This is a genomic window from Pelomonas lactea, assembly GCF_043555885.1.
Lineage (GTDB): Bacteria > Pseudomonadota > Gammaproteobacteria > Burkholderiales > Burkholderiaceae_C > Pelomonas > Pelomonas lactea.
The window spans coordinates 565,673-950,357 of sequence record NZ_JBIGHX010000002.1 but is presented as its reverse complement, the minus strand read 5'-3'; the positions used below and the strand labels follow the sequence as shown (position 1 = coordinate 950,357).

The following is a 384,685-nucleotide window of genomic DNA, read 5'->3' as shown; positions in this document are numbered from 1 at the left end:
ACGACCTGCCGCGGGCGGATGCCATCGTGGCGGCGGTGTCGCACAAGGAGTACGCCGCGCTGAGCGTCGAGGACATCGGCAAGAAGCTGGTCAAGGGTGGCGCGTTCATCGACGTGAAGGCGGCGTTCGACGCCGCCGCGCTGCAGGACGCCGGCTTCCGGCTCTGGCGCCTGTAAGGATGAAGCCCCCGCGCGTGCCCTGCACGCTGCCCCCCGAGGGACTGCGTCAGCGCCTTCGGGCGGCCGGGCGGCGCTGAGCTGTGCCGCCTCCAGACCCGCGGCCGCTGGTCGTCCATCTGCTGCACCGCTTCGACACGGGCGGGCTGGAGAACGGCGTCGTCAACCTCATCAACCACCTGCCGGCCTTCCGGCATGCGGTGGTGGCGGTCACCGAGATCACGGCCTTCAAGGACCGCGTGCAGGCGCCGGGCACGCAGTTCATCGCGCTGAACAAGCCGCCGGGGCAGGGTTTCTGGCTGTACCCGCGCGTCTACCGGCTGCTGCGGGAACTGCGGCCTGCGGTCGTGCACACGCGCAACCTGGGGGCCATGGAGTTCCAGTGGCCGGCCTGGGCGGCCGGCGTGCCGCTGCGCGTGCACAGCGAGCATGGCTGGGACACCGGCGACCTGGGCGGCGTGAACCGCACCAACCAGCGCCTGCGCCGGCTGTATGGCATGGGCACGCACCGTTTCGTGGCGCTGTCCCGGGCCATCGAGGACTACCTCACCGGCCCGGTCGGGTTGCCCGCCCCGCGCGTGCAGCGCATCTGCAACGGCGTGGATACCCGGCGCTTCGCGCCGACCGCCGACGTGCCCGCGGCCTGGCCCTACCGGCGCGGCGAGCACCTGGTCATCGGCGCCGTGGGCCGCATGCAGGCGGTGAAGGATCCGCTCAACCTGGTCGAGGCTTTTCTGCGCCTGCGCGAGTTGTGCCCCGCGCAGTGGCCCGCCCTGCGGCTGGCGATGCTGGGCGGCGGCCCGCTGCTGGAGGCGGCGCGGCAGCGGCTGGCCGATGCCGGCGCCGCGCAGCAGGCCTGGCTGCCCGGCGACCGCGCTGACATCGCGGCGCTGCTGCCCCAGGTGGACATCTTCGCGCTGCCGTCGCTGGCCGAGGGCATCAGCAACACGCTGCTGGAGGCCATGGCCTGCGGCTGTGCGCCCGTCGCCACCGCGGTGGGGGGCAATCCGGAGCTGGTCAGCAACGGCATCAACGGCCTGCTCGTGCCGGCCGGCGATGCCGAAGCGCTCGCCGCGGCGCTGGCCGGCCTGGTGCGGGAGCCCGCGCGGCGCCGGGCGCTGGCCGACGCGTCCAGGCGCCGTGCCTGCGCCGAGTTCGACCTCGCCGGCATGACGGCCCGCTACGGCGCGCTGTACGCCTCGGGCCGCGGCTGAGGGTTCACAACAGCCGGTAGATGCGCACGTGGCTGCCGCGGTTGATGCCGGGTGTGGGCCTTGATTCGTAGACGAGTTCCGCCGGGCCCAGCGTCTGGCGGTACTTGGCGATCCCGGCTGCATAGGCGGCCGGCTCGCGCTCCATCAGGCCCAGCGTGTCGCCCAGCATCACGTACCGGATGCCGGCTGCGCGCACGTCGCCCGGCTGGTTGAGCTTGCCGAGGTTGCCCGACGTCCAGGCGTACACATAGGGTGACGTGTCCTTCACGAGCAGCCCGTGCTCGTCGGCCGCGTAGACCTCGTAGTGGCGGTTGTCGGGCTGCGGTGCGCCGCTCTCGATGGCGATCCGCGAGCCCTGCGGGATGTGCTGCGCCACCCAGCGGCTGGCCAGCGTCCGGTTGTCATCCGCCTGACGCTCGCGCACGCTGGTGTGGCTGGCGTGCAGGCCCTGGGCGACACACAGGCCCAGCAGCACGGCCGCGATGGCCTGTCCGGCCTGGCGCGGCAGCGCGCGTTCGGCAAACAGCCGCGCCGGCAGCTCCAGCAGCGCCGCCAGCAGGATGCAGAACAGCGGCAGCACGGGGATGACCCAGCGCGTCCAGTGCAGGTTCAGCGACGAGATGAAGAGCAGGTAGCCGCCCGCCAGCGCCAGCACCGGCAGCGCGAGCCGCCGTGTCGCCAGCACCCCGGCGCCGCCAGCCAGCGCGATGACGGCTGCTGGACCGAAGCTGTCCAGCGTCAGCGCCTCCAAGTAGCCGCGCAGCGACGGCGCGAACCCCGGGCTCGTCGCGCCGAGGTGGGTGGTGCGGGCTTCGCCGGCCACGTCCTTCAGCACCTGCGCGAAGTCCAGGAACATGTAGGGTGAACCGACAAACGCAGCGGCGATGCAGGCGGCCGTGGCAATGGCGATGGGCTGCCAGGCGGCGGGCTTGTCCGGGCGGGCGCGGCGCTGGTCCACGACGAAGGCCGTGATCAGCCCGATGGACGCGACGACGGACGGGTACTTGCAGCTGACGGCCAGGCCCAGCACCGCGCCGGCCGCCGCATAGTGGGCCAGCCGGCCGATGGCGGCCGCGCGGCAGCACAGCAGCGCGAACAGCGTCAGCAAAAAGGTGTGCTGCGCGTCCGTGCGGGCGATCTGCGAGAACTCCACATGCAGCGGCGCCACGGCCAGCAGCAGGCCCGCGCCCAGCGCCGGCACCACGCCGAGGAACTGCCGCGCCAGCAGCGCCGTGACGGCGATGGTGGCGATGCCGAAGGTGGCGGCCACCCAGCGGGCGACGAGGTAGAACCGCGACGGCTCGCTCCAGAACGCCTTGCCAAGCTCCGACAGCTGCTGCACCTCGCCGACGACGACGGCGCGCACGCCGTCCAGCGCGAATGCCGCCGCGTTCGTGTAGATCGTGATGGTGCCCGGATGGCCGAACCAGTGCGGATTCAGGTCGCGCGATGCCAGCACCTTGAAGGCCTTCGTCACGAAGACCGGCTCGTCGACGTCGTACAGATAGGGCAGGCCCCACTGGATGCCCGCCAGGCGCAGCCAGGCGCCCAGGGCCAGCACGACGAACATCGCGGGCAGCGCGAGGCGGGGACGGAGCAGTTGGCGCAGCGACATCGTCAGCGTCCCTGCGTGGTGCCGGCGTGCTCCGCCACGCGCGGCGCAGGCTGCGCCGGCGCACCGGCCTGCCAGGCGCCGGTGATGGCTTCGACATGGAAACGCGGCCGTTCCTTGCTGGCCTCGTAGATCTTGGCGAGGTACTCGCCGATGACGCCCAGGCTGAGCAGCTGGATGCCGCCCAGCAGATACATCGGGATGACCGTGGACGCCCAGCCGGGCAGGGCCACGTCGGTGAACAGCCGGATGAACAGCGCCCACAGGCCCAGTCCCACACTGATCAGCGACACCACGCCCCCCAGGCCGGTGATGGCCCGCAGCGGCGCCGCCGAGAACGACGTGACACCGCGCCAGGCCAGGCTCAGCATCTTGGACAGCGGGTACTTGGATTCGCCGGCGAAGCGCTCGGCGCGGTCGAACTCCACGACGCTGCTGCGATAGCCCAGCTGGGGGATCATGCCGCGCAGGAACAGGTGGGTCTCCCGGTAGTGGCGCAGCGCTTCCAGCGGCCGGCGCCCCATCAGCCGGTAGTCGGCGTGATTGAAGACGACCTCCACACCCATGGCCGCCAGCACCTTGTAGTAGCCCTCGGCGGTGAAGCGCTTGAAGAAGGTGTCGGTGTCGCGCCGGCGGCGCACCGCGTAGACGAGTTCGTCGCCGTTGCGGAACGCGCGGATCATGGCGGGGATGATGGACAGGTCGTCCTGAAGGTCGGCGTCCAGGCTGATGAGCGCGTCGCCTCCCACCGACATCAGGCCGCACAGCAGCGCGTTCTGGTGGCCGCGGTTGCGGCTGAGCTTGATGCCGCAGGCGTCGGGGCGCTCGCGGCCCAGCGTCTCGATGAGCGCCCAGGTGCCGTCGCGGCTGCCGTCGTCGATGTAGTAGGCGGAGCTGGCCGGTGCGATGAGGCCCAGGCTTTTCAGCTCGTCCAGCAACTGGCCCAGCCGATGTGCCGTCTCGCGCAGCACGGCCTGCTCGTTGAAGCATGGCAGCACGAAGTTGACGACGGGCGCGGTGTCGCCGAGCCAGCTGGCCGGGGCGAAGGCGGTGGGATCGATCAGTTGCATGGAGGCCTTGTGGTCAGTGTCAGCGCCTGCGGAACACCCAGAGCCGGCTGAGGGCGAAATTGCTCGCCAGCACGCCGGCGGTGGCCAGCAACTGGCTCGCCACGCCGTGCAGGCCCACGCCCAGCGCCAGTTGCAGCAGCACCGCGTTGAGCGCGCAGCCCAGCGCCACCATCACGAGGAAGCGCAGCTGCTGGCTGCGGTCACCCACCGGTCCGCCCTGGCGCGCGAAGGTCAGCCGGGCGTTGGCCCAGTAGTTGAACGCGGCGCTGATCAGGAAGGCCGCGGTCGACGCCGGCACCAACGCGATGCCGCCGGCCAGCACCATGGCCAGGGTCAGCACGTACTGCAGCGCGGTGGCAAGCGCGCCGACGGACAGGAAGGACAGAAGCTGGCGGAACAACACGGGGCTCGGAACGGCAGAAAACCGGGGGCGCCGCAGTATCGGCGGTGGCGGTGCGCCGGGTGGCCCGGCGGGGGAGGCGGCATCCCCTGCACGGGGGGGCTGACGTGCGCGTTGTCACGCATGGCGGCCTCATTGGCCGGTGGCGTCATCAAGCTCGGTAAGAATCCACCGTTTACCGCGCAGCCCCGCGCGGCCATCCCATTGATCGGTTGAACCAGGTTCCAACGCATGTGCGGCATCACCGGACTCTTCGACACCCGCGGCCAGCGTCTGCCCGAGCGCGAGCGCCTGCACCGGATGAACGAGTCCCAGCACCATCGGGGCCCGGACGAGGGTGACCTGCACATCGAGCCCGGCGTGGGCTTCGGCCACCGGCGCCTGTCGGTCATCGACATCGCGACCGGCCAGCAGCCCATCTTCAACGACGACAAGTCGGTGGCGCTGGTCTTCAACGGCGAGGTCTACAACTACCTGGAGCTGATGGACGAGCTGCGCGGCCACGGCTACGTGTTCCGCACCAAGAGCGACTCCGAGGCCATCGTGCGCGCCTGGGAGCACTGGGGCGAGGATTGCGTGCACCACCTGCGCGGCATGTTTGCTTTCATGGTCCACGACCGCCGCCGCGACTGCCTGTTCATGGCGCGCGACCGGCTGGGCGTGAAGCCGCTGCACTACGCGATGACCGAGGATGGCTGGCTGCTGTTCGGCTCGGAGCTCAAGAGCCTGATGGCCCACGGTGGCCTGCGCCAGGAGATCGACCCGCGTGCCGTCGAGGCGTATTTCGCGTTGGGCTACGTGCCCGACCCGTGGACCATCTACCGCCACGCGCAGAAGCTCGCACCCGGCCATCGCCTGCTCGTCAAGCGCGGCCAGCCGCTGGGCGAACCGCAGCGCTACTGGGACGTGCGCTTCACGCTGGACGCGAAGATCGGCGAGGAGGAGGCCGCGGAGGAACTGCGCCGCCGCCTGACCGAGTCCGTCAAGCTGCGGCTGAAGGCCGAGGTGCCGCTGGGCGCCTTCCTGTCGGGCGGTGTCGACTCCAGCGCCGTCGTCGCGGCCATGGCGCAGCTGGATGACCAGCCCGTCAACACCTGCTCCATCGGCTTCGACGACCCCAAGTTCAACGAGACCGAGTTCGCACAGATGGTGGCGGACCGCTACCGCACCAACCACCGCGTCGAGACGGTCAACAGCGACGACTTCGGCCTGGTGGACCTGCTGGCCCACCTCTACGACGAGCCCTATGCCGACTCGTCCGCCATCCCGACCTACCGCGTCTGCGAGCTGGCCCGCAAGCACGTGACCGTGGCGCTGTCCGGCGACGGCGGCGACGAGAGCCTGGGCGGCTACCGCCGCTACAAGATGCACATGATGGAAGAGCGCATGCGCAGCGCCTTCCCGCTGGCGCTGCGCCGCGGCGTGTTCGGGCCGCTGGCCCGGATCTACCCCAAGGCCGACTGGGCGCCGCGCGTGTTCCGCGCCAAGACCACCTTCCAGGCCATCGCGCGCAACTCGGTGGACGCCTACTTCAACACCATGGGCCTGGTGCGCGACCCGCTGAGGCAGGCCCTGTTCAGCGACGGCTTCAAGCGCGACCTGCAGGGCTGGCATGCCAGCGAGGTGTTCCACCACCATGCCCGCCGCGCCGAGACCGACGACCCGCTGGCGCTGATCCAGTATCTCGACATCCACACCTACCTGCCCGGTGACATCAACACCAAGGTCGACCGCGCCAGCATGGCCCACAGCCTGGAGGTGCGCGAGCCGCTGATGGACCACCACCTCGTGGAGTGGATCGCGACGCTGCCCTCGCAGCTCAAGCTGCGTGGCCAGGAGGGCAAGTACATCTTCAAGAAGGCGCTGGAGCCCATGCTGCCGCATGATGTGCTGTACCGGCCCAAGATGGGATTCGCCGTGCCGCTGGCGCGCTGGCTGCGCGGCCCGCTGCGCGACAAGACCCGCCAGGCGCTGCAGCACGGCGCGCTGGCGCAGACCGGCTGGTTCGAACCCGCCACCATCGCTCGCCTGCTGGACCAGCACGAGCGCGGGCAGCTGGATCACGCACAGCCGCTGTGGGCGCTGCTGATGTTCGACGCCTTCCTGCGCAACGCGGGCCTGGGCACCGCCACGGCTCGCGCCGCCGCCTGATTTCGACAAGGACAACAAGATGAAGGTTTCCGTTTTCGGCCTGGGCTATGTGGGCGCCGTGTCATGCGCCTGCCTGCCCGAGTTGGGCCACGAGGTGATCGGCGTGGACATCAACCCGCTGAAGGTCCAGCTGATCGCGTCGGGCCAGTCGCCCGTGGTGGAGGAGGGCATCGAGGAGCTGATCGGCGCCGCCGTCAAGGCCGGCAAGCTGACGGCGACGAACGACGTGGCCGCCGCCGTGCAGGGCACCGAAATCTCGCTGATCTCGGTGGCCACGCCGTCACTGCCCAACTACATGCCCGACCTGACGGCGCTGGACGCCGTCGTCGGCCAGATCGGCGCCGAGATCGCCAAGAAGGACGGCCATCACACGTTGGTCATCCGCAGCACCGTGGCGCCCGGCACCACGCGGGCGCGCATCGCGCCGCTGCTGGAGAAGGCCGCCGGCCGCCGGATCGGCGACCGGCTGTCGCTGGTGTTCAACCCCGAGTTTCTGCGCGAAGGCTCGTCGGTGGCCGACTTCCACAACCCGCCGCAGACCATCGTCGGCAGCCTGGACGAGGTCGGCGTCGAGGTCATGAAGCGCCTGTACACCGGCGTGCCCGGCAGCTTCGTCGCGGCCGACGTCGGCGTGGCCGAGTCGGTCAAGTACCTGTGCAACGTCTTCCACGCGCTGAAGATCGTCTTCGCCAACGAGGCCGGTGCCGTGCTGAAGGAAGCGGGCCTGGACTCGCGCGACGTGCTGGCGCTGTTCTGCGAGGACAAGCAGCTCAACATCTCCAAGGCCTACCTGCGCCCCGGTTTCGCCTTCGGCGGCTCCTGCCTGCCCAAGGAGGTCAAGGGCTTCCTGACCATCGCCCGCGAGCAAGGCGTGGACATCCCCGTGCTGGGCTCGCTGCTGACCAGCAACGACGCCCACATCGGCCGTGCCTACGACCTCATCGCCGCCAACGGCCGCAAGCCCGTCGCGCTGTTCGGCCTGGCCTTCAAGCCCGGCACCGACGACCTGCGTGACTCGCCGCTGGTGGTGCTGGCCGAGAAGCTGCTCGGCAAGGGCTTCGATCTCGCCATCTACGACAAGTTCGTCAAGATCGCGCGGCTGCTGGGCAAGAACAAGGAATACATCGACCGCGAGATCCCCCACCTCGACAAGCTGTTGCACGAGACGCCCGATGCGGTGCTGGCGCGGGCCGAGATCGTCGTCGTGGGCCATGCGGATGCCGAGACGCGCCAGCGCATCATCGCGCTGGCCAAGGGCGCGCGCGTGGTGGACCTGAATGGCTACGCCGACCTGCGCGACGCGGGGTTTGCCGAGTACGAGGGCATCTGCTGGTGAGCCAGCCGGAGCGCCGCCTGAAGCTCGCCTTCATCTCGCCGGTCTTCCTGTTCCCGGCCGATGCGGGCGGCAAGATCCGCACGGGCAACATCCTGCGCGGCCTGAAGGAGAGCGGCCGGTTCGACATCACGCTGCTGTCGCCGGCCACGCCGCAGCAGCAGCGCGACTGGCGGGGCGAGCTGGACAAGCAGTGCCACCGCTTCATCGGCTGGGCGCCCAGCCCGCCGCGCCCGCGCTGGCGGCGCGCGCCGGACCTCCTGTCGGCCCTGCCCATCAACGTGGTGTCCGACCGCACGCCGGCCGCCGTGGCGGCCGTGGAGCGGCTGCTGGCCGACGAGACCTTCGACGTGGTCGTGTTCGACTTCGTCCACGCCGCCGTGTTGCGCCCCGCGCAGCTGCAGGGCGCCACGGTCTGCTTCACGCACAACGTGGAGGCCGAGATCTTCGAGCGCCATGCGAAGACGGCCGCGAGCGCGCCGCTGCGCTGGCTGTGGGCCTCGCAGGCGGCCAAGATGCGGCGGTTCGAGCGCGAGGCGCTGGCACGCTTCACGCGCGTCGTCGCCGTGTCCGAACGCGACGCGAAGAAGTTCGCGGCCGACGGCCTCGCGACGGCACGCGCCATCCCGACCGGCGTGGACCTCGACTTCTTTTCCTGGCAGGCGCCCGCGGACGGCGCGCCGGTGGTCGTCTTCACGGGCTCCATGGACTGGGAAGCCAACGTCGACGGCATCCGCTTCTACATCGAGGACGTCTGGCCGCGCGTGCGCGCCCAGGTGCCCAATGCGCAGCTGCGCGTCGTCGGCAAGAACCCGCCGGCGGCATTGGTGCAGCGCCAGGTGCCGGGCGTCAGCTTCACCGGTTTTGTCGACGACGTGCGCGACCATGCCCGCGACGCGCAGGCCTTCGTCATCCCGCTGCGGGTGGGTGGCGGCACGCGCATCAAGGCCTTCGAGGCGATGGCCATGGGCCTGCCGGTCGTGTCGACGACCATCGGCATCGAAGGCCTGGACGTGGACCATGGCACGCACTTCCTGCGCGCCGACGGCGCCGACGAACTGGCCAGCGCGACCTGCCGGCTGATCGCCGACGGCGCGCTGCGGCTGAAGCTGTCGCGCGCGGCGCGCGAGCTGGTCGAGGACCGCTTCGGCCATCGCGTCGCGGCCGACGTGTTCGGCCGCATCCTGCTGGAAGCTGCCGCGGCCGTGGAGCAGGCGTGACGCTGCCGAAGCTGCTGACCTTCTCGTCGCTCTACCCGAGCAGCGCGCGGCCGCAGCACGGCTTGTTCGTCGCGGCGCGGCTGCGCGAGCTGCGTGCCCGGCATGGCTTCGATGCGCAGGTGCTGGCGCCGGTGCCGTGGTTCCCGTTCACGTCGGCGAGCTTCGGCGAGTACGCGGCCTGGGCCCGCACCCCGGAGGCCGAGGACTGGCAGGGCCAGCCGGTGGCGCATCCGCGCTACCTGATGCTGCCCAAGATCGGCATGCACCGGCAGCCCGACGCGATGGCGCGCGCTGCGGCGGCGTGGATCGCGCGCAGCGGCTGCCAGTTCGACGTCATCGACGCGCACTACTTCTACCCGGACGGCGTGGCCGCGGCGATGCTGGCGCGGCGCTTCGGCAAGCCGCTGGTCATCACGGCGCGCGGGTCTGACCTGAACCTCATCGGGCGGGACGAACGTGCCCGCCGCCGCATGCTGGACGCCTGTGCGCAGGCCCAGGCCTGCGTGGGCGTCAGCCAGGCGCTGGTGGACGTGCTGAGTGGCTGGGGCGTGCCGCCGGACAAGCTGCACGTCATCCGCAACGGCGTCGACCTTGCTCGCTTCGCCGTGCAGGACGCCGCCGCGGCGCGGGCCCGCCTGGGGCTGCCGCTTGACGCGCCGGTGGTGCTGAGCGTGGGCAACCTGTTCGAGCTGAAGGGCCATGCGCTGCTCATCGACGCGGTGGCGCGGCTGACCCAGGCGTGGCCGACGCTGCAGCTCGTCATCGCGGGCGAAGGGCCGGAGCGCGAGCGGCTGCAGCAGCTCATGCACCAGCATGGCCTGCAGGCACGCGTTCGCCTGCTGGGCGCCGTGCCGAACGCTGACCTGCCGCACTGGTACGGCGCGGCGGACCTGTTCGCGCTGCCGTCCAGCCGCGAGGGCCTGCCCAACGTGATGCTGGAGGCGCTGGCCTGCGGCACGCCGGTGGTGGCGACGGCGGTCGGCGGCATCCCGGAGGTGCTGGGCGGGCAGCCCGACGCCGGCCTGCTGCTGGACGAGCGCAGCCCGGCGGCGCTGGCGCGGGCCATCGACGCGGTGCTGCGTCGCCCCGCTGATGCTTCAGCGCCGCGGCGTGTGGCCGAGGCCTATTCCTGGGAGCAGTCGACAGCGAGGCTGGCAGCCCTGATGCGGTCGATGACGGAGAAGGTGAATCATGCGTGACCTGGCGATCGCGGCCGTGCTGCTGTGGTTTGTGCTCAGCGCGTTCCGGAAGCCGTGGATAGGCATCCTGGGCTGGACGTGGGTGAGCATCATGAACCCCCACGCGCTGAGCTGGCAGTTGCAGAGCCTGCCGGTGGCGGCGGCGGTGGGTGGCTCCACGCTGGTGGGGCTGTTCGTCGCCAAGACCGGCAAGGAGTTCTTCCTGTGCCGCGAGAACGCGACGCTGATGCTGTTCATGCTGTGGATGACCATCGTGCTGCCGTTCTCGATGATCTTCGACGCCAGCTACCCGCTGTGGAACCGGGTCATGAAGATCGACCTGATGATCCTGGTGGCGATGGTGCTGCTGCACAGCAAGCGGCACCTGATCCTGCTGGTGTGGACGCTGGTGATCTCCATCGGCTTCTACGGCGTGAAGGGCGGTTTGTTCACGCTGGCAACGGGCGGCAGCTACCGCGTCTGGGGGCCCACCAACACCTACATCGAGGGCAACAACGAGGTGGCGCTGGCCATTGTGGTGACCATCCCGCTGATGCGCTTCCTGCAGATGCAGATGAAGAACCGCAAGGCCCAGCTGATCATGAGTGGCTGCATGATCTCCATGGCGTTGGCCGCGCTGGGCAGCCATTCGCGCGGCGCGCTGCTGGCCATTCTGGCGATGGGCACCGTGCTGTGGTGGCGGGGCAAGAACCGGCTGGTCGGCGCCATCGGCTTCATCGTCGTCGGGTTGGCGCTGCTGTCCATCATGCCGGCCGAGTGGTGGAACCGCATGGACACCATCAAGGACTACAAGGAAGACGACTCGGCCATGGGCCGCATCAACGCATGGTGGATGGCCTTCAACCTGGCCAAGTCCAACTTCTTCGGCGGCGGCTTCCACATCTACGAGGCCGGCATCTTCGCCGCCTACGCGCCCAATCCCAACGACGTGCATGCCGCGCACAGCATCTATTTCATGGTGCTGGGCGAACTGGGGTTCATCGGCCTGGGCATCTTCCTGACGTTGTTCCTGTACACCTGGGGCACGGCCGGCAAGGCGTTCAAGGAGGGGCGCAAGCAGCCGCAGACGCAGTGGGTGTCCGACCTTGGCGGGATGATCCAGGTCAGCTTGGTCGGCTTTGCGGTGGGCGGCGCCTTCCTCAGCCTGTCGTACTGGGACCTGCCCTACAACCTGATGATTCTTGCCGTGGGTGCTTCCCGGTGGCTGAACGGCAAGCGCTGGCTGACGGAGCCCGACGGGCCGCTGGTGCCGCTGCCGGCCTTCATCGCCGACCGGTTCAGGCGCAGGCCGGTGCCGCGCCTCTGAAGAGACCATGCTGAAGACTGCTTTGACTCTGCTGTCGCCGGCCGGCGCGGCCGCGCGGCTGACCGTGCTGATCTTCCATCGCGTGCATGCGGCGGTGGACCCACTGTTCCCGGACGAACCGGATGCGCGGCGTTTCGACGAGGTGCTGGGCTGGCTGGGCGCCTGGTTCAACGTGCTGCCGCTGGACGACGCGATCCGGCGCTTGCAGGCCGGCAGCCTGCCGGCGCGTGCGGCCTGCATCACCTTCGATGACGGCTACGCCGACAACCACGACGTGGCGCTGCCGCTGCTGCAGCGGCACGGCCTGTCCAGCGCCTTCTTCGTCGCCAGCGGCTTCCTGGACGGCGGCCGCATGTGGAACGACACCGTCATCGAATCGGTGCGGCGCACGCAGCTGCCGCAGCTGGACCTGCGCGGCGTCGTCGACGAGGAGGGCGGGCGCTTCGACCTGGGCGACCTCGCCACGCGGCGGCAGACGCTGCATCGCCTCATCGGCCACCTCAAGTACCTGCCGCCGGACGAGCGCCTGGCCCGCGTCAACGCGCTGGCCGAGCGGGCCGAGGTGCAGCCGCCCACCGACCTGATGATGACGTCGGACCAGCTGCGCAGCCTGCGCGGCGCGGGCATGGTCGTCGGCGCGCACACGGTGAGCCACCCCATCCTGAAGACCTTGTCGGCCCGGCAGGCCGCGGACGAGATCGACAGCGGCCGCCGCTGGCTGGAGCAGGCGCTGGGCGAGCGCGTGTCCCTGTTCGCCTATCCGAATGGCCGGCCGGGCGTGGACTATGCGCCCGACGTGCATCCGGGCATGGTGCGCGAGCTGGGCTTCGACGCGGCCGTGTCCACCCACTGGGGCGCCGCGCGTGCGGGCACCGACTGCTACCAGCTGCCGCGCTTCACGCCTTGGGACCGCGGCCGTGCGCGCTTCGGGCTGCGCCTGGCGCGCAACCTGCTGACGTCCTGACGGCGCTCAGGCGAGCTTGCCGGCCAGGATGCCGACGATGCGCTCGGCGGCCTGGCCGTCCCACAGCGCCGGGCGGCGCCCGGCGGGGCCCTGGCCATCCAGCACGCGCTGGCAGGCGGCCTTGACGTTGTCGGGGTCCGTGCCGGCGAGGATGTTGGTGCCCTCGGTCACGGTGACGGGGCGCTCGGTGCTTTCGCGCATCGTCACGCAGGGCACGCCCAGCGCGGTCGTCTCCTCCTGCAGGCCGCCGCTGTCCGTCAGCACCAGCGCGGCATCGCGCCACAGGTGCAGGAAGGCCATGTAGGTCTGCGGGCCCAGCAGGTGGACGTTCGGCGACACCGTCAGGCCGTAGGCCTCCAGGTTCTTGCGCGTGCGCGGGTGCATCGGGAAGACGACGGGCAGCCGCTCCGCGATCGCGTTGACGATGCCGATGGCGCGGCGCAGGTTGTCCTCGCCGTCGACGTTGCTGGGGCGGTGCAGCGTCACGACGGCGTAGCGGCCGAGCTGGCGCTTGATGGCGTCGGTGGCCAGCGTGGCCACATCGAACGCGGTGCGCAGTTGCGCGTCCTGGTAGAGCAGGTTGTCCACCATCACGTGGCCGACGTCGAACACGCGGTCGTCGGGCTTGCCTTCCTGCTTCAGGTGCTCGCGGCCCGACGGCTCGGTCACGAAGTACCAGTCGGTGATGGCGTCGGTGACGATGCGGTTGACCTCCTCAGGCATGCGCATGTCGCCGCTGCGCAGGCCGGCCTCGACGTGCGCCACCGGCACGCCGGCCTTCTTGGCGACCAGCGCGCAGGCCAGCGTGGAGTTCACGTCACCCACCACCAGCGTGCAGGCCGGGGTGCTCTCCAGCAGGTGCTTCTCGTAGGCCACCATGATGCGGGCCGTCTGCTCGGCCTGCGTGCCGCCGCCGCAGCCCAGCTGCACGTCGGGCGCGGGGATGCCCAGCTCCTCGAAGAACACGTCGTTCATGTCGCGGTCGAAGTGCTGGCCGGTGTGGATGAGCTGGAAGGCCAGCCTGCCGTCGGCGCGCAGCGCGCGGATCAGCGGCGCGATCTTCATGAAGTTGGGCCGCGCGCCGGCGATCAGGTGGATCAGGGGTCGGGAGGAGGGCATGGCGGGGTTCCAGTGAAGTTCAGGCGGCGATGCGGTAGTCGGGCGCGTGCCGGCGCAGCCATTGCTCCAGCATCATCAGGATCCACACCATCTCGCCGTAGTAGCCGGCGTGTTCCTTCAGCCGCTTCGTCAGCAGGTTCTCGACGAACTCGGGCCGCACGATGCCGCGGGCGGCCGCGCCGCGCAGCGAATCCGCGGCCAGCGCGTTCAGCGCGGCGTCCTTCACGGCCCAGGGGCCGAAGGGCAGGCCGAAGCCGTGCTTCTTCTTCGTCAGGATGTCGTCCGGCAGGAAGCCGCGCAGCGCTTCCTTGAAGAACCAGCGCAGCTTCAGGCCCTTGAGCTTGTAGCTGGTCGGCAGCTTCAGCGAGAAGTCCAGCAGCCGCGTGTCCAGCAGCGGGAAGCTGACGTCCACGCCGGCCAGTGCCGTCGTGCCGACGACTTTGGGCAGGTCGTTCTCGGCCAGCGTGTAGCGCCAGTCGAAGGTCAGCATCTGGTTGACGAGGCTGGCGTCATGCGGGCCGGCGGCCCAGGTGGCGCGCTGGTGCTGGCGCGGCGAGTCGGTGTCGACGGCGGCCAGGAACTGCGGCGTCAGCACGTCGCGCAGGCCCAGGCGGTCCAGCAGGTTGTAGCTCTGCATGCGGTCGGGCATGGGCACGCGGGCCTGGCGGATGTAGCTGGTGCCCTTCTTCAGCAGCGGGATGTTGCCGGTGAGCGGGTTCATGAACAGCGGGTTCAGCACGCCGGCACGCAGTGGCGACGGGATCTGGCTGTAGACGTGGAACACACGCTCCTTGGCGTAGCGCGTGTTGCCGCCGAAGAGTTCGTCGCCGCCGTCGCCGGCCAGCATCCGCGTGTAGCCGTCGTCGTGCGCCTTGCGGGCGCAGTAGAAGGCGGGCACGGCCGAGGAGTTGCCGAACGGCTGGTCGTAGTGCGCGGCGACGTCGGGGATGGCCTTCACGAGGTCGGCCGGCGTCACGTAGTACTCGTGGTGGTCCGCGCCAAACGCCTTGGCGGCGATGCGGGCGTAGGCCATCTCGTCGTAGCCCTCGGCCTCGAAGCCGATGGAGTAGCTGGCCGGCGCCCGGCCCGTGGCCTCGCCCAGCAGGCCGGCGACGGTGGAGCTGTCGGTGCCGCCGCTCAGGAAGCAGGCGGTCTTGCCGTCGCCCGTGAGGCGCTCCTTCACGGCCGCGCGCAGGATGCCGCGGAACTCGTCGCGCAGCGTGTCGAAATCGGGGCTGGCCTGCTCGGTGAACTGCGCGGTCCAGTAGGGCGCGACGGTCAGTTGTCCATCCTTGAACAGCGCGTAGTGGGCGGCCGGCAGCCGGTGGATGCCCACGTAGATGGTGCGCGGCGACGGGATGCAGTGGTGGAACAGGTAATCGAAGATCGCCTGGGTGCTGAGCTCCGTGATGCCCAGCCGGCGCGCCAGCACGTCGGCACGCGTCGCGTAGTGCAGCTGGCCATCCTTCACGGCATAGCACAGGCTGTGCACGGCGAAGCGGTCCACGGCCAGGTAGCTGCCGCCGCCGGGCAGGTCCAGCGCGACGGCGAACTCGCCGCCCACGTCGGCGGCGCAGCGGCTGCCGCGCGTGGCGTAGGCCTGCTGCCACGCCGCCAGCGGGTCGGGCGCCGCGCCGGCAAAGCGGGGGGCGCCGGAAGCGAAGGGCGTGTCGGGAGGCAGGTCGTGGGCTTGCATCGGTGGAAAGGTTTCGGTCGTCAGGCGGGCGGATTGTCTGCGGGCGGCAGCGGTTTGGCGCGCAGTCGGCGCCGGGCGTCGCCCAGGGTCTGGCGCAGCAGCCCGGCCAGGCCGCGCAGCGTCAGCGGGTCGTAGGCGATGAGGCCGAAGCGCTCGCGGCGCTGGCTCATCCAGGCGGCCTTGTAGGCATCGTCGCCGATCAGGTAGTCGATCTCGCGCACCTGGTCCGCGTCGATGGCGCGCTCCATCAGCAGCGCGGTCAGCAGCGTGCCGGGGGCCAGCGCCTTGTGGGCTTCGTCGTAGGCGAGCTTGTAGATGTCGGCGCGGCCGTTGGCGACGATCCAGATCTGTGCGGCCACCGGCTTGTCGCCCAGCCAGGCCAGCCCCAGGCGCAGCCAGCCGCGGCGCGCGCACAGGCGGATCAGGCCCGGCACGAAGCCGGGGTAGGGCTCGGGCACCTTCCAGCTCTGTGCGTAGACGGCCTGGTAGGCCGCCAGCCCCGCCTCCAGTGCGTCGCCGCCGGTGACGATCTCCAGCCGGCCGCCCTCGGCCGCGAACTTCTTGGCGTTGCGCTTGATGGTGCTGCGCACCTGGCCGCTGCGGTCCTTCAGGTAGTCGGCCCAGGTCTGGCGCACCGGCTCGTACCAGTTGCCGAATGCGAAGTAGCCGTGCGCGCTCAGGCCCGCCAGCTGCAGCGCGCGCTGGAGCAGCGTGAACTCGCGCGACGCCGGGTCCATCGGCGAGAAGCGGTAGGCCGCCGCCCGGCTGCCGCGCCGCAGCGCGCGGGTCAGCGGCAGCAGGTCTTCGGCCGCCAGCCCGTCTTCCAGCGCCGGCGCGTAGATGGCCGTGTAGAAGTTGGACAGCGCGCTGACTTCGCCACCCTGCGTGACCGTGGGCAGCACGGCCAGCACGCGGCCTTGCCGACGCAGCACGTGCACGCGGACGTCGGGTCTGCCGGCCTCGGTGGCGTAGACATGGTCGATGAGGTTGGCATGCCAGTCCGCGCCGAATTCGACGTGGCGCTGCTCGGCGCGCGCCATCAAGGCCAGCGCGTCGGCGGGCAGCTCGCGCACATGCGCGTAGCTCTCGATGCTGGCATCACGGGGATCGCTCATGGCGTCAGCCGGCCTTCACCCGGGCCTTGAGCGCTTCCAGATAGCCGCGCCCGAACTCGCGGCTGGGCTCCAGGTGGTTGCCTTCGGCCCATTCGTTCCAGGACTTGATGAACAGCAGGTTGTCGCTGGCCTGGCGCTTGCCGCACATCGCCAGCGCCCGGTCCAGCGCCTGGCCGAAGGCCGCGGGCGAGCAGCCTTCCATGACGACGCCACGGGTGCCGCTGCGCGGCGTGTTGTCCCAGTTGGGCAGCACGCAGGGGATGGCCAGCGGATGGCTGTCCGCTGGCAGCAGGTGATCCTGCATCTCGTCGTAGCGGTGCAGGCAGGGAATGCCGCGGGCGTCCTGCAGCCGGTTCCACAGCTTCTTGACCGGCTGGCGCCACGACACCCACGGGCGGCGGCGGCTGAAGTAGGGCTGCAGCACGAAGGCGTCGAACCCGTGGGCGACGCAGTCCCAGTGCGGGTCGGCGTGCTGGGCGAGCAGGTACAGGCCCTCCAGCCCGGCGTCATGCGCCATCTGTCGCCAGCGCGCGGTGAAGGCGCGCACGTCCGGCATGTCCTGCGGCGCGTACAGCATGAACACCGGCTTGCCGTCGACGCGGATGTAGCGCGGGTCGCGGAAGGCCGGCAGCAGCGTGTCGAAGTGGCGGCGGTCGTCGTCGGCGCCGGGGTAGGTCTGCTCGGCGAGGATGCGCTTGTCCAGGCCGTGCCACACGCCCGACCAGGTCTGGTTGGCCCAGCACAGCATGAACGGGAAATCCGGCTCGCCCGAGGCCAGCACCTCCTCGAACGGCCGCTGCAGCAGCCGCTTGCCGTTGCCGAACCAGTAGTGGTAGTAGCAGAAGCCGTGCACGCCGTAGTCCCGCGCCAGCGCAGCCTGGGCCGCACGCGCCTCGGGCAGGCGCAGGTCGTAGAAGCCCAGTTCCGACGGCAGATAGGGCTGCTTGTGGCCGCGGTACAGCGGGCGCGCCTTGGTGACGTTGGTCCACTCGGTGAAGCCGGGTTCCCACCAGGCGTCGTTCTCCGGGATGGGGTGGTACTGCGGCAGGTACAGGGCGATGGCCTTGGGAGCGGTCATGGTCGAGGTGTTGGAATGCCGGAGGCCGTCTCAGTGGGGCGCGAAACGGTGAGCGACAAGCCTGAAGGCCTTGTGCATCTCCGCTCGCAGCGGGTGGGTGCTGAACTGCAGCGCCAGCATGATGCCCAGCACGGACACCGCGCCCAGCGCGACGATGTGCGCCAGCGCGGGCAGGGGGGCGCCGCTGGTGCGCAGGTAGATCTCGGCGGCCGCTGCGGGCGCGGCGCCCAGCGCGCAGATGCCCAGGCTGCCCCGGCAGGCCTGCCAGCACTGCGCCGCCGTGAAGTCGAAGTGCTGGCGCAGCGGGTGCAGCCAGGCGCCCAGGTTGATGACGCGGTAGACGATGAACAGCCAGGCCATCTGCTCCAGCGACACCACGGCGCTGCTGAACAGCACCGCCACCAGCGCGACGTTGGAGACGAGGTTGGCCCGCAGGCAGGCGCCGACATGGCCCGCGGCCATCAGCGCCGCGGGCGCGAGCTGGATGGGCACGACGATGGCAGACCACAGCGTCAGCCAGGTCGACAGCCGCGCGGCAGCCTCCCACTGCGGCCCGAACAGCAGCGTGATCAGCGTCGGCCCCACGAGCGCCAGCACGGCCAGGATGGCGAACTGCACGAGGCTGTAGGTCTGCAGCGCCTGGCGCAGGTTGGCGCGCGCATCGCCGCCTTCGCGCAGCCCCTTGGCGAACACCGGGCCGAACACCTGCAGCAGGATCTCGTCGACCTTCCACGCAAACATCGCCAGCAGGCTGTTGGCGCGGCTGAACTGGGCCACCGCGTCCATGCCCAGCGTCTTGCCGAGCACGAGGTCCGGCCCGCTGGAGCCGACCCGGCCGACGATGCCGGACAGGCTGGACTGCGAGCCGAACTTGAGGATCTTGCCCAGGCCGCTGAAGCGCGGACGCAGGAAGGCGTAGTGCGGCCGCGCGGCGAACAGGCAGGAGATCATGACGACGTTGCCCGCCAGCGAGCCCCAGGCCATGCTCAGGTGCTTCTGGCCTGCGTAGGCGAAGGCCACCGTGGCCGCGGCCTGCACGGCGCTGGCGGTGATGTTGATGCGCGCCACGCTGCCGAAGGCCAGCTCGCGCTTCATGACGCTGAGGATCTGCGCGCCGAACGGGATGAGCGCGAAGTTCAGCGCCAGCACGTAGAACACCGCGGTCATGCGCGGCTCGGCATAGAAGCTCGCGGCCCACGGCGCCAGCCCCACCATCAGCAGCGCCAGCGTCATCGACGTGCACAGCATGACCGTGAAGCCCGCGCGCACGTCCTCGCGCTGCACGTCGCGCAGTTGGATCAGGTACTGCCCGACGCCGAAGTCGCGCAGGATGTGCGCGAACGCGAGCAGCGACACCGAGATGGAGAAGACGCCGATCTCGTCGGGCGTCAGCAGCCGCGCGACGATGACGGAGCTGCCCAGCGACAGCACCAGGTTGACGGCGGTGGCCGCCGATGTCGAGCCCAGCGCCCGGTACCAGCTCATCGCAACAACCCCATCGACGCCGCCGCGGCGCGGGCAAGCGCCCTGGGGTCGGCCAGCAGGCGCTGCAGCGTGCCCTGCGACTGCAGCCCGGCATGCCCGGCGAGGCCTTGCGCATAGGTCTTCAGCCCCATGCGCGACAGGTGGTAGCGCCACGCGGGCCATTGCGCCGCCAGCATCGTCGCGACGCGCGCCTGCTGCGGCGCGGACAGCTCGATGCCCAGCGTGCCGCGCTGCAGCGCCAGCAGCCCGTCCAGCTTCTGCCGCGCGACGAACTCGGCCGCGCGCGGGCTGGTCAGGTTGTCGTCGTGCCGGTGGTGCAGGGCCACGTCGCGCGTCGTGAAGACGAAGCGGCCGCGCTGCGTCAGGCGTAGGAAGAACAGCCAGTCCTCGCCCGAGCGGAACTGCGCCGGCATGCCGCCGACGGCCAGCGCGGCGTCGCGCCGGAAGCAGGTGGCCGACGTCGGGATGATGCTGGCGGCCAGCAGCGCCTCGCAGGCGTCGTTGAGCAGGAAGGCGTCGCCTCCCAGCGCGGTGGCCGCGCGGGCGATGTCGATCTTGGGTGCGAACAGCCCGTGCGGCTCGCGCGCGTCGGGCATGACGACGGTGGCGTCGCCGAAGCTCATGACGGCCGACGGCTGCGCGTCCAGCGCGCCGCTGAGCGTCTCCAGCGTGTCGGGCAGGTGCTCGTCGTCGCTGTCCAGGAAGGCAACATAGGCCGTGCGCGCCAGCTCGATGCCGCGGTTGCGCGCCGCGGCCGGGCCGCCGTTGCGTTCCATGACGACGACACGCACCGGCAGCCCATGCCGCTCGCCCCAGGCGCGCGCGATGTCGGGCGTGCCGTCACGGGAGCCGTCGTCGACGACGATGATCTCCGCGACCCGGCGCGTCTGCAGGCGCACGCTGTCCAGTGCCCGTTCGATGAGCCGCGCGCGGTTGAACGTCGGCGTGACGACGGTGACGTCCAGGGCGGGAGAGGCTTGATCGGTCATGGCGCGGTGGAGGAGGAGAGGGGCCGGGACAGCAGCGCCTGGGTGCGCCCGCGAACGATGTCGTCGCCGTACAGCGCGAGGAAGCTCCGGCGGCCCTGGCTGGCCAGCCGGGCGGCCAGCGCCGCGTCGCCGGCGATGCGGGCGCAGGCCTGTGCGAATGCGTCCGGCGCGTCGGCCACCAGCAGGTCGCGCTCATGCTGCAGGTCCAGCCCCTCGACGCCCAGCGTGGTCGTGACGACGGGCCGGCCCAGCGACAGGGCTTCGAGGATCTTGATGCGCGTGCCGCCGCCGAACCGGATAGGCACGACGACGACATCGGCCTGCGCGTAGGCCGACGTGATGTCGGCCACGTCGGGCAGCACCTGCACCTCGGGCGGCCGGTGCAGCGCCTGCACGCGCGGCACCGGCCGGCGGCCCACGATCTGCAGCCGCACCGGGCCCGGCCAGGCGCGGTGGATGGCGGGCAGCAGCGTGTGGACGAGGTGGTCGGCGGCGTCGATGTTGGGGGCGTAGGACAGCGTGCCGAGGAACAGCAGGTTCAGCGTGTCGCCGGGCTCGCGGGGGGGCAGTGCGGGCAGTACCGGGTAGGCATTGGGCACCACGGCGACGCGGGCGGCCGGCGCGCGCTCGCGCAGCCGGGCTTCGTCGACGGCGGAGCACACCAGCACCTCGTGGGAGCGCAGCGCCCGTGTCTCGAGCCGGCGCTGCTCGGCGATCTCCAGCCGCGCCGCCAGCCGGTGCGCGCGGCCCCACAGCGAGCCGTCCTGCGCGAGCGCGCGCTGCTGGGCCAGCGACTCGATGTCGTCGAAGTCGACGACGAGGCGCTGCGCACTCAACCCGTGCTGCCCGGCCAGCAGCCGCCACAGCTCGAAGCAGGCGAGCCGGAAGCAGAACACGTCGCCCAGCCGCGCACCGCCCAGCGCCTGCAGCAGCGCCGCGACGGCGCCCGCGCGCGGCTGCCAGCGGGGGCGGCCCCACAGCAGCAGCCGCTGGGCCAGGAAGGCAGCCGTGTTGTCCAGCCGCCGGCCGCGCGCGCTGGCGTCCAGCGGCAGCACGTGGACGACGCTGCAGAGCCCGTTCAGGAAGGCCAGGTCGGGCGCCTGCGCCAACTGCGCCGGTGTCAGCGCAAGCACCAGCCGCGGCGGGCGCAGCGCCGCCATCGCGGCCAGGTGCGACCAGGCGCGCTTCTCGATGCCCACCCCGTCGGCCCGCGGCACGACGCAGGACAGCAGCACCCAGGCGGAGCCGGCCTGTGCGTTCACACCAGCGCCCGCAGCCAGTCGGCCAGTTGCTGGCTGCGCGCCCAGCGCGACGCGCCCTGCACGGCGTCCGCGCGCGGCAGCAACTGCAGCGAGGCGTCATCCGCCACCAGGCGCTGCAGCAGCGCTGCGATGGCCGGGGCATCGTCCAGCGGCGCCTGGTCGGTGATGCCGGCCGCGCGCAGCAGCTGCGCCGTGTCGCCCTCGGGGGCGGCCAGCGTGACGATGCGCGGCCCGGCGCGCAGGTACTCGTAGACCTTGGCCGGCACCTGCGCATTGCAGTTGGCCGCCTGCATGACGAGCAGCCCGTCGGCGCGCTGCATCTCCTCCAGCGCCTGGCGATAGCCGACGGCGGGCATGACCTCCACCATGTCGGTCACGCCCGCCTGCGCGGCCAGGTCGTTCAGCAGCGCCTCGTGCACCGGCGCGCGAAACCTCACCTTCAGCCGCGAGCCGAGGCCGGCCTGGCGCAGGCGGGCCAGCGCCTGTATCAGCGGCGCGGGGTCGCGCTCCCAGGGGTAGACGATGCCGCTGTGCAGCAGCGTCAGCTGGCCGGGGTTCAGCGGCTCGCGCTGGGCAGGGGCCGTGCCGAAGCTGTCCTCGTCGTAGCCGTTCTCCATCAGCTCGACGCGCGCCTGCGGATGGCGCTGCAGGATGTCGCGCCGCGTGCCCGGCGTCGTGACCGTCATCAGCCGGGCCGTGCGGGCCGCCAGGTCTTCCAGCCGCAGCAGCTGCTGGCGCGTGGCGGCGTCGGCGGGGTAGTCCGCCTGCACCATGGGGTCGCGGAAGTCGGCGATCCACGGCAGCCCGGTCCGCTGTGCCAGCGCCGCGCCGATGACGTGGGCGCTGGGAATGGGATAGGTGCTCCAGATGGCCTGATGAGGCACGCGGCGCAGCAGGTTCTGCGCGCGGCGCACGCCGTCGAACCGCCAGGAGGCCCAGCGGTCGGGCCGGGCCGTGAACGCGAAATGACGCCCGGCCAGCGACAGGTGGCGTGCCGCGTCCAGCGCGATGGCGCGCTCGACGTGGACCTCGGCCGGCACGTCCTTCAGCAGGTCGGCGCCGATGCGCTCGTAGGCCTGCGGCCAGCAGGTCAGCACGGACACGTCCCAGCCCAGCCGCGGCAGATGCTGGGCCAGGCGCAGCGTGCGCTGGATGCCGCTGGAGCCCGCCAGCGGCGGGAAGTGGTAGGCGATCAGCAGGACGCGGGGACGGGTGGGTGAGGGCATGGCGGGCGTGTGGATCACGGCGGGGCGGACGCCGCGCTGGCGGCGGCGGATGCTGCGGAGGCGGCCTCGGCCGGCGGCGGCTCGCGCCACTGGCCCGCCTTTTCGAGGCGCTCCTTCAGCCCGGGGCGGGCCCAGCCCAGTTCCTGCGACTTCCATGCATGCACGAGGGCTCGCTCGGGCTCACCCAGGTCCAGCAGCAGCAAGCCGATGTTCTGGTGCGTGAAGGCTTGCAGGTCGTCCAGCTTCTCCAGCGGCTCCAGCGTGGCCAGGGCTTCGGCCTTCAGGTTCATGCGCTGCAGAAAGCTGGCGTACAGCAGCCTGACGAGGTGGTCGTCAGGCTGGAAGCGCGACGCGCGCTCGAAATAGCAGTCGATGCTGCGTGGCAGCGATGGCGGTTCCTTGGTCTTGAGCCTCACGCCCCACTCGGAGATGGTGGCCAGCGCCGCGTGATGGTTGGGCGATGCGCGCAGGATGTAGTCCAGGTCGCCGCCCAGGGAGCCCGACTGGCCCTTGCGCAGGTTGCGCACGTCGCTGTTGAAGTGGTACGAGTCCACGATCGCCAGCGCCCTGCCGCGCTCCTTGCGATAGTCGAACGGACCATAGCCGTTGGCCAGCTGGCCGCAGAAGGGTTCAACCTGCGCGTGCGCGAAGCCGCCGCCGGCGCCCAGCAGGCCGGCTATCGCCGCGATGACAAGCCATCTCATGTCCTGAACTCCTGCAGATACCAGGCCAGCAATTCGCCCTGCATGCGCCGCTCCGTGGCGATGTCCGAGAAGGTGTGGTCGGCCTCGGCATGCCGGTGCACCGTCAGGCGCGGCCGGCGCGGCCAGTCGGGCTGCGCCTGGTCGAAGCCCAGCGTGAATTCTCGGGCGGTCAGGTCTTCGCCCGACAGTTGAAGGACGACGGGCAGCGGGCTGTTGCGCCAGGCGCGCAGCATGCGGGTCCTGAAATCGTCGCGGCGGGCGGCCGGTGCCGCGCGCGCCGCGCTGCGGTTGCGCCGCCAGTCGCGCAGCGCGCGCAGCCCCACGCCGCCCTTCAGCAGCTTGAGCCAGAAGTCGGGTGACCTCAGGCGCTTGCCGTAGTAGTGGGACAGCACGGCCTGGGCCTGCCCCTGTTCGCTGCGGAACCACGGGTTCTGCAGTGCCAGCCCCAGCACGCGGGCGTCGGCATGGGCCTCGCAGTACATCAGTGCCGCGGAGGCCGCGTCGCAAAGCCCGTGCAGCACCACGCCGCGCAGGCCGGGGCGTGCTGCCAGCAAGGCGCCGATGGCCGCGGCGATGTCGGCATCGACCCCCTCGAAGTTGCGCGTCTCGCCGCCGCTGTCGCCCAGGCTGCGGTAGTCGAAGCGCAGCGTCGGGAAACCGTGGGCGGCCAGGTGCCGCGCCAGCAGCGTGAACTGCCGGTGGCTGCCAGCGCGGTACTGCGGGCCGCCGACGATGATGAGCACGCCCACGCCCGCCGGCGTGCCGTCATGCGGTTCCGGCTCGGCCAGGATGCCCACCAGCGGCTCGCCCTCGCACGCGAAGTTCAGCACGCGCTCCTTCATGCCAGCGCCTCCACGGTGCGCTCGATCAGCGTCGGCGCGAGCTCGATCTCGGTCGTCGCCCAGAACGCCGGCCCCGGCACGATCTGCGGGCGCACGGCCCAGCCGGCGTCCTGCCAGGTCTTGACGGCCTGCTCGCTGACGGGCGTGAAGCTCGCGTCCTCGCGCGTGCTCAGCTCCAGCCATTCGACGCGGCCGGGCGCACCGCCCGGGGCCAGCCGGGCCGCGTCCAGGCCGGCGGCCAGCGCGGCGCTCAGCCGGTAACCGGCGATCTCGACGGCCCGGCCGGCGGCCAGGTCGGTCTTCAACTGTTCCATCAGCCCCTTGCTGGCACCGCCGGCCATCTCGGCCGCCAGCCGCAGGCGCAGGAACTGCTGCAGCGCCGGCTTGCCGCTGGCCGTGGGCTGCCAGAACAGGTGGTTGACGGGCCGGCCCCAGTCGGCCGCGGCCAGCAGGCAGCCGGCGCGCAGGCTCCACAGCCACAGCGGCGCTTCGGCCACCCGGCGGTCCAGCTCGGCCAGGCCCAGGCGCACGTCGGCCTGCCAGTCGGCCCAGCTCGCGTCGCCGAAGTCGGCCGAGGAGTCGCCGCAGCCGCGCAGGTCGATCTGCAGCACCGCGTGACCGGCCTGGGCCAGCGCGCGGCAGGCCAGTGCGGCCATGCGGCGCGACTTGTTCATCTCCTCCGCAAACGGATGCAGATACAGCACCTTGCTGCGCGGCGCGCCGGCGGGCGCGTGGAACAGGCACAGCCGCTGCTCGCCGCCGGCGGCGGGCAGGAAGAAGATGTCGGGCTTAGGGGTCAACCGAGGCGGGCGGCGACGAAGTCCGCCAGCGAGCCGACCGTGGCGAAGGTGTCGCCGTCGATGTCGTCATCGTCGACGGCCAGGCCCAGCTGTTCCTCCAGCGCGGTGATGAGGCTGACCACGGCCATGGAGTCCAGCTCGGGCAGCGCGCCCAGCAGCGCGGTGTCGCGGGTGAAGGTCTGGGCGCGGCCGTTGAGGCTCAGCACGTCGTCGAGAAGCCTCAGCACGTGGCTGAGCACCTGGGCGTTGTCCATGGGTTTGGCGTAGAAAAGGCAGCCGCGCAGTTTAGCGGCGCGCCCCCTCGCCTCCGGGGAGCGCACCCCTCGGCCTCGGGGTCGCGTGAGATACTTTTTTCACTGCCATCCGACCCTTGTCCATGCCCGAATCCACGCTGCTCCACGAGTTGGTGGCCGTCGCCGCCGAGCGCACGCCCGACGCCCCGGCACTGACCTATGGTGCGCTGACGCTGGGCTACGGCGAGCTGGACGGCGCCGTGCGGGGTTTCGCCAGCGGCCTGATGGCACTGGGCCTGGCCCGCGGCGAGCGGGTGGCCATCTACCTGGAAAAGCGCTTCGAGACGGTCGTCGCCAGCTTCGGCGCGCCGGCGGCCGGCGGCGTGTTCGTGCCGCTGAACCCGCTGCTCAAGCCCGAGCAGGTGGGTTTCATCCTGCGCGACTGCGACGTGCGCGTGCTGGTCACGTCGCCCGAGCGGCTGGCGCAGCTGGGTGAGGTGCTGACGCAATGCCCGTCGCTGCGCCACGTGGTGCTGACCAGCGGTGCGGGTTCCGCGCCGGTGCCGGTGCACGACTGGGCCGCGCTGCTGGCGTCGCCCGCCCGCGCGGGCCACCGCGTCATCGACACGGACATGACGGCCATCCTCTACACGTCCGGCTCGACCGGGCGGCCCAAGGGCGTCGTGCTGTCCCACCGCAACATGGTGGCGGGCGGCAAGAGCGTGGCCAGCTACCTGGAGAACCGCGCCAGCGACACGCTGCTGGCGGCGCTGCCGCTGTCGTTCGACGCCGGTTTCAGCCAGTTGACGACGGGCTTCCACAGCGGCGCGCGCGTCGTGCTGTTGAACTACCTGCTGCCCCGCGATGTGCTCAAGGCGATGGAGCGCGAGAAGGTCACGGGCCTGACGGCCGTGCCGCCGCTCTACATCCAGCTGACGCAGCTGGAATGGCCCGCCGCCATCGACGCCCACCTGCGCTACTTCGCCAACACCGGCGGCCGCATGCCGCGCGCAACGCTGGACCTGCTGCGCGCCAAAGCGCCGTCGGCCAAGCCCTTCCTGATGTACGGCCTGACCGAGGCCTTCCGCTCGACCTACCTGCCGCCCGAGGAAGTGGACCGCCGGCCCGACTCCATCGGCAAGGCGATCCCCAACGCCGAGATCCTTGTGCTGCGCGAGGACGGCAGCGAATGCGCGCCCGACGAGCCGGGCGAGCTGGTGCACCGCGGCGCGCTGGTGGGCCTGGGCTACTGGAACGATGCCGAGAAGACGGCCGAGCGCTACAAGCCTTTGCCCGTCGGCATCGGCGGCCGCGAGGGCGGCCTGCAGCTGCCCGAGTTCGCGGTGTTCTCCGGCGACACGGTGAAGCGCGATGCCGAAGGCTTCCTGTACTTCGTCGGCCGCCGCGACGAGATGATGAAGACGTCGGGCTACCGCGTCAGCCCGACCGAGGTCGAAGAGGTGCTGTACGCGACCGGCCTGGTGGGCGAGTGCGTGGCCTTCGGCGTCCATCACGACAGCCTGGGCCAGGCCATCCAGGTCATCGCGACGCCGCCGGAAGGCTCGGCCGAGCTGGACCTGGCCGCGCTGACCGCCGCCTGCAAGGCGCGCATGCCGGCCTACATGGTGCCGCACGGCATAGCCGCACGTCGCGGCCCGCTGCCGCGCAATCCCAACGGCAAGATCGACCGCAAGACGCTGTCGACCGACTGGCTCGAACAACACAACGCCGCATGAGCGAACCCATTGCCCCCAAGCGCGCGCTGGAGCACGCGCCCGTCCTGTTCCCTCGCGACGCCCACGGCGAGCTGCTCATCGGCGGCCAGCGGCTGTCGGTGCTCGCGGAGCGTGTCGGCCAGACGCCGTTCTATGCCTATGACCGCGGGCTGTTGAAGGCCCGCGTGGCGGAGCTGCGCGCGGCGCTGCCGCAGGGCATCGAGCTGCACTACGCGATGAAGGCCAACCCGATGCCGGCGCTGGTGCAGCTGATGGCCGGGCTGGTGGACGGCATCGACGTGGCCTCGGCCGGCGAGTTGCAGGTGGCGCTGAACGCCGGCGCGGACCCTCACGAGATCAGCTTCGCCGGCCCCGGCAAGCGCGACATCGAGCTGGGCCAGGCGGTTGCTGCCGGCGTGCTGGTCAACGTGGAATCGGCGCGTGAGTTGGCACCGCTGGCGCGCGCGTCGCAGCGGCTGGGCCTGCCGGCGCGCGTCGCGCTGCGCGTGAACCCGGACTTCGAGCTCAAGGGCTCGGGCATGCGCATGAGCGGTGGCCCCAAGCAGTTCGGCATCGACGCCGAGGCGCTGCCCGAGGTGCTGGCCGAGGTGGGGCGGTTGAGCGGCGATGGCGTGGCCTTCGAAGGTTTCCACCTGTTCGCCGGCTCGCAGAACCTGAAGGCCGAGGCGATCTGCGAGGCGCAGCAGAAGAGCTACGAGCTGGCGCTGCGCTTGGCCGAGAGCGCGCCCGCGCCGGTGAAGTTCCTGAACCTGGGCGGCGGCTTCGGCATCCCGTACTTCCCGGGCGAGTCGCGGCTGGACCTGGCGCCCATCGCCGACAACCTGGCTGCGCTGCAGGCGCGCGCCAAGGCCGACCTGCCGGCGGCGAAGCTGGTCATCGAGCTGGGCCGCTACTTCGTCGGCGAGGCGGGTATCTATGTAAGCCGCATCGTGGACCGCAAGGTCTCGCGCGGCCAGGTGTTCCTGGTGGCCGATGGCGGCCTGCACCATCACTTGTCGGCGTCTGGCAACTTCGGCCAGGTTCTGCGCAAGAACTACCCGGCCTCCGTCGAGCCTCAGGGCCGCCGCGAGGCGGCAACGGAAGCCGCCAGCGTCGTCGGCCCGCTGTGCACGCCGCTGGACCTGCTGGCCGACCGCATGGACATGGCCCGCGGCGAGATCGGTGACCTGGCCGTCGTCTACCAGAGCGGCGCCTATGGCCGCAGCGCCAGCCCCGAGGGCTTCCTGGGTCACCCGGCCTGCGTGGAAGTGTTGGTCTAAGCCTCGGTGGCGTCTTCCCAGACGCCGTTCCTCAGGATCTGGTGTGGCCGGAAGCCGGCCTTGTAGGCCATCTTGGGGCTTTCTTCGATCCAGTAGCCCAGATAGACGTGGCTGAGCTTCAGCTCGCGGGCCTGCTGGATCTGCCACAGCACGCCGTAGGTGCCGTAGCTGGCCTCGATGTCGGGGTCGTAGAAGGTGTAGACCGCCGACAGGCCGTCGCTGAGGATGTCGAGGATGGACACCATGCGCAGCGGCGTGCTGCCGTCGGGCATGGTTTCGCGGAATTCCACCAGCCGCGAGTTGATGCGGCTTTGGAGCAGGAACTGGGTGTACTGGTCGACGCTGTCGTGGTCCATGCCGCCGCCGCTGTGGCGGCCGGCCTGGTAGCGCAGGTACAGCGCGTAGTGCTCGGGCGAGTAGCCCAGCCGCATGACCTTGGCGTTCAGATGGCGGTGCGCCTTCCATGCCCGCTTCTGACTGCGGCTGGGCTGGAAGCGGTCCACCGGCACGCGCAGCGCGATGCAGGCGCGGCACTGGTCGCAGTAGGGGCGGTAGGTGAAGAGCCCGCTGCGGCGAAAGCCGGCGGCGACGAGGTTGGAGTAGGCGTCGGCGTGGATCAGGTGGCTGGGCGTCGCGACCTGCGAGCGCGCCTGGCGGCCGGCCACGTAGCTGCACGGATAGGCGGCCGTGGCGTAGAACTGAATCTGCGCGAGGGGCAGTTCTTTGGGGTGGGTCACTTCGAATCGAGAAGCCGGTGCCAGTAGTCCGGATGATAGGTCCAGGGCCCGGGGCTGGCCTCACCGACATGGGTGGCGAGGTGGGCTTCGAACACGCTTCGCGTCACTTCCGCGGCGCCCAGCGAGGCCAGGTGGCCGGTGTTCTGCTGGCAGTCTATCCACGGGATGCCGAACTCGCGGCACAGGCAGATGAGGGCGCACAAGGCGATCTTGGACGCGTCGGTGCGGCGCATGAACATGGATTCGCCGTAGAACATGGTGCCGAGGTTGACGCCGTAGAGGCCGCCGACGAGTTCGCCGTCCACCCACGTCTCGACGCTGTGCATGGCCGGCCAGGCCAGGTAGGCGGCCTGCAGTTCCGGCACGATCCAGGTGCCGTTCTGGCCCTCGCGCGGCACGCTGGCGCAGGCGTTGAGCACGGCCGCGCGGTCGAAGTCCACGCGGATCTCGCAGCCGGGCGTGGCGGCGAAGCGCTGCACGGTCTTGCGAAGCGAGCGCGACAGCTTGAACTCCGCCGTCTGCAGCACCATGCGCGGGTCCGGCGCCCACCACAGCGGCGGCTGACCGGGGCCGTACCAGGGAAAGATGCCGCGCCGGTAGGCGGCTGCCAGGCGCTGTGGCGTCAGTGTGCCGCCAGCGGCCAGCAGGCCGGGGGCGTCGGTGTCGGGGCCCAGCGCGCGGGTGGTGGGCGGGAAGTCCAGCGAGGCGTCGTCGAGCCAGTCAATCATGCCGGCCATGGTACGGTGCCGCCCCATGATCACCGTCTATGGCATCCCCAACTGCGACACCGTCAAGAAGGCCCGCGCGTGGCTGGCCGAGCGCGGCCTGGAAGTCGCCTTCCATGACTTCAAGAAGCAGGGCGTGCCGGCCGAGTTGCTGCCCGCCTGGCTGGCCGCCTTCGGCCGCGACAGGCTCGTCAACCGCGCCGGCACGACCTGGCGCAAGCTGGACGACGCCGCCAAGGCCGCCGTCATCGACGACGCGGCCGCCGCCGCACTGATGCTGGCGGAACCCAGCGTCATCAAGCGGCCGGTCGTGCGCTGGGAGGATGGTCGCTGGACGCTCGGATTCAGTGCGCCGATGTTCGAAGAAGGTGCGTCTGGCGCACCAAAGTAGAACTTCCGGCGCCTTCGTGGCGCCGTCGCCCGGCGATGTGCATGCATCAAGACTGGGCATTGAACTTGCTGTTTCGGTGCGGTTTTGTTCGGCTTGGTGCGCGTTGCCCAAGCCTGGAGCCGAGAACCGAGACAGGAGACAGTGTTGGAGTCATCGATCAAGCAGGGCGCGGATGCGCTCTTCATTCTGCTGGGCGCCATCATGGTGCTGGCCATGCACGCGGGCTTTGCCTTCCTGGAGCTGGGCACCGTGCGCAAGAAGAACCAGGTCAATGCACTGGTCAAGATCCTCGTGGACTTCGCCGTGTCCACGCTGGCCTACTTCCTCGTGGGTTACCTCGTCGCCTACGGCACGCACTTCTTCGTCGGTGCCGAGCAGCTGGCGCAGAAGAACGGCTACGAGCTGGTCAAGTTCTTCTTCCTGCTGACGTTCGCAGCGGCCATTCCGGCCATCGTGTCGGGCGGCATCGCCGAGCGAGCCCGCTTCGGCCCGCAGCTGGCGGCCACGACGGTCATCGTCGGCTTCGTCTACCCGTTTTTCGAGGGCATCGCCTGGAACCAGGCGTTCGGCGTCCAGGCCTGGCTGAAGGCCGCCACGGGTGCCGAGTTCCATGATTTCGCCGGCAGCGTCGTCGTGCATGCCGTGGGCGGCTGGATCGGCCTGGCGGCCGTGCTGCTGCTGGGCCCGCGGCTGAACCGCTACCGCAAGGATGGCGCGATGAGCGCGCACCCGCCGTCCAGCATCCCCTTCCTGGCGCTGGGCGCCTGGGTGCTGACGGTGGGCTGGTTCGGCTTCAACGTGATGAGCGCGCAGACGCTGGACAAGATGTCCGGCCTCGTCGCCGTGAACTCGCTGATGGCCATGGCCGGCGGCACGCTGGTGGCCGTGCTGCTGGGTCGCAACGACCCCGGCTTCGCGTACAACGGCCCGCTGGCCGGTCTTGTGGCCGTCTGCGCCGGCTCCGACGTCATGCACCCACTGGGCGCGCTCGTCACCGGCGGCGTGGCCGGCTGGCTGTTCGTGCAGTTCTTCACCCTGACGCAGAACCGCTGGAAGATCGACGACGTGCTGGGCGTGTGGCCGCTGCATGGCCTGTGCGGCGCGTGGGGCGGCATCGCCTGCGGCGTCTTCGGCCAGCAGGCGCTGGGCGGCATCGGTGGCGTCGCTTTCAGCGCGCAGCTGATCGGCACGCTGGGCGGCGTGGCCTGGGCGCTGGCGGGTGGTTTCGTCGTCTACGGCGTGATCCGCAAGGTCGTCGGCCTGCGGCTGGACGCCGAGCAGGAGTTCGAGGGCGCCGACCTGTCCATCCACAAGATCGGTGCGACGCCGGACCGCGAGGTCAGCTGGTAAGCTGCTTCATCGCTGTTCAGACAGGCCCCGTGCGGGGCCTTTTTTCATCATGTTCACAGGCATTGTCCAGGGCGTCGCCCGCGTCGAATCGATTGACGCCCGCGAGGGGCTGCACACGCTGGCGCTGAAGCTGCCGGCGGGCTTCGACGAGGATCTCGCCATTGGCGCCAGCGTGTCCTGCGACGGCGTCTGCCTGACCGTCACCGAGCGGCCGTCGCCCGACGTCGCGCTGTTCGACGTGATGGGCCAGACGATGAAGCTGACGACGCTGGGGGGCTTGCGCGTCGGCTCGGGCCTGAACGTCGAGCGCGCGGCCAAGGACGGCGCCGAGATCGGCGGCCATCCGCTGTCGGGCCACGTCGACGTGTCGGCGCACATCGCCGAGATCCGCAAGCCGGACAACAACCACGTCATCCGCTTCGCCGTGCCGGCGCCGTGGATGCGCTACGTGTTCGCCAAGGGCTACATCGGCGTCAACGGCTGCAGCCTGACGGTGGCCGAGGCGCAGCGCGAGCGCGACGGCTCGGGCTGGTTCGAGGTGTGGCTGATCCCCGAGACGCTGCGCATGACGACGTTTGGCGACAAGGTCGTCGGCGACGCCATCCACATCGAGATCGACCGTAGCACGCAGGTCGTCGTCGACACGGTGCGCGACGCGCTGGACGAGAAGCTGGGCCCCTTGCTGCCGGTGCTGGAGGCGATCGCGAAAGAGCGCGGCATCGACCTGACGCAGCTCGCCATCGGCAAATCTTGATGCGTTCTTGATGCCGCCCGCCGCGATCTTGTCGGCGGTTTGACGGCGCGGTTTCCAGAATGACCTCCATGTTTTTGGAGGTGTCATGGACATCGTTTTTCTCGGTCTGGGCGCGGTTCTCGCGCTGCTGACCGCACTGGCGGCCTGGGGCTGCCAGCGCCTGGCGGGGAGGAAGTCATGAGTGGCTTCGAACTCGCCGCCACCGTGCTCGTCGTCGCGCTGGTGGGCTATCTGTTCTGGGCCTTGCTGTTCCCGGAGGACTTGTCATGAGTTCCTCTGCATGGACGCAGCTTGCCGCCTTCCTCGTCGTGCTGCTCGTGCTGGCCAGGCCGCTGGCGACGTGGATTCACGCCGCGATGGAGGGGCGCGTTGCGTGGCTGCTTCGCGTCGAGCGGCCGCTGCTGCGTGCGGCCGGCGTCGGTGACGCCGAACAGGGCTGGCTGCGCTACGCGCTGGGCCTGCTGCTGTTCAATGGGCTGGGCGTCGTCGCCGTCTATGCGCTGCAGCGGCTGCAAGCCCAGTTGCCACTGAATCCGCAGGGCTTCGCCGCCGTGTCGCCGGACTCGGCGTTCAACACCGCCATCAGCTTCGTCACCAACACGAACTGGCAGGGCTACGGCGGCGAGACGACGATGAGCCACCTGACGCAGATGCTGGCGCTGACGGTGCAGAACTTCCTGTCCGCGGCCACCGGCCTGGCCGTCGTCATGGCGCTGCTGCGCGGCTTCGCCCGCAGGAGCGCCGGGACGCTCGGCAACGTCTGGGCCGACCTCACCCGCGCCACGCTGTGGGTGTTGCTGCCGCTGTCGCTGGCGTTCGCCGTCTTGCTGGCAGGCCTGGGCGTCGTGCAGACGCTGGCGGCGGCCGTGCCGGCGACGACGCTGGAAGGCGCACAGCAGTCGATCTCGCTGGGGCCGGTCGCGTCGCAGCTGGCCATCAAGATGCTGGGCACCAACGGCGGCGGTTTCTTCAATGCCAACTCGGCGCATCCGTTCGAGAACCCGACGGCGCTGACGAACGCGCTGCAGATGCTGGCCATCTTCCTGATCCCGACGGCGCTGTGCTTCGTCATGGGCCGGCAGGTGGGGGACATGCGCCAGGGCTGGGCGCTGCTGGCGGCCATGACGGTGATGTTCGTTGTCGCCGTCGTCATCGCCACCGGCGCCGAGCAGGCGGGCAACCTGCGGCTGGCCGCGCTGGGCGTGGACGCCACCGCCAGCGCCACGCAGCCCGGCGGCAACATGGAAGGCAAGGAGGCGCGCTTCGGCATCAACGCGTCGTCGCTGTTCGCCGTCATCACGACGGCCGCCAGCTGCGGCGCCGTGAACGCGATGCACGACAGCTTCACGCCGCTGGGCGGCGCCGTGCCGCTGGTCATGATGCAGCTGGGCGAGGTCGTCTTCGGCGGCGTCGGCGCCGGCCTGTACGGCATGCTGGTGTTCGCGCTGCTGGCGGTCTTCGTGGCCGGGCTGATGATCGGCCGCACGCCCGAGTACCTCGGCAAGAAGATCGAGGCCTTCGACATGAAGATGGTGTCGCTGGCCATCCTGCTGACGCCGCTGGCGGTGCTGGTGGGCACGGCGGTCGCGGTGGCGACCGAGCCCGGCCGCGCCGGCATCGCGGCACCCGGCGCGCACGGCTTCAGCGAGGTGCTGTACGCGTTCTCGTCCGCCGGCAACAACAACGGCAGCGCCTTCGCCGGCCTGTCGGCCAACACGCCGTTCTACAACCTGCTGCTGGGCCTGGTGATGTGGCTGGGCCGCTTCGGCGTCATCGTGCCGGTGCTGGCGCTGGCCGGCTCGCTGGCGGGCAAGAAGCGACTCGTGGCCGGCGAGGGCACGCTGCCCACCCATGGCCCGCTGTTCGTGGCCTTGCTCATCGGCGTGGTGCTGCTGGTGGGCCTGTTGAACTACGTGCCGGCGCTGGCCCTGGGGCCGGTCGTCGAGCATCTCATCCTGTGGAGCGCCGCATGAACCGGGCTTTTTCGTTGTTCGACGCCAAGCTGGCGCGTGAGGCCCTCGTGGCGTCCGTCACCAAGCTGGACCCGCGCACGCAGGTGCGCAACCCGGTGATGGCCGTCGTCTACCTCGGCAGCCTGTTCACGACGGCGCTGGCCGTGGCCCAGCCGTCGGGCTTCGTCATCGCCGTGACGGTGTGGCTGTGGTTCACCGTGCTGTTCGCCAACTTCGCCGAGGCGCTGGCCGAGGGCCGCAGCAAGGCCCAGGCCGCGTCGCTGCGCGGCCTGAAGAAGGAGACCTGGGCCAAGGTGGCCGACGACTGGCGCGCCGGTGTGCCGCGCGAGCAGATCAAGTGGCACCCCCGCGAGGCCGGCACGCTGCGCCGCGGCGAGATCGTGCTGGTGGAGGCGGGCGACGTGGTGCCGGCCGACGCCGAGGTCGTCGACGGCGTCGCGTCGGTGGACGAGAGCGCCATCACCGGTGAATCGGCGCCCGTCATCCGCGAGAGCGGCGGCGACTTCTCGGCGCTGACCGGCGGCACGCGCGTGCTGAGCGACTGGGTCATCGCGCGCGTGGCCGTGAACCCCGGCGAGACCTTCGTCGACCGCATGATCGCGATGGTGGAGGGCGCCCAGCGCAAGCGCACGCCCAACGAGGTGGCGCTGACCATCCTGCTGGTGGCGCTGACGCTGGTGTTCCTGGGCGTCGTCGCCACGCTGCTGCCGTTCTCGGCGTTCAGCGTGGCCGTGGCCGCTGAATCTGGACAGACAGGCGAGCCGGTCAGCCTGGTCGTGCTCGTCGCGCTGCTGGTGTGCCTGATCCCGACGACCATCGCCGGCCTGCTGTCGGCCGTGGGCGTGGCGGGCATGAGCCGCATGCTGCAGGCCAACGTGGTGGCCACCTCGGGCCGGGCCGTCGAGGCCGCGGGCGACGTGGACGTGCTGCTGCTGGACAAGACCGGCACCATCACGCTGGGCAACCGCCAGGCCGACGCCTTCTGGCCGCTGGCCGGCGTCAGCGAGGCGCAGCTGGCCGACGCGGCGCGGCTGGCCTCGCTGGCCGACGAGACGCCCGAGGGCCGCAGCATCGTCGCGCTGGCCGATCGCCAGTTCGGCGCCGCTGCGGTGGCCGAGCGCGGCGAGTTCGTGCCCTTCACCGCGCAGACGCGCATGAGCGGCGTGGACCTGGGCGCGCGCCAGATCCGCAAGGGCGCCGGCAGCGCGGTGTGCGCGCATGTCGAGGCGCTGGGCGGCCGCTGGCCAGCCGGCGTGCAGGCCAGCGTGGACGAGGCCGCCCGCCGCGGCAGCACGCCGCTCGTGGTGGCCGACGGCACGCACGTGCTGGGCGTCGTCGAGCTGAAGGACATCGTCAAGCCCGGCATCCGAGAGCGCTTCGCGCAGCTGCGCCGCATGGGCATCAAGACCGTCATGGTCACCGGCGACAACCGGCTGACCGCCGCGGCCATCGCGGCCGAGGCGGGCGTGGACGACTTCCTCGCCGAGGCCACGCCCGAGGCCAAGCTGGCGCTGATCCGCGAGCACCAGGCGCAGGGCCGGCTCGTCGCGATGACCGGCGACGGCACCAACGACGCGCCCGCGCTGGCCCAGGCCGACGTGGCCGTGGCCATGAACACCGGCACGCAGGCCGCCAAGGAGGCCGGCAACATGGTGGACCTGGACAGCGACCCCACCAAGCTCATCGAGGTGGTGGAGACCGGCAAGCAGATGCTGATGACGCGCGGGTCGCTGACGACGTTCTCCATCGCCAACGACCTGGCCAAGTACTTCGCGGTGCTGCCGGCGGCGTTTGTCTCGACCTACCCGCAGCTGGCGGCGCTGAACGTGATGCGGCTGGCCAGCCCCGGCTCGGCCATCCTCAGCGCCGTCATCTTCAACGCGCTGATCATCGTCGTGCTGATCCCGCTGGCGCTCAAGGGCGTGCGCTACCGCGCCATCGGCGCTAGCGCGCTGCTGCGCCGCAACCTGCTCGTCTATGGCCTGGGCGGCGTCATCGTGCCCTTCATCGGCATCAAGGCCATCGACCTGCTGCTGGTCGCACTGGGTCTGGCCTGAACCCTTCTTCCTGTCGTTCCATGAAAAAGACTGCTTTCTCTCTGCTGGCGCTGCTCGCGCTGGCGCCCGCCTTCGCCGCGGAGGCCACGAGCCCCTGGTCGTTCAACGCCGGCGCGGTCAGCGACTACCGCTATCGCGGCATCTCGCAGACCCGGCTGCAGCCGGTGCTGCAGGGCGGCGTGGACTACGCCGCGCCCGCGGGCTTCTCGTCTGCGTGGCGCTGGTGGGCACCGACGCCGGCCGCGCGGCCTACACGAGCGCCGTCAGCGCCAAGTTCCTGGGCCGCACGGGTGCCGTGCTGGGCCTGAAGAAGACCTTCTGAGGAGACGCTGCATGACCCCCACCCTGGAGACACCCGCCACCCCCGCCCGCGCCGACGTGCCACTGTGGCGGCCCGCGCTGACGCTGTTCGTCGTGCTCAGCCTCGTCACCGGCCTGGCCTACCCGCTGCTGGTCACCGGCGTCGCGCAGACGCTGTTCCCGCGCGAGGCCAACGGCAGCCTCGTCGAGCGCGACGGCCAGGTCGTCGGTTCGGCGCTGATCGGCCAGCAGTTCAGCGACGCCGGGCATTTCTGGGGCCGCCCGTCGGCCACCGCGCCCATGGCAAACAACGCCGCCAACTCGGCCGGCTCCAACCTGGCGCCCACGGCGCCTGCACTGGTGGAGGCCGTGCAGGCCCGCGTGCAGGCCTTGCGTGCGGCCGACCCGGGCAACACCGCGCCGGTGCCGGTGGACCTGGTGACCACGTCCGCCAGCGGGCTGGACCCGCACATCAGCCGCGCCGCCGCCGACTACCAGGCCGGCCGCGTGGCCCGCGTGCGCGGCCTGCCGCCGGCGCGCGTGCAGGCGCTGGTCGCCCAGCACACCGAGGGCCGTTGGCTGGGCCTGGTCGGCGAGCCGCGCGTGAACGTGCTGCAGCTCAACCTCGCGCTGGACGCCGCCGCGCGGTGAGGGGCGGGCATGGACTGGCTGTACGCGCTGCTCGCGCTGGGTGCCGTCGCGCTGCCGCTGGCGGCGGTGGGCGGGCTGATCGGCTGGCAGCAGCGCCGCCGGGCGCGTGCGAGGATGGCCCGGTGTTCCCGCAAGCCCTGACTGCCGCATGCTGATCAACAGTGCCGTGTACGACGATGGCCGCCTGGTGGCCGAACCCGCGCTGGACGGCGTGTCCGAGGCGCTGGCGGCGCGCGAGAGCGGCTTCCTGTGGATCGCGCTGCGCGACCCCACCGACGACGAACTGGCCCGCCTGCAGCACGAGCTGGACCTGCCGCCGCTCGCGGTGGAGGACGCCCGCAAGGGCCAGCAGCGCCCCAAGGTGGAGGAGTACGGCGACATCACCTTCGCTGCCATGCACCTGCTGGAGACGGGCCCCGAGGGCCTGGACGTGGGCGAGGTGCATGTGTTCGTCGGGCCGCGCTTCGTCGTGTCGGTGCGCCACCGCAGCAACCAGGGCTTCCTGGGCGTGCGCGACCGCGCCGAGCGCGAGCCCGAGCTGCTGCGCCAGGGCCCGGGCTTCGTGCTGTACGCGCTGATGGACGCCGTCGTGGACCGCTACATCCCGCTGATGGACGGCATCGAGGCCGAGCTGGAGAAGCTGGAGGAGACGATGTTCCTGCGCGGCCAGGACCGCCAGGCCGTCGTGCAGCAGCTGTTCGCGCTGAAGCAGCGCCTGGCCACGCTGCGCCATGCCGTCACGCCGCTGCTGGAGGTGACGGCCAAGCTGCATGGCGGCCGCGTGCCGGTGGTCTGCAAGGCGCTGCAGGAGTACTTCCGCGACGTCTACGACCACCTGCTGCGCATCCAGGCCAGCATCGACGCCGCGCGCGAAACCATCATCGCGGCCACGCAGGTGAACCTGACGCTGGTGACCATCGACGAGTCGCTCGTCACCAAGCGGCTGGCCGCCTGGGCCGCCATCTTCGCGGCGTCCACGGCGCTGGCCGGCATCTGGGGCATGAACTTCGAGAAGATGCCCGAGCTGAAGTGGGCCTACGGCTACCCGATGGCGCTGGCCACCATCGCGCTGGTCAGCGGCGCGCTGTACTGGCGCTTCAAGCGGCTGCGCTGGCTGTGAGCGACGCGCGGCCCGACCCCGACGAGCTGCTGGCCAAGGTCCGTCGCGACGAGGACAGCGCCCGGCGCGGCCGGCTGAAGATCTTCTTCGGCGCCAACGCCGGCGTGGGCAAGACCTTCGCGATGCTGGCCGCCGCCCACGCGGCGCAGCGCCAGGGCCGGCCGGTGCGCATCGGCGTCGTCGAGACCCACGGCCGCAGCGACACCGCCGCCGTCGCCCGCGACCTGGCGGCGCTGCCGCTCAAGGAGCGTGAGCACCGCGGGCAGACGCTGCGCGAGTTCGACCTCGACGCCGCGCTGGCCTGGGGCGCCGCCGAGCCGGGCGGTGTGCTGCTGCTGGACGAACTGGCGCACAGCAACGTCCCCGGCTCGCGCCATGCCAAGCGCTGGCAGGACGCGCTGGAACTGCGCGACGCCGGCGTGGAGGTCTGGACGACGCTGAACGTGCAGCACCTGGAAAGCCTGAACGACGTGGTGGGCGGCATCACCGGCATCCGCGTGTGGGAGACGCTGCCGGACAAGGTGTTCGACGAGGCCGACGAGGTGGTCGTCGTCGACCTGCCGCCCGACGAGCTGCTGCAGCGGCTGAAGGAGGGCAAGGTCTACCTGCCTGCCCAGGCCGAGCGCGCCGCGCGCAACTTCTTCCGCAAGGGCAACCTGCTGGCGCTGCGCGAGCTGGCGCTGCGCCGCACGGCCGACCGCGTGGACGACCAGATGCAGGCCTACCGGCGCGAGCACACCGGCCTGGCGCAGGGGGCCGTGTGGGCCAACCGCGAGTCGCTGCTGGCCTGCGTGGGGCCGGGCGGCAATGCCGACAAGGTGGTGCGCAGCGCCGCGCGGCTGGCCCAGCAGCTGGGGCTGGACTGGCATGCGGTGCATGTGCAGACGGCGCGCGGGCTGGACGAGGCTGACCGCCAGCGCGTGCAGCGCACGCTGGCGCTGGCGCAGAGCCTGGGCGCGCGCACGGCCGCGCTGTCGGCGCCCGACGTGGCGCCGGCGCTGGTGGGCTATGCGCGTGAGCACAACCTGGCGCGGCTGGTGGTGGGCCGGCGCGAGCGAGCCTGGCGCTGGCCGGGCCGGCCGTCGCTGGCCGAGGCGCTGAACCGGCTGGCCGAGGAGATGGACGTGCTGCAGGTGGCGCTGCCCACGGCCGAGCGCGAGGCCGGGCCCGCGCTGCCGCCGGTGCGCGGCCTGCTGGCGCCGCAGGCGCTGCGCGGCTACGCGGCCGCGGTGGCCGGCGTGGTGGCGACGACGGCGCTGTCGCTGGCGCTGCTGCGCGTGATGGCGCCCACCAACATCGCGATGCTGTACCTGCTGAACGTGGTGGGCGTGGCCCTGTGGTTCGGCCGCGCGCCGGCGGCGCTGACGGCGCTGCTGGGCGTGGCGGCGTTCGACTTCTGCTTCGTCGAGCCGCGCTGGTCGTTCGCGGTGGGCGACGCGCAGTACCTGGTGACGTTTGCCGTGCTGCTGCTGGTGGGGCTGGTCATCGGCCAGCTGGCGGCCGGGCTGCAGGCGCAGGCCCGGGCGGCGCGCGAGCGCGAGCGCCGCGTGCGCGGGCTGTATGCGATGTCGCGCGACCTGGGCGCGGCGCTGGTGCCCGGGCAGGTGGCCGAGATCGCGGCGCGCTTCCTGCGGGCGGAGTTCGGCGTGGCCTCGGCCGTGCTGGCGCCGCCGCTGGCCGCACCGGCGGGGCGCGAGGTGCTGGCGGTGCTGCCCGGCGCGGGCGTGCAGGCCGACCTGGGCGTGGCGCAATGGGCGTTCGACCACGGCCAGCCCGCCGGCCAGGGCACCGGCACGCTGCCGGCCAGCCCCTGCCTGATGCTGCCGCTGACGGCGCCGATGCGGCTGCGCGGCGTGCTGGCCGTGGAGGCCGCCGGCCGCCGCTGGCTGCCCGACGAACGCGAGCTGCTGGACACCTGCGCGGCGCTGATCGCGATCTCGCTGGAGCGCATCCACTACATCGAGGTCGCGCAGCAGAGCACGCTGCAGATCGAGGGCGAGCGGCTGCGCAACTCGCTGCTGACGGCCGTCTCGCACGACCTGCGCACGCCGCTGGCCGCGCTGGTGGGGCTGGCCGACGCGCTGCGGCTGACGCCGCTGCAGCCGCAGCAGGCCGAGGTGGCCGATGCGATGCGCCGCTCGGCGCTGCGCATGAGCGCGCTGGTGGCCAACCTGCTGGACATGGCGCGGCTGCAGGCCGGCGCCGTGCCGTTGAACCGGCAGTGGCTGCCGCTGCAGGAGGTGGTGGGCAGCGCGCTGGCCAGCCTGGACGAGGTGCTGGCGGGCCGCGACGTGGCGGTGGAGCTGGCGCCCGACCTGCCGCTGCTGCAGCTGGACGCGGTGCTGATGGAGCGTGTGCTCGTCAACCTGCTGGAGAACGCCGCCAAGTACGGCGGCCGGCGGCTGCGCATCGGCGCGCGCCGGGCCGGCCGCCAGGTGGAGGTGGACGTCAGCGACGACGGCCCCGGCTTCCCCGCCGGCCGCGAGCAGCAGCTGTTCGACAAGTTCGAGCGCGGCGACCGCGAGAGCGCCACGCCCGGCGTGGGCCTGGGGCTGGCGATCTGCAAGGCCATCGTGGCGGCGCATGGCGGGCGCATCGGCGCCCACAATGCCGCCTCCGGGGGCGCCTGCGTTCGCATCGAGCTGCCGCTGGGTGAGCCACCGCTGGAGGGACGAGAGTGAGCGCTGCGCGCGTGTTGATGATCGAGGACGAGCCGGAGATCCGGCGCTTCGTGCGCATGGCGCTGCAGAGCGAGGGGCTGGAGGTCCACGAGGCCGCGACGCTGCAGCGCGGCCTCATCGACGCGGCCACGCGCCGGCCCGAGCTGGTGGTGCTGGACCTGGGCCTGCCCGATGGCGACGGCCTGGACTTCATCCGCGAGTTCCGCGGCTGGTCCACCGCCCCCGTCGTCGTGCTGTCGGCCCGCGACGGCGAGGAGCGCAAGGTGCAGGCGCTGGACGCCGGTGCCGACGACTACCTCGTCAAGCCCTTCGGCGTGGCGGAGCTGCTGGCGCGGGTGCGCGTGCAGCTGCGCCGCCGCGGCGGGGCCGGCGAGGCCGACCCCGTGCTGCGCTTCGGCAACATCGCCGTGGACCGCGCGCTGCGCACGGTGACGCGCGACGGGGAGGAACTGCACCTGACGCCCATCGAGTACCGGCTGCTGCAGGAGCTGGCCACCCAGCCCGGCCGCGTGCTGACGCACCAGCACCTGCTCAAGGCCGTCTGGGGGCCGGGCCATGCGGAGGATGTGCACTATGTGCGTGTGCACATGGCCAACCTGCGCAAGAAGCTGGAGGCCGACCCCAACCGCCCGCAGTGGCTGGTGACGGAGGCCGGCGTGGGCTACCGCCTCAAGACCTGAGCGCCGCGCGCTGTAGGCAATTTGCCTACGCCCACTGTCGACATCGCCGCGCAGCGGCGTCAGGCGTCGCCGGCTCGCCGCACCGCTGCGGTATGCCGAAGATGGCGCCGTCGTCGTCGAGTGCAACCCAGGGAGTGCGTGCATGTCGTTCTGGAACAACTTCTCGGTCAAGGGCAAGCTCATGGGTGCCTTCGGCCTGCTGATCCTGATGATCGTCGCCCTGTCGGCAGCGGCGCTGCAGTCCATCAATGCCGACGGCCAGCAATTCACGGACTATGTGCAGGGCGTGGAGGCACGGGCGGTGGCCGCCGAGCAGGTACGGCTGGCCGTGGACCGCCGCGCCATCGCCGCGCGCAACCTCGTGCTGGTCACCAAGCCCGAGGATGCCGCCGCCGAGAAGGCCGCCGTCATGGCCGCCGTGGCAGACGTGGGCAAGTCGCTGGCGCTGCTGCAGTCGCTGTCCCGCAAGGCCGACGTGCCCGCCGAGGCGCGCAGCCGCGTGGAGCAGATCGCCGACATCGAGTCCCGCTACTCGCGGGTTGCCGAGGCCATCGTGGGCCTGGTGCTGGCTGGCGACCGCGAGGCCGCCATCGGCCGCATGAACGAGGAGTGCCGCCCGCTTCTGGCGGCACTCGTGAAGGCCACCGACGACTACATCCGCTACACGGCCGACACTTCCGAGCAACTGGTGGCCGAGACCGACCATGTCCACAGCCAGCGCATGACGCTGCTGGCCGGCGGCTGCGTGGCCACGGTCGCGTTGTCGCTGCTCGCCACGCTCGCGATCACGCGATCCATTGTCGTGCCGCTCAATCAGGCGGTCACGCTGATCAACGAGGTGGCCCAGGGCAACCTGGACAGCCGCAGCGTCGCTGCGCGTGGCGACGAGTTCGGCAGCCTGCTGGAGGCCATCGCCGCAATGCAGGGCGGGCTGCGCACGCTGGTGGCCTCGGTACGCCAGGGTGCCGACAGCCTGTCGCTGGCCAGCGCCGAGATCGCCCAGGGCAACCACAGCCTGTCGTCGCGCACCGAATCGCAGGCCAGCGCGCTGCAGCAGACGGCGTCCAGCATGGAGCAGCTCAGCGCCACGGTGCGCCAGAACGCCGACAACGCCGGCCAGGCCAACCAGCTCGCCCAGGCCGCCAGCGCCGTGGCGCAGCAGGGCGGGCTGGCCGTGGCGCAGGTGGTGGACACCATGCGCGGCATCAGCGAAGCCAGTCAGCGCATCGCCGACATCACGGCCGTCATCGACAGCATCGCGTTCCAGACCAACATCCTGGCGCTGAACGCCGCCGTCGAGGCGGCGCGGGCCGGCGAGGACGGGCGCGGCTTCGCCGTCGTGGCCGGTGAGGTGCGGGCGCTGGCGCAGCGCAGCGCCGAGGCGGCCAAGGAGATCAAGGGGCTGATCGCCGACAGCGTCGCCCGCGTGGAGACCGGTGCCGGCCAGGTGAGCCAGGCGGGCAGCACGATGCAGGAGGTCGTCGCCAGCATCGCCCGCGTGACCGACATCATGGGCGAGATCAGCACCGCGAGTGCCGAGCAGAGCGAGGGCGTGGGGCAGGTGGGCGGCGCGGTGTCGAGCATGGACCGCACCACGCAGCAGAACGCCGCGCTCGTCGAGGAGATGGCCGCCGCGGCGTCCAGCCTCAAGAACCAGGCCCTGGACCTGGTGCGCGCGGTGGGCATGTTCCGCATGTCGACCTGATGCCCGCGCGTGCCGCGGCGACACTGCGGTGATGAAGCCGGAAGACCTCCTCAAGCTCGTCACCACCGAGATGCCGTTCGGCAAGCACCAGGGCACATTGATCGCGGACCTGCCCGGGAACTACCTGGGCTGGTTTGCCCGCGAAGGCTTTCCCAAGGGCCAGATCGGGCAGTTGCTCGCGCTGATGTACGAGCTGGACCACAACGACCTGCGCGCCCTGCTGCAGCCGCTGCGGGGTGGTGGGCGATGAGGCGGGCGGTGAGGCGGGCGATGAGGCCGGCACTGGCCGCGCTCGCGTTGGCGGTATTGGCCGCGGCGGCGCAGGCGGACGGCCTCTACACCGTCGTGCGCGTGGACCTCGCCACGCAGAAGCTGGGCCTGTTCTGGCAGGACGACCGCGGCCGGCCGCTGCGGCGCCTGGACCGGCTCGCCGCCTGGTTGAAAGGGCAGGGCAGGGTGTTGACCTTCGGCATGAACGCCGGCATGTACCACGCGGACGGCGGCCCCGTGGGCCTGCTGGTCATCGACGGCCGCGAGCTGGCGCCGCTGAACCTGGCGGACGGCGCCGGCAACTTCTTCCTGAAGCCCAACGGCGTGTTTCTTGTCGGTGCGAACGGCGCTCGGGTCGTCGACGCGGTGGACTACGCGGCCGCGAGCGACGGCGTGCGCCTGGCCACGCAGTCCGGCCCGCTGCTGCTGAAGGACGGGCAGATCCACCCGGCGTTGCGCGCGTCGTCGGCGTCGCGCTATGTGCGCAACGGCGTTTGCGCGGCCGGGGGGCAGGTGACCTTCGTCATCAGCACCCGCCCCGTCACCTTCCACGAGTTCGCCAGCTTCCTGCGCGACGAGTTGCTGTGCCGCGACGCGCTGTATCTCGACGGTGCCGTGTCCAGCCTGTGGTCGCCCGCGCTGGGCCGCAGCGACCGCTGGCATGAGTTGGGGCCGCTGCTGGGCGTGACGGAGTAGGCCCGGCTTTCAACGGCCTGGGCCGCGGTCCGCGCGGTCTGTCGGACGCGCGTTGGCGGCACGCCGCCGCCTGCCTAACCTGCGAGCCATCGCAAGACAGGAGGCGGCCGTGCTGCAGCTACAAGACGTCGTCAAGACCTTCGGAACACTCAACGCCGTGGACGGCGTGTCGCTGGCACTGAAGCCCGGCGTGGTGGGCCTCATCGGCCACAACGGGGCCGGCAAGAGCACGCTGATGCAGATGCTCGCCACGCTTTGCAGGCCCACCCGCGGCCGCATCCTGCTGGACGGGCAGGACATCGTCGCCAAGCCCGAGCTGATGCGCCGGCGCCTGGGCTATCTGCCGCAGGACTTCGGCGTCTACCCGCACCTCACCGCGCTGGAGTTCCTGCAGTACTTCGCCGCGCTCAAGGGCGTGCGCGACCGGCAGCGGCTGCAGCAGCTGCTGGAGCTGGTGAACCTGCACGAGCAGGCGCACCGCCCGGCGGCCGGCTTCTCGGGCGGCATGCGGCAGCGGCTGGGCATTGCGCAGGCGTTGCTGAACGACCCCGACGTGCTCATCGTCGACGAGCCCACGGCGGGCCTGGACCCCGAGGAGCGGCTGCGCTTCCGGCACCTGCTGGGCGACCTGGGGCGGCAGCGTCTGGTCATCGTGTCCACGCACATCGTGTCGGACGTCGAGAACATGGCCTCGCACCTGGCCATCCTGCGCCAGGGCCGGCTGGTGAGCTACACGACGCCCGATGCCGTGCTGGCCAGCGCCGCCGGCAAGGTCTGGACGGCGCTGCTGGCGCCGGCCGATTACGAGGCGCTGCGCGAGCATGTGCACGTGCTGCAGGCCCAGCCGCAGGGCGGGCGCGTGCAGGTGCGCATGGCCCACCCGTCGCGGCCGTTCGCCGAGGCGCAGGCGGCGCAGGCCAGCCTGGAGGAAGCGCTGATGGTGCAACGCTATGCCGATGCGCGGGTGGCACGATGAACACCTCGCTCTACCAGGCCCTGGTGCTCAACGAATGGCGGCTGCGCAGCCGCCGCGTCAGCAGCCTCGTCATCCTGCTAGCGGTCGTCGCCGTGAGCTGGCTGATGGTGCTGGACCCGTCCACCGGCGCGGCCATGATGGTGACCAACAAGCAGCGCCTGGCCTACGACAGCCAGACGCTGGCGTTCGGCACCACGCTGATCGCGTCGCTGCTGTTCGGGCTGGCGGGCTTCTACCTCGCACGCGGCCGCAGCCAGGAGGACTTGCGCTGCGGCACGGCCGGCGTGCTGGGCGCCACGCCCGTGGCCAACGCGCAGCTGCTGGGCGCGCGCTGGCTGGGCGCGTTCGGCTTCCTGCTGTCGCTGGGCGCGGCGGTGATGCTGACGATCTGGGTGCTGCAGGGGGTGCGCGGCGAGGGGCCGCTGCAGCCGCTGCCCTATCTGCAGATGCTCTTCCTGGGCCTGGCGCCGGGCTTGATGCTGTGCGCCAGCCTGGCCGTGCTGGCCGACGCCTGGGCGCCGCTGATGGGCAAGCGCGGCGACGCGCTGTACTGGGTGCTGTGGATCGTGCAGTTCGCCTTCGTGCCGGCGTTTCTGGGCGAGGGTGCCATCAGGCTGAGCGGCTGGCAGGTGTTCGACATCAACGGCGTGTCGCCGCTGCTGGTGAGCCTGGGTCAGCTGCTGGACGTGCGCAGCGTGCAGGTGGGCGGCGGGCCGTTCGACCCGACGCTGCCGGTGCTGCACATGCCCGAGGGGCTGTGGAGCCGTGAGCTGGTGGCGCTGCGCCTTGGGGCCATGCTGCTGGCGTTGCTGCCGCTGGTGCCGGCCGTGCTGGCCTTCCACCGCTACGCGCCCGACCGCGTGAAGCCGCGCAGCGCGGCGCAGCGCGGGCGCGTGATGCAGGCGCTGCAATGGCTGTCGGGCCCGCTGCTGCGGCCGTTCACCCGCGCGCTGGGGGCGCTGATGTTTGCCGGCGCCCGGCTGCCTGGCGTGCCCGGCCGCTGGCTGGCGGACGTGGGCCTGGTGCTGCTGAGCCAGCCGCTGCTGGCGCTGGCGATGCTGGGTTGCGCGGTGGCGGCGGTGTTCGTGCCCGTTGAGGTGCTGCCCGGCGTGATGGCGGCGGCGCTCGGGGCCTGGGGCGTGGCCGTGGCCGATGTCAGCTCGCGCGACCTGCAGAGCGGCACGCTGGCGCTGGCCGGTGCGGCGCCGGGCGGTGCGCTGGAGCGCGGTCTGCGGCAGGCGGGGGCTGCGCTCGGCCTGGGGATCATCGTGGCCGCGCCGGCGCTGCTGCGCTGGCTGGTCGTGGCGCCGCTGCAGGCTGTCGCCTGCCTGGCCGGCCTGCTGTGCCTCAGCGCGGCGGCCGCGCTGCTGGGCCGGCTGACGCAAGGCCCGAGAACCTTCCTGGCGCTGTTCCTGTTCGGCCTGTACCTGAATCTGCAGAACACCGGCCAGGCCGTGCTGGACATGCTGGGTCTCAGCGGCGCGGCGCAGCCCGCCAGCGCAGCGGCATACACGGTGGCGGGTGTGCTGGCTCTGGTGGCGCTGCAGGTGTTGCCGCGTCGGGCCTGAGGCCGGCGTGATGGCTGACAGCGGCAGCGCTTGAACGCGCGCAAGATGCGTGGACCATGAACGCGCATCTCGCCCGGGTTCTTGGCAGCGCCGCGCTCGCCGGGTTGCTGCAGGGTGCGGCGTTGGGCGACGACCTGCCGCAGTCGCCCGCCTGCCGCACGGCGTTGCAGGCGTTGACCGAGGCTGAAGACGTTCTCGCCGCCAGTGCGGCGGCGAAGGCGTCTGCCGCCTCCGGCTCGCAACAGCAGCGCTCGGTGGCTGCCAGGCTGCAGCCGCTGCGCCAGCGCGTCGCCGATGCCTGTCTTGGCGGCCTCACCACATCGCCGCCGCCGTCGCAGCACACCGGGTTGGGCCCGGTGGCGCCCGTGCGGCCCGCCTTGGTGATGCCGCGGGCGCCGCAGCCGGCCGCGCCGCCGGTGGCCCTGCCGCGCGCCGAGACTCCCGTCACGGTGAACCACTGCAACACGGCCACCTGTGTGGCCAGCGATGGCTCCACGCTGACCCGCGTGGGCCCGACGCTGGTGGGGCCGCGCGGCGCCTGCCGTGTGGATGGCGTGTTCCTGCGCTGCCCCTGAGATGTCCTTGCCCCGCGCGGGCGGGGGATGTCACAGGCGGGCGCACTGTTTCGTCTGTGCAGGTGAGACTCCCACCCCAGCCATGAACACCACCCCCACCGACCGCGCCCGCCGTTTCGATCAGGACCACGCCCGCCGCCTGCGCGCGCTGGCCTACCGCATGGTCGGCTCGCGCGCCGAGGCCGAGGACATCGTGCAGGAGGCCTGGCTGCGCTGGGCCGAGGTGGACGAGGCGACGGTCGACCGCCACGGCGCCTTCCTGTCCCGGCTCGTCACCAACCTGTGCCTGGACAAGCTGCGCTCCGCGGCCCACCAGCGCGAGCAGTACGTCGGCGTGTGGCTGCCCGAGCCGCTGCTGGAAGACGAAGCGCTGTTCGGCTGGGCACCCGGCCCCGAGAAGCAGGCCGAGTTCGCGCAGGACGTGTCCATCGCCTTCATGCTGGCGCTGGAGCGCCTGTCGCCGCTGGAGCGTGCGGCCTTCCTGCTGCATGACGTGTTCGATCTCGACTACGACGAGATCGCCCGCCACCTGGACCGCAGCGAGGCCGCCTGCCGCCAGCTCATCAGCCGCGCGCGCAAGAACATCAAGGCCGACTACGCGCGCCGCGAGGTGGCGAAGGAAGAGGCCGAGCGGCTGGTGGCGGCCTTCATCGACGCCGTGCGCCGCCGCGACGTGGCGGGCCTGGCCGCGCTGCTGGCCGAGGACGCGGTGCTGATGGCCGACGGCGGCGGCAAGGTCAGCGCCGTGCCGCGGCCGCTGCACGGCGCCGCCCTCATTGCGCGCACCTTCATCGGCTTTGCGCAGATGCCCACCAGCCGCGGCTGGCGCCTGCTGCCCACGGTCGTCAACGGCCTGCCGGGGCTGCTCATCGTCGACGACGCGGCCGGCGGCCGGCTCGTGCAGACCCTCGCGCTGGCACCGGGCGCCGCGCCCGGCCAGGTGGGCGCGGTCTACATCCAGCGCAATCCGGAGAAGTTGGGCGCCATCGCGTCACAAACCGCGGCGCTGTCCCGTCTTGACCGTGAGGCCGGCGAATCCGCCGGCCCACCGACCCAGGACACACCATGAGCACCCACCCCCGCCTCGACTACACCCGCCTCAGCGCCGACCTGTTCAAGAAGTACCTCGACTTCAGCATGGCGTTCAAGATGGACCACGGCCTCGCGTTGCTCGTGGACATCCGCGCCTCGCAGCTCAACGGCTGCGCGTTCTGCCTGGACATGCACGTCAAGCAGGCCAAGATCCACGGCGAGCGCGAGTTGCGCCTGCACCACGTGGCCATCTGGCGCGAGTCGCCGCTGTTCTCTCCCAGGGAGCGCGCCGCGCTGGCCTGGACCGAGGCGCTGACGCGCATCGCGCCCGAGGGCGTCTCCGACGCCGCCTACGCCGAGGCGCGCGAGCAGTTCGCCGAGCACGAGTTGTCCGACCTGACCTGGCGCATCACCGCCATCAATGGCTGGAACCGCATGAACGTCGCCTTCCGCAACCCGCCGGGGTCCATGGACAAGCTGTACGGGCTGGACAAGGCGGGTCTGGCCTGAGGTCGCGGCGCCGGCCGGCTGGCTATGCTGGCTGCCATGAAATCTGCTCTCGCGCCCCTGCTGCTCGCCGCGTTCTGCACACTGCCTGCCTCGGCGCAGGAGGCCGACCCGGTCGCCACCCTCGTCAACCAGCTGGAGCTGGACAAGTACAAGGCCACCATCAAGGGGCTGACGCAGTTCGGCGACCGCCGCCAGGGCACCGCGCGCAACCGTGCGGCGCTGGACTGGATCGAGGCGCAGCTGAAGCGCTACGGCTGCACCAACACCGAGCGGCTGCGCTATGACTTCACCGAGCCGGCCCGGCGCGGCCCCGCGCAACTGCAGCCGCTGCGCGCGGCCGGCCCGGCGGCGCAGGGCGGCGGCACGCTGTTCGGCCGGCGCGCGCCCATCGGCGTCAACACCGACCCGATGGCCCAGCCCGACGAGAGGCTGCGCGCGCTGAACAGCGAGCCCACGCCGCTGGGCGCTTCGCCGCGCGAGAGCGTCTACTGCACCAAGGTGGGCAGTACCCGGCCCGACGAGATGTACATCGTGTCGGCCCACATGGATGGCCTCGGCTTCGGCGAGGCGGCCAACGACGACGGGTCGGGCACGGCGCTGGTCATGGAGCTGGCGCGCATCCTCAACGCACCGGGCGTGACGACCGAGCGTTCCATCCGCTTCATCCTGTGGAACAACGAGGAGACCGGCCTGAACGGCGCGCAGGCCTACGTGGCTCAGCGCCGCGAGCTGCAGGGCATCGAGTCGCCCAGGGGCTCCGGGCGCTACCCGGAGCCGACCTGGCTGGGCGTCATCCAGCACGACATGCTGCTGTTCGACCACGGCATGCCCATCCCGAAGCTGGATGCCGCCGGCCAGCCCGTGCTGGATGCCAAGGGCCAGCCGGTCTACACGGCGCCCCGGGAACAGCGCGCCGAGGCGGACGTGAACATCGAGTTCCAGGCCAGCGCCAAACAGGCCGACGGCGCCGCGCGGCTGGCCTGGGCGCTGCGCGCCGCCAACGAGAAGTACGCCACCGACTACCCCGCCGCGGTGGGCAACCGCATGACCAACACCGATTCCGTGCCGTTCATGGACCACGTGCCCGCCATCTCGGTGCGTGAGAACGAGCGCGGCATGCACATCGGCGCCGGCTGGAACCCGCACTGGCATCAGCCCACTGACCTGTACGCGACCTACTCGGACAAGGACTTCCTGCTGGGCCTCAACGCCGCGCAGACCACGCTGGCCGCCGTCGCGCAGCTCTCCGGGGCCAGCGTCAAGCCCTGACCCCAAGTCCTTCACAACTGCTTCGTGTTTTCCCGCATTCGCGGGGATGTCATCGCGTTTCAACTCGATACAGTTGCGTCCATCGCGCAGTCGCTAACGGCGTTCATGCGCGGGCACACAGATGCCGCAGGGGCGCACGCCCCCAGCTCAAACAGGGAAGGCTGACGGACGCATCAATCCGTGGCCATGCACGGGTCCACCGCGGTGGATTCATCCAATTCATCAATGTCGTGCGGGCGGCTTCAGCCGCTTCCGTCGCGGCGTGCCTCGCCTGTTTGCAACGTGGAAACCAACACTGCCTTTGCGCCGGCCCATGAGCCGGTGCCGGAAACCGCCCGCGACGCGGCCGACTTGATCGTCGAAGCGCTGGAGGCGCTGGGCGTCGAGTACGTCTTCGGCGTGCCCGGCGGCGCCATCGAGCCGCTCTACAACGCGCTGGCCCGCAGCGGCCGCCGTGGCGGCCCGCGCGCCATCGTTGCGCGCAACGAGCAGGGCGCCGCCTACATGGCCGACGGCTATGCCCGCGAGACCGGCCGCCTCGGTGTCTGCATCGCCACGTCGGGCCCGGGCGCCACCAACCTGATCACGGGTGTGGCCTGTTCCTACGACAACGACGTGCCGTTGCTGGTCATCACCGGCCAGCCGCCGATCCGGAACTTCGGCAAGGGCGCGCTGCAGGAGAGCAGCTGCACGGGCATCAACACGATGGCGATGTTCCGCCCCTGCACGCGCTACAACTCGCTGGTCTCGCATGCCGAGCAACTGCCCACCAAGCTGTTCAACGCCATCATGCAGGCGCAGCGTGCGCCCAGCGGCCCCAGCCATCTCTCGATCCCGGTGGACATCCTGCGCGAGCCGCTGCCGGCCGACCAGGACATGCCCGACTTCGGCGGCCTGCTGCGCCGGTCACCGGCGCTGGTGGACCTGCCGGCCGTGCGCCAGCTGGCGCGCCTGCTGTTCTCGGCCCGGCAGCCGGTCTGGCTGCTGGGGGCCGGCTGCGGCGAGGCCGTCAGCGAGCTCATGCAGCTGGTGCAGCACACCGACGGCCGCTTCATCACCACGCCCGACGGCAAGGGCTTCGTCAACCCGCGCCACCCGCGCTTCAGCGGCGTGTTCGGCTTCGGCGGCCATGCCAGCGCGGCCGAACTGCTGCAGGGCGAGCCCGACCTCGTCATCGCGCTGGGCACGGGCTTCGGCGAATTCAACAGCGGCGGCTGGAGCAGCGCACTGTTGAACAGCCGCCTCGTACACGTGGATGACAGCGACGAGAACCTGATGCGCTCCCCGATGGCGCGGCTGCATGTGCGCGGCCACATCAAGGCCGTCTGCGAGCAGTTGCTGGCGCTGCTGACGCCGCCCAACGACGGGCACAACGCGCAGCTGCTGCCCTTCATGCACCCGCAGGTGGCGCGCCAGGCCTACGACGCGATGGTGGACAGCCCGACCGCTGCGCGTGGCGACGACGCTCCCGTCAAGCCGCAGCGGCTGCTGGCCACGCTGGGCGAGCGCTGCACGCCGCAGACGCGCTTCGTCGCGGACGCCGGCAACAGCGCCGCCTGGGCCGTGCACTACCTGGCCCCGCGGGACCAGCGCAGCGGTCGCATGCCGGGCAGCGCCTGGCTCCCCGCCGGCAAGGAGCGCCGCGCGCGCCACTCCAGCTGGCTGCGCGTGACGATGGACTTCGCGCCCATGGGCTGGGCCATCGGCTCGGCGGTCGGCATCGCGATGGCCAACCCGCGCTGCCCGGTCGTCTGCCTGACGGGCGACGGCAGCTACCTGATGAACGGGCAGGAGATCACCGTGGCCGCCGAGCTGCGCCTGCCGGTGTTGTACGTCGTGCTGAACGACGGCGCGCTGGGCATGGTCAAGCACGGCCAGCGGCTCGCGGGCGCCGAGCCCATCGGCTTTGAGCTGCCCAGGGTGGACTTCGCGCTGATGGCCAAGGCCATGGGCATCCACGGCCTCGTCGTGCGCTCCGCGGCCGAGCTGGATGCGGTGGACTTTGATGCGTTGCTGGCCCGCCGCGGCCCGACGCTGCTGGACGTGCGCATCGACGGCGAGGAAGTGCCGCCCATGAATCTGCGCATGAAGACGCTGGGGACGGCCAAGTGACGCAGCCCCTCATCCGCACCCGCATCTGGGACGAGCAGCCCGAGCCTGCCGACCGCTTCGCGACGCGCGCTGCGCGCTGCCGTGGCTACGACGTCTACAACGGCCTGCTGGGCAACGCCCGCTGGGTGGACATGCTGTGGCTGCTGTTCCGCGAGGACGCGCCGACACCTCAGCAGTCGGCGCTGCTGGACACGCTGGCCGTGGCGCTGGCCAACGCTGGCCCGCGCGACGCCGCCGTGCATGCAGCCATGTGTGCGGGCCTCGGTGGCTCGCCGGCGGCGGCAGCGTTGATGGCGGCACTGGCCGTCGGCGCCGGCCGGCATGGCGGCGCGCAGGAGGTGGCCGCGGCGATGGGCTGCTGGGACCGCGTGGAGACGCTCGCCGTCGACGTCTGGGCTGCCGCCTGGCGCTCGGCCGCTGCGCCGTCGTCGGCCATCTGGCCGCAGGCCGATCACGCGCCGGGCTTCGAGCCCAATGGCGTCGTGACGGCCGGCATCGTGTGCGACGCGCTGGCGCGGCTCGCCGCGCTGGGCGGCACGCCGCGGCTGGGTTGGCTGGCCGCGCACCGCGCTGCGGTCGAAGCCGCCTTGGGCCTGCCGCTGGCCATGTCCGGCGTGGCCGCTGCTGCGCTGGCCGACCTGGGCTTCAACCCCGAGCAGGGCGAGATGCTGCACCTGCTGCTGCGCCTGCCCGGCGCCGCCGCGCATGCGCTGGAGCAGCGCGCCGCCAGCTACAAGGACTTCCCGTTCTTCGCGCTGGAGCTGCAGGACGACCCACGCCACGCGCTGCTGAAGGAGGCCGCATGACCCCGATCTCTCCGCTGGAACAACACGCCGGCGTGCTGCGCAGCCGCATGGGCGGCGCCTTTGTCGGCGAGCGCGCCGTGTTCCGCGGCCGCGACCTGCATGCCGACCTGGCCGACATGGACTGGCTGGCGCTGTACGTGTTCGGCATCACCGGCCAGCGCTACACGCCGGCCCAGCTGAAGGTGCTGCACGCGATCTGGGTCTACACCAGCTACCCCGATGCGCGCATCTGGAACAACCGCGTCGCCGCGCTGGCCGGAAGCGCGCGCAGCTCCGGCAACCTCGGCGTGGCCGCCGCGCTGGCGGTGTCTGAGGCCGAGATCTACGGCCGCGGCATCGACATCCGCGCCGCCACCTTCATCCAGCGCGCCGCGCGCGTGCGGGCCGCCGGCGGCAGCCTGGACGACTGCATCCGCGACGAGCTGAAGCAGCACCGCGCCATCGCCGGCTACGGCCGCCCCATCGCCGCCGGCGACGAGCGCATCGCGCCCATGACCCGGCTGCTCGAGCGGGAAGGGCTGGCAGACGGTGAGCACCTGACGACGGCCCGCGCCGTGGAGCAGCAGCTGCAGGCCGGCCGCTGGCGGCTGAAGATGAACTACGCCGCGATGGCCGCCGCACTGACCGCCGACATGGGCTTCACGCCGCGCCAGCATTACCAGTTCACGTTCCCCGCGTTCCTGGCCGGCATGCAGCCCTGCTACATCGAGGCCAGCGAGCAGCCGGCGGGCACGCTGCTGCCGCTGGCCTGCGACCACGTCCGCTACGAGGGCCCGGCGGCGCGTGCCTGGCCGGGCGGCCAGCAGGCCCAAAGCCCGGCAGCCTCCTAGAACCGGTAGACCAGCTGCAGGTCCAGCGCGCGGCCCGCCATCGGCAGGTCATGGGTCAGCGCCGGGGTCACGCTGGGCTCGCGCACGTCGGCGTCGAACAGGTTACGCGCCGACAGCGCCACGTCCCACCCCGGCTGGCTGGCCAGTCGCAGCGTCAGATCGGCGGTGGTGTAGTCGGCGATGGCCGGCCGTGCATCCCCTGCGGCGCGTGCGCGGCCGGCCACGCGCTTGACCTGGCCGCCCAGCGCCCAGCCCTTGCCGAAGCGCCAGTCCGCCCGCGCGTAGGCCATGTGGTGCGGGGCCATGCCGGCGTCGGCGCCGCTCGCCCTGTCGGTGGCGCGCTGGTAGGCGTAGTGCGCGGTCAGGCGCAGGTCGCGCGTGGCGTCGACCTGCAGCTCCAGCTCGAAGCCGTGGCCGCGCTGCGTGCCGGCGTTGTTGTACTCCGACACGCCGCCGCCCACGCTCGCGGACCGGATGATGTCGGTCATCTCGTAGCGGAATGCGCTGGCCTGTACCTGCGCCTGCTCGCCCAGCTGCCAGCTGACGGCGGCCTCGGCCGTGCTGATCTTCTCCGGCCGCAGCGACGGGTTGCCGCGGATGACCGGGTTGTTGATGCTGTATTCCTCCGAGAACGACGGCGCGCGGAACGCGCGGCCGACCAACAGCTTGGCCGTCACGTCCAGGCTGGCGTCCCACACCAGCGCCATGCGCGGGTTGGTGGTGCTGCCGAAGTCGCTGTAGTCGTCGCGGCGCAGGCCGGCGGTGAGCGTCCAGTCGGGCGCGAGCCGCCACTCGTCCTGCGCATACGCGTAGGAGACGCGGCGGCGCTGCGGTGTCGCGAACGACTTGTCGACCGGGAACTCGATCAGCTGCCCGCCGGGCGTGGGCACCGGCATGCCGATCAGCGGGCCTGACTCGATCAGCGTGAAGTTCTTGAACTCCTGTGTGCGATACATGTCCAGGTCGTCGTGGCCGACGCCGAAGCGCCACTGGTGCCCGGCCCAGCCGTTGTAGGCGACGACGGCCGACGTGCGCAGCTGGCGCTCCCAGGTGTTGGGCGCGCCCAGCATGCCGTCGGGGAATCTGCCGCCGAACGCGCCCGGCGGGAACACGCGCAACGCCGTCGGGAACTGGTTGATGAACTGGAAATAGCTGGCCGTGAGGTTGAGCTTGAGCTGCGGCGCCAGCTCGATGTCGGCCAGCGAGGCGCTGGCCATCCAGCGCTGGTTGCGGCCCTTGCCGACCGGGTCCAGCGCGACGCCGGCGCCGGTGCCGGTGCCGACGTTGTCGCGCAACAGGTAGCCGGCGCGCACGCGCAGCGCGCCGTAGCTGCCCTCGACATGCGCGTCCACCGCGTCGTAGCCCGTGTTCACCGGTCCCGGGGCGAGGCTGGCGTGCGTGCCGAACGCGGCGTCCAGCGCCGTCTGGCCATCGGCCTGCACGATCTCCTTGAAGCCGTCGGTGCGGCCGGCGCGCAGGTAGGCCGCCACGGCCACGGGGCCGACGGCGCCGCCGTACTGCAGCCAGCCGTCGCGGCTGGCGAACGAGCCGGCGCGCAGGCCCAGCTCCAGGCCTGGGATGTCGGCCGGGCCCTTGGTGACGATGTTGATGACGCCGGCATACGCGTCGGCGCCGTACAGCGCCGAGCCCGGCCCGCGGATGACCTCGATGCGCGCGATGTTGGCCACCGGCAGCCCGGCCCACAGCGTGCCCCGGTTGCCGACGAACATGGTCGTCATCGGCACGCCGTTGTAGAGCACCAGCGTCTGCACGTTGAACTCGCTGTAGATGCCGCGGACGATGTAGAGCGGGTTGTAGCCGCCGTTGTTGCGGCCGACGTGGATGCCGGGCACGGTGGCCAGCACCTGGTCGACGTCGGTGGCGCCCATCAGCGCGATGTCCTGTGCCGTGATCACCGTGGCCACGGCCGGTGCGCGGCGCAGTGACTGCGACGCGCCGGTGGCAAGGCTGATGGTGGTCTTGTCGCCGTAGACCTGGGCCAGCTCGTCCTCCTCGCTTGACGGCTGGGCCAGCGCGAGCGCCTGCGTTCCTGCCCAGCAGGCGCTTCCCAGGACCAACAAACCGACGAAAGGTCTCATTGCCAGCGTCTCCGAGGTGGGCGGTGAATGGGCGCGTATTGTGGGGGCGCCGCGGGGCCGCGCCCGCATGCGCGGCGATCCCGGCTTGCGGTCCGTGAACTCTGCCCATCCCGCCCAGCCGGGCATCCCACGGCCGCGGACGGTGCAGGGCCGCAGGCCAGCGCGCGGCCGCTCACGCATTTGACGCGAGGCGACAGGCCAATGCTTTGCATAATGCCGCCCACTTCGCCCCGGCTTTGCTACAGAGTCCTTTCCACTTGATCGAGCCCGGTTACCCCTGTCATGCGACGCGCCGTGCCCTGTTGCGCCAGGCCCTGGGCGGTGCCATGGCGTTGACGGGAGGGGCCGCGCAGGCGGCCGATCCGGGCCGGTCGCTGGTGGTCGTCTACCCCGAACTGGCCGAGCCGTTCAAGCAGGTGTTCATGACCATCATCTCGGGCATCGAGGACCGGCTGGGCGGCACGGTGACCAGCCTGGCCATGGCCGGCAGCGCCAGCCCCGCGCAGGTGGCCGACGACGTGCGGCGACGCGATGCCAAGGTGCTGATCGGCCTGGGCCGCGGCGGCATGCGCATCGCCGCCGCGCTGGCCGACGAGCTGGCGGTGCTGGTGGGCTGCGTGGTGTCGGTGCAGGAGTCCGAGGCGCGCAGCTTCCCCGTGCACACGCTGGCGCCCGACCCCGCGCTGATGCTGGCCCGGCTGAAGAAGCTGCGCCCCGGCACGCGCCGCGTGCATCTGGTCTACGACCCCAGGCTCAATGGCTGGCTGGCGCGGCTGGCCCGCGATGCCGCCCGCGGCGAGGGCATGGAGCTGCTGGCCCAGGAGGCCACCGACCAGGCCGGCGCGCTGCGCCTGTACTCCCAACTGCTGGCCGCGGCCGACCCGGCGCGCGACGCGCTCTGGCTGCCTCAGGACCCGACGACGGTGGACGACAACGTCGTGCTGTCGCTGGTGCTCAAGGAGGGCTGGAACCGCTCCATTGCCGTGTTCTCCAGCCACGTCGGCCATGTCAGGCGCGGCGCGCTGTTCTCGCTGTACCCCGACAACGTCGAATTCGGCCGCAGCCTGGCCGCTTCGGCGCAACGCCTGCTGGGCAACCCTCGCGCGGTGGCGGCCGGCGTGCTGCCGCTGCGCGACGCGCGGGCCGCCATCAACATCCGCACCGCAGCCCACCTGGGGCTGGACGTCGCCACGGCGCAGTCCGGCTTCGACATGGTTTACCCCTCCAACTGAGATGAGCCTGCCCCTGGACTCCCAGCCGCCCGTCAGCATCCTGAGGGACGACGACGCGCCGCCCCCAGCGCCGGTCGCGGCGGACCGGCCCTGGCTGCTGCGCGCCTACGTGCGCTGGTTGCGCGAGGCATCGTTCCGCCGCCACCTGAGCGTGGCCGTCACGATCGGTGCGCTGGCACTGGCGCTGCTGATTGCCGCGGTCAATGCCTGGCAGGGTGGCCTGCAGGTGCGCGGCATGCTGCTGGAGCAGGGCGGCCGCGTGGCGGCCAACCTGGCCTCCAACAGCTCGCTGGCGCTGCTGTACGCGGCGGCCGACAACGCCGAGGAAGCCGTGCGCTCGTCGCTGTCCTTCCCCGACGTGATGGGCATCGAGATCCGTGACACCCGCGGCCGATTGCTGCTGGCGCTGGGCTCGGCGCGCGACCTGCCGCGCTCGGCCGCGCCGCCGGCGGGCGCTGCCAGCGAACCCTGGCTGGACGAGGAAACGGAGGACAGCTGGGCCTTCGCCGCGCCCGTCTGGACGCGGCCCGAGCCCACGCCATTCGACGTGACGATGCGGCCGGCCCAGCTGCTGGGCCATGTGCGCGTCATCCAGAGCAAGGCCACGCTGCACCGCACGCAGGCCTCGCTGTTCCTGTCCAACTTCGGCGTGGCGCTGTTCTTCGCGACGCTGTTCCTGTTCGCGATCCGCTTCCTGGCGCTGCGGCTGACGCGGCCGCTGGCGGCGCTGGCGCTAGCGATGGAGAAGGTCGAGCGTGGCGACAGCGACGCCCGCGCGCCGGCCGGCGGCCCGCGCGACATCGCGGCCATGGCCCACACGTTCAACCGCATGATCTCCGCGCTGCAGGAGCGCGAGGCCGAGCTGGGCGCGCACCGCGACCACCTGGAGGAGCTGGTGCGCGAGCGCACGCTGGAGCTCAGCGCCGCGAAGGAGCGGGCCGAGGTGGCCAGCCAGGCCAAGAGCCAGTTTCTCGCCCGCATGAGCCACGAGCTGCGCACGCCGCTGAACGCGGTGATGGGCTATGCGCAGATCCTGAAGATGGACGCCAGCATCACGCCCAAGCAGCGCAACGGCCTGGACATCATCCACAGCAGCGGCCAGCACCTGCTGACGCTGATCGTCGACATCCTGGACCTGTCGCGCATCGAGGCCGGCAAGGCGGAGCTGCGGCTGGCGCCTGTGGACCTGATCGGCCGGCTCAATGCGGTGGCCGACATCGTGCGCGTGATGGCGGTGGACAAGCAGATCGCGCTGGACCTGCAGCTGGATCCTTCGCTGCCCGCCAGCGTGCTGGCCGACGACAAGCGGCTCAGCCAGATCCTGCTGAACCTGCTGGGCAACGCGGTGAAGTTCACGCATGTCGGTGGCGTCACCTTGCGTGCGGCGGCGCTGCGCGGCGCCGACACGCTGCCGGGCCACGTGATGCTGCGCTTCGAGGTGCAGGACAGCGGTGTGGGCATTGCCGAAGACCAGGTGGAGCGTCTGTTCGAGCCCTTCGAGCAGGCCGGCAACGCCGAGCAGCGCGTCGGCGGCACGGGCCTGGGGCTGGCCATCAGCCGCCAGCTGGTGCGCATGATGGGCGGCGAGATCCGGCTGGAGAGCCGGCTGGAGCAGGGCAGCCGCTTCTGGTTCGACATCAGCGTGCCGGTGCAGGGCCACGGCGCCTGACGCCAGGCGCCGTCCTACAGGCACGCGCGCGCGCCGGCCGCACTGGCGCCGCCGCAGGCCTACAACCGCAGGCCCGGCGGCGCGCGCACAGTGACCTGGCTGCTGTCGGCGCTCTGCATGGAGGTCACGATGTCACCATCGAACGAAACACGGCTCCCACCCGAACGGGACGCGGCGTGCGCCGCCGCGCCGGACCGGCCCGTTGCGTCAACGCATCTGCTGCATTTCGAGCCGCTGACGGCCGGGAGCGCAGGGCTGGACATTCCCTGCGACCCCTGCGGCCGCGTCGGCCTGGATGCACTGGGCGAGAAGCTGCGCAACGACTACTTCTTCGCCCGCACGCTGATCGGCCGGCTGTTCGCGCGGCCCACGGTGCGCCTGGCGGCGCCACTGCCCACGCGGGCCTGAGGCGGCCTCGTCCTACAGCCCCGCGGCGACGCGCCCGACCACCACCGTCACACGCGCTTTGCATGATGACGCCCCATGTCCAAGAACCCACCCCTCATCACCCTGGCACCCCATGAGCTGCCGGTCGCGGGCGACCTCGTCGATGCCGAGCTCGATGTGAGCCTGAGCACGCCGTCCACGGTCGTCGTGAACGCCCGGCTCGAAGTCGAGGCCCCGGATGCCAGCGGCCCCAGCAGCATCGAACTGGCGCTCGTCATCCCGCGCTCGCGCTGCGAGGGCGAGCGGCCGCGCCTGGCTGCGCTGCTGGACGCCGCACGCGCCGCCGTGGCCCGTGCCACGCGCGCCGGTACCACGCCGCTGACCTGCCTGCCGCGCCGCGTCATCACGCTGGTGGCGGGCCGGCCCCATCTGATTCCCGTCGTCTAGGGCGGCGACCCTATAAGACCCTCCCTAGCGAGTTGGGCGGTCGAGGCCCAACGCCCGCGCCAGCGGCGCCAGCGTGGGCCCCTGGATCAGCAGCGACAGCAGCACCACCAGGAAAGCCACGTCGAACAGCCGCCACGCGCCCGGCACGCCGGCCAGCACGGGGTAGGCGGCCAGCACGATGGGCACGCCGCCGCGCAGCCCCGACCAGGCGACAAAACACTGCGAGCGCCAGCCGAACCGCAGCGGCGCCAGGCACAGCACAACGGCCGCCGGCCGCGCCAGCAGCATCAACCCCGCGGCGATCAGCAGCCCCGGCGCGGCCAGCCGCCACACCTCGTGCGGCGTCACCAGCAGGCCCAGCAGCAGGAACAGCGCGGCCTGCGCCATCCAGGTGTAGCCGTTCAGGCCTGGCAGGCTCAGCAGCGCGACCCGCTCGCAGCGATGCCGCACCAGCAACCCGGCCAGGTAGACCGCCAGGAAGCCCGAGCCACCGAAGCGGTTGGTGACGGCGAACAGCAGCAGCCCGAGCGCGGCCATCAACAGCGCGGCCAGGCCGTCGTGGTCGTCGGTGATGGGCAGGCGGCACAGCCACCACGCGAACAGCCCGCCACCGGCCAGTCCCAGCGCCATCCCCAGGCCCAGCTGCTGCGCCAGCAGCGGCGCCAGCACCTCGACGCCTGACGCGTCGGGCGAGCCCATCCACGCGATGAGGCCCACGGTCAGCACCATGGCCATGGGGTCGTTGATGGCCGATTCCACCTCGATGGTGGCGGCCAGTCGCTCGTCCAGTTTCAGCCTGCTGGCGCTGAACTGCGCGAACACGGCGGACGCGTCCGTCGACGATACGGCCGCGCCCAGCAGCAGGCCCTGCGCCCACGGCACGTCCAGCACCAGCTTCGCGATGACCGCGACGCCGCCAGCCGTCGCGGCGATGCCCACCGTGGCCAGCAGGCTGGCCGGCAGCATGCCGTCGCGCACCTGGCCCCAGCGGGTGCGCAGGCCGCCGTCGAACAGGATCAGCGCCAGCGCGAGATTGCCCACGTGCACCGCGGCGGCATGGTTGTCGAACGGCAGGCCCAGCGGCCCGTCCACGCCGGCCAGCATGCCGACGATGAGGAACACCAGCAGGTGCGACAGTCCGAAGCGGTGCGTGTACAGCGCGCCGGCGATGGCGATCAACACCAGCGCCGCCGCGGCGGCTGTCAGCAGGTCGGCAGCGCCGCCGTGCGGCATGGTCAACTCGCCGCGGGAAGAGGGCGCTGGCCGGGCGTTGGCTGCGCCCGGGCCGGTGCGGCGGCGGGTGGCGCGCCAGCCACCTGCTGCAACGGCGCGCCGACGAGGTTGACCGTCTGCGTCTGGAACGCGATGCGGATGCCACGCTGCTGCAGCGCGCGCATCAGGGCCAGGTTGAGCGCCTGCTGGTGGTCCATGTAGACGTCGTAGCTGGGGTCCTTCACGCGGTAGACCACCTCGAAGTTCAGCGCGTTGTCGCCAAAGCCCTTGAAGTGCGCACGTGCCAGCTCCAGCATCGGGTCGGCGGCGACGAGTTCCTTGATCAGCGGCGGGATGGCCGCGACCTCGTCGGCGCTGGCGTCTGTCGTGATGCCGAAGCTCAGCAGCACGCGGCGCGTCTGCAGGCGCTTGAAGTTGGCCACCGTGCGCTTGAGCAGCTCGGCGTTGGACATGACGATCTGCTCGCCGCCCAGCGCGCGGATGCGCGTCGTCTTCAGGCCCACGCGCTCCACCGTACCCGTCACGTCACCGACCGTGATGGAGTCGCCCACCTCGAAAGGCTTGTCCACCGCGATGGCCAGCGACGCGAACAGGTCACCCAGGATGTTCTGCACCGCCAGCGCCAGCGCGATGCCACCGATGCCCAGGCTGGCGACGAAGGCCGTGATGTTGACGCCCAGGTTGGACAGCACGGCCAGCACGACGATCACCCACAGCGCGCCGCGCAGCCCCCAGCTCAGCAGCGTGGCCGATGCCGACAGCGCGCCGCTGCCCTGGCCGTTGCGCTGCTGCTGCGCCTGCAGACCCAGCGTGATGGCCTGCTGGCCCCACAGCCCCAGCTGCAGCGCCACGACGGCGAACCACAGTTGCGAGACGCGGCCGTGCCAGCGGTCATCCAGCGGCAGCAGGCCCAGGCCCACCAGCAGGCCCACGGCGCAGATCAGCGCGGTGCTGGTGCGCTCCAGCACGCGCACCAGGCCGTCGTCCACCGTCGTGCGGGTGCGCTGCGACAGTACCCGCAGCCGCTGGATGGCCAGCTTGAGGCCGGCCTTGATGACGAGCACGGTGACGATGCCGGCCAGCACGGCCGGCAGCACGTCGGTCCAGTCCACGTCGGGCAGCGCCGTCGCGGCGCGGCGCAGAAATTCGTTCCAGGTCATCGCAACTACCTTCAGCGGGAATGCAAAGACGGTAGTTGCCCGGGCGCCGGTCGTCTGTCAGCCGGGCGCCCGTCGACGCTGCAGGCGCGGGCTGACAGCGGGCGAAGCCAGGTCGCGCAGCCGCAGCCCCGGGCGCTCCACGGCGTAGTGCAGCACCGCCCCGCCGGCGAGGATGGCCACCGCATGCGCAGCGAACAGCGTCAGCCCCTGCAACGCCAGCGCCGGGGCCAGCCACTGGTGCACCGCATGCATCACCAGCTTGTGACTCAGGTAGAGGCTGTATGACGTGGCCGCCAGCCAGCCGGCGCCCGGCACCGCCCAGCGCCCCAGCCCGCCGCGCGGCGCCGTCGCCGACAGCACCAGCAGCCCGAAGCCCAGCGACAGCAGCGGCCAGCCGATGGCGTTGGCCAGCAGCCCGGTGCGGTCCGTGAACAGCCACATCGCGCCGCCCGCGGCGGACAGGCCGGCCAGCAGCAGCGCCGTGGAGCGCGCCTGCAGCCGCGCCCACAGCGCGGGCCGGTAGACGCACAGCGTGGCCAGCACGACGCCCATCAGCAGGCCGTCCAGCCGCATCCAGGTCGGGTAGTAGATGTCCTCGATGAACCAGTTGCGCGGCGGCTGCAGCGCGTCGTCGTGCAGCCAGACGCCGGTGCGCAGCGCGATGCCCAGCGCCACGAGTGCCACGCACAGTGCGGCGAAGCGCGGGGCGGACGGTCGGAGCGTCATCGCCCATGCGACGGCAGGGAACAGCAGGTAGAAGTGCTCCTCCACGCACAGCGACCAGGCATGCGAGAAGGCCTGGTGGCGCGAGTAGTCGATGAGCAGGTTCAGCGTGAACGTGGCGAACTGCCACCACGGCGCCAGCCCCGGCGCCTCGCGCAGCACGGGGAAGGCCACGTAGACGGCCAGCACGACGGCGAAGGCCGGCAGGATGCGCCAGGCGCGGCGCCAGTAGAAGTCGCGCAGCGACAACCTCTCGCCGCGCTGCAGCGAGCGCAGCAGCTGCGAGCCGATCAGGAAGCCGCTGAGCACGAAGAAGATGTCCACGCCCATCCAGCCGAAGCGCGACAGCCACGCAAAGTCCGGCCCCAGGCCGCCGACGAGGAAGGAATGGAACAGCATCACCCAGACGATGGCGATGCTGCGCAGCAGGTCGAGGCCCGCGAAATGGTGCCCCTCGCCCAGGCTTGCTCCCGCTGAGCGCGAGCAGGCCTGGTCGGTCCCCCGCGGGGACGGCGATGCGTGCGGCGTCGAGCCGCACGCACATCGCCCCAGGCGGGCCGGCTTGGGAGCGGCCCGGCGCTCGGCCCGCAAACTCACGAGGCCAACAATTGGCGCAGCACGAACGGCAAGATGCCGCCGTGGAAGTAGTAGTCCACCTCGATGGCCGTGTCGATGCGAAGCGTCAGCGGCACGACCTGCGTCGAGCCGTCGGGCCGCGTGAGGGTCATCTGCCCGTCACCCTGAGGCTTGATCTCGTCGGCCAGCCGGATGTCGACGGTCTCGGCGCCGGTCAGCCCGAGTGACTCCCAGCTCGTGCCGGCCTTGAACTGCAGCGGCAGCACGCCCATGCCGATCAGGTTGCTGCGGTGGATGCGCTCGAAGCTCTTGGCCACGACCGCCTTGATGCCCAGCAGCTGCGTGCCCTTGGCCGCCCAGTCACGGCTGGAGCCTGTGCCGTACTCCTCGCCGGCAAAGATGACGGTGGGCGTGCCCTCGGCGATGTAGGCCATCGCGGCGTCATAGATCGTGGTCTTCACGCCGTTCTTCAGCGTGTAGCCGCCTTCCTCGCGTGAGCCGTCCGCGCCGGCCGGCAGCATCAGGTTCTTGATGCGCACGTTGGCGAAGGTGCCGCGCATCATCACGTCGTGGTTGCCGCGGCGCGCGCCGTAGGAGTTGAAGTCGGCCTTCTGCACGCCGTGGGCGAGCAGGAATTCGCCGGCCGGCGTGGTCTCCTTGAACGAGCCGGCGGGGCTGATGTGGTCGGTGGTGATGGAGTCGCCGAACAGCGCCATGATGCGGGCACCCTGGACGCCCGCCACCAGCGGCGGCGGCGTCATCGTGAAATCGGCGAAGAACGGCGGCTGCGCGATGTAGGTGCTCTTGGGCCAGTCGTAGACCTGGCCCTTCACGCCCTTGATCGCGTCCCACAGCTTGCCGGGCTTCTTCGCGACCTGCTCGTAGTTGGCCTTGAAGGCCTTGGGGTCCATTGCGTGCTTCATCAGTGCGTAGACCTCGTCGCTGCTGGGCCAGATGTCGCCCAGGAACACCGGCTGCCCCTTCTTGCCGTGGCCCACCGGCTGCGTCATCAGATCCTGCCGGACGTTGCCGGCGATCGCGTACGCCACCACCAGCGGCGGGCTGGCGAGGAAGTTGGCCTTCAGGTTGGGGTGGATGCGCGCCTCGAAGTTGCGGTTGCCCGACAGCACGGCCGCGCACACCAGGTCGTTGTCCTGGATGACGCGGTTCAGCTCCGGCGTCAGGTCGCCCGCATTGCCGATGCAGGTGGTGCAGCCGTAGGCCGCCACCGTGAAGCCCAGCTTCTCCAGGTAGGGCAGCAGGCCGGCCTTCTGCAGGTACTCGGTGACGATGCGCGAGCCGGGGGCCAGCGAGGTCTTGATGTGCGGCGCCACCTTGAGCCCGGCCTCCACCGCCTTCTTTGCCAGCAGGCCCGCGGCCAGCAGCACGCCGGGGTTGCTGGTGTTGGTGCAGGACGTGATCGCAGCGATCAGCACGTCGCCGTTCCTCACCGGGATGCCCGAGTCGGTGACGAAGGGCTGGTCCAGCTTCTCGGCGGGCTGGTTGAAGCCGTTCTCGGCCACCGGCTTGCTGAACAGCTCGCCGAACTGCCGCGACAGGTGCGTGATCTCGATGCGGTCCTGCGGCCGCTTGGGGCCCGCCAGGCTGGGCGCGACCGTGCCGAGGTCCAGCGTGACGACGGACGTGAAGTCGATGTCGCCGGCGCGCGGCACGCCGAACAGCCCCTGCGCCCGCCAGTAGGCCTCGAAGGCCTCGATCTCGGCCTTGCTGCGGCCGGTGCCGCGGAAGTAGTCCACCGTCTTGGCGTCGACCGGGAAGAAGCCCATCGTCGCGCCGTACTCGGGCGCCATGTTGGCGATGGTGGCGCGGTCGGGCACCGACAGGCTCTCGGTGCCCTCGCCGAAGAACTCGACGAACTTGCCGACGACCTTGTGCTTGCGCAGCATCTCGGTGACCGTCAGCACCAGGTCGGTGGCCGTCACGCCCTCGCGGAGCTTGCCGGTGAACTCGAAGCCGACGACGTCGGGCGTCAGGAAGTACACCGGCTGGCCTAGCATGCCGGCCTCGGCCTCGATGCCGCCCACGCCCCAGCCGACGACGCCGACGCCGTTGATCATCGTCGTGTGGCTGTCGGTGCCCACCAGGCTGTCGGGGTAGTAGACCTTGTCCCGTCCCTTGTGCACGCCGCGCGCCAGGTACTCCAGGTTCACCTGGTGCACGATGCCGAAGCCCGGCGGCACGACGCCGAAGGTGTCGAAGGCCTGCATGCCCCACTTCATGAACTCGTAGCGCTCGCGGTTGCGCTCGAATTCCAGCTTCATGTTGAGGTCCAGCGCCTTCTTCGTGCCGTAGTGGTCGATCATGACGGAGTGGTCCACCACCAGATCTACCGGCACCAGCGGCTCGATGGTCTTGGGGTTCTTGCCCAGCCGGGCCGCCACGTTGCGCATCGCGGCCAGGTCGGCCAGCAGCGGCACGCCGGTGAAGTCCTGCAGCACGACGCGGGCGACGACGAACGGGATCTCGTCCACGCGCGCCGCGTTGGGGCGCCAGTTGGCCAGCTGCTCCACGTGGGCGGCCGTCACCTTCCTGCCGTCGCAGTTGCGCAGCACGCTCTCCAGCACGATGCGCAGCGAGACGGGCATGCGCGCCACGTTCGGGAAGATCTCGGCCAGCTTGGGCAGCGAGTACAGCTGGCCCGGCTTGCCGGCGGCGGCCGAGAAGCTGGCGCGGGTGTTCGCAAAGGCGTGGAGGGCGGGTTTCGGCACGGTTACTCCTTTAGGATGCCGGGCCATTCTGGCGAGCTTGTCGTGACTTGTGTGAATCCTGGCCTTAGGAGGCAGCGGTGACTGCCCCGTCCGCTCGCCCCCGTCTATTCCCGCTGACCTGGCCGTTGCTGCTGGAGCTGCTGCTGGGCATCGGCATCGGCATCATCGGCACCGCGCTGGCGGCGCGGCTGTCGGACGATGCCGGCGCGGCCTTCGGCCTGGCCAACCAGGTGTTCGCGGCCATCTTCGTGCTGTTCCGCGTCATCGGTGCGGGCGTCAGCGTGGCCGTCACGCAGGCGCTGGGCGCCGGCCGGCGCGACCAGGCGGATGCCGTGGCCCGCGCCGTCGTCGGCGCCAGCACGTGGCTGGGCGTGGGCGGGGCCGTCATGGCGCTGGCGGCGGCCGGGCCGCTGCTGCAGTTGGTGAACGCACCGCCCGAGGTCGCGCCGCTGGCGCGCGTGCTGCTGCAGGCGCTGGCGCCGGCGCTGCTGATCGACGCGCTGAACGCGACGATGTCCAGCGTCATGCGCGCCCACCTGCGCAGCCGCGAGGCGCTGGCGGTGGTCATCGTCATCCAGGTCGTCACGCTCGCCGTGGCGCTGCTGGCGATGCCGCACCTGGGCCTGCCGGGCTACGCGCTGGCCTGCCTGCTGGGCCGCGGCACGGGCCTGGCACTGCACATCATGCTGTGGCGCAGCCGGCTGAACCTGCGGCTGCGTGCGCCGGACTGGTGGCGCTGGGAGCGCGCGCCGCTGGCGACGGTGCTGCACATCGGCATTCCCGGCGCGGCCGAGAACATCTCCTGGCGGCTGGCGTTCATGACCAGCCTGGCCGCCGTGGCCCAGCTGGGCGCGCTGGCGCTGGCCACGCATGCCTACACGATGCAGTTCCTGCACGTGATCCTGATCTTCGGCCTAGCCGTCGCTTTCGCGGTGGAGATCCTCGTCGGGCACATGATCGGGGCGGGCGAGCTGCATGCGGCGCACAAGCTGGTGCGCAAGTCGCTGGGGCTGGGCGTCGTCGTTGCGCTGGTGGTGTCCGGCGCGTTCGCGCTGGCCGGGCCCTGGCTGCTGGCCAAGTTCACGGCCGACCGTCACATCATCGCGCTGGGCTGCACGCTGCTGTGGTGGACGGTGCTGGTGGAGCCGGGCCGCGTGTTCAACATGGTGGTCATCAACGCGCTGCGCGCGGCGGGCGATGCGCGCTACCCCGTCATCGCCGGCGCGGCGTCCATGGCGCTGGTGCTGGCCGGCGGCAGCTGGTTCCTGGGCGTCTACCTGGGCTGGGGCCTGGTTGGCGTGTGGATTGCTTATGCCGCTGACGAGTGGATACGAGGCCTGTTGATGTGGCGCCGTTGGGCGACACTGGGCTGGCTGCCCCACGCCCGCGCCGCCCATCGAAAGCTGCGCCGGGCCAAGGCAGGGTAATCCGTATTTTTCTAGTCCGTAGAAATTGAGGGATGTTTTCTACAATGCGCGCTTTTCGCCTTGCCCACGCTCAGCCCATGACCTCACATCTGCCCCACGCACGGACCCTGGCCGCCCTGACGTTGCTGGCCACGTCGGCCCTGGCGCAGGCCCAGCAGCCCGCGGTGATCTTCGACATGGGCGGCAAGTTCGACAAATCCTTCAACCAGGCCGGCTATGAAGGCGCCGAGCGCTGGAAGAAGGAGGCCGGCAAGGACTACCTCCAGTTCGAGATCAGCAACGACACCCAGCGCGTGCAGGCCATCCGCCGCATGGCCGAGAAGGGCGCCAGCCCCGTCATCAGCATCGGTTTCGCCCAGGCGTCTGCGCTGCAGCAGATCGCCAAGGACTACCCCAAGATCCAGTTCGCCATCATCGACGCGCAGGTGAACCTGCCCAACGTGCAGTCCGTGCTGTTCAAGGAGCACGAGGGCAGCTACGTCGTCGGCGCGATGGCCGCGATGGTCAGCAAGACCGGCAAGGTGGGCTTCGTCGGCGGCATGGACATCCCGCTGATCCGCAAGTTCCAGTGCGGCTACGAGCAGGGCGCCAAGAAGACCAATCCCAAGATCGAGGTCTTCTCCAACATGACCGGCACCACCTCCACCGCGTGGAACGACCCCACCCGCGGCGGTGAGCTGGCCAAAGCGCAGTTCGCCAAGGGTTCCGACGTGGTGTTCGCCGCCGCCGGCGGGACCGGCGTGGGCGTCTACCAGGCCGCCAAGGACGCCGGCAAGCTCGCCATCGGCGTGGACAGCAACCAGAACCACCTGCAGCCCGGCACCATGCTGACCTCCATGGTCAAGCGCGTGGACGTGGCCGTCTACAACGTGCTGAAGGGCTGGAAGCCCGGCGTGCAGGTGCTGGGCCTGAAGGAAGGTGGCGTGGACTACGCCGCCGACGAGCACAACGCCAAGTTGCTGACCCCGGCGCTCAAGGCCAAGGTCGACGCCGTCAAGGCGGACATCATCGCCGGCAAGGTGAAGGTGGCCGACTACATGGCCGACAACGCCTGCAAGTTCTAAGGCGAGCCAGAGCGGCATGACGCCCGCAGTCCGCCTCCAAGGCATCTCCAAGCGCTTCGGCGCCGTCCAGGCCAACCGCGAGGTCACTTTCGACGTCGCGGCCGGCAGCGTGCACGGCCTTGTCGGCGAGAACGGTGCCGGCAAGAGCACGCTGATGGCCATCCTGTACGGCTACTACCAGGCCGATTCGGGAACCCTCGAAATCGATGGCCAGCAGGTCCACATCTCGAATTCGCAGCAGGCGATTGGCCTGGGCATCGGCATGGTCCACCAGCACTTCATGCTGGTGGACACGCTGACCTGCCTGGAGAACATCATGCTGGGCGCCGAGGGCGGCTTCTTTCTGGCGTCGTCCAAGGCCAAGGTCAAGGCCAGGCTGGAGGCGCTGATGGCCGAGACCGGCCTGCAGGTGCATCTGGACGCGCTGGTCAGCGAACTGCCGGTGGGCGAACTGCAGCGGCTGGAGATCCTGAAGGCGCTGTACCGCGGCGCCAGGATCCTGATCCTGGACGAGCCCACCGCCGTGCTGACGCCGCAGGAGACCGACCAGCTCTTCGTCACGCTGCGCAAGCTCAAGGAGCGCGGCACGACGCTGATCCTCATCACGCACAAGCTGCGCGAGGTCATGAGCCTGTGCAGCGCCGTCACGGTGATGCGCGCCGGCCAGGTCGTCGAGACGCGGCCTATCGCCGACTGGAGCGAGGCGTCGCTGGCCGAGTCCATGGTTGGCCGCAAGGTCACGCTGGGCCGGCCCGAGGGGCTGCAGACGAAGACCGGCGAGGTGCGGCTGCAGGCCAGCGGCCTGAGCCTGAAGCACGCCAACGGCGTGCCGGCGCTGAAGGACGTCAGCCTGACGCTGAGGGCCGGCGAGATCGTCGGCGTGGCCGGCGTGTCGGGCAACGGCCAGAGCGAGCTGCTGGAGGTGTTGTCCGGCCTGCGCGCACCCGAGGGCGGCCGTCTGCAACTGGGCAGCGCCTCGTTCTCGCCCGACGCCTGGCTGGACACCGCCCAGGCCCGTCCGCTGCGGCTGGCGCATGTGCCGGAGGACCGGCACGCGGTGGGCCTGGTCATGAGCTTCCCGGCCTGGGAGTCCGCCGTGCTGGGCTACCAGGGCCTGCCCAAATACCGCCGCGGCGTGTCCATGAACCATGCCGCGATGCGGGAGGCGACGAAGCAGATGCAGGAGCGCTTCGACGTGCGCCCGCGTGACGAGAACCTGGGCTCGTCCAAGTTCTCCGGCGGCAACCAGCAGAAGCTCATCCTGGCCCGCGAGATCGGCGAGCAGCCCACCGTGCTGCTGGTGGGCCAGCCCACGCGCGGCGTCGACATCGGCGCCATCGAATTCATCCACCACCAGCTGCGCGCGCTGCGCGACGCCGGCTGCGCGGTGCTGCTGGTCAGCAGCGAGCTGGACGAGATCCTGGCGCTGGCCGACCGCGTCGTCGTCATGAATGCCGGGCGCATCACCGGTGAACTGGCCATCGAAGACTGCGACGAGCGTCGCCTGGGCCTGCTGATGGCCGCACAAGAAGAACGAGTCGCTGCATGAGCCAGCCTTTGCAACTTCCCCGCTGGATAGACATCGGCCTGCTGCCGCTGTGGAACCTCGCCATCGCGCTGGTCGTCGCCGGCCTGGTCGTCATGGCCATCGGCCACAGCCCGTGGCAGGCACTGACCGTGCTGCTGAACGGCGCCCTGGGCAGCGCGCGTGGCCTGGGCTATTCGCTGTATTACGCGACGACCTTCATCTTCACCGGCCTCGCGGTCGCGGTGGCCATCCACGCCGGCCTGTTCAACATCGGCGGCGAGGGCCAGGCGACGCTGGGCGGCGTCGGCGTGGCGCTGTTGGCGCTGTGGCTGGGCGCCAAGCTGCCGGCCGTCGTCGTGCTGCCGCTGCTGGTGGTTGCTGCCGCGCTGTTCGGCATGCTGTGGGCCGCCGTGCCGGCCTATCTGCAGGCCTGGCGAGGCAGCCACATCGTCATCACGACGATCATGTTCAACTTCCTCGCCGCCGGCCTGAACGGCTATCTGCTGGTCAACTGGCTGCGGCCGGCCGGCAGCATGGCGGTGGAGTCCGCCGAGTTTGCCGAGAGCGCCCGCATGCCGGGCCTGCACCAGATCGCCGCGGCCTTGGGCTACGAGCTGCCCTCGTCGCCGCTCAACCTCAGCGTCGTCATCGCGCTGGTGGCGTGCGTCTTCGTCAGCTGGTTCCTGTGGAAGAGTGCCGCCGGTTACGCCGTGCGTGCCGTCGGCAGCGCGCCGCGGGCAGCGCACTACGCCGGCATCCGCCCGCGGGCGCAGGTGCTGCTGGCCATGGCCATTTCCGGCGCGCTGGCCGGCATGGTGGGCGTCAACGAGATCTCCGGCGTGCAGGGCAAGCTGACGCTGGACTTCGTCGCCGGCGCCGGCTTCACCGGCATCGCCGTGTCGCTGATGGGCCGCAACCACCCCGTCGGCATCGTGCTGGCATCGCTGCTGTTCGGCGTGCTCTACCAGGGCGGCGTCGAGGTGAGCTTTGAATTGCAGGGCTTCAGCCGCGAGATGGTCGTCACGGCGCAGGGCCTCATCGTGCTGTTCTCCGGCGCGATGGCCACCGTCAGCGCGCCGCTGTTCGCGCGCGCCTATGCCAAGCTGAAGGGAGGGCGCTGATGGATGAAGTCCTGATCGCGTCGGTGCTGGCGTCCACGCTGCGCGTCAGCGCACCGTTGCTGCTGTGCGCGATGGCGGGCGTGCTGTCCGAGCGCGCCGGCGTCGTCGACCTGGGCCTGGAAGGCAAGATGCTGTTCGCGGCCTTTGCGGCTGCCGCGACGGCCTCGGTCACGCATTCCGCGGCCTTCGGGCTGCTGGCGGCCATCGCGGTTGCCAGCGTCGCGTCCCTGGTGCACGGCTTTGCCTGCGTGACCAACCGTGGCGACCAGGTCGTCTCCGGCGTTGCGCTGAACATGATTGCCGCCGGCCTGACCGTCGTGCTGGGCATCGCCTGGTTTCAGCAGGGCGGGCAGACGCCACCCATCGCTCCCGAGGTGCGCCTCACGGCCGTCGCGCCGGCCTTCGCCGAGCCGCAGCCGGGGAACTGGTTCGCCTCCGTGTTCGGTCATGGTCTGTTGAGCCACAACGTGCTGGTCTACGTGGCCTTCCTGATGGTGGCCGCCGTGTGGTTCTTCCTGGAGCGCACCCGCCCGGGCCTGCGCCTGCGCGCCGTGGGCGAGAACCCGGCGATGGTGGAAGCTGCCGGCATGTCCGTGCAGGGCCTGCGCTACCAGGCCTTGGTGATGAATGGCGTGCTGTGCGGCCTGGCCGGCGCCTACCTGACGCTGGCGCAGAACGCGTCCTTCTCGCCCAACATGACGGCCGGCCGCGGCTTCATCGCGCTGGCCGCGATGATCTTCGGCAAATGGAAGCCGCTGCCGACGATGGGCGCCTGCCTGCTGTTCGGCTTCCTGGATGCGGTGGCCATCCGCATGCAGGGTGTGCAGTTGCCGGGCATCGGAGAGGTGCCGGTGCAGCTGATCCAGGCGCTGCCCTACATCCTGACGGTGGTGCTGCTGGCGGGTTTCATCGGCTCCGCGATCGCGCCGAAAGCACTCGGTCGCCCTTACGTGAAGGAGCGCTGATGGACCTCTCCCAAGCGCTGCTGGACCGGCTGCTGGCCGAATCCCTGCGTGCCCGCGCCCTCGCCCATGCGCCGTACTCCAAGTACCGCGTCGGCGTGGCCATCCTGGACGAGCAGGGCCGCATCCACGTCGGCGCCAACATGGAGAACGCGTCCTACCCGCAGGGCTGGTGCGCCGAACCGTCGGCGCTGACGGCCATGATCATGGCGGGCGGCAAGCGCGCCGTGGCGGCGCTGGTCACGGGCCCCGGCCCGGACATCATCACGCCGTGCGGCGGCTGCCGGCAGAAGCTGCGGGAGTTCTCCGAGCCCGACGAGCTTGTCATCATCGCCGGCGATCCTGGCGGCATCCGCCAACGCTGGACCCTGGCCGAACTGCTGCCACACAGCTTCGGGCCCAGTCATCTGAACTTCTGAGGTTTCCCATGATCGACAACAAGACCCTCGACGTCGCCATCACCGCGAGCGTCGACAAGCTGCAATCCCTGTTCGGCAGCGCCCCTGAAGTCGCCGTCGTGCTGGGCTCCGGCTGGGCCGGCGCCGTCAGCCATGTGCAGGACGCGAAAAACCTGCCGTACACCGAACTGCCCGCCTTCCCGCAGCCCAAGGTCGAGGGCCACGTCAACGAGATCGTCGTCGGCAAGATCGGCGAGCAGCGCGTCATCTTCCTGCGCGGCCGCGCCCACACCTACGAGAGCGGCGACTGCACCGGCATGGCCGGCGCGTTGCGCACGTTGAAGCGCTGGGGCGTGAAGCTGCTGGTGCAGACCAACGCCTCCGGCTCGTTGCGCGGCCACATGCCGCCCGGCAGCCTGATGCTGATTGCCGACCACATCAACGCGCCGCAGCGCAGCCCGCTCGTCGGCGAGCAGGGCAGCCACCGCTTCGTCGACATGGTCAACGCCTACGACGGCGAGCTGCGCAAGCATGCGCTGGCGCTGGCCAAGCGCGAAAACCTGATGCTGGGCGAGGGCACCTACTGCTGGGCGCTGGGCCCGCAGTTCGAGACGCCGGCCGAGATCCGCATGTTCGCCGCCTGGGGCGCCGACGCCGTCGGCATGAGCACCGTGCCCGAGACCATCCTGGCGCGGCATGCCGGCCTGAAGGTCATGGGCATCGCACTGATGACCAACATGGCCGCCGGCCTGTCCGCCGAGGCGCTGACGCACGACCTGACGCTGAAGCAGGCCCAGGCCTCCGGCGAGCGCGCATCCGCCTTCCTCGCCGCGCTGGTGGCCAGCCTCCGGGACGTGGCGCTATGACCGCCGACCTGAAGGCAGCGGCCCGCACGGCGCTGGCCTGCCTGGACCTGACCAGCCTCAACGACGCCGACACGGCCGCCGACATCGACGCGCTGTGCAGGCGTGCGCAGACCGCGCACGGCCCCGTGGCCGCCGTCTGCGTGTGGCCGCGCTTCGTCGCCCAGGCGCGTGCGGCGCTGCCGGCCGCCATCAAGGTTGCCGCCGTGGCCAACTTCCCCGACGGCGCGCTGGATCTGCCCCGCGCGCTGGCGGACATCGAGGCCATTGCGCAGGCCGGTGGCGACGAGGTCGACGTCGTGCTGCCTTACCGCGCGCTGCTGGCCGACCAGTCCACCGAGGTGGCCGAGTTCCTGTCCGAAGTGCGCTTTGCGTCGCGCCCGCTGACGCTGAAGGTCATCATCGAATCCGGCGAACTGGCGACGCCCGAGCGCATCGCCCAGGCCACGCGGCTGGCGCTGGCGGCCGGCGCCGACTTCGTGAAGACCAGCACCGGCAAGACCAAGACCGGCGCCACGCCGGCCGCTGCAGCCGTGATGCTGAAGGAGATCAAGGCCAGCGGCCTGTCCGCCGCCGGCTTCAAGGCCTCGGGCGGCGTGCGCTCCGTGGCGGATGCCGCGGGCTACATCGCGCAGGCCGAGGCCGCGCTGGGCGCCGCCGCGCTGAACCCGCAGCGCCTGCGCTTCGGCGCCAGCGGTCTGCTCACCGACATTGAAGCCGTCCTGTCCGGCGCCGAATCTGCCGCCGTCACTGCGGCGTACTGAACCATGCTTGCCCAAGAAATCATCCGCGCCAAGCGCGACGGCCACGCGCTCAACGAAGCGCAGATCCAGAACTTCGTCGACGGCCTGACGCACAACACGTGGAGCGAAGGCCAGGTCGCCGCGCTCGGCATGGCCGTGTTCCTCAAGGGCATGGGCCGCGACGAAGCCGTGCTGCTGACGCGCGCGATGATGAACTCCGGCCGTGTCATGCGCTGGCCCGACATGCCCGGCCCCGTGCTCGACAAGCACAGCAGCGGCGGCGTGGGCGACAAGGTCAGCCTGATGCTGGCGCCCATGGTGGCCGCCTGCGGCGGCTACGTGCCGATGATCGCCGGCCGTGGCCTGGGCCACACCGGCGGCACGGTCGACAAGCTCGAAGCCATTCCCGGTTACACGACGACGCCGGACCCGGCGAAGTTCGACCAGATCGTCCGCTCCCTCGGCTGCGCCATCATCGGCCAGACCGCCGACCTGGCCCCCGCCGACAAGCGCTTCTACGCGACGCGCGACGTGACGGCCACGGTCGAGAGCGTGCCGCTGATCACCGCCAGCATCCTGTCCAAGAAGCTCGCTGCCGGCCTCGAGGGCCTGGCCATGGACATCAAGTGCGGCAACGGCGCGTTCGCGTCCACGCCCGCCTTCGCGCAGGAACTGGCCGAGAGCATCGTCGCCGTCGCCGGCGGCGCGGGCCTGAAGACGCGCGCGCTGATCACCGACATGAACCAGATCCTGGGCACCGATGTCGGCAACTCGCTGGAAGTCATCGAGACCATCCACTACCTGACCGGCAAGCACCGCGAGCCGCGCCTGCACGAGGTGACGCTGGCGCTGTGCGCCGAGATGCTGGTGCTGGGCAACCTGGCCGCCGACACCGCCGCCGCCCGCGTGAAGTTGCAGGCGGCGCTGGACTCCGGCGCCGCCGCCGAGAAGTTCGCCCAGATGGTCGTGGCCCTGGGTGGCCCGGCCGACCTGCTGGAGCGTCCGTCCGCGTACCTGCCGGCCGCCCCCGTCGTGAAGCCCGTGGCCGCGCCGCGCGCCGGTGTCATCACGACGATGGCGACCCGCGAGCTGGGCGTGGCCATCGTCGAGCTGGGCGGTGGCCGCCGCAAGGCCGGCGATGCCATCGACATGCGCGTCGGCTTCTCCGACGTGCGGCCCATCGGCACGCGCGTCGCCGCCGGTGAGCCGCTGGCGCTGATCCACGCCGCCGACGAGGCCGCGGCCGACCGCGCCATCGCGTCCTACCTGGCCGCCGTCGGGCTGGGCGATGCCGATGTTGCCGCCGCGCCCATGGTCATGGCGACAATCGGCTGATGGACGAACAGAACAGCAACCCACCGCAGAATCCGCAGCACCGCCCGATCAAGAGCTTCGTCACGCGGCCCGGCCGCATGGGCACGGGCCAGATCAAGGCGCTGGCCGAACTGGGCCCCAAGTTCGTGCTGCCCTACAAGGTCGAGCGGCTCGACACCGCTGCGACCTTCGGCCGCAGCGCGCCGCTGGTGCTGGAGATCGGCTTCGGCATGGGCGCCGCCACGGCCGACATCGCGCAGACGCTGCCCGACCACGACTTCATCGGCTGCGAGGTCCACGAACCCGGCGTCGGCGCGCTGCTGAAGCTGATCGGCGAGCGCGACATCGGCAACATCCGCATCGTCCAGCACGACGCGGTGGAGGTGCTGCGCGACATGATTGGCGAAGCCGCGCTGGACGGCGTGCACATCTTCTTCCCCGACCCCTGGCACAAGAAGCGCCACAACAAGCGCCGCCTGATCCAGGCGCCGTTCGTGGCCAATCTGGTGAAGCACATCAAGCCCGGTGGCTACCTGCATTGCGCGACCGACTGGCAGCCCTACGCCGAGCAGATTCTGGACGTGCTGTCCGCCGAGCCGGCCCTTCAGAACACGGCGGCCGGCTACGCCGACAAGCCCGCCTACCGCCCGCTGACCAAGTTCGAGAGCCGCGGCATCAAGCTGGGCCACGGCGTCTGGGATCTGGTGTTCAGGAAGAAGTGATGACGAGTCCGCTGCACGGCAAACACATCCTCCTCGCGATGACCGGCGGCATCGCCGGCTACAAGATCGCCGAGCTGACGCGCCTGTTCGTGAAGGGCGGCGCCACCGTGCAGGTCATGATGACCGAGGGTGCCGAAGCTTTCATCACCGCCGTGACCATGCAGGCGCTGTCGGGTCGGCCGGTCTACACCTCGCAGTGGGACACACGGCCCGACAACAACATGGCCCACATCAAGCTCAGCCGCGAGGCCGACGTGATGCTGGTGGCGCCCGCCAGCGCCGATGCGATTGCCGCGCTGGCGCAGGGCAGGGCGGACGACCTCGTCAGCCTGACGGCGCTGGCCCGCCGCATCCACGAGTGCCCGCTGCTCGTCGTGCCGGGCATGAACCGCGAGATGTGGGCCCACCCGGCCACGCAGCGCAACATCGCGCAGATCACCGCCGATGGCGCCACCCTCATCGGCCCTGCCAATGGCGACCAGGCCTGCGGCGAGATCGGTGACGGCCGCATGCTGGAGGCGCAGGAGATCTTCGACGACGTCGAGGCCTTCCTCGCGCCGAAGTCCCTGCTCGGCAAGAAGCTGCTGATCACCGCCGGCCCCACCTTCGAGCCCATCGACCCGGTACGCGGCATCACCAACCACAGCAGCGGCAAGATGGGCTTTGCCATCGCCCGCGCGGCGGCCGAGGCCGGTGCCGACGTCACGCTGGTGAGTGGCCCGGTGCACCTGCCCACGCCGCGCGGCGTGCAGCGCATCAACGTGCAGAGCGCACAGCAGATGTTCGACGCCGTGCTGCCGCTGGCCGCGCACCAGCACGCCTTCATCGCCAGTGCGGCGGTGGCCGACTGGCGGCCCGCGCAGACGCACGAGCACAAGATGAAGAAGGCCGAGGGCGGCGCGACGGCACCCACCATCGCAATGGCCGAGAACCAGGACATCCTGGCCGCGGTCGCCGAGCTGCCCAAGCCGCCTTACTGCGTCGGCTTTGCCGCCGAGAGCGAGAAGCTGGCCGAGCATGCCGAGTCCAAGCGCCGCCGCAAGGGCATCCCGCTCATCGTCGCCAACCTCGGCCCTGCCACCTTCGGCCGCGACGACAACGCGCTGCTGCTCATCGACGAGCAGGGCCAGCGTGAACTGCCTGAAGCGGGAGGTCGGGCCGACAAGCTCAGCCTCGCGCGCGAGCTGATCGCCGAACTTTCCAAGAGACTTTGATGCACGCGATTGACCTGCAAGTGCTCGACGCCCGCATGGCCGAGCAAATCCCCGCCTACGCCACGCCCGGCAGCGCCGGCCTCGACCTGCGCGCCTGCCTGGATGCCGCCATCACGCTGGCCCCGGGCCAGACGACGCTGATCCCGACGGGCCTGGCCATCCACATCGCCGATCCGGGCCTTGCCGCCATCATCCTGCCGCGTTCGGGCCTGGGCCACAAGCACGGCATCGTGCTGGGCAACCTCGTGGGCCTGATCGACAGCGACTACCAGGGCCAGCTGATGGTCAGCTGCTGGAACCGAGGCCAGGCCGAGTTCACCATCCAGCCCTTCGAGCGCATCGCGCAGCTGGTCATCGTGCCGGTCGTGCAGGCCACGTTCCGCCGTGTCGACAGCTTCGATGCGTCCGACCGCGGCACGGGCGGCTTCGGCTCCACCGGCAAGGCATAAAGAAGAAAGGCGCCCCGGGCGCCTTTTTCGTTCAGTGGAGCGGCTCGTCCGGCGGCGCGCCGGTCTGCACCATGAAGAGGGGTTCGCCGATCGAGCCGGCCTGCACTTCCTGCTCGGTGGCCTCGCGCACGTCCAGCAGCGTCAGGTGCATGCGCAGGCCAATGCCGGCCAGAGGATGGTTGCCGTCCAGCACCACATGCTCGGGGTAGACCTCGGTCACCGTGTAGATGGCTTCCTCGGGCATGCCTTCGGTCGCGGCGCCTTCGGGCAGGCCTTCGAACTGCATGCCGGGTTGCACGTCCTCGGGGAACAGGCCGCGCGCTTCGAAGCAGACCAGGCCCGAGTCGTAGTCGCCGAAGGCTTCCTCGGGCTGCAGCGCGAGGGCCGTCTCGAAGCCGGCCTCCTGGCCTTCCAACGCATCCTCGACCTTGGCGAACAGGTCGTCGCCGCTCACCAGGAACTCCATCGGTTCGGTCAGCTCGTCGATGAGCTGGCCTTGGGCATCTTCGAGTCTCCAGCGCAGGGAGACGACTGAGGGGCGGGTCACTTGCATGGGATCAATTTTCCCACAGCGCCTCGGCACAATGCCTGCATGCAGATCGATCTCCCGACCCCCATGCTCGCCGGCCTCAGCCCGGCGCAGTTCATGCGCAAGCACTGGCAGAAGAAGCCGCTGCTGGTGCGCCAGGCCTTCGAGGGCGCCACGCCGCCCGCCACGCTGAAGGAGCTCGCCGCACTGGCCGCGCGTGATGACGTCGAGTCCCGCCTCGTCACGGCCTTCGATGGCGACTGGAAGCTCCGGCACGGCCCCATCGCGCGCCTGCCGGCGATGAGCAAACCCGGCTGGACGCTGCTCGTGCAAGGCCTAGATCAGCACCTCGACGCGGCCCGCGCGCTGCTGGACTGCTTCCGCTTCGCGCCCGACGCGCGGCTGGACGACCTGATGCTGTCCGTCGCCAGTGACGGCGGCGGCGTCGGCCCGCACTTCGATTCCTACGACGTGTTCCTGATCCAGCTCGCCGGCCGGCGTCGCTGGCGCATCGGTGCCCAGCGCGACGCGGTGCTGCGCGACGACGTGCCGCTGAAGATCATCGCCAACTTCAAGCCCGAGCAAGAGTTCGTGCTGGAGGCGGGCGACATGCTCTACCTGCCGCCGGGCTGGGCGCATGACGGCGTGGCCGTCGGCCCCGGCTGCATCACCGGGTCGGTGGGCTTTCGTGCGTCCACGACCGAGGGACTGGCGGCCGAGCTGCTGCCACGGTTGCTGGATGACGTGGAGTCGGCCGGAAAGCTGTACGCGGACCCTCGCCAGGAGGCCACGACGGAGCCGGCCCGCGTGCCGGCTGGGCTGCTGGACTTCGCGCGCCGCGCCGTCGAGGCGGCCGTGCAGCGGCCGCGGGCGCTGGAGTGCGCGCTGGGCGAGGCGCTGACCGAGCTGAAGGCCAACGTCTGGTTCGAGCCCGGCGACGTGCTGTCGCCAGGGCAGGGGGCCCGCCTGGACCGGCGCAGCCGCATGCTCTACGACGCGGCGCATGTGTTCCTGAATGGCGAGAGCTTTCGCGCCGGAGGACGTGACGCCGCGCTGATGCGCCTGCTGGCGGACCGCCGCGAGCTGACGGCTGCAGAGGTCGACCGGCTGTCTGCCGAGGCGCGCGAACTGCTGGACCAGTGGACCGAGGACGGCTGGGTGCAGCCGCTGATCGCGTGAACGCGCAGCACTTCAGCGGCCGCGCCGAGTTCCAGCGCCTGCTCGTGGAGACATTCCAGTGGGCAGACGCAAACGGCTGCCGGGAACTGCATGCCTGGGATGCCAGCTTTGCCGACTGGCCGCTGTCGGACACGAACCTGCTGTCCGCGCTGACCCGCTGGGCGCGCCAGGGCCGCCAATTGCATCTGCTGGCGCTGCAGTACGACGACATCGCCCGCCGGCATCCCCGCTTCGTGCGTTGGCGCCGCGACTTCGCACACTGCGTGACGGCGCGCGCCGTCGAGCCCGATCTGCCGCTGGCAGGCGCGGCGGAGAGCCTGCTGCTGGCTGTGGGTGCTAACGGCCCGTTGAGCCTGCGGCTGTTCGACCGCCATCTCTGGCGCGGCGAAGTCAGCCCCGATGCGGGCGAGCGGCTGCGCGGGCTGGAGTGGTTTGATGCCCTGGCGCAACGCTCCAGCGAATCATTTGCGCCGACAACTTTGGGACTATGAGTGTTTGTGACAGGCAAACCCCTATAATCGCGGGCTAGGCGAGGGAAGCGCTCGAGGTTTTCCGCGTCTTGTTCTGTGGGGTCGGCCGTTGGTGATCAAACACTGGCGCACGACCCCAAAATTATGGTGTGCACCGTCGTTTAAACGTTTGAGGACAAGTAATGAATAAGTCGATCCTGTTGGCTTCCCTGCTGGCTGCTGTTGCTCTGACCGCTTGCAGCAAGAAGGAAGAACCCAAGGTTGAAGCCGCTCCGGCCGTCGTGGCTCCGGCTCCCGCCGCTTCGGAAGCCGCTTCGGCTGCCGCCAGCGCCGTCGATGCTGGCGCTTCGGCTGTTGCCGACGCCGCCGCGTCCGCCGCTTCGAAGTAATCACTTCGTCCGCTCGGAAAGAGCCGTCGCTGCGCAAGCAGCGGCGGCTTTTTTCGTTTTCAGGCCGCGATGCGCGCTGGATTCGGCCGGATGGCGCTAGGCTGGGCTTGAATTACAAAACTTTGCGCTGCGTGTTTGCAGCGCTCAGCCGACGTCCAGCCAGTCGAATCCCAGCGCCGGGTCGGCCACGCGGATATCGCCGTCGGCGCAGTCCAGCACCCGGGCCAGCGCCGCGCGGGCGAGCGCCGGCGCGTTGTTCTTCTCGCTGAGGTGGGCCGCCAGCACGGCGCCCAGGCCTGCATGAAGGCAGCGACCCAGCAGTTCGGCTGCCGCGTCGTTGGACAGGTGGCCGTGCGTGCCGAGGATGCGCCGTTGCAGTGACGGCGGATAGGGGCCGGCACGCAGCATGGCTTCGTCGTGGTTGCACTCCAGCAGCAGGGCGTGACAGCCCCGCAGGGCCTGCACGACGTCGGCGGGCGTGCAGCCCAGGTCCGTGACAATGCCCAGCCGGGCTGCCCCATCGCTCAGCACCAGTTGCAGGGGCTCCTGCGCATCGTGCGGGACCGCGAACGGCCGCAGTTCCACGTCGCCCAGCGCGATGGCGTCGCCACTGCGGGCCAGCACCAGCAGGCTGGCATCGAAATCGCTGTCGCCGATGGCGCGCCAGGTGCCACGGCTGGTGATCAGCGGGATGCGGTGACGCCGCGCAAACGCGACCGAGCGGCCGACGTGGTCGCCGTGCTCGTGCGTGATGAAGAGGGCATCGATGTCGGCAGCCGTGCAGCCGGCCAGCGCCAGGCGGCGCGTCAGCTCGCGTTCACTGAAGCCCGCGTCGACGAGGACGCGGGTGGTCGTGATGCCCTGGCTGGCCTCAACCAGCGTCGAGTTGCCGCCGCTGCCGCTGCCCAGGTTGCGAAAGCGCATGGCGGCGGTCCTCCATCGCGGAGGCTTCTTACTTGAGGTCGTCCATCAGCAGCGACAGGATGCGCTTGGCGTTGTCGTCGGCGATGGCCTGGCCGCGTTCGTCCAGGATGCGCACGGCGCTCTTCACGCCGTCGGCCTTGACCGACACCCGGTAACGCGTCGGCGTGAGCGACTTGGCGCCGAACAAGCGCTGGAAGAAGTTGGGCTCGTCCTGGCCAGCCTTCTCGGGGTCGGCGTAGCGCAGGTAGAACAGGCCGGCTGCACGGTCGCGGTCTTCGATCGTGAAGCCATGGCGGTCCAGTGACAGGCCCACGCGGCGCCAGGCGCGGTCAAACCCGTCGTTGACGGTCAGGCTGTCAGGGACCTCGGACAGCGGGCGGCGCGGGCGGGCGGTATCGCCACCCAGGGCCAGCGGCGACGGTTTGGCCGTCGGCGTTGCGGGCGTCTCGGCGACGATGGCCTTGGCGACAGTTTCCTGGCCGCCCAGCTTGAGCATCAGGCGCGACAGCATCTCGGCTTCCAGCGTCGCATCGCTGGGGCGCGGTTGCCAGGAGGTGGCGTCGCGGCCGGTGGTCGTGTAGACCTCCTGCATGCCGCGGTGGGCGATGAAGATGTCGGTGCCGTTGGCGCCGCGTTCCACGCGCACGCGGTACATGTCGCGTTCGCCGGTGGAATAGAGGCCGTCGAGGACCTTGCCGATGGTGGTGCGGATGAAGTCCTGCGGCAGCTTGGCACGGTTCTCGGCCCAGTTGGTCTCCATGATGCCGATTTCGGGCTGTTCCTTGACGAGCTCGAGGCCGACATCCTTCCAGAACGCACGCAGCTGCGGCCAGACCTGCTCCGGCGTGGCCGACGTGTGCAGCCAGCGCTCGGTGCCGCTACGTTCCAGGCGCACGTCGCCGGCGCTGTTGGGCGCCACGCTGTTGGCTGCGAGGGACGAACCCGCCGCGCCGGCGGCCGGGCGCGAGGCCGTCAGTGCAGAAGCGGTGATGGAGCCGCCCTGCACCTGGGCGCGGTTGTCCTTGGCGAGCTGGGTCAGGTCCGGCGGAACGTCCAGGCCGCCGGTCTGCTTGGCCTGGGTGCGGTAGTCGACCTTGTCCGACGAGAACACGCTGTCAAAGGTGCTGCAGCCCGCGAGCGACAGGACGAGGGCCGTGCAGGCCAGACGGGTCGCCGAGGGGCGAAGCGAGGGAACAGACATCACGCTGGAAATCTCCGGGGAACAAAGGCGCCAGACCGCGCTGGCGCAGCCGCGCATTAGAGCAGACCTGCCTCGACCATTGCCTGACCGACGGCGGCCTGGCCGGCCGGCGTCAGCGGCGTGATGGGCAGGCGCAGCGCGCCGCCGCAGCGACCCAGACGGGACAGGGCCCACTTGGCCGGGCCGGGGCTGGGCTCGCAGAACAGCTGCTTGTGCAGACCGAGCAGCTGGAGGTGGATCTTGCGGGCCTCGACGGCATTGCCGGCGAGGGCCAGCCGGCACATCTCGGCCATCTGGGCAGGCGCGACGTTGGCCGTCACGCTGACGTTGCCGTGGCCGCCCAGCAGCATCAGCGCCACGGCGGTACCGTCATCGCCGGAGTAGATGTGGAAGCCCTCGGGCGCGTGCTTGATGAGGAAGGCGGCGCGCTCGATGTTGCCGGTGGCTTCCTTGGTGCCGAACACGCCGGGCAGTTCGGCGCAGCGCAGCGTGGTCTCGGGCAGCATGTCCGCGACGGTGCGGCCGGGCACGTTGTAGAGCATCATGGGGATGTCCACGGCCTCGGCAATCGCCTTGAAGTGCTGGTAGATGCCTTCCTGCGAGGGCTTGTTGTAGTAAGGCACGACGGACAGCGTGCAGTCCGCGCCGACCTCCTTGGCATAGCGGCTCAGCTCGATGGCCTCGGCCGTGGAGTTGGCGCCGGTGCCGGCCAGGACGGGGATGCGGCCCTTGGCGTGCTCGACCGCGACACGGATGATTTCGCGGTTCTCCTCCATGCTGACGGTGGGGGACTCGCCGGTGGTGCCGACGACGCCGACGCAGGCGGTGCCGGACTCGACATGCCAGTCGATCAGGCGGCGCAGGGCGGGGTAGTCGATGCTGCCGTCCTCGTTCATGGGCGTGACGAGGGCGACGATGCTGCCGAGGATGGGCTTCATGGTGGAAGTGTCTTGAGGAATTCGGGCGATTTTAGGCTGCCGGCGATGGCCGGACGGCCGCAACGCGCTGGACGAAGCGCGGGTTGACCGTGCCCTCGAACAGGTCTTCGTAAGCCACGATGCGCCAGTCGTGGCAGACGCGCAGCAACTCGCCGCGCTGCAGCAGGAAGTCGGGCCGCGCTGGCCGGCCAATGGTCTGCTGGCCGTCGGCAAAGGTTTCCCAGATGAGGCAGCCGCCGGGCTTGACGGCGGACTTGATCCTGTCGAACAGCGGCCGCCACAGGTAGTTGCAGACGACGACCAGGTCGAACTGCTGGCCATCGAAGGGCCAGGGGCCGTTCTCGATGTCGGCATCGACGATCTTTGCAAGGCTTTGCAGTGGCGCCGTGGCGGCCGCGTCGCGGTCGACGCCCGTGACCTGCCAGCCGGCCTGAGCCAGCCAGCGTAGGTTGCGGCCGGTGCCGCAGGCGACGTCCAGTGCCGTGCCGGGTGGCGTCGGGGCGAAGCGCTGCAGCCAGGCGGACGGCGTCATCCGAAGCAGGCCCAGATCTGCTCGCTGAGCTGGATCATGACCGCCGGGTGGCGGTAGGCCAGCACCGTCGCGGCCAGCGCCGCCGCCACCAGCGCAGGGATGATCCAGCGGCGCGGCTTCATGCGGGTTGCACGCCGCGCGGGATGGCGGTTTCGCGCACCGGCAGGTTGGCGAGCATGGCCATCACGCCTAAAGCGATGGCCAGCCACCAGACGACGTCGTAGCTGCCGGTGGCGTCATAGAGCTTGCCGCCCAGCCAGACGCCCAGGAAGCTGCCGATCTGGTGGCTGAAGAACACGAAGCCGCCCAGCATGGACAGGTGCTGCGCGCCGAAGATCTGCGCGACGACGGCGTTCGTCGGCGGCACGGTGGACAGCCACAGGAAACCGATGACGGCGGCGAAGACGTAGACGCTGATTGGCGTCAGCGGCACGGAGATGAAGATGGTGATGGCCACCGCGCGCAGGCCGTAGATGGCCGACAGCAGGTAGCGCTTGGGCAGGCGCTGGCCCAGCATGCCGGCGGTGTAGGTGCCGAAGATGTTGAACAGGCCGATCAGCATCAGCGCGCCGGTGGACACCCCGATGCCGAGGCCGTGGTCCTTCAGGTAGCTGGGCAGGTGCACGCCAATGAAGACGACCTGGAAGCCGCAGACGAAATAGCCCAGCATCAGCAGTTGGAAGCTGCGGTAGCCGAAGGCCTCCTTCAGCGCCTGGCTGATGCTCTGGTGGCCCGTGGCGCCGCCCACGGCCTGGCGTTCGCGGATGCCCAGCGCGAGCGGCACGATGAGCAGCGCTGTGCCGGCCAGCAGGAACAGCGCCGTCTGCCAGCCGAGGTGGCTGATGAGCCAGGTCTCGATGGGGATCATGACGAACTGGCCGAACGAGCCGGCCGCCGCGGCGACGCCGAAGGCCCAGGAGCGCTTCTCGGGCGACACGGTACGGCCCAGCACGCCGTAGATGACGGCATAGGTGGAGCCCGACTGTGCGATGCCGATCAGCACGCCGGCGCCCAGCGTGAAGCTCAGCGGGTGGCTGGCCAGCGCCATGGCCAGCAGGCCCAGTGCGTAGGCGATGCCCCCGAGGATCAGCACCTTCCAGGCGCCGAAGCGGTCGGCAAGCATGCCGGCGATGGGGCCGGCGGCGCCCCACGCGATGTTCTGCACGGCCAGTGCGAAAGAGAAGGTTTCGCGCGTCCAGCCCCGCTCCGTGATGATGGGCTGCAGCCAGAAGCCGAAGCCGTGGCGTATGCCCATCGACAAGGTGACGATGAGGGCGCCGCACAGCAGCACCTGGTTGACGGACAGGCCAGGAGCGGCGGGGCGGGCGGTGTTCATCCGGGCACTGTAATCAGCGGCGCTTGGCCTTGCTGGCTGCCTTGGTTTGCGACTTGGCCTGGGACTTCGCGGTGGCCTTGGCCTTGCCCCCCTTTTTCTTCGTGGCCGCCTTCTTCGGCGCATCGGCCGTGGACGCGCTGGCCTGGGAGCTGGATGCGGCGACGTCGGCCAGCCGGGTCAGCAGCCGACCCTGCTTGACACGCAGCATCGGCATGTCGACCTGGGCCAGGTCGGCGATGGGGTCGCCGCCCAATACGAGGAAGCTGGCCTCGCAGCCGGGCTCGAAACAGCCCAGCTTGCGGCCGGGGAAGAGGGCGCGGGGTGTGTCGATGGTGGCCAGGCGGAGCAGCGCGCTGCGGTCGATGCCGAGTTCGTCCAGCGCGTGCAGTTCGGCGCGGGCGGTGCCAATGAAGACGTCCGACCCCACCAGCAGTTGAACGCCGGCGGCCTGCAGCTTCGCCAGATTGGCGCGCTGCACGTCGCGCAACGCGGCCAGCGGCGCGCCGTCGAGCTTGAAGAGCGCCGTGGCGGCCGTCGTCGTGATGACGGCGGTGCGCTGGCGTGCGGCGCGCGCCGCGGCGGCGTCGGTCAGGGCGAAGTGCTCGGGCGTCTCGTCCAGCATGTTGGCGTAGCCGGGGAGGTGGGCGATGGCGTCGACACCGGCGGCCAGCGCGGCGTCGAAGTCAGCGGCCGTCTCGACGTGGGCGACGACGCGGCGGCCGTCGGCGTGGGCCAGCCGGGTCAGCGCGCTGGCCGTGTCGGGCGTCAGGCCCAGGCGGCCGAAGTGCTCGGTCATCTGGCGCAGCTCAGGGCGCTCGCTGTGGGCCAGCACCAGGCGCAGCCACTGGCCGCCGCGTGCCTTGATGGCCGGCCATTGCTGGCGGGCCTGCTCGGGGCTGTCGACGAGGACGATCTGTTTCTGCGCCGCGGCGGCTTCGGCGGTGGGTTCGGGCAGCACCGCGGCCAGCGGGTAGCCGTCGCTGGACGTGATGCAGGCGGTGACGAAGCTGACGTCCGGTGCGGCGGGCGAGGCGGCCAGCGGTTTCACGTCGGCCACGCTGGCCGGGTCGCCGCACAGCATGGCGGCGTAAAACACGCCTTCGTCGATGTACTTGTCGGCAAACTGCCCCCAGCCCCAGGCCGTCTGCAGGTTGTGGTTGTGCGCCTCGGCCAGCGGGTTGATCAGCACCTGGCCGCGCATGTCCATCTTGCGGTTGACCTTGGGCGGCTTCCTGGCGACGAAGACGCCGTTCTCGACGTAGAGGTTGCCCTTCTGGATCTTCTGGCCGTCGAACCAGCGGGCGTTCTTCAACTCCCAGGACAGCGGCGCGCTGGCCTGGTAGGGCTGTTGCGGAGGGGGCAGTGTCTGGGCCTGTGAAAAACTACAGGTCGCCAGCAGCAAAGCGATCAGGAATCTCAAGCGGCAGGACTCGGTGGAGTTCGGTCTTCAGGGAGCCGCGAATCCTAGCCCGAGCCACTTCATAGAATCCCGCCCCTATGTCCAGCCGTCCCCCGTCCACTTCCGCCAACGCTTCCGCCGCCTACGGCGAGGCCTCCATCCGTGTTCTGAAGGGCCTGGAGCCCGTCAAGCAGCGGCCGGGCATGTACACCCGCACCGACAACCCGCTGCATTGCATCCAGGAAGTCATCGACAACGCCGCCGACGAGGCGCTGGCCGGCCACGGCAAGCGCATCGACCTGACGCTGCATGTGGACGGCTCCGTGTCGGTCGCCGACGACGGCCGCGGCATTCCGTTCGGCCTGCACCCGGAAGAGGGTGTGCCGGTCATCGAGATCGTCTACACGCGGCTGCATGCCGGCGGCAAGTTCGACAAGGGCTCGGGCGGCGCCTACAGCTTCTCCGGCGGTCTGCACGGGGTGGGCGTGTCCGTGACGAATGCGCTGGCCAAGCGGCTGGAAGTGGCCGTGTGGCGCGACAAGCAGGTCGCCGGCATCGCGTTCGAGCATGGCGACGTCGTGCAGCCGGTCGTGGCCCGTCCGGCGGTCAGTGGCGACCGCAAGCAGGGCACGACGGTGCGCGTCTGGCCCGACCCGAAGTATTTCGAGAGCGCCGAGCTGCCGCGGCATGAGCTGGTGCACCTGCTGCGGTCCAAGGCCGTGCTGATGCCGGGTGTCATCGTCACGCTGAAGATCGAGAAGACCGGCGAGGTCACGACCTGGCAGTACAAGGCCGGCCTGCGCGACTACCTGGCCCAGGCGATGAACAGCGACCCGCTGATCCCGCTGTTCGAGGGCGAGGGCTTCGCCACCGCCGGCGAGAGCGAGAACTTCGCCGAAGGCGAGGGCGCGTCCTGGTGCGTGGCGTTCACGGAAGACGGCGCGCCGCTGCGCGAGAGCTACGTGAACCTGATCCCGACGGTGGCCGGCGGCACGCACGAGTCCGGGCTGAAGGACGGCCTGTTCGGCGCCGTCAAGGGCTTCATCGAGATGCATTCGCTGCTGCCCAAGGGCGTGAAGCTGATGCCGGACGACGTGTTCTCCCGCGCCAGCTTCGTGCTGTCCGCCAAGGTGCTGGACCCGCAGTTCCAGGGCCAGACCAAGGAGCGGCTGAACTCGCGCGACGCGCTGCGCCTGGTGTCGGCCTATGTGAAACCGGCGCTGGAGCTGTGGCTGAACCAGCATGTGGAGCACGGCAAGAAGCTGGCCGAGCTGGTCATCAAGCAGGCGCAGACGCGCCAGCGCGCCGGCCAGAAGGTCGAGAAGCGCAAGGGCTCCGGCGTGGCCGTGCTGCCCGGCAAGCTGACCGACTGTGAAAGCCGCGACCTGACGCTCAACGAGGTGTTCCTCGTCGAGGGCGACTCCGCCGGCGGCAGCGCCAAGATGGGCCGCGACAAGGAGACGCAGGCCATCCTGCCGCTGCGCGGCAAGGTGCTCAATGCCTGGGAGGTGGAGCGCGACCTGCTGTTCAAGAACAACGAGATCCACGACATCTCGGTGGCGCTGGGCGTGGACCCCCACGGCCCCAACGACACGCCGGATCTGTCCGGCCTGCGCTACGGCAAGGTCTGCATCCTCTCCGACGCCGACGTCGACGGCTCGCACATCCAGGTGCTGCTGCTCACGCTCTTCTTCCGCCACTTCCCCAAGCTGGTCGAGGCCGGCCATGTGTTCGTCGCCCGTCCGCCGCTGTACCGCGTGGATGCGCCGGCTCGTGGCAAGAAGCCGGCGGCCAAGCTCTACGCGCTGGACGATGGCGAGCTGACCGCGACGCTGGACAAGCTGCGCAAGGAAGGCGCCCGCGAGGGCTCGTGGAGCATCAGCCGCTTCAAGGGCCTGGGCGAGATGAACGCCGAGCAGCTGTGGGACACGACGCTGAACCCGGACACCCGCCGCCTGTCGCGTGTCGAGTACGGCCAGTTCGATTTCGCCGCCACGGTGGACGCCTTCAACAAGTTGATGGGCAAGGGCGAAGCCGCCTCGCGCCGTGAATTGATGGAACTGCACGGCGACGCCGTGGAAGTCGACATCTGACCCCTGCTGCATGAGCCTGCGCCTGCGCCCCACGATGCTGTCGGACCTCGACTGGGTGGTCTCGGTCGAGCGCGACGGTGCCAACCTGCCGTTCATCACGCCGTGGGAGCGCACGCAGCACGAGGGGGCGATCCGTTTCCCGGACTCACGCCATTTCATTCTTGAAGAGGGCGACGAACTGGAGCGCCTCGGCTTCGTCATCCTGCAGGGCTGCCGCAACCCCAATGGTTCCGTTGAGCTCAAGCGCCTGGTGCTGCAATCCAAGGGTCGCGGCCTGGGGCGGGCGGCCGTGCGCCAGCTCAAGGCGATGGCGTTCACGCAGCTCAAGGCGCATCGCTTCTGGCTGGACGTGAAGGCGCTGAACACGCGCGCCTTCGAGCTGTATCGCAGCGAAGGCTTTGTCGAGGAAGGTCGGCTGCGCGAGAGCGTGCGCGTCACCGCCGAGGGCGCCGATGGCTACGACTCGCTGATCGTCATGTCGCTGCTGGATCGCGAGTACCAGGCGCGTGTGGCGCTGGGGCTGGAGGGGGCGTGATGCGCTGGCTGATGTGGCTCCTGCTCACCCTCGCGCTGCCCGCGCGTGCGGAGCTCTGGGGCTTTGTCGACGCCAGTGGCGTGGCCCATTTCGCGTCGCGCAAGCTGGATGCGCGCTTCACGCCCGTGCTCGGCAACGTCGGCATGCAGCGGGTGCCGGGCAAGACCGACGCGGGCCTGGCGCTGCTGAGCTGGCTGGACATCGCGCCCGAGGTCAAGGCCGTGCAGCCCTGGGTGCGCGAGGCGGCCGAGAAGCATGGCGTCGACGCGGACCTGTTGAAGGCCATCATTGCCGTCGAGTCCGGTTACCAGCGCAACGCGGTGTCGCCGCGAGGCGCCACCGGCCTGATGCAGATCACCCCCGAGACGGCCAGCCGCTACGCGACGCCTGCCGACGCCGCCCGGCTCATCGAGCCGCGCATCAACATCCACACTGGTGCGCGCATGCTGGCCGACCTGATGCGCCGCTTCGGCCGCATCGACGCCGCGCTGGCCGCCTGGAATGCCGGCGAGGGCGCCGTGCGCCGCGCCGGCAACCGCGTGCCCGACATTGACGAAACCCAGGCCCATGTGCATCTCGTCCTCGAGCTGTACTGGGCCTTGCTGCAGCAGAGCCAGCCGGCTCGCGCGCAGCGTTTAGCCATGCATCCATGAGTTCCCAGACCACGATCGATTTCAACGCCCCCAACGACGGGGGCAGCCACGGCGGCGACGACACCAACGCGCTGACGCTGGCCGCCTACGCGCAGCAGGCCTATCTCGAGTACGCGCTCAGCGTCGTCAAGGGCCGCGCGCTGCCGTCCTATGCCGACGGCCAGAAGCCCGTGCAGCGCCGCATCCTGTATTCCATGCACCGGCTGGGCCTGGGCTGGAGCGGCAACTCCGGTGCCAAGCCCGTCAAGGGCGCCAAGGTCGTCGGCGACGTGCTGGGCAGCTTCCACCCGCATGGCGACCAGTCGGTCTACGACGCGCTGGTGCGCATGGCGCAGGACTTCTCGCTGCGCTACCCGCTGATCGACGGCCACGGCAACTTCGGCAGCCGTGACGGCGACGGCGCGGCCGCGATGCGGTACACGGAAGCGCGCCTCGCGCCCATCGCCCGGCTGGTGCTGGACGAGATCGACGAAGGCACCGTGGACTTCCGCCCCAACTACGACGGCACGACGCAAGAGCCCGTCGAGCTGCCGGCGCGCCTGCCATTCGCGCTGCTGAACGGTGCCAGCGGCATCGCGGTCGGCCTGGCGACGGAGATTCCCAGCCACAACCTGCGCGAGGTGGCCGCGGCCGCCGTGGCGCTGCTGAAGGACGATCAGCTGTCCGACGACGCGCTGTTCGAGCTGATCCCCGGCCCGGACTTCCCCGGCGGCGGCCAGCTCATCAGCGCGCCGGAGGAAATCCGCGCGGCCTACACGTCCGGCCGCGGCAGCCTCAAGGTGCGCGCGCGCTGGAAGATCGAGGACCTGGCGCGCGGCCAGTGGCAGCTGGTCGTCACCGAGCTGCCGCATGGCACCAGCGCGCAGAAGGTGCTGGAAGAGATCGAAGAGCTGTCCAACCCCAAGGTCAAGGCCGGCAAGAAGACGCTGACGCCCGATCAGCTGCAACTCAAGGCCAGCTTGCTGGCCGTTCTGGATGGCGTTCGCGACGAATCCAGCAAGGATGCGCCGGTGCGCATCGTCTTCGAGCCCAAGAGCCGCACGGTTGAGCAGCAGGATCTCGTCAACGCACTGCTGGCCCACACCAGCCTGGAAAGCAGCGCGCCGGTCAACCTGACCATGATCGGCGACGACGGCCGGCCAACGCAGAAGAGCCTGCGCCAGGTGCTGACCGAATGGGTGGGCTTCCGCCAGACGACGGTGCGCCGCCGCACCGAGCACCGCCTGGCCAAGGTCAACGAGCGCATCCACGTGCTCGAAGGCCGGCAACTGGTGCTGCTGAACATCGACGAGGTGATCCGCATCATCCGCGAGTCGGACGAGCCCAAGGAAGCGCTGATCGCCCGCTTCAACCTCAGCGACCGCCAGGCCGAGGACATCCTCGAAATCCGGCTGCGCCAACTGGCGCGGCTGGAAGCCATCAAGATCGAGCAGGACCTGGCCAAGCTGCGCGACGAGCGCGCCAAGCTGGAAGACATCCTCGGCTCGGCGGCCGCGCTGCGCCGCACGGTCATCAAGGAAATCGAGGCCGACGCCAAGCAGTACGGGGACGACCGCCGCACGCTGATCCAGGCCGAAAAGCGCGTTGTTGCCGAGGTGAAGATTGTCGACGAGCCCGTCACCGTCATCGTCAGCCAGAAGGGCTGGGTGCGGGCGCTCAAGGGGCACGAGGTCGATATCGCCGCGCAGACCTTCAAGGCCGGTGACGGCCTGTGGGGCGCGTTCCGCTGCCGCAGCGTCGATCCGCTCATCGTCGTGGGCAGCAATGGGCGCGTCTATTCCGTGTCCGTCGCAACGCTGCCCGGCGGCCGCGGTGACGGCCAGCCCATCACGACGATGATCGAGCTGGAAAGCGGCACGCAGATCGCGCACTACATTGCGGGCGCGCCGACGCAGCGCCTGGTCTTTGCCGGCTCGACCGGCTACGGCCTGATCGCCCAGATCGGCGACCTCGTCGGCCGCCAGAAGGCCGGCAAGACCTTCCTGGCGCTGGATGAGGGCGAGGCCCCGCTGCTGGCCACCGTGCCGGGCGACGCTGTCGCGGTGCAACTGGGCGTGCTGAGCGCCCAGGGCCGGCTGCTGACCTTCCCGCTGGACGAGCTCAAGCACCAGCCCAAGGGCGGCAAGGGCTTGACGCTGATGGACCTGGAAGGCAAGGACACCGTGCTGTCGCTGGCCTGCTTCACGCAGCAGCTGCGCGTGGAAGGCAGCGGCCGGGGCGGCAAACCCCGCGAAGAGGTGTTGAAGAACCAGGGGCTGGCGTCTTACGCTGCCAAGCGTGCCCGCAAAGGCCGACCAGTGGAGGGGCTTCAGAAAGTTCTGCGACTGACTGTTGCCTGAACCAGACCCCTGAATCGGGAAATCTTTGCACCAGGTTGGTGAAATCGTGTCAAAGCGGTGCCGAAATGACCAAGGGTTCCCACTATTTACAACTGGGTACTCATTTGAGGGGGTCTCCCCCTAGGGCTTGGGACCGTGCACTAGTTCTCAGTTCTTGGTTGCAGTGCACAATGATTTCCAGGCGGTTGTTTTCCCTTGACCGCTCAATCAAGGAGCTTTTGATGAAACTGAAAATGCTGGCCGCCGCCTCCCTGGTGGCAATGGGCGTGACGGGCGCACAAGCCGCTACCCTCGTGGACACCTTTGGTGGCGCACACGACTCGTTCGAAACTGCGGTTGAAACCGGATTCACTGGTTTCAAGGCGTATGACTTCGACCTGACCGGCGCTTTCGACATCACCGCGACCTTCGCAGCGTCCGGCGTCGTTGGCTCGGTGGGCCTGTACAAGTCCGACGACACGCTGGTCTGGAGCTGGGGCGTTGGTGGCAAGACGTACAGCAACTCCGATTCCTTCACCCTGGGCACCGGCAGCTACTACTACCTGGTCGGCAGCGCCAAGCCCGGCAGCTTCACGCTGACCTCCACGGCCGTTGCCGCCGTGCCGGAACCCGAAACCTACGCCCTGCTGGGCGCTGGCCTGGGTATCGTCGGCTTCGTGGCTTCGCGCCGTCGTCGCAACGACTGATCCTGGCGGGTCTGCGGGGTCTCTGGACCCCGCGAGTGAACGTCTCTCTGATCGCCCCGGTGCTGCAAGCACCGGGGCGTTTTTATTGCGGCGTCAGTCGTCCAGGCCGGGAAAACGGCGGTTCGGGAAGACCATGCTCTGGCTGGTGCGCACGACCCGACCGTCCTTGAAGTGGACGTTGAAGCGCAGGCCGTAGCCGATCTGGTCCGGCTCGACGGTCCAGTCCCACACGTCCTCGCCGCTGAGGCGGAAGAACACGCGGCTGCGCTCCGTGCCGAGGATGCGGCTGACCTGCTCGGGCGTCATGCCCGGCTCGATGCGGGCGCGGCTGGCGGCCGACAGCCCGTCTTCGAGGCTGACGACTCGGCCGTCGGCGCCCAGCCTCACCATGAGGCAGTGCCGGCCCATGGGCTGGCTGGAATATTCCAGCGTGCGGCCGCCGTCGGCCTCGGGCCAGATCCGCCGTGGCTGGCCGTAGGCCGCCAGCACGTCCTCGCTGCGGCTGATGCCCGCCTGCAGCTGCGGCGCGGTGGCGCAGCCGGCCAGCAGCAGGGTACTGAGGGCGAGGGCGGCGACGCGCATGGTGTGTGCCTTCAACGCCGGGCCAGTGCGCGAGCGCAGTCGCTGACCAGCGCCGGGCCCTTGTAGATCAGGCCGGTGTAGACCTGCACGAGGTCGGCGCCGGCGGCAATCTTGGCGCGCGCGTCGTCGCCGCTGAGCACGCCGCCGACGCCGATGATGGGGTAGCCCGCCGGCAGCGCGGCGCGCAGCAGGCGGATGACGCGGTTGCTGGCCTCGAACACGGGCGCACCCGACAGGCCGCCCGTTTCGTTCGCGTGGGCCAGGCCCTGCACCTTGTCACGGGCGATGGTGGTGTTCGTCGCGATGACACCGTCGATGCCGTTGGCCTTCAGCGTCTGCGCGATGACGGCGACCTGGTCCTCCTCCAGGTCGGGCGCGATCTTCACGAACATCGGCACCGGGCGGCCGCTCTGGCCCTGCAGCTTGAGCTTGCGTTCCTGCAGCGCGCCCAGCAGCGCGTCCAGTGCTTCGTCGCTCTGCAGCGCGCGCAGGTTCTTGGTGTTGGGGCTGGAGATGTTGACGGCGATGTAGTCGGCGTGGGGGAACACGCCTTCCAGGCCGAGCAGGTAGTCGTCGGCCGCGTTCTCGATCGGCGTTGCGGCGTTCTTGCCGATGTTCAGGCCCAGGATGCCGCCCGCTTTGCGGAAGCTGTGCGCGCGCTTCACGTTGGCGATGAAACTGGCCAGGCCTTCGTTGTTGAAGCCCAGGCGGTTGATCAGCGCGTTCGCCTCGGGCAGGCGGAACATGCGCGGCTTGTCGTTGCCGGGCTGGCCCTTGGGCGTGACGGTGCCCACCTCGATGAAGCCGAAGCCCATCGCACCCAGGCCGTCGATGCAACGGCCGTTCTTGTCCAGGCCGGCGGCCAGGCCGATGCGGTTCGGGAAGCGCAGGCCGGCCAGCGTCACCGGGTCGCTGACGCGCTCGCCGCACCACAGTGCCTGCGCGGGCGTGTTCTGCAGCCGGGCGATGCTGTTCAGCGTCAGTTCGTGCGCGTGTTCGGCATCCAGGCCGAACAGGAAGGGGCGGGCGAGGGCGTAGGGGATCAGCGACATAGCCCGTGATTGTCTCAGGGCGCCTCGTCGGGGCGATCCCACGGTGGCACGTCGCCCATCTTCTCAAGCATGAAGTCGATCAGCGCCCGCACCTTGGGCGCCTGATGACGGTTGGGCAGGTAGACGGCGTACAGCATGTCCGCATCGGCCAGGCCGCCGACGGGCTGCCAGCCGGGCAGCACGGCCTGCAGCCGGCCGGCGCGCAGGTCGGCGCCGATGGCGTAGGTGGGCAGCACGGCCAGGCCCATGCCGGCCAGTGCGGCCACGCGCAGGCTCTCGCTGCTGTTGGCCGTCAGTCCGCTCTCGAAGCGCAGCGCGCCGCGGGTCTCCACGTCCGCCTCGCCCAGGTCGGCATGGCGGAAGCGCCAGCGGTCGGGCGACTGCAGGTAGCCGAAGCGCAGGCAGCGGTGGCGGGCGATGTCGTCCACCGACTGCGGCTCGCCGTGGGCGGCGAGGTAGGCCGGCGCCGCGCACAGCACGAAGCGGATGGCCGCCAGCCGCCGCGCGACCAGCCCGTCGGACGGCTGGCGCGTCAGCCGCAGCACGACGTCGAAGCCTTCCTCGGCCAGGTCGACGTAGCGGTCGTTCAGCCCCAGCACGACGTCGATCTGCGGGTAGCGCGCGCAGAACTCGGTCATCAGCGCCGTGAACTGCAGGTTCCCGAACGCCGTGGACACCGACAGTCGCAGCACGCCGCGCGGCTCGGCGCGGCGGCCGGCCAGCTCCGTTTCCAGCGCCAGCGCGTCGTCCAGCAGCCGCAGCGCGCGCTCGTAGACGGCGCGGCCCTCGGCCGTGGGGCTGACGCTGCGGGTCGTGCGGTGCAGCAGCCGGGTGCCGAGCTGGTCCTCCAGCCGCACCACCTGCTTGCTGACGGCGGACTTGGTGGTGCCCAGCAGCCGCGCGGCGCCGGAGAAACCGCGCGCGTCGACGACGCGGGCAAAGGCTTGCAGGTCTTCGAGGCGGCCCATCGTGACTGTGCTCCGTTTGGAAACTCTGAATCGATTTTTCGCTGGATTGTGTCTCGGAGGCGTCGTTTCTAGAGTCCAGGCCTGTCTGTCCCAGGAGCCGTCATGTCCACCACCTTGTCACCCTGCCTGGCGCAATCCTTCCGGCCCAGCCGGTGGGATCAGCTGCCGGCTGCCATCGCCGCGTCCAGCCTGCCGCTGCTGTTCATCCTGCTGTGGAGCAGCGGCTACGTGGCCGGCAGGCTGGCGCTGCCGCACACGGGGCCGCTGACGCTGCTGACGCTGCGCTTCGGGCTCGCGGCGGTCGTGCTGCTGACCGTCGCTGCGGCCACCGGCGCGCCGTGGCCCAGTCGCGCGCGGGGCTGGGGCCACCTGGCGGTCGTCGGCCTGCTGATGCAGGTGCTGCATTTCTCCTGCATCTACTTCGCGCTGCAGTGGGGGCTGAGCGCCGGCGTGGCCGGGTTGCTGATCGGGCTGATGCCGCTGGCGACGGCACTGGGCGCGCACCTGTGGCTGGCCGAGCGCGTCAGCCGCTGGCAGCTGCTGGGCCTGGCCGGCGGGCTGGGCGGCGTGGCGCTGGTCATCGCCGACAAGCCGCTGGACGGCGCCTGGCCGGCCTATGCCGTCGCGGGCCTGGGCCTGCTGGGCCTGGTGGCCGGCACGCTGTACCAGAAGCGCTTCTGCGCCCACATGGACCTGCGCAGCGGCGCCGGCATCCAGATGGCGGTGTCGACGCTGGCCGTGGCGGCCGTCGCCGGGCCGGCGGAGGGCTTTGCCGTCGACTGGGCGCCCGAGCTCGTCGGCGCCTGGCTGTGGCTGGGCCTGGTGAACTCCATCGGCGCCTTCAGCCTGATGTTCTTCATGATCCGGCGCGGCCAGGCCGGGCAGGTGGCGCGGCTGTTCTTCCTGATTCCCGGTGTGTCGGCGCTGCTGGGCTTCGTGCTGCTGGGCGAGCGGTTGGCACCGCTGGCGCTGGCCGGCTTTGGGCTCTCGGCGCTGGCCGTGTGCTTCGCGGCGGCCAAGCGGTGACAATCACGGGCTTCCCTGGAGCCCGCCCCATGAAACCCCTGGACGACCCTGCGCACGACCGCCGGCCTTTTGAAGATGAACGCGGTTCCCGCGATGCCACGCGCGACACGACGCGCACCGACGACACCCGCATCGGCGCCGTGCGCGCGCTGATCAGCCCGGCGCTGCTGCTGGAAGAGCTGCCCATCCCCGACGCGACGCTGGAGCTGGTGGAGCGTGCCCGCCAGGAGATCAGCGACGTGCTGCACGGCCGCGACGACCGGCTGCTGGTCATCGTGGGCCCGTGCTCCATCCACGACCACGACCAGGCGATGGACTACGCGCGGCTACTGAAGGTGGCCCGCGACGAGCTGAGCCAGGACCTGCTCATCGTCATGCGCGTCTACTTCGAGAAGCCGCGCACGACGGTGGGCTGGAAGGGCTACATCAACGATCCGCGCCTGGATGGCAGCTTCCACATGAACGAGGGCCTGCGCCTGGCGCGCCAACTGCTGCTGGACGTGGCCGAGCTCGGCCTGCCGGCCGGCACCGAGTTCCTGGACCTGCTGTCGCCGCAGTACATCTCCGACCTCATCGCCTGGGGCGCCATCGGCGCGCGCACCACCGAGAGCCAGAGCCACCGCCAGCTGGCGTCGGGCCTGAGCTGCCCGGTGGGCTTCAAAAACGGCACCGATGGCGGTATCAAGGTCGCCAGCGACGCCGTGCTGGCTGCCAGCAGTGCCCACGCTTTCATGGGCATGACCAAGATGGGCACGGCCGCCATCTTCGAGACGCGCGGCAACGAGGACTGCCACGTCATCCTGCGCGGCGGCAAGGCGCCCAACTACGACGCAGCGTCGGTCAATGCGGCCTGCGAGGCGCTGAAGGCCTCGGGCCTGCGCGAGCAGGTCATGATCGACTTCTCGCACGCCAACTCCAGCAAGAAGTACGAGCGCCAGGTGGACGTGGGCCGGGACGTGGCGGGGCAGATCGCCGGCGGTGATGCACGCATCACCGGCGTCATGATCGAGAGCCACCTGCAGCCGGGCCGGCAAGACCTGGCCGACGGCCAGACCCGGGCCGACCTGAAGCCCGGCGTGTCCATCACCGACGCCTGCCTGGGCTGGGCCCAGACCGAGCCGCTGCTGCGCGAGCTGGCTGCGGCCGTGCGCACGCGCCGCGGCTGACACCGCCTGGGCGCCGTTGGCGCCCGCGATTCGCCACCCGTCGCAGCGCGCTCGCGCCGCGGCGGCGCGGTTTCCATCATTCAGCCCATCCCAACCGCTGAACCTGGAGATCGCGATGAAGAAATGGACCCTGGCCACCGCCGCCCTGTCCGCGCTGCTGCCGCTGTGCAGCCACGCGGCGGACATCACGCTGGAAGTGGAGGGCGTGGACGCCGGCCGCGCTGCCGGCTCGACGCTGCTGGTGGGCGTGTTCACCGAGGCCGGCACCTGGCTGACCAAGCCCGCCAGCGGGCGGCGCTTTCCCGCAGATGCGCCGGTCAACGGCAAGCTGACCGTCGTGCTGAAGGGCCTGCCCGACGGACCGCTGGCACTCAGCGTCGTGCACGACGTCAATGCCAACGGCCGGCTGGACATGAACGCCTTGGGCATCCCGACCGAGCCCTACGGCTTTTCCAACAACGCCGCCGGCAACTTCGGCCCGCCCAAATTCGAGCAGGCGGTGCTGACGCCGGTGGCCGGCGCGCCGGTCAAGATCCGCCTGAACTGAGGGGCCGGTCATGAGCACGACGCGCCGTTCCCTGCTCGCCGCGCTGCTGGCCGGCGGCCTCAGCCCCGAGGTGTTGGCGCTCGGCCTGCCGGCCGATGCGTTCGCGGCCGCCGCGCCGGAGCTTGCGCCGCTGCGCGGCCTGGACGGCGACGGGCTGGACGCCACCGATGTCGCCATCGAAGGCCGCCTGCCCGCCGGCCTGAGCGGGCGCTACTTCCGCAACGGCCCCGGCCTGATGCAGCGCGCTGGCCAGCGCTACCGGCACTGGTTCGACGGCGACGGGCTGCTGCAGTCGTGGACGCTGCAGCACGGCCGCGCCAGCCACCGCGCGCGCTTCGTGCAGACTGAGAAGTTCCGCGCCGAGCAGGAAGCCGGCCGCTTCCTGCTGCCGGCCTTCGGCACCGCCATCCCCGCCGAGCGCCCGGTGCGCGGGCCCGACAGCGTCAACGCGGCCAACACCAGTGTGCTGCTGCAGGGCGATGCGCTGTACGCGCTGTGGGAAGGCGGCAGCGCCTACGAGCTGGACCCGGCCTCGCTGGCCACGCGCGGCGTGAAGGTGTGGTCGCCCGAACTGCGCGGCATGCCGTTCTCGGCCCACCCCAAGGTGGAGCCGGACGGCACGGTGTGGAACTTCGGCACGGCGAACGGCCGGTTGGTGGTCTACGAGATTGCCGCCGACGGCCACGTGCGCCGGCACGCGATGCTGGACGTGGCCGCGCCGGCGATGCTGCATGACTTCGCCGTGTCGCAGCGCCACCTGGTGTTCCTGCTCGCACCCGTCACGATGGACTGGGCCGCCGTGCGCGCCGGGCAGTCCATGCTGGAGGCGATGCGCTGGGGCGCCAACGACCCGACGCGCGTGCTGGTCGTCGACAAGGCCGACTTCACGAAGCGCCGCGTCTTCGAGATGCCGGCCTGCCATGTCTTCCACTTCGGCAACGCCTGGGACGACGGCCGGCTGCTGCGCTTGGACTATGTGCAGGGCGTGCCGCTGCCGGAGTTCAACGCGGGGGCGGAGCAGATCATGCGCGGCGAGCGCACGACGCGGGACGTGTCCACGCCGCGCGTGCTGGAGATCAACCTGCAGACCGGCCGCTTGAACGTGGCGGCGCGCAGCGAGGCGGTCGAGTTCCCGGTCGTGGACCCGCGCGTCGTCGCGCAGCGGCACCGCTTCGTCTGGTACCCCACCGCCGTGGACACCGGCGCGCGCTGGGGCTTCAACGGGCTGATGCGGCTGGACATCGACGGCGGCGCGCGCGAGCGCTTCAGCTTCGGCGATGACGTCGTCGTCGAGGAGCATGTGCTGGTGCCCAAGCCCGGCAGCACGAAGGAAGGGGAGGGCTGGCTCGTCGGCATGGGCTACGACGTGCGCCGCCGCCGCAGCTTCCTCAGCGTGTTCGACGCGCAGCGCCTGGCCGACGGCCCGCTGGCCCGCGCCTGGCTGCCGTACGCCGTGCCCTACGGCTTCCACGGCCGGTTCTATCCGGGCTGACCCTGTCCCCTGAACCGGGCGTTCGCACGTCGGCTCAGGGCTCACCGCATTGACAGCCCGCCAGCCGCGGGCCTATGGTCGCCGTCGCCATTGAAAGCGCTTTCAGAAAGCGCTTTCAGTTTGTGCGGACGGGCGCCCGGCAGCTGTACGTCGCCGCCTCGTTCGGGATGCATCCCCAACGTAGAACCCAGGAGACGACATGCTGACTTTGAAGGCCCAGGCGGCCCTTGCTTCCTTCCTGCTCGCCGGCGCTGCAGGCGCGGCGACGACCAACGGCATCGCCAATGGCGGCTTTGAAGCGCCGCCTCCGGACGGCAACTGGCTCGCCGCCGGCTGGATGACGGCGCCGACCGGCAATCCGGTCCAGTGGTCCAGTGACGCGCACAGCGGCAGCCACTCGGCGCTGCTGACCGTGCCCAAGGGCGATGGCGCCTCCGTGCTCTTCCAGGACTCGGTGGGGCATGGCGGCCTTGCGCCGCTGGGGGCGGCCAACGTGGGCGACACACCGACGCTGAGCTTCTGGGCCAAGGGGGATGTCGGGGCCAATGGGGATCTCTACCTCACGCTGCGCTACATGGGCGCGGCTGGAGGGCCGGTGACCGCGGTCGCCCAGCATTTCAGCGTCAGCGCAGGCTGGACGCAGCACACATTTCTGTCTGCCGCGGCCGTGCCTGCGGGCGCCACATCGTTGTTCTTCGAGCTGACGAGCGCGGCCGGCGCACAGGTCGGCGGGCGCGTGAACGCCGTCTACCTCGACGACGTGCAGTTCAACCTGACCACCGCTCCCGTGCCCGAGCCCGAAACCTACGCATTGCTGATCGCCGGCCTCGGCGTCGTCGGCGCCATCGCCCGCCGCCGCCGCGCCTGAACACCGAGGAGACACCCCATGACCCATCTGCTTTCCAAGACCTGCGCCGCGCTGCTGTTCGCCGGCCTCGCCGCCCACGCTGCTGCGGCCGGCACCGTCGTCGTCGACACCTATCCCGTCGGTGAAGACCCGTTCGGCAACGCGTCGATGCTGAATGCCGACCAGCACATGGCGGTCGCGTTCGACCTCGCCAGCGCCGCCACCATCCAGTCCATCCTGACGTCCATCGACGGCCTTGGCGGCGTCACGGTCGGCATCCAGGCGCGCAGCGGCAGCGTGCCGGTCGGCGCCAGCTGGCTCTACAGCACCCATCTGACCGACCCGGTCGCCAACAGCCTGCTGTCGCCCACCGGCTGGAACCTGGCCGCCGGCAGCTACTGGCTGGTGGCCCGCGCCGATGGCGACTTCGGCGGCCAATGGCAGAGCGGCACCGACACGCCCAGCGCCGCCTGGGCCTACACCGCCGGCGGCGCCTGGCAGACCGTCACCCCCGACTTCACCGGCGCACCCGCCACGCGCATCACCGTCACCAGCGCCGTGCCCGAGCCCGCCACCTGGGGCCTGATGTTTGTGGGCGGCCTGCTGCTCGCCGCCACCGCCCGCCGCAAGGCCAGCCAACAAGGATGAACGCCATGAAGCTTCAACGAATCCTCCTCGGCGGCCTGCTGCTGGCCGCCACCACGGCCGCGTCCGCCAGCGTCACCGCCCCCGTCATCGGCAAGCTGCTGTGGTCCGACGAGTTCAACGGCGCCACGCTGGACAGCAGCGTCTGGGCCGCCAGCAACGGCAACGGTTGCCAGATCGGCCTGTGCGGCTACGGCAACCAGGAGCTGCAGACCTACAGCCCCAACAACCTCGGCATCGTCAACGTGCCGTTCGAGCCCGGCACGCGCGCGCTGGCCATCACGGCCCGGCGCGAGACCGTCGGCAGCAACCAGTTCACGTCCGGCAAGGTCGACACCGCCGGCAAGGTGCAGGTGAAGTACGGCATGGTCGAGATCCGCATGGCCACGCCCAAGGTCGGCGTGGGCCTGTGGCCGGCCGCGTGGATGCTGGGCACCAGCCTGCAGCCCTGGCCGCGCAAGGGCGAGATCGACATCATGGAGATGGGCGGTCGCCAGCCCGCCGGACTGCCGGCCGTGTCGCCGGACCAGTTCGTCGGCTCCAACGTCATCACCTGGGCCGAGGCCGCCTGCGTGCCGGGCAACGAGAGCTGCGCGGCCTCCACCGCGTGGCAGACCAAGAACTGGGTCACGCCGACGCGTTCGCTGGCCAACCGCTTCGTGCTGTACCGCCTGTACTGGACCGACACGCAGATCCGCTTCACGATCGTCGACAACGGCCGCGAGCTGGACATGTACAAGGCGCCCATCTCGACGGTGAACTCGCCGGCGCTGCAGGAGCCGTTCTACCTGCTGCTGAACATGGCCGTGGGCGGCAACTTCACGCCGGCCGCCACGCCTGCGCAGGTCACCGCGCCGCTGCCCGCCGTGACCTACGTGGACTACGTGCGCGTCTACGAGCTGGACGGCAAGGGCGAGGTGAAGCTGGGTGTGGGCATCACGCAGGAGGTCGGCAAGTTCGGCGTCTTCACCGACAACACGCCGGTCAACAACGGCCAGGCGCTGGGCACGTCGGCGGACTTCTACATCTGGAACACCGGCTCCATGAGCGGCGGCAGCATCCCGCCGTTCGAGGGTGCCAACGTGCTGGCGCTGAACTACTTCGCCCCCGGGCAGTGGTTCGGCGGCGCCGTGGCGTCGCGCCAGGCGCATGACATGAGCGGCTTCCGCAACGGCCACATCAAGCTCAAGATCAAGGCGCCCGCCAACGTCGCGTTCAAGATCGGCATCCTGGACAACTACACCAACCACGGCTGGGTGACCTTCCCCGCCAACACCACGGCCTATGGCCTGGTGCGCAACGGCGAGTGGGGCACCGCCACCATCCCGGTGGCCGAGATCGCCGGCCCGCTGGTGGCGTTGCAGTCCATGAACTCGCTGTTCGAGTTCCTCAGCGTCGATGGTTCCAACCCGGGCGCGCCGTTCCAGATGGCGTTCGACGACATCGTCTGGGACTCCGGCACCGGCGCCACGCAGCAGGTGACGGTCGCCGCAGCCGCCAAGGCAGCACCGGCCGTGGCCGGTGCATCCAGCGCCGCGCAGACCGGCGCCACGACGCTGGCGTTCACGGCCACCGCCTCGGGCTGGGTGGACGTGCACTACAGCGTCAACGGCGGTGAGCTGCAGAGCGTGCGCATGCGCCAGGACGGCAGCACCAGCCGCTACACGGCCGGCGGCCTGAAGAAGGGCGACGTCGTCGAGTACCGCTTCACCGCCTGGGACAGCCAGCGCCAGGTGGCGACCGATTCGGCCACGGCCAAGGTGGTCATCCGGTAGCCGACGGTGCGGATGGGGGGCGATGCCGCCCATCCGCCAAAATCGCGGCATGAACCAAGACCAGCTCAAACAACTCGTCGGCCGCGCCGCGGTCGACTACGTCACCCCGGGCCAGATCGTCGGCGTCGGCACCGGCTCCACGGTGGACTGCTTCATCGACGCGCTGGCCGCCAGCGGCGTCAAGGTCGCCGGGGCCGTTTCCAGCTCGGAGCGCTCCACGCAGCGGCTGCTGAAAGCAGGCATTCCCGTGCTGGATGCCGCCGAGGTGACGGGCTTGACCGTCTACATCGATGGCGCCGACGAGATCGACGGCCACGGCTTCATGGTCAAGGGTGGCGGCGCGGCGCTGACGCGCGAGAAGATCGTCGCCGACCTGGCGACCAAGTTCGTCTGCATCGCCGACGAGTCCAAGCTCGTGCCCGTGCTGGGCAAGTTCCCGCTGCCGGTCGAGATCATCCCGATGGCCGCGGCGCAGCTGACTCGCCGCTTCGCCAAGCTGGGCGGCGTGGCCACCGTGCGGGCCGGCGTCGTCACCGACAACGGCGGCCACATCCTCGACGTGACGGGCCTGTCCATCGCCGACCCGCTGGCCTTCGAGGCCGAAGTCAGCCAGTGGCCCGGCGTCGTCACGGTGGGCGTGTTCGCGCGCAACAAGGCGCAGGTCTGTCTGCTCGGTGGCACTGGCGGCGTGAAGACGCTGACCTTCTGAACCCCGCCGCGTGTCACGCCAGCCCTTCGGCTTCGACGCCGCTGCGCATGAGCGCCACCACTGGTGGCGCAGCGTGCTGTTCAAGCTGGCCCTAGGCGGCGTGATCGCCGGGTTGCTGTGGCGGTGGGTGGGCGGCATGGCCGGGCTGCTGCTGGGCATGCTCGTCGTGCTGCGTGCACTCGGCCAGGCGCTGGCGCCGGACCTGGTGGCGCTGGGTGCCACGACGTGGCGGGCCTTGCGGGGGCTGGCGTTCAGCCCGGTGGAAGGCCGCTTCTACCAGTTCAAGGGCCACCGCGTCCGCATCGAGGACGACGAGCTGCTGCGCCAGCGCTGGCTGGCGCTGGACGACCTCGCGACGGCGCTGGGCTCGCCCATGCCGGCCGTGTCGTTGCGCCGCCGCTGGCCCGAGGGCGTGCGCCAGCAGCGCGATGGCGTCTACGTGCTCGACGACGTGGCGCTGGCCTGGCTCGCCGAGCAGCGCGACGAGCGCGCGGGCCGGCTGCGCCACTGGGTGGAGCGCGAGGTCTGGTACCCGGCGCGCGGCCGCAGGGCTGGCTACACGCAAAACGGGGCGCCCGCAGGCGCCCCGCCGAAGGACTGAGCGCGCGGCCTCAGTTGCGGCCCACCGCGCTCCACGCCGCAGCCACCTGGGCCGAGTAGTCGGCCCCCAGCGTCGTGGCCAGTTCCCGCGCGGCGGCGATGGTGGCCGTGCGCGCCCCGGCGTAGTTGGTGTTGGACGTCATCTTGGTCGTCAGCGCCCGGTACCAGATCTTGGCCGCCGCGGCGCGGCCGATGCCGGTCAGCGTGCCCGAGCCGGTGGCGACGCGCGTGTTGCCGCTCACGCAGGTCGGGCTGCGGCCGTAGCTGCTGTTGGTGCCTTCGGCCAGCAGGAAGAAGAAGTGGTTGGCCACGCCCGAGCTGTAGTGCACGTCCAGGTTGCCGACGCCGGAGTACCAGCAGTCCGCCGAGGAACCGTCGCTGCTGGGCTTGACCATGTTGCGCAGCGAGCCGCTGCTGACGATCTTCTCGCCGATCAGGTAGTCGCCCGCGTCGCTGCCGTTGGCGGCGTAGAACTCGACCATGGTGCCGAAGATGTCCGACGTGGCCTCGTTCAGCCCGCCGGACTCGCCGGAGTAGATCAGCCCGGCCGTGCGGCTCGTGACGCCGTGGGTCATCTCGTGGCCCGCCACGTCCAGCGACACCAGCGGCTTGACGCTGCTGCCATTGCCGTCGCCGTAGGTCATGCAGAAGCACGAGTCCGACCAGTAGGCATTGGCGTAGTTGCGGCCGTAGTGAACGCGGTTGTAGGCGCCCTTGCCATCGTTGGCGATGCCGCTGCGGCCGTGCACGTCCTTGTAGTAGTCCCACGTCACGGCGGTGCCGTACTGCGCGTCGGCGGCGGCGCTGGCGGTGTCGCTGGTGGCGTTGTTGCCCCAGGTGTTGTCGGCGTCGGTCAGGATGCTGCCGCCGCTGGTGCGGTTCTTCAGGTTGATCGTGTAGGTGTTGCCGCGGCTCGGGTCGCGCAGCTCGTAGCCGCCGCTGATGCTGTTGGTCGTCAGCGCCACGTTGCCGCTGTACAGCGTCCGGCCGGTGCCGTTGGCGGCGGCGGTGTGGATGTCGTCCCAGGCGTCCAGCTGCCGGCCGGTGGCGGCGTCGATGATGACGTGCTTCTCGAACGGCGTGCCGTCGCTCGCGTCGCCGCTGACGCGCACCTCCCAGGCCAGGCGGGGCTGGTCCTCGCGGGCCCAGACGACCAGCTCCGGCCGGCCCTGCAGGCTGCCGCCGTGGGCGTCCAGCGCGCGGACGGCGGCGCGGCCGGCGCCCAGCGCCGGCTTGGTGTCGAGCTTGGGCAGGCGCTGCGCGGTCTGGTGCATCGTCGCGAAGTGGCCGAAGCGGTCGCTCTGCACGACCAGGTCGGCGCCGATGGCGCGCAGGCCGGCGATGCGGCGGTCCATGCGCACATGGGCAACGCCGTCGTCGTCCTGGATGACGTCGCGGGTTTCGTAGCTGTGGTCCTTGTCGTGCAGGCTGAGGCCGGGGAACTGGCGCACGAAGCTTTCGGCGTTGGCGCGCAGCAGCGTGGCGCGCGCGGCGCGGGCCTCGGTCTGGGCTGCGGTCGCCGTGGGGGCCTGGGCCTGGGCGATGCTGGCGGCGCAGGCCAGCGCGAGGGCGGACAGCGCGAGACGTGGGGTGGTTTGCATGAAATGACTCCGAAGGGGTGGGTTCAGGGAGTACTGCTCGTGGCCCCGGCGCGGGTAGCGGCAGGGTGGACATACTCTCGTGGCTGGCCTTCGGAGGCGGCCCTGGCAGGACTCCCAGGGCGTTGCGTGCCGTTGTCGCTCGCCGCAGTGACAGGCGCGCGCGGATTCACAAATGACAAAGCCGGGCGTGGCCCGGCTTTTCAGAGGCGCGGACGTGCCGCTCAGAACGTTTCCCAGTCGCCGTCGTCGGCCGGCGCCGGAGCGGGGCGGGGGACGGGCGCCGGCGCGGGCGCGGGCGCGGCGGCAGCCGGTGCCTTGGGCGCTGGCTTGGCGACGCTGCTGGCCGCGGGCTTGGCCGGCGCGGCCTTGGCGACCGGCCTGGGCGTGGACGCCTTGACCGGCGCGGCCGCACGTTGATGGGCTGCGCCGCTGAGCCGGAACACGCTGATCGCCTCGGCCAGGCGGCTGGACTGCTCGCGCAGGCTCTCGGCGGCGGCGGCGGACTGCTCGACGAGCGCGGCGTTCTGCTGCGTCATCTGGTCCAGCTGCACGACGGAGGCGTTGACGACGCCGATGCCCTCGCTCTGCTCACGCGCGGCGGCGCTGATCTCGCCAATGATGTCGGTGACGCGCTGCACGCTGGCGACGATCTCGGTCATCGTGGCGCCCGCAGCCTGCACCTGCTGGGTGCCGGAGTCCACGCGCTCGACGCTGGCGCTGATGAGGCTCTTGATCTCCTTGGCCGCCTCGGCGCTGCGCTGGGCCAGCGTGCGCACCTCGCCGGCCACGACCGCAAAGCCACGGCCCTGCTCGCCGGCACGCGCCGCTTCGACGGCCGCGTTCAGCGCCAGGATGTTGGTCTGGAAGGCGATGCCGTCGATGGTGCCGATGATGTCGTTGATCTTGCGCGAGCTGTGGCTGATCTGGTCCATGGTGGCGACCACCTGGGCGACCGCCTCGCCGCCGCGCTGCGCCACGGAGGCGGCGGAGCTGGCGAGCTGGTTGGCCGTCATCGCGGCGTCGGCCGTCTGCTTGACGGTGCCGGTCAGCTCGGCCATCGATGAGGCCGCGTTCTGCAGGTTGCTGGCGGTCTGCTCGGTGCGCTGGCTCAGGTCCAGGTTGCCGGTGGCGATCTCCGTGCTGGCGGTGTTGATGCTGTCGGTGGAGCCGCGCACCTCGCCGATCAGCCGCAGCAGCGCCGACTGCATGCTGTGCAGCGACTGCATCAGCCGGCCCGTCTCGTCCTGGCTGCGCACGTCGATCCGTTGTGTCAGGTCGAAGCGGGCGATGGCGTCCGCCACGTGGGCGGCCTCGTGCAGCGGGCCGGTGATGGAGCGCGTCAGCCACCAGGCCAGCACGCCGCCGGCCGCCAGGCTGACCAGCGCGAACACCAGCAGCCCGATGCGCGCCCGGTCGTTGGCGGCCTGCAGCCGCTGCACGGCGGCGTCCAGCTGGTCGCGCTGCTGCTGGGCCACGTTCCTGATGCCGTCCAGGTAGGCGTTGGAGGCGGGCAGGAACTGCTTGTCAAAGATGTCCTTCGCGCGCTCGGCCTCGTCGGCTTTCTTGGCGGCCGTCAGCGTGTCGCGGGCGGCGATGTAGGTCTTGCGCAGCTCGGCGATGCGGTCGAACAGCGCGCGCTCCTGCGGCAGCGTGAGCAGCTTGTCGAGCTTCTGCTGCAGCTCCGTCGAGATGCGCGTGGCCTCGGCGGCCTGGGCCGAGAAGAACGAGGCCAGGCCGGGATCGGCGCTGACCGCGATGGCCGTCGTGCGCGTCGTGCCGTTGAAGACGTTGCGGTACCAGTCGGCCGCCACGCGCTCGGTGATCAGCGCGCTGTGATAGAGCGTGTCGGTCTCGCTGGCGACCTTGCGCAGTCCCCAGTAGCCCAGGCCGGAGCTCACCAGCGCGAACAGCAGCACCAGGCACAGACCGCCGCCGAGGCGCTGGCCGATGGAGCGTCGAGAGAACATGGCGGTGAACATGGCTTCAGTCTCCTTGAGTGCTGCAGACGCGGCGGCGCGCCGGGAAAGTGTGCCCGACACGATGGAAAAAAGGCGCCGGGGTGGCGCCTTGTTTGATGTGTGGTGATGCGTCGAGCCGAGGGCTCAGAAGGTTTCCCAGTCGCCATCGTCGGCGACGCTGGGCGCCGGTGCCGCGCGCGGTGCGGCGACGGGTGCCGGGGTTGGCGCTGCCTTGGGCAGCGGCTTGGCGGCGGGCTTGCTGACGGCCGACGTCGCGGTGGCTGCGGGCTTGGGGGCGGGCCTGGCGGCCGAGGCCGGCCTGGGTGCGGGCGCCCTGGTCGGCGCGGCCGCACGTTGATGGCTGGCGCCGCCGAGGCGGAACACGCTGATGGCGTCGGCCATGCGGCTGGACTGCTCGCGCAGGCTCTCGGCCGCGGCGGCGGATTCCTCGACGAGCGCGGCGTTCTGCTGCGTCATCTGGTCCAGCTGCACGACGGAGGCGTTGACGACGCCGATGCCCTCGCTCTGCTCACGCGCGGCGGCGCTGATCTCGCCAATGATGTCGGTGACGCGCTGCACGCTGGCGACGATCTCGGTCATCGTGGCGCCGGCAGCCTCGACCTGCTGGGTGCCGGAGTCCACGCGCTCGACGCTGGCGCTGATGAGGCTCTTGATCTCCTTGGCCGCCTCGGCGCTGCGCTGGGCCAGCGTGCGCACCTCGCCGGCCACGACCGCGAAGCCGCGGCCCTGCTCGCCGGCGCGCGCGGCTTCCACGGCCGCGTTCAGCGCCAGGATGTTGGTCTGGAAGGCAATGCCGTCGATGGTGCCGATGATGTCGTTGATCTTGCGCGAGCTGTGGCTGATCTGCTCCATCGTCGCGACGACCTGGGAGACGGCCTCGCCACCGCGCTGGGCCACGGAGGCGGCAGAGCTGGCGAGCTGGTTGGCCGTCATCGCGGCGTCGGCCGTCTGCTTGACGGTGCCGGTCAGCTCGGACATGGAGGAGGCCGCGTTCTGCAGGTTGCTGGCGGTCTGCTCGGTGCGCTGGCTCAGGTCCAGGTTGCCGGTGGCGATCTCGGCGCTGGCCGTGCCGATGCTGTCAGCTGCGCTGCGCATGTCACCGATGATCTTCTGCAGCGCGCGCTGCGTGCCTTCCAGCGCGGTCAGCAGGCGGCCCACGTCGTCGGAACCGCCGCTGGGGATGGCGTGCGTCAGGTCGAAACGGGCCAGCGCCTCGGCGGCCTCGGTGGCCGCGTGCAGGCTGGAGCCCTTGCCACCGCCGCCGGTGGCCAGCGCGAACGCGCCGACCGCCCAGCTCAGCACCAGGCTGGCCCACAGCCAGCCCTTGGCCGAGCCGGCGCCGTCGCCCAAGCCCGAGAGCGCCACGCCGACGCCCACGGTCACCACGCCCAGCACCACGCCAAGCGCCACTTTCAGCCGTTGCGAACCGCTGCCAGAACCGAACATGCCGTCGTCTCCATGAGTAAGGGGAAAGCCGGCCAGGCCGGCAACAGCGCGCAGTGTCGTACCGCACCTGGCGGGGGTGATGCTCGATCAGCGGGCCAAAGCGGCAATAGTTGCGCGAACAGGGGGGCTCAGCGGGCGGGCCTGCGTTGCCGGCGCAACGCGAAGCGCAACGGGTCCACCGCATCCAGCAGTTCGGCCTCCAGCGGGCGCGGGCTGCCCAGCGCCAGCGCGGCGACGAGGCGGCCGGCCAGCGCGGCCCAGGTGATGCCGCGAGAGCCGAATCCGGTGCAGACGACCAGACCCGGCCGGCGCGGCTGCAGCCGCAGCTGCTCCGCCGGCGCGTCGCCTGCGGCCAGGCCGCCGATCAGCGGCAACCGGTCGGCCGCCACGAGGCGCCAGCCGACGCGGCCGGCCAGCGGCGCCTGCGGCGGCGTGCCCAGCCCGGCCAGGCGGGCGTAGCGCGCGAGGTTCTCCAGCTGGTCGGCCTCGCGCAGCGCCGGGTCGGCATCACCGTCCTGCGCGGTCGCGCCGCACCAGGCGCCGCCGCGGCCGTCGGCGATCGCGTAGCCGTCGCCGGCCACCGGCACGCCCGGCTGCCACGGCGCCTCGGCCAGGTGGGTGAGCTGGCCGCGCTGCACGACGAGGTCGTCCGCCAGCGCGCCCAGCAGCGGCAGCTGCGCGTGGCCACCGGCCAGCACGAGCAGCGGCGCTGCCTCGATCAGCTCGCCATCCGCGCCGTGCAGCTGCCAGCCGCCCGGCGTCGCCTGCAGCGACGCGACCGCCGTGCCCAGCCGCAGCCGCGCGCCGCTGGCGGCCAGCAGCGCCCGCGTGTAGGCGGCCGGGTCCAGTGCGCCGCCGCCGGCGTAGAGCCAGGCGGGGTGGCCCAGCGGCGCGCCGGCCCGGGCCGCCGCGTCGTCGGCGCACAGCGCCTGCACGTAGCCCGGCACCGCCGGCATCTGCGCCGGCTGCAGCCGCGTCTCCAGCCGCAGCAGGCCGTGCTGATGCGGCAGGCCCAGCTCGGCCAGCACCTGCTGCGTGGCCAGCGCGGCGGCGCGGTTGAAGCGGGCGTGCGGGCCGTCGTCGGGGTTGACGGTGCCGTGGAACAGGCCCGCCGGGTTGCCCGAGCTGGCCTGCGCCGGGCCGGGCAGCGCGTCGACGACGGTGCATGCCACGCCGGCACGCGACAGCGCCAGCGCGCAGGCCGCGCCGGCCAGGCCCGCGCCGACGATGACGGCGCGGCGCGCCCCCGGCGCCAGCGGCTCGCGGCCCACGGGCCGCTGCGGCCTGTGGCGCGGCGCGAAGCGGGCGGTGGTCATCTCCGGCTTTTCCGCAAAACCCGGCGCCAGCGCCACCTCGAAGCCCAGCGCGGCCAGCGCACGGCGCATCGGCCGGTTGATGCTCCAGGTCGCCAACGTCGTGCCCGGCACCGCGTGGCGGGACAGGCTCTTCAGCAGCCAGTCGTCCCACAGCTCGGGGTTGAGCTTGGGCGAGAAGCCGTCGAGATACACCGCGTCGGCGTCCAGTACCAGCTCGCGCAGCAGCTCGCGGCCGTCACCCAGACCCAGCAGCAGCTGCACGCGCCCGGCCTCGAAGTCCAGCGTGTGCAGGCCCGGCGTCAGCGGCGGCCAGCGCCGCAGCAGCTCGGCGGCCAGCTCGGGCAGCGGGCTGGCGGCGTGCGCGCGGGCCAGGTCGTCGGGCCGCAGCGGGTGTTTCTCGACGCTGACGAACACCAGCCGCTCGCAGCGTGCCGGGTCTTGCCGCCAGGCGTCCCAGGTGGCGAGGAAGTTGTTGCCCAGGCCGAAGCCGGTCTCCAGCACGACGAAGCGCTCGCGGCCCTGCCAGCGCGCCGGCAGGCCGTTGCCGCCGAGGAACACGTGGCGGGCCTGGGCCAGCGCGCCATCGCGGGCGTGGTAGACGTCGCCGAACGCCGGCGCGAACGGCGGCCCGTCGGCGCTGAACTCCACCTGCGCCGGCACCAGCGGTGCTCGTTTCATGCGGCGGGCCCCTGCAGCAGCAGCCAGCCCAGCGCGCTGCACAGCAGCAGCGGCAGCGCCAGCGCCGGGATGATGAAGCGGGCAAAGCCCCAGCCGCCCGCGGCCACGGCCGCGATGCTGCGCGTGACGCTGTTGCACGCAAAGGCCAGCAGCAGCCCCAGCAGCGCCTGCGCCTGGCTGATGCTGCCGCCGGCCTGCAGCCCGGCCAGCGACGCGATGGGCGCGTGCACGTCGGCAAACGCCGTCAGCGCGACGGCGCCGAACAGCCCCGATGTGCCGAAGTGTTCCCGCGCCCAGCTGACGGCCACCGCGACGCCGCTGAGCATCAGCGACAGCAGCAGCGCCTCGCGCAGCCGCAGCGGCCCGCGCCGGTCCGCGGCGGGTGCGCCGGCATGGCCGTCCTGCTCCAGCCGGTGCGAGCGCCGGGCCAGCAGCCAGCCCATGCCGCCGCACAGCGACAGGCCCAGCAGCGCGATGGGCAGCGCGGCGAGCGCCAGCGGCGGCGCCATCGCGAACAGCATGGCCTCGGCCTGCAGCCAGGTGGCGCCGGTGGACATGACGGCGCCGGCCGCGCAGGCCAGCCGCAGGCCCGGCTCGGCGCGCGCCTTGCTGCCCATGGCGGCGATGGTGGCGGTGCTGGACACCAGCCCCGACAGCACGCCCGACAGCGCCAGCCCCGCCTGCGGCCCGGCCAGCCGCAGCGCGATGTGGCCCGCCGCCTGCAGCGCCAGCAGCAGCAGCATCAGCCCCATCAGCGAATGCGCCTTCATGCCGGCCAGCCACGGCAGCGGCTGCTGCGGCATCAGCGGCAGCACCACCAGCGCCAGCGCGCCCAGCAGCAGGCCGTCGTGCAGCTCCTCCTCGCGCAGCACCTGCGTCGCGAAGCGGTGCAGCCGTGGCCGCGCGGCCAGCAGCGCCGTCAGCACGACGGCGGCCGGCGCGCCCAGCAGCGGCGCCGTCACGCACAGCGCGCCGATCAGGCAGGTGACCAGCAGCGCCAGCGCGCGCGTGAGGCCGGGGTCGCGGCCGCGCACATAGCCCAGCGCCGCCAGCGCCGTGACGGCCAGCGCGGTGACGGCCACCAGCCCCGGCAGCGCCAGCGCCTGCGCCAGCGCGCCGGCCACCGAGGCCAGCGTGTAGGTGCGCAGCCCGGCCATCTCGCCGTTGCCACGGCGGCCGCCGCGCGGCTTGTGGCGCTCGCGTTCCAGCCCGATCAGCAGGCCGCTGCCCAGCGCGGCGGCCAGGCCGGTGAGGAGGTCGGTGGAGACGCCGAAGGCCAGCCCGTCCATCACCACGCGACGGTCTCGCCGTGCTGTGGCACGCGCACGGCCAGGCCCAGCTCGTCCTGGATGCGGCTGCGCAGCGCGTCGGCCGCGGCGGGCTCGCCGTGCACGACGTAGACCTGCTCGGGCGGCCGCGGCAGCGCACGCAGCCACTGCAGCAGGCCGTCGGCGTCGGCATGGCCGGAGAAGCCGTCCAGGTGGCTGATCTCGGCGTTGACGGGCACCCAGCGGCCGCGGATCTTGACCTCGCGCTCGCCCCCCACCATGCGTGCGCCGCGCGTGCCGCCGGCCTGGAAGCCGGGGAAGGCGATGTGGTGCTGGGGCTGCGGCGCCAGCGTCTCCAGGTAGTTCAGCACGCGGCCGCCGGTGGCCATGCCGCTGGCGGAGATGACGACGGCCGGCTTCGCGCGCGGCGCGGCCAGGCTGGCGGCGAGCTTGACGCTCTGGGCCTGCTTGGTGACGTAGCGCACGCGGTCGGTCAGGCTGCGGGCCTCGGTGGCGGAGATGCGCAACAGCTTCGCGTGCTTGATCGTCAGCTCGGTGGCCTGCTCGGCCATGGGGCTGTCCAGCCAGATGGGCACGTCCAGCGGCAGCTCGCCGGCATTGCGCAGCCGCTGCAGCACCAGCAGCAGTGCCTGCGCGCGGCCGACGGCGAAGCTGGGCAGCAGCACCGAGCCACCGCGCTTGAGCGTCGTGCGCAGGATCTGTGCGAGGCGCGCCTGCGCGTCCTCGGGCGGATGCAGCCGGTTGCCGTAGGTGGACTCGATGAGCACGACGTCCGCCGCCGGCGGCACCTGCGGCGTGGGCATCAGCAGGTCGCCGACGCGGCCCACGTCGCCGGAGAACAGCAGCGAGCGCGTGCCCTGGCGCACGTGGATGGACGAGGCACCCAGCAGGTGGCCGCCGGGCGTGAAGCGCACCTCGGTGCCGCCCAGCGTCAGCCGGCCGTCGCGCGGCACGGCGACGAACTGCTTGAGGGTCGCCTCGGCCTCGCGCACGCCGTACAGCGGCAGTGCCTTGTCGTGGCGGCTGGAGCCGTCGCGGTTGGCGCGGCGTGCGTCTTCCTCCTGCAGGTGGGCGCTGTCGCGCAGCAGCACGTCGCAGAGGTCGCGTGTGGCGGACGTCGCGTAGATGGGGCCCTTGAAGCCCTGGCGGCGCAGCGCGGGCAGGTAGCCGCAGTGGTCCAGGTGGGCGTGGGACAGCAGCACGGCGTCCAGCTCGGTGGTCGGGCCGCCCAGCGGCATCCAGTTGCGCTCGCGCAGGGCCTTGAAGCCTTGAAAGAGGCCGGCGTCCAGCAGCAGGCGCTGCTCGCCCAAGGTCAGCAGGTGGCGCGAGCCGGTGACGGTGTCGGCGGCGCCGAGGAAGGTCAGCTTCATGGGGCTCCCAGGGTTTGCATGGCGCTGGATTCGAGCACCTGCACGACCGGGCCGGGCTGATCCAGCGCAAGCCGCAGCGCGCGGGCCACGCGGGCGGCGGCGATGGGCCGCCAGCGCAGCGGCACCAGGCCCGCCACCGGCCGCAGCAGCCGCAGCGACCAGGCTTCGCCGGCGCGGTGCGGCTGGCCCAGCGCGGCGCGGTCGCCGTCCAGCAGCGACGGGCGGGCGATGACGAGGCGCTCGAAGCCGAGGCCGGCGAGCGCGTCCTCGGCCTCGCCCTTGACGCGGTTGTAGAAGACGGCGCTGCGTGCATAGGCGCCCAGCGCGGACACCAGGCCGCAGTGCGTGGCGCCGGCCGCGCGCGCGGCGCGGGCCACGGCCAGCACGGCGTCAAAGTCCACCGCGCGGAAGGCCTCGCGCGAGCCGGCCTGCGCCAGCGTCGTGCCCAGCGCGATGAACAGGCGGCGCGGCGCGGGCAGGGCGGCGAAGGACGCGGGACGGGTGTAGTCCACGGTGAGCGCGCCGGGCTGCGGGCGGCGCACCAGCGCCACGGCGTCGGGCATGTCGGCGCACAGCGCGCGGCCGACGAGGCCGGTGGCGCCGGCGATCCAGGTCGTCGTGGAGTCGGGCATGGCCGGCATGCTAGCCGGCCCCACCCTCAGCGCACGCGGAAGGTGGACACCACGCCCGCCAGCCGGATCGCCTGCTCCTTCAGGCTTTCCGCGGCCGCGGCGCTTTCCTCGACGAGTGCGGCGTTCTGCTGCGTCATCTGGTCCAGCGTGTTGACGGCGCCGTTGACGAGGTCGATGCCCGAGCTCTGCTCCTTGGCGGCCGACGTGATCTCGGCGATGACGTCGGTGACGCGGCGCACGCTGCCGACGATCTCGGTCATGGTCTTGCCAGCGTCTTCCACCAGCCGCGAGCCGGCCTCGACGCGCTCGACGCTGGTGCCGATCAGCGCCTTGATCTCCTTGGCCGACGCGGCGCTGCGCTGCGCGAGGTTGCGCACCTCGGTGGCCACGACGGCGAAGCCGCGGCCTTGCTCGCCGGCCCGCGCCGCTTCGACGGCGGCGTTCAGCGCCAGGATGTTGGTCTGGAAGGCGATGCCGTCGATGACGCCGATGATGTCGGAGATCTTCTGGCTGGACTGCGTGATCTCGGCCATGGTGCTCACCACCTGCGCGACGACCTCGCCGCCGCGCTGCGCGACGCCCGCCGCGTTGGCGGCCAACTGGTTGGCGGTGGATGCGTTGTCGGCGCTTTGGCGCACGGTGCTGGTGATCTCCTCCAGCGCGCTGGCCGTCTGCTGCAGGTTGGAGGCCGTCTCCTCGGTGCGGTGGCTGAGGTCGACGTTGCCGGTGGCGATCTCGGAAGACGCGGTGGAGATGGAGTCCGACGCGGTGCGCACCTCGCGGATGGTGGATTCGATCTTTTCGCAGAAGACGTTGAAGCTCTCGGCGATGCGCGAGATCTCGTCGCTGCCGTTGACCGGCAGGCGCTTGGTGAGGTCGGCGTCGCCGCTGCCGATCTGCGCCATCGCCTCGTTGACGCGGTTCAGCGAGGTCAGCATGGAGCGCACCAGCCACGCGGCCGCGAACGCCGCCAGCCCGGCCATGACCACCAGCGCCAGCGCGGCGGCCTTGAGCAGCGTGTCCAGCGAGGCCAGCGCCTCGTCGGCGCGGGCGGCGGTCATCAGCGTCCAGCTGGTGCCCGGCACGGCGGCGCCGCGCAGCAGGTAGTCGTCCTCGCCCATGCGCACCTCCACCCAGGGGCCGCTGGCCTCGGTGGCCTGCTTCATCGCGTCGGCCGTCAGCGCGGGCGACAGCTCGGACACCTTCTTCAGGATGCGCTGCGTGTCGGGGTGGGCGATGACCTGGCCGTCGGTGTCGACGAGGAAGGCCAGGCCGCGCGGCGTGGGGTGGATGGAGGCGACGATCTTGGACACGTCGTCCAGGAACACATCGCTGCCGACGACGGCCTTGGTCTCGCCGCCGTCGCGCACGGCCATCGCGAAGGTCACCAGCAGCCGCTTGGTGGCGGCGTCGGCGTAGGGCGCCGTCAGGATGGGTTTGTCGGAGGCCGAAGCGCCCTTGTACCAGGGGCGGATCGTCGGGTCGTAGCCCTCCGGCAGCTTCTGCGGCACGTCGAAGATCATGCGCTTGTCGGGGTAGCCGGCGTAGGCCGAAGCCAGGCGCCCCGACTTCTGCGCCTGCACGAGGAAGGGCTGCGGCGCGTCCGTCAGCGCCGCGGGCACGACGGCGGCCACCACTGCCTTCTGCGTGCCCACCCATTCGCCGATGGCCTGCGCGTGCGCCGCGCTCAGCTCGTTGAGGCCCTGGGTGGTCTGCGCCTTCACATGCTTGCTGACGATGCCGTGGTTCAAGAGCGTGGCGCTGAGCAGGCTGACCACCACGACGGCCATGCAGCCCACCGTCAGACGCTTCTGGATGGAATTGAACATGGGTTCCCCTGTTGGCAAGGACGGGTCATCACAGGACGCCAGCGCGGCTTGGCGCCGGACTGTCGGTCGAGTATGCGCACGCCGGACCGCGGTGGGGAGCTGGGACGGACGCCCGGCACGCGGGATCGATTAAAAAGGCGCGCAAACCCTAGGCGGCGGCGTTGCGGCCGGGCATCAGCGGCACAAAAAAACGGCCTGCCCCGTGAGAGGCAGGCCGTCGTGGCCGGGTGCCGGCGTCGATCAGCGCTTGGGCTGGGTCAGGCGCGGGCCGTTGGTGTGGCGCGGGGCGCCGCCGTCACGGCTGGGCTGGCCGCCCGCGGGGCGCGGCGCCTGCTGGCCTTGCGGCTTGGGCGCGGTGCGGGCGCCGCCGTGGCCGGTATGGGCCTGGGGCTTGCCACCGCCGCCGGCCGGGCGGCCGCCGTCGCGCGAGCCACCGCGGTTGTCGCCGCCACGGCCACCACCACCACCGCCACCCGGGCGGCCGCCACGGCCGGCGTGGGCCGGCGGGTTGGGGTTGCGGCCACGGCTGCCGTTGGGGTTCAGTACGGTGCGGCCCAGCACGATGGGCTCGGCCTTCTCGTTCGGGTCGGGCGCGAAGCCGGGCACGATCTCCTTCGGGATCTCGCGCTTGATGAGCTTCTCGATGTCGCGCAGGAAGCCGTTCTCGTCCACGCAGACCAGGCTGACGGCCTCGCCCTGGGCGCCCGCGCGGCCCGTGCGGCCGATGCGGTGGACGTAGTCCTCCGGCACGTTGGGCAGCTCGAAGTTGACGACGTGGGGCAGTTGGTCGATGTCGATGCCGCGGGCGGCGATGTCGGTGGCCACGAGGCAGGTCAGGTCGCCCGACTTGAAGTCGGCCAGCGCCTTGGTGCGCGCGCCCTGGCTCTTGTTGCCGTGGATGGCCATCGCGCTGATGCCGTTGTCGTTCAGGTAGTCGGTCAGGCGGTTGGCGCCATGCTTCATGCGCGTGAACACCAGCACCTGGTGCCAGTCACCCGACTTGATCAGGTGCACCAGCAGCTCCTTCTTGCGCTCGCGGCCCACGGGGTGGACCTTCTGCGCGATCTGGTCGTTGGTCTGGTTGCGGCGGGCCACCTCGATGAGCGCCGGCTGGTTCAGCAGGCGGTCGGCGAGGTTCTTGATCTCGTCGCTGAAGGTCGCGCTGAACAGCAGCGACTGCTTCTGCGCGGGCAGCAGGGCCAGCACCTTCTTGATGTCGTGGATGAAGCCCATGTCCAGCATGCGGTCGGCTTCGTCCAGCACCAGGATCTCGACCTTGGACAGGTCGAGGTTGCCCAGGCCGGCGTGGTCCAGCAGGCGGCCGGGCGTGGCGACGAGGATGTCCACGCCGTCGCGCAGCTTGTTGATCTGCGGCTGCATGCCGACGCCGCCGAACATGACCATGCTCTTGAGCTGCGGCAGGTACTTGCCGTAGGTCTGCACGCTTTCCTCGACCTGGGCGGCCAGTTCGCGGGTGGGCGTCAGCACGAGCGCGCGGATGGCCGGGCGGCCGCGCTTGTCCAGCGTGCGGGTGCCGGCCTGCAGGCGATGCAGCATGGGCAGCGTGAAGCCGGCCGTCTTGCCGGTGCCGGTCTGCGCGCCGGCCATCAGGTCGCCGCCCTTCAGGACGGCGGGAATGGCCTGGGCCTGGATGGGGGTGGGAGAGGTGTAGCCGGCGTCGGCGATGGCCTTGAGCAGCGGCGCTGCAAGGCCCAGGGTGTCGAAACTCATCGAATCCTAAGAAGGGGAGGGCACGCCAACAAAACACCGGGGCTTGCCGTGACGCCGGGGAGGCGACACCAGTCTTCGGGCAAGCCAGGCCGCGTGCGGGGGCTCAAAAAATGAAACGCCGCGCAAGACTGAGAGCGCGGCGTTGGCAGCCATTCTAACGGCTGGCGCCCTGGGGCTTATTTAGAAACGGTGACCCATTCGACGCTCAGCCAGTTGTTGGCCGAGTGCAGCACGCGCACGTTGGCGCGCATGGCCCACGGAATCATCTGCCGGTGCAGCGGAATGATGTTGATCTGCTGCCGGTACTCGGCCAGCGCGGCCTTGACGAGCTGCTCGCGCTTCTTCGGGTCGGTCTCGACGGTGGACGCGGCGGCCAGCGCGTCGGCCTTGTCGTTCACCCAGCCGCCGTTGTTGGACACGCCCACGCCCTGCTCGCCGCGGTTGCGCAGGATGGGCGTCAGCATGACCTCGGCGTCGGTGCTGCCGCCACCCCAGCCGTGCAGGTAGAGGCTGGTGTCGTACTTGTCGATCTTGGGGAAGTACAGCACGCGGGGCAGCGCGTTCACCTTGACCTTGATCTTCAGCTGCGCCCAGAAGCTGGCGAGCGCCAGGCAGATCCTCTCGTCGTTGACGTAGCGGTTGTTGGGGCAGTCCAGCGTGACCTCGAAGCCGTCCGGGTAGCCCGCCTCGGCCATCAGCCGGCGGGCGGCGGGCACGTCGTAGGGCAGGCGGGTTTCCAGGCTGGCGTCGTTGTAGGCGCCCCGCGCGGACGGGGTCAGCCCGCCGGTGGGCACCGAGAAGCCGGCCATGATCTTGGTCTTGATGGCGTCGATGTCGATGGCCTGGTAGAGCGCCCGGCGCACGCGCAGGTCCTTGAACGGGTTCTTGTCGCCGGGCACCTGGCCGTAGAGCAGCTTGTCGCGCGCCTGGTCCATACCGATGAAGAGGATGCGGTTGTCCACGCCGTCCACCACCTTGAGCTCGGGCATGGCGCGCAGCCGCTCGACGTCGCGCGGCGGCGGGTCCAGCACGAAGTCCACCTCGCCCGAGATCAGCGCCGCGGTGCGCGTGGCGTCGATGCTGATGGGCATGAACACCAGCTCCTGCACATTGCCCTGGCCCGGCAGGCTGCGGCCCCAGTGGGCGGCGTTGCGCTTGAACACGGTCTTCACGCCGGGCTGTCGGCTGACGAGGATGAACGGGCCGGTGCCGTTGGCGTTCTGGCTGGCGTAGGACTCCTCCTTGGCCTTCAGGTCCAGCGGCCGCGTGACGCGGTTGGCCTCCGCCCAGCGCTTGCTCATGACGGTCAGGCTGACGAGGTGCTCGGCAAAGATGGGGTTGGGCTTGTCCAGCGCGAACACCAGCGTCAGCGGGTCCACCGCTTTCGGAATGCCCACCGCATTGGCGTAGACGCGGTAGGGCGAGACGGGGTCGCGCATCCGCTGCATCGAGAACACGACGTCTTCGGCCGTGAACGGCGTCCCGTCATGGAACTTCACGCCCGGGCGCAGCTTCACGCGCCACAGCAGCGGCGTGGCCTGCGTCCACTCGACGGCCAGCGCCGGTGCCAGGCTCTGGTCGGGCAGGCGGCGCACCAGCGGCTCGTAGACGTGGCCGTTCAAGGAGTTGGTCTGGATCTCGTTGGCAGCGTGCGGGTCGGTGGTCTGCAGGTCGCCCTGGGCGGCCCAGCGCAGGGTCTGGGCCTGGGCGGCACCGGTCAGGAGGCACAGCAGCACCAGCGCGGTGCGGCGGCAGGCGGGCAGGCAGCGCATGTCTTCTCCCTGGGTTGGCGCCGAGAGTCTCGTCCGGCGTGGCCGCAGCGACGTCGGGATGAACCCCAGGAGGGCGGCGCGGGCATCGGCGACAATGGCGGCCAACGCAGGCCCTCATCGGGGCCTGCCGCTGTTTCAGCCTCAAGGATTCGCCCATGGCCCAGTACGTCTTCTCGATGAACCGTGTGAACAAGACGGTTCCCCCCAAGCGCCACATCCTCAAGGACATCTCGCTGTCGTTCTTCCCCGGCGCCAAGATCGGCGTGCTGGGCCTGAACGGCTCGGGCAAGTCCACGCTGCTGAAGATCATGGCCGGCGTCGACAAGGAGATCGAGGGCGAAGCCATCCCGATGCCCGGCATCAAGATCGGCTACCTGGAGCAGGAGCCCAAGCTGGACCCCGACCAGACCGTGCGTGAAGCCGTGGAAGAGGGCATCGGCGGCGTGCTGGCCGCCAAGAAGCGCCTGGACGAGGTCTATGCCGCCTACGCCGAGCCGGACGCCGACTTCGACAAGCTGGCCGCAGAGCAGGGCGAGCTGGAGGCCATCATTGCCGCCGCAGGCAGCGAGAACACCGACCTGCAGCTGGAACTGGCCGCCGACGCGCTGAACCTGCCGCCCTGGGACGCTCAGATCGGCGTGCTGTCCGGCGGTGAAAAGCGCCGCGTCGCCCTGTGCCGCCTGCTGCTGTCCAAGCCCGACATGCTGCTGCTGGACGAACCGACCAACCACTTGGACGCCGAGTCGGTGGAGTGGCTGGAGCAGTTCCTGCAGCGCTTCCCCGGCACCGTGGTGGCTATCACCCACGATCGCTACTTTCTGGACAACGCCGCCGAGTGGATTCTGGAACTGGACCGCGGCCACGGCATTCCCTGGAAGGGCAACTACTCTGACTGGCTGGACCAGAAGGAACGCCGCCTGGAGCAGGAGCAGAAGTCCGAGGACGCCCGCGCCAAGGCCATGAAGGAAGAACTGAAGTGGGTGCGCTCCAACGCCAAGGGCCGCCAGGCCAAGAGCAAGGCGCGTCTGGCCCGCTTCGAGGAACTGAGCGACGTCGAATACCAGAAGCGCAACGAGACGAACGAAATCTTCATCCCCGTGGCGGACCGCCTGGGCAATGAAGTCATCGAGTTCGAAGGCGTGTCCAAGAGCTTCGGCGACCGCGTGCTGATCGACAACCTGTCGTTCAAGGTGCCGGCCGGCGCCATCGTCGGCATCATCGGCCCGAACGGCGCCGGCAAGTCGACGCTGTTCCGCATGATCCAGGGCGTGGAGCAGCCGGATTCCGGCTCCGTCAAGATCGGCAAGACGGCCAAGCTGGCCTTCGTGGACCAGAGCCGCGCGAGCCTGGACGGCAGCAAGACCGTGTGGGAAGACGTGTCCGGCGGGCTGGACAACATCGTCGTGGGCAAGTTCGTCATGCCCAGCCGCGCCTACCTCGGTCGCTTCAACTTCAAGGGCAACGATCAGCAGAAGCTGGTGGGCTCGCTGTCCGGCGGTGAACGTGGCCGTCTGCACCTGGCCAAGACGCTGGCCCAGGGCGGCAACGTGCTGATGCTGGACGAACCGTCCAACGACCTCGACGTCGAAACCCTGCGCGCGCTGGAAGAAGCGCTGCTGGAGTTCGCCGGCTCGGCCATGGTCATCAGCCACGACCGCTGGTTCCTGGACCGCATCTGCACCCACATCCTGGCCTGCGAGGGCGACTCGCAGTGGTTCTTCTTCGACGGCAACTTCCACGAGTACGAGGCCGACAAGAAGAAGCGCCTGGGCGAAGAAGGCGCGCGCCCCAAGCGCATGCGCTTCAAGCCCATCAAGTGATGGCGTGCCGGCACCAGGAGACCCCGGTGCCGGCTGTCAGAAGGCTTGCAGCGACAGCGCGACACAGTTCTTTACCGCGGGCCCAAAGATCCCACACAGGCCCCTCGGAAGATCCACATCACTCCCTCTTCCTTCAGGAGACCTGTGATGAAAGCCTTCCAGTTCCAGAACCTGTTGCGCGTCGGCACCGTGGCTGCGGCGCTGGCCTTGAGCGGCGTGGCCGCGCAGGCCCAGCCTGAGGGGCACGGCCACCGTGGCGGCCCCGCCGCGATGGCCCCCGGCGGCGGCCTGTTCGGCGGGCACATCGGGCACATGCTGGACGTCGTGAACGCCACCGACGCCCAGCGCAGCCAGATCGACGCCATCTTCAAGGCCGCTCGCCAGGACTTGTCGGGCCAGCGCGAAGCCGGCGCCAAGCTGCACGAGCAGCTGGCCGCGCTCTACACCGCCCCCAACATCGACGCTGCGGCCATCGAGGCCGTGCGCCAGCAGATGGGCGCCCAGCACGAGGCTGCGTCCAAGCGCATGAGCCAGGCCAGCATTGACGCTGCCCGCGTGCTGACACCGGAGCAGCGCGCCAAGATCGCCGAGGTCGCCAAGCGGCGCCACGCCCGCATGGCCGAGCACCGTCGACCGGGTTGATTGCTGCGCGCCGATGAGTTCTGCGATGCTTGAGCCCCGCCAATCCGGCGCCCGTGAGCGCCGGCCTTCCTACACCCCGCTGGCTCCGCTGATGAGTGCTCGACTGCTGTTGATTGACGACGACGCCCGCCTGACCGGCATGGTGGGTGACTACCTCCGCGCCGCGGGCTTTGAAGTCAGCACGGCGGGCACGCTGGGCGCCGCGCGCGAGGCGTTGGCGCACGGCCGATTCGAGCTGCTGGTGCTGGACCTGATGCTGCCCGACGGCGACGGCCTGGACTTCTGCCGCTGGCTGCGCGGTGACCCGCGCTGGCGTCACCAGCCGGTGCTGATGCTGTCGGCCCGTGGTGAGCCGATGGACCGCATCCTCGGTCTGGAGCTGGGTGCCGACGACTACCTCGCCAAGCCCTTCGAGCCGCGCGAGCTGCAGGCCCGCATCAAGGCGCTGCTGCGCCGGCTCGAGCCCAAGCTCGACGGCGACGAGGTGCTGCGTTTCGGCCGCCTGGAGATCGACCTGGCCGCCCGCGTAGCGCGGCTGGACGGCAAGATCTGCGACCTGACCAGCCACCAGTTCGACCTGCTGGTCGTGCTGGCGCAGAGTCCGGGCCGCGTGCTCTCCCGCGACCAGATCATGGACGCGCTGAAGGGCCACCCGCTGGAGGCCTTCGATCGCTCCATCGACGTGCACATCTCGCGCATCCGTGCCGTCATCGAGGACGACCCGAAGAACCCCCGCCGCGTGCTGACCGTGCGCGGTGCCGGCTACGTCTTTGCGCGCAAGCAGGACGCTGATTCGGACTGACGTGAAGCCCCTCGTCCGGCCGCGCGCGCAGAACGCGGCGCATCCAGCCGGTCCCCCGAGGGGACGGCGATGCTCGCGGCATCGAGCCGCGAGCACATCGCCAGACGGGCCGGCTTGGGGCGGCCCGGCGCCCGGCCCGAAATCTTCATCCATGCGCCAGGAACCATCGATTTGAAGAGTCTCTACCTCCGCATCTACCTGACGCTGGTGGCGCTGCTGCTGGCGTTCGCGTTCGGCTCCGCCTGGCTGTTCCAGCGCCACATCGAGCAGGAGCGCGGCAACGTCGAGATCGCGGCCAGCGAGCGCCTCAACGCGATGGCCGGCCTGCTGAAGCTGGCGCTGCCGCCGGCCACGGCGCCGCGTGCCGACCAGGCGGCGGCCTTTGCCGACTGGGGCGGCCGGCTGCGCATGCCGCTGGCGCTGGAGGCGGCGGATGGCAGCCGCATCGGCACGACGCAGATGTTCCGGCGCCGGCTGGAAGAGCCGGGCGCCATCGTCGTCAGCGCCGAGCTGGGCGACGGCCGCAGCCTGGAGATGGTGCGCACCATGCGCCCGCCCAATCCGCCCGGCGGTCAGGCCGCGTCGGGAGCAGGCTCGGGCCAAGGCCCGGGCGGGCAGCGCCGCCCCGACGAAGGCCCTTGGACCAGCCCCTGGCTGCACCGCCCGGTGTCGCCGGGTGCGCCGGCCGTGTCGACGCTGGCCGTGGTGCTGGTCCTGCTGTTCGTGGGTGTTGCGGTGGGCGCCTTCCCCGTGGTGCGACGGCTCACGCGCCGGCTGGAGGCGCTCAAGCAGGGCGTGGAGCAGTTCGGTGCCGGCCAACTGCATCACCGGGTGGATGACAGCGGCCGCGACGAGGTGGCGGCGGTGGCGCACAGCTTCAACCAGGCCGCCGAGCGCATCGAGACGCTGCTGCGGTCGCACCAGACGCTGCTGGCCAACGCCAGCCACGAGCTGCGCTCGCCGCTGGCGCGGCTGAAGATGGCCTTTGCGATGCTGGACGAGGCCACGCCCGCGCAGCGTGAGCGGTTGGCGCACGAGATCGACGTCAACATCGCCGAGCTGGACGCCCTCGTCGAGGAAGTGCTGCTGGCCAGTCGGCTGGAGGCGGGCAGCTCGGTGGGCGAGACGCACGCCGTGGAGCTGCTGGCGCTGGGCGCCGAGGAAGCCGCCCGCGCCGAGGCCAGCTTCGAGCCCGAGACCGACACCGCCCGCGTGCAGGGCCAGGAGCGGCTGCTGCGCCGCGCGCTCCGCAACCTGCTGGACAACGCGCGCCGCTACGGTGGCCCCGAGGTGCAGCTCAGCCTGCGGCCGGTGGCGGGCGGCTTCGAGTTCACCGTGGCCGACCGCGGCCCCGGCGTGCCGGCGGAACTGCGCGAGCGCATCTTCGAGCCGTTCTACCGGCTGCCCGGGCATGCCGAGATGGCCGGCGGCGTGGGCCTGGGGTTGAGTCTGGTCAAGCAGATCGCCGAGCGCCATGGCGGCAGCGTGCGCTGCCTGGCGCGCGACGGCGGCGGCAGCCGCTTCGTCATCTTCCTGCCGGCGGCGAGCGCCTGAGGCGGCGCGCGACCGGGCGAGCGGCGCCGTGACTAGCGGTTCTCGTCGAAGACCTTGCGCAGCAGCAGGCTGAGCAGCAGCGCCGCGGCCAGCAGCCCGGCCGTGGCGGCCTGCCAGAAGCCGACGGCGCCATTGCCGTTGGCGCCGAACGCGATGACGTAGCCGCCGCCGATGCCCAGGCCCCACAGCGCGACGACGTAGATGACCATGGGCAGCGTGGCCACCTGGTAGGCCCGCAGCACGTAGGCGGCCACGGTCTGCAGTGCGTCGCCCAGGTGGAAGAACCACACCCACACCAGCAGCGGCAGCGCGGCCGCGGCGGCCTCGGGGTTGCTGGTGTACAGCGCGATGATGGGCTCGCGCGCCAGCGCGACGACGGCGCCCAAGGCAGCCGCCACCAGCGTGGCCAGCGCCATCGCATGCCGGCCGACGGTGCGTGCCTCGTGCTTCTGGCCGGCGCCCAGGTGCTGGGCCACCAGCGTGCCGGCGGCCGTGGCCAGCGCCAGGGCGGTCATGAACATCATCGCGACAAGGTTGACGGCGATCTGGTGGCCGGCCACCGGCGTGGCGCCCAGCCGTGCGATGAAGAAGGCCATGAACGTGAAGCCGGTGACCTCCACGAGGATGGAGCCGCCCATCGGCAGGCCCAGCCGCACCAGGCCCAGGAGGTCGGGCCCGTGCGGCCGTGTTTGCCACAGGAAGGGGATGCGGAACGGGCGGTAGAAGGCGTCGCGCCGCAACAGCACCAGCGCCACCAGCGCCTGCGCCGTCATCGCGATGGCCGTGGCCCAGCCGCAGCCACCCACGCCCATCGCCGGGATGGGGCCCCAGCCGAACACGAGCACGGCGTTCAGCGGCACCTTGGCCGCCAGGCCGGTGAGCTGCATGGCCATGACGGCCTTGGGCCGGCTGACCGCCGTGGAGAAGCCGCGAAACGCCGTGAACAGCAGCGCCGCCGGCAGCGCGAAGGCCTCCGGCCGGGTGTAGGCGCGCACCTTGTCGGCCTGCGCGGCGTCCAGCTGTGCCAGCCAGATGAACGGGTCAGGGAACCACAGCATCAGGCAGCCCGGCACGCACAGCAGCACGGCCAGCCACTGCGCCTGCACGAAGCTGCGGCCCGAGCCGGGCAGGTCGTCGGCGCCGAACTGCCGCCCGGCGATGGGCCCGACGGCCAGCACGACGCCCATCAGCCCGACGAAGATGCTCACATAGGCTGCCGAGCCCACGGCCAGCGCGGCCAGGTCGTGCGGGCCGACGCGGCCCATCATCAACGTGTCGACCGTGCTGAACATCATGACGGCCAGCTGGCCGACGAGCGCGGGCCATGCCTGCGGCACCAGCCGGCGGACACTGTCGATGAAGCGGATGCGGCTGGTCATCGTGTGGCGCGCTCCGCATAGCGGTTGAAGCGCCAGGCCGTGCCTTCCTGCGTGATGCGCTGCCAGACGATGCGCTTCTCGAACGGGTCCAGCCCCGGCCAGTGCTGCACCTCGTCGAAGGTGCGGCCGCAGCCCTTGCAGACGGGGTCGCCCTGCGCCGTGGAGCAGATCGCAATGCAGGGCGAGTCGGGCGTCGTTTCGTACCAGTCCAGCCAGGCGCCCAGCGCCTGGTCGCTCATCGCGTCGACGTCGATCTCGGTGGCACGCTGCCAGGCCAGCAGGGCATAGGCCTCGGCCAGCGCACGCACCTCGGGGGCGGCGCTGACGCCGTCGACGGACGGCGACCGCTCGCGCCACCAGTTGATGGCGGCCTCGAGGTCCGTGACATGCACTTTCTCAGCGTTCAAGCGACCAGCCCCATCGCGCTGCGCACCTCGCGCAGCGTCTTGCGTGCCACGGCACGGGCGCGCTCGGTGCCCAGCTCCAGCGTCCACTTCACCTGCTGCGGGTCCAGCGCCGCGGCCCGCTCGCGCCAGGGCGCCTGCTCGCGCTGGATGGCCTTGATCAGCGGCTGCTTGCAGTCCAGGCAGCCGATGCTGGCGGTGCGGCAGCCGGTGTCGCAAGCGGCGCGCGTGGCGTCGTCGCTGTAGATTTGGTGCAGCGGCCACACGGGGCAGCGCGCCGGGTCGCCGGCGTCGGTGCGGCGCACGCGCTGCGGGTCGGTGGGCATCGTGCGGAGCTTGGTGGCCGTGACCTCGGGCGCGTCGCGCATCGCGATGGCGTTGTCCAGGCTCTTGCTCATCTTCTGGCCGTCCAGCCCGGGCACGCGGGCGGTCTCGGTCAGCAGCGCCTGCGGCTCGACGAACACGGGCGCGGCCTCGGCGTACAGCCGGTTGAAGCGCCGAGCGACCTCGCGGGTCACTTCGACGTGGGCCGCCTGGTCCTCGCCCACCGGCACGCCGGCGGGCTTGTAGAGCAGGATGTCGGCCGCCTGCAGCAGCGGGTAGCCGAGGAAGCCGTAGGTGGCGAGCTCCGGGTCGGCGGCGACCTGGTCCTTGTAGCTGGGCATGCGAGCCAGCCAGCTGGACGGCGTGCACATGGCCAGCAGCGTGAACAGCTCGGCGTGCTCGGGCATGCGGCTTTGCAGGAACAGCGTGCAGCGCTCGGGGTCCACGCCGGCGGCCAGCCAGTCGGTGACCATCTCGTAGACGTGGTGGGACAGCGTCTCGCCGCTGGGGCGCTGCGTCGTCAGCGCGTGCCAGTCGGCGACGAAGAAGAAGCAGTCATGCGTGTCCTGCAGCGCCACCCAGTTCTTGAGTGCGCCGTGGAAGTGGCCGAGGTGCAGTGCGCCGGTTGGGCGCATGCCCGACAGGACGCGCGGGCGGGTGATGGCGGGTGTCGACATGGGGCGCGGATTGTCGTGCATTGCCCCTGGACCTGCCGGTCGCCATGGGTGCGCCGCCTACACTGCCTTCCCATGAAGCGACTGGTGATTCTGATTTCTGGACGGGGCTCCAACATGGAGGCCATCGTGAAGGCCTGCGCGGCCGAAGGCTGGCCGGCCGAGGTGGCGGCCGTCATCAGCAACCGGCCCGACGCCGGCGGCCTGCAGTTCGCGGCCGCGCACGGCATCGCCACGGCGGTGGTCGACCACAAGGCCTACGCCAGTCGCGAGGCCTTCGACGCCGAGCTGGCGCGCGTCATCGACGGCTTCTCGCCCGACCTCGTCGTGCTGGCCGGCTTCATGCGCATCCTGACGCCCGGCTTCACGGCCCGCTACGCGCGCCGCATGCTCAACATCCACCCGTCGCTGCTGCCGGCCTTCACGGGGCTGCACACGCACGAGCGGGCGATCGAGATGGGCTGCAAGATCGCCGGCGTGACGGTGCACTTCGTCACCGCCGAGCTGGACCACGGCGCCATCGTCATGCAGGCCGCCGTGCCGGTGCTGCCGGGCGACGATGCGAAGGCGCTGTCGGCCCGCGTGCTGACGGCCGAGCACCGCATCTATCCGCAGTCGGTGCGCTGGTTCGTCGAGGGCGCGCTGGTGTGGGACGGCGAACGCGTCCACCACCGCGAAGGCGCGCCGCAGCAGCTCCTGCTCAGCTGACCAGCCCGGCCAGGATGTTGATGCACAGCGCCAGCACCCCGGTGTTGAATGCGAACGCCAGCAACGACTGCAGCAGCACCAGCCGGCGCATGGGCTTGGTGCTGACGCCGACGTCCGAGGTCTGCGACGTGGCTGCGACGGTGATCGAGAAGTACAGGAAGTCGCCGTAGTCCGGCGGACCGTCGTCGCCCGGGAACTCCAGCCCGTGCGCCTGCTTGTCGCGGCGGTGGTAGAGGCTCGCGTAGGCCAGGCCGAATTCCACCGGCAGCAGCAGCCAGGAGCCTGCCACGGTGGCCAGCGCCAACCCGACGTAGCGCGTGTCGTGCGCCTGGCGTGCGGCCTGCAGCTCCAGCGTGATGGCGGCCAGGCTGGCCAGCGCGCCCAGCACGGCCAGCAGCAGCATCGCCGGGATGCCCTCGGCCAAGTTGCGTGCGCGCGCCTCCACGTCCACCCCACCGGCGCGGCCCAGCATCATCCACAGCACCAGCGGCAGGTAGATCCAGATCACGAGGTTCCAGCCGAGCAGCAGCCGCGTCGCGGTGGCCAGCTCGCCAGGCCAGGCGGCGGCGATGGCGCTGCCCGCAAGCACGGCCGTCAGCAGGCGAGGGCGCAAGCGCAGCTGGGTCCAGAGCTTCATGCGTGCGGGCTTGGGATAATGGGGCGATGCATCCTAATGCCCTGCTGGAGCTGTGCGCCGAACTGATCGCCGCCGTCAACAAGCTCGACGCGCCGGTCGATTCCACGGTCTCGGCCTTTTTCCGTCAACACAAGAACCTCGGCCAGCGCGAACGCGCCAGTCTTGCCGAGACCGTCTATGCGCTGCTGCGCGAGCGACTGAAGTTCCAGAACCTGGCCCAGAGCGGCAGCGGCCCGCTGAACCGGCGCCTGGCCATGCTGGCCTGGCGTGGCAGCGACAGCTTTCTGCGCGCCGCGCTGAGCCCGGCGGAGCAGCAGTGGCTGGCCCAGGTCCAGGCCATCGCGCCGGAGAGCCTGCAGCCCCGGCTGCGCCACAACCTGCCCGACTGGCTGGCCGTGCCGCTGCAGGAGCGGCTGGGCGACGACGAGTTCTGGCGGCTCGCCACCGCGCTGAACGAAGCCGCGCCGCTGGACCTGCGCGTCAACACGCTGAAGCTCAAGCGCGAGGAGGCGCTGGAGCAGCTCAAGGCCGAGGGCATCGACGCGACGCCGACGCCGTACTCGCCGCTGGGCCTGCGCATCCAGGGCAAGCCGGCGCTGAACAAGCTGGCGTTGTTCACCAGCGGTGGCGTGGAGGTGCAGGACGAGGGCAGCCAGTTGCTGGCGCTGCTTCTGGCCCCGAAGCGCGGCGAGATGGTGGTGGACTTCTGTGCAGGCGCGGGTGGCAAGACGCTGGCACTGGGCGCGTTGATGCGCAACACGGGCCGGCTGTACGCGTTCGACGTGTCCGGCCACCGGCTGGACGCGCTGAAGCCGCGGCTGGCGCGCAGCGGCCTGTCCAACGTCTACCCGGCGCAGATCGCCCATGAGCGCGATGACCGCATCAAGCGCCTGGCAGGCAAGATCGACCGCGTGCTGGTCGACGCGCCGTGCTCGGGCCTGGGCACGCTGCGCCGCAACCCCGACCTGAAATGGCGCCAGTCGCCGCAGGCCGTGGCCGAGCTGCAGGCCAAGCAGCGGGCCATCCTGGCCAGCGCCGCTCGCCTGGTGAAGCCGGGCGGCCGGCTGGTCTACGCCACCTGCAGCCTGCTGGACGCCGAGAACGAGGTCATCGCGGCCGAGTTCGCCGCTGCCCACCCGGACTTCAAGCCGCTGGGCGCGGATGAAGCGCTGAGCAAGGTGCAGGTCGAAGGCGCCGGTGCGCTCGTGGAAAACGGCGCACTCCGGCTGTGGCCGCACCGCCACGCCACGGACGGCTTTTTCGCCGTCGCGTGGGAACGGGCGGCTTGACCCAGGTCAAAAGACCGCGTCGCATCACACGCGGTACGCCCGAATGAGGGCGCGTGCCCCCCTTGTTATTGGGGGCGCTCCTCTACAATTGACTTTCCTTTGCATGCCCCTCGTGGGTTGAGGTCTTGGACGCATGAACGAAATTCTGAACGCCATGGTGAACTGGTTGAGCGACGGCCTGCTCAACGCCAGCGCCTGGCAGATCGTCGTCTTTACGCTGGTAGTGACGCACATCACTATCTGTTCGGTCACGATCTTTCTGCATCGTGCGCAATCGCACCGCGCGTTGGAGCTGGGGCCCATCCCGTCGCACTTCTTCCGTTTCTGGCTGTGGCTGACCACCGGCATGGTGACCAAGGAGTTCGTTGCCATCCACCGCAAGCACCATGCCAAGTGCGAGACCGAGGAAGACCCGCACAGCCCGCAGACCCGCGGTCTGAAGGCGCTGCTGCTGACCGGCGTCGAGTTGTACCGTGCCGAATCCAGGAACATGGAAACCATGGAGAAGTACGGCAAGGGCACGCCGGACGACTGGATCGAGCGCAACCTGTATACCCGCTTCTCCTGGCAGGGCGTGGCGCTGATGCTGATCCTGGACTTGGCCATGTTCGGCGCCATCGGTGCGACGGTCTGGGCCATCCAGATGGCATGGATTCCCGTCTGGGCCACTGGCGTCATCAACGGCATCGGGCACTACTGGGGCTATCGCAACTTCGAGGCGCCTGATGCGTCGACGAACGTGTCGCCCTGGGGCATCCTGATCGGTGGCGAAGAACTGCACAACAACCACCATACCTATCCGACATCGGCCAAGTTCTCGGTCAAGAAGTACGAGTTCGATATCGGCTGGGGCTACATCCGCGCGATGGAGATGATCGGTTGGGCCAAGGTCCGCAAGACGGCGCCCAAGCTGAGTCTGGGTGAAGTGAAGCCGGCTGCCGACGCCCGCACGTTGGAGGCGCTGATTGCCAACCGCTACGAGGTCATGGCCAATTACGCCCGCGACCTGAAGGCGGCTTGCGCGGCAGAGCTTGCCAAGATCAAAGCCGAAGGTGGCCAGCACAGCGAGCGTTTCACGCAGTTCAAGCTGGCCAAGCGCTGGCTGCATCGCGATGAGGATCGCATCCCGGCCGATGTGCATGGTGACCTGGCCCATGCCCGTGCGGCCAGCCCGGCCATCGACAAGCTGGTGACGATGCGCGAGGAACTGCGCCAGCTCTGGACCCGCACGAACGTGTCGGCCGAGCAACTGGTGGCGGACTTGCAGGCCTGGTGCCGCCGCGCCGAGGAAAGCGGCATTGCGGAACTGCAGGCGTTCTCGATGCGCTTGCGCGCTGTGCGTGCCTGAACCGCGTTTCGCTTTGGTAAAAGGGCGCCCTTGCAGGGCGCCCTTTTTTGTTGTGTGGCCTAGACTTGGCGTACGCAGTCTTTGATTGAGGAGGCGTGCCATGAAACATTGCTGGATCACCCTGGGCGTGCTGGCCTTTGTTGCCACCGCACATGCCGACGTGCAGGTCAACTTCGTCAAGCCGGAGTCGTTCATCGACATCAAGGACAACAACGGCTTTCGCAACACGGCCGTGTTGAAGGACATCGAGGCGCACCTGGTGGCTCAGGCGCAGAAGCACCTGCCGGGGCGCACCGTGCTCATCAACGTCACCGATGTCGACCTTGCCGGCCAGGTGGAGCCATTCGGCCGCAGCGCCGATTGGGTGCGCGTGATGCGCACGATCACGCTGCCGTCCATCACGCTGGATTACGAGGTCCGCGACGGTGACAAGGTCGTTCAGCAGGGCAAGGCCACGTTGCGCGACATGAACTACCAGGACGGTTTCAGCAACTACTTCAGCAACGACACGCTGCGCTATGAGAAGCGAATGATCGACCGTTGGTTCGACACCGAGTTCCGCGCCAGCACGGCCGCCGCGGCCCCACGCTGATCGCGCCGAGTCGGAGCCTTTCGCAAAAGACAAAACCCGCCAGCGTTGCCGCTTGGCGGGTTTTGTTTTGTCGGAAGTGCAGGGCTACAGAGTGGCCCTGTGCATCACTTCAGCTTGATTTCCTTGTACAGGACGTGCTTGCGCGCCTTCGGGTCGAACTTCATGAATTCGAGCTTCTCGGGCGTGGTCTTCTTGTTCTTGTTCGTCGTGTAGAAGTGGCCGGTGCCCGCGGTGGACTCCAGCTTGATCTTTTCGCGGCCGCCTTTGGATGCCATGGTCGTGTTCCTTCAGTAGGTCAGTGAACGGCGCGCTTTACAGCTCGCCCTTGGCACGCAGGTCGGCGACGACTTGGTCGATACCGACCTTGTCGATCAGACGCAGAGCGGCGTTCGAGATGCGCAGGCGCACCCAACGGTTTTCCGATTCCACGAAGAAACGGCGGTATTGCAGGTTCGGCAGGAACCGGCGCTTGGTTTTGTTGTTGGCGTGGGAAACATTGTTCCCGACCATGGGCTTTTTGCCCGTGACTTGACAGACGCGTGCCATGACGCTTCTCCACTCTGACGTTTGACCAGTTGCCCAAGCTGCTCGGGCAACCCTTTGACCGCAAATGCCTGCTAAATCCAAACCTGGAAGGGTTTCAAGGTTCGAACGCGATCCATCCGGCAGGCAAGCCCGCGAGTATAGCGGAAAACCCGCGAGTCTGGAAGAAGCTCGGCGTGTGGGCGTTCAGCCCTGTTCCTGTTCCAGGAAACGCTGTGCGTCCAGCGCGGCCATGCAGCCGGTGCCGGCGCTCGTGATGGCCTGGCGGTAGACGTGGTCCTGTACGTCGCCGGCTGCGAACACGCCGGGCACGCTGGTCATCGTCGCGAAGCCGTTCAGGCCGCTCTTCGTGACGATGTAGCCGTCCTTCATCTCCAACTGGCCCTGGAAGATCTCGGTGTTGGGCTGGTGGCCGATGGCGATGAAGCAGCCATGAACTGGGATGTCGACCTTGGCGCCGTCCTTCACGTTCAGCGTGCGCACGCCGGTCACGCCGGAGGCGTCGCCCAACACTTCATCGAGTTGCTGGTGCAGGTGCAGCACGATCTTGCCGGCGGCAGCCTTCTCCATCAGCTTGTCGACGAGGATGGGTTCGGCGCGGAACTTGTCGCGGCGGTGGATCAGGTGGACGACGTTGGCGATGTTGGACAGGTACAGCGCCTCCTCGACGGCCGTGTTGCCGCCACCGACGACGCAGACTTCCTGGCCGCGATAGAAGAAGCCGTCGCAGGTCGCGCAGGCGCTGACGCCGCGGCCCATGAAGGACTGTTCGGATTCCAGACCGAGGTACTTCGCCGAGGCGCCGGTGGCGATGATGAGCGCGTCACAGGTGTAGGTGCCGCTGTCGCCGAACAGTGTGAACGGGCGCTTGGAGAAGTCGACCTTGTTGATGTGGTCGAACACGATCTGCGTGTTGAAGCGCTCGGCGTGCTCCTGGAAGCGCTGCATCAGCTCGGGGCCCTGGACGCCCATCACGTCGGCCGGCCAGTTGTCGACCTCGGTCGTGGTCATGAGCTGACCCCCCTGGGCCATGCCGGTCAGCAGCGTGGGCTTCAGGTTGGCGCGCGCGGCATAGATGGCGGCGGTGTAGCCGGCGGGGCCCGAGCCGAGGATGAGCAGGCCGTGATGTTGGGTGTTGGCGGTCATGTCAGGGGAGGTGAGGGCGACGGAACGTCTCTCAAGGGTGTTTTAGGGGGCAAACCCCGGCGTAACCCGGAGCGGCGAAGCCTGCCACGTGTGCACAATGCACGCCATTTTAGGCAGGCGTCGTTGTAGGCGCCGGCCTGGGCCCCAAACCTGGAGACTGCATATGGCGATGATTTCCAACCTCGACCTGATCCGCCGGGTTCCGCTGTTCTCGATGCTGACGACCGACCAGGCCCAGTCCATCGCCGACAGCGTCGTCAAGCGCCGCTTCAAGCGCGGTGAACTGATCGTCGAACAGGGTACGAAGTCCAATGCGCTGTTCATTCTGCTGAACGGCCGTGCCCGCGTGCTGACGGCCGACCAGCGCGGCCGCGAGGTCATCCTGGCCGTCTTGCAGTCCGGCGACTACGTCGGTGAGATGAGCCTCATCGACAACGAGCCGCACTCGGCCACCGTGCGTGCCGAGGTGCAGACCGACATGCTGGTGCTGGGCCGCCTGGAGTTCGCGCGCTGCCTGCCTGAGAGCAGCAGCCTGTCCTACGGCATCCTGCGCGGGCTGGTGGCGCGACTGCGTAACGCTGACCGCCAGATCGAGTCGCTGGCGCTGCTGGACGTCTACGGCCGCGTGGCGCGCACGCTGCTGGACATGGCCGAGGACGAGAAGGGCATCAAGATCATCCGCGGCAAGGTCTCGCGCCAGGACATGGCCAAGGTCGTCGGCGCGTCGCGCGAGATGGTCAGCCGCGTCATGAAAGACCTGGAAGAGCGCGGCGTCATCGAAACGCTTGAGAACGGTTCGGTGGTCATCAAGGAACGCCTGACCCACGATTGAGCGCGACAATGGCGGCATGAGTTTTCCCCTCGGTTCCCTGCTGGGCAGCGACGCTGCCGCCAGCGAAGCCGCCGCCCCCGCCAAACCCACTCGCCGCCAGGCGCCCAGGCGCGAAGCGGCCCCGCCGTCAGCCGCGTCACGCCTGCTGCGCACGCCGCTGTGGCTGGCGCTGACGGCGCTGCTGCTCGCGCTGCTGGTGCTGGCGCTGGCCACGCACGACCTGCGCGACGCGGCCTTCAGCACCAGCGGCAAGCACAACCTCGTCGCCAACCGCATGGGCGGCCTCGGCGCCTGGGTGTCCGACGGCCTGCTGTTCGTCTTCGGCTTTTCAGCCTGGTGGCTGCCCGTGCTGGCGCTGCGCGGCTGGCTGCGCAGCCTGGCGGGTCTGCTGCGGCATGACGTGGCCCCCGCGCCGCGCTGGACGCAGCGCGCGCGGTGGTGGGCGGGCGTCGCGCTGCTCACCGGTGCGAGCTGCGCGCTGGAATGGAGCCGCCTCTACGCGGTCGAGCCGCGCCTGCCGGGCCATGCCGGCGGATTGCTGGGTTATGCGCTGGGTCCGCTGGGCATGAAAGGCCTCGGGTTTGCCGGCTCCGGCGTTGTCTGGATCGTGCTGCTGCTGACCGGCATGGCCTGGGCCTTCCGCTTTTCGTGGGGGCATCTGGCGGAGCGCATCGGCGAGCGCATCGAGCTGCTGCGCGAGCAGCAGATCGAGAAGCGCGAGTTCAAGGCCGACCAGAAGGCCGGCGAGCAGGCCGTCAAGGAGCGCGAGCAGGAGGTGGAGGTTGAGCGCCAGATCGAGCGGCAGTGGGAGCAGGATGGAGTTGAGCATGCGCCGCTGGTCATCGAACCGCCGGTGGTCGAGGTGCCGCAGTCCACGCGCGTTGCCAAGGAGCGCCAGCAGACGCTGTTCGCCGACGTCGGCGATGCCAAGCTGCCGCAGGTCGACCTGCTGGACGCTGCGCCGGGCCGCCAGGAGACGGTGACGCCCGAGTCGCTGGAGATGACCAGCCGCCTCATTGAGAAGAAGCTGCGCGACTTCGGCGTCGAGGTGCACGTCGTCGCGGCGTCGCCGGGCCCGGTCATCACGCGCTACGAGATCGAACCAGCCACGGGCGTGAAGGGCTCGCAGGTCGTCAACCTCGCCAAGGACCTGGCCCGCTCGCTGAGCTTGGTGTCCATCCGCGTCGTGGAGACCATCCCGGGCAAGAACTACATGGCGCTGGAGCTGCCTAACGCGCGGCGCCAGACCATCCGCCTGTCCGAGATCCTCGGCTCTCAGGTCTACGCCGATGCGGCGAGCCAGCTGACCATGGGCCTGGGCAAGGACATCGTCGGCCTGCCGGTGGTGGCCGACCTGGCGAAGATGCCGCATTGCCTCGTGGCCGGCACGACCGGCTCGGGCAAGTCGGTGGGCATCAACGCGATGATCCTCAGCCTGCTCTACAAGGCCGAGGCGCGTGATGTGCGGCTCATCCTCATCGACCCCAAGATGCTGGAGATGAGCGTCTACGAGGGCATCCCGCACCTGCTGGCGCCGGTCGTGACGGACATGAAGCAGGCCGGCAATGCGCTGAACTGGTGTGTCGGCGAGATGGAGCGGCGCTACAAGCTCATGTCCAAGATGGGCGTGCGCAACCTCGCCGGCTACAACAAGAAGATCGACGAGGCCAAGGCCAACGGCGTCAGCATCCCGAACCCGTTCGCACTGAACAACGACGACCCGGAGCCGCTGGAGCGCCTGCCGTTCATCGTCGTCGTCATTGACGAGCTGGCCGACCTGATGATGGTGGTTGGCAAGAAGATCGAGGAACTGATCGCCCGCCTGGCGCAGAAGGCGCGGGCCGCCGGCATCCACCTGATTCTGGCCACGCAGCGGCCGTCGGTCGATGTGATCACCGGCCTCATCAAGGCCAACATCCCGACGCGCCTGTCCTTCCAGGTCAGCTCCAAGATCGACAGCCGCACCATCCTTGACCAGATGGGCGCCGAAGCGCTGCTGGGTATGGGCGACATGCTCTACATGCCGTCCGGCACCGGCCTGCCCATCCGCGTGCACGGCGCGTTTGTCAGCGACGACGAGGTTCACCGTGTGGTGGAGTACATCAAGTCGCAAGGCGAGCCGAACTACATCGAAGGCATCCTGGAAGGCGGCGTGCTGGACGGCCTCGATGGCGAGGCGCCCGCGCCGGGCGAGTCCAGCGGTGAGCAGGACCCCATGTATGACCAGGCTGTCGCCATCGTCCTACAGCACCGCAAGGCCTCCATCTCGCTGGTGCAGCGCCATCTGCGCATAGGCTACAACCGCGCGGCCCGGCTGCTGGAGCAGATGGAGAACTCGGGTCTCGTCGGCGCCCTGGCGTCCAATGGCAGCCGCGAATTGATTGTTCCGAAGCGAGACGAATGAAGAAGCAACTGATCGCCCTGACGCTGCTGCTGAGCGGCGTCGTCCATGCCGATGCCGTGGACGCGCTGCGCGACTTCGCCCGCGACGTGAAGAGCGGCAAGGCCAACTTCACGCAGACCGTCACGTCGCCCGACGGCAAGCGCAAGAAGGTGTCGTCGGGCAGCTTCGAGTTCCAGCGGCCCAACCAGTTCCGCTTCGTGTACGCCAAGCCCTTCGAGCAGACCATCGTGGCCGACGGCCAGAAAGTGTGGATCTTTGATGCCGACCTGAACCAGGCGAGCTCCCGCAAGCTGGCCGACGCGCTGGGCGCGACGCCCGCCGCGGTGCTGGCCGGCACCAACCTTGAGCGCGACTTCGCGCTGAAGGCCGCGCCGGCCGATGGTGGGCTGGACTGGGTGCAGGCGACGCCGAAGCAGGCCGAGTCCACCATCCAGTCGCTGAAGCTGGGCTTCAAGGGCAAGGAGCTGGCGGCAATGGAGATCGTCGACGGCTTCGGCCAGCGCTCGCGGCTGGACTTCAGCGCGGTGCAGGCCAACGTGCCGGTCGCGGCCGAGCGCTTCCAGTTCAAGCTGCCGGCGGGTGCCGACCTGATCGAACAGTGAGCGGGTCCCTGTTCGACGACGACCCCATCCCCGACGCCACCCCAGCGCCGGCGGCGCCGCTCGCCGGCATCCCGCTCGCCGAGCGCCTGCGACCCAAGACGCTGGATGACGTCATCGGTCAGCGCCACCTGCTGGGCCCCGGCATGCCGCTGCGCGTTGCGTTCGACGCCGGCCGCCTGCACAGCATGATCCTGTGGGGGCCGCCGGGTGTCGGCAAGACGACGCTGGCGCGCCTGATGGCCGGCGCGTTCGATGCGCAGTTCATCGCCATCTCGGCCGTGCTGGGCGGCGTGAAGGAGATCCGCGAGGCCGTCGAGCGCGCGCAGGTCGCGGCGGCTCAGGGCCGGCGCACGGTCGTGTTCGTCGACGAGGTGCACCGCTTCAACAAGTCGCAGCAGGACGCCTTCCTGCCGCACGTCGAGGCGGGCCTGTTCACCTTCATCGGCGCGACGACCGAGAACCCGAGCTTCGAGGTCAACTCGGCGCTGCTGTCGCGCGCGACGGTGCAGGTGCTGAAGAGCCTGGATGCCGCGGAGCTTGGCCAGCTCATCGCCCGCGGCGCTGCGGAGCTGGGCGTGCCCGAGCCCACGCCGGCGGCTGCGCAGCGCCTCATCGGCTATGCGGACGGCGATGCGCGTCGGCTGCTGAACGCGTTCGACACGTCGGCCTCGCTGGCGCAGGGGGCGCAGATCGACGAGCCCCTGCTGGAGCGTGCGCTGGGCGAGCAGCTGCGCCGCTACGACAAGGGCGGCGACCAGTTCTACGACGTCATCTCGGCGCTGCACAAGTGCGTGCGCGGCAGCAACCCCGACGGGGCGCTGTACTGGTTCGCGCGCATGCTCGACGGTGGCGTGGACGCGCGCTACATCTCGCGCCGGCTGATCCGCATGGCCAGTGAGGACATCGGCCTGGCCGACCCGCGCGCGCTGCGCATGACGCTGGATGCCGCCGAGGCCTACGAGCGGCTGGGCTCGCCCGAGGGCGAGCTGGCGCTGGCCCAGGCGGTCGTCTACCTGGCGGTGGCCGCCAAGAGCAACGCGGTCTACAAGGCCTTCAACGAGGTTCGCGCCTTCATCAAGCAGGACACCTCCCGCGCCGTGCCCGTGCACCTGCGCAATGCGCCGACCAAGCTGATGAAGGAGCTGGGCTACGGCCGTGCCTACCGCTACGCCCACGACGAGCCCAACGCCTACGCGGCCGGCGAACAGTACCTGCCCGATGGGCTCGAAGACCAGCGCTGGTACGAGCCCGTGCCACGCGGCCTGGAGCTGCGCATTGCCGACAAGCTGGCGGAACTGCGCCGGCTGGACGATGAAGCGGCTGGTGCGGGCTAGCGCGGCGCTGGCCGCGCTGTGCGTGAGCCTGGCGGCGCAGGCGGCCGACGGGCCGACGCTGGCGCGCGTGCGCGAGACCGGCGTCATCGTCATCGGCTACCGGCCGGCGTCGCTGCCGTTCTCCTACCTCGACGCGCAGCTGCGCCCCACCGGCTACACGGTGGAACTGTGCGACCGCATCGTCGCGGCCGTGCGCAGCAAGCTGCAGCTGCCGGACCTGGAGGTGCGACGTGTGGAGGTGGCCTCGGCCACGCGCATGCCGCTGGTCATCAACGGCACGCTGGACCTGGAGTGCGGCATCACGACGCACACCGCCGAACGGGCACGCCATCAGGCCTTCTCGTTGACCGTGTTCGTTGCCGAGACGCGGCTGCTGGCGCGCGCGTCGGAGCGTGTGCAGAGCCTGGCCGACCTGCGTGGCCGCGCGGTGGCCTCCACCATCGGCACCACCAGCATCCAGCACCTGGCCAAGGTGAACGAGCAGCAGGACCTGGGCATCCGCATCCTGGGCGGGCTGGACGACCCCGAGGGCTTCCAGCTCGTGCGCAGCGGCCGCGCGGCGGCCTTCCTGATGGACGACGTCATCATCCGTGCGGTGCTGGCCCAGCAGGGTCCCAGCGCGGACGACTACCGCATCTCCGACAACGCGTTGACCGTGGAGCCCTACGCCATCGGGCTGCGCAAGGGCGACCCGCAGTTCAAGGCGCTGGTGGACGGCGTGCTGGCCGGGCTCTACCGCAGCGGTGAGATCCATGCCATCTACCGCCGCTGGTTCGAGCAGCCGCTGCCGTCACAGGGGCTGAACCTGAAGCTGCCGATGAGTGCTGCCTTCCGTCGCGTCATCGCCAACCCGACCGACTCGCCGGACCCTGAGCGGTATCGCTGAGAGCCCGCGGCTGCCATCGCCCCGTGCGGGCCTTGCGATGGGGCCATCAAGGGTTTGTCGAGCCGCGCGCTGAGGCGGCGAAGCATCGCCGCGCCACGTCCATGAACGCCACGGCGGCGGGAGACAGGCGCTTCATGCTGCGCACGGCCAGGCCGGTGATGCGATGCTGCCGCGGCTGCAGGGGGCGATACACGACGCCAGGGGCCTCGTCCGGCAGGGCCAGCCGCGCCGCCACGGCCACCGCATGGCCCTGCGCCACGAAGCCCAGGATGGAGCTGAGCTGCTCGAAGCGATAGAGCAGACGCGGCCTTGCACCGGCGTCGGACAGCATTCGATCAATGACGGAGCCGCTGCCGGCCCCCGTGCGGATGAAGGGCTCGCCGTCCAGGTCGGTCAGCTGCAACTGCCGGCGCTTGGCCAGGCGGTGCGAATCGGGCAGCACGGCGACAAACTCGTCGCGCACCAGCGGCATCGTCTCGAAGCGCTCATCCGGCAGCGTCACGAAGCCGATCTCTGCCCGCTGCTCAAGCAGCCAGCGCACGACGGTCGCGTCGTCCTGCTCTTCGACATGGACTTCGACCTCCGGTTGCGCGCGCGCATAGGCATCCAGCAGCGAGGGCAGCAGGCGCAGCGACGAGGTGGACCCGAACGACGCGATGCGCAGCGTGCCGCGCGCCTGGCCCCGGGCCGTCGCGGCCTCCTGTTGAAGGGCCTCGCGCTGCTGCAGGATGTCGTTGCCGCGGGCCAGCAGCCGCGCGCCCGCTTCGGTCAGCGTGGACTTGCCGCCATCGCGCTGAAACAGCGGCAGGCCCAGCTCGGCCTCCAGCCCCCGGATGGCGTGGCTGACCGCGCTCTGCGTGATGCCGAGCAACGCCGCCGCGCGCGAGAAGCTGCCGGCGCGCGCCAGTGCAGCGAAGACTTCGAGCTGAGTAAACGTCATCGAGGCTTCGAAGCTGTCATGAGCATTTGCTCATTTGTCTATCAATGTTGAAGAAAAGATAGTACCCACATGCGATCGTCGACTTTCGTTGCCACCCCGGGAAGCGCCAGCCAATGGCGGATTCATCTGAAGCTGCTCGGCATGGCTGCCCTGTGGGGTGGATCCTGGCCCGCGGGCCGCGTGCTGGCCCAGGCCCTTCCTCCGTTGGCCGTGGCCAGCTGGCGCTTTGGCATCGCCTTGGTGCTGCTGTTGGCCTGGCTGCACGCCACGGCGGGGCTGCGCCGGCTGTGCGGGTTGTCCGCGCGGCAATGGGGCGGGCTGGCGCTGGCCGGGGCGGTCGGGGTGTTCGGCTATGCGGTGTTCTTCATGCTGGGGCTGGCGCAGGTGCCCGCTGGCCGTGCCGCGCTCGTCGTGACGACCAACCCGGTGGCCACCACGCTGCTGGCGGCCTGGTGGTTCGGCGAGCGGCTCAACCGCCGCATAGGCGTTGGTATGGCCCTCGCCACGGCGGGGGCCTGGGTCGTCATCACCCACGGCCAGCCGTTGACGCTGCTGACGGGTGGGCTTGGCGTGGGCGAGCTGCTGCTGCTGGGCTGCGCCGCGTGCTGGGTCGCTTACACGCTGATGGGGCGCCGCCTGCTGCAGGGCGTCGATGCGCTGACCACCACCACGGTCACCGCGGGCCTGGGCATGGTGCTGCTGCTGGCTTCGGCCCTGGTCTTCGAGAGGCCGCAGGCCCTGGCCGCACCGCTGCAGGCGGGCGCTGGCATCTGGGCGGCGCTCTTCTTCCTGGCGGCGGGTGCCACCGTGCTGGCCTATGCCTGGTACTTCGAGGGGGTCTCCGCGCTGGGCGCCGGGGCGGCCTCGGCTTACATCACGCTCGTCCCGGTCTTTGGCGTGCTGTTCGCTGCCATCGGGCTGGGCGAGCAGGTCGACGGCTCCATGGCCGTCGGCGGCGCACTGGCCGTGGGCGGCCTCGCCGTCATGAATCTGGCGCGGCGCTCCCCGACCTGAGCGCCCGCCCGGCAGGCCCTACTCGCCGCGGTTTGCGCTGCCGCCGAACGGGCAGGCCATTGCGGCCAGCGCTTGCGTGGCATCTAGGGGCGGCTGCGGCGGCGGCTCGATCGCGGCGTCGGGTACGGTGTCACCCCACTTGCGCATGGCTTCAAGCACATCGCGCAGACCCTCGCCGAGGGGCGTCAGTTCGTAGACCACCCGTGGCGGCGTCTCGGCAAAAGCCATGCGCGTGACCAGCCCGTGCCGCTCAAAGCCGCGCAGCCGATGTGTCAGCGTGTGGGCGCTGATGCCGGGCAACGCGCTGCGCAGTTCAGTGAAGCGCCGCGGGCCATGCAGCAGCTCGCGAACCACCAGCGTCGCCCAGGGCCCATCCAGCAAGGTGAGAAATCGGGCCACACCGCAGCAGAGCGGCTTGGCTGCTGACATTTTTTCCATTGGTGCATTTGACGTAACCAGTGCATGAATTTGACCATTGATGCTCTGTTCATTGAACCAAAGGAAGTTCTGTCATGACCTATGTGATCCATGGCGCCACGGGCGCGCAAGGCGGCCCCTTGCTGGCGCGGCTGCTGCAGGCCGGCCATCGCGCAGTGGCAGCCACGCGCCGCCCGCCGGTCGCCGGCGGCTTGCCGGCGGTGGTGGCCGACCACGACTCCGTGGAGTCACTGGTGGCCGCCTACCGCGGCGCTCAGGGCGTGTTCGTTCATCTGCCGGTGACGGCCGAGGCCGACCGTCTGCGCCATGCCCGCAACATGGCCAGTGCCATCGCCATCGCGCGCCCCAGGCGCGTCGTGATCTCGACCAGCGGCTGGGTGGTCGACGAGCCCGGCTCGCCGATGCAAAACCCGCCCGAGAGCGCCATCGCGACGCTGATCCGCGAGACCGAGGCCAGCGGGGTGTCGACGGCCGTGGTGGCGCCACGTCTGTTCCTCGAGAACCTGCTGAACCCCCTGGTTCTGGAGCCGGCCAATGTGGATGGGGTGCTGCGCTACCCGCTGCGCGCCGGCTATCGCGTTGCCTGGAGCTCGCACCTGGACGTCGCGGAGGTGGCCGAGCGCCTGCTCATGGACTCCGCCATCACGGGTGTGGTCGGCGTGGGTCAGTCGCCCGGCCTCACCGGGGACGAACTTGCGGCCGGCTTCGCCACGTTCTTCCAGCGCGCGGTGAGCTACGAAGCGCTGACGCCCGAAGCCTTCGGGGCCATGATCGCGCCGATGCTGGGCGAAGGGCCTGCGGCCGGCGTCGTGGCGGGCTACCGGGCGCAGGCGCTGGCGACGTCCAACACGATTGCCAGCGAGACCAGTGCTCAGGCGCGGCTCGGCATGGTTCCACGCACAACGCAGCGCTGGCTGGCCGACCTGCTGACCTGACTCGCAGCAGGAACATCGCGGCCGCCGGGAGCCCGCTCAACCAGCGACGTCCTGGGCGGCCGCTAGCGAAAGTCGTCGAGCACGATGCCGTGCCGGTGCAGCTTGTCGTACAGCGTCTTGCGCGGCGTGCCCAGCAGTTCCATCGCGGCGGGCACCTTGCCGCCGCAGCGGCGCAGCGCCTGCTCGATCAGCGTCTTCTCGACGAGGTCCATCTGCCGCGCCAGGTTCAAGGACGGCACGGCCTGCAGCGCGGCCTGCGGGTCCAGGTCGTCCAGGGCCAGCACGAAGCGGTCGGCCGCGTTGCGGATCTCACGCACGTTGCCGGGCCAGTCGTGCGCCATCAGCTCGCGCAGCTTCTCGGGCGTCAGCTCGGGGGCTCCGCGCTCGTAGCGGGCGCAGGCCTGGGTGACGAAGTGCTCGAACAGCAGCGGGATGTCCTCGCGGCGTTCGCGCAGCGGCGGCAGGTTCAGCGTGGCGATGTTGAGGCGGTAGTAGAGGTCGCTGCGGAACTCGCCGCGCGCGGCCTGTTCGCGCAGGTCGCCCTTGCTGGCGGCGATGAAGCGCACGTTGATCGGCAGCTCGTCGTTGGAGCCCAGCCGTTCCACGCGGCGCTCCTGCAGCACGCGCAGCAGCTTGATCTGCAGCGCGATGGGCATGGTCTCGATCTCGTCCAGCAGCAGCGTGCCGCCGTTGGCGTGCTCGATCTTGCCAATGCGCCGCTTGGCCGCGCTCGTGAATGAGCCGGGTTCGTGCCCGAACAGCTCGCTCTCGAACAGCGCCTCGGGCAGGCCGCCGCAGTTGATGGCGACGAAATGCCGGTCGCGCCGTGGGCTCTGGTCGTGCAGGCAGCGCGCCACCAGCTCCTTGCCGGTGCCGGTCTCGCCGACGATGAGCACGTCGGCCGACGTGCCGGCCAGGTTCATCACCTGCCGGCGCAGCTGCTGCATGGCGGGCGACTGGCCCAGCAGCGCGGCCTGGATGCCGTTGGCGCGCTGCAGCTGTTCGCGCAGCTCGTCGGCAGAGTGGCGCAGCGTGCGCAGGTCCAGCGCGCGGCGCGCCACGTCCACCAGCCGCTCGGGGGCGAATGGCTTCTCGATGAAGTCGTAGGCGCCGCCGCGCATGGCCTGCACGGCCATGCTCACGTCGCCGTGGGCGGTGATGAGGATGACGGGAATGCTGGAATCGGTCGCCTGCACATGGGCCAGCAGCGCGCGGCCATCCATGCCGGGCAGGCGCACGTCGGTGATGAGGATGACCGGCGCGCCGGGTTGCAGGTGGGGCAGGGCCTCTTCCGCGCTGCGACAGGGCTGCACGGCCAGGCCCTCCAGCTCCAGCGTCTGCGTGAGGCTGACCCGCACCGGCAGGTCGTCCTCGACGAACACGACCTTGTAGCCCTCAAACATCTGCTGTCTCCGTGGTACTGGGGGTGTCGACGGCCAGGTCGAACTCGAAGCTCATGCCGCGCTCCAGCCGCACCGCGCGCAGCGTGCCGCCGAACTCGTGCACGATCTTGGCCGAGATGACCAGCCCCAGCCCCAGCCCTTCGCCGGCCGGCTTGGTGGTGAAGAAGGGCTCGAACAGATGCGCCAGCGCGGCCTCGCTGACGCCGGTGCCGCTGTCCTGCACCTGGATCAGCACGCGCCGGCCCTCGTCCAGCGGCCGGGCCAGCACGCGCAGCCGGCGCAGCGGCTCGTGCTGCATCGCGTCCAGCGCATTGCCCATCAGGTTCACCAGCACCTGCTCCAGCCGGTTGGCCTCGGCGCGCACACGCTGGCCGGCGGTCATGTCCACATCCACCTGCACGCCCAGCGCCCGGCTGCGGTGTTCCAGCAGCAGCAGCGCGGCGCGCACACTGTCCAGCAGCGGCGTGCTGCCGCTGGCCTGCTCGTCGGCCTTGCGCGCAAAACTCTTCAGCTGGCGCGTGATCTGGCTCATGCGCTCCACCATCTCGTCCATCAGCTGCAGGTTGGTGGCCACGGCGTCCCGCCGGCCGTTCTCCAGCAGCCGGATGGAATTGCGCGCCAGCGCGCGCAGCGCCGTCAGCGGCTGGTTGACCTCGTGCGACAGCCCGGCCGACATCTGCCCCAGCACGGCCAGCTTGCTGGCCTGCAGCAGCTCGCCCTCGGTCTGCAGGCGCTGGGCGATCTGCGTCTTCAGCGCGTCGTTGGCCTGGCGCAGCTCGGCGGTGCGGCTGTCCACCAGCTGCTCCAGCTGGCCGTGTGCCTGCTGCAGCTGCGTCTGCGCCTGGGTCAGCTGGCGCAGCGCGCGGCGGCGCGACGACAGGTACAGCAACAGCAGGCCGATGCTCGCGCCGAACGCGGCGCCGCCCCAGGCCGCCAGCTGCGCGCGCTGGCGCACCTCGGTCAGGTCCGACAGGGCCACCAGCCGCAGCCCCAGCGGCACCAGCTGGCGTTGCTGCGCCAGCAGCGGCTTGTCCAGCACCGGCAGCCGCACCTGCTGGCCCTGGTGCACTTCCAGTGATGCGGGCAGGTCCAGGTCGGCGCCAATGGCCTGCGGGTAGCGCGCGCTGGCCTGCAGCGCCAGCCGGCGCGACGGGTCGGCATGGCCCAGCACGGCGTACTTCCAGGCCTGCACCGAGCTCATGATGACGACGTCCTGGTCATCGGCCACGAGGATGCGCTCGTTCTGCGAGCGCAGGCCCAGGTCCACCCAGGTGGCTTCCAGCGGCGCGAGGTTGAAGCGCACGACGATGACGCCCGCCGCCCGCGCGGCCTGGCGCAGCGGGTGCAGCAGGTAGAAGTCGGTGCTGCCGGTGGCCGGGTCGGCGGCGAAGAAGTGGGTGCGACCCTGCGCCATGGCCTCGCCCAGCCGGGCTGGCGGCGTCAGCGTTTCGCTGGCGGACAAGACCTGGCCCCGCGCATCGGTGACGAAGAGCTGGTGGGTGCCGGCGCGCACGTTGACGCGGGCCAGCATCTGGCTGGCGGCGTGGCGCGCGTCGGCGTCGTCCGGTGCCTGCATCAGCGCCTGCAGCGTCGGCGCGATGGCCAGCAGGCCGGGCAGGGCGGCGTGGCGCCCCAGCTCGGCCGACAGGTTGGTGGCGTACAGCTCCAGGCGTTCGGTGCTGAGCGCGGACAGCTGCTCGCGGCCACTGCGCTCGCTGAGACGGTGCGCCAGCACGAAGCCCAGCACCATCAGCGCGCCGGTCACAAAGAGATAGAAGCCCGGCCGGCTCAGCAGCCGCGGCAGGCGAGGAACGTCAGACACGGCGCTAGTGTGCCCACGCCCGGGCGGCCGCTGCGCGCAGCCGCGCGGTTTTTTGCGTGCTGGCGAAGAACCGCCCGGGCGGTTTGCGGTTTGTGCGGATTTCCGCCCACGACACCTCGGGTCGACACTCGTGACTTCTGACCTTGACCGTGCACGTGGGACCGATCAAACGCCCGGGCCTGCCAGATCGTCGGTGAATACCCTTGAAAGCCGGCGATTGGCACGGGGGTTGCGTTTCACGGTGGGTCGCGTGGCGCATGCTGCGCCCAACAAAATTTGTGGAGCCCTCATGGAGACTCTGATTCAACAGATCATCAACGGCCTGGTGCTCGGGAGCATGTATGCCCTCGTCGCACTCGGCTACACGATGGTCTACGGCATCATCAACCTCATCAACTTCGCGCACGGCGAGATCCTGATGGTGGGCGCCATGGTCAGCTGGACGCTGGTCACGGTGCTTGCTGACTCTGGGATGCCGGGCTGGCTGTTGATGGTCGTCGGCCTGGCTGCGGCCATCGTCGTCTGCGCGACGTTGAATTACGCGGTCGAGAAGATCGCCTACCGGCCGCTGCGCAATGCGCCGCGGCTGGCGCCGCTGATCACGGCCATGGGCATGTCGCTGCTGCTGCAGGTGCTGGCGATGATCATCTGGAAGCCCAACCCCAAGCCCTTCCCGCTGCTGCTGCCCACGACGCCGTTCGACCTGGGCGGCCCCGTCATCACGGTCACGCAGTGCCTGATCCTGGGCCTCACGGTCTGCATCCTGGCGGCGCTGATGTACCTGGTGAACTACACGCGCCTGGGCCGTGCGATGCGCGCCACCGCCGAGAACCCGCGCGTGGCCGGGCTGATGGGCGTGAAGCCGGACTTCATCATCTCCACCACCTTCGTCATCGGCGCCGCGCTGGCCGCGGTCGCCGGCCTGATGTGGGCCGCCAACTACGGCACCGTGCAGCACACCATGGGCTTCATGCCCGGGCTGAAGGCCTTCACGGCCGCGGTGCTGGGCGGCATCGGCAACCTGGCCGGTGCCGTCGTGGGCGGTGTCCTGCTGGGGCTCATCGAGTCCATCGGCGCGGGCTACCTCGGTGACCTGACCGGCGGCGTGCTGGGCAGCCACTACGCCGACATCTTCGCCTTCGTCGCCCTCATCCTCGTGCTGACGCTGCGGCCCTCGGGCCTGCTGGGCGAACGCGTGGCCGACCGCGCCTGAGGAGCACCACCATGCAAGCCAAGAAACTCTTCACCTTCATCGCCGTCGCGATCGCGCTGCTGGTCGTGCCGCTGTTCGCACAGCAGCTGGGCAACGGCCCGGTGCGCATCATCGACCTGGCCCTGCTGTACGTGCTGCTGGCGCTGGGCCTGAACATCGTCGTCGGCTACGCCGGCCTGCTGGACCTGGGCTACGTGGCCTTCTACGCCGTGGGCTCGTACATGTTCGCGCTGATGGCCAGCCCGCACCTGAGCCAGAACTTCGAGGCCTTCCAGGCCGCGTTCCCCGAGGGGCTGCATTCGCCGATCTGGCTGGTCATCCCGGCCGGCGCGGGGCTGGCGGCGCTGTTCGGCATCATGCTGGGCGCGCCCACGCTGAAGCTGCGCGGCGACTACCTGGCCATCGTGACGCTGGGCTTCGGCGAGATCATCCGCGTGTTCCTGAACAACCTGGAGTACCCGGTCAACGTGACCAACGGCCCGCGCGGCATCGGCCAGATCGACTCGTTCCACATCTTCGGCGTGGACCTGGCCAAGCCGCTGGAGATCGGCGGCTTCACCCTGCCGTCGGTGACGCTGTACTACTACCTGTTCCTGGCGCTGGTCGTGGCCAGCGTGCTGATCTGCTACCGGCTGGAGCAGTCGCGCATCGGCCGCGCGTGGATGGCCATCCGCGAGGACGAGATCGCCGCCAAGGCGATGGGCATCAACACCCGCAACATGAAGCTGCTGGCCTTCGGCATGGGCGCCACCTTCGGCGGCGTGGCCGGCGCGATGTTCGCGAGCTTCCAGGGCTTCGTGTCGCCCGAGTCCTTCAGCCTGCAGGAGTCGGTCATGATCGTCGCGATGGTGGTGCTGGGCGGCATCGGCCACATCCCCGGCGTCATCCTCGGCGCGCTGATGCTGGCCGCACTGCCGGAGGTGCTGCGCTACGTCGCCGGCGACATCCAGGCCATGACGGACGGCCGCATCGACGCTGCCATCCTGCGCCAGCTGCTCGTGGCGCTGGCCATGATCATCATCATGCTGGTGCGCCCGCGCGGCCTGTGGCCCGCGCCGGAGCATGGCAAGTCGGCTGCGCCGGCTGCGAAGTGAGGGAACAGGCACCATGACCACCCACGACAACATCGTCCTCAACGTCAGCGGCGCGTCCAAGCGCTTCGGTGGCGTGCAAGCCCTGTCCGACGTCGGCATCCAGATCCAGCGCGGCCAGGTCTACGGTCTCATCGGGCCCAACGGCGCCGGCAAGACGACCTTCTTCAACGTCATCACCGGCCTGTACGTGCCCGACGGCGGCAGCTTCTCGCTGGGCGGCACGCCGTACACGCCGCAGGCGGTGCACCAGGTCGCCAAGGCCGGCATCGCGCGCACCTTCCAGAACATCCGCCTGTTCGCCGACATGACGGCGGTGGAGAACGTCATGGTGGGCCGGCATGTGCGCACCAAGTCCGGCATCCTCGGCGCGGTGCTGCGCACGCCCGCCTTCAAGGCCGAGGAGGCCGCCATCAAGGCGCGCGCGCTGGAGCTGCTGGAGTACGTCGGTATCGCCAAGTACGCCGAGTTCAAGGCCCGCACGCTCAGCTACGGCGACCAGCGCCGCCTGGAGATCGCCCGCGCGCTGGCCACCGACCCGCAGCTCATCGCGCTGGACGAGCCGGCCGCCGGCATGAACGCGACCGAGAAGGTCGTGCTGCGCGAGCTGATCGACCGCATCCGCAACGACGGCCGCACCATCCTGCTCATCGAGCACGACGTGAAGCTGGTCATGGGCCTGTGCGACCGTGTGACGGTGCTGGACTACGGCAAGCAGATCGCCGAAGGCACGCCGGCCGAGGTGCAGAGCAACGAGAAGGTGATCGAGGCCTACCTCGGCGCCGGCCACAAAGCGCATTGAGCGGGGACGAGAAATGGCAGAAGCAAAACAAACCCTGCTCAAGGTCAGCGGCCTGAAGGTGGCCTACGGCGGCATCCAGGCCGTCAAGGGCGTGAACTTCGAGGTGCGCGAGGGCGAACTGGTGTCGCTGATCGGCGCCAACGGTGCCGGCAAGACGACGACGCTGAAGGCCGTCACGGGCCTGCAGCCCGTGGCCGCCGGCGACGTGACGTACCTGGGCGAGTCCATCAAGGGCAAGGGCGCCTGGGACCTGGCCAAGAAGGGCCTGGTGATGGTGCCCGAGGGGCGCGGCACGTTCACGCGCATGACCATCACCGAGAACCTGCAGATGGGGGCCTACAACCGCAAGGATGGCGAGATCGAGGCGGACATCGACAAGGTCTTCGCGCTGTTCCCGCGGCTGAAGGAGCGCGCCAAGCAGCTGGCCGGCACCATGTCCGGCGGCGAGCAGCAGATGCTGGCCATGGGCCGCGCGCTGATGGCCCGCCCCAAGGTGCTGCTGCTGGACGAGCCGTCCATGGGCCTGTCGCCCATCATGGTGGACAAGATCTTCGAGGTCGTGAACGACATCCACCAGCAGGGCGTCACCATCCTGCTCGTCGAGCAGAACGCCAGCCGCGCGCTGGAGCTGGCCAACCGGGGCTATGTGATGGAGTCGGGCGAGGTGACGATGGACGGCGAGGGCCGCGCGTTGCTCAACGACCCCAAGGTCCGCGCCGCCTACCTCGGCGAGTGAGCGCACCACGCAAAAAAACGCCCGGCACTGCCGGGCGTTTTGCTTGGAGGCGGTGAGGCTCAGACGACGGTCACGTCCGTCACGCCGGCCGCCACGCGCACGCGCCTGACGCTGGCCACCGGCGTTGCCGGGGCCACGCCGCCGGCCTGGCGGGCGACCTTCTTGAAGTCGCACAGCAGTTCGGTCTTGCTCAGCGACACGACCGCGTAGCCCTGCGCGTCGCTGTCGACATGCTTGATCCACGGGTTGTTGACCGGCGGCGCCGCGGCCGTCGTCGCGTCGGCGAACGGGTTCAGCCGCTTGACGATCTCGGCTGCCGGCACGGACGCGGCCGGGATGCCCAACGCGGTCGCCAGCTTGCCGCGGATCAGGCCGTACAGCGTCATTGCCGCGACCGACTTGCCGGCACCGGCGAGGCCGGCGATGGTGTTGGCGACCGTGGCGCCCATGGTGCCGGCCTGGGTCTCGTCGAAGGTGTTGATGACGGTCGTCGACAGCCCGGCGGTGGCCCGCGTCGCGGCGGCCGGGATCAGCCCGCCGGTGACGGCGGCCGTCACGGCGGCGGTGACGGCCGCGGTGTTGGTCAGGTCCGTCACGCCCGCGCCGAGCGCGATGGCCGCGCTCAGCATCTGGATGGCGATGGCCTCGGCCTCGGCCTCGCTCGTCGCCACCAGCGGCTTCAGCGGCGCGAAGGCCGGCTGCGTCGCCGCGCCGTAGAAGTAGCTGAAGTTGGAGTTGCTGGACACGCCGGCGGTGACCAGGTCCACCATCGCGGGCACCGGCGTCGCGGCGTCGTAGTCGGCCATGACGACGCCGGCGTAGAACGCGTGGATGTCACCCGTGACGGCCACGACGTTCTTCACGCCCTTGCTCAGCAGCTGCCCCATCAGGTACTTGCGCTCGGCGTTGAAGCCGTCCCACTGGTCGGCGTTCAGCACGAACTTGGTCTTGAACGCGGCCGGGGCGGCCGGGATCTTGGCGCCATCGATGCCCATGCGCAGCAGCGACACCTCGTTGCCCCAGACCTTCCACAGCGCGGTGGACGTGGTCATGGTCTGCGCCCACCACTGGCGCTGCGCGCCGCCCAGCACGCTGACGAGGGCCAGCGGGTCGGGCAGCGTGGCGCCGGCGCTCAGCTTGGCGGTCTCGACCGACGACAGCGTCGCCTGCGGCACCATGTAGCGCGCGCCGATGCTGCCCACCTGGCCGCCGGTCAGCGGGTTGGGCGCCGCCTCGGGGATGAGGTGGTCGGCGCGGTACAGGCGCTCGTCGGTCATGACGAGGTGCATCAGCTTGCCGAATTTCAGGTCGCGGTAGATGCGGATGCCGGTGATGCCCTGGCCGGGGTCCAGCGTGAAGCTGATGTCGGCCGGCATGTTCTCGAACCAGGCCTGGTTGGCGGACAGGCGGCGCGAGGTCTGCACCGTGTTGTCGCCCACCTGCGTGGTCGCGTTGAACGTGCCGTTGTCGTAGGTGCTGCGGTCGCCCCAGCAGTCGTCGCTGAACTCGTGGTCGTCCCAGATCGCGACGAAGGCAAAGCGCTCGTGCAGGTTCTGCAGCCGGCGGTCGGTGCGGTAGCGCTTGTAGAGGTAGCGGTAGTCCGCCAGCGTCGTCGCGTACTTGCCGCCGCCGCTGGGCAGGGCCGCGCCGTTGGGCAGCGCCAGCGCCGTGTGCGCGCTCTCCACGCCGCCGGCCTGGTAGTCGGCGCCGACGGCCTCGTAGATGTAGTCACCCAGGTGAACGACGAAGTCGATGTTCTCCTGGGCCAGCGCGTCCATGCCGGCCCAGTGGTTGACGCTCCAGTCCTGGCAGGAGATGAAGGCGAAGCTCAGCGCGCTGTTGTCGTTGTCAGCGGCGGGCGCCGTCTTGAAGCGGCCCACGCGCGAGCGGCTGTCGCCGGCCGTGAACTGGTAGTAGTACACGGTGCCTGGCTGCAGGCCGGCGATGCGGTGGCGCAGCGTGTGGTCGTAGAACTCGTAGACGGGCACGTCGGCGCTGGCGTCGGCGGTGCCGGTCAGTGCGGTGGTGGTGCCCAGCAGTGCGGCATTGCCGGCGGCCGCGCTGACGGTCAGCTTGACGGTGAAGCTGCCGGCGCCGGTGGCGCTGGCCACGTCATCGGCCGACGTGGGCACCACGCGGGCCCACAGCACGGCGCCGTCGGGCTTGGGGTCGCCCGACGCGACCGACTGCGGGAACTTGTACGCGCCCGTCGCGGCCGACGTGCTGGGCAGCGGCGTGGTGCTGCCGGGGAAGGTGGCGGGCAGCGGCTGGATGGGCGTGCCCGCGTCGCCACCGCCGCCGCAGCCGACGAGGCTGGACAGCGCGGTGGAGGTGGTGATCAGCGCGCCTGCTTGCGCGGCGCTGCGGCGGAGAAAACTGCGGCGATCCATGGCGGTCTCTCCCTCAGAACTTGATGTTGAACTGGACACCGAAGATGGTGGCCTTGGTGGCGTAGTTGCCGCGCGCGGTGGCGTACGAGCAGTTGCAGGGCGTCTCGCCTTCGCCGTCATCGGTGGCATTCATCGCGGCGTCCTTCAGCTTCACGTGGCCAAAGGAGAAGTCGACGCTCGCGGTGTCGCTGAACGCCCAATTGGCGCCCAGCGCCAGCCAGGTGCGGTGTGCGTCGGGCAGCGCCGGGCTGCGTGTGCTGGACGGCACGGGCGACAGGTCTTTGCTGTAGCCGGTGCGCAGCAGCAGTTGAGGCAGCGCCTTCCACTGCGCGCCGACGGACACCTTGGTGCTGTCCTTCCAGTGCTCGGGCGTGATGGAGTCGGGTGTGGTGTTGGCGAAGTCAATGCGCAGCTGCTTCAGGCGCGAGTCGCGCGTCCAGCCCACGTCGGCCATGACGGCGATGGTGGGCGTCAGCTGGTGGAAGCCGTGCAGCGACAGCGACTCGGGCGTGCTGATGGACAGGCTGGCGTCGGAGTCGTTGTGGTCCAGCGTCGCCGCGCTGTATGGCGCGCCGGTGATGGCAGCGAGCACGTTGGCGGGCAGCGTGCTTGGCTGTGTCCAGTCGGCGCTGCCCTTGAGCTTGTGGCTGACGCTGCTGCGGTAGCTCGCGCCGACGCGGGTGCCGGCCACCGGCTCCCACAACAGCGCGAGGTTGAAGCCCAGCCCCCAGTCCTTGCCCTTGATGGCGACCGAGCCGTCGAAGGTCGGGTTGCCGAACACCTGCGCGGCCTGCTGCTGCAACTGCAGCGCCAGCGCCGGCGCGCCGCCGGCGGCGGCCTGCTGCGCGGCGGCCAGCAGGCCCTTGGCATAGGCCGAGCCGTAGGGCACCGCGCGGCGCAGCTTGCCTTGCATGTACTGCAGGTTCACGCCGCCGGCGAGCGACAGCTCGGGCGACAGCTTCCACGCGACGTTGGGGTTCAGCGAGAAGGACTTCAGCTCCACCTTCTGCAGGTTGTAGCGGCCGCCCCAGTCGGGCCGGTAGTCGAGCTTGGTGCCCCAGGGGACGAAAAAGGCGACGCCGTAGGCCAGGTTGTCCGACGCGCGGTACGTGGCGTACAGGTGCGGCACGACGGCCGGCTTCGTGAAGTCCACCGTGTCGCCCACGGTGGCGGTGGCACGCGGCTGCAGGCCGGAGCCGGGCAACGCGATGGTGGAGCCCTGGTCGGTGAAGCGGGCGTTGGCGTCCAGGTAGTCGATGACGCCGGAGAAGTTCCAGCCCGACAGCCGCGTGATGCCCGCCGGGTTGGCGAACAGCGTGCTGGCATCGGCCGCCTCGGCGGCGTTGGCGTTGGCGGTGCCCTCGGCAGCGGCGCTCTGGGTGCCGAAGCGGTAGCCGGCGGCCTGGGCCGCGAAGGCCAGCGGCAGCAGCGCGATGGCGGCCAGCAGCGGGCGCAGCGCGCCCGCGGCGCTCTCGTTTCTTGTCATGGTTTGTCTCCGTAATCGTGCGTAACCCGCGGCATTGTGTGCAGCGCGCGTGTCACGCCCAGGGCAAGACAAACCCTGGACTGGAGAGAGCTCTCTAGATGTTGGCCGGGCGCAACCGCCCGGCCAAGGGGCGGCTCAGCGTGCCAGGTGGACGAGCTTGGATCGGGCCCAGTCGTCGGCCACGCGGGCGGGTGTGGAGTCGGCCTTCTGAACGCGCTGCAGCAGCTCCTCCACGCGCTCGGCGATCCTGCTGACCTCGGCCATCACGGCCGTCTCTTCGCCTTCGCCGCGGTACTCGCGCGCCACGCTGATGATGCCGCCGGCGTTCACCAGGTAGTCGGGCAGGTAGCAGACGCCGCGCGCCTGCAGCGCGTCGCCATCGGCCGGCGTGGCCAGCTGGTTGTTGGCCGCGCCGGCAATCAGCTTGGCGCGCACGGCGGGCACGGTCTGCGCGTTCAGCGACGCGCCCAGGGCGCAGGGCGCCAGCACGTCGACATCGGCCGCCAGGATCTCGCCCACATGCACGGCCACGGCGCCGAACTGCGCCACCGCGCGCTCGACCTTGGCTGCGTCCACATCGGCCACCACCAGCTTGGCGCCGGCCCGGTGCAGGAACTCGGCCAGGTGCCAGCCCACCGCGCCCAGGCCCTGCAGCGCAACGCGCACGCCGTCCAGCGAGCTGCGGCCCAGCACGAGGCGCACGCCGGCCTGGATGGACACGAACACGCCCCAGGCCGTCTTGGGGCTGGGGTCGCCGCCGAACGCGCCGTCACGCGGGATGCCGCTGACGAAAGGCGTCACGGCCTGCAGGCCGCGCATGTCGGCGGTCGTCGTGCCGACGTCCTCGGCGGTGATGTAGGCGCCGTTCAGCGACTGCACGGCGCGGCCGAAGGCGGCGAAGAGGGCGGGGCGGTCGAAGTCGCCCTGCGGCTTCAGGATGACGGCCTTGCCACCGCCGAAGGGCAGGTCGGCCAGCGCGTTCTTCAAGCTCATGCCTTGCGACAGGCGCAGCGCGTCGTTGAGGGCGGCGGCTTCGGAGTCGTAGTGCCACAGGCGGCAGCCGCCGAAGGCTGGGCCGCGCGCGGTGCTGTGCACGGCGAGGATGGCCTTGAGGCCGGTGGCCGGGTCGGTGGCGAGCAGCACGCGCTCGTGGGTAGCCTGGTCGGGCAGGCCGAAGAGGGAGGAGGGGGTCATGACGGTCGGGCGCTTTTGGCGCGGCAGTGAAAGAAGAACAGCCACGCTTTTGGCGGGGCCGCGGCCATTCTATGAACCCTCAGAACTTCAGCAGCAGTCGGCCCTCGTAGCGGCCCGACGCGAGCGCGGGCTGGCCGGCCGGGCCGGTGAGGTCGGCCGCCTGACCCTTGGCACCCATCGCGGGAATGGCGTGCAGGAAGCCGAGGTCGCCGGCCGGGAACTCGACGCTGGTGGTCGGAAAGTCCGCCAGCCGCGCGCCCAGCTGCAGAAAGGGCGCGCCCTCGTTGACGATCAGCATGTTGCCCGCCGCCGACGGCAGCCGTAGCCAGCGCGGGTCGGCGAAGTAGCCGCCGGGCATCAAGTCGCGCACGCCCAGCACCGGGCCGCGCAGGCGGTTCTGCCACACCGGCTGCGGCCCGCGGGCCAGCGCGCGCACCGGGCTGGCGTCGGCCTGCGGGCGGTCAAACGTGATGCCGTGGTACAGCACCGGGCCCTGCAGCGGGTAGCCGTAGTCCAGCACCAGCACGCCGTCGTTGCGCAGCGTCCAGCGCAGGCGCTCCAGGCCGCCGGCGCCGGGGGCGTCCAGCCACGCGCGGTGGGCGTCGCTGCCCGTCGTCACGGCGATCGGCAGCGCCGGCACCGCGAAGCGCTCGGCCTCGAACGCGAGCTTCACGGCCATCACCGTGGGCGTGCGCCGCACGCCGCTCAGCCGCGTCACGCGCAGCGCCTTCACGGGCTGCGGCGGGAAGATATAGGTCTCCCCATCGCGCGCCACGCGGGCGCCGTCGTAGACGGTCTGCCAGCGCTGCCCGTCGGGCGACAGCTCCAGCCGGAAGCCGGCCCAGCCGTCGGTCTCGGTGATGCCCAGATCGATGCTGGCAATGTTGGCCATCGTCGCGGTGGGGAACTCGTAGACGCCGTCGCCGCGGCTGGCCGGCTGCTGCCAGCGGGGCTCGGTCGCCGACTTGGGCCGGGCGACGACCAAGCGCGGCCCGTTGGCCAGCGGCTGCACCTGGCCGTCGCGGGCCAGCTCACGCAGCAGCCCGGTGCGGGCGTCGAAGCGGGCGGAGAACGCGCCGGCCTGCAGGCGGATGTCGTCGCCGTCGCGCGTCGACGTGGGCGTGCCGGCGTGTGGTGCGTCCAGCCGCACGACGGGCTGGCCGGGCCTGGCCCAGACCCACGTCCACAGCGCCTCGTCGCCGCGCGTTGCCGTCAGCCGCAGCGCGTCGGCGTGCTGCCAGGCCGCTGGCAGCGGCAGCTTCAGCTCGCCCGTGGCCTGCGGTGCCACGGCGGGGCCGGCCAGTTCCCCCTGGGCCAGCACCGCGGCCTGCTGCGCGTTGTCGCTGGCGTCGGCAAAGCGGATCCATTCCCAGCGCAGGCGCACGGCGCTCAGCGGTGTGAAGTCGAACGCGTTGTGGACTTTGAGCACGCCATTGAACTGCGCGTCCAGCACCGGCGCGTCGATCTGCACCGGCGACCAGATCTCCTTCACGGTGAAGTAGCTGGGTTCCTTCTCGCCCCGCGGGCCGACGATGCCGTCGGGCGCATAGCTGCCGAACAGGTCCAGCCGCCCGCCCTGGTCGGTGCGCGCAATGCCTTCGTCGGCCAGGTTCCACAGGAAGCCGCCGGCGCCGCGCGGCGAGGCCTTCATCGCGCGCCAGTAGTCGTCCAGCCCCGCGCCCAGGCCGCCGTCGAACAGGCCGTGCAGGAACTCGGTGGGCAGCACCAGCGTGTCACCGGCCAATCGGCGCTGCAGGTCGGGGTAGCGGGGGTAGTGCTTGGTGTCGATGCCGCCGAACACTTCCCACGGGTGGATGACGGGCCGCGCCTGCGGGTCGTGGAGGGCGAAGTCGCCGTCCAGCTCGCGGTTCCAGCCGCCTTCGTTGCCGTTGCTCCAGAGCAGGACACTGGGGTGGTTGACGTCGCGCTCCACCAGCGCGCGCACCAGCTTGCGGCCCACCTCGGTGCCGTGCGCCTGCTGCCAGCCGCTGAGCTCGTTGATGACGTAGAGGCCCAGCTCGTCCGCCGCCTCCAGGAAGGCCTTCTCCGGCGCGTAGTGGGCCACGCGCATCGCGTTCATGTTCATGGACTTGATGAGGCGCGCGTCCTCATAGGCCTGTGCGCGCGACACGGCGCGGCCGGTCTCGGGGCGGAAGCTGTGGCGGTTGATGCCCTTGAGCATCAGCCGCTGGCCGTTCAGGAACAGGCCCTGGCCGGCGCGCACCTCGAAGGTCCGGAAACCGAAGCGCTCGGTGACCTGGTGCACGGCCCGCTCGCCCTCCATCAGCGTCAGCTGCAGCTGGTAGAGGTGCGGCGTCTCGGCCGTCCACAGCAGCGGCTGCACGATGCGCCCGCTGACCCGCACGCGGCCCGCGCCACCGGCCGGCAGTGCCACGCCGAAGGGCGCGCCCACCGGCGTGCCGTCGCGGGCCGTGACTTGGGCGACAACGCGTGTCACCGTGCGCGGTGCGCGCAGCGTCACGTCGGCCGTGAGCTCGCCGCTGGCCTGCGCGTGGATGGCCACGTGCGCGATGGACTGCGGCGGCGACGCCTCCAGCCACACGGGCCGGTAGATGCCGCCGAACACCCAGTAGTCGCCGTGGCGCTCGGCGATGTCGGTGGCCGCATCGGCCGAGGCCTCGCTGACCTGCACCTCGAGGTCGTTCTCCTCGCCGGGCTTGAGCCAGCGCGTCACGTCGTGGCTGAAGCGGTTGAAGCCGCCCTGGTGCACAGGGCTGACGACGTGGCCGTTGAGCTTCACGAGCGTGTCGGTCATCACCGCGTCGAACACGACGCGCACCGTGCGGCCCTGCCAGTCGGCCGGCACCGTGAAGCGGCGGCGGTAGGTGCCGGTGTCTGCGGCGCGCGGGGCCCTGTCGTAGCCGTACTGGTAATGGCCAAAGCCTTGCTGCTGCCAGTTGGAGGGCACCTTGATGCGCGCCGCCTCGCCGGCCCGCATGCCGCGGTCGATGCGGAAGTCCCACTCGACGGCGTCGTCCGGGCCGGTGCCGGACAGCATCAAAGTCTGCGTGGTGGGCGCGGGCTCGGCGCCCGCCGGCAGCAGGGCCAGCGCGCAGGCCAGCAGCAGCCCGGTCCGCAGCGTGCGGGTGAGTCGTCGAAGTTCCACAAGGCCTCCCGGTGCCGGCGGGCCTTGCGCCTGCCGGTGCCGGGGATGCTAGGCGCGAGCCGCTGCGTGTTCCGGTCAAGAAGGCGAGCGTTGAGGCGCCCGCGCGGCCCGCTCAGGGGCCCTGGAAACCGCCGCGGCGCAGCGTCAGCACCAGGGTGTCGCGCCAGCCGCGCTCGCCGGGTGTCAGCGGCTGGATGGGCGTGGTCTCGTGGATGACGCGCTCGTCGTCCAGCAGCAGCAGCGTCCACGGCTGCGTCATCGTGAAGCGCTGGCCGGCCGGGCCGTGGGCCTCGAACACGCGGGACTCGCCGCCCTTGATCTCATGCCGGCTCACCAGCAGCACGGCCACCAGGTCCACGCCGTCGCGGTGCGCGCCCTCGGGCGTGGGGCGGCCGATGCCGTCGCTGGTGTCGATGCGGAAGGGGTGGGCCTCGATGAACCAGGGCTGCTCGCCCTTCATCGCCGAGGCCACGCGGGCCAGGCCCAGCAGCAGCGCGTTCCACGCGGGCGAGGCCACCATCTCCTGCGCCAGCGGCACGTACCAGCGCTGGATGCCGCCGTGCAGCGCGTTGTAGTCCAGCGGCTGCCAGTGGGCGCGGTGGGGCTGCAGCGTCAGCGTGTCGCCGTCGGCGACGAAGCAGCCGTGGCGGCGGAAGCGGTAGCGGCCGCCGTCCTTCAGGTAGCCGTCGGGAGGCAGGTCGTCCCAGCAGGGCTTGAGGGCGTTCAGCTCGCCGGCGGACACGCCCAGCGCGCCCAGCGCCTGCGGCGCGAGCACGACCTCGCCCTCACGTCTCAGCGCGCCGACGAGGTCGGCGGGGTCGGTCCACGGCGGTTCGAACATCTAGTGTTTATCTGCTTCAGAGGTGAAAGCGTCGGCGTAGAACTCGCCGTCCGGCAGCTGGCATTGCGCGACGAAATCCTTGTGCGCCGAGTCCACCATGATGGGCGCGCCGCAGGCGTAGACCTGGTGGCCGGACAAGTCCGGCAGGTCCTGCATGACGGCCTGGTGGACGAAGCCGGTCCGGCCCGCCCAGCCCGCGTCGGGCTCCGACAGCACCGGCACGTAGTTCAGCACGGGCCACTCGGCGGCCTGCTGGGCCACCCAGTCGCTCAGGTACAGGTCGGCCTGCTTGCGGGCGCCCCAGTACAGCACCATGGGGCGGGTAGAGCCGATGTGACGGGCGCGCTCGATGATGGCCTTGATGGGCGCGAAGCCCGTGCCGCTGGCCAGCAGCACGATGGGCTTGGCGCTGTCCTCGCGCAGGAAGAAGCTGCCGAAGGGGCCTTCCATGCGCAGGATGTCCTTTTCCTTGAGCGCGCCGAACACGTGGTCGGTGAACTTGCCGCCGGGCATGTGGCGGATGTGCAGCTCGATCTGGCCCGGCAGCGAGTGCGGTGCATTGGCCATCGAATAGCTGCGGCGCGCGCCGTCGCGCAGGATGAACTCGACGTACTGGCCGGCGCGGAACTGGAAGTTCTGGTTGGCGGCCAGCTGCATGGTCAGCACGGCGACATCGGGCGCGGGGCGCGTCATCGCGGCCACGCGCGTGGGCAGCTTCAGCACCGGGAACTCGCCGGCGCCGGGCACCGTGCGGGCTTCGAGCGTGCAGTCGGTTTGCGGGCGGGCGCAGCAGGTCAGCACGAAGCCGGCGGCTTCTTCCTCGGCCGACAGCGCCTTGGACTGGTGGTTGCCGTGGATGACGGCGCCTTCCAGCAGCTTGCTCTTGCAGGAGCCGCAGGCGCCGTCCTTGCAGCCGTAGGGCAGGCCGACGCCGTTGCGGATGGCGGCGGCGAGCAGGGTGTCGTCGCCCTCGGCGGTGTAGACGCGGCCGGCGGGCTGGATGGTGATCTGATGGGGCATGGGCTCAGGAAAGCAAGCGGCCCCGCGCACAAGTCCGGGGCCGTAGACTGCCCGCCATTTTGCCCGACCCATGACATGACCCCCACGCTCACGCCGTTTGCTGCCCCCCGAGGGGGCGCGTCAGCGGTTTCGGGCGGCCGGGCACCGCTGACATGACCTCCCGACTCCTCATCATTGGCTGCGGCGACGTGGGCCTGCGCGTCGTCAAACATCTGGCCGGCCGCTGGCACGTGGCGGCGCTGACGTCCAGCCCGGCCCGCGCCGGCAGCCTGCGGGCGGCGGGCGTCGTGCCGCTGCTCGGCAACCTGGACGACCCCGCCACGCTGGGCCGGCTGGCCGGGCTGGCCGACTGCGTGCTGCACCTGGCACCCCCCGCGCGCGACGGCCACACCGACGAACGCACCCGGCACCTGCTCGCCGCGCTGGCGCGCCGCCCGCCGCGGGTGCTGGTGTACGGCAGCACCACGGGCGTCTATGGCGACTGCGGCGGCGCGCTCATTGACGAGACGCGGGCGCTGGACCCGATGACGGACCGCGCCGCCCGTCGCGTCGATGCCGAGGCGCAACTGCGCGCCTTCGGCCGCCGCCACGGCACGCGCGTGAGCCTGCTGCGCATCCCTGGCATCTACGCGCCCGACCGCGAGGGCGGCCACCCGCGCGAGCGGCTGGCGCGCGGCACGCCGGTGCTGCGGCGCGAGGACGATGTGTTCACCAACCACATCCATGCCGACGACCTGGCCCGCGCCTGCGTGCTGGCGCTGCTGCGCGGCCGGGCGCAGCGCGCCGTCAACATCTGCGACGACAGCCAGTTGCTGATGGGCGACTACTTCGACCTCGCCGCCGACCTGGCGGGCCTGCCGCGCCCCGCGCGCATCACGCGCACGGAAGCGGCCGAGCGCCTGGGGCCGATGGCGCTGAGCTTCTGGAGCGAGTCACGCCGCATCGCCAACGGCCGGCTCAAGCGCGAACTGCGCCTGGCGCTGCGCTACCCGACGCCGGCCGACGGTCTTTAACGGCGGCGCGACGAGCGCCAGTGGCGGATCAGCAGCCACGCGCCCAGCATGCCGCCCAGGTGGGCGAAATGGGCGACGTTGGGCGGGCCCAGGTCGAACAGCCGTGCGCCGAGGATGAGCTCCAGCCCACCGAAGATCGCGACGAAGTACTTGGCCTTCATCGGGATGGGCGGGATCAGCGGCACGATGATGCGGTTCGGGAACAGCATGCCGAAGGACAGCAGCAGCCCGAAGATGGCGCCCGATGCACCGACGGTGGGCGCGCGAGTGCCCATGAACCACGTGAACAGCAGTTGCACCAGCGCGGCCGTCAGCGCACTGGCCACAAGGATCTGCGTGTAGCGCCTGGCGCCCCACACCCGCTCCAGCTCACCGCCAAACATCCACAGGCCCAGCATGTTGAACAGCAGATGGGTGAAGCTGCCGTGCAGCAAGGCATAGGTCAGCAGCTGCCAGGGCATGAAGACGCCCGACGTCAGCGGCCACAACTCAAACCAGGGTGCCAGGAATGGGAAGAGCTCGAAGAAGCAGAAGACACCGACACACGCCAGGATGAAGGCTTTGGTGACCGAGGGCAGCGGGGGCATGGGCGGCGGACTGTGGCCCGTGGCGGGCGCCTGCATCGCAGCGGGCGATGCTTACCAGTTGAGTGTATGCCAGCGGTTTCTGGCAGCTGTTTCGTGTGGTGCCTCGGGCCGGACTCGAACCGGCACACCTTGCGGCGGGGGATTTTGAGTCCCCTGCGTCTACCGATTTCGCCACCGAGGCCCGTCGGAAACAGCTTCTCGCCTTTGCAGCGAGGGGTCGCATTATGCACTCGGCAAGGCTCGGGTTTCGAGGCCGCTGCACAATCGGTCGCCATGAACTATCCGACCCTCGAAGACGTCATCGGCAAGACGCCGCTCGTGCGCCTGCAGCGCCTGCCCGGCGCCGATGCCCGCGGCAACGTGATCCTGGCCAAGCTGGAGGGCAACAACCCGGCCGGCTCCGTGAAGGACCGCCCGGCCATCAGCATGATCCGGCGCGCCGAGGAGCGCGGCGAGATCAAGCCCGGCGACACGCTGATCGAGGCCACGTCCGGCAACACCGGCATCGCGCTGGCGATGGCCGCCGCCATCCGTGGCTACCGCATGGTGCTGATCATGCCGGAGGACCTGTCCATCGAGCGCGCGCAGACGATGAAGGCGTTTGGTGCCGAACTCATCCTGACGCCCAAGACCGGCGGCATGGAGTACGCCCGCGACCTGGCCGAGCAGATGGCCCGCGAAGGCAAGGGCCGCGTGCTGGACCAGTTTGCCAACGCCGACAACCCGCGCGTGCACTACGAGACCACCGGCCCCGAGCTGTGGGCCGACACGGGCGGGCGCATCACGCACTTCGTCAGCGCGATGGGCACGACCGGCACCATCACCGGCACGTCGCGCTTCCTGAAGGAGAAGAACGCGGCCGTGCGCATCGTCGGCGCGCAGCCGGCCGAGGGCTCGCGCATCCCCGGCATCCGCAAGTGGCCCGAGGCCTACCTGCCCAAGATCTACGACCCGGCTGGCGTGGACGAACTGGTGCTGGTGAGCCAGGCCGACGCCGAGGACATGGCCCGGCGCCTGGCCCGCGAGGAAGGTCTGTTCGCCGGCATCTCGGCCGCAGGCGCCTGCTGGGTGGCGCTGCAGATCGCCAAGCAGGTCGAGAACGCGACCATCGCCTTCGTCGTCTGCGACCGCGGGGACCGCTACCTGTCGACGGGCGTGTTTCCGGCGTGAAGGTGCCCACCTATTGTCCCGACTGCGCGACGCCGCTGGCGGCGATCACGCTGGCCGAGGACGGCGGCGACAAGACGCGGCTGCGCTGCCCGGCCTGCGGCTGGACGCACTGGAACAACCCGACGCCGGTGCTGGCGGCCGTCATCGAATGCGTTGACCGCGACGGTCAGGTCTTGCTGGCGCGCAATGCCGCGTGGCCGGGGCGTTTCTTCGGGCTCATCACCGGCTTCATGGAGGCTGGCGAGACGCCCGAGGAGGGCATCCGCCGCGAGATCGCCGAAGAGACGGCGCTGCAGGTCGACCGCCTGGCGCTGCTGGGCGTCTGGGACTTCCAGCGCATGAACCAAATCATCATTGCCTATCACGCGGCGGCTCGCGGCGAGATCCGGCTGTCGCCCGAACTGGCGGAGTACAAGCTGATTGCGCCGGAGCAGGTGCTGTGCTGGCCGCAGGGCACGGGCCAGGCGCTGGCGACCTGGCTGCGGTCCAAGGGCATCGAGCCGCAGTGGATGGACCTCAAGCGAGAATGAGCACCATGGACGTTCAACGCGAGATCGACACCCGGGGCCTGAACTGCCCGCTGCCCATCCTGAAGGCCAAGAAGGCGCTGGCCGAAATGCACAGCGGCGAGCTGCTGAAGGTCGTCGCGACCGACCCCGGCTCCATGCGCGACTTCCAGGCCTTTGCGCGCCAGACGGGCAATGAACTGGTTCAGCAGGAAACCGCAGGCTCGGAATTCATCCACATCCTGCGGCGTCGTTGATCGGCGGACGCATCCGCTTAGGGCCTGCGCCCGAGCGGGCCGGCCCGCACAGCCTCAGAGATCGAGGCCCTGCAGGAATTCCTTGAAGCCCGGGCCCAGCTGGGCGTGGGCCAGCGCGAGTTCGACGTTGGCCTGCAGGAAGCCTTCCTTGCTGCCGCAGTCGTAGCGCTTGCCTTCGTAGCGGTAGGCGAACACCTTCTCGCGGCGCAGCAGCCCGGCGATGCCGTCGGTCAGCTGAATCTCGCCGCCCACGCCGCGCGGCTGGTTGGCGATTTCGTGGAAGACGCCGGGCGTCAGGATGTAGCGGCCGGCCACGCCCAGGCGCGACGGCGCGTCTTCCGGCGCGGGCTTCTCGACGATGCGGTTCACGTCGACGAGGTTGTCGTTGACTTGCGTGCCGGCCACGATGCCGTAGCGGCGCGTGTGCTCGGCCGGCACTTCCTGCACGGCCAGGATGGACGCGCGCCAGTCGGCGAACTGCTCCACCATCTGCTTCAGGATGCCGCGGCCGGGCTGCGGACCCACCATCAGGTCGTCGGCCAGCAGCACGGCGAAGGGCTCGTTGCCCACCAGGCGCTGCCCGCACAGCACGGCGTGGCCCAGGCCCAGTGCCTGCGCCTGGCGCACGTAGATGCATTCCATGTCGTTGGGCTTGACGCTGCGCACGACGTCCAGCAGCTCCTGCTTGCCGGCGTTCTCCAGCGCCACCTCCAGCTCGAAGGTCATGTCGAAATGGTCTTCGATGGGGCGCTTGTGGCGGCCGGTGACGAAGATCATCTCGCGCACGCCGGCCTCGTAGGCTTCCTCGACCGCGTACTGGATCAGCGGCTTGTCGACGACCGGCAGCATCTCCTTGGGTTGGGCCTTGGTGGCGGGCAGGAAGCGGGTGCCCAGCCCGGCGACCGGGAAGATGGCTTTGGTGATCGGCGAACGGGGCGAGGAGGCCATGGGTAAACTGGGTTGGACAAGGGCGGGAAGATTTTGTCACGCGGCATGTGACGGTTTTGCCCCTTGAGTTGGGCACAAAGAACAATGACCGTCCTGATCCTGGAGCCGCTGGAAGCGGATGTCGTGCAATGGCTGGGCGAGCGGCATGACGCGCGCTTCGCACCCGAGCTGGTGGGCGATTTTGAGGGGCTGCTGGAAGCGCTGCAGGATGCGCGCGCGCTGGTGGCGCCGCCCGATGTGCGCGTCGATGCCGACGTGCTGCGCGCCGCGCCGCAGCTGCGCGCCATCGGCCGGGCCAGCGGCGGCGCCGACAACATCGACATGGAAGCCTGCCGCCGCGCCGGCGTTGACGTGGTGCGCTCGCAGGCGTCCACCGCCAGCGCCGAAGCCGAGTTCGCCATCGGCGCGCTGCTGAGCCTGCTGCGCCGCGTGCCGGTGGAGGGCAGCGACGGCCTGAAGGTGGGACGCGAGCTGGGCTGCTCCACAGTGGGCGTGCTCGGCATGACGCCGGCCACCCAGGTGCTGACGCAACTGCTGCAGGCCTTCGGCACGCGCGTCATCGGCTATGACCCCGCCGTTCATCCCAGCGACGCGACCTGGGCGCGCTGGGGCGTGGAGGCCGTGGGCTTGGGCACCCTGATGGAAGAGGCCGACGGTTTGGTGCTGCTGGTGCCGTACTACGACCGCTACCGTGGCCTGGTCGGCGAGCGCCAACTGGAGGCCACACGGCCGGGCCAGGTGCTGGTGTGCCTGAGCCAGTCGGGCATCGTGCACGAGGGTGCGCTTGCCATGGCGCTGCGCAGCGGCCGGCTGAAGGCGGCCTGGTTCGACAGCCTGGAGCCGGGCTGGCTGGAGTCGGGCCGGCCGCTGCACGGCCTGGGCCAGCTGCAGGTCACGCCGCGGCTGGCGGGCACGACGCGCGAGTCGCGCGTGCGCGCCGCGTGGGCCGTGGCGCGCGGCATCGACGAACTGCTGGCGCCGCGCTCGGGCAGCGCGAAGCCGCCGGCCAAGGCGGCGATCTATTACTGAGGCAGGCGGGCCAGCTGCTCGCGCAGGCGGGCCACGGTCTCCTTGAAGCCGGCCACGCGGGCGCGCTCCTGCTCGACGACGGCGGCCGGAGCGCGGGCGACGAAGCTCTCGTTGCCGAGCTTGGCCTCGGCCTTGGTGATCTCGCCTTCCAGGCGCGTGGCTTCCTTGGTCAGGCGGGCACGCTCCGCTTCGACGTCGATCTCCACCTTCAGCGCCAGCTTGGCCGCGCCGTGCAGCAGCACGGGCGCCGTGGCGCTCAGACCCGCGAACTCGGCGTCGTCTGAGATCAGCTCGACGGCGCTGAGCTTGGCCAGTACCTTCAGCACGGCGGCGGCTTCGGACAGGAAGGACAGGTCACCGCCCACCAGCAGCGGCACGCGCTCGGCGGGGCTCAGCGCCATCTCGCTGCGCAGGCTGCGCGTCGTGCCGACGACTTCCTTCAGCTGGGCGATCCACGCATCGGCGGCCGGGTCGATGCGCTCGGGCTGGGCGACGGGGTAGGGCGCCTGGCCGATGTAGTCCACCGTCTTGCGGCCGGCGACCGGCGCCACGGTCTGCCACAGCTCCTCCGTGATGAAGGGCGCGATCGGGTGCAGCAGGCGCAGCGTGGTTTCCAGCACGCGGATCAGCGTGCGGCGCGTGGCGCGCTGCTGGGCTTCGTCACCGGTCTGGATCTGTACCTTGGCGATCTCCAGGTACCAGTCGCAGTACTCGTCCCAGACGAAGCTGTAGACGGCGTTGGCGACGTTGTCGAGGCGGTACTCGGCGAAGCCCTGGGCCACCGCCGCTTCGACGCGCTGCAGCTCGTTGGTGATCCAGCGGTCGGCCTGCGAGAAGTTGTTGTAGCCGGGCGGGCAGCCGCCCTCGGCGTGCACGAGGCCGCAGTCCTGGCCCTCGGTGTTCATCAGCACGAAGCGCGTGGCGTTCCAGAGCTTGTTGCAGAAGTTGCGGTAGCCCTCGCAGCGCTTGGTGTCGAAGTTGATGTTGCGGCCCAGGCTGGCGTAGCTGGCCATCGTGAAGCGCAGCGCGTCGGCGCCGTAGGCCGGCATGCCGTCGGGGAATTCCTTCTTCACGCGGGCGGCCACCTTGGGTGCCGTTTCCGGCTTGCGCAGGCCCACCGTCGACTTGGCCGTCAGCGTCTCCAGGTCGCAGCCCTGGATGAGGTCGACCGGGTCCAGCACGTTGCCCTCGGACTTGCTCATCTTCTGGCCCTGCGAGTCGCGCACCAGGCCGTGGATGTAGACGTCCTTGAACGGCACCTTGCCGGTGAAGTGCGTCGTCATCATGATCATCCGGGCAACCCAGAAGAAGATGATGTCGTAGCCCGTCACGAGCACCGACGACGGCAGGAACAGCTCCTGCTCCAGCGTCTTCTCGGGCCAGCCCAGCGTGGAGAAGGGCACCAGTGCCGACGAGTACCAGGTGTCCAGCACGTCCGGGTCGCGGGTGAGCTCGCCGGTGTAGCCGGCGGCGGCGGCCTTGGCGCGGGCCTCGTCCTCGCTGCGCGCGACGAACAGCTCGCCGCCCGTGCCATACCAGGCCGGGATCTGGTGGCCCCACCACAGCTGGCGCGAGATGCACCAGTCCTGGAGGTTGCCCATCCAGTGGTTGTAGGTGTTGACCCACTGCTCGGGGTGGAACTTCACCGCGCCGGTGTCGACGGCCGCGATGGCCTTGTCGGCGATGCTCTTGCCATCGGCACCGGGCTTGGTGACGGCGACGAACCACTGGTCGGTCAGCATGGGCTCGATGACCTGGCCGGTGCGCTCGCAGCGCGGCACCTGCAGCTTGTGCTTCTTGATCTCGACCAGCAGGCTTAAGCGCTCCAGGTCGGCCACGATCTTCTTGCGGGCGACGAAACGGTCCAGCCCGCGGTAGGCCTCGGGGGCGTTGTCGTTGATCCGTGCCTGCAGGTCCAGCACCGAGATCATCGGCAGCTTGTGACGCTGGCCGACGGCGTAGTCGTTGGTGTCATGCGCTGGCGTGACCTTGACGACGCCGGTGCCGAACTCGCGGTCCACGTAGTCGTCCGCGATGACCGGGATCTCGCGGTCCGTCAGCGGCAGCTTGACGAGCTTGCCGATCAGCGCGGCGTAGCGTTCGTCCTCGGGGTGGACCATGACGGCCACGTCGCCCAGCATCGTTTCCGGGCGGGTCGTCGCGACGACCAGCGAGCCCGAGCCGTCCGCCAGCGGGTAGCGGATGTGCCACAGCGAGCCGTCTTCCTCTTCGGACGCCACTTCCAGGTCCGACACGGCGGACTGCAGGATCGGGTCCCAGCTGACCAGGCGCTTGCCGCGGTAGATCAGGCCTTCCTCGAACAGGCGCACGAAGGTCTCGACGACGACGGTCGAGAGCTTCTCGTCCATCGTGAAGTACTCGTGGCCCCAGCTCACCGAGTCGCCCAGGCGGCGCATCTGGCTGGTGATGGTGTTGCCGGACTCCTGCTTCCAGTCCCACACGCGGGCAACGAAGTTCTTGCGGCCCAGGTCGTGGCGGCTCTGGCCGGCGGCCTGCAGCTGGCGCTCGACGACGATCTGCGTGGCGATGCCGGCGTGGTCAGTGCCTGGCACCCACAGCGTGTTGTCACCCTTCATGCGGTGGTAGCGCGTCAGCGAGTCCATCACCGTCTGGTTGAAGGCGTGGCCCATGTGCAGCGTGCCGGTCACATTGGGCGGCGGCAGCTGGATGCTGAAGGAGGGCTTGGCCGGGTCCAGCGTCGGCGCATAGAGGCCGGCGGCTTCCCACTTGGGGCCCCAATGGGCTTCCAGGGCGGCGGGTTCGAAGGACTTGGCAAGTTCGGTCATCGCGGCGTCGCCCGCTGTGAAGCTGGGGCGAAAAGAGGGCTTTTCGGGGGTCCGCGATTGTAGGGGCGGCCCCTGGGCTGGCGGTGCGCCGGTGCCGGGGCGGCGGCTGGCCGCGTGGGGCGAAACAAAACGAAACCCGGCGATACCGCGCCGAGATGCACCGCGGCGCCGCAGCGGGAACCATGAGCGCCATCCTCACCACGGGCCTCGAGCGCCCCCGGAACACGCCATGAACTTCTTTCGACGCTGGCACGCGCACCACGAATTTCGTCACCACTTTGGCCACGGCCGTCATGGCCATGCTTTCGGCCGCGCTGCTGATGGTTTCGCCCATCTGCTGCTGGCCCGAGTCGGCGCCAAGCTGGACCTGGACGACGGCCAGCAGCGCCGCTTCGCCAGTTGGCTCGAACAGCTCCAGCAGCAGCGCGACGCACTGAAGAGCCTGGTCGGCGGGCCCGAACTGGCCAATCTGTTCGCCGAGCAGCAGTTCGCCCGCGGCCCCGCGCAGCAGCTGTTCGATGCCAAGCTGGACGCGCTGCGCGCCGCCGGGCCTGGCGTCATCACGGCGTTCGCCGAGTTCTTCGACTCGCTGGATGCCGAGCAGCAGCAGGTGCTGCGCTTCATGATGCGCCGCCTGAACCGTCACTCGCGAGGCGACGCGTGATGGATGCGCACTGTGGCACCCAGCCGCGCGGCCGCTTCATGCCGCACATCGACCGCAACCGCTGCGAGGGCAAGGGCGACTGCCTGGCGGTCTGCCCCTTCAACGTGTTCACCCTCGGCAAGCTGCCGCCGGAGGACCGCCAGGGGCTGAGCCTGTTCGGCCGCTTGCGCGGCATGGCGCATGGCTGGGAGCAGGCCTTCACGCCCAACGCGGCGGCCTGCGAGGCCTGCGGGCACTGCGTCATTGCCTGCCCCGAGCATGCGATCACGCTGGTGCGCGCGGTGCCCAAATAATCCGGCCCATGCATCGACTGCTGCTGATCGACGACGATGAGGCCCTGGCCGGCCCGCTGACGCAATACCTCGCCCGCTTCGACCTGCAGCTGGAGGCCGTCACGCGCCCCAGCGCGGCACTGGCGCGGCTGGCCACCGAGCGCTTCGACGCGCTGATCCTCGACGGCATGCTGCCCGAGATGGACGGCTTCGAGTTCTGCAAGCGGCTGCGCGGCGGCAGCGATGCGTGGCGCGACATCCCCGTGCTGATGCTGACCGCGCGCGGCGACCTGACCGACCGCGTCGTGGGCCTGGAGCTGGGCGCCGACGACTACCTGCCCAAGCCCTTCGAGCCGCGCGAGCTGGCCGCGCGGCTGCAGACCATCCTGCGCCGCACGCGCCTTGCGCCGCCGGCCGTGCCCGCGCAGCCGCCGTCCACCGGCAAGCTGTGTTTCGACGGCCTGGAGATCGACACGACGCGACGCGAAGTGCGCTGCGCGACGGGCCTCGTCGAGCTGACCGGTACCGAGTACGAATTGCTGCTGATGCTGGCCCGCGAGCCCGGCCGCGTGTTCTCGCGCGACGACATCCTGAACCGGCTGCGCGGCCAGGAGGCCGAGCTGTTCACGCGCGCCGTGGACATCCTCGTCAGCCGCCTGCGCCGCAAGCTGGAGCCGCTGGCTGCATTGAAGACGCTGCGCAACGCCGGCTACTGCTTCGCCCTGCCTGAGAAGCTATGAACGAGCCCCGCACGCCCGCTCATCCCGCCGCAACGTCGCCACTCGGCGTTGCCAATGCTCGTCGTAGTCTCGCTAAGGCTCCGCTTTGCGCCTTGATCGGCGACGCTGCGACGGCCTGCGCGGTTGCACCGGGCTCATTCATAGCTTCTGCCACGTGAGACACCACCCCTATGACCACCGCTGGCGTGAGCGCTGGCAGCGCAAGAAGGCCAAGCGGCTGCAGCGCATGAGCCGCGACTGGGAGTACCGCTGGCGCGTGCGCCACCGCTGGCACCAGCGCTGGCATCGACATCACCGGCATTTCAAGCATTCGCTGGGGGCGCGGCTCATCGCCGTGTTCATCGTGCTGGCCTTCGCCAGCAGCATCATCCTGTGGTGTTCCGAGGGCAGTGCCTACGGGTTGCTGTGGGCAGCTCCGGCGCTGCTGCTGGTCACGGGGCTGGCCTTCGGCATGATCCGTCACATGGTGCAGCCGCTGCATGCGCTGGCCCTGGGGGCCGAGGCGTTCCGGCGCGGCGAGTTCTCGCACCGCGTGCCGGTCATCCATGGCGATGAGATCGGCGACCTCGCGATGCGCTTCAACCAGATGGCCGCCGACATCCAGGCCATGCTGGACGGCAAGCGAGCGCTGCTGCTGGCCATCAGTCACGAGCTGCGCAGCCCGCTGACGCGGGCGCGGCTGCATGCCGAGCTGGTGGGCGAGGGCGCCTCGCGCGACGCGCTGCTGGACGAGCTGGCGCAGATGCGCGACCTCATCTCCGCGCTGCTGGAGAGCGAGCGGCTGGGCAGCGGGCACCGCGCGCTGCAGCTGTCGGATGTGGACCTGACGGCGCTCGTGCAGGAGCATGCGCAGCCCGGCGTGGCGCTGCACATAGCGCCCGACCTGCCGACGCTGCAACTGGACCGTTTGCGCGTGGGCCTGTGCCTGCGCAACCTCGTGCAGAACGCGTTGCGCCACAACGATGCGGCGCGTGGCGACGTGCAGCTGAGCCTGGCCCGCGACGGCGAGGGCGTGCGCGTGACGGTGCGCGACTTCGGCCCCGGCGTGCCGCCCGAGTCGCTGCCGCAGCTGGGCCAGCCGTTCTACCGGCCGGACGTGGCCCGCACGCGCCAGGAGGGCGGCGTGGGCCTGGGGCTGTGCCTGTGCCGCCTCGTGGCCGAGGCGCATGGCGGCCGGCTGGAGCTGCGCAACGTGGAGCCCGGCTTCGAGGCGTCCGTGCGCTTCAGCTAGGCGCCACGCGCTCAAACCAGGGCTGCGCGGCCTCCAGCTCGGCGGCCAGCTGCAGCAGCAGGCCATCGCTGCCCGGCGCGGCGTTGAACTGCACGCCCAGCGGCAGGCCGTCGCTGGTCCAGTGCAGCGGCAGCGAGATGGCCGGCGTGCCGGTCAGGTTGGCCAGCTGCGTGAACGGCACGTGGCGCAGGCTGTCGGTGGCCATCTGGCGCACCACGCCGTCCAGCAGCCCCAGCCGCTTCAGCAGCCCCAGCAGGCCTGACGCGCGCAGCAGGTTCAGCACGGCCAGCTGGGCCGGCGGCGTGTCGCCGGTGCCGTGCGGCACAGGCGGGGACGCGAGCGTGGGCGTCAGGTAGACGTCGTAGCGCGCATGCAGCGCCCCCAGCGCGCGGGCGTAGTCGTTCCAGCGCAGCAGCTCGGTCGTCAGCTGCGCGGCGCTGGTGGCGCGGCCCAGCGTGGCGATGAGGCGCGTCAACGGCTCGAAGTCGGCCTCGCGGCCGCCTTGCGCCACGGTGCGCGCCAGCATCGCCGGCACCTGGCCGAAGTAGATGTGCAGATAGCTGTTGGCCAGCGCGCGGCCGTCCAGATCGGGGCGCGCGGGTTCGACCGTGTGCCCCAGCCCTTTCAACAGGGCGACCGTTCGTTCGACGGCCAGCCGTGCCTCGTCGTGCACCGGCTCGCCGATGGGCGAATCGGCGCACCACGCGATGCGCAGCCGGCGCGGCGGCGCGTCCAGCGCGTCCACGAAACGCGTGGCGGGCAGGGGCAGGGCGACGGCGTCGCCGGGCTCGGGGCCGCTCAGCACATCCAGCGCCAGCGCCGTGTCGCGCACGCTGCGCGAGATGACGCCCTCGCTGCAGGCGCCGAACCACACCTCGCCCGCGCCCGGGCCCACCGAGATGCGGCCGCGCGACGGCTTCAGGCCGACGAGGCCGCAGCAGGCCGCCGGGATGCGGATAGACCCGCCACCGTCGTTGCCCGCCGCCATCGGCACGACGCCGGCCGCCACGGCCGCGGCCGAGCCGCCGCTGCTGCCGCCGGGCGTGCGGGTCGCGTCCCACGGGTTGCTGCTGCGGCCGAAGGCCAGCGGGTCGGTGACGCCCTTGAGCCCCAGCTCGGGCGCGTTGGTCTTGCCGAAGATGACGAGGCCGGCGTCCAGCAGCCGGCGCACGGCGTGCGCGTGCTCGCGCGGCGCCGGCCCGCGGGCCAGCGCGCGGCTGCCCCAGCTGGTGGGCACGCCGGCATAGTCCTCGGCGACGTCCTTGATGAGCAGCGGCACGCCGGCCAGCGGGCCGGGGCCGACGCCGCGCGCGAGCTGGGCGCGCGCCTCGGCCTCCATCAGCCGGCAGACCGGGTTGAGTGCAGGTTGGACTTCGGCCAGCCGGGCGAGCGCCAGGTCCAGCAGTTGCCCGCCCGTCACGCGCCCGGCCGCCACTTCGGCTGCCAGCGCGGTCGCGTCATGCCGGCGGTAGGTGGCGAAGTCCATGCCCGGCCTCACATGAACAGATGCTCGCCGGCGTTTTGGCGACGCCGAAATGCAGGTCTCGCGCTGCGCGCGCGATGCTCGCCTGCCTTCGGCAGACGATCACATGAACAAATGTTCGCCTGCATTTTCACCACCCAGGATCACGTAGTTCACCTTCTTCAGGTCGGCCAGCTGCGTGCCGCCGGCATACGAGATGGAGCTCTGCAGGTCTTCCTGCATCTCGCGCAGCGTGTCGGCGAACCTGCCCTTGACCGGCTCCAGGATGCGCTTGCCTTCCACGTGACGGTACTCGCCCTTGTTGAAGTCGCTCGCCGAGCCGTAGTACTCCTTGAACAGCTTGCCGTCGACCTCGACCGTCTTGCCGGGCGATTCCTCGTGGCCGGCGAACAGCGAGCCGATCATGACCATGCTGGCGCCGAAGCGGATGCTCTTGGCGATGTCGCCGTGGTGGCGGATGCCCCCGTCGGCCACGATGGGCTTGGTGGCCACGCGGGCACACCATTTCAGCGCCGACAACTGCCAGCCACCCGTGCCGAAGCCGGTCTTCAGCCGCGTGATGCAGACCTTGCCGGGGCCGACACCCACCTTGGTCGCGTCGGCGCCCCAGTTCTCCAGGTCGATGACGCCCTCCGGCGTGCCAACGTTGCCGGCGATGACGAAGGTGTCGGGCAGCTTGTGCTTGATGTGGGCAATCATGCGCTGCACGCTCTCGGCATGGCCGTGGGCGATGTCGATGGTCAGGTAGTCGGCGCCCAGTCCCTCGGCGGCGAGCTGGTCGACCAGCTCGAAGTCGGCCGGCTTCACGCCGACGCTCAAGCTGACGATCAGCCCCTTGTCGCGCATGGACCGGGCGTAGGCCAGGCTGTCCAGGTCGAAACGGTGCATCACGTAGAAGTAGCCTTCGCGGGCCAGCATCTCGGTGAGGGGCTCGTCCAGCACGGTCTTCATGTTGGCCGGCACGACCGGCAGCTTGAAGCGGTGCGGGCCGAACTGCACCGAGGTGTCGCAGGCCGAGCGGCTCTCCACGCGGCACTTGCGCGGCAGCAGCAGGATGTTGTCGTAGTCGAAGATTTCCATGGTTCAAGTTCGCATCAATCGGCGCGCGTTCAGCAGTGCGCGACCTGGGCTGCGAGCGCTTGACTTGCTTCGGCAAGAGGGCGGGCGCCCTCGACGGCCGGGGAGGCCGTCGCGTCGCAGGCTAACTTCGCTGGCGAAGTTAAGGCGCGACGCGCCGGGCCGAAGACAAAATTTGGGCCCGGTGATTGATTCTACGCAGGCCGCGCGACAAGCGCGTCGAGGCCGTGAATGACCGTCAGGCCGCGGGCGAGGGCCGCCTGGACCATCGCATCGGCGCCGGCCGAGTCGCCGCCGATGCGCAGCAGCAGGTCGCAGCGTTCCAGCAGCGCCTGGGCGTGCGGGTGGAACACGCGGTCCCAGACGGCGTCGCCGCGCCGGCCGCCCTGCGCCTCAATGAGCGGCAGCGTGACCCATTCGCCCAGCACCGGCACATGGCCCGCCGCGGCCACCTGCACGGCAGCGTCCTGCATGGCCTGCACGTTGGCGGCGATCAGGTCGTCGCGGTCGCCGGTGCCGCTGCGGTAGGGGCCGGCGATGAGCACCAGCAGCGGGCCTGCCTGGGGCGCGGGCCCGAACACATGCCGCTCGGCCCAGCGCAGCAGCAGCACGGTCTTGGCGTCGACGATCTCGCCGGCCTCGACCTGGCGCATCGCGTCGTCGAAGCCGATCTCGACGCGGGCGATGTCCTCGCCCTCGTCGACCAGCCCGCCGCCGTCGCCGACGAGGTCGGCGTCCTCGTACTCGGCGGCGAAGAAGTGCAGCTTCTCCGTCACCGAGCCGGGGCTCATGTAGGCCTCAAACAGTGGCTGCGGCTGGCGCACCCGCACGCCGGCCTCCTGCTCGGCCTCGGCGCGGATGCAGCTGACCGGATCGGCCTCGTCCAGCAGCCCGGCCACGGCCTCGGTCATCAGCTGCTGCCAGCCGTTCACGAACACGGGGTAGCGGAACTGCCGCGTCAGCAGCACACGGCGGCGCGCGCGCTGGTACAGCAGGATGCAGGCGCCGTTGCCGCGGTCATAGGTCTCGCGGTGCTGCGTCTGCCATTCGCCGCTGCTGCGCAGGAAGTCGAAGCGCGTGGTCTTCAGCGTGTACCAGTTGTCGGATAGCAGCTTCACCTCCCGCACGCGCACCCGCTGGTCCAGCGGCAGGTCGGCGATGCGTGTTTCAGTCTGTGTTTGCATGAAAATTCCTGAATTGAATTTCAATGATGCAAAATAACGCAAAACCATGCAAGCCCACAGATGCTGACCGAACAACGCCACCTCGCCATCCTGGACGACCTGCAACGCCACGGCCGCGTGCTGGCGCGTGAGCTGGCCGAGCGGCTGGCGGTGTCGGAGGACACCATCCGCCGCGACCTGCGCGAGTTGGCCTTGCGCGGCGCCTTGCAGCGCGTGCATGGCGGTGCGCTGCCGGTGTCGCCGGCGCTGGCCAACCTGGCGCGGCGCAGCACCATCGCCGTCGACGAGAAGCAGGCGCTGGGCCGGCATGCGGCGTCGCTGGTCGCTGACGGCCAGCTCGTGTTCGTCGACGGTGGCACCAGCACGCTGGCCATGGTGCAGCAGCTGCCGCCCACGCTGCGCGCCACCATCGCGACGCACAGCCCGGTCATCGCCGCGGCGCTCATCGAGCACCCGACGGTGGAGGTGCTGATGCTGGGCGGGCGCTTGTTCAAGCACTCCGGCGTGGCGGTGGGGGCGGGCGTGGCGCAGGCCATCCAGGCGCTGCGGGCCGATGGCTACTTCCTCGGCGTGACCGGTGTCGATGCGGAGTTCGGCCTGTCCACCGGCGACGCCGAGGAGGCACAGGTCAAGGCGCTGCTGATGGCCAGCAGCGCCGAGACGGTACTGATGGCCAGCAGCGACAAGCTGGGCAAGGTGTCGCCCTATCGCGTGGCGCCGCTGTCGGCGCTGTCCACGCTGCTGGTCACGCCGCAGGCCGACACCGCCCGGCTGGACGCGCTGCGCGTGCCGGGCCTGGAGGTCGTCACCGTCAGGGGTGGCTGAAGAACTTGCGGTGGATGCGCCGCGTCGTCTGCCACACGGCCAGCAGCACAAGGGGAATGGCCGCGCCGGCCGCCAGCTCCGGGCTGAACGGCAGCCAGCCCTCGGCCTTCAGCGCCTTGAAGAAGTACAGCAGCAGGCTGACGACGTAGTAGGTGATCGCCGCGATGGACAGCCCCTCCACGGTGGCCTGCATGCGCAGCTGCGTGCGCTGGCCGTTGTTGAGCTGGGCCAGCAACTGCTGGTTCTGCGCCTCGGTGGCGATGTCCACCCGCGTGCGCAGCAGCGCGCTGGCGCGCGTGATGCGCTGCGACAGGCCGGCCAGCCGCTGCGCCGTGGCGCTGACGGTGGCAATGGCCGGTGACAGCCGCCGCTGCATGAACTCGCCCAGCGTCTGCGTGCCGGCCACCTTGCCCTCGTGCAGCTCCGCCAGCCGCGTCTCGACGATGGCGTGGTAGGCCTGCGTGGCGCCGAAGCGGTACTGGTGCGCGGCCGTCGCATGCTCCACGCGGGCGGCCGTCGAGATCAGGTCGTCCAGCAGCTCGGCCTCCGACGCACCGTGCGCCTGCAGCCGCGCGGTGATGGCCGCCAGCGTCGCCTCCACGTCGGCCAGCGTGCCGCTCAGCGCCTTGGCCGCGGGCAGCCCGCGCAGCGCCATCAGCCGGTAGGTCTCCAGCTCCAGCAGCCGCTGGCAGATGCGGCCGGCGCGCGTCTCGGGCGTGCCGGGCTCGGCCAGCACCACCATGTGCTCGAAGCCGCTGGCGTGCAGCCGGAAGTCGGTCACCACCAGCGAATGCCCGCCCATCGTCGACGCGACGACGGCATGGGCGCCGAACCAGGCCTGTGCCTCGGCCAGCGCGCTTGGGGCGCAGGTCAGCGGCCGCTCGATCATGACCAGCTTGATGGCCGCGATGGTGCGCCCCGGGATGCGCCCCAGCCACTCGGGCGCCACACGCAGGGGCAGGGCGTCCAGCGTCTGCGCGCCGGGCTCCGCGTCGGCCGGCAGCGGCTGCACGGCGGCGTAGCGCGTGAACTCGGCGTGGCGCTCCCACTTCAGCGAGAAATCGCCGCAGCGCAGGCGCAGGAAGTTGGCGGCCAGCGCCTCCTCGGGCAGCTCGTGCTGGCCCGGCAGGCGCCGCAGGTGCGCGTGCTCGTCGGCGCGGCTGACGCCGTCGTTCAGCACGGCAATGTGGATGATGACCGCCGGCAGCCGGATGCGCGCCGGCGGGCGGGCATGCACCTCGTTGTGCAGCGTCAGGCGCAGCGAGTCGTCAAGAGGGAGGATGCTGTCTTCGTGCATGGATCCCAGGCTAGTGCCTAGGGAGGGCACCAGAATGGCTCGATAAAATTGCAGGCTTCGTACATCAGCAGGGCGACCTCTTCCATGCAAGCTTCATTCCCGCCCGTCGTCATCAGCGGCACCGGCCTGTACCGCCCGCCGCATGTGATCACCAATGCAGAACTGGTCGAGGCCTTCAACGCCTACGCCGACCAGCAGAACGCGCTGCATGCCGCGGCAATCGCTGCCGGCGAGCGCCAGCCGCTGACGCATTCCAGTGTCGAGTTCATCGAGAAGGCCTCCGGCATCAAGCAGCGCTACGTCATCGAGAAGGACGGCGTGCTGGACCCGGCCCGCATGTACCCGCGTTTCACGCCGCGTGGCGACGACGAGATCTCGCTGATGGCCGAGATCGCCGTCGATGCGGCGCGCCAGGCGCTTGAGCAGGCCGGCAAGACCGGCGCCGACGTCGACGCCGTGCTCTGTTCCAGCGCCAACATGCAGCGCGCCTACCCGGCCATGGCCGTCGAGATCCAGCAGGCGCTGGGCGCGGGCGGCTACGGCTTCGACATGAACGTGGCCTGCTCGTCGGCCACCTTCGCGCTGGAGCAGGCCTTCAATGCGGTGCGTTCAGGCGCGAGCAAGTGCGTGCTGGTCGTGAACCCCGAGATCACGTCGGCCCACCTGGAATGGCGCGATCGTGACTGCCACTTCATCTTCGGCGACGTCTGCACCGCGCTCATCGTCGAGCGCGCCGACACCGCGACCGGCGCGGACCAGTGGGAGATCCTCGGTACGCAGTTGGCCACACAGTTCAGCAGCAACATCCGCAACAACTTCGGCTTCATGAACCGCGCCGAAGACCGCGACCCCAACGCCCGCGACCTGACCTTCTATCAAGAGGGCCGCAAGGTTTTCAAGGAAGTGGTGCCCATGGCTGCCGCGCACATCGAGGCCCACCTGGGCAAGCTGGGCCTGGAGCCCACGCAGGTGAGCCGCTACTGGCTGCACCAGGCCAACCAGGGCATGAACCAGCTGGTCATCAAGAAGCTTGTCGGCGCCGATGCCGGCAGCGAGATCGCTCCGCTGATCCTGGACGAGTACGCCAACACCGCATCGGCCGGCTCCATCATCGCCTTCCACCACCACCGTGGTGACCTGAAGGCCGGCGATGCGGGCGTCATCTGCTCGTTCGGCGCGGGCTATTCCATCGGCAGCGTCGTCGTCAGAAAACGCTGAGCGTGCCCGCACGGTAGCGGCAGACCGGGTGCTATCGTTGGTGCCGTTAGCCAGAAAGCCCCAGAAAGCCCCAGAAAACCCCCAGGGAGTCTGTCCATGCCAATCCATCCGGGCCGCGTGTTGGCCGCCTGTCTGTTTGCCGCCTGCATGCAGGGTGTCGCTGCGGCCGACTTGCCACGCAAGCAGTTCGAGCTGCGCGTCGAGGAGACGGGCACCCGTTTCGGCCGCGCCGCGATGACGAGCTCGGGCCTGCCGCTGAATCGGCGCTACGCCGAGCTGGACGCCAACGAGAAGGCTGTCGTGCGCGCCAACTACGAGGGCATGCCCGAGGACGACGAGCCACCGTTCCCGGCCGATGGCCTGCTGCCCGTGATGACGACGCTGCACATCGGCGCGGAGCGCGGCTTTCCGAAGGGCAAGCTGGCCATCGTCGTGGACGTGGACAGTGCCGGCAAGGTCCAGCATGCGCAGACCTACGGCAAGGTGGACGCCGATTTCTCGCGCTTCGCTGCCAGCGTGCTGGCGCGCACGCCGTTCAAGCCGGCCGTCTGCGGCGGCAAGCCCTGTGCCATGCAATACGTGATGCGCATCGAGTTCGGCATGCTCTGACGCTGAACGGGCATCGGCTATCGTGCCGGCATGAGCGACCTGACCTTCTTCTGGCACGACTACGAGACCTTCGGCCGCGTGCCGCGGCGCGACCGCCCGGCCCAGTTCGCCGGCCTGCGCACCGACGCCGAGCTCAACGAGATCGGCGAGCCGCTGATGCTGTTCTGCCAGCCGGCGCCCGACTACCTGCCCGACCCCGAGTCCTGCCTGCTCACCGGCATCCTGCCGCAGCAATGCCTGCAGCAGGGCGTGCCCGAGCACGAGTTCGCCGCGGCCATCGAGACCGTGCTGGCGCTGCCCGGCACCGTGGGCGTGGGCTACAACTCCATCCGTTTCGACGACGAAGTCACGCGCCACCTGTTCTGGCGCAACCTCATCGATCCCTATGCCCGCGAGTGGCAGAACGGCTGCGGCCGCTGGGACCTGCTGGACGTTGTCCGCTGCGCCTATGCGCTGCGGCCCGACGGCATGGAGTGGCCCAAGCACGAGGACGGCCGCCCCAGCTTCAAGCTGGAGCACCTGACCGTGGCCAACGGCGTGGCCCACGAGGCGGCGCACGATGCGCTGTCCGACGTACGCGCCACCGTGGCGCTGGCGCGCAAGCTGCGGCAGGCTCAGCCCAAGCTGTGGGAGTTCTGCGTCAAGCTGCGCACCAAGCAGGCGGTATGGGACGAGATCGGCGTGGGCAAGCCCTTTCTGCATGTGTCCGGCATGTACGGCCCGGAGCGCGGCTGCATCGCGCTGGTGTGGCCGCTGGCGCCGCACCCGACCAACAAGAACGAGCTCATCGTGTGGGACTGCGCGGCTGACCCCACCGAGCTGTTGACGCTGAACGCCGCCGCCATCCGCGAGCGCATGTTCACGAAGCAGGAGGCGCTGCCGGAGGGCGTCACGCGCCTGCCCATCAAGACCATCCACGTCAACAAGAGTCCCATCGTCATCGGCAACCTGAAGACGCTCAGCCCGGCGATGGCCCAGCGCTGGGGTCACGACACCGAGGCGCAGCTGGCCCACGCCCGGCTGCTGGCGGAGAAGGGCCGGCTGCTGGACGGGCTGTGGGCCGACGTCTTCCAGCGCGAGCCGTTCGAGGCTGCCGACGTCGACGAAGACCTCTACGGCGGCTTCATCGGCAACGAGGACCGCCGTGCGTTGAACCGCGTGCGAACCACGTCGCCCGAGCAGCTTGCCGAGCGCGCGGCGCAGGGCAAGCTGGCCTTTCAGGACGGGCGGCTGGACGAGCTGGTGTTCCGCTGGCGTGCGCGCAACTTTCCCGCCAGCCTGTCGCCGCAGGAGGCCGAGCGCTGGCAGGCCCACCTCGCGGCGCGGCTGCACGAGGGCGAGGGTGGGGCGCAGACGCTGGCGGCCTTCATGGAGCGCATCGACCAGTTGGGCGAGGCGGCCGACGAGCGTGGCGAGGCCATCCTGTCGGCGCTCTACGACTACGCGGAGCAGATCGCGCCCTAGACCGTGATCTGCAGCATGGTCGAAAGCGGCGACTCCTGCGATAGTCGGGCCGACAAGATCGATGCAGGAGACTCCATGAGCAGCGCCGCACCCGCCCCCGCCGACGATTCCACCGCCGCCCGCCTGCGCGCGCTGCTGGTCCGGGCGCCCACCGCCGTCGCCTTCGTTGCCGGCCAGCGCTTCGAGGTCGTCAGCGAGGAATTCAACCACCTGTTCGGCTTCGGTGACGACACCGACCTGACCGGCCAGGGCACCCGCACCGTCCACACCACGGACCTCGCCCACACGGCCCTGCATGAGCGCGCCGCGGCAGCCTTCGCCGCCGGCCGGCCGCTGGACGAGGAGATCGAGTACGTCAAGCGCGACGGCCACCGCTTCTGGGGCCGGCTGCAGGCCACGCCGGTGCACTGGGAGCATCCGATGGCTGAGGCGCTGTGGATCGTCGAGGACGTGACCACCGCCCGCGCGCAGCGCCTGCAGCCCACGTGGACGGCCAAGCATGATGTCGTCACCGAGCTGGCCAACCGCCGCGAGTTCGAGCGCCGCCTGACCGAGCACGTCGGCAGCCGGCGCAACGAGCCGGTATCGGTGCTGTGGCTGGACGTCGACAAGTTCGGCGACGTCGTCAAGGACATGGGCGCCGAGGTGGGTGACCATTTCCTGTACGGCCTGGGCCAGATGCTGATCAGCAAGGTGCGCGCGTCCGACCTCGTCGCAAGGCTGGAGGAAGACCATTTCGCCATCCTGCTGCCCGACTGCGACCAGCACTACGCGCAGATCATTGCCGAGAAGATCCGCGCCGCCGTCGCAGCCTACCGGCTGCGCTGGGGCTTGCACCGCACGCGCGTGAAGGCGTCGCTGGGCGTCGTGCAGATCCACGCCACGCTGGGCACGGTGGATGCTGTGCTGGGCGCCGGCGCGCTGGCCTGCACGGAGGCCAAGGCGGCTGGCGGTGACAGTGTGCGCGTGTTCGTGTCGGCGGGCGGTTTCGAGGAGCTGGCGGGCTGAATTCACGGTCGCGCGCGTGGTGAGCCCCGGAAATGCGGGGTTTTTCGCCGGATGTTCTAAAGTTCAGCCAGATGCTGCCGATGTATCGGCCAGAGCGCTCAACCGCTGAAATGCCATGAACGTCCCGCTGTCCACCGCCCTGTCCGGCATCTCCGCCGCGAATGAGCGCCTGCGGGCGTCGGCGTCCAACATCGCCAACCTGGCGACAGGCAACCAGTCCCGCCCCAGCGTCGAGCCGACGAACGTGGACAAGGTGCCCGAGCGCGAGATCAACCCGGCCAACGAGGTGGTCGAGCAGCAATCGGCGTCCTATGCCTTCGTCGCCAACCTGAAGGTGCTGCAGACGCAGCTCAACACCACCGGCGCGCTGCTGGACATCAAGGCCTGAGCCTCTTCCCGTAGAGAAAGGGCGCTGCCATCGCAGCGCCCTTTCTCATTTCAGCGGCCCACCTCCCGTGCGCGCCGTCCCCTCGGGCAAGGGGCGGTCAAGCTCAGGCGTCCAGCCGGAAGCTGGCGACGGCGCGGGTCAGCTGCTCGGCCTGCAGGCGCAGGCTCTCGGCGGCGGCCGTGCTCTCCTCGGCCAGCGCGGCGTTGCGCTGGGTCATGTCGTCGAGCTGGCCCATGGACTGGTGGATCTCGACGATGCCCTGGTCCTGCTCGCGCGAGCTCTGGCTGATCTGGCCCACCATGGCCGACACGCGCTGCACCTGGGTGACGATCTCGCCCATGACGGCGCCGGTGCCGCGCACCAGCTCGCTGCTGTCCTGCACCTGCTCGACCGAGCCCTGCACCAGGCCCTTGATCTCGCGGGCGGCCTCGGCGCAGCGCTGTGCCAGCGTGCGCACCTCGCCGGCCACGACGGCGAAGCCGCGTCCCTGCTCGCCTGCACGGGCGGCTTCCACGGCTGCGTTCAGCGCCAGGATGTTGGTTTGGAAGGCAATGCCGTCGATGGTGCCGATGATGTCGGCGATGCGCCGGCTGGAGGCTTCCAGGCGGTCGATCTGGCTGACGGCGCGCTCCACCAGCGCGCCGCCGCGTTCAGCCACCGCGCGCGCCTGGCCGGCCAGCTGGTTGGCCTCGTGGGCATGTTCGGCGCCGGTCCGCACGTTGCCGCTGATCTGCTCGACGCTGGCGGCCGTCTGCTGCAGCGACGAGGCCTGCTCCTCGGTGCGGGCGCTCAGGTCCTGGTTGCCCTGGGCGATCTGCTGGCTGGCCGTGGCGACCGAGGCCACGCTTTCGCGCACGCTGCCGACGATGTCGCGCAGGCCGTGCTGCATGGCGCCCAGCGCAGCCAGCATGTCGGCGGCCTCGTCGCGGCCGCGCGCACGAACGGGTTGGCTGAGGTCGCCGGCGGCCATGCGGCGAGCCTCGCGCACGGCGCGGCGCAGCGGCGCGACGATGGACCGCGTGATGCCCCAGCACAGCAGCCCGCCCAACACCAGCAGCGCGGCGCCGCCCGCCAGCACCAGCAGCCGGGAGCGCTGGTACAGCGTGTCGGCATCGTCGGCCGTCTTGCCGATGCGAGCGATCTCGCGGGTCTTGATCTCGTCGACCTGCTTCATGTAGGCGAGCTGCGACTCGCGCAGGCTGCGTTCGAGCAGCTCGGTGGCCTCGCCCATCTCGCCGGCGCGGATATGCAGCAGGAAGGTGTTCAGGTCGCTCTCGAACTTGTCGCCCAGCAACTGGGCCTGGGCCAGCAGCCGGCGGCCCTCCTCGGAGCGCACGTTGGGAACGATCTCGGCCCACAGGCGCTGGTTGTCCTCGCGGGCCTTGGCAATGGAGGCCAACCAGCCGGTCTGCTTCTGCAGATCGTCGTACAGCAGGATGTTGCGCGTCTGGCGTGCAATCTTGTTGATGTTGTCGGCGACGTTGACCAGGCGCTCCACCTTGGGCAGGCGGTCGTCGCGGATGAAGCGCAGCTGGCCGGCCAGGTCGTGCAGGCCCGTCAGGGCAAGGGCGCACAGCGCCGCCATGGCGAGCAACAGCGCGAAGAAGCTGGCGGCCAGGCGCGGGCCGATCTTGAAGCGGGTCAGCAGGTGGATCATGGGCAGGCAACGGTGGGTTGCCCAGGGCACGGGGGCCCTCGCCCGGCGAGGCAGAGGTTCCGGCGGCTCCGCTGCCATGGGCGGCGCGTTTGCGCTGCCGACAGGCCGGTGGCTTTGCGTATCCGGCTTTCGCACGGACTTGCCCTGGACAGAACTGGAGTGGTTGGCCCCGGCCGCAGTCGGTCGGAGTGATACGAATTCTTACAGCGAAGCAACGGCCCGATGGGTGGACGCTGTGTTTCTAGAGCGGCCACTCCACGGGGCGAAGTTGACGCTGTGCGGAGTTCACGGTCGGTGGCAGGGCTTGCCGGGGATCTGCGAGGTCAGCGACAACGAAAAGCCCGCCGGGCTTGCGCGCGGCGGGCGGGTGCGGTGGGTGTGGGCCAGCGAGCGCCGGCTCGGGCTCAGCAGGTCGGCGCGCTGGCCTTGGCGCCTTCCGCGTATTCCTCGATCTGGTCGAAGTTCATGTAGCGGTAGACGCTGGCCTTGTCGGCGTCGATCACGCCCATCTCCTTCAGGTACTCCTCCTTGGTCGGCAGGCGGCCCAGGCGCGAAGCGATGGCCGACAGCTCGGCCGAGCCCAGGAACACGTTGGTGTTCTTGCCCAGACGGTTCGGGAAGTTGCGGGTGGAGGTGGAGATGACGGTGGCGCCTTCACGCACTTGAGCCTGGTTGCCCATGCACAGCGAGCAGCCCGGCATTTCGGTGCGCGCACCGGCGGTGCCGAAGGCGGCGTAGTGGCCTTCCTTGATCAGCTCGCTCTGGTCCATCTTGGTCGGCGGGGCGACCCACAGCTTGACGGGGATGTCGCGCTGGCCGCCCAGCAGCTTGGCCGCGGCGCGGAAGTGACCGATGTTGGTCATGCACGAGCCGATGAAGGCTTCATCGATCTTGGTGCCGGCCACTTCGGACAGGAACTTGGCGTCGTCCGGGTCGTTCGGGCAGCAGACGATCGGCTCCTTGATGTCGGCCAGGTCGATCTCGATGACGGCGGCGTACTCGGCGTCCTTGTCGGCTTCGAGCAGATCGGGCTTGGCCAGCCAGGCCTCGACCTTCTCGATGCGGCGCTGCAGCGTCTTCGCGTCGGCGTAGCCGTCATTGATCATGTTCTTCATCAGCACGATGTTGCTGGTGAGGTATTCCTTGATCGGAGCGGGGTTCAGCTTGATCGTGCAGCCGGCGGCCGAGCGCTCGGCGGAGGCGTCAGACAGTTCGAAGGCTTGCTCCACCTTCAGGTCCGGCAGGCCTTCGATTTCCAGGATGCGGCCCGAGAACACGTTCTTCTTGCCGGCCTTGGCGACGGTCAGCAGACCGGCCTTGATGGCGTACAGCGGGATGGCATGCACCAGGTCACGCAGGGTGACGCCGGGCTGCATCTCGCCCTTGAAGCGCACCAGCACCGATTCCGGCATGTCCAGCGGCATCACGCCGGTGGCAGCACCGAAGGCCACCAGGCCCGAACCGGCGGGGAAGGAAATGCCGATGGGGAAGCGGGTGTGCGAGTCGCCGCCGGTGCCGACGGTGTCGGGCAGCAGCAGGCGGTTCAGCCAGCTGTGGATGACGCCGTCGCCCGGGCGCAGGGCCACGCCGCCGCGGTTGGAGATGAAGGCGGGCAGCTCGCGGTGGGTCTTCACGTCCACCGGCTTGGGGTAAGCAGCGGTGTGGCAGAACGACTGCATCACCAGGTCGGCCGAGAAGCCCAGGCAAGCCAGGTCCTTCAGCTCGTCGCGGGTCATCGGGCCGGTGGTGTCTTGCGAACCGACCGTCGTCATCTTGGGCTCGCAGTACGTGCCCGGGCGCACGCCCTGGCCTTCCGGCAGGCCGACGGCACGGCCGACCATCTTCTGGGCCAGCGTGAAGCCGGCGTTGGACGCGGCAGGCGCTTGCGGCAGGCGGAACAGCGTGGAGGCAGGCAGGCCCAGGAACTCGCGGGCCTTGGCGGTGAGGCTGCGGCCGATGATCAGGTTGATGCGGCCGCCGGCGCGCACTTCGTCGAACAGCACATCGCTCTTGAGCTTGAACTCGGCCACGGTCTCGCCGTTCTTCACGAGCTTGCCGTCATAGGGCAGCACGTCGACGACGTCGCCCATCTCCAGCTTGCTGACGTCGACTTCGATCGGCAGCGAGCCGGAGTCTTCCTGCGTGTTGAAGAAGATGGGAGCGATCTTGCCGCCCAGCGTCACGCCGCCGAAGCGCTTGTTCGGCACGAAGGGGATGTCCTGGCCCGTGGCCCAGATCACCGAGTTGGTGGCGGACTTGCGCGAGGAGCCGGTGCCCACCACGTCGCCGACGTAGGCGACCAGGTTGCCCTTCTTCTTCAGGTCCTCGATGAACTGCATCGGGCCGCGCTTGCCGTCTTCCTCGGGCTTGAAGGCCGCGTCGGGGCGGGTGTTCTTCAGCATCGCCAGGTAGTGCAGCGGGATGTCCGGGCGGCTCCAGGCGTCAGGGGCGGGCGACAGGTCGTCGGTGTTCGTTTCGCCGGGCACCTTGAAGACGGTGACGGTGATCTTCTTCTCGACTTCCGGGCGGCTCGTGAACCACTCGGCGTCGGCCCACGACTGCATCACTTCCTTGGCCTTGGCGTTGCCGGCCTTGGCCTTGGTGGCGACGTCGTTGAAGTAGTCGAACATCAGCAGGGTCTTCTTCAGGCCCTCGGCAGCGACTCCGGCGACTTCGGCGTCGTCCAGCAGCTCGATCAGCGGGTGCACGTTGTAGCCACCCACCATGGTGCCCAGCAGCTCGGTGGCCTTGGCCTTCGAAATGAGGCCCACCTTGATGTCGCCGTGCGCGACGGCGGCCAGGAAGCTGGCCTTGACCTTGGCGGCGTCGTCCACGCCCGGGGGCACGCGGTGCGTCAGCAGGTCCAGCAGGAAGGCGTCCTCACCCGCCGGCGGGTTCTTGATCAGCTCGATCAGCTCGGCGACTTGCTTGGCGTCCAGCGCGAGGGGCGGAATGCCGAGGGCGGCGCGCTCGGCGGTGTGTTGGCGGTAGGCGGTGAGCATGGATGAACTCCTGGGGGACGGGGATTGAAAGAGGTCAGACCTTGGGCGCGATGACGCGCAGGCCCTTGAAGTAGTCACGGAAGAAACCGGCGTCGCGGGTGATCAGGCCCTGGCATTGCAGCAGGGCATGGGCGCCGATGAGGAAGTCCGGAACGGTGCGCTTGGCGCCGGCGTTGGCGGGGAGGCGCTGGCGGTAGCGGCGCTGCATCTCGCCGGCGCGCAGCGCCGAGCGGATCTCCAGCGGCGAGAAACCGATGCCGATGGCCTCCAGCGTTTCGAACACGATGTCGCTGTGCCCCAGGCCGGCCACGACCTCGCTGACGACCACGTCGCAGGCAACGACCGGGCCGGTGGACAGCGCATTGCGCAGCAGCTGCTCGGCCTCATCGGCCGACGGGCCGTCGCCGATGTAGTCGACGAGGATGGAGGTGTCGACGGCGATCATGCGGCGTCGTCGGCGGGCGGGGGGTAGGGGTCACCGGGCGCGCGGCCACGCAGCTCGCGCATCACGTCGTCGGTGGTGGTGCCTTCCGGCAGCTTGATGCGGCCGCGCATCTTGGACAGCGCGTCGCCCACGTCCTTGCGCAGGATGATGCGGCCGCCGTCCAGCTCGACCTTGAGCGTCGTGCCCTTGGTCAGGCCCAGGGCGTCTCGGACGGCTTTGGGCAGCGTGATTTGCCCGCGTTCGGCAACGGTGGCTTCCATGGCGACTCCGGCACTGCGTCGTCGCGGAAGCGGCGGCTCAGGTATGCATCAGAAAGTATGCATTCATTCTACATACCCGAGTCGCGGGGCTCAAGCGAGCGAGGCGTGCTTACTTGCCGGCAGTGGGTGTGATGCCCAGGCCATTGCGGGCGGCCGCGGCGGCTTCGGCTTCCGGGTCGGCGATCTTGGCGGCCTTGGCGGCGGCGATCAGCTTCTCCTGCTCGGGGTGGATGCAGTCGTCCAACAGGCGCTGGCCGATCTTGGTGTCCAGCAGCATGGACTTGTTGGCGATCTGGATCATCAGCGTGCGGCCGGTGACGTCCTCCAGGCGCAGAGCGCCGGTGGACGACAGCACCGGCTTCATCGTGATGAGCTGTTTCTTCCAGGCCACGTTGATGTAGCCGGCCACCTTGGGGTGCTTGTCGATCAGCACGGACTCCTTGAACTCGCAGGCGTAGGTGCCCAGGTAGGCGCGCTCGGCAGCGGCCAGCTGCGCTTCATCGGCGTCCACCAGCACGGGCTCCGGCGGGGGCGGCGGGGTCTTTTTGACTGGTGCCTTGGCGAGCGGCTTGGCGGCCGGCTTCGCAGCGACGGGCTTGGCCTCGGCGGCCTTGGGGGCGGCGGGCTTGGGCGCTGGCGTCTGGGCGAAGGCGGGCAGGGCGGCGCAGAGGATCAGGGCGGCGGCGCCGCGGAGCGTGGGGAGCTGCATCGGAAGTGGGTGGGGCGGAGGAATGAAATGAGGCGGCGCATCATCACCGCAAACAGGTCGCTCAGCGGTGAGCAGATGTAGGCATTGTCCGGCGTGCGAAAGCGCACGCCGGCTCGTGCTTTACCCGATGGATGCTGGGAAAAACGCGCTGCGTGCCGCATCGGGAAGTGAGCGGCCGGTGCGCTCGGCGCGCTCCAGTACGGTCCAGAAGTAGCGGTAGCTGGCACGGTCGTGCAGGCGGTCTTGGAAGGAGATGGGGGCCCATTGCGCCGCCTGCGCGGCCAGCAGCAGCTGGGCTGCCTCGTCGACCTCGTGTGCCGCTGGCGCGAATGCGTCAACGATGGGGCGAATCTGGTCGGGGTGGATGCTCCACATGCGCGTGTAGCCAAATTCGCAGGCGGCGCGGCGGGCCGCGGCAGCGAGGCGTTCGGCATCGCGGAACTCGGTGACGACGCAGTGTGACGGTGTCTTGCCGAAGGCGTGGGCGGCGGCGGCGATCTCCAGCTTGGCCCGCACGACCAGCGGATGCTCGAACTGGCCCGGCAGTTCCATCGCGGTCTTGGGGATGGCGCCACCATGGGCGGACACGAAATCCATCAGCCCGAAGGACAGCGACTCGATGCGTGGATGGGCTGCGATGCGAAACACGTCGCGCAGCGCGCCATGCGTCTCGATGAGCACTTGCAGCGGCAAGCTGGGAGCGCCATGGCGCTCGCAGGCGGCATCGATGGCAGCCACGGCGCGTTCCACGTCGTCAGCGCTCTCCGGCTTGGGGATCATCAGGTAGGCCAGGCGCTGGCCGGCCCGGGCCACCAGCGTGTCCACATCGGCCTCGAAAGCCGCATGGCCCCAGGGATGCACGCGTGCGCCGACGCGGCCGAAGCGGTTGGCGCTGCTCGTCGCCAGCTCGGCGATCAGCAGCGCGTGCTCGGCTTCGCCGCCCACTGGCGCGCCGTCCTCGGCGTCCAGCGTGATGTCGAAGACGGGGCCCAGTTCGGCCTGGAGGGCCAGGCTCTTCCTCATGCGCGCCTCGACGCCGCAGTAGTGGTCGACGACGGGCAGGGGGCGGCGGGGCGGCTCATGGCCGAACAGGGCGCTGCGGGGGTGGAGGAATGCACTCATCAGGCCACTGTACCCAGCCTGGCCCAGGCATTCCGCATTGCGGCCCAGGTGTCATGCGTGCCAGAGTCAGCGCACAACACCATCACAGGAGACCTTCATGATTCGCCTCGAATCTCTCAGCTGCTCCCGCCGGCTGGCCCTGCAGACGCTGGGCGCCGTGCTTGGTGTGCTGCTCGTCGCGGGCTTTCTGCTGTTCTCCGAGCGCGCGCTCATCATGAACGAGCGTCAGCAGGCTGTGCGCCAAGCCGTGGAGGTGGCCCACGGCCTGGTCACGCATTTCCATGGCCAGGTGGCCGCTGGCAAGCTCGCCGAGGAGGACGCGAAGAAAGCTGCGCTCGCTGCGGTGAAGGCGCTGCGCTACAGCGGCAACGAGTATTTCTGGATCAATGACATGACGCCCGTCATGGTCATGCACCCGATGAAGCCGGAGCTCGAGGGCAAGACGCTGACGAACAGCAAGGACCCGACGGGCAAGCCGCTCTTTGTCGTCATGGTGGACATCGTGAAGGCCAGCGGTGCGGGCTTCCTGCCTTACATGTGGCCCAAGCCGGGTAACGAGCAGCCGGTGCCCAAGGTGTCCTATGTCAAGGGCTTCACGCCATGGGGCTGGATCATCGGGTCGGGCGTGTACGTGGACACGGTGGACGCAGCGATCTGGCAGCGGGTCTGGCAGGTGGGCCTTGGCGTGCTGATGCTGGTGGGGGTGCTGCTGGCGCTGGGCTGGGCCATCACGCGCAGCCTCACGCGGCAACTGGGCGGCGAGCCGGCTGCCGTCAACGCCATCACGCGGCGGCTGGCGGAGGGCGACCTCAGCGTCGACATCGAGCTTGCGGCGGGGTCGCAGGAGAGTGTCATGCAGGGCGTGAAGGCCATGCGCGACAGCATGGCCAGCATCGTGCGGCAGGTGCGCGAGGGCTCGGAGTCCGTCGCCAACGCTAGCTCGGAGATCGCGTCGGGCAACCAGGACCTGAGCGCCCGCACCGAGAGCCAGGCCAGCGCGCTGCAGCAAACGGCAGCGTCCATGGACGAGCTGGGTGCGACGGTGCGCAACAACGTCGACAACGCCATGCAGGCCAACCAACTGGCGCAGAACGCGTCGGACGTGGCGGCCGAAGGTGGCCAGGTGGTGCGTCAGGTCGTCGAGACCATGCGCGGCATCAACGACAGCTCGCGCCGCATCGGCGACATCATCTCGGTCATCGACGGTATCGCCTTCCAGACCAACATCCTGGCGCTGAACGCCGCCGTCGAGGCGGCGCGTGCCGGCGAGCAGGGTCGGGGCTTTGCCGTCGTGGCCGGCGAGGTGCGGTTGCTGGCCGGCCGCAGCGCCGAGGCGGCGCGCGAGATCAAGCAGCTCATCACGCAGAGCATGGAGCGCGTGGACCGTGGCAACACGCTGGTGGACCAGGCCGGCGAGACGATGGAGAAAGTCGTCGGCAGCATCCAGCGCGTGACCGACATCATGGGCGAGATCAGCTCGTCCAGCGCCGAGCAGAGCTCGGGCGTGTCCCAGGTGGGCGCCGCCGTCACACAGATGGACCAGGCCACGCAGCAGAACGCGGCGATGGTGGAGCAGATGGCCGCCGCGGCTGCCAGCCTGCGCTCGCAGGCGCAGCAACTGGTCGAGACGGTCGCCACTTTCCGTCTGCCCGCGACGCACTGACGCAGAGACCGTCGCGATGAAAAAAAGGCCTCCCGAGGGAGGCCTTGTCGGTGATGCTGAAGCCGCGGCTTACAGCAGGTGCTTGACGCCGTCCTGCTCGTCCGTCAGTTCCTTCAGCGTCTTGTTGATGCATTCCTGCGAGAACGCGTCGATCTCGATGCCCTGCACGATCTTGTACTCGCCGCCTTCGCAGGTGACGGGGTAGCCGAACATGACATCCTTGGGGATGCCGTAGGAGCCATCGGACGGGATGCCCATCGTGACCCACTTGCCGTTGGTGCCCAGGGCCCAGTCGCGCATGTGGTCGATCGCGGCGTTGGCGGCCGAGGCGGCCGACGACAGACCGCGTGCGGCAATGATGGCCGCGCCGCGCTTGCCGACGGTGGGCAGGAACGTTTCACGGTTCCACTGCTCGTCGTTGATCAGGGTCTTGACCGAAGCGCCGTCGATGGTGGCGTTGCGGTAGTCGGCGTACATCGTCGGCGAGTGGTTGCCCCACACGGCCAGCTTCTCGATGGACGCGACGGCCTTGCCGGTCTTGGTGGCCAGTTGCGACGCGGCGCGGTTGTGGTCCAGGCGCAGCATGGCGGTGAAGTTCTTGGCCGGCAGGTCCGGGGCCGACTTCATCGCGATGTAGGCGTTGGTGTTGGCGGGGTTGCCGACGACGAGCACCTTGACGTTGCGCGAGGCCACGGCGTTCAGTGCCTTGCCCTGCGTCGTGAAGATGGCGCCGTTGACGGCCAGCAGCTCGGCACGCTCCATGCCCGGGCCGCGCGGGCGCGAGCCGACGAGCAGCGCGTAGTCGGTGTCCTTGAAGGCGGTCATCGGGTCGCTGTGCGCTTCGACGCCGGCCAGCAGCGGGAAGGCGCAGTCTTCCAATTCCATGATCACGCCCTTCAGCGCGTTCTGAGCCTTCTCGTCGGGGATTTCCAACAGCTGCAGGATGACGGGCTGGTCCTTGCCCAGCATTTCGCCGGAGGCGATGCGGAACAGCAGGGCATAGCCGATCTGGCCAGCAGCGCCGGTGACGGCGACGCGAACGGGTTTCTTGCTCATGGAAAGTCTCCGAAGGGGCAGTTGAAAAGGCGTTGAAGAAGGCTTGACAAGGACGTGAGCCCCTGAACCCGTCAAGTGTACGGGCATACCCTGTGCTGCAATCGACCCATGCCCAAGACCCCCGCACCGCTGTACGAACAGATCCGCCAGCTCATCGTTGCCGCGCTCGCTGCAGGCGAGTGGCGGCCTGGCGACATGCTGCCCAGCGAGGCAGCGCTGGCACAGCGCTTCGGTGCCAGCCCGGGCACCGTGCGGCGCGCGCTGGATGAGCTGACGGCCGAGAACCTGGTCGAGCGTCGCCAGGGCAGCGGCACCTTCGTCTCCACGCATTCGGCGCCGCGTCAGCAGTTCCGCTTTCTGCGCTTGGTGGCTGACGACGGCGAGCAAGGGTTCACGCGCGAGTTGCTGGGCTGTCGTCGCATGCGCGCGACAGCGGCGATTGCCCATGCGCTGGGTCTGCGCGCCGCTGAGCCCGTCATCGAGGTGCGCCGGCTGCTGCACCGGCGTGGGCGACCCGTCGTGCTTGATGAACTGTGGCTTCCCGAGCGGCATTTCGAGGGGCTCAGCGCAGACGTGCTCGCGCAACACCCGGGCACGCTCTATGCGCTGTTCGAGACACGGTTCGGCGTGCACATGGTCAGGGCCGAGGAGAAGCTGCGTGCCGTGGCGGCCGCGCCGGAGGTGGCCGCGCTGTTGCGGGTTGGCGAAGGCGAACCGCTGCTGTGCGTGGAGCGGCTGGCCTACACCTACGGCGACCGACCGGTCGAATTCAGGCGTGGCTTTTACTACACCAGCTCGGATCACTACAGCAACGAACTGAACTGAAGTTGACGATGGCGCAGTGCAGCATGACGCTGCGTGGGGTAAAGGGTTGGCCCTAGAATCGTTTGGTTTCACCCCGATTACGCAGGCTAGACCATGGCGGAAAGCGCAAAGACAAGACCCGTATACCGAAACATTCACGTCACGCAGATCGTCAGCTACCGACTCCCGCCTGCGGGCATCGTGTCCATCCTGCACCGCATCAGCGGCGTGGTGATGTTCCTGCTGCTGCCCTTCGTCGTCTGGATGTTGGATGCGAGCCTGACGTCCGAGATCTCCTACGACGGTTTCACGAACGTGTTCGCTGCAGGCGTCGCCGGGCTGCCGGCCTGGTTCGTGAAACTGGTCGTGCTGGGCCTGCTGTGGGCCTATCTGCACCACTTCATCGCCGGCGTGCGCCACCTCTGGATGGATGCCACGCACAGCGTCAGCAAGGCCCAGGGCCACAGCTCGGCCGTCGTCACGCTGGCCCTGAGCATCGCGCTGACACTGGTGCTGGGCGCCAAGCTGTTCGGCCTGTACTGAGCCTCACTTCAGAAGGACAACAACAATGAGCACTTTCGGCTCCAAGCGCCTGGTCGTCGGCGCGCACTACGGACTGCGGGACTGGCTGGCCCAGCGCGTTACCGCCGTGCTGATGGCCTTGTTCACCGTCGCCGTGCTGGCGCGCTTCCTGATGCCCGGTGAACTGGGCTATGACCACTGGGCCGGCGTGTTTGCGCCGCAGTGGATGAAGGTCCTGACCTTCGTGGCCATCCTGTCGCTGACCTACCACGCGTGGGTGGGCGTGCGCGATATCTGGATGGACTACGTGCAGCCCGTCGGCATCCGACTGGCCCTGCAAGTGTTTTCGATCGTGTGGTTGCTCGGCTGTGCCGGCTGGGCCATCCAGGTGCTGTGGAGACTGTGATGACGGCAAAAGTTTCGACCCGCAAGTTCGACGTGGTCATCGTCGGGGCTGGTGGCTCCGGCATGCGGGCCTCCCTGCAGCTGGCGCGAGCCGGCCTCAACGTGGCCGTCCTGTCCAAGGTGTTCCCGACCCGCTCCCACACCGTGGCGGCGCAGGGCGGCATCGGTGCCTCGCTCGGCAACATGAGCGAAGACAACTGGCACTACCACTTCTACGACACCGTCAAGGGCTCCGACTGGCTGGGCGACCAGGACGCCATCGAGTTCATGTGCCGTGAGGCGCCCAAGGTCGTCTACGAGCTTGAGCACTTCGGCATGCCCTTCGATCGCAATGCCGACGGCACCATCTACCAGCGTCCGTTCGGCGGCCACACGGCCAACTACGGTGAGAAGCCCGTGCAGCGCGCCTGCGCCGCGGCCGACCGCACCGGTCACGCGATGCTGCACACGCTCTACCAGCAGAACGTCAAGGCCCGCACGCAGTTCTTCGTCGAGTGGATGGCGCTGGACCTGATCCGCGACGCCGAAGGCGATGTGGTGGGCGTGACCGCGCTGGAAATGGAAACCGGCGATGTGCACATCCTGCAGGGCAAGACCGTGCTGCTGGCCACCGGCGGCGCCGGTCGCATCTTCGCGGCCTCCACCAATGCCTTCATCAACACCGGTGACGGCCTGGGTATGGCAGCGCGTGCCGGCATCCCGCTGGAAGACATGGAGTTCTGGCAGTTCCACCCGACCGGCGTGCACAACGCCGGCGTGCTGCTGACCGAAGGCTGCCGCGGCGAAGGCGCCATCCTGCGCAATGCCAACGGCGAGCGCTTCATGGAGCGCTACGCGCCGACGCTGAAGGACCTGGCCCCGCGTGACTTCGTGTCGCGCTGCATGGACCAGGAGATCAAGGAAGGTCGCGGCTGCGGTCCCAACAAGGACTACATCAACCTCGACATGACCCACCTGGGCGCCGACACCATCGCCAAGCGTCTGCCGTCGGTGCTGGAGATCGGCCACAACTTCGCGAACGTCGACATCACGAAGGAACCGATTCCCGTGGTGCCCACCATCCATTACCAGATGGGTGGCATCCCCACCAACATCCACGGTCAGGTGGTCGCGCCGAAGAACGGCAACCCCAACGAGATCATCAACGGGTTGTATGCCGTCGGCGAATGCGCCTGCGTCAGCGTGCACGGCGCCAACCGCCTGGGCACCAATTCGCTGCTGGACCTGCTGGTGTTCGGCCGCGCCGCCGGCAACCACCTCGTGGCCGCCGACCTCGGCAAGCGCTCGCACAAGGCCCTGCCGGCCGACGCTGCCGACCGCTCGCTGGCCCGCCTGGCGCGCCTGGACAACAGCACCAGCGGCGAGTACGCACAGGACGTCGCCAACGACCTGCGCGCCGCGATGCAGCAGCACGCCGGCGTGTTCCGCACGCAGGCCATGCTGGACCAAGGTGTCGCCAAGATCGCCGAAATCGCCCAGCGGGTGAAGAACATCACGCTGAAGGACAAGTCCAAGGTCTTCAACACCGCGCGCATCGAGGCGCTGGAAGTCGAAAACCTGATCGAAGCCGCCCAGGCCACCATCGTGTCGGCCGCCGCCCGCAAGGAAAGCCGTGGCGCGCACACGGTCAATGACTACGGCGACACCCCGGCCCACCCGAACGGCCGCAATGACGAAGAGTGGATGAAGCACACGCTGTGGTACTCCGAAGGCAACCGCCTGGACTACAAGCCCGTGAACCTCAAGCCGCTCACCGTTGAATCGGTGCCGCCCAAGGTCCGCACCTTCTGACGGCCGGTCGACCCAGGACATCAAGATCATGAAGCGCACTTTCCAGATTTACCGCTACGACCCGGACAAGGACGCCAAGCCCTACATGCAGACCCTCGAGGTCGAGCTGGACGGCAACGAGCGCATGCTGCTGGACGCCCTGATGAAGCTCAAGGCCGTCGACCCCAGCCTGTCCTTCCGCCGCTCCTGCCGCGAAGGCGTGTGCGGCTCGGATGCCATGAACATCAACGGCAAGAACGGCCTGGCCTGCCTGACGAACATGCGCACGCTGCCGGGCACCGTGGTGCTCAAGCCGCTGCCGGGCCTGCCTGTCGTGCGCGACCTCATCGTCGACATGACGCAGTTCTTCAAGCAGTACCACTCCATCAAGCCCTACCTCGTCAACGACAACATCCCGCCCGACACCGAGCGGCGCCAGTCGCCCGAGGAGCGCGATGAGCTCAACGGCCTGTACGAGTGCATCCTGTGCGCGAGCTGCTCCACGAGCTGCCCGAGCTTCTGGTGGAACCCCGACAAGTTCGTCGGCCCGGCCGGCCTGCTGCAGGCCTACCGCTTCATCGCCGACAGCCGCGACGAAGCCACCAACGAGCGCCTGGACAACCTCGAGGATCCGTACCGCCTGTTCCGCTGCCACACCATCATGAACTGCGTGGACGTCTGCCCCAAGGGCCTGAACCCCACGAAGGCCATCGGCAAGATCAAGGAACTGATGGTTCGCCGCGCGGTCTGACGAGATGACTGATCTGGCCGTCCCGATGATCGACGAACGCGCGCTGTCCAAGCTGCGCTGGCGCTGCCGTCGGGGGCTGCTCGAGAACGACCTGCTGATCGAGCGCTTCTTCGCCCGCAAGGGCGAGCAGGTCAGCGTCACCGAGGCCGAAGGCCTCACGGCGCTGATGGACCTGGCCGACAACGACCTGCTCGACCTGCTGCTGCGCCGCAAGGAACCCAGTGGTGAAATCGACACCGCTGCGGTGCGCGAGGTTCTGAACGAACTGCGCACCTGACCGAATCGCTTCTAAAACCCAAAGGACTGCATCATGACCCCGTCCGACGTCAAAGCCACCCTGTCGTTCTCCGACGGCAGCCCCTCGATGGACCTGCCGCTCTACAAGGGCAGCATCGGCCCGGATGTCATCGACATCCGCAAGCTCTACGGCCAGACCGGCAAGTTCACGTACGACCCCGGCTTCCTGTCGACGGCGTCGTGCAACTCCACGATCACCTACATCGACGGTGACAAGGGCGAGCTGCTGTACCGCGGCTACCCCATCGAGCAGCTCGCGGTGAACTGCGACTACCTCGAAACCTGCTACCTGCTGCTGTACGGAGAGCTGCCGAACGAGAGCCAGAAGGCCAGCTTCGAAGACCGCGTGATGCACCACACGATGGTCAACGAGCAGATGCAGTTCTTCCTGCGCGGCTTCCGCCGTGACGCCCACCCGATGGCCGTCATGACGGGCCTGGTGGGCGCGATGTCGGCCTTCTATCACGACAGCACCGACATCAATAACCCCGAGCACCGCGAGATCGCGGCGATCCGCCTGATCGCCAAGATGCCGACGCTCGTGGCCATGGCCTACAAGTACACGATCGGCCAGCCCTACATCTACCCGAAGAACGACCTCAGCTACGCCGGCAACTTCATGCGCATGATGTTTGCCACGCCGTGCGAGGAGTACAAGCCCAACGACGTGCTGGTCCGCGCGATGGACCGCATCTTCACGCTGCACGCCGACCACGAGCAGAACGCGTCCACGTCGACGGTTCGCCTGTGCGGCTCGTCCGGCACCAACCCGTTCGCGGCCATCGCGGCCGGCGTGGCCTGCCTGTGGGGTCCCGCGCACGGTGGCGCCAACGAGGCCTGCCTGAACATGCTGGGCGACATCCAGAAGCAGGGTGGCGTGGCCCGCATCGGCGACTTCATCAGCAAGGTCAAGGACAAGAACTCCGGCGTCAAGCTGATGGGCTTCGGCCACCGCGTCTACAAGAACTACGACCCGCGCGCCAAGCTGATGCGCGAGACCTGCCACGAAGTGCTGAACGAACTGGGCCTGCAGAACGACCCGCTGTTCGAACTGGCCATGAAGCTCGAGAAGATCGCGCTGGAAGACGAGTACTTCGTCGCCCGCAAGCTCTACCCGAACGTGGACTTCTACTCGGGCATCGTGCAGCGCGCCATCGGCATCCCCGTGCCGCTGTTCACCGCCATCTTCGCGCTGGCCCGCACGGTCGGCTGGATCGCCCAGCTCAATGAGATGATCGGCGACCCCGAGTACAAGATCGGCCGCCCGCGCCAGCTGTTCGTCGGCGCCGCGCCGCGCGACGTGAAGCCCATCGGCCAGCGCTGATCGCTGAGCGGCGTTCGGCGCTTCACGCGAACCCCTCGGTCACCCCCGAGGGGTTTTTCATTTTGGAGTCCTGATGACCGTTCCCGAGATCCTCGTGCTGGGCAGCGTCAACCGCGATCTGATCGTGCATGCGCCGCGCCTGCCGTTGCCGGGCGAGACGCTGCGCGGCCAGCGGTTTGTCTCCTGCCTGGGTGGCAAGGGCGCGAACCAGGCGGTGGCCGCGGCGCGGCTTGGCGCCAAGGTGGCGCTGGCCGCGCGTGTGGGGCTGCTGGAAAACGGCGCGGCGATGGTGGCGCAGCTGAATGGCGAGGGCGTCGACACGCGCTTCATCGCCCAGCCCGCCGATGAAGTGCCGGGCGTGGCGCTCATCGTCGTCGGCGCCGAGGATGCCGAGAACCAGATCGTCACCGTGGCCGGGTCGAATGGCTCGCTGCCGCTGGCGCAGGTGGAGGCGCTGGAGCTGGCCGGTCTGCGCTGGCTCATCGCGCAGCAGGAATTGCCGCTGGAGAGCGTGGCCCGCGCGTTCGAGCGTGCCCGCGCTGCGGGCGTGAAGACGCTGCTGAACGCCGCGCCCTACCGGCCCGGCTGCGAGGCGCTGCTGCCGCTGGTGGACCTGCTGGTCGTCAACGCGTTGGAGGCGCAGGCGCTGGTGACGACGCTGGGCGGCGGCGTGGCCGGGCCCGAAGCGCTGGCGCAGGCGCTGCGCGCCAAGGGGCCGGCCGCGGTGCTGGTGTCCCTCGGTGCCGATGGGCTGTGCTGGGTCGATGCCGAGGGCGTGCGCCGCGTGCCCGCCCGCGCGGTGAAGGCGGTCGACACCGTCGGCGCGGGCGACACCCTGGTGGGCGGCCTCGTCACCGCGCTGGCCGAGGGCCAGGCGGTCGAGCAGGCGCTGGCCTTCGCCCAGGCTGCGGCCGCCATTGCCGTGTCGCGCGCCGGCGTGCAGGATGCGATGCCGCGCCGAGCCGAAGTCGAGCAACTGCTCAAGAACTGAATCCCACAAGGAGAACGAGAGATGTCCCAGACCTTGCTGCTGCCCCGCTGGCTGCTGACGATGAAGGCCGGCGAAGACACGCTGGAACACCACGGCCTGCTGATCGACGGCGAGCGCATCGCCGCCATCGGCACCCACGCCGAGCTGCTGGCGAAGTACCCACAGGCCACGCGCGTGGACCTGCCCGAGCAGATCCTGATCCCCGGCCTCATCAACGGCCACGCGCACTCGGCCATGACGCTGCTGCGCGGCGTGGCCGACGACGTGCCACTGATGGACTGGCTGCAGAACCACATCTGGCCGCTGGAGAAGAAGTGGGTCAGCGAGGACTGGACCTATCTCGGCTCCAGGCTCGCGGCCGCCGAAGGCCTGCGCAGCGGCACGACGTACATCAACGACATGTACTTCTTCCCGACCGCGATGGCCCGCGCCGCGGTGGATTCGGGCGTGCGCGCCGCCGTGTCGATGAACGTCATCGACTTCCCGACCGGCTACGCGTCGGGCCCGGACGACTACATCGCCAAGGGCGTGGCCGCCTACGAGCAGTACAAGGGCGAAAAGCTGCTGGACTGGACCAGCGCGCCGCACGCGCCGTACACGGTGTCGGACGAAACCTTCATCAAGCTGCGCGACCTGGCCGACAAGCTGGACATCCAGATGCACTGCCACATCCACGAGACGGCGGGTGAGGTGTCCGACGGCCTCAAGGCCCACGGCGTGCGGCCCATCGAGCGGCTCGACAGGCTGGGCCTGTTCAGCGAGCGGATGATCGCCGTGCACATGGTCCACCTGAACGAGGCGGAAATCGAGCTGATGGCGAAGAAGGGCGTGCACCTGGTGCACAACCCCAACTCCAACCTGAAGCTGGCGTCGGGCGTGATGCCGTTGAAGGCTTTGGAGGCCGCGGGCGTCAACACCATCCTCGGCACCGACGGCGCCGCGTCCAACAACCGGCTGGACATGTTCGGCGAGATCCGCTCGGCCGCGCTGCTGGCCAAGGGCATCACCGGCGACCCGACGGTGGCGTCGGCGCGCACGGCGCTGGAGATGGCGACCATCCGCGCCGCCAAGGCCATGGGCCGCGCCGACGACCTGGGCTCGCTGGAAGTGGGCAAGCTGGCCGACGTCGTGGCCGTGTCGCTGGACAGCCTGGAGTGCCAGCCCGTCTACAACGCCGCCGCGCAGCTGGTCTACGTGGCGGGCCGCGAGCACGTCAGCAACGTGTGGGTGGGCGGCCGCCAGGTGCTGAAGGACCGCCAGCCGACGACCATCGATGTGCCTGCACTGCTTGCTGAAGTCCGCGACGTTGTCGGCCGCATGCGCGCCGGCTGAAGACACCGCACGAAGGGGCAGTAGAAAAGCGCCGGGCCTGCACCCGGCGCTTTCACATCAGAACTGCATCCGAGCCCCGATCCGGTACTGCCGCCCCAGCACGTCGTAAAGGAACGGGTTGATGCCGTAGCCGGTGCCCGTCTGCGGCGCGGCCACCGGGTCCACGTCGGTGAGGTTGTCGATCTTGAAGTAGACCGACACGGTCTTGTTGACCTTGTACGAGCCGCCGATGTCCCAGTAGAACGCACCCTTCATCTGGTTGTTCAGGATGGTGGCGCGCGTGACGGTGGACACCGGGCAGTTGGTCTGGCATTCGATGAACTCGTTGCTGTAGACGCCGTCGCTGATCCAGCGCTGCGAGACGGTGAAGCTGGCCGTGTCGGTCTCCCAGGACTGCGAGAACTGGCCCTTCCACTTCGGCGTGTTGCCCAGGTTCACGCCGGCGGCCTCGGTGGGGATGGTGCCGACGACGCCGGAGTTGGTCTTGAAGGTCTGCGTGTGCGTGGCCAGGCCGCGCAGCGTGAGGCTGCCGGGCAGGCCCACGCCGGCGAGGTTGAAGCGGTACAGGGCCTCCAGGTCCCAGCCCTTGTTGCGCATGGAGGCGAGGTTGAAGGCCTGCAGCGTCACGTACTTGGTGGCGCTGACGAGGTCCATCGCGGCACAGATCTCCTGGTTGCCGGCGGCGCAGAGGTCCACCTCCTGCTGGGCGTTCAGCGAGGAGATGACGTCGTTGACCTTGATGTCGAAGTAGTCGATGGAGGCGCTGAAGCCGGGCGCCCATTTCGGCTGCGTCAGCACCAGGCCGAGCGTGGTGTTGCGGGCGATCTCGGGGCGCAGCTTGGTGTTGCCGATGGTGCGCTGCTGGACGGTGAGCGTCGTGCCGCCGGAGTTGACGGTGTTGTTGACGACCAGCGGTGCGGCGAACAGCTCGCTGAGGTTGGGGGCGCGCACGTCGCGGGACGTGACCGCGCGCAGGCGCAGGCCGTCCACGCCGGTCTTCCACGTGGAGCCCAGCTTCCAGCTGTCGACGCGGCCCGAGGTGCTGTAGCGCGTGTGGCGGCCGGCCACGTTGACGTTGGCCTCGCCCAGGCTGGCCGACTTGAACAGCGGCAGGTTCAGCTCCAGGAAGCCTTCCTTGACGTGGTAGCTGCCCTCGGCGTTGTGATAGTTGCCGGCGTACCAGTTGTTGCCGATGGCGGTGTTGAGCAGCGGATCGGCCGGGTACTCCGGCGTGTTGGGCGTGGCCGCGGAGACGCCGTTGCCGTAGGGGTCGCCGATGACGTAGTACTGCTCCCGGCGCGCCTCGGCGCCGAAGGCGACGGCGACGGGGCCGGCCCACAGCGAGAACGGCTCGCCGTTGACGCTGAAGCTGGCGACGGACTGGCGCTGGCGCGAGTGCTGGCGCGGGCCGTTGGCGGGCTCGATGTAGGCCATGGCGGCCGGGTTGGCGGGCACGTCGCCGATGATGTTCAGCGGCACGCAGCCGGCCGCGACGGCCACCGGGTTGCGGCAGATGATGGTGTTGTTGGGGCCGCGGATGGCGTCGATGGCGGCGTTGTAGCGCGCGTTCAGCGACATGTTGGCGACGCGGATGGCTATGGTGTTCTGGCCGTGGCTGGCGTAGGCGTCATACGTCCAGTCCTTGCCCAGCATCTCGAAGCGGCCGTTGGCGCCCACCACCGCGCGGGCCTGCGTGCGCACCGGGTTGACCTCGATGTCCTTGGGGAAGACCGCGTTGGCCGTGCCGTACTTGAAGCTGGTGATGTTGTTGGCGGCGCAGGCGGTGACGATGGATGCCGGCAGGAAGGGGTTGTCGCACTGGATGGTCAGGTTGTCGTTCTTGGCTGCGCCGGGGTTGGGCGTGAACAGCGAGTCGACCTTGCCGTAGTTCAGGCTGAAGAAGACCTCGTGGTCCGGCGTGAGTTCCAGGCTGCCGCGCGTGTAGGCCACCTGGCGGGTCATGTTCATGCCCAGCGTGGTGCCGCCGCCCACCGTGCCGCTGAGGTCGCCGCCGACGCAGAACGGCGTCACGCAGCCGGTGACGGCGCCGGTCTTCGTGGGCACGCCGTTCGAGCCGTACTGGAACTGGAAGGGCACGCCGTCCTTGCCGAAGGCGGTGCCCTGCAGAGGGCCGTTGGTGATGAGGCCGTACTTGGCGTACTGGAACTGCTGGGCGTCCTCGATGAAGGTGTATTGCGGCTTGCCGTCGGTGGTCTGTGCGATGGGGCGCACCTGGAACGCCGGGTTCCTGAACCAGGTGCGGCCGTTGGCGCCCGCGCCGCCGAAGCGGGGGGAGGGCACGCCCTTCTCGCGGCTGTACTCAACACTGGCCGTCAGGTGCGCGCGGCCGTCCAGCAAGCCGCGGCCCCAGGCGGCCTGCAGCGTGGCGTTCTCGTCGTCGCCGTAGTTGGTCTGGCCGGCCTCGACATTGGCCTTGAAGCCGGTGAAACGCTTGTCGGTGATGAAGTTGACGACGCCGCCCACGGCATCCGAGCCGTAGGAGGCGGATGCGCCACCGGTCACGACGTCCACCTGCTTGACCAGCAGTTGCGGGAACTGGCTGACGTCGGTGACGCCGGTCACGTTGGCGCCGACGACGCGCTGGCCATCGATCAGCGTCAGCGTGCGGATGGGGCCCAGGCCGCGCAGGCTCAGCGAGCTGAGGCCCTGGATGCCGGAGCTGGTGCTGTTGGTGCTGGTGGTGCGGCCCGTGCTGCCTTGCAGCGCGGGCAGTTCGGCGATGGCGTTGAACAGGTTGGGCTTGGCGAGCTTGTCCAGGTCGGCGGCCACCATGCGGGTCGTCGGCGTGGGCTGCGTGAAGCCGCGCGCGGAGATGCGCGAGCCGGACACGATGACGGGGCTCAGCACGTTGGAGGCGCTGGCCGAGGCGGCATCGGCCGGGGCCTCGGGCACGGCGTCCTGCGCCCGGGCCGCCAGCGCAAAGCTGGCGCAGGCGCCCAGGGCGGCGAGATGGATGAGGGTGCGATGGCCGGGGGTGCGCATGGAAGTCTCCTGGGTGGCGGCGCCGTGCCGCTTGTTGTCATGAATTGGATAGCGCTGTCCAGTTGGGTTAAAAAAATGGGGTCAGCCACTTTTTTGCCCACGCGACGCGCGCGCTGTCCCGCCTGAGAAAGGCTGCCGGGTACGGCCTGTTTCAGGTTGGGATTGCGCTATCCTAAGAGCCGGATTTCCCCGCCGATATCGGGGATACCATCTAGTGATGCCCCCACGCCACCCCGATTCCGCCGCGCCTGCACGACGAACCCGGGCCACCGGCCGCGTGACGCTGGCCGACGTGGCGCGCGAGGCCGGCGTCAGCCCCATCACCGTCTCCCGGGCGCTGCGCGGCGAGCGCGCCGTGGCGAAGGAGCTCTGCGAGCGCGTGCAGGCTGCGGCAACGGCCCTCGGTTACGTGCCCGACCCGGCCGCGCGCGCGCTGGCCTCGGCGCGCAGCTCGCACGTGGCGGTGCTCATTCCGAAGCTCAGCAACACCTTGTTCGTCGAGCTGCTGGACGCCGTGCAGACCAGCCTGGTGCCGGCCGGTTACCAGACGCTGATCGGCGTGACGCACTACGACGCGGGCGAGGAGGAGGCGGTGCTGCGCAGCTTTCTGGCGCACCGGCCGGCGGGCCTCATCGTCACCGGGCGCGACCGCAGCCCGGCGGCCACCGCGATGATCGAAGGCAGCGGCGTGCCCTGCGTGCACGTGATGGAGGTGCTGGCGGAGCCCGGCAGCCACAGCGTGGGCTTCTCGCAGCGCGACGCCGGGCGGGCCATCACGCAGCACCTGCTGGACGGCGGCCGGCGCCACATCGCCTACGTGGCTGCCCAGCTGGACCCGCGCACGCTGGAGCGCGGCGAGGGCTATGCCGACGCGCTGGCGCAGGCCGGCCTGGGCGAGCGGGTGCACAAGCTGCTGAGCCCTGAGCCGTCGTCGATGGCGCTGGGCGGCGAGATGCTGGCGCGCGTGCTGCGCGAGGCGCCCGACACCGATGCGATCTTCTTCTGCAACGACGACCTGGCCCAGGGCGCGCTGCTGGCCGCGCTGCGGCTGGGTGTGGACGTGCCGCGGCGCGTGGCCATCGCCGGCTTCAACGACCTGCCCGGCAGCGACCAGATGCTGCCGCCGCTGACGACGGTGGCCACGCCGCGCCGCGAGATCGGCGAGCAGGCGGCGCAGATGCTGATGAAGCTGATGCGCGGCGAGGCGGTGGAGCAGCCGAACGTGGACCTGGGCTTCCAGGTGGTCAAGCGGGCTTCAGCCTAGTTCAACGTCCAGCCGGTAGCTGCGGCCGGGCTGGATGTCGCGCACCAGCGCGTCGGCCAGCGGCGCGCCGTCCAGCAGCACGCGTGACCGGCCGGTGCGGCGCACCTGCAGCTCGAAGTGCGCGCCGCGGAACTCGCGGGTGGCGCTCAGCCGGTCCCAGCCCGACGGCAGCTGCGGCTTCACGAGCAGCCCCTGCGCGCAGCCGCGCAGGCCGCACAGCCCTTCGATGACGCTGCGGTAGGCCCAGGCCGCGGTGCCGGTGTTGAACAGCTGGCTGGAGCGGCCCGCGGTGCGCGGGAACTCGCGGTGCGCGCCGCGGTAGTAGTTCGGGATGAAGACGGGCAGCTGGCCGCGCCGCAGCAGATCGGCCTCGTCCGGCCCCGGCACCATCGCGCGCAGCGCGCGCCAGGCGCGGTCGGCCTCGCCGGCGTCGTACAGCGCGTGCACATAGAAGCTGGCCGCGTGGTTGTAGACGGCGCCGTTCTCGGCCGAGCCCGGGTGCTTCTGCGTGACGCGGCCCACGTCGTCGCGCATGCGGCTGTACGGCGGGTTGAACATCGCCACGCCGTGCGGCGTCTCCAGCTGCGCCTCGATGGCGGCGAGCATCTTCGCGCGCTGTGCGTCGTCGGCCGCGCCGCTGAGCATGGCCCAGGACTGCGGGTTCAGGTAGAGGCGGCCTTCGGTGTCCGCCTTCACGCCGAAGATCACGCCGTCGTCGGTGATGCCACGGGCGAACCAGTCGCCGTCCCACAGGTGGCGGTTGGCCGCGTCGTTGAGCTGCTGCGCGGCGGCGCGCCAGCGCGTGGCGGCGTCGGTGCGGCCCGCGTCGGCGCTGATGCCGGCCCACAGCTTCATCGCGAACGCGGCAGCCACCGTCAACCAGCCGGACACGCCGCGGCCCTGGTAGCCCACCATGTTCATCGGGTCGCACCAGTCGCCCTGGGCGATGTAGCTCAGGCCGCGGGCATCGCGGTCCTGCTGCAGCCAGGCCATGGCGGCGTCCAGGCGCTGCGCCACGGTCAGGCCGTTCACCACCTCGTCCAGCAGCGCGAAGTCGGCGGTCTCGTCCAGGTAGGCCTGCAGGCAGACCGGCAGCCACACGCAGTGGTCGGTGTGCGGCACCTGGTTGATGTATTTCAGCTCGGCGCCTTCGATGAGCAGGATGCCGTCGGGCATGGCGCCGTTGTCGCGCTGCTGGCCCAGTGCGTGCAGCAGCGCGCCGCGCGTGACGGCGGGCGCGATGTAGGCCATGCCGAGGTTGTCCTGCAGGTAGTTGCGCGTCTGTGGGTCGGTGCTGAGCCGGTTGACGTCGCCGTGATAGAAAACCTGGCGCGGCAGCCAGTGGTTCACGAAGCGGTCGAAGGCGGCGTCGGGCGTGGTGATGCGCAGGCCACCGCGGCCGCGGGCGATGTAGTCGGCGTAGGCCGCGCGGGTGCGGGCGAAGCCGGCCTCGCTGAGGTAGGTGTCGCGCACCTGCGCGATCTCGGCATCGTCCAGCGCGGGGCCGAAAGCGAAGCGGTAGAACTCGCTCTGGTGCGGCGCCAGCGCCGGCCGGTACTGCACGCAGGCCGCAGGCGTCTCGTAGCGGGCGTCGCCGCCGGCCAGTGGCCCGGCCTGTAGTGCGCTGGGGTTGTGCAGGCCGCCTTCGCCCTCGAACGCGGCCTGGCTGGCTTCCCAGGCTTCGGGCGTGCGCTCGCAGAGGAAGTAGGTCTTGTCCTTGAGGTGCAGGTTCTTGAAGTGGTCCGCGACCTTCTGGTAGGGCGTCACGCTGCTGGCGACGATGCCGCCAAGGTCGGCCCGCCACTCGGCGGACTGGTTCATCCACGACATGTAGCCGATGGGGAAGTAGGGCACGACGCTGAGCCGGCGCGGCCGGCCCGACAGGTCGGTGACGCGCAGCTCCCACAGCTCCACCGCGTCGTCGGTGGGCAGGCCCAGGCGCAGCTCCACGCGCACGCCCAGGTGCTCCACGGTCCAGGCCAGGTCGTGCGCGCCGGCGGTGAAGCTGAAGCGGTCCACCGGTGCGCGCACCGGCTCGTACGGTGCCGAGAACAGCTCGCCCGTGTCCTCGTCCTTCACGTAGACGAAGCGGCCGGGGTGGTGGGCGTAGTAGGCCTGCTCCGGCTGCATGAAGGTCTTGGCCTCCAGGTTGGGCGCATGCGCGTACTTGGCCGGCTCGGGCTGCATGTGCTGCGCGGTGGCGTAGCCGCGGCAGGTGACCTGGATCATCAGGCGACGGTTCCACAGGAAGCCGCCGGCCAGCGGCAGGGCGGTGGGGCTGGTCAGCTCGCAGCGGGCGCCGTCGTCGTGGTGGTGAATCATGGTGTCAAGGGGAGGGCTGGCGCGCGGCCAGGTCGCGCTGGATGCGGGCCATGGTCGGGTTGTCCAGCGTGTAGAACATCATCAGCACGGCCGCCAGCCCCGTGAACGCGGCGGGGATGACCGACATCAGCCAGACGATGCCCGCCTGCGACTCGGCCGACTGCGCGGCGTTGGGCACATAGCCCAGCGTCGTGAACAGCGTGCCGATGACGCCCACCGCCACCGCGGTGCCCAGCTTCTGCGCGAAGGAGCTGGCGGCGAAGGTCATGGCCGTGGCGCGGCGGCCGTTGCGCCATTCGTTGAAGTCGGCGGCATCGGCCAGCATGGAGAAGTTCAGCGGCGACTTCGGCCCCAGCACCAGGCCCAGCGCGATCTGCAGCGCGTACATCAGCCAGATCTGGCTGGCGTCGACGAACAGGAAGGCGGCCGACAGCACGGTGGACGCCAGCATCAGACTGATCATCAGCCGGCGCTTGTCGATGACGCGGGCCAGGAACGGCGTCAGCGCCGTGCCGGCGGCGGCGGCCAGCAGGTAGGCCGGCACGAAGGTGGCCAGCAGCTCGGGCCGGTTGACGACGTACTTGAAGTAGTAGGCCGCGCTGGTCATGCGCAGCGTGATGCTGACCATGATGATGAGCGCCAGCAGGAACAGCAGGATCCACGGCTTGTTGCTGCGCAGGTCGGCCAGGTCCTGGCGCACGCTGGAGGGCGCCGCCCGTGCGGGCTGCACGCGCTCGCGGGTGGAAGCAAACGTGATGGCGAAGATGACGGCGGCGGCGGTGCCCCAGAACGCCATCGTCAGCGCCCAGCCCAGCGCGGCGTCGCCGCCGCCCAGCCCCTGCACCAGCCGCGGCGTGGCCGCGGTGACGACCATGCCACCGAGAAAGCCGCAGACGAAGCGTGATGCGTTCACCGCGTTGCGCTCACGCGCATCGCCCGTGAGAACGCCCGACAGCGCGCTGTACGGCAGGTTCATGCTGGTGTAGACGGTCATCAGCAGCAGGTAGGTCGCGTACGCCCAGGCCAGCTTGCCCGTGGGGCCGAGGTCCGGCGTGGAATAGGCCAGCGTGGCGATCACGGCCAGCGGCAGCGGCACGAACAGCAGGTAGGGGCGGAACTTGCCCCAGCGTGTCTGCGTGCGGTCGGCGAAGGCGCCGATCAGTGGGTCGGTGAAGGCGTTGAAGATCTTCACGACGAACAGCATCGTGGCAGCCGCCGCCGCGGTGATGCCGAACACGTCGGTGTAGAAGATCAGCAGGAAGGTCGAGATGTTGGTCCAGTAGAAGTTGAACCCCATGTCGCCCAGGCCGTAGCCGACGATCTCGCGCTTGCGCAGGCGGGTCGGGGTCATGGTGTCAGCGCATCCAGTCGCAGACCTGGGCGGTCAGCATGGCCGGCGGCGCCGTCGCGTCCAGTCGCAGCACGCCGGGCTCGCCGACGGGGGACTCCAGCGTGTCGAACTGGCTGTCGATGAGGCTGGCCGCGAAGAAGTGCCCGCCGCGCGTGCGCACGCGGCGCGCGGCCTCGGCGGGCGTGATCTCCAGGAACGCGAAGCGCAGCCCTGGCGAGGCCTGGCGCAGCTGCTCGCGGTAGGCGCGCTTCAGCGCCGAGCAGGTGACGATGACGCCGGGCCGCTGCCGCAGCCTGTCGCACAGGCTGGCCAGCCAGCTGGCGCGGTCGGCGTCGGTCAGCGGCTCGCCGCGGGCCATCTTGTCGCGGCTGGCTGCGGTGTGCAGCAGGTCGCCCTCCACCCAGGTGCGCGCCAGGCGCTCGGCGGCGGCAGCGGCCAGCGTGGATTTGCCGCAGCCGGCAACGCCCATGACGACGAGGGAAGCGAGGGCGGGCTGGGTCATGGAGGCGGCAGGCGGCGGGGACGGGCTGTGCGCAGTTGCGCAGGCCCGTCGATGTTTGCTGGATAGCGCTATCCTACATGCGGACCCGGCGTTGGGGCGGTCCGTACTTTCCCGCTGCCGCGCTCGGGCGGAAAAGAAAAAAGCCCGGCGCCGCGAACGGCCCGGGCTTGCGGGGCAGGGCGCGGGCGCCGATCAGCCCGGCATGAAGTGCACCTGCTTGGCGATGAGCACGCCGTCCTTCACCGTGCCCTTGATCTCCACCTTGGCGCCGTTGGCCAGCTTGGCCGTGTCGCCGTCGATGAACTTCACGCCGCTGCCGGAGGCATCCACCTTCTGGCTGCCGACCTTGAAGCTGGCGCTGCTGACGAAGTCATTCACGAGGCCGGCCAGGTAGACGTATTCGCTGCCGGCGTCGTCCTTCTCGGGCTTCTGCAGCTCGATGCTGATCGCGGTCAGCCGGATGGCGCCGTCGCTGCCGGTGACGCTGACCTTGAGGCTCAGCCGCGAGCCGTTGACCAGGTCGGCCAGCTTGGTGCCGGCGGGCAGCAGCTGGGTGTTGGGCGTCACCACCACCGTGTAGCTGCCGATCTGCAGGCTGTCGCCCGTCACGTTGAAGGCGATTCCGGAGAAGCCCAGCGTCTTCGCCACGCCCGTGGTGTTGACGACGGTGACGGCGGTGGCGGTGAAGACGCCGCTGCTGGCCGAGTACGTGCCCTCCACGCTGACCGTCACGCCGGCGGCCAGGTTGGCCAGCGACTTGCCGTCGGGGCTGACCTTGGTGGCATCTCCCCAGGCCACCGGCGTGCCCAGCAGCGTGAAGCGCTTGGCGGCGGCGTCCACGGCCGTGATGGCGCCGGCCAGGCGCTGCGGCTTGTCGGCGGGCGGTGGCTGCACGGTGATCTCGCTGGCCTTCACGCCCGTGGGCGTCAGCTGGCCAGTCACCTGCACCCAGGCCCCGGCAGCCACGTCGGCCGCGCTGCCCTTGATGAACTTCGCGGCGCTGGCGTCCACCACCGTGTCGCGCAGCGTGAAGTTGGCCAGCGACACGTAGTCGGTGATCTGGCCGATCAGCAGCGCCTTGATGGCCGTGTCGTTCTTGAACACCTTCAGCCAGTCGGCCTTCATCGCGCCGTCCTTGATGACGCCGTGCGCCAGCGCCTGCGCGCCGTTGGCGACGTCGGCCGCCTGCGTGCCGTCCTTCAGCGTGGCGGTGCTGGCGTCGACGACGACGTCACCGATGCGCAGGCTGCTGAGGCTCTTGAAGTCGTTGATGGGCCCGCCCACGGTGGTGTCGGACGAATCGGGCAGCTTGCGCGCCTTGACCTCGACGACGCTGGCCGCCAGCACGGTCTTGCCGCCGCTGACCGTGGGCGCCGCCGTGGCGACGACGCTGACCAGCTTGCCGTTCTCGATGACGGCACCGGTGGGCAGCAGCTTGGCATCGGCGTAGCTGACCGTCGCGCTGCTGTTGCCGGCCAGCGCGAACGTCCTGGCCGTCGTGTCCAGCCCCTGCACGGCGCCGCTGAGGCGGAACACCTCGGTGCCGTCCTTGGCCTTGCGCTCGATGCGCGTGGCGGTGATGCTGCCGTCGCCGGCCACCGTGCCACTGACCTTCACGAGGTCCCCCACGGCCAGCTGGCTCAAGGCGTTGAAGCCGTCGAAGACGGTGGGCAACTGGCCGGTCGCCGTGGTCTTGATGGTCTGGCCGAACACGACCAGCGTGCCGGCCGCCGCGTCCACGGCGCCGACCGTGCCGGCCAGCGCGAAGTTCACGACCAGGTTCTGCAGCACGCCGTCCTTCAGCTCGCCCTGCACGCGCATGCCGGTGCGCAGGTCGCCCAGCGTGCCGGCGGTCTGCGCGTCGGGGCGGTTGGCGAAGGCCACCTTGGCCAGGCTGTCGTCGAAGCGCTGGCCGTCGATGACGACGCTGCCGAAGCCGGTGATGGTGCCGTCCACCACCGAGGCCGTGCTGGCGCTGGGTGCGGTGGGCGAGGGCGCCGCAGGCGCCTGCGTGGCCGTGTCGCCTGCGCCGCCGCCACCGCAGGCCACCAGCACGGCCGTGCTGAGTGCGCAGGTGGTGGCGCACAGCGCCCAGTGGAAGTGTTGCTTGAGTTGTCTCATCTGAACTGCCTTTGATGTGTTGAGCCGGGTCCGGGCGCCCCTCGCAACCCGTGAAATCAGTCTGACGAGGCAGGCTGTTGGCTGGCTGTCCAGCTGTGTCGAGTTGTTGCCGTGGGGCTCGTCTGTATGTGCGCAAAGTCACGAACGTTGGGGGGTGTTCGACCGGCGGCAGTCTGGGCCGCATGAGCGGTGGCGGCGGTGTTTTCCGCTCGTCGCCGGGGCGCTGCCGTCCGTCCCTCAGTAGAATCCCGCGCTTGCGCACGCTGCCCCTTGCCGTTGGGGCCGAGCATTTCCGAGAACCGCGCGCCCGCCCGCGCCCAGCCTCCCCGGATTCCATGGCCCTGACCCCGCATCTGACCCATTTCGAGGGCGGCAACGCTCTTTCCGATTTCCGCGCCCAGGCCTTGCTGGCCCGGCTGCAGGAGGTCAGCACGCGCATCACCGGCGTCAGCGCCCGGGCCGTGCACTGGGTCTGGACGGACGCGCCGCTTGATGCCGAGGCCCGCGAGCGCTTCGCCGCGCTGCTGACCTACGGCGAGCCGGCCACGGCTGACGCGACGGGTGACCTCGTCGTCGTCACGCCGCGCTTCGGCACGGTCAGCCCCTGGGCCTCCAAGGCCACCGACATCGCGCGCAACTGCGGCTTGAACCTGAAGCGCGTCGAGCGTGTCGTCGAGTACCGCATCACCACGAAGTCGGGCCTGCTCGGTGGCGCCAAGCCGCTCAGCGCCGACGAACTGAACGCCTGTGCCGCGCTGCTGCACGACCGGATGACCGAGTCGGCCTGCTTCAGCCGCGAGGACACAAAACACCTGTTCGACGAACGCACCGCCGAGCCACTGGCCCATGTGGATGTGCTCGGTGCAGGCCGTGCCGCGCTGGAGAAGGCCAACGTCGAGTTCGGCCTGGCGCTGTCGGGCGACGAGATCGACTACCTCGAGACCAACTTCAGGAAGCTGGGCCGCAACCCCAGCGACGTCGAGCTGATGATGTTCGCGCAGGCCAACAGCGAGCACTGCCGGCACAAGATCTTCAACGCGTCGTTCACGGTGGACGGTGAGGCGCAGCCGCTGAGCCTGTTCGGCATGATCCGCAACACCGAGAAGCTGAACCCGCAGCACACGGTCGTCGCTTACTCGGACAACGCGGCCATCATGGAAGGCCATGCCATCGAGCGCTGGATGCCGGCACCCCAGCCGGGCGCGCAATACCTGGCCCGCCCCGAGCAGGCCCAGGTGCTGATGAAGGTGGAGACGCACAACCACCCGACGGCCATCTCGCCCCACCCGGGCGCGTCCACCGGCGCGGGCGGCGAGATCCGTGACGAAGGCGCCACCGGCCGTGGCTCCAAGCCCAAGGCGGGCCTGACGGGCTTCTCGGTGTCCAACCTGCACCTGCCGGGCCTGAGTGAGCCCTGGGAGCAGAACCCCGTCGGCAAGCCGGCTCACATCGCCAGCGCGCTGGACATCATGATCGACGGCCCCCTGGGCGGCGCCGCGTTCAACAACGAGTTCGGCCGCCCCAACCTGGCGGGCTACTTCCGCGTCTTCGAGCAGACGGTGGCCGGCGTGCGCCGCGGCTATCACAAGCCCATCATGATCGCGGGCGGTCTGGGCACCATCCGCTCGGACCTGACGAAGAAGATCGAGTTCCCGGCCGGCACGCTGCTGATCCAGCTGGGCGGCCCCGGCATGCGCATCGGCATGGGCGGCGGCGCCGCCTCGTCGATGGCGGCGGGCACCAACACCGCCGACCTGGACTTCGACTCCGTGCAGCGCGGCAACCCCGAGATCGAGCGCCGCGCGCAGGAGGTCATCAACCACTGCTGGGGCCTCGGCGCCGAGAACCCGGTGCTGGCCATCCACGACGTCGGCGCGGGCGGCATCTCCAACGCCTTCCCCGAGCTGGTGAACGACGCCGGCCGCGGCGCGCGCTTCGACCTGCGCAAGGTGCCGCTGGAAGAGTCGGGCCTGGCCCCGAAGGAAATCTGGTGCAACGAAAGCCAGGAGCGCTACGTGCTGGCCATCGCGCCGCAGAGCCTCGATCAATTCAAGGCCTTCTGCGAGCGCGAGCGCTGCCCGTTCGCCGTCGTCGGCGTGACGACGGAGGAGCGTGAGCTCAAGCTCGTTGACGATCTGGCCGGCGACGATCACCCCATCGACATGCCGATGGACGTGCTGCTGGGCAAGCCGCCCAAGACGCACCGCGACGTGACCCGCGTGGCCCGCGATGGCGGCACGCTGGACCTGACCGGCGTGAAGCTGGAGACCGCGGCCTTCGACGTGCTGCGCCACCCGACGGTCGCCAACAAGCGCTTCCTCGTCACCATCGGCGACCGCACCGTGGGCGGCCTGAACCACCGCGACCAGATGGTCGGCCCCTGGCAGGTGCCGGTGGCGGACTGCGCCGTCACGCTGGCCGACTTCAAGGGCTTTGCCGGCGAGGCGATGAGCATGGGCGAGCGCACGCCGCTGGCCGCCGTCAACGCCCCGGCGTCGGGCCGCATGGCCGTGGCCGAGGCCATCACCAACCTGCTGGCCGCCCCGTTCGAGCTGCCGCGCGTGAAGCTCAGCGCCAACTGGATGGCCGCCTGCGGTGAGGCCGGTGAAGACGCCGCGCTGTTCGACACCGTGAAGGCCGTCGGCATGGAGCTGTGCCCCGCTTTGGGCATCTCGATCCCGGTCGGCAAGGACTCCTTGTCGATGCGCACGAAGTGGGATGCCAACCAGGTGACCGCGCCGGTGTCGCTGATCGTCACGGCCTTTGCCAGCATTGCCGACGTGCGCGGCACGCTGACGCCCGAATGGCAGCGCGAGGATTCCTGCGCCATCCTGATCGACCTGGGCCAGGGCAAGCACCGCCTGGCCGGCTCCATCCTGGCGCAGACGCTGAACCAGTTCGGCGCCGACGTGCCGGACCTGGACGATCCGCAGCTGCTGGTGTCGCTGGTCAACGCGATCAACGAACTGCGCGCCGCGGGCAAGCTGCTGGCCTACCACGACCGCTCCGATGGCGGCCTGTGGGCGGCGGCCTGCGAGATGGCCTTCGCCGGCCAGACCGGCCTGAGCCTGAACATCGACATGCTGGTCACCGAAGGTGACGGCATCAGCGACAGCCGTGCCGACACGGGCGACTCGAAGAACTGGGCCGCCCAGGTCAGCGGCCGCCGTGACGAGCTGACGCTGCGCGCGCTGTTCGCCGAGGAGCTGGGCGCGCTGATCCAGGTGCGCGCCGCCGACCGCGATGCCGTCATGCAGGTGCTGCGCGCGCACGGCCTGTCCAAGCACTCGCACGTCGTGGCCAAGCCCAACGCGGCGCGGCAGATGGAAGTCTGGCGCGATGCGAAGAAGGTCTTCGCCGCTGATCTCACGGCGCTGCAGCAGACCTGGGACGAGGTGAGCTGGCGCATCGCCAAGCTGCGCGACAACCCGGCCTGCGCCGATGCCGAGCATGCCGCCGCCGGCAAGGCCGACGACCCGGGCCTGCACGTGCACCTGACCTTCCAGCCAGAGGCACCGTTCGTGTCGACCGGCGCCAGACCGAAGGTCGCCATCCTGCGCGAGCAGGGCGTGAACTCGCATGTCGAGATGGCCTACGCGATGTCGCTGGGCGGCTTCGACAGCTTCGACGTGCACATGAGCGACCTGCAGTCCGGCGCGGTCAAGCTGGACGGCTTCGCGGCGTTCGTCGCCTGCGGCGGCTTCAGCTACGGCGACACGCTGGGCGCCGGTGAAGGCTGGGCGCGCAGCATCATGTTCAACCCGGTGCTGACCGAGCAGTTCCGCGCGTTCTTCTCGCGCTCCGACACGCTGGCGCTGGGTGTCTGCAACGGCTGCCAGATGCTGGCCGCGCTCGCGCCCATCATCCCGGGCGCCGAGGCCTGGCCGCGCTTCACGCGCAACCAGAGCGAGCAGTACGAGGCCCGCCTGGCGCTGGTGGAGGTGCTGGACTCGCCCAGCGTGTTCTTCAAGGACATGGCCGGCACGCGCTCGCCGATCGCTGTGGCCCACGGTGAAGGCTTTGCGAACTTCGCTCGCCAGGGCGATGCGGGCCAGGTCATCGCCGCGATGCGCTTCGTCGACAACCACGGCCAGGCGACCGAGGCCTACCCGTTCAACCCGAACGGCAGCCCGGGCGGCCTGACGTCCGTGACGACCGCAGACGGCCGCTTCACCGCGCTGATGCCGCACCCGGAGCGCGTGTTCCGCAACGTGCAGATGAGCTGGACCTCGGGCGACCGCGCGCAGTACAGCGCGTGGCTGAAGATGTTCCAGAACGCGCGCAAGGCGCTGGGCTAAGGCTTAGGCCCTTCGCCGCTGAGGAAGCGCTCGGGCAGGGCGCTCTTCAGCGGGTAGTACTGGAAGAACGGGCGGGCCTCGACGATGCAGCGCCACACCGATGGCCGGGCCAGCAGACGCTCGAAGTAGGCGGCCAGCCGTGCGTGGCCGGCCGGGAACGGCAGCACGACGGCGGCGTAGAACAGCGCTGGTGCGGCGGCGCAGTCGGCCAGGCTGAAGTCGTCGCCTGCGGCCCATGCGTGCGCGCCCATGCGGTTCTCGATCATGTCGTAGGCGGAGCCCAGGGCTGCGACGCTGGCCTGCATGGCCAGCACATCGCGCTGCGCTTCAGGGCGCAGCAACTGCCCGATGTAGCGCTGCATGGGGTCCATCACGTAGAGGTCGAACAGGCGGTCCCACAGGCGCACCTGCAGCTGGGCGTCGAAGCCCTCTGGCAGCAGGCGTACGCGGCCGGGGTGGCGGCGGTCCAGGTATTCGATCTGCAGCGAGGTTTCCGGCACGATGCGCTCGCCGTCCACCAGCAGCGGGATCTTGGCCGTCGGCCACAGCGTGGCGTAGGCGCCACGCGCGGCCGGGTCGCCGAGGTGGACGACCTGGGCCTGGAACGGCGTGCCGTTTTCGTACAGCGCGATCAGCAGCTTCCAGCTGCAAGACGACAGCGGGTGGTAGTGCAGGGTCAGGCTCATGGAGTGCCTCATCTGAAGCCGGGTGCAAAGGTGTTGCGCAAAGACAAAAGCGGGCCGCAGCCCGCCTTGACATGGGTGGGGATGGTCAGTCCTCCACCACTGCCGCCTCACGCAGCTTCTTGTTCACGCGCAGCGCCAGTAGCGTGCAGACCACGGCCGACAGCAGGTAGACGGTCAGCGACCCGAGGCCGAAGCGCGACGACAGGTACAGCGCGATGACGGGGGCGAACGCCGCGCCCAGCAGCCAGCACATGTCGGCCGTCAGCGCGGCGCCGGTGTAGCGGAAATGCGGCAGGAAGTTGGACGTCACCGAGCCGGCCGACTGGCCATAGGACAGGCCCAGCAGCACGAAGCCGATCAGCAGGAACGCGGCCTGACCCGGTCGGCCACCGCCCAGCATCATGGGCGCGAACAGCGCGAAGACGCCGATGGCGATGGCCAGCGTGCCCAGGAAGCTGCGGCGGCCGATCTTGTCGGCGATCAGACCCGACATCGGCATGGCCGCGGCAGCGAAGGCGGCGCCCAGCAGCTCCATGCGCATGAAGTCGTCGATGCCCTGCGGGTCGGACAGTGCCACCCACGACAGCGGGAACACCGTCACGAGGTGGAAGAGGGCGTAGCTGGCCAGCGCGGCGAAGGCGCCGATGACGATGTGATGGCCCTGCGCCGGCAGCAGTTCGTGCAGGTGGGCCGGGTCCAGCTCATGCTCCTCCATGCGCTTCTCGTATTCGTGCGTGACGACCAGCCGCAGCCGGGCAAACAGCGCGACGACGTTGATCGCGAAGGCCGTGAAGAACGGGAAGCGCCAGCCCCAGGACAGGAAGTCCAGCGTATTGAGGCTGGTGTAGACGTACAGGAACACGCCCGACGCGACCAGGAAGCCCAGCGGTGCGCCCAACTGGCCCAGCATGGCGTACCAGCCGCGACGGTCGGGCGGTGCGTTCAGCGCCAGCAGCGACGGCAGGCCGTCCCAGGAACCGCCCAGGGCCAGACCCTGGCCGACCCGGCACAGCGCCAGCAGCACGATGGCCGTGGAGCCGGCCGTTGCGTAGCCGGGCAGCAGGCCCATGGCCACCGTGGAACAGCCGAGCAGGAAGAGCGCCACCGTCAGCTTGGCGGAGCGGCCGAACTTGCGCTGGATCTCCATGCCGATGAGTGTGCCGACCGGTCGGACGACGAATGCCAGCGCGAACACCAGGAAGGCGTACAGCGTGCCCGTCAGCTGGTCGGTGAACGGGAAGAAGACCTGCGGAAAGATCAGCACCGAGGCGATGCCGAACACAAAAAAGTCGAAATATTCCGATGCCCGGCCGATGATCACGCCCACGGCGATGTCGCCGGGCGCCAGATCCTCGTCGGTGCGGCTGGTCAGGGGACCGGACTTCGGGGCCTGGAAGGTACTGCTTGCAACTGCCATATCGGTCTTGTCTCCGTCGGTCACTAGGACAAAATGTCCACTCGTTGATTTGCCTCAATCAACTTACATTCCTGTCCCACGTGCAAGATCGTTAACCCTCGCGCGTAAGTCCGGATGTACCCCACAAAGTCTCTCCTTACTCGCGCCCTGGTCTTGTCGGCCAGCGCCGCATTGGCTGGCTGTGATTGGATCGTGATGAAGCCGCATGGCGACATCGCGCAACAACAGGCCAATCTCATCGTCACGTCCACGCTGCTGATGCTGCTGATCATCGTCCCGGTGATCGCGCTGACGCTGTTCTTTGCCTTCCGTTACAGGCAATCGAACAAGGAGGCGACCTACGCGCCGGACTGGGACCACTCCACGCGCCTGGAGCTGGTGATCTGGGGCGCGCCGCTGCTCATCATCATCGCGCTGGGCGCCATCACGTGGATCAGCACCCACAAGCTGGACCCGTTCCGTCCGCTGGATCGCATCTCTGAGGACAAGCCGCTGGTCGCCGGCGTCAAGCCGCTGGAGGTGTATGCCGTCTCCATGGACTGGAAGTGGCTGTTCATCTACCCCGAGCAGGGCATCGCGACGGTCAACGAGATGGCTGCGCCGGTGGACCGTCCCATCCACTTCCGCTTCACGTCGACGAACGTGATGAACACCTTCTACGTGCCCGCGCTGGCCGGCATGATCTACACGATGCCCGGCATGGAGACGCAGCTCCACGCGGTCATCAACAAGGCGGGCGTCTACGACGGCATCTCGGCGCACTACAGCGGCGCCGGCTTCTCGGACATGCGCTTCAAGTTCCATGGCGTCAGCAACGAAGACTTCGCCCGCTGGGTCGAATCCAACAAGGCTGCGGGCCAGGCGCTGACGCGCGAGGACTACCTGAAGCTGGAGCAGCCCAGCACCAAGGAGCCGGTGCGTCGTTTCGCCAGCGTCGAGCCGGGCCTGTGGGGCGCCATCGTTGACCGCTGCGTCGACGGCAAGAAGATGTGCGCGAGCCAGATGATGGCCATCGACGCGGCCGGCGGAGCCGGCAAGGGCGGCGTGGCCGGCACGATGCGCAGCAACTGGTCCGCTGCCGACGGCAGCAAGCGCGAGCGCCTGGTGGTGGCCGCGCTGTGCACGCCCACCAACCCGCTGGGCCTGCCCGAAGGTGAGGCCGCCGCTGCGGCTGCCGTGACCAAGAACTAAGAGAAGTCCGATGACCGTCTACCCTGATGAGCTCCACCCGGTCTTCGGCCGGCTGGGCCTGCATGCTCTGCCGTTGCACGAGCCCATCCTCGTTGCAACCTTCATCGCCGTCGCCCTCGGCGGCCTGTTCGTCCTGTTCCTGATCACGAAGTTCCGCCTCTGGGGCACCTTGTGGCGCGACTGGGTCACCAGCATCGACCACAAGAAGATCGGGATCATGTACATGATCCTGGGCATCGTCATGCTGCTGCGTGGCTTTGCCGACGCGCTGATGATGCGCGCCCACCAGGCGATGGCGTTCGGCGAGAACGCCGGCTTCCTGCCGCCGCACCACTACGACCAAGTCTTCACGGCCCACGGCGTCATCATGATCTTCTTCGTCGCGATGCCGTTCGTGACAGGGCTGATGAACTATGTCGTGCCGCTGCAGATCGGCGCGCGCGACGTCGCGTTCCCGTTCCTGAACAACTTCAGCTTCTGGATGACGGTGGGCGGCGCGATCCTGATCATGATCTCGCTGTTCGTCGGCGAATTCGCCAAGACCGGCTGGCTGGCCTTCCCGCCGCTGTCGGGTGTCCTCGCGAGCCCCGACCCCGGCGTGGACTACTACCTGTGGTCATTGCAGATCGCCGGTGTGGGCACGACGCTGTCCGGCATCAACCTGATCGCCACCATCATCAAGATGCGCGCGCCCGGCATGACCATGATGAAGATGCCCGTCTTCACGTGGACCTCGCTGTGCACCAACGTGCTGATCGTCGCCAGCTTCCCCGTGCTCGCCGCCGCGCTCGCGCTGCTGACGGCCGACCGCTACCTGGCCACCAACTTCTTCACGAACGACCTCGGCGGCAACGCCATGCTGTACGTGAACCTGATCTGGATCTGGGGCCACCCGGAGGTCTACATCCTGATCCTGCCGATCTTCGGCGTGTTCTCGGAAGTGGTGTCCACGTTCAGCCGCAAGAAGCTGTTCGGCTACGCGTCCATGGTCTACGCGACGGTCGTCATCACCATCCTGTCCTACCTCGTCTGGCTGCACCACTTCTTCACGATGGGCTCCGGCGCCAGCGTGAACTCGTTCTTCGGCATCACGACGATGATCATCTCGATCCCGACGGGTGCGAAGATCTTCAACTGGCTGTTCACGATGTACCGTGGCCGCATCCAGTTCGAGGTGCCGATGCTGTGGACCGTGGGCTTCATGGTCACCTTCGTCATCGGTGGCATGACCGGCGTGCTGCTGGCCGTGCCGGCGGCGGACTTCGTGCTGCACAACAGCCTGTTCCTGATCGCCCACTTCCACAACGTCATCATCGGCGGCGTGGTGTTCGGCGTGTTCGCGGCCATCAACTACTGGTTCCCGAAAGCCTTCGGTTTCCGCCTGGATGCGTTCTGGGGCAAGGTCTCGTTCTGGTGCTGGTTCATCGGCTTCTGGGTCGCCTTCACGCCGCTGTACATCCTGGGCCTGATGGGCATCACGCGCCGCGTCAGCCACTTCGATGACATGTCGCTGCAGCCGTACTTCGTCGTGGCGGCCATCGGTGGCGGCATCGTCGCCATGGGCATCGCGGCCTTCCTGATCCAGATCGGCGTCAGCGTGCTGCGCCGCAAGCAGCTGCGCGACACGACGGGCGACATCTGGGGTGGCCGCACGCTGGAGTGGTCCACGGCATCGCCGCCGCCCGACTACAACTTCGCGTTCACGCCCATCGCCCACGAGATGGACGCCTGGCACGACATGAAGCAGCGCGGCATCGAGCGTCCGACCAGCGGCTTCGTGTCCATCCACATGCCCAAGAACACCGGCGCCGGTTTCGTCATTGCCATGCTGGCCACGGCCATGGGCTTCGCGCTGATCTGGCACATGTGGGTGATCGCGGCGATCAGCTTCGCCGCGACCGTCATCGCCGCCATCGTGCACACCTTCAACTACGACCGCGATTACCACATCTCGGCCGACGTCGTGACCCGCAGCGAAGAGGACCGCACCCGCGCTCTTGCCGCCGCCCGCAACGCCGCCTGACCGGGAGCCTGCTGACATGTCTGCAACCATTGCCACGCACGTGAACGGCGCACCGGTCTACTACGACCACAGCGGCGAACACCACCCGCCCAACAGCACGCTGCTGGGCTTCTGGCTCTACCTGATGAGCGACTGCCTCATCTTCGCGGTGCTGTTCGCCGTCTACGCCGTGCTGGGCCGCAACTACGCGGCAGGCCCGTCGGGCGCCGACCTGTTTGACCTGCCGCTGGTGGCCGCCAACACCGCGCTGCTGCTGTTCTCGTCCATCACCTACGGCTTCGCGATGATCGCGATGCAGGCCCGCAAGAAGAGCCAGGTGCTGGCCTGGCTGGCGGTCACCGGCCTGCTGGGCCTCGGGTTCCTGGGCATCGAGCTGTACGAGTTCCACCACCTCATCCACGAGGGCGCCGGCCCGCAGCGCAGCGCGTTCCTGTCCAGCTTCTTCACGCTGGTCGGCACGCACGGTCTGCACGTCACGTTCGGCTGCATCTGGCTGGTCACACTGATGTTCCAGGTGAGCAAGCGCGGCCTCACGCCGCCCAATCGGCGCCGCCTGATGTGCCTGTCGATGTTCTGGCACTTCCTGGACGTCGTCTGGATCGGCGTCTTCACCTTCGTCTATCTCATGGGAGTGATGTGATGGCCGGCTCTTCTCACGCGCATCACGATTCGCACGGTCACGACGACCACCTTGACGGCGAGGCCGACTTCCACGTCAGCTACAAGGGCTACGCCACCGGCTTCATCCTGTCGGTCATCCTGACGGCCATCCCGTTCTGGCTGGTCATGGGCAACGTGCTGGGCAATCCCAAGACCACCGGCCTGGTCATCCTCGGCTTTGCGGCCGTGCAGATGGTCGTGCACATGGTGTACTTCCTGCACATGAACGCCAAGGTCGAGGGCGGCTGGTCGCTGCTGGCGCTGCTGTTCACCGTCGCGCTGGTGGTCATCATGCTGGCGGGCTCGGTGTGGGTCATGTATCACATGAACGCCAACATGATGCCCACGCCCGACCCCGCGGCGATGAGGACCATGTAAGGCCCCTCGCCCAGCTTGCCGCGCTGAACGCGGGCAAGTCTGGTCGGTCCCCCGAGGGGACGGCGATGCATGCGGCATCGAGCCGCATGCACATCGCCAGGCGGGCCGGCTTGGGAGCGGCCCGGCGCTCGGCCCGCAGAATGCGCTACGCCCGCAACGGAAAGGATGCAGACATGGCACGCGCCGCACGCACAGTGCTCATCGTTGCCATGGCGCTGTCCAGCCTGGGCTTCCTCACGCTTGCCGGCTGGCAGGTGCAGCGCCTGTCCTGGAAACAGGATCTCATCGCCCGTGTCGGCCTGCGGCTGCAGGCTGCGCCCGTCGCGCCGCCGGCGCAGGATGCGCAGGTGGGCAAGGACGACGAATACCGCCGCCTGCGGCTGCAGGGGCGATTCGAGCCGCGCGAGGCGCTGGTGCAGGCCACCACCGACCTGGGTGGGGGCTACTGGGTCATCGCGCCGCTGCGGCTGGACGATGGCCGCATCGTCCTCGTCAATCGCGGTTTCGTGCCTCCGGAGCGGCGTGCACCCGAGGCGCACGCGGCGCCCGACGGCCCCGTCGAGCTGACCGGCCTGCTGCGCCTCACCGAGACCGGCGGCGGTCCGCTGCGCAAGAACGAGCCGGCCGAGGGCCGTTGGTATTCGCGCGACGTGGCGGGCCTTGCGGCCCAACTGGGCGTGGCCGACCGGGCCGCGCCGTACTTCGTCGACGAGGCCGCCGACCCCGCCCAGCCGCAGCGCTGGCCGCGCCCCGGCCTGACGGTGGTGCGTTTCGCCAACAATCACGCCGTCTACGCCGCCACCTGGCTGGCGCTCGCGGCCATGGCGGCCGCCGCGGTCTTCTACCTGGTCCGCGAGGAGCGCCGCCGCGCCTCGCCTTGAACACCACGCCGCCGCCCCTCACCGCCGAGTCTGCCGAACCGGTCATCGTCGCACCCGAGCGTCGCGCCGGCCGCGCCAACCTGCGCCAGCTCATCGAACTGCGCTGGCTGGCCGTCGGCGGCCAGCTGGCCACCGTACTCGTCGTGCACGCGGGCCTGGGCATCGAGCTGCCCTGGGCCGAGATGCTCAGCCTGCTGGGCATCCTGGCGGCGTTCAACCTGTTCAGCCTGTGGCGCAACCGGCTGACGCAGCCGGTGTCGCAGCTGGAGCTGTGCATTGCGTTGCTGGTAGACGTGGGCGTGCTGACTGGCCAGCTCTATCTCGCCGGCGGCAGCGACAACCCCTTCATCTACCTCTACCTGCTGCAGGTTGCGGTGGCCTCCGTGCTGCTGCGGCCGGCCTATCTGTGGGCCATCGTGCTGAGCACGCTGACCGGCTTCGTCGCGCTGACGCAGTGGCACCGCCCGCTGGCGCTGGACCCCTCGTCGCCCACGACGTTGTCGCCCAACTACCTGGGCGGGCTGCTGCTGTGCTTTCTGCTGAACGTCGCGCTTCTCAGCGTGTTCATCGTGCGCATCAACAGGAACCTGCGCCAGCGCGACAACGAGCTCGCCGAGCTCAAGCAGCGCGCCGCCGAGGAGATGCACATCGTGCGCATGGGCCTGCTGGCCAGCGGCGCCGCGCACGAGCTGGGCACACCGCTGGCGACGCTCAGCGTCATCCTGGGCGACTGGGCGCACATGGCACCGTTCGCCGGCGAGCCCGAGCTGCGCGAGGAAATCGAGGAGATGCAGCGCCAGATCCTGCGCTGCAAGGCCATCGTCACCGGCATCCTGATGTCCGCCGGCGAGATGCGCGGCGAGGCGCCGCAGCTGACGCCGCTGCAGGCTTTCGTCGACGGCCTGGCGATCCGCTGGCGGGCGGCTCATCCGGGTGCCGAGCTGGCGTTGCGCTGCGAGGCGCTGCCCGACATGGACATCATCTCGGACACCGCGCTGCAGCAGGTCGTCGCCAACCTGCTGGACAACGCCGCCGAGGCTTCGCCCGGCACGCCGCTGACGCTGCAGGCCACCTGCCCGGACGAGGACACGCTGGCGCTCAGCGTGCTTGACGAAGGCCCCGGCTTCGATGACGAGCGCCTGCGCCACTTCGGCGAGCCCTACCAGAGCAGCAAGGGCCAGCCCGGCCGCGGCATGGGGTTGTTCCTGTCGGTCAACGTCGCGCGCACGCTGGGCGGGCGGCTGGAGGCAGGCAACCGGGAAGAGGGCGGCGCCGTCGTGACCCTGACGCTGCCGCTGGCTTCCCTGCTGCCGCGACAATCACCCACCAATGCCCGCTCCTGAAGAAGACCGCCTGCTGCTCATCGTCGAAGACGACGACAGCTTCGCCCGAACCCTGATCCGCTCCTTCGAGCGCCGCGGCTGGCGCGTGCTGCGTGCCACCGGGCTGGACGACATGAAGGCCTTGCTGGACGGTCTGCCCGATGACGAGGAACTGGGCCACGCCGTCGTGGACCTCAAGCTCGCCGGCGGCGCCTCGGGCCTGGCCTGCGTGCAGCAGCTGCACGCCTGGGACCCGGAGGTGCTCATCGTCGTGCTGACCGGCTACGCCAGCATCGCCACCGCCGTGGAGGCCATCAAGCTGGGCGCCTGCCACTACCTGGCCAAGCCGGCCAACACCGACGACATCGAGGCCGCGTTCGCACGCCGCCAGGGCGATGCCGACGTCGAGGTTACCGAGCGCCAGACCGTCAACATCAAGACGCTGGAGTGGGAGCGCATCCACGAGGTGCTGGCCGAGACCGACTTCAACATCAGCGAGACCGCGCGCCGCCTGGGCATGCACCGCCGCACGCTGGCGCGCAAGCTGGAGAAGCAGCGCATCAAGTGAGCAGCCGGTGGTGCCTCTCGCAGGGCAGACCGGCCGTACCACTCGTGCGTCGCCCTCAGACCGGCCTGGCTGAACACCGGCGTCAGCCGATGGCGTTGCAAGCCGCTGGGTGACACCACGTCGCTGCCAGCCCTGCGCTGCTGGCGGAACGCGCGGCCGCATCCGCGACGAGCGCACGGGGCGTTGGCATGCCCGCCGGTTCAGAGCCTCGCCAGCAACTCGTAGGACCGGCGCCTCAGCCCATGCGCATGCACCGCGCAGGCGACGATGAACTCGTCGGCGCTGGTGCGCTCGGCCGTGGCGGCCAGGCCAGCGCGCACGGTGTCGGGCGAGCCGACGATGGACTCGCTGAGCATCCGCTCCACCTGCATGCGCTCCGCGGGTGACCACAGCGGCTCCATGCTCTCCACCGGCGGCGGCAGCTTGCCGCGCCGGCCGCGCACCATGCCCAGGAAGCGCTGCTGTGCCGACGTGAACAGCAACTGTGCCTCCTCGTCCGTGGGCGCGACGATGACGTTCAGCCCCACCATCGCGTGCGGCTTCGGGTGCCGCGCGCTGGGCCGGTAGGTGGCACGGTAGATCTGCAGCGCCTGCATCAGCATCTCCGGCGCGAAGTGCGACGCGAACGCGAACGGCAGGCCCAGGTAGGCGGCCAGCTGCGCGGAGTAGAGGCTGGAGCCCAGCAGCCAGATCGGCACCTCGGTGCCCTGGCCGGGCACGGCGCGCACCTGCGCCTGCGGCGACTCGGCCGCCAGGTAGCCCTGCAGCTCCAGCACGTCGTTGGGGAAGCTGTCCTCGCCGCCGCTGCTGTCCAGGCTGCGGCGCAGTGCGCGCATCGTGGCGCGGTCGGTGCCCGGCGCGCGGCCCAGGCCCAGGTCGATGCGGCCGGGGAACAGTTCGGCCAGCGTGCCGAACTGCTCGGCAATGGTCAGCGGCGCATGGTTGGGCAGCATGATGCCGCCCGCGCCGACACGGATGCGCCGCGACGCCGCTGCCAACTGGCCGATCAGCACGGCCGTGGCCGAGCTGGCCACGCCTTCCATGTTGTGGTGCTCGGCCACCCAGTAGCGCGTGTAGCCCAGCTCGTCGGCCAGCTTGACGAGGTCCAGGCTGTTCAGCAGCGCGTCGCGGGTGGTGGCGCCTTCGACGACGGGTGCGAGGTCCAGGATGGAGAGCGGAGGCAAGGCAGTCATGACGGCATATTGCCGATGCTGGCTTGGCCCCGTCAGCCCGGGGATTTGCGCAGGTGTGATTGCAGCCAGGGGCCGATGCGCGCGTCGTAGGCGGCTGCGTCGAAGCCGTGCAGGTCCACGTGCGCTGCGCCCGGCACGGCCCACAGCGTCTTGGGCTCGGGGGCGGCGGCGAACAGCGCCTCGGTCTCGGGCCAGCGCGTGTGCAGGTCGTCGATGCCCGAGGCCACCAGCAGCGGCGCGCGCACCGAGGTGATCGCGTCGACCGGGCGCAGCTGGTCCGTGCCAAGGCCCAGCCGCAGCGGGATCTGCACGAGCAGCAGCGGCGCCAGCAACTGGCTGGCCGTCGTGCCCAGGCGCATCGCGAGGCGGTCCTGCAGCGCGTCGACGATGGTGGGGTAGACCGACTCCAGCACCAGCGCGTCCAGCTCCGGCTGGCGCTGCGCGAACAGCAGCGAGGCGCCGCCCAGCGACGCGCCGATGGCGCCGACCTTCTCGCCCGGCACGCGCCGGCGCAGCCAGGCCAGCGCCGCCTCGGCGCCGGGCGCTTCCAGCCGGCCGAAGCCGATGCGCCCGCCGCTGCTCTCGCCGTGCGACGGCGCGTCAACCAGCAGGCTGGCCATGCCTTCGCGCTGCAGCCAGCGGGCGCGCGCCAGCATCTGCAGCCGGCTGCCGCGCACGCCGTGCATCAGCAGCACGGCGCCTTCGCCGGGGCGGCCGGGCACGAACCAGCCGGCCAGGTGCTGGCCGTCGCCGTAGAGGAGCGTCACCGTCTCGGCGTGCAGGTCGGCCGGCGGCGCGCCGATGGCGGCGGGCACGGGGCGCGTCAGCCATTCGCCGGCGGCCAGGCTGATGCCGGCCAGCACCAGCGCGAGTGACAGCGCGAGCGCCAGCAGCGCGATGACGGGTCGTTTCATGCGAGGGCCATCGCTTGCGCCAGCCTGCCGGCGTTGTCGGCGCACAGCGCTCGAAAGGCGGGGCTGATGCGCGCGTCGTCCGCCGCGGCGCGCCAGAAGCCCAGCGCACCCGGCGCCGTGCGCTGCCAGCGCTCGCGCTCAGCCGGCAAGGGCAGGGCGGGCTGCAGCGCGGGCGACGTGACCTCGCCGCCGGCTTGCGGCGCGTAGCGCATGGGTAGTTGGTCGTAGCTGGGCGCGAGGCGCAGGCCCGCGGCGTCGTGGAAGAAGCCCAGGTTGCCGCCGTGCATGTCGCTGTTGCCGATGAGCTGGCCGAACAGCTGGCGCTGCGCCGCACGCTCGGCGTCGGCCGCGCTCAGCAGTCCGCGGGCGGTCAGTGCCGCGGTCACGCGGGTCCAGTCATCCGACGCCTCGCCGACGAGGCCGGCGTTGGCCTGCGCCAGGCTCACCACGCCGCGCCGTCCGTGCAGGCCCACGCGGTCGAAGCGCTCGCTCTCCAGGAAATGCCGCCCCTGGTGCGCCAGCAGCCGCGTGCGCGCCGCGTCGTCGCCCAGCGCGTCGGCGGCCAGTTGCTCGCAGACGAGCAGGTCGCGCCAGCGCTGCACGGTGGGCGAGTCGTCGGCGCCGCTGAACTTGACGACGCAGTGCGGCGTGGCCATGCCCGGCAGCGCGCGTGCGACGGTGAACTTCGGGAACTCGCCGCCGGCCGACGAGCCGGGCAGCGCGCCGTCCAGCGCCTGTGCGGCGAGCCGCGCGCAGGCGGCGGGCAGGTCGTTCTCGGCCAGCGGCGCCGCGGCGGCCAGGCGGGTGTCGAGGAAGCGGCGCAGCGCGGCGTCGCCCACCAGCAGTTCGCCCGGCAGGTCGTCGCCGAAGGCGCCCAGCGACAGCAGCAGCGCGTCGTCGTCCCAGTCGCGCGGGTCGGGCGGTAGTGCGAGGCCGGGCGCGTGCCGGCGCGCGAAGGCGCGGCCCAGGAAGCCCTGCGGCCGCAGGTCGTAGAGCGGGTAGGGCAGGCCGTCGTACCAGCCGTCGCGCGCCTCCTCGGGCACGGGCCAGGCCGGTGTGGCGGCCTCCAGGTGGCAGCCTCGCGGCCAGATCGGCCGCAGCAGGCCCACGGGCTGCGGGCGGCCTTCGGCGTCGATGCGGTACAGCGGCGCTTCCATGCGCTGGCCGCGGATCTCGCGCCGCCACGCGGTGCGCCGCCGCCGCGTCTGCCCGGCCGCCACGACGGCGTCGCCGGCCGTTGCGATCAGCCGCTGCGCCGTCTTCGTGGAGCAGCCCAGCGCCGCGGCGATGTCTGCTAGCCCCAGCGGGCCGCGCGGGCGGAGCAGGCGTTCGAGGCTGGGCAGGTCGGCGGGCATGGATTCGGGTGCTGTGTCCTGAATTTTGTCCTTAATTGAAAATAAAAATCAAATGTAAAACAATGACTTGTGGTGCCTGAGTGCGGTTCTGTGTCCTGAATTGGAGGGGCAGTTCATGCGCCCGGCGTCAGCGTGCCGCGCACCAGTTGCGCTCCGTCCGGGTGGGGCCGCAGCCGGGCGCCCGATTCGCGCATCAGTGCCAGCATGCGGCGGTTGTCGGCCAGCACGTCGCCGAACAGCTGCTGCACGCCCTGCCGCCGGGCCTCGGTGGCCAGGTGGGCCATCAGCCGCCGGCCCAGGCCGAGGCCCTGCCAGTCGTCGGCCACGGCCAGCGCAAACTCGGCGACCGACGGCTGCGCCGGGTCGCAGACGAAGCGGGCGTCGGCAATGACAGGCCGGCCGGGCGCCTCGGCCTCGACGACCCAGGCGCGGTGCAGCCGCTGGTCCACGTCGGTCAGCAGCGTCAGCAGCGCGGGGCTGAGCTCGCGCAGGCCGAAGTGGAAGCGCTGGTGGCGCGAGTCCAGCGACAGGCCGTTGAAGAAGGTCTGCTCGGCGCACCGGTCGCCCGGGCGCAGCAGCCGCAGCAGCGCCGCACGGCCGCCGGGCAGCACCCAGCGGTGGCCGGCCTCGACGGCGGCCGGCGCCAGCGCGGTGTTCACGGCCGGGCCTCGGCGGGGCGCAGGTCCAGCACGGCGCGGGTGCTCAGCGCGCTGACGGTGACGCCGCGGTCATCGGGCACGACGAAGCACTGACCCGGCTCCAGCACGATGTCGCGCGCGTCATGGTCCAGCGTCACCCACAGCGTGCCCTCGGCGCTGCACAGGTGGGTGTCGCGTGCCTCCGGCAGGCGCGAGGTCTGGCCGCGATGCAGCAGCAGCCGGGTGTGGGGGACGTCGATCAGCATGTCTGCCTCCTTGCATGCCGGGTGGGCATGGTCAATGACCCGAATACTGATTGCCTGCCCTGTGTACGACAAACGATGATTCGGAAGGCTTCACATTCCTGCAGATCATGTCAACCAAGCCGCTGGACCGCCTGCCGCCGCTGCAGCTGCTGGCCGCCTTCGAGGCGGCAGCCCGTCACCTGAGCTTCACCCAGGCAGCCGCCGAGCGCTTCGTCACGCAGTCGGCGATGAGCCGGCAGATGCGCTCGCTGGAAGATGAACTGGGCGTGACGCTGTTCGAGCGCCGCCACCGCGCGCTGGCGCTCACCGAGGACGGCCAGCGCCTGTACGCCGCCTGTGCCAGCGCGCTGAACACGCTGCGCGTGGCGGTGCGCACCGTGCGCGAGCCGCACCAGCGCCAGCTGCTGGCGCTGACGACGACGCCGGGTTTCGCGTCGCTGTGGCTGATCCCGCGGCTCACCGCGTTCACGCGCGCCCACCCGGGCATCGACGTGCGGCTGGACGCGGGCCTGGGCAACCGCAACCTGGCCAGCGAGGGGTTCGATCTGGCCATCCGCTACAGCCCGGTGGGCGCGGCCCAGGGACGGCAGCTGTTTGCCGAATCCATGGTGCCGGTCTGCAGCCCGCGGCTGGTGGGCGAGTTGGGCCTGCCGCTGCGCGAACCGGCCGACCTGGCCCGCCACACGCTGCTGCACCTGGCGATGGACGGCGACAGCGCCGGCATGCCGGCCGAGTGGGAGCCCTGGCTCAGCGCCTGGGGCCTGGCCGACCTGCGGCCGGTGGCGCGGCTGAGTTTTTCGAGCTACTCAGAGGCCATCGCCGCCGCCGTGGCGGGGCAGGGCGTGGCGCTGGGCCGGCGGCCGCTGGTGGACGCCTTGCTGGCGTCCGGCCAGCTCGTCACGCCGTTCGACGCCGGCATCGCGTCGGCGCGGGCCTACCGCCTCATCGTCGACCCGGCGGCCAAGGCGCGGCCGGCGGTGAAAGCCTTCGAGCGGTGGCTGCTGGCTGCCTGCGGCCAGGCGGACGCCTGACCAGGCGGCATCAGTAGGGTTTGGTGACCACCAGGTTGACCGGCACCTGGACCGCGCCGAGATCCTGGTACACAGACACCTCCAGCTTGCCCGCCGAGACGGGCGCCGCAAATTGCCACTGGACGGCGACGGCGGTGCCGTCGGTGCCGCCGCGCCTGGAATAGGCGCCGCGCTCGCCCGCGACCGCCGAGCCGTCCGGCTTGACGAGCCTGACGGCGGCGATGGCGCTGACCCGGTCATCGCCGCTGAGCGTCACGGAGCCGGCATCGACGTTGGCCACCACCACGTTGCCCAGGCCCAGGTCCAGCTTCTGCCCGACCTTGGGCTGGAACGGCACGCTGGTCTTCTTGACCGCGCTCGCCACCATGACCCTGACCTGGCCGCTGAAGACGACACCCGCGACACCGCCATCCGGCAGCCGGGTCACGGAGAACGAGTAGGTCGTCTTCCGGCCGTCGGCGCTGAGTTTGCGAAAGCCCGCCACGCTGGCCGCACCGAGCGGTGCCTGTGTCTTGTTGGCCAGGATGGCCGTGGCGGTGACCTTGGCGTCGTCGCCGAAGCTGGGCAGGTCGACGATGAGCCGGTTGTCGAAGGCGACGACCGCATGCGTCTCGACCTTCTCCTGCGCGCCGAGGCTGCCCATGGGCAGCAGGTTGTTGTCCCGCCCCGGTGGCGCCTCGATGAACTGGGCCCCGAACTGCTTGACGGAAAACGACGGCGTGTCGGCGACGGCGGCGCTGCTCAGCAGCAGGGCCGCGGCCAGGGCAAGGCAGGCTTTCATGTGTGCTCCGATGGGTCTGGATCTGTCGGTGGACGCGCCTGCGCGCGGCCCGGGGGTGACCCGGGGCCTGCCGGGGCGACGCGGGCTCAGCCGGCCAGCCCGGCGTAGACGTGCTGCACGTCGTCGTTGTCGTCCATCGCGGCCAGGAAGTTCTCCACCTCTTCCAGCTGCTCGGCCGTGAGGCTGCTGGCGGCGATGGGGTTCTTGGGCCGGTAGCCCAGCTTGGCGCTGAGCACGGTGAAGCCCTGGGCCGGCAGCGCGCGGCTGACGAGGTCCAGGTCGGTCGGGTCAGTCAGGAAGACGGTGACGCCGTCCTCGTCGGCCGGCAGCAGGTCCTGCGCGCCGGCCTCGATGGCGGCCGTGTCGGCATCCGCGCCGGGGGTGGTGGCTTCCGCCTCGATGAGGCCGACGTGGTCGAAGTCCCAGCTCACCGAGCCCGGCGTGCCCTGCTGGCCCTTGCGGAACAGCACGCGCATGTCCGACGCGGCGCGGTTGGTGTTGTCGGTCAGCACCTCCACCATCACGGGCACGCGGTGTGGCGCGAAGCCTTCGTAGATGACCTGCTCGAAGTGCACCGTCTCACCGGTCAGCCCGGCGCCCTTCTTGATGGCGCGGTCCAGCGTGTCCTTGGGCATGGACACCTTGCGCGCCGCTTCGACGGCCATGCGCAGCTTGGCGTTGTCCTTGGGGTCAGCGCCGCCGCGCGCAGCAATCATGATGTCTTTGGCCAGCTTGCCGAACAGCTTGCCCTTCGCGTTGGCGGCGATGTCCTTGTGTTTGGCTTTCCATTGCGCGCCCATGGCGAATCCTGTCTTTGCGTGATGAAGCCCGAGGCAACAGGCCTCGGGCGGGGCGCTACTGTACGGGTTCGGGCGCTGGCCTACAGCGGCGTGCGCCGGGCCAGCATCTCGCGCTCCAGCTGCAGCGCGTCGGCGTCGGCGCTCAGGCCGATGTGGCTGCGCCCGCTCGGCGACACGCGGCCCTGCGCCTGCTGCACCACATGCCAGACCTCATGCGGCAGCTGGCGTTGCTGGCCCGGCGCGAGGTGGATGTCGGTGCCCTGTACATAGGCCTGGGCGTCCAGCTGCGCCGGTCGTGGGGAGTTGTAGTGGACGCGGACGTGATCCAGGTTCATGCCCGACAGCGCTTCGATGTCTGACTTGAGTTTGTCCGGAAGTCCGTTGCCTGAATTGCCCATGAGCTCGTCTCCATGAATCGTGAATGTGCCGTGTGGCGCGGACCGATTCTGACGCGATGGCGGCGACAGCCTCAATCGGAACTTCCCAGCGTCGCCGCCACCTTCCTCGTCTGCCCGCTGCGCCACACGGTCAGCGTCACCTTCTCGCCGATCTGCCGCGTCTCCAGCAGTGACAGCATGTCGTCCAGGTCTGCCACCGGCTGGCCGTCGACGGCGGTGATGACGTCGCCCTGCACGATGCGCCGGAACCGGTCGTAGCCAAACGGCTTCAGCCCGGCTGCCGCCGCCGGGCTGCCGCTGGCCACGTCAGCCAGCAGGACGCCCTTGGGCGCACCCAGCGCCTGGGACAGCTGCGGTGCGCCGGCGGTGATGCCCAGCGCCGGACGGATGAAGCGGCCGTCACGGATCAGCCGCGGCACGATGCGATTGACCTCGTCAACGGGGATGGCGAACCCGATGCCGGCGCTGGCACCGCTGGGGCTGTAGATGGCGGTGTTGACGCCGATCAGCCGGCCGGCGGAGTCCAGCAACGGGCCGCCCGAGTTGCCGGGGTTGATGGCCGCGTCGGTCTGGATGGCGCCCTTGATCGTGCGGCGCGTGACGGACTCGATCTCGCGGTTCAGGGCCGACACGATGCCGGTGGTCAGCGTCTGGTCCAGCCCGAAGGGGTTGCCGATGGCGTAGACCTTCTGCCCCACCTGCAGCTCGCGGCTGGTGCCGATGGCGATGGCCGGCAGCTTGTCGCGCGGTGCCTCGATGCGCAGCACGGCGATGTCGCGGTCCGGGAAGGCGCCCACCAGTTTGGCGGGATAGCTGTTCTGGTCGTGCAGCGTCACGGTGGCGCGGTCGCCGTCCTGGATGACGTGGAAGTTCGTGACGATGTGGCCGTCGGCGTCCCACACGAAGCCGGTGCCGGTGCCGCGCGGCTGCTCGCTGGCGCGCAGCGAGAAGAAATCTCTTTGCACCGACAGCGTCGTGATGTGCACCACCGACGGACTCACGCGTTTGAAGACGCTGATGTTGTTCATCTCCTCGGCGTCCAGTGCGCCGCGGGCGGCGATCGGCCTCGGCTGGGCGGCCTTGTTCTGGGCCTCGGCGGGGCCGTTGGCGAGCAATACGATGAGCGGGAGCGCGAGCAGACGCAGGAACATGGCGCGGGCCGTGGCGGTGTCGATGCGGCGCATTGTGGTTGCAGACGATGGGGGATGCATGAAGCGAGCGTTATGGGGCCTCGGGCTGGGGTTGGCACTGTCGGGCGCCTGGGCGCAGCAGGTGTGGAAGTGTGAGGCGGAGGGCAAGGTCGTCTTCAGCGACAAGCCCTGCCCGCAGGCGGGCAGGCCGGTGGCCGAGCGCAGCCTGCGGCCCAACGTGGTGGACGCGATCAAGCCCGAGGTGGTGGATGCGGCGATGGGCAGGGCCGCTGCGTCGGCGCCGGCGGCCGCACCGTCGCCGGGCAACGCCTGCCCCGGCGATGGCGAGCTGCGCGGCATGCAGACCCGTGCCAACTCCACGACGCTGGGCGACGCCGAGCGGCAGTTCCTGCAGGACGAGGTGCGCCGCGTGCGCCAGTGCCGCAGCGGTCAGGGCCGCTACCGCGAGGCCGACTGGGACATCAGTCGCGAGGCCCAGGCCGCGCAGACGCAGATTGGCGAGCGCGCCCGCCAGGACGCCCGGCTGCGCGCCGAGGCCATGCACAGCGCCGCCGACCCGGACGAGGGCGACCGCATCGCGCGCCGCCGCATCGCCGAGGAGCGGCTGGCGCGGCGCCAGCAGCAGGCGGTGCTGCGGGGCCAGAATCCGGCCTCCACCCCTTTGCCCTGACGCTTGCCCTGACGCGCGCCCTCGATCTTGCACGCCCGCTCCGACCGCCTCGACGCCCTGCGCGGCGCCGCCATCGTCTGGATGGCGGCCTACCACTTCTGCTTCGACCTGAACCACTTCGGCTGGATCCGGCAGGACTTCTACCGCGACCCGGTCTGGACCTGGCAGCGTACCTGCATCGTCAGCCTGTTCCTGTTCTGCGCCGGCGGCGGCCAGGCGCTTGCCGTGGCGGCGGGGCAGCGGGCCGGGCGCTTCTGGCGGCGCTGGGCGCAGGTGGCGGGCTGCGCGCTGCTGGTGACGCTGAGTTCGCGCGTCATGTTCCCCGACAGCTGGATCAGCTTCGGTGTGCTGCACGGCATCGCCGTGATGCTGGTGCTGCTGCGGCTGGGCCTGGCGCGGCTGCCGGACGCGGCGCTGCTGGCGCTGGCCGCCGCCGCCATCGCGTTGCCGCGCTTCGTGCAGCACCCGTGGTTCGACTCACGCTGGACGGACTGGGTGGGACTGGTCACGCACAAGCCCGTCACCGAGGACTACGTGCCGCTGCTGCCGTGGATCGGCCTGATGCTGCTGGGCTTCGTCGTCACGCGCCGCTGGCCGCGGCTCTGGCAGGGCCCGGCGCCGGCGCCGTTGGCGGTGCTGGGGCGGTGGTCGCTGAGTTTCTACATGGTCCACCAGCCCGTGCTGATCGGGGCGCTGATGGCCGTTCAGTTCGTTCGTTGAGGAGACATGCCGATGAAGAACACGATGCTCGCGGCCGCGCTGGGCCTGCTGCTGTCGGCGGCCGCTGGCGCCGCACCGTTTGCCTGGCCCGGTGGTGCGAAGGCGGCCGTCAGCCTGGGCTACGACGACGCGCTGGACAGCCAGCTGGACCACGTCATCCCGCAGCTGAACAAGCGCGGCCTGCGCGCCAGCTTCTACATCCCCATCAACGGGCCCACGTTGCCGGCGCGCCAGAACGAGTGGAAGGCCGCGGCGGCGGCCGGCCACGAGCTGGGCAACCACAGCCTATTCCACGGCTGCTCGGCCAAGGGGCCGGGCCGCGAATGGGTGCAGCCGCAGCGCGACCTGGACCGCCAGATGGCCGCCCAGGTGCAGGAGCAGGTGATTGCCGCCAACACCTGGCTGCAGTCGCTGGACGGCAAGACGCGCCGCACGTTCACGCCGCCGTGCTTCGACCTGACGGCCGGCGGGCAGGACTTCGTGAAGGCGTTGCAGCCGCACTTCGTCGCCTTCCGCGCCGCGCCGCCGGCGCTGACGACCGACACCGCGCAGCTGGACCCGTACGCGATGCCGGCCTACTTCGTCGAAGGCTGGACGGGCGAGCAGCTGATCGCGCTGGTCGAGAAGGCGGCGACGCAGGGCGCGATGGTGTCGCTGCTGTTCCACGGCGTCGGCGCCGAGCACCTGAGCGTGACGCGCGAGGCGCATGACGCTCTGCTGGACCATCTCGCGAAGAACAAGGCACGCTTCTGGACCGACTCGATGGTCAACATCATGGAGAACGCGAGGAGCCAAGCCCCTCGTCCAGTCGCGCCGCGCTGAACGCGGGCGTGCCTGGCCGGTCCCCCAAGGGGACGCCGATGTTCGCGGCATCAAGCCGTGAACATCGGCCAAGGCGGGCCGGCTTGGGAGCGGCCCGGCGCTCGGCCCGCAATGCGCGTGTGAAGCGCCGACAATGGTGGTCATGAGTTCCCCCAAGTCCGTCCTGTTCGGCTTCCACGCCGTCACCGTCCGCCTCAAGACCCAGCCGGGGTCCGTTGCCGAGGTCCATTTCGACCCCGCGCGGCGTGACCAGCGCATGCGCGCCTTCATCGAGCGCGCCAAGGAGGCCGGCGCCAAGCTGGTGGAGAGCAGCGACGAGCGGCTCAGCCAGCTGGCCGGCAGCCCGCGCCACCAGGGCGTCGTCGCCCGCGTGGCGGCCATCGCGCAGCCGCATTCGCTGGACGACGTGCTGGACGCCGTGGAAGGCCCGCCGCTGGTGCTGGTGCTCGACGGCGTGACCGACCCGCACAACCTCGGTGCCTGCCTGCGCGTGGCCGATGGTGCTGGCGCGCATGCCGTCGTCGCCCCCAAGGACCGCACCGTGGGCCTGAACGCCACGGTGGCCAAGGTGGCCAGCGGTGCGGCCGAGACGGTGCCCTACCTGATGGTCACCAACCTGGCACGCACCTTGAATGAGCTGAAGGAACGCGACATCTGGGTCGTCGGCACGTCGGACCAGGCCGAACGCTCGATCTATGACCTCGACCTGAAGCGCCCCATCGCCTTCGTGCTGGGCGCCGAAGGCGAGGGCATGCGACAGCTGACGGTCAAGACCTGCGACGAGCTGGTGCGCATCCCGATGGCGGGTGCCGTGGAGAGCCTGAACGTGTCGGTGGCGTCGGGCGTGTGTCTGTACGAGGTGCTGCGCCAGCGGACCACGTCGGGCAGTCGATAATTCTGACTGTTTAGAAAAACTGGGAGTTCCCGCCATGGCCGTCATCGAAGTCAAGCACCCGCTCGTCAAGCACAAGATCGGCCTGATGCGCGAGGCGGACATCTCGACGAAGAAGTTCCGCGAGCTGACGGGCGAGATCGCGCGGCTGCTGGCCTACGAGGCGACGGCGGACTTCCCGACCGAAAAGGTCACGATCAATTGCTGGAGCGGCCCGGCCGAGTGCGACCAGATCGCCGGCAAGAAGGTCACCGTGGTGCCCATCCTGCGCGCGGGCCTGGGGATGCTGGACGGCGTGCTGGACATCCTGCCCAACGCCAAGGTGTCCGTCGTCGGCCTGGCGCGCGACCACGAGACGCTCAAGCCGGTGAACTACTTCGACAAGTTCGTCGGCAGCCTGGAGGCCCGCACGGCGCTCATCATCGACCCCATGCTGGCCACGGCCGGCAGCATGATCGCCACCGTCGACCTGCTGAAGGCGCGCGGCTGCAAGGACGTGCGCGCGCTGGTGCTGGTGGCGGCGCCCGAGGGCGTGAAGGCGCTGCAGGAAGCCCACCCCGATGTGCGTTGCTGGACGGCGGCCATCGACAGCCACCTGAACGACGTCGGCTACATCATTCCCGGCCTCGGTGACGCCGGCGACAAGATTTTCGGAACCACTTAAGCCAGCACCTGGCGCAGCGCCCGCCGCAGCAGCGCCAGGCCTTCCGCCAGCTCGGCTTCGCTGACATTCAGCGCCGGCATCAGCCGGATCAAGTGAGGGCGGGACGCGTTCAGCAGCAGGCCGACGGGCTCCAGCGCCTGGGCCGCGGCGACCACCGCGGGCGCCACGTCCGCGGGCAGCACCAGCGCCCGCAGCAGGCCGAGGCCGCGTTCACCGACCAGGCCGAACTCCCGCGCGACGGCCTGCAGGCCCGCGGACAGCTGCTCGGCGCGCGCCCGCACGCCCGCCAGGAACTCCGGCCGGCACACCTCGTTGACGACGGCCAGCCCCACGGCGGCCATCAGCGGGTTGCCGGCGAAGGTGCCGCCCTGGTCGCCGGGCTCGAAGCAGTTGAATTCCTCCTTGCACAGCAGCGCCGCCAGCGGCACGCCGCCGCCCAGGCCTTTGGCCAGCGTCATCACGTCGGGCTCGATGCCGCAGTGCTCGTACGCAAACGCGTGGCCGCAGCGGCCGATGCCGGTCTGCACCTCGTCAGCGATCAGCAGCACGCCGCGCTCGGCGGTCAGCGCGCGCAGCTCGCGCACGAAGCCCGGGTCGGCGACGACGACGCCGGCCTCACCCTGCACCAGCTCGATCATCACGGCCGCCGTGCGCGGCGTCAGCGCGCGCTCCACCGACGCGATGTCGTTCAGTCGTGCCTTCGTGAAGCCGGTCGGCATGGGCGCGTAGATGTCGCCCCAGCCCGGCTTGCCCGACGCGCTCATCATGGCCAGCGTGCGGCCGTGGAAGGCCTGCTCGAAGCCGACGACCTCGTGCGCGCCGCCGCGCCGGCGGCTGCCCCAGCGGCGTGCCAGCTTCACCGCGCCTTCGTTGGCCTCGGCGCCCGAGCTGGCCAGGAACACGCGGTCGAAGCAGCTGATCTCCACCAGCCGACCGGCCAGGTCCAGCAGCGGGCGGTTGTAGTACGCCGGGCTGGGGTTCAGCAGCCGCTGCGACTGCGCCAGCAGTGCCTGCGTGATCAGCGCCGGGCTGTGGCCCAGGCTGTTGACGGCCCAGCCCTGGATGAGGTCGAGGTGGCGCTTGCCGCCCTCGTCGACCAGCCACGCGCCGTGGCCTTCGGCGAACACCGTCGCGGGCCGCTGGGTGATGGTGATGAGGGCGTGTCCGGGGTCCGTCATGGCGTGTCCTGGGTGATCGATGGCCGCGAGTTTGTGGGCATCGCTCGGTGGCCGCCATGACGCTGTTCCCACCTTTTCTGCCATCATCACGGCGTGACCTGCCGCATCGCCTTCGTCGTCTTCCCCGGCTTCCAGCAGTTCGACCTGGCCGGGCCCATGGCGGTGTTCGAGGTCGCGCGGCTGGCGCTGGCGGGCAGCTACGATTGGCGGCTGGTGGCCAGCGCGCCGCCGGCCGTGCGCAGTTCGGCCGGCGTGGCCTGGCCGGTGCAGGGGCTGCCGCGGGCCTTGAGCGACCTGGACCTCGTCATGGTCATCGGCGGCGACGGCGTGGATGCGGCCTGCGGCGACGCCACGCTGATGCGCTGGCTGAAGCGCGCCAGCCGCTCGGGCGCGCGCATCGCCAGCATCTGCAGCGGCAGCCTGGTGCTGGCGGCGGCGGGGCTGCTGGACGAGCGCACGGCGACGACACACTGGTCGCGCAGCCGGCAGTTCGCCACCGACTACCCCGCCGTGCGGCTGCAGCCCGACCGCATCTATGTGCGCGAGCCGGCCCAGCGCGCACAACAGCTGCCCGAGGTGTGGACCAGCGCCGGCATGACCGCCGGCATCGACCTGTGCCTGGCGCTGCTGGCGCACGACCACGGCGAGGACATCGCCCGCGAGGCCGCGCGCCAGCTGGTGGTGGAGCGGCGCCGGCCGGGCGGCCAGTCGCAGTTCTCGCCGCTGCTGGAGCTGCAGCGGCCGGACGGCCGCTTCGGCGTGCTGCTGGACGAGGTGCGGCGCGACCTGCGCCAGGCCCACCGCGTGGAAGACCTGGCGGCGCGGGCCTGCATGAGCCCGCGGCATTTCGCGCGCTGCTTCCGCGCCGAGACGGGTGCGACGCCGGCCGAGGCGGTGGAGCGGCTGCGCGTGGAGGCCGCCCGCGCGGCGCTGGAGGGCGGGGCCGTGTCGGTGCTGCGGGTGTCGCTGGACTGCGGTTTCGGCAACACCGAGCGCATGCGCCGCGCCTTCCTGCGGCTGCTGGGGCGGCCGCCCGCGGCCTTCCGCCCGGGCGGCGTGGCGGCGTGAAATTTCACGCCCGGCCCGGTGATCCCTCGTGGCGCGCCGCTGCGTCTGTAGCGGCAGGCAAGCCATTCCGGCGTGCCACCCACGACTCCAGGAGATCGACATGGCCACACTGACCACCCCCACCATCACCCTCGGCGCCACGGCCGCCGGCAAGCGCGACGTGACCGTCGCCGGCACGATGAACTTCGACGCCGGCGATGTCGGCCGCACCTACCGGCTGGAGATCAAGCTCTACGGTGAAGACCTCACGGGCGACAACCTGCCGTCGGGCGACAGCGGCGCCGACGACCTCATCAGCACCTACACCTGGCTGGCCGGCGGCGTGCTGGTGCGCCCCTACAAGGCCGTGACGGTGCTGGCCGCCGGCAGCGTGAACTTCTCGGAGAAGCGCGCCATCGAGACCAGCAAGCTCGATGAAGACGCCGGGACGCAGATCGTCGGCTGGGCCGACATCAACACGCCCATCATCATGCCCCGCTCCGACGAGGTCTATGCGCAGGTCACGCTGAGCGCGTCGCCGGTCAGCAAGCGGTCCACGACCGTCCAGGCCGGCATTGGCGTCTAAACCAGACCCAGCGCGCCCAGCACGCCGCCGCCGAGCACCATCCAGACGAGGCCCAGCTTGGTCCTCAGCGTGAGCACAACGGTGGCGGCGATCAGCGCCAGCGTGCCCCAGCGGTGCTCGCTGGCGCGCAGGAAGGGCAGGGCCAGCAGCCAGCCGGTGGCCAGGATGAGGCCCAGCGTCAGCGGCATCATGCCGGCCGAGAATGCGCGCAGGCCCACATGGCCGCGGTTGGCGCGCATCCAGCGCGTGGCTGCCAGCGTCAGCACGGTGGACGGCAGCAGGATGCCCGCCATGGAGGCCGCAGCCCCCGCCAGCCCGGCTACGTTGTAGCCCAGCACGGCGACGAACAGCACGTTGGGGCCCGGCGCGGCCTGGGCCAGCGCGATGGACGACGTGAAGCCCGACTCCGACAGCCAGCCCGTGCGGTCGACGAGGAAGCGATGCATCTCCGGCACCGTCGAAATCGCGCCGCCGATGGACAGCAGTGACAGCGTCAGGAAGTGCAGGAACAGGTCCGTCAGGTCGACCGGCGTCGTCATTTGAGCTTCCACCACGCGATGACCATGCCGCCGCCGCCCAGCAGCGCCAGCACCGTGATCAGCGGCCAGCGCAGCAGCGCGATCAGCACGACGGCCAGCACCGCCAGCGTGGCCGCGAGCGGCCGACCAAGCGGGCTGGTCTTGAGCGCCGGCAGCAGCTTGATGCCGGTGGCCAGGATGAGCCCGGCCGACACGGCGCCCATGCCGCGCAGCGCGTCGCGGGCCACCGGGTGGCCGGCCAGTTGGTCGAACGCCGCCGCCAGCACCAGCACGACGGCCGCCGGCACCGCCAGCATGCCGGCCAGCGCCGCGACGGCGCCGCGCAGGCCGAAGAAGCGGTCGCCGATCATCATGGACAGGTTCACGACGTTGGGCCCGGGCAGCACCTGCGCGATGGCCAGCGTCTCGACGAACTCTTCCCGGCTCATCCAGCCCAGCCGCTCCACCAGCTCGCGCTGCGCCACCGCCAGCACACCGCCGAAGCCCTGCAGCGCCAGCCGCGTGAAGGCAACGAACAGCTCGGCCGGCGATGTCGGGCGGGTCACCGCAGGACCTTGAGGGCGTCCGGGTTGACGATGTTGGTCGGCTGCGACCTGATGAAGTTCAGCACGTTGTCGAACGCCGCGTCGAAGTAGAGCTCGTAGCTGTCCTGCTCCACGTAGCCGATGTGCGGCGTGCAGACCGCGTTCTCCAGCCGCAGCAGCGGGTGGCCTTGCAGGATGGGCTCGCTCTCGAACACGTCGATGGCGGCCATGCCGGGCCGGCCGCGGTTGAGCGCCGACACCAGCGCGTTCTCCTGCACCAGCTCGGCCCGCGACGTGTTGACGAACAGCGCCGTGGGCTTCATCTGCGCCAGGTCCTCGGGCGCGACGATGCCGCGCGTGGCGTCGCACAGCCGCAGGTGCACGGTCAGCACGTCGGCCTCGCCGAAGAAGGCCTCGCGCGACGGCGCGGCGCTGTAGCCGTCGGCCTCGGCGCGCAGCCGCGACGCCTCGCTGCCCCACACCATCACCTGCATGCCGAAGGCGCGGCCATAGCCGGCCACCAACTGGCCGATCTTGCCGTAGCCCCAGATGCCCAGCGTCTTGCCGCGCAGCACCATCCCCAGGCCGAAGTTGGCCGGCATGGACGCCGCCTTCAGCCCCGCCTGCTGCCAGGCGCCGTGCTTGAGGTTGCCGATGTACTGCGGCAGCCGGCGCATGGAGGCCATGATGAGGGCCCAGGTCAGCTCGGCCGGCGCGACCGGGTTGCCCACGCCCTCGGCCACCGCGATGCCCAGCCGTGTGCAGGCGTCCACGTCGATGTGGCTGCCGACGCGGCCGGTCTGCGAGATCAGCTTGAGCTTGGGCAGCTTCTCCAGCAGCTGGCGCGGGAACGCCGTGCGCTCGCGGATCAGCACCAGCACCTCGGCGTCACGCAGCCGCACGGACAACTGGCCGATGCCCTTGACCGTGTTCGTGAAGACCTTGGCGTTGAGGGGTTCCAGCTTGGACGCGCAGCGCAGCTTGCGCACGGCGTCTTGGTAGTCGTCCAGGATGATGACGTTCATGGGGGCATCACGTTTTGGGGCATTGTGCCCTCGCGTCGAGCAGGCTTCCGGTGCGCTGGCTACGATCGCTTTCCCGATAGGAGACCCACCCGATGACCACCTTCTCCATGCACGCCGCGAGCGCACCCGCGTTCGCCAAGATGCTGTCCAACATGCTGACCTGGCTGGAGGCCGCCAAGGCCCACGCCGAGGCGAAGAAGTTCTCCACCGACGTCTACCTGACGCTGCGGCTGGCGCCCGACATGCTGCCGTTCACGAAGCAGATCCAGATTGCCAGCGACGCCGCCAAGGGCTGCATGGCCCGCCTGGCCGGCCAGGAGATCCCGAAGTACGAGGACAACGAAGCCTCGCTGGACGAACTGGCCGAGCGCATCCGCAAGACGCGTGATTTCGTGCTGTCCGTGCCCGAGGCCGCCTTCGCCGGCGCCGAGACGCGCGAGATCAGCATCCCGCGCCGCAGCGGCGAGCCGCTGAAGTTCGACGGCGTGAACTACTTGCGTCATTTCGCGCTGCCCAACTTTTATTTCCACGCGACAACGACTTACGCGCTGTTGCGCCACGCCGGCGTGCCGCTGGGCAAGAACGACTACCTGGGCGGCTGATACGTCGCCAGGGCGGGAAATGCTGCGCAATCCGCAGCCTATTTCCCGGCCCGGCGTGGCAATGCGGCTTGAGAATCGCGGGACGATCCGCTCAAGCCGCCCGCCGCATGGACATGACCACGCCTCCCGCCAACCCGCCACAAGGGCTCGCCATCGTCGAGCAGTGGCTGGCGCAGGCCCGTGGCGGGCAGATGTCGCTGCCGGACCTGATGAATGCGGCGTCGCAGCTGCAGCGGGCCGGCGCCGTCGACGCGGCGTTGCTGCTGTACCAGACCTGGGTGGCCGGCACACCGTCGCCGCTGCGCTACGTGGCCTGCTTCAACTGGGGGGCCATCCTGGGCGAACTGCGCCGGCATGCCGAGGCTGAGGCCGTCTACCGCATGTCGCTGGCCATCGCGCCGAAGTTCGACCAGGCCCGGCTGAACCTGGGCCACCAGCTGGAGCACCTGGGCCGCGAGGAAGAGGCGCTGGCCGAATGGCGCACCGTCTACGAGAACGAGCAGCCGCAGGGCCTGGGCGCCGAGCCGCTGGCGCTGCGCCTGCACGGCTTCAACAACGCCGCGCGGCTGCTGGAGCAGCAGAAGCGCTACGACGAGTCCGAGGCGCTGATGCGCCGATCGCTGACGCTGGACCCGCGCCAGAGCGACGTGGCCCAGCACTACGTGCACATCCGCCAGAAGCAGTGCGCCTGGCCGGCCTACCAGACCTTCGGCGAGGTCACGCACAACCACCTGCTGGTGAGCACGTCGCTGCTGGCGATGCTGGACGAGAGCGACGACCCGGCGCTGCAGCTGCTGACGTCCATGCGCTTCATCCACGAGAAGGTGCCCAAGGTCACCGAGCCACCGCTGCACAAGGGCCGCCGGCGCGAGGGCAAGATCCGCATCGGCTACCTGTCCGGCGACCTGCACATGCACGCCGTGGGCCTGCTGACGGCCGAGCTGTACGAGCTGCACGACAAGGAAAAGTTCGAGATCCACGCGTTCAGCTGGAGCAAGGAAGACGGCACGCCGCTGCGCGCGCGCATCCGTGCCGCGATGGACAGCTACACGCCGGTGCACGCGATGACCGACCGTCAGGCCGCCGAGGCCATTGCGGCCGCCGGCATCGACGTGCTGGTGGACCTGCAGGGCCTGACCAGCGGCGCCCGCCCCGGCATCCTGGGCTGGCGCGGCGCGCCCGTGCAGGTCAGCTACCTGGGCCTGCCGGCCACATCGGCCATCCCCGGCGTGGACTGGATCCTGGCGGACCGTTTCGTCATGCCGCCAGAGGCGCTGCCGTACTACACCGAAAAGCCCATCTACCTGCCGCACTGCTACCAGGTCAGCGACCGCCAGCGCGTGGCCAACCCGCCGCCGACGCGGGCCGAGGCCGGGCTGCCGGAGAACGGCTTCGTCTTCTGCGCGTTCAACAACAACCACAAGATGAGCGAGCCGGTGTGGCGCTGCTGGATGCGCGTGCTGCGCCAAGTGCCGGGCAGCGTGCTGTGGCTGCTGGCGGACAACCCGTTCGCGCAGGCCAACCTGACCCGCGTCGCGGCCGAAGAAGGCATTGCGCCCGAGCGGCTGGTGTTCGCGCCGCGCGCGCTGCCGGCCGACTACCTGGCCCGCTTCCAGCTGGCCGACCTGTTCCTGGACACCTTCCCGTACAACGCCGGCACGACGGCCAGCGACTGCCTGTGGATGGGCACGCCCATCCTGACGCGCTCGGGCAAGACCTACATCTCGCGCATGGCCGGCAGCCTGCTGACGGCCGTGGGGCTGCCCGATCTGATCACGACGACCATCGACGAGTACGAGCAGCGCGCGGTGCAGATCGGCAACCAGCCGGCGCGAGCGGCGTCCTACAAGCGCTACCTGGCCGAGCACGGCCGCAGCTCGCCACTGTTTGACATCCCGGCCATCGTGCGCGATATAGAGCGCGAGTTCGAGCGCCTGGCCCTTGCCGAGCGCGCCAAAGCCTGATGCCCCGCCCGCACGACCCCTTCTTCGACGGCCAGCCGCAGGCGCCGGGGTTGCGCCTGGCCGCCAACGGCGAGCCGCCACCGCCGCCGGACCCGCTGGAAGGCCTGGCCAACCAGCCGGTGGGCGACCCGCTGCTGCAGGCGCTGTCCTGGCTGACGCGCCACCACGGCAAGCCGCGCTCGCCGGAGTCGCTGCGCGCCGGCGCGCCGGTGGACGGGCTGCTGGCGCCAGACGGCGCTATCCGTGTCATGCGCGAGGCCGGCTACAACGCCGGCCTGCTGCGCAAGTCCATCGACGACATCAACGGCCTGCTGCTGCCGGCCGTGCTGCTGCTCAACGGCGGCGACGCGTGCGTGCTGGTGCGCCGTCTGGACGACCCGGCCGCGGTGGCGCCGGGCGCCTGCCGTTACGAGGTGGTCTTTCCCGGCCCCGAGGCTGCGGCCGTGCCGGCCACGACGGCCGAGCTGGAGCCCGAGTACAGCGGCTTCATGCTGGCGGTGTCGCCGGTGGAGTCGGCGCAGGGCGCGCGCGCCGAGTCGCCGCTGCTGAAGCTCGGCGAGCAGGGCCTGTCGTCGCACTGGCTGTGGGGCACGCTCAAGCGCTTCACGCCCTACTACCGCGCGTCCATGATCGCGGCGCTGCTGTCCAACGTGCTGATGCTGGTGTCCGGCCTGGTCACGTCGGTCATCTACGACAAGGTCATCCCGCACCAGGCGATGGTCACGCTGTGGACGCTGGCCGTGGGCGCCGCCGTGGCGCTGCTGTTCGACCTGTTCGCGCGCCAGCTGCGCTCGCACCTCATCGACCTGGCCGGCCGCAAGGCCGACCTGCTCATCGGCGCCAAGCTCTACCGCCAGACGCTGGGCGTGCGCATGGAGCACAAGCCCGCGTCGGCCGGCGCCTACGCGGCCCACCTGGCGCAGGTGGAGATGGTGCGCGAGTTCTTCACCGGCGCCACGCTGTCGGCGCTGACGGACCTGCCGTTCCTCATCATCTTCATCGCGATGACCTTCGTCATCGGCGGCCCGCTGGGCTGGGTGCTGGTGCTGGCCGTGCCGGTCATCCTGGGCCTGAGCTGGACCATCCAGGGCGCGCTGCGCCGCGCGATGCGCACCAACATGCAGGAGACGGCCGACCTGCACGGCACGCTGGTCGAGTCGCTCGAAGGCCTGGAAGACCTGAAGACCTCCGGCGCCGAAGGCCGCTTCCTGCGCCGCTACGAGCAGGCGACCGCGGTGGTGGCCGACACCGCGCTGACGTCACGCGCGCTGTCCAGCTGGAGCATGAACCTGTCCAGCACGCTGCAGCAGGCGATCAACCTCATCATCCTCGTCTGGGGCGTCTACCTGATCCACGACGGCATCATCACGGCCGGCGCGCTGATCGGCTCGGTGATGTTCGCCGGCCGCGCCATCCAGCCGCTGGGCAGCCTGGTGAGCCTGGCCACGCGCTACCAGGGTGCTCGTGCGGCCATGCTGTCGCTGAACCAGATGATGAACGCGCCGGTCGAGCGCGACGGCAGCCGCAACTACGTGCCGCTGGGCACCGTGACCGGCAAGGTGGGCCTGCACGACGTGGGCTTTGCCTACCCCGCCGCCGCCACCAGCCATGCACAGGGCCCTGCCGACGGCGCGGCGCCCAAGGTGCTGCGCAACGCGACGATGCGGCTGCAGGCCGGCGAACGCGTCGCCATCCTGGGCCGCATCGGCAGCGGCAAGTCCACCATCCTGCGGCTGCTGGGCGGGCTGTACCAGCCCACCGAGGGCATGGTGGAGGTGGACGGCATCGACCTGCGCCAGATCGACCCGGCCGAGTACCGCTCGCGCGTGGGCTTCGTGAGCCAGGAGCCGCGGCTGTTCCTTGGCACGCTGCGCGACAACGTGCTGATGGGCCGCGCCCACCTGGACGCCGGCCGCCTCGTGGAGGTGGCCAAGCTGACGGGCCTGGATCGCGTCGTCGCCGCCCACCCGATGGGCTGGGACCTGCCGGTGGGCGAGATGGGCCAGCTGCTGTCCGGCGGCCAGCGCCAGCTCGTCGCGCTGGCGCGGGCGCTGATCACCAAGCCGCAGGTGCTGCTGATGGACGAGCCCACCAGCTCCATGGACGCACAGAGCGAGATGGCCTTCCTGCGCCAGCTGCGTGATGCGGCGGGCACGGCGACGCTGGTGGTCGTGACGCACCGGCCGGCCGTGCTGGAGCTGGTGCAGCGCATCGTCGTCGTGGACGCCGGCCGCATCGTCATGGACGGCCCGCGCGACCAGGTGCTGGCCGCGCTGTCCGGCGTGCGCCCGGCCACGCCCGCCCAGGGCGGCGAGGGCGTGCACATGCATCCGTCGGCCCAACCTGTGCAGCGCTCGGCCTCGGTATGAGCAGCCTGACGAAAGAGGAAGGCCTGTTCGTCAGCGCCATCCACGCCGCGCACATCGACGAGCCGCTGCCGCGCGCGACCTGGGCGCTGTACCTGCTGTGCGCGGTGGTGGTGGTGGCCATCACGTGGGCATCGCTGGCGCGCGTGGACGAGATCACGCGCAGCGACGGCCGCATCGTGCCGGACGGCCGCGAGCAGGTCATCGCCAGCCTGGACGCCGGCATCCTGCGCGAGCTGAAGGTGCGCGAAGGTCAGGAGGTGCAGGCGGGCGACGAACTGGCCACGCTGGACCCGACCCGCGCCGAGTCCCAGCAGGCCGAGGGCCAGGTCAAGCTGATGGCGCTGAAGGCCGCGGCCGCGCGGCTGACGGCGGAGTCCAACGGCCGCGCCAGCATCCAGTGGCCGGCCGATGTGGACCCCAAGAGCCGCGCCGCGCTGGCCGAGACGGAATCGTTTGAGGCGCGCAAGCGTCTCATGGAGGAGGCCGTGGCCGCCATCAACCGCAGCCTGGGCCTGATCTCCAGGGAGCTGAAGCTGGCGCAGGACATGTCGCGCAGCGGGCTGATGAGCGACGTGGAAGTGATGCGGCTGAACCGCCAGGTCAACGAGATGCAGCAGCAGCGCACCGAGCGCCAGGCGCGCTACCGCCAGGAGGCCAGCCAGGATCTGGTGCGCGTGCAGAGCGAGATTGCGCAGCTGGACGAGCAGATGGTGGTGCGCCAGGACGCGCTGACGCGCACCGTGCTGAAGTCCCCGGTGCACGGCGTCGTCAAGGCCGTGAAGATCAGCACCACCGGCGGCGTCGTCGCCAGCGGCGCACCCATCCTGGAGATCGCGCCCATCGGCCCGAAGGTGCTGGTGGAGGCGCGCATCAAGCCGCGCGACATCGGCTTCGTCCGGCTGGGCCAGACGGCCGAGGTCAAGCTGGCCGGCTACGACTTCAACACCTACGGCGGCCTGGAAGGCAAGGTCACCTACATCAGCCCCGACGCCGTCACCGAGGGCGACAAGACCGGCGAGGGCCACTACCGCGTCATCGTCACGGCCGAGCGCAACAACCTCAAGTACAAGGGCGAGGCGCTGCCGGTCATCCCGGGCATGACGTCGCAGGTCGAGATCAAGACCGGCGAGCGCTCGGTGCTGAGCTATCTGCTGCGGCCGATGATGAAGTCGCAGGAAGCTCTCAGGGAGAGGTAGGCCCCTCGCCCGGTCTGGCCACGCTGAACGCGGGCCAACCCAGTCGGTCCCCCAAGGGGACGGCGATGCTCGCGGGGGATCCCCCGCTCGCACATCGCCAGACGGGCCGGCTTGGGGCGGCCCGGCGCTCGGCCCCGGAAGACGGCCGCGGTCTCGGGAAGCGGTGAACAAGCACAGCTGCGAGCCCGCTTTTCCGGGCTTTGGACCGAGGGGCGGGATGGTCTAGTGACGGGGCCATGCTGTACCTCATCCGCCTTCTCTTCGCGCTGGGATTCGCCACCTTCGGTGCCTTCGCCGCCGCGCAGTCGCGCCCCGCAAAGCCGGCCGCGCCGCCGCCTGCACCGGCCGTTGAGGCGCCGCAGGGGCGCTGCAACGAGGAGGACGCGGGCCTGTCCCGCCTGGGCCGCGACATGACGGCGCTGGAGACCAACAGCAGCGACCCGCGCGCCGCGCTGCAGGCGCTGATCGAGACGGCGACGTCGCGCAGCAAGGCGCTGGGCGCCGTGCGGCTGCTGGCCGATGCCGCCCGCTCGGACGTTGAGGAGACGCGAGCGCTGGGCCTGCCCACCGCGACGCTGAGCGTCAGCCCCAATGCGGTTTACCAGCGCGCGGGCGACTTCAGCGTCAAGCGCGCGCAGCTGGGCGTCACGCTGAGCGCCGGCATGCCGCTGTGGGACTTCGGGCGCATTGCCAAGCTGACCGAGTGGCGCAAGGAGCTGGCCGAGGTGGCCGCGCAGGGCCAGCGCAGCGCGGAGGAGCAGCTGTCGCTGACCGTCGTGTCGCTGGCGCTGGACCGCAGCCGCTACGTGCTGCAGGGCCAGGTCTACACGCAGTACGTGCGCAAGATGGCCTGCCTCGTCGATGCGCTGGAGATCATCACCAAGGCCGACCGCGGCCGCGCCAGCGAGCTGGTGCAGGCGCAGAAGAGCCTGCAGCAGGCCGACCTGGCGCTGGAGCAGACGATGTCGGCGCTGCGCCAGACCGAGGTGCGCATGAAGCGCCTGGTGGGCGAGCCGCTGCCGCCCAGCATCGGCATGACGGCCACGCTGTCGGTGCTGCCCGAGCTGGCGCAGATGGAGAGCGACATCCTGCTGGGCCCCGACGTGGCGCAGGCCGAGGCGCAGGCGCGCTCGCAGCGCAGCTTCGCGGAGTCGGTCATCGCCGGCCAGAAGCCCAGCGTCAACCTGACGGGCTCGGCCAGCGCGCTGTACCGCAGCGGCGCCGCCGTCGCGGGCGAGAACCGCTCGGGTGACATCGGCGCCGGCGTGTCGCTGACCATTCCCATCCTGCAGCCCGGCGCGCAGGCCCAGGCCAGCGCCGCCGTGCAGCGCTACCGCGCGACGGTGCTGCAGCGCGACGAGGCCATCGAGGCCAAGCGCTACCGGCTGCTGGAGATGCACGAGGTCGGGTCGTCGGCGCTGGACCGCGCGCGGCGCATCGTCGAGATCCTGCGCAACAGCGACCGCGTGCGCGCGTCCACGCTGCAGCAGTGGCAGCAGCTGGGCCGGCGCTCGCTGTTCGACGTGATGGCCGCCGAGGGCGACTACTACGGCATGCGCGTCGCGCATGTGAACGCGATGTTCGACGCGCAGCAGATCGTCGCGCTGATCTGGAGCATGGGCCGCGGCGTGGCGACGCCGCTGCGCTGACCAGCCGGTACGCGCCGCGGCCCGCGGCTACAACGCCTGTGTGGCCACGATGAACTCGTGCAGCTGCTGCTTGAACTCGTCGACGGTGGGGATGGCCTCGCGGGCGAACGGCCGCTGCGTGCCGTCGGGCAGCAGGTGGATGGGCTCGCAGCCGCACAGCCAGGCCTCACGCACCATGATCGTGAACCCGTCGTAGCAGTACAGCCGCCGCGCCCGGCGCAGCAGCGCGGCCATCTCGCGCCGGGTGGGCGGCCAGGTCTTGGTGATTTCCACCGCGTCGGGCGGATGGTGGCCGGTGTTGCGGCCCTTGCCGACGTAGAACACGTCCACATCGCGCGGCGACTCGGCGCCGGGGTCGTAGAACCACGGCTCGATGGACGGCACCTCCAGCACGCGGCCGTCGGCATAGGGCGCCAGCTGCTGGTTGTAGGCGACGAGGAACTCGTTCGCCGCGTAGCTGCGCTCGCCGCGGCCCAGCTTGCCGGGCGTGTTCATCACGTAGCGCACGATGCGTTTGGCGTTCAGCAGGTTGCCGGGCGCCACCTCGGGGTAGATGACGATGTCGTCGACGAACTGGGCCTTGGGATAGTCCGGCGAATAGGTGCACACCAGCGCGTCGTAGCCGGCGCGCACCAGCCATTTCTGCAGGTCGTACAGCACGCGGATGCCGGCCGAGTTGTGCTCGTGCGGCGGTGCGCCGATGACGTAGCGGCGACGGAACTCGGCGCCGCCCGGGCCGGGCAACGTGAAGTCGTGCAGGTCGCGCAGCGTGGCCAGCTCGGCGGGCGAGGCCGGCGGCGCGACGGGCCGCGGGGGCAGGGCGGCGACAGCGTCCAGCAGCCGGGTTTCCAGCGCACGCACCCAGGCGGCCGGCCGCAGCGCGGCCAATGCGTCGGGCTGCGGCGGGGGCGCTGCGCCCGACACGGCGGCGTTGGCCAGCGCCTCGTAGTGCGGCAGGTCGGTGGCGACGCCGGTGGCGGCCAGGCCCAACCGCTCCAGCAACTGCGCGCCCTGTTGCGCGGCGGCGCCGCGGCCCTTCAGCGTGACGGCCGGCACGCCGCGCGCCGCCGCCTCGGCGACGAGGCGGGGCCAGCGCGACGGCGTGGGGTCGAGCACGGCGGACAGGCCCGTCCAGAATCCTTCGGCGTCGGCCGCGGCCTCGATGGCGTCTGGCGGCAGGCCCTCGGCGCTGGCGCGCTGCTGCAGCCGCTGCACCAGGCCGGTCTCGGGTGCCCACAGGCGTAGCCGGCTGCCGGGTTGGCCGGCCAGCAGCCGCAGCCACAGCGCGGCGAGCTCGTCGCCCAGCTCGGTGGCGGTCAGGCAGCTGCCCCAGACGATGCTGGTCGTGGCGGGCTGCGTGGCGGGAGCGTCGGGCACCCAGATTGCGCCGGCGGGCCAGGGCCAGTCGGCGTCGCCCAGGCAACCGTCCTGGGCGGCCAGCGCGGCATCACCGGCGGCGTCGGCCCACACCAGCTGCAGCGGCGCCGGGTGGTAGACGAGGATGCCTGGGCGGCCTTCGGCGGTCAGCCCATGCACGTCCAGCAGCACGTCCACCTGCAGCAGGCGGATGGCGCTGGCGGCGGCGTCGTCGGTGAGGTCGTGCAGGCTGTGATGGGCGGGCAGGCCGCCGCGCGGCGCGCCGGGGGGCAGCGCGCTGCCGGCCTTGTCCCAGGTGAACAGCAGCGCCTGCACGCGCGCGGGGTCGTGGTGCAGCGCCGGCGCGGGCAGGTGTGCCGGCGTGGCGGCCAGGTAGCCCACGCGCAGCGGCCGCGTGCCGCGGTCGAAGCGCTGGCGCGCGGCCATCAGGTGGTGAAAGCGCGGCAGCAGGCGCTGCTGCGCCACGTCGGCGCGCACGCGTTGCGTGTCGGGGTCGTCCTGCGGTCCGTCGAAGGTCCACGGGCCCTTGGGCCGCGGCACGGGGCCCGGCAGCAGCGCCAGCACCTGCTGCAGGCGCGCGCGCAGGTGGGCCTGCAGGTTGGCGTCGCTGGACAGCAGCAGCGCCTGCTGCACATGCTGCAGCGCGTGGCTGGGCAGGCCCAGCGAACACCACAGCGACATCAGGCCGGTGTGCGCCTCGGGCGAGTCGGGCAGTTCGGCGACGGCCTGCTGCCACGCGGCCATCGCGCTGGCGGGCTGGGCGGCGCGCATGTGCAGCACGGCCTCGTTGTGCCAGGTCACGTAGCGTTCCTGCGCCGTGCCGGCGGCGCCGGGGCCCGCGCGCCATTCGCGGTAGGCGGCGATGGCGCCGGGCAGGTCGCCCTGGCTGGCGCGTTGTTCGGCGCTGGCGATGGCGTCGTTCAGGCTCATGGTTCGCGCAGCAGGCGTTGCCGGAAGTCGGCCAGGCTGGCGGCGGACACCGTGTCGCCGCCATAGCCCCAGGGCACGCGCAGGCAGGGCAGGCCGGCGGCCTGGGCGGCCTCGGCGTCCTCGTCGCGGTCGCCCACGTACCAGCAGCGCGCGGCGGGCAGGCCGTGCGTGGCCACGACGTGCTGCAGCACCTGGGCCTTGCTGGTGGCGGCCGGCGTCAGCGCGTCCAGCGCGTAGACGCCCCGAAAGCGCGTCCGCCAGCCGAGGTGTTCCAGGATCAGCAGTGTGGGATGCAGCCGCTTGTTGGTGACGATGTAGAGCTCGCGGCGCTGCGCGGCGAGTTCGTCCATCAGCGCGGGCATGGGCTCGATGACGACGCTGCCGCGGTAGCCCTCGCGGTCGTAGTGGGCCTTGAAGGCGGCCGCCAGTTCCTCCACCGACGGGCCGCCCGGCGCGTCGCCGCGCAGCTTGCGCAGCGTCGGGATCAGCGGCGGGCCGATCAGCGAGGGCTCCAGCGGGCAGACGGGCGCGGTGCCCAGGTCGGCGAAGGCGGCGCCCATGGACGCGAGGATGCTGGGCGCGCTGTCGATCAGCGTGCCGTCGAGGTCGAAGAGGACGGGGGCAAGGGTCAAGGCAGTCTCCGGGCCCGCGCCGCCGCACCGGTGTCGCGGATGGCGTCGTCGAGCGACCAGTTCAGGGTCAGGCCGAGGGCGAGCGCCTTCTCGACGTTGGGGATGTAGCCGTTGCGCGTGGCCGCGGCGGCGTCGCCCCGGGCCAGCACGCGCACGGGCTTGTCGGGGGCGAGTAGGTCGCGCACGCGGTGGGCCAGTTCGCCCACCGACAAGGCGTCGGGCGAGCCGACGTTGTAGGCCTCGCCGGCCGCGCCGCGTTCGAGCAGCACGGTCAGCCAGTGCGCCAGGTCGTGCTGGTGCATGTAGGAGCGCAGCGGCAGGCCGTCGCCGTTGACGACGATGGCGTCAGCCGCCAGCGCGTCGCGGATGAAGTTGCCGATGGCGAAGTGCACGTCCAGCGGCAGGTCGGGCCCGACGAACGCGAAGCAGCGCGCGACGACGGTCTCCAGCCCGTGCGCCTGGCGGTACAGCGCGCAGAGGTGTTCGGCCGCGCGCTTGGCGACGCCGTAGGCCTGGCCGGGCTCCAGCGGGTCGGGCATCTGCAGGCAGTCCTCGCGCACGCCCGTCGCGCCGGTCAGGCGGCCGTAGACGGCGCCGGAGCTGGTCAGCAGGAAGCGCCTGGCGCCGCTGGCGACGGCGAAGTCCAGCAGGTTGCGCGTGCCGCCGACGATCTGGTCGTAGCGCTGCAGCGGCGTGAGCTGCGGGCCCAGCGTGGAGTCGGCCGCCGCGTGCAGCACGTGCGTGAACTGTTCGCCGCGGGGCAGCGTGGCCGCATCGGCGATGTCGCCGCGCAGCAGCCGCAGCCCGGGCAGGCGGCAGAGGTCAGGGTGCGCCGCGCGGAAGCGCTCGGGGTCGCGGCTCAGGATGCAGACGTCCGCGGCCGGCTGCTGCTGCCAGTAGCGGAGCAGGGCCTTGCCGAAGAAGCCGGTGCCGCCGGTCAGCAGGAGTTTCATCGCGCGCTAGTAGAGCAGCACCAGCGGGTTGGGGAACTTGCTGCGCAGGCTGGCCGCGATGTCGTTCTGGGCGCGGAACGACGACACCAGGATGGGCAGCTCCGGCGTGTCGGCGATCGTGGCGGGCAGCTGCACGGTCCACGCGCCGAACGGCTTGCCGGTCAGGTTGGCATTGCCGTCGACGACGCCGGCGATGCGCGCCTGGGCCTCGGCGGGCAGCCGCGGCAGCAGGCGTGCCGAGTGGGAGCCGGCGCCGTAGACCAGGAAGCGTCCCGCCGGGATGCGCTGCAGCGCGCCCTGCATGATGCGTTCGGAGTCGGCGATGTAGGCGTCGAAGCGCGCCTGCGGCTCGGGTGCCCGTGGCGCCGGGGTGGGCACGGCCGTGCGCTCGGCCAGCACGAAGGCCGAGCCGGTGCCTGCCAGCGGCAGGTCCTGCGCCTGCTCGGCGATGACCTGCATGCCCAGGCTGGACAGCAGGTTGCGCAGGCTGGCGAAGGAGAAGAACTGGATGTGCTCGATGGAGAACTCGCCGAAGGGCTCGGCGCCGTCGGCGCGGAAGCCTTCGATGGCCGGCACCTCCACCAGCAGCCGCGCGCCCGGGCGCAGCCGCGCCACCAGTTGCTCCAGGTCGGTGCGCAGGTGCGGCAAGTGCTCCAGCACGGCCATCAGGCAGACGAGGTCGGCCGCCTGCAGGTCCACGCATTCGTGCGCGTTGTCCAGCGTGCCGCAGTGAATGCCCTCCAGCCCGAAGTTCTCGCGCGCCCGCAGCGCCGACTGCGGTGCCGGGTCCACACCCTGCAGCCGCTGCCAGCCGGCGTCGCGCATGGCGGCCAGCATGGCGCCGTAGCCGCAGCCCAGGTCGACGACGCGGTGGTCCTTGGGAATCCAGCGCCCCATCAGGTCCACGGCGGCTTCGATGCGCAGGCGGTCCAGCGCGGACACGCTGCTGGCGACGTCGTACTTGGACGCGGCCTTGTAGTAGGCGCCGTACTGCGACGCCGGCGGCAGCCGGTGGGCGAAGTGGAAGCCGCAGCCCTGGCAGCGGCCCACCTCGTAGCTCATGTCGAACTCGCCGATGGCCAGCATGCGGTTGTCGAACAGCGGGGTGGCCTCGGTGCTGCGGCACACGGGGCAGGCGCGGGATTCCATGGGCGGTGATCCTAGGCAGCGGCGGCGGCCGGCAGCGGCCCCAGCACGTCGGAGAGGTCGAACAGCAGCGAAGCCGGCATGCCGGCCGCGCCGAGCTGCTGGCGGATGGCGCTGGCGAAACGCGCACTGGCGATCAGCACCGGCAGGCCGCTGTTGGCAAAGGCGGTGATAGGCAGCGCGGGCAGGGCAGGCAGGCACTGGCCGAAGCGCTCGGCATTGCTGTCGTGCAGCGCGCGCAGGCGTCCCGGCGCCAGCCGCGGCAGCAGCGGCAGCAGGTAGTTGTGGAAGTCGCCGCCGATGCCGTAGATGGCGAAGCCGTCGGGGAACAACCCCTCCAGCCGCGCCAGCAGCGCGGCCTGGCGCTGCGCCGCGCCCAGGCTGGGGCGGGCGGCAAGGCGCAGGCTGTCGGGGTAGACCGCCGATTCGAAATGCCCTGTGCTCAGCTGCTGCACCGTGAAGCCGTGGCGCCGCAGCAGCGTGGCCATGGACGCGGTGCTGAACTGGTGCACATGCTCGGCATTGCGGTCCAGTGCCAGCAGCGGGTGGCCCGCCTCGTGCGGCACCTCCAGCAGCAGTTGTGTGGCCGGCGTGCACAGGCGGCCCCAGGCGGCCAGTTCCGCGGCGACGTCGGGGATGTGCTCCAGCACGTGGAAGCTCAGGATCAGGTCGAACTGCGCGCCGGGGTCGGCGGCCAGCAGCTCATCGTGGCTGGCGTGCACACGGTCCAGCACCTGGCGCGCCGTGTCGGCGTCCTTGGACGGCTCCAGACCGACGTAGTGGACCTGGAATTCCTGCTTGATGCGCTGGCCCAGCGCGCCCTCGGCACAACCCACTTCCAGGATGCGCAGGCCATCGCGCAGCACGCTGCGCAGCGACGCGATGCGGCCGTCCAGCTTGGCCTGCAGCGTGGCGCTGTCGGTGGCGTTGCGGCCGACGAGCGACTGGTAGTAGGCGCCGCTGGGTGCAGCCGCCAGTGACCACACATGCCCGCAGCGGTCGCAGCGCTGGAAGGCGCGGGGCGCGATGCCCGGGGTGGTGTCCTCCGGCAGCGCCTGCGCCGCCGTGTGAGCGCAGCAGGGGCAGGCGTTCATGCGGTTTGGGCGCGGGCCTTCACGGAGCGCGGATCGAGCTCGATCAGCATCTCGCGCGACAGCTGCTCCAGCGGCAGCAGCGGGCTCATGTCTTCCAGCGGCATGGAGATCATCGAGCCGTCGGGCTGCGGGATCGCGGCCACCTTGGGGCTGAGGATCTCCTCGTGCGACAGGCGCACGTCGATGAGGCGCGGGCCCGCGGTGCCGGTGTCGGCCAGCGCCTGAGCCAGCTCGTCGGGTGTGCGCACCGTCTGCGCCGGGATCTGCATCGAGGCGGCGATGGCCGTGAAGTCCGGGATCCACAGGCCGGACTGCGGGCCGGTGCCCAGGTAGCGCTGGTCGAAGTAGTTCTTCTGGGTGTTGCGGATGGACGCGTAGCCGTTGTTGTTCATGACCACCAGCGTGATCGGCAGGCCGGACTGGCGCAGCGTGGCCAGCTCCTGCAGGTTCAGCATCAGGCTGCCGTCGCTCTCCACGCACAGCGTGGGCCGGCCGCCCGCCCCGACGCAGGCGCCGATGGCCGCGGGCAGGCCGTAGCCCATGGAGCCCAGGCCCGAGGTCAGGAAGAAGCGCTGACCGGGCTTGTTGCGGAACACCGTGTAGAACACCTCCACCGCCAGGCCCGAGCTGCCGGTGACGAGCAGCGTGTCCTCGGGCACAAGCTCGCTGAGGCGGTCGACGAACTGGTAGTGCGTCATCACCGCGCCGGCCTGCGTGTCGCGGCCTTCCATGGCGGAGAAGCGCGCCTTCCAGTCGGCGCAGCGCTCGCGCCAGGACGACCAGTCGCCATGCGCGGCGGTGTCCACCTGCGCCTGCCAGGCCTGCAGGAAGGCCTTGGCGTCGGCCTGCACCTTCAGGTCGATGGGGAGCTCGTGGCGGGCCAGTTCGTGCGGGTCGATGTCCACCACCACCTTGCGCGCCGCGCGGGCGAAGCCGGCGGGGTTGTAGGCGGTGATGATGTTGTCCAGCCGGCAGCCGATGCTGATCAACAGGTCGCAGTTCTGCACCGCGAGGTTGGGCGCACGCGCGGCGACGACGCCGGGGCGGCCTACGTACAGCGGATGGTCGAACGGCAGCAGGTCGGCCGCGTTCCAGGTGAAGGTGCACGGAATGCCGAAGCGCTCGGCCAGCTGCGCGAAGACCTCGGCGCCGCCGGCGATGCGGATGCCGTGGCCCGCGATGATGAGCGGCCGCTTGGCCTGGGCCAGCAGCGCCTGCAGCTCGGTGAAGACCTCGGCGTCCAGCGCGGGCGCGGTGTCGGCCGGCGGCACGAAGCCTTCGAGCTGCGACGGGTCGATCTGCGCGGCCTGCACGTCCAGCGGCACGTCCAGCCACACGGGGCCGGAGCGGCCGGTGCGCAGGTTCCACAACGCCTCTTCGAGGTCGCGGCGGATGTCGGCGGGCTGCTGCACGGTGCGCGCAAACTTGGTGACCGGTTTGACGATGGACACGATGTCCACCTCCTGCACGCCGCCCTGGCGCAGCGGGCGGCCGCGCAGCGCGTCGGCGCGCTTGACCTGGCCCGACAGCACCAGCAGCGGCAGTGATTCGATCCAGGCGCCGGCCACCGGCGTCACCACATTGGTGGCACCCGGGCCGGTCGTGACCATCGCGCAGCCGAAGCCGGTGGCGTTGACGCGGCCGTTGGCCTCGGCGGCGATGCCGCAGGCCTGTTCGTGGTGGCAGACGTGGCCGGTGATGCGCGGCTCACAGGCCACCGCGTCGTTCAGGTGCATGGCGCCGCCGCCGGGCAGCAGGAAGATGTCCTGCAGGCCTTCGTCGGCCAGCCGGCGGATCAGGTAGTCGGCCACCCGGATGGGGGCGGAATTTGCGAGCGTCATCAGGCCATCCAGTGGGTCAGCAGGGTCTTGCGGTTCGGGTTCCGCTGGATCGACTCGTCGGTGTAGAAGGAGTCGTTCTTGAAATGGGTGGACGAGATCTCCTCGATCACAGCGCCCTCGCGCGTCTCGAACGCGTGGCGCACGCCAGGCTCCACGTTGACGACGTCACCCACCTTGCACTGGCGCGGCACGCCGTCCAGCGTCAGCGTGATCTCGCCGTACAGCACGTGGAAGGTCTCTTCCTTCTGCTGGTGGTATTGCTCGGGGTGCTTCTGGCCCGGCAGCGACACCAGCAGCTTCTTGCAGTAGCCGCGGTTGACGACGGTCAGCATGGTCAGGCCCGTCTCGTCGAAGTTCTCGATGCCGTAGTGGTGCGAGATTTCCAGGTCGGTGCGGCCCGGCACGATGGTGCGGCTCTTCTCCAGCAGGTCCTTCACGCGGCCGACGATCTCCAGCACCTTGGCGCGCACGTCGGTGCGGCGGGTGTTGTCGGTGGTCAGCGCGCCGTCGGCCTCGACGTCGGCCGTCAGCGTGAAGCTGGCGTACTTGGACCAGTTGTTGGCCGTGATCTGACCGTCCTGCGGCGGGAAGGCGAAGTACACGTCGTCGGCGCCGACGACGTGGCCGGCCTTCAGCCCGCGCTTGACGAACACGCCGCGGCGCAGCGAGCGCAGCGAGGCCGCCTCGCCCTCGTTGGGCGGCAGGCGGCGGTCGCCCACGCCGCACAGCATCAGCGCATGGCGGGCGGCAGCCAGCCAGCGGTCCACCTGCTGCGGCGAGGCGGAGTAGCCGTTCAGCGCATAGCGGTCGGTGGCCACGCCCACGTGCTTCTCGAAGATGCGCGCGCCCTTGGCGATGGCGATCTTGACGAGGTCGGTGTGGTCGGGGTCTTCATGGGTGGAGAAACCGATCTCGACGTCCGGGTAGCGGTTGTGCAGGAAGTCGATCTGCGACAGGTGCATGCGCTCGTCGGGCGTCGGGTACTCGCCCACGCAGTGCAGGATGGCGAAGTCCTTGTTGCGGTGCTGCAGGAAGCTGATGACCTGGTCCATGTCTTCCACGGCCGCACCGGCGGTGGAGGCAATGATGGGCAGGTTGGTCTGCACCACGCGTTCCAGCAGCGGCCAGTCGTTGAAGGAGCAACTGGGGATCTTCAGGAAGTCCAGCTTCTGGTCTTCGATCTGGCCCACGGACGGTTCATCGAACGGCGTGGCCATCACGAGGAAGCCCTGGGCGCGCATCTCGGCCACCAGCGTGTCGAACTGTGCGCGGGTCAGGCGCGTCTCGGAGAAGCGCTTGATGTACTTGATGTCGTCGCGCCCCTGCATGGCGGGGTGGATGAAGGTGTCCAGGTCGCGGTACTGCAGCTTGAACGCGAAGCTGAATTCCGGATAGCCGCGGCAGACGGCGCCGAACTCGCGGATGACGCGCAGGCCGTGGTCGATGTCGCCCATGTGGTTGTTGGCCATCTCGAGGACGAACAGGGGCTTGGTCAGGGTCTTCATGGTCGGGCTCCTCAGAAGTCCACGCCGAGGTAGGTCTCGATGTGGCGGGCGGCGTAGGCCAGCATGTCCGGCGTCAGCGCGGGTTGCACGCCGATCCAGAAGGTGTTGTTCATGATGTGGTCGGTGTTGGCGAGATCGCCGACCACGCGGAAGTTCTGGCCCTGCATGTAGGGCTGGCGCGTCAGGTTGCCGGCGAACAGCAGCCGCGTGCCGATCTTCTGCTGGTCCAGGTAGGCCAGCAGGTCGACGCGGCTGACCGGCGCGTTGTCCTTCAGCGTGATGGGGAAGCCGAACCACGCCGGGTCGCTGCCGGGCGTGGCCTGCGGCAGCTGCACGAACTCCTCGCAGGCGGCCAGCTTCTCCTTCAGGATCAGGAAGTTGCGCTTGCGCGCATCGATGAAGGACTGCGCCTTGGCGATCTGCGCGACGCCGCAGGCGGCCTGCATGTCGGTGATCTTCAGGTTGAAGCCGCGGTGGCTGTAGGTGTACTTGTGGTCGTAGCCGGCCGGCAGGCTGCCGCCCAGCTGCTCGCAGCTCCAGCCGAAGCGCTTGCCGCAGGTGTTGTCCTTGCCAGGGGCGCAGTAGCAGTCGCGGCCCCAGTCGCGGAAGCTCTCGGCGATGGTGCGCAGTTCGTCGTTGTTCGTGAACACCGCGCCGCCTTCGCCCATCGTGATGTGGTGCGCCGGGTAGAAGCTCAGCGTGGCGATGTCGCCGAAGGTGCCGACCTTGCGGCCGTCGTAGGTGGAGCCCAGGGCGTCGCAGCAGTCCTCCACCAGCCACAGGCCGTGGGCCTTGCAGAAGGCGGTGACGGCGCCGAGGTCGAACGGGTTGCCCAGCGAGTGGGCAATCATGATGGCCTTGGTCCTGGGGCTCAGCGCGAGTTCGAGCTGGCTGACGTCGATGTTGTGCGTGTGGCGGTCCACGTCGACGAACACCGGCACGGCGCCGAACTGCAGGATCGGGTTGACCGTCGTCGGGAAGCCGGCCGCGACGGTGATGACCTCGTCACCGGGCTGGATGGCGCGATCGCCCAGGCGCGGCGACGTCAGCGCGTGGAAGGCCACCAGGTTGGCGGACGAGCCGGAGTTCACGCTCAGCGCATGCTTCACGCCGATGAAGGCGGCCAGCTCGCGTTCGAACTGCGTGTTGAAGCGGCCGGTGGTGAGCCAGCCGTCCAGCGAGGCCTCCACCATCAGCTGCAGCTCTTCCACGCCGATCAGCTTGCCGGACGGCGGGATGACGCTGACGCCGGGGAAGAAGGCCTGCGGTCGCAGTGCTTCCTCGGCATACTGTTGCACCAAGGTGGCGATCTGTGCGCGCAGGGCGCGGGTCTTGTCGTTGTCCATCAGGCCAGGGCCTCGTAGCTTGCAATCTGTTCCAGGGTCAGGGCCCGCGCGTCAGCGCCGGCCAGCCAGCCGCGGTGCCAGTCCACCGTCAGCTGCAGCGCGCGGCCCAGGTCCAGGCGCGGGCGCCAGGCCAGGCGCTGGCGGGCGAGGCTGGTGTCCAGCTTCAGCCAGTTGGCTTCGTGCGGGTGGTCGCCGGGCTGCTGCGCTGTGCGCGCATCATCGCCCCAGCGGCGGGCCAGTTCGTCCACCACGTCGCCCACGGGGCGGGCATCGTCGTCGCGGGGGCCGAAGTTCCAGGCCTGCGCGGCGTCGGCGTCGCCGGCCAGCAGGCGCTGGGCCAGCATCAGGTAGCCGTTCAGCGGCTCCAGCACGTGCTGCCAGGGGCGCACGGCCTGCGGGTGGCGAAGCTGCACCGGCTCGCCGCGGCCGAAGGCGGCCAGCACGTCCGGCACCAGCCGGTCACGGGCCCAGTCGCCGCCGCCGATGACGTTGCCGGCGCGCGCGGTGGCCAGCGCCACGCCCTGCGCGGCCATGAAGGACGCGCGGTAGGCGCTGCACACCAGCTCCGCGCAGCCCTTGCTGTTGCTGTAGGGGTCGTGGCCGCCCATGGGGTCGGTCTCGCGGTAGCCCCAGGGCCACTCACGGTTCTCGTAGCACTTGTCCGTGGTGATGACCAGCACGGCCTTCACGGTGGGCTGCAGCCGGGCTGCCTCCAGCACGTGGACGGTGCCCATCACGTTGGTGGCGTAGGTGCCGACCGGGTCGTCATACGACGGCCGCACCAGGCTCTGCGCGGCCATGTGGATGACCAGCTCGGGCTGCTCAGTCTGCAGCGCGGCGTGCACGGCGGCCAGGTCGCGGATGTCGGCCTCGTGGTGGCTGACCAGCTCGCGCACGCGGGCCAGCTCGAACAGGCTGGGCTCGCTCGGCGGGGGCAGCGCGACACCGCTGACCTGCGCGCCCAGGCGCTGCAGCCACAGCGCCAGCCAGCTGCCCTTGAAGCCGGTGTGCCCGGTCAGCAGCACGCGGCGGCCGGCCCAGCTGAAAGGCATCGCGGCGCGGTTCATCAGCTCCACACCTTCCAGGGCGCGTTGCCGCTGTTCCACAGCTCCTCCAGGTAGACGCGGTCGCGCAGCGTGTCCATGGGCTGCCAGAAGCCTTCGTGGATGTGGCAGCCCAGCTGGCCCGTCGCGGCCAGCGTTTCCATCGGCTCGCGCTCCCAGACGGTGTCGTCACCTGCAATCAACGGCAGCACCGACTTCTCCAGCACGAAGAAGCCGCCGTTGATGAGCCCGCCGTCACCGCGTGGCTTCTCGGCGAAGGACAGCACCTGGCCGTCCTGGATGTCCAGCGCGCCGAAGCGGCCCGCCGGGTAGGTGGCTGTCACCGTGGCCGACAGCCCGCTGGCCTTGTGCTTGGCAATGGCCGCCGCGATGTCCACGTCGCCGACGCCGTCGCCATAGGTCAGGCAGAAGGGTTCGCCGTCCCGCAGGTGCGACGCCACCCGGCGCAGCCGGCCGCCGGTCTGCGTCTTCTCGCCGGTGTCCACCAGCGTCACCTTCCAGGGCTCGGAATGCTGCTCGTGCAACTCCATCCGGTTGTTGGCCAGGTCGAAGGTGATGTCGGACTGGTGCAGAAAGTAGTTGGCGAAATATTCCTTGATCAGATAACCCTTGTAGCCGCAGCACACGATGAATTCCGTCACGCCGTGGTGGGCATAAATCTTCAGGATGTGCCAGAGGATGGGTTTGCCCCCGATCTCGATCATCGGCTTCGGGCGCAGATGGGTTTCCTCGGAAATCCGGGTTCCGAGGCCGCCGGCCAATATGACTGCTTTCATGCGCGGAGGTTTCCGAGGGCAGGGCGCGAAGGGCGCGCCGGTGTTGGAGCGTTTGAACTGGCCCGCATGATGCCGCTGATGCAAGGCGCTCGAATTTTCAAACAGCCAGGGAAAACTATAGTTGTTGGGGAGGGGATAGGCCGAGTGTTTGGCGCAGGAAACCGCTGAGAACCCGTGCACGCCAGCGGGCGGGCCCGCGGCCCGGACGCCGTTGCAATGAGAACAGGCCCGGTGGATTGCTCCACCGGGCCTGTCGGGGCCGCCGGGTTGGCGGCGTCAGCGGGGCACGGTTGCCCCGGGCCGCGTCGTCAGATCAGTGCGCCGCCGTTGTTGCGGCGCAGTTCCTCGTCCTCGGCCAGCTTGCGGTCGATGGCAGCGAGGTGCGCGTCTGCGCCGGAGGCCGCCGCGTGGCTGGCCTTGGCCAGGTCAATCGGCTCGGCCGCCAGCAGCGCGCCGGCTGCCGGGGCCAGCACGTCGGTCAGCGTCACCGGCGCCTGGGCGTCGTCGGCCTTCTGCGGCTGCACGTCCTTGGCGAACCAGACGTCGGCCATCTGGTGCTGGCTGCCGTCGGTCGTCGTGTAGCTGGACACCAGGCCCAGCAGGTTGCCGTTGTCCACCGTCGTGCCCTTGGCGGCATTCAGGTCCAGCGACACGATGCCCAGGTCCTCCAGCGACTTCAGCTCGCCCGAGTCGGTCTTGCCGTCGTGGTTGGCATCCACCCAGACCTTGAGCTCCTTCCAGTGGGCGTCCTTCTGGTCGAGGCGGCCGTCGTGGTTGCTGTCCTGCTCGGCCATCGCGACATAGCCGTCCGTGGCGCGCTTGCCGTTGGCCAGGATGGTGCCCATGCCGAACAGCTCGCTGCCGTTGTTGATGACGCCGTCGAGGTTGCGGTCCATCACCAGCAGGCCGTCGCCGCCCGCCACCCAGCCGACCTTGTTCACCTGGCCGGTGCCCAGCAGGTCGAAGTTGACCCCCTGCGCCGCTGCCAGCGTGTTGACGCCGTGGCCATCCAGGTCCAGCGCGATGGGCGTGATCGACAGCAGCGTGTTGAACTGCGCGTCGCTCATCGCGCCCACCGCTTCGCTGGTCAGCGACAACAGTTGCGGGTCGGTCATGGCCTGCATGTCGCGGGTCTCGAGGCCGGCGATCTGCGCGCTGGTCAGCGCGTGGATCTGGTCGGTCGTGAGGGCCTGCGCCTGGGCCGTCGTCAGCGCGGTGATCTGCGCGGAGGTCAGGGCGCTGAACTGGTCGCTGGTGATGGCGTGGATCTGCGCGGTGCTCAGCGCCGCGAAATTGGCCGTCGTCAGGGCACGCAGGTCATCGGTCTCCAGCGCTGCGATCTGCGCCGTCGTGAAGGCCATCACCTCGGACGATGTCAGCACGCGGAACTGGTTGGACGTGAACGCGTTCAGGTCGTCCGTCGCCATGCTCTGGATCTGCGACGTCGTCAGGTAGATGACGCGGCCGCTCAGGCCTTGCAACTGGTCGGTCGTCAACGCGCCGAGCTGGGCCGTGGTGATGGCCTGCAGCGAGGTGGGCGTGAGCGAGCGCAGGTCGTCCGGCTCGATGGCGGCGATCTGGTCGGTCGACAGCGCCTGCACCTGGGCCGAGCTCAGCACGGACACCTGCGTGGACGACAGCGCCAACATGTGCTCCGTTGTCAACCCGGGCAGCTGCGCCGTCGTCAGCGCGGCCACCTGGCCGGTCGTCAGCGCGGCAACCTCGGTCGACAGCAGTGACTGCAGCTGTCCGCTGGAGAAGCCGGCCAGGGCTGCCGTGGTGATGGCGCGCAGGTCGGCCGTCTCCATGCTGGGCAGGGCGTCGGTGGACAGTGCGGCGATCTGCGCGGAGCCCAGCACCGCCCACTGGCCAGTCGTCAGCGCCGCCAGGTCGGCGGTCTCCATGCCGGCAATCTGTGCCGTGGTCAGCAGGGCAACCTGGGCGGTGCTCAGCTTGGAGAACTGGTCAGTGGTCAGCGCGTTGAGGTCGGCCGAGCCCAGGCTCTGCAGCTGCGTGGACGTCAGCGAGTTGAGCTGGGTGGAGCTCAGGGCCTGAAGCTGGTCGCTGGTCAGCGCGTCCAGCTGGGCGGTGGACAGCGCACGCAGCGCACCGGTGGTGATGGACTTGATGTCCACCGACTCGATGGCGGCGATCTGGTCGGTCGTCAGCGCCTTGAACTGGTCGGACGAGAGCGCACCGATCTGCGTGGAGGTCAGCGCGACCATGTCGTCGGTTTCCAGGCCTTGCAACTGGGTGGTGGACAGCTTGGCCAGTTGCGCCGTGCTGAAGGCGCCGACCTCGCCGGACACCAGCGACTTGATCTGGTCGCTGGAGAAGCCGGCCAGTGCTGCGGTGGTGATGGCGCGCAGGTCGGCCGTCTCCATGCTGGGCAGGGCGTCGGTGGACAGCGCAGCGATCTGGGCAGAACCCAGCGCCGCCCACTGCGTGCTGGTCATGGCGGCCAGGTCGGCGGTTTCCATCGCGGCCACCTGGGCCGTCGTCAGCAGCGCGACCTGAGCCGTGCTGAGCTTGGAGAACTGGTCGGTCGTCAGCGCGTTGAGGTCATCGGTCTTCAGGCTTTGCAGCTGGGTCGACGTCAGCGCGTTGAGCTGCGCGGACGACAGCGCCTGCAGCTGGTCGCTGGTCAGCGCGTCCAGCTGCGCGCTGGACAGTGCCGGCAGCGAGCCGGTCGCGATGGCGCGGATATCGCCGGACTCGATCGCGGCGATCTGGTCGGTGGTCAGCGACTTCAGCTGGTCAGACGTCAGCGCAGCGAGCTGGCCGGAGGTCAGCGCCGCCATGTCGTCGGTCTCCAGACCCTGCAGCTGAGTCGTCGTCAGCTTGGCGAGCTGCGCCGTGCTGAAGGCGGCGACTTCGCTGGACGTCAGCGACTTGATCTGGTCGCTGGAGAAGCCGGCGAGCGCAGCGGTGGTGATGGCGCGCAGGTCGGCCGTCTCCATGCTGGGCAGCGCGTCGGTCGACAGCGCGGCGATCTGCGCGGAGCCCAGCGCAGCCCACTGGCTGCTGGTCATGGCCGCGAGATCAGCGGTTTCCATCGCAGCGATCTGGGCCGTCGTCAGCAGCGCGACCTGCGCCGTGCTGAGCTTGGAGAACTGGTCGGTGGTCAGCGCGTTGAGATCGTCCGTCTTCAGGCTCTGCAGCTGGGTGGAGGTCAGCGCATTGAGCTGCGTGGAGCTCAGCGCCTGCAGCTGGTCGCTGGTCAGCGAATCCAGCTGGGCGCTGGACAGCGCGCGCAGCGCGACCGTCGTGATCGACTTGATGTCGCCGGATTCGATGGCCGGCAGCTGGTCGGTCGTCAGCGCCTTGAGCTGGTCGGACGTCAGCGAGGCGATCTGGCTGCTGGACAGCGCAGCCATGTCGTCCGTCTCCAGGCCTTGCAGCTGCGTCGTCGACAGCTTCACCAATTGGTTGGTGGAGAAGGCGGCGACTTCGGTGGACGTCAGCGACTTGATCTGGTCGCTGGAGAAGCCCGCCAGCGCGGCGGTGGTGATGGCACGCAGGTCGGCCGTCTCCATGCTGGGCAGCGCGTCGGTGGACAGCGCCGCGATCTGCGCGGAGCCCAGCGCGGCCCACTGGCTGCTGGTCATGGCCGCGAGATCAGCGGTTTCCATCGCGGCGATCTGGGCCGTCGTCAGCAGCGCGACTTGCGCCGTGCTGAGCTTGGAGAACTGGTCGGTCGTCAGCGCGTTGAGATCGTCCGTCTTCAGGCTCTGCAGCTGGGTGGAGGTCAGCGCATTGAGCTGCGTGGAGCTCAGCGCCTGCAGCTGGTCGCTGGTCAGCGCATCCAGCTGGGCGCTGGACAGCGCACGCAGCGCCACGGTGGTGATGGACTTGATGTCGCCGGATTCGATGGCCGGCAGCTGGTCGGTGGTCAGCGCCTTGAGCTGGTCGGACGTCAGCGAGGCGATCTGGCTGCTGGACAGCGCAGCCATGTCGTCGGTTTCCAGGCCTTGCAGCTGCGTCGTCGACAGCTTCACCAGTTGGTTGGTAGAGAAAGCGGCGACTTCGGTCGACGTCAGCGACTTGATCTGGTCGCTGGAGAACCCAGCCAGCGCGGCGGTGGTGATGGCGCGCAGGTCGGCCGTCTCCATGCCGGGCAGCTGATCGGTCGTCAGCGAGGCGATCTGGCTGGACGTCAGCGTGGCCCACTGGCCCGTGGACATGGCGCGCAGCAGGTCGGTGGACAGGTTGCTGAGCTGGGCGGTCGTCAGCGCCAGGATCTGGCCAGTGGACAGGCGCGCGATCTGGTCGGTCGTCAGCGAGTTGAGGTCGTCGGTCGTGATGCCGATGACCTGCGGCGTCGTCGTCAACGCATTCAGCTGCGTGCTGGTCAGCGCGCGCAGCTGGTCACTGGTCAGCGCATCGATCTGCGCCGTCGACAGGGCGCGCAGCGCCACGGTGGTGATGGACTTGATGTCGCCAGACTCGATGGCGGCGATCTGGTCCGTCGTCAGCGCCTTGAGCTGGTCGCTGCTCAGCGCGGCGATGTGCGACGACGACAGCGCGACGATGTCGTCGGTCTCCAGACCTTGCAACTGGCCCGTGGTGAGCTTGGCCAACTGGGTGGTCGTCAGCGCGCCAACTTCCCCGGAAACCAGCGACTTGATCTGGTCGCTGGAGAAGCCCGCCAGCGCGGCGGTGGTGATGGCACGCAGGTCGGCCGTCTCCATGCTGGGCAGCGCGTCGGTGGACAGCGCTGCAATCTGGGCGGAGCCCAGCGCTGCCCACTGGCTGCTGGTCAGCGCGGCCAGGTCGGCCGTCTCCATGCCGGCGACCTGGGCCGTCGTCAGCAGCGCCACCTGGCCGGTGCTGAGCTTGGCGAACTGGTCGGTCGTCAGCGCGTTGAGGTCGGCGGAGCCCAGGCTCTGCAGCTGGGTGGAGGTCAGCGCGTTGAGCTGGGTCGAGGACAGGGCCTGCAGCTGGTCGCTGGTCAGCGCATCCAGCTGGGCGCTGGACAGCGCGCGCAGCGCCACGGTGGTGATGGACTTGATGTCGCCGGACTCGATGGCGGCGATCTGGTCCGTCGTCAGTGCCTTGAGCTGGTCGCTGCTCAGCGCGGCGATGTGCGCCGACGACAGCGCGGCCATGTCGTCCGTCTCCAGGCCTTGCAGCTGGGTGGTCGACAGCTTGGCCAGCTGCGTGGTCGTCAGCGCGGCGACCTCGGCCGAGACCAGGGACTTGATCTGGTCGCTGGAGAAGCCGGCGAGCGCAGCGGTGGTGATGGCACGCAGGTCGGCCGTCTCCATGCTGGGCAGCGCGTCGGTGGACAGCGCGGCGATCTGCGCGGAGCCCAGTGCGGCCCACTGGCTGCTGGTCAGCGCGGCCAGGTCAGCGGTTTCCATGCCGGCGATCTGGGCCGTCGTCAGCGCGGCGACCTGGGCGGTGCTGAGCTTGGAGAACTGATCCGTCGTCAACGCGTTGAGATCGTCCGTCTTCAGGCTCTGCAGCTGCGTGGTCGTCAGCGAATTGAGCTGGGTCGAGGACAGGGCCTGCAGCTGGTCGCTGGTCAGCGCATCCAGCTGGGCGCTGGACAGCGCGCGCAGCGCGACCGTCGTGATGGACTTGATGTCGCCGGACTCGATGGCGGCGATCTGGTCGGTCGTCAGCGCCTTGAACTGGTCCGACGACAGCGCGCCGATCTGGGTCGACGACAGCGCGGCCATGTCGTCCGTCTCCAGGCCTTGCAGCTGGGTAGTCGACAGCTTGGACAGCTGGGTGGTCGTCAGCGCGCCGACTTCACCGGACACCAGCGACTTGATCTGGTCGCTGGAGAGCCCAGCCAGCGCGGCGGTGGTGATGGCACGCAGGTCGGCCGTCTCCATGCTGGGCAGCGCATCGGTCGTCAGCGCGGCCACCTGGGCAGAACTCAGCACGGCCCACTGGGCGCTGGACAGCGCGGCCAGGTCAGCGGTTTCCATGCCGGCGATCTGCGCGGTGGTCAGCGCGGCGATCTGGGCCGTGCTGAGCTTGGAGAACTGGTCGGTCGTCAGTGCATTCAGGTCGTCCGTCTTCAGGCTTTGCAGCTGCGTGGACGTCAGTGCGTTGAGCTGGGTGGACGACAACGCTTGCAGCTGGTCGCTGGTCAGCGCGTCCAGCTGGGCGCTGGTCAGCCCGCGCAGCGCCACGGTGGAGATGGCCTTGATGTCGCCGGACTCGATGGCGGCGATCTGGTCGGTCGTCAGCGCCTTGAACTGGTCGCTGCTCAATGCGGCGATCTGGCTGGAGTTCAGCGCGGCGACGTCGTCCGTCTCCAGGCCTTGCAACTGGGTGGTCGTCAGCTTGCCGAGCTGAACGGTGGTCAGCGCGGCGACTTCGCCGGACACCAGCGACTTGATCTGATCGCTGGAGAAACCGGCCAGCGCCGCGGTGGTGATGGCACGCAGGTCGGCCGTCTCCATGCTGGGCAGGGAGTCGGTGGACAGCGCGGCGATCTGGGCGGAGCCCAGTGCGGCCCACTGGGCGCTGGTCATCGCGGCCAGGTCGGCCGTCTCCATGGCGGCAATCTGCGTTGTCGTCAACGCGGCGATCTGCGCCGTGCCCAGCTTGGACACCTGATCGGTCGTCAGCGCATTCAGGTCATCGGTGTTCAGGCCGCGCAGTTGCGTGGTCGTCAGCGCGTTGAGCTGGGTGGACGACAACGCCTGCAGCTGGTCGCTGGTCAGCGCGTCCAGTTGCGCGCTCGACAGCGCGCGCAGCGCCACCGTCGTGATGGACTTGATGTCGCCGGATTCGATGGCGGCAATCTGGTCGGTCGTCAGCGCCTTGAACTGGTCGCTGCTCAAAGTGGCGATCTGGCCGGACGTCAGCGCCGCCATGTCATCGGTTTCCAGCCCCTGAAGCTGCGTTGTGCTCAGCTTGCCCAGCTGCGTGGTCGTCAGCGCGGCAACCTCGCCGGACGTGAGCGATTTCAGCTGGTCACTGGAGAACCCGGCGAGCGCGGCGGTGGTGATGGCGCGCAGGTCGGCCGTTTCCATGCTGGGCAGCGAATCGGTGGACAGTGCGGCGATCTGGGCGGAGCCCAGCGCGGCCCACTGGGCGCTGGTCAGCGCGGCCAGGTCGGCCGTCTCCATGGCGGCAATCTGCGTTGTCGTCAGGGCGGCAATCTGCGCCGTGCTGAGCTTGGAGAACTGGTCCGTTGTCAGCGCGTTCAGGTCATCGGTGTTGAGGCTACGCAGCTGGCTGGAGGTCAGTGCGTTCAGCTGGGTGGACGTCAGCGCCTGCAGCTGGTCCGTGGTCAGTGCGTCCAGCTGCGAGCTGGTCAGCGCGCGCAGCGCCGTCGTCGTGATGACCTTGATGTCGCCGGACTCGATGGCGGCGACCTGGTCGGTGCCCAGTGCCTTCAGCGCGTTGCTGCCGATGGCCGCGACCTGCGACGAGCTGAGCTGGACGATGCCTTCCGTCGTCAGGCCCACAACCTGGCTGCTGGACAGCGATGCGACCTGCTGTGTCGTCAGGGCCTGCACCTGGTTGGTGGTGAACGCATTGATCTGGTCAGACCGGAACCCGGCCAGCGCCGTGGTCGTGATCGAGCGCAGATCCTCCGTCTGGAATGCCCGGATCTGGTCGCTGCTCAACGCAGAAAGGCCGCTGGAGGTGATCGCAGCGGCCTGGGTGCTGGTCAGGGCAATCAACTGGTCGGTGCTGAAGGCGGCCCAGTCTTCGGTCGTGAAGTCCCGGATCGTCGTCGTGGTCAGGCCAGGAATACGCGAAACGGGAATGAACGGGATGACGGTTGCCATGGTTTCTCACCTGCAGTTGTGCTGTCGGCCGCTGGCTGGAGAGCAGGCAGCGGCCGTGCGTCGAATCGGATCTGCGCCCCTCGACGCCGGGGCTTTTCGGGTGCGAGCTCCAGCGCCCCCGGGGCAGGGGGCAACTTGTAACTCGCGGTTTTTAGAGCTTCAGTCGGTTATCGGGTCTGGCGGGCGTGACTTGAGGAATTTGTTCTCGAATCCCGCCCGCGCGTTCACCCCGGCCGTTCCTCGCATGCACGGACCCTGGGTGGTTTACCCACTGACTGGCATGCTATTCAGCGGCCACGCGCTTCACGTGGCGATAAGGGCGGGCTTTCGGTGGCAGTTCACGGCTGCACCGATTCCTTTCAAGAAGCTGTCTGCGTGGCGCTCAGCCCGTTGCAGAAGTGCGCTGTCACGAGCGCGCGGCAGGCCACCGCATCCCGCGACAGCAAGGCCTTGACGATGGCGCGGTGCTCGTCAAGCGATTCCGCCAGCCGGCCCTCCCGGAACAGCGAGTGGTGGCGGTTGAGCTTCATCAGCCGGCGCAGGTCGCCGACGATCTGCAGCCGCCAGCGGTTGCCGTCTATCTCCAGCACGCGCAGGTGAAAGCGCTCGTTGGCGGCGAAAAAGGCGTCCCGGTCCGGCAGTGCCGCCTCCAGCGCCCGGTGCAGTTCGCCCAGTTCGGCCAGCTCCGCGTCGGTGGCGCGCGCGGCGACTTCCGCCGCGGCGTCACTTTCTAGAAGGGACAGCAGTTGATAGGCTTCCCGTACGTCCCGCTCGCTCATCTCGGTGACGTAGGCGCCGCGGCGCAGCTTCATCGTCACCAGGCCTTCGGCGGCCAGCACCTTCAGCGCCTCGCGCATGGGCGTGCGGCTGATGCCCAGTTCGCCGCAGAGCTTGAGCTCGTCCACCCAGGCGCCCGGCTCCAGCTCGCGTGCCAGGATGCGCTGGCGAAGCTGGTCCGCCACCTGTTCATACAGCGGCAGGGCGGCGAGGGGGGCGGTGGGCGGGGGCGTCATGGGTGGTGTGTGTCAGCCCAGTGTAGCGAAACTGAATTCATAATTATGAATAACGGGTCGGCTAAGATCGCGCCGAGTTACAGGAGAGTTTCGAATGTCTGACGCCAGCCAGAACGCAGAAGGCCCGGGGGATGCCCCGGAGTTCAAGACCGCCACGCTGGAGCAGTGGGCCAAGGCCGCGGCGAAGTCGGCGCCGGGCGGGGACCTGAACGCGCTGAACTGGGTCACGCCCGAGGGCCTGGTCGTCAAGCCGCTGTACACGGCCGCCGACACGGCCGACCTGCCGCACGCCGACACGCTGCCGGGCTTCGAACCCTTCCTGCGTGGCCCGCAGGCCACGATGTACGCCGCCCGGCCGTGGACCATCCGCCAGTACGCCGGCTTCTCTACCGCTGAGGAAAGCAATGCCTTCTATAGAAAGGCGCTCGCCGCCGGCGGCCAGGGCGTGTCGGTGGCCTTCGACCTGGCCACCCACCGCGGCTATGACAGCGACCACCCGCGCGTCACGGGCGACGTCGGCAAGGCGGGCGTGGCCATCGACTCGGTGGAGGACATGAAGATCCTGTTCGACGGCATCCCGCTGGACAAGGTGTCGGTGTCGATGACGATGAACGGCGCCGTTCTGCCGGTGCTGGCCGGCTACGTCGTCGCGGCGGAAGAGCAGGGCGTGGGCCAGGAGCAGCTGGCCGGGACCATCCAGAACGACATCCTCAAGGAGTTCATGGTCCGCAACACCTACATCTACCCGCCGGAGCCGTCGATGCGCATCGTCGGCGACATCATCGAGTACACGGCGCGGGCCATGCCGAAGTTCAACTCGATCAGCATCTCCGGCTATCACATGCAGGAGGCCGGCGCCACGCAGGCGCTGGAGCTGGCTTTCACGCTGGCCGACGGGCAGGAGTACGTGCGCACGGCCATCGCCAAGGGACTGAACGTCGACGACTTCGCACCGCGGCTGTCCTTCTTCTGGGCCATCGGGATGAACTTCTATCTCGAGATCGCCAAGATGCGCGCGGCCCGGCTGCTGTGGTGCCGCATCATGAAGGGCTTCGGCGCCACCAACCCCAAGAGCCTGATGCTGCGCACCCACTGCCAGACCTCGGGCTGGAGCCTGACCGCGCAGGATCCGTACAACAACGTCGTGCGCACCACCATCGAAGCCATGGCCGCCGTGTTCGGCGGTACGCAGAGCCTGCACACCAACTCGCTGGACGAGGCCATCGCGCTGCCCACCGAGTTCAGCGCCCGCATCGCGCGCAACACCCAGCTCATCATCCAGGAAGAGACGCACATCACCAGCGTCGTCGACCCCTGGGCCGGCAGCTACATGATGGAGAAGCTGACCCAGGACATGGCCGACCAGGGCTGGGCCATCATCGAAGAGGTGAATGCCCAGGGCGGCATGATCAAGGCGGTGGACTCCGGCTGGGCCAAGCTGAAGATCGAGGCCAGCGCGGCCGAGAAGCAGGCACGCATCGACTCCGGCGCGGACGTCATCGTCGGTGTCAACAAGTACAAGCTGGCCAAGGAAGACCCCATCGACATCCTGGACGTGGACAACGTCAAGGTGCGCGAGGCGCAGATCGCGCGCCTGAAGCAGATCAAGGCCACGCGCAACACCGAGGCCGTGCAGGCGGCCCTCGGCGCGCTGACCCGCGCCGCCGAGAACGGCGAGGGCAACCTGCTGGCCTTGTCCATCGAGGCGATGCGGCTGCGGGCCACCGTGGGCGAGGTCAGCGACGCGCTGGAGGCCGTCTTCGGCCGCCACCGCGCGGACACGCACAAGGTCAGCGGCGTCTACGCCGCGGCCTACGATTCGGCCGAGGGCTGGGCCAAGCTGCAGGGCGAGATCGCCGCCTTCGGCGAAGCCCAAGGCCGCCGCCCACGCGTGATGATCGCCAAGCTGGGCCAGGACGGCCATGACCGCGGCGCCAAGGTGGTGGCCACGGCCTTTGCCGACCTGGGCTTCGACGTCGACATCGGCCCGCTGTTCCAGACCCCCGAGGAATGCGCCCGCCAGGCCATCGAGAACGATGTGCATGCTGTAGGCATCTCGACGCTGGCCGCGGGCCACAAGACGCTGGTGCCGGCCATCATCGCGGAGCTGAAGAAGCAGGGCGCGGACGACATCATCGTGTTCGTCGGCGGCGTCATCCCTGCGCAGGACTACGACTTCCTGTACCAGGCCGGCGTCAAGGGCATCTACGGCCCCGGCACGCCCATCCCGGCCAGTGCCAAGGATGTGCTGGAGCAGATCCGCGCGGCTTCGTCGGGAGTGGTCGCCTGATGACGCCCACGCTGGCGCCCGTGGTGGACGCCGACTTCGAGGCCATGCTGGCCCTGCGCATCGAGGCGCTGCGGGAGAGCCTGGAACGGCTCGGTCGCTTCAACCCCGACGTCGCCCGGGCGCGGCTGAAGAGCCAGTTCCGGCCCGAGTGGATGCAGCACCTCGTCGTGGACGGCGAACGCGTCGGCTACTTCACCGTCGAGCCGCATGACGGCGAACTGCGCCTGCATCACCTCTACCTGAAGCCGGCGGCACAGGGGCAGGGCCTCGGCGCCTGGGTGCTGAACCGGGTCAAGTCCCGCGGCCTGCCCATCACGCTGGCCGCGCTGCGCGACAGCCGCGCGAATGGCTTCTACCTACGCCACGGCTTCCGCGTCGTCGAGGAACAGGCCTTCGACATCGAATACCGCTGGGAGGCCGCCGCGTGAACCTGGCCGAGCCGCTGCAAGCCGGCGACCGGCGCGCGCTGGCCAAGGCCATCACGCTGGTCGAGTCCACCCGGGCCGACCACCGCGAGCAGGCCGACGCGCTGCTGACCACGCTGATGCCCGCCACCGGCCGCGCGCTGCGGCTGGGCATCTCCGGCGTGCCGGGCGTGGGCAAGAGCACCTTCATCGAGGCGCTGGGCGTCTTCCTCATCGAGCAGGGCCACCGTGTGGCCGTGCTGGCGGTGGACCCGTCCAGCAGCCTGTCCGGCGGCGCCATCCTGGGCGACAAGACGCGCATGGAAAAGCTGTCCATGGACACCCGCGCCTTCATCCGCCCCAGCCCCAGCAGCGGCACGCTGGGCGGCGTGGCCGAGAAGACGCGCGAGGCTTTGCTGCTGTGCGAGGCGGCAGGCTACGACGTCGTCATCGTCGAGACGGTCGGCGTGGGCCAGAGCGAGACGGCCGTGGCCGGCATGACCGACCTCTACCTGCTGCTGCAGCTGCCGAACGCGGGCGACGACCTGCAGGCCATCAAGAAGGGCGTCATGGAGTTGGCGGACCTCGTCGTCATCAACAAGGCCGACCTGGACGACCAGGCCGCCACGCGCGCGCAGGCGCAGATCACGTCGGCGCTGCGGCTGCTGCCCACGCATGCGCATGCGACGCAGCGCGTGCTCAAGGTCAGCGCGCTGAAGGCCGACGGCATTGCGCCGGTGTGGGCCGCGCTGACGGCCTTGCGCGCCGAGCGCGAGGCCAGCGGCGCCTGGGCCGCCCGGCGGCGCGAGCAGTCGCTGGCGTGGATGTGGGAGCGCATCCAGGCCGGGCTGCGCCAGGCCTTCACGGCCCACCCGGCCGTGCAGGCCCAGCTCGATGCCGCGACCGTTGCGGTGCGCGACGGCCGCACGCCTCCCTCCACCGCGGCCCGCCAGTTGCTGGCCGCCTTCCGGACATCCCCATGATCACGGGCCTGAACCACCTCAACCTGCGCGCCCCTGCCGACCTGCTGGCGACGCTGCGCGACTTCTACCGTGACGCGCTGGGCCTGACGGTCGGCCCGCGCCCCGCCTTCGACAGCGAGGGCTACTGGCTGTACGCGGGTGGCCACCCGGTGCTGCACCTGTCCACGCAGCGCCCTCACGAGCCGGTGCGCGGCCCCGTGGACCCGGCGCACCCGACCACCTACGACCACACAGCCTTCACCGGCACCGACCACCGCGCGATGGCCGCCCACCTCGCGGCGTTGGGCGTGACCTTCCACGAGGTGCGCTCGGACGTCACGCGCCAGCACCAGTTCTTCCTGCAAGACCCCGCCGGCAACGGCGTGGAGATCAACTTCCCGTTCTGACGAAAGCGTCCACACCATGCAAGACATCCTGCAAGCCTTGGAAGCCAAGCGCGCGCTCGCGCGGCTGGGCGGTGGCGAGAAGCGCATTGCCGCCCAGCACGCCAAGGGCAAGCTCACCGCCCGCGAGCGGCTGGAACTGCTGTTCGACGAGGGCAGCTTCGAGGAATGGGACATGTTCGTCGAGCACCGCTGCGTGGACTTCGGCATGGCCGACAACAAGATCCCCGGCGACGGCGTCGTGACCGGCTACGGCATGATCAACGGCCGCCTGGCCTTCGCCTTCAGCCAGGACTTCACCGTCTTCGGCGGCGCCCTGAGTGAGTCCCATGCCGAGAAGATCTGCAAGGTGATGGACCAGGCGATGAAGGTCGGCGCACCGGTCATCGGCCTGAACGACTCGGGCGGCGCGCGCATCCAGGAAGGTGTCGCGTCGCTGGGTGGTTATGCCGACGTGTTCCAGAAGAACGTGCTGGCCTCGGGCGTCATCCCGCAGATCAGCATGATCATGGGGCCGTGCGCCGGCGGCGCGGTGTATTCGCCGGCCATGACGGACTTCATCTTCATGGTGAAGGACAGCAGCTACATGTTCGTCACCGGCCCCGAGGTCGTGAAGACTGTGACGCACGAGGAAGTGACGGCCGAGGAGCTGGGCGGCGCCACCACGCACAACAGCAAGAGCGGCGTGGCCGACCTGTCGTTCGAGAACGATGTCGAGGCGCTGCTGATGCTGCGCCGTTTCTTCAACTACCTGCCGCTGTCCAACCGCGAGAAGGCGCCCGTGCGCCCCAGCGGCGACCCGGCCGCGCGCCTCGACTACTCGCTCGATACGCTGGTGCCCGAGAACCCGAACAAGCCCTACGACATCAAGGAGCTGATCCTGAAGGTCGTGGACGACGGCGACTTCTTCGAGCTGCAGCCCGATTACGCCAAGAACATCGTCACCGGCTTTGCGCGCATGGAAGGTCAGACGGTGGGCATCGTCGCCAACCAGCCGCTGGTGCTGGCCGGCTGCCTGGACATCAAGAGCAGCATCAAGGCCGCGCGCTTCGTGCGCTTCTGCGATGCCTTCCACATCCCCGTCCTCACCTTCGTCGATGTGCCCGGCTTCATGCCCGGCACCTCGCAGGAGTACGGCGGCATCATCAAGCACGGTGCCAAGCTGCTCTATGCCTACGCGGAGGCGACGGTGCCCAAGATCACCGTCATCACGCGCAAGGCCTATGGCGGCGCGTACGACGTGATGGCCTCCAAGCACCTGCGCGGCGACGTGAACTTCGCCTGGCCCAACGCCGAGATCGCCGTGATGGGGGCCAAGGGCGCGGTGGAGATCATCTTCCGCGAGGACAAGAAGGACCCCGCCAAGTTGGCCGAGCGCGAGGCGGAATACAAGGCCCGCTTCGCCAACCCCTTCGTCGCCGGCGCGCGTGGCTTCATCGACGACGTCATCCAGCCGCACGAGACGCGCAAGCGCATCTGCCGCAGCCTGGCGATGCTGAAGGACAAGAAGCTGGAGAACCCGTGGCGCAAGCACGGGAACATCCCGCTCTGATCGGAGGGCACCGTGGGTGCGGAAAGAGAAGCATTGAAAGCGTGGGTCGTTGAAGCGCTTGCACGGAACGGTGGAGAAGCGCACCTGCTTGTTGTAGCGCGCGACATCTGGGCGCATCACGAGCAGGAATTGCGTGGCGCTGGTGACCTGTTCTTCTCCTGGCAGTACGACATGCGATGGGCCTGCACGGCACTGCGTGAGAAGGGCATTGTTTTGCCAGCCAACAAGTCGGGAATTTGGACTCTCGCCGATCGTGGGTCTGCGCCATGAGGAAGGCAACCTGCGCCGCCGAGGCGAAGCAACTGACGGACATCCCGAACATCGGCAAGGCGATGGAGGCGGACCTGATCGGGTTGGGCATCACGACACCGGCTGACGTGAAGCGCATGGACCCGTTCCAGGCCTACGACACGCTGCGTGACCCGATGGGCGAGCGCCACGACCCCTGTGTGCTCGACACCTTCATGGCCGCGCACGACTTCATGAACGGCGGGCCCGCCCAGCCGTGGTGGCACTTCACCGAGCAGCGCAAGAAGCTGCTGGGCCAGACGAAATAACGAGGTACTCCATGTTCACCAAGATTCTCATTGCGAACCGTGGCGAGATCGCTTGCCGGGTGATTGCAACGGCCCGCAAGATGGGCATCGCCACCGTCGCCGTCTACTCCGAAGCCGACAAGGACGCCCGCCACGTCGACCTGGCCGACGAGGCCGTGCTGCTGGGCCCGGCGCCGTCGCGCGAGAGCTACCTGGTCGCCGACAAGATCATTGCCGCGTGCAAGCAGACCGGCGCGCAGGCCGTGCATCCCGGCTATGGCTTCCTGTCGGAGAACGAGGACTTCGCCCGCCGCTGCGAGGAAGAGGGCATCGTCTTCATCGGCCCCAAGCACTACAGCATCGCGGCCATGGGCGACAAGATCGCGTCCAAGAAGCTCGCGAATGAGGCCCGGGTCAGCACCATCCCCGGCCACAACGAGCCCATCCTGTCGCCGGAAGAGGCCGTCGAGATCGCCAAGCGCATCGGCTACCCGGTCATGATCAAGGCCAGTGCCGGCGGCGGCGGCAAGGGTCTGCGCGTGGCCTTCAACGACAAGGAGTGCTTCGAGGGCTTCACGTCCTGCCGCAACGAGGCGCGCAACAGCTTCGGCGACGACCGCGTCTTCATGGAGAAGTTCGTCGAGCAGCCGCGGCACATCGAGATCCAGGTGCTGGGCGACAGCCAGGGCAACGTCGTCTATCTGCACGAGCGCGAGTGCTCCATCCAGCGCCGCCACCAGAAGGTCATCGAGGAGGCACCGTCGCCCTTCATCAGCGACGCGACGCGCAAGGCGATGGGCGAGCAGGCCGTGGCGCTGGCCAAGGCCGTCAAGTACCAGAGTGCCGGCACGGTGGAATTCGTCGTCGGCAAGGACCAGGACTTCTACTTCCTGGAGATGAACACCCGCCTGCAGGTGGAGCACCCGGTCACCGAGTGCATCACCGGGCTGGACCTGGTGGAGCAGATGATCCGCGTCGCGGCCGGCGAGGCGCTCACGTTCACGCAGGCCGACATCAGAAAAGACGGCTGGGCCATCGAGTGCCGCATCAACGCGGAAGACCCCTTCCGCAACTTCCTGCCCTCCACCGGCCGCCTGGTGCGCTACCAGCCGCCCGAGGCCACGATGGTGCAGGCCGAGCCGCAGCGCTTCGGCGTGCGCGTGGACACCGGCGTCTACGAGGGCGGCGAGATCCCGATGTTCTACGACTCGATGATCGCCAAGCTCATCGTGCACGGAAAGGACCGTCACGAGGCCATCGCCAAGATGCGCGAGGCGCTGAACGGCTTCGTCATCCGCGGTGTGTCCAGCAACATCCCGTTCCAGGCCGCGCTGCTGGCGCACCCCGATTTCGGCACCGGCAACTTCAACACCGGTTTCATCGCCAAGCACTACGCCGATGGCTTCAAGGCCGAGGACGTGCCGCATGACGACCCGCTGTTCCTCGTCGCGCTGGCCGGCTTCATCCGCCGCAAGGCGCGCGAACGCGAGGCCGGCATCAGCGGCCAGCTGCCGGGGCATGAGGTGCAGATCGAGCATGACTACGTGGCGGTCGTGAACCTCGGCGGCGGCCGTACGGAGCAGCACGCGATGCACATCAGCGAGTTCGCCGGCGCGTTGGGCGAGGCGCTGGTGAAGGTGGGCGGCAAGGACTACCGCCTCGTCAGCCGCTCGCGCCTGAACGACGTGCGCATCACTGGCACCGTCAACGGCCAGCCGTTCACGGCCCAGGCCGAGCGCGGCACGGCGAAGAACCCGCTGGCCTACCGCATCCAGCACGGCGGCCGTTCGATGGAGCTGACCGTGCTGAGCCCGCGCGCGGCCGAACTGCAGGCGCTGATGCCCTACAAGGCACCGCCCGACACCTCCAAGCTGCTGCTGTCGCCCATGCCCGGGCTGCTGGTGCACCTGGCCGCGCAGGTGGGCCAGACCGTGCAGGCCGGCGAGCGGCTGGCCGTCATCGAGGCGATGAAGATGGAGAACATCCTGACCGCCCAGCAGGACGTGACGGTGGCCGAGGTGCTGGCCAAGCCGGGTGAGTCGTTGTCCGTCGACCAGCCCATCCTGCGCTTTGCCTGAGGCCGGCGTCGCCATCGTCGGCGCCGGTGTGGCCGGCGCCGCGGCCGCGGTGCGCCTGGCCGAGCGCGGCATTGCCGTCACGCTGTACGAGGCCGTGCCGGAACCCAGGCCCATCGGCGCCGGCCTGCTGCTGCAGCCGACCGGCCAGCGTGTGCTGGCGGCCATGGGCCTGCTGGACGACGCGCTGGCGCTGGGCACGCGCGTGGACCGGCTGTTCGGCGACACGCCCACCGGCCGCACGGTGCTGGACATGAGCTACCGCCGCTTCCACCCCGAGGCCTACGGGCTGGGTCTGCAGCGCGGCGCGCTGATGGGGCTGCTGTGGCGGCGCGTGCGCGAGCTGGGCATCCCCTGGCAATGCGGCGCCGCCGTCGAGGGCTTCGCGCAGGACGCCGGCGGCGTCACGCTGCGCCTGGCCGGTGGCGCGACGGCCCGGCATGCCGCGCTGATCCTTGCCAACGGCAGCTTCTCGTGGCTGCGGGAAGGCATGAAGGTGCGGCAGAGCGGCCGGCTTTTCCCCTGGGGTGCCGTGTGGACCGTGCTGCCAGCGCCTGCGGGCTTCCCACAGATCGAGCTGCGCCAGCGCTTCCGCTCGGCGTCGCAGATGCTGGGCTTGATGCCCGTCGGCAAGGCCGCGTCGGACGACACGGCGCGCGGCATCAACCTGTTCTGGAGCCTGCCCGTCGCCGAGCTGGACGGCTGGCAGCAGCGCATCGGCCTGGCGGCGCTCAAGCAGCGCATGGCCGATCTTTTCCCCGACGTCGTGCCGCTGATCGCCGGCCTGACCGAAGCGGGCCAGCTCCGCGAGGCGCGCTATGCCGACGTCCACATGGCCCGCTGGCACGACGGCCGCGTGCTCGCCATCGGCGACTGCGCGCACGGCATGAGCCCGCAGCTGGGGCAGGGCGCCAACATGGCGCTCATCGACGCGCACGAACTCGCCGCCGAGCTGGGCAGCGGCGACTGGCCGCAGGTCTTCGAGCGCTACACGCGCCGCCGCCGCGCCCACCTGCGCTTCTACGGCCAGGCCAGCCGCGGCCTCACGCCGATGTTCCAGTCGCACGCCGTCGTCGCGCCATGGCTGCGCGACCGCTTCTTCGGCTGGGGCGGCCGGCTGCCCTACCTTCATCAACAATCCATCGCCACGCTGTCCGGCGTCAAGACCGGCTGGCTGTGGGGACGGCTCAAACTCTGAACGACGCCATGACCACTGCCTCGCGCCCCTTCAAGATCCTCGGCCTGCAACAGATCGCCATCGGCGGCCTCGACAAGGCCAGGCTGCGCCACCTGTGGGTGGACCTGCTGGGCGTGCCGGTGACCGGCAACTTCACCAGCGAGCGCGAGAACGTCGACGAGGACATCTGCACGCTGGGGCAGGGCGCCCACGCGGTGGAGGTGGACCTGATGCAGCCGCTGGACCCGGAGAAGAAGCCCGCCGTGCACGCCACGCCGCTGAACCACATCGGCCTGTGGGTGGACGACCTGCCCGTGGCCGTGCAGTGGCTGGAGTCGCAGGGCCTGCGCTTCGCCCCCGGCGGCATCCGCCGCGGCGCCGCGGGGCACGACATCTGCTTTGTCCACCCCAAGGGCAACGAGCAGTTCCCGTTCGGCGGCGAGGGCGTGCTGATCGAGCTGGTGCAGGCGCCGGCCGAGGTGGTGAAGGCGCTGGGCTGACGCCGCGGCCGTCGCGCGCCGGGCTGGCTCGTCGCGCGGGGCGCTGGCTCGTCGCCCGAGGCCCAGGGCCGCGGCATGGCGCCGCACAGTGGCGGCGTCATCCACTTCTTCGAGAGCAACCATGGACTGGAAAATCTTCGCCGCGGCACCGCTGGCCGCAGCCTTGCTGGTGGCCAGCGCGGCGCCGCTGTCGCCGCTGAACGGCTGGTCGAGCGGCTCGACCGGCAAGACCTCCAAGGCCTATGCGATGGGCATCGACAGCAGCGTGCAGTTCCAGGGCCAGCGCAGCGTGTCGGTGCAGTCGCAGGAGGGGCTGATCAACGCGGACTCCTACGGCGCCGTCATCCAGAACGCCTTCGGCTACCAGGGGCGGCGGGTGCGCTTCAGCGGCTGGATGCGCAGCGCGGATGTCAAGCAATGGGCCGGCGCGTTCGTGCGCGTTGACGCCGACGGCACCGAGCGCTTCTTCGGCTCCAGCCGCTCCGACCTGAAGACCGAAGACCTGCCCTTCGGTGCCGGCAGCGCTACCGCCCAGGACCGCTGGACCGAGGTCAGCATCGTCGTCGACGTGCCCAATACACCGGCGGCGATGGCGTCGGTGGGCGCGGTGGTCGTCGGCGAGGGCAAGGTGTGGCTGAGTGCGATGCGCTTCGAGGAGGTGGGCCCCGAGGTGCCGCTGACCACCACGCGCATCGGCATGCCGCTGCCCACCGCCGCGCAGCGCGAGGCCGAGGCCCGGCGACTGGCGGAAAAGGCCACCCGCCGCGTCCCGCCCAACCTCAGCCTCGAATGAGCGCAGCGGCCGCCGACCTGCTGCGGGACTACCGCCCGCGCCGCACGCAGCTGCTGCCGGTCCTCGCGTTCTGGCTCGGCTGGGGGCTGCTGCGCTGGCAGCTGGGCCCCGGTGTTGCGCAGCGCGTGCTGGGTGTCGCGGCGCAGTTCTGGCTGGCCTACACGCTGGCGTGGTGGGCGCTGAGCGCGGCGCGCGGCCGCGGGTCGCTCTGGCTCACGGCGGCGCTGCCGGCGGCCGCACTGGGCGCGCTGCTGGGGCTGCCGTTGACGGCCGATTTCTCCTGGCAGCGGCTCACGGTGGGCGCGGCGCTCGCGGCGCAACTGCTGCCGGCCATCAGCCTGGCGCTGGTGCTGCACCTGCTGCCGCTGGCCGCCCGCTGGCGGGAGCAGCGCAGGCATGCGGCCGAGGCCGCGCGGCTGCGGCAGGCCGCCACCGTGGCCGACCTGTCCCGCCAGGTCACGCTGGCCGAGCTGAAGACGCTGCAGGCGCAGGTGGAGCCGCATTTCCTCTACAACACGCTGGCCGGCATCCAGTACCTGGTGCGGCACAACGCCGCGCTGGCCGACCGCATGCTGGGCCGGCTGCACGACTACCTGCGGCTGGCGCTGCCGGCGATGCGCGAGCCCATGTCGACGCTGGCGAAAGAGTTCGCGCTGGCCGATGCCTACCTTGCGCTAATGCAGATGCGGCTGGGCGACCGGCTGCGCGTCACGCTGGACCTGCCCGAGCCGCTGGCCTGCCGGCCATTCCCCCCGCTGATGCTGGGCAGCCTCGTCGAGAACGCGATCCAGCACGGCATCGAACCCAAGCCCGACGGCGGCGAGCTGCGCGTCGCGGCACGCGTGCAGGACGGCGGGCTGGTGCTGGAGGTCAGCGACACGGGCATCGGCCTGCAGGCCGCCGCGGCCGGCCACACCGGCGGCACCGGCCTGGGGTTGAGCAGCCTGCGCGAGCGCCTGCTGCTGCTCTACGGCCAGGCCGCCCGCCTGGACGTGACGGCCCAGCCCCAAGGTGGCGTCAGTGCCGTCATCTGGGTGCCACAACTCCCAAACCGCTGACCGCCATGCCTACCGCCGTGCTGATCGAAGACGAAGCCCTGCCGCGCGCCGACTTGCGCGAGCAACTGGGCCGCCTCTGGCCCGAGCTGGACATCGTCGGCGAGGCCGAGGACGGGCTGCAGGGGCTGGCGCTCGTCAACGCGCGCCGGCCCGACATCGCCTTCGTCGACATCCGCCTGCCCGGCATGAGCGGCATCGAGCTGGCCCAAGCCATCGGCCGGCAGGTGCACCTGGTCTTCGTGACGGCGCTGGACGAGCATGCGCTGAAGGCCTTCGAGCAGGGCGCGGTCGACTACCTGCTCAAGCCGCTGCAGCCCGCCCGGCTGGCACAGACGGTGCAGCGGCTGCAGCAGCGGCTGGTGCTGGCGCCGCCGGACCTCAGCGGGTTGCTGCGCTCGCTGCAGGCCGGCGCCACGGCCGGGCCGGCGCAGCCGCTGCGTTGGCTGCAGGTGGGGCAGGGCGAGCAGTTGCGGCTCATCACCGTGGGCGACGTGCTGTACTTCCGCGCCGAGACCAAGTACACGCAGGTCGTCACGGCCACGGGCAGTTGGTGGGTGCGGCTGTCGCTGAAGGACCTCGGCGCGCAGCTTGATGGCGATCAGTTCTGGCAGGTGCACCGCAATGCCATCGTGAACCTGGCGCACATCGACTGGGTGGAACGCAATGCCCTCGGGCACATGAGCATCCACCTGAAGCATCATGCGCAGACGCTCAGCGTCAGCCAGAGCTTTCAGGCGCGTTTCCGGCAGATGTAGCGGACGCGTTCCGCCATTGGCGAAGCGGGCCTTGCGCGATGGCGTCTTGGCGGCGCGGCGCACTGCCCCTAACCTGCGCGCAGCAAAACTTGCGCGTGCCGCGCTGGGCTCACCGGCCCGTGGCACACCGGGAGGCGGGGCAGCCACAAGCGGCTTCGTGGATTCGGTCGCAAGGCTTTGCTCGGCCGCCGGGGCCAGAATGCGCGACTTCGCCGTTCCGACGCCGCCCGATGCGCCATTTCCTCTTCATGCTGGCCCTGCTGCCCACGCTGGCGAAGGCCTGGGGCAACCACAGCCCCATGTGCTATCGCGCCTTTGAGCGCATGCCCGAGGTCGCCAACGCTGCGGCCGTGAGGGCCGAACCCCTGATCGATTTCCTACGTGACCAGGACGCCGCGATCGCCCGCGAGCTGGACGCTCAGGAAGCCTGGGCGCGCGCGCACCTGAAGGGCCATGCGCCGCGCCCCGACGCGCTGCGCTACACGCCCGACGCGGCCCGCAGCGACGCCGACCGCCGCGCCGCCTTCCTGCGCGCGCTGCGGCTGTCGCCGCAGGCCCGGCTGGCGCTGTATCTGCAGGTCGACCCGCGCGACCCCGACACCGCGCGCCCCGCCGCCGAAACCTCCCAGGTCAGCGCTGTGCCCAACAGCAAGGGTGCCACGCAGCGCTTCGTCGCGCTGCAGCCGGGCGAGGCCGTCGCGCCGCTGGCCGTGCTGGCCTCGGCCTGCGACGAGCCCGACTACGGCCACGACCTGAACCTGTTCGACGACAACCCCGGTGCGCCCGCCAGTCCGTCCTACGGCTTCGGCAAGCAGCCGTTCGGCAACCCGGCCGTGGCCATCGGCTCGCAGGCGCCGTTCCACATGGGCTTCTTCCACCAGGGCGCCATCTTCAACACGCTGGCGCCCAGCTTCGCGCGCACCTTCACCGAGCTGCGTGTGCAGCAGTACGGCGGCCTGGCTGTGCTGGCCTGGAAGACCGGCCACCCGTACTGGGGCTGGCGCTTTGCCGGCCTGGCACTGCATCACGTCGAGGATCTGACGCAGCCCTACCACGCCAGCGCAGCACCGGGCGCGAGCCTGGGCCACATGATGTGGGTCAACCTCAAGGCCCAGCTCGGCGCGCCGGCCGACCGGCAGGGGCTGGTCGTGCTGCAGGGCAACCGGCATTTCGTGCTGGAGCGCTTCCAGACCAACTGGATCATGGACGCCGCCCGCCAGCGGCGCGACGGCCCGCTGGAGCTGGCGCTGCGCGACCAGGCGCTGGACAAGCGCTATCCACCGTGGAGCCCGGCCTATGTGCGCGACGTCGTGGCCGCCGAGGCCTTTGCGGCCGGCCCGGCGACGGACGCGGCCGTCGTCGTCGGCGCGCCGGCGAAATTCGTCACTGACCCCAATTTCGATTTCGCGGCCAACGAGGCCCAGCTCGGCTCGGAGCTTGCCCGCGACATGCAAGGCCAGCGCGACGCGCTGCAGGCGCGCATCGCCGAGTTGCTGGGCCATTTTGGTGCGCATAGCCGCAATGCGCTGCGCGGGCTGTTGACGCAGGTGGACAGCCAGAAGACACGCTGAAGTTCGTCTTTGGCGAAATCATTGTCGTTTTTTGGCGCAGAATTGCCTTCCTCGCGAAGGCTATGCTGGAGTCAAACGATATGCGCCACGACCTCACCACCCTCAACCTCGTGCTGGCCATCGAGCAGACGCGCTCGATCACGCGCGGCGCCGCCCAGGAGCACCTGGCGCTGGCCGCGGCCAGCAAGCGCCTGTCCGACCTGGAAAGCCGCCTCGGCGTGCAGCTGTTCGAGCGGCGTGCCCGGGGTGTCGAGCCGACCGAGGCCGGCCGTGCGCTGGTGCGCCACATCCGCTCACTGCATGCGTCGCTCTACGCCCTCGAAACCGAGGTCATGGAGTTCTCGCGCGGCATCAAGGGCCATCTGCGCATCGCATCCAACACCAGCGCCATCGCCGAGTGCCTGCCGCCGTACCTGGTGGAGTTCTCGCAGGCCCATGCGCAGATACGCATCAGCCTGGAAGACCTGACCAGCGCCGAGGTGCAGGCCGCCGTCGCCGAGGGGCGCGCGGATGTCGGCATCTTCACGGCGCCCGTGCTGGACAACCGCGTGCAGACCTGGGTGTTCGCCCGCGGCCGCCTGGCGGCGCTGGTGCCGCTGAAGCATCCGCTGGCGCACCGCGAGACCGTCAGCTTCGACGACCTGCTGGCCTACGACCTCATCGGCCTGCATGCAGGCGCCAGCGCGCAGGAGCTGATGCGCGAACAGGCGGCTGCCCGCGGTCAGACGCTGAATGCGCGCCTGCAGGTGCGCGGCTTCGACGGCATTGCCCAGCTGGTGGAGTCCGGCCTGGGCGTCGCCGTGCTGCCCGAGCAACCCGCCGAGCGCTTCACGCGAGTGTTCGGCGTGCGCGCGCTGCGACTTGAAGAGTCGTGGGCCGAGCGCGACTATTACCTGGGTGTGCTGCGCCAACAGCGCTTGCCCACCGTGGTGCAACGCTTCGTGGACACCCTTATCCCCCGAGAGAAGCAATGACCTCCCGTACCCTTTACGACAAGCTCTGGGACGAGCATGTCGTGCACTCCGAACCGGATGGCACGGCACTGCTCTACATCGACCGCCACCTCGTTCACGAGGTGACCAGCCCGCAGGCCTTCGAAGGCCTGGACCTGGCCGGCCGCAAGGTCTGGCGCCTCTCCGCCAACCTCGCCGTCAGCGATCACAACGTGCCGACGACGGACCGCAGCGAAGGCATCGCCGACCCGGTCTCCAGGCTGCAGGTCGACACGCTGGACGCCAACTGCGACCGCTTCGGCATCACGCAGTTCAAGATGAGCGACAAGCGCCAGGGCATCGTGCACGTCATCGGCCCGGAGCAGGGCGCCACGCTGCCCGGCATGACCGTCGTCTGCGGCGACAGCCACACGTCCACGCACGGCGCCTTCGGCGCGCTGGCGCATGGCATCGGCACCAGCGAGGTGGAGCATGTGCTGGCCACGCAGACGCTGTCGGCCAAGAAGGCCAAGAACCTGCTCGTCAAGGTCGAGGGGCAGTGCGCCAAGGGCGTCGGCGCCAAGGACATCGTGCTGGCCATCATCGGCAAGATCGGCACCGCCGGCGGCACGGGCTACACCATCGAGTTCGCCGGCTCGGCCATCCGCGCGCTGAGCATGGAAGGCCGCATGACGGTCTGCAACATGGCCATCGAAGCCGGCGCCCGTGCCGGCCTCATCGCTGTGGACGACACGACGATCAACTACGTCAAGGGTCGCCCGTTCTCGCCGACCGGCGTGGAATGGGACCAGGCCGTCGCTTACTGGCGCACGCTGCATTCCGACCCCGGCGCGCACTTCGACAAGATCGTCGAGCTGGACGCCGCGCAGATCCGCCCGCAGGTCAGCTGGGGCACGTCGCCCGAGATGGTGCTGGCCGTGGACGAGCGCGTGCCCGACCCCGACAAGGAAAAGGACGCCGTCAAGCGCGGCGCCATCGAGCGCGCGCTGACCTACATGGCGCTGGAACCGAACAAGGCCATCAGCGACATCCATGTCGACAAGGTCTTCATCGGCTCCTGCACCAACAGCCGCATCGAAGACATGCGCGAGGCCGCGGCCGTCGTGAAGCGCGTCGGTGGCCGCCTGGCCAAGAACATCAAGCTGGCGCTGGTCGTGCCGGGCTCGGGCCTCGTCAAGGCGCAGGCCGAAGCCGAAGGGCTGGACCAGGTCTTCAAGGGCGCCGGCTTCGAGTGGCGCGAGCCGGGCTGCTCGATGTGCCTGGCCATGAACGCCGACCGGCTGGAGCCGGGCGAGCGCTGCGCCTCGACGAGCAATCGCAACTTCGAAGGCCGCCAGGGCGCCGGTGGGCGCACCCACCTCGTCAGCCCGGCGATGGCGGCTGCCGCGGCCATGACCGGCCATTTCGTCGACGTTCGAACGCTCGCCTGACATGGACAAGTTCACTTTGCACACGGGCCTCGTAGCCCCGATGGACCGCGAGAACGTCGACACCGACGCGATCATCCCCAAGCAGTTCCTGAAGTCGATCAAGCGCACGGGCTTCGGCCCCAACCTGTTCGACGAATGGCGCTACCTGGACCACGGCGAGCCGGGTCAAGACCCGGGCAGCCGCAAGCCCAACCCCGACTTCGTGCTGAACCAGCCACGCTATGCCGGTGCCAGCGTGCTGATCGCCCGCCAGAACTTCGGCTGCGGCTCCAGCCGCGAGCACGCGCCGTGGGCGCTGCAGCAGTACGGCTTCCGCGCCATCCTGGCGCCCAGCTTCGCCGACATCTTCTTCAACAACTGCTTCAAGAACGGGCTGCTGCCCATCGTCCTGCCGGAGGGGGCCATCGCTCGCCTGTTCGACGAGGTGGCAGCCTTCCCCGGCTACCAGCTCACCGTCGACCTGCCGCGCCAGGTCGTCGTCAAGCCCGACGGCAGCGAGCTGCCCTTCGACATCGAGCCCTTCCGCAAGGAATGCCTGATCGGCGGCCTCGACGAGATCGGCCTGACGCTGCAGCACACCGACAAGATCCGCGCCTACGAAGCCCAGCGCATCGCCAGCAAGCCCTGGCTGGCCAACCGAGTGATTTGAGATGAAGAAGATTGCAGTACTGCCGGGTGACGGCATCGGCCCCGAGATCGTCGCCGAAGCTGTCAAGGTCCTGAACGCGCTCGACCTGCCGTTGCAGCTCGACTGGGCCGACGTCGGCGGCAAGGCCTACGAAACCAGCGGCCACCCGCTGCCACCCGCCACGCTGAAGCTGGCGCAGGAAGCCGACGCGGTGTTGTTCGGTGCCGTGGGCGATTGGAAGTACGACAAGCTGGAGCGTTCGCTGCGGCCTGAACAGGCCATTCTCGGGTTGCGCAAGGCGCTGGGCCTGTTTGCAAATTTTCGGCCGGCCATCTGCTACGAGCAGCTCACACATGCCTCGTCGCTGAAGCCTGAGCTTGTTGCTGGCCTGGACATCCTCTTGATCCGTGAACTCACGGGCGACATCTACTTCGGCCAGCCGCGCGGCCGCCGCACGGCCGTGGACGGCCACTTCCCCGGCGCCGACGAAGCCTTCGACACGATGCGCTACTCGCGCCCCGAGATCGAGCGCATCGCGCACGTCGCCTTCCAGGCTGCCCAGAAGCGCAACAAGCGCCTGACCAGCGTCGACAAGGCGAACGTGCTGGAGACCTCGCAGTTCTGGAAGGACATCGTCATCGAGGTGCACAAGAGCTACCCCGACGTCGAGCTGGACCACATGTACGTGGACAACGCCGCGATGCAGCTCGTCAAGGCGCCGAAGAAGTTCGACGTCGTCGTGACCGGCAACATGTTCGGCGACATCCTGTCCGACGAGGCCGCGATGCTGACCGGCTCCATCGGCATGCTGCCGTCCGCCTCGTTGGACGCCAACAACAAGGGCCTCTACGAGCCCAGCCACGGCAGCGCGCCGGACATCGCGGGCAAGGGGATTGCCAATCCGCTCGCTACAATCCTGTCCGCTGCCATGATGCTCAAGTTCTCCCTCAGCCTGCCCGACGCCGCTGCTCGTATCGAAGCCGCGGTGGAATCGGTGCTGGCCCAGGGCTTGCGCACGGCCGACATCTGGAGTGAAGGCACCTCGAAGGTCACGACCATCGAGATGGGCGACGCTGTCGTCAAAGCCATCACGACCACCAAAACCATTAAGAGCTGAAGCTCCGTCTCGTCTCGCCCCACCAAACCCGGCGAACGAGCCGGGGCCCAAAGTGGATGGGGTTTGGTGACTGACAGACAAAGGATTTGATGATGACGACCTTGGTAGGCCTCGTAGGCTGGCGCGGCATGGTGGGCTCGGTCCTGATGGACCGCATGACCGCCGAGCGGGATTTCGACCTGATCGAGCCGCTGTTCTTTTCGACGTCCAACGCCGGTGGCAACGCCCCTGCGCAGGCGAAGAACGAGACGAAGCTGCAAAACGCCTTCGACATTGAGCAGCTCAAGCGCTGCGACATCATCATCACTGCCCAGGGCGGCGACTACACCAACGAAGTCTTCCCCAAGCTGCGCGCCGCGGGCTGGACGGGCCACTGGATCGACGCGGCGTCGTCGCTGCGCATGAACGATGACGCCGTCATCGTGCTGGATCCGGTCAACATGCCGGTCATCAAGCAGGCGTTGGCCGCCGGTGGCAAGAACTGGGTCGGCGGCAACTGCACCGTCAGCTGCATGTTGATGGGCGTCGGCGCGCTGTACAAGGCTGGCCTCGTCGAGTGGATGTCGACGCAGACCTACCAAGCCGCATCGGGCGGCGGCGCCCAGCACATGCGCGAACTGTTGACACAGTACGGCACGCTGAATGCTGCCGTGAAGCCGCTGCTGGACGACCCCAAGAGCGCCATCCTCGAGATCGACCGCCAGGTCATCGCCAAGCAGCGTTCGCTGAGCGCTGACGAGACCGCCAATTTCGGCGTGCCGCTGGGCGGCTCGCTGATCCCGTGGATCGACAAGGACCTGGGCAACGGCCAATCCAAGGAAGAGTGGAAGGGCATGGCCGAGACCAACAAGATCCTCGGTTCCAACGGCATTCCCGTCGACGGCTTTTGTGTGCGTGTCGGCGCCATGCGCTGCCACAGCCAGGCGTTGACCTTCAAGCTGAAGAAGGATGTGCCGCTGGCCGACATCGAGGCCATGATCCGCGCCGACAACGAGTGGGTGCAGTACGTGCCCAACACGCGCGAGGACACGCTCAAGCACCTGACGCCCGTGGCCGTCACCGGCACGATGACCATCCCCGTCGGTCGCGTGCGCAAGCTGGCGATGGGCCCGGAGTATGTCGGTGCCTTCACGATCGGCGATCAGTTGCTGTGGGGGGCGGCCGAGCCGCTGCGCCGCATGCTGCGCATCCTGCTGGATCGCTGAAACACAAAACGGGCCGCGAGGCCCGTTTTTGCTTACGGTCTTTTACGCTTGGACCTAGGGTTCACCCGGGCGTCGATATTGAAACCAAGCGACACATCAGGTACCCCTTGAGCATTTCAGCGTATATGCTTGATGCCGTTGTGTTTTTGATTCAAAACTCGACGCAGGCGACACCGTGCAGATCCGCGTGCAAACCAGCGTGCAGACCAGTTTCGGGCAGCGCGCACTGAAGATCGAGACAGGCGGGGCCCATTGCCCCGCCTTGTTGCTTTGGGGAATGCCTTGAAAGACCACATCCGCGACGCATTCGAGGGAGTCCGCCCGACGGGGTTTGTCCGCCATCACGTGGCGCTGGCTGCAGCGCTGCTACTGGCCGCCGGTGGCGCGCAGGCGCTGGGGCTGGGCAAACTGAGCGTGCAGTCGGCCCTTGGCGAGACCATGCGCGCCGAGATCGACGTCACCAGCCTGACGTCCGAGGAAGCTTCGACGCTGAAGGTGCGCGTGGCGCCGCCCGACACCTACCGCGCTACCGGCGTCGACTACAACGCCGTGCTGAGTTCCACACAGGTGCAGGTGGTGCGCCAGGGCGGCCGCACGGTGCTGCGCGTCAGCAGCGACCGCGCCGTGCAGGAGCCGTTCGTCGACGTCATCCTGGAGCTGACCTGGTCCAGCGGCCGCCTGGTGCGCGAGTACACGTTGCTGTTCGACCCGCCGAGCCTGCCCAAGCCTGCGCCCGCCATCACCGCTGCGCCTGCGGTGGCCCAGGCGCCGGCGGCTTCCAGCGAGGGGGTTCCGGCCCGTGCGTCGGCCGAGACGACGGCATTGCCGCGAGCACCTGCGCCGGCACCTCTGGCCGTGGCCCGTCCGCCAGTCGCTGCGCCGGCGCCCGTGGCGGTACGCCCGCCCGTCACGGCCGCGTCCGAATACCGTGTTCGCCCCGGGGACTCGCTGTCCAAGGTGGCCGGCCGCACGCAGGTCAGCGGTATCTCGCTGGACCAGATGCTGGTGGGCCTGTTCCGCAACAACCCCGACGCCTTCATCGACGGCAACATGAACCGCCTGAAGGCCGGTTCGACGCTGCAGGTGCCGGGCAGTGAGGCGCTGGCCTCGGTGTCGCAGGGTGAAGCGCGTCAGATCATCCTGGCGCAGAGCGCCGATTTCTCCGCCTACCGCCAGCGTCTGGCTTCCGCCGCGCCGACGCTGCAGAGCACCGAGAGCGAACGCCAGTCCAAGGGTCAGGTGCAGGCGGCCGTGGAAGATCGCAAGCCCGCGGCCGCGCCCACGCCGGACAAGCTGATGCTCAGCAAGGCCGGGTCGGCCAGCGCTGCCGAGGCCAAGCTCTCCAAGGACGCCGAGAAGAAGGACGCCGCCGCCCGCGTCGCCGAGCTGACGCGCAACGTCGAGGAGCTCAAGAAGCTCTCCAGCGCTGCCAAGCCCGCCGCCCCCGTGGCCGCGTCTGCCGCACCCGCGCTGGTGTCCGCAACGCCCGCGCTGCCCGTGCCGGCGCCCGTCGTCGCGGCCGTCGAGGCTGCCTCCGCTGCTGCATCGGCGCCGGCGCCGGTGGTGGCGGCCAGTGCCGCCGCGTCCAAGCCCGCGCCCCGCGCCAGCGCGCCGCTCGCGCCGCCGCCGGTGGCCGAGCCGCCGGGCTTCGTCGAGCAGATCATCGACAGCCCCGTCGTGCTGCCACTGGCTGGCATGTTGGTGGCCGTGCTGGGCGTGCTGGGCCTGCTGCGGCTGCGCTCGCGTCGTCCGGCCAACGCGGCCGAGACGGGCTTCCACGAAAGTCGCCTGCAACCCGACTCCTTCTTCGGTGGCACCGGTGGCCAGCGCGTGGACACCCGCGACGCGCAGAACAGCGGCCAGTCGTCGATGAGCTATTCGCTCAGCCAGCTGGACGCCATCGGCGACGTGGACCCGGTCGCCGAGGCCGACGTCTACCTGGCCTACGGCCGCGACCTGCAGGCCGAGGAAATCCTGAAGGAGGCGCTGCGCGCCAACCCGACGCGCCTGGCCATCCGTCTGAAGCTGCTGGAGGTCTACGCCAAGCGCCGCGACACCAAGGGCTTCGAGCAACTGGCCGTGCAGCTGTATGCCGAGACCAAGGGCACGGGTGAGGACTGGGCCAAGGCGCAGGAACTTGGCCGTGGCATCGACCCCGACAACCCGCTGTATCAGCCTGGCGGCGCGCCGCTGCTGCATGACGACGGCGGCCCCGAGCGGCCCGAGCCCATGAACGCCAGCACGCTGCCGCAGACGGCGCTGCCCAGCGGCGCTTCGGCCGCCGCAGCGGCTCATCTCGGCACCGACGCGTTGGCCCGCAGCGGCCCGGACACCGGCCCGGTCAGCGGCTTCGACCTCGCGCTGGACCTGGACCTGGATGCCCCCGAGCCCGTCTCGCCGACGGCGCTGGCGGCCACGCAGGCCATGCCCGCGTCGGTGGAGCATGCGCCGATGACGATGGACTTCGACATCTCCGCCCGCGGTGCCCGCACCGCGCCGCCCGCGCCGGACCTGAGCTTCGACCTCAGCGGCATGGGCGATCTGTCGGTCACCCCCACGCCGCCGGCCGCCGCGCCGACGGAGTTGGACTTCGACCTGGGCGAGCCTACTCAGCCCGGCCAGACGGCCCCCGACCATCTGGCCGACGCGCTGGAAGCGCTGGGCGACGATGACGGCGACCCGCTGGTGCGCCAGCTGGAGCTGGCCGATGAGTTCCGCCAGATCGGTGACACCGAGGGTGCCCGCGAGGTGCTGCAGGAACTGATCCAGCGTGCCAGCGGCTCGCTGCGCGATCGTGCGCAGGCCATGCTGAACGAGCTGCGCTGAGCCCGCAGCCGCGATACTTCGACGCCCGGCCTGGCCGGGCGTTTTTCATTTGAGGATCGATGAGAGTTGCACTTGGCGTGAGTTACCGCGGCGGCGGCTACAACGGCTGGCAGAGCCAGCCGGGCGGCCGCACAGTGCAGGATGCGCTTGAAAAAGGCTTGTCCGCGTTCGCGGCCCAGCCCATCCGCACGATCTGCGCCGGCCGCACGGACACCGGCGTGCACGGCGTCAACCAGGTCATCCATTTCGATACCGACGTTGAGCGCGAGCCGTTCTCGTGGGTGCGCGGCGTCAACCGCTATCTGCCGCCTGACATCGCGATCCAGTGGAGCCGCTTCCCCGGCGACACCTTCCATGCCCGCAACTCCGCGCGTGGGCGGCGCTATGCCTACCTGCTGCTGGAGTCTGCCGTCAGGCCGGCCATCGAGTCGGGGCAGTGCGGCTGGATCTTCCGGCCGCTGGACCAGTCGGCCCTCGAAGCGGCCGCCGCGCGGCTCATCGGCGAGCACGACTTCTCGTCGTTCCGCTCCTCCGAGTGCCAGGCTGCGTCGCCCATCAAGACGCTGCGCGAGATCAGCGTTCAGCGGCGCGGCGTCTACTGGCGCTTCGAGTTCGAGGCGAGTGCCTTCCTGCACCACATGGTGCGCAACCTGATGGGCTGCCTGCTGGCAGTGGGCAGCGGCACGCGGTCCGTCGACTGGGTGTCCGACGTGCTGGCCGCGCGCGACCGCAAGGTGGCCGCGCCGACGTTCGCGCCCGACGGGCTCTATTTCCTCGGCCCGACCTACGACGCCGAGCTGGACATTCCGCGGCACGTGGCCGCGCTGGATTGGCTTCCATGAGGGCGGGCCGAGCGCCGGGCCGCCCCAAGCCGGCCCGCATCCCCTCGGGGGATAGGCTGGCGTACTCGACAGCCGAGGGGCAAACATGACACGCATCAAGATCTGCGGCCTGACGCGCGAGGCCGACGTCGAAGCCGCCGTTGCGGCCGGTGCCGACGCCATCGGCTTCGTCTTCTATGCCAAGAGCCCGCGGGCCGTGACGCCGGAGCGGGCGAGGGCGCTGGCAGCGTTGCTGCCGCCCTTCGTCACGCCGGTGGGTCTGTTCGTCAACGCGCCCGATGCCGAGCTGCGCGCCGCGTTGGACGCACTGCCCAACATGCTGGTGCAGTTCCATGGTGACGAGACGCCCGCCGATTGCGAGCGCATACAGCGCCCCTACCTGCGTGCCGCGCGCATGGCGCCCGGCTTCGACTTGGTAGACTTTGGGTCTCAGTTTTCCAGTGCCCAGGCCCTGCTGCTCGATGCCCATGTCGACAGCTATGGCGGCGGCGGCAAGGTCTTCGATTGGTCACTCATTCCACCAAACGCAGCCTCTCACCTCGTTTTGTCTGGTGGGTTGAATGCAGCAAACGTCGGCGATGGCATCGCGCGGGTGCGGCCCTGGGCCGTTGATGTGAGTTCCGGCGTCGAGGTGTCCAAGGGCATCAAAAGCGCCGACCTGATGCATGAGTTCTGCCGCGCCGTGAAGCGCGCGGATGCAGGACTGACCTGAGGACATTCCATGTTTGAGTACGACCAGCCCGATGCCACCGGGCACTTCCGCCATGCCGGCAAGCCCACGTTTGGCGGCAGCTTTGTCTCCGAGACGCTCGTCCACGCGCTGGACCAGTTGAAGGACGCCTACGCGCACTACCGCAACGACCCCGACTTCATCGCCGAGTTCAAGAAAGAGCTCAAGCACTTCGTCGGCCGGCCCAGCCCCATCTATCACGCCGAGCGCCTGAGCCGCGAGCTGGGCGGCGCACAGATCTACCTCAAGCGCGAGGACCTGAACCACACCGGCGCACACAAGATCAACAACGTCATCGGCCAGGCGCTGCTGGCCAAGCGCATGGGCAAGCCGCGCGTCATCGCCGAGACGGGCGCCGGCCAGCATGGCGTGGCGACGGCCACCATCTGCGCTCGGTACGGCCTGGAGTGCGTCGTCTACATGGGCAGCGAGGACGTCAAGCGCCAGAGCCCCAATGTCTACCGCATGAAGCTGCTGGGCGCGACCGTCGTGCCGGTGGAGAGCGGCAGCAAGACGCTGAAGGACGCGCTCAACGAAGCGATGCGTGACTGGGTCACGAATGTGGAGAACACCTTCTACATCATCGGTACCGTGGCCGGCCCGCACCCCTATCCGATGATGGTGCGCGACTTCCAGCGCATCATCGGCGACGAGTGCCTGGAGCAGATGCCCGACATGACCGGCCGCCAGCCGGATGCCGTCATCGCCTGCGTGGGCGGCGGCAGCAATGCCATCGGCATCTTCTACCCCTACATCCCGCACGACGGCACCCGCCTCATCGGCGTGGAGGCGGCCGGGGAGGGTATTGCGAGCGGCCGCCATGCGGCCACGCTGTCCGCCGGCAGCCCCGGCGTGCTGCACGGCAACCGCACCTATCTGCTTCAGGACGAGGACGGTCAGATCACCGAGACGCATTCCATCTCGGCCGGCCTGGACTACCCCGGCGTTGGCCCCGAGCATGCGCACCTGAAGGACATCGGCCGCGCCGAGTACGTGGGCGTCACCGACGCCGAGGCGCTGGCGGCCTTCCATCACCTGTGCCGCACCGAGGGCATCATCCCGGCGCTGGAATCCAGCCACGCCGTGGCGCATGCGATGAAGATCGCGCCGACGATGGCCAAGGATCAGATCCTGCTCGTCAACCTCTCCGGCCGGGGCGACAAGGACATCGGTACCGTGGCCGACCTGTCCCAGGCCGATTTCTACTGTCGTCCGTCCTGCCGCGGGCAGTCGGTCAAAGGCGGCGATGCCGTCGTCGCACTGCCGGGAGCCCGGGCATGAGCCGCATCGCCACCACCTTCGCCGCGCTGAAGGCGCAGGGCCGCAAGGCGCTGATCCCTTTTGTCACCGCCGGTGATCCGCACCCGGCCGCCACCGTCGACCTGCTGCTGGCCATGGCCGAGGCGGGCGCCGACGTCATCGAGCTGGGTGTGCCGTTCTCCGACCCCATGGCCGACGGCCCCGTCATCCAGCGTGCCGGTGAACGCGCGTTGAAGCACGGCATCGGCCTGCGCAAGGTGCTGGACTACGTTCGCGAGTTCCGCGCCCGCAACGACGCCACGCCGCTGGTGTTGATGGGCTATGCCAATCCGGTTGAGCGCTACGGGCTGGAGGCGTTCGTCGCGGATGCCGCCGCCGCCGGCGTGGACGGCGTGCTCATCGTCGACTACCCGCCCGAGGAGTGTGACGAGTTCGCCGCCAAGCTGCGTGCGGCGAACATGGACGCGATCTTCCTGCTCGCGCCCACGTCCACCGAGGCTCGCATGGCCCAGGTGGGCCAGTTGGCCAGCGGCTATGTGTACTACGTGTCACTGAAGGGCGTCACCGGCGCCGGCCACCTGAACACGGCCGCCGTCGCCGAGGCCGTGCCGCGCATCCGCCGGCATGTGAGCACGCCCGTGGGCGTGGGCTTCGGCATCCGCGACGGGGCGACGGCGCGGGCCGTGGCCGATGTGTCCGATGCGGTCGTCATCGGCTCCAAGCTGGTTGAGCTGCTCGAACGCCAACCCGTCGATAATGTCGCCTCCACCGGCGCGGCCTTCATCCGCGAGATCCGCGCCGCCCTCGACAAGAAGGACTGACCATGAGTTGGCTCGACAAACTGCTCCCGCCCAAGATCCAGCAAGGCGACCCCGCCGACCGCCGCACGGTCCCGGAAGGCCTGTGGATCAAGTGCCCGAGCTGCGAGACGGTGCTCTACAAGACCGACCTGGAGCAGAACATCAACGTCTGCCCCAAGTGCTCGCACCACCACCGCATTGGTGCCCGCGCCCGGCTGGATGCCTTCCTCGACGCGGAAGGCCGCTACGAGATCGGCCAAGAGGTCATTCCGGTCGACGCGCTGAAGTTCAAGGACAGCAAGAAGTACCCCGACCGCCTGAAGGAAGCGCTGGAGAACACCGGCGAGACCGACGCGCTGGTCGTCATCGGTGGCGCCATCATGAGCGTGCCGGTCGTGGCAGCCTGTTTCGAGTTCGACTTCATGGGCGGCTCCATGGGCTCGGTCGTCGGCGAGCGCTTCGTGCGCGGCGTCGAGACGGCCATCGAGCAGAAGACGCCGTTCATCTGCTTCACCGCCACCGGCGGCGCGCGCATGCAGGAAGGCCTGCTGAGCCTGATGCAGATGGCCAAGACCAACGCGTCGCTGACGCGCCTGGCCAAGGCCAAGCTGCCCTACATCAGCGTGCTGACCGACCCGACCATGGGCGGCGTGTCGGCCTCGTTCGCGTTCGTCGGCGACATCGTGCTGGCCGAACCCAAGGCGCTGATCGGCTTTGCCGGTCCGCGCGTCATCGAGAACACCGTGCGCGAGAAGCTGCCCCCGGGCTTCCAGCGTGCCGAGTTCCTGATGGAGAAGGGCGCCGTCGACATGATCGTGGACCGCCGCCAGCTGCGCGAGACGATTGCCCGCCAGCTCGCGATGCTGCAGCGCCAGAGCGCCGACGCGGTGGCTTGAACCCTGTCGCGACAGTTCCGAGCCAGGCCCCGTGCCTGGCTTTTGTTTTTCCGTGATCCGCCATGACGCTTGATGACTGGCTCGCCCACTGCGAGCGCCTGCACCCCAAGACCATCGACATGACGCTGGACCGCGTCAGGGCGGTGAAGGAGCGATTGGGCATTGCCTTCGATTGCCCGACCGTCGTCGTCGCCGGCACCAATGGCAAGGGCTCGACCTGCGCGATGCTGGAGTCCATCGCGCTGCACGCCGGCTACCGCGTGGGCCTCTACATCAAGCCACACCTCGTGCACTTCCAGGAGCGCTGCCGCGTTGGCGGCGAGCCGGTCAAGGCCGAGTCGCTGGAGCCGCACTTCGAGGCCGTCGAGGCCGCGCGCGGTGACATCACGCTGACCTACTTCGAATTCACGACGCTGGCCATCATGCGGCGGCTGCAGCATGAGCCGCTGGATCTCGTCATCCTGGAGGTCGGCCTGGGCGGCCGGTTGGACGCGGTCAACGTCATTGACGCCGACTGTGCCGTCATCACCAGCATCGACCTGGATCACACCGAGTTCCTCGGCCCCGACCGCGAGAGCGTGGGCCGGGAGAAGGCCGGCATCATGCGGCCGGGGCGTCCGGTGGTCGTCAGCGACCCGATGCCGCCGGCCTCGCTGGCGGCGCGCGCGACTGAACTGGGTGCTGAACTGCGCCAACTGGGCAAGGACTTCACCTTCAGTGGTGACCGCACGCAGTGGCAGTGGGCCGGGCGCAGCAAGCGCTTCTCCGGCATGTCCTACCCGGCGCTGCGTGGGGTGAACCAGCTGCTGAACGCGTCCGGCGTGCTCGCCGCGTTCGAGGCGCTGGCCGACCGGCTGCCCATCAGCGCCCAGGCCGTGCGCACGGGCCTAGCGTTGGTCGAGTTGCCCGGCCGCTTCCAGGTGCTGGCCGGTCAGCCTGCCGTCGTGCTGGACGTCGCGCACAACCCGCACGCCGTCGCCGCGCTGGCACAGAACCTCGACCAGATGGGCTTCTTCCCACGCACGCACGCCGTCTTCGGCGCGATGGCGGACAAGGACCTGGGCGGCATCCTCGCGCGCATCGCGCCGCTGGTGGACGTCTGGCATTTCACGGACCTGCCGCTTCCGCGCGCCGCCACTGCCGGACAGCTTGAAACTGCGTTCCTCGCCGCCGGCTTGAAGACGCCGCCGGGCGTCGAGACGCATACGCATGCCAACCCGCTGGACGCGCTGCACGCCGCGGCGGCCGGGGCGACCACGGCCGATAGAATCCTGGTCTTCGGTTCCTTCTACACCGTGGGTGGCGTGTTGCAGCAGGGCATCCCGCGCGTGACCGCCGGCGCTGCCGAGCCCCAGCCTCCCACCCTCCACTGAGCCAGACGCCGCCGATGGGCCTGTTTTCCTTCCTCAAGCGCGATGACGCCGCCTCCACCGCGGCGGCGCCCAAGAAGTCCAAGTCGGGCGCCAAGGCCACCGCGGCCGACGATGTGCAGGTGCTGCGCGTTCGTGCGCGCCGCCGGCTGATCGGTGCCGCCGTACTCGTCGCGGTCGGCGTCGTGGGCTTCCCGCTGATCTTCGAGACCCAGCCGCGACCCATCCCCGTGGACCTGCCCATCGAGATCCCGCGCAAGGAGTCCGCGCCGCCGCTGGTAGTGCCGACGCGCGAGCCGTTGAGCCAGGCTGAACCCGCCCCGCAGCCGTCGCCTGCCGCCAGCGTGGAGCTGCCGGTGGAACCCCGCGTGGCGGAGAAGCCGGCGGTGCAGGTCGTCGAGAAAGTCGCCGAGAAGCCCGCCGAGCCGCGCGTCGAGAAGCCGGTCGTGAAGCCGGCCGAGGCGCCCGCCGCGAAACCCACCGACAAGCCTCCCGTCAAACTGGCCGAGAAGCCCGCGGACAGGCCCGCCGACAAGCCCAAGTCCGCCAGCGACGGCGCTCGCGCGCAGGCCTTGCTGGATGGCAAGGATCCCGCGGCGGCCCGCTACATCGTGCAGGTCGGCGCCTACGGCGAGAACAAGGCCGCGCAGGAGATGCGCGGCAAGGTCGAGAAGCTGGGCCTGAAGACCTACGCGCAGGCGGTCGACACGGCCGACGGCAAGCGCATCCGCGTGCGCCTGGGCCCGTTCGCCAACCGTGACGAGGCCGAGCGTGCGTCCGCCAAGCTCAAGAGCGCCGGCCTGCCGGGCGCCATCCTCACGCTCTGACGGCACGCTCATGGACGTCGAACTGAGCTGGGTCGATCTCGCGCTGGCGGCGTTGCTGCTGCTGTCGGTGGGCATCGGTCTGTGGCGCGGTCTGGTGTTCGAGGTGATGTCGCTGGCCGGCTGGGTGGTGGCTTATTTCGCGGCGTCGCCGCTGTCACCCCTCGTCGAGGGCTTTCTGCCCGAAGGCAAGTTCGGCCCGGCCGTCGTCCATGTCGTGTCACTGGCGCTGGCCTTCTTCTTCGTGCTCATCGTGTGGAGCCTGGCCACGCGCCTCGTCAAGACCCTCATTCACGCCACGCCGCTGTCGGTGGTGGACCGCCTCGGCGGTGCCGGCTTCGGCGCGCTGAGGGGTGTCTTCATCGCGCTGCTGCTGGTGCTCGTCATCGGCGCGTCGCCGCTGGCCGAAACCGGTACCTGGCAAGCTTCGCGCGCCGCGCCTGTGCTGGCCGGTGTGCTGCGCGACGCAGCACCACTGCTGCCCGAACCTGTTGCCCGTTTTGTTTCCCGCTCGATGACCCCATCTGCGGCGTCATCGACTGACTGATTAAGGACCCCTGCCATGTGCGGCATCGTCGGCACCCTCGCGGCCTCTCCCGTCAACCAGCTGCTCTACGACGCGCTGCTGCTGCTGCAGCACCGCGGCCAGGATGCCGCCGGCATCGTCACCATGCAGGGCCACAAGTGCTTCATGCACAAGGCGCGCGGCATGGTGCGCGACGTGTTCCGCACCCGCAATATGCGTGCGCTGCCGGGCAACATCGGCCTGGGTCAGGTGCGCTACCCCACGGCCGGCAACGCCTACAGCGAGGAAGAGGCCCAGCCCTTCTACGTCAACGCGCCGTTCGGCATCGTGCTGGTGCACAACGGCAACCTGACGAACGCGCATGCGCTCAAGGACGAGCTGTTCGACATCGACCGCCGCCACATCAACACCGAGAGTGACACCGAGGTGCTGATCAACGTGCTGGCCCATGAACTGGAGCTGGCCGCACGCGACCTGCCGCTGACGCCCAAGGAAATCTTCAACGCGGTGCGCGCCGTGCAAAAGCGCATCAAGGGCAGCTACGCCGTCATCGCGCTGATCGCTGGCCAGGGCCTGCTGGCTTTCCGCGACCCCTTCGGCATCCGTCCGCTGTGCTTCGGCCGCGCCGCCAACGGCGACTTCATGGTTGCCAGCGAGAGCGTCGCGCTGGAGGGCACCGGCCACCAGATGGAACGCGACCTGGCCCCCGGCGAGGCGCTGTTCATCGACCTCACCGGCAAGCTGCACACCGAGCAGTGCAACGACGCACCGTCGCTGAATCCCTGCATGTTCGAGTTCGTCTACCTGGCTCGGCCCGACTCGGTGATGGACGGCATTTCCGTCTACCAGGCACGGCTCAACATGGGCGAGACGCTGGCGCAGCGCGTCATCTCCACGATGCCGCCCAACGAGATCGACGTCGTCATCCCCATCCCGGAAAGCAGCCGCCCGTCGGCCATGCAGCTGGCGCACCGCATCGGCAAGCCCTACCGCGAAGGCTTCGTGAAGAACCGCTACGTCGGCCGCACCTTCATCATGCCGGGGCAGGGCGCGCGCAAGAAGAGCGTGCGCCAGAAGCTCAACGCCATCGGCGTCGAGTTCAAGGGCCGCAACGTGCTGCTGGTGGACGACTCCATCGTGCGCGGCACCACCTCCAAGGAGATCGTGCAGATGGCCCGCGATGCCGGCGCCCGCAAGGTCTACCTGGCCTCCGCCGCGCCGCCGGTGCGCTTTCCCAACGTCTACGGCATCGACATGCCGACGCAGGAGGAGCTCATCGCCCACGGCCGCAGCATCGAGGAGATCCGCGCCTACATCGGCGCCGATGCGCTGATCTACCAGGACGTCGATGCGATGAAGCGCGTCGTCGCCGCGCTGCGCCCCGGCCTGGCCGGGTTTGAAGCCAGCTGCTTCGATGGCCACTACGTGACCGGCGATGTCAGCCTGGCCGACTTCGCCGCCATCCGCGAGCAGCGCACGTCGCAGGGCGACGAGGAAGACGCCGCGGCCCGCAGCCGCCTGGCATTGCAAAGCGGCACTGAAGGCTGAATGCGCACTCCGACAACACCGAGCCCCGAATGAGTTCCTTCGACAAGATCCGCACCCGCATCGCGCCGTCGCCCACCGGCTTCCTGCACCTGGGCACCGCCCGCACCGCGCTGTATTCCTGGGCCTACGCCCGCCACCACGGCGGCGAGTTCGTGCTGCGCATCGAGGACACCGACGTCGCCCGCTCCACGCAGGACTCGGTCGACCAGATCATTGCCGCCATGAACTGGCTGGGCCTGAACTACGACGAGGGCCCGATCTACCAGATGCAGCGCCTGGACCGCTACCAGGCCGTCATCGACCAGCTCATCGCGCAAGGCAAGGCGTACCGTTGCTACGCGACGCCCGAGGAGCTGACCGAGATGCGCGAGGCCCAGAAGGCCCGCGGCGAGAAGACGCTGTACGACCGCCGCTGGCGCCCCGAGCCCGGCAAGGTGCTGCCGACGCCGCCTGAAGGGGTGAAGCCTGTCGTGCGCTTCGCCAACCCGATCGAGGGCGATGTGACCTGGGACGACGTCGTCAAGGGGCCGATCACGATCAACAACCGCGAGATCGACGACCTCATCATCGCCCGCACGGATGGCGTGCCGACCTACAACTTCGCCGTCGTCGTGGACGACTGGGACATGCGCATCAGCCATGTCTTCCGCGGCGACGAGCACGTCAACAACACGCCCTGGCAGATCAACATCTTCAACGCGCTGGGCGCGCCGCTGCCGTCCTTCGGCCACCTGCCCATCATCCTGGGCGACGACGGACTGAAGCTGTCCAAGCGCCGTGGTGCGGTCAGCGTGATGGACTACGCCGCCAACGGCTACCTGCCCGAAGGCATGCTGAACTACCTGGCCCGCCTGGGCTGGAGCCACGGCGACGACGAACTGTTCTCGGCCGAGCAGATGATCAGCTGGTTCGATGGCACGCACCTGTCCAAGAGCCCCGCGCAGTGGGACCCGGCCAAGCTGGACTGGGTGAACGGCCACTACGTGAAGCAGATCGAAGAAGGGCGGCTGGCGGCGCTGGTCGTGGAGCAGCTGGCCGCCAAAGGCATCGCCGTCACGGCGGCGCAGGTGCAACCCAAGGTCGGTCTGTTCAAGGACCGTTGCGCGACCGTTGCCGCGTTGGCCGAATGGCTCTTGATGTACTTTGCGCCGGTCACCCCGTCATCCGATGAGCTGGCCGCGCACGTGACTGACGCCGTCCGTCCCGCGCTGGCCGCGCTTGCCGAGCGCCTGGCCGGCGTGACCGACTGGACCAAGGCCAACATCCAGCAGGCGCTGAAGGAGACGCTGACGGCCGCCGGCCTGAAGATGCCCCAACTCGCCGTGCCGGTGCGCGTCCTCGTGTGCGGCCGTGCGCAGACGCCCAGCCTGGATGCCGTGCTGGAGCACTTCGAACAGAAAAAAGTTCTCGAACGCTTGCAATCCCTCTGAAATTCGTCATATACTCTTGGTCTCGCTTGAACAGCGCTGTTAACGACAAGTCGGCAACGACAAAGTTGAAAACAACGGGGGTATAGCTCAGCTGGGAGAGCGCTTGCATGGCATGCAAGAGGTCAGCGGTTCGATCCCGCTTACCTCCACCAAACGGGTTTCCTGTTTGGCGGCGCGCGGTTCAAGTCATGAAGGTTTCGTCCCCTTCGTCTAGAGGCCTAGGACACCACCCTTTCACGGTGATTACAGGGGTTCGAATCCCCTAGGGGACGCCAAGTTTGATGAGCTTGGGTATTATCAAAAAGCGCAAGCAATGTGATAATATTGAATTCATCCCACGCGGAGTGGTAGTTCAGTTGGTTAGAATACCGGCCTGTCACGCCGGGGGTCGCGGGTTCGAGCCCCGTCCACTCCGCCAAGGTTTTCGTCGGGCTCGCCCGATAGATGAACGGCCAATTCGTTGGCCGTTTGTTTTTGATGTTGATTTTGAATCACGCTCCACCTAGGGGGTATAGCTCAGCTGGGAGAGCGCTTGCATGGCATGCAAGAGGTCAGCGGTTCGATCCCGCTTACCTCCACCAAATCAAACTTCGGTTTGAACGGCGCGTGATTTGAAATTGAAAGGTTCCGTCCCCTTCGTCTAGAGGCCTAGGACACCACCCTTTCACGGTGATTACAGGGGTTCGAATCCCCTAGGGGACGCCAAATTTTCGTTGCATGACGGAATTTGATTCCTGTCCAGAGACAGGCGAGTTTGATGAGCTTGGGTATTGCTTAAACGCGGTATCAAATTCATCCCACGCGGAGTGGTAGTTCAGTTGGTTAGAATACCGGCCTGTCACGCCGGGGGTCGCGGGTTCGAGCCCCGTCCACTCCGCCAAAAATGCAATGCGCCGAAATCCTTGCGGGTTTCGGCGCATTTTGTTTTTGGGTCTTACTCGGTTGGCATCAGGAAACGCCACGTGCCGGTGCGGGTGCATTGCCGGTGTCTTCGCCGCCTCCGCCGCTGGTGTTGCCCTGGGCTTGCGGGCTGGTGTTGGCGGGACGCTGTTCCGCCGGCGTCGTGCGCGTAGCCTCCGCGGGGGCAGCGCGCTTGCCGCCGACAACAAGCCGCGCCAGCTTGACCACTTCACTGGCCTCGGCAGGCAGGCCGCCTGCCAGCAGGCCCAGCGTGAGACTCAGACTTATCCATCCCTTGCTTGGTCGCATTTCCAACTCCGTCCTTGCGATTGCAAGGCGTGACGCGCAGTGTTCAGCAGGTGCGGCTGTCAAACCAGTGCAGCGCGACGAATTGCGCTTTCCCGTGGATGAACTGCAGCAGGGCGCCGGCGGTTGATCCGGTTCAGAAAGCAAAACGGGCCCCAAAGGGCCCGATCATGCTGCTTGGCGGAGAGGGCGGGATTCGAACCCGCGGTGGGCTATTAACCCACACACGCTTTCCAGGCGTGCGACTTAAACCGCTCATCCACCTCTCCTGCAAGCCTGCCATCATAACCCATTACGCGCGACCGCGGACAAATTTGGCGCGCTTAGATGGCAAGTCGCCAATCCAGGCGGTGGATGACATTGTTCAGATGCAGCATGCGGCGCGAGTCGGCCAGCGTGCGGCCTTCTCCGTCGATCAGCGCCACGTTGCACAGGATGTTCATCGGGTCGAACAGCGCGACGACGTCAGGCTGGATCTCCGTCCATTCCCACGCGATACGGATGGGTCGGCGCTCGGCTGTGGACCACAACTGCTGGCCGCACCGCAGCCCGTCACGGCTGCGCTCCACGCGCACGCGCCGCCGGAACGGGCGAAGCTCGTGGGCCGCCAAATCGAACTCGTTTACAGTCTTGACGACCCACTCGCAGGTCATCAGTTGCCACGCTGCCGTCTGCATCCGGGTCTCCCGTCATCTGCATGACTTGCAGTTTGCGTTTGTCCCCGGCGCCCTGCGCCTACCAACCCTAGTAGCGCCTGGTGCCCGGATGAGCCTGCAGCGATACGAACAAGTCAGTCAGGCGCCGGATCTCGCGGCGTTCCGGCAGGGGCTTGTCGACTTTGCGCACGACCAGGGCTTTGGCCTGGTCGTTGGCGTGCTGGCGGTCGAGCGGCTGGCCGCCGGTGGCAAGACGGACTACTTCTCGGTGGGCAACACGCCGGAGAAGTTTCTGCAGGCGTCACGAGACCCGGCATTTGCCCGGCGCGACCCGGTACACACGCAGCTGATGCGGCGCTGGACCCCGCTGGTCTACGACCAGGACTTCTACGTCAGGTCCGGGGCCGCCGACCTGTGGGACATGGTGGCGCCGTTCGGATATCGCACGGGCGTGGCCGTGGCGGTCAACATGCCGGGCCACAAGCGGCTGCTGCTGGGCATGGATCGAGAGGAGGCCCTGCCCAAGAACACGGTCCAGCTGAACCGCATCGTGGCCGACTTGCAATTGCTGGCCGTGCATGCGCAGGATGCCGCGGCGCGCCTCTTGCTGCCGCAGAACAGTGTGCAGCTGCCGGCGCGGCAGCTGCAGATCCTGCGGCTGACCCAGGAGGGCAAGAGCGCCTGGGTTGTCGGTCATCTGCTGGGCATCAGCGAGAACACGGTGAACTACCACCTCAAGCGGCTGTTTCAGCAGCTGGATGTATCGACCAAGGGCCAGGCGGTCGTGAGGGCGATGGAGCTGGGGCTGCTCTGACCCGCGGGCACCACTACCAGGGTTTGTAGTTCACCCCAACGGAGGCGTCCTCCACACTGCGCGCCATCTCAACCGCTGCACGGATGGCATCCATGGAAAACCTGTCGTTGTGGGACGTGATCGTCGAACTGCTGGGCTTCCCGTTCACCGGCGGCTGAACCGTCTGACCCCGGAGGTCACCCGAGAAGCGTCTCCTCCATCGCTTTCGTTCGGCGCCCCCCGAACGTCTTGCACCCGCGACTGCCCCTGACAGGGCCCTCGCGGGCTTTTTTTATCCGGCTTCAAGTCTTGCCTGCGGCCTTGACCAGCCCCATGGCGGTGCCGATCAGGCCGGCGACCTCGCTCATGTTGCCCGGCACGATCATGGTGTTGTTCTTCTGCGCGAGCTGGGCGAAGGCCTCCACGGCCTTTTCGGCAACCTTGAGCTGCACGGCCTGGTCGCCACCGGGCTGCTGGATGGCGGACGCGATCTTGCGGATGGCATCGGCCGTCGCATCGGCCACGGCCGTGATGGCGGCTGCCTCGCCCTGGGCCTGATTGATGTCGGCCTGCTTCTCGCCCTCGGAGCGGGCGATCGCGGCCTCGCGCTCGCCGGTGGCGATGTTGATCTGCTCCTGGCGTCGGCCCTCGGACGCGGCGATCAGCGCGCGCTTCTCGCGTTCGGCGGTAATCTGCGCCTGCATGGAGTGCAGGATGGCGGGCGGCGGCGTCAGATCCTTGATCTCGTAGCGCAGCACCTTGACGCCCCAGTTCAGCGCGGCCTCGTCCAGTGCCTGCACGACGGAGCTGTTGATGACGTCGCGCTCCTCGAAGGTGCGGTCCAGCTCCATGCGGCCGATGACGGAGCGCAGCGTCGTCTGCGCCAGCTGCGTGATGGCAACGACATAGTTGCTGGCGCCGTAGCTTGCGCGCATCGGGTCGGTCACCTGGAAGTAGAGGATGCCGTCGACAGTGAGCTGCGTGTTGTCCTTGGTGATGCAAACCTGGCTGGGCACGTCCAGCGGAATCTCCTTCAGCGAATGCTTGTAAGCCAGCCGGTCGACGAAGGGCACGAGGAAGTTCAGGCCCGGCGTCAGCGTCGCGTGGTACTTGCCCAGGCGCTCCACAACCCAGGCGTTCTGCTGGGGCACGACCTTGATGGCGCGGACGATGAAGATGGCGGCGATGACGAGGATGACGAAGGCGATCTGAAATCCCATGAATGCTCTCCGGATGATGGTTGGGTTCAGCGGTCCAGCAGCAGGCAGCTGCCTTCGATGGCGCGGATGATGTGACGGCCGCCCTGTGCCGGCGCGCTGCCGATGAAGCGCGCCTGCCACGCGGCGCCGCGGTAGTGCACCTGTGTCAGGCCTTCGCCGGACCAGCTGTCGACATGCACGCTCTGGCCGATGTCCAGGTTGACGTCCGGGTTGCTGGCGGCGGGCGCGGCCTTGGGTGCCTGGCTGCGATGCCGGTACCACGCCATGACGGCGGCGCCGCCCAGCAGGGCAGCGGCCAGCATCTGCCCGGCTGGCGCGAGGCCCAGGTGGGCCGCCAGCGCGCCTGCGGCAGCACCCACGGCCAGCATCAGCAGGTAGAAGCTGCCGCTGGCCAGCTCGGTCGCCACCAGCAGCCCCGCCACGATCCACCAGACGGTGGCCCAGTTCCAGTCCATGTCACCTCCCAAGGTCCACGTTGCCGGGGCAGTTTATAGACCGCACCGACACGGCCGGCACACACGGCGGCCCTACACTTCGCCGCTTCGTTTTTTGATGCCCGCCCGCTGGAGGCCGCCATGATCCGTTTCCATTTCCCCGTCGTCATCATTGACGAGGACTACCGCTCCGAGAACACCTCGGGCCTGGGCATTCGCGCGCTGGCGGAGGCCATCCAGAAAGAGGGCATGGAAGTGCTGGGCGTGACGAGCTACGGCGACCTGTCGCAGTTCGCCCAGCAGCAAAGCCGTGCGTCGGCGTTCATCCTGTCCATCGACGACGAGGAATTCACGCCCGGCCCGGACCTGGACCCGGCCGTGCTGAACCTGCGCAAGTTCATTGGCGAGATCCGCTTCCGCAACCCGGACATCCCGATCTACGTCTACGGCGAGACGCGCACCAGCCAGCACCTGCCCAACGACGTGCTGCGCGAACTGCACGGCTTCATCCACATGTTCGAGGACACGCCGGAGTTCGTGGCCCGCCACATCATCCGCGAGGCCAAGAGCTACCTCGACGGCCTGGCGCCGCCGTTCTTCAAGGCGCTGATGGACTACGCGGCCGACGGCTCGTATTCCTGGCACTGCCCCGGCCACTCCGGCGGTGTGGCGTTCCTGAAAAGCCCGGTGGGCCAGATGTTCCACCAGTTCTTTGGCGAGAACATGCTGCGTGCCGACGTCTGCAACGCCGTGGAGGAACTGGGCCAACTGCTGGACCACACCGGCCCGGTGGCCGCGTCCGAGAAGAACGCCGCGCGCATCTTCAACGCCGACCACTGCTTCTTCGTCACCAACGGCACGTCCACCTCCAACAAGATGGTGTGGCACCACACGGTGGCGCCGGGCGACGTCGTGGTCATCGACCGCAACTGCCACAAGAGCAATCTGCACGCCATCATCATGTGCGGCGCCATTCCCGTCTTCATGACGCCGACGCGCAACCACTACGGCATCATCGGCCCCATCCCCGAGAGCGAGTTCAGCCCCGAGGCCATCCGCGCCAAGATCGCCGCGAACCCGCTGCTGGCCCATGTGGACCCGGACACGGTGAAGCCGTCCATCGTGACGCTGACGCAGAGCACCTACGACGGCGTGCTCTACAACACCGAGACCATCAAGAAGAAGCTCGACGGCTACATCCCGACGCTGCACTTCGACGAGGCCTGGCTGCCGCACGCCGCCTTCCACGACTTCTACGGCCAGTTCCACGCGATGGGCAAGAACCGCCCGCGCCCCAAGGAGGCCATGGTCTACGCGACGCAGTCCACGCACAAGCTGCTGGCCGGCATCTCGCAGGCCTCGCAGGTGCTGGTGCAGGACTCGCAGTCGGTGAAGCTGGACAAGCACCTCTTCAACGAGGCCTACCTGATGCACACCAGCACCAGCCCGCAGTACTCGATCATTGCGAGCTGTGACGTGGCCGCCGCGATGATGGAGCCGCCCGGCGGCACCGCGCTGGTGGAAGAGAGCATCAAGGAGTCGCTGGACTTCCGCCGCGCGATGCGCAAGGTCGAGGGCGACTACGGCGATGACTGGTGGTTCAAGGTCTGGGGGCCGGATTACCTGCGCTCGGAAGAGGGCAGCGAGCCCGTGTCGGCCGACTGGATGCTGCATGCCGACGAGGACTGGCACGGCTTCGGCGGGCTGGCCGAAGGCTTCAACATGCTGGACCCGATCAAGTCCACCATCATCACGCCCGGGCTGGACATGGAGGGCCGCTTCGCCGCCACGGGCATCCCGGCCTCCGTCGTCACGAAATTCCTCGTGGAGCACGGCGTCGTCGTCGAGAAGACGGGCCTCTACTCGTTCTTCATCATGTTCACCATCGGCATCACCAAGGGCCGCTGGAACACGCTGCTGACGGCGCTGCAGCAGTTCAAGGACGACTACGACAAGAACGCGCCGCTGTGGCGCATCCTGCCGGAGTTCTGCGCGAAGTTCCCGAAGTACGAGCGCATGGGCCTGCGTGATCTCTGCCAGAGCATCCACCAAGCCTATGCCGAAGGCGACATCGCGCGGCTGACGACGGACATGTACCTGTCCAACCTGCAGCCGGCCATGACGCCCACCGACGCCTACGCGCACATCGCGCAGCGCAAGACCGAGCGGGTCGGCATCGACGAGCTGGAAGGCCGCATCACGACCTCGCTGCTGACGCCTTACCCGCCCGGCATCCCGCTGCTGATCCCGGGCGAGCGCTTCAACAAGAAGATCGTCGACTACCTGAAGTTCACGCGCAGCTTCAACGCCAAGTTCCCGGGTTTCGCGACCGACGTGCACGGCCTCGTGCACGAGATCGACGAAGAGACCGGCCGCGGCTTCTACTACGTGGACTGCGTCAAGGCCTGAGCCTCGTCAGGCCATGAAGCCCAGGTCCTGCGGCGCGAACGCGCTCAGGGCCGGGAAGGCCGCAGCCAGCCCGGCAGCGTCGACGCCGAACCAGCGTGCGAGCGTCGCGCCGAACTGCTCCAGCGATGTGCTCGGGATGAGCGCGCCGCGGCTGCCCGCGTCGTCAACACCGCCCAAGGCGGGGTAGGGGAAGTGGCCGTAGACCTGGCCGCCCCTCACGGCGCCGCCAAGGATGAGGTGATGGTTGCCCCAGCCGTGGTCGGTGCCTGAACCGCTGGGCTGCAGCGAGCGGCCGAATTCGCTCTGCGTGAAGCTGGTGACCAGCGGTGCCACGCCCAGCTCCACGGTCGCGTTGTAGAAAGCGGCCATCGCGTCGCCCAGCTGGCGCAGCAGGTCCCACTGCTGCCAGCTCTGGCCGCTGTGCGTGTCGAAGCCCCCGAGCTGCACGAAGAACACCTGGCGTCGCACGCCGACGCTGCCACGCAGCGCGATGGCGCGGGCCACCTGCTGCAGTTGGAGGCCGAGGTCGGTGCCGGGGAAGACCGTGCCGACCGTGCCCGCGCCGCTGCTGCGCAGCAGCGCGCCCAGGCTTAGCGCATCGCGCCGCACCTGGTTGGCGGCCTGGATCAGCCGCACGCCGCCGTCCAGTGCCAGGATCTCGTTCAGCGCCTGGACGCGCGCCGCTGTGGCGGGGGCGGGCCAGGTGCTCATGCCGCTGACGTCCAGGTTGAAGCCCGGCACCAGGCTGGCGCTGGGCACCTGCGCGCCGCTGGTGAACAACGCGCCGCCAGCCATCGACACGGCGGCCGGGAAGCGCGACGCGCCGTTGCGCGCGACGACGGCGTCGGCCGCGCGGCCACCCCAGCCGGTGCCGCCGCCGCTGCCGTTGCCGGCCTGCGTCTGCTGCAGCTGGTCCGAGTGCGAGAACAGGTTGGCCGGCAGCGTGGCCGTGCCGTTCATGATCTGCGCGCGCGTCGTCGGCGCCAGCAGCGGGCCGACGTTGGCGATGGCCCCGAGCCGGCGCTGCGCCCACAGCGGGTGGATGGCCTGCAGCCCCGAGTTCAGCGCGTAGGCCACGCCGTCGGTCGTCGTGATGGGCAGCAGGCCGGCGGACTGGTCCGGCAGCGCCAGGCCGCCGCGGATCTGCCGGTAAGCCGCATATGCGGCTGCCCCCTGCGGCACGAGCACGTTGTGCCCGTCGCAGCCGCCCGCCAGAAAGATGCAAACGAGGGCGCGATAGTCCTCGGTTGCCTGTGCCTGCAGGGGCAGGGCGGGGGTGGCGGTGAGGGCGCAGGCCGCGTGCCGCAGAGCGCGGCGGGTGGTGTTGCGGGTGGTCATGGCGCGTCCCCGTCAGTGTTGGATGGCGTGCTGGCCGGACAGCAGCGTCAGGTACAGCGCCGTCTGCACGCGCTGTGTCGCGTCGGGCTGGGCGTTGATGGCGTTGGCCAGGCTCTGGCGCAGCGCGGGCGGCATGCGGCCCCACAGGAAGGCCTGGTCCACCGCGTTGATCAGTGCGGTCGTGTCGTGGGCGACCGCCGTGAAGGGCTGCAGGTTCACGCGCATGTTGCTGCCCGGCTGCGTGAGCAGCGCCCACAGGAAATTGCCGCGCAGCGTCGCCTCGGTCGGCGTGTAGATCTGGAACTCGGGTGCGTTCAGCATGGTCTGCGGCAGGCGGAAGAGCTGGGCGTAGTGACCGAAGACGGACGGTGGCGTCAGTGGCGTCTGGCCGGTGCGGCCGATTTCCCAGCCGAGCTGGTTGCCAGCCTGGAAGCCCCCGTTGAGCGCGCGCAGCGTGGCGGCGATGTGCTGGACGGGGTCGCGCAACCGGCCGTCGTTCGTGCCGGCGCTGTCGTTGCAGGCCTCCGTGTCCAGCAGGATGGCGCGCACAACAGCACGCAAGTCGCCCCGCTGGCCGCTGCCGTTGTTCGTGAACACCGCCGAGATGCGCTGCACATAGGCTGGGCTGGGGTTGCTCTTCACGAGCTGGCGGATCAATCGCAGTGACACGAACGGCGGCGTGTTGGGATGCTGGAACAGGCAGTCCAGCGTGGTCTTCAGGTCGGCCTCCACGCCCTGGCTGGCGGCCAGCGAGCAGCCGAGGAAGCTCTTGGCGCGCGGGTCGTGGTTGACGTCGCGCAGCACCAGCGGGCCGCCGAAGTTCTCCCAGTTGTTGTTGCCGCTGCCGGCATAGGTCCAGCCGGTCAGCGCGAGCGCCACCTGCTGGACAGCGGCCTGGTCATACGTCGGCACGGGGCGGCCGGCCAGGTCCAGCTGCGGGCTGCCGTCGGCATTCAGCCTGACGAGGCCGATGGTGAACAGCTGCATCAGCTCGCGGGCGAAGTTCTCGTTGGCCGCCGAGCCGCCCAACGGCCGGTTGCTGTTGGCCAGGTCCAGGTACTTGTCCATCTGCGGGCTGCGCGCCACCTCGTCCAGCAGCGTGCGGTAGTTGCCGAAGGCGTGCCTGCTGAGCGTGCGAAGGTGCGGCACCAGTTCGTCGGGGTAGATGTTCTTGTTGGCGGAGATGACCAGCACCTGCGCCAACGCGTAGGCCACGCGCTGGCGCAGCTGGTCGGGTGCGTCGGTCAGCCGGTTCAGCATCTGCGCCGAGGCCGTGCTCATGCTGCGGTCGGTGGGCACGGCGATGGGCGTCTCGGCCATCGCGAACTGTTCGTTCAGCCAGGCGTTGCTGCCCAGGCTCTGCAGGCGGGCGACAGCCTGGGCGTTCGGGCCGAACGTGGCCTGCTCCAGCAGCCGGGCCGCCGCGAGGTTGGCCGTGCCCTGGCCCGGGCCGGGGGCAGGCGAGGGGGCGGGCGCCGGAGTCGGTGCGGGCGGCGGTGCGGGTGAGGGGGCTGGGCTGGGTACAGGGGCGCCGGCCGATACGCCGAGATTGACGACATCCGAGCCGATGGCGCCCAGCCCCGTTGCCCACACCTGCACCGGCTGGCTCTTGCCGACCCACGTCGCCGGCGCCACCGCCGACGCCTGCAGTTGCGAGGCCGACAGCCGCGTGACGCTGGCCTGCAGGTCACCGATCTTCACGGCCACGTTCGTCGGGAACGACGCGCCGTTGAGCCTTACCGTGAACGCGCCCGCGGGCACGCTCGCCGGGCTCAGACTCCATAGCCGGGGCTGTACCTGAGTCACCGTCAGCATGACGCTGCCGGCCTTGGCCGGGTAGGCCGTGCTCGTCGCCTTCACGACGACGGTGTTGGCGGCCGGCACCACCGTTGGCGCCGTGTAGCGACCCGTCGCGTCTACCGTGCCCAGCGCGGTGTTGCCGCCGGCGATGTTGTTGACGCTCCAACTGACGGTGTTCGGCGACAGCGGCACGTACGCCGTCAGCTGTCGGCTACTGCCCACCGGCAGGCTGCCGCTGCTGTAGACGGTGATGCTCTGGGCCGCGAGCGGGCCGGCGCCCAGGCCGCCCAGCAGGGCCTGTTACGAACGCGAAGATGCGCATGCCTAAAACTAGGGTGTCGGTCGAAATGACAGTGGCGCAGTCATTTCTGATGGCGCTCGCCCAAATGCCATCGGTCATTCCCGAAAACCGATGATGGATCAATTGCTTGCGCGACCTAGGGGGCCGGGCTGGCATGCGCCATGCGGACAGGGGTGCTCGTCCACCACCACCAGGGAGATTCCCATGAGATCGACTTACAAAGCACTCGCCGCCGCGACGGCCCTGCTCCTGGCCTCGGCGGCCCCGGCCGTGCCGGTGTCGCTGACCAAGTTGACAGGCCTGACAGGCGGCACGGCGGCCGGCACCGCGGTCTACAAGGCCGACCTGTCCAGCATCGGTCTGTCGACCATCCTGTCTATTGGCATCCGTGACAACAGCAGCGGGCTGGGCGGCGCGGCCGGCCAGTTCTCGGGCTTTGACCTGGACGCCATCAAGCTGTCCACGACCGACTGTCTGGACGCCGCCTGCGCGGCGACGGCGGTGGGCGAGCCCGTCTTCAGTTTCACGACCGGCACGCTGTTTGCGCCGGGAGCCCAGCGCGCGCCGGCCGATCCCAAGCTGTTCGGCACCGACGCTTCCGGCGCTGCGCTCGATGACGTGGTCGCCACGCTGGGCCTGTTCGATGCCGAGTCGTCGACTGTCACGCCCGCCGGCTTCCTCAGCCTGGGCGACAACGGCACGATCGACTTCAACCTGACGGCCGCCACGTCAACGGCCGGCCTGTTCCTGTACATCGGCGAGGTGGGCGATAACGGCGAGGTCGCGGCCGGCTCCATCGTTGTGCGTGACACGCCAACCGGGCTGCCGGAGCCCGGCGGGCTGGCGCTGCTGGGGTTTGCGGCGGCGGGTTTTGCGACCTGGCGGCGCCGGCGCGGCTGAGCGAGCCGCCTCGGCCGCTTACTCGGCAGCCATGGCGGTGTGGCTGAAGCCGCCGTCCACGTACGTGATCTCGGCGCTGATGCCGGCGGCGAGGTCGGACAGCAGGAAGGCGGCGGTGTTGCCGACATCCTCGATGGTCACGTTGCGGCGGATCGGTGCTTGTGCGGCGAACTGGCCCAGCAGCTTGCCGAAGTCCTTGATGCCGGACGCTGCCAGCGTCTTGATCGGGCCGGCCGAGATGCCGTTGACGCGCACGCCCCTGGGGCCCAGCGCCTGCGCGAGGTAGCGCACGCTGGCCTCCAGGCTGGCCTTGGCCAGGCCCATGGTGTTGTAGTTGGGCACCACGCGCATCGCGCCGAGGTAGCTCAGCGTCAGCAGTGCCGCGCCTTCGCGCAGGCGCGGCGCGGCCAGCTTGGCCATGGCCGGAAAGCTGTAGGCCGAGATGTCGTGGGCGATGCGGAAGTTCTCGCGCGTCATGCCTTCCAGGAAATCGCCGGCAATCGCCTCGCGCGGGGCGAAACCGATGGAATGCACGAAGCCGTCGAATTGCGGCCACACCTCGCCCAGTTGGTCAAACAGGGCCTGCATCTGCTCGTCGCTGGTGACGTCGCAGTCGTAGATCAGCTTGGAATCGAACTCGGCGGCGAACTCGCTGATGCGATCCTTGAAACGCTCGCCCTGGTAGCTGAAGGCCAGTTCGGCACCTTCGCGGTGGCAGGCACGGGCAATGCCGTAGGCGATGGAACGGTTGGACAGGACGCCCGTGATCAGCAGCCGCTTGCCGGCGAGAAAGCCCATTCTTGTCTCCAGTGAGGTCTCAAACAGCCTCAGATTCTGGCACGTGATGGGGTGGGCGGCTTGTCGGCACGGGACTTGCACAGTACAATCCCGCCTTCACTAGAAATCAAAACCCCCTCGGACGATATCCCCCGAGGCCGGATCTGGTGAAAGAGGTGGGCGGATTCATCCAGCCCATTTTTTTTGCTTTTCGTTTTTTCTTCGCTTCGGATCAGGGCTTCATTTCACGCATGAGTTGGCAAACCGCTGTAGAGACAACCGTCGCCGGCCTCGGCTACGAACTCGTGGACTGCGAACGCAGTGCCGGTGGCTTGCTGCGCGTGACGATCGACAAGCTGGCGGCGCAAGCCGAGGCCGGTGAGCTGATCACGGTGGATGACTGCGAAAAGGTGACGCGCCAGCTGCAGTATGTGCTGGAGGTCGAGGCGTTTGATTACAGCCGGCTTGAGGTGTCCTCGCCGGGGCTGGATCGGCCGCTGCGCAATGTCGGGCATTACGTGCGCTTCGCCGGCCAGGAAATCGACATCACGCTGAAGCAGCCATTCCAGGGGCGCAAGAAGTACCGTGGCGTCGTCAGTGCGCAGCCCGGCGAGGAGAACGACCAGGCCTGGCGCCTGGTTTTTGAGGCCGACGGCGCCGAGCACGCGCTCGACTTCACGCTCGACGAGGTGCGCGAGGCGCGCCTGGTGCCGTTGTTCAGTTTCAAGGGGCGCGGCGGCGAGCCGGCGCCCGATCGGAAGCCCGGCCAGCGGGGCGTCATCAAGCCGAAGAAAGTACCGGCGAAAAAACAAGCGGGCGAGCCCACCGAGGCGGCGCCCGGCCAAGACAAGGTTGACGGAGGTCTCAAGCAATGAACCGCGAAATGTTGATGCTGGTGGATGCGATCTCGCGCGAGAAGAGCGTGGAGCGCGATGTCGTGTTCGGTGCGGTGGAAGCCGCGCTGGCCTCGGCCACCAAGAAGATTTACGGCGGTGAAGCCGATATCCGCGTGAGCGTGGATCGCGATTCGGGCGAGTACGAGACCTTCCGCCGCTGGCACGTCGTGCCCAACGAGGCCGGTCTGCAGAACCCCGACGCTGAAATCCTGCTGTTCGAGGCGCAGGAGCAGATTGCCGACATCGAGGTGGACGACCACATCGAGGAGCCGGTCGAGTCCGTGCCGATCGGCCGCATCGGCGCCCAGGCCGCCAAGCAGGTCATCCTGCAGAAGATCCGCGACGCCGAGCGTGAGCAGCTGCTGAACGACTTCATGTCGCGCGGCGAGAAGATCTTCGTTGGCACCGTCAAGCGCCTGGACAAGGGCGACATCATTGTCGAATCGGGCCGCGTCGAAGGGCGCCTCAAGCGCAGCGAGATGATCTCGAAAGAGAACCTGCGCACCGGCGACCGCGTGCGTGCCGTCATCCTCGGCGTGGACCCGACCCAGCGCGGCCCGCAGATCATGCTGTCGCGCTCGTCCCCCGAGTTCATGAAGGAACTCTTCGCGCAGGAAGTGCCGGAAATCGAGCAAGGCCTGCTGGAGATCAAGAGCTGCGCCCGCGACAGCGGCAGCCGCGCCAAGATCGCCGTCATCAGCCATGACCGCCGTGTCGACCCCATCGGCACCTGCGTCGGCGTGCGCGGCTCGCGCGTCAACGGCGTGACGACCGAGCTGGCCGGCGAGCGCGTGGACATCGTGCTGTGGAGCGAGGACCCGGCCCAGTTCGTCATCGGCGCGCTGGCCCCGGCCAATGTGCAGTCCATCGTCGTGGATGAAGAGCGTCACGCCATGGACGTGGTGGTCGACGAGGAGAACCTCGCGATCGCCATCGGCCGCGGCGGCCAGAACGTGCGCCTGGCGTCCGAGCTGACCGGCTGGCGCATCAACATCATGTCGGCCGAGGAATCGGCCGCCAAGCAGGAACTGGAAAGCGAATCGGTGCGCAAGCTCTTCGTCGAGAAGCTCGACGTGGACGCCGAGGTGGCCGACATCCTGATCGCCGAAGGCTTCACGAGCCTGGAAGAAGTCGCCTACGTGCCCATGCAGGAAATGCTGGAGATCGAGGCCTTCGACGAAGACACCGTCACCGAACTGCGCACCCGTGCCAAGGACGCGCTGCTGACGATGGAAATCGCCAAGGAAGAGAAGGTCGAGGAGGTCTCGCAGGACCTGCGTGACCTCGAAGGCGTCACGCCCGAGCTGCTGGCCAAGCTGGCAGCCGGCGACATCAACACCCGCGACGACCTGGCCGACCTGGCCGTGGACGAACTGGTCGAACTGTCCGGCCTGGACGAGGCGGCCGCTCGCGCGCTGATCATGAAGGCCCGTGAACACTGGTTCAACGACTGATTGATCAACCCAAGCCGCGCCGCACCGAAAGCAATTTGAAGGATCCCCACATGGCCGTGACTACCGTCGCCCAATTCGCCGCCGAGCTGAGCAAGCCGGCGGGCACGCTGCTGGAGCAGCTGCAAGCCGCGGGCGTCAAGAAGTCTTCCGTCGACGACTCGCTGAGCGAGTCCGACAAGGAACGCCTGCTCGACCACCTGCGTACCGCCCACGGCACCGCCGGCGGCGAGCGCAAGAAGATCACCCTCGTCAAGAAGTCCACCACCGAGATCAAGCAGGCCGATGCCTCCGGCAAGGCCCGCACGATCCAGGTCCAGGTCAAGAAGACGCGCACCTTCGTCAAGCGTGACGAATCCGGCGAAGAGGCCGCTGGCCCCGATGACGCCGAGCTGCGCCGTCGCGAGGAAGAGGCCCAGGCCCAGGCCGAGGCCCTGCGCCAGCAGGAGGAGGAGCTTGCCGCCAAGGTGAAGGCTCGCGAGGAAGCCGAACGCGCCGCGCGCGAGGCCGCCGAGCGCCGCCGTGCCGAGGAGCAGGCCGCCGCCGAAGCTGCCGCGAAGGCGGCTGCCGAGGCTGCCGAAGCGGCTGCCGCTGCCGCTGCTGCCGAGGCTGCAGCGGCCAAGGCTGCCGGCAAGACCGGCGAGCAGGCCGCCGAGGCGCGCCAGCGCAGCGCCGCGGCCGCGGCCGCCGAGGCTGCCGCCATCAACAAGGCCGCCGCCGCCAAGCGCGCACCCAAGGCCGCGCCGGCGCCCGAGGTCGTGGCCCCGCCGCCGCCCGCGCCCGAAGTGGTGGCCCCGCCGCCGCCGGCTCCTGCGCCCGCGCCCGAGGCTGCCAAGCCGGCGCTGCGCGTCGTCAAGGCTGTCGATGCCGCTGCCGAAGAGAAGCAGAAGCAGGACGACCTGGCTCGCCGCCGCAAGGCCGCCGAGGAGGAGGCCGCCAAGATCCGCGCGATGATGAACGCACCCAAGAAGGTGCTCGTCGCGAAGAAGCCCGAGGAGCCCAAGCCCGCGGAAGGCGCCGGCATCAAGGGCACCATCCACAAGAAGGCGGGCGCTCCGGCGCCGGCCGCGGCCACGGCCGGTGCTGGCACCGGCAAGCCGGGCGACAAGAAGTCGGTCAAGTCCGAGAAGCTGTCGTCCAGCTGGGCCGACGACGCCGCCAAGAAGCGCGGCCTCAAGACCATCGGTGCCGGCCCTGCCGGCGCCGGCCGCCCGGGTGGCGGTGGCAACTGGCGCGCTCCGGCGCGCGGTGGCCGCGGTGGTCGCGGTGGCCGTGACGACGGGGGCTCCAGCTTCACGCCGCCGGTCGAGCAACAGACCATCGAGGTCCACGTGCCCGAGACCATCTCGGTCGCCGACCTGGCACACAAGATGTCGGTCAAGGCCGCCGAGGTCATCAAGCAGCTGATGAAGCTGGGCCAGATGGTGACCATCAACCAGCAGCTGGACCAGGAAACGGCCATGATCCTCGTCGAGGAAATGGGCCACAAGGCGTTCGCCGCCAAGCTGGACGATCCGGACGCCTTCCTCGAAGAAGAGGGCAGCGCCGCCGAGCAGCAGCACGAGTCGCTGCCGCGCGCACCGGTCGTCACCGTCATGGGCCACGTCGACCACGGCAAGACCTCGCTGCTGGACTACATCCGTCGCTCGCGCGTGGCGGCTGGCGAAGCCGGCGGCATCACGCAGCACATCGGCGCGTACCACGTGGAAACGCCGCGCGGCGTGATCACCTTCCTGGACACCCCGGGTCACGCGGCCTTCACGGCCATGCGCGCTCGCGGCGCCAAGGCGACGGACATCGTCATCCTGGTCTGCGCGGCCGACGACGGCGTCATGCCGCAGACCAAGGAAGCCATCCACCACGCGAAGGCTGCCGGTGTGCCCATCGTGGTCGCCATGACCAAGATCGACAAGCCCGATGCCAACGCCGAGCGCGTCAAGAGCGAGCTGGTGGCCGAGGAAGTCGTGCCGGAAGAGTTCGGCGGTGATTCGCCGTTCATCGGCGTGTCGTCCAAGACCGGCCAGGGCATCGACGAGCTGCTGGAGCAGGTGCTGCTGCAGGCCGAAGTGCTGGAGCTGAAGGCGCCGGTGGAGTCCATGGCCAAGGGCCTGGTCATCGAAGCCAAGCTGGACAAGGGCCGCGGCCCGGTCGCGACGGTGCTGGTGCAGAGCGGTACGCTCAAGCGCGGCGACGTCGTGCTGGCCGGCTCCACGTATGGCCGCGTGCGCGCCATGCTGGACGAGGACGGCAAGGCCTCCACCGAGGCCGGCCCGTCCATCCCGGTGGAAATCCAGGGCCTGACCGAGGTGCCACAGGCCGGCGACGAGTTCATGGTGCTGTCCGACGAGCGCCGTGCCCGCGAGGTCGCGACGTTCCGCCAGGGCAAGTACCGTGACGTCAAGCTGGCCAAGCAGCAGGCCGCCAAGCTGGAGAACATGTTCAGCGAGATGGGGGCTGGCGACGTGCAGACGCTGCCGCTCATCGTCAAGGCCGACGTGCAGGGCTCGCAGGAAGCGCTGGCCGCTTCGTTGCTCAAGCTCAGCAACGCCGAGGTCAAGGTGCAGATCGTCCACGCGGCGGTCGGCGGCATCAGCGAAAGCGACATCAACCTGGCCATCGCGTCCAAGGCGGTCATCATCGGCTTCAACGTGCGGGCCGATGCCGGCGCGCGCAAGCTGGCTGAGGGCAACGCGGTCGACCTGCGCTACTACAGCATCATCTACGACGCCGTGGACGATGTGACCAAGGCGATGTCCGGCATGCTGGCGCCCGAGCAGCGCGAGGAAGCGCTGGGCACGGCCGAGATCCGCGTCGTGTTCGTGGCTTCCAAGATCGGCACCGTGGCCGGCTCCATGGTCACCAGCGGCCTGGTGCGCCGTGGCGCGAAGTTCCGCCTGCTGCGCGACAACACCGTCGTCTACACGGGCGAGGTCGAGTCGGTGCGCCGCGAGAAGGACGACGTCCGCGAGGTCAAGGAAGGCTTCGAGTGCGGTATCAAGCTCAAGAACTACAGCGACATCAAGGAAGGTGATCAGCTCGAATTCTTCGAGATCAAGGAAGTGGCCCGCACGCTCTGAACTCCAGCACTGAGGGTGAACCCCGCCCCTCGGGGCGGGGTTCGTTCTTTCAGGAGACCGCACCATGAGACACAAACGCGCCATCCCCAACCGAGCTTTCCGCGTCGCCGACCAGATCCAGCGCGATCTGGCCGAGCTCATCCGCGACCTGAAGGACCCGCGCATCGGCATGGCGACGATCAGCGCGGTCGAGGTCACACCCGACTACGCCCACGCCAAGGTGTTCTTTTCGGTGCTGATCGGCGATCCGAAGGAAACGCAGGAGGCGTTGAACGAAGCCGCCGGTTTCCTGCGCAACGGCCTGTTCAAGCGTCTGCAGATCCACACGGTGCCGACGCTGCACTTCCAGTTCGATCGCACCACCGAGCGCGCGGCGGAGATGAGCGCGCTGATCAGCAAGGCGAACTCGACGCGCGCCGTCGAGGACGAGGAGCCCAATGACTGAGGCCGACGTCTCGCAGGCCCGCCCGCCCCGCGTGCGCGTACGGCGCCGCGCGCTGCATGGCGTGTTGTTGCTCGACAAGCCGCTGGGCCTGTCGAGCAACGACGCGCTGCAGAAGGCCAAATGGCTGCTGCGCGCCGAGAAGGCCGGCCACACCGGTACGCTGGACCCGCTGGCCACCGGCCTGCTGCCGCTGTGCTTCGGCGCGGCCACCAAGTTCAGCCAGCTGAGCCTGGACGCTGACAAGCGCTACCTCGCGACGCTGGCCCTGGGTGTCCGCACCACGACGGGCGACGCGGAAGGCGAGGTGCTGGAGCGGCTGGAGGCCGACCACATCACGCGCGAACAGGTGCAGGCCGTGAGCCGTGCCTTCATCGGCGAGATCGATCAGATGCCGCCGATGTACTCGGCGCTCAAGCACGAGGGCAAGGCGCTGTACGAGTACGCCCGCGCCGGCGTCGAGATCGAGCGCAAGAGCCGCCGCGTGACGATTCACAGCATCGACATCGTCGCCATGCACCCTGGCACCGTGACCCTCGACGTCCGTTGCACCAAAGGCACCTACATCCGCACGCTGGCCGAAGACATCGGCGCGGCGCTCGGCGTGGGGGCTTCGCTGGCCGCGCTGCGCCGCACCGGGTCCGGCGGGCTGACGCTGGACGGCGCCGTCACGTTGGCGCAGATCGAGGCGCTGCCGGACGACCAGCGCACCGCGCTGCTGACCTCGCCCGACCGCCTGCTGCTGGACGCGCCCGAACTGCGCCTGGACATGCCCGAGGCCGTGCGCTTCCTGTCCGGCCTGCGCCGCCGTGTCGACGCGCCCGACGCCGAGCGCGTGCGCGTCTACGGCCCCGAGCCGCGCGCCTTCCTCGGCAGCGCCCACATCACTTCTGGCGAACTGATCGCCGACCGCCTGTTGACTCCGCCGGAAGTCCAGGCCTTGATCTCCGCCTGATCCGGTTTTTTTCGAAGCATCACCATGACCACCCCGATCCGCAACATCGCCATCATTGCCCACGTCGACCATGGCAAGACCACCATGGTGGACCAGCTCCTGCGCCAGAGCGGCACCTTCGCCGACCACGAGAAGGTCGTCGACACCGTCATGGACAGCAACGCCATCGAGCGCGAGCGCGGCATCACCATCCTGGCCAAGAACTGCGCGGTCAGCTGGGGCGGCACGCACATCAACATCGTCGACACCCCCGGACACGCGGACTTCGGCGGCGAGGTGGAGCGCGCGCTGTCCATGGTGGACGGCGTGGTGCTGCTGATCGATGCCCAGGAAGGCCCGATGCCGCAGACGCGCTTCGTCACGAAGAAGGCGCTGGCCCTGGGCCTCAAGCCCATCGTCGTGGTGAACAAGGTGGACAAGCCGGGCGCCAAGTGCGACGCCGTCATCAACGCCGCCTTCGACCTGTTCGCCAACCTGGGCGCCACCGACGAGCAGCTGGACTTCCCGGTCGTCTACGCCTCGGGCATCAACGGCTGGACGTCGCTGACCGAAGGCGCGCCCGGCGAGAAGTGGGGCCCCGACATGTCGGCCCTGTTCGAGACCATCCTGAAGCACGTGCCGCCGCAGTCGGGTGATGCGAGCGCGCCGCTGCAACTGCAGATCTCGGCGCTGGACTTCTCCACCTTCGTGGGCCGCATCGGCGTGGGCCGCATCAGCCAGGGCACCATCAAGCCCGGCATGCAGGTCACCGTCATGGAAGGTCCCGGCGGCAAGGCCGTCAACGGCCGCATCAACCAGGTGCTGACCTTCCACGGCCTGGACCGCGTGCAGGTCACGGAAGCCGGCCCGGGCAACATCGTGCTGATCAACGGCATCGAGGAGATCGGCATCGGCGTGACCGTGACCGATCCGGCCAACCCCACGCCGCTGCCCATGCTGAAGGTGGACGAGCCGACGCTGACGATGAATTTCTGCGTCAACACCAGCCCGCTGGCCGGCCGTGAAGGCAAGTACGTCACCAGCCGCCAGATCTGGGACCGCCTGCAGAAGGAACTGCAGCACAACGTGGCACTGCGCGTGTCCGAGACCGACGAAGACGGCGTCTTCGAAGTCTGCGGCCGTGGCGAACTGCACCTGACCATCCTGCTGGAGAACATGCGCCGCGAGGGCTACGAGCTGGCCGTGTCCAAGCCGCGCGTGATGTTCAAGGACATCGACGGCGTCAAGAGCGAGCCGATGGAGCTGGTGACGGCCGACGTCGAAGAAACCCACCAGGGCGGCGTCATGCAGGCGCTGGGCCTGCGCAAGGGCGAGATGCTCAATATGGAGCCGGACGGCAATGGCCGCGTGCGCCTGGAGTACCGCATCCCCGCGCGGGGCCTGATCGGCTTTGCCAACGAGTTCATGAACCTGACCCGCGGCTCGGGCCTGATCTCGTCCATCTTCGACGGCTACGAAGCCCACAAGGGCGACATCGGCGGCCGCAAGAACGGCGTGCTGATCTCCATGGACGACGGCGAGATCTTCACCTACGCGCTGGGCAAGCTGGACGACCGCGGCCGCATGTTCGTGAAGCCCAACGACCCGGTCTACGAAGGCATGATCGTTGGCATCCACAACCGCGACAACGACCTGGTCGTCAACGCGACGCGCACCAAGCAGCTGACGAACTTCCGCGTGTCCGGCAAGGAAGACGCCATCAAGGTCACGCCGCCGATCGACCTGACGCTGGAGTACGGTGTGGACTTCATCGACGACGACGAGCTGGTCGAGATCACGCCCAAGTCGGTTCGCCTGCGCAAGCGCCACTTGTCGGAGAACGAGCGGAAGCGGGCAGCCCGCGCCTAAGGCGCAGACCATCCACTCCCGCCCACGCTCCGCGCGTACCGCGGTTGACTGTTGGGCTCCCCCCAGCCGCTCTCCGGGAGGGGGGCTCCAGCCAGAGATTTGCCCGCGCCCCTCTCAAGGGGCGCTCTTCTTGATGAGTCACCGTAGCGCTGTGTTGCTGATGCTGCTGGTCACGCTGATGTGGAGTTCGGCGGGCGTGGTCACGCGGCATCTGGAGGCGGCGAGAGGTTTCGAGATCACGTTCTGGCGCAGCACGTTCAACGCGCTGGCGCTGGTCGCGATCCTGGGCGTCATGCGGGGCAGGGCGCTGCTGCCCAGCCTGGTGGGCCGTACCGTGTGGGTCTCGGGGCTGTGCTGGGCCGTCATGTTCACGGCCTTCATGGTGGCGCTGTCGCTGACCACCGTGGCCAACGTCTTGGTGACGATGTCGCTGGGGCCGTTGCTCACAGCGCTGTTTGCCCGCGTCTTCCTGCGCCAGCACATTCCGGCGCGTACCTGGGCCGCCATCGTCGTGGCCGGGGCGGGCATCGGCTGGATGTTCGGGCAGCAGGCCAGCTCAGGCGGTGGCCTCGGCGGCGTCGCGGTGGCGCTGGCCGTGCCGCTGGCGGCCGCCGCCAACTGGTGCCTGCTGCAGAAGGTGGGCCAGCGCGGCGGTGGCACCGACATGCTGCCCGCCGTCCTCATCGGCGCCCTCATCTCCATGGCGGTGACGCTGCCGCTGGCCTGGCCGTTGCAGGCCGGCGCCCATGACCTGGGCCTGCTCGCCTTCCTCGGCGTCTTCCAGCTTGCCGTCCCCTGCCTGCTGGCCGTGCGCCTGGCGCGCGAACTGCCCGGCCACGAGATTGCGCTGCTGGGCCTGGCCGAGACGCTGCTGGGTGTGCTGTGGGCCTGGGTCTTTGCGGGCGAACACCCAGGCAGCGCCGCACTGATCGGCGGTAGCCTCGTGCTCGCCGCCCTGATTGCCAATGAGGCGCTGGCGCCTTCACAACCCGTCCCGAAGAACGCATGAATGACCTGATCCCGCCCCTGCTGTCCGATGGCCAGATCCTGGCCGAGGTCAATGGCTGCCTGGGCCTCATCACGCTGAATCGTCCGCAGGCGCTGAACGCGCTGTCGCTGGCCATGATCCGCGACATGACGGCACTGCTGAACCACTGGGCCGCTCGGCCCGAGATCCAGGCCGTGGCCGTGCTGGGTGCCGGCCGCGATGGCAAGCCGCCGGCCTTCTGTGCCGGTGGCGACATCCGCTTCTTCCACCAGGCCGCGCTGGCGGGCGATGCAGCGCTGGGCGACTTCTTCACCGAGGAATACCGCCTCAATCACCTCATCCACAACTTCCCCAAGCCCTATGTCGCGCTGATGGACGGCATCGTCATGGGCGGCGGCATGGGCATCAGCCAGGGCTCGCGGCTGCGGGTGCTGTCCGAGCGCTCGCGGCTGGCCATGCCCGAGACCGGCATCGGCCTGTTCCCTGACGTGGGCGGCGGCTGGTTCCTGGCACAGTGCCCGGGCCACGTCGGCGAATGGCTGGCGCTGACCGGCGAGGGCGTCGCCGTGGGCGATGCATTGGAGTGGGGATTGGGCGACGTGTTCGTGCGCGCCGAGCACTGGCCGGCGCTCATCGAGGACCTGCGCCGTGGCGAGCAGCCCAGCGCCGAGCACGTGGTGGCCACGGTCATGCAGCGCGTCGACCTGGCGCCGCCGTCCGAGCCCAGGGCCGAGGTGCAGCACATTGACCGCCACTTCGGTCAGCCGACGCTGGCGGCCATCCTGGCCTCGCTGGCCCAGGCCGACGACGCCTGGGCGCGGGCCACGCGCGAGACGCTGCTCAAGCGCTCGCCGCTGATGATGGCCGTCACGCTGGAGCTGGTGCGCCGCGGGCGGGACCTCAGCCTGGCCGACGATCTGCGCCTGGAGCGCGACCTCGTGCACCATGCCTTCCACCTGCGCGGCGCGCAGCGCAGCGAGACGGTGGAGGGGATCCGCGCGCTGGCCGTCGACAAAGACCACGCGCCGCGCTGGAACCCGCCGGGCGTCGACGGCGTCGATGCCGCGGAGGTCACCGCGTTCTTCGCCAGCCCCTGGTCGCCGCAAGAGCATCCGCTGCGTGACCTGACATGAAGCCCGGCCTGAACCCGGGCATCCAGGGCCTGCGCGGGATCGCCATCCTGCTGGTGCTGCTGAACCACGCCGGGATTGCAGGCTTTGCGGGTGGCTATGTCGGCGTCGACATCTTCTTCGTCATCTCCGGCTACCTGATCGGCGGCCTGCTGTGGCGCGAGGGCCAGCGCGCCGGGCGCATCGCGATCTGGGAGTTCTACGCCCGCCGCATCCGGCGCCTGTTCCCGGCCAACGCGGTGCTGCTGCTGGCCAGCGCGGGCGCTGCACTGCTGCTGCTGGCGCCCGAGGAATGGGCAGAAGTGTTCTCGGCGATGCGGGCCGCGCTGCTGTACGTCATCAATCTCTGGTTCACCGGCCGCGCGACGGACTACTTCGCCGCTCACGGTGCCGCCAGCCCGTTCCTGCACCTGTGGTCGCTGGCCGTGGAGGAGCAGTTCTACCTGGTCTGGCCCTGGCTGGTGGTGCTGTGCCTGAAGGGCCCCGCCGAGCGTTTCACGCGGCGCCTGCGGTGGGTCACGCTGGCGGTGGCGGTCATGTCGCTGGCCGCCTGTGTCGTGGCTACGCGCTGGAGCCAGCCGCTGGCTTTCTTCAACATGCCGTTCCGCATGTGGGAGTTCGCCGCAGGCATCGCGCTGGCCATCACGCCCTTGAGGGTCGGTCCGTCGGCGCGTGCGCTGCTGGGCTGGCTGTCGGCCGGCGCGCTGGTGGCCGTGACACTGCTGATGGACGAGCACCGGCCGTTCCCCGGCCTGTGGGCGCTGCTGCCGGTGCTGTGCGCGCTGGGGCTGCTGGTCACGGCGACGCAGGAGGCCGACGGGGTGCTGGCGCGCGCACTGGCCTGGCGCCCGCTGGTCACGCTGGGCAACTGCTCCTACTCGGTGTACCTCTGGCACTGGCCGTTGCTGATCTTCTCGGCCGTGCTGTGGCCGCAGCCCGATGCCGCAGGCAAGGCGCTGCTGGTGCTGGCCAGCTTCGCGGTCGGCTGGGCGTCGTGGCGGTGGATCGAGGAACCATGCCGTGTGGGCTGGCTGCCCGCCTGGCGCCCGGCGCGCTTTGTCGGCCTGACGCTGGGGCTGACGGCGGCCCTGGCGCTGGCGGCGGGGCTGCCGCGCCACTGGAGCGGCGACGAGGCCCAGCGCGACATTGCGCGCCAGCGCAGCGAGCGGCCGGCCTCCGTCGCGGCGGGCTGCCATGCCCGCTTCGAGGCCGTGGACCTGCCCGACTGCGTCTTCGGCGCCCAGGACGCCGCGCGCACCGTGGTGCTGTGGGGCGATTCGCACGCGGTGAACTGGTTCCCGGCGCTGGACCGCCTGGCCCGCGAGCGCGGCTGGCGGCTGCTGGCGCTCACCAAGTCGGGCTGCCCCAGCCTGGACATGCCGGTCTGGAGCGACGTGCTGCGCCGCGAGTACACGGAATGCGCGCAATGGCGCGAGGCCATGCTGCACCGCATCGGGCAGGCCCGGCCCGATCTGGTCGTGCTGGCCAATCTGTCGACCGGCGTGGGCGGCGCCGATGCCTGGGAGCAGGGCCTGAGCCGCATGCTGACCCGGCTGGCGGCGCAGCGCCTGGAGGTTGCCGTCATGCGCGACACACCGCGCGTGCCGGTCGACGTGCCGACCTGTGCGGCACGCGCGCAATGGCGCGGCCGGGACATCAACGCCGCCTGCCAGTTCCCGGCGGCAGACCGCCGCCCCTGGCGGGACGACGTCGCCGGCTTCGAGGCGGCTGCGCTGGCCCGGCACCCGCGGGTGTTGCGCATCGACATGTCGGCTGCGTTCTGCAGCGGCGAGGTGTGCCCGGTGGCCGATGGCGGCCGCCTGCGTTTCTACGACGACAACCACCTCGCACCGGCCTTCGCCGCCGGCCTCAGCGAGGCGCTGGCCGACCGACTGCTGGCAGCGGCCACCGCCGCCGGCAACACCGCCGTTGCCAGCCTGCTGCAGCCGCGCCCGGCGGCGGCCGACACGGCCCCGCCTCGATAATCCCGCCGTGACTTCTCCCGCTTTCTCGCCCTGGCGCCTGTCCGTCGCGCCGATGATGGACTGGACCGACCGCCATTGCCGCTACCTGCACCGACTCATCACGCGCCACACGCTGCTCTACACCGAGATGGTGACGACCGGCGCGCTGCTGCATGGCGACCAGCCACGCCATCTCGACTTCAACGCCGAGGAGCACCCTGTCGCGCTGCAGCTGGGCGGCAGCGAGCCGGCCGACCTGGCCGCCTGCGCGCAGCTGGCCGAGCGCTGGGGCTATGACGAGGTCAACCTGAACTGCGGCTGCCCCAGCCCTCGCGTGCAGAAGGGCGCGTTCGGTGCCTGCCTGATGGCCGAGCCGCAGCTGGTGGCCGACTGTGTGAAGGCCATGCGCGATGCGACGACGCTGCCGGTCACCGTCAAGCACCGCATCGGCATCGACAGGAACGAGAGCTACGACTTCGTGCGCGACTTCGTCGGCACGGTCGCCGCGGCCGGCTGCGAGGTGTTCATCGTCCACGCCCGCAATGCCTGGCTGCAGGGCCTGAGCCCGAAGGAAAACCGCGAGATCCCGCCGCTGCGCTATGAACTCGTCGCCCAGCTCAAGCGCGAGTTCCCGCAGCTGACCATCGCCATCAACGGCGGCCTGAAGACGCCCGAGCAGATCGCCGAGCAGCTGCAGCAGCTGGACGGCGTCATGGTCGGCCGCGAGGCCTATCACGAGCCCTGGAGCATGGCGCAGTGGGACTCGCGCTTCTTTGGCCAGCCCGACCCGGCGGCCTCGCGCGAGCAGGTGGAGGACGCCTGGCTGGACTACCTCGACCGCCTGCACGCCGCCGGCCGCTCCTGGCCGCATGCGATGCGGCACGCGCTGGGCCTGTGGAATGGCACGCCCGGTGCGCGGCGCTGGCGCCAGGTCTGGAGCGACCACCGGCTGAAGGCGCTGCCGCCGCGGGAGGTCGCCGCCCGCGCGACGGCGGCCCGGTTGGGGCTGGAGCCCGCATGACGGCGCGCTTCGCCGTGTTTGCCACCGCGATCGGCCCGTGCGCCATCGCCTGGCACGGCGAGGCGGAGGAGGGCGTGGCCGGTTCCGCGCTGCCGGCGGCGGAGGTGTCGGCGCTGCGCGCGCTGATGCGGCGTCGCTTCGACGGGGCAGAGGAGGTCTCGCCCGCCGACGCGCCGGCGTCGGTGCGCGTGGCCATCGGCGCGGTGCAGCGCCTGTTGGCGGGCACGACGGCCGATCACCGCGAGCTGCTCGCCATCGTGCTCGACGAGCGGGGCGTGCCGGCCTTCGACCGTCGGGTGCTGGCGCTGACGCGCCAGATCCCGGTGGGCCGGACGCAGACCTACGGTGAACTGGCCACAGCGTTGGGGGAGCCCGGCGCGGCGCGGGCGGTCGGGCGCGCCGAGGGGCACAACCGCTTCGCGCCCATCGTGCCATGTCATCGCGTCATGGGCGCCGGTGGGGCACCCACCGGGTTCTCCGCCCCCGGCGGCCTGGAGACCAAGCGGCGATTGCTGCTGATCGAGGCGCGCGCGGCCGGGCAGCTGGCGGCGGACCAGCAGGCGCTGTTCTAGACGGCGGCTGCCGCTGGCGCTGACGGCGCCGGCCGACGCGGCTCGCGGCCGCCTCCTACGGGCACATGCCCGCGCCGCCGACGGGCGGCCCACCCCGCGGCCCCTCCAATGCCTGTGCCGGCGCGTCGCCCGGTTTCACGGCGTGACGCGCCGTTTCAGGAGCTTGCATGCCCCCCAGCCGCCCCTTGCCGGCACACGCTTGCCTGTCGCTACTCGCGTTGGCCCTGACCGCCTGCGGCGGTGGGGGCGGAGGCGGCACCCCGGCCGGCTCCGCGCCGCTGGCGACGGCGCCCGTCGTGACGACGCCGGCCACGCCCGCGCCGGCCCCGACCCCGACCCCGACGCCGTCTCCCACGCCCGCCACCCCGGAGCCTCCGTTGACGGTGCCGGCGACGCCCGCCAGCGGCGTGCCCTCGGACGCCGCGACACCCCCCGTGAGCACGGTGACCTGCACGTCCGGCGATGTCCTGCTGGCGGCGCCGGCCGTGCTGGCGCTGGTGAACCTGGCCCGCGTCTCGGCCGGCGTGCCGCAGTTCGAACGCCTGCCGGCACTGGAAGGGACGGCCCAGGCCCATGCGCGCTACGTGGCGTTCAATGAGGCCGGGGGCACGGACGAAGTGGCGGGCCAGCCCTGCTTCAGCGGCTCGACGGTGGACCAGCGCCTGGCCGCCGCGGGCGTCAGCCCCGTGCTCCAGGGCGGCGTGCGTGCGCACGGCGAGAGCGTGCTGGGCTTCGACACGATCGCCGGCCAGAGCTATTTCCCGGCCACGGAGCTGGTGGAGCATGCGCTGGACAACCTGTATGGGCGGATGCTGCTGCTGAACCCCGTGGCGCAGCATGTCGGCATCGGCGCCTCGCTGCAGTCCAGGCGCGGCGTGCTGGTGCTGGACACCGCCCGGATCGCCGCGTCGACACCGGCGGCGGCCGACGGCTTTGCCGTGTGGCCGCGCGACACCAGCAGCGGCGTGCCGGTGCGCATGCCGGCCTCCAGCATGAAGCCGCTCGAGGCGGGGCTGTCCGAAGGCTATCCCATCACGCTGCACGCGATGTCGGTGGTGCAGGTCAGCCGCTTCGTGATCACCCGGGCGAGCGACGGCACGCCGGTGGCGGCCACCGTCATCACCAGCGCCAGCGATCGCAACCGGTTCATCGCGGACAACGAGGCCGGGCTGGTGCCGAACGCGCCGCTGGCGGCCGGCACGCAGTACCGCGTGGAGCTCGACGCCACCATCGGTTCGACGGCCGTGCACCGCACCTGGATGTTCACGACCGCGCCTTGAGCGAGGCGGCTGGCCGCAGCCAGCCGCCGGGCCGCGACAATCGGCCCATGTCCTTCGCTTCCCTGGGCCTGTCGCCCGCCTTGCTGCGCGCCGTGCGCGAGCAGGGCTACCACGCTCCCACCGCCGTGCAGTCCGCGGCGCTGCCGCCCATCCTGGCCGGCCGCGACGTGCTCGCGCTCGCGCAGACCGGTGCCGGCAAGACGGCCGCCTTTGCGCTGCCGCTGCTGCAGCGCCTCGTCGCATCGCCGCCGCGCCCGGGGCCGCGTGCGCTGGTGCTGGCGCCCACCCGCGAGCTGGCCGTGCAGACGGCGCAGCTGCTGCGCGAGCTGGCGGCGCTGCTGATGCACCGGCCCCGCGTGGCGCTGGCTTTCGGCGGCGTGTCCATCAATCCGCAGCTGATGGCGCTGCGCGGCGGCTGCGATGTGATGGTGGCCACGCCGGGCCGGCTGCTGGACCTGCTGGACCACAACGGCCTGACGCTGGCCGGCGTCGAGTGCCTGGTGCTGGACGAGGCCGACCGTCTGCTGGGCCAGGGCTTCGCCGACGAGCTGCAGCGCGTGCTGGCGCAGCTGCCGGCGCGGCGCCAGTCGCTGCTGTTCTCCGCCACCTTCCCGCCGGCCGTCGAGGCGCTGGCGGCGCAGCTGCTGCGCGAGCCGGTGCGCATCGATATCGAGGAGGCGCCGCCGCAGATCACGCAGCGCGCCATCCAGCTGGACCGCGCGCAGCGCCTGCCGGCGTTGCGCCAGATGCTGCGCGATGCGGGTTGGCAGCGCGCGCTGGTGTTCGTTGCCAGCCGCTACACGGCCGAGCTGGTGTCCGACAAACTGCATGCCCACGGCTTCAAGGCCGGCGTGCTGCACGGCGAGCTCAGCCAGGGCGCGCGCCGCGACGTGCTGGCGGCGCTGAAGGACGGCAGCGTCGCGGTGCTGGTGGCCACCGACGTGGCCGCGCGCGGCCTGCATGTCGACGCGCTGGACGCCGTCGTCAACTACGAGCTGCCGCGCTCGGCGGCGGACTACACGCACCGCATCGGCCGCACCGGCCGCGCCGGCGCCACGGGCACCGCCGTCAGCTTCATCTGCGCGGACAGCGCCGAGAACGCCGAGAGCCACTTCCGCCTCATCGAGAAGCGGCAGGGCCAGCGCGTGCCGCGCGAGCGCCTGCCCGGCTTCGAGCCGCAGGCCGTGGCCACCGAGGCGCAGGCCACCGGCGGCATCAAGAGCACGACGCGCAAGAGCAAGAAGGACAAGCTGCGCGAGGCTGCAGCGCAGGCAGCTGAAGGCACCCGCGATGGGCATTGAGATCGAACGCAAATTCCTCGTCACCGGCGACGGCTGGCGCCAGCAGGCCACGAGCCGCACCCGCTTCAGCCAGGGCTACCTGAGCCGCGACCCGGCGCGCACGGTGCGCGTGCGCATCGCCGGCGACGCGGCTTTCCTGACCATCAAGGGTGCGACGACCGGCGCCACGCGCGCCGAGTTCGAGTACGCCGTGCCGCTGGCCGACGCGCAGCAGCTGCTGGCGATGTGCGACGGCCCCGTCGTCGAGAAGGTGCGCCACCTGTGCCCGTTCGAGGGCATGACCTGGGAGGTGGACGAGTTCCTGGGCGCCAACGCCGGCCTCGTCGTCGCCGAGATCGAGCTGGACGCCGAAGGGCAGGCGTTCGCGCGCCCGGCCTGGCTGGGCGCCGAGGTGACGGGCGATGCGCGCTACGTCAACGCCAACCTGGCGGTGCGCCCGTTCACGGGCTGGGGCGGTTGACGCACGCATCCGCCCGCGGCCGCGCCGCGTAGGCATGTCATACGCAGGCAACCGAGCGGGCCCAACATCCGCGGTCCGGTGGCTTGCCGCCACCCACTTGCCCGTCACGCCGTCCCCGTGCCTCTCATTCCGTCGTCACTGCTGCACCGCGCGCGCACCGGCATGCTGATGCTGCTGCTGGTGGTGCTGCCGCTGCAGGGCGTGGTGCAGTGGATGGTGGGCCTGCAAGGCCACCGCCACATGCACACGGGCGCCGTGGCCGCGCCGCACGACGGCGTGCTGGCCCGCTTGGCCCAGCCGGTGCGGGCGCTGCTGGACCAGCTGCACGCCGCGCAGGACGCGCGGCTGCAGGGCCCGCGGCTGGGCTGGACGGCCAGCCGCGCCAGCGGCTCGCAGCTGCACGCCCACGGCGGCGTGCTACACCGGCATGCGGCGGACACGGCCGACATCGTGCAGGCGGCCGACGCGCTGGATGACGCGGGGCAGGGCGGCGTCACCGCCTTCCTGGCCTGGCTGCCGGTGGCGCCGGTGCTGCCGCTGCTGGCGGGCGGCGAGCGCCCGGCCACGGCGCACGGGGCCTGGCGCGACCGCATCGTCGCGCCTGCGCTCGCGCCGCCGCGCGGCTGAGGCCTGCGGGCGCGTCACGCGCGCCATCCCCGCCCCTGCCCATGCCTGCCGGTCACGACCTGACCGGCCGGGCCTGCCCGCGCGTGCCTGTGCGCACGCCCGGACCTGCCGAGACTTCCCATGCCCAAGATCCGCCGCAACCAGCCCACGCTGCTGGCCGCCGCCTGCCTGCTCGCCACCACCACCGCCCACGCGCAGACCGCGCCGCCCGTGCTCGTCGCCTCCGCCGTGCTGGAGAAGGTCGAAGTCACCGGCCGCCACTACGACAACGCCATCGGCAGCGCCGATGCCGCGTCGCAAGGCAGCATCCGCGCCGAGCTGCTGAAGAGCCGCCCCGCGCTGCGGCCCGGCGAGGTGCTGGAGTTCGTGCCCGGCGTCATCGTCACGCAGCACTCCGGCGACGGCAAGGCCAACCAGTACTTCCTGCGCGGCTTCAACCTCGACCACGGCACCGACTTCGCCACCACGGTCAACGGCTTGCCGGTCAACATGCCCACGCACGGCCACGGCCAGGGCTACTCGGACCTGAACTTCCTGATCCCCGAGCTGGTCGAGCGCATCGACTACCGCAAGGGCCCGTACTTCGCGACGACGGGCGACTTCTCCGCCGCCGGCTCGGCCGACATCGCCTACCGCCGCACGCTGGACGAGGGCTTCGCCGCGCTGACGCTGGGCCAGCGCCAGTTCCAGCGCTTCGTCGGCGCTGGATCGTCGGCGTTGGGCGGCGGGCTGAACCTGCTCGGCGCCGTCGAGGTGCAGCACAACGACGGCCCGTGGACGCTGGCCGAGCACCTGCGCAAGAGCAACGGCGTCGTCACGCTGTCGGGCGGCACGCGCGCCGAGGGCTGGCGCGCCAGCCTGATGGGCTACGACGCGACATGGCGCTCGACTGACCAGGTGCCCGAGCGGCTCCTCGATGCCGGCGCGTTCAACGGTCGCCCCTTCGGCCGCTTCGACGCCGTGGACAAGAGCGACGGTGGCGAGACCCGCCGCGCCAGCCTGTCCGGCGAATGGCATCGCGTGACGGACGCCGACGCGACGCGCGTCGCGGCCTATGCGATGAATTACCGCCTGAAGCTGTTCTCCAACTTCACCTACGCGCTGGAGCGCCCCGACGACGGCGATCAGTTCCTGCAGCAGGACCGGCGCAGCGTCTACGGCGCCCGTTTCAGCCATGCCGTCGAGCACCGGCTGGGCGGGCTGCCGGCGCGCAGCGAGGTGGGCGCGCAGCTGCGCCACGACCGCATCCGCGTGGGCCTGTTCGACACCGTGGAGCGCCGCATCACCCACACCACGCGCGACGACGAGGTGCGCCAGACGCAACTGGGGCTGTACGGCCAGACCGCCGTCGAGCTGACCTCTTGGCTGCGCGCCATCGCCGGGCTGCGGGCCGACCAGGCGCGCTTCCAGGTCGACAGCCTCACGAACGGTGCCAACTCGGGCCGCAGCTCGGCGCGGCTGTTCTCGCCCAAGCTGTCGCTGATCGCCGGCCCCTGGGCCAGCACCGAGTTCTTCATCAACGCCGGCCGCGGCTTCCACAGCAACGACGCGCGCGGCACCACGGCCACGCGGGACCCGAAGAGCGGCGAGGCCGTCGACAAGGTGCCGGGCCTGGTGGCCGCTCGCGGCCTGGAGCTGGGCGCGCGCACCGAATGGCTGCCGGGCCTGCAGAGCTCGCTGGCGCTGTGGAAGCTGGACTTCGACTCCGAGCTGGTCTACGTGGGCGATGCCGGCGCCACCGAGGCCGGCCGGCCCACGCGGCGCCGCGGCATCGAGTGGAACAACCGCTACGTGCCGGTGCCGTGGCTGCTCATCGACGCCGACCTGGCCTGGACGCATGCCCGCTTCTCCGATGCCGACGCGGCCGGCAACCGCATCCCCAACGCGGTCGACAAGGTCGCGTCCGTCGCCGTCACGCTGCGCGAGCTGGGCCCGTGGTCGGCCAGCCTGCAGTGGCGCTACCTGGGCTCGGGCGCGCTCATCGAGGACAACAGCGTGCGCTCGCGCTCGTCGCTGACGACCAACCTGCGCGTCAGCCGCAAGCTGTGGGACAGGGCCGAGGTGACGCTCGACGTCTTCAACCTGGGCAACCGCAAGGTCAACGACATCGAGTACTTCTACGAGTCGCGGCTGCCGGGCGAGGCCGCGCCGGTGGCCGACCGGCACATCCACCCCGCCGAGCCGCGCACCGTGCGCGTGACCTTCAAACTGGGGTTCTGACGCCTGCCCGGCGGCGCGGATGCTGCCGCCGGCACAGCCCGGAGATGGGGATGAACAGCGACGACTTCGACGCGGTCGAGGCGGGGCGGCGCCTCGGCCACGACCTGCACCGGCTCAGCGCCATCGCACCGCAGGCTGGCTGGCCGCAGGCCGTGCGCGAGGGCTTCACCGCCGCCACTGCGGGGCAGGGCGCGCGGCCGCGCCACGACGACCGCTTCGTGCGCAAGTGGCTGCAGCTGCGGCTGGGCGCGCTGGCCCGCGGTCGGGCGGTGGCGCCCGACGTCACCGTCGAGCTGCTGCGCCGGCTGGATGTCAGCCACTGCCCGGTGACCCGCCAGCCGCTGACGCATGCCACGCGGCTGGGCAGCGACGCGTCGGTGGACCGGCTCAACAACGACGGCGCCTACGCGGCGTCCAACCTGGCGATGCTGTCGGCCCGCGTGAACCGCGCCAAGGGCACGCGCGGCTTCGCCGAGGTGTGGGCGCTGTCGCAACGCGCCGACGCGGCCCACGGCCTCGCGCCCGGCGAGTGGCTGCGCCTGGCCGTGCTGATGCTGGGCCCGGCCCACGCCGACCGGCCGCTGGACGTGCCCGCGCTGCCGCTGTGTGCGCCGCTGCCGCCCACGTCGGTGCGCACGGCGCTGCAGCAGCTGCAGCGGCTGCTGACGCTGAATGCGGGGCAGGCCGCGTCGCGCAACCGGCTGCTGCGCGGCCTGCTGCCGGCTTGCGGCAGCGCGGTGGCCGAGGCGCGGTTGCGGCTGCTGGCCGATGCGGTGCACATGGGGCTGAAGCGGCTGGCGCCGGACGAGCCTTGCTGGGACGTCTGGCTGCAGCCGGGGCTGATGGCGGCGCTGGCTGCGTGGCGCGACGCGCTGGGTGACGGCGCCTGGGCGCGTGTGGCGTGGACGGCCGGCCAGATTGCCGGCGGCCACCCGGTCAACCGCCGCGAGCTGGACCCGTGGCGGCTGGCCACCCGGGGCTATCTGCCGCGTGCCGGCGCGGTTGGCGGCACGCTGGCGGCGGGCCGCTGAAGCCGGCTGCGAACGCCGTGTCTGCAGCCATTGCCAGCGCGCCTGCGGGCAGGCAGCATGGGGCGGATGTCTTTGCTTTTCCTGTCCTGCGCGGTGCCGTCACCGCGCCTGCTGTCCCTGCTGACGGCGCTGACCCTGGCCGCACCGGTCTGCGCCGCCGAGGCACTGGCTCCGCTGCGTGTGGTCTCTGGTGACCTGCCTCCGTTTGCCGTCGACGGCCAGCCGGAGCGCCCCGGTGTGTTGGTGGAGCTTGTCGAACTGCTGCTCAAGCGCTGCGGCCAGCCTGCCCGCGTGGAGTTTTTCCCGTGGGCGCGGGCATTGGCGACGGCGAGCAACCAGCCCCGCATCGCTATCCTGCCGCTGACGCGCACGCCAGAGCGCGACCCGCAGTTCCAGTGGCTGCTCAAGCTGTACGTGCAGCACTTCGTGTTCATCAACCGCAGCGGCCAGCCGCTGGTGGCGGGGCTTGAGCAGGCACGTCAGCTGCGCCTGGCGGTGCTGCGCGGCTCGCCCAATCTGGCGCAGTTGCAGCGCCACGGCTTCAGCACCGGCCAGGTGACGCAGGCCAGCAGCGTCGACGACATGCTGCGCATGCTGGATCGTGGCGTGGTGGACGCGATCTACGGCGGCGACGTCATCAACCTGGACAAGGTGCGCAGCAGCGGACGCGACCCCGCGGCCTACCAGGTGGGCGTCACGCTGGAGTCGGGCGAGATCTGGCTGGCCGCCAGCGCCGGCTTCAGCGACGCCGACCGGCAGCAGCTGAAGGAGGCCCACCAGGCGCTGCTGCGCGAGGGGGCCGTGGAGCGGCTGTTCCGCGCCTATGGCATCAAGCCGCGCGCGGACGACCTGCGCTGATCACCAGGGCGGCGCATCCTCGCTGGCCGCCGCGGTGGGGTCGGGCAGGCTGGCGGGCACCGGGGCCGGAGCGGCGCCGGCGGCAAAGTCGTGCTCGCCGCCCAGGCCCTCGATGAGCGCCGGGATCAGGCCGCTCAACTCGCCGGTGGCCAGCGCCAGGTCGGCGTCGAAGGCTTCGTCGCCGCTGGCCTCGGCGCGGCCCTCGAAGGCCAGGTCCAGGAAGCTGATCTTCTTGATCGCGAAACCCTCGGTCAGCGTGAAGGCGACGCGCTCCTTGTAGGACAGCGCCAGCCGCGTGGGCATCTTGCCGCTGGTCAGGTGGGCGCGCACCTCGTCGATGTCCAGCGGATGGCGGGCGTAGCGCACGACGGGCTTCTGCTCGTCGCTGCCCTTCAACTCGCACTCGCGCTCGATCTGGAAGCCTTCGGGCGTCACGCCGTCCAGCAGCCAGGCGGCCATGCAGGCCGCGGGACTTTCGGCGGTCTGCACCAGCTGCAGGCTCAGGCCGGGGCTGGCCTGGATCAGCATCGTGACGACCTCGTCGGCGCGGCTGCTGGAGCCGGCGTCGACGAACAGCAGGCCTTGCGCGGGCGCGATCCACACCTGCGTGGCCGAGGTCTTCGTGAACGCGCGCGGCAGCAGCTCGTGCGTGGCCTGTTCCTTCAGGTCCTTCTTGGCCTTCTTGCCGGGCTTGCGGCCGGTGGTTTCCTCGATGTGCTCGGCCAGCTCGTCGACGCGCTCCTGCACGACGGAGGACGGCAGCAGCCGTGCCTCGCGCTTGAGCTTGATGAGCCAGTGGCCGTCGACGACCTCGACGAGCGGCGCGTGCTCGACGCCGCGCGGCGGCGCCCAGCCCACGGCCAGCGGTTGGGTGGGGGCGCAGGCCAGGAAGGGTTCCTTGGCGAGTTGTTCGCCGAGCAGTTGGGCGTCGGCCGTCCAGCCTTCGCCGATGCGGTAGGTGATCAGGTTCTTGAACATGGGCGCTGAAGAAACAAGAAGCCCGCCAGCGGCGGGCTTCGGAATGCAGGGCTGGATTGTCTCAGGTCTGGCGCCGCCACCCCACGAGCAGCGCCGCGGCGCCGGCCAGCCACAGGGCATAAGGTGCGGGTTCGGGCACCGCCGTCGTGATGGCCTGCATGGTGCCGGTGAAGCTGCCCGGCGCCACGAAGCTCAGCCCGGTGACGAAGCCGGTCACGTCGAACGCATTCACGTTGGCCGAGGCCTCGATGCCGCGGATCTGGAAACGATCCACGCCGCCGGCGAAGCCGTGGGCGACGAAGTCGAAGCTGGCACCCGCGGCCACGCCGCCAGCGCTGAGCTGCCACGCGCCGGCGTTCCAGGTCCACACCTCGTACAGGCCGTCGCCGACGTTGCTGGCCACCTGCACGGCCTTGAAGTTGGGGTCGCCCGCGCCGGTGGCGTAGCTGAAGCCGGTGGCGACGACGGGGTCGATGAAGGTGATGTGGTCGGGCCCCACGTTGTCGACGTGAAACCCATACACCGGCCCGGCCAAGGCGCCGCTGCTGGTGGGCACAGGTTGCAGTGTCGGCAGTGCGATGTTGCTGACATTGCCGGGCAGCGTGGCCGGGTTGATGGGCGTGAAGTCGAAGTAGGAGCTGGAGCGCGACGCCACCGTGCCGTCGGCGCGGGTGTGGGACAGGTCGATGCTGATGGCGTAGCTGGTGCCGAAGCTCAGCACGCCGGCCGGCAGCGTGAAACTGGTGCTGCCCAGCGCGGGGCTCTGCCAGATCAGGTCGGACTGCTGGAAGCTGGTGGCAGCGCCGAAACGGGCCTCGACGGTGACTGGGTGGCTGGCGTCCTGCACGCGGATGCGCATCTGGTCGATGCCGTTGGGCGTGCTGGCGGGCAGCGTCCAGCTGATCGTGGGCGTGAGGCCGGCGCCGTTGATGCTCATGGACTGCACGAACGGCATGGCGCCCACGTCGCCCAGCGTCGGCGTCCAGATGAAGCTGGTGTTGGCGCGCGGAAAGCCGCTGGAGGCGGACAGCAGCAGCAGCCGGGCGCCGGTCTGCTCCGCGTTGTAGACGGTGGACGCGTAATACTGGTGCGGCAGCAGCGTCCAGTCGCGTTCGAAGAGGCGTTGCTTGACCCAGTCCGGGTCGGTGGCGAAGGCGTCGCAGGTCTTGCCGTTGGGGCAGATGCCGGAGACACCATAGACATAGCTGCTGCCCGCCGGCGGCTGCACGTTCTGCACGCCCCAGACGACGATGTCCCCGGTGGCGTGGTTGCCGCTGTTGGCGCTGTTGGCCTGCCGGATGTAGAACGGGTTCTCGGCGGTGGGCGTGGCGGCCATGGCGGTGGCCGCAGCAAGCATGCCGGTCAGAACGAGGCAGTTCTTCATCGTGAAGCTCCTGGCGAGAGGCCTGGAGCCTAGTGACGACGGGGCCGCCTCACATCCCCAGCGCTGGGGATGCCGGCGCGTCAGCCCTGCGCCATCACCTGGCGCAGCAGCTGCTCGAACACCTCGACCGACTGGCCACCCTGGATCAGGTGGCGCTGGTTCACGACGATGGCCGGTACGGCGTGGATGCCCTGGGCATGCACCTGCGCCTCGGCGTCGGCCACCTCGGCGTCGTAGCGCCGGCTGGCGAGCAGCTCGCGCGCCTGGGCCTCGGGGAGGCCGGCGGCCACGGCCTGTTCCAGCAGCACGGCGGGGTCGGACACATTGCGGCCGTCGGTGAAGTAGGCCTTCAGCAGCCCGACCTTGAGCGCGCGCTGCACGGCGCCGCCGAAGGCCTCGTCCGCCCAGTGCAGCAGGCGATGCGCGTCGCGGGTGTTGTAGATGCGGCTGCGCGCTGCCATGCGGAACTCGAAACCCAGCGCCGCACCGCGCTCGCGGATGGCCTCGCGCGTGCCGGCCAGCTGGGTCGGGCTGGCGCCGTATTTCTCGGCCAGGTGCTCCTCGATGTCCTGCCCGTCGGGGCCCATGCCCGGGTTCAGTTCGAAGGGGTGGAAATGCAGGTCCAGCACCAGCCCAGGGATGCGCGCCGCGGCGGTTTCCAGCGAATACAGCCCGATGGCGCACCAGGGGCAGACGATGTCGGAGATGAAGTCGATACGCATGGCCGGCATTCTCGGCGCCGGGCTTCAACCCCGGCGCTTGCAAGGTGGTCGCAAATGTGACGGGGTTGCAAATGGAGCGGCAGGGGGGCTTGTGAAGCCGGGAAAGACGGGGGCTAATACTTGCTAACTGCACGGCAACACGCTTTCCGCCATGCCCCTCATGCGCTCCGGACATCGCAGCTCCTGGACACGCGGCCTGCTCGCGAGCCTGGCGGCCTGCGCTGGCGCCGCCGCTGCCCAGGAGCCCGAGCGGCCCGCCATGACCGGGTTGCGAATCAGCGGGTTTGGCACGCTGGCCGTCAGCGAAGTGCAGGCGCCCGCGACCTGGGGATTCCGGCGCGAGCTGACCCAGCCCGCCCGGCCGGCCCGGTGGCGCTGGGATGCCGACACCCGGCTGGGCGTGCAGGCGAACGTCAGCGTCGGCCCGTCGCTGGAACTGGTGGCCCAGGGCATCGCCAAGAGGCGTGGCGCCTTCGCCGGGGATGCCGATGCGCTGGAATGGGCCTACGCCAGCTACCGGCCCGATGCTGAATGGACGCTGCGCGCGGGCCGGGTCAATGTCGACACCTTCCTGATGGCGGACTACCGCAACGTCGGGTTCGGCTTCCTCAGCATCCGCCCGCCGGTGGAGTTCTATGCCCGCCTGCCCACCACGCTGGACGGCGGTGATGTCGCGCGCAGCTGGCTGGCTGGCGACGCGCAGTGGCGCGCAAAGCTGCTGGCCGGCGCCACACGCATCGGCGATGTGGACTTCTCCGAGGCTGGCCGGCTGAACTCGGTGCTGGGCGGCATGGTGTCGCGCGAGCAGGGCGGCTGGCTGCTGCGCGCCAGCATTGCCCGGGCGCGTATCGACTTCAGGCAGGACGACGCGCGGCGCTCTGCGCTGGCGGCGCTGGGCCAGCTCGCAGCGCTGCCGCTGCCGGCGGTGGCAGCGCCGGCTCAGCAGTTGCGCGAGCGGCTGGGCGCCAACGGCATCCAGGCGCGGTTCACCGAGGTGGGCCTGCGCTACGAGGGCAGCGCGTGGCAGGGCAGCGCCGAGTTCGTGCATGTGTCGGCCCCACCGCTGACGGTGGAGCGCACGTTCTACGCGATGCTGGGCTATCGATTGGCCGACTGGACACCCTTCGTCGGCCATGGCCGCTCCCGCAATGCGGTTGCCGCGCTTGACGTTCCAGCCTGGCAGCAGGTGCTGACGCCGGTGCTGGGTGCGGCGGCCGCCGCCGAGGCGCAGGGGCTGGGCAAGGCCGTGGTGGCGGTGCTCAATGGTGGCAGGCTGGTGCAGTCCAGCTGGTCGGTGGGCCTGCGCTGGGACTTCCACGCCCAGGCCGCACTGAAGCTGCAGTGGGACCGCGTGAGCGTGGCGCCGGGCGGCGGGGCGTTGTGGGCCGGCGTGGCCGGGCCGCCGGGGCGGGCCCGGGTGGCGACGGCGGCCGTCGACTTCATCTTCTGACCGCCATGGCCGCCTGCCATCGCCGCCACTGCCTCGCCGCCATGCTGCTGGCCCTGCTGCCGGCGCTGCCGGCCCGGGCGGACTTCTACGTGGTCGTGAACGCCAGCAACCCGCAGCGCGCGCTGACACAGAAGGAGGCGGTGGACCTGTTCATGGGCCGCAGCCGCGCCTTTGCCAATGGCGAGCTGGCGCTGATCTTCGACCTGCCGCGCGACCACCCGCGCCGCGCCGCCTTCTACCAGGCGCTGACGGGCATGAGCGCCGCGCAGGTCAACAGTTATTGGTCACGGCTGATGTTTTCGGGCCAGAGCGTGCCGCCACAGTCGCTGCCCGACGAGGCGGCCATGGCGGGCTTGCTGCGCCGCAACCCCAGCGCGTTGGGCTGGCTGGGCCGCGAGCCGACGGAGCCGGGCTTGCGCACGGTGCTGGTCCTGAAGGAGGCGGCCGCCAAATGACGACGCCTGCACCGCGGGTGCGAGGTGCCAACAGCCTGCAGCTGCGCTTCATGCTGCTGGTGTTTGCCAGCGCGACGCTGCTGGCGCTGGTGGCCGCGGGCATTGCCTACCAGCTGGGGCAGGCCCGCGCGCTGGCCAGCAGCCGCAGCAGCGTGCAGGCGCTGGCCACGGCGGTGGAGGCGACGCTGGCCATCGGCGCCTATGCCCGGGACGAGGTGCTGCTGCAGGAGGTGACCGGCGGCCTGGCGCGCAACGAGCTGGTGGATGTGGTGGAGGTGGTGGCCGCCGACGGCCGGGCGCTGGCCAAGGCGGTGCGCAAGGGGGCCAGCGAGCACGCGGACGCGACGCTGCTGACGCGTCCGCTGGTGTCGCCCTTTGACGCGCGGGAGCACCTGGGCCAGCTGCGCATCCGCCTGAACGACGCGCGGGTGCGCGCCGGCGCCAACCAGGAGGCCTACACGCTGGCCGCGGCGATGGCGGGCCAGGCGGCGCTGCTGGCGCTGATGCTGTACCTGCTGGCCGCGCGGCTGGTGTCCAGCCCCATCGTGCGCCTGGCCAGCGCGCTGCGCCGCATGACGCCGGGCAGCGGCGAGCGCTTGCAGACGCCTGACAGCCATGCGGCCGACGAGATCGGCGTGCTGATCGCCGGCGCCAACGCGCTGCTGGACGCCAACGAGCGGCAGCTGCAGACCGAACGCGCGTTGCGGGCCGAGGTGGAGGCGATGGAGGCGCAGTACCGCCAGATCTTCGACGCCAGCAGCGCTGGCATCTTCGTGCTGGACGACGCCGGCCGCCTCATCAACGGCAACCCGACGGTGTCGCGCCTGGTGGGCCTGCCGCTGGACGAGCTGCGCCTGCTGGGCCAGCACGATTTCGTCGGCGGCGTCTTCAGTCGCCCCGAGCAGGTGCGGCAGATGATCGCGGAGGCGGCGCGGCGCGGCGAGACGGTGTCGGCCGACCTGGAGCTGGCGGTGCAGGGCGACCAGCGGCGCTGGGTGCACTGCCTGGTGTCGGTGCCGCGCGAGGGCGCGCGGACGGTGGAGGGCGTCATCTACGACATCACCGAGCGCAAGAGCGACGAGAACGCCGTGCGCCACCTGGCCGAGCATGACGCACTGACGCAGCTGAAGAACCGCGGCGCCGGCCAGACGGTGCTGGCGCGCTTCGTTGCCGATGCGCGCGCCCGTGGCGGCCTGCTCAGCGTGGCTTGCATCGACCTCGATGGCTTCAAGCGGATCAACGACACGCACGGCCATGCGGCTGGCGATGAGGTGCTGGTGGCCTGCGCCGAGCGCATGCGGGCCGCGGTGCGGCGTTCGTCCGATCTCGTGGCGCGCCTGGGCGGCGACGAGTTCCTCGTCGCGCTGCGCGACGTGGGGCCGGGCGACGCGGTGCTGGTGCAGGTCATGCAGGCGCTGCTGGATGGTCTGTCGCGGCCCATCCGGTTGTCCACCGGCGAGGAGGTGAGCGTGGGCGTCAGCATCGGCGTGGCCTGCCTGCCCACGCATGGCACGGAGCCTCGGCTGCTGGTGCGGGCGGCCGACGAGGCGCTCTATCACGTCAAGAAGAATGGGAAATTGGCTTTTGCGCTAGCGTTGCCGGCCTGACATCCCCGACGCATCGATGACCGACTACACCCCGCCCCAGGTCTGGACCTGGAACAAGGCCAACGGCGGCCAGTTCGCCAACATCAACCGCCCCGTCGCCGGGCCCACGCACGACAAGGTGCTGCCGGTCGGCAAACACCCGTTGCAGCTGTACTCGCTGGGCACGCCCAACGGCGTCAAGGTGACCGTCATGCTGGAGGAGCTGCTGGAGGCCGGTCACACGGGCGCCGAGTACGACGCCTGGCTCGTCCGCATCAACGAGGGTGAGCAGTTCGGCAGCGGCTTCGTCGCCGCCAACCCGAACTCCAAGATCCCGGCGCTGGTGGACCGCAGCGGAGCCGAGCCGGTGCGCGTGTTCGAGTCCGGCGCCATCCTCGTGTACCTCGCCGAGAAGTTCGGCGGCGCCTTCCTGCCGGCGGACGGTGCGGCGCGCGCGGAGTGCCTGAGCTGGCTGTTCTGGCAGATGGGCAGCACGCCGTTCCTGGGGGGCGGCTTCGGGCATTTCTATGCCTACGCGCCCACCAAGCAGGAGTACCCCATCGACCGCTACGCGATGGAGGTCAAGCGCCAGCTGGACGTGCTGAACCGCCTGCTGGCCGAGCGCCGGTTTCTTGCGGGCGACGACTACACCGTCGCCGACATGGCCACCTGGCCCTGGTACGGCGCGCTGGCCAAGGGCCAGCTCTACGGCGCGGGCGAGTTCCTGTCCGTGCACGAGTACGGGCACGTCATCCGCTGGGCCGACGAGATCGCGCAGCGCCCGGCCGTGCAGCGCGGCCGCAAGGTCAACCGCACCTGGGGCGAGCCGCACAACCAGCTGCACGAGCGCCATGACGCCAGCGACTTCGAGCTGCGGACGCAGGACAAGCTGGCGCCGGCAGCATGATCACCCTCTACGACTGCGCCACCGCCCCCAGCCCGCGCCGCGCGCGCATCCTGCTGGCCGAGAAGCGCGTGCCGCACGAGACCGTGCAGGTGGACCTGCGCAGCGGCGAGCAGCTGGGCGAGGCCTTCCGGCGCATCAACCCGCAGTGCACCGTGCCCGCGCTGGTGACCGACGAAGGCCCGGTGCTGACCGACAACGCCGCCATCGCGGCCTACCTGGAGGCGCGCTTCCCCGAGCCACCGCTGCTGGGCCGCACGGCGCTGGACAAGGCCGAGATCGCCGGCTGGCAGTGGCGCGTCGAGTTCGAAGGGCTGGCCGCGATTGCGGAGGCGTTCCGCAACAGCAGCCCGGCGATGGCCGGCCGCGCGCTGACCGGGCCGGTGGACTACGCGCAGATCCCCGAGCTGGCGCAGCGCGGCCTGGCGCGCGTGCAGCGGTTCTTCACGGCGCTGGACGAGCGCCTCGCCGGCCGGGACTTCATCGCGGCTGAGCAGTTCAGCGTTGTCGACATCACGGCCGTCGTGGCCGTGGACTTTGCGCGGGTGGTGAAGATCAAGCCGGGCGACGAGCACCCGCATCTGCGCCGCTGGCGCGAGGCGATGCAGGCGCGCGGCACCATGGGCTGACGCGCAGCAGCAGCGCATCCAGCACGGCGCCCAGCGCCACGCCGACCGTGTAGGCCAGCAGGTCCGGCGCGTGGAAGGTGGAGCCCAGCACGAGGTGCCCGGGCGTCGTGTGCCGCACCGCGTTGATCCAGTCTGCCTGGTAGAGCTGGCTGAACTCGACGGCGAACGACGTGGCCAGCGCCGCGGCGGCCACGCGGCCGACGGGCCATGCGGGCCGCGCGCCACCCCAGAGCAGCAGCACCATCAGCGCCCACAGCGCATCGCCCGGGTACTTGCCGAGCACCTCGGGCAGCAGCCACGGGAACGCGCGCGACGCGAGGCCGGCGGCAATCACCGCCAGGATCAGCACGGCATGCAGCGGCCGGCTCCTGTGCATCACGGCCGCGCTGCCTTCTCCGCTCAGAGCTTGCGGTCGCTGGGGCGCGCCAGGTAGAACCATTCGGTGCCCGGCAGCGACTTGACGTTCGGGAAGACGATGCGCCCCTCGCTGGGCGCCAGCACGGCCTCGCCATTGGCGCGCGTGCCGATCTTCTGGCCGCGCGCGATGGCGTCGAAGCTGGCCCAGGCCTGCTCGAAGCTGTCGCCCATGTCCTCGCGGTCGATGACGTCGTAGAGCTGCAGCACCTCGGGCGGTTGCGCGGGCTGGTGCGCTTGGACGGCGCTCTCGTCCAGCATGCCCAGGAACACCAGCGCGCGCAGGATGGCCAGCCGCGCGACCTCGGGACCTCCTGCGTCCAGGTGCTGGCCGCATTCCAGCGTGATGGCCCAGCCGCCGGTGGAGCGCATGTACTCGGTGGTGCCGACGCCGTAGTGCGGGTCGGAGATCAGCGATGCGCGGCGCGAGCCATCGTGGCTGCGCTGCTGGCGGCGGGCGATGCCCAAGGCGTAGGTCGACAGCCAGCCCTCGACGATGCGCGTGACGCCCAAGGCGGCGGCCAGCGCGGACTCGGTGGCCTCCTGGGAGAACGGCTCCAGCTCACCGCTGTTGTTGCGCGGGCCGATCATCGCGAACGCCGGGCCGTTGCCCTGGAAGCTGTGCAGGTCCAGGATGCCGTCGTGTTGCGCGATCAGCGGGCACAGCACGCGGGCGACGCGGTCCTCGAAGTCCTGCGCAATGACGGGTGGGCGCAGGTTGCGGTTCAGGTTGCGGTCGCCCTCGCGGCGGTTCAGCTGGTTGGCCAGCGGGTTGACGATGGGCACGCAGGTCAGCGTGCCGCGCTTGAGCGTCAGCTCGCCGGCATCCAGCTGCCGAATGATCTCGGTCATCGCCCGGGTGCCGTGGATCTCGTTGCCATGCACCGCCCCGGTCACGAGGAAACGCGGGCCGGGCTGCAGGCCGGCGAACTGGTGGATGCGGATGGAAGTCGGCTGGCTGGACATGGGTCAGTGCGTGAGCAGTGCGGAAGAGAGTGCCCGGTCGGCGGGCAAGACGCGGCGCGGCAGATCGCCCGCAGGCTGGCCGGCGCGGCAGGCGACGAGGCGGTAGAGGGTGGCGAAGGCGAAGTCGGGCGGTGCCTCGCCGGCGCCCAGCACCAGTTCGCCGCCGCGGCGCACGGCGTCGGCCAGGAAGGCCGGCAGGCGCAGGTGATACGGGTTGCGCTCGATCTCGCCCGTGTGCCGCTCCAGCGCGGCGATGAGCCGGGCGGTATCGGCGATGCTGGACTCGACGAGCGCGTTGGGCGCGGCCTGCGTGGACCAGAACTCGGTCAGCGCCAGCACCGTGTCCAGCTTCGCGGCGGCGATGGCCTGCACGACGAGCTGGTGCACGCCGCGGTGGCTGGGGTTGTCATCCAGCGCGTGCGGTGCAAGCACGAGGGCAGGGCGGTGCTCGGCGAGCAGGGCGACCAGGGCTTGCACCTGGCCGGGTTGCACGGCATCGGCGCGCACGTCGGACAGGCCTTGCTCGCCAACGCGCATGCAGCCGAAGCCCAGCACGCCGCAGGCGTCCAGCAGCTCGGCCCAGCGCGCCTCCCGGCGCTCGGCATTGCTGCCCAGCGTGACGGCCACGTTGGTGACGCGCCAGCCGGCTTCCTGGCGCAGCCGCAGCGGCAGCGCGCCGACGATGCATTCGTCGTCGGGATGCGGCGCGAAGATCAGGCAGTGGTCCGGCACGGCCTCGGGCGCCGGTGCGGCGTGGCGGTCCGGCGGGCTGCCCAGCAGGGCGGCGAATCGGGTCAGGTGCTCGCGCCAGCGGGCGAGGTCGGCTTCCAGGGACATGCCGGCATCCTACCGATGCGCCGGTTTCGCCGGCCAGGTGGCCAGCAGCACGCCCGCCAGCGCCAGGCCGTAGGCCAGCGCCTGCTGGGTGGACAGGCCTTCGCCCAGCGCCAGGCCGACGAGCGCGGTTGTGACGGGCAGGAACACGCTGAAGACGCCGGCCTTGGCGGCGGGCAGGCCGCGCAGGCCGGCCATCCACAGCCACACGGTGATGACGCTGGCCGTGGCCGAGTAGTAGGCCAGCAGCCCCCAGTCCTGCACGCGGGGCGCCGAGAAATCGAAGCTCAGGCCCTGCCAGATCGCCAGCGGCGTGACCAGCACCAGCCCCCACAGGTTGATCAACGCGCTGATGCGCTTCGGGCCCAGCCCGGCCGTCAGCTGCTTGCCGATGACGACGTAGCAGGCCTCGCACAGCACGGCGGCGATGAGCAGCAGCGCCCCCACGAGCGTCGTGTCGGCGCCGCCATGCTTGCCGGTGGCCACCAGCGCGATGCCGCCCACGGCGCAGGCGATGCCCGCCAGCGTGCGCGTGCCCAGCTGTTCGCGCAGGAAGACCCGGCTCAGCAGCGCCACCGCCGCCGGGATGCCGGCCATGATGACGCCCGCCACCACGGCCGAGCTCTGCCGCAGGCCGAACAGCATGCAGATGGAGAACAGGAAGTTGCCGAGGAAGGATTCGAGGAACAGCAGCAGCCGCGAGCGCGCATCCAGCGGCGCCTCGTGCGCCGGCTTCTTCAGCCACGGCAGCATCAGCAGCGCCGCAAAGCCGAAGCGCAGGCCGGCCAGCAGAAAGACCGGGAACGCCGCCACCAGCAGCTTGGACAGGCCCACATAGCTGCCCACCAGCGTCATGCTGGTGGCCAGCAGCGCGTAGGAGCGCCAGGGAATGGGATGCATCTGAAGGAGTCTTTCGGGCCGAGCGCCGGGCCGCCCCAAGCCGGCCCGCAGGGCGATGTGCGAGCGGCTCAACGCCGCGAGCATCGCCGTCCCCTCGGGGGCTGAGGCCGGACACATTTTGCCCAGTGGGCACGATGTGCCTGCCGAAGGGCTGCGGCGTGAGACGCAGCGCGGTCTGCAAGACCGACTGGGCGCGCCTGCGTTCAGCGTGGCGCGACCAGGCGAGGGGTCAATCGATCTGCAATGCGATGAATTGCGTGAACTGCGCCGGATTGAAGTTGTTGTCGGACACCAGGATCAGCGTGCGCTTGCCGTCCACCAGCGGCCCGAAGGTGATGCCCTCGATGTTGTCCAGCGCCAGCACGCTGCCGTCGTCGTTGGTCAGCGAGGACAGGTCCAGCAGCATGGTGCGCTTGACCGGCACCACGTCGCGGCCCTTGATGCTGGGCCAGCCGGACACGTCCGTCGCGCCGCGCGTGTCGATGCGGTAGAGCTTGATGGTGTTGCTGGTGGGCTGCTTCGTGGACGCGGCGACGCCGGGCGTCACGGCGCCCACCGCGAAGGCGCGCTCGATGACGATGAACTCGGTGCTGGACAGCGCCAGCATGTCCGGCACGCCGTTGGTGGCGAAGTCGCCCGCGCGGGCCGGCGCGAACGGCACCGGCGCCACGTCGTAGACGTACTCGGCGCCGGGCTTGCCGGTGTCCAGGTCGAACGACAGCATGCGCGCGCGGCTGGGCCGGCCCACCGCGGTGGGCGCGCTGTCCTGCGCGAGGCCGTTCTCGCTCATGGTCCACAGCGTCTTGCCGTCGGGCGTGATGGCCACGCTCTCGAAGGCCAGGTTGTTGTAGACGCCCATGTCGCCCGCGGCCAGGCCGCCGGCGCTGCCCACGGGGTTGTAGTAGCTCGGCACCGCGAACTCGCCGGCCGGGCGGCCATCGGGGTGCATGCGGCGCATCGTCGGGTTCTGCATGCTGCCCGCGCTGCGCTGGCCCTCGTTGGCCCAGTAGATGAGGTTGCGTCGCGTGTCCAGGCGCAGGCTTTCGGGGTCCACCATGTTGCGGCCGAAGGGCTGGCCGTTGGTGTCGAGGACGGTGGTCATGTTGACCCAGCCGACGCCTGCGTCGCCAGGGTCGGCGCTGCGGCGGAACTTGGACAGGTCCAGCGTCAGCTCATAGAAGCGCGCCGGGCCGCGGTCGCTGCGGTCGTCGCAGATGGCCAGGTAGTGGCCGGTGGCGGCGACATAGTCGATGCTGGACAGCCCCCCGATCGGCAGGCCGCGGAAGGTCGCGCTGGTGGGCACGATCTGCTGGCCGAGGTAGCTGAGGTTCTGCGCATGTGCGGACCCTGCAAGCAGCAGGGCGAGTAGCCATTTCATGTTCTATGCGGCGCGGCGCAGGGCGCCTCTGAGGGTGTCGATGATGCGTTCGATGTGGCCGCTCTCGATGATGAGCGGCGGCGACAGCGCGATGGTGTCGCCCGTCGTGCGGATGAGCAGGCCTTGTTCCCAGCAGTCCAGGAAGATGTTGAAGGCGCGCTTGGCCGGCTCGCCGGGCAGGGGCTTGAGTTCGATGCCACCGACCAGGCCGATGTTGCGCACGTCGATGACGTTGGGCTCGTCGCGCAGCGAGTGCAGGGCTTGGGCGAACTCGGCCTGCATTGTCGCCGCACGGGTCAGCAAGCCGTCGTCGGCGTAGGTGTCCAGCGTCGCCAGCGCGGCCGCGCAGGCCAGCGGGTGGGCGGAGTAGGTGTATCCGTGGAAGAACTCGATGAGGTGCTCGGGCCCGGTCATGAAGGCGTCGTGGATCTTCTGCTGCGCGAACACCGCGCCCATCGGCACGCAGCCGTTGGTGATGCCCTTGGCCACCGTCATCAGGTCGGGCGTGACGCCGAAGGTCTGCGCACCGAATGGGTTGCCGGTGCGGCCGAAGCCGGTGATGACCTCGTCGAAGATCAGCAGGATGCCGTGCCTGTCGCAGATCTCGCGCAGCCGTTGCAGGTAGCCGGCCGGCGGGATCAGCACGCCGGTGGAGCCCGCCACCGGCTCGACGATGACGGCGGCGATGGTGGATGCGTCGTGCAGCGCAATGAGGCGCTCCAGGTCGTCGGCGAACTCGGCGCCGTGCGGCGGGATGCCCACGGAGAACGCGTTGCGCGCCGGGTCATGCGTGTGGCGGATGTGGTCCACGCCGGCCAGCAGCGTGCCGAACATCTTGCGGTTGGCCACCATGCCGCCCACCGAGATGCCGCCGAAGTTGACGCCGTGGTAGCCGCGCTCGCGGCCGATGAGCCGCGTGCGGGCGCCTTCGCCGCGCACGCGGTGGTAGGCGATGGCCATCTTCAGCGCCGTCTCCACCGCCTCGGAGCCGGAGTTGGTGAAGAAGATGCGGTTCAGCCCGGCGGGCGTCAGCGCGGCCAGCCGCTCGGCGAGCTCGAAGGCCTTGGGGTGGGCCATCTGGAACGGCGGCGCGAAGTCCAGCTCCGCGGCCTGCTGCTGGATGGCCTGCACGATCTTCGGCCGGTTGTGGCCGGCGTTCACGCACCACAGGCCGGCGATGCCGTCCAGCACCTCGCGGCCCTTGTCGTCGCGGAAGAACATGCCGTCGGCCTGCGTCAGCAGGCGCGGCGCCTGCTTGAACTGCCGGTTGGCCGTGAACGGCATCCAGTAGGCATCCAGCTTGGAAACGTCGGCACTCATGCGGGGCTCCTCCTTGGCAAGGGAGCCCGCAGTCTAGTCAATTTGACGGATTGGTCAGAATCCGCCGGCGCCTCAGCGTGCCGGCCAGCGGCACCAGCTGCACGAGCAGGATGCAGGCCAGCATCAGCCCGCAGCCGGCCAGGCCGGCGGTGTCCAGCCGCTCGCCCAGCAGCACCGCGCCGAAAGCGGCGGCGAACAAGGTCTCGGACGACAGGATGATGGCCGCATCCGCCGCCTGCGCGTAGCGCTGCGCGACGACCTGCGCCGTGAACGCGATGCCCACCGACAGCACGCCCGTGTAGAGGATGGGCCCGGCCGCGGCCTGCAGGCCGGCCCAGCGCACCGGCTCGGTGGCGAAGGCCGCCGCCAGCGACAGCACGCCGCACACGGCGAACTGGCCGCAGGCGACGAGGAAGGGCGCGCCCATGCGGTCGGCCCAGCGGCCCACCATCAGCACGTGCACGGCCCAGGGCACCGCGGAGCCCAGCACCCACAGGTCGCCCAGCCCGATGCGCAGCTCGTGCGCACCCGACAGCAGGAAGGCACCCACCAGGCAGCCGCCGGCCGCCGGCCAGACCGACCAATGCGCCACCTGGCGCAGCAGCAGCCAGGCCAGCACGGGCACCAGCGGCACGTAGACGGCCGTCAGGAAGCCGGCGTTGGTGACGCTGGTGTGCTGGATGCCCACCTGTTGCATGACGGCGCCCAGCGTCATCAGCCCGCCCAGCCCGGCGATGTGCCAGCCGTCGGCCCGCGTCAGCGGCCGGCGTTCGCGGCCCAGCCGCCGCCACTCGGCCATGGCCAGCGGCAGCACGACGGCCGCGCCGATCAGGAAGCGCACGCCGGTGAACAGCAGCGGGCCCACGTCGGCCATGCCTTGCTGCTGGGCGACGAAGGCCGAGCCCCAGATCAGCGCGACGAGGGTGAGAAGGAGATTCGCCTGAATGCGGGTCATGGGGTGGGGGTCATCCGGCCTGCAGCGCGGCCAGCTCGGCCTCGTCGAAACCGGCGGCGCGGCGCGCTTCGAGGTTGAACGGCGCGCGCAGCCTGGGCGCCTGGTAGCGCGCGGCGAGCTCGGCGTAGGTGGCCACCGGCTCCAGCCCGCGCTGCTCGCACAGGAAGCGGTACCAGCGGTTGCCGGCCAGCACGTGGCCCACCTCGTCGTGCAGGATGACGTCGATGATCTCGCCGGCGCGGTGGTCGCCGGCGCCCACCAGCTTGGCGCGCACGGCGGGCGATGCGTCCAGCCCGCGGGCCTCCAGCGTGCGCGGCACCAGCGCGATGCGCGCCAGCAGGTCGTGCTTGGTGCGCTCGGCCATGTCCCACAGCGCGTTGTGGGCATCGAAGTCGCCGTAGTCGAAGCCCAGCGTCACGAGGTGCTCGCGCAGCAGCGTGAAGTGCCTGGCCTCCTCCTGCGCGATGCGCAGCCAGTCGCGGTAGAAGGCGTCGGGCATGCCGGGGAAGCGCCAGCAGACGTCCAGCGCCAGGTTGATGGCGTTGAACTCGATGTGGGCGATGGCATGCACCAGCGCGGCGATGCCGGCCGGCGTGCGCATGGACGGCGGCTTCAGGCGGATGTGCTCGACGAGCTGGGGCCGCGCGGGCCGGCCGGGCACGCCGGCAGGCTCGGCCAGTTGCGCGTCAGGGTCCAGCGGTGCGGTCACGTCCAGCGCCAACGCGGCCGTCGCCTTGGCCAGCGGGTCGGCGAGGCAGAGGATGTGCAGGGCGAGGGCGCGGGCTTCCATGCCCGGGATTATCGGCAGGCTCAGGCGCGCAGCCGGGCGCTGACGAGCGGGTGCCAGAGCCGTTCGTCTTGCAGCGGCGTGTCGGTCGGCAGGCCGGGGTTGCGCAGCGTCAGCCAGCGCCGCTCCGGCAGCGCGGCGCGCTGCAGCTGCGGGCCCAGCCATTGCTCGAACAGCGCGGCGAAGCTGCCGTCGGCCAGCGCCAGGTCCCAGCCGCGCCGCAGCCGCTCGGCCAGTTCGGGCCGGCGCGGGCTGACGAAGAAGTACGACGGCGCCACGTAGGCGATCAGCCAGCCGCCCAGCACGGCCAGCGCCGGCAGTGCGTCGACGAGGGGGTAGACCTCGATGGCGCCCAGCGCGAACAGGTCGATGCGCTCGCGCGTCAGCAGCTCGGGGAAGCTGTCGCGCCGCGTGATGCCCTGCACGGGCCAGCCGTTGGCCTTCAGGATCTGCGTGTCGGGCCAGCTCTCCACCTGGGCCAGGCGCAGCCGGCGGGCTTCGCCCAGGCTGGCGACGCGCTCCAGCTCGGCGCGCCGGCGCGCCAGCGCGATGGGCAGGCGGATGCCGATCAGCCCGCGGTACAGGCACACGCGCACGGCCAGCGCGCGCGCCTCGTGCTGGGCGGTGGTGATGGAGGTGGCGACATCCAGCTCGCCGCCGGCCAGCTGCAGCAGCGCGCGGCTCTGCGACATGGGCGGCGCAAACGCCAGGCGGTAGGGCCCGTGGCTGGCTCGCGTCCGCTCCAGCAGCAGCGTCAGCACGGCCAGCTCGTAGTTGGGCGCGTCCTGCGGCAGCTGCACCAGCGAGTGCCGGATCAGCGACGCCGGCCCGGCCGCGGGCGTGGCGGCGCCCAGCGCTGGCAGCAGGCCCAGTGCGGCCAGGCAGCGCCTGCGGTCGCGGCTCATCGACATGCGGGCAGGGTACCTAAAATCGCTGCTTTGCGGTCAAGGGAGAACGGGCATGGCCATCTACCAACTGGACGACTGGCTGCCCGACGTGGCCGACACGGCCTTCGTCGCCGACAGCGCCGAGGTCATCGGCCGGGTGACGCTGGCGCAGGACGTCAGCGTCTGGTTCAACGCCGTGCTGCGCGGCGACAGCGACACACTGACCATCGGCGCTGGCAGCAACATCCAGGACGGCTCGGTGCTGCACGCCGACCACGGCTTTCCGCTGGTCATCGGCCAGAACGTGACGGTGGGCCACCAGGTCATGCTGCACGGCTGCACCATCGGTGACGAGAGCCTCATCGGCATCGGCGCCGTGGTCTTGAATGGCGCCCGCATCGGCCGCAACTGCATCGTTGGTGCGGGGGCGCTGGTGACCGAGGGCAAGGCATTCCCCGACGGCTCGCTGATCGTCGGCGCGCCGGCCAAGGTGGTGCGCGAGCTGACCGAGGCGCAGATCGCCGGCCTCAAGGCCAGCGCCGCCCACTATGTGAACAACGGCCGCCGCTATGCGGCCGGACTGAAAAGAATCCGATGAGTGAACTCCATAAATTCCTGTTCGACGGCCTGCCGGTGCGCGGCATGCTGGTGCGGCTGACCGACTCCTGGCGCGAGATGCTGGGCCGCCGCGAGCCCGGCCAGGACTACCCGCCCGAGCTGCGCGACATGCTGGGCGAGATGAGCGCCGCGGCCGTGTTGATGCAGGCCAACATCAAATTCAACGGCGCGCTGGTGCTGCAGGTGTTCGGCGACGGCCCGGTCAAGCTGGCCGTGGCCGAGGCGCAGCCGGACCTGAGCTATCGCGCCACCGCCAAGTGCGTGGGCAGCGTGGAGCCGGGCGCGACGCTGGAGGCCATGGTGAACCTGCGCGGCCAGGGCCGCTGCGCGATCACGCTGGACCCGAAGGACAAGTTCCCCGGCCAGCAGCCCTACCAGGGCGTCGTGCCGCTGCATGGCGACCAGCGCGAGCCGCTGCAGAAGATGAGCGAGGTGCTGGAGCACTACATGCTGCAGTCGGAGCAGCTAGACACCAAGCTGGTGCTGGCCGCCAACGGCGACATCGCCGCGGGCCTGCTGATCCAGCGGCTGCCGGTGGAGGGCGAGGGCAACCTGGAGGGGCGCCGGAATGAGGACGACATCGGCCTGTCCGACGCGTTCAACCGCATCTCCATGTTGGCCGCCACGCTGACCGCCGAGGAACTGCTGACGCTGGACGCCGACACCGTGCTGCGCCGCCTGTTCTGGGAAGAGACGGTGACGCGCTTCGAACCCTTGTCTGGAAGTACAGCGCCGCGTTTCGCGTGCACCTGCTCGCGCGAGCGCGTGGGCCAGATGCTGCTGGGCCTGGGCCGCGAGGAGGTCGACAGCGTGCTGGCCGAACGTGGCGACGTGGAGATCGGCTGCGACTTCTGCGGCCGCCACTACCGGTTCGACGCGGTGGACGTCGGTGCGCTGTTCACACCGGCCGGCCAGCAGCCCGAGGGCGGCGCGGCGGCGTCGACGCTGCAGTAGGCACGCGTTTCCTCCGTTGTGAGGATGTCTTCGCGGCTAGTGATTGACGCTGCCGCGGCCAGCTGAGAACTTTGCCGCCGGGCCTGTCCGGCCTGGCGGTGGGAGTTCGGCATGGCGGAGGCGAAAGGTGGCGGTCTGGGCGGCTTTCCGTGGGCCAGCGCCGCGGTGCTGCTGGCCTTCGTCGCCAGCACGCAGCTCGTGCCGCATGCCTTCGACGCGCTGCGGCCCGCCGAGAAGGCCCGCGCCCAGGCGCCGCTGGACCCGGACCTGGAAGTCAACGCGCGGCTGTGGGAGGACCCGTTCGCGGCCGTGCGCCGCTACGAGGTCGAGCGCGCCGAGCGCTGCGAGCGCCTGCGCAAGCAGGCCACGGCCCGCCCCGACGTGGACTGCCAGGGCGGCACGGCCGATGCGCGCAACCCGCGGCAGCTGGTGGCACGGCTGGATGGCGACCATGACCAGCAGCTCGACGACACGCTGATCCTGCTCGGGCTGATGCCTGGCGCCGATTTCGTCGGCGCCGAGGAGGCCCGCCGCCGCATCCGCTACGCGACGCTGGCCGGCCTGCTGGCGCAGGACTATGTGCCGGACAACGCCGAGCGCCTGAGCCTGCTGGAGTTCGACCTGCTGACGCCGGGCCTGGCCTCGTCCACCGCGGTGTCCAAGGACCCGGGCGCGGCGCGCGGCAGCTACGTGGTGCCCTACGAGCTGCTGTCGCTGCGCCGGCGCGACGCCGCCGCCCGGGACGGCGCGGCCGGTGCCGAGCGCTACAGCCAGGTCGCCGTGCTGTGGGTGGACGAAAGCTCGCTGCCGCTGCGCAAGCTGGATGCGCTGGCGCGGTTGGTGGAGCAGCTGATGGGCGACGCCGCCCGGCGCCAGGCGCGCGAGCGCTTCGGGGAGGGCGAGGCCGTGCCGCGGCTGGCGGTCATCGGGCCGTCGTCCACCGACGCGCTGCGCACGGCGCTGCGCGACCTGCGCTGTGCGGCCGAGCTGAACAACGTGGCCGGCATCCGCACCAGCAAGCTGGCGCGCGACGACGCCACCCGCTGCGCCACGCGCGACACCCGCGTCGGCGCGGGGCTGCCGGACGATGTGCTGGCCGGCTACCGGCTGCTGTCGCGCGCGCAGTTCTACAACCCGGCGTCCACCGCGCCCATCGCGATGCTGGCCGAGCTGGATGCGCAGGACCACCTGCTGGGCGACCTGGGCCGCCACAGCCTGGACCAGTTCCTCAGCCACCAGTTCGGCCGGTTGACCGGCGACGACCCCGTGGCCCACCCGGTGCGCATGCACCGCACGGTGGGCGACGACACGGACCTGATCAAGCGGCTGGTGGGCGAGCTGCAGCTGCGCCTGCCGGACGAGACCCACCGCATCGTGCTGGTGGCCGAGCGCGATTCCATCTACGCCCAGGCGCTGGTCAGCAAGCTCAAGGAGTCGCTGCCCGGCCCGCTCGCCGAGCGGCTGCAGGTGATCTATTTCTTCCGCGGCATCGACGGCGCCACCACGAAGGAGGGCGCCGCCGTCGCCGCGCCGGCCTCGCCCAAGGCCCAGCCGACGCTGGAATGGCCGGAAAGCCGCGACCAGCTGGACTACCTGCGCCGCCTGGGCGCGCAGCTCAAGCAGAGCGAGGGCGACCCGCGGCTGGCGCCCATCGGCGCCATCGGCATCTTCGCCAACGACGTGCACGACAAGCTGCTGGTGCTGCAGGCGCTGCATGAGGACTTCTCGGACCGCATGTTCTTCACGACCGACCTGGACGCGCGCTACCTGCACCCGCGCACGCAGGCGTTCACGCGCAACCTGGTCGTGGCCAGCAGCCTGCCGCTGGCGTTCTACCCGGTGCCGCCGGGCCGGTTCGACCTGCAGGCCGGCACGCCGCCGCTGCGCGACAACTACCAGACCAGCACCTACGCCGCCGCGCGCCGCGCCGGCTGCCGCAACGATGCCTGCCGGGAGCGTGAGCGCGAGGCGCTGGATGCCGCGCTGAGCCGGCCCTCGGTCTACGAGATCGGCCGCACGCTGAGCGTGCCGCTGGCGGGCTACGCGCTGGCGGAGGCGCCCGACAGCGGCGATGCCGACCGGGTGACCATCGCGCTGGCGATGGCGGCGCTGGTGCTGGGCGGGCTGTTCGTGTGGCCCGGCACGCCCGCGCTGCGCCAGGCCGGCGGGCTGATGAGCGCCGGGCCCGGCGCGCCGCCGCTGTCGCCCACCGCGCGGGTGCTGGTGGCGCTGCATGCCGCGTTGCTGGCCTTCATGCTGGCCAGCCTCGTCGAGTTCGTCTGGCCCGGCCGGCCGGGCGTCTGGCATGCGCCGGCGATGGCGGCGGCCGCCGCGGCGACGCTGCTGGTGCTGGGGCGGCTCGCGCTGCGGCCGCTGGTGCTGGCCGTGCTGGTGGCGGGGCTGCTGGCCTGGGCCTGGCCGGTGCGCGTCGCCCAGCCCTGCCCGCACTGCGAACCCATGGCCTGGCTGCAGGGCGTCAGCGCCTGGCCCTCGCACCTGGTGCACCTGCTGGGGCTGTTCCTCATCGTGTGGACGCTGGACTGGGCCTGGGCGGATGCACAGCAGCGGCTGCGCCAGGACTCGCGCTGGCTGCAGCTGGACAGCCCCATCGTGCACACCCACCTGGGCCGGCTGCTGCGCGCCTGGTGGACGCATGGCAGCGTGTTGTTCTGGAAGGCCGGCGTGGGCTTCAGCTGCGACTTCCGCGTGCTGTGGGCCGAGTACGGCGAGCGCGGCGGGGCGCTGCCGCGGGCCGCGCGCTGCCTGTTCTGGTACGGGCTGACGGTCGCGGTGGTGCTGCTGATCTTCGTCAGCGTCAACGGCGTGCAGGTACCGGCCGTGCCGGTGCGTGGACAGGAACACCGTCGTCTGGTCGCCACCGGGTTGTACGCGCTGCTGTTGCTGCTGCCGCTGTTGATCGTCGCGGTGGCGGACTCCATCACGCTGCTGACCCGCTTCGTGCGCCACCTCAACGCCGGCCGCAGCTACTACCCCGAGGCCACCGTGCAGATGTTCGCCCGCGCGCTGGGGCCGGAGCATGCGGGGCTGTGGGCGGACCGCTTCGCTGCCCGGCCGCAGGACCGGGGGCGAACGGCGGCGGACGGTGGCGATGACTTCGTCATGCACACGCTGCTGGACGACTGGATCGACGTGCGCGTGGTGGCCCGCCGCAGCGCGCCGGTGGCGCGGCTGGTGATCGGCCCGTTCGTCGTCATCGCGCTCCTGGTCGTCGCGCGCAGCCGGCTGTTCGACAACTGGGCGCTGACGCCTGCCATCGCGGTGGGCGTGAGCTTCTACGTGGCGGTGCTGATCGGCCTCACGCTGCTGCTCAAGCAGTCGGCCGAGAACACGCGCCGGCGCGCGCTGGCGTCCATGCAGGCCGACCTGCGCTGGCTGGCCGGCAGCGGCAAGCCGCGCGCCGACCTGGTGGAGCCATTCAAGCGGCTGATCGCGCAGGTGGAGAACGAGTCCGAGGGCGCGTTCGCGCCGTTCTTCGACCAGCCGCTGCTGAAGGCCATGCTGGTGCCGCTGGGCGGCGCTGGCGGCACGCAGCTGTTCGACTACCTGCTGCTGGGGCGCTGAGCGGCGGCCTCGCCAACTCTGTGGAGTTCGCGTTGACGCCGTGGCGCCGGGCGCGGAATGTCCGTCCCCTGAACCGCGTGTGCGGGCAGGAGGCGAGATGTCAGACACCAAAAGCAGCCTTGGCATGCTCGGCTGGGGCAGCGTCGCCGCGCTGGCGGCCTTCGTCGCGAGCACCCATCTGTCGCCGCAGGCGTTCGACCTGGTGCGCCCGGCTGACCGGCAGGGGCTGGCGTCGGCGCCGGTGGTCGACTCAGACATCAGTGCGCGGCTGTGGGAAGACCCGTTCATGGCCTTGCGGCGTTATGACATCGAGCGGCCCAAGCGTTGCGAACTTGAGCGGCAAAGCCGGAAGGTCAGTGACGACTGCAGCGCCCAAGCAAACAGCGATCGGCGAATGCCGGCGATGCTGTTGAATCGATTGGATGCGAGCACCCCGGAAGGGTGGTCCGACGCGTTGGTCATCGTGGGCTTGGTACCGGGTGCCGACTTTGTCGGCGGCGAGGAGGCTCGCCGCCGCATCCGCTACGCCACGTTGGCTGGCCTGATGGCGCAGGGGTATGTACCGGACCGGCCGGAGCGGCTGAGCTTGCTGGAGTTCAGCGGCGTTCATGCGGGGGCGTCGTCCCCCTCGGCATCGGCTGGATCGTTCGCGCAATCGAAGCCCGCGGCGCAGTGTGCGAGCGCCCACAAGGAAAGATCGGATGACGCTGCCAGAAGGAATCGACTGAGCGTGACGGTGCCGTACGAGATTCTGTCTCAGCGTCGGGCACATGGCGATGCTGCTCGTGCCAGCGGCCGCTACGGCCAGGTGGCGGTTCTCTGGGTGGATGAGAGTTCGCTGCCTCAACCCAAGCTGGATGCCTTGGCCAAGGTGCTGAACATGGCGCTCGGGCTGAAGGTGCGACAAGAGGCCTGGGCGAGGCTCACGCCATCGCTCGCCGAGGATGCAGGCACGGCCAAGGCCGGCAACGTGCCCGGCGCGCCGTCGCTGGTCTTCATTGGCCCTTCATCAACGGATTCGCTGCGTACCGCCATCGCCGACCTGCGCAATGCCGCAGATCGCAAGGCGGCCAGCCGGGTCGCAGCGGAGCTCGGTGTTTGCCAGGAGCCCGTGCCGAACGACCCTGACCCGCCGGGCTTCAGCGGCTACGGCCTGCTCGCCAACGCCACCTTCTACAGCCCCGCCTCAACTGCGCCGGCCCACCTGATCGCCGAACTGCAGGGACAGCCGCTGGAGACCTTCGTGCCGCAGCAACTGCGGCGCATCGTGGGCGACACGCCTGCGCCGACGGTACGCGTGATCCGCACCATCGCCACCGACGATCTGCTGATCGACAGCCTGCTGGACGAGCTCAAGCTGCGGCTGCCGCCCGACAAGCCGCGTCGCATCGTCGTCGTGGCCGAGCGGGACAGCCTGTACTCGCAGGGGCTGATCCAGGAGCTGCGCCGCCGGCTGGAGGCCAACAAACAGCGGCAGCTGCTGCTGGACGAGGTCTATTTCTTCCGCGGCCTGGACGGTGCGGAGCTGCGCGACAGCGGCGACAAGCCGGCCAAGCCGGCAGCCAACGACCCCAATGCGAAGACACCCGAGTTGCCGGAGGGGCGCGACCAGCTGGACTACCTGCGCCGCGTGGGCCAGGCGCTCGCCCAGAGCCAGGCCCGGGCCGGTGCCGTGCCCATCGGCGCCATCGGCGTGCTGGCCAACGACGTGCACGACAAGCTGATGATCCTGCAGGCGCTGCACGAGGACTTTGCCGACAAGCCGTTCTTCACGACCGACCTCGACGCCCGCTTCCTGCACCCCAAGGTGCAGCGCTACACGCGCAACCTCATCGTGGCGGGCAGCCTGCCGCTGGCCTTCCCGCCGGCGGCCGGCGCCAGCGGTGCCCAGACGCTGCAGGACGGCACGCCGCCGCTGCGGGATGCCTACCAGACGGCCACCTACCTGGCGGCCCGTCACGCCGGCTGCGCGGACGAGCCGTGCCGGTCCCGCGAGGCGGCCGAGCTGAAGGCCGTCGTGAGCGACCCGTCCGTCTACGAGATCGGCCGTGACAAGGCCGTGCCGCTGAGCGGCCATGCCCACACGCTGCGCGGGCAGGCGGCGGCGATGGGCGATGTGGCGACGGCGGCCGTGATGGGGGCGCTGATCGTGTTGGGCGTGCTGGGCTGGCCGTCGACCCCGTCGCTGCTGCGCGCCCGTGCGGCCTTCATGGGCGGCGGCGCGCCCGGCGGCGAGCGGCTGGACATGAACACCGTCGTGCTTGCCACGCTGCAGGTGGCGGCGATGGCGTTCGTCATCGCCAGCCTCATCGAGTTCGCGCGGCCCAACGAAGTGAACTTCGCCCACATGCTGTGGCTGGGCAGCCTGGGCGGCTTCACCTGCATGCTGGCCATGCTGCCGGCGCTGCTGGCCGGCCCTGGGCGCCCGGCAGGCGCGGCGGCGCCGGGCCTCAACGTGTTGCACCTGGCGCTGCTCCTGGGCGCCGTTGCGCTGTGGGCGTGGATGGCCTGGCCGGCGGGGCGGGACGCCGGCCGGCCCTGCACCGAGTGCGAGCCGGTGGCCTGGTTCCAGGGCATCAGCGCCTGGCCGTCGCACCTGCTGCACCTGCTGGCGGTGGTGGTGACCGTGGGCGCGTTCGACCGCGCCTGGTCGGGCACGCGCAGCGCGCTGCAGGCCGACAGCGACTGGCTGCACATCCCCGCGGCAGCCACGCCGATGCTGAGGCGATTCACACCGCGGCGGCTGCTGCGTTACTGGCTGGCCCACTTCAGCGTGCTGGTCTGGCAGCGCCACGGCGGCTTCAGCTGCGACGCGGGCCGGCTGTGGCAGGAGTACCGCTGGCGCGCGCACGGCCAGGCGCGGGCATTGCGCATCCTGTGCTGGTTTCTGCTGACGGTCGGGCTGGTGGCGCTGGCGTTCTTCAGCCTCAGCGAGGGGCAGGTGCCCGAGATTCCGGTGCGCGGCACGCAGCACCGGCAGATGGTGGGCGCCACGCTGTACGCGCTGCTGCTGCTGGTGCCGCTGCTCATCGTCGCTGTGGCCGACGCGACCGTGACGCTGCTGGTCTTCGTGCGTCATCTCAACGAGGGGCGCAGCTGCTACCCGGAGGACACACTGGCGCAGTTCGCGTCGGCACTCGGCGAGACGAACCGCGCGGCCTGGCTGACGCGCATCGCCGCGCTGCCCGAGAGCCGCGGCCCCGACAGCACCGGCCCCTGGCGGCACACCTTGCTAGACCCATGGATAGATGTGCAGGTCGTCGCCCGTCGCAGCGCGCAGGTGGCAGGGCTGGTGTTCTGGCCCTTCCTGGTGCTGGCGTTGCTGGTGGTGGCGCGCAGCCGCGCGTTCGACAACTGGTCGCTGACACCTGCCGTCGCAACCGGCGTGAGCTTGTACGTGGGCATGCTCGTCGCGCTGACGCTGCTGCTCAAGCGTGCCTGCGAGCAGACCCGCCAGCGCGCGCTGGAGGCCATGCGCGCCGACCTGCACTGGCTGGAAGGCGGTGACCCGACGCAACGCGGCCTGGTGGCGCCGTTCCAGCGGTTGATCACCGACGTGGAAACCAATCAGGTGGGCGCGTTCGCGCCTTTCCTGGACCAGCCGCTGCTCAGGTCGCTGCTGGTGCCCCTGGGTGGCGCCAGCGTCACGCCGTTGTTCGAGTGGCTGGTGTCGGCGCGCTGAGCAGACACCGTATCGCCTGCGTGGCGCCATCCAGCCGCTGGCCGTCGCCGCCACCCACGTCGACCCAGGCGATGCCGTCGCGCGCCAAGGCCGTTCGCAGTCGCGCGTCGAAGGCCGCCCGCACGCCCGGGCCGTCGCGCAGGAAGCCGTCGGCCTGCCAGGGCAGGTCGGGTGCGCACAGCAGTGTCAGGTCGCAGCGGCGCTGGAAGGCCAGCGCGTCGGCGGTCAGCGATGGGTCGTCGAAGTAATGCTCGCTGCACAGCGCAGTGATCAGCGGCGTGGTGTCGCAGATCACCAGCGCGTGTTCGCGCGCGGCAGCCTCGATGCGGCGCGCCTGCTCGGCGGCGATGTGGGCCTGCTCGTGCCGCTGCGGCGTGTGGCCGTGCGTATCGCACCACTCGCGCAGGTACTCGGTGACGAGCCCGGCGCTGAAGTGCGCGGCCAGCGCCTCGGCCAGCGTGGACTTGCCGGTGCACTCGGCACCCAGCAGCGCGACGACGATGCTCAAGCCCGCCTCCACGCACGCCAGCCGATGACGCTCAGCGGGATGAAGCCGGCGTACAGGATGACCGTCAGCCAGTAGCCCTTGAGCCCGAACAGCACGACGCTGACCGCGTTGACGACGATCCAGGTCGGCCAGTTCTCCTCGTACTTGCGGGCCAGCAGCCACTGGCCCAGCAGGCTCGCGACGGTCGGGAAGGCGTCCCACCAGGGCAGGGGGCTGTCGGTGGCCCTGGCGAGGAACAGCCCGAGCAGCGGCCACGTAGCCAGCGTCAGCAGCACGGGCCGCAGCAGGCCTCGCAGGCCCAGGCGCCGAACCTTCAGCACGTCGCCCTCACGCGTGCGGCCGAAGCGCCATTGCCACCAGCCCCACAGCGCCAGCGCCGCGAACACCAGCTGCAGCGAGGCCTCGCCGTAGAGCCTGCCGTCCCAGAACAGCGCGAAGTACATCAGCGAGCTGACGAAGGCCAGTGGCCAGGCCAGCAGGTGCACCCGCATGTTGCAGATGACCATCCACACGGCCAGCACGAAGGCGATCACCTCCAGCCACGAGGCCGGGCTGCCGAAAGCGGTGAAGGCCGGCGCCAGCAGCGCCGCCCAGAGCGTGGCCAGCATCAGCGCTGGCCGGCCGGAGCGGAGGCGGCCGTCTTGGCCGCGACGGGCACGAAGACCTCGTCGGACTTGATCATGCCCAGCTCGAAGCGGGCTTTCTCTTCCACCATCTCCAGGCCTTCGCGCAGGTCGCGCAGTTCGGCCTGCAGCTGGGCATTGCGGGCGCGCGCCTGGTCGTTGTCGGCGCGCGCGGCGGCCACCTCCTCCCGGAGGTGAGCCACGTACGGAAGGCTGCCCCGGCCCACCCAGAGCTGGGCTTGGATGGCGATCAGGAAGACCGCCAGGACCAGGGCAAGAACCTTCAAGCGCTTACTTCAGGTTGTAGAACGCCGAACGGCCGGGGTAGACGGCCACGTCGCCCAGGTCTTCCTCGATGCGCAGCAGCTGGTTGTACTTGGCCATGCGGTCCGAGCGCGACAGCGAACCCGTCTTGATCTGGCCGGCGTTCAGGCCGACGGCGATGTCGGAGATGGTGCTGTCCTCAGTCTCGCCCGAGCGGTGCGAGATGACGGCCGTGTAGCCGGCGCGCTTGGCCATCTCGATGGCGGCAAAGGTCTCGGTCAGCGTGCCGATCTGGTTGATCTTGATCAGGATCGAGTTGGCGATGCCCTTCTCGATGCCTTCCTTCAGGATCTTGGTGTTGGTCACGAACAGGTCGTCGCCGACGATCTGCACGTTCTTGCCCAGGCGCTCGGTCAGGATCTTCCAGCCGTCCCAGTCGCCTTCGGCCATGCCGTCTTCGATGGAGATGATGGGGTACTTGTCGACCCAGGTGGCCAGCATGTCGGTCCACTGCTGCGAGGTCAGCGAGATGCCGCCTTCGCCTTCGAGCACGTACTTGCCGTCCTTGTAGAACTCGCTGGCGGCGCAGTCCAGGCCGATGGCGATCTGCTCGCCGGCCGTGTAGCCGGCCTTGGCGATGGCGTCCAGGATCAACTGGATGGCGGCCTCATGGCTTTCGACGCTGGGCGCGAAGCCGCCTTCGTCGCCGACGGCGGTGGAGATGCCCTTGTCGTGCAGGATCTTCTTCAGTGCGTGGAAGACCTCGGCACCCCAGCGCAGCGCTTCACGGAAGCTCGGCGCGCCCACGGGGATGATCATCAGCTCTTGCAGGTCCAGCGAGTTGTTCGCGTGGGCGCCGCCGTTGATGACGTTCATCATCGGCACGGGCAGCTGGTTGCCGTTCATGCCACCGAAGTAGCGGTACAGCGGCAGGCCGGACTCTTCGGCCGCGGCGCGGGCCACGGCCATCGAGACGGCCAGCATCGCGTTTGCGCCCAGGCGGCTCTTGTTGTCGGTGCCGTCCAGGTCGATCAGCGTCTTGTCCAGGAAGGCCTGCTCGGAGGCGTCCAGGCCCAGCACGGCTTCGCTGATCTCGGTGTTGATGTGCTCGACGGCCTTCAGCACGCCCTTGCCCAGGTAGCGGGCCTTGTCGCCGTCACGCAGCTCGATGGCCTCGCGCGAACCGGTGGACGCGCCCGACGGCACGGCTGCACGGCCCATGACGCCGGACTCCAGCAGCACGTCGCATTCGACGGTGGGGTTGCCGCGGCTGTCGAGGATCTCTCGGCCGACGATGTCAACGATGGCGCTCATTCTTGGGTCTCCAGGGAAGTAAAAAAACGAAGGCGGCAACAGTGTGCCAAGCAGCCGTTACCGCGTCACAACATCAGGCGGCGGCAGGCAGCGCGGCGGCTTCGCATCAGCAGGAGAAATCATTCTCCAGAAGCGGCTGCTGCTTGACGACGCGGTCCAGCGCGACGAGCTGCGTCAGCAGCGTCTTCATGTGCTTGAGCGGCACGGCGTTGGGGCCGTCGCTGAAGGCCTCGGCCGGGTTGGGGTGGGTCTCCATGAACAGCCCCGCCACGCCGACGCCGACGCCGGCACGCGCCAGCACCGGCACCATCTCGCGGGCTCCGCCGCTGCTGGTGCCCTGGCCGCCGGGCTTCTGCACCGAGTGGGTTACGTCGAACACGACCGGCGCGCCGGAATTGCGCATCTCGGCCAGGCTGGTCATGTCGGCGACGAGGTTGTTGTAGCCGAAGCTGACGCCGCGCTCGCAGGCCAGGAAGCGGTCTTGCGACAGGCCCACTTCCGCCGCGGCGGCGCGGGCCTTGTCGATGACGTTCTTCATGTCCCAGGGCGCGAGGAACTGGCCCTTCTTGATGTTGACCGGCTTGCCGCTTTGCGCGACGGCACGGATGAAGTCGGTCTGGCGGCACAGGAAGGCGGGCGTCTGCAGCACGTCGACGACGCTGGCGACTTCGGCCACCTGCGTGGTGTCGTGCACGTCGGTCAGCACCGGCAGGCCGGTCTGGCGGCGCACCTCGTCGAGGATCTTCAGGCCGGCTTCCATGCCCAGGCCACGCTTGGTGGTGCCGGAGGAGCGGTTGGCCTTGTCGAACGAGCCCTTGTAGATCAGCGGGATGCCCAGTGAGTCGCAGGCTTCCTTCAGCAGGCCGGCGACGTCCAGCGACAGCTGCTGGCTCTCGATGGAGCAGGTGCCGGCGATCAGGAAGAAGGGCTTGTCGATGCCGACGTCGAATCCGCAGAGCTGCATGGTCACGCGTCCTTCTTGTGGTTCAGCGCGGCCTTGATGAAGGCCGTGAACAGCGGGTGGCCACCCCAGGGCGTGGACTTGAACTCGGGGTGGAACTGCACGCCGACGAACCAGGGGTGCACGTCGCGCGGCAGCTCGACCATCTCGGTCAGCTTTTCGCGCTGCGTGATGGCCGAGATGACCAGACCGGCCTGCTGCAGGCGGTCGAGGTAGTGCTCGTTGGCCTCGTAGCGGTGGCGGTGGCGCTCGGTGACGACGGGGCCGTAGATGTCGGCCGCCAGCGTGCCCGGCTTGACGTCGGAGCTCTGCGCGCCCAGGCGCATGGTGCCGCCGAGGTCGGAGTTGGCGTCGCGCTTCTGGATGCTGCCGTCGGCGTCCTGCCACTCGTCGATCAGCGCGATGACGGGGTGGGGCGTGTCGGGGTCGAACTCGGTGGAGTTGGCGCCTTCCAGGCCGGCCATGTGGCGGGCGTACTCGATGGTCGCAACCTGCATGCCCAGGCAGATGCCCAGGTAGGGCACCTTCTGCTCGCGCGCGTATTGCGCGGCCAGGATCTTGCCTTCCACGCCGCGCTTGCCGAAGCCGCCGGGCACGAGGATGGCATCGAAGGCGCTCAGCGAGCCGACGGTCTCGGGCGTCAGCGTCTCGCTGTCGACGTACTCGATCTTCACGCCGGCATGGTTGTGGATGCCGGCGTGGCGCAGCGCCTCGTTGAGCGACTTGTACGAGTCCGACAGGTCGGTGTACTTGCCGCACATGGCGATGGTGATCTGTTCCTTCGGGTTCTCGACCTCGTAGACGAGGTTGTCCCAGCGCTTGAGGTCGGCCGCCTTGGTGTTGAGCTGCAGCTTGGTGCAGATCAGCTGGTCCAGGCCCTGCTCGTGCAGCACGCGCGGCACCTTGTAGATGGTGTTGACGTCCCACATCGAGATCACGCCGTACTCGGGCACGTTCGTGAACAGCGAGATCTTCTCGCGCTCGTCGTCGGGGATGCGGCGGTCGGCGCGGCACAGCAGCGCGTCGGGCTGGATGCCGATCTCGCGCAGCTTCTGCACCGTGTGTTGAGTGGGCTTGGTCTTCAGCTCGCCGGCGGCGGCAATCCAGGGCACGTACGTCAGGTGCACGAAGGCGACGTTGGTGGGGCCCATCTTCAGGCTCATCTGGCGCGCGGCTTCGAGGAAGGGCAGCGACTCGATGTCGCCCACCGTGCCGCCGATCTCGACGATGGCCACGTCCACCGCGTCGGGCGTGCCGTGGCCGGCGCCGCGGCGGATGAACTCCTGCATCTCGTTGGTGATGTGCGGGATGACCTGCACGGTCTTGCCGAGGTAGTCGCCGCGGCGTTCCTTCTCCAGCACCGACATGTAGATCTGCCCGGTGGTGAAGTTGTTGGCCTTCTTCATCCGTGTCGTGATGAAGCGCTCATAGTGGCCGAGGTCCAGGTCAGTCTCGGCGCCGTCGTCGGTGACGAAGACTTCACCGTGCTGGAACGGCGACATCGTGCCGGGGTCGACGTTGATGTACGGGTCCAGCTTGATCAGGGTGACTTTGAGGCCGCGCGATTCGAGGATGGCAGCCAGGGAGGCCGACGCGATGCCCTTGCCCAAGGAGGACACCACACCGCCGGTGACGAAGACGTATTTGGTCATGTCTTGCAGCAGCCCAGAACAGGCTGCTGTGGTGGGAAATGCTGATTGTAGATGGAGTGCCCCTCGCCCAGCCTCGCCGCGCTGAACGCGGGCGATTCTGGCCGGTCCCCCAAGGGGACGGCGATGCTTGCGGCGTTGAGCCGCAAGCACATCGCCCGCGGCCCGGCTTGGGGCGGCCCGGCGCTCGGTCCGCGGTGGCTAAGCCAGCAGTTCCAGCACGAGGTCGGCCGTTTCGTCGGGCTTCTCGAACGGGTAGAGGTGCGAGCCCTCCATCCAGCGCCAGTTCTCGCCGGCCAGCTGCTTCGACGCGGCCGCGCCGGCCTGGCGCAGCTCGGCCGAGCGCGTGCCGCCGACGAAGGCGACCGGACATTGCGGCGGGCGCAGGCGCAGCAGCAGCGGCAGGTGATGCGGCAGCGTGCGGTAGATGTGGGCCTCGACGTCGCGCGTGAAGCGCAGCCGCACCTCGCCGTCGGCCTCCTCGAAGCCGGCGTCCACGTAGTCGGCCAGCACGCGCGGGTCCCAGCGGGCGAACATCTTCTTGGCGCCGAAATGGGCGCGCACCGCGTCGCGGTCGGGCCAGACGTGGCGGCGCTCGCGGGCGATCCTGGACGGGCCGTAGCGGTGGATCAGCCCGGTCGTTTTGGCCACGGCGACGGCCGCGGCCTTCCAGCCGGTGACGACCGGTGAGTCCAGCATGACGAGGCGGTCCACCAGCTCGGGCCGGCGGCAGGCCGCCAGCAGGCTCAGCATGCCGCCCAGCGAGTGGCCCACCAGCGCCACCGGGCCGTCGGGCTTCACGTCGGTGTCGATGAAGTGCAGCAGCTGGTCGCGCAGCCGGCGCCAGTCGCCGGTGACGGGGAAGCGCGGGTCATGGCCGAAGCGGTCCAGCGCCTCCACGCGCCAGCCGGCCGCGCGCCACCGCTCGAACAGCACGCGGTAGCAGCCGGCGGGGTAGCTGTTGGCGTGCGAGAAGACCAGCGTCTTGGTCATGCCTTGGCGAGCTTCTTCAGCCGGTACAGCGCTTCCAGCGCCTCGCGCGGCGACAGCGCGTCGGGGTCCACCGCATCCAGCGCCTGCACCAGCGCGCTGGGCTCCGGCAGCGGCGGCGGGGCAGGGGGCGCGGCGAACAGGTCGAACTGGTCGTCGGCCGCGTTCTGGCGCGCTTCCAGCGCCTCCAGCGTCGCGCGCGCCTGGCGCACGAGGCTGGCGGGCATGCCGGCCAGCTTGGCCACCTGCACGCCGTAGCTGCGGCTGGCGGGGCCGGCCTGCAGCTCGTGCAGGAACACGATGTCCTCGCCGCTCTCCACGGCCGACACGTGCCAGTTCTGCGCCATCGAATGCTTGGCCGGGAACTCGGTCAGTTCGAAGTAGTGCGTCGCGAACAGCGTGAAGGCGCGCGTCCTGTCGTGCAGGTGCGTCGCGATGGCCGAGGCCAGCGCGAGGCCGTCGAAGGTGGACGTGCCGCGGCCGATCTCGTCCATCAGCACCAGCGACTGGTCGGTCGCCGAGTGCAGGATGGCCGCGCCTTCGGTCATCTCCAGCATGAAGGTGGACTGCGCGTTGGCGAGGTCGTCCGCCGCGCCGATGCGGGTGTGGATGGCGTCCATCGGCCCCAGGCGGCAGCTCGTGGCGGGCACGTAGGAACCGATGGCGGCCAGCAGCGCGATCAGCGCCACCTGGCGCATGAACGTGCTCTTGCCGCCCATGTTGGGCCCGGTGATGACCAGCAGCCGCGTGCGGGCGTCCAGCCTGCAGTCGTTGGGCATGAACTCCGCACCACCCGTCTCGGCCAGGCGGGCCTGCACGACCGGATGGCGGCCGGCCTCGATGTCCAGGCAGGGCTGCGCCACGAACTCCGGCCGGCACCAGTTCAGCGTCGCGGCGCGCTCGGCCAGCGCGGCCAGCGCGTCGAGACCGGCCAGCGTGCGGCCCAGCGCAGTCAGGGGTTCGAGGCGGGTGATGAGGGCGTCGATGACCTGCTCGTAAAGCAGTTTCTCGCGCGCCAGCGCCCGCTCGTTGGCGGACAGCGCCTTGTCCTCGAAGGCCTTGAGCTCCGGCGTGATGTAGCGCTCGGCGTTCTTCAGCGTCTGGCGGCGCTGGTAGTCCATCGGCACCTTGTCCACCTGGCCCTGCGTGACCTCGATGTAGAAGCCGTGCACGCGGTTGAACTGCACGCGCAGGTTGGCGATGCCCGTGCGGGCGCGCTCGCGCGTTTCCAGGTCCAGCAGGAAGGCGTCGCAGTTGTTCTGGATGCCGCGCAGTTCGTCCAGGTCGGCATCGAAGCCGTCGGCGATGACGCCGCCGTCGCGCGGCAGCAGGGCGGGCTCCAGCGCGATGGCGCGTTCCAGCAGGTCGAGGATGTCGGTGGGCGGGTTCAGTGCGGCGGCGTGCGCGTCGCGAAGCGCAGCCGGCGTCACGGCGCGCAGCTGCGGCAACACCTGCAGCGTCGCGCGCAGCCCGGTCAGCTCGCGCGGGCGCACCTGGCGCAGCGCGATGCGGGCCGAGATGCGCTCCACGTCGCTGACCGACTTCAGCGCGTCGCGCAGCGGCTCGTAGCCCTCGGCCTGCAGCGCCGCGATGGCGTTGTGCCGCGCGATGGCTTCGCCACGGTCGCGTTTGGGGTGCAGCAGCCACTGGCGCAGCATGCGGCTGCCCATGCCGCTCTTGCAGCTGTCCAGCAGCGAGAAGAGGGTGGGGCTGGACTCGCCGCGCAGCGTCTGCACCAGCTCGAGGTTGCGCTGCGTGGCGGGCGGCAGGTCCAGCAGTTCGCCGCTGCGTTGCACACGCAGCGAGCGCACATGGGCCAGCGCCCGGCCCTGCGTGTGCTCGGCAAACGCCAGCAGCGCGCTGGCCGCTGCATGACCTAGCGCCAGCTCATGGGCGTTGTAGCCCTGCAGGCCGGCCACGCCCAGCTGCTCGCACAGCTTGCGCTGGCCCAGGCCGGCATCGAACTGCCAGCTGGGCCGGTTCGTCACCGGGAAGCGCGCCTTCATGACGCCCGCCGGCTGCGCCTCGCGGTTCACCAGCACCTCGGCCGGCGACAACCGCGCCAGCCAGGCCGGCAGCTCCGTGTCGCTGCACTCGGCCAGCACGATCTCGCCCTGCGTCAGCGACAGCCAGGCCAGCCCGTGCCGGCGGCCGTGGCCCGAGACGGCCAGCAGCACGGCGTCCTGCTTGTCGGCCAGCAGTTCGGTGTCGGTGATGGTGCCGGGCGTGACGACGCGCACCACCTTGCGCTCCACCGGCCCCTTGCCCGCGCCGACCTCGCCCACCTGCTCGGCGATGGCGACGGCCTCGCCCAGCTTGATCAGCTTGGCGAGGTAGCTCTCCAGCGCATGCACCGGCACGCCGGCCATGACCACCGGCTGGCCCGCGCTCTGGCCGCGCGTGGTGATCGTGATGTCCAGCAGCGCGTGGCATTTGCGCGCGTCGTCGTAGAAGACTTCGTAGAAATCGCCCATCCGGTACAGCAGCAGCGTGTCCGGGAAGTCTGCCTTCAGCCCGAGGTACTGGGCCATCATCGGCGTGTGGGGGGCGAGATCGGGGGCGGTGTCGGCTTTCATGGGGCCGCGCATTATCTGGCGACCCAAAAGCACAAGGCCCGCATCGCGGGCCTTGTTGATTCAGCGAAGCAGCGAATCAGTCTTCAGACTTGAACACCAGCTTGACTTCGTGGGTTTGCGCGGCGCCGGTGCCTTCGAACTTCCACTGGCTCAGCGCGTCGACGGCGGCGCGGTCGAAGATGCGCTTCGGCTCGGCTTCGACGACTTCGACGTTGGCGACCTTGCCGTCACCGGCGATGGTCATCTTGGCGCGCACGCTGCCGGCGTTGATGTTCTTCTTGACGGCCTCGTTCGGGTATTCCGGAGCCACCTTCTTCAGGACCTTGGCGTCGGCGTGGGCCAGCGTGGCAGCGGCGGCGAGGGCGAGGGCGAGAGCGGAGCGAACGAGCATTGGAATCTTTCGTGACGTGGAGGTTGGAGGGCGTTGATGGCGGCTCGGGGCCGCGTTGACCCGCATTCTGGCCAAGGCGCCCCCCACGGGTAAGGGGGGAGGCCGTGCACATGTCACACCGCAATGCTCGGGTTCACCCGCAGTCCAAAGTGGTGCCAACTTCGTCACGCGAAAAAAAAGAAAAGCCCTCGCGAGGAGGGCTTGTTCTGCGGACCGGGTGGGTCAGACCGGTGCTTCGTCGCCGTCGGTCTTTTTGATGCGCACGGGGCCGCGCTTCTTGGGGGCTGCCGCGGCGGCGGGTGCGGTCGCGGCCGGCGCGCTCGCCGGCGCCGGGGCCGTCACGTCTTCTTCCTTGATGACGCGGCTGTAGGGCGCCAGCGTCTGCACCAGCGGCGCGTAGATGCGCGGCGTGCCGGCCAGGACTTCGCGCTGGTGCAGGAAGTCGGCTTCGCCGGTGAAGTTGCCCACCAGGCCGCCTGCCTCGGTGACGATCAGCGAGCCGGCCGCCACGTCCCAGGGCTGCAGGCCGGTCTCAAAGAAGGCGTCGTAGTAGCCGGCCGCGACGTAGCAGAGGTCCAGTGCGGCGGCGCCCGGGCGGCGCAGGCCGGCGCATTGCTGCATGACCTCCTCGAACATCTTCACGTAGCGCTTGAAGTTGTCGCCGCGGCGGAACGGGAAGCCGGTGCCGATCAGCGCGTCGCTCATGCGGGTGCGCTTGGACACGCGCAGGCGCTTGTCGTTCAGGAACGCGCCGCGGCCCTTGGTGGCGTAGAAGAGGTCGTTGCGGGTGGGGTCGTAGACGACGGCCTGCTCGACCTTGCCGCGGAACGACAGCGCGATGGACGTGCAGTAAACGGGGAAGCCGTGGATGAAGTTGGTGGTGCCGTCCAGCGGATCGATGATCCAGACGTACTCGGAATGCTTGGCGCCGTGGGTGCGGCCGGACTCTTCGGCGAGGATGCCGTGGTCGGGGTAGGCGCCCAGCAGCGTCTCGATGATCGCCCCTTCACAGGCGTGGTCGACCTCGGTGACGAAGTCGTTGGGGCTCTTGGTGTTGATGCGCAGAGCCTCCAGGTCCAGCGAGGCGCGATTCATGATGGCGCCGGCCGCGCGCGCCGCCTTGATGGCGACATTGAGCATGGGATGGAGGGACGTCTGCTGCATGCGGGGCACTCGCTGGGTAGAAGGGGCTGACAGGGGGAAAGAGCGTCGGGACGGCGTCGGCCAGCCCTGATAATCGCCGGATTCTAGCCGCAGCCCCCGTACAAACCCGTGCAATCCACACGCTTCGTCCTCATCAACACCAGCCATGCCGGCAACGTCGGCGCGACGGCGCGGGCGATGAAGGTGATGGGTTTCTCGGACCTGGTGCTGGTGGCGCCGCGCTTCCCGGACGTGGCCTGCCACGAGGAGGCCATCGCCATGGCCAGCGGCGCGGCGGACATCCTGGCCCGCGCCCGCGTCGTGCCGACGCTGGCCGATGCGCTGGACGGCGTGGACTACGCCTGCGCCACGGCGATGACGCCGCGCGACTTCGGCCCGCCGACGTTCGAGCCCCGCACGCTGTTCGCCGAGCTGGCCGCCCGCGAGGCCGCGCCGCGCCTGGCGCTGGTGTTCGGCTCCGAGCGCTACGGCATGGCCAACGAGGACGTCTACCGCTGCCACGCGGTGTTGAGCATCCCGACGCACCCCGACTACGGCTCGCTGAACCTGTCGCAGGCCGTGCAGCTGCTGGCCTATGACCTTCGCCAGGCCATCGGCGGTTTCGGTGTGCAGCCGCGCACGCCCGAGCCCGAGCGCGCCGACGCCCGCGCGGTGCAGGGCTTGCTGGAGCACCTGCAGACGGCGCTGGTCGACATCGGCTACCTGGACCCCGCGGCGCCCAAGAAGCTGATGCCGCGGCTGAACCAGCTCTTCAACCGCGCCGGCCTGACGAACGAGGAAGTGCACATCCTGCGCGGCATCGCCCGCGAGATGAGCAAGACCGCAGCCCGGACAGGCCATTGACCCCGCGCCTAGACTGGCGCGCCTTCCCCTTCCGGCAGCACATCATGTTCCAGCGCCTGCGCGAAGACATCGCTCTCATCCTCCAACGCGATCCGGCGGCGCGCTCGACCTGGGAGGTGCTGACCTGCTACCCCGGGCTGCATGCGTTGATGATGCACCGCCGTGCGAACTGGCTGTGGCGGCATGGCTTCAAGTGGCTGGCGCGCTGGGTGTCGCACTGGAGTCGGTTCCTGACGGGCATCGAGATCCACCCCGGCGCCAAGATCGGCCGCAAGGTCTTCATCGACCACGGCATGGGCATCGTCATCGGCGAGATGGCCGAGATCGGCGAGGGCTGCACGATCTACCAGGGCGTGACGTTGGGCGGCACCTCGCTCGTGAAGGGCGCCAAGCGCCACCCGACGCTGGGCCCGGGCGTCATCGTTGGCGCCAATGCCTGCGTGCTGGGCGGCTTCACGGTCGGTGCCGGTGCGCGCATCGGCTCGGGTGCGGTCGTCACCAAGCCGGTGCCGGCGGGGGCCACGGCGGTGGGCAACCCGGCCCGCATCATCGAGGCTGCGAGCGACCAGGCGCGCGAGGAGGCCGCCGCCCGCATGGGCTTCTCGGCCTACGGTGTGGCGCATGGCGACGACCCGGTGGCGCAGGCCATGCGCGGCCTCATCGACAGCGCGTCGGGCCACGAGCACCAGATCGCGCTGTTGTGGGACGCCGTGTGCAAGTTGTCGGCGGAGCTGGGCAAGCCGGTCGGCGACTGCGTGCCCTGCGATGCGCAGCGCGACGAGGTCTTCGATGCGGCCGAGATGAACCGGCTCGTCAAATAGCGCCGGTGAGGCCGGGGCGCCGGCCGCTGCGTGCGTGAGAATCGGGCCCTCCCGGGCGCCGTGCCCGACTCGAGACGGCCCTCCTTGCTGCTGCGCGCATTTCGATTGCGGTTTCACCCCGGCTGGCGTCTGGCGCTGGCCTTGGCGCTGGGCTTCGCACAGGCGCCGGGCGTGAGCGCCGCCGAGACCCGCCACGAGCGCTTGGCCGACATCGCCTTCCAGCACATCGGGCAGGACCAGGGGCTGCCCAACGCGATCGCGACGTCCATGGCCGAGGACGGCCGCGGTTTCCTGTGGATAGGCAGCCCGGGCGGGCTGTCACGCTGGGACGGCTACCGCTTCCGCGTCTACCAGGCCGACCCGGCGCGCGAGGGCGCGCTGCCCGACAACTACGTGCAGGCGCTGCACGGCGATACCCGCGGACGGCTGTGGGTGGGCACCACGTCGGCCGGTCTGCTGCGCCACGACCCGGCCACGGACCGTTTCGTGTCCTATCCGGTGGGCGGCGAGCAGGGGCTCAGCCATGTCAGCGTCCGCCAGGTGCTGGACGACGGCGACGGCCGCCTGTGGGTGGTGACCGACGGCGGGCTGGACCGGCTGGATCCCGCCAGTGGCCGCATCGAGCATGCCAGCCGGAGCTGGGCGGCGGCCGCCGGCCCGCAGGTGCGCGTGCTGCTGCGCGACCGGCGCGGCACGCTGTGGCTGGGCAGCGCGGCCGGCCTGTTCCGCCGCGAGCCTGGCGCCGCGCAGCTGCAGGCGGTGCTGCTGCGCGGCGGCGCCAGCGTGCAGCCCGAGGTGTTGCGCCAGGACGGCGCCGGGCGCATCTGGGTGGGCACGCTGCAGCACGGCGTCTTCGTGCTGCCGGACGAAGGCCGTGCGCCGGCCTCGCCGGTGCGTGAGCAGGGCACGCCCGACGGGCTGGACCTGCTCAGCAGCAGCCAGATCGCTGGCATCGCCGAGGTGAGGCCCGGCGAGGTCTGGGTGGCGACGCAGAGCCAGGGCCTCGTGGCCGTGGACGCCGAGCGCGGCCAGACGCGCCGCATTCGCCATGTGCCCGCCTGGCCCATGAGCCTGGGCGACAACGCGCTGCGGGCGCTGTACCGCGACCGCGCCGGGCAGATCTGGGTGGCCACCAACCGCGGCCTGAGCCGTTGTGACCCGCGCCAGACGGCCGTGCTGAACCGTTTCGGCATGACGCCCGACGGTGCCGACGCGCTCGACGCTCGCTTCGTCAGCACCGAGGTCAGCTGGATACAGCCCATGCCGGACGGCCGGCTGTGGCTGGGCACGCACAAGAACGGCATCGACATCCTCGACGCCGACGGGCGGCGCATCGGTGCGATGCGTCCCGACGCCTCCCGGCCCGAGTCGGCGCTGCCACCGGACATCGTGCTGGCGATGGCGCCGGCCCCCGACGGCGGGCTGTTCATCGGCACCAAGCGCGGCCTGTACCGCGCCGATGCCGGCGGCCGGCAGGTGCAGCGGGTGACAGTGGCCGGGCGCGACCCGACGGCCTCCGTCTGGGCGCTGCTGGCCGACGGCGGTGATCTGTGGATAGGCGGACAGACGGACGGCCTGTGGCGACTGGGGCTGCGCGATGGGCGGGGCGAGGCCGTCACGCTGGCCGCACCCGGCCTCAGCGACCAGCGCGTGACGGTCATGGTGATGGACGAGCGCGAGCCCGGCGTGCTGTGGGTGGGCACACGCCACGGGCTGAATCGTGTCGAGGTGGTCAGCCGCACGGTGACCCGCTGGTTGCCTGGTGCCGCGGGGCCGCGCAAGCTGTCCGCCGGCTTCGTCTCGGCACTGCTGACCGACGAGCGCGGCCGGTTGTGGGTGGGCAGCTACGGCGGCGGCATCGACATCCTGGGCTACGGCAGCGAGCCGCCGCAGCGCCTGGGGCTGGCACAGGGGCTGCCGGACTCCACGGTCAACGCACTGCTGCGCGACATGCAGGGCCGCGTCTGGGCCAGCACCGACAACGGCCTGGCGCGCATCGACCCGCAGACCCACGTGGTGCTGTCGCTGCGCCGAGCCGAGGGCGTCGTCTTTCCGACCTACTGGACCGGCTCGTCCGCGCGCACCGAGCGCGGCGAGCTGCTGTTCGGCGGCGCTGGTGGCGTGACGGTGGTGCAGCCGCACAAGCTGCAGCCGTGGAGCTACCGGCCGAATGTGTTGGTCAGCGACATCAAGCTGGGTGGGCGGCAGGTGCTCGCCGGCGCGGTCACCGCGGGCCTGGCCGTGCAGCCCGACGCGAACAGCCTCGCCGTCGAGTTCTCGTCCACCGACTTCTCGGCGCCCGAGCGCAACCGCTACGCCTACAAGCTGGAGGGCTACGACGCCGACTGGGTGGCCACCGATGCGACGCGCCGCTTGGCCGCCTACGCCAACCTGCCGCCGGGCGATTACCAGCTGCACCTGCGCGCCTCCAACCGCGACGGCCGCTGGGGCGAGCATGCGCTGACGCTGCCGGTGCGCGTGCTGCCGGCCTGGCACCAGACCTGGTGGTTCCGCATCGGCTTCGCGGCGGGGCTGCTGCTGCTGGTGCTGGGCGCCGTGCGCATGCGCACACGGCTGCTGCGCGAGCGCCAGCGTGACCTGGAGAGCAAGGTGCGCCAGCGCACCGCCGAGCTGGAGGCGCTGCACGTGGCGCTGCAGGAGAAGTCGGCGCAGCTGCAGATGAGCAGCGTGACCGACCCGCTGACCGGCCTGCACAACCGCCGCTTCCTGGCCGACCACATCGAGCAGGACATCGTCGCCTGCCTGCGCCGCGCGCAGGAGACGCTGGCCGCCGGCGGCCAGCCGCTGGATGCCGACAACGTCTTCCTGCTGGTGGATGTGGACGCGTTCAAGCGCATCAACGATCGCTATGGCCACGCCGCGGGTGACGCGGTGCTGGTGCAGTTCGGCACACGGCTGCGCGCGACGCTGCGCGAGTCCGACTACCTGGTGCGCTGGGGTGGCGAGGAGTTCCTGGCCGTGGCCCGCGACACCGACCGCGCCCAGGCCGCGGAACTGGCCGAGCGCATGCGCGCCGTCATCGCCGACGCGCCGTTCGAGCTGGAGCATGGCGGCCGCATCGACGTGACCTGCTCGGTGGGTTTCGCCTGCGTGCCGTTCGAGCTGGAGCGGCCGCTGGCACGCAGCTGGCAGCAGGTGGTCAACCTGGCCGACCTCGGGCTCTACGCTGCCAAGCGTGCCGGTCGCAACGCCTGGGTCGGCGTTCACGCCGCCGCGGGGCGCGGCGCCATCGGCCAGCGCGTGGTGGGCGGCTTCGGGCTCAGCAGCAACCGGTCGCTGGACGATGTGGCGGCCGCGCTGGCGTCGCCCGCGGAGCCCGGCACGTTCGTCGACGGTTAGGCGCCCGCGGGGCGCGACGCACTCTTGGGCCGGAAGGCCTTGCAGACCTCGTCGCGCGTTTGCAGGTACGGCCCGCCGATGAGGTCGATGCAGTAGGGCACGGCGGCGAAGATGCCGCTGGCCTTCTCGTGCCCGGCCAGCGTCTCGGCAATGGCCTTGGGCTGGCCCGGCAGGTTGATGATGAGCGCCTGGCCGCGGATGACGGCCACCTGGCGCGACAGGATGGCTGTCGGCACGAAGTGCAGCGAGATCTGGCGCATCTGCTCGCCGAAACCCGGCATCACGCGGTCGGCCACGGCCAGCGTGGCCTCGGGCGTCACGTCGCGCGGCGCAGGGCCGGTGCCGCCCGTCGTCAGCACGAGGTCGCAGTGCTCGGTGTCGACGAGGTCGATGAGCGCCTGCGAGATGCCAGCTTGCTCGTCGGGGATCAGGCGCGGCACGAACTCGATGGGGTTCAGCAGCGCGCTCGTCAGCCAGTCCTTCAGCGCTGGCAGGCCCTTGTCCTCGTAGACGCCCGCCGAGGCGCGGTCGCTGATCGAGACGATGCCGATGCGGACCGGATCACTCATCGGCGTCGTCGGCGGGCTCCGATGCCTCGGGAGCGGCGGACGCCTTGATGAACTGGAACAGCTCGCGGAACGCGCGCCCGCTGCGCTTCTCGGGCACGTTGGCCGCGTCCTTGCGGGCAGCGCGCACGAGGTTGCGCAGCTGCTGGATGTCGACGTCGGCGTGCTCGTTCAGGAAATCCTGCAGCGCGTCGTCGCTGGCCAGCAGGCGCTCGCGCCAGCGCTCGGACTGGTGCAGCCTGAGGCTGTCCTGCGCGTGGCCCAGCTTGAAGGCGGCCACGGCCTCGCGCACGGGCTCGGGGTCGATCTTGCGCATCAGCTTGCCGATGTACTGCATCTGGCGGCGGCGGCCTTCGAAGTTGGTGATCTTCTTGCAGGCCTTCAGCGCGTCGTACAGGATCTCCGGCAGCGCCAGCGGCTCCCAGCGGCTCTCGGGCAGGGCCAGCAGGTCTTCACCCAGCTTCTGCAGCGCGGTCATGTCGCGCTTCATCTGGGACTTGCTGGGGCGGTCGAAGCCATCATCGGCTTCGAAGTCGGGGGTGTCTTCTTGCATGGGGGGCCGTGTTCAGGCGAGGCCTAGGATTGTCACCCACCCCGAAACGGCCGCCCCCATGTCGACAGCCCTGCGCGTTCTGCTTGCCTGCTCCCTGTCCGTGAGCGCTGCCCAGGCGGCGCCACAGGGGCGCGTCTGCGCGCAGCAGGCCGGCGCTGGCGAGCGGCGGGCCGCCGTCGAGCAGGGCGTGATGCCCAGCGTGGTGTTTGAGGGCGAGACGCAGGCGCAACCCGTGAGCGAACGCATGGCCGCCCAGCAGGTGCCGGGCCTGGCCGTGGCGGTGCTGCGCGGCGGCGTGCTGGATTGGTCGGCCGTCTACGGCCGGCGCGCGGCGGACCGGCCGGTGGTGTCCTGCACCACGCGTTTCCAGGCCGGTTCGCTGGCCAAGCCGGTCACCCTGCTGGCGGCGCTGCGCCTGGCCGACGCCGGGCGGCTCGACTGGGACCGCGACGTCGCCACGCAGCTGCGCAGCGTGCAGCTGCCGCCGGGCCGGCAGAGTGCCGAGCATCCGGTGACGCTGCGCCAGTTGTTCGCCCACACGGCGGGCATCACGCCGGGCGGCTATCCCGGCTATGCGCAGGGCGGCCCGGTGCCGTCGCTGGCCGACATCGTCGCCGGCACGGGCGGCAGCAACACGCCGCGGGCCGAGGTGCTGGACGTGCCGGGCGCGAAGCTGCGCTACTCGGGCGGCGGCTACTCGCTGGCGCAGCTCGCGCTGCAGGACACGCAGGGCCTGGCCTTCGAGCCGCTGATGCGGCGCTGGCTGTTCGAGCCCGTCGGGCTGCGCACGGCCAGCTTCGCGCTGCAGGCTGCAGGCGCCGATGTGGCCGAGGGCCATGCCGAGGACGGCACGCGGGTGCCGGGCGGCTGGCTGCACTTGCCGGAGAGTGCGGCGGCGGGGCTGTGGTCCGACGCGGGCGACCTGGGCGCGCTGCTCGCCGAGGTCTGGCGCGGCTATCACGGGCGCAGCGCCGTGTTCCGCGCGGCCAGCCTGCGCGCGCTGTTCGATGCGCCGCCGGTGCAAGGCCATGCCTACGGCTTTCGCCTGGTGGGCGAGGGCGGTGCGCAAGTGCTCGTCCACTACGGCGGCACGCGCGGCTACAACGCCGGCCTGGTGCTGAACCTGCAGACCGGCGATGGCGCCGTCTACCTGGCCAATGGCGAGGGCGGCCGCGCGCTGGGCCATGAGCTGCTGGTGGCGGTGTCGCGGGCGTACGGCTGGGGGCAGTTCCACGACACGCGGGTGCGCCGTGCTCACTTGGCCGCGGAGGACGTCCAGGGGCTGGGCGGGCGCTACGCGTTCGGTGCGTCGGGGCCGCGCGTGCTCGTCGAGCAGGCGCAGGCGGTGCTGACGCTGGTCTTCCCCAACGGCGACCGCTATGCGCTGACGCCCATCGAGGCGCCCGAGCCGCTGCAGTTCATCCACGCCGGCAGCGGCGTGCGCGCCGGCTTCCAGCGCGGTGCGGACGGCGCCGTCACGCTGCAGCTGTACGGCCAGCAGGGCGTTCGCGAGGCCGGCGCCAGCCCCTGACGGGGCGCGCCCTATGATTGCCGCCCACCCCGATTCAGTGCCTTTCATGTCCCAAGCCCAAGACGGTTTCGCCTACAGCCCCGAGCAGTTCCAGCAGTGGATCGAAGACGCCCTGTCAGAGGCGAAGAAGCTGGGCGCCAGCAATGCCGGCGCCGAGGTGTCCGAGGGCTGCGGGCTGTCGGTGTCGGCGCGCCTGGGCAAGCTGGAGAACGTGGAGCGCAACCGCGACAAGTCGCTGGGCATCTCGGTCTATCTGGGGCAGCGCCGCGGCAATGCCAGCACGTCCGACTTCTCGCCGCAGGCCATCCGCGACACGGTGCGCGCGGCCTATGACATCGCGCGCTTCACGGCCGAGGATGAGTTCGCCGGGCTGCCGGACGCGGACGACCTGGCGCTGGACGCCGCCGCTCGACCCGAGCTGGACCTGTTCCACCCCTGGGCCATCGACGCGGCACAGGCCGCCGACATCGCGCTGCGCTGCGAGGCCGCCGCGCTGGGCGTGGACAAGCGCATCACCAACAGCGAGGGCGCGGCCGTGTCGGCCCAGCAATCGCATTTCTGGATGGGCAATACGCGAGGCTTTCGTGGCGGCTACGCCAGCTCGCGGCATTCGCTGTCGGTCGCGCCCATCGCGGGGCGCGGCAACGGCATGCAGCGCGACGCCTGGTACAGCTCCATGCGCGACGCGGCCGACCTGTCCTCGCCCGAGGCCGTGGGCCGCTATGCCGCCGAGCGCGCGCTGTCGCGGCTGAAGGCGCGCAAGGTGGCCACGGCCGAGGTGCCGGTGCTGTTCGAGAGCACCATGGCCATCGGCCTGCTGGGCGGCCTGGTGCAGGCGACCAGCGGCGGCGCGCTGTACCGCCGCACCAGCTTCCTGCTCGACAGCCTGGGCCAGCCGGTGATGGCGCCGCACATCGACATCGCCGAGGACCCGCATGTGTTGAAGGGCAAGGGCAGCTCACCGTTTGACGACGAAGGCGTCGTCACGCGCGCCCGCTCGGTGGTGCAGGGCGGCGTGCTGCAGGGCTACTTCCTGTCCAGCTACTCGGCCCGCAAGCTGGGCATGAAGACCACCGGCCATGCCGGCGGCTCGCACAACCTGCGCATGACCAGCCGCGCCACGGCGCCGGGCGACGACCTCGCCACCATGATCCGGCGCTTGGGGACCGGCCTGCTCGTCACGGAGCTGATGGGGCAGGGCGTCAACTACGTGACCGGTGACTACTCGCGCGGCGCCAGCGGCTACTGGGTGGAGAACGGCGAGATCGCCTACCCGGTGCATGAGGTCACCATCGCCGGCAACCTGAAGGACATGCTGCAGAACATCGTCGGCATCGGCGCCGACGAGTACACGATGGGTACCAAGACGGTGGGTTCGGTCCTCGTCACCGGCATGAAGCTGGCCGGGAACTGAAACCCCGGCACGACCCCGGCGTACGGCATGCCGATGATTGCGGCCGGCGCTTGCGACCCTTGCGGCATCCCGCCTTGCGCTTGGTGCGGCATGCGCTCGGCCCGGATGCCGCCGGCTCCGGGGTAAATCCGGGCCGCGCGGCGCGGGTTGGCGTCTGAGAATCGGCGCGTCTTTTCCCTTGCAAACCCGATAACAGGAGACATCCATGTCCATGGAACGCCGTTCCTTTGTTCGCCACGCCGGCCTCGCCGGTGTGCTGGCCGCCGGTGCGGCCCCGGCCATCGTGCACGCCCAGGCGCAGGTGCGCTGGCGGCTCGCGTCGAGCTTCCCGAAGTCGCTGGACACCATCTTCGGCGCCGCCGATGTGTTCGCGAAGAAGGTCTCCGAGATGACCGGTGGCAAGTTCCAGATCTCCGTGCACGCTGGCGGTGAGATCGTGCCGGCGCTGCAGGTGGTGGACGCGGTGCAGGGCGGAACCGTCGAGATCGCACACACGGCGCCGTACTACTTCTTCGGCAAGGACGAGACCTTCGCGCTGGGCTGCGCCATCCCCTTCGGCCTGAACAGCCGTCAGATGACGGCCTGGATGGTGGAGGGCAACGGCCTGAAGCTGATGCGCGAGTTCTATCGCAACTACAACATCATCAGCTTCCCCGGCGGCAACACCGGCGCGCAGATGGGCGGCTGGTACCGCAAGGAGATCAAGAGCATCGCCGACATGAAGGGCCTGAAGATCCGCATCGGTGGCTTCGCGGGCCGCGTCGTGGAGCGCATGGGTGCCGTGCCGCAGCAGATCGCCGGCGGTGAGATCTACTCCGCGCTGGAGAAGGGCACCATCGACGCCGCCGAGTGGGTGGGCCCCTACGACGACCAGAAGCTGGGCTTCAACAAGGTGGCGCCGAACTACTACTACCCCGGCTGGTGGGAAGGCGGCCCGCAGCTGGACTTCTTCATCAACACCAAGGCCTACGACGCGCTGTCCAGCGAGTACAAGGCTGTCGTCGAAGCAGCCTCGGCGATGGCCCACATCGACATGCAGGCCAAGTACGACGCCAAGAACCCCGGCGCGCTGAAGCAGCTGGTGGGCTCGGGCACCAAGCTGTTCCGCTTCCCCAAGGACGTCATGGACGCTGCCTTCAAGGAGTCCATGGCCATCTATGCCGAGCTGTCGGCCAAGAACGCGAACTGGAAGAAGGTCTACGAGGACTACGCCAACTTCCGCCGCGACCAGAACCTGTGGTTCCGCTTCGCCGAAGCCGGCTTCGACGACTTCATGCAGTCGCAGAAGTTCTGACCGGCTGCCCCCCAATGAAAAGCCCCGCGACGCGGGGCTTTTTTGTGGCCATTCGGGCCGGCGGCGCGGGCTACTTTCTGGCTGCCTCTTCCAGTGCGCGGCGCACCGCGTCGCCGTCATCCGTTGGCGCCGCACTGGCACCCGACGCGGCCGGCTCGGGCGCGAACAGCTTGCTGGCGTCGTCCGCGCTGATGTCCGCCGCGGGCTTGGCGTCGTGGCCGCCCATCTGTTGCAGCAGCTCGGATGCCTGGTTCAGGTCGACCGCCTTCTCCTTGTCGAGGAAGGCCGTGACCGTCTGCGGGAAGAAGATGACGATGGCAACGAGGACAAGCTGCATGACTACCCAGGGGATGGAACCCAGGTAGATGTCGCTGGACTGCACCTTCTTCGGGATGGCGCCGTTCTTGAACAGCGTGTCGGCAATGCCGCGCAGGTAGAACAGCGCGAAGCCGAACGGCGGGTGCATGAAGCTGGTCTGCATGTTCACGCACAGCATGACGCCGAACCAGACGAGATCGATGCCCATCTTGTCGGCCACCGGCCCCAGCAGCGGCAGGATGATGAAGGCGATCTCGAAGAAGTCGAGGAAGAACGCCAGGAAGAAGATGAACAGGTTGACGACGATGAGGAAGCCGATCTGGCCACCCGGCAGGTCGTTGAGCAGATGCTCGATCCAGCGGCCGCCCTCGACGCCCTGGAATACCAGCGAGAACGTGCGCGAGCCGATCAGGATGAACACCACCATGGCCGTGATGCGCATGGTGCCCAGCATGGTCTCCTTGATCAGTGGCCAGTTCAGCCGGCCGTGCATGGCGGCCAGGATGAAAGCGCCAACCGCTCCCATCGCGCCGGCTTCGGTCGGCGTGCAGATGGCGGTGTTGATGCCCGGCAGGCCGCCCATGGAGCCCAGCACGGCGAAGATCAGCACGGCCGAGGGGATGATGCCGCGCAGGCATTTCTTCCACAGCGCCCAGCCCTGCAGCGTGCGTGCTTCCTTCGGGACCCCCGGCACGTGCTCGGGCTTCACGCGGCTCAGGATGAAGGTGTAGAGCGCGAAGATCAGCACCTGCAGGATGGACGGGCCCCAGGCGCCCTTGTACATGTCGCCCACCGAGCGGCCGAGCTGGTCGGC

At 70.0% G+C, this 384,685-nt stretch carries 333 protein-coding genes, 8 tRNA genes, 3 pseudogenes and 1 riboswitch (1 of these 345 only partly in view); of the genes and pseudogenes, 204 read left to right on the top strand and 140 right to left on the bottom strand.

Going from position 1 to position 384,685, the window contains the following annotated elements:
- The first annotated feature begins 259 nt into the window (after positions 1–259).
- A complete protein-coding gene (locus ACG04Q_RS08565) occupies positions 260–1,390 on the top strand; it encodes a TIGR03088 family PEP-CTERM/XrtA system glycosyltransferase (protein WP_394510469.1) in 1,131 nt (376 codons plus the stop codon).
- 4 nt (positions 1,391–1,394) lie between these two features.
- On the opposite strand, the gene ACG04Q_RS08560 is transcribed toward ACG04Q_RS08565, so the two are convergent.
- Genes ACG04Q_RS08560 through ACG04Q_RS08550 form a run of 3 tightly spaced genes read right to left on the bottom strand, consistent with a single transcriptional unit; the run spans position 1,395 to position 4,472 of the window.
- The gene (locus ACG04Q_RS08560) at positions 1,395–3,005 is read right to left on the bottom strand and encodes a glycosyltransferase family 39 protein (protein WP_394510468.1); all 1,611 of its coding nucleotides are present in this window, start codon (positions 3,003–3,005) and stop codon (positions 1,395–1,397) included.
- 2 nt (positions 3,006–3,007) lie between these two features.
- The gene (locus tag ACG04Q_RS08555) at positions 3,008–4,072 is read right to left on the bottom strand and encodes a glycosyltransferase family 2 protein (RefSeq protein ID WP_394510467.1); all 1,065 of its coding nucleotides are present in this window, start codon (positions 4,070–4,072) and stop codon (positions 3,008–3,010) included.
- 19 nt (positions 4,073–4,091) lie between these two features.
- The gene (locus ACG04Q_RS08550; RefSeq protein ID WP_394510466.1) at positions 4,092–4,472 is read right to left on the bottom strand and encodes a GtrA family protein; all 381 of its coding nucleotides are present in this window, start codon (positions 4,470–4,472) and stop codon (positions 4,092–4,094) included.
- A gap of 231 nt (positions 4,473–4,703) precedes the next feature.
- Between ACG04Q_RS08550 and ACG04Q_RS08545 the strand changes: the two genes are divergently transcribed.
- The 6 genes from ACG04Q_RS08545 to ACG04Q_RS08520 are packed head-to-tail and all read left to right on the top strand — an operon-like array spanning position 4,704 to position 12,645.
- The gene (locus ACG04Q_RS08545; protein ID WP_394510465.1) at positions 4,704–6,623 is read left to right on the top strand and encodes an XrtA/PEP-CTERM system amidotransferase; all 1,920 of its coding nucleotides are present in this window, start codon (positions 4,704–4,706) and stop codon (positions 6,621–6,623) included.
- A gap of 19 nt (positions 6,624–6,642) precedes the next feature.
- Positions 6,643–7,959: a nucleotide sugar dehydrogenase gene (locus ACG04Q_RS08540; protein ID WP_394510464.1), complete on the top strand. Its 1,317-nt coding sequence runs from the start codon at positions 6,643–6,645 to the stop codon at positions 7,957–7,959.
- Positions 7,956–9,176, top strand: coding sequence for a glycosyltransferase family 4 protein (locus tag ACG04Q_RS08535; RefSeq protein ID WP_394510463.1), 1,221 nt, complete (start codon positions 7,956–7,958; stop codon positions 9,174–9,176). The genes ACG04Q_RS08540 and ACG04Q_RS08535 overlap by 4 nt, the downstream gene beginning before the upstream one ends.
- Positions 9,173–10,375: a glycosyltransferase family 4 protein gene (locus tag ACG04Q_RS08530; protein WP_394510462.1), complete on the top strand. Its 1,203-nt coding sequence runs from the start codon at positions 9,173–9,175 to the stop codon at positions 10,373–10,375. Before ACG04Q_RS08535 ends, ACG04Q_RS08530 begins: the two co-directional genes overlap by 4 nt.
- Complete coding sequence (locus ACG04Q_RS08525) at positions 10,368–11,681, top strand: putative O-glycosylation ligase, exosortase A system-associated (RefSeq protein WP_394510461.1); 1,314 nt, start codon at positions 10,368–10,370, stop codon at positions 11,679–11,681. The genes ACG04Q_RS08530 and ACG04Q_RS08525 overlap by 8 nt, the downstream gene beginning before the upstream one ends.
- Positions 11,682–11,688: 7 nt before the next feature.
- A complete protein-coding gene (locus ACG04Q_RS08520; RefSeq protein ID WP_394510460.1) occupies positions 11,689–12,645 on the top strand; it encodes a polysaccharide deacetylase family protein in 957 nt (318 codons plus the stop codon).
- Between the two features lie 6 nt (positions 12,646–12,651).
- Here ACG04Q_RS08520 and wecB read toward each other — a convergent pair whose 3' ends face one another.
- From wecB to ACG04Q_RS08460, 12 genes are read right to left on the bottom strand one after another with little or no spacing between them, the layout of a single operon-like run.
- Positions 12,652–13,764, bottom strand: coding sequence for a non-hydrolyzing UDP-N-acetylglucosamine 2-epimerase (wecB, locus tag ACG04Q_RS08515; RefSeq protein ID WP_394510459.1), 1,113 nt, complete (start codon positions 13,762–13,764; stop codon positions 12,652–12,654).
- A gap of 19 nt (positions 13,765–13,783) precedes the next feature.
- Positions 13,784–15,460 (bottom strand): asparagine synthetase B family protein, encoded by a 1,677-nt coding sequence (locus ACG04Q_RS08510; protein WP_394510458.1) that lies wholly within the window; start codon positions 15,458–15,460, stop codon positions 13,784–13,786.
- A 20-nt stretch (positions 15,461–15,480) separates the two neighbouring features.
- The gene (locus ACG04Q_RS08505; protein ID WP_394510457.1) at positions 15,481–16,575 is read right to left on the bottom strand and encodes a GNAT family N-acetyltransferase; all 1,095 of its coding nucleotides are present in this window, start codon (positions 16,573–16,575) and stop codon (positions 15,481–15,483) included.
- Between the two features lie 4 nt (positions 16,576–16,579).
- Positions 16,580–17,653, bottom strand: coding sequence for a glycosyltransferase WbsX family protein (locus ACG04Q_RS08500; protein WP_394510456.1), 1,074 nt, complete (start codon positions 17,651–17,653; stop codon positions 16,580–16,582).
- 30 nt (positions 17,654–17,683) lie between these two features.
- The gene (locus ACG04Q_RS08495) at positions 17,684–19,138 is read right to left on the bottom strand and encodes an oligosaccharide flippase family protein (RefSeq protein WP_394510455.1); all 1,455 of its coding nucleotides are present in this window, start codon (positions 19,136–19,138) and stop codon (positions 17,684–17,686) included.
- On the bottom strand, positions 19,135–20,127 hold the full coding sequence (locus ACG04Q_RS08490; RefSeq protein ID WP_394510454.1) for a glycosyltransferase family 2 protein: 993 nt from the start codon (positions 20,125–20,127) through the stop codon (positions 19,135–19,137). Before ACG04Q_RS08490 ends, ACG04Q_RS08495 begins: the two co-directional genes overlap by 4 nt.
- Positions 20,124–21,389, bottom strand: coding sequence for a glycosyltransferase (locus ACG04Q_RS08485; protein WP_394510453.1), 1,266 nt, complete (start codon positions 21,387–21,389; stop codon positions 20,124–20,126). The genes ACG04Q_RS08490 and ACG04Q_RS08485 overlap by 4 nt, the downstream gene beginning before the upstream one ends.
- A complete protein-coding gene (locus ACG04Q_RS08480; protein WP_394510452.1) occupies positions 21,386–22,615 on the bottom strand; it encodes a glycosyltransferase in 1,230 nt (409 codons plus the stop codon). The genes ACG04Q_RS08485 and ACG04Q_RS08480 overlap by 4 nt, the downstream gene beginning before the upstream one ends.
- 14 nt (positions 22,616–22,629) lie before the next feature.
- On the bottom strand, positions 22,630–23,319 hold the full coding sequence (locus tag ACG04Q_RS08475; protein ID WP_394510451.1) for an ABC transporter permease: 690 nt from the start codon (positions 23,317–23,319) through the stop codon (positions 22,630–22,632).
- Positions 23,316–24,161: a hydrolase 1, exosortase A system-associated gene (locus ACG04Q_RS08470; RefSeq protein ID WP_394510450.1), complete on the bottom strand. Its 846-nt coding sequence runs from the start codon at positions 24,159–24,161 to the stop codon at positions 23,316–23,318. Before ACG04Q_RS08470 ends, ACG04Q_RS08475 begins: the two co-directional genes overlap by 4 nt.
- The gene (locus ACG04Q_RS08465) at positions 24,158–24,961 is read right to left on the bottom strand and encodes a hydrolase 2, exosortase A system-associated (RefSeq protein WP_394510449.1); all 804 of its coding nucleotides are present in this window, start codon (positions 24,959–24,961) and stop codon (positions 24,158–24,160) included. The genes ACG04Q_RS08470 and ACG04Q_RS08465 overlap by 4 nt, the downstream gene beginning before the upstream one ends.
- On the bottom strand, positions 24,958–25,215 hold the full coding sequence (locus tag ACG04Q_RS08460) for an acyl carrier protein (protein ID WP_394510448.1): 258 nt from the start codon (positions 25,213–25,215) through the stop codon (positions 24,958–24,960). The genes ACG04Q_RS08465 and ACG04Q_RS08460 overlap by 4 nt, the downstream gene beginning before the upstream one ends.
- Positions 25,216–25,337: 122 nt before the next feature.
- Here ACG04Q_RS08460 and ACG04Q_RS08455 point away from each other — a divergent pair, with 122 nt between their 5' ends.
- Both ACG04Q_RS08455 and ACG04Q_RS08450 read left to right on the top strand, forming a co-directional pair.
- Positions 25,338–26,930, top strand: a complete 1,593-nt coding sequence (locus ACG04Q_RS08455; RefSeq protein ID WP_394510488.1) for an acyl-CoA ligase (AMP-forming), exosortase A system-associated — start codon at positions 25,338–25,340, stop codon at positions 26,928–26,930.
- Positions 26,927–28,189: a pyridoxal-dependent decarboxylase, exosortase A system-associated gene (locus ACG04Q_RS08450; protein ID WP_394510447.1), complete on the top strand. Its 1,263-nt coding sequence runs from the start codon at positions 26,927–26,929 to the stop codon at positions 28,187–28,189. Before ACG04Q_RS08455 ends, ACG04Q_RS08450 begins: the two co-directional genes overlap by 4 nt.
- On the opposite strand, the gene ACG04Q_RS08445 is transcribed toward ACG04Q_RS08450, so the two are convergent.
- Both ACG04Q_RS08445 and ACG04Q_RS08440 read right to left on the bottom strand, forming a co-directional pair.
- Positions 28,186–28,926, bottom strand: a complete 741-nt coding sequence (locus ACG04Q_RS08445) for an arginyltransferase (protein WP_394510446.1) — start codon at positions 28,924–28,926, stop codon at positions 28,186–28,188. The genes ACG04Q_RS08450 and ACG04Q_RS08445 overlap by 4 nt on opposite strands.
- A complete protein-coding gene (locus ACG04Q_RS08440) occupies positions 28,923–29,654 on the bottom strand; it encodes a leucyl/phenylalanyl-tRNA--protein transferase (RefSeq protein ID WP_394510445.1) in 732 nt (243 codons plus the stop codon). Before ACG04Q_RS08440 ends, ACG04Q_RS08445 begins: the two co-directional genes overlap by 4 nt.
- Before the next feature lie 25 nt (positions 29,655–29,679).
- Between ACG04Q_RS08440 and ACG04Q_RS08435 the strand changes: the two genes are divergently transcribed.
- The 24 genes from ACG04Q_RS08435 to ACG04Q_RS08320 all read left to right on the top strand — a co-directional run bounded on the left by ACG04Q_RS08435 (position 29,680) and on the right by ACG04Q_RS08320 (position 53,957).
- Positions 29,680–30,042 (top strand): Spx/MgsR family RNA polymerase-binding regulatory protein, encoded by a 363-nt coding sequence (locus tag ACG04Q_RS08435; RefSeq protein WP_394510444.1) that lies wholly within the window; start codon positions 29,680–29,682, stop codon positions 30,040–30,042.
- Positions 30,043–30,186: 144 nt separating this feature from the next.
- Positions 30,187–31,392: an ammonium transporter gene (locus tag ACG04Q_RS08430; protein ID WP_394510443.1), complete on the top strand. Its 1,206-nt coding sequence runs from the start codon at positions 30,187–30,189 to the stop codon at positions 31,390–31,392.
- 49 nt (positions 31,393–31,441) lie between these two features.
- Entirely contained in the window at positions 31,442–32,146 is a 705-nt protein-coding gene (locus ACG04Q_RS08425) for a riboflavin synthase subunit alpha (protein WP_394510442.1), read from the top strand.
- A 177-nt stretch (positions 32,147–32,323) separates the two neighbouring features.
- Entirely contained in the window at positions 32,324–32,416 is a 93-nt protein-coding gene (kdpF, locus tag ACG04Q_RS08420; protein WP_394510441.1) for a K(+)-transporting ATPase subunit F, read from the top strand.
- On the top strand, positions 32,413–34,119 hold the full coding sequence (kdpA, locus tag ACG04Q_RS08415; protein WP_394510440.1) for a potassium-transporting ATPase subunit KdpA: 1,707 nt from the start codon (positions 32,413–32,415) through the stop codon (positions 34,117–34,119). Before kdpF ends, kdpA begins: the two co-directional genes overlap by 4 nt.
- On the top strand, positions 34,116–36,176 hold the full coding sequence (gene kdpB, locus ACG04Q_RS08410) for a potassium-transporting ATPase subunit KdpB (protein ID WP_394510439.1): 2,061 nt from the start codon (positions 34,116–34,118) through the stop codon (positions 36,174–36,176). Before kdpA ends, kdpB begins: the two co-directional genes overlap by 4 nt.
- Before the next feature lie 20 nt (positions 36,177–36,196).
- Complete coding sequence (locus ACG04Q_RS08405) at positions 36,197–36,484, top strand: TorF family putative porin (RefSeq protein WP_394510438.1); 288 nt, start codon at positions 36,197–36,199, stop codon at positions 36,482–36,484.
- Positions 36,485–36,509: 25 nt separating this feature from the next.
- Positions 36,510–37,127, top strand: a complete 618-nt coding sequence (kdpC, locus tag ACG04Q_RS08400) for a potassium-transporting ATPase subunit KdpC (RefSeq protein WP_394510437.1) — start codon at positions 36,510–36,512, stop codon at positions 37,125–37,127.
- 9 nt (positions 37,128–37,136) lie between these two features.
- The gene (locus ACG04Q_RS08395; protein WP_394510436.1) at positions 37,137–37,268 is read left to right on the top strand and encodes a hypothetical protein; all 132 of its coding nucleotides are present in this window, start codon (positions 37,137–37,139) and stop codon (positions 37,266–37,268) included.
- Positions 37,269–37,275: 7 nt separating this feature from the next.
- Positions 37,276–38,247 carry a magnesium and cobalt transport protein CorA gene (locus ACG04Q_RS08390; RefSeq protein WP_394510435.1) on the top strand — a complete coding sequence of 324 codons (972 nt, stop codon included), beginning with the start codon at positions 37,276–37,278 and terminating at the stop codon, positions 38,245–38,247.
- Complete coding sequence (locus ACG04Q_RS08385; RefSeq protein WP_394510434.1) at positions 38,244–40,928, top strand: DUF4118 domain-containing protein; 2,685 nt, start codon at positions 38,244–38,246, stop codon at positions 40,926–40,928. The genes ACG04Q_RS08390 and ACG04Q_RS08385 overlap by 4 nt, the downstream gene beginning before the upstream one ends.
- Before the next feature lie 17 nt (positions 40,929–40,945).
- Positions 40,946–41,608: a response regulator gene (locus ACG04Q_RS08380; protein WP_394510487.1), complete on the top strand. Its 663-nt coding sequence runs from the start codon at positions 40,946–40,948 to the stop codon at positions 41,606–41,608.
- Between the two features lie 142 nt (positions 41,609–41,750).
- Positions 41,751–43,313, top strand: a complete 1,563-nt coding sequence (locus ACG04Q_RS08375; RefSeq protein ID WP_394510433.1) for a methyl-accepting chemotaxis protein — start codon at positions 41,751–41,753, stop codon at positions 43,311–43,313.
- Positions 43,314–43,344: 31 nt separating this feature from the next.
- The gene (locus ACG04Q_RS08370; RefSeq protein WP_394510432.1) at positions 43,345–43,563 is read left to right on the top strand and encodes a DUF3820 family protein; all 219 of its coding nucleotides are present in this window, start codon (positions 43,345–43,347) and stop codon (positions 43,561–43,563) included.
- A 20-nt stretch (positions 43,564–43,583) separates the two neighbouring features.
- Entirely contained in the window at positions 43,584–44,279 is a 696-nt protein-coding gene (locus ACG04Q_RS08365; RefSeq protein WP_394510431.1) for a phosphodiester glycosidase family protein, read from the top strand.
- A 109-nt stretch (positions 44,280–44,388) separates the two neighbouring features.
- A complete protein-coding gene (locus tag ACG04Q_RS08360) occupies positions 44,389–45,255 on the top strand; it encodes an ABC transporter ATP-binding protein (protein WP_394510430.1) in 867 nt (288 codons plus the stop codon).
- Positions 45,252–46,823: a hypothetical protein gene (locus ACG04Q_RS08355; RefSeq protein WP_394510429.1), complete on the top strand. Its 1,572-nt coding sequence runs from the start codon at positions 45,252–45,254 to the stop codon at positions 46,821–46,823. The genes ACG04Q_RS08360 and ACG04Q_RS08355 overlap by 4 nt, the downstream gene beginning before the upstream one ends.
- A gap of 56 nt (positions 46,824–46,879) precedes the next feature.
- Positions 46,880–47,398: a hypothetical protein gene (locus ACG04Q_RS08350; RefSeq protein ID WP_394510428.1), complete on the top strand. Its 519-nt coding sequence runs from the start codon at positions 46,880–46,882 to the stop codon at positions 47,396–47,398.
- An 82-nt stretch (positions 47,399–47,480) separates the two neighbouring features.
- Positions 47,481–48,467, top strand: a complete 987-nt coding sequence (sigJ, locus tag ACG04Q_RS08345; protein ID WP_394510427.1) for an RNA polymerase sigma factor SigJ — start codon at positions 47,481–47,483, stop codon at positions 48,465–48,467.
- The gene (locus ACG04Q_RS08340; RefSeq protein WP_394510426.1) at positions 48,464–48,940 is read left to right on the top strand and encodes a carboxymuconolactone decarboxylase family protein; all 477 of its coding nucleotides are present in this window, start codon (positions 48,464–48,466) and stop codon (positions 48,938–48,940) included. The genes sigJ and ACG04Q_RS08340 overlap by 4 nt, the downstream gene beginning before the upstream one ends.
- A 36-nt stretch (positions 48,941–48,976) precedes the next feature.
- Positions 48,977–50,209 carry a M20/M25/M40 family metallo-hydrolase gene (locus ACG04Q_RS08335; protein WP_394510425.1) on the top strand — a complete coding sequence of 411 codons (1,233 nt, stop codon included), beginning with the start codon at positions 48,977–48,979 and terminating at the stop codon, positions 50,207–50,209.
- A gap of 282 nt (positions 50,210–50,491) precedes the next feature.
- Positions 50,492–52,321, top strand: a complete 1,830-nt coding sequence (locus ACG04Q_RS08330; RefSeq protein WP_394510424.1) for a thiamine pyrophosphate-binding protein — start codon at positions 50,492–50,494, stop codon at positions 52,319–52,321.
- Entirely contained in the window at positions 52,318–53,127 is an 810-nt protein-coding gene (locus ACG04Q_RS08325) for a citrate synthase family protein (RefSeq protein ID WP_394510423.1), read from the top strand. The genes ACG04Q_RS08330 and ACG04Q_RS08325 overlap by 4 nt, the downstream gene beginning before the upstream one ends.
- Positions 53,124–53,957, top strand: a complete 834-nt coding sequence (locus ACG04Q_RS08320; RefSeq protein WP_394510422.1) for a citrate synthase family protein — start codon at positions 53,124–53,126, stop codon at positions 53,955–53,957. Before ACG04Q_RS08325 ends, ACG04Q_RS08320 begins: the two co-directional genes overlap by 4 nt.
- Here the strand turns inward: ACG04Q_RS08320 and ACG04Q_RS08315 are convergent.
- The gene (locus ACG04Q_RS08315) at positions 53,954–56,038 is read right to left on the bottom strand and encodes a TonB-dependent receptor plug domain-containing protein (protein WP_394510421.1); all 2,085 of its coding nucleotides are present in this window, start codon (positions 56,036–56,038) and stop codon (positions 53,954–53,956) included. The genes ACG04Q_RS08320 and ACG04Q_RS08315 overlap by 4 nt on opposite strands.
- 275 nt (positions 56,039–56,313) lie before the next feature.
- On the opposite strand from ACG04Q_RS08315, the gene ACG04Q_RS08310 reads away from it, so the two are divergent.
- The 4 genes from ACG04Q_RS08310 to ACG04Q_RS08295 all read left to right on the top strand — a co-directional run bounded on the left by ACG04Q_RS08310 (position 56,314) and on the right by ACG04Q_RS08295 (position 59,791).
- The gene (locus ACG04Q_RS08310; RefSeq protein WP_394510420.1) at positions 56,314–57,288 is read left to right on the top strand and encodes a hypothetical protein; all 975 of its coding nucleotides are present in this window, start codon (positions 56,314–56,316) and stop codon (positions 57,286–57,288) included.
- A 1-nt stretch (position 57,289) separates the two neighbouring features.
- Positions 57,290–58,957, top strand: coding sequence for an ATP-binding protein (locus ACG04Q_RS08305; protein WP_394510419.1), 1,668 nt, complete (start codon positions 57,290–57,292; stop codon positions 58,955–58,957).
- A 129-nt stretch (positions 58,958–59,086) separates the two neighbouring features.
- On the top strand, positions 59,087–59,365 hold the full coding sequence (locus tag ACG04Q_RS08300; RefSeq protein WP_394510418.1) for a hypothetical protein: 279 nt from the start codon (positions 59,087–59,089) through the stop codon (positions 59,363–59,365).
- Between the two features lie 75 nt (positions 59,366–59,440).
- A complete protein-coding gene (locus ACG04Q_RS08295; protein WP_394510417.1) occupies positions 59,441–59,791 on the top strand; it encodes a hypothetical protein in 351 nt (116 codons plus the stop codon).
- Between the two features lie 24 nt (positions 59,792–59,815).
- On the opposite strand, the gene ACG04Q_RS08290 is transcribed toward ACG04Q_RS08295, so the two are convergent.
- Genes ACG04Q_RS08290 through acnA form a run of 4 tightly spaced genes read right to left on the bottom strand, consistent with a single transcriptional unit; the run spans position 59,816 to position 66,212 of the window.
- The gene (locus ACG04Q_RS08290) at positions 59,816–61,024 is read right to left on the bottom strand and encodes a potassium/proton antiporter (RefSeq protein ID WP_394510416.1); all 1,209 of its coding nucleotides are present in this window, start codon (positions 61,022–61,024) and stop codon (positions 59,816–59,818) included.
- A gap of 2 nt (positions 61,025–61,026) precedes the next feature.
- Positions 61,027–62,184 carry a mechanosensitive ion channel family protein gene (locus ACG04Q_RS08285; RefSeq protein ID WP_394510415.1) on the bottom strand — a complete coding sequence of 386 codons (1,158 nt, stop codon included), beginning with the start codon at positions 62,182–62,184 and terminating at the stop codon, positions 61,027–61,029.
- Between the two features lie 57 nt (positions 62,185–62,241).
- Positions 62,242–63,504 carry an acyltransferase family protein gene (locus ACG04Q_RS08280; RefSeq protein ID WP_394510414.1) on the bottom strand — a complete coding sequence of 421 codons (1,263 nt, stop codon included), beginning with the start codon at positions 63,502–63,504 and terminating at the stop codon, positions 62,242–62,244.
- Positions 63,501–66,212, bottom strand: coding sequence for an aconitate hydratase AcnA (gene acnA / locus ACG04Q_RS08275; protein ID WP_394510413.1), 2,712 nt, complete (start codon positions 66,210–66,212; stop codon positions 63,501–63,503). The genes ACG04Q_RS08280 and acnA overlap by 4 nt, the downstream gene beginning before the upstream one ends.
- Before the next feature lie 77 nt (positions 66,213–66,289).
- Here acnA and ACG04Q_RS08270 point away from each other — a divergent pair, with 77 nt between their 5' ends.
- The 12 genes from ACG04Q_RS08270 (at position 66,290) to dut (ending at position 78,017) form a co-directional block, all read left to right on the top strand.
- The gene (locus ACG04Q_RS08270; protein ID WP_394510412.1) at positions 66,290–67,639 is read left to right on the top strand and encodes an MATE family efflux transporter; all 1,350 of its coding nucleotides are present in this window, start codon (positions 66,290–66,292) and stop codon (positions 67,637–67,639) included.
- 77 nt (positions 67,640–67,716) lie between these two features.
- Positions 67,717–68,703, top strand: a complete 987-nt coding sequence (locus ACG04Q_RS08265; RefSeq protein WP_394510411.1) for a BMP family lipoprotein — start codon at positions 67,717–67,719, stop codon at positions 68,701–68,703.
- A 16-nt stretch (positions 68,704–68,719) separates the two neighbouring features.
- Positions 68,720–70,252, top strand: coding sequence for an ABC transporter ATP-binding protein (locus ACG04Q_RS08260; RefSeq protein ID WP_394510410.1), 1,533 nt, complete (start codon positions 68,720–68,722; stop codon positions 70,250–70,252).
- Positions 70,249–71,352 carry an ABC transporter permease gene (locus ACG04Q_RS08255; protein ID WP_394510409.1) on the top strand — a complete coding sequence of 368 codons (1,104 nt, stop codon included), beginning with the start codon at positions 70,249–70,251 and terminating at the stop codon, positions 71,350–71,352. Before ACG04Q_RS08260 ends, ACG04Q_RS08255 begins: the two co-directional genes overlap by 4 nt.
- Positions 71,352–72,317 carry an ABC transporter permease gene (locus tag ACG04Q_RS08250; protein ID WP_394510408.1) on the top strand — a complete coding sequence of 322 codons (966 nt, stop codon included), beginning with the start codon at positions 71,352–71,354 and terminating at the stop codon, positions 72,315–72,317. Before ACG04Q_RS08255 ends, ACG04Q_RS08250 begins: the two co-directional genes overlap by 1 nt.
- A complete protein-coding gene (gene cdd / locus ACG04Q_RS08245) occupies positions 72,317–72,733 on the top strand; it encodes a cytidine deaminase (protein WP_394510407.1) in 417 nt (138 codons plus the stop codon). The genes ACG04Q_RS08250 and cdd overlap by 1 nt, the downstream gene beginning before the upstream one ends.
- An 8-nt stretch (positions 72,734–72,741) precedes the next feature.
- On the top strand, positions 72,742–73,578 hold the full coding sequence (locus ACG04Q_RS08240; RefSeq protein ID WP_394510406.1) for a purine-nucleoside phosphorylase: 837 nt from the start codon (positions 72,742–72,744) through the stop codon (positions 73,576–73,578).
- Positions 73,575–74,339 carry a deoxyribose-phosphate aldolase gene (gene deoC / locus ACG04Q_RS08235; protein WP_394510405.1) on the top strand — a complete coding sequence of 255 codons (765 nt, stop codon included), beginning with the start codon at positions 73,575–73,577 and terminating at the stop codon, positions 74,337–74,339. Before ACG04Q_RS08240 ends, deoC begins: the two co-directional genes overlap by 4 nt.
- 3 nt (positions 74,340–74,342) lie before the next feature.
- Complete coding sequence (gene deoA, locus ACG04Q_RS08230) at positions 74,343–75,653, top strand: thymidine phosphorylase (protein ID WP_394510404.1); 1,311 nt, start codon at positions 74,343–74,345, stop codon at positions 75,651–75,653.
- On the top strand, positions 75,653–76,354 hold the full coding sequence (trmB, locus tag ACG04Q_RS08225; protein ID WP_394510403.1) for a tRNA (guanosine(46)-N7)-methyltransferase TrmB: 702 nt from the start codon (positions 75,653–75,655) through the stop codon (positions 76,352–76,354). Before deoA ends, trmB begins: the two co-directional genes overlap by 1 nt.
- Complete coding sequence (coaBC, locus tag ACG04Q_RS08220) at positions 76,354–77,568, top strand: bifunctional phosphopantothenoylcysteine decarboxylase/phosphopantothenate--cysteine ligase CoaBC (protein ID WP_394510402.1); 1,215 nt, start codon at positions 76,354–76,356, stop codon at positions 77,566–77,568. The genes trmB and coaBC overlap by 1 nt, the downstream gene beginning before the upstream one ends.
- A complete protein-coding gene (dut, locus tag ACG04Q_RS08215; RefSeq protein WP_394510401.1) occupies positions 77,568–78,017 on the top strand; it encodes a dUTP diphosphatase in 450 nt (149 codons plus the stop codon). Before coaBC ends, dut begins: the two co-directional genes overlap by 1 nt.
- Positions 78,018–78,048: 31 nt before the next feature.
- Here dut and ACG04Q_RS08210 read toward each other — a convergent pair whose 3' ends face one another.
- On the bottom strand, positions 78,049–78,570 hold the full coding sequence (locus ACG04Q_RS08210) for an FKBP-type peptidyl-prolyl cis-trans isomerase (RefSeq protein ID WP_394510400.1): 522 nt from the start codon (positions 78,568–78,570) through the stop codon (positions 78,049–78,051).
- A 39-nt stretch (positions 78,571–78,609) separates the two neighbouring features.
- Between ACG04Q_RS08210 and ACG04Q_RS08205 the strand changes: the two genes are divergently transcribed.
- The 3 genes from ACG04Q_RS08205 to ACG04Q_RS08195 all read left to right on the top strand — a co-directional run bounded on the left by ACG04Q_RS08205 (position 78,610) and on the right by ACG04Q_RS08195 (position 80,584).
- Positions 78,610–79,725: a JmjC domain-containing protein gene (locus tag ACG04Q_RS08205; RefSeq protein WP_394510399.1), complete on the top strand. Its 1,116-nt coding sequence runs from the start codon at positions 78,610–78,612 to the stop codon at positions 79,723–79,725.
- A complete protein-coding gene (locus ACG04Q_RS08200) occupies positions 79,722–80,216 on the top strand; it encodes a hypothetical protein (RefSeq protein WP_394510398.1) in 495 nt (164 codons plus the stop codon). Before ACG04Q_RS08205 ends, ACG04Q_RS08200 begins: the two co-directional genes overlap by 4 nt.
- A 161-nt stretch (positions 80,217–80,377) precedes the next feature.
- Complete coding sequence (locus tag ACG04Q_RS08195; RefSeq protein WP_394510397.1) at positions 80,378–80,584, top strand: hypothetical protein; 207 nt, start codon at positions 80,378–80,380, stop codon at positions 80,582–80,584.
- Positions 80,585–80,728: 144 nt separating this feature from the next.
- Here the strand turns inward: ACG04Q_RS08195 and ACG04Q_RS08190 are convergent, their stop codons facing one another.
- The 7 genes from ACG04Q_RS08190 to ACG04Q_RS08160 are packed head-to-tail and all read right to left on the bottom strand — an operon-like array spanning position 80,729 to position 86,935.
- The gene (locus tag ACG04Q_RS08190) at positions 80,729–81,508 is read right to left on the bottom strand and encodes an MBL fold metallo-hydrolase (protein WP_394510396.1); all 780 of its coding nucleotides are present in this window, start codon (positions 81,506–81,508) and stop codon (positions 80,729–80,731) included.
- A 28-nt stretch (positions 81,509–81,536) separates the two neighbouring features.
- Positions 81,537–82,709 (bottom strand): outer membrane protein assembly factor BamC, encoded by a 1,173-nt coding sequence (gene bamC / locus ACG04Q_RS08185; protein WP_394510395.1) that lies wholly within the window; start codon positions 82,707–82,709, stop codon positions 81,537–81,539.
- Between the two features lie 56 nt (positions 82,710–82,765).
- Entirely contained in the window at positions 82,766–83,647 is an 882-nt protein-coding gene (dapA, locus tag ACG04Q_RS08180) for a 4-hydroxy-tetrahydrodipicolinate synthase (RefSeq protein ID WP_394510394.1), read from the bottom strand.
- Positions 83,648–83,678: 31 nt separating this feature from the next.
- Positions 83,679–84,179, bottom strand: coding sequence for a class I SAM-dependent methyltransferase (locus ACG04Q_RS08175; RefSeq protein ID WP_394510393.1), 501 nt, complete (start codon positions 84,177–84,179; stop codon positions 83,679–83,681).
- Entirely contained in the window at positions 84,176–84,301 is a 126-nt protein-coding gene (locus ACG04Q_RS08170) for a hypothetical protein (RefSeq protein WP_394510392.1), read from the bottom strand. Before ACG04Q_RS08170 ends, ACG04Q_RS08175 begins: the two co-directional genes overlap by 4 nt.
- Positions 84,298–85,515 carry an MFS transporter gene (locus tag ACG04Q_RS08165; RefSeq protein ID WP_394510391.1) on the bottom strand — a complete coding sequence of 406 codons (1,218 nt, stop codon included), beginning with the start codon at positions 85,513–85,515 and terminating at the stop codon, positions 84,298–84,300. Before ACG04Q_RS08165 ends, ACG04Q_RS08170 begins: the two co-directional genes overlap by 4 nt.
- Before the next feature lie 13 nt (positions 85,516–85,528).
- Positions 85,529–86,935, bottom strand: a complete 1,407-nt coding sequence (locus ACG04Q_RS08160) for an amidohydrolase family protein (protein ID WP_394510390.1) — start codon at positions 86,933–86,935, stop codon at positions 85,529–85,531.
- Positions 86,936–87,012: 77 nt separating this feature from the next.
- On the opposite strand from ACG04Q_RS08160, the gene ACG04Q_RS08155 reads away from it, so the two are divergent.
- The 5 genes and pseudogenes from ACG04Q_RS08155 to ACG04Q_RS08135 form a co-directional block, all read left to right on the top strand.
- Positions 87,013–89,007: a DNA topoisomerase IV subunit B gene (locus ACG04Q_RS08155; protein ID WP_394510389.1), complete on the top strand. Its 1,995-nt coding sequence runs from the start codon at positions 87,013–87,015 to the stop codon at positions 89,005–89,007.
- A 10-nt stretch (positions 89,008–89,017) separates the two neighbouring features.
- Positions 89,018–89,542: a GNAT family N-acetyltransferase gene (locus tag ACG04Q_RS08150; protein ID WP_394510388.1), complete on the top strand. Its 525-nt coding sequence runs from the start codon at positions 89,018–89,020 to the stop codon at positions 89,540–89,542.
- Positions 89,542–90,195: a lytic transglycosylase domain-containing protein gene (locus ACG04Q_RS08145; protein WP_394510387.1), complete on the top strand. Its 654-nt coding sequence runs from the start codon at positions 89,542–89,544 to the stop codon at positions 90,193–90,195. The genes ACG04Q_RS08150 and ACG04Q_RS08145 overlap by 1 nt, the downstream gene beginning before the upstream one ends.
- Complete coding sequence (parC, locus tag ACG04Q_RS08140) at positions 90,192–92,534, top strand: DNA topoisomerase IV subunit A (protein WP_394510386.1); 2,343 nt, start codon at positions 90,192–90,194, stop codon at positions 92,532–92,534. Before ACG04Q_RS08145 ends, parC begins: the two co-directional genes overlap by 4 nt.
- Positions 92,535–93,124: 590 nt before the next feature.
- Positions 93,125–93,220 (top strand): annotated as a pseudogene (locus ACG04Q_RS08135) (PEP-CTERM sorting domain-containing protein); the annotation flags it as partial.
- A gap of 93 nt (positions 93,221–93,313) precedes the next feature.
- On the opposite strand, the gene ACG04Q_RS08130 reads toward ACG04Q_RS08135, so the two are convergent.
- The 3 genes from ACG04Q_RS08130 to ACG04Q_RS08120 are packed head-to-tail and all read right to left on the bottom strand — an operon-like array spanning position 93,314 to position 95,822.
- Positions 93,314–93,802, bottom strand: coding sequence for an outer membrane protein assembly factor BamE (locus ACG04Q_RS08130; protein ID WP_394510385.1), 489 nt, complete (start codon positions 93,800–93,802; stop codon positions 93,314–93,316).
- Positions 93,803–93,813: 11 nt separating this feature from the next.
- A complete protein-coding gene (locus ACG04Q_RS08125) occupies positions 93,814–94,854 on the bottom strand; it encodes a quinone-dependent dihydroorotate dehydrogenase (protein WP_394510384.1) in 1,041 nt (346 codons plus the stop codon).
- Between the two features lie 14 nt (positions 94,855–94,868).
- Entirely contained in the window at positions 94,869–95,822 is a 954-nt protein-coding gene (locus ACG04Q_RS08120) for a LysR family transcriptional regulator (RefSeq protein ID WP_394510383.1), read from the bottom strand.
- Between the two features lie 102 nt (positions 95,823–95,924).
- Between ACG04Q_RS08120 and ACG04Q_RS08115 the strand changes: the two genes are divergently transcribed.
- The 9 genes from ACG04Q_RS08115 to ACG04Q_RS08075 all read left to right on the top strand — a co-directional run bounded on the left by ACG04Q_RS08115 (position 95,925) and on the right by ACG04Q_RS08075 (position 104,630).
- On the top strand, positions 95,925–96,848 hold the full coding sequence (locus tag ACG04Q_RS08115) for a DMT family transporter (RefSeq protein WP_394510382.1): 924 nt from the start codon (positions 95,925–95,927) through the stop codon (positions 96,846–96,848).
- Between the two features lie 29 nt (positions 96,849–96,877).
- Positions 96,878–98,014: a 3-deoxy-7-phosphoheptulonate synthase gene (locus ACG04Q_RS08110; RefSeq protein WP_394510381.1), complete on the top strand. Its 1,137-nt coding sequence runs from the start codon at positions 96,878–96,880 to the stop codon at positions 98,012–98,014.
- 115 nt (positions 98,015–98,129) lie between these two features.
- Positions 98,130–98,561: a DUF2141 domain-containing protein gene (locus ACG04Q_RS08105; RefSeq protein ID WP_394510380.1), complete on the top strand. Its 432-nt coding sequence runs from the start codon at positions 98,130–98,132 to the stop codon at positions 98,559–98,561.
- Between the two features lie 10 nt (positions 98,562–98,571).
- Complete coding sequence (locus tag ACG04Q_RS08100) at positions 98,572–100,053, top strand: carotenoid oxygenase family protein (protein WP_394510379.1); 1,482 nt, start codon at positions 98,572–98,574, stop codon at positions 100,051–100,053.
- Positions 100,054–100,252: 199 nt separating this feature from the next.
- Positions 100,253–100,921: a PEP-CTERM sorting domain-containing protein gene (locus ACG04Q_RS08095; protein WP_394510378.1), complete on the top strand. Its 669-nt coding sequence runs from the start codon at positions 100,253–100,255 to the stop codon at positions 100,919–100,921.
- A gap of 18 nt (positions 100,922–100,939) precedes the next feature.
- Complete coding sequence (locus ACG04Q_RS08090) at positions 100,940–101,548, top strand: PEP-CTERM sorting domain-containing protein (RefSeq protein ID WP_394510377.1); 609 nt, start codon at positions 100,940–100,942, stop codon at positions 101,546–101,548.
- Between the two features lie 5 nt (positions 101,549–101,553).
- Positions 101,554–103,320, top strand: coding sequence for a glycoside hydrolase family 16 protein (locus tag ACG04Q_RS08085; protein ID WP_394510376.1), 1,767 nt, complete (start codon positions 101,554–101,556; stop codon positions 103,318–103,320).
- Between the two features lie 49 nt (positions 103,321–103,369).
- Complete coding sequence (rpiA, locus tag ACG04Q_RS08080) at positions 103,370–104,029, top strand: ribose-5-phosphate isomerase RpiA (protein WP_394510375.1); 660 nt, start codon at positions 103,370–103,372, stop codon at positions 104,027–104,029.
- Positions 104,030–104,039: 10 nt separating this feature from the next.
- A complete protein-coding gene (locus tag ACG04Q_RS08075) occupies positions 104,040–104,630 on the top strand; it encodes a hypothetical protein (RefSeq protein WP_394510374.1) in 591 nt (196 codons plus the stop codon).
- Positions 104,631–104,640: 10 nt separating this feature from the next.
- Here the strand turns inward: ACG04Q_RS08075 and ACG04Q_RS08070 are convergent, their stop codons facing one another.
- The 10 genes and pseudogenes from ACG04Q_RS08070 to ACG04Q_RS08025 all read right to left on the bottom strand — a co-directional run bounded on the left by ACG04Q_RS08070 (position 104,641) and on the right by ACG04Q_RS08025 (position 120,272).
- Positions 104,641–106,230 (bottom strand): M4 family metallopeptidase, encoded by a 1,590-nt coding sequence (locus ACG04Q_RS08070; RefSeq protein ID WP_394510373.1) that lies wholly within the window; start codon positions 106,228–106,230, stop codon positions 104,641–104,643.
- 221 nt (positions 106,231–106,451) lie between these two features.
- The gene (locus ACG04Q_RS08065; RefSeq protein ID WP_394510372.1) at positions 106,452–108,209 is read right to left on the bottom strand and encodes a methyl-accepting chemotaxis protein; all 1,758 of its coding nucleotides are present in this window, start codon (positions 108,207–108,209) and stop codon (positions 106,452–106,454) included.
- 123 nt (positions 108,210–108,332) lie between these two features.
- A pseudogene (locus ACG04Q_RS08060) lies at positions 108,333–109,448 on the bottom strand (methyl-accepting chemotaxis protein); the annotation flags it as partial.
- 335 nt (positions 109,449–109,783) lie between these two features.
- Positions 109,784–111,649 (bottom strand): bifunctional tRNA (5-methylaminomethyl-2-thiouridine)(34)-methyltransferase MnmC2/FAD-dependent 5-carboxymethylaminomethyl-2-thiouridine(34) oxidoreductase MnmC1, encoded by a 1,866-nt coding sequence (mnmC, locus tag ACG04Q_RS08055; protein WP_394510370.1) that lies wholly within the window; start codon positions 111,647–111,649, stop codon positions 109,784–109,786.
- Positions 111,646–112,938, bottom strand: coding sequence for an MgtC/SapB family protein (locus ACG04Q_RS08050; RefSeq protein WP_394510369.1), 1,293 nt, complete (start codon positions 112,936–112,938; stop codon positions 111,646–111,648). Before ACG04Q_RS08050 ends, mnmC begins: the two co-directional genes overlap by 4 nt.
- Positions 112,938–114,308 carry an MBL fold metallo-hydrolase RNA specificity domain-containing protein gene (locus ACG04Q_RS08045; RefSeq protein ID WP_394510368.1) on the bottom strand — a complete coding sequence of 457 codons (1,371 nt, stop codon included), beginning with the start codon at positions 114,306–114,308 and terminating at the stop codon, positions 112,938–112,940. The genes ACG04Q_RS08050 and ACG04Q_RS08045 overlap by 1 nt, the downstream gene beginning before the upstream one ends.
- On the bottom strand, positions 114,305–114,940 hold the full coding sequence (locus ACG04Q_RS08040; protein WP_394510367.1) for a Rossmann-fold NAD(P)-binding domain-containing protein: 636 nt from the start codon (positions 114,938–114,940) through the stop codon (positions 114,305–114,307). Before ACG04Q_RS08040 ends, ACG04Q_RS08045 begins: the two co-directional genes overlap by 4 nt.
- Before the next feature lie 26 nt (positions 114,941–114,966).
- Complete coding sequence (locus tag ACG04Q_RS08035) at positions 114,967–116,769, bottom strand: methyl-accepting chemotaxis protein (RefSeq protein ID WP_394510366.1); 1,803 nt, start codon at positions 116,767–116,769, stop codon at positions 114,967–114,969.
- A 240-nt stretch (positions 116,770–117,009) separates the two neighbouring features.
- Entirely contained in the window at positions 117,010–118,500 is a 1,491-nt protein-coding gene (locus ACG04Q_RS08030) for a DEAD/DEAH box helicase (RefSeq protein WP_394510365.1), read from the bottom strand.
- 176 nt (positions 118,501–118,676) lie between these two features.
- Positions 118,677–120,272, bottom strand: a complete 1,596-nt coding sequence (locus ACG04Q_RS08025; protein ID WP_394510364.1) for an ABC transporter substrate-binding protein — start codon at positions 120,270–120,272, stop codon at positions 118,677–118,679.
- Positions 120,273–120,427: 155 nt separating this feature from the next.
- On the opposite strand from ACG04Q_RS08025, the gene ettA reads away from it, so the two are divergent.
- The 4 genes from ettA to ACG04Q_RS08005 all read left to right on the top strand — a co-directional run bounded on the left by ettA (position 120,428) and on the right by ACG04Q_RS08005 (position 125,090).
- Positions 120,428–122,092: an energy-dependent translational throttle protein EttA gene (ettA, locus tag ACG04Q_RS08020; protein ID WP_394510363.1), complete on the top strand. Its 1,665-nt coding sequence runs from the start codon at positions 120,428–120,430 to the stop codon at positions 122,090–122,092.
- A 147-nt stretch (positions 122,093–122,239) separates the two neighbouring features.
- Positions 122,240–122,734: a Spy/CpxP family protein refolding chaperone gene (locus tag ACG04Q_RS08015; RefSeq protein WP_394510362.1), complete on the top strand. Its 495-nt coding sequence runs from the start codon at positions 122,240–122,242 to the stop codon at positions 122,732–122,734.
- A 91-nt stretch (positions 122,735–122,825) separates the two neighbouring features.
- Positions 122,826–123,536, top strand: coding sequence for a winged helix-turn-helix domain-containing protein (locus ACG04Q_RS08010; RefSeq protein ID WP_394510361.1), 711 nt, complete (start codon positions 122,826–122,828; stop codon positions 123,534–123,536).
- A 171-nt stretch (positions 123,537–123,707) separates the two neighbouring features.
- The gene (locus tag ACG04Q_RS08005; RefSeq protein ID WP_394510360.1) at positions 123,708–125,090 is read left to right on the top strand and encodes a sensor histidine kinase; all 1,383 of its coding nucleotides are present in this window, start codon (positions 123,708–123,710) and stop codon (positions 125,088–125,090) included.
- 32 nt (positions 125,091–125,122) lie between these two features.
- Here ACG04Q_RS08005 and ACG04Q_RS08000 read toward each other — a convergent pair whose 3' ends face one another.
- Genes ACG04Q_RS08000 through trpS form a run of 3 tightly spaced genes read right to left on the bottom strand, consistent with a single transcriptional unit; the run spans position 125,123 to position 127,859 of the window.
- On the bottom strand, positions 125,123–126,469 hold the full coding sequence (locus ACG04Q_RS08000) for an MATE family efflux transporter (protein ID WP_394510359.1): 1,347 nt from the start codon (positions 126,467–126,469) through the stop codon (positions 125,123–125,125).
- Positions 126,466–126,876: a DUF3717 domain-containing protein gene (locus tag ACG04Q_RS07995; RefSeq protein ID WP_394510358.1), complete on the bottom strand. Its 411-nt coding sequence runs from the start codon at positions 126,874–126,876 to the stop codon at positions 126,466–126,468. Before ACG04Q_RS07995 ends, ACG04Q_RS08000 begins: the two co-directional genes overlap by 4 nt.
- A complete protein-coding gene (gene trpS / locus ACG04Q_RS07990) occupies positions 126,873–127,859 on the bottom strand; it encodes a tryptophan--tRNA ligase (protein WP_419964744.1) in 987 nt (328 codons plus the stop codon). The genes ACG04Q_RS07995 and trpS overlap by 4 nt, the downstream gene beginning before the upstream one ends.
- Positions 127,860–127,946: 87 nt before the next feature.
- Here trpS and purN point away from each other — a divergent pair, with 87 nt between their 5' ends.
- Positions 127,947–128,579, top strand: coding sequence for a phosphoribosylglycinamide formyltransferase (purN, locus tag ACG04Q_RS07985; protein WP_394510356.1), 633 nt, complete (start codon positions 127,947–127,949; stop codon positions 128,577–128,579).
- Here purN and ACG04Q_RS07980 read toward each other — a convergent pair.
- On the bottom strand, positions 128,572–129,216 hold the full coding sequence (locus ACG04Q_RS07980) for a DUF1345 domain-containing protein (protein ID WP_394510355.1): 645 nt from the start codon (positions 129,214–129,216) through the stop codon (positions 128,572–128,574). The two genes, purN and ACG04Q_RS07980, sit on opposite strands and share 8 nt — an antisense overlap.
- A 26-nt stretch (positions 129,217–129,242) precedes the next feature.
- On the opposite strand from ACG04Q_RS07980, the gene ACG04Q_RS07975 reads away from it, so the two are divergent.
- From ACG04Q_RS07975 to ACG04Q_RS07965, 3 genes are all read left to right on the top strand, one after another.
- Positions 129,243–130,505, top strand: a complete 1,263-nt coding sequence (locus ACG04Q_RS07975) for an RsmB/NOP family class I SAM-dependent RNA methyltransferase (RefSeq protein ID WP_394510354.1) — start codon at positions 129,243–129,245, stop codon at positions 130,503–130,505.
- A gap of 133 nt (positions 130,506–130,638) precedes the next feature.
- Complete coding sequence (locus ACG04Q_RS07970; RefSeq protein ID WP_394510353.1) at positions 130,639–131,853, top strand: DesA family fatty acid desaturase; 1,215 nt, start codon at positions 130,639–130,641, stop codon at positions 131,851–131,853.
- A 100-nt stretch (positions 131,854–131,953) separates the two neighbouring features.
- A complete protein-coding gene (locus ACG04Q_RS07965; protein WP_394510352.1) occupies positions 131,954–132,445 on the top strand; it encodes a DUF3016 domain-containing protein in 492 nt (163 codons plus the stop codon).
- 104 nt (positions 132,446–132,549) lie between these two features.
- Here ACG04Q_RS07965 and rpmG read toward each other — a convergent pair whose 3' ends face one another.
- The 3 genes from rpmG to trxB form a co-directional block, all read right to left on the bottom strand.
- Positions 132,550–132,720, bottom strand: coding sequence for a 50S ribosomal protein L33 (gene rpmG / locus ACG04Q_RS07960; protein WP_025564431.1), 171 nt, complete (start codon positions 132,718–132,720; stop codon positions 132,550–132,552).
- Positions 132,721–132,757: 37 nt separating this feature from the next.
- On the bottom strand, positions 132,758–132,991 hold the full coding sequence (rpmB, locus tag ACG04Q_RS07955; protein ID WP_268153841.1) for a 50S ribosomal protein L28: 234 nt from the start codon (positions 132,989–132,991) through the stop codon (positions 132,758–132,760).
- A 183-nt stretch (positions 132,992–133,174) separates the two neighbouring features.
- Complete coding sequence (trxB, locus tag ACG04Q_RS07950; protein ID WP_394510351.1) at positions 133,175–134,134, bottom strand: thioredoxin-disulfide reductase; 960 nt, start codon at positions 134,132–134,134, stop codon at positions 133,175–133,177.
- 163 nt (positions 134,135–134,297) lie between these two features.
- Here trxB and ACG04Q_RS07945 point away from each other — a divergent pair, with 163 nt between their 5' ends.
- The 5 genes from ACG04Q_RS07945 to ACG04Q_RS07925 are packed head-to-tail and all read left to right on the top strand — an operon-like array spanning position 134,298 to position 140,192.
- On the top strand, positions 134,298–134,966 hold the full coding sequence (locus ACG04Q_RS07945; RefSeq protein WP_394406723.1) for a Crp/Fnr family transcriptional regulator: 669 nt from the start codon (positions 134,298–134,300) through the stop codon (positions 134,964–134,966).
- Between the two features lie 16 nt (positions 134,967–134,982).
- Entirely contained in the window at positions 134,983–137,370 is a 2,388-nt protein-coding gene (locus ACG04Q_RS07940) for a DNA translocase FtsK (RefSeq protein WP_394510350.1), read from the top strand.
- Positions 137,367–137,972 (top strand): outer membrane lipoprotein periplasmic chaperone LolA, encoded by a 606-nt coding sequence (gene lolA, locus ACG04Q_RS07935; protein ID WP_394510349.1) that lies wholly within the window; start codon positions 137,367–137,369, stop codon positions 137,970–137,972. Before ACG04Q_RS07940 ends, lolA begins: the two co-directional genes overlap by 4 nt.
- Before the next feature lie 26 nt (positions 137,973–137,998).
- On the top strand, positions 137,999–139,306 hold the full coding sequence (locus ACG04Q_RS07930) for a replication-associated recombination protein A (protein ID WP_394510486.1): 1,308 nt from the start codon (positions 137,999–138,001) through the stop codon (positions 139,304–139,306).
- Positions 139,284–140,192: an amino acid ABC transporter substrate-binding protein gene (locus ACG04Q_RS07925; RefSeq protein WP_394510348.1), complete on the top strand. Its 909-nt coding sequence runs from the start codon at positions 139,284–139,286 to the stop codon at positions 140,190–140,192. The genes ACG04Q_RS07930 and ACG04Q_RS07925 overlap by 23 nt, the downstream gene beginning before the upstream one ends.
- A 46-nt stretch (positions 140,193–140,238) precedes the next feature.
- On the opposite strand, the gene ACG04Q_RS07920 is transcribed toward ACG04Q_RS07925, so the two are convergent.
- Positions 140,239–141,132 carry a LysR family transcriptional regulator gene (locus tag ACG04Q_RS07920; protein WP_394510347.1) on the bottom strand — a complete coding sequence of 298 codons (894 nt, stop codon included), beginning with the start codon at positions 141,130–141,132 and terminating at the stop codon, positions 140,239–140,241.
- Between the two features lie 69 nt (positions 141,133–141,201).
- Between ACG04Q_RS07920 and ACG04Q_RS07915 the strand changes: the two genes are divergently transcribed.
- Positions 141,202–142,146 carry a DMT family transporter gene (locus tag ACG04Q_RS07915; protein WP_394510346.1) on the top strand — a complete coding sequence of 315 codons (945 nt, stop codon included), beginning with the start codon at positions 141,202–141,204 and terminating at the stop codon, positions 142,144–142,146.
- 18 nt (positions 142,147–142,164) lie between these two features.
- Here the strand turns inward: ACG04Q_RS07915 and ACG04Q_RS07910 are convergent, their stop codons facing one another.
- Positions 142,165–142,575, bottom strand: a complete 411-nt coding sequence (locus ACG04Q_RS07910; protein ID WP_394510345.1) for a winged helix-turn-helix transcriptional regulator — start codon at positions 142,573–142,575, stop codon at positions 142,165–142,167.
- Between the two features lie 83 nt (positions 142,576–142,658).
- Between ACG04Q_RS07910 and ACG04Q_RS07905 the strand changes: the two genes are divergently transcribed.
- Positions 142,659–143,519, top strand: a complete 861-nt coding sequence (locus ACG04Q_RS07905) for an SDR family oxidoreductase (RefSeq protein ID WP_394510344.1) — start codon at positions 142,659–142,661, stop codon at positions 143,517–143,519.
- Positions 143,520–143,581: 62 nt separating this feature from the next.
- Here the strand turns inward: ACG04Q_RS07905 and ACG04Q_RS07900 are convergent, their stop codons facing one another.
- Together ACG04Q_RS07900 and ACG04Q_RS07895 are read right to left on the bottom strand one after the other, a co-directional pair.
- Positions 143,582–144,922 (bottom strand): sigma-54-dependent transcriptional regulator, encoded by a 1,341-nt coding sequence (locus ACG04Q_RS07900; protein WP_394510343.1) that lies wholly within the window; start codon positions 144,920–144,922, stop codon positions 143,582–143,584.
- Positions 144,915–146,744, bottom strand: a complete 1,830-nt coding sequence (locus ACG04Q_RS07895) for a sensor histidine kinase (RefSeq protein WP_394510342.1) — start codon at positions 146,742–146,744, stop codon at positions 144,915–144,917. Before ACG04Q_RS07895 ends, ACG04Q_RS07900 begins: the two co-directional genes overlap by 8 nt.
- A 289-nt stretch (positions 146,745–147,033) precedes the next feature.
- On the opposite strand from ACG04Q_RS07895, the gene ACG04Q_RS07890 reads away from it, so the two are divergent.
- The 4 genes from ACG04Q_RS07890 to ACG04Q_RS07875 are packed head-to-tail and all read left to right on the top strand — an operon-like array spanning position 147,034 to position 150,586.
- Complete coding sequence (locus tag ACG04Q_RS07890) at positions 147,034–147,957, top strand: branched-chain amino acid ABC transporter permease (RefSeq protein WP_394510341.1); 924 nt, start codon at positions 147,034–147,036, stop codon at positions 147,955–147,957.
- Between the two features lie 11 nt (positions 147,958–147,968).
- Complete coding sequence (locus ACG04Q_RS07885; protein WP_394510340.1) at positions 147,969–149,051, top strand: branched-chain amino acid ABC transporter permease; 1,083 nt, start codon at positions 147,969–147,971, stop codon at positions 149,049–149,051.
- Between the two features lie 13 nt (positions 149,052–149,064).
- Positions 149,065–149,850 (top strand): ABC transporter ATP-binding protein, encoded by a 786-nt coding sequence (locus ACG04Q_RS07880; RefSeq protein ID WP_394510339.1) that lies wholly within the window; start codon positions 149,065–149,067, stop codon positions 149,848–149,850.
- A gap of 13 nt (positions 149,851–149,863) precedes the next feature.
- Positions 149,864–150,586 carry an ABC transporter ATP-binding protein gene (locus ACG04Q_RS07875; protein WP_394510338.1) on the top strand — a complete coding sequence of 241 codons (723 nt, stop codon included), beginning with the start codon at positions 149,864–149,866 and terminating at the stop codon, positions 150,584–150,586.
- A gap of 59 nt (positions 150,587–150,645) precedes the next feature.
- On the opposite strand, the gene ACG04Q_RS07870 is transcribed toward ACG04Q_RS07875, so the two are convergent.
- The 6 genes from ACG04Q_RS07870 to ACG04Q_RS07845 all read right to left on the bottom strand — a co-directional run bounded on the left by ACG04Q_RS07870 (position 150,646) and on the right by ACG04Q_RS07845 (position 160,644).
- Positions 150,646–152,976: an alkaline phosphatase D family protein gene (locus ACG04Q_RS07870; protein ID WP_394510337.1), complete on the bottom strand. Its 2,331-nt coding sequence runs from the start codon at positions 152,974–152,976 to the stop codon at positions 150,646–150,648.
- A 13-nt stretch (positions 152,977–152,989) separates the two neighbouring features.
- Complete coding sequence (locus tag ACG04Q_RS07865; RefSeq protein ID WP_394510336.1) at positions 152,990–154,462, bottom strand: OmpP1/FadL family transporter; 1,473 nt, start codon at positions 154,460–154,462, stop codon at positions 152,990–152,992.
- A 135-nt stretch (positions 154,463–154,597) separates the two neighbouring features.
- Entirely contained in the window at positions 154,598–155,656 is a 1,059-nt protein-coding gene (locus ACG04Q_RS07860; RefSeq protein WP_394510335.1) for a Leu/Phe/Val dehydrogenase, read from the bottom strand.
- Positions 155,657–155,735: 79 nt separating this feature from the next.
- The gene (locus tag ACG04Q_RS07855; RefSeq protein ID WP_394510334.1) at positions 155,736–158,783 is read right to left on the bottom strand and encodes a glycoside hydrolase family 2 TIM barrel-domain containing protein; all 3,048 of its coding nucleotides are present in this window, start codon (positions 158,781–158,783) and stop codon (positions 155,736–155,738) included.
- 112 nt (positions 158,784–158,895) lie between these two features.
- Positions 158,896–159,624: a 2OG-Fe dioxygenase family protein gene (locus tag ACG04Q_RS07850; RefSeq protein ID WP_394510333.1), complete on the bottom strand. Its 729-nt coding sequence runs from the start codon at positions 159,622–159,624 to the stop codon at positions 158,896–158,898.
- Complete coding sequence (locus ACG04Q_RS07845) at positions 159,625–160,644, bottom strand: CDP-6-deoxy-delta-3,4-glucoseen reductase (protein ID WP_394510332.1); 1,020 nt, start codon at positions 160,642–160,644, stop codon at positions 159,625–159,627.
- Positions 160,645–160,796: 152 nt separating this feature from the next.
- On the opposite strand from ACG04Q_RS07845, the gene ACG04Q_RS07840 reads away from it, so the two are divergent.
- Positions 160,797–161,657, top strand: a complete 861-nt coding sequence (locus ACG04Q_RS07840) for an SDR family oxidoreductase (protein ID WP_394510331.1) — start codon at positions 160,797–160,799, stop codon at positions 161,655–161,657.
- Here the strand turns inward: ACG04Q_RS07840 and ACG04Q_RS07835 are convergent.
- Complete coding sequence (locus ACG04Q_RS07835; protein WP_394510330.1) at positions 161,654–162,244, bottom strand: rhomboid family intramembrane serine protease; 591 nt, start codon at positions 162,242–162,244, stop codon at positions 161,654–161,656. The genes ACG04Q_RS07840 and ACG04Q_RS07835 overlap by 4 nt on opposite strands.
- Before the next feature lie 96 nt (positions 162,245–162,340).
- A tRNA-Leu gene (locus tag ACG04Q_RS07830) sits at positions 162,341–162,425 on the bottom strand.
- Positions 162,426–162,517: 92 nt separating this feature from the next.
- Here ACG04Q_RS07830 and cysM point away from each other — a divergent pair.
- Genes cysM through ACG04Q_RS07815 form a run of 3 tightly spaced genes read left to right on the top strand, consistent with a single transcriptional unit; the run spans position 162,518 to position 164,177 of the window.
- Entirely contained in the window at positions 162,518–163,414 is an 897-nt protein-coding gene (gene cysM, locus ACG04Q_RS07825) for a cysteine synthase CysM (protein WP_394510329.1), read from the top strand.
- Between the two features lie 2 nt (positions 163,415–163,416).
- Positions 163,417–163,944 carry an NUDIX domain-containing protein gene (locus tag ACG04Q_RS07820; RefSeq protein ID WP_394510328.1) on the top strand — a complete coding sequence of 176 codons (528 nt, stop codon included), beginning with the start codon at positions 163,417–163,419 and terminating at the stop codon, positions 163,942–163,944.
- A gap of 5 nt (positions 163,945–163,949) precedes the next feature.
- Positions 163,950–164,177, top strand: a complete 228-nt coding sequence (locus ACG04Q_RS07815; RefSeq protein WP_394510327.1) for a sulfurtransferase TusA family protein — start codon at positions 163,950–163,952, stop codon at positions 164,175–164,177.
- Positions 164,178–164,231: 54 nt separating this feature from the next.
- Here ACG04Q_RS07815 and galU read toward each other — a convergent pair whose 3' ends face one another.
- Positions 164,232–165,125: a UTP--glucose-1-phosphate uridylyltransferase GalU gene (gene galU, locus ACG04Q_RS07810; RefSeq protein WP_394510326.1), complete on the bottom strand. Its 894-nt coding sequence runs from the start codon at positions 165,123–165,125 to the stop codon at positions 164,232–164,234.
- An 84-nt stretch (positions 165,126–165,209) separates the two neighbouring features.
- On the opposite strand from galU, the gene ACG04Q_RS07805 reads away from it, so the two are divergent.
- On the top strand, positions 165,210–166,154 hold the full coding sequence (locus ACG04Q_RS07805) for an NAD(P)-dependent oxidoreductase (protein WP_394510325.1): 945 nt from the start codon (positions 165,210–165,212) through the stop codon (positions 166,152–166,154).
- On the opposite strand, the gene ACG04Q_RS07800 is transcribed toward ACG04Q_RS07805, so the two are convergent.
- Positions 166,148–168,961 (bottom strand): valine--tRNA ligase, encoded by a 2,814-nt coding sequence (locus ACG04Q_RS07800; protein WP_394510324.1) that lies wholly within the window; start codon positions 168,959–168,961, stop codon positions 166,148–166,150. The genes ACG04Q_RS07805 and ACG04Q_RS07800 overlap by 7 nt on opposite strands.
- Before the next feature lie 229 nt (positions 168,962–169,190).
- On the opposite strand from ACG04Q_RS07800, the gene ACG04Q_RS07795 reads away from it, so the two are divergent.
- The 4 genes from ACG04Q_RS07795 to ACG04Q_RS07780 all read left to right on the top strand — a co-directional run bounded on the left by ACG04Q_RS07795 (position 169,191) and on the right by ACG04Q_RS07780 (position 171,868).
- Positions 169,191–169,625: a hypothetical protein gene (locus tag ACG04Q_RS07795; protein WP_394510323.1), complete on the top strand. Its 435-nt coding sequence runs from the start codon at positions 169,191–169,193 to the stop codon at positions 169,623–169,625.
- The gene (locus tag ACG04Q_RS07790; protein ID WP_394510322.1) at positions 169,625–169,918 is read left to right on the top strand and encodes an ATP-binding protein; all 294 of its coding nucleotides are present in this window, start codon (positions 169,625–169,627) and stop codon (positions 169,916–169,918) included. The genes ACG04Q_RS07795 and ACG04Q_RS07790 overlap by 1 nt, the downstream gene beginning before the upstream one ends.
- An 8-nt stretch (positions 169,919–169,926) precedes the next feature.
- Complete coding sequence (locus ACG04Q_RS07785; RefSeq protein ID WP_394510321.1) at positions 169,927–170,637, top strand: response regulator transcription factor; 711 nt, start codon at positions 169,927–169,929, stop codon at positions 170,635–170,637.
- A gap of 154 nt (positions 170,638–170,791) precedes the next feature.
- Positions 170,792–171,868 (top strand): HAMP domain-containing sensor histidine kinase, encoded by a 1,077-nt coding sequence (locus ACG04Q_RS07780; RefSeq protein ID WP_394510320.1) that lies wholly within the window; start codon positions 170,792–170,794, stop codon positions 171,866–171,868.
- Here the strand turns inward: ACG04Q_RS07780 and ACG04Q_RS07775 are convergent.
- The 3 genes and pseudogenes from ACG04Q_RS07775 to ACG04Q_RS07765 form a co-directional block, all read right to left on the bottom strand.
- Positions 171,861–173,354, bottom strand: a complete 1,494-nt coding sequence (locus tag ACG04Q_RS07775; RefSeq protein ID WP_394510319.1) for an amidase — start codon at positions 173,352–173,354, stop codon at positions 171,861–171,863. The two genes, ACG04Q_RS07780 and ACG04Q_RS07775, sit on opposite strands and share 8 nt — an antisense overlap.
- Positions 173,355–173,453: 99 nt before the next feature.
- Positions 173,454–174,431: a GMP reductase gene (locus ACG04Q_RS07770; RefSeq protein ID WP_394510318.1), complete on the bottom strand. Its 978-nt coding sequence runs from the start codon at positions 174,429–174,431 to the stop codon at positions 173,454–173,456.
- 578 nt (positions 174,432–175,009) lie between these two features.
- A pseudogene (locus ACG04Q_RS07765) lies at positions 175,010–175,612 on the bottom strand (NUDIX domain-containing protein); the annotation flags it as partial.
- Positions 175,613–175,672: 60 nt separating this feature from the next.
- Here ACG04Q_RS07765 and ACG04Q_RS07760 point away from each other — a divergent pair.
- Positions 175,673–176,437, top strand: coding sequence for a DeoR/GlpR family DNA-binding transcription regulator (locus ACG04Q_RS07760; protein ID WP_394510317.1), 765 nt, complete (start codon positions 175,673–175,675; stop codon positions 176,435–176,437).
- Here ACG04Q_RS07760 and ACG04Q_RS07755 read toward each other — a convergent pair.
- Positions 176,424–177,734 carry a DUF3422 family protein gene (locus ACG04Q_RS07755; RefSeq protein WP_394510316.1) on the bottom strand — a complete coding sequence of 437 codons (1,311 nt, stop codon included), beginning with the start codon at positions 177,732–177,734 and terminating at the stop codon, positions 176,424–176,426. The genes ACG04Q_RS07760 and ACG04Q_RS07755 overlap by 14 nt on opposite strands.
- An 84-nt stretch (positions 177,735–177,818) precedes the next feature.
- Between ACG04Q_RS07755 and ACG04Q_RS07750 the strand changes: the two genes are divergently transcribed.
- The 5 genes from ACG04Q_RS07750 to ACG04Q_RS07730 all read left to right on the top strand — a co-directional run bounded on the left by ACG04Q_RS07750 (position 177,819) and on the right by ACG04Q_RS07730 (position 182,421).
- Positions 177,819–178,952, top strand: a complete 1,134-nt coding sequence (locus ACG04Q_RS07750; protein WP_394510315.1) for a beta-ketoacyl-ACP synthase III — start codon at positions 177,819–177,821, stop codon at positions 178,950–178,952.
- A 96-nt stretch (positions 178,953–179,048) separates the two neighbouring features.
- A complete protein-coding gene (locus ACG04Q_RS07745) occupies positions 179,049–179,561 on the top strand; it encodes a hypothetical protein (RefSeq protein WP_394510314.1) in 513 nt (170 codons plus the stop codon).
- A gap of 30 nt (positions 179,562–179,591) precedes the next feature.
- Positions 179,592–181,025 (top strand): exodeoxyribonuclease I, encoded by a 1,434-nt coding sequence (gene sbcB, locus ACG04Q_RS07740; RefSeq protein ID WP_394510313.1) that lies wholly within the window; start codon positions 179,592–179,594, stop codon positions 181,023–181,025.
- 75 nt (positions 181,026–181,100) lie between these two features.
- The gene (locus tag ACG04Q_RS07735; protein ID WP_394510312.1) at positions 181,101–182,033 is read left to right on the top strand and encodes a GGDEF domain-containing protein; all 933 of its coding nucleotides are present in this window, start codon (positions 181,101–181,103) and stop codon (positions 182,031–182,033) included.
- Positions 182,034–182,148: 115 nt separating this feature from the next.
- A complete protein-coding gene (locus ACG04Q_RS07730; protein ID WP_394510311.1) occupies positions 182,149–182,421 on the top strand; it encodes a flagellar basal body rod protein FlgC in 273 nt (90 codons plus the stop codon).
- A gap of 103 nt (positions 182,422–182,524) precedes the next feature.
- On the opposite strand, the gene ACG04Q_RS07725 is transcribed toward ACG04Q_RS07730, so the two are convergent.
- From ACG04Q_RS07725 to ACG04Q_RS07700, 6 genes are all read right to left on the bottom strand, one after another.
- Positions 182,525–184,078, bottom strand: a complete 1,554-nt coding sequence (locus ACG04Q_RS07725) for a methyl-accepting chemotaxis protein (protein ID WP_394510310.1) — start codon at positions 184,076–184,078, stop codon at positions 182,525–182,527.
- Positions 184,079–184,136: 58 nt separating this feature from the next.
- A riboswitch (cyclic di-GMP riboswitch) is annotated at positions 184,137–184,232 on the bottom strand.
- A 250-nt stretch (positions 184,233–184,482) separates the two neighbouring features.
- Positions 184,483–187,080 carry a bifunctional aconitate hydratase 2/2-methylisocitrate dehydratase gene (gene acnB / locus ACG04Q_RS07720; protein WP_394510309.1) on the bottom strand — a complete coding sequence of 866 codons (2,598 nt, stop codon included), beginning with the start codon at positions 187,078–187,080 and terminating at the stop codon, positions 184,483–184,485.
- 34 nt (positions 187,081–187,114) lie between these two features.
- Complete coding sequence (locus tag ACG04Q_RS07715; protein WP_394510308.1) at positions 187,115–187,525, bottom strand: type II toxin-antitoxin system VapC family toxin; 411 nt, start codon at positions 187,523–187,525, stop codon at positions 187,115–187,117.
- On the bottom strand, positions 187,522–187,785 hold the full coding sequence (locus ACG04Q_RS07710; RefSeq protein WP_268166171.1) for an AbrB/MazE/SpoVT family DNA-binding domain-containing protein: 264 nt from the start codon (positions 187,783–187,785) through the stop codon (positions 187,522–187,524). The genes ACG04Q_RS07715 and ACG04Q_RS07710 overlap by 4 nt, the downstream gene beginning before the upstream one ends.
- A gap of 109 nt (positions 187,786–187,894) precedes the next feature.
- Positions 187,895–188,494, bottom strand: a complete 600-nt coding sequence (locus tag ACG04Q_RS07705) for a hypothetical protein (protein ID WP_394510307.1) — start codon at positions 188,492–188,494, stop codon at positions 187,895–187,897.
- Positions 188,495–188,614: 120 nt separating this feature from the next.
- Entirely contained in the window at positions 188,615–189,616 is a 1,002-nt protein-coding gene (locus tag ACG04Q_RS07700) for an HpcH/HpaI aldolase/citrate lyase family protein (RefSeq protein WP_394510306.1), read from the bottom strand.
- A gap of 97 nt (positions 189,617–189,713) precedes the next feature.
- Here ACG04Q_RS07700 and ACG04Q_RS07695 point away from each other — a divergent pair, with 97 nt between their 5' ends.
- Positions 189,714–191,279 carry a methyl-accepting chemotaxis protein gene (locus ACG04Q_RS07695; protein WP_394510305.1) on the top strand — a complete coding sequence of 522 codons (1,566 nt, stop codon included), beginning with the start codon at positions 189,714–189,716 and terminating at the stop codon, positions 191,277–191,279.
- 69 nt (positions 191,280–191,348) lie between these two features.
- On the opposite strand, the gene ACG04Q_RS07690 is transcribed toward ACG04Q_RS07695, so the two are convergent.
- A complete protein-coding gene (locus tag ACG04Q_RS07690; RefSeq protein WP_394510304.1) occupies positions 191,349–192,335 on the bottom strand; it encodes a malate dehydrogenase in 987 nt (328 codons plus the stop codon).
- A gap of 108 nt (positions 192,336–192,443) precedes the next feature.
- Between ACG04Q_RS07690 and ACG04Q_RS07685 the strand changes: the two genes are divergently transcribed.
- The 9 genes from ACG04Q_RS07685 (at position 192,444) to ACG04Q_RS07645 (ending at position 200,531) form a co-directional block, all read left to right on the top strand.
- Complete coding sequence (locus ACG04Q_RS07685) at positions 192,444–193,160, top strand: GntR family transcriptional regulator (protein WP_394510303.1); 717 nt, start codon at positions 192,444–192,446, stop codon at positions 193,158–193,160.
- Positions 193,161–193,253: 93 nt separating this feature from the next.
- Positions 193,254–193,682 carry a succinate dehydrogenase, cytochrome b556 subunit gene (sdhC, locus tag ACG04Q_RS07680; RefSeq protein ID WP_394510302.1) on the top strand — a complete coding sequence of 143 codons (429 nt, stop codon included), beginning with the start codon at positions 193,254–193,256 and terminating at the stop codon, positions 193,680–193,682.
- A gap of 25 nt (positions 193,683–193,707) precedes the next feature.
- Positions 193,708–194,067: a succinate dehydrogenase, hydrophobic membrane anchor protein gene (sdhD, locus tag ACG04Q_RS07675; RefSeq protein WP_394510301.1), complete on the top strand. Its 360-nt coding sequence runs from the start codon at positions 193,708–193,710 to the stop codon at positions 194,065–194,067.
- Complete coding sequence (sdhA, locus tag ACG04Q_RS07670) at positions 194,067–195,857, top strand: succinate dehydrogenase flavoprotein subunit (RefSeq protein WP_394510300.1); 1,791 nt, start codon at positions 194,067–194,069, stop codon at positions 195,855–195,857. The genes sdhD and sdhA overlap by 1 nt, the downstream gene beginning before the upstream one ends.
- Before the next feature lie 28 nt (positions 195,858–195,885).
- Positions 195,886–196,587, top strand: a complete 702-nt coding sequence (locus tag ACG04Q_RS07665; protein ID WP_394510299.1) for a succinate dehydrogenase iron-sulfur subunit — start codon at positions 195,886–195,888, stop codon at positions 196,585–196,587.
- A gap of 4 nt (positions 196,588–196,591) precedes the next feature.
- Complete coding sequence (locus tag ACG04Q_RS07660; RefSeq protein ID WP_394510298.1) at positions 196,592–196,864, top strand: FAD assembly factor SdhE; 273 nt, start codon at positions 196,592–196,594, stop codon at positions 196,862–196,864.
- A gap of 33 nt (positions 196,865–196,897) precedes the next feature.
- On the top strand, positions 196,898–198,208 hold the full coding sequence (gltA, locus tag ACG04Q_RS07655; RefSeq protein WP_394510297.1) for a citrate synthase: 1,311 nt from the start codon (positions 196,898–196,900) through the stop codon (positions 198,206–198,208).
- A gap of 73 nt (positions 198,209–198,281) precedes the next feature.
- Positions 198,282–199,199: a ribokinase gene (locus tag ACG04Q_RS07650; RefSeq protein ID WP_394510296.1), complete on the top strand. Its 918-nt coding sequence runs from the start codon at positions 198,282–198,284 to the stop codon at positions 199,197–199,199.
- A gap of 21 nt (positions 199,200–199,220) precedes the next feature.
- On the top strand, positions 199,221–200,531 hold the full coding sequence (locus tag ACG04Q_RS07645; RefSeq protein ID WP_394510295.1) for a TRZ/ATZ family hydrolase: 1,311 nt from the start codon (positions 199,221–199,223) through the stop codon (positions 200,529–200,531).
- Positions 200,532–200,588: 57 nt separating this feature from the next.
- Here the strand turns inward: ACG04Q_RS07645 and ACG04Q_RS07640 are convergent, their stop codons facing one another.
- Positions 200,589–203,534: a TonB-dependent receptor plug domain-containing protein gene (locus ACG04Q_RS07640; RefSeq protein WP_394510294.1), complete on the bottom strand. Its 2,946-nt coding sequence runs from the start codon at positions 203,532–203,534 to the stop codon at positions 200,589–200,591.
- Between the two features lie 217 nt (positions 203,535–203,751).
- Here ACG04Q_RS07640 and gntR point away from each other — a divergent pair, with 217 nt between their 5' ends.
- Complete coding sequence (gene gntR, locus ACG04Q_RS07635) at positions 203,752–204,798, top strand: HTH-type transcriptional regulator GntR (RefSeq protein ID WP_394510293.1); 1,047 nt, start codon at positions 203,752–203,754, stop codon at positions 204,796–204,798.
- Here the strand turns inward: gntR and ACG04Q_RS07630 are convergent.
- The 4 genes from ACG04Q_RS07630 to ACG04Q_RS07615 all read right to left on the bottom strand — a co-directional run bounded on the left by ACG04Q_RS07630 (position 204,790) and on the right by ACG04Q_RS07615 (position 211,094).
- Positions 204,790–207,120: a GH36-type glycosyl hydrolase domain-containing protein gene (locus ACG04Q_RS07630; RefSeq protein WP_394510292.1), complete on the bottom strand. Its 2,331-nt coding sequence runs from the start codon at positions 207,118–207,120 to the stop codon at positions 204,790–204,792. The genes gntR and ACG04Q_RS07630 overlap by 9 nt on opposite strands.
- A gap of 4 nt (positions 207,121–207,124) precedes the next feature.
- A complete protein-coding gene (locus ACG04Q_RS07625) occupies positions 207,125–208,471 on the bottom strand; it encodes an MFS transporter (RefSeq protein WP_394510291.1) in 1,347 nt (448 codons plus the stop codon).
- A gap of 4 nt (positions 208,472–208,475) precedes the next feature.
- Positions 208,476–208,973: a gluconokinase gene (locus ACG04Q_RS07620; RefSeq protein ID WP_394510290.1), complete on the bottom strand. Its 498-nt coding sequence runs from the start codon at positions 208,971–208,973 to the stop codon at positions 208,476–208,478.
- 192 nt (positions 208,974–209,165) lie between these two features.
- Positions 209,166–211,094, bottom strand: coding sequence for a DUF5666 domain-containing protein (locus tag ACG04Q_RS07615; RefSeq protein WP_394510289.1), 1,929 nt, complete (start codon positions 211,092–211,094; stop codon positions 209,166–209,168).
- Positions 211,095–211,429: 335 nt separating this feature from the next.
- Here ACG04Q_RS07615 and purL point away from each other — a divergent pair, with 335 nt between their 5' ends.
- Complete coding sequence (gene purL, locus ACG04Q_RS07610; protein WP_394510288.1) at positions 211,430–215,392, top strand: phosphoribosylformylglycinamidine synthase; 3,963 nt, start codon at positions 211,430–211,432, stop codon at positions 215,390–215,392.
- Here the strand turns inward: purL and ACG04Q_RS07605 are convergent.
- Together ACG04Q_RS07605 and ACG04Q_RS07600 are read right to left on the bottom strand one after the other, a co-directional pair.
- Positions 215,389–216,078, bottom strand: a complete 690-nt coding sequence (locus ACG04Q_RS07605) for a glutathione S-transferase family protein (protein WP_394510287.1) — start codon at positions 216,076–216,078, stop codon at positions 215,389–215,391. The two genes, purL and ACG04Q_RS07605, sit on opposite strands and share 4 nt — an antisense overlap.
- Positions 216,079–216,163: 85 nt before the next feature.
- Positions 216,164–217,495, bottom strand: coding sequence for an MFS transporter (locus tag ACG04Q_RS07600; RefSeq protein WP_394510286.1), 1,332 nt, complete (start codon positions 217,493–217,495; stop codon positions 216,164–216,166).
- A gap of 114 nt (positions 217,496–217,609) precedes the next feature.
- Here ACG04Q_RS07600 and cyoA point away from each other — a divergent pair, with 114 nt between their 5' ends.
- The 7 genes from cyoA (at position 217,610) to ACG04Q_RS07565 (ending at position 224,518) form a co-directional block, all read left to right on the top strand.
- The gene (cyoA, locus tag ACG04Q_RS07595) at positions 217,610–218,686 is read left to right on the top strand and encodes a ubiquinol oxidase subunit II (RefSeq protein WP_394510285.1); all 1,077 of its coding nucleotides are present in this window, start codon (positions 217,610–217,612) and stop codon (positions 218,684–218,686) included.
- Positions 218,687–218,696: 10 nt separating this feature from the next.
- A complete protein-coding gene (cyoB, locus tag ACG04Q_RS07590; RefSeq protein ID WP_394510284.1) occupies positions 218,697–220,709 on the top strand; it encodes a cytochrome o ubiquinol oxidase subunit I in 2,013 nt (670 codons plus the stop codon).
- Between the two features lie 16 nt (positions 220,710–220,725).
- On the top strand, positions 220,726–221,349 hold the full coding sequence (gene cyoC / locus ACG04Q_RS07585; protein ID WP_394510283.1) for a cytochrome o ubiquinol oxidase subunit III: 624 nt from the start codon (positions 220,726–220,728) through the stop codon (positions 221,347–221,349).
- Positions 221,349–221,747, top strand: a complete 399-nt coding sequence (gene cyoD / locus ACG04Q_RS07580) for a cytochrome o ubiquinol oxidase subunit IV (protein ID WP_394510282.1) — start codon at positions 221,349–221,351, stop codon at positions 221,745–221,747. The genes cyoC and cyoD overlap by 1 nt, the downstream gene beginning before the upstream one ends.
- A 173-nt stretch (positions 221,748–221,920) precedes the next feature.
- Complete coding sequence (locus tag ACG04Q_RS07575) at positions 221,921–222,628, top strand: SURF1 family protein (protein ID WP_394510281.1); 708 nt, start codon at positions 221,921–221,923, stop codon at positions 222,626–222,628.
- Positions 222,625–223,971 (top strand): ATP-binding protein, encoded by a 1,347-nt coding sequence (locus ACG04Q_RS07570; RefSeq protein WP_394510280.1) that lies wholly within the window; start codon positions 222,625–222,627, stop codon positions 223,969–223,971. The genes ACG04Q_RS07575 and ACG04Q_RS07570 overlap by 4 nt, the downstream gene beginning before the upstream one ends.
- Entirely contained in the window at positions 223,958–224,518 is a 561-nt protein-coding gene (locus ACG04Q_RS07565; protein WP_394510279.1) for a response regulator transcription factor, read from the top strand. Before ACG04Q_RS07570 ends, ACG04Q_RS07565 begins: the two co-directional genes overlap by 14 nt.
- A gap of 200 nt (positions 224,519–224,718) precedes the next feature.
- Here the strand turns inward: ACG04Q_RS07565 and ACG04Q_RS07560 are convergent, their stop codons facing one another.
- The 5 genes from ACG04Q_RS07560 to ACG04Q_RS07540 form a co-directional block, all read right to left on the bottom strand.
- On the bottom strand, positions 224,719–225,711 hold the full coding sequence (locus ACG04Q_RS07560; protein ID WP_394510278.1) for an LLM class flavin-dependent oxidoreductase: 993 nt from the start codon (positions 225,709–225,711) through the stop codon (positions 224,719–224,721).
- Between the two features lie 32 nt (positions 225,712–225,743).
- Positions 225,744–226,625 carry an alpha/beta hydrolase gene (locus ACG04Q_RS07555; RefSeq protein WP_394510277.1) on the bottom strand — a complete coding sequence of 294 codons (882 nt, stop codon included), beginning with the start codon at positions 226,623–226,625 and terminating at the stop codon, positions 225,744–225,746.
- Positions 226,622–227,980, bottom strand: a complete 1,359-nt coding sequence (yjjJ, locus tag ACG04Q_RS07550) for a type II toxin-antitoxin system HipA family toxin YjjJ (RefSeq protein WP_394510276.1) — start codon at positions 227,978–227,980, stop codon at positions 226,622–226,624. Before yjjJ ends, ACG04Q_RS07555 begins: the two co-directional genes overlap by 4 nt.
- Before the next feature lie 113 nt (positions 227,981–228,093).
- Complete coding sequence (locus tag ACG04Q_RS07545) at positions 228,094–228,639, bottom strand: GNAT family N-acetyltransferase (protein ID WP_394510275.1); 546 nt, start codon at positions 228,637–228,639, stop codon at positions 228,094–228,096.
- Positions 228,636–228,884 (bottom strand): DUF2917 domain-containing protein, encoded by a 249-nt coding sequence (locus tag ACG04Q_RS07540; protein WP_394510274.1) that lies wholly within the window; start codon positions 228,882–228,884, stop codon positions 228,636–228,638. The genes ACG04Q_RS07545 and ACG04Q_RS07540 overlap by 4 nt, the downstream gene beginning before the upstream one ends.
- Before the next feature lie 107 nt (positions 228,885–228,991).
- Between ACG04Q_RS07540 and gcvA the strand changes: the two genes are divergently transcribed.
- Complete coding sequence (gene gcvA, locus ACG04Q_RS07535) at positions 228,992–229,915, top strand: transcriptional regulator GcvA (RefSeq protein ID WP_394510273.1); 924 nt, start codon at positions 228,992–228,994, stop codon at positions 229,913–229,915.
- A 10-nt stretch (positions 229,916–229,925) separates the two neighbouring features.
- Here gcvA and ACG04Q_RS07530 read toward each other — a convergent pair whose 3' ends face one another.
- The 4 genes from ACG04Q_RS07530 to ACG04Q_RS07515 all read right to left on the bottom strand — a co-directional run bounded on the left by ACG04Q_RS07530 (position 229,926) and on the right by ACG04Q_RS07515 (position 233,078).
- Complete coding sequence (locus ACG04Q_RS07530) at positions 229,926–230,696, bottom strand: hypothetical protein (protein WP_394510272.1); 771 nt, start codon at positions 230,694–230,696, stop codon at positions 229,926–229,928.
- Between the two features lie 86 nt (positions 230,697–230,782).
- Complete coding sequence (locus ACG04Q_RS07525) at positions 230,783–231,496, bottom strand: YebC/PmpR family DNA-binding transcriptional regulator (protein ID WP_394510271.1); 714 nt, start codon at positions 231,494–231,496, stop codon at positions 230,783–230,785.
- A gap of 80 nt (positions 231,497–231,576) precedes the next feature.
- Positions 231,577–231,831, bottom strand: coding sequence for an eCIS core domain-containing protein (locus tag ACG04Q_RS07520; RefSeq protein WP_394510270.1), 255 nt, complete (start codon positions 231,829–231,831; stop codon positions 231,577–231,579).
- A gap of 134 nt (positions 231,832–231,965) precedes the next feature.
- A complete protein-coding gene (locus ACG04Q_RS07515) occupies positions 231,966–233,078 on the bottom strand; it encodes a S1C family serine protease (RefSeq protein WP_394510269.1) in 1,113 nt (370 codons plus the stop codon).
- 25 nt (positions 233,079–233,103) lie between these two features.
- Between ACG04Q_RS07515 and ACG04Q_RS07510 the strand changes: the two genes are divergently transcribed.
- From ACG04Q_RS07510 to upp, 5 genes are all read left to right on the top strand, one after another.
- A complete protein-coding gene (locus ACG04Q_RS07510; RefSeq protein WP_394510268.1) occupies positions 233,104–233,715 on the top strand; it encodes a hypothetical protein in 612 nt (203 codons plus the stop codon).
- 24 nt (positions 233,716–233,739) lie between these two features.
- Positions 233,740–234,435: an acetyltransferase domain-containing protein gene (locus tag ACG04Q_RS07505; RefSeq protein WP_394510485.1), complete on the top strand. Its 696-nt coding sequence runs from the start codon at positions 233,740–233,742 to the stop codon at positions 234,433–234,435.
- 12 nt (positions 234,436–234,447) lie between these two features.
- The gene (locus ACG04Q_RS07500) at positions 234,448–235,257 is read left to right on the top strand and encodes a polysaccharide deacetylase family protein (protein WP_394510267.1); all 810 of its coding nucleotides are present in this window, start codon (positions 234,448–234,450) and stop codon (positions 235,255–235,257) included.
- A gap of 142 nt (positions 235,258–235,399) precedes the next feature.
- Positions 235,400–236,152 (top strand): 23S rRNA (guanosine(2251)-2'-O)-methyltransferase RlmB, encoded by a 753-nt coding sequence (gene rlmB, locus ACG04Q_RS07495; RefSeq protein ID WP_394510266.1) that lies wholly within the window; start codon positions 235,400–235,402, stop codon positions 236,150–236,152.
- A gap of 34 nt (positions 236,153–236,186) precedes the next feature.
- Positions 236,187–236,813, top strand: a complete 627-nt coding sequence (gene upp / locus ACG04Q_RS07490; RefSeq protein ID WP_268169175.1) for a uracil phosphoribosyltransferase — start codon at positions 236,187–236,189, stop codon at positions 236,811–236,813.
- Here the strand turns inward: upp and ACG04Q_RS07485 are convergent.
- On the bottom strand, positions 236,810–237,991 hold the full coding sequence (locus tag ACG04Q_RS07485; protein WP_394510265.1) for an acetylornithine transaminase: 1,182 nt from the start codon (positions 237,989–237,991) through the stop codon (positions 236,810–236,812). The two genes, upp and ACG04Q_RS07485, sit on opposite strands and share 4 nt — an antisense overlap.
- A 93-nt stretch (positions 237,992–238,084) precedes the next feature.
- Here ACG04Q_RS07485 and ACG04Q_RS07480 point away from each other — a divergent pair, with 93 nt between their 5' ends.
- Positions 238,085–239,059 carry a GlxA family transcriptional regulator gene (locus ACG04Q_RS07480; RefSeq protein WP_394510264.1) on the top strand — a complete coding sequence of 325 codons (975 nt, stop codon included), beginning with the start codon at positions 238,085–238,087 and terminating at the stop codon, positions 239,057–239,059.
- A gap of 100 nt (positions 239,060–239,159) precedes the next feature.
- The gene (locus ACG04Q_RS07475) at positions 239,160–239,624 is read left to right on the top strand and encodes a hypothetical protein (protein WP_394510263.1); all 465 of its coding nucleotides are present in this window, start codon (positions 239,160–239,162) and stop codon (positions 239,622–239,624) included.
- Here ACG04Q_RS07475 and ACG04Q_RS07470 read toward each other — a convergent pair.
- From ACG04Q_RS07470 to ACG04Q_RS07460, 3 genes are read right to left on the bottom strand one after another with little or no spacing between them, the layout of a single operon-like run.
- Positions 239,621–240,163: a chromate transporter gene (locus tag ACG04Q_RS07470; RefSeq protein WP_394510262.1), complete on the bottom strand. Its 543-nt coding sequence runs from the start codon at positions 240,161–240,163 to the stop codon at positions 239,621–239,623. The genes ACG04Q_RS07475 and ACG04Q_RS07470 overlap by 4 nt on opposite strands.
- A complete protein-coding gene (locus tag ACG04Q_RS07465; RefSeq protein WP_394510261.1) occupies positions 240,160–240,708 on the bottom strand; it encodes a chromate transporter in 549 nt (182 codons plus the stop codon). Before ACG04Q_RS07465 ends, ACG04Q_RS07470 begins: the two co-directional genes overlap by 4 nt.
- Entirely contained in the window at positions 240,705–241,712 is a 1,008-nt protein-coding gene (locus ACG04Q_RS07460; protein WP_394510260.1) for a D-2-hydroxyacid dehydrogenase family protein, read from the bottom strand. Before ACG04Q_RS07460 ends, ACG04Q_RS07465 begins: the two co-directional genes overlap by 4 nt.
- Before the next feature lie 92 nt (positions 241,713–241,804).
- Here ACG04Q_RS07460 and ACG04Q_RS07455 point away from each other — a divergent pair, with 92 nt between their 5' ends.
- The 5 genes from ACG04Q_RS07455 to ACG04Q_RS07435 all read left to right on the top strand — a co-directional run bounded on the left by ACG04Q_RS07455 (position 241,805) and on the right by ACG04Q_RS07435 (position 249,492).
- Positions 241,805–242,314, top strand: coding sequence for a DUF1993 domain-containing protein (locus ACG04Q_RS07455; protein WP_394510259.1), 510 nt, complete (start codon positions 241,805–241,807; stop codon positions 242,312–242,314).
- A gap of 113 nt (positions 242,315–242,427) precedes the next feature.
- Positions 242,428–244,278 (top strand): O-linked N-acetylglucosamine transferase, SPINDLY family protein, encoded by a 1,851-nt coding sequence (locus tag ACG04Q_RS07450; RefSeq protein WP_394510258.1) that lies wholly within the window; start codon positions 242,428–242,430, stop codon positions 244,276–244,278.
- Complete coding sequence (locus ACG04Q_RS07445) at positions 244,278–246,647, top strand: type I secretion system permease/ATPase (RefSeq protein ID WP_394510257.1); 2,370 nt, start codon at positions 244,278–244,280, stop codon at positions 246,645–246,647. The genes ACG04Q_RS07450 and ACG04Q_RS07445 overlap by 1 nt, the downstream gene beginning before the upstream one ends.
- On the top strand, positions 246,644–247,843 hold the full coding sequence (locus tag ACG04Q_RS07440) for an HlyD family type I secretion periplasmic adaptor subunit (RefSeq protein WP_394510256.1): 1,200 nt from the start codon (positions 246,644–246,646) through the stop codon (positions 247,841–247,843). Before ACG04Q_RS07445 ends, ACG04Q_RS07440 begins: the two co-directional genes overlap by 4 nt.
- Before the next feature lie 236 nt (positions 247,844–248,079).
- Positions 248,080–249,492, top strand: a complete 1,413-nt coding sequence (locus ACG04Q_RS07435) for a TolC family protein (protein WP_394510255.1) — start codon at positions 248,080–248,082, stop codon at positions 249,490–249,492.
- A gap of 27 nt (positions 249,493–249,519) precedes the next feature.
- On the opposite strand, the gene ACG04Q_RS07430 is transcribed toward ACG04Q_RS07435, so the two are convergent.
- The 12 genes from ACG04Q_RS07430 to ACG04Q_RS07375 all read right to left on the bottom strand — a co-directional run bounded on the left by ACG04Q_RS07430 (position 249,520) and on the right by ACG04Q_RS07375 (position 270,929).
- On the bottom strand, positions 249,520–251,799 hold the full coding sequence (locus tag ACG04Q_RS07430; protein ID WP_394510254.1) for a tetratricopeptide repeat protein: 2,280 nt from the start codon (positions 251,797–251,799) through the stop codon (positions 249,520–249,522).
- On the bottom strand, positions 251,796–252,431 hold the full coding sequence (locus ACG04Q_RS07425) for an HAD family hydrolase (RefSeq protein WP_394510253.1): 636 nt from the start codon (positions 252,429–252,431) through the stop codon (positions 251,796–251,798). The genes ACG04Q_RS07430 and ACG04Q_RS07425 overlap by 4 nt, the downstream gene beginning before the upstream one ends.
- On the bottom strand, positions 252,428–253,384 hold the full coding sequence (locus ACG04Q_RS07420) for an NAD-dependent epimerase/dehydratase family protein (protein WP_394510252.1): 957 nt from the start codon (positions 253,382–253,384) through the stop codon (positions 252,428–252,430). The genes ACG04Q_RS07425 and ACG04Q_RS07420 overlap by 4 nt, the downstream gene beginning before the upstream one ends.
- Positions 253,385–253,390: 6 nt before the next feature.
- Positions 253,391–254,533, bottom strand: coding sequence for a class I SAM-dependent methyltransferase (locus tag ACG04Q_RS07415; protein WP_394510251.1), 1,143 nt, complete (start codon positions 254,531–254,533; stop codon positions 253,391–253,393).
- An 11-nt stretch (positions 254,534–254,544) separates the two neighbouring features.
- Positions 254,545–255,624: a class I SAM-dependent methyltransferase gene (locus tag ACG04Q_RS07410; RefSeq protein WP_394510250.1), complete on the bottom strand. Its 1,080-nt coding sequence runs from the start codon at positions 255,622–255,624 to the stop codon at positions 254,545–254,547.
- Entirely contained in the window at positions 255,621–257,465 is a 1,845-nt protein-coding gene (locus tag ACG04Q_RS07405; RefSeq protein ID WP_394510249.1) for a thiamine pyrophosphate-binding protein, read from the bottom strand. Before ACG04Q_RS07405 ends, ACG04Q_RS07410 begins: the two co-directional genes overlap by 4 nt.
- Positions 257,465–258,970 carry an N-acetylneuraminate synthase family protein gene (locus tag ACG04Q_RS07400; protein ID WP_394510248.1) on the bottom strand — a complete coding sequence of 502 codons (1,506 nt, stop codon included), beginning with the start codon at positions 258,968–258,970 and terminating at the stop codon, positions 257,465–257,467. Before ACG04Q_RS07400 ends, ACG04Q_RS07405 begins: the two co-directional genes overlap by 1 nt.
- Before the next feature lie 11 nt (positions 258,971–258,981).
- The gene (rfbH, locus tag ACG04Q_RS07395) at positions 258,982–260,316 is read right to left on the bottom strand and encodes a lipopolysaccharide biosynthesis protein RfbH (RefSeq protein ID WP_394510247.1); all 1,335 of its coding nucleotides are present in this window, start codon (positions 260,314–260,316) and stop codon (positions 258,982–258,984) included.
- Positions 260,316–261,383 carry a CDP-glucose 4,6-dehydratase gene (gene rfbG, locus ACG04Q_RS07390; protein WP_394510484.1) on the bottom strand — a complete coding sequence of 356 codons (1,068 nt, stop codon included), beginning with the start codon at positions 261,381–261,383 and terminating at the stop codon, positions 260,316–260,318. The genes rfbH and rfbG overlap by 1 nt, the downstream gene beginning before the upstream one ends.
- Positions 261,383–262,156, bottom strand: coding sequence for a glucose-1-phosphate cytidylyltransferase (gene rfbF / locus ACG04Q_RS07385; protein ID WP_394510246.1), 774 nt, complete (start codon positions 262,154–262,156; stop codon positions 261,383–261,385). Before rfbF ends, rfbG begins: the two co-directional genes overlap by 1 nt.
- Positions 262,157–262,464: 308 nt before the next feature.
- On the bottom strand, positions 262,465–269,916 hold the full coding sequence (locus ACG04Q_RS07380; protein WP_394510245.1) for a beta strand repeat-containing protein: 7,452 nt from the start codon (positions 269,914–269,916) through the stop codon (positions 262,465–262,467).
- A 359-nt stretch (positions 269,917–270,275) separates the two neighbouring features.
- Positions 270,276–270,929: a GntR family transcriptional regulator gene (locus tag ACG04Q_RS07375; protein WP_394510244.1), complete on the bottom strand. Its 654-nt coding sequence runs from the start codon at positions 270,927–270,929 to the stop codon at positions 270,276–270,278.
- A gap of 94 nt (positions 270,930–271,023) precedes the next feature.
- On the opposite strand from ACG04Q_RS07375, the gene scpA reads away from it, so the two are divergent.
- The 36 genes from scpA (at position 271,024) to ACG04Q_RS07195 (ending at position 304,271) form a co-directional block, all read left to right on the top strand.
- Positions 271,024–273,219: a methylmalonyl-CoA mutase gene (gene scpA, locus ACG04Q_RS07370; RefSeq protein ID WP_394510243.1), complete on the top strand. Its 2,196-nt coding sequence runs from the start codon at positions 271,024–271,026 to the stop codon at positions 273,217–273,219.
- Positions 273,219–273,647, top strand: a complete 429-nt coding sequence (locus ACG04Q_RS07365) for a GNAT family N-acetyltransferase (protein ID WP_394510242.1) — start codon at positions 273,219–273,221, stop codon at positions 273,645–273,647. The genes scpA and ACG04Q_RS07365 overlap by 1 nt, the downstream gene beginning before the upstream one ends.
- Positions 273,644–274,606 carry a methylmalonyl Co-A mutase-associated GTPase MeaB gene (gene meaB / locus ACG04Q_RS07360; protein WP_394510241.1) on the top strand — a complete coding sequence of 321 codons (963 nt, stop codon included), beginning with the start codon at positions 273,644–273,646 and terminating at the stop codon, positions 274,604–274,606. The genes ACG04Q_RS07365 and meaB overlap by 4 nt, the downstream gene beginning before the upstream one ends.
- Positions 274,603–274,992 carry a VOC family protein gene (locus ACG04Q_RS07355; protein ID WP_394510240.1) on the top strand — a complete coding sequence of 130 codons (390 nt, stop codon included), beginning with the start codon at positions 274,603–274,605 and terminating at the stop codon, positions 274,990–274,992. Before meaB ends, ACG04Q_RS07355 begins: the two co-directional genes overlap by 4 nt.
- Before the next feature lie 16 nt (positions 274,993–275,008).
- Positions 275,009–276,541: an acyl-CoA carboxylase subunit beta gene (locus ACG04Q_RS07350; protein ID WP_394510239.1), complete on the top strand. Its 1,533-nt coding sequence runs from the start codon at positions 275,009–275,011 to the stop codon at positions 276,539–276,541.
- 33 nt (positions 276,542–276,574) lie between these two features.
- Positions 276,575–276,811, top strand: a complete 237-nt coding sequence (locus ACG04Q_RS07345) for a hypothetical protein (RefSeq protein WP_394510238.1) — start codon at positions 276,575–276,577, stop codon at positions 276,809–276,811.
- Complete coding sequence (locus ACG04Q_RS07340; RefSeq protein ID WP_394510237.1) at positions 276,808–277,098, top strand: helix-hairpin-helix domain-containing protein; 291 nt, start codon at positions 276,808–276,810, stop codon at positions 277,096–277,098. Before ACG04Q_RS07345 ends, ACG04Q_RS07340 begins: the two co-directional genes overlap by 4 nt.
- A gap of 11 nt (positions 277,099–277,109) precedes the next feature.
- Positions 277,110–279,155 carry an acetyl-CoA carboxylase biotin carboxylase subunit gene (locus ACG04Q_RS07335; RefSeq protein ID WP_394510236.1) on the top strand — a complete coding sequence of 682 codons (2,046 nt, stop codon included), beginning with the start codon at positions 277,110–277,112 and terminating at the stop codon, positions 279,153–279,155.
- On the top strand, positions 279,148–280,350 hold the full coding sequence (locus tag ACG04Q_RS07330; protein WP_394510235.1) for an FAD-dependent oxidoreductase: 1,203 nt from the start codon (positions 279,148–279,150) through the stop codon (positions 280,348–280,350). Before ACG04Q_RS07335 ends, ACG04Q_RS07330 begins: the two co-directional genes overlap by 8 nt.
- A gap of 8 nt (positions 280,351–280,358) precedes the next feature.
- On the top strand, positions 280,359–280,829 hold the full coding sequence (locus ACG04Q_RS07325; RefSeq protein ID WP_394510234.1) for a VOC family protein: 471 nt from the start codon (positions 280,359–280,361) through the stop codon (positions 280,827–280,829).
- Positions 280,830–280,950: 121 nt separating this feature from the next.
- On the top strand, positions 280,951–281,622 hold the full coding sequence (locus tag ACG04Q_RS07320) for a hypothetical protein (RefSeq protein ID WP_394510233.1): 672 nt from the start codon (positions 280,951–280,953) through the stop codon (positions 281,620–281,622).
- Positions 281,619–282,680, top strand: coding sequence for a sensor histidine kinase (locus ACG04Q_RS07315; RefSeq protein WP_394510232.1), 1,062 nt, complete (start codon positions 281,619–281,621; stop codon positions 282,678–282,680). Before ACG04Q_RS07320 ends, ACG04Q_RS07315 begins: the two co-directional genes overlap by 4 nt.
- Before the next feature lie 5 nt (positions 282,681–282,685).
- On the top strand, positions 282,686–283,435 hold the full coding sequence (locus ACG04Q_RS07310) for a LytR/AlgR family response regulator transcription factor (protein ID WP_394510231.1): 750 nt from the start codon (positions 282,686–282,688) through the stop codon (positions 283,433–283,435).
- Between the two features lie 230 nt (positions 283,436–283,665).
- Positions 283,666–285,006 (top strand): phospholipase C/P1 nuclease family protein, encoded by a 1,341-nt coding sequence (locus tag ACG04Q_RS07305; protein ID WP_394510230.1) that lies wholly within the window; start codon positions 283,666–283,668, stop codon positions 285,004–285,006.
- An 80-nt stretch (positions 285,007–285,086) separates the two neighbouring features.
- The gene (locus ACG04Q_RS07300; RefSeq protein ID WP_394510229.1) at positions 285,087–285,980 is read left to right on the top strand and encodes a LysR family transcriptional regulator; all 894 of its coding nucleotides are present in this window, start codon (positions 285,087–285,089) and stop codon (positions 285,978–285,980) included.
- On the top strand, positions 285,977–287,389 hold the full coding sequence (gene leuC / locus ACG04Q_RS07295; RefSeq protein ID WP_394510228.1) for a 3-isopropylmalate dehydratase large subunit: 1,413 nt from the start codon (positions 285,977–285,979) through the stop codon (positions 287,387–287,389). The genes ACG04Q_RS07300 and leuC overlap by 4 nt, the downstream gene beginning before the upstream one ends.
- A 1-nt stretch (position 287,390) precedes the next feature.
- Positions 287,391–288,038, top strand: coding sequence for a 3-isopropylmalate dehydratase small subunit (gene leuD / locus ACG04Q_RS07290; RefSeq protein WP_394510227.1), 648 nt, complete (start codon positions 287,391–287,393; stop codon positions 288,036–288,038).
- Position 288,039: 1 nt separating this feature from the next.
- Positions 288,040–289,134 (top strand): 3-isopropylmalate dehydrogenase, encoded by a 1,095-nt coding sequence (gene leuB, locus ACG04Q_RS07285; RefSeq protein ID WP_394510226.1) that lies wholly within the window; start codon positions 288,040–288,042, stop codon positions 289,132–289,134.
- A gap of 92 nt (positions 289,135–289,226) precedes the next feature.
- A complete protein-coding gene (asd, locus tag ACG04Q_RS07280; RefSeq protein ID WP_394510225.1) occupies positions 289,227–290,339 on the top strand; it encodes an aspartate-semialdehyde dehydrogenase in 1,113 nt (370 codons plus the stop codon).
- A gap of 282 nt (positions 290,340–290,621) precedes the next feature.
- Complete coding sequence (locus ACG04Q_RS07275) at positions 290,622–293,165, top strand: motility hub landmark protein FimV (RefSeq protein ID WP_394510224.1); 2,544 nt, start codon at positions 290,622–290,624, stop codon at positions 293,163–293,165.
- 59 nt (positions 293,166–293,224) lie between these two features.
- A complete protein-coding gene (gene truA, locus ACG04Q_RS07270; protein WP_394510223.1) occupies positions 293,225–294,007 on the top strand; it encodes a tRNA pseudouridine(38-40) synthase TruA in 783 nt (260 codons plus the stop codon).
- Between the two features lie 85 nt (positions 294,008–294,092).
- Positions 294,093–294,719, top strand: coding sequence for a phosphoribosylanthranilate isomerase (locus ACG04Q_RS07265; RefSeq protein ID WP_394510222.1), 627 nt, complete (start codon positions 294,093–294,095; stop codon positions 294,717–294,719).
- Between the two features lie 9 nt (positions 294,720–294,728).
- On the top strand, positions 294,729–296,018 hold the full coding sequence (gene trpB, locus ACG04Q_RS07260; RefSeq protein ID WP_394510221.1) for a tryptophan synthase subunit beta: 1,290 nt from the start codon (positions 294,729–294,731) through the stop codon (positions 296,016–296,018).
- Entirely contained in the window at positions 296,015–296,818 is an 804-nt protein-coding gene (trpA, locus tag ACG04Q_RS07255; RefSeq protein WP_394510220.1) for a tryptophan synthase subunit alpha, read from the top strand. The genes trpB and trpA overlap by 4 nt, the downstream gene beginning before the upstream one ends.
- A gap of 2 nt (positions 296,819–296,820) precedes the next feature.
- Positions 296,821–297,693 (top strand): acetyl-CoA carboxylase, carboxyltransferase subunit beta, encoded by an 873-nt coding sequence (gene accD, locus ACG04Q_RS07250; protein WP_394510219.1) that lies wholly within the window; start codon positions 296,821–296,823, stop codon positions 297,691–297,693.
- Between the two features lie 62 nt (positions 297,694–297,755).
- Positions 297,756–299,066: a bifunctional tetrahydrofolate synthase/dihydrofolate synthase gene (folC, locus tag ACG04Q_RS07245; protein WP_394510218.1), complete on the top strand. Its 1,311-nt coding sequence runs from the start codon at positions 297,756–297,758 to the stop codon at positions 299,064–299,066.
- A 14-nt stretch (positions 299,067–299,080) separates the two neighbouring features.
- A complete protein-coding gene (locus ACG04Q_RS07240) occupies positions 299,081–299,890 on the top strand; it encodes an SPOR domain-containing protein (RefSeq protein ID WP_394510217.1) in 810 nt (269 codons plus the stop codon).
- Between the two features lie 10 nt (positions 299,891–299,900).
- On the top strand, positions 299,901–300,434 hold the full coding sequence (locus ACG04Q_RS07235) for a CvpA family protein (RefSeq protein ID WP_394510216.1): 534 nt from the start codon (positions 299,901–299,903) through the stop codon (positions 300,432–300,434).
- 15 nt (positions 300,435–300,449) lie between these two features.
- Positions 300,450–301,961 (top strand): amidophosphoribosyltransferase, encoded by a 1,512-nt coding sequence (gene purF, locus ACG04Q_RS07230; protein WP_394510215.1) that lies wholly within the window; start codon positions 300,450–300,452, stop codon positions 301,959–301,961.
- A 29-nt stretch (positions 301,962–301,990) separates the two neighbouring features.
- The gene (gene gltX, locus ACG04Q_RS07225; RefSeq protein ID WP_394510214.1) at positions 301,991–303,391 is read left to right on the top strand and encodes a glutamate--tRNA ligase; all 1,401 of its coding nucleotides are present in this window, start codon (positions 301,991–301,993) and stop codon (positions 303,389–303,391) included.
- Positions 303,392–303,467: 76 nt separating this feature from the next.
- Positions 303,468–303,543: transfer RNA gene (locus ACG04Q_RS07220), tRNA-Ala, on the top strand.
- Positions 303,544–303,590: 47 nt separating this feature from the next.
- Positions 303,591–303,666 (top strand) — tRNA-Glu (locus tag ACG04Q_RS07215).
- A 66-nt stretch (positions 303,667–303,732) separates the two neighbouring features.
- Positions 303,733–303,809, top strand: a tRNA-Asp gene (locus ACG04Q_RS07210).
- 87 nt (positions 303,810–303,896) lie between these two features.
- A tRNA-Ala gene (locus ACG04Q_RS07205) sits at positions 303,897–303,972 on the top strand.
- A gap of 48 nt (positions 303,973–304,020) precedes the next feature.
- Positions 304,021–304,096: transfer RNA gene (locus tag ACG04Q_RS07200), tRNA-Glu, on the top strand.
- Between the two features lie 98 nt (positions 304,097–304,194).
- A tRNA-Asp gene (locus ACG04Q_RS07195) sits at positions 304,195–304,271 on the top strand.
- Positions 304,272–304,339: 68 nt separating this feature from the next.
- Here ACG04Q_RS07195 and ACG04Q_RS07190 read toward each other — a convergent pair.
- The 3 genes from ACG04Q_RS07190 to ACG04Q_RS07180 form a co-directional block, all read right to left on the bottom strand.
- Positions 304,340–304,600 carry a hypothetical protein gene (locus ACG04Q_RS07190; RefSeq protein WP_394510213.1) on the bottom strand — a complete coding sequence of 87 codons (261 nt, stop codon included), beginning with the start codon at positions 304,598–304,600 and terminating at the stop codon, positions 304,340–304,342.
- Positions 304,601–304,775: 175 nt separating this feature from the next.
- Positions 304,776–304,866 (bottom strand) — tRNA-Ser (locus tag ACG04Q_RS07185).
- 54 nt (positions 304,867–304,920) lie between these two features.
- Positions 304,921–305,274 carry a hypothetical protein gene (locus tag ACG04Q_RS07180; protein ID WP_394510212.1) on the bottom strand — a complete coding sequence of 118 codons (354 nt, stop codon included), beginning with the start codon at positions 305,272–305,274 and terminating at the stop codon, positions 304,921–304,923.
- Between the two features lie 88 nt (positions 305,275–305,362).
- On the opposite strand from ACG04Q_RS07180, the gene ACG04Q_RS07175 reads away from it, so the two are divergent.
- Positions 305,363–306,067 carry a helix-turn-helix transcriptional regulator gene (locus ACG04Q_RS07175; RefSeq protein WP_394510211.1) on the top strand — a complete coding sequence of 235 codons (705 nt, stop codon included), beginning with the start codon at positions 305,363–305,365 and terminating at the stop codon, positions 306,065–306,067.
- Between the two features lie 281 nt (positions 306,068–306,348).
- Here the strand turns inward: ACG04Q_RS07175 and ACG04Q_RS07170 are convergent, their stop codons facing one another.
- Both ACG04Q_RS07170 and ACG04Q_RS07165 read right to left on the bottom strand, forming a co-directional pair.
- Positions 306,349–307,266 carry an SPFH domain-containing protein gene (locus ACG04Q_RS07170; protein ID WP_394510210.1) on the bottom strand — a complete coding sequence of 306 codons (918 nt, stop codon included), beginning with the start codon at positions 307,264–307,266 and terminating at the stop codon, positions 306,349–306,351.
- A gap of 26 nt (positions 307,267–307,292) precedes the next feature.
- The gene (locus ACG04Q_RS07165; RefSeq protein ID WP_394510209.1) at positions 307,293–307,721 is read right to left on the bottom strand and encodes an NfeD family protein; all 429 of its coding nucleotides are present in this window, start codon (positions 307,719–307,721) and stop codon (positions 307,293–307,295) included.
- Positions 307,722–307,841: 120 nt separating this feature from the next.
- Between ACG04Q_RS07165 and ACG04Q_RS07160 the strand changes: the two genes are divergently transcribed.
- Positions 307,842–310,109 (top strand): Orn/Lys/Arg family decarboxylase, encoded by a 2,268-nt coding sequence (locus ACG04Q_RS07160; protein ID WP_394510208.1) that lies wholly within the window; start codon positions 307,842–307,844, stop codon positions 310,107–310,109.
- Between the two features lie 6 nt (positions 310,110–310,115).
- Here the strand turns inward: ACG04Q_RS07160 and ACG04Q_RS07155 are convergent, their stop codons facing one another.
- On the bottom strand, positions 310,116–311,447 hold the full coding sequence (locus ACG04Q_RS07155; protein WP_394510207.1) for a DUF1501 domain-containing protein: 1,332 nt from the start codon (positions 311,445–311,447) through the stop codon (positions 310,116–310,118).
- A 12-nt stretch (positions 311,448–311,459) separates the two neighbouring features.
- A complete protein-coding gene (locus ACG04Q_RS07150; protein ID WP_394510206.1) occupies positions 311,460–313,469 on the bottom strand; it encodes a DUF1800 domain-containing protein in 2,010 nt (669 codons plus the stop codon).
- 283 nt (positions 313,470–313,752) lie between these two features.
- Here ACG04Q_RS07150 and ACG04Q_RS07145 point away from each other — a divergent pair, with 283 nt between their 5' ends.
- Positions 313,753–314,448, top strand: a complete 696-nt coding sequence (locus ACG04Q_RS07145; protein WP_394510205.1) for a PEP-CTERM sorting domain-containing protein — start codon at positions 313,753–313,755, stop codon at positions 314,446–314,448.
- An 18-nt stretch (positions 314,449–314,466) separates the two neighbouring features.
- Here the strand turns inward: ACG04Q_RS07145 and fabI are convergent, their stop codons facing one another.
- Positions 314,467–315,246: an enoyl-ACP reductase FabI gene (gene fabI, locus ACG04Q_RS07140; RefSeq protein WP_394510204.1), complete on the bottom strand. Its 780-nt coding sequence runs from the start codon at positions 315,244–315,246 to the stop codon at positions 314,467–314,469.
- Between the two features lie 230 nt (positions 315,247–315,476).
- On the opposite strand from fabI, the gene rimP reads away from it, so the two are divergent.
- The 18 genes from rimP (at position 315,477) to ACG04Q_RS07050 (ending at position 337,346) form a co-directional block, all read left to right on the top strand.
- The gene (gene rimP, locus ACG04Q_RS07135) at positions 315,477–316,100 is read left to right on the top strand and encodes a ribosome maturation factor RimP (protein WP_394510483.1); all 624 of its coding nucleotides are present in this window, start codon (positions 315,477–315,479) and stop codon (positions 316,098–316,100) included.
- Complete coding sequence (gene nusA, locus ACG04Q_RS07130) at positions 316,097–317,575, top strand: transcription termination factor NusA (protein WP_394510203.1); 1,479 nt, start codon at positions 316,097–316,099, stop codon at positions 317,573–317,575. Before rimP ends, nusA begins: the two co-directional genes overlap by 4 nt.
- 50 nt (positions 317,576–317,625) lie before the next feature.
- A complete protein-coding gene (gene infB / locus ACG04Q_RS07125; protein ID WP_394510202.1) occupies positions 317,626–320,649 on the top strand; it encodes a translation initiation factor IF-2 in 3,024 nt (1,007 codons plus the stop codon).
- 64 nt (positions 320,650–320,713) lie between these two features.
- On the top strand, positions 320,714–321,094 hold the full coding sequence (gene rbfA / locus ACG04Q_RS07120) for a 30S ribosome-binding factor RbfA (protein WP_394510201.1): 381 nt from the start codon (positions 320,714–320,716) through the stop codon (positions 321,092–321,094).
- A complete protein-coding gene (gene truB / locus ACG04Q_RS07115; RefSeq protein WP_394510200.1) occupies positions 321,087–322,046 on the top strand; it encodes a tRNA pseudouridine(55) synthase TruB in 960 nt (319 codons plus the stop codon). Before rbfA ends, truB begins: the two co-directional genes overlap by 8 nt.
- Before the next feature lie 24 nt (positions 322,047–322,070).
- Entirely contained in the window at positions 322,071–323,894 is a 1,824-nt protein-coding gene (gene typA, locus ACG04Q_RS07110; protein ID WP_394510199.1) for a translational GTPase TypA, read from the top strand.
- A gap of 133 nt (positions 323,895–324,027) precedes the next feature.
- Positions 324,028–324,903, top strand: coding sequence for a DMT family transporter (locus ACG04Q_RS07105; protein ID WP_394510198.1), 876 nt, complete (start codon positions 324,028–324,030; stop codon positions 324,901–324,903).
- Entirely contained in the window at positions 324,900–326,015 is a 1,116-nt protein-coding gene (locus ACG04Q_RS07100) for an enoyl-CoA hydratase/isomerase family protein (RefSeq protein WP_394510197.1), read from the top strand. The genes ACG04Q_RS07105 and ACG04Q_RS07100 overlap by 4 nt, the downstream gene beginning before the upstream one ends.
- Positions 326,012–327,997 carry an acyltransferase family protein gene (locus ACG04Q_RS07095; RefSeq protein WP_394510196.1) on the top strand — a complete coding sequence of 662 codons (1,986 nt, stop codon included), beginning with the start codon at positions 326,012–326,014 and terminating at the stop codon, positions 327,995–327,997. The genes ACG04Q_RS07100 and ACG04Q_RS07095 overlap by 4 nt, the downstream gene beginning before the upstream one ends.
- 52 nt (positions 327,998–328,049) lie before the next feature.
- Positions 328,050–328,997, top strand: a complete 948-nt coding sequence (gene dusA / locus ACG04Q_RS07090) for a tRNA dihydrouridine(20/20a) synthase DusA (protein ID WP_394510482.1) — start codon at positions 328,050–328,052, stop codon at positions 328,995–328,997.
- A complete protein-coding gene (locus ACG04Q_RS07085; protein WP_394510195.1) occupies positions 328,994–329,569 on the top strand; it encodes a methylated-DNA--[protein]-cysteine S-methyltransferase in 576 nt (191 codons plus the stop codon). The genes dusA and ACG04Q_RS07085 overlap by 4 nt, the downstream gene beginning before the upstream one ends.
- Before the next feature lie 167 nt (positions 329,570–329,736).
- On the top strand, positions 329,737–330,849 hold the full coding sequence (locus tag ACG04Q_RS07080; protein ID WP_394510194.1) for a hypothetical protein: 1,113 nt from the start codon (positions 329,737–329,739) through the stop codon (positions 330,847–330,849).
- Between the two features lie 47 nt (positions 330,850–330,896).
- A complete protein-coding gene (locus ACG04Q_RS07075) occupies positions 330,897–332,150 on the top strand; it encodes a DEAD/DEAH box helicase (RefSeq protein WP_394510193.1) in 1,254 nt (417 codons plus the stop codon).
- Entirely contained in the window at positions 332,140–332,610 is a 471-nt protein-coding gene (locus tag ACG04Q_RS07070) for a CYTH domain-containing protein (protein WP_394510192.1), read from the top strand. Before ACG04Q_RS07075 ends, ACG04Q_RS07070 begins: the two co-directional genes overlap by 11 nt.
- 117 nt (positions 332,611–332,727) lie before the next feature.
- Positions 332,728–333,237, top strand: a complete 510-nt coding sequence (locus tag ACG04Q_RS07065; RefSeq protein WP_394510191.1) for a hypothetical protein — start codon at positions 332,728–332,730, stop codon at positions 333,235–333,237.
- Between the two features lie 120 nt (positions 333,238–333,357).
- Positions 333,358–335,457 carry a TonB-dependent receptor gene (locus tag ACG04Q_RS07060; protein WP_394510190.1) on the top strand — a complete coding sequence of 700 codons (2,100 nt, stop codon included), beginning with the start codon at positions 333,358–333,360 and terminating at the stop codon, positions 335,455–335,457.
- Positions 335,458–335,507: 50 nt separating this feature from the next.
- Positions 335,508–336,488, top strand: a complete 981-nt coding sequence (locus ACG04Q_RS07055) for a hypothetical protein (protein ID WP_394510189.1) — start codon at positions 335,508–335,510, stop codon at positions 336,486–336,488.
- A gap of 66 nt (positions 336,489–336,554) precedes the next feature.
- Positions 336,555–337,346, top strand: coding sequence for a substrate-binding periplasmic protein (locus tag ACG04Q_RS07050; RefSeq protein WP_394510188.1), 792 nt, complete (start codon positions 336,555–336,557; stop codon positions 337,344–337,346).
- Here the strand turns inward: ACG04Q_RS07050 and ACG04Q_RS07045 are convergent, their stop codons facing one another.
- The 3 genes from ACG04Q_RS07045 to ACG04Q_RS07035 form a co-directional block, all read right to left on the bottom strand.
- Positions 337,347–338,324: a recombination-associated protein RdgC gene (locus tag ACG04Q_RS07045; RefSeq protein ID WP_394510187.1), complete on the bottom strand. Its 978-nt coding sequence runs from the start codon at positions 338,322–338,324 to the stop codon at positions 337,347–337,349.
- Positions 338,325–338,385: 61 nt separating this feature from the next.
- Positions 338,386–339,708, bottom strand: a complete 1,323-nt coding sequence (locus ACG04Q_RS07040) for a PEP-CTERM sorting domain-containing protein (protein ID WP_394510186.1) — start codon at positions 339,706–339,708, stop codon at positions 338,386–338,388.
- An 80-nt stretch (positions 339,709–339,788) separates the two neighbouring features.
- Positions 339,789–340,430, bottom strand: a complete 642-nt coding sequence (locus tag ACG04Q_RS07035; RefSeq protein ID WP_394510185.1) for a DsbA family oxidoreductase — start codon at positions 340,428–340,430, stop codon at positions 339,789–339,791.
- Positions 340,431–340,581: 151 nt separating this feature from the next.
- Here ACG04Q_RS07035 and ACG04Q_RS07030 point away from each other — a divergent pair, with 151 nt between their 5' ends.
- Genes ACG04Q_RS07030 through ACG04Q_RS07010 form a run of 5 tightly spaced genes read left to right on the top strand, consistent with a single transcriptional unit; the run spans position 340,582 to position 345,454 of the window.
- Positions 340,582–341,880, top strand: a complete 1,299-nt coding sequence (locus tag ACG04Q_RS07030; RefSeq protein WP_394510184.1) for a porin — start codon at positions 340,582–340,584, stop codon at positions 341,878–341,880.
- Between the two features lie 5 nt (positions 341,881–341,885).
- A complete protein-coding gene (locus ACG04Q_RS07025; protein ID WP_394510183.1) occupies positions 341,886–342,335 on the top strand; it encodes a hypothetical protein in 450 nt (149 codons plus the stop codon).
- Positions 342,332–343,942, top strand: a complete 1,611-nt coding sequence (locus tag ACG04Q_RS07020) for a diguanylate cyclase domain-containing protein (RefSeq protein ID WP_394510182.1) — start codon at positions 342,332–342,334, stop codon at positions 343,940–343,942. The genes ACG04Q_RS07025 and ACG04Q_RS07020 overlap by 4 nt, the downstream gene beginning before the upstream one ends.
- A gap of 16 nt (positions 343,943–343,958) precedes the next feature.
- The gene (gene yghU / locus ACG04Q_RS07015) at positions 343,959–344,828 is read left to right on the top strand and encodes a glutathione-dependent disulfide-bond oxidoreductase (protein ID WP_394510181.1); all 870 of its coding nucleotides are present in this window, start codon (positions 343,959–343,961) and stop codon (positions 344,826–344,828) included.
- Positions 344,825–345,454 carry a glutathione S-transferase family protein gene (locus ACG04Q_RS07010; protein ID WP_394510180.1) on the top strand — a complete coding sequence of 210 codons (630 nt, stop codon included), beginning with the start codon at positions 344,825–344,827 and terminating at the stop codon, positions 345,452–345,454. The genes yghU and ACG04Q_RS07010 overlap by 4 nt, the downstream gene beginning before the upstream one ends.
- Here the strand turns inward: ACG04Q_RS07010 and ACG04Q_RS07005 are convergent.
- The 9 genes from ACG04Q_RS07005 to ACG04Q_RS06965 all read right to left on the bottom strand — a co-directional run bounded on the left by ACG04Q_RS07005 (position 345,381) and on the right by ACG04Q_RS06965 (position 353,919).
- Entirely contained in the window at positions 345,381–345,830 is a 450-nt protein-coding gene (locus ACG04Q_RS07005; RefSeq protein ID WP_394510481.1) for a ribosomal maturation YjgA family protein, read from the bottom strand. The genes ACG04Q_RS07010 and ACG04Q_RS07005 overlap by 74 nt on opposite strands.
- 23 nt (positions 345,831–345,853) lie before the next feature.
- Positions 345,854–346,834, bottom strand: a complete 981-nt coding sequence (locus ACG04Q_RS07000) for a succinylglutamate desuccinylase/aspartoacylase family protein (RefSeq protein WP_394510179.1) — start codon at positions 346,832–346,834, stop codon at positions 345,854–345,856.
- A gap of 3 nt (positions 346,835–346,837) precedes the next feature.
- On the bottom strand, positions 346,838–347,671 hold the full coding sequence (locus ACG04Q_RS06995) for a PIG-L deacetylase family protein (protein WP_394510178.1): 834 nt from the start codon (positions 347,669–347,671) through the stop codon (positions 346,838–346,840).
- A gap of 9 nt (positions 347,672–347,680) precedes the next feature.
- Positions 347,681–348,568 (bottom strand): DMT family transporter, encoded by an 888-nt coding sequence (locus tag ACG04Q_RS06990; protein ID WP_394510177.1) that lies wholly within the window; start codon positions 348,566–348,568, stop codon positions 347,681–347,683.
- A 229-nt stretch (positions 348,569–348,797) separates the two neighbouring features.
- On the bottom strand, positions 348,798–349,946 hold the full coding sequence (locus ACG04Q_RS06985) for an esterase-like activity of phytase family protein (protein ID WP_394510176.1): 1,149 nt from the start codon (positions 349,944–349,946) through the stop codon (positions 348,798–348,800).
- Positions 349,947–349,949: 3 nt separating this feature from the next.
- Entirely contained in the window at positions 349,950–351,266 is a 1,317-nt protein-coding gene (aptA, locus tag ACG04Q_RS06980) for an omega-aminotransferase AptA (protein ID WP_394510175.1), read from the bottom strand.
- A gap of 37 nt (positions 351,267–351,303) precedes the next feature.
- Positions 351,304–352,221, bottom strand: a complete 918-nt coding sequence (locus ACG04Q_RS06975) for a DMT family transporter (RefSeq protein ID WP_394510174.1) — start codon at positions 352,219–352,221, stop codon at positions 351,304–351,306.
- Between the two features lie 10 nt (positions 352,222–352,231).
- Positions 352,232–353,011 carry a ferritin-like domain-containing protein gene (locus ACG04Q_RS06970; RefSeq protein WP_394510173.1) on the bottom strand — a complete coding sequence of 260 codons (780 nt, stop codon included), beginning with the start codon at positions 353,009–353,011 and terminating at the stop codon, positions 352,232–352,234.
- 20 nt (positions 353,012–353,031) lie between these two features.
- On the bottom strand, positions 353,032–353,919 hold the full coding sequence (locus tag ACG04Q_RS06965; RefSeq protein WP_394510172.1) for a hypothetical protein: 888 nt from the start codon (positions 353,917–353,919) through the stop codon (positions 353,032–353,034).
- A 49-nt stretch (positions 353,920–353,968) separates the two neighbouring features.
- Here ACG04Q_RS06965 and ACG04Q_RS06960 point away from each other — a divergent pair, with 49 nt between their 5' ends.
- The 4 genes from ACG04Q_RS06960 (at position 353,969) to ACG04Q_RS06945 (ending at position 362,731) form a co-directional block, all read left to right on the top strand.
- The gene (locus ACG04Q_RS06960) at positions 353,969–354,493 is read left to right on the top strand and encodes a gamma carbonic anhydrase family protein (protein ID WP_394510171.1); all 525 of its coding nucleotides are present in this window, start codon (positions 353,969–353,971) and stop codon (positions 354,491–354,493) included.
- Positions 354,490–355,467, top strand: a complete 978-nt coding sequence (hslO, locus tag ACG04Q_RS06955) for an Hsp33 family molecular chaperone HslO (protein ID WP_394510170.1) — start codon at positions 354,490–354,492, stop codon at positions 355,465–355,467. The genes ACG04Q_RS06960 and hslO overlap by 4 nt, the downstream gene beginning before the upstream one ends.
- 111 nt (positions 355,468–355,578) lie before the next feature.
- Positions 355,579–359,049, top strand: a complete 3,471-nt coding sequence (locus ACG04Q_RS06950; RefSeq protein ID WP_394510169.1) for a hypothetical protein — start codon at positions 355,579–355,581, stop codon at positions 359,047–359,049.
- 97 nt (positions 359,050–359,146) lie between these two features.
- Positions 359,147–362,731, top strand: coding sequence for a hypothetical protein (locus ACG04Q_RS06945; protein ID WP_394510168.1), 3,585 nt, complete (start codon positions 359,147–359,149; stop codon positions 362,729–362,731).
- Here the strand turns inward: ACG04Q_RS06945 and ACG04Q_RS06940 are convergent.
- From ACG04Q_RS06940 to ACG04Q_RS06895, 10 genes are all read right to left on the bottom strand, one after another.
- Positions 362,694–363,239 carry an AAA family ATPase gene (locus ACG04Q_RS06940; RefSeq protein ID WP_394510167.1) on the bottom strand — a complete coding sequence of 182 codons (546 nt, stop codon included), beginning with the start codon at positions 363,237–363,239 and terminating at the stop codon, positions 362,694–362,696. The genes ACG04Q_RS06945 and ACG04Q_RS06940 overlap by 38 nt on opposite strands.
- Positions 363,236–363,847, bottom strand: a complete 612-nt coding sequence (gene pnuC, locus ACG04Q_RS06935) for a nicotinamide riboside transporter PnuC (protein WP_394510166.1) — start codon at positions 363,845–363,847, stop codon at positions 363,236–363,238. Before pnuC ends, ACG04Q_RS06940 begins: the two co-directional genes overlap by 4 nt.
- On the bottom strand, positions 363,847–364,149 hold the full coding sequence (locus ACG04Q_RS06930) for a septum formation initiator family protein (RefSeq protein ID WP_394510165.1): 303 nt from the start codon (positions 364,147–364,149) through the stop codon (positions 363,847–363,849). The genes pnuC and ACG04Q_RS06930 overlap by 1 nt, the downstream gene beginning before the upstream one ends.
- Positions 364,150–364,153: 4 nt before the next feature.
- Positions 364,154–365,440 carry a phosphopyruvate hydratase gene (gene eno, locus ACG04Q_RS06925; protein ID WP_394510164.1) on the bottom strand — a complete coding sequence of 429 codons (1,287 nt, stop codon included), beginning with the start codon at positions 365,438–365,440 and terminating at the stop codon, positions 364,154–364,156.
- A gap of 106 nt (positions 365,441–365,546) precedes the next feature.
- Positions 365,547–366,404 carry a 3-deoxy-8-phosphooctulonate synthase gene (gene kdsA / locus ACG04Q_RS06920; RefSeq protein WP_394510480.1) on the bottom strand — a complete coding sequence of 286 codons (858 nt, stop codon included), beginning with the start codon at positions 366,402–366,404 and terminating at the stop codon, positions 365,547–365,549.
- A gap of 2 nt (positions 366,405–366,406) precedes the next feature.
- Positions 366,407–368,053 carry a CTP synthase gene (locus ACG04Q_RS06915; RefSeq protein WP_394510163.1) on the bottom strand — a complete coding sequence of 549 codons (1,647 nt, stop codon included), beginning with the start codon at positions 368,051–368,053 and terminating at the stop codon, positions 366,407–366,409.
- A 198-nt stretch (positions 368,054–368,251) separates the two neighbouring features.
- A complete protein-coding gene (locus ACG04Q_RS06910) occupies positions 368,252–369,043 on the bottom strand; it encodes an alpha/beta fold hydrolase (RefSeq protein WP_394510162.1) in 792 nt (263 codons plus the stop codon).
- Entirely contained in the window at positions 369,040–371,616 is a 2,577-nt protein-coding gene (gene mutS, locus ACG04Q_RS06905; protein WP_394510161.1) for a DNA mismatch repair protein MutS, read from the bottom strand. Before mutS ends, ACG04Q_RS06910 begins: the two co-directional genes overlap by 4 nt.
- A 76-nt stretch (positions 371,617–371,692) precedes the next feature.
- Positions 371,693–372,007, bottom strand: a complete 315-nt coding sequence (locus ACG04Q_RS06900; RefSeq protein ID WP_394510160.1) for an energy transducer TonB — start codon at positions 372,005–372,007, stop codon at positions 371,693–371,695.
- A gap of 222 nt (positions 372,008–372,229) precedes the next feature.
- Positions 372,230–373,171 carry an inositol monophosphatase family protein gene (locus ACG04Q_RS06895; RefSeq protein WP_394510159.1) on the bottom strand — a complete coding sequence of 314 codons (942 nt, stop codon included), beginning with the start codon at positions 373,169–373,171 and terminating at the stop codon, positions 372,230–372,232.
- A 108-nt stretch (positions 373,172–373,279) separates the two neighbouring features.
- Between ACG04Q_RS06895 and ACG04Q_RS06890 the strand changes: the two genes are divergently transcribed.
- From ACG04Q_RS06890 to ACG04Q_RS06880, 3 genes are all read left to right on the top strand, one after another.
- Positions 373,280–374,014 carry an RNA methyltransferase gene (locus ACG04Q_RS06890; RefSeq protein ID WP_394510158.1) on the top strand — a complete coding sequence of 245 codons (735 nt, stop codon included), beginning with the start codon at positions 373,280–373,282 and terminating at the stop codon, positions 374,012–374,014.
- A 44-nt stretch (positions 374,015–374,058) separates the two neighbouring features.
- The gene (gene cysE / locus ACG04Q_RS06885) at positions 374,059–374,835 is read left to right on the top strand and encodes a serine O-acetyltransferase (RefSeq protein WP_394510479.1); all 777 of its coding nucleotides are present in this window, start codon (positions 374,059–374,061) and stop codon (positions 374,833–374,835) included.
- A 105-nt stretch (positions 374,836–374,940) separates the two neighbouring features.
- Entirely contained in the window at positions 374,941–378,195 is a 3,255-nt protein-coding gene (locus tag ACG04Q_RS06880; protein WP_394510157.1) for a ligand-binding sensor domain-containing diguanylate cyclase, read from the top strand.
- Here ACG04Q_RS06880 and mog read toward each other — a convergent pair.
- Together mog and yjgA are read right to left on the bottom strand one after the other, a co-directional pair.
- Entirely contained in the window at positions 378,192–378,764 is a 573-nt protein-coding gene (gene mog, locus ACG04Q_RS06875; protein ID WP_394510156.1) for a molybdopterin adenylyltransferase, read from the bottom strand. The two genes, ACG04Q_RS06880 and mog, sit on opposite strands and share 4 nt — an antisense overlap.
- Positions 378,757–379,314, bottom strand: a complete 558-nt coding sequence (gene yjgA / locus ACG04Q_RS06870) for a ribosome biogenesis factor YjgA (RefSeq protein ID WP_394510155.1) — start codon at positions 379,312–379,314, stop codon at positions 378,757–378,759. Before yjgA ends, mog begins: the two co-directional genes overlap by 8 nt.
- A 100-nt stretch (positions 379,315–379,414) precedes the next feature.
- Between yjgA and ACG04Q_RS06865 the strand changes: the two genes are divergently transcribed.
- From ACG04Q_RS06865 to ACG04Q_RS06855, 3 genes are all read left to right on the top strand, one after another.
- Positions 379,415–380,845 carry a serine hydrolase domain-containing protein gene (locus ACG04Q_RS06865; protein WP_394510154.1) on the top strand — a complete coding sequence of 477 codons (1,431 nt, stop codon included), beginning with the start codon at positions 379,415–379,417 and terminating at the stop codon, positions 380,843–380,845.
- A gap of 13 nt (positions 380,846–380,858) precedes the next feature.
- A complete protein-coding gene (gene pmbA, locus ACG04Q_RS06860; protein WP_394510153.1) occupies positions 380,859–382,259 on the top strand; it encodes a metalloprotease PmbA in 1,401 nt (466 codons plus the stop codon).
- Positions 382,260–382,470: 211 nt separating this feature from the next.
- Positions 382,471–383,553: a TRAP transporter substrate-binding protein gene (locus ACG04Q_RS06855; RefSeq protein ID WP_394510478.1), complete on the top strand. Its 1,083-nt coding sequence runs from the start codon at positions 382,471–382,473 to the stop codon at positions 383,551–383,553.
- A 70-nt stretch (positions 383,554–383,623) separates the two neighbouring features.
- Here the strand turns inward: ACG04Q_RS06855 and ACG04Q_RS06850 are convergent, their stop codons facing one another.
- Positions 383,624–384,685, bottom strand: partial view of a TRAP transporter large permease gene (locus tag ACG04Q_RS06850; RefSeq protein WP_394510477.1) — the 3' portion only. It continues 507 nt past the right edge of the window; only the last 1,062 of its 1,569 coding nucleotides appear in the window; the start codon falls outside the window, past its right edge — the gene reads right to left on this strand; the stop codon is at positions 383,624–383,626.

Bases quoted from the DNA above. Each gene is read 5' to 3' on its own strand.
- ACG04Q_RS08560 (WP_394510468.1), bottom strand. From the start codon at position 3,005: ATGTCGCTGCGCCAACTGCTCCGTCCCCGCCTCGCGCTGCCCGCGATG.
- ACG04Q_RS08555 (WP_394510467.1), bottom strand. From the start codon at position 4,072: ATGCAACTGATCGATCCCACCGCCTTCGCCCCGGCCAGCTGGCTCGGC.
- ACG04Q_RS08545 (WP_394510465.1), top strand. From the start codon at position 4,704: ATGTGCGGCATCACCGGACTCTTCGACACCCGCGGCCAGCGTCTGCCC.
- ACG04Q_RS08540 (WP_394510464.1), top strand. From the start codon at position 6,643: ATGAAGGTTTCCGTTTTCGGCCTGGGCTATGTGGGCGCCGTGTCATGC.
- ACG04Q_RS08525 (WP_394510461.1), top strand. From the start codon at position 10,368: ATGCGTGACCTGGCGATCGCGGCCGTGCTGCTGTGGTTTGTGCTCAGC.
- ACG04Q_RS08520 (WP_394510460.1), top strand. From the start codon at position 11,689: ATGCTGAAGACTGCTTTGACTCTGCTGTCGCCGGCCGGCGCGGCCGCG.
- wecB (WP_394510459.1), bottom strand. From the start codon at position 13,764: ATGCCCTCCTCCCGACCCCTGATCCACCTGATCGCCGGCGCGCGGCCC.
- ACG04Q_RS08510 (WP_394510458.1), bottom strand. From the start codon at position 15,460: ATGCAAGCCCACGACCTGCCTCCCGACACGCCCTTCGCTTCCGGCGCC.
- ACG04Q_RS08505 (WP_394510457.1), bottom strand. From the start codon at position 16,575: ATGAGCGATCCCCGTGATGCCAGCATCGAGAGCTACGCGCATGTGCGC.
- ACG04Q_RS08500 (WP_394510456.1), bottom strand. From the start codon at position 17,653: ATGACCGCTCCCAAGGCCATCGCCCTGTACCTGCCGCAGTACCACCCC.
- ACG04Q_RS08495 (WP_394510455.1), bottom strand. From the start codon at position 19,138: ATGAGCTGGTACCGGGCGCTGGGCTCGACATCGGCGGCCACCGCCGTC.
- ACG04Q_RS08490 (WP_394510454.1), bottom strand. From the start codon at position 20,127: ATGACCGATCAAGCCTCTCCCGCCCTGGACGTCACCGTCGTCACGCCG.
- ACG04Q_RS08480 (WP_394510452.1), bottom strand. From the start codon at position 22,615: ATGCCCTCACCCACCCGTCCCCGCGTCCTGCTGATCGCCTACCACTTC.
- ACG04Q_RS08475 (WP_394510451.1), bottom strand. From the start codon at position 23,319: ATGAGATGGCTTGTCATCGCGGCGATAGCCGGCCTGCTGGGCGCCGGC.
- ACG04Q_RS08470 (WP_394510450.1), bottom strand. From the start codon at position 24,161: ATGAAGGAGCGCGTGCTGAACTTCGCGTGCGAGGGCGAGCCGCTGGTG.
- ACG04Q_RS08460 (WP_394510448.1), bottom strand. From the start codon at position 25,215: ATGGACAACGCCCAGGTGCTCAGCCACGTGCTGAGGCTTCTCGACGAC.
- ACG04Q_RS08455 (WP_394510488.1), top strand. From the start codon at position 25,338: ATGCCCGAATCCACGCTGCTCCACGAGTTGGTGGCCGTCGCCGCCGAG.
- ACG04Q_RS08450 (WP_394510447.1), top strand. From the start codon at position 26,927: ATGAGCGAACCCATTGCCCCCAAGCGCGCGCTGGAGCACGCGCCCGTC.
- ACG04Q_RS08440 (WP_394510445.1), bottom strand. From the start codon at position 29,654: ATGATTGACTGGCTCGACGACGCCTCGCTGGACTTCCCGCCCACCACC.
- ACG04Q_RS08435 (WP_394510444.1), top strand. From the start codon at position 29,680: ATGATCACCGTCTATGGCATCCCCAACTGCGACACCGTCAAGAAGGCC.
- ACG04Q_RS08425 (WP_394510442.1), top strand. From the start codon at position 31,442: ATGTTCACAGGCATTGTCCAGGGCGTCGCCCGCGTCGAATCGATTGAC.
- kdpF (WP_394510441.1), top strand. From the start codon at position 32,324: ATGAGTGGCTTCGAACTCGCCGCCACCGTGCTCGTCGTCGCGCTGGTG.
- kdpA (WP_394510440.1), top strand. From the start codon at position 32,413: ATGAGTTCCTCTGCATGGACGCAGCTTGCCGCCTTCCTCGTCGTGCTG.
- kdpB (WP_394510439.1), top strand. From the start codon at position 34,116: ATGAACCGGGCTTTTTCGTTGTTCGACGCCAAGCTGGCGCGTGAGGCC.
- ACG04Q_RS08405 (WP_394510438.1), top strand. From the start codon at position 36,197: ATGAAAAAGACTGCTTTCTCTCTGCTGGCGCTGCTCGCGCTGGCGCCC.
- kdpC (WP_394510437.1), top strand. From the start codon at position 36,510: ATGACCCCCACCCTGGAGACACCCGCCACCCCCGCCCGCGCCGACGTG.
- ACG04Q_RS08395 (WP_394510436.1), top strand. From the start codon at position 37,137: ATGGACTGGCTGTACGCGCTGCTCGCGCTGGGTGCCGTCGCGCTGCCG.
- ACG04Q_RS08390 (WP_394510435.1), top strand. From the start codon at position 37,276: ATGCTGATCAACAGTGCCGTGTACGACGATGGCCGCCTGGTGGCCGAA.
- ACG04Q_RS08380 (WP_394510487.1), top strand. From the start codon at position 40,946: ATGATCGAGGACGAGCCGGAGATCCGGCGCTTCGTGCGCATGGCGCTG.
- ACG04Q_RS08375 (WP_394510433.1), top strand. From the start codon at position 41,751: ATGTCGTTCTGGAACAACTTCTCGGTCAAGGGCAAGCTCATGGGTGCC.
- ACG04Q_RS08370 (WP_394510432.1), top strand. From the start codon at position 43,345: ATGAAGCCGGAAGACCTCCTCAAGCTCGTCACCACCGAGATGCCGTTC.
- ACG04Q_RS08365 (WP_394510431.1), top strand. From the start codon at position 43,584: ATGAGGCCGGCACTGGCCGCGCTCGCGTTGGCGGTATTGGCCGCGGCG.
- ACG04Q_RS08355 (WP_394510429.1), top strand. From the start codon at position 45,252: ATGAACACCTCGCTCTACCAGGCCCTGGTGCTCAACGAATGGCGGCTG.
- ACG04Q_RS08350 (WP_394510428.1), top strand. From the start codon at position 46,880: ATGAACGCGCATCTCGCCCGGGTTCTTGGCAGCGCCGCGCTCGCCGGG.
- sigJ (WP_394510427.1), top strand. From the start codon at position 47,481: ATGAACACCACCCCCACCGACCGCGCCCGCCGTTTCGATCAGGACCAC.
- ACG04Q_RS08340 (WP_394510426.1), top strand. From the start codon at position 48,464: ATGAGCACCCACCCCCGCCTCGACTACACCCGCCTCAGCGCCGACCTG.
- ACG04Q_RS08335 (WP_394510425.1), top strand. From the start codon at position 48,977: ATGAAATCTGCTCTCGCGCCCCTGCTGCTCGCCGCGTTCTGCACACTG.
- ACG04Q_RS08320 (WP_394510422.1), top strand. From the start codon at position 53,124: ATGACCCCGATCTCTCCGCTGGAACAACACGCCGGCGTGCTGCGCAGC.
- ACG04Q_RS08305 (WP_394510419.1), top strand. From the start codon at position 57,290: ATGAGCCTGCCCCTGGACTCCCAGCCGCCCGTCAGCATCCTGAGGGAC.
- ACG04Q_RS08300 (WP_394510418.1), top strand. From the start codon at position 59,087: ATGTCACCATCGAACGAAACACGGCTCCCACCCGAACGGGACGCGGCG.
- ACG04Q_RS08295 (WP_394510417.1), top strand. From the start codon at position 59,441: ATGTCCAAGAACCCACCCCTCATCACCCTGGCACCCCATGAGCTGCCG.
- ACG04Q_RS08290 (WP_394510416.1), bottom strand. From the start codon at position 61,024: ATGCCGCACGGCGGCGCTGCCGACCTGCTGACAGCCGCCGCGGCGGCG.
- ACG04Q_RS08285 (WP_394510415.1), bottom strand. From the start codon at position 62,184: ATGACCTGGAACGAATTTCTGCGCCGCGCCGCGACGGCGCTGCCCGAC.
- ACG04Q_RS08265 (WP_394510411.1), top strand. From the start codon at position 67,717: ATGACCTCACATCTGCCCCACGCACGGACCCTGGCCGCCCTGACGTTG.
- ACG04Q_RS08260 (WP_394510410.1), top strand. From the start codon at position 68,720: ATGACGCCCGCAGTCCGCCTCCAAGGCATCTCCAAGCGCTTCGGCGCC.
- ACG04Q_RS08255 (WP_394510409.1), top strand. From the start codon at position 70,249: ATGAGCCAGCCTTTGCAACTTCCCCGCTGGATAGACATCGGCCTGCTG.
- ACG04Q_RS08250 (WP_394510408.1), top strand. From the start codon at position 71,352: ATGGATGAAGTCCTGATCGCGTCGGTGCTGGCGTCCACGCTGCGCGTC.
- cdd (WP_394510407.1), top strand. From the start codon at position 72,317: ATGGACCTCTCCCAAGCGCTGCTGGACCGGCTGCTGGCCGAATCCCTG.
- ACG04Q_RS08240 (WP_394510406.1), top strand. From the start codon at position 72,742: ATGATCGACAACAAGACCCTCGACGTCGCCATCACCGCGAGCGTCGAC.
- deoC (WP_394510405.1), top strand. From the start codon at position 73,575: ATGACCGCCGACCTGAAGGCAGCGGCCCGCACGGCGCTGGCCTGCCTG.
- deoA (WP_394510404.1), top strand. From the start codon at position 74,343: ATGCTTGCCCAAGAAATCATCCGCGCCAAGCGCGACGGCCACGCGCTC.
- trmB (WP_394510403.1), top strand. From the start codon at position 75,653: ATGGACGAACAGAACAGCAACCCACCGCAGAATCCGCAGCACCGCCCG.
- coaBC (WP_394510402.1), top strand. From the start codon at position 76,354: ATGACGAGTCCGCTGCACGGCAAACACATCCTCCTCGCGATGACCGGC.
- dut (WP_394510401.1), top strand. From the start codon at position 77,568: ATGCACGCGATTGACCTGCAAGTGCTCGACGCCCGCATGGCCGAGCAA.
- ACG04Q_RS08210 (WP_394510400.1), bottom strand. From the start codon at position 78,570: ATGCAAGTGACCCGCCCCTCAGTCGTCTCCCTGCGCTGGAGACTCGAA.
- ACG04Q_RS08205 (WP_394510399.1), top strand. From the start codon at position 78,610: ATGCAGATCGATCTCCCGACCCCCATGCTCGCCGGCCTCAGCCCGGCG.
- ACG04Q_RS08195 (WP_394510397.1), top strand. From the start codon at position 80,378: ATGAATAAGTCGATCCTGTTGGCTTCCCTGCTGGCTGCTGTTGCTCTG.
- ACG04Q_RS08190 (WP_394510396.1), bottom strand. From the start codon at position 81,508: ATGCGCTTTCGCAACCTGGGCAGCGGCAGCGGCGGCAACTCGACGCTG.
- bamC (WP_394510395.1), bottom strand. From the start codon at position 82,709: ATGTCTGTTCCCTCGCTTCGCCCCTCGGCGACCCGTCTGGCCTGCACG.
- dapA (WP_394510394.1), bottom strand. From the start codon at position 83,647: ATGAAGCCCATCCTCGGCAGCATCGTCGCCCTCGTCACGCCCATGAAC.
- ACG04Q_RS08175 (WP_394510393.1), bottom strand. From the start codon at position 84,179: ATGACGCCGTCCGCCTGGCTGCAGCGCTTCGCCCCGACGCCACCCGGC.
- ACG04Q_RS08170 (WP_394510392.1), bottom strand. From the start codon at position 84,301: ATGAAGCCGCGCCGCTGGATCATCCCTGCGCTGGTGGCGGCGGCGCTG.
- ACG04Q_RS08165 (WP_394510391.1), bottom strand. From the start codon at position 85,515: ATGAACACCGCCCGCCCCGCCGCTCCTGGCCTGTCCGTCAACCAGGTG.
- ACG04Q_RS08155 (WP_394510389.1), top strand. From the start codon at position 87,013: ATGTCCAGCCGTCCCCCGTCCACTTCCGCCAACGCTTCCGCCGCCTAC.
- ACG04Q_RS08150 (WP_394510388.1), top strand. From the start codon at position 89,018: ATGAGCCTGCGCCTGCGCCCCACGATGCTGTCGGACCTCGACTGGGTG.
- ACG04Q_RS08145 (WP_394510387.1), top strand. From the start codon at position 89,542: ATGCGCTGGCTGATGTGGCTCCTGCTCACCCTCGCGCTGCCCGCGCGT.
- parC (WP_394510386.1), top strand. From the start codon at position 90,192: ATGAGTTCCCAGACCACGATCGATTTCAACGCCCCCAACGACGGGGGC.
- ACG04Q_RS08130 (WP_394510385.1), bottom strand. From the start codon at position 93,802: ATGCGCGTCGCCGCCCTCGCCCTCAGTACCCTGCTGCTGGCCGGCTGC.
- ACG04Q_RS08125 (WP_394510384.1), bottom strand. From the start codon at position 94,854: ATGTCGCTGATCCCCTACGCCCTCGCCCGCCCCTTCCTGTTCGGCCTG.
- ACG04Q_RS08120 (WP_394510383.1), bottom strand. From the start codon at position 95,822: ATGGGCCGCCTCGAAGACCTGCAAGCCTTTGCCCGCGTCGTCGACGCG.
- ACG04Q_RS08115 (WP_394510382.1), top strand. From the start codon at position 95,925: ATGTCCACCACCTTGTCACCCTGCCTGGCGCAATCCTTCCGGCCCAGC.
- ACG04Q_RS08110 (WP_394510381.1), top strand. From the start codon at position 96,878: ATGAAACCCCTGGACGACCCTGCGCACGACCGCCGGCCTTTTGAAGAT.
- ACG04Q_RS08105 (WP_394510380.1), top strand. From the start codon at position 98,130: ATGAAGAAATGGACCCTGGCCACCGCCGCCCTGTCCGCGCTGCTGCCG.
- ACG04Q_RS08100 (WP_394510379.1), top strand. From the start codon at position 98,572: ATGAGCACGACGCGCCGTTCCCTGCTCGCCGCGCTGCTGGCCGGCGGC.
- ACG04Q_RS08095 (WP_394510378.1), top strand. From the start codon at position 100,253: ATGCTGACTTTGAAGGCCCAGGCGGCCCTTGCTTCCTTCCTGCTCGCC.
- ACG04Q_RS08090 (WP_394510377.1), top strand. From the start codon at position 100,940: ATGACCCATCTGCTTTCCAAGACCTGCGCCGCGCTGCTGTTCGCCGGC.
- ACG04Q_RS08085 (WP_394510376.1), top strand. From the start codon at position 101,554: ATGAAGCTTCAACGAATCCTCCTCGGCGGCCTGCTGCTGGCCGCCACC.
- rpiA (WP_394510375.1), top strand. From the start codon at position 103,370: ATGAACCAAGACCAGCTCAAACAACTCGTCGGCCGCGCCGCGGTCGAC.
- ACG04Q_RS08070 (WP_394510373.1), bottom strand. From the start codon at position 106,230: ATGCAAACCACCCCACGTCTCGCGCTGTCCGCCCTCGCGCTGGCCTGC.
- ACG04Q_RS08065 (WP_394510372.1), bottom strand. From the start codon at position 108,209: ATGTTCACCGCCATGTTCTCTCGACGCTCCATCGGCCAGCGCCTCGGC.
- mnmC (WP_394510370.1), bottom strand. From the start codon at position 111,649: ATGAAACGAGCACCGCTGGTGCCGGCGCAGGTGGAGTTCAGCGCCGAC.
- ACG04Q_RS08050 (WP_394510369.1), bottom strand. From the start codon at position 112,938: ATGGACGGGCTGGCCTTCGGCGTCTCCACCGACCTCCTCACCGGCCTG.
- ACG04Q_RS08045 (WP_394510368.1), bottom strand. From the start codon at position 114,308: ATGAAGCTGACCTTCCTCGGCGCCGCCGACACCGTCACCGGCTCGCGC.
- ACG04Q_RS08040 (WP_394510367.1), bottom strand. From the start codon at position 114,940: ATGCCCGACTCCACGACGACCTGGATCGCCGGCGCCACCGGCCTCGTC.
- ACG04Q_RS08035 (WP_394510366.1), bottom strand. From the start codon at position 116,769: ATGTTCAATTCCATCCAGAAGCGTCTGACGGTGGGCTGCATGGCCGTC.
- ACG04Q_RS08030 (WP_394510365.1), bottom strand. From the start codon at position 118,500: ATGAGTTTCGACACCCTGGGCCTTGCAGCGCCGCTGCTCAAGGCCATC.
- ACG04Q_RS08025 (WP_394510364.1), bottom strand. From the start codon at position 120,272: ATGCGCTGCCTGCCCGCCTGCCGCCGCACCGCGCTGGTGCTGCTGTGC.
- ettA (WP_394510363.1), top strand. From the start codon at position 120,428: ATGGCCCAGTACGTCTTCTCGATGAACCGTGTGAACAAGACGGTTCCC.
- ACG04Q_RS08015 (WP_394510362.1), top strand. From the start codon at position 122,240: ATGAAAGCCTTCCAGTTCCAGAACCTGTTGCGCGTCGGCACCGTGGCT.
- ACG04Q_RS08010 (WP_394510361.1), top strand. From the start codon at position 122,826: ATGAGTGCTCGACTGCTGTTGATTGACGACGACGCCCGCCTGACCGGC.
- ACG04Q_RS08000 (WP_394510359.1), bottom strand. From the start codon at position 126,469: ATGACCAGCCGCATCCGCTTCATCGACAGTGTCCGCCGGCTGGTGCCG.
- purN (WP_394510356.1), top strand. From the start codon at position 127,947: ATGAAGCGACTGGTGATTCTGATTTCTGGACGGGGCTCCAACATGGAG.
- ACG04Q_RS07980 (WP_394510355.1), bottom strand. From the start codon at position 129,216: ATGAAGCTCTGGACCCAGCTGCGCTTGCGCCCTCGCCTGCTGACGGCC.
- ACG04Q_RS07975 (WP_394510354.1), top strand. From the start codon at position 129,243: ATGCATCCTAATGCCCTGCTGGAGCTGTGCGCCGAACTGATCGCCGCC.
- ACG04Q_RS07970 (WP_394510353.1), top strand. From the start codon at position 130,639: ATGAACGAAATTCTGAACGCCATGGTGAACTGGTTGAGCGACGGCCTG.
- ACG04Q_RS07965 (WP_394510352.1), top strand. From the start codon at position 131,954: ATGAAACATTGCTGGATCACCCTGGGCGTGCTGGCCTTTGTTGCCACC.
- rpmG (WP_025564431.1), bottom strand. From the start codon at position 132,720: ATGGCATCCAAAGGCGGCCGCGAAAAGATCAAGCTGGAGTCCACCGCG.
- rpmB (WP_268153841.1), bottom strand. From the start codon at position 132,991: ATGGCACGCGTCTGTCAAGTCACGGGCAAAAAGCCCATGGTCGGGAAC.
- trxB (WP_394510351.1), bottom strand. From the start codon at position 134,134: ATGACCGCCAACACCCAACATCACGGCCTGCTCATCCTCGGCTCGGGC.
- ACG04Q_RS07945 (WP_394406723.1), top strand. From the start codon at position 134,298: ATGGCGATGATTTCCAACCTCGACCTGATCCGCCGGGTTCCGCTGTTC.
- ACG04Q_RS07940 (WP_394510350.1), top strand. From the start codon at position 134,983: ATGAGTTTTCCCCTCGGTTCCCTGCTGGGCAGCGACGCTGCCGCCAGC.
- lolA (WP_394510349.1), top strand. From the start codon at position 137,367: ATGAAGAAGCAACTGATCGCCCTGACGCTGCTGCTGAGCGGCGTCGTC.
- ACG04Q_RS07925 (WP_394510348.1), top strand. From the start codon at position 139,284: ATGAAGCGGCTGGTGCGGGCTAGCGCGGCGCTGGCCGCGCTGTGCGTG.
- ACG04Q_RS07920 (WP_394510347.1), bottom strand. From the start codon at position 141,132: ATGACGTTTACTCAGCTCGAAGTCTTCGCTGCACTGGCGCGCGCCGGC.
- ACG04Q_RS07915 (WP_394510346.1), top strand. From the start codon at position 141,202: ATGCGATCGTCGACTTTCGTTGCCACCCCGGGAAGCGCCAGCCAATGG.
- ACG04Q_RS07910 (WP_394510345.1), bottom strand. From the start codon at position 142,575: ATGTCAGCAGCCAAGCCGCTCTGCTGCGGTGTGGCCCGATTTCTCACC.
- ACG04Q_RS07905 (WP_394510344.1), top strand. From the start codon at position 142,659: ATGACCTATGTGATCCATGGCGCCACGGGCGCGCAAGGCGGCCCCTTG.
- ACG04Q_RS07900 (WP_394510343.1), bottom strand. From the start codon at position 144,922: ATGTTTGAGGGCTACAAGGTCGTGTTCGTCGAGGACGACCTGCCGGTG.
- ACG04Q_RS07890 (WP_394510341.1), top strand. From the start codon at position 147,034: ATGGAGACTCTGATTCAACAGATCATCAACGGCCTGGTGCTCGGGAGC.
- ACG04Q_RS07885 (WP_394510340.1), top strand. From the start codon at position 147,969: ATGCAAGCCAAGAAACTCTTCACCTTCATCGCCGTCGCGATCGCGCTG.
- ACG04Q_RS07880 (WP_394510339.1), top strand. From the start codon at position 149,065: ATGACCACCCACGACAACATCGTCCTCAACGTCAGCGGCGCGTCCAAG.
- ACG04Q_RS07875 (WP_394510338.1), top strand. From the start codon at position 149,864: ATGGCAGAAGCAAAACAAACCCTGCTCAAGGTCAGCGGCCTGAAGGTG.
- ACG04Q_RS07870 (WP_394510337.1), bottom strand. From the start codon at position 152,976: ATGGATCGCCGCAGTTTTCTCCGCCGCAGCGCCGCGCAAGCAGGCGCG.
- ACG04Q_RS07865 (WP_394510336.1), bottom strand. From the start codon at position 154,462: ATGACAAGAAACGAGAGCGCCGCGGGCGCGCTGCGCCCGCTGCTGGCC.
- ACG04Q_RS07860 (WP_394510335.1), bottom strand. From the start codon at position 155,656: ATGACCCCCTCCTCCCTCTTCGGCCTGCCCGACCAGGCTACCCACGAG.
- ACG04Q_RS07850 (WP_394510333.1), bottom strand. From the start codon at position 159,624: ATGTTCGAACCGCCGTGGACCGACCCCGCCGACCTCGTCGGCGCGCTG.
- ACG04Q_RS07845 (WP_394510332.1), bottom strand. From the start codon at position 160,644: ATGCCCCATCAGATCACCATCCAGCCCGCCGGCCGCGTCTACACCGCC.
- ACG04Q_RS07840 (WP_394510331.1), top strand. From the start codon at position 160,797: ATGACCTCCCGACTCCTCATCATTGGCTGCGGCGACGTGGGCCTGCGC.
- ACG04Q_RS07835 (WP_394510330.1), bottom strand. From the start codon at position 162,244: ATGCCCCCGCTGCCCTCGGTCACCAAAGCCTTCATCCTGGCGTGTGTC.
- cysM (WP_394510329.1), top strand. From the start codon at position 162,518: ATGAACTATCCGACCCTCGAAGACGTCATCGGCAAGACGCCGCTCGTG.
- ACG04Q_RS07815 (WP_394510327.1), top strand. From the start codon at position 163,950: ATGGACGTTCAACGCGAGATCGACACCCGGGGCCTGAACTGCCCGCTG.
- galU (WP_394510326.1), bottom strand. From the start codon at position 165,125: ATGGCCTCCTCGCCCCGTTCGCCGATCACCAAAGCCATCTTCCCGGTC.
- ACG04Q_RS07805 (WP_394510325.1), top strand. From the start codon at position 165,210: ATGACCGTCCTGATCCTGGAGCCGCTGGAAGCGGATGTCGTGCAATGG.
- ACG04Q_RS07800 (WP_394510324.1), bottom strand. From the start codon at position 168,961: ATGACCGAACTTGCCAAGTCCTTCGAACCCGCCGCCCTGGAAGCCCAT.
- ACG04Q_RS07795 (WP_394510323.1), top strand. From the start codon at position 169,191: ATGAACTTCTTTCGACGCTGGCACGCGCACCACGAATTTCGTCACCAC.
- ACG04Q_RS07790 (WP_394510322.1), top strand. From the start codon at position 169,625: ATGGATGCGCACTGTGGCACCCAGCCGCGCGGCCGCTTCATGCCGCAC.
- ACG04Q_RS07785 (WP_394510321.1), top strand. From the start codon at position 169,927: ATGCATCGACTGCTGCTGATCGACGACGATGAGGCCCTGGCCGGCCCG.
- ACG04Q_RS07775 (WP_394510319.1), bottom strand. From the start codon at position 173,354: ATGGACTTCGCCACCTACCGCCGGCATGACGCGACCGCGCTGGCAGCC.
- ACG04Q_RS07770 (WP_394510318.1), bottom strand. From the start codon at position 174,431: ATGGAAATCTTCGACTACGACAACATCCTGCTGCTGCCGCGCAAGTGC.
- ACG04Q_RS07760 (WP_394510317.1), top strand. From the start codon at position 175,673: ATGCTGACCGAACAACGCCACCTCGCCATCCTGGACGACCTGCAACGC.
- ACG04Q_RS07755 (WP_394510316.1), bottom strand. From the start codon at position 177,734: ATGCACGAAGACAGCATCCTCCCTCTTGACGACTCGCTGCGCCTGACG.
- ACG04Q_RS07750 (WP_394510315.1), top strand. From the start codon at position 177,819: ATGCAAGCTTCATTCCCGCCCGTCGTCATCAGCGGCACCGGCCTGTAC.
- ACG04Q_RS07745 (WP_394510314.1), top strand. From the start codon at position 179,049: ATGCCAATCCATCCGGGCCGCGTGTTGGCCGCCTGTCTGTTTGCCGCC.
- sbcB (WP_394510313.1), top strand. From the start codon at position 179,592: ATGAGCGACCTGACCTTCTTCTGGCACGACTACGAGACCTTCGGCCGC.
- ACG04Q_RS07735 (WP_394510312.1), top strand. From the start codon at position 181,101: ATGAGCAGCGCCGCACCCGCCCCCGCCGACGATTCCACCGCCGCCCGC.
- ACG04Q_RS07730 (WP_394510311.1), top strand. From the start codon at position 182,149: ATGAACGTCCCGCTGTCCACCGCCCTGTCCGGCATCTCCGCCGCGAAT.
- ACG04Q_RS07725 (WP_394510310.1), bottom strand. From the start codon at position 184,078: ATGATCCACCTGCTGACCCGCTTCAAGATCGGCCCGCGCCTGGCCGCC.
- acnB (WP_394510309.1), bottom strand. From the start codon at position 187,080: ATGCTCACCGCCTACCGCCAACACACCGCCGAGCGCGCCGCCCTCGGC.
- ACG04Q_RS07715 (WP_394510308.1), bottom strand. From the start codon at position 187,525: ATGATCGCCGTCGACACCTCCATCCTCGTCGACTACATCGGCGACGGC.
- ACG04Q_RS07710 (WP_268166171.1), bottom strand. From the start codon at position 187,785: ATGGAAGCCACCGTTGCCGAACGCGGGCAAATCACGCTGCCCAAAGCC.
- ACG04Q_RS07705 (WP_394510307.1), bottom strand. From the start codon at position 188,494: ATGCAGCTCCCCACGCTCCGCGGCGCCGCCGCCCTGATCCTCTGCGCC.
- ACG04Q_RS07700 (WP_394510306.1), bottom strand. From the start codon at position 189,616: ATGAGTGCATTCCTCCACCCCCGCAGCGCCCTGTTCGGCCATGAGCCG.
- ACG04Q_RS07695 (WP_394510305.1), top strand. From the start codon at position 189,714: ATGATTCGCCTCGAATCTCTCAGCTGCTCCCGCCGGCTGGCCCTGCAG.
- ACG04Q_RS07690 (WP_394510304.1), bottom strand. From the start codon at position 192,335: ATGAGCAAGAAACCCGTTCGCGTCGCCGTCACCGGCGCTGCTGGCCAG.
- ACG04Q_RS07685 (WP_394510303.1), top strand. From the start codon at position 192,444: ATGCCCAAGACCCCCGCACCGCTGTACGAACAGATCCGCCAGCTCATC.
- sdhC (WP_394510302.1), top strand. From the start codon at position 193,254: ATGGCGGAAAGCGCAAAGACAAGACCCGTATACCGAAACATTCACGTC.
- sdhD (WP_394510301.1), top strand. From the start codon at position 193,708: ATGAGCACTTTCGGCTCCAAGCGCCTGGTCGTCGGCGCGCACTACGGA.
- sdhA (WP_394510300.1), top strand. From the start codon at position 194,067: ATGACGGCAAAAGTTTCGACCCGCAAGTTCGACGTGGTCATCGTCGGG.
- ACG04Q_RS07665 (WP_394510299.1), top strand. From the start codon at position 195,886: ATGAAGCGCACTTTCCAGATTTACCGCTACGACCCGGACAAGGACGCC.
- ACG04Q_RS07660 (WP_394510298.1), top strand. From the start codon at position 196,592: ATGACTGATCTGGCCGTCCCGATGATCGACGAACGCGCGCTGTCCAAG.
- gltA (WP_394510297.1), top strand. From the start codon at position 196,898: ATGACCCCGTCCGACGTCAAAGCCACCCTGTCGTTCTCCGACGGCAGC.
- ACG04Q_RS07650 (WP_394510296.1), top strand. From the start codon at position 198,282: ATGACCGTTCCCGAGATCCTCGTGCTGGGCAGCGTCAACCGCGATCTG.
- ACG04Q_RS07645 (WP_394510295.1), top strand. From the start codon at position 199,221: ATGTCCCAGACCTTGCTGCTGCCCCGCTGGCTGCTGACGATGAAGGCC.
- ACG04Q_RS07640 (WP_394510294.1), bottom strand. From the start codon at position 203,534: ATGCGCACCCCCGGCCATCGCACCCTCATCCATCTCGCCGCCCTGGGC.
- gntR (WP_394510293.1), top strand. From the start codon at position 203,752: ATGCCCCCACGCCACCCCGATTCCGCCGCGCCTGCACGACGAACCCGG.
- ACG04Q_RS07630 (WP_394510292.1), bottom strand. From the start codon at position 207,120: ATGATTCACCACCACGACGACGGCGCCCGCTGCGAGCTGACCAGCCCC.
- ACG04Q_RS07625 (WP_394510291.1), bottom strand. From the start codon at position 208,471: ATGACCCCGACCCGCCTGCGCAAGCGCGAGATCGTCGGCTACGGCCTG.
- ACG04Q_RS07620 (WP_394510290.1), bottom strand. From the start codon at position 208,973: ATGACCCAGCCCGCCCTCGCTTCCCTCGTCGTCATGGGCGTTGCCGGC.
- ACG04Q_RS07615 (WP_394510289.1), bottom strand. From the start codon at position 211,094: ATGAGACAACTCAAGCAACACTTCCACTGGGCGCTGTGCGCCACCACC.
- purL (WP_394510288.1), top strand. From the start codon at position 211,430: ATGGCCCTGACCCCGCATCTGACCCATTTCGAGGGCGGCAACGCTCTT.
- ACG04Q_RS07605 (WP_394510287.1), bottom strand. From the start codon at position 216,078: ATGAGCCTGACCCTGCACTACCACCCGCTGTCGTCTTGCAGCTGGAAG.
- ACG04Q_RS07600 (WP_394510286.1), bottom strand. From the start codon at position 217,495: ATGGCAGTTGCAAGCAGTACCTTCCAGGCCCCGAAGTCCGGTCCCCTG.
- cyoA (WP_394510285.1), top strand. From the start codon at position 217,610: ATGTACCCCACAAAGTCTCTCCTTACTCGCGCCCTGGTCTTGTCGGCC.
- cyoB (WP_394510284.1), top strand. From the start codon at position 218,697: ATGACCGTCTACCCTGATGAGCTCCACCCGGTCTTCGGCCGGCTGGGC.
- cyoC (WP_394510283.1), top strand. From the start codon at position 220,726: ATGTCTGCAACCATTGCCACGCACGTGAACGGCGCACCGGTCTACTAC.
- cyoD (WP_394510282.1), top strand. From the start codon at position 221,349: ATGGCCGGCTCTTCTCACGCGCATCACGATTCGCACGGTCACGACGAC.
- ACG04Q_RS07575 (WP_394510281.1), top strand. From the start codon at position 221,921: ATGGCACGCGCCGCACGCACAGTGCTCATCGTTGCCATGGCGCTGTCC.
- ACG04Q_RS07565 (WP_394510279.1), top strand. From the start codon at position 223,958: ATGCCCGCTCCTGAAGAAGACCGCCTGCTGCTCATCGTCGAAGACGAC.
- ACG04Q_RS07560 (WP_394510278.1), bottom strand. From the start codon at position 225,711: ATGACTGCCTTGCCTCCGCTCTCCATCCTGGACCTCGCACCCGTCGTC.
- ACG04Q_RS07555 (WP_394510277.1), bottom strand. From the start codon at position 226,625: ATGAAACGACCCGTCATCGCGCTGCTGGCGCTCGCGCTGTCACTCGCG.
- yjjJ (WP_394510276.1), bottom strand. From the start codon at position 227,980: ATGCCCGCCGACCTGCCCAGCCTCGAACGCCTGCTCCGCCCGCGCGGC.
- ACG04Q_RS07540 (WP_394510274.1), bottom strand. From the start codon at position 228,884: ATGCTGATCGACGTCCCCCACACCCGGCTGCTGCTGCATCGCGGCCAG.
- gcvA (WP_394510273.1), top strand. From the start codon at position 228,992: ATGTCAACCAAGCCGCTGGACCGCCTGCCGCCGCTGCAGCTGCTGGCC.
- ACG04Q_RS07530 (WP_394510272.1), bottom strand. From the start codon at position 230,696: ATGAAAGCCTGCCTTGCCCTGGCCGCGGCCCTGCTGCTGAGCAGCGCC.
- ACG04Q_RS07525 (WP_394510271.1), bottom strand. From the start codon at position 231,496: ATGGGCGCGCAATGGAAAGCCAAACACAAGGACATCGCCGCCAACGCG.
- ACG04Q_RS07520 (WP_394510270.1), bottom strand. From the start codon at position 231,831: ATGAACCTGGATCACGTCCGCGTCCACTACAACTCCCCACGACCGGCG.
- ACG04Q_RS07515 (WP_394510269.1), bottom strand. From the start codon at position 233,078: ATGCGCCGCATCGACACCGCCACGGCCCGCGCCATGTTCCTGCGTCTG.
- ACG04Q_RS07510 (WP_394510268.1), top strand. From the start codon at position 233,104: ATGAAGCGAGCGTTATGGGGCCTCGGGCTGGGGTTGGCACTGTCGGGC.
- ACG04Q_RS07500 (WP_394510267.1), top strand. From the start codon at position 234,448: ATGAAGAACACGATGCTCGCGGCCGCGCTGGGCCTGCTGCTGTCGGCG.
- rlmB (WP_394510266.1), top strand. From the start codon at position 235,400: ATGAGTTCCCCCAAGTCCGTCCTGTTCGGCTTCCACGCCGTCACCGTC.
- upp (WP_268169175.1), top strand. From the start codon at position 236,187: ATGGCCGTCATCGAAGTCAAGCACCCGCTCGTCAAGCACAAGATCGGC.
- ACG04Q_RS07485 (WP_394510265.1), bottom strand. From the start codon at position 237,991: ATGACGGACCCCGGACACGCCCTCATCACCATCACCCAGCGGCCCGCG.
- ACG04Q_RS07475 (WP_394510263.1), top strand. From the start codon at position 239,160: ATGGCCACACTGACCACCCCCACCATCACCCTCGGCGCCACGGCCGCC.
- ACG04Q_RS07470 (WP_394510262.1), bottom strand. From the start codon at position 240,163: ATGACGACGCCGGTCGACCTGACGGACCTGTTCCTGCACTTCCTGACG.
- ACG04Q_RS07460 (WP_394510260.1), bottom strand. From the start codon at position 241,712: ATGAACGTCATCATCCTGGACGACTACCAAGACGCCGTGCGCAAGCTG.
- ACG04Q_RS07455 (WP_394510259.1), top strand. From the start codon at position 241,805: ATGACCACCTTCTCCATGCACGCCGCGAGCGCACCCGCGTTCGCCAAG.
- ACG04Q_RS07450 (WP_394510258.1), top strand. From the start codon at position 242,428: ATGACCACGCCTCCCGCCAACCCGCCACAAGGGCTCGCCATCGTCGAG.
- ACG04Q_RS07445 (WP_394510257.1), top strand. From the start codon at position 244,278: ATGCCCCGCCCGCACGACCCCTTCTTCGACGGCCAGCCGCAGGCGCCG.
- ACG04Q_RS07440 (WP_394510256.1), top strand. From the start codon at position 246,644: ATGAGCAGCCTGACGAAAGAGGAAGGCCTGTTCGTCAGCGCCATCCAC.
- ACG04Q_RS07435 (WP_394510255.1), top strand. From the start codon at position 248,080: ATGCTGTACCTCATCCGCCTTCTCTTCGCGCTGGGATTCGCCACCTTC.
- ACG04Q_RS07430 (WP_394510254.1), bottom strand. From the start codon at position 251,799: ATGAGCCTGAACGACGCCATCGCCAGCGCCGAACAACGCGCCAGCCAG.
- ACG04Q_RS07420 (WP_394510252.1), bottom strand. From the start codon at position 253,384: ATGAAACTCCTGCTGACCGGCGGCACCGGCTTCTTCGGCAAGGCCCTG.
- ACG04Q_RS07415 (WP_394510251.1), bottom strand. From the start codon at position 254,533: ATGGAATCCCGCGCCTGCCCCGTGTGCCGCAGCACCGAGGCCACCCCG.
- ACG04Q_RS07410 (WP_394510250.1), bottom strand. From the start codon at position 255,624: ATGAACGCCTGCCCCTGCTGCGCTCACACGGCGGCGCAGGCGCTGCCG.
- ACG04Q_RS07405 (WP_394510249.1), bottom strand. From the start codon at position 257,465: ATGACGCTCGCAAATTCCGCCCCCATCCGGGTGGCCGACTACCTGATC.
- ACG04Q_RS07400 (WP_394510248.1), bottom strand. From the start codon at position 258,970: ATGAAGACCCTGACCAAGCCCCTGTTCGTCCTCGAGATGGCCAACAAC.
- rfbH (WP_394510247.1), bottom strand. From the start codon at position 260,316: ATGGACAACGACAAGACCCGCGCCCTGCGCGCACAGATCGCCACCTTG.
- rfbG (WP_394510484.1), bottom strand. From the start codon at position 261,383: ATGAACCGCGCCGCGATGCCTTTCAGCTGGGCCGGCCGCCGCGTGCTG.
- rfbF (WP_394510246.1), bottom strand. From the start codon at position 262,156: ATGAAAGCAGTCATATTGGCCGGCGGCCTCGGAACCCGGATTTCCGAG.
- ACG04Q_RS07380 (WP_394510245.1), bottom strand. From the start codon at position 269,916: ATGGCAACCGTCATCCCGTTCATTCCCGTTTCGCGTATTCCTGGCCTG.
- ACG04Q_RS07375 (WP_394510244.1), bottom strand. From the start codon at position 270,929: ATGACGCCCCCGCCCACCGCCCCCCTCGCCGCCCTGCCGCTGTATGAA.
- scpA (WP_394510243.1), top strand. From the start codon at position 271,024: ATGTCTGACGCCAGCCAGAACGCAGAAGGCCCGGGGGATGCCCCGGAG.
- ACG04Q_RS07365 (WP_394510242.1), top strand. From the start codon at position 273,219: ATGACGCCCACGCTGGCGCCCGTGGTGGACGCCGACTTCGAGGCCATG.
- ACG04Q_RS07355 (WP_394510240.1), top strand. From the start codon at position 274,603: ATGATCACGGGCCTGAACCACCTCAACCTGCGCGCCCCTGCCGACCTG.
- ACG04Q_RS07350 (WP_394510239.1), top strand. From the start codon at position 275,009: ATGCAAGACATCCTGCAAGCCTTGGAAGCCAAGCGCGCGCTCGCGCGG.
- ACG04Q_RS07340 (WP_394510237.1), top strand. From the start codon at position 276,808: ATGAGGAAGGCAACCTGCGCCGCCGAGGCGAAGCAACTGACGGACATC.
- ACG04Q_RS07335 (WP_394510236.1), top strand. From the start codon at position 277,110: ATGTTCACCAAGATTCTCATTGCGAACCGTGGCGAGATCGCTTGCCGG.
- ACG04Q_RS07325 (WP_394510234.1), top strand. From the start codon at position 280,359: ATGACCACTGCCTCGCGCCCCTTCAAGATCCTCGGCCTGCAACAGATC.
- ACG04Q_RS07320 (WP_394510233.1), top strand. From the start codon at position 280,951: ATGGACTGGAAAATCTTCGCCGCGGCACCGCTGGCCGCAGCCTTGCTG.
- ACG04Q_RS07315 (WP_394510232.1), top strand. From the start codon at position 281,619: ATGAGCGCAGCGGCCGCCGACCTGCTGCGGGACTACCGCCCGCGCCGC.
- ACG04Q_RS07310 (WP_394510231.1), top strand. From the start codon at position 282,686: ATGCCTACCGCCGTGCTGATCGAAGACGAAGCCCTGCCGCGCGCCGAC.
- ACG04Q_RS07305 (WP_394510230.1), top strand. From the start codon at position 283,666: ATGCGCCATTTCCTCTTCATGCTGGCCCTGCTGCCCACGCTGGCGAAG.
- ACG04Q_RS07300 (WP_394510229.1), top strand. From the start codon at position 285,087: ATGCGCCACGACCTCACCACCCTCAACCTCGTGCTGGCCATCGAGCAG.
- leuC (WP_394510228.1), top strand. From the start codon at position 285,977: ATGACCTCCCGTACCCTTTACGACAAGCTCTGGGACGAGCATGTCGTG.
- leuD (WP_394510227.1), top strand. From the start codon at position 287,391: ATGGACAAGTTCACTTTGCACACGGGCCTCGTAGCCCCGATGGACCGC.
- leuB (WP_394510226.1), top strand. From the start codon at position 288,040: ATGAAGAAGATTGCAGTACTGCCGGGTGACGGCATCGGCCCCGAGATC.
- asd (WP_394510225.1), top strand. From the start codon at position 289,227: ATGACGACCTTGGTAGGCCTCGTAGGCTGGCGCGGCATGGTGGGCTCG.
- truA (WP_394510223.1), top strand. From the start codon at position 293,225: ATGAGAGTTGCACTTGGCGTGAGTTACCGCGGCGGCGGCTACAACGGC.
- ACG04Q_RS07265 (WP_394510222.1), top strand. From the start codon at position 294,093: ATGACACGCATCAAGATCTGCGGCCTGACGCGCGAGGCCGACGTCGAA.
- trpB (WP_394510221.1), top strand. From the start codon at position 294,729: ATGTTTGAGTACGACCAGCCCGATGCCACCGGGCACTTCCGCCATGCC.
- trpA (WP_394510220.1), top strand. From the start codon at position 296,015: ATGAGCCGCATCGCCACCACCTTCGCCGCGCTGAAGGCGCAGGGCCGC.
- accD (WP_394510219.1), top strand. From the start codon at position 296,821: ATGAGTTGGCTCGACAAACTGCTCCCGCCCAAGATCCAGCAAGGCGAC.
- folC (WP_394510218.1), top strand. From the start codon at position 297,756: ATGACGCTTGATGACTGGCTCGCCCACTGCGAGCGCCTGCACCCCAAG.
- ACG04Q_RS07240 (WP_394510217.1), top strand. From the start codon at position 299,081: ATGGGCCTGTTTTCCTTCCTCAAGCGCGATGACGCCGCCTCCACCGCG.
- ACG04Q_RS07235 (WP_394510216.1), top strand. From the start codon at position 299,901: ATGGACGTCGAACTGAGCTGGGTCGATCTCGCGCTGGCGGCGTTGCTG.
- purF (WP_394510215.1), top strand. From the start codon at position 300,450: ATGTGCGGCATCGTCGGCACCCTCGCGGCCTCTCCCGTCAACCAGCTG.
- gltX (WP_394510214.1), top strand. From the start codon at position 301,991: ATGAGTTCCTTCGACAAGATCCGCACCCGCATCGCGCCGTCGCCCACC.
- ACG04Q_RS07190 (WP_394510213.1), bottom strand. From the start codon at position 304,600: ATGCGACCAAGCAAGGGATGGATAAGTCTGAGTCTCACGCTGGGCCTG.
- ACG04Q_RS07180 (WP_394510212.1), bottom strand. From the start codon at position 305,274: ATGCAGACGGCAGCGTGGCAACTGATGACCTGCGAGTGGGTCGTCAAG.
- ACG04Q_RS07175 (WP_394510211.1), top strand. From the start codon at position 305,363: ATGAGCCTGCAGCGATACGAACAAGTCAGTCAGGCGCCGGATCTCGCG.
- ACG04Q_RS07170 (WP_394510210.1), bottom strand. From the start codon at position 307,266: ATGGGATTTCAGATCGCCTTCGTCATCCTCGTCATCGCCGCCATCTTC.
- ACG04Q_RS07165 (WP_394510209.1), bottom strand. From the start codon at position 307,721: ATGGACTGGAACTGGGCCACCGTCTGGTGGATCGTGGCGGGGCTGCTG.
- ACG04Q_RS07160 (WP_394510208.1), top strand. From the start codon at position 307,842: ATGATCCGTTTCCATTTCCCCGTCGTCATCATTGACGAGGACTACCGC.
- ACG04Q_RS07155 (WP_394510207.1), bottom strand. From the start codon at position 311,447: ATGACCACCCGCAACACCACCCGCCGCGCTCTGCGGCACGCGGCCTGC.
- ACG04Q_RS07145 (WP_394510205.1), top strand. From the start codon at position 313,753: ATGAGATCGACTTACAAAGCACTCGCCGCCGCGACGGCCCTGCTCCTG.
- fabI (WP_394510204.1), bottom strand. From the start codon at position 315,246: ATGGGCTTTCTCGCCGGCAAGCGGCTGCTGATCACGGGCGTCCTGTCC.
- rimP (WP_394510483.1), top strand. From the start codon at position 315,477: ATGAGTTGGCAAACCGCTGTAGAGACAACCGTCGCCGGCCTCGGCTAC.
- nusA (WP_394510203.1), top strand. From the start codon at position 316,097: ATGAACCGCGAAATGTTGATGCTGGTGGATGCGATCTCGCGCGAGAAG.
- infB (WP_394510202.1), top strand. From the start codon at position 317,626: ATGGCCGTGACTACCGTCGCCCAATTCGCCGCCGAGCTGAGCAAGCCG.
- rbfA (WP_394510201.1), top strand. From the start codon at position 320,714: ATGAGACACAAACGCGCCATCCCCAACCGAGCTTTCCGCGTCGCCGAC.
- truB (WP_394510200.1), top strand. From the start codon at position 321,087: ATGACTGAGGCCGACGTCTCGCAGGCCCGCCCGCCCCGCGTGCGCGTA.
- typA (WP_394510199.1), top strand. From the start codon at position 322,071: ATGACCACCCCGATCCGCAACATCGCCATCATTGCCCACGTCGACCAT.
- ACG04Q_RS07105 (WP_394510198.1), top strand. From the start codon at position 324,028: ATGAGTCACCGTAGCGCTGTGTTGCTGATGCTGCTGGTCACGCTGATG.
- ACG04Q_RS07100 (WP_394510197.1), top strand. From the start codon at position 324,900: ATGAATGACCTGATCCCGCCCCTGCTGTCCGATGGCCAGATCCTGGCC.
- ACG04Q_RS07095 (WP_394510196.1), top strand. From the start codon at position 326,012: ATGAAGCCCGGCCTGAACCCGGGCATCCAGGGCCTGCGCGGGATCGCC.
- dusA (WP_394510482.1), top strand. From the start codon at position 328,050: ATGATGGACTGGACCGACCGCCATTGCCGCTACCTGCACCGACTCATC.
- ACG04Q_RS07085 (WP_394510195.1), top strand. From the start codon at position 328,994: ATGACGGCGCGCTTCGCCGTGTTTGCCACCGCGATCGGCCCGTGCGCC.
- ACG04Q_RS07080 (WP_394510194.1), top strand. From the start codon at position 329,737: ATGCCCCCCAGCCGCCCCTTGCCGGCACACGCTTGCCTGTCGCTACTC.
- ACG04Q_RS07075 (WP_394510193.1), top strand. From the start codon at position 330,897: ATGTCCTTCGCTTCCCTGGGCCTGTCGCCCGCCTTGCTGCGCGCCGTG.
- ACG04Q_RS07070 (WP_394510192.1), top strand. From the start codon at position 332,140: ATGGGCATTGAGATCGAACGCAAATTCCTCGTCACCGGCGACGGCTGG.
- ACG04Q_RS07060 (WP_394510190.1), top strand. From the start codon at position 333,358: ATGCCCAAGATCCGCCGCAACCAGCCCACGCTGCTGGCCGCCGCCTGC.
- ACG04Q_RS07055 (WP_394510189.1), top strand. From the start codon at position 335,508: ATGAACAGCGACGACTTCGACGCGGTCGAGGCGGGGCGGCGCCTCGGC.
- ACG04Q_RS07050 (WP_394510188.1), top strand. From the start codon at position 336,555: ATGTCTTTGCTTTTCCTGTCCTGCGCGGTGCCGTCACCGCGCCTGCTG.
- ACG04Q_RS07045 (WP_394510187.1), bottom strand. From the start codon at position 338,324: ATGTTCAAGAACCTGATCACCTACCGCATCGGCGAAGGCTGGACGGCC.
- ACG04Q_RS07040 (WP_394510186.1), bottom strand. From the start codon at position 339,708: ATGAAGAACTGCCTCGTTCTGACCGGCATGCTTGCTGCGGCCACCGCC.
- ACG04Q_RS07035 (WP_394510185.1), bottom strand. From the start codon at position 340,430: ATGCGTATCGACTTCATCTCCGACATCGTCTGCCCCTGGTGCGCCATC.
- ACG04Q_RS07030 (WP_394510184.1), top strand. From the start codon at position 340,582: ATGCCCCTCATGCGCTCCGGACATCGCAGCTCCTGGACACGCGGCCTG.
- ACG04Q_RS07025 (WP_394510183.1), top strand. From the start codon at position 341,886: ATGGCCGCCTGCCATCGCCGCCACTGCCTCGCCGCCATGCTGCTGGCC.
- ACG04Q_RS07020 (WP_394510182.1), top strand. From the start codon at position 342,332: ATGACGACGCCTGCACCGCGGGTGCGAGGTGCCAACAGCCTGCAGCTG.
- yghU (WP_394510181.1), top strand. From the start codon at position 343,959: ATGACCGACTACACCCCGCCCCAGGTCTGGACCTGGAACAAGGCCAAC.
- ACG04Q_RS07010 (WP_394510180.1), top strand. From the start codon at position 344,825: ATGATCACCCTCTACGACTGCGCCACCGCCCCCAGCCCGCGCCGCGCG.
- ACG04Q_RS07005 (WP_394510481.1), bottom strand. From the start codon at position 345,830: ATGCACAGGAGCCGGCCGCTGCATGCCGTGCTGATCCTGGCGGTGATT.
- ACG04Q_RS07000 (WP_394510179.1), bottom strand. From the start codon at position 346,834: ATGTCCAGCCAGCCGACTTCCATCCGCATCCACCAGTTCGCCGGCCTG.
- ACG04Q_RS06995 (WP_394510178.1), bottom strand. From the start codon at position 347,671: ATGTCCCTGGAAGCCGACCTCGCCCGCTGGCGCGAGCACCTGACCCGA.
- ACG04Q_RS06990 (WP_394510177.1), bottom strand. From the start codon at position 348,568: ATGCATCCCATTCCCTGGCGCTCCTACGCGCTGCTGGCCACCAGCATG.
- ACG04Q_RS06985 (WP_394510176.1), bottom strand. From the start codon at position 349,946: ATGAAATGGCTACTCGCCCTGCTGCTTGCAGGGTCCGCACATGCGCAG.
- aptA (WP_394510175.1), bottom strand. From the start codon at position 351,266: ATGAGTGCCGACGTTTCCAAGCTGGATGCCTACTGGATGCCGTTCACG.
- ACG04Q_RS06975 (WP_394510174.1), bottom strand. From the start codon at position 352,221: ATGACCCGCATTCAGGCGAATCTCCTTCTCACCCTCGTCGCGCTGATC.
- ACG04Q_RS06970 (WP_394510173.1), bottom strand. From the start codon at position 353,011: ATGGAAGCCCGCGCCCTCGCCCTGCACATCCTCTGCCTCGCCGACCCG.
- ACG04Q_RS06965 (WP_394510172.1), bottom strand. From the start codon at position 353,919: ATGTCGATGAGCCGCGACCGCAGGCGCTGCCTGGCCGCACTGGGCCTG.
- ACG04Q_RS06960 (WP_394510171.1), top strand. From the start codon at position 353,969: ATGGCCATCTACCAACTGGACGACTGGCTGCCCGACGTGGCCGACACG.
- hslO (WP_394510170.1), top strand. From the start codon at position 354,490: ATGAGTGAACTCCATAAATTCCTGTTCGACGGCCTGCCGGTGCGCGGC.
- ACG04Q_RS06950 (WP_394510169.1), top strand. From the start codon at position 355,579: ATGGCGGAGGCGAAAGGTGGCGGTCTGGGCGGCTTTCCGTGGGCCAGC.
- ACG04Q_RS06945 (WP_394510168.1), top strand. From the start codon at position 359,147: ATGTCAGACACCAAAAGCAGCCTTGGCATGCTCGGCTGGGGCAGCGTC.
- pnuC (WP_394510166.1), bottom strand. From the start codon at position 363,847: ATGCTGGCCACGCTCTGGGCGGCGCTGCTGGCGCCGGCCTTCACCGCT.
- eno (WP_394510164.1), bottom strand. From the start codon at position 365,440: ATGAGCGCCATCGTTGACATCGTCGGCCGAGAGATCCTCGACAGCCGC.
- kdsA (WP_394510480.1), bottom strand. From the start codon at position 366,404: ATGCAGCTCTGCGGATTCGACGTCGGCATCGACAAGCCCTTCTTCCTG.
- ACG04Q_RS06915 (WP_394510163.1), bottom strand. From the start codon at position 368,053: ATGACCAAATACGTCTTCGTCACCGGCGGTGTGGTGTCCTCCTTGGGC.
- ACG04Q_RS06910 (WP_394510162.1), bottom strand. From the start codon at position 369,043: ATGACCAAGACGCTGGTCTTCTCGCACGCCAACAGCTACCCCGCCGGC.
- mutS (WP_394510161.1), bottom strand. From the start codon at position 371,616: ATGAAAGCCGACACCGCCCCCGATCTCGCCCCCCACACGCCGATGATG.
- ACG04Q_RS06900 (WP_394510160.1), bottom strand. From the start codon at position 372,007: ATGCTCGTTCGCTCCGCTCTCGCCCTCGCCCTCGCCGCCGCTGCCACG.
- ACG04Q_RS06895 (WP_394510159.1), bottom strand. From the start codon at position 373,171: ATGCAGCAGACGTCCCTCCATCCCATGCTCAATGTCGCCATCAAGGCG.
- cysE (WP_394510479.1), top strand. From the start codon at position 374,059: ATGTTCCAGCGCCTGCGCGAAGACATCGCTCTCATCCTCCAACGCGAT.
- mog (WP_394510156.1), bottom strand. From the start codon at position 378,764: ATGAGTGATCCGGTCCGCATCGGCATCGTCTCGATCAGCGACCGCGCC.
- yjgA (WP_394510155.1), bottom strand. From the start codon at position 379,314: ATGCAAGAAGACACCCCCGACTTCGAAGCCGATGATGGCTTCGACCGC.
- pmbA (WP_394510153.1), top strand. From the start codon at position 380,859: ATGATTGCCGCCCACCCCGATTCAGTGCCTTTCATGTCCCAAGCCCAA.
- ACG04Q_RS06855 (WP_394510478.1), top strand. From the start codon at position 382,471: ATGGAACGCCGTTCCTTTGTTCGCCACGCCGGCCTCGCCGGTGTGCTG.